Here is a 453,404-nt window from a genome sequence, read left to right on the forward strand (position 1 = left end):
GTACAGAAAATGTCTGTCGCCATCGGCAGGCCTTCGTTCTAGCCTGACGACGCTGCAATCAAAGGCGGATAAGCCGCTGGATCAGCAAGAGGAAACACACAATGCGCATCCTGTACATCGCCGCTGCGGCCGCCTTGGCCTTGGCGGCCTGCTCCGACCGTACCGAGAAAAACGCCGCCGCCACCGCGGAAAACGCCGGCGACACCGTCGCCTCGGCGGCCAGCGACACAGCCGCGAATGCAGATGCCGCCGCCGACGCGACCGCGGCTGCGGCCAAGGACGCGGCAGCCGACGCCGACGCGGCCGCCGATACCGCGGCGCGCAAGACCGATGCGGCGGCCGACGCCGCAGCGCGGACCCAATAAGACAAACGTCGCGACGCTGCCGATGCATTTCGGCGGCGTCGCGTCACCTTCTAGATGCTGTAGTTCGTGCGACCGGCTCACCGGGCGATTTTTGTCGGGAGACGTCGAGATGCTGGAAGTCGGAACCACCTGCTGGCGCGCCGAAGTCGCGCCCCGCGCCGCGCTACTGGTAGACATGGAGCCTTATCTGGCGGCAGCAAAGGTGGCGATGAGCCAAGCGAGCCGGTCCATCCACTTCCTGAACTGGGCCTTTGATCCCGACACCATCCTTGATCACGAGCCGACGGACGGTTCGGGTCCGCAAACAATCGGCCGCTTCCTCAGAGATCTGTCCGAGGCCCGGCCGGACCTCGAAATACGGATCCTGTGCTGGAAGTCGCCCGTCGCCGTTGCGGCCACTCAGCGGTTCTTTCCCTGGCGCAGTCGTCGCTTCTTCGCCGACACGCGCGTCGATTTTCGTCTGGACGGAACCTTGCCGCCAGGCGCTTCCCACCACCAGAAGGTCATCATCGTCGATGACGCCGTGGCCTTCTGCGGCAGTTGCGACATCGGTCCCGACCGGTGGGATAGTCCCGAACACCTTCACCCCGACCCGCGGCGGGGGAAGACGGCCAAAGGAACGCCCTGCTACGATTGCCGCCATGAGGTCATGGCGATGATCGACGGTCCGCCGGCGGCCACTCTGGGTGATCTTTTCCGCGAACGGTGGGCGAGAGCGACCGGAGAGATGCTTGCTGCGCCGGCTGAAACGGTTTCCGACGTCTGGCCGGCCGATGTGAGGCCCGATCTGGAAAACGTCGAGATCGGCGTGTCCCGAACCCAGGCCCCGTGGAAAGATTTCCCGGAGCTGAGGCAGGGGGAGGCGGCCACCTTGGCCGCGATCGCCTCGGCCAAAACGACCCTCTATATCGAAAACCAGTATTTCACCTCGCCCATCGTCGCGGAGGCCATCGCCCAACGGCTCGATGAAGCCGACGGTCCGGAGGTGATCCTGGTGTCGACCCGGCATTCGCCAAGCTGGTTTGACCAGATGACCATGGACAAGACGCGCTCGGCGTTTCTCAAACGGCTTGAAGACGCGGACCGGCATGGGCGGTTCAGCGCCTACAGCCCCGTCACCCGCAACGGCCGGATCATCATCGTCCACGCCAAGCTCGCCGTCGTCGATGACCGTTTCGTGCGCATTGGCTCCAGCAACGTCAACAACCGATCGCAAGGCTTCGATAGCGAATGCGATCTGACCCTGGATGCGGGGTCGGACCCTGAAGGGGCGGGAGGGGCGTGTATCGGCGTGTTTCGCAACCGACTGATCGCGCACTGGCTAGGGTGCGAAGAAATGCAGGTCACGCAGGCGATAATGACCCACGGCGGCATCAGCGCCGGCATCGAACATCTGCGGGACGAAGGTTGGGATCGTCTGCGCCCGCTTCGATCACGCAGTCACGGCGCCTTTTCCCGGTTCGTCGCCGAACACCATCTAGGCGATCCCATCTCGGCAGCCGACAGTCTTCGACCGTGGCGCCGACCCGCGCAGATGCGACACAAGCTTGCCGCGGCGGCGCATCGGCTGGTCCGCGCAGACATTCCGGCCCCGGACGTGCCGCTCGGCGGTTCGATCGAACCGGGCCTCGGCCAGGACTAACCTTGGATGCTGGCGACCGCTTACTCTTGAAACCTATCGGTTAGGCGTACGAACCTGTCTTCGTTGTCACTTGGTTGAGCCTCATGAAGCTGCCTATGAATCTGGGCGTCCCAACCGAGCCATTCAAATGAACATTTCGCGCCGCCAACTGCTTGCGACGTCGCTAGCGACAGTGGGACTTATGCCGGCAGGCCATGCCGCCGCAGTAGATATTGAGGCTATCGAAGTGGTCGCTGACGGGTTTGCCGAGGCACAAAACTTCAATGGAGTGATCGCGATTGCGATCGCAGGTCGACCGATCTTGATGAAGGCCTACGGGGTGTCCGACGTTCGCGATCGGTCTCCAGCCAACGCCGCCTCGACCTACGCCATTGGCTCCATCTCGAAATGGTTCACGGCAGCCATGGTTCTTCGGCTGGTGGAGGCTGGACTGTTGCGCCTGGATACGCCGCTATCCACGCTTCTTCCGGGTTTCCCTGCGAGCAGTGGAGCGACCGTAACCTTGGCGCACCTCCTGTCCAATACGAGCGGGCTTCCCGATCTTCTGATGCCGGCCGCCAAAGCAAATTCCGATCTGCGAACGTCAACTGCTTCTGCGGGAGAAATGGTCAGCCGTTTCGCGCCGACGGAGACAAAGTTCGTTCCTGGTTCGGACTTCGACTATGCCTTCATGAACTGGGTGATCGTTCGCGCTGTGATTGAAGCTGAGACTGGCGCAAGTTTCGAGGATTTGGCGCAGAGTTTGCTATTCAAACCCATGGGGCTGAGAAACACGGGGATCGCGCGTCGAGGTTTCGAAGGCGTTCCCCGCTTGGTGCCTGCCTTCGATGGTCAGACCGCCGCCGCGCAGTTGGATATGAGCACATGTTATGGCTACGGCGCCGCCTCCGGGACCTTCTATGCCGATGCTGCTGACTTGCTGACATTCGCAGATCAGCTCCTGAGCGGGACGCACTTAACGCCGCAGTCGAAGTCAGACCTTTTGAACGTTCGATACCTGGAGGAGCGCTACGCTCTAGGCGGCAGGGTTCGCGTGGGAGCCGAAGGACCTGTCGCCTGGGAAACAGGCTCCGTAGGAGGCTATAAATCCCTTCTAACTTACCGACTGTCGGATCGTCGATCGGTAGCGGTCCTGAACAATACCGATATGTCGCAGACGGTGATCAACGACTTCGCCACGACCATTTTCGATCTGCCTGCGCCCTAGGCTCCGTACTCAATCAGCTTGCTTTGGAATGCGAAGGCTGATTCCAAGATTCCGGAGGTGCTCCGGATGGCGAAGTCGAAGTCGGTTTACGGGTTGTCGGATGTGGAGTGGGCGGCGATCGAGCCGCATCTGCCGAGAGGCCGTAGCGGCGCGCGGCGTGTAGATGATCGCCGGGTGATCAGCGGGATCGTCCACATGCTGCGGTCGGGCGCCCGATGGCGGGACTGTCCGACCGATTACGGGCCGTACACGACGGTATACAACCGCTTCAATCGCTGGAGCCGACAGGGCGTTTAGAGCGAGGTCTTCTACGCCTGACCGGCAAGAGCGACGTGTTCACTGGCGCGATAGACGCCACCTACGTGAAAGCCCACCGCTCGGCGGCGGGCGCAAAAGGGGGGCCTTCGAAAACGCCATCGGAGCCTCCCGGGGCGGTCGGACGACGAAGATTCACGCCCTGACCGACGACCTGGGCCGGCCCCGAGCCCTGGTTCTGACGGCTGGGAACACCCATGACCTCGTCGGAGCTGCGGCGTTGCTCAGGATTGTGCCGACGCCTCGCAAGCTCCTGGCCGACCGCGCCTACGACGCCCGCAAGTTGCGCGACTGGCTCGCCGAACGAGGCTGCGAACCCGTCATCCCGCCCAACCCGACGCGCAAACATCCCACACCTAGGACCCCGTTGCCTATCGGAGCCGCAACGCCGTCGAACGGATGTTCTGCCGCATCAAGGACTTCCGGCGCATCGCAACCCGATACGACAAACGGGCCGACAACTTCCTGTCCGCCGTGCTTATCGCCGCCGCCGTCACTTGGTGGATGCCGATTGAGTCCGGAGCCTAGATCGAAAAGGTCTTGGGAACTGACTCTTTGGGCCACGGGGGCCGGACCACATTTCCTGCGGGCAGTTAGCGCTCTCGTTGGATCGAAAGCAGACCTCAGCAAAGAGCTAGTAACCGGACTTGCTGCGAGCCTGAATGTCCGGTTCCAAGCGAGCCGCCGATTTCCGCCACTGGCGCACTGGCGACATGGGCCGACGACGCCAGTGATGGTATCGCTTAAGTCCGCCCAGTCGCTCGTGTCGGTATGGACTGTCGGCTATTACAAGCGCTCTGAGAGCGACGCCAACCGTGGTTGGCGTACTCATCAGCGGTCATGAAGTGCCGATGGATGGCAAGATCACTGAAATTCTGCGCCGGCCAAAATCTCATTTGTTCTCAGTATCCTTGGCTGAATGTCCTGTAACGCTGATAGCATATTCACTAGGTTAGAGAAAAATCGGCAATAAACCAGCGCCTTCTGTGTCATCGGGCAATCGAGTGGGAGTGAAGAGCGACCGTAGTTCACCCCAAAATTTACCACGTTCGGCAAGCTCTTCGAACCGGGTTAAGCTTCGATAGCAAAGCTAAGGCGTTGAGGGGGCATGTCCTCGCTTTGGTCAAATCGGTTGGCCCTCAGTTTGAGGCGTTCTAGACGACAAAACGCCATGCCGACCCACCGGGGAGCGGTAAGCGCGAATCCATGCTGCGCGTAGAGCCGGTGCGCTTCGCTGTCGGCCATCAGGCTGACATGGGCTCCCTTGGGGGCGCTTGCGTCTAGGCAATCGACCAGAGAGGCGACGATGGCCTTGCCAAGCCCCCGGCCCTGATGCGCGGGATGGACCGCGATATCCACCAACTTAAAGAAAAGGCCGACGTCTCCAACGATCCGCTCCATCCCGGCAGCGTCGCGATTGCGTCTGATCACCATGGGGTAGACGGTGCTGGGCAGGCCCGCCACTGGGCCCTCGATCGTTTTCGGTGAAAGACCCGCTTCGACGCGCAGTCTCAGATTGTCGGCAGGGCGGGGTGTTTCGGCTATGAGGCGTTAGTCGTCGGTCATGAATATCCCCGGAGCGGGGCCAGGGCGTCAGACGGAGGAGCGGCGCTATGGACAGGCGTTACTGTGCTTCGGCATAGACACTGTTGACCTTGTTCCAGTTCAGGACGACCCACCTAGCGGTGACGTAGTTGGCGCGCTTATTTTGATATTTCAGATAATAGGCGTGTTCCCAGACGTTGACGTGAGTAAAGGCGCGCCACGGAGCTCGGCGAGGTCTATCAAGGGATTATCCTGGTTGGACGTCGAGGTGATCTGCGTCGCTCTCGGTGGCTTGAGTTGCCAGCTTCTCGCCGAATGCGGCCGCTGGATTTAGCCGGGCAAGTTTTTGTGATCGACAAACGCAGGGTGGACCGCGCAAGTAAAGGCCTCGACGCACACTCGACAGGTCGAGGCGGCAAGGGCAATGAGGCGCATGCCCACGTCCACGGCCCGACCCGACCTTGCTCAGCAGATCGTAGAGGCGGCGATTGCTCAAGCCGCGCTGGGGGGTCTGGATAGTCTGACTCTGCGCGATCTGGCTCGGATGGTCGGCAAGAGCACGACCGTGATCGTCAATCTGTTCGGGACCAAGTCAGGCGTAGTTCAGGCGGCAGGCGAGGAAGCCTTGCGGCAGGATGCAGCCTTTCACGAGGTTTTCTTCGGATCGGTGGCTGACCTGCCCCTGGAACGGGGCAGCCTGATGGCCCTGAGCCAAACCTATCTGCGCCGTCGGGTCGGGGACGAGGCGGGATTCGCCCGCATTTGGGAACCGCTTCTGCTTGACGCCGCCCCGTCCTCGGAGCGGCGGGGTCTGATGAAGCGGTGGCACGCCATGCGCTGTGCCGCCTGGCGTCGGCATCTGGCGCGCGATGCGCGGCTGGACGCCTTTGTGGAGCCTCTCGTCGCCTGGCTGACGTTCGAACAATATTATGCCGGCGCTCTCCGCGACCGGGCGGACTATGGCGTCGTCGCCGCCGAGGGGCTGGGCGCCCTGATCGATCGCGCCTTTGGTCTGCCCGATGGTCCCCCCACCGCGACCTTCTGGTATCGCGACGCCATGGTCCTGCCTCAGGCCCCGGCCCGGGACGCCGAACCCGAGGCCATGCGGCGCAAGCTGCTGGACATCGCGGCGGACCAGATTCTGGCCGGCGGCATCACCGCCATCACCAATCGCTCGGTCAGCGCCGTGGCCGCGACCTCGACCTCCACCATCGCCTATCACTGGCCGGACATGCGTCATTTCGTGCTGGACGCCGTCTGGCACAGCGTATTCCGCGACATGCCGGGGCACTTGGCCGGCCATGCGCCGGATGGCGATCCGGCCGTTGTCGATCTGGATCGCTGGGCCACCATCATGGCGCCGACCGTGGCCATCGGGGGCGAGGCCGAAGGCTTCTACGTCCGATACGCCCGACTGATCGCCAGCATCTGCATCGAAGCCCGGCGCGATCCGTCCCTGCGCGACCTGGCCATGCTGCTGCGCGGACCGGAGGGCGGGGGCACCTATTACAAGCAAACGGGCGTCTGGCCGGCCGAGTTCGATCTCAACCGTCTGGCGGCCACCCGTTTCGCCCTGTGGATCAAGGCCGAGGCCCTTCTGTCCTGCGCGCGGGGCCGGCCGCTGGATAAAGACGCCCTGAAGACGGCAGCTTGCCTGCTGGTTGCACACCAGAAGTCGTAGAACGCGTGTTACTGGTTTGTCGCGGCTGGTCGGCCGTCATCTGACAAGAACAGTTCCTACAAGCGTCACAAAAGCATCGTTCGCGCGGCCTATTGCGGCATCGTTGTCGAACAGTTGTTTTTCCGACGCGACGAAGACGCTGCATTCTCGTCTCCCCCGAGCTGCTCGCGTCTCGACCAAAGCGCGGAAGCAACGGCTGTTCGACGACGTCCCGAAACACATCGACACGCGAGGGCGGGGGCCCCGCGCGTCGCCCGATGGATGCTCAAAATGAAACGTCTACTTCTCGGCCCTTCGGTCGCCGCGCTCACCTTGGCGGCGCTGCCGGCTGCCGCTCAAACGCAGTCCGAGGCTGCGACCGCATCGGTGGACGACGTCATCGTCACGGCCCAGCGTCGCGCTGAATCCTCGCAGAAGGTGGGCCTGGCCCTGACCGTCATCTCGGGCGAGACGCTGGACGACCGCAACATCCAGACCGTCAACGATTTGGAGAACACGGTGCCCAGCCTGGAGGTCGACAGCCAACTGGGCGGCGGCCAGCCGCAGTTCCGCATTCGCGGCGTCGGCCTGACCGACTACGCCGCCAACAACACCTCGACGGTGGGCATCTATGTCGACGAGGTCGCCTATCCCTACGGCGTGATGACGCAAGGGCTGCTTTACGACATCGCCCGCATCGAGGTTCTGCGCGGACCGCAGGGCACGCTGTACGGCCGCAACACCACTGGCGGCGCGGTCAGCGTCATCACCAAAGCCCCAACCGACCATGTCGCCGCGGGCCTGAACCTGAGCTACGGCAGTTATGATGCGGCCAAGCTGGAGGGCTATCTGTCGGGTCCGGTCGCGGAAAACTTGACCGCGCGCCTGTCGGTGGCGGCGGAATCGGGCGGCGCCTGGCAATACCATCGCGACACCGGCGAAAGTCTGGGCGACAAGGACACCAAGGCCGCCCGCCTGCGCGTCAACTGGACCCCGACGGCCCAGACCGACATCGACCTGAACCTGCACTACAGCCGCGACCAGTCGGACGGCCGGGGCCTGCGCCTGATCACCAGCCCCTTCACCTCGGGCGGCGGCCGGGTCTATCCGATCGACGTGTCGCACCGCATCACGGGCTGGGGCATCAGCCCCTATTTCGCCCAGCTGATCGGCGCCTCGCCGAACGCCAAGCCGTTCCGCGACAACGAGGGCAAGGGCGTCAGCCTGCGCCTGAACCAGGATCTGACCTGGGCGACCCTGACGGCCATCGCCAGCTATGAGACGTTCGACCGCAACGAGTTCAACGACTGGGACGCCACCGCGTCGAACGAGGCGGGCACCTTCTTCTTCAACGACATCAAGACCTCGTCGCAGGAGGTGCGCCTGGCCTCGCCGATCGGCGGCCGCGCCCAGTGGCTGGCGGGCGTCTATCACGCCAACGAAAGCGTGGACGGCGGCTTTTACTCCGACTTCTCGCAGGCCCGGAACCTGGGCTTCTACATGAGCACGACTTATGGCCAGAAGGTCGAGACGACCGGGGTGTTCGGCAATCTGGACTTCAGGCTGACCGACCGCCTGACCCTGGTCGGCGGCCTGCGGTACGAGGATGAGACGCGCGAGCTGAACAACTTCAAGACCGAAATCCTGGCGCCTAATCCGACGATCCGGGCGACGGCCTCCAAGTCGCAGTCGATGCGCGAATGGACCGGCAAACTGGGTGTCGAATACACGGTCAGCGACGACATCCTGACCTACGCCAACGTCTCGCGCGGCGTGAAGTCGGGCGGTTTCACCACCTACAACAGCGGCCTCCCGGACCAGTTGGAGCCGTTCAAGTTCGAAGAGTTGATCGCCTATGAGACCGGGGTGAAGTCCAGCTTCCTGGACCGCAGGCTGCAGTTCAACGCCGCCGCTTTCTACTATGACTACCGCGACCAACAGTTGCAGGGCGTGCTCTACACCCAGACCGGCCGCGTGGGCCGGATGATCAACGTGCCCAAGTCCCACATCCAGGGCGCGGAGATCGAGGCGGTGTGGCGGCCGCTGCCGAACCTGACCATCACCCAGGCCCTGGCATACAAATACGGCGAATACGACGAGTTCTTCTTCGTCAATGCAACCGCGACCGAGGCGGCCAAGGACCCGGTGACGGGCCAGTACAACACCATCGTCTACAGCGACCGCGCCGGCGAGCGGCTGCCCTTCCCCAAATGGGACTACAAGGGTTCGGTCGCCTACAACTGGCAGATGGGCGACTGGGCCGTGGATGCCCAGACCAACTACGCCTTCCGCGACGAGAAGTTTTCCACCTCGTCCAACTCGATCATCGACTCCTACTGGCTGGTCAACGCAGGGGTGACGATGCGGCCGATGAACGGGAACACTGCGTTCGGCGTCTTTGTGAACAATCTGACGGATTCCTATTCCGAGGAATCGCGCAACCGCTTCATCTCGGCGGCGACGGGTTCCCCCAATCCGCCGCGCACCTGGGGCGTGCGCCTGATCTATCGTTACTGATCCAGCCGGGGCTTCGGTCGCCTGGCCGAAGCCCGTTCTTTCGCCGGGAGATCGCGCCGTGCAGACTATCTGGAAACGCCTGACCTGCGCCCTTCTGGCGGTCGGGGTCGCCCTGGCCTCGGGCGCGGCCCTGGCCCAGCCGGTGCCCCGCCGGTTCACCATCGCCGTCATTCCCGACACGCAGAACTACGCCGACTTCACCCATCAGCGCGCGGCGAGCTTTCCCTTCGATGCACGCGATCTGATGACCGAGCAGCTTCAGTTCATCGCCGATCAAGCGGCCTCGCGCGGCGGCGACATCGTCTTCGCCACCGCCGTCGGCGACGTGTGGCAGCATCCGGTCCTGGCCATCGACCCCGACCATGCCGCGCGCGGCTTTCGTCCCCGGCCAATGTCCGGCGGAGATAATCTGGTCAAGATGGCCGAGGGGGTGCGGACGGTCGAGATTCCGGCCGCCATCGCCGCATACGACCTTATCGACGGCGTCCTGCCGTTCTCGGTCGTGTCGGGCAATCACGACTACGACGGTCAGTGGTGGGACGAGCAATGGCCCCAGGACCTGACCGCGCCGGCCGGCGACCTGCGCCGCCTGGGCATGATCCACATCGGCGGCCTGACCGCCTGGAACCAGGCTTTCGGAGCGGACACGAAGTTCTTCAAGGACCGGCCCTGGTATGTGGCCTCTCACGACGGCGGCGCCGACAGCGCCCAGGTGTTCGAGGCGGGCGGCTATCGCTTCCTGCACATCGGCCTGCAGATGGCCCCCTCGGACGCCAGCCTGACATGGGCCGAGACGGTCATCCACGCCCATCCCGGCCTGCCGACCCTGATCACCACCCACGACTTCATCGACAAGACCGGCAAGCGCCGCGCCCATCCGGTGGTCGATCTGCACGCGCTGGACCCCTACGATAACGACGCCCAAGGGGTGTGGGACAAGCTGATCGCCCGCAATCCGCAGATCTTCATGGTGCTGAGCGGTCATCACAACGGCCAGGCCTTCCGCACCGATCTCAACCGCCAGGGCGGCGCCGTCTATCAGCTGCTGTCGGACTATCAGGACCGCAATCAGACCGGGCGGGACGCAGGCTTGACGCCGGATCGCGCGCCGGGAATCGGCGATGGCTGGATGCGGCTGATGGCGTTCGACATGACCGGCGAGACGCCGACGGTGCGGGTGCGCGCCTATTCGACCCATTATCGTCAGTATGCGTCGGATCAGCCGGAATACGCGCAACGCTACAAGCCTAACGAGCAGCCTCAGATGAGCGACGCCGACTTCGTCGCCAGCGACGACTTCGTCATCCGCCTGGAGGATTTCCGCGCCCGCTTCGGTCCGGGCGCCGCTGGCGGGAGCGCCGGTCAATGAGCGTCCTGAACGCCGGCTTTTCTCGCCGCGCCCTGATCGGGTGGCTGGTCGCCGCCCCCGTCGTGCTGCGCTTCGGCCGGGCCCAGGCGGGCGGGGCCTATCTGTTCCCGCTGGGCGTCGCCAGCGGCGATCCGTGGCCGGACGGTTTCGTGTTGTGGACGCGGCTGGCCGTCGATCCGCTCGCCGCCGACGGACAGGGCGATCTGGCCGTGCCCATCCCGGTGCGCTGGGACGTCGCCGCCGACGAGGGTTTTTCCCGCATCGTCGCCTCGGGTCAGGTCATAGCCGAGGCCGCCGACGCCCATTCGGTCCATGTTGAGGTCCAGGGCCTGACGCCCGGCCGGCCTTACTGGTATCGGTTCACCGCCGCCGGCCAACGCAGCCCGGTCGGCCTGGCCCGCACGCCACCGGCGCCGAACGCGGAGGTGAATCGGCTGAAGCTGGCCGTCGCCTCCTGCTCGAACTGGGAGGTCGGCTATTTCAGCGCCTATGGCCATATGGCCGACGAGGCGCCGGACCTGACCCTGTTTTTGGGCGACTACATTTACGAATACACCCGCACCGGGGCGCGGGCGGCCAATATCGTGCGGCCTTACGGGTTCGAAGACGCGACGACCCTGGCCGGCTATCGCAATCGCTATGCGCTGCACCGCACCGACGCGGACCTGCAACGCCTGCACGCTGCGGCGCCCTGTCTGGTCGTCTGGGACGACCATGAGGTGCTGGACAACTATTCCGGCGTATGGGCCGACAAGGGCGGCCGGCCGGACGATTTCCTGCGCCGCCGCGCCGCCGGCTATCAGGCCTTCTACGAGGCCATGCCGATCCGTCGCACCCGCCTGGATCGCCGCCTGCAGATGCCGATCCACAAGCGCGTCCGCTATGGCAAACTGGCCGAGTTCTTCATGCTGGACGGCCGCCAATATCGCTCGCGCGGGGCCTGCGTGGACGAGGGCGGCGCCAGGGGCCAGATCGTCGCTGACGCCCAGTGCCTGGACCGCGCCGACCCGTCGCGCACCTTCCTGGGCTTCGAGCAGGAGCGCTGGCTGTACGACGGCCTGGCGGGCGCCGAGGCGCGCTGGAACATTTTGGGCCAGGACTTGGTCATGGCCGGTCTGCGGTTCGAGAACCCCAACGGCGAGACCCGCTACTGGACCGACACCTGGGACGGCTTCCCCGCCGCGCGCGACCGCATGGCCCAGGCGCTGCACACGATCAAGCCGCGCAACCCGGTGGTCCTGGCCGGCGACTACCATTCCTTCTGGACCAACGACGTCCTGTTGGACAGCCGTGACGAGCGCTCGCCGGTGGTCGCGACCGAGTTCGTCGGCACGTCCATCACCTCCGGAGGCCCGCCCTACGACAGTCTGATGGCGGCCATGCCGGCCAATCCGCACATCAAATTCTTCGACAGTCGCGTGCGAGGCTACATTTCGATGGAGGTCACGCCCCAGCGGATGACCGCCCGCTATCAGGCCGTCAGCGACGTGCGCGATCCGAAGGCCTCGCTGTCCATCCTGAAGAGCTGGGTCGTCGAGGACGGCCGTCCCGGCGCCCAGATCGACTGATTTCCCCAGAGCTTCCGAGTTTCCATGCGTCTTTCCCTCTTCGTTCGCCGGTCGATGGCGGCCGCCCTGGCCCTGGCCCTCGTCGGCTGCGCCTCCGCGCCTGCGCCGACCCCCCGACTTCTGGACGGGCTTCCGCGATCACCCGCACGGCTATCTCGACAAGGCGCATGCACCCGACGCTTCCACCTTCCTGCCGCCGCCGCCCGAGGCCGGATCGCTGAGGGCGCAGGACGACCTGGCCTATTATCGCGCCACCCGCGCGCTGAAGGCCACGGCCCGATGGGACCAGGCGCGCGCCGACAACGAGATCGAGACCCCGTCCGCGCCGCGGGTGTTCGACCAGGCGCTGGGCGTCGCCTTCGTCCCCGAACGGATGCCGACCCTGACACGGCTGCTGGGGCGGATGCTCGGCGACCTGGAGACGATCCAGACCCCGGCCAAGCGCGGCTTCACCCGTGCGCGTCCCTTCGTGGCCGAGCCGGCCGAGACCTGTTTCACGCCCGAGCCGTGGCTGGCGGCCAGCGGCTCCTACCCTTCCGGCCATTCGGCCATGGGCTGGGCCTGGGCGCTGGTCCTGTCGGAAATGGCGCCGGACCGCGCCGACCAGATCCTGGCGCGCGGCCTGGCCTATGGCGACAGCCGCGCGATCTGCGGCGTCCATTACGCCAGCGACGTCGAAGCCGGCCGCATCGTCGGTGCGGCTCTGTTCGCCGCCCTAAAGGCGAACCCGACGTTCCAGGTGGACTTCGCTACGGCGCGCCTGGAACTGGCTCGCGAGAGAAGGCTGGCAAGATGAAGTCGCGTTGTCAGGTTGATTGGCGCGCACCGACCTTGCCTAGCTAGGCTGTTAGGCGAGGGATCGCGCTCCCCGTCGATCTGACCACAGCGATGAGGGGACGCGCGCGCCGCTGCGGAAGGAACGGTCCTGCGCGCTCGGCATCCAAGCCGTCGACGCTCATCACCCCAGCAATCCGCGAACTGGAACGGTCCTGAGCCGCGATCCAATATCGTCTCCTAGCGTCCGGCCACTTTGCGGCGCAGGATGAGTCGATAGCGCAGCCGTCGAAGTCGGCGTTCAAGGCGCGCCATGTGTTGGCGATGGCCTTTTAGCCGACTTCCAGTGGCAAGGCGGAGTCGAGGACCATCGCCCTGACTGACGTGGGATGACGACGCGCCAATGTCAGGGTTAAACACGTTCCGTAAGACAGGGCTTAGAGGTTGAAATGCGGGTAGCCCAGAGCGACGAGGAGGTCGTTGATATCGTCCGCAGCCTCCGCGGAAGTGCAGCCGTCAAGATCCGCACGAGCGACGACGTGTCGCGATCGACAGGTCGCAGCGGCCGCAGCCAGCCCGGCACCCGCCGCCTTCGCCCTCAGCCGCGCCACCGCGATCTCATGTTTCGCCTCGATGATCTGCGGGCAATCTAGCGCTGGGGTGGACAACCGAGCCCCCCGTGGCTCTAGAAACACCTGATCGCGCTGTTCAAGGAAGGGTTTGTTCCGTCTCGACCGTTGTCCCCTCAGAGCGCTGTTTCTTGGGCCGTCGGTCAAGAACGACGGGATCAGCGACGGGTTTGGACGACCGACTGGGGAAGATCATCACCTGCAGCCGGATTAGACGGCTGGCGGCGGTGGCCCGGTTCGGGGACGCTGAGCGTTCCGCATTCGATCTTCTCATCTTGCGCAACCTCGACAGCGCAGAGGCCGCTCTCAAAAGTTTATCGCGCAGGCGCCGCCTGAGCGAGAGCCGTTGCAGGGATGGCCGTGATGAACGGAAGCTGCAGTACGGTTCGCTTGAATATGTCGATCCCCGTTTCGAGGCGAGCGTCACGGCGTCTGCCGCGTAACGCAATTTAATCATTAGTAACGGGCCCATCAGTAAGCAGAGATTGCAACCTAGCCTGGGAAGATGACAGCGAACGTATGCGTCTCGGAACGGAAGCGATATCTGCTTGTGCTAGTTCTCAGACCTTGTGATTCGACCGACGTTCATGACTCAAATTAGAGTTGTAGCTCGATTTGGAAATGCGAGTGACAGTCTCCTCTGCAAGATTAAGCAAATTCCAGTTGAGCTCAGACCTCAGTCGACCTACACGCTATAAATGGTAAGACCAATTCTAGGCGCGTAATGGCTCATCCGTTCAAGCTCAATCCTGATCGCCTGTTTCCGGCCGACGCCGACACCCGGGCCATCGCCCGTCGCCTCTATGCCGAGATCAAGGGGCTGCCGATCATCAGCCCGCACGGCCATACGGACCCAAGCTGGTTCGCGCTGAACGAACCGTTCGCCAATCCGGCCGAGCTGCTAATCACGCCCGACCACTACGTCTTCCGGATGCTGCACTCGCAGGGCATGGCGATGGAGGAGTTGGGCGTGCCGCGCGCCGATGGCGGGCCGGTCGAGACCGATCCGCGCAAGATCTGGCGGCGCTTCGCCGAGAACTATCACCTGTTCCGGGGGACGCCTTCGCGCATGTGGCACGACTGGGTCTATGCCGAGGCCTTCGGCATGGATGTGCGCCTGTCGGCCGAGACGGCCGATCACTATTACGACGTCATCGACACAGCGCTAAAGACTGAGGCCTTCAAGCCGCGCGCCCTGTTTGACCGCTACAACATCGAAGTCCTGACCACGACCGAGAGCCCGCTCGACACGCTGGATCACCACAAGACCATTGCGGCCTCGGGCTGGAAGGGCAGGGTGCTGACCGCCTATCGCCCCGACCCGGTGCTGGATCCCGACTATGAGGGCTTCCGCGACAATCTGAAGGTCCTGGCCGATCAGACCGGCCGCGAAACCCTGTCGTGGGAGGGCTATCTGCAGGCCCTGCGTGACCGCCGGGCCTTCTTCATCGAGATGGGCGCCACCTCGACCGATCACGGCCATCCAACGGCCTTCACCGCTGACCTCTCTAAGGCGGATGCCGAGGCCCTGTTCAAGCGGGTCTCGACCGCCCCGGCCTCGGCCGCCGATGCTGAACTGTTCCGCGGCCAGATGCTGACCGAGATGGCCGCCATGTCGGTCGAGGACGGGCTGGTCATGCAGCTTCACCCCGGATCGTTCCGCAACCATTCCGCCACCGTCTTCAACCGTTTCGGCCGTGACAAGGGCTGCGATATCCCGACCCAGACGGATTACGTCCGGGCGCTGAAGCCGCTGCTGGATCGGTTTGGGTCGGACACGCGTCTGACCCTGATCCTCTTCACCCTGGACGAGACCGCCTACAGCCGTGAACTGGCGCCGTTGGCTGGCCACTATCCGGCGCTGAAGCTGGGGCCGAGCTGGTGGTTCCACGACAGCCCAGAAGGCATGCGCCGGTTCCGTGAACAGGTCACAGAGACGGCTGGCTTCTACAATACCGTCGGCTTCAACGACGACACCCGCGCCTTCCTGTCCATTCCGGCGCGTCACGATGTGGCGCGGCGCATGGACTGCGGCTTCCTAGCCAAGCTGGTCGTCGAGCGCCGGATGGAGGAGGACGAGGCGCACGAGTTGGCCCACGCCCTGACCTACGGCCTGGTCAAGGCGGCCTACAAGCTGTGAGTCGAGAGGCGGGGACCGCTTATGTCCCGAGGAATCGGCCGTCGCCCTTAGCGCCGGATATCGAACCCGCCGTCGCCCATGGCGGCGCGCACGTCGTCGGCGGTGAACAGGTTGAAGTCGCCGGGCACGGAGTGTTTCAGGCCGGCGGCAGCGAGGCCGAAATCCAGAGCTTCTTGATCCGACCATCCGCTCCACAGCCCGAACAGGACGCCGGAGGCGAAGGCGTCGCCGCCGCCGACCCGGTCGACGACCCCGGCCATGTGAATGGCCTCGGCTTTGGTCTCGATCACGTCGTCGCCGTTCCGCGTCAGCATGACAGCCGACAAGGCCTGGTCGGCGACGCTGTCCTGAATCCGCAGCGTACAGGCGATGCGTTGCAGGCGAGGGAAGGCGGCGAAGGCGTCGGCGGCGGCCTGGCGACGACGTACGGTCGGATCGGGATCGTCGAACTTGGTCTTCAGCACCAGGGCGAAGTCCCGGTCGTCGGCGAAGGCGACCGTGGCGCCGGCCAGCATCTTGCCAAGCGTGGTCGGCGGATCGCCATCCCACTGCTCCCACAACTTGCCGCGGAAGTTGCCGTCGTAGCTGATCTTCACGCCTTTCCTAACGGCGGCCTCGATGAGGGCGACAGCGGCGGCCGAGCCGTTCGGCCCCGTCGCCGGCGTCACGCCCGAGGCGTGCAGCCATTCGACGCCGTCCAGAAGTTGGTCCCAGTCGAAGGCCGTATCGACATGTTCGACAAAGGCCGAACCGGCGCGATCGTAGAGGACTTCCGACGGACGACGAACAGCACCCGGCGTCAGGAAATACAGACCCATGCGGCCGGGTTTGAAGACGACCTGAGCGGTGTCGACCCCGTGCTTGCGCACTTCGTCACGCACGCCGCGGCCCAGCGCATTGTCGGCCAGGACCGTCGCCATAACGGTCGGCGCGCCGAAGCGGGCCAGGGACACGGCGACATTGGCCTCGGCCCCGCCCGGACGCACGGTCAGGGCAGGGGACTGCATCAGCAGTTCGTTGTGGTTGGGCGAAAACCGCAGCAACATCTCGCCGAAGCAGAGGATGGTGCGAGAGGCGGCCATAGAGCCCGAGGCGGTGTTGGTCATGTCGGAACGCTAGTCTGGTATCAGCGCGCCTGCCAGCCGCCGTCGACCGGCAGGATGGCGCCCTGGACATAGTCCGAGGCCCGGCTGGCCAGGAAAACGGCCGCGCCGCCCAGGTCCGACGGCTCGCCCCAGCGACCGGCGGGGATGCGGCCCAGAATCTCGGCCGAACGGACCGGGTCCTCGCGCAAGGCCTGGGTGTTGGCGGTGGCGAAATAGCCGGGGGCGATGGCGTTGGCGGTGATGCCGTGGGGCGCCCACTCGTTGGCCATCAGCTTGGTCAAGCCGGCCACGCCAGACTTGGACGCGGTGTAGGAAGGCACGCGGATGCCGCCCTGGAAGGACAGCATGGAGGCGATGTTGATGATCTTGCCGCCGTCGCCCTGTTGGATGAACAGGCGCGCCACCGCCTGGCTCATGAAGAAGACGGTCTTCAGATTGATGTTCATTACGAGGTCCCAGTCGGCCTCGGTGAAGTCCACCGCGTCGGCGCGGCGGATCAGGCCGGCGTTGTTCACCAGGATGTCGATCCGGCCCATGGCGGCCAGGGCTTCCTGAACCACGCGTCCGACCGGCTCGATCGAGGTCAGGTCGGCGCTGATGGCGTGGGCGCGGCGGCCCATCGCCTGGACCTTGGCGACCGTTTCGTCGGACTCCGACAGGGCGACCGAGACGATGTCGGCGCCCGCTTCGGCCAGAGCCAAGGCGATGCCTTGACCCAGACCCACATTGCCGCCGGTGACCAAGGCGACCTTGCCGGTCAGGTCGAACGGATTGCTCATGATGTTTCCTCTCCAGCCTATCTCGAACCCCGTGTCAGGCTCAGCTTGTCTCAATTGGTAACCGGTGTCATATACTGACGCAAAGGGCTAGGCCATAACCAAAATCGGTTGGCGTCGCCGTCCGTCTGATCAAGGATCCCCCATGAAGATCGCTCTCATCATCGAAAACAGCCAGGCCGCCAAAAGCGAGACGGTGCATGCCGCACTGACCGCCGTCGCCGAACCGCTGGGCCATGAAGTTTTCCACTATGGGATGTACGCGGCCGACGATAAGGCCTCGCTGACCTACGTCATGAACGGCTTGCTGACCGGCATTCTGTTGAACTCCGGCGCGGCCGATTTCGTCGTCACCGGGTGCGGAACCGGCATGGGCTCGATGCTGGCCTGCAACAGCATGCCTGGCGTCTTCTGCGGTCTGGTGATCGACCCGACCGACGCCTTCCTGTTCGGCCAGATCAACGACGGCAACGCCATCTCGATGCCTTATGCCAAGGGCTTCGGCTGGGCTGCAGAACTGAATTTGCAGGACGTCTATCGCAAGCTGTTCGAAGGCGAGCGCGGCCTGGGCTACCCCAAGGAGCGCGCCGAGATCATGCGCAAGAACCGCGGCGTACTCAGCGACCTGAAGGCCGTGACCTGCCACGACATGCTGACGGTTCTGAAGACGATGGATCAGGACCTGCTGAAGGCCGCCATCGCCGGCGAGAAGTTCGAAGACTACTTCTTCGCCAACGCTACGGACGAGGGCATTCGCGACTATCTGAAGGGCGTTCTCGCCGCCAAGCCTGCGCTCGAGACGGCCTGAGGCAGAGAGGTCGGCGCGCGATCACGCGCCGACCCAACTCAGGCTGCCGGGATTGCCGACTTGCGCACCACCAGGGCCGGTCGAACTTCGGGCTGCTGCATCTTGGCCGGATCGACGCCGCGCATCGGCGCCAGCAGCTTTTCAGCCGCCATCCGTCCCATGTCTCGGATCGGCAGGCGCACCGAGGTGAGGTTGGGCCAAACCCGCGCCGCCATCGGCAAATCATCGAAGCCGACGACGGACAGGTCGCGCGGCAGTTCCAGGCCGCGATCTCGCGCCGCCTGCATCACCCCGATGGCCATGTCATCGTTGAGGGTGAAGATGGCGGTCGGCGGCGTTTCCAGCGCCAAGAGGGCGTGGCCCGCCTGCACACCGGATTCGAACGTGTAGGCGCCTTTGAAATCGTAAGCCGGGTCCAGCGGGATGCCGCGCTCGGCCAGAGCGTCCAGGAACCCCTTGCCCCGCACTGCCGACGACCGGAACAGGTCCGGCCCGCGCACCAGACCGATTCGTCTGTGTCCCAGGTGGGCCAGATGCGCCGCCGCCTCAGCCGCGCCGATCCAGTCATTGGTGACCACCATCGTTTGGGGCTCGTCCAACGCCACCGAGGCGATGCGGACATAGGGGCAGTCGAGATCGCGAAGCAGGTCGATGACCTGTTCGTCCTCGGACACCGAAGGCGGCATGATGACGCCGTACAGACGTTGGCGCTCGACGAAACCCCTGATGTCTTCCAGCAGCGTAGGGGAGTTGCGATTGCAAGGGTGGACGACCAGTTCCAGGCCGGACCCCTTCAGCGCATCCAGCACGCCTTGCTGCATATTCACGACATAGGTCGGGCTGGGGTTGTCGTAGATCAGACCGACCAAGAACGAGCGTCGAAACGCCAGGCCGCGCGCCTGTGGATCGGGCGTGAACCCCAGAGCCTTGATAACGGCGTTGACCTTTTCGCGCGTGTCTTCCTTGACGAACGGCGACTGATTGATGACCCTCGAGACGGTCTTCTTGGAGACCTGCGCCTCACGGGCGACGTCGTTGATGGTTGCCCGCTTGCCCGGCTTGCCGGATCGCGGATCGTCTTGAGCCAAGGTTCGGCTCCTTCCCTATGTGCAGCTTGAAGGCATAGCCGCGACTCGCGGCCGACGCCATGGGGCTCAGCTAAAGCGCATTGACACCGGTTTCCTTCGTCGCTCTTATCGGAGCCTATTCACGAGGCGACACCTTTGACTTCGACCCCCTCACTTGCGAGCCAGGACGACGCGCTGTCGGCCGACCCGGCGGCGATCGCACAGCAGTTCGTCGCCGCGCGTCTGGCGGCGCGCAACACGCCAGACTATCCGGGCGTGATCCCTCAGAGCATGGCCGAATCCTACGCCATTCAGGACGTCGCGATCGGTCTGTTTCCCGATGAGGTCGTGGGCTGGAAGGTGGGCGGTGTCCCCCCGGAGCAGCAGCCGAAGCTGGGTATCCACCGTCTGGCCGGCGCCATTTTCGCGCGCAACGTCTGGCCGGCGCCCGGCGACACGGTCGTTCCTTTGCCCGAAATCGATGGCGGGTTTGCAGCGGTGGAAGCCGAGTTCATTGCTCGGATCGGCGCTGACGCCGATCCCGCCAAGACCGACTGGACCATCGAGGAAGCAATGGGTGTCGTGGACAAGGTGTTCATTGGCGTGGAACTGGCCGGTAGTCCGCTTTCAACGATCAACGACCTGGGTTCGGCCGTGGTCGCCTCCGATTTCGGCAACAATGGCGGACTAATGATCGGTCCCGAGGTCAAGAACTGGTGCGAGCGTCTGGACGACATCGCGGTCGAGACGGTGATCAATGGCGCCAGCGTCGGCACGGGCGGAGCGCAGTCCCTCGCGGGCGGAGCGATGGAATCCGTGCGATTTCTGCTTGAACATTGCGCGCGCTGGGGTCGTCCGCTGAAGGCGGGCACGCTGGTTTCGACCGGCGCCGTCACCGGCGTCCACCGTGTCCACGCGGGCGACGAGGCCGTGTGCATCTTCAAGGGTATCGCAGAACTTCACTGTTCGGTCGTCAGGGCCGAAGCCCAGTAACATCATCGGACGCCCACCCCGCCGCCGTTCAGGGACGGAAAAGAGCAGGGACGTGTCGAGGAATATTCAGGAACGGGTTTTCATAACCATGTCAGACGCCTCCGTCGCGCCGCCGATCCAGATCAAGGCGCCATCTCCCGGCAAGTATCGCTGGATCATCATGTGGCTGCTGTTCGCGGCCATGGTCATCAACTACGTCGATCGTCAGATGATCGGCTTCCTCAAGCCGACACTGTCAGCCGAGTTCGGTTGGTCCGAGACGGACTATGCCGACATCGTCTTCTGGTTCCAGGCGTCCTATGCCGTGGCCTACCTGTTGTGGGGCCGGATCATGGACCGGGTCGGCGCTCGCTGGGGCCTTGGGATCGCCTTCGGCATCTGGCAGATCGGCCATATCCTGCACGGTGCGGCGCGAGATCTGTCGCACTTCATGATGGCGCGGATGGTGCTGGGCGTCGGTGAGGCCGGCGGCTTCCCCGGCGGGATCAAGGCGGTCGCGGAGTGGTTCCCCAAAAAGGAACGCGCGTTCGCTACCGGCCTCTTTAACGCCGGCACCAATATCGGCGCCATCGTCACCCCTCTGATCGTTCCGGGCCTCGTGCTGGCGTTCGGCTGGCAGATGGCCTTTGTCATCACCGGGGCCTTGGGCCTGATCTGGCTGCCGATCTGGCTGCTGATCTATCGCAAGCCTCGCGAGCAGAAGACGCTGTCCGCGACCGAGCTGGCCTATATCGAGCAGGATCCGGCCGACGTTGTCGAAAAGGTCAAATGGACCAAACTGCTGACGGTCAAGGAAACCTGGGCCTATGCTCTGGGCAAGTTCCTGATCGATCCGATCTGGTGGATGTTCCTATTCTGGCTGCCGGACTTCCTGGGCAAGACCTATGGGCTCGACCTGAAGACCTTCGGCCCGCCGCTTGTCGCAATCTATCTGTTGTCCGACATCGGGTCGGTTGGCGGGGGCTGGCTGTCGTCGCGCTTCATGCATAGGGGCATGACAATCAATAAGGCCCGCAAGATCACCATGTTGATCTGCGCCCTGTGCGCCGTGCCGGTGGCCTTCGCGGCCGAGGCGTCAAACCTTTGGGTCGCGGTAGGCGTCATCGGACTGGCGACGGCCGCGCACCAGGGCTTCTCGGCCAATCTCTATGCGCTTCCAGGCGACGTCTTCCCGCGCTCGGCGGTGGGATCGGTCGTCGGCATCGGCGGCATGCTGGGCGCCATCGGCGGCATGGCTATGGCGAAATACGCCGGCTACGTTCTGGAGAAGATCGGCACCTATACGCCCATCTTCATCGTGGCGGCCTCGGCCTATCTGATCGCGCTTCTGGTCATTCACCTGATCACGCCGAAATACGAACTGGCCAAGGTCTGACCAACGGTTGCGTGGCTTAGCGCCGCGACGTCAGCAAGGATTGCGGCCGGGCGAGCGATCGTCCGGCCGTCGTCTTTTCAGGAAGCGAGAACGATGATGGATGTGGAACGAAGGACGCTTTTATGTCTGGCGGTGGGGGCCGTGGTTGGCGCTTCGAGCGCGCGGGCGCAGACAGTGGCGGACGGCGGCCGCGTCGCTCCGCCCGATCCAGTCGAGATCATCCGCCTATGGCCCAACGGCGCGCCGGGCGGGCAGGGTGTGACCGTCACGCCGGTCGTGCCAGAACGCTCGACCGATCCCGCTTTCCACGACCGCTACGCCCAATACACGACCGACCCCATCCTGACCGTCTTTCGCCCCGAGCGGTCGAACGGTTCGGCGATGCTGCTGATCCCCGGTGGCGGCTATCGCTGGGCTGTGCTGGACAAGGAGGGGTATGACGTCGCGCGCGTCTTCGCGGCCAGCGGCACGACCTGTTTCGTCCTTCGCTATCGCCTGCCGGCCGACGGCTGGGCGGCGGGCGCCGACGCACCCCTTCAGGACGCCCAGCGCGCGATCCGCGTGATCCGCAGCCACGCCGCCGACTATGGCGTGGATCCGAAAAAGATCGTCGTGCTGGGCGCGTCCGCCGGCGGCCATCTGGCGGGTCTGGCCAGCGCACGGACGGATGCGACCTACGAACCGGTCGACGCGGCTGACGGCGCATCCTTGCGACCGGATTTGACCGTTTTGATGTATCCGGTGGCGACCATGGCGTACCCGTATGCCCACGCCGGATCGCGGACCCATCTGTTAGGCGAGACGCCGTCGGCCGAGCGGATCGCGGCCTATTCTCTGGAGCAGATGGAGTGGCGCAATGCAGCGCCCGTCTTCCTGCTGCACGCGATGGACGACGCGTCCGTGCCGGTGGAGAACAGCCTCCAACTGCTGACCACGCTCAAAGCCGCCGCTGTACCGACCGAGGCGCATCTGTTCCAGGAAGGCGGCCACGGTTTCGGCGTCCGCCTGATCCAGGGCAAGCCCGCCCAGGTCTGGCCCGATCTGGTTCGCGCCTGGGCCGCCCGGCTGGATTTTCCGCTCTAGGTTCCCGGCTGGATATACGGAATGGCCGAGAAGAAGGCCCGCTCGTCGCCACGCGGATCATCGACCATCTGCGGCTGCACATCCATCAGCATCGTCTGACGGCGTGGCAACTCATATCGGTCCCAGCGCGGCAGTCCGGCATGATTCGGATCGCCGTCGCGGGCCAGGGCTATGAAGGCGTCGCTCATGCGATCTGCCAGCGCCTGCGCGCCCGGCCCACGCGTCCGCGAGCCTGTCGCCTCGACATTGTCGAACACCAATGGGATGTCGGCGGTATGGAAGGCGCCCTTGCGACCCGAGGCCAACTCTCCAGGGAAGTCGAGTTGATAGACCCAGGCGGGTGCGCCGGCCTTGGCCCGCTCCTCGGCCTCGATCACCGCGCCGCGCCATGACCGCCCCGCTGTCGTAGCAGCGATCAGCACTTGGTCGGGCGACCATTCGGGATGCATGGCGCGATAGCCGGCGATCACGGCTTCGGGCGTGATGTCGATCCGCATGACGCCGGGCGACAGTCGTGTCTTCAGGGTCTCCCACGTCAGGCCGACATTCTTGGGATCGTTGCCCATGAAGCCCAAGGTCTCTTCGCGCGTGTTGCCGATGATCATGGGAATTGACCTGCCCAGCGGCGCTGCGTCGGGATAGAAGGGGTGGCGGGGCAGGGTACGGAAATCCAGCACCGGCCCGAAATACAGGCCGCCAAAGCCCAGGATCGGATCCTCGGCGCTTTGCGCTTCGAGCAGTCGCTCCACCGGCATCGTCGCCGCCTCGGCCGCCCGATCCGGCGTCAGGCCCAGCGCCTTCAGCCAGGCCGTCGTCCGCGTCGTGGCGTTGATCGGCCCGGACGCCGTCACCTGCTGACCGCTCATGGTCGCGGCGCGATGGAACAGACCTCGCGCCGCCGGCGTCGCCATCAGGGTGGCGATCTTGGCGCCTCCGCCGGATTGACCGAACAGCATCACCCTGGACGGATCGCCGCCGAACGCCGCAATATTGTCCCGCACCCACTGCAGCGCCAGGATCAGATCCAGCTGGCCGACGTTGCCCGAATCTTCGAACCCCGACGCCAGTCGCGCCAGATAGGCATAGCCGAAAACGTTTAGCCGGTGATTCAGCGTCACCACCACGACATCGCCCCGCGCCGCCAGGCGTGTGCCGTCGTACAGCGGGTCCGATCCCGATCCGCTCGAATAGGCGCCGCCGTGGATATAGACCATCACCGGCCGCCGACCCGCGTCGGTCCCCGGCGTCCAGACGTTCAGGAACAGGCAGTCTTCGCTTTGATTCGCCTCATCGCCGCGCTGCGGACTGGCCGCGCCATAAGCCGTCGCGCGAACGGGATCACGCCATGGCGTGGGTGTCTCTGGCGGCTGGAACCGCCGCGTCGGTGCTCCATACCGCACCCCTTTGAAAGCGCTTACGCCATCGCGTCGAAGGCCGATGACGGGCCCCCTCTGCGTCATGACTTGAGGTTCTCGCGAACTGGCTAGCGCCAGCGAGGGCAGGGCTGCAGCCGTCAAACCTGCAGCAAAGACTGTCCGTCGGCTGATCATCGAATTGTGTCCTTCCCCTGCTGCCGAACATCGTTTGCCTGATCCGGCATCATGCCGCCGTACGCCATTGTCACTTCCAACTCGCTGATCATTCAGACCCTCGGGCGCCGCCAGATTACAAATGGAGAGCTCAAGTCTTCATCTTCTTGCCACATGAGGCCATCTGTGCCTAAACATTTATGACACCGGTAGCAGACGCAGGGTTAGATGCATTTGACACCGGTGTCTCCCGTCAGCAGCGGGAGGCGTCAACGAGGGCGTCTTGATCCTCGAAGCGCAGAACTTGGGAGGAGACAAGAGAATGATCCAACGCCATAAATTTGCGCGGCATGCGCTGGTCGCCACCGCTTCGCTAGGCGCGCTTGCGCTTGCCATGGCGGCGCATGACGCGGCTGCCCAGATAGCCGAAGCCCCTGCACCCCAAACGAATGACGCCGCCGAAGTCGACGACATCGTCGTGACGGGTTTCCGGGCCAGCCTGCAGAATTCCTTGAATATCAAACGGCGCGAGGCGGGCGTCGTCGACGCCATCTCGGCCGAGGACATTGCGGATTTCCCCGACACCAATCTGGCCGAGTCGATCCAGCGCATTCCCGGCGTCTCCATTGACCGCGATGCGGGCGAGGGGCGGTCGATAACCGTCCGCGGGCTCAGCTCGGAATTCACCCGCACACGGATCAACGGCATCGAGGCCCAGGCTTCGACCGGCGCCACCGATTCTTCGGGCGGCGTGAATCGCGGCCGTGGCTTCGACTTCAACGTCTTCGCCTCCGAGCTGTTCAACAATATCACGGTGCGCAAGACCGCCTCGGCCGAAACCGAAGAGGGCTCGCTTGGGGCGACCGTCGATCTGCGCACCAGCCGTCCGTTCGACAAGATGGGCTTCCAAGGCGCGCTGTCGGGCCAGTATGGCTACAACGACTTATCGCAGGACTGGAGCCCGCGGTTCGCCGGTCTGATTTCGAACACCTGGGCGGATGACCAGATCGGCGCTCTGTTCTCGATCGCCTACAGCGAGCGCGACAGTCTGGAGGAGGGTTTCAGCTCGGTGCGATGGGGACCTGCCAGCGCCGACGGCGGCTTCCAGAATGGCGCTGTCCTGCCGAACGCCGCGCGCACCTACCACCCTCGCATCCCGCGCTATGGCAGCCTGGAGCACAGCCAGGAACGTCTGGGCGCGACGCTGTCGGTGCAAGCCCGGCCCGGCAATGGTCCGACCCTGTTCACGATGGACATGCTGTACTCGAAGCTGGATTCGACCCGCAGCGAAAACTTCCTGCAAGCGTGGTCGCTCAGCCGTGGCGCCGATCAGGGCGGCAAGCCGCAGGTCGACATCATGAGCTTTGAGATCGATCCCGACACTGGCGAGATGATCTATGCCCAACTCGACGACATGGACATCCGCAGCGAGCAGCGGTTTGACGAGCTGGAAACCGAATTCAAGCAGATGACCTTCGGGGTCGAGCACGAGTTTTCGGATCGGCTGCGGTTCGACGGCCTGATCGGTCGCGCGGAATCCAGCTTCGCCAACCCGGTCCAGGTCAGCGCCATCATCGATCGACAGAACGTCGACGGCTATTCCTATGATTTCCGTCAGAACCGCAATCTGCCGGCGATCAACTGGGGCTTCAACGTCGCCGACCCCACGCAGTGGAGCGTCGTCGGCCCGACCGGCGCCCAGCCCCGCTCGGAACTGCGCATCAGTTCGAACTTCCAGGAAAACGTCTATACGACGGGTGAGGCCAACTTCGCCTTCGACGTAAGCGATTGGCTCACACTGAAAGCGGGTGTCAGCCGTAAGGAATATGAGTCGAGCAGCCGCGCCTTCGCGCGCCCGAACAACGCCAACGGTTCGCCAGCGCTGCCGGCCGGCACGAGCATGGCTTCGGTCACCAATCTGCTGAGCGGCTTCGGTCGCAATCTCGATCTGCCGTCGGGCGCTGCGACCAGCTGGGTTCGGCCGGATCTGGCTGCGTTGCAAACAGTCTGGAACTACAACTGCAACTGCGACACGGGCGTAGCAGGCGGTGACTTCCGACTGATCGGCCTGAACGGTAATCCGTCCACCTATGGTAACTGGCGTGACGTGACCGAGACCGACACCGGCGCCTATGTGCAGGCCGACTGGGACACGGAAATCATGGGTGTGCCCTTCCGAGGCAACGTCGGTGTGCGTCAGGTCAAGACCGAGGTCGACGCCTTGGGTTATTCGAATGTTGGTGGTGTTGCGACGCCGGTCCGGGGCGAGAACGAATATGACGACACCCTGCCGTCGCTAAACGTCTCGATCGAGCCGATGAAGGATTTGATCGTGCGTTTGGGCGCCGCCAAGGTCATGGCGCGACCGCCTGTCACCAGTCTGGTTCCAGTCTTCACGCTGAGCGCGGCCGGAGCGGCCACGAACACGGCCTCGCTGGGCAATGTCGAGCTGGAACCCTACCGGGCGACGACCTACGACCTGTCGGTTGAATATTACTTCGCGCCTGAAGCTCTGCTGTCCTTCGCCTACTTCTACAAGGACATCTCGACCTACGTGCAGACGACCACCGAACCGCTGTCTTACAGCCAACTGACGGCCTTGAACCCTGTGGCCTTCCCGGCGGGCGGTCGTCCTGCGGGCGACATCTATCAGTTCAGCACGCCCACCAACACGCCGGGCGGCCCGCTGAAAGGCTTCGAGATCAGCTATCAGCAGACCTTCTCCTTCCTGCCCAGCCTGCTGTCGAATATCGGTACGCAGCTGAACTATACGCACGTTGAATCCGAGATTCAGTATTGCGTCACCGCGACCTGCGCGGCCTTCGTGACAGCGGATCTGGTCAACCTTTCGCCAAACGCCTGGAACGCGACGCTGTATTATGACGACGGCAAGTTCAATGCGCGTGTGTCGGCGGCCTATCGCGACACCTATTTCCAGAACGTGCCGGGTTCGAACGGCGCGACGGGTCTGATCCCCTATCAGGGCAAGACCGAAACCACGACGATCGACGCTTCAGCATCGTATAACCTGACCGATAACCTCAGTGTTTCGGTCGAGGGGCTGAATCTGACCGATGAAGCCAATCGTCAGAACCACGGCGACATCGGCCTGCCGCGTGACAGCACCTATGTCTATCACCACACTGGCCGCCAGGTTTATATCGGCGCGCGGTATCGCTTCTGATCCCAACAGATCGGCTGGGTAGAGCAGGCGGCGTCGGTATATCCGGCGCCGCCTTCTTCATTTGCTTCCTGTTGCGTTGTTGGGAGCAGGCGGCAGCGGCAGCTGACTGGTCCGGCTAGCGGGCCTATCGACTGCCGTGCCACCCAGTCACAAAATTGGCGGCTTGAAGTCCGACCTGTTCGGGGGTCTGGCCGGGCTTGAAAACGGCCGAGCCGATGCCGAAGCCGGAGGCGCCGGCGGAGCGCCAGACGGCCATGCTGACGGGATCGACGCCGCCGACTGGATAGACACGGGTTTCGGGGGGCAGGACGGCGCGGACGGCTTTCAGCCCCTTGGGTCCGGCGATTTCGGCGGGGAAGAGTTTCAGGGCGTCGGCGCCGGCGTCTAGCGCGGCGAAGGCCTCGGACGGAGTGAAGAAGCCGGGCAGGGACAGCAGGCCCAAGGTCTTGGTCTCGGCGATCACCTCGACGTTGGTGTTGGGCGAGATGATCAGCTGACCGCCGGCGTCCGCCACCTCTCGCGTAGCCGCGACGCTCAGCACCGTGCCGGCGCCGACCAGGGCGCGGCCGTCCAAGGCCTGGCGCAGGCGGCGGATGCTTTCCAGCGGCTCGGGCGAGTTCAGCGGCACTTCCAGGCAGCGGAAACCGGCGGCGACGATAGCCTCGCCGATCTCGACCGCTTCGTCCGGTTTCAGGCCGCGCAGGATCGCGATCAGCGGCAGGGCGTCCAAGCTTTCAATGGAAACAGGAATCATTGGGATACGGTCTCGTGAATGCGCCACAGACCCTTGGCCGTGGCGGCGGCGCCGTCCGCGATACGGACGTCTTGGAAACCGCCCTGCGCCAGAGCGGCGGCATAGCGGCGGCTCAGGGCCTCGGCGCCGATCAGGATGACGGGGCGGTGGTTGGCGTCGGCCTGGGCCGCGACCTCGGCCCCGATCAACAGGCCCGACAGATAGTCGGCCGAGGATGTCGGCGAGAGGCGGCCGGCCAGACCCTCGACCCGCACGGAAAACAGGGCGGCGGTGACGGCGGGATCGCGCAGGGATCGCTGGACACCAGCGGCGAAGGCCTCGTCGTCCACGCCCGGCTTGCCCATCTCGGCGCCCAGAATGGTGCCCTTGCGGATGGCGGCGAACAGTTCGCCGGTCATGAAGGTTCGGAAATCGGTGATCCGTCCGCCAGCGGTGCGGATCCATTTGCTGTGGGTGCCGGGGGCGACCACGACCGCATCGTCGGGTGCGTCCAGGCCGAAGACCTGGGTCTCCTCACCGCGGATCACGTCCTGAAGGCGGCCGTCCTCGAACACGGCGACGCCGGGCACGATGGAAACGTGGGGCGCGTCGTCCGGGCTGGCCACGGCCGTCGCCAAGTCGGCGACGCCGGCGGGGCAGGGCAGATATGCCATTTCACGCCACCGGCCCCGCGCCCCGGCCATGCCGCTGACCAGGACGGGCAGGCTTTCGTCCAGCCAGTCGCGCGCGACCTCGGTCAGCACGCCGTGGAACTCGTTCGGCGCCAAGCTGCCCGCGCCGCGCGCGTCGGAACGGCTGTCCAGCACCGCGCCACCCTGAGCGATCCGCATGACGCGAAGATTGCTGGTGCCCCAATCGACCCCGATCAGTCCGTTCGCTGAACTCACCTCACCACCAGATCGTATAGACCAGGATCAGGAAGGCGATCACGCCGACCGCCGCCAGGTTGAAGCCCAGCGAGGTCTTGTAGCTGATCTTGTCCAGCTTGATCTTCATGGCGTCAGGCTTGGCCGGGACTAGCAGGGACACGATCACCGCTGCGATCAGCGAGACGACGAAGACAACGCCGACCCGGTTCATGAAGGGGAAGATGAACTGACCGGTTTCCTGCAGCCACCAGAAGATGGCCGACAGGACGACGGAGCCGATGGCGGCGGTCAGGGCGCCGGCTTCGGAGGCCCGCTTCCAGAATAGGCCCAGCATGAAGATGACCACGATGCCGGGGGTGAAGAAGCCGGTGAACTCCTGGATGAACTGGAACGCCTGATCGAACCCGCCCAGCAGCGGACGGGCGGTCAAGATGCCGATGACGACGGCGGCGACGGCGGCGATACGGCCGACCGTGACCAACTGATGTTCGGGCGTGTCCTTCTTGATCTTGGCGTAGAGGTCCAAGGTGAAGATGGTCGAGATCGAGTTCACCTTGGAAGCCAGCGAGGCGATGATGGCGGCGATCAGGGCGGCGAAAACCAGGCCCTTCAGACCCACCGGCAGCAGGTTCATCATGGTCGGATAGGCCTGATCCGGCGCCGACAGATTGGGGGCCAGGATCAGCGCCGCCATGCCCGGCAGCACCACGATCACCGGCATCAGCAGTTTCAGATAGGCGGCGAAGGCGATGCCCTTCTGGGCTTCAGGCAGCGACTTGGCGGCCAGGGCGCGCTGGATGATGTACTGGTTGAAGCCCCAATAGCTGATGTTCATGACCCACAGGCCGCCCAGCAGCACGGCGATGCCCGGCAGCTCCTGATAGTGGGGGTTGTCCTTGGACAGGATCATGTCGAACTTGTCCGGGAACTGGGTGATCAGGGTATGGAAGCCCGCCGCCGCGCCGCCTGCGCCGCCGATCGTCGACAGGGCGATGAAGCCGATGATCAGGCCGCCGCAGACCAGCAGGGCCACCTGCACGATGTCGGTCAGGGCCACGGCCTTCAACCCGCCCCACAGCTGATAGGCCAGGGCGAAGACGCCGATGGCGACGATGGCGTAGTCCTGGTTGAATCCGGTGACGGTGTGGACGGCGATGGCGCCCAGCCAAAGGATCGAGGTCACGTTCACGAAGACGTAGAGCAGCAGCCAGAAGACGGCCATCACATTGCGGATCGTCGGCCCGTACCGCTGCTGCAGGAACTGCGGCATGGTCACGATCTCGTTGCGCAGGAAGATCGGCAGGAAGAACTTGCCCACGATCAGCAGCGTCAGCGCCGCCATCCACTCATACGACGCGATGCCCAGGCCGATCACATAGCCAGAGCCGCTCATGCCAATGATCTGCTCGGCCGAAATGTTGGCCGCGATCAGGGAGGCGCCGATGGCCCACCAGGGCAGGCTCTTGGAGGCCATGAAATAGTCTGTGGAGGTCTTCTGCTCGCCCGCCTTGCTGCGCGAGACCCACTGGGCCAGACCGAAGATGAAGATGGCGTAGATCGCCAGAATCGCCAGATCGATGCCTGCGAGCGACATGGTGCACTTCCCCCCAATGCAGCTCTTTAGCCGAGCCTGGACCAAACCCTAGTCGAGGCGTCAGATTGTCGCAATGTGTTTTTATATGTGCGTAGAGATTTCACCCGCAGTAATGTAACGTCATCGCCATCGATTGCTTCACCGTGCTGCGCGCCACCCTTATTTGGGGCGCTCATCAGAGGACCTTCATGACCGACCAAGACGCCGCCGACGACCGCAAATACCGCGCTCCGGCTCTGGAAAAGGGTCTGGATGTGCTGGAACTGCTCTCGTCCCAAGGCGAGGCTATGACGCCGTCTCAGATGTCTGTGACCCTCGGGCGCTCGGTCAGCGAACTGTTTCGCATGATCCAGGTATTGGAGTTTCGCGGCTATATCGAACAGTCCTCCGAAGGCTATCGTCTAACCAATCGGCTGTTCACCTTGGGTATGACTCAGGCGCCGATAAAGTCACTGGTCGATGTCGCCATGCCGGCGATGCGCGATCTGGCGTCGTCGACGATGCAGTCCTGCCATCTGGTCGTGCCGTCCGGCGACCAGATCGTGGTCATCGCCCGGATCGAGAGCCCTGGCGACCTCGGCTATTCGGTCCGCATCGGCTATCGGCGCAGCATCCTGCACGCAACTTCAGGTCTGATGTTCTATTCGCGGGCCAACGCGCTGGCCCAAAAGCAACTGCATGACACTTTGGCCGCCCAGTTCGGCCAGCCGGCGGTGGAGGCGTTCGTCGAGCGTTCCCTGGCGATGACCCAGGGCCCCTATGTCGAGCGGGCCAGCGACTTCGTGAAGGGCGTGACCGACCTTGTGGCCCCGGTGATGGGGTCGGACGGCGTGATCGCCACCCTGATCACCCCATTCATCGAACAGGCACCGCTGACCTGCACCAAGGACGAGGCGGCGGCGCTGCTGGCGCGAGCCGCAGAGGTGATTTCGGATCAGATGAGCGCCGTTTCCCAAGCTTGATTGAGATGCAGTCTATTTTTTGTTGACGGCAACAAGTTTCATTTGTGAAAAGGCCCTCGGCCGCGCAAACGTCTTTCCGGCCTGGGGAGGCCCACGTTCATGGCTGCCATCTACTCCGACCTGAAGGGTAAGACTGTCGTCGTCACCGGCGGCGCTGGCGGCATTGGCGAGAGCATCGTCCGCGCCTTTCATGCCCAGGGCGCGCGGGTCGGCTTTCTGGACATCGACAAGGCGCGCGGAGCCAAACTCCAGGCCGAGTTAGGGCAGGGCGCGCTATTCGTCGCCTGCGACCTGACCGACATCCCGGCGCTAAAGGCCGCCATCGCCGCGGTGCGTGACGCCTTTGGCCCCATCGACATTCTGGTCAACAACGCCGCCCATGACGAACGCCACGCCACGCTGGAGGTGACCGAGGATTATTGGGACGGCCGCATGGCGGTGAACCTGAAGCACCAGTTCTTCGCCGCCCAGGCGGTGCTGCAGGACATGCAGGCGACGGGGAAGGGCGCCATCGTCAATCTGGGGTCGACTTCCTGGGTCATCGGCCAAGGGGGCATGGCCGCCTATACGGCCTGCAAGTCCGCCGTCATCGGCCTGACCCGTTCGCTGGCGCGCGACTTCGGCCCGTTCGGCGTTCGTGTGAACGCCGTCGCGCCCGGCTGGATCATGACCGAGCGCCAGCTGGAGCTCTGGGTCACGCCGGAAACCGAAAAAGACATCTACGCCAACCAGTGCCTCAAGCGCCGGCTCGTGCCGGACGACATCGCCCGCGTCGTCGTCTTCATGTGCTCGGACGAGGCGGGGGCGATCACCAATCAACACTATGTCGTCGATGGCGGCTGGACCTGAATGACCGACACCTCAAAGCCCAAGAAGCCGCTCCGCAGCCGCGCCTGGTTCGACAATCCGGAAAACCCGGATATGACGGCGCTTTATCTTGAGCGCTATCTGAACTACGGTCTGACGCGCAGGGAGTTGCAGTCGGACAAGCCGATCATCGGCATCGCCCAGACCGGCTCGGACCTGTCGCCGTGCAACCGCCACCATCTGGTTCTGGCCGAGCGCGTCCGCGAAGGCATCCGCGAGGCGGGCGGCATCGCCATGGAGTTTCCGGTCCATCCGATCCAGGAAACCGGCAAGCGCCCGACGGCGGGCCTGGACCGCAACCTGGCCTATCTGGGTCTGGTCGAAAGCCTGTACGGCTATCCGCTGGACGGGGTAGTCCTGACCATCGGCTGCGACAAGACCACGCCCGCCTGCCTGATGGCCGCCGCCACCGTGGACATCCCCGCCATCGCCCTGTCGGTCGGCCCGATGCTGAACGGCTGGCACAAGGGCGAACGCACCGGTTCGGGCACCATCATCTGGAAGGCGCGTCAGATGATGGCGGCCGGAGAGATCGACTATGACGGCTTCATCGAACTGGTGGCCTCGTCGGCGCCGTCGGTGGGCTATTGCAACACCATGGGCACGGCGACGACGATGAACTCGCTGGCCGAGGCGCTGGGCATGTCGCTGCCCGGCTCGGCCGCCATCCCGGCCCCGTATCGCGAGCGCGCCCAGGTCGCCTATGAGACCGGCCTGCGGATCGTTGAGATGGTGCACGAGGACCTGAAGCCGTCGGACATTCTGACCAAGGAAGCCTTCCACAACGCCATCGTCGTCAACTCCGCCATCGGCGGCTCGACCAACGCCCCGATCCACCTGACGGCTCTGGCCCGCCATGCCCACGTTGATGTGCCGTTGCAGGACTGGCAGACCGAAGGCCTGCACGTGCCGCTGCTGGTCAACCTCCAGCCCGCCGGCGAATATCTGGGCGAGGACTATTTCCATGCGGGCGGCGTGCCCGCCGTCGTGTCCGAACTGATGAAGCACGGGCTGATCAACGAGGACGCCCTGACCGTCACCGGCAAGTCCATCGGCGAGAACTGCAAGGACGCCGAGATCGTCCTGCCCGACGTCATCAAGACCTTCCACGCCCCGATGAAGACCGATGCCGGCTTCGTGGTCTTCACCGGCAATCTGTTCAGTTCGGCCATCATGAAGCTGAGCGTGATCAGCCCTGAGTTCCGCGAACGCTACCTGTCCAATCCCGACGACCTGAACGCCTTCGAAGGCCCGGCCGTCGTGTTCGACGGACCCGAAGACTATCACCACCGCATCGACGACGAGAGCCTGGGCATCACCGAACAGACCCTGCTGTTCATGCGCGGCGCCGGCCCCATCGGCTACCCCGGCGCGGCCGAGGTCGTGAACATGCGGCCGCCTGCCTACCTGATTAAGAAGGGCGTCAGCGCCCTGGCCTGCATCGGCGACGGGCGTCAGTCCGGCACCTCCGGCTCGCCCTCGATCCTAAACGCCTCGCCGGAAGCGGCGGCGGGCGGCAACATTGCCCTGCTGAAGACCGGCGATCGGGTGCGTATCGACCTGAACACCGGCAGGGCCGACATCCTGATTTCGGACGAGGAACTGGCCCAGCGTCGCCAGGCGTTCGAGGCCGCAGGCGGCTACAAATACCCTGCGTCACAAACCCCGTGGCAGGAGATGCAGCGCGCAACGGTCGGCCAGCTTGAGACCGGCGCCGTGCTGGAGCCCGCCGTGAAGTACCACCGCATCGTCGATACGATCGGCCTGCCGCGCGATAATCACTGACCAAGCCGCCGCCGCCGGCCTTAGCTAAGCGGCGGCGCCTTTGCATTGGCGGCGATGAAGGCCTCATGGGTAGGCATCCGTTCGACGCCCTGCCGGATCATCGCCTTCATGTGCTGAAGGCGTTGACGGACGTGATCCAGCGGAATGGTTTCAGTGATCGGATCGTGGCGCTCGGGGACGATGCCCTGGCCCAACAAGACGGCGATCCAGTTCGTCTCCTGGAACAGTTCGTCGTCATAGCGGAAGACACGACCCCGACTGCGGAACTGCTCCATCTTCTGCTTGAGCGTTTCGGGCACATCCATGGCCTGCACATGCCGCCACAGGGCTGAATCGTCGCGCGTTGTGGCGTGATAGTGCAGGATGATGAAGTCCCTGATCCGTTCTACCTCAAGGCGCATTTGGCGGTTGTAACTGTCGATGTCGGCCTGGGCGAAGCCGGTGTCGGGAAAGTGCAGCAGCAGCTTGGATATGCCGGACTGCACCAGATGGATGGAGGTCGATTCCAGCGGCTCCAAGAACCCCGACGCCAAGCCCAGGGCCAGACAGTTCTTGTTCCAGGTCTTCTTGCGGCGCCCAGTGGTGAATCGCAGGAAGTTCGGATCCGCCATCGCCTCGCCGTCCAGGGAGGCGCGCAGCCTGGCTTGAGCCTCATCGTCGGAGATGAAGGGGCTGCAATAGACATAGCCGTTGCCGGTGCGGTGCTGCAGCGGAATGCGCCAGCGCCATCCCGCCTCTAAAGCCGTCGACTGGGTATAGGGTGTCGGATCGCCGACCCGGGTGCAGGGCATGGCCACCGCCCGGTCGGCCGGCAGCCAATGGGTCCAGTCCTCGTAACCTGTCTTCAGCGCGCCTTCGATCAGCAGGCCTCGGAAACCTGAGCAGTCGATGAAGAAGTCGGCTTGCAGTTCGCGTCCGTCATCCAGTCGCACCGACTGGATGAAGCCGTCGCCGTCGCGTAGTCTCACGTCGGCGACCTTGCCCTCGTGCCGAGTCACGCCTTGCGCCTCTGCACGCTGGCGAAGGAACCGGGCGTACAGGCCTGCGTCGAAATGAAAGGCGTAGGTCATCTGCGAGGCGACGCCGCGCGGATCGCCGTCGGGCCGGGTGAAGCGACCCATCTGGGAGGCCACCGTGGTGACCGAATAGGCGCTCAGATCGTCGTCCAGACCCGCCTTGTTCAGGCGTAGCCAATATTGATGGAAGGACGCCGCGTCGATGCGGGTTCCATAGACGCCGAAGGGGTGGAAGTAGCTTTCGCCCTTTCGGTGCCAGTCATGGAACCGGATACCGAGCTTGTAGGTCGCTTGCGTCGCGCGAACGAATTCGTTCTCGTCGATGCCCAGCAACTGGTTGAACAGCAGGATCGGCGGGATGGTGGCCTCGCCGACGCCGACCGTGCCGATGACCTCAGACTCGACCAGTTCGATCTTCACCGTGCCGCGTGTGACGTGCGCCAGCGCGGCGGCGGCCATCCAGCCGGCCGTGCCGCCCCCGACGATCAGAATGCGTTTCAGCGGAGCAGGAGTCATCGGGCGTAACCGGTGAAGGTGGTGGAATGGTTCTATACTCGGGTCGACACATCCTATTCCGAGAGTTGATTCGTGGGCAAAGCTGAACTGGTCTGGGATATTCAGGCGGAGCTGGGCGAAGGCCCCGTTTGGGACGCCGCGCGCGGCGCGGTGTGGTCCGTCGACATCAAGGGTCGAAAGCTGCACCGTTACACGCCCGCGACTGGTGAAAAGCGGTCTTGGGACACGCCCGACCAGACCGGCTTTGCTCTGCCCGCCGAGGACGGTTCGCTGGTGTGCGGCGTGCGGGGCGGTCTGTATCGCTTCGACCCGGAGGAGGGCAACTTCTCGCGCTTCCATCCGATCGAAGAGGACCGGCCGCAGAACCGTCTGAACGACGGCTTCGTCGCCCCGGACGGGTCGCTGTGGTTCGGTTCGATGGACGACAGCGAACAGGTCGAGACCGGCGCGCTCTATCGCTGGTTTCGGGGCGAGCTGACGCGGCATGATGACGGTTACGGCGTCACCAACGGCCCCTGCCTCAGCCCCGACGGCCGCACCCTCTATCACCACGACACGCTGAAGAAGACGGTCCTGGCCTTCGACCATGCGGACGGCCTGCTGTCGAACAAGCGCGTCTTCGCCGTGACCGAGGACGGCTATGCCGACGGTCCCAGCATGGATGCGGCGGGCGTGCTGCACGTCGGCCTGTTCAACGGCTGGGGCGTCGCCCGCTTCGCCCCGGACGGCACGCGGATCGGCAAGATCGACGTGCCGGTCCAGACGGTGACCAAGGCGGCCTTTGGCGGCCCGGACCTGCGCGATCTCTATATGACCACCGCCTGGCTGGGGAACGCCGACAAGCGGGCTGAGCAACCGACGCTGGGGGGGCTTTATCGTGTGCGCGTCGAGACGCCGGGCCTGCCGCAGAACCGGATCAAGCTGTGATCGCTCTGAGGGCCGGCGACTGGCGCGCGACCTTGGCACCAGAGTTAGGTGGGTCTGTCCTGAGCCTCGACTGGCGCGGTCAGCCGGTGTTCCGACCCACGCCAGACGGGGCTAGCGACATTTTGGAGACGGCCTGTTTCCCGCTGGTTCCCTACCCCAATCGTATCGCCGACGGTCGTTTCGTTTTCGAGGGAAGCTCGGTTCACCTGCCAGTGCTTGATCGGTTCGCGCCCCATGCTCTCCATGGCGAAGGTTGGCGGCGCTCTTGGACGGTCGAACGCCAATCCGCCGAAACAGTCGTCATGACCTTAGATTGGGGCGGCGATCCCGACGGCTGGCCATGGCCCTGGTTCGCGCGGCAAAGCGTATCCCTGTCTAGCGAGGGACTGCAGATCGGCTTGTCCGTCACGAACACGGGCGAGGACACCATGCCGGCAGGCCTGGGGCTGCACCCCTATTTCCACCGATGTCCAGACAGCCGGCTCACTCTTCCAGCCGAGGCGGTATGGATGACCGACGCCCGTCAAATTCCGGAACGGCTGGCGCAGGCCGCCGAGGTCGTGGACTGGTCGAATGGCGTTGATCTGGCCGATGCCCCCTTCGTCGACCACGCCTACGCAGGCTGGAGCGGCAAGGCGTTCCTGAACGGCGGCGGTCGTTGCGTGACCTTGACCGCCGACGCGGCCGCGCGCTGGAGCCAGGTCTATATGCCTGTCGAGGCTGACTTCTGTTGCGTCGAACCCGTCACTCACCGCCCGGACGCTCACAACGCTCCGCCTGGCGAGGATCATGGTCTGATTGGCCTGGAGCCCGGCCGAACCCTGTCGCTCACCATTATGATCGGCGCAGTGTCGTCAAGTTGACGACCATGGCGCCCTCAGGGTCAAGCCGCTGCTTGCGCGGCGACAACGCGTCGTCGCGGATGGCGAGCGATCGAGCCAGGAAGCGCGCCGTCAAACGTTAAGCTCGGAACCGCACGGACCGTCATCCGCTTTGGAAGCTGAGCGTGAGAGGGGGCAGCTAGCGGTGCAATATCCGACGACGACGTCAGGTGAGGCGTGGCGGCCCTACTGTGGACCGGCGCCGCCTTTCGGCGAGTGGCGCTGGAACCTGGATCCGGTGCTGCTGCTTTTGCTGGCCGCTGCGACGGGGTTGGTTCTTTGGCGGCTGGAAGGGCGGCGGCGCGGCTATGGTCTGGCGGCCGTCGCTGTTTTAGCCTTTGGATTTGTCTCCCCGCTGTGCGCCCTTAGCTCGGCGCTGTTCTCCGCGCGGACGGTTCATCATGTGCTGTTGGTCGGCGTCGCCGCGCCCTTGCTGGCGGCGGCCCTGCCCGTGAGGCGATATGGGTCGCTGATCCTAGCGACGGCGGTGCAGGCGGTGGTGTTCTGGGCTTGGCATGCGCCTGACGCCTATGGCGCCGCCCTGTCGAACGATGCGGTCTATTGGGTGATGCAGATCAGTCTGCTGGCGAGCGCCGTCTGGTTCTGGTGCGCGGCGCGGTCGGCGTCTGCGCCGGCAGCGGTCATCGCCCTGTTGGCGGCCATGCTGGCTATGGGGCTGCTTGGGGCGGTGCTGACCTTTACGGGACAGGCGGTTTACGCCCCCCATGCCTATTCGACCCTGGCCTGGGGCCTGACGCCGCTCGAGGATCAGCAGGCGGCCGGGCTGATCATGTGGGCGCCGGCGGCGGCGCTGTATCTGTTCGCCGCCCTGTGGCGGCTGGGGCGGATGATCGGCCCCGACGCCGAGGCGCATCCGGCATGATCGAAAGACTGTTCAGACAGCTGCTGGAATGGGCGGCGGGTCACCACGACGAGGGCCGATATTCGCCCGTAGGCATCGGCTTTCATTGGGTGATGGCGGGGCTGGTGATCTTTCAGCTCGGCTGGGGCTGGTGGATGGGACGGCAGCCGGTGGGCGGGGCCATGATGGCCGCCTACGACCTGCATTTTGCGATCGGCGTGCTGATGCTGATCCTGGTGATCGGCCGACTGTCATGGCGACTGCTGGCGCCCGACCTGATCAATGATGCGGACAAGCCGGGTTGGGAGAGCATGGCCGCCCATGTGACCCACTATGTCTTCTACATCTGCCTATTCGGCCTGCCGCTGTCGGGCTGGGCCATGATTTCGGCGACGGATCGGACGCGTCAGCTGGAGACGTTGGGCTTCATCAAATGGCCGTTGCTGCCGCTGCAGGATCTGTCCAACACCCAGCTGTGGGCGATCGAGGCGGCGGCGGAATGGATGCACTGGGGACTGGTCATCACCCTGCTGCTGATGATCCCGATCCACGCCGGCGCGGCGCTCAAGCACCATCTGATCGATAGGGACGACGTGTTTCACGCGATGCTGCCGGTCGTGCCGCTGCTTCGACCGAAGCGGACCCGGTGGCAGCGGCGCTGGCGGGCGCTGGAGAAGCGGGTTGCGTCGACAGCCAGGACGCTATGGCGCGGGCTTCTGGGTCCGAAAGCGATTTGACGGCGGCGGCCATCACGCCGCGCGGGTCATTGCGGCGTTTGCCCGCTTTCCAGCGGTCGATCTGTTCCAGCGTATAGGCGGCGGGTTGGCCGGCGATCTGCGGGTTGCCGCCTTGGCCCGAGCCTTGACCCCAGTCGCCGTGACATGAGGCGCAGGCGACGATGCCGCGCGAAGGGTCGCCGTTCAGATAGATGGCGGGCGCAGGCGCAATCGACGCGGGCGTTTGCGTCGGCGGCGGGGGCAGGGCGGCGTAGTAGGCGGCGACCTGGCGTCGGCCCTCTTGGTCCAAGGCCTTGGCGATGCGGGTCATGGCGTCGTCGGGACGCAGGCCCGATGCATAGTCTTCCAACTGCTTTTGCAGATAGCCGGCGTCCAGGCCCGCCAGGCGCGGGGCGGCGACCCCATCCCCGCCGCCGTCCAGGCCGTGACAGGTGAAGCAGGCGTTGGCCGCCCCGCCGGCGCCGCCGCTCATGGCGATGACCTGACCGTTCGCCGTGAAGGTGCGATCCGTCTGGCCGGGCGTAGAGTCGCAGGCGGCGAGGCCGGTCAGCAGAACAAGAACGGAAAGGGAGACGCGCACGGCGGTCCAACACCTGCTTATGGCGAAGGTTCCTTATGGCGATGCGCCCGAGGCTCCATGTCGCAGTCGGGAACCTCCTTTCGACAAGGGGATTGCTCTGGCGAAGCTTTGGGGGGCGGATGGGTTTTCGGACGACTGGTGAGGCGATGGGACGACGGGCGGCGGCCTGTGCGCTGGCGCTCGTCCTGTGCGCCTGCGTGGACAAGTCCGACCTGCCTCGGCCGGTGGTTCAGGCCGATGCCGCCGCCGGACTGGCAGTGATTAAGGAGGTCGGTTGCGCCGCCTGTCACCGGACACCCGGAGTCGCCTGGCCGGAGGGCCGGTCCGGCTCGAACCTTGCGGGGTTCGGCGCGCGCCCCCTGATCGCCGGACGCTTGCCGAACCAGCCCGATGTCCTGATCCGCTGGCTGATCGACGCGCCGTCGATGGACCCCGGAACCGCCATGCCGCCCATGCCCCTGACGCAAGACCAAGCCCGCGACGTCGCGGCCTATCTGTACACGCTCGATGAAGACTGACGCCCCTCCCGGAATCGCCGGCTGGCCGCCGCCCGTGCTGGATCCGGCGGGACCGTTCGCCGGACCGATCCAGACCGTCGCCTGGGTGCTATTTGTCATGGCGGCGGTGGTCACGGTCGTGGTGGCCGTGGCGCTCGGCATCGCCCTGTTCGGGCCGCGCAAATGGAAGCGGCGGGTCGGCGGCGAACGTCTGATCTGGATTGCGGGATTGGTCTTCCCGGTAGTCGTTCTGACCGGGCTGTTGGTCTATGGGCTGAACACGACCGCGCGGGTGGCCGATGCGCCCAAGCCCGGCGAAATGCGGGTGCGCGTCACCGGCGAAATGTGGTGGTGGCGCGTCGCCTATCTGGATGGTCAGGGGCGCGAGATCGTGCAGGACGCCAACGAGGTCCACATCCCGGCCGGCCAGCCTGTCGTGTTCGTGCTGGAAAGCGCGGACGTGATCCACAGCTTCTGGGTGCCGCGCCTGGGCGGAAAGACCGACATGATCCCCGGCCGCCGCAACTTCATGCGCCTGCAAGCCGATGCGCCTGGGACCTACGGCGGCCAATGCGCCGAATACTGCGGCGGTCCTCACGCCCTGATGGGGCTGGTGGTCGTGGCCCATGCGCCGGACGACTATGCCGCATGGTTGGCGCGTCAGTCGCGGCCGGCGGCCGTCGTGCCCTCGGCCCAGGGGCCGCTCGCCTTGATCGATCAGGGGCGCAACGTCTTCGCCGCCTCGGGCTGCGCCGCCTGTCACACCATTCGCGGGACTGAGGCGAACGGTCTGGCGGGACCGGACCTGACCCACGTCGGCTCGCGCCAGACCTTGGGCGCCGGCATCCTGCCGAACAATCAGGGGACGATGGCCGGCTGGATTTCGGACAGCCAGAGCCTGAAGCCCGGCAATCGGATGCCGTCCTATGCCGTCCTGTCGGGCCAGGACGTGCGCGCCGTCGCCGCCTATCTGGAAAGCCTGAAATGAGTTCGGAAACCGGGTTCGATCCCGAACTCTACAAACGCTTCCCCACCACTGAAGCCCGGTCCGAGGGCGAGCTGGAGCAGCTCGACGAGGTCTGGTGCGGCCCGCGGCGGCCGTGGGAGTGGATCACGGCGATCAACAACAACTACATCGGCGTCTATTACGTCGGCGCGGCCATGCTGTTCTTTGTGCTGGCAGGCGTGCTGGCGCTGTTGATGCGGACCCAACTGGCCCTGCCGATGACGGGTTTCCTAGCGCAGGAAACCTACAACCAGATCTTCACCATGCACGGCACGGTGATGATGTTCCTGTTCGCGGTGCCCGCGGTTGAGGCGCTGGGCGTGCTGTTGCTGCCGCAGATGCTGGGGGCGCGCGATCTGCCGTTCCCGAGGCTGAGCGCCTACGCCTTCTGGGCCTATCTGGTCGGGGGGCTATGCTTCTTCGCTTCGCTGTTCTTCGGTCTGGCGCCGAATGGCGGCTGGTTCATGTATCCACCGCTGACGTCGACGACTTACTCGCCGGGCATCAACGCCGACTTTTGGCTCTTGGGCATCGGCTTCATTGAGATTTCGGCCATCGCCGGCGCCATCGAGATCATCGTCGGGGTGCTGAAGACGCGCGCGCCGGGCATGACGCTGGACAAGCTGCCGATCTTCGCCTGGGCCATGCTGATCTTCGCCTGCATGATCATCATCGCCTTCCCGTCGATCATTTTGTCGACCCTGCTGCTGGAGCTGGAACGCGCGCTGGGCTGGCCCTTTTTCGATGCGGCCAAGGGCGGCGACCCCATGCTGTGGCAACACCTGTTCTGGTTCTTCGGCCACCCTGAGGTCTACATCATCTTCCTGCCGGCGGCGGGGGCGATGTCGACCCTGATCCCTGCCGTCGCCCAGACCAAGCTGGTCGGCTATCGGCTGGTGGTCTTGGCCATGCTGGCGACCGGCTTCATCAGCTTCGGCGTCTGGGCGCACCACATGTTCACCACGGGCATGCCGCAGATCTCGATCAACTATTTCAGCGCCGCCTCCATGGCCGTCAGCGTGCCGGCGGGGGTGCAGGTCTTCGCCTGGATCGCCACACTGGCGGCGGGCAAGATGCGGTTCAACACGCCCGGCCTGTTTGCGGTCGGGGGGCTGGTGATCTTCGTTATGGGCGGGCTGACCGGGGTGATGGTCGCCATGGTGCCGTTCGACTGGCAGGCCCACGACAGCTATTTCATCGTCGCCCACCTGCATTACGTCCTGATCGGCGGGATGGTCTTCCCGCTCTTCGCCGCCATCTACTACTGGACGCCGATGTCCAGCAGTCGGCCGCTCAGCGAGCGTTGGGGCAAGTGGATCTTCTGGCTGATGTTCGTCGGTCACAACGTCACCTTCATGCCCATGCACCTGACCGGGCTGATGGGCATGCCGCGCCGGGTCTATACCTATCTGCCGGATCGGGGCTGGGACCTGCCCAATATGATCTCGACCGTCGGCTCCTTCATGTTCGGCCTAGCGGTGGTGCTGTGGATGATCGACATGATCCGCAACTTCCGGCCCTTCGGCGAGAAGGATGCGGGCAATGTCTTTGGCGGGCCGGGGCTGGAGTGGCTGCCCGCCGGTCGCTACTCGCTGCGGTCCGTCCCGGTGATCAAGAGCCTGTATCCGGTGTGGGACCAGCCGAACTTGGCGCGCGATGTCGAGGCCGGCCGCTACTTCCTGCCCGGCGCCCCGCGCGGTGAGCGCGAGACCATGATCACCAGTCCGATCAACGCCGAACCTCAATATCTCCAGCGGATGCCCCGGCCGTCCAGTTGGTATGTCTGGGGCGCCATCTTCACCGCCGGGTTCTTTTTGATCCTGACGATTCAGGCCTATGTCGCCTCCTTGGTCAGCGGCGTGCTGGCCGTCTACTGCATCCTCAAATGGTGCTGGGGACTGGATCGACCCAGCGGTCCTGCGACAGTGGACGTCGGCGGCGGCGTGCGACTGCCGACCTATGTGTCCGGCCCCAGCAGTCACGGCTGGTGGGCGATGGTCATCACCCTGATCGTATTGGGCATGGTCGCGATCATGGCCTGCTTCTCCTACGTCTTCCTGTGGAGCCGGCGGCCGGACCTGTGGCAGGCGCCGCCCGAGATCGGCTCCCTGCCGTTGACCCTGGGCCTGCTGGTGGCCGCCGTACTCGGCGCCTGGGCCTCGCAAGGCGCGCTAAAGCTCGACCGGCCGCGCAGCGCCGGCATCGCATCTGTCCTGATGCTGGTCGCCACCCTGTCGGCGGGCGGCGCCTTTGCGGCCGAGGCCTCGGCCTGGTGGAACTCGGGCCTTCGCCCTGACGTCTCGAGTCAGGGCGCGACCGTCTATGCGCTGTTGGCCTGGCAGGGGACATTCGTCGGCATCTCGCTATTGATGGGGCCATTCGTCCTGCTGCGCTGGCTTTGCGGCCTGGTGTCGTCCCGTTATCCGGCGACCTTCGAAGTGGTCGCCCTGTTCGTGGCCTTCACGGCGGTTCAGGGCGCGGCGACGACCCTTCTGATCCGCCTCTTCCCGGGCGTCGGCGCATGAGGTTCTGGCTGCTGATGCTGGGCGGTCTCCTGATCTGGGCCGCCCATTTCTTGGGCCTGTATCTGCTGTCGAGCGCCAGCGACGTGGCTCGCGATGATGCCGGCGCCTGGAATGGAGCAGGTCTGATCTTCAGCCTGATCTGTCTGTTGGTGATCGCGTTATTGTGCTGGCGCTGCATCGTCTGGCTGAGAATGAAGCCCAGCGACGAGACCCGCGCCTTTGGTCTTCGGCTTGCGGTCGCCGGCGGTCTGCTCGGCGGGATCGGCGTCGTGTTTCAGACCTTGGTGCTGCTCGCGCCGGTCTGATCGACTATTGGGCCGAAATGACGCGGCGCCAATATGGCCATCCGGTGAACCATTTCCCTATCAGACGGTTAGCCAAGCCTGACTTCAGGAGAGGGCCGGCATGAACACCCACGGACTATCAGGCGCGGTCGTTCGACCGCTGCATGGGCTGTTACTGGCGTTTCCGATCGCGCTGTTCACCTTCGCCCTGTTCACCGACATCGCCTATCTGAAGACGGCCGAGGTCCAGTGGACGAACTTCTCGGCCTGGCTGATCACCGGAGCACTGGTGTTCGGCGGTGTCGCGGGCCTGTTTTCGATCTTCGATTTCGTCGTCGGTCTGCGCCACGGACGGTCTCGGCGGGTGACGGTGCATCTGGTTGCCCTCGCGCTGGCCTGGGTGCTGGGGCTGGTGAACGCCTTTAAACACAGCCAGGACGCCTGGAGCTCCGTCGGAGCCTTCGGTCTGATCCTGTCCATCCTCTGCACAATCCTGGTCCTGGTCGCCGGCTGGACCGCCTATGCCGCGCGGGAGAGCGTCCGATGAACAAGAATCTGCTCGCCGCCAGCGCCGCCACCCTGGCCATGGCCCTGACGGTCGCGTCGTGCGGCAACGCCAGCGATCCGAAACTGAACCAGACCGGCGCGACGCCTGACCTGCCCAAGGTCAATGAGACGCTGGTGCCGCCGATGAAGATCAGCCCGCCGGCAGGCTGGAACGGCGAGACGCCAACGGTGCCGCAGGGCTTCACTATCGCCCCCTTCGCCACCGATCTGAAGATTCCGCGCCAGATGCTGGTCTTGCCGAACGGCGACGTCCTGATCGCCGAAGGCCGCGGCGGTCATGCGCCGCCCCTACGTCCCAAGGACATGATCGCCGGGGTCATCAAGAAGCAGGGCAATACCAAGATCAAAGGCGGCAACCGCATCACCCTGGTGCGCGACGCGAACAACGACGGCACGCCCGAACTGCGGACTGTTCTGGTGGACAACCTCGATGCGCCCTACGGCTTGGCCTATGTCGACGGCTATCTCTATGTCGCCGAACAGGGGGCGCTGGTTCGCTTCGCCTTCCAGCCGGGCCAGACCGGTATCGCCACGCCCGCCGAGCGGGTGACGGCGCTGCCCTCGCGCATCAACCACCACTGGACCAAGTCTTTGACCGCCAGCGCGGACGGGTCGAAGCTGTATGTCGGCACCGGCTCAAACTCGAATATCGGCGAGCGCGGCATAGCGGTTGAAGAAGAGCGCGCCACAGTGTGGGAAATCGACCGGGCGACCGGCGCGCGGCGCACCATCGCCACCGGCATTCGCAATCCAACGGCGCTGGCGATCGAGCCCACGACCAATCTGTTGTGGTCTGTGGTCAATGAGCGCGACGAACTGGGGCCGCAACTGGTTCCGGACTATCTGACCCAGGTGCGGGACGGGGCTTTCTACGGCTGGCCCTACAGCTATTGGGGCCAGAACCGGGATCCGCGCGTGATGCCGCAGAACCCCGAGATGGTCGCCAAGGCGATCAAGCCTGACTACGCCCTGGGCTCGCACGTCGCCGCCCTAGGCCTGGACTTCGCCCGCAATGGCGGCTTCGGCGGGCCGTTCGCCAACGGCGCCTTCATCGGCATGCACGGCAGTTGGAACCGTCAGGATCCATCCGGCTACAAGGTCGTCTGGGTGCCCTTTAACGCTGGCCGTCCCGCGGGTCAGCCCGTCGACTTCGCGACAGGCTTCCTGAAGGACGGAAAGGCGCGTGGGCGTCCTGTCGGCGTGGCGTTCGATGGGAACAAGCGTGTGCTGTTCGTCGCCGACGATCTGTCGAACACGGTGTGGCGTATTGCGCCTGCGCGATAAGTTAGTCGTCCCTCGCCCTCCAAGGGCGAGGGAAATCGCTATTGTCCTCGACACATAGCCGAATACGAAAAGTCCCCGGCTGCGAGCAACCGGGGACTTTCTATGTGGGACTGAGCTAGGCCTTACGGCGTGAAGTCGATGGTGCGTTCGAACGGCGCATCGACGGGGCGGCCTCGGTCCATGATCGGGGCGACCTGTGCGCCATTCATCAGGGCCAGGGCGGCTTCGCCGAAGCCCATGCCGGGGCGGGTCTCTTCCAGCACCACGCAGTCCGTGACATGACCCGACGCCAGCGCGGTGCAGCGCAGGCGCACGCTGAAGCGGTCGCTACCTTCGGCCTTTGTGGCGACGGCGCGTTCGATGGCGGGTTGAGGCGCGCTATACAGGGCCGCGTCCTTGAGCAGCGGTCCGGTCGGGGCGCCCAGCAGGGCCGTCATCAATGTCAGGCTGAAAGTCAGTGTCATGGCAGGCCTCGTTCGTCATCTATTAAGATTTGAACGAGACCTCCGTTCCCCGAACTTTCAAAAACGCGTTGGTGTGGGCCGAAAAACACACAGGCTGTTCTGAGCCCGATTAATACGGCCTCAAGCTGGACTGTTGTTCCTGGCACAGGGTCTTCAGCCACGAACGCACGGTGCGCAGACGCGCGGTGTCATGGACATCGCGGTGGGTGGCCAGCCAGAAGCGGCGCTCGATCAGGATCGACGGCAGCACGCGCACCAGACCCTCGGCCAGGAAGCACGGCAGGACGCCGACACCGCCCCCGGCGGCGATGATCTCCCGCTGCGCCCGGATCGAAGACGAGGCGACGTGGGGCGCTAGGCCTGGCTGGACCTCGTCCAGATAGTGCAACTCCGGTGCATAGATCAGATCGTCGATATAGCCGACGATGTCGAAGCGGCTCAGGTCTTCGACGGTCTTCGGAACGCCGTTGCGGTGAAGGTGATCGGGCGAGGCGTAGAGGGCCAGCTGATACGGCGTCAGCGGCTCGACGATCAGGCGTGCGGCATGCGGCGCGGCCAAGGTGATCGCCATGTCGACCTCTCGGCGCGTCGGCGACAGGAAGCCGGAGGTGGCCGCCAGTTCGATCCTTAGACCCGGATGGGCCAGACGCAGCGCGGGCAGGGCGGGGGCCATCAGCGTGACGCCAAACCCCTCTGACGCACTGACGCGCACGACGCCGGCGGGCGCGTCCGGCTGGGTCACACGGCCGGCGGCCTCCATCGCGCTTTCGGCCTCCAGACCGATATCGAGCAGCTGGGCACCGGCCGCGGTCAGCTGAAGCCCGGTGGTCGAGCGGACGATCAGGGTGGATTTCAGCGCGCTTTCCAGCCGGGCGACCCGACGCCCGACCGTGGCGGCGTCGACGCCCAACCGCTGCGCTGCGCCGCCCAGCGAGCCGGCGCGCGCCGCAGCGATGAAGATGCGAAGATCGTCCCAGTCATACATGGCCGTCTAGCCATCTTGCAAAAACGCAGAATGTTGCCTGCAACTTTGCATTATCGACCGGCGCGTAGGGGTGATAGCCATAGCCGCAACAAAATAACCAACAGGGACACCCAGGCCATGCGCGACATTCGCCACTTCATCGACGGTGCGGCTTTCGACGGCGCGTCCGGACGCTTCAGCGACGTGTTCAATCCCAACACCGGGGATGCGCAGGCTCGCGTCCAACTGGCGACGACGGGCGAGGTCGATCGTGCGGTCCAGGCGGCGCAGAACGCCTTTGACGGTTGGGCTTCGACCAATCCCCAGCGCCGCGCCCGCGTGATGTTCGACTTCAAACGCCTGGTCGAGGCGCGGATGGACGAACTGGCCGAACTGCTGTCCAGCGAGCACGGCAAGGTCATCGCCGACTCCAAGGGCGACATCCAGCGCGGCCTGGAAGTGATTGAGTTCGCCTGCGGCATCCCGCACGCGCTGAAGGGCGAATACACCCAAGGCGCCGGCCCCGGCATCGACGTCTATTCGATGCGCCAGCCGCTGGGCGTGGTGGCGGGCATCACCCCGTTCAACTTCCCGGCCATGATCCCGATGTGGATGTTCGGCGTGGCCATCGCGGTGGGCAACACCTTCGTGCTGAAGCCGTCCGAGCGTGATCCGTCGGTGCCGGTGCGTCTGGCCGAACTGATGCTGGAAGCCGGTGCGCCGAATGGCGTGCTGAACGTGGTGCACGGCGACAAGACGGCGGTCGACGCCATCCTGACCCATCCGCTGGTTCACGCCGTCAGCTTCGTCGGTTCGTCCGACATCGCCCACTATGTCTATCAGACGGGCGCCGCCAACCATAAGCGCGTCCAGGCCATGGGCGGGGCCAAGAACCACGGCATCGTCCTGCCCGACGCCGATATGGATCAGGTCATCAAGGATCTGTCGGGCGCGGCCTATGGCTCGGCGGGCGAACGCTGCATGGCCCTGCCGGTCGTGGTGCCGGTCGGCAAGAAGACGGCGGACGAACTGCGTGAGCGGATGGTCGCCGAGATCCCGTCGATGCGGGTCGGCGTCTCGACAGACGCGGGCGCCCACTACGGCCCCGTCGTCACCGCCCAGCACCGTGATCGCATCGCCGGCTGGATCGAGAAGGGCGTGCAGGAAGGCGCCGAACTGGTCGTGGACGGCCGCGACTTCAGCCTGCAGGGCCACGAGAAGGGATACTTCATCGGCCCGTCGTTGTTCGACCATGTGAAGCCGGAGATGTCGTCCTATCAGGAGGAAATCTTCGGTCCCGTCCTGCAGATCGTGCGCGCCGAGACGTTTGAGGAAGCCCTGTCCCTGCCGTCGAACCACCAGTACGGCAACGGCGTCGCCATCTTCACCCAGAACGGCCGCGCGGCGCGCGACTTCGCCGCCCGGGTCAATGTCGGCATGGTCGGCATCAATGTGCCGATCCCGGTGCCGGTCGCCTATCACACCTTCGGCGGCTGGAAGCGGTCGGCCTTTGGCGACATCAACCAGCACGGCATGGAGGGCGTCCGCTTCTGGACCAAGACCAAGACCGTGACGGCCCGCTGGCCGGACAGCGAGTTGGAACACGCGGATTCGTCGTTCGTCATTCCGACGATGCGCTGATAGCAAAAGCCGTCACCCTCGGGCTTGACCCGAGGGCCGGATTGTCCGCCGCTTGTGCGATCACGCGGATGCACAGACGCTCCCGCCTCCGATCCTCGGGTCAAACCCGAGGGTGACGGGCGAGGGGCGGGGAGTGACGAGATATGGATTTCGCCCTTACCGACGACCAGCGCGCCATTCAGGACGCGGCGCGCGCCTTTTCCGACGCCGAACTGGCGCCGCACTCGGCCCGCTGGGACGAGGATAAGCATTTCCCTGTCAATGTGATGAGACAGGCGGCCGAGATGGGCTTCTGCGGCATCTACACCAGCGAGGAACACGGCGGCATGGCCTTGGGGCGGGTCGAGGCGGCCTTGATCTTTGAAGAGCTTTCGCGCGGCGACGTGGCGACGGCGGCCTTCATCTCGATTCATAATATGGCGACGTCCATGATCGACCGCTTCGGGTCTGACGATCTGCGTGGACGGTTCGTGCCCTCGCTGGTGACGATGGACAGGATCGCCTCCTACTGCCTGACCGAGCCGGGCTCGGGCTCCGACGCGGCGGCGCTGCGGACCACGGCGGTGCGGGACGGCGACCATTTCGTGCTGAACGGGTCCAAGGCCTTCATCTCCGGCGCGGGCACATCGGATGTCTATGTCGTCATGGTCCGTACCGGCGGGGAGGGGCCGAAGGGCGTCAGCGCCATCGTGGTCGAGGCCGGGACGCCCGGTCTGTCGTTCGGCGCGCAGGAAAAGAAGATGGGCTGGAACGCCCAGCCGACCGCCATCGTCCAGTTCGACGACTGCCGCGTGCCGGTCGCCAATCTGCTGGGCGAAGAGGGGGCGGGCTTCCGCTACGCCATGGCCGGGCTGGACGGCGGGCGGCTGAACATCGCCGCCTGCTCGCTGGGCGGGGCGCGTCTGGCGCTGGAGACGGCGCAAGCCTACGTCGCCACGCGCAAACAGTTCGGCAAACCGCTGGCCGAGTTTCAGGCGCTGCAGTTCCGCCTGGCCGATATGGCGACGGGTCTGGAGGCGGCGCGGCTGATGGTGCTGCGCGGCGCCTGGGCCATCGACAACGACCACCCGGAAAAGACCAAATGGTGCGCCATGGCCAAGCGCCTGGCCACCGACGCCTGTTTCCAGATCGCCGACGAGGCCCTGCAACTGCACGGCGGATATGGCTATCTGAAGGACTATCCGCTGGAACGGATCGTGCGCGACCTGCGGGTCCACCGCATCCTGGAAGGCACGAACGAGATCATGCGGGTGATCATCGCGCGGGAGATGACCAAGTGAGCGAGGCCGAAGTCATCACCCGCATCGAAAACGGTGTCGGCCGCATCACCCTGAACCGACCCAAGGCGATCCACGCGCTGAACCGGACGATGTGCGAGGCGATGACTGAGGCGCTGCTGGCCTGGCGCGGCGACGCGGCCGTTCAGTCCGTGCTGATCGACCACGCCGGCGAGCGGGGCTTCTGCGCGGGCGGCGACATTCGCATGATCGCCGAAAGCGGTGCGGGCGATGCGTCGGAGGCCAAGGCCTTCTTCCTGGCCGAGTATAGGTTGAACCACCTGATGTTCGACTATCCCAAGCCGATCATCGCCATCGTGGACGGCATCGTCATGGGCGGCGGGGTTGGCATTTCCGAGCCGGCCGACATTCGTGTGGCGACCGAGCGCACCACCTACGCCATGCCCGAGACCGGGATTGGCCTGTTCCCAGACGTGGGCGGTGGCTGGTTCCTGCCGCGCCTGCCGGGCCAGACCGGCGTCTGGCTGGCGCTGACAGGCGCGCGGCTGAAGGCGACGGATACGGTGGCGCTCGGCATCCACACGCACTTTGTGCCCGCAGATCGCGTCGAGGCGTTGAAGGCCGATCTGATGGGCGAGGCCGCAGATCCGTCGTCGGTCGTGGCGCGCCACGCCGGGGACGCGGGGCCTGCACCGCTGTCGGCCCACCGCGAGGCCATCGACCGGCTGTTCGCCTTCGACACGGTTGAAGAGATTTTCCAGGCGCTTGAGGCGGACGGCTCTGACTGGGCGCTGAAGCAACTGGAAACCCTGAAATCCAAGTCGCCGCAATCGCTGAAGGTCTCGCTGCGCCAGATCCGCACGGGCGCGACGCTGAACAGCTTCGCCGACAATATGGCGATGGAATACGCTTTGGGCGGCCGCGTTGTACGCACCCACGACTTCCAGGAAGGCGTGCGGGCCGTGATTGTGGACAAGGATAATGCGCCGAAATGGTCACCGGCGGACCTGTCGGGCGTTCCCGACGAGACGCTGGATGCGCTGTTCGCGCCGTTGCCGGACAATGAAAAATGGACGCCGCTGGCCTGACCACGGCGCCGACAAAGGGAGAGAGACCATGACCAAGATCGCCTTCATCGGCCTGGGCAATATGGGCGGCGGCATGGCCGCGAACCAGGCCAAGGCGGGCCATGCGGTCGCGGCCTTCGATCTGTCGGCGCAGGCGCTGGAGCGGGCGGTGGCGGCCGGTTGCGTCGCGGCCGGATCGGTCGCCGAGGCGGTCAAGAACGCCGAGGTGGTCATCACCATGCTGCCGGCCGGGCCGCACGTGCTGAAGGTCTATTCCGAACAGATCATCGGCGCGGCTCCGTCGACCGCCCTGCTGCTTGACTGTTCGACCATCGATGTTGAAACCGCGCGCAAGGTCGCCGGTCTTGCCAAATCGGCCGGCTACGCCTTTGCCGACGCGCCCGTGTCAGGCGGCACCGCAGCGGCGGATGCGGGCACGCTGGCCTTCATGGTCGGCTGCGATGAGGGCGACTTCGCCCGCGTCGAGGCGGCGCTGGAGCCTATGAGCCGCATCACAATCCGCGCCGGCGATCATGGGGCGGGGCAGGCGGCCAAGATCTGCAACAACATGCTGCTCGGCATATCCATGCTGGGCACCTGCGAGGCCGTCGCCTTGGCCGAAAAACTGGGGCTGGACCCCGAACGGTTCTTCGAGATCGCGTCCAAGTCTTCAGGTCAGTGCTGGAGCGTGACCAGCTACTATCCCTGGCCGGGTCCGGTGCCGACAGCGCCGTCGAACCGCGACTATCAGGGCGGGTTCGCCACGGCCATGATGTTGAAGGACCTCAAGCTGGCCCAGGACGCAGCGGCGAAATGCGGCGCCTCGACGCCGTTGGGCGCACAGGCCGAGGCGCTTTACGCCCTGTTCGATGGAATCGGGCACGGCGGCCGCGATTTCTCCGCCATGTTGCAGATGCTGCGCGGCAAGCTGGATGAACTTAGCCCGGCATAGATTCGTCTTTCGCATCCTGATTGCGGCCCGCGCAGCTTCGGCGGCGCGGGCCTTTTCGTATGAGGGCACAGCCGCGTGTCGGATCGCTGACGGCTGGTGCGACCAAGGCGCGCGCCTGCCGCATTCGCCTTATTCCGTTCGCCGGAGTGAGCCTGCGAAGAGTGAAGTTAAAGCAGCGGCTTAGCTCGCGTTGCCCATTGGGACGGTTCTAGTAGAGATCGAAAATCGCCTGAAATGTGGCTGAACGGCGCTTGCGGCTCACATTGCTCCTGTGTCATGTAACCGCTTACATCGCTTATCGACGGATCTTCGAAAAGGGGCCGGGACGATAGGGAGCAGGGAGAATTCGATTGGACATGGCCGCGCCTAGCGCTGCGTCTGCACGGCAGGAGGGCCAGCCCTTCGCCAAGGCCGCCACCATGCGCGACGTGGCCGAACGCGCCAATGTGTCGGTTGCTTCTGTCTCTCGTGTGTTGAACGGCTTGGGCGTGACCTCGGACGCGACGCGCCAGCGCGTGCTCGATGCGGTCGAGGACCTTCGCTACGTCCCGCACTTCGGCGCCCGCAGCCTGTCGACCAGCAAGAACGACACGATCGGCGTCATCCTGCCCGACCTGTTCGGCGAGTTCTTCTCCGAGCTGATCCGGGGCATGGACCTGGCCGCCCGCGCTCACGGCAAGCATCTAATCGTCTCTAGTTCGCATGACGGCGCGGAAGACACCCTGGCTGCCGTGCGTTCGATGCGCGGGCGCGTGGACGGCATGATCGTGCTGTCGCCTCATCTGGGCGCGGCGAACCTGTCGTCAGAGTTCGCCGGTCGGATGCCGGTCCTTCTGATGAACGGCGGCGCGGCCGAGCCGGGGAGGGCGTCCATCATGATCGACAACCACGGCGGCGCCGTCGGCGCGGTCCAGCATCTGCGGTCCACTGGCCGCAAGCGCATCGCCCACATTCGCGGCGCCGCCGGCAACATCGAGGCGGACACGCGCGCGGCCGGATATGCGGCGGCGCTGGATGGTCATGACCCGATCATCGTCGAGGGCGACTTTTCTCAGGCCTCTGGCCACCGCGCCGCGACCCAGCTTCTGTCCATGCCTGAGCGGCCCGACGCCGTCTTCGCCGCCAATGACATGATGGCCGTCGGCGCCCTGCTGGCCTTCCAGGAGGCGGGCGTGCGCTGCCCCGAAGACATCGCCGTCGTCGGCTTCGACGATGTGCCCATCGCCGCCCTGATGCGGCCCGCGCTGACCACGATGCGCGTCAACATCGCGGAAATCGGCCGAAGGGGCGTCGAACGCCTGATCGGCCTGGTCCAGGCCGGCGCGACCGCCGACGCCACGGACACCGCTTGCGAAATCGTTCGGCCGATCCTGGTCGAACGCCAGTCCACCGCGGCGGCCTCGTCCGCCAGGTTCAACAAAGGGTAGGCCAGCCATGTCGCTGACAACCGATCCCATCAGGAGGGGAGAGCTCAGGATGACCCAGTTCAACACGCGTAAGGCCGCCTTGGCGGCCGCGTCGGCGCTTGCCATTAGCATGGCGGTCGTCGGCGGGGCGCAGGCGCAGAACGCAACGACGACGTTGCGCGGCGCGGTATATGACGGCCAGACCGTCGAGACGGGCGCGACGGTCGTCGCGACCGAAGTCTCCACCGGATATGCGACGCGCGCGCGCGTCGGCGCCGACGGTCGCTATGTTCTGTCCGGCCTGCGCCCTGGCACCTATCGCGTGCAAGTCACCAGCGCGGACGGCCAGACGGCGGAAGAAACCGTGACCCTGTCGCTGGGTCAGGTCGGCACGTTGAACCTGGATGTCGCCGGAGCGACGACGACGGCCGCCACTGACGGCGCGACCGAGCTGGGCGACATCGTCGTCACCGGCCGAAGGGTCTTCGAGGTGCGTACGCCCGAAGTCGCCACCAACGTGACCCAGCAGCAGATCAACAACCTGCCGCAGATCAGCCGCAACTTCCTGAACTTCGCCGCCTTGGCGCCGGGTCTTCGCGTGACCGAGGACGACACCGAGCGGACGATCTCGGCCGGCGGTCAGACCGCCCAGGCGATCAACGTCTTCATCGACGGCCAGAACCGCAAGTCGCTGATCAACGACGGTGGTGTCGCCGGTCAGGACGACAGTCGCGGCACGCCCTTCCCGCAGGGCGCCGTCCAAGAGTTCCGCGTCATCAGCCAGAACTTCAAGGCCGAGTACGAACAAGCCGGTTCGGCCATCATCACCGCCGTGACGCGCTCGGGCACGAACGAGTTCCATGGCGATATCTTCGCCTATTACCAAGACCCTGACTGGATCGCCCAGGACGAGATTTCGGAACGCCGTGGATCCGAGAAGGCGCCGCTGAAGCGGCTCCAATACGGCGCCAGCCTGGGTGGCCCGATCATCCAGGACCGTCTGCACTTCTTCGGCGCCTATGAGCGCAAAGATGAGGACCGAATTTCGCAGTCCTTCCTGAACCGCACGGAATATAACGACTTCTTCGCGGCGGACCTTGGCACGACCTCGACCCCGTACGAGCAGGACATCTTCTTTGGAAAGCTGTCATGGCAGATCAATGAACGCCAACGTCTTGAGCTTAGTGCGGAATATAAGACGGAAGAGGACATCCGTGGAGCTAGTGGGCAAAACTCTCCCAGCAGGGCCGCCCGAAACAACGGTGAGAATAAAGCTTTCAACCTGCGTCACCAGTACCAAGGCGATCGCTTCCTGAACGAGTTCGCGATCGACTACTTGGAAGCGACTTATGAACAGTCCATTATCAATGGTGGTGACTACGGTCGTCGGTACGTCATATTCCGTGACGACAGCGCGAACACACCTGGTTTTCAGTACAATATAAACAATCGCGAGGCGACTGTATTTACTGCTGGCGGTCGGGCTGACTCGCAGCTTCTGCGGCAGAAAAGCACGACGGTTCGTAACGACCTAACTATCCCAGATTTGGCTTGGATGGGTACACACACCATTAAAATGGGTGCAAAGTATTCCATGCAGAACTATTTCGTCCAAAAAGATTTCGGTCGAAATCCTACTTTCACCTACGACATACAGGCTCGCCCCGAAATCAATGGGAGCCGTACTATACCTGTTGCTGTTGATCTGGGGGTTGCTGTGCCTCCCGCTGATGCAGATAACAATGTCATCGGTCTGTATATCCAGGATGATTGGCAGATCACCGACAAGCTGGAAATCAACCTCGGCATTCGCTGGGACTACGAGGACAACGCGGTAAACAACGACTACCGTACGCCAGACTCGATCCGGAACATGCTGGCCGCAATCCAGGACCTTCCGAACTACGACTTCCCATCTTACTTCAATCCGGCGGACTTAAAACCCACTACCGTAGATTTACGTAGCTAAATCAACCGGTTACAAAGGGTAGAGACTTACACATACCTTACACAGTTGCCGCATGCGGCAAGGAGGTCATGTGCCGGAGTCTCACTCCCTCATGGACGGCAAGCTTCACGTGTACCGTCGCGAGAATAGCCGGTTCTGGCAGTGCGCGACCTATCTCAACGGTCGCAACCATCGTCAGTCGACGAAGGAAACGAACATCGCTTTCGCGCGGGAATTTGCGCGCGAGTGGTATCTCGACCGGGTCGCCGAGGCTCGTCTTCGCAAGTCCGGGAAGCTACTGCAAGAGCATGCCGGGAGCCATACGCCCCTTTGAGCGGGTGCTGAAACGCAAGAATGGTCAGCCCACCGATCTCGTCTTCGGGCTGGTGCAACGCGAGCTTCTCAACGCGATCCTGCGGGATCCGTCCGGGGCCGTCGAGGCGGTGACCTGGCGAAAGGACGGGGTCAGCGTCATCGCGCCAAACGCTCCGCCCGCCTTGGATTGCCTCATGCCCGATGACTTCGCCATCGACTGGGGCTCGATGAAAGATCTTCTGGGAAGGGGCGGCGCTTACCGCCACGAGCTGGCTTTGTCGGGGTTCACGCCCGTGGCGTCCGGCGCGCTCCTCAACATCAGTCCGAGCAGTGTCCGGTCCCGACAGATCTGGTGTCCGTCCGAGGTGTACAGGACAGCGCGTGAGCGCGGCCGCGCCGACTTTCGTGAGGTTGTCGATCGAACGGTGCAAGCTCTGGCGGGGGAGCGCAACTGGGTCGTGGAAGTCAGCGGTGGGCTGGACTCCGCGATCGTGGCAGGCGCTCTCACTGACCACCAGCGGGCCCGGGTCACGCAATGGGTCAACTATTTCGTTGACGATCCGGAGGGCGACGAGCGCGGGTTCGCGCGCCCTGTGGTCGAGCGACACGGCTACCGCCTCACGGAAGTGAAACGGGAAGGATTGACGCTTTCGGCAACGCGTCTCGCGAAGACAGCCAATAGTTTCCGGCCCCCGGTCAACGACCTCGACACGGACTACAACGAAGACATTGCGACCAGGGTGGAGAGTTCGGGCGCCTGGGGCTCTTTAACGGGGCAGGGCGGTGACGTGGTTTTCTTCCAGATGCCCACCTTCCTGATTGCGTTCGACGAAGTGCGTGAGAGGGGTCTGCGAGCGCGGGCCGAAGTTCTCCACGCTGCGGCGCGCTGGACGGGTCAGTCGCTGTGGCCCAAGACCTGGCTCAAGGCCCGTCGAGCCCATCACATGCTGATGCGTGAACGAAAACATCCTTGGCTTGATGATCTCAAGGGCGTGCCGCCTGCAAAGGCAATGCAGATACTGGGGCTGGTCAATGGCCAAGCCTATCAGGGGAGCGCCGTGCGCAGCCGCCACGGACCATGCGTCAATCCGCTCCTGAGCCAACCGGTCATGGAGGCCGGTCTGGCCTGGTCCTCGGTCAATCTCACGTGGGGTGGGCGAGACCGTTATGCGGCGCGCGTCGCCTATGCGGACGCCATTCCGCCTTCCATTTTTGACCGACGTTCAAAAGGGGAGCTGGGGGCCTTCTACGGTGAGGCCGTAGCCCGGAACCTAGGCTTCCTCCGCACATACCTGCTCGAAGGCGAGCTGGCCGGAGCGGGACTTCTGCCACAGGGCCTCGCGGAGGATATGACGCGCGAGGCCCTGGTCTGGCGAGGCGGGTTCTCCCGGTTGGTCACCCTGGCGTTGACGGAGGCATGGCTGCGGCGATGGCAGGCTCGGATCGCGGCGTCTCGGATTTGAGGTACCGGTCGAACCAGGCAGTCAGCTGCATATAGTAAACCCGCGCATTGCCCGGATTGTGGATGCTGTGATCTTCGCCGAACAGATAGGTCAAGGCGGCCGGGCGCTGAAGACGCACGAGCGCGGCGTACATCTGCTCAGCATGAACGCCGAGAAAGTCCATCTCGCCATGGATCAAAAGCACCGGCGCCGTGATCCGATTGGCGGCTTCAAACGGACTGCCTCGTCTGTACCGATCGGGATCGCTCCAGAAGGATTGAAGCATGCCCGCTTGCCCGGTCTCGAGCCAACGCGCACCGCTGATCGCGTCTATGGTATTTTCTCCCTGCATCCGCTGGTGCGGCGACATCGCACCGAGAGACAGGGGTAGGTTATACGCCCCATTGACCGCGACCACCGCCTTGAAGCGCTCCGACTGCGCGGCGCTCATGACGACCGACCAGCCGCCGAAGCTGTGACCCCATAGCCCGATCCTATCGGCGTCGATCGAGCCGTCGGCGGCTGCGGCGTCCACAACAGCCAGGATCCGGTCCGCAAGGCCGGCCGACGGTTCGGCGTTAGCAGGCAAATCCGGATAGATCACCGCATAGCCCGCAGCGGCCAGCAACCCCCCGTTCAGTGTCATTTGGACTGCCTCGGGATCCATGGATCGAGGCGCAGTGGGGTAGGTCTTGCCTGGATAGGGGATGACGATAACCGGCGGGGGCTGGCTCGTCGCCGTCTCGGGCAGATAGAGCCAGCCTCGCGCTCCGTTCGGACCGGTGATCAAACGGGCCTGCGGAACATAGACAGTGTCCAGTTCCGGATTGAGACGTCTGACGATCTCGGAGCCCAGCTCGCTACGGACTTCGAGCCGGTTCGGCGTACGGCCCACCGTGCCAATCCCGACGCTGATCCGCCGGTCCCAGCTGACGCTGGCGCCGGGCGACGCATCAACGCACGGGGACGGTGAGGGTTGGGCGTCCGCGAAAACGCGGCACAGCCGGCCGCCTTCTCCGGTGACCTCCGCCTGATCGGCGCCCATCGGATCTGTCGCACGCCGGTGTCCGAAGATACCCAGAGGTCGCGATAGGTTGCCTGTCGGGCCGAGATCCTCAGACGAGAGATCGGGCCGAAGGCGAAGGATGCGGCCGCGGTCTTCGAGAAGAGCCGCCTCTTGTCCTTGGGCGATCACCCGGCCGCCTTCGCTCACTCCGTTAACGGCTGCAACGTCCGTTCCACGTTGAGCCCACCAGCCCAATCGACCGTTTCGTATTCCGCGAACGACGGCTGCGTCGCCAAGCCAGGTCGCATGCGCCGTCGGGCTTGCGAAAACATCGACCGTCGTATCCGGAGTGACCCCAGCCGGCGTCCGATCACGAACCTCGCCCGCAGGCGTGACGGAGAGAAGACGGGCGGAAGCGGCGCCGATGTCCATCACCAGAAGTGCTGAGGAATCTGCGGACCAGCCGAGCAAACTGGTGGAGACATCCACGGTCTCCGACGGATCGACTGACAGTCCCGTCCGCGTGCCCACAAGGCGCAACGAACGCGCCCGGCGAAGCTCGGTCGCCATGTCCAGTCCGGGAGGAGGCGCCAGTGGACCGTCTATCAGCACCGCGACTTGGCTTCCGTCCGGCGACGCTTCGAAATCCAGGAATTCGCCCTGCGACAGGACGACTGCTTCGCCCGTGTCGGCGTTCACTCGCCACAAGGTGCGGGTCTCGCGGATCTCAGCCGAGGCGCCCTGTCCGACCGAAACAAAGGCAGGCTCTCCTCGAGCGGCTTGCGCCCAGAGACCAGGAAGGCGGGTCTGTGTCGCGTTCTGCATGGAGAGACGGGGCGGCAAGATGCCGTCCGGCATGCCGAGCACGAGAAGCTCGGTGTTCGAAATCCACTGAACCGACCGTCCCCATGCACCGCTCTCGGGCGAAAGATCACTCCAGGCGACGGTGCCGGCTCGCAGGTCCACGATTCCTAGCCGGAACATCAGGCCCTGAAGGCGGAAAACAACCAGTCGAGAACCGTCTGTGGAGAATGGCCCCATGGTGTAGCCGGCGTCGTCTTCCATCGGCAGAAGGGGGCGGATCTCCGATGGTGCCTCGACGTCGAACTGGTAGATTCTCGCATACCGAACGGCGCCCTCGGGCTGCAGATCGTAGCGTGGAAGATCGCCTCTCGCGCGACGCTCTTCGAAGACGGCGACGGATCCGGACGGGTCGATCTCGATCCGTCCGAAGGTCTCCAGGCCTCGGCGGCGATGCTGCTCCAGTGGCTCGACGCCGATCCAAAGCAAGGCTAGCGGGCAGGTCGACTTCGACGAAAGCAGATTGGAAGACGACCTGGGCAGTGACTTGGTAAAAGTCAGGGGAACAGGATCGCCGAAGACCTTTTTTGGAACAGCGCGCCTCCAGACCTGTTCGACCATCTCCACTGGAGGAGGCAGACCATGCCGATCAATTTGAAGACAGGGCTCGCGCCTGCCGCTCTGTCAGCGCTGCTGATAGCATGCTCGCCGTCCGAGAATGTCGAGTCGAACACCACCGCAACAACGGAAGCGGCTGAGGCCACACCGAACGCGGGCGGCATGGGTGCGGAGACAATGTCCGGGCCTCAGACGCCCTACACCGCGTCCGAGCAGCAGATGCACCAGGCCATGATGCAGGCTCATGGGGCGGACCCTCAAGAGACCTTCGCCCTGAAGATGATCGAACACCACCGCGGGGCGATCGCCATGTCCGAAGTTTTGATGCGACAGGATCCCGACCCCGAGCTTCGTCAAATGGGGGACTGAACCTGGCTTGGGCGCGCTCCGCACTGATTTCGTCGGCGCTTGTCGTTGCGCTTGGCTCGTTCGCCGCTCTGGTGGCCCAGACCGCCGTGATGGCCGGATCGCTGAGCGAAGCGGTCAAACCCGCGTCGCTGTCTTTCATGGCCACCGGCACGGCCTTGGGAATGGCCATGGTCGCCCGAGCGACCGTCGCCCTCGTTGGGCTCGTTGCGATTCTCGCCTTGAAGCCCGGGCGCCTGCTCTGGGGCCTGAAGGTCCTGGCGGGACTGCTTGTGGCCGCCAGCTTCGCCTGGACGGGTCACGGCGCCGCCACCGTAGGCCCAGGCGGGCTGCTCCATCTCGGCGCCGACATCGTCCACACCATCGCCGCCGCCTTGTGGCTAGGCGCTCTAGCGTCGCTGACGATCCTGCTGCTGCGCCGGACCTCGCCGGACGATCACGCGCTCCATCGCGCCCTGCATGGGTTCGCCGGCCTTGGGACCCTGGCCGTCACTTTGTTGGTCTTGAGCGGCCTCGTGAACAGTTGGTTTCTCATCGGGCCAGCGCGCTTCGGAGAGATCGGGACCAACCTCTATGGCCAGCTGCTGATCGCCAAGCTGGTGTTGTTCGTGCTGATGCTCGCCCTCGCCGCAGGAAACAGGTTCCGACTTACCCCGGTGTTGGGCTCGGTCCTGGCGGGCGGGGGAGACGTTCAACCGGCCCTCTCCCACCTCCGACGCAGCGTCGTTGCAGAGACGCTGGTCGGGGCCGCGTTGCTGGCTGTCGTCGCGGTGATGGGCACGCTCGCTCCGCCGTCAGCTATGTGAAGCTGCAAGCGCGCTAGCTGGGCGCGCGCGACGACCAGTGGATGTGGTGGATGCGCCAGCCGTCAGCATGCCGCTTCAACACCATCGTCTCAGTCGTCAGCCGATCCACGGCACGACCGTTGAACTGGCCCGTGGTTCGGCCTTCGCTGGTGATCCAAGCGACGTCCCCGTCCGTCCATCCCGATCTCCGCGTGACCGTGGCCTCCGACGCGGCGGCGAACGCGGCGTCCGAGCTGAGGTGATGGGACGCGTATTCGTCGCGCGATCCAGGCGTCGCAGCAGGCGCAGGTCGGCGTCTTGAAGACCGTCAGTTCCCTTGATGGGTGCGTCTGCGCGCAGGCGCTTCCCGCCATGCCGACGAATAGTGTAGCGCCCAAGAAAAGGCGACGGTTCGGTTGTGTAGGGGTCAAAAGGGTTCTCCCTGATCGCTATGAGCGGATCGTCTGGCCTCGGCCGGATCGGTGCGCCCTGGCGTCATCCTCGACCGGAGCCATCGCCGGCCTGGCTGCTCGACGAACACATGGATGGCGGCGGCCGCGGCAAGGGTCAACACCAACAGGCCGGAGAGCTCGCCCACGCCCATCCGATAGTCTCCCGGCCAGCCAGCGACTGCTTGGACGGCGTTGCGCCAGACCATCAGGATAGGAATGTGGACAAGGTAGAGGGCGAATGACGCCTCACCCGCGAAGAGGGCGATCGGGTGGGACAGGAATGTCGTCACCGGGGGTTTAGCTAATAGGGCGAGCGAGAGAATGAAGGGGCCGGAGGCGGCCACGATGACGCGGTCGTCGGCCCCGGCCTGCATCAAGACGAGCAGCACGGCCGTGGTCCCTAGGGCGGCAATGACGGCCATGCGCGGCGAGAGCACCCAGCGTTGGCCGAGGTAGTAGAGACCTATGCCGTAGAGGAACTCGGGAAGGATGCGCAGAATGCCCAGGCTGTCTTCCGCCCGTGGCAGGACCCGCCCGAACTGCGCCCGGTAAAAAGCGTCAAGCGCGACGAACAGCAGCGCGGCGAGCGCGATCAGAACCCACGGTCTCGACCGCAGGCGCAGGGCGACAGCAGCGTAGGCCGGGAAGACCAGATAGGCGAACCATTCGGCAGACAGCGACCAGGCTGGTCCGTTCCAGAGCGCCATGGTTTCGCGCGGGAACCAGGCCTGAACGAGCAGCAGAGTGCCCGCGAAATCGGCGGGATTGAATCGGCCTGGCTCCAGACCGACGCCGACCATCGGGGCGATTAATACAAGCCCGAGCATGGCCAGGAGGATGAACAGGTGAGCCGGATAGATTCGGGCGAACCGAGCTGCCAGAAACCGCTTGTAGTCGGGCGCGCCGTTCCCTTGCAGATAGACGTGCGTGAGGATGAAGCCCGACAGGATGAAGAAGACATCCACGCCGAGCCGGGCGCGATTCAGCAGGCCCGCGCTCTCCGTAGGCAAGGTCCAGTAAAGCTGGAAATGGAAGAGCACGACGCCAAGCGCGAGGAAAAATCTCACGCTGGTGAGGGGATCGAGCACGTTCGGAAAGGGAGCCCGGGCGGGGCCTAACCTGTCGCTCACATCGATCCCCCTGGACGACACGGCTATTCCGGTCGTTCTCTGGTATCTACGCGGGCCCGGACCTTTCCCCTCATGAGGGGAAGCTCAAACCGGCGCGTATGGAGGAGGGGGCGTGAGGCAAATGCGCAATGACTGACGACATCGAAAGACTGATCGGAGCGGCTGCGCCCGGCGACGCTGCACGGCTTGCGGGCGTGGAGGACGCCGTCTGGTCCCGGATCGGCGAGCGCCGGGATCGCGCCCGAATGGGTCAGGTGCGGATCGCCGCCGTGGCGATCGCCCTTGTCGTCGGCGGTGCGAACGGCGGTCTGATGCTCATGACCCCACGGCCAGAGCCTTCAGAGCTGCGTATCTTCACGGTGTCAGCCGGCCTGTCGCCTATGGCCAGCCTGGATGTTTGGGGATGAGGGCGACTTGGAAGTCGATCGTCGCCACGGCGATCCTGGCGGCGCTCGCCAGCGGGGCAGCGACCTGGGCGAGCGCGACCTGGATCATGCGCGAGCGCCAGCCGCCGAGCCTGCACAGCGTCGTCCATGAAAAACTAGACCTCAGCGCGGAGCAGGACCGCCGTCTAGACGTCATTGAAGCCCGCTTCGCCGCGCGTCGCCCGGCGCTGGAGGCGGAGGTTCGCGCCGCCAATCGCGAACTCGCGGCCGCCATCGCCGCCAGCGACGGGGACACGCCGCAGGTCCAGGCGGCTGTCGATCACTTCCATACCGCCATGGGCGATCTTCAGAAGGCGACGATCACTCATGTGTTCGAGATGCGATCCGTTCTGACCCCGGCACAGGCCGAGGTGTTCGACGCGGCCGTCGTCGACGCCGTGCGTTACGACGCCGGCTAAGCGCGGCGCGTGGGGGTTGAAGCCAGCATCGAGGTCCGAGCGGCGGGTGGAGACCGGACCGCTTTCACTGCCTTGATGACCGCCACCAAGGCCGACCTCTATAGGTTTATTCGCCGCTACGTCGGCGACGAGGCTGAAGCGCATGACGTGCTTCAGGAAGCCTATGCTTCCGCGTGGCTCGCCATGCGGCGATATGATTCGACGCGGCCTTTCGATGTCTGGATGCGTTCCATCGCCTTGAACAAATGTCGGGACTGGAGCCGGCGGCGCTCTGTTCGCCGTGTCGTGCGCGGCGTGATGGGCCTTGATGCCCCCGAGGCCACGGCCGTGGGCGAAGACGCACCCATGCCCGAAGCTAGGCTGGACGATCAGCGTAGGGCCCAGGACCTGCAACACGCGCTGTCTGAGCTTCCCGACGCCCTGAAGGCCCCGCTCCTGTTGGCCACGCTTGAAGGGCGTTCTCATGCGGAGGTCGCATCCATACTGGGCATCACGCCGAAGGCCGTGGAAACGCGGATCGCCCGCGCGCGAAAGAAACTGGTCGACGCCTTGGCTTAGGCGCCGGTTCGGCGTCGCGGTGACGAGCGCGCGCGCAAGGGCGCTATTTCAAAGACTGTGGCGACCTGACGCAAGGGATGCGCCGCTCAGATGCGTATCTGAACGAATGGCTCACTTGCCACCGAGGAAAACTTCTCTGATGTCGACCGCTCGCCTTGATCGCCGAACGCTTCTCCGGGGCGCCGCCATCGGCGGTGGATTGCTGGGACTGCAAGGCTTGCTTCCGGCCTGGGCGCAGATGGGTTCGGCGGGGCTGCGGGCCGAACTGCCGACGCTCACGGGACCAAACATCGACCTAACCGTGGGCCACTCACCGTTCACGGTGGGTGGTCGCACCGGCCACGCGGTGACCATCAACGGCGTTCTGCCGGCCCCGCTTTTGCGCCTGCGGGAAGGCCAGAACGCTCGCTTGGCCGTGACCAATGGCCTCGACGAGGACACCTCGATTCACTGGCACGGCCTGCTGTTGCCGTTCCAGATGGACGGTGTGCCTGGCATCAGCTTCCCCGGCATCAAGGCCCGCGAGACCTTCGTGTACGAGTTCCCGATCAAGCAGTCGGGCACCTTCTGGTATCACAGTCACTCTGGTCTACAGGAGGCGATGGGCCACTACGGGCCGATCGTGATCGACCCGGCGGGCGCCGATCCGGTCGCCTACGACCGCGAGCATGTGCTGGTCCTGTCGGACTGGAGCTTCATACATCCGCACGAAATCCTGGCCAAGCTGAAGAAGAGCCCCGGCTACTTCAACCAGCAGCGCACCACCCTCGCGGGCCTCATGGACGGCAGCGACCGCATGAGCCTGGAGGAGCGGCGGATGTGGGGGCAGATGCGGATGGATCCGCGCGATATCCTCGACGTGAACGGCTCAACCTACACCTATCTGATCAACGGCCACGGACCAGAGGAAAACTGGACCGGCTTGTTCCGGCCGGGGGAGCGGGTGCGCCTGCGCGTCATCAACGCTTCGGCCATGTCGATTTTCAACGTCCGCATTCCCGGCCTGCCGATGACCGTGGTCCAGGCCGACGGCGAGAACGTGCGCCCCGTCGAGACCGACGAGTTTCAGATTTCGGTGGCCGAGACTTATGATGTGATCGTCCAGCCGACCGAGGATCGTGCCTATACCATCGTCTCCGAGGCCATCGACCGATCCGGCATGGGAAGGGCCACTCTGGCGCCCCGCATGGGCATGACTGCCGAGGTCCCGCCGCTGCGCGAGGTTCCGAATCTGACGATGCGCGATATGGGCATGGGCGGAATGGACCACGGCTCAATGGGCGACATGTCCGGGATGGATCACGGCGCGATGGCCGGCATGGATCATGGAGCGCCAGGCCAAGACGCTGCACCGGCGGGCGAAATGGCCGGGATGTCCATGGCCGGCATGAACATGCGCGACCCCGAGAACGCCCCGCCGGACATGGCGGTTGGCGTCGGGGTTGATGCGATCGCCATGGACCCCGCCAACCGGCTCGGGGAGCGTCCCATCGGTCTTACGGACGTCGATCACCGCGTTCTCGTCTACACCGACCTGGTGTCGCTACAGCCCAACAAGGATCAGCGGCCGCCGTCGCGGACGATGGAGATCCACCTGACCGGAAACATGGAACGGTTCATGTGGGGCTTTGACGGCCGCAAGTTCAGCGAACTCGTCGAGCCCATCCGCTTTGAGCGCAACGAGCGGGTGCGGGTAACCCTGGTCAACGATACCATGATGGCTCACCCGATCCACCTGCACGGCCACTTCTTCGAACTGGTGACAGGAGGCCCGGCCGGACATCAGCCGCTGAAGCATACCGTCAACGTCGCGGCCGGCGGCAAGGTGACCTTCGACCTGACGGCGGACGCGCCCGGCGACTGGGCCTTCCACTGCCACATGCTGATGCACATGCATGCGGGGATGTTCAACGTGGTGACGGTGCGGCCCATGGATGGAGCTGCGTCATGAACCGCCTTGCCGTCGCCCTCGCGCCGCTGATCCTCGCCGCCAGCGGCCTGAGCGCGCAGGCTCAGGACCCTCACGCGGGCCATGTCATGCCGGCAGCCCCGGCCCCGATGCGACCCGCCGCGGCTCCGGTTGTTCCGCCGCAAACGTCCGCCCCACCGGCCACGCAGGATCCGCACGCGGGTCACGTCATGCCGCCCGCGCAGACGCCGCCCGCGACCGATCCTCACGCGGGCCATCAGATGCCTGAAGCGCAGACTGTCGATCCCCATGCGGGGTACGACATGTCCGCCATGGCTCCCGTCCAGGCTGATCCCCACGCCGGGCATGACATGTCGACAATGGTGCCTGCGGCGCAGCCAGATCCGCACGCGGGCCATGACATGTCCACAATGACCCCGGCGCAGGCCGATCCCCACGCGGGGCATGACACGTCGACCACGACCGTGGGGCCGCCCGATGTCCCGACGAGCGCCGATAACCCCGGCCGCCCTCCAGAGGATTCGCTACCGGCGGCGGCCTTGGGTGACCCGGTCCACGCCGCCGATCTCGTTTTCGGAGCTGACGCGATGGCCGCCTCACGACGGACCCTTATCCGCGAGAACGGGGACGTCCGCACCACGGCTGTCGTCATCGACCGTCTCGAGGCCGGCTTCGGCGACGATGGCGAGTCCTATCTCTGGGACGTGCAGGGTTGGAGCGGCGGCGACATCAATCGTTTCTGGTGGAAGTCCGAGGGCAAGGGCGACCTCGGGGGTCGCTTGGAAGACGCAGAAGTCCAGGCGCTCTACAGCCGCGCCGTGGCGCCCTTCTGGGACGTGCAGGCCGGCGTCCGTCAGGATTTCCGACCTGACGGCGAGGATACGACGCACCTCGTCCTGGGCGTGCAGGGCTTGGCGCCCTACTGGTGGGAGATCGACGCCGCCGCCTTCCTGTCGACAGAGGGCGACCTGACCGCCCGCGTCGAGGCCGAGTACGACCAGCGCATCACCCAACGCCTGATCCTCCAGCCGCGGTTCGAATTCGACGCCTCCGCGAGTGACATTCCTGAGCTCGAAATCGGCTCGGGCCTTTCCTCTGTCGAGGCAGGCCTGCGGCTGCGCTACGAATTCAGGAAGGAGTTCGCCCCCTATGTCGGCGTCGAGTGGAGCCGCGCGCTCGGAGACACTGCCGACTACATCGAAGCTCGCGGCGGCGAGGCTGACGACACCCGTTTCGTCGTCGGCCTCAAGGCCTGGTTTTAACCCAAGGAGACCACCCCATGATCCGCATCCTCGTCCTCACCACCGCACTGGCGTTCGCAGGCGCTAGCGCCGCCGCCGCTCAGGATCCGCACGCCTGGCACACGATGCAGGCGCAGACCGTCGCGCCCCAATCCGGCATCACCACGGTTCCGGCCAACGGCGCCATGACCTCCGGGTCCCCGGAACGCTTCAGCGTCACCTTCCCCCACGCCATGGTCCTGAAGACCGTGACCCTGACCGCCGAGGGGCAGGCGCCGGTCGTCGTGACGGCTCCCGCCGCGCCGGCCGCCGCAACCGTCAGCGTGGCCTTGCCGCGCCTCGCGCCGGGAACCTACGCCGCCGCCTGGGCCGCAGAGGGTCCGGATGGCCACAAGATGTCCGGCTCCGCCAGCTTCATGGTCCGCTAGGAGCACGACGATGAGAGTTTCCAACCTGATTGCCGCCGCCGGTGCGGCCTTCATCCTCAGCGCCGGCGCGGCGCTGGCCGCAGAAGGTTGCGAATGCTGCAAGGACATGGCGGCTGACGCCGAAATGAAATGCTGTGACGAAATGAAGCCCGCTGCGGAAGGGCCGACGCCCGAGCCCGAGGCGACGCAGCAGGGGTCCGGTGCGCCGATGCCGGCGCCCGCGCCTCAGAACTGACGCGTTGCTCGAGCGACCTCGTAGGACTGATAGGGCGGCGAGCAATCGCCGCCCTACTTTTGCAACGTTGCAGTTTGGTCCGAGACGCGATACCGCCGTCACGAGGCTGATTTGCACAAACTGATTCACGCCCTTTGCGCCCTCGTCTGCGTCGCCATGATCGGCGGCATGATGACTCATGGCCTCTCGGATCTCCGCCACGACGTCTCGCATGCATCGTTGGAGCACAGTGGGGAGATCGGCCATGATCACGACGACGCCCCGGCTGAACCTACCGAGGTTTCGGCCGAACAGGCGGATGTCGATGCCTCTTCTACGGCCCTTCCCGCAGGTCACCACCACCACAGCGGCGGCGATAACCACGCGGCTCTTCCCGATCATCAGGACGGTTTGGCAGGTCTATTGGACGCAGGCGCGCCTTCCAGGACGCTCGGCGCGAGCCAGTTGCCTGACGGTCTCGTCATCGATGGGCCCGAACACCCTCCAAAACAGCCGCGTCTGATCGCCTGATCCGTTGCGGCCGCAGGTCGCACGCGCACTGTTTTTTGGAGACTTCCTTGAAGAAGCACATGACCGGCCCTGCCGGGTCGTGGGCGCGTCTGGCCGTCGTTTCGACGCTGGCGCTCTCACTGGCGGTGATCCCGCCAACCGCTGTCGTCGCGCAGGAACGCGTGGCCACGGAGCCGCTGTCCCTTGCCGAGGCTCTGTCCCGGTCCGCCGCGTCCGATCCCGCTCAAGCGGGCGCGCAGGCGCGTGCCCGGGCCGGGGAGGCCAGCGTTCGCCAGGCCGATGTGCGGCCCAATCCCACGCTTGGCCTGATGGTCGAGAACTTCCCTGCATTCGGCGGTGGCGACATCCTGGGCCGGACCGAGACGACGCTCAGCTATGAGCAGCGGATCGAACGCGGCGGCGACAGGCCGGCCCGTGTGTCCCTCGCTCGCAGTGAAGGCGCTCTGGTCGCGGCGACGGCACGAGTGAGGCGGCTGGATCGGCTGGAACAGGTCCAGCGCGCCTGGGCTGAGGCCCTAGCCGCCGAAGCCGAGGTCGCCATCGCGCGCGAGCGCCTAGACTTGGCCGAACAGTTTCAGACCGAAGTCCAGCGCCGCGTCGACATGGCGCGAGATCCCCTTTTCGCCGGGGCTCGGGCCGAGGCCGAGCTGGCCCAGGCCCAGATCGACTTCGATCAAGCCGAGATCGCAGCCCGCATCGCCAAAATCTCGCTGGCCAAATTCTGGGAAGGCCCAGCCAACTTCAGCCTGGGCGGGACCGCGTTCGAGGACACCAGCGCCGCCCGCGTGATCATCGACGGCGTCGCACAGGCCGACCTGGACATCTTCGTAGCCCAACGCGACATCGCCAGAGCCCAAGTCGCGGTCGAACAGGCGCGCCGTACGCAGGACGCTACGGTCAGCGTCGGCGTCCGGCATTTCTGGGAAGGGCAGGATCTGGGCCTTGTCGTGGGGGGCTCGATGCCGCTGGGTCGGTATGACCAGAACACTGGAGCCATCGATCGCGCCCGTGCCGAGGGCATAGCCGCAGAAGGCGATCTGTCGGCCGCCCGCACCGAGCGGGAACGCGAGATCGCGCGCTTGCAGGTTCAGCTTTCCGCTCGGGCCAGCGAGGCGCGGCGGATCGAAGAGGAAACCCTGCCTCAAGCTGAGCGCGCCGTGAGGCTGGTCCGCGAAGGCTTCAATCGGGGCGGCTTTACCTACAACGACGTGATTTCTGCCCAGACGGCCCTGCTCCAGACCCGCGACCGGCGGGTCCAGGTGCTCAAACAATTTCACATCGATCGCGCCCGCCTTGACCGGCTGACCGGCGCGCACGGCGACCTGATCGTCGCTTCGGAGACCCAACCATGATCCGCTTTTCTCCCTCGCGGCGGCTGGTCGCCGTGTCCCTGTTAGCGCTGGCCGTTGGCGTCTCCGGCTGTGGCCAGGGTGGCTCTTCCGACCCCGCCGAAGCCGAGGCGGAAGCCGGCGAATACGAGCGCGGCCCGCACAATGGTCGGATGCTGCGCGACGGTGATTTTGCTCTTGAGGTCACCATCTTCGAGGAGGGGCCGGAACCGCTGTATCGGCTCTATCCCTATCTGAAAGACAAGCCGCTGGACCCCCGTCAGGTGCAGGCCTCGATCGTCTTGACCCGCTTGGGACCGAAGGTCGATCGCTTCGCTTTCACGGCGACCGAGGACTATCTGGCCAGCCCGACCGTCGTGGCCGAACCACACTCGTTCGATGTTGCGGTCGCTGCCAGCCACGTAGGGCAGCAGCATCGCTGGACCTATCCTTCCTATGAAGGGCGCACGATCATCACTCCGGATGCCGCCCAGGCGGGCGGGGTGAGGACTGAGCGGGCCGGATCGGCTTTCCTCGGCGAATCCCTGCCGCTGCAAGGCCGGATCGAAATCACGCCTGAAGGCCAGAGCGAGGTTCACGCCCGCTATCCGGGCCGGGTCATGGCAATGTCCGTTCAACTGGGCGACCGCGTCCGGCGCGGCCAGGTCGTCGCCCGTGTCGAGTCGAGCGAGAGCCTTCAGACCTACTCCATCACCGCGCCAATCTCTGGCGTGATCATGGCCAAAAACGCCAATGTCGGTGCGATCACCGGCGGTGGCGACCCGATGCTGATTATCGGCGATCCGAACCAAGTCCATGCCGAGTTCTTCCTCTATCCTCGCGACGCGGAACGGGTGCGCGTCGGGCAGCGGGTCGAGGTTCTGAGCTTGGCCGGGGATCATCGGATCAACGCGGTCATCGAGGCCGTCCTGCCGACCGCCGACATCACCAGCCAGACCCTAATCGCCCATGTTCACCTGCCGTCGCAGAACGGAGCCTGGCGGCCGGGACTGGGGGTCAGGGGCACGGTCCAGGTCGCGACGACCGAGGTGCCGCTCGCGGTTCAGACCAAGGCCATCCAGCCCTTCCGTGACTTCCAGGTCGTCTACGCCAAAGTCGGCAACACCTATGAGGTGCGGATGCTCGAACTGGGTCGCCGCACACCCGAATGGACGGAGGTGCTGGGCGGCCTCGAACCCGGCGCCGAATACGTCGTCGAGGGCGCCTTCCTCATCCGCGCGGACATCGAGAAGTCCGGCGCGAGTCATGACCACTAGGGGGCGCGACCGTCATGCTTGAACGCATCATCGCGCTGTCGATCCGGTTTCGCTGGATCGTCATGGCGCTCGTCCTTCTGGCCTGCGCGGTGGGGGTCTGGAGCTTCCAGCGCCTGCCCATCGACGCCACGCCAGACATCACCAACGTCCAGGTCCAGATCAGCACGGAGGCCCCCGGCTTCTCGCCGCTGGAATCGGAACAGCGGATCACCTTCCCGATCGAGACGGCTGTCGCGGGCGTGCCCGGCCTCGAATATACCCGCTCGATCTCGCGCTATGGGCTCAGCCAGGTCACGATCGTCTTCAAGGACGGGACCGACATCTATTTCGCACGCCAGCTGGTCAACGAACGGCTCCAAGCCGCGCGGGGGCAGCTGCCCGAAGGCGTGACGCCCGAACTCGGTCCCATCGCCACGGGGCTGGGCGAAATCTTTATGTACACGGTGGTCGCCGACGAGGGCGCGCGGCGTCCGGACGGCGAGATGTATACGGCCGAAGACCTGCGCACGCTTCAGGACTGGGTGATCCGGCCCCAACTGCGCAACACACCGGGCGTCACCGAGGTCAATACAATCGGTGGCTTCGAGCGGCAGTATCATGTCACCCCCTATCCCGACCGGCTGGCTGCCTATGGCGTCACCATGGCCGAGGTGGTCGAGGCGCTGAACACCAACAACGCCAATGTTGGTGCCGGCTATGTCGAGCGGTTAGGGGAACAATATCTGGTCCGCGTCGCCGGTCAGGCCGAGACGGTCGAGGACCTGGGCGCGATCGTCGTGGCCAACCGTGGGGGTGCGCCGATCCGCGTCGCTGACGTGGCCGACGTCATCATGGGCGAGGAACTGCGCACTGGCGCGGCGACCCAGGACGGCGAGGAAATCGTGCTGGGCACGGTCTTCATGCTGGTCGGCGAAAACAGCCGCACGGTGGCCCGGGCCGCCGCCGCGAGACTGGAGGTAGCGGCTGCGTCGCTGCCCGCCGGCGTCAGCGCCGTCGCCGTCTATGACCGGACCGATCTGGTCGAACGCGCGGTACACACCGTCGAGAAAAACCTGCTCGAGGGGGCGCTGCTGGTCATCGTCGTGTTGTTCCTGCTGCTGGGGAACATCCGTGCAGCCCTGATCACGGCGGCGGTCATCCCCGTGACCATGCTGATGACGATTACCGGCATGGTTCAGACCGGTACGTCCGGCAATCTGATGAGCCTCGGCGCGCTCGACTTCGGCCTGATCGTCGATGGGGCCGTTATCATCGTCGAGAACTGTCTGCGTCGCTTTGGCGAGGCCCAGCACCGGCTCGGTCGCATCCTGACGAAGGAGGAACGGTTTGACCTGGCGGCCTCGGCCTCCAGCGAGGTGATCCGGCCGTCGCTGTTCGGCGTGCTCATCATCACCCTTGTCTATGTGCCGATCTTCGCTCTGACCGGGGTGGAGGGGAAGATGTTCCATCCCATGGCGATCACCGTCGTCATGGCCCTGACCATCGCCTTGGTGCTGTCGCTGACCTTCGTGCCGGCGGCGGTGGCGATGTTCGTCACTGGCAAGGTCGAGGAAAAGGACAGCTTCATCATGCGCGGCGCGCGCCGGTTCTATGAGCCGGCGCTGGATGTGGCCCTGAGGCTGCGGGTCGCCTTCGTCGGTGTCGCGATTGCCCTCGTGGTCGTCGCCGGTCTCGGGGCGTCGCGGATGGGGTCGGAGTTCATACCGAACCTGGACGAGGGCGACATCGCCATGCACGCTCTGCGGATCCCCGGGACCAGCCTGACCCAGGCGGTGCAGATGCAGACGGCGCTGGAACGGCGACTGTCGCAGTTTCCGGAGGTCGAGCGAGTCTTCGCCAAGATCGGCACCGCCGAGGTCGCTACCGACCCCATGCCTCCTTCGGTCGCCGACACCTTCATCATGCTGAAGGACCGCAAGGACTGGCCCGATCCGCGGAAGCCCAAGACCGAATTGGTCGAGGAGATGCGGGCGGCGGTCGAACTGATCCCCGGCAACAACTATGAGTTCACCCAGCCGATTCAGATGCGGTTCAACGAACTTCTCTCCGGCGTGCGCGCCGACGTCGCCATCAAGGTGTTCGGCGATGATCTGGACCAGCTCCTGGAGGTCGGCCAGTCGGTCGAGGGCGTCGTCAGCGGCATTCCCGGCGCACAGGACGTGGCGGTCGAACAGGTCACCGGCTTGCCGGTTCTCCAGATCACGCCGGATCGGGCGGCCCTTGCCCGGATGGGACTGAGCATGGAGGACGTCCAGCAGGTGGTCGCGGCGTCCATCGGCGGCATGACGGCGGGCCAGGTCTTCGAGGGCGACCGCCGCTTCGATGTTGTGGTTCGTATGCCCGAGGATATGCGTCAGAACACCGACGCGATCGGACGGCTGCAGATCCCGCTGCCCTCGAATGGCGGAGGAGGGCGCGCCTTCGTACCATTGGAAGAGGTCGCGACCATCGCGGTTGAACAGGGTCCGAACCAGATCAGCCGGGAAGACGGCAAGCGGAGGGTGGTGGTGACCGCCAACGTTCGCGACCGCGACCTGGGCTCGTTCATCGCCGAAGTGCAGGACAAGGTCGGGGCCGAGGTTGAGGTGCCCGCTGGCTATTGGGTCAGCTATGGCGGCACCTTCGAGCAACTGATTTCGGCGGCCAAGCGGCTGCAGTTGGTCGTCCCGATCGTGCTGTTGCTGATCTTCGGCCTGCTGTTCGCCCTGTTCCGTTCGGTCAAGGATAGCGCCATCGTCTTCTCTGGCGTGCCGCTCGCCCTGACCGGGGGCGTTGCGGCGTTGGCGATGCGGGGCCTGCCGTTGTCCATCTCAGCAGCCGTCGGCTTCATCGCCTTGTCCGGGGTCGCGGTCCTGAACGGGGTCGTGATGGTCAGCTTCATCCGAGGCCTGATCGAGGAGGGCAAACCGCTCAAGGACGCCATTCGCGAAGGCGCCCTGACCCGGCTGCGGCCCGTGCTGATGACGGCTCTTGTCGCCAGCTTGGGCTTCGTGCCGATGGCGCTGAACGTCGGGGCGGGGGCCGAGGTGCAGCGTCCGCTCGCCACGGTCGTGATCGGTGGGATTATCTCTTCGACGATCCTGACCCTGCTGATCCTGCCCGCGCTCTACAGCCTGGTGCATGGCCGTGACCGAACCGGCGACCGACCCCGGCCGGCCTGGCTGGACCACCTGCCGTTCCGTCCCAAGCGAGGCGCCCCATGACACCCGCCGCGCATCCAGCTCCCTTAAGAATGGTCATCATGGCTGTCGCAAATCGCCCCGACCCCGTGTCGTGGCTTAAGTCACCGGCGACGGCCTTGGTCGCCATCCTGCTGTTCTTCCTGATCGACGGCGCGGTGAGCCAGGTCCTGGCCCACGGCGTCGCCGAGGGCGACAAAGGCTACATTCAGGAGACCTCGGGCTTCCTGTTCTGGCCGTTTGTCTATCTGGGGGCCAAGCATATGGTCACCGGCTACGACCATCTGCTGTTCCTGTTTGGCGTCATCTTCTTCCTCTACCGGATGAAGGACATCAGCCTCTATGTGACGCTGTTTGCCGTCGGCCATTCCTCGACCCTGCTGCTCGGGGTGCTGACGAATGTCAGCGTCTCCAGCTATCTGGTCGATGCGATCATCGGTCTGTCGGTCGTCTACAAGGCGCTCGACAATATGGGGGCCTATCAGCGGTGGTTCGGGTTCCAGCCCTCGACCAAGGCGGCCACCCTGATCTTCGGCCTGTTCCACGGCTTCGGCCTGGCCACCAAGCTGCAGGACTTCAACATGTCGCCCGACGGCCTGATCGGCAATCTGGTGGCCTTCAACATCGGCGTCGAGGCGGGCCAGCTCTTAGCCTTGGGCGCCATCCTCATCGTCATGGGTTTCTGGAGAAAGACATCCGGCTTCTGGCGGCATGCCTATGCCGCCAACGTCGTCCTTATGACCCTCGGCTTCATCCTGGCGGGCTATCAGCTCGTCGGCTTCTTCGTCGTCTGACCGGAGACCTGACCATGTACAACGTCAACAAGCCTGATGCGTCGGAACTCCCGTCCACCAGCAGGCTGCTCAAGTCGACCGGCATCGCCGTCGTCGTGGCCTCGGCGGTGCTCGTCACCGCCGTCCTTCCCGCAGAGTACGGCGTCGATCCGACCCGGATCGGCTCTTTGCTCGGCCTGACGGAGATGGGACGCATCAAGCAGCAGCTCGCCGCCGAGGCGGAAGCTGAGGCTGCCGGAACGGATGAAGCAGCACCTATGGCTGCGACGCCAGCAACGCCCGCGACAGCATCGCCCGCCGCCGATGTGGCGCCGGTTTCCCAACCGGGGCAGCGAACCGATGAGACTGTGCTGACGCTTGCGCCGGATCAGGGCGCGGAAATCAAGCTGGTGATGGCTGAGGGCGCTCGGGTCCGCTTTACCTGGACCAGTAGCGGCGGCCGCATCAACTACGACACCCATGCAGACCGTCCCGGAACGCCGTATCATGGCTACGGCAAGGGATCCGAGCAGAGGGTCGAGGGCGAGCTGGTCGCCGCCTTCGACGGCAGTCACGGCTGGTTCTGGCGCAACCGCACCGGCGAACCCGTGACCATCACCCTGGAGACCTCGGGCGCCTACTCCGAGGTGAAGCGGGTGGTCTGATCACTGGGCGGCGACCTGTCTTCACGGGTCGCCGCGCCGTTGCTTTCAAGGAGACGTTGTTATGTTCTCGCCACTTCGCCACGCCGGTTATCGTCATCTCTTCATCGCACAGGTCTCGGCGCTGCTGGGGACTGGCATGGCCACTGTCGCTCTCAGCCTCCTCGCGCACGACCTCGCGGGCGCGCGGGCGGGCGAGATCCTCGGCGCTGCCCTGGCCATCAAGATGGTCGCCTATATCGGCGTGGCTCCCTTCGCCAGCGCCCTGGCGGCACGCTTGCCCAGGAAGACCTTGCTGGTCTCCCTGGACCTGATCCGGGCCGGCGTGGCGGCGTCCTTGCCGTTCATTGGAGCGGCCTGGCAGGTCTACGCTCTGATGACCGTCCTCTATGTGGCTTCGGCGGCCTTCACCCCGGCCTTTCAGGCCATGATCCCCGATCTGTTGCCGGACGAGGCCGAGTATACCAAGGCTCTGTCGCTTACGCGCTTGGCGGTGGATATGGAAAGCGTGGCCAGCCCGGTGCTCGCCGCCGTGCTGCTCGCCTTCATCAGCTACAACAATCTGTTTGCAGGCACCGCGATCGGCTTTGGGGTCTCGGCGCTGTTCGTGATCACGGCGGCCTTGCCGGCTCTGGCCTGGGTCGCGCCGAAGCCCTTCGTTCAACGGCTCACCGGCGGCTTGCGTCTCTTCCTGTTCACGCCCCGGCTGCGAGGTCTTCTGGCCATCAGCTTGGCCACGGCGGCCGGCGGGGCGATGGTGTTTGTCAACACAGTCGTTCTCGTACAGTCCCGCTTCGGACTTTCTGACCAGGCGACCGCCTGGGCCTTGGCGGCCTTCGGGGGTGGATCGATCACCGCGGCCGTCTTCTTGCCGCGACTCCTTGGCCGAATGACCGACCGTTTGGCGATGACGACGGGCGCGGGTCTCATGACCGTGGCATTGTTGGCCGGTCCCTGGGTGGCGGTCTCTTATCCGGCGCTGCTCATCCTCTGGATCGTCATGGGCTTTGGCTATTCGCTGACGATCACCCCGGCCGGACGCGCGCTTCGTCGTTCTTCGACGGCCGGCGATCGGCCGGCCTTGTTCGCCGCCCAGTTCGCCCTGTCCCACGCCTGCTGGCTGATCGCCTATCCGGTCGCCGGTCTGTTCAGCGCCGAGGCTCAGCCGGGGGCGGCCTTTCTGGTGCTTGCCGCCCTCTGCGCTGTCGGCGCCGTGCTCGGCTTTCTGGTCTGGCCCGCCCGGGATCCGGACGCGTTGCCCCACGCTCATGACGATCTAACCGCCGACGATCCTCATCTCTCCGAAGGACAACAGGGGGCGGGACGGAGGCATGCGCATCCCTATGTGATCGATGATCGGCACCGCCGTTGGCCGAATGAGCCGGGTTAGGTCGATCGGGTGACGCTGAGTCTGACCTCCGAGGACGTCGGCCTTCAGTCAGGTTTGTTCGCCCTGAAACGCCGCAATGATCGGACAAGGGCCTGTGTCCTTGGACTGACAGGCTTGTGCCAGACGTCTCAGGGCGGTGCGCGCCTGCTCCAGATCGGAAATGGTGCGATCCAGGGCCGCCAACCGCTCGGCGGCCAGCTCCCGCGCCCGAATACGGTCCTCGCCCGCGTCCAGGGATAGCAACTCCTTGATCTGTTCGAGCGTGAACCCGGCGACCTGAGCCGACCGTATAAACTGGAGGCGGCGCACGTCGTCTTCGCCGTAGCGGCGGACGCCGCCGGCGCCATCGCTTGACCAGCGATCCGGCGTCGGGATCAAACCCCGCCGCTGATAAAAGCGCACCGTCTCGACCCCGACGCCGCCCTCGCGCGCCAGTCCGGCGATCGTCCGAACATTCATGCTTGACTCCGTATCATGGTACGGAACCTAGGGTGTGCGCCTTGGATTGAGAAGATCGAGGAGACCCAGATGACCAAGACCGCCACAATTTATCGCATGGTGATGCCGGAGCACACCTGTCCGTGGGGACTGAAAGCCCGTCACCTGCTGAAGAGCCGCGGTTACAAGGTCGAGGATCTTTGGCTGACGACGCGTGAGCAGACCGACGCTTTCAAGGCCGAGCATGGGGTCAAGACGACGCCCCAGGTGTTCATCGACAGAAAACGGATCGGTGGACACGACGACCTACGCCGCTTCTTCGGCCTCAAGGTCCGCGATCCGAAAGCGACGACCTACACGCCTGTGCTCGTGGTGTTCCTGACCACCGCCGTCATGGCCGCCATGCTCAGCCTGGCCGTCGATGGGACGCCGTTCACGCTGCGCGCTGGCGAGTGGTTCATCGCCCTGTCGATGATGACGCTAGCCATGCTCAAGCTTCAGAATGTCGAGAGCTTCTCGGCGATGTTCCTGAATTACGACCTGCTGGCCAAGCGGTGGGTGCCCTACGGCAAGGTCTATCCCTTCGCCGAATTCGGGGCGGGCGCCCTGATGGTGGCTGGCGTTCTGACCTGGTTGTCCGCGCCGGTCGCCCTGTTCATCGGCGGGATCGGGGCGGTCTCAGTGATCAAGGCCGTCTACATCGATAAACGCGAGCTGAAATGCGCTTGCGTCGGCGGCGACAGCAATGTCCCGTTGGGGTTCCTGTCACTGACCGAGAACCTGATGATGATCGCCATGGCCGTCTGGATGCTGGTCATGGAGTATGGTCGGGTGGGCACAATGGTGATGTGACCGCTGGGGACTCTGTTCATGGGCTGTCCAGCAAGAACACCCCCGTCGCTATTTGCTCGGAACGCTGACTGCGTCAGTCCTCGTCTGGCTCGGGCGCAGGCGGCGTCCAGCCGTCGGCTTCGAACAGTGCGGTGACCTCGCCGAAGACCTCGTGCCGTCGCGTCCGCAGCAGCATCTGATAAAAGCGGTCGCGGGCGTTTACTGACGGCAGCCGACCGTTTCCAGCGTTCCGGATAAGGCTCAGCAGGAGGGCGCTGGTGCCGGCCGCCGCATAATTTTGGCCGTTTCCAGCGATGCCATCAAGCACTTGGTCGAGGCCCGGCGCGTCCAGAGCTCCGGTGTAGGGGGTGATGTATTCATTGAAATTGGCCTCCGATCCGCGGAAGCTTCCGGAGTGGGCATATAGCTCCACCGCTTGGGGCCAAAGCTCCGGGAGAGGAGCGGCGGCAATCGCCTGAGCCAACGCGTCCCGGTCGAGCCCGGCGATGAGCGCGACGATCGGCGCCTGGAACGGCGCAAAGGCGACGCCCTTCAGGATCAGCGGGTCCGCCAGATTGGCGTCGTTGGCGTTGTTGACGGTCTCCTGAAGAGACGTCCTGCTCGGCTCTTGCAGCCGGGGCCAGAAGTCGGGGAAGGCCGCGATGAAGGCGATGGCGCGGGGTCTGTCCGCCGGGTCGAGGGTGTCGAGCAGACGAACGATAGCAGGAACGACCTCAGGCCAAGCGCCTGGAGCCCGGTCGCGAACCGCCACCAGGGCGGATTCGACCTTGGAGCGTACCCCGACGAGATGGGCCGGTACGCCCTTAAGCAGCGACTTGGCCAGCACGGTTCCGAAATTGCGAATGTTCTGGGGGCGGACCCGGGCAAGGTAGCGCTGCTCGACGTAGTCGAGGATACGCACGTGATCCCGGGGGAACCCGGCCGACTGAACGTCGACGTCGAAGATCTCGAAGATGGCGCGGCCCTGCAATGCTTCTTGGCCAAGGACGAGGTCGACGGCATTGACGAGATGCATTCGCACCAATTCCGGCGTCGGCTCGAAGAGCTGGGCTTCGGCGGAGAAGGCCGGATGGGCGCAAAGGTGGCGATCTTCGCGGAGGCGGTCGAGTTGTCGCCCCGCGATCTGGCTGATCGCTTGGGTATTATTTGCGGCGTCCTCGAGGATCTTCCCTTCGAGCTGGAGCAACTGCCGGATGTCGCTGATGGCGGTCGCATTGTCCCATGACTGCAGCCAGGCGGTCGCAGCGGCGTCGCCGATGGCGCTAAGCTCGCGGTACTTGGCGATCAGGTCGTAGGCTATGGCGACCCAGGCCGCCGTGAGCGACGCTCGCAGGGCTCCAGCCTTGTACGCTCGAACCGCGTCCAGAAAGTAGACGCGGGACTGCGGGTTGCGGACCTTGGTAAGAAGGATGTCGAGGTCTACGAAGCTGGAGTCCATTGGTCCTACAGGAAATATTGATGGCGCTTAGGTTGAGGTCCGATAGCCGTCGTGCCGAGCTACCCGAATAACCGTGGTCTATTCGTAGGGCAGCTCGCCGAACAGGCCGATCATCAGATCACCCTTCAGTTCGCGGAACGGGATCTCGACGAAATGGTCGGGATGTCTGGGTTTGGCCCGACCATCCCCGGGACCGTTCTTAGTGTGGCCCCGGACCTGTTCGCCGCTCTCCTTGATGTAGGGAAGGACCACCAGGCGACCATGGTTGGTCGAGAGGATCGTGCCCTCTCGCCACAGCGTCGAGCCGTCCTCCCCCTTGTCGCTGGTGGTCGCCTTGACGGTCCAGCCGAGCTGGCCGTCCGGCTCGTACCAGAACACGATCCCGTTGCTAACCAGGACCCGCTCGCCACGCGCCAGAGCCTCGGCGAGCAGGCGTTGAACGCTAGCGAGCTGAAGGAGCTGATTGGCGCGCGGCAGAAGTTCGGCGCGGATCTTGGCCTTCACCTGACCCCAGTGCTGATCGTGGTGAAATTTGAAGCCGTTGGCGATCCTGGCGCGCGTGGCCTTCTCCGCTGACTTCTCGCCGGCGGGATAGGGTTTGCTCCAGACGTCGTCGGCATTGCGATACAGAACGACTTGCTGCCCGCGGCTCCCGAGAAGCGCCGTCCACAGATACGGGTAGGTTTGCAGCTGTTGCGCCAGTGACACCCGATAGGGCTCTGCCTCAATGTGAAGCTTGATCTGATCGACGGGGATCCTAGGAGTGTCGGCATGGCGCCGGATCGCCTCGGAGAGCATCAAGGCTTCCTCATCTGCTAGGCGCTGCCGCGACTTAAGCGCTTTGCGCACCTTGAGGGTGAGAGAGGTCTTGTCTGCTGCGTCCATCTCCCTCGCCGCGAGCGCCGACGCCAGGGACGGGTTCAGAGCTTCAGCGGTGGAAACCGCGGTGTCCCGATCAGGGTGGATGTCCATCTTCACCCAGCCCTCCTCGGAGGGTATGCGGCGATCACGCCAGCGCACGCCGCCATCCCCGGTCTCGACAAGTTCCACCATGAACCAGCGATCGTGCAGCGGCCGATAGCTCGGCCATATCGCGAGGATTGCGGCATGATCCCGCTGACTGTCTCCCCACCTGATCAAGCGCTCCTCCCGAATCGGAACTGATCTGACCGATCTGACGCCATTAGCGCAATGCCCGATTGAAGCGTGGCTGTTTCTGGTAAAGCTTAAGATAGCGCCGGGTGGTGCTGGTGCGCGGCGATGGGGCTTCCCATCTCAGCACTCCGCAAACAATGGAGCAAAAGGTCATGGTGAAGGTTGTTGGGTTTCCTGCCCCTGTTGATGTTTCGGGCCTGGCGCCCGGCTCCGCGTTCCTAGTCGGTGATTTCAACCCACCGCTCTACGGGCTCACGGTGAAGGCGGGAGATAGGGTGACGGCCATCGTTCTGGGGCAGGTCAAGGGGCAGGCGGCATCGCCGGGGTATCTGCAGAATGAGAACCTCCCCCGTGAGTGCTACGCTGTCGACGCCGAGGTCGTGATCGGCCGAACTGCAAAAACCGAGCGACGGGAGGCGGTGTCGCATGGCGCGCTCGTCTTCGACGGCGCGAATAAGCCATTCCTTGTCATCGAGCAGGTGGATCCTTTTCCGCGTCTGTATGTCTCGCTTGAGTCCGGTGAGGCGACGCCGGACGGTCCAGCGGGCATGTTGCGGATCTACGCAAACTGGGTGCTGACACTGGAGTCCGATGGCAAGGCTCTGACCGAGTTCACCCTGAATGGCTAAGAAGAGCTTCACGTCAGCGCAGGACCTGCTCGAAGGTCTCAAGGACGACATCCTCTACCTGCTCCTCACGGTTCTAGCGCACCGCGAGAAGCAACGTCTTCCCAATATAGCGAAGATGTCGCGGGAAGACCTCGTGCTTGAGCTGGCACTGCTGGAAAGCGGGACGCGTGACATCGTCGCGCGCCTTACAGCTCTGGACGATGACGGCTCGGGATCGCGGTCTTTCCCGAACGCGTTGGCGGCCATGAACCGGGAGGGGTTGGAGGCCAAGAAGGCCGACGAGCTGAAGACCCAGGTCAAAGCGTATCGGGGAGCGATCAACGATCTCAAGGTCAATCATCGCAACAGCTACATCAGCCATGTGCGGGAGTTCGCTGAAGCGGTGCCGCGCATCGTCGACAAACCCGTGCGTTTCGAGGCGTCAGCTGGCTTGGCTGTCAACGTTCTCGACGCATTGATGGGGCGACAGGTGGGATATCGATTCCGGGTTGGCTCTCAGGAACCCGAAATCGACCTGCGCGCACGCCTCTCCGCTTAGGAACTGCACTAGGACGTCCCAAATCTGGGAGCATCGTGCGATACCAGCGCCTGCGTGCGGAGGCTGTGGCCTTACACAAATGCTTACACACTCGGCGGGCTTGTGGTAGATTGTGTTTAAGTATCAGATGGTTGGTGCTGGCGTGTGTGACTATATATCCGACGGTGATCGGCCGGCTTTCAAGGACGCCTTCCAGCCGCGTTTCGGCTTCTCCTACGACGTGTTCGGCGACGAGCGGACGGTCCTGTTCGGCGGCGCTGGTCGCTACTACGACCGTATCGGCTTCAACTTCGCCTTCGATGAGAGGTTCAAGCCGTTCCAGTTCAACAAGACGATCTACTTCTCCAATAATGGCGGTCTAGTCGGCGGCCAGCAGACCGTTGCTTGGAACCCTGCTTACCTCACGCCTGCAGGCCTTGATCCGCTTCTGGCGGCCTCACCGGGGGCCGGCGAAGTCTTTCTTGTAAAGAACAACTTTGAGCCGCCGCGCACCGATCAGTTCAACATCGGTGTGAGACAGAAGTTCGGAAAATGGCAGACGGCGCTGACCTTTGCTGCGGGTCATACCGAGGGTGAATCGGCTTGGTATATCGCCAACGCCCTTACCGAAACTGGTGGGCGCTTCAACGGACCGTCGCCTACCTCAGTCGGTTTCCCGCAATTCCGGAATGCGATCTTCTTCCAAAACACTGATAAAGAACGTGACTACAAAGCGATCTATCTGACGGCGGACAAGCCATACAACGCCCAAGATAACTGGGGCTTCAACCTCGCATACACCTATATGGATGCGACCCAGAACGGGAGCCGCGATAGTGGTTATGCGGCCTTCGATTTCGACTACAATGTCCCCAGCCAGTCACCGGAGTTCCGTTCGGCGACGGATGAGCGGCATCGTATCGTCGCTTCGGGCACACTGGGCTTGCCGGCCGACTTCCTGCTGTCCGGCATAGTCACCTTGGGTTCGGGCTTGCCGTACAATGTCTTCAACTGCCCGGATGCGCCGGCTGGCGGTCCCAACATCTGTTGGAATGCTGGCAATCCGGAGAAGCGCGCCTTCCTGCCGGGACTGAATTTCGCCTACCGTCAGATCGATCTTCGCTTGACGAAGACGTTCGAAGTGTTCGGCGGACAGCGTGTGGAGTTCATCGCAGACGCGATCAATCTGTTTAACTTCACAAACTACAGCTCCTTCGAAGGCAGCTACACAAACCCACGTTTCGGCGCTGGAACCGGGGTCTTTACGCCGACCCGCAGCTTCCAGGTCGGCCTGCGTTACGCCTTCTAAATCCTGAGCCTGGGCCGCCTCGTGCTTGTTGCGAGGCGGCCTTTCTTTTTCGATTGAGACCCAGTGAGCGTGCCCATGAATCGTCGAAACTTCCTGATGCGGACCACCACAGGCGCGGCGGCTCTAGCCGTTGGATTTCCGGTGATGGCGGCGGCGCAGCAGGCGGCGGCGACGGGGGCGGTCAATGGGACGCAGAGACGGCCGATGCGGTTGGATCAGGAGATCGAGGAGCTTCAGGAGCGGACGTTCCGCTGGTTCGAAAGGGTCACGGATCGCAAGACCGGCCTGACGCCGGATCGCTGGCCGACGCCGTCCTTCTGTTCGGTGGCGGCGGTCGGGTTCGCCCTGACCTGCTGGCCTGTGGGCGTCGAGCGCGGCTGGATGAGCCGAGCCGAGGCGCGTGAGCGGACCCTGACGACGCTGCGCTTCTTCCATGACCTGCCGCAGGGGCCCGAGGCCAGCGGTACGGCGGGATACAAGGGCTTCTTCTACCACTTCCTGGATATGGAGACGGGGCTTCGTTACCGGACCAATGAACTGTCGACGGTGGATACGGCGCTGTTGATCGGCGGCATGTTGTTCGCCGCCCGCTACTTCGACGGCCGTCATGCCGACGAGGCGGAAATCCGTCAGAAGGCCCAGGCCATCTATGAACGGATCGAATGGCCGTGGGCCGTGATCCGCGACAACCGCATCACCATGGGCTGGCATCCCGAGAGCGGCTTTATACCGTCCGACTGGCACGTCTATAACGAGGGCATGCTGTTGCTGCTGCTGGCCATCGGCAGCCCGACCCATCCGGTGTCGGTCAACGTCTGGCACGAATGGGCGGCCAGCTATGACGAGAGCTGGACCGATCGCTGGGGCAGCTGGCACCTCAACTTCGCCCCCATCTTCGGGCATCAGTACAGCCATATGTTCATCGACTTCCGTGGCATTCAGGACGCCTGGATGCGCGGGCAGTCTGCCCAGTTGGGCGAATACCTCGACTATTTCGAAAACAGCCGCCGCGCCGTCTACGCCCAGCAGAAATACGCCCACGACAACCCCGGCGGCTGGGCGGGATATTCGTCCGAGGTCTGGGGCCTGACGGCCTGCGACGGGCCGGGCGATTTCAAACAAGTCATCGACGGCAAGGAGCGCGAGTTCTTCAGCTATTCCGCGCGCGGTCCGGGCGAGCGCGACGACGGCACAATCGCGCCGACGGCGGCGGCCAGCTCCATCGCCTTCGCGCCCGAGATCGTCGTGCCCTGCATCAAGGCGATGAAGGCGCGCTATGGCTCGGGCGTCTATACCGAGTGGGGCTTCCTCGACAGCTTCAATCCGACACTGACGGTGCGCGACGGACCACTGCAGCACGGCAAGATCGTGGACGGCGTGGGTTGGGTGGACGGCGACTATCTGGGCATCGACCAAGGGCCGATCGTCATCATGACCGAGAACCACAGGTCCGAGTTCGTTTGGCGCTACATGCGCGGCGAGCCCAATATCCGCCGCGCGCTCGACATCGCGGGCTTCACCGGCGGCTGGATGAACGGATGATGGCGACTGCCCACAGGCGCGGCGCTCTGGCCCTGATGGCGGGAGGGGCGGCTGCGGCCTGTACCCCGCGCCGTGATGGCGAGACCGTGCTGCGCTTCTGGGCCATGGGCAATGAGGGCGGGACGGTGGGCCAGTTGATGCCCGAGTTCGAGCGCCGCAATCCGGGCGTCCGCGTCTCGGTCCAGCCCCTGCCGTGGACGGCCGCGCACGAAAAGCTGCTGACCGCCTATGCCGGGGCCTCGTTCCCGGACGTCAGCCAGATCGGCAATACTTGGGTGGCTGAGCTGACCGCCATCGGCGCCCTGTCGCCGACCCCGGCTGAGGCCGCGAACCTGCTGACCGACCAGTTTCCGGCGGTGCTGGAGACCAACGAGATCGCCGGCCGCGCCATGACCACGCCCTGGTATGTCGATACGCGGCTGTTGTTCTATCGCAAGGATCTGCTGGCGCGGGCCGGCTTCGACGCCCCGCCCGAGGACTGGACCGAATGGAAGCGGGCCATGCATGCGATCAAGCGTGTGGCGGGCGGCGACAACTACGCCATCCTGCTTCCGTTGAACGAGTTCGAGCAGCTTCTGACCTTCGGGCTTCAGATCGACGAGCCGCTGCTGCGGGATCGGGATACGCGCGGAAACTTCTCCAACCCCGGCTTCGTCGCGGCCATGGCCTTCTACAAGAGCCTGTTCGACGAGCGATTGGCGCCGCTGGCTTCGTCGACCCAGATTTCGAACGTCTGGACCGAGTTCGCCAGGGGCTATTTCAGCTTCTACTTCTCCGGCCCGTGGAGCGTGGGCGATTTCCGCAGCAAGCTGCCCACGTCGTTCCAGCCGAACTGGGCCACGGCGGGCGTGCCGGGACCGAATGGCCTGGGCGCCTCGGCGCCGGGCGGGTCCAGCCTGGCGGTATTCAAATCCTCCCCGCACCAGGAGGCGGCCTGGGCCCTGGTCCGCTATCTGTCCGAACCGGCGGTGCAGGCCCGGTTCAACACCATCGTCGGCGATCTGCCCGCACGCCAGAGCGCCTGGGACATCGCGGGCGTGGAGCGCGACCCCATGCTGGCGCCGTTTCGTGGCCAGCTGGCTCGCGCCAAGGCCGTGCCCAAGGTGCCGGAATGGGAGCGGATCGTCACGGAGATGCAGATCGTCGCCGAACGGATGGTGCGCGGCGAATATACGCCTGAGACCGCCGCCGCCGAGATCGACCGTCGGGCCGACCGCCTGCTGGAGAAGCGTCGCTGGATGATGGAACAGGGCAGGGCCGTATGACCGTCGCCGATCCGACACTGGCCACAGTAAAGCCATCGCGCGGACGCGGCGCGCGTGAGCGGGCGGCCTGGGCTTTCGTCGCCCCGGCCATGCTCGCCATCGGCCTGTTCTTCGCCATTCCGGTGATTGCGGCCCTGCTGCTCAGCCTGACCGACTTCGACATCTACGCCCTGGCGAACCTGGACAATCTGCGTTTCGTGGGCTTGCAGAACTATGAGCGGCTGCTGACCAATCCCCTGTTCTGGGGGGCGATGAAGAACACCCTGACCTTCGCCGTCCTCGGCGTGCCCCTGTCCATCGCCGCGTCCCTGGCGGCGGCGGTGATCCTGAACGCGCGGGTCGTGAAGTGGCGGCCGATCTGGCGGGTGATGTTCTTCGCCCCCTATGTCACGACCCTGGTCGCGACGGCGGTGGTCTGGCGCTATCTGCTGCACACCCGCTACGGCGTCATCAACTGGGGGCTGGAAAGTATCGGCCTGCCGGCTGTGGATTGGCTGGGCGATCCCTCGACCTCCATTCCGGCGATCCTGATGTTCGTGGTCTGGAAGATCTTCGGCTACAATATGCTGATCTTCCTGGCGGTGCTTCAGACCGTGCCGGACGATCTGTACGAGGCCGCGCGCATCGACGGCGCCGGGCCGTGGAAGCAGTTCCGCCATGTGACCCTCCCGGCCATCGCGCCGACCATGCTGCTGGTCTCGATCATCTCGGTCGCCAGCTTCTTCCAGCTGTTCGCCGAACCCTATGTCATGACGCAGGGCGGACCGGCCCAGAGCACGGTGACGGTGCTCTACTTCATGTACGAGGAAGGCTTCAAATGGTGGAACCTGGGCTCCGCCAGCGCCGTCGCCTTCGTCCTGTTCCTGTGCATCCTGGCGATCACCCTGGTCCAGCTGGCGGTCGCCAAGCGGGTGGGGGCGTATCAATGAAAATCCGCGCGATCCTGCTCAATCTGGCTGTCGGCCTCATCGCCGTGGTCGTGCTGTTCCCGCTGGTCTGGATGGTGTCGGTCAGTTTCATGGCGACCGGCGAGGCGGCGGTCTTCCCGCCGCCGCTCCTGCCCTCACACTGGACGCTGGAGCATTATCGTGACCTCTTCCTGAACCAGGGCATGGGGCGGTATCTGTGGAATAGCTTCGCCCTGGCGACCCTGGCGACGATTCTGGCGCTCGGCTTCACTGTTCCGGCTGGCTACGCCTTCGCCAAGCTGAAGTTCGCCGGGCGCGAGCGGCTTTTCCAGTTCCTGGTCGCCGCCCTGGTGGTGCCGGCACAGATCGGCACCCTGCCGCTGTTCCTGATGCTGAAGTCGATGGGGCTGGTGAACACCTACGCGGGGGCGCTGGTGCCGTGGCTGGCCTCGATCTTCGGCCTGTTCCTTGTGCGCCAGTATGCGCTGAGCATTCCCGACGAGATGTTGGAGGCCGCGCGGATCGACGGGGCCAGCGAGGGCCAGATCTTCCGCCGCATTGTCCTGCCGACGTTGCAGCCGATCATCGTGACCTTGGGCCTGTTCGTCTTCCTGGGCAGTTGGAACGACTTCCTGTGGCCCCTGATCATCCTGACGGATCAGTCGAACTATACCCTGCCGGTCGCCTTGGCGGCCCTGTCGCGCGAGCATGTGCAAGACATTGAACTGATGATGGCCGGCGCTGTCGTCACGGTCGCGCCCGTGCTGATCCTCTTCCTCGCCCTGCAACGCTACTACATCCGCGGCATGCTCGCGGGCAGCGTGAAGGGGTGACCAGAACTGCGAGTTTCGATGCGTAACCTCCTGCTGGCCGCCGCCTCGGTCCTGACACTCGCCTTCGCCGCGCCTGCCGTCGCGCAGGAGACGCGCGTTCTCGACAATATGGACGATGCGGCGCGGTGGGAGGCCAGCGCCTCCACCGACGTCCACGCCACCGTCTCCGCCGTGGCGGGGCATGAAGGCCGGGCGGTGCGGCTCGACTACGATTTCGACGGCAAGGCGGGCTATGCGGTGCTCAGCCGGCCGCTGCCGTTCGACCTGCCCGACAACTACGAGATCAGCTTCTGGGTGCGGGGCGCCGGACCGAGCAATACCTTCGAGGTCAAACTGACCGACGCCTCGGCCGACAATGTCTGGTGGAAGCAAACGGCGCGCTACGACTTTCCCGACGGCTGGACCAGGTTCGTCATCAAGCGCCGTCAGGTGTCCAAGGCCTGGGGCCCCAGCCCCGAGACGGTGTTGCGCCGCGCCGAGCGGGTGGAGTTCGTCGTGGTCGCGGCCGAGGGCGGCAAGGGATCGGTGGAGATCGATCAGCTTTCCCTGCGCGCCCTTCCGGTCGATCCGCCGATCCCGCCTCAACCGGTCGCCAGCGATGGGCAGACGGACTCAACGGCCGCCAATGCCGTCGATCTCGACCCGAAAACCGCCTGGACCCCGCCCGTGGGCGAGGCGTCGGCCCTGACATTGGACCTGGGCTACGAGCGCGAGTTCGGCGGCGTGATCCTGCGCTGGGGCGAGCGGGGCGCGGCGAGCGACTATCGCGTTTCCTCCTCCGTGGATGGGCGCGACTGGCGGCCGTTGACGACGGTCACGGGTGGCAATGGCGGCGTCGACTGGTTGAGGACGCCCGAGGCGACGGCGCGCTGGCTGAGACTGGAACCGCTGAAGCCCGCTCCGGCGCCGGACGTGGTCGGTTCGTCCGGCGCGGGCCAGCGGCTTGGCGCGGCCCAAGCCACGACCTATGCGCTGAACGAGATCGAGGTCGAACCGCTGACGTTCGGCGCGGACCCCACGGTGTTTCTGGAAGCCGTGGCCAAGGAAAACCGGCGCGGCCTTTATCCGCGCGGCTTCTCCGGCGAGCAGCCCTACTGGACCCTGGTCGGTGTCGATGGGGGTGGCGAGAGCGGTCTGATTGGTGAGGACGGCGCCATCGAACTGCGCCGCGCCGGCCCCAGTATCGAACCCTTCGTGGTCGACAACGGGCGGCTGATCACCTGGGCCGACGTCAATATCGAACAGGGCCTGAAGGACGGCGACCTGCCGATCCCGTCGGTGACCTGGACCGCCGACGACTGGACGCTGAAGATCACCAGCTTCGCCGACGGACCGGCGGATCAGGCACAGTTGTGGGGCCGTTACGACCTGACCAACACCACCAGCCGGCCGCGCACCCTGACCCTGACCCTGGCCGCGCGCCCCATGCAGGTGAATGCGCCGCGTCAGTTCCTGGCCATTCCCGGCGGCGTCAGCCCGGTGGAGACGATCGCCTGGGACGGCGCCGAACTGAAGCTGAACGACACGGTGCGGGTGCAGCCGTTGGCGGCCCCTGATCAGGTCGCGCTGGCGACCTTCGATGCCGGCAGCGATCCGCAGTCCCTGATCCTGCCGTCTGCGCGGCGGCCGGCCGCCGAGGTCATGGCGACGACCGACGCCACAGGTTTGGCCGCCGGCGCCCTAACCTACGAGGTGACGCTGCAACCGGGCGAGACACGCACGGTCGGCTGGGTGTCGCAACTGTCGGGCGACCCCTTGGCGCCTGAGCCGGTGGGGCAGGCGGCGGCTGTGCTTGATACGGTCGAGGCCCGACTGGCGGCCGAATGGCGCGCGAAACTGGATCGGGTCGACCTGACCCTGCCGCCCGCAGCCCAGCGGATCGAGGACGCGCTGAAATCCTCGCTGGCCCATATGCTGATGTCGCGTCAGGGGCCGATCCTTCAGCCGGGCACACGCAGCTACAACCGCTCCTGGATCCGCGACGGCGCCATGATGGCCGAGGGGCTCAACCGGTTGGGCATGGCCGAGCATTCGGCCAACTATCTGCGTTGGTACGCCCCCTATGTGTTCGAGAACGGAAAGGCGCCGTGCTGCGTCGATGCGCGCGGCGCTGATCCGGTGCCCGAGAATGACAGCCACGGCGAGTTCGTCTTCCTGGCCGCCGAGACCTATCGCTACACGAAGGACGAGGCCCTGCTGCGCCAGGTCTGGCCGCAGGTGCAAAAGTCGATCGCCTATATGGACGAGCTGCGCGCCTCGACCCGGACGACGGCCTTCCAGGCGCCGGATCAGCGTCACCTGTATGGCCTGTTGCCGCCGACGATCAGCCACGAGGGTTATTCGGACAAGGCGGCCTATTCCTACTGGGACGATTTCTGGGGCCTGCTGGGCTACAAGGACGCGGTCTTCATTGCCGAGACGCTGGGCGATGCAGACGCCGCCGCCCGCTATGCGGCGACGCGGGATCAGTTCGCCGCCGACATCCGGGCGTCGATCACGGCGACGGCGGCCCATCATGGCATCGACTGGATCGCGGGCGCCGCGGACCGGGGCGATTTCGACGCCACCTCGACCACCATCGCCCTGTCTCCAGCGGGCGAACAGGATAATCTTCCGCCCGAGCTTATGGCGCGAACCTTCGACCTGTATTGGGAAAACTTCCAGAATCGTTTGACCAACCGCACGGCGTGGAGGGACTACACCCCCTACGAATGGCGGCTGGTCGGCGCCTATGTGCGGCTGGGTCAGAAGGACCGGGCGCTGGATGTGCTGGACTTCCTGATGGCCGACCGTCGGCCCGAGGCCTGGAACGGCTGGGCCGAGGTCGTGGGCCGCGAAAAGCGCGAGCCGCGCTTCATCGGCGACATGCCGCACGCCTGGATCAGCTCGGACTATATCCGTTCGGCGCTCGATCTATTCGCCTATGAGCGGGACAGCGATCACGCCCTGGTGCTGGCGGCCGGCGTGCCTGAGGCCTGGCTGGACACGAAGGAGGGGGTTGGGGTGCGGGACCTGCGCACGGCCTATGGGCCGCTGACCTACGCCTATCGCAAGGAAGGCCAGGGCTACGTCCTCACCCTGGGCGACGGCGCGATGCCGCCGGGCGGCTTCGTCCTGCAATGGCCGGCGGAGCACGGACGGCCGGAGCGGGCACGGATCGATGGCCGCTCAGCGACGTGGTCGGGTGATGAACTGGTCGTTCCGGCAGGGGCGCGGCGGGTGCAGTTGCGCTAACGATCTGCGTCCCTTCTCCCATTGTGAGAAGGTGGCCCGAAGGGCCGGATGAGGGTCGACCGGTGGATCAGGTGGCTGCAGCGACCCTCACCCTTTCGCGCAAGACCGATCGCTACGCTCTCGGGCGCTCAAGCCCTCTCCCAATGGGAGAGGGGTCAGAGCCGCTTGAAGGCTTTCCCGTCCGCGTCGAACAGGTGCGCCTGTTTTGCGGGCACGTGCAGCGTCAGTCGCTCGCCCGCCTTGGCCCGCAGTTCGCCCGCCAACTGAACCGTCAGCGTGTCCTGTGTCGCCGGATGCTTCAGGTGCGCCATCGTGGTCGCGCCCAGGGTCTCCACGAACATGACCTCGGCGCTGAGGGCGTCGCCGTCGTCGTCGAGGCTCAGGTGTTCGGGACGGACGCCCAAAGTGACGGCGTCGCCGGGCTTGGTCGAGGCCGTATCCACGGCGACGCGGATCGTCTCGCCGGCCGTCGTCTTCACCGTCGCGCCGGCGGCAGACGCCTCGACGATTTCGGCTTTTAGCAGGTTCATCTTGGGACTGCCGATGAAGCCGGCGACGAACAGGTTGGCGGGGTGTTCGTACAGGTCCATGGGCGCGCCGACCTGTTCGATCCGACCGGCGTTCAGCACCACGATCCGGTCGGCCAAGGTCATGGCCTCGACCTGGTCGTGGGTGACGTAGATCATGGTGGTCTTCAGTTCGGCGTGCAGCCGCGCGAACTCGTAGCGCATCCGCACGCGCAGGGCGGCATCCAGGTTCGACAGGGGCTCGTCGAACAGGAAGACCTCGGGCTCGCGCACGATGGCGCGGCCGATGGCGACGCGCTGGCGCTGGCCGCCCGACATCGCCTTGGGCTTGCGATCCAGATAGTCGGTGATGCTGAGCGCCTCTGCGGCGGCGCGCACGCGGCGATCGATCTCGCCCTTGTCCGTCTTGGCCAGCTTCAGACCGAAGGCCATGTTCTCATAGGCGGTCATGTGCGGATAGAGCGCATAGGACTGGAACACCATGGCGATGCCGCGATCCGACGGCGAAAGGTCGTTGACCACCCGGTCCCCGATCAGAACCTGGCCCGTGGTCGCCTCTTCCAGGCCGGCGATGGTGCGCAGCAGGGTGGACTTGCCGCAGCCCGAGGGGCCAACGAAGACCACGAACTCGCCGTCGGCGATCTCCAGATCGACCCCCTTCAAAACCTCAACGGCGCCGAACGCCTTCTCGACGTCGACCAGACGGACGTTCGCCATGCTTCCTGCTTTCCTGACCCGTTTTTGTTTTGCCGCACCGTAACCGGTTACATGGCGGGATCAATGGCGCGAGACGTTTCAGTCGCGGTCAGGGGCTCCCAGTGGGAAATAGTCGCGATAGGGTCGGGCTTCGTCCACGCAGCGGGCGAAGGACGGACGGGCCAGCAGCCGGGCGCGATAGGCCTTGAGCGTCTCGAACCGTTCCGGGATCGGGTGTGTCCAGTCGGCGTAGAAGAGGGCAGGCGCGGCGGCGCAGTCGGCCAAGCTGAACCCGTGATCGGTGGCCCATTCGCGTCCCGTCAGCCGCTGATCCAGCCAGGCGTAGGTCGTCTCCAGCATCTTGCGCGCCTCGGCGTCGCCCAGCGGGTCGCGGTCGGTCTCGGCGCGCATCGAGTTGAAGACGATCCGGCCCTGGGGCGTCGAGACGTAGTTGTCGAACACCCGATCCATCATCCGCACTTCGACGGCGGCTGCGGCATCGTGGGGGATCAGGCGAACGGGGCCGGGATAATGCGCTTGTAGATGTTCGATGATGGAGGCGGATTCAAGCACCGTCGTCTCGCCGTCCTGCAGGACTGGGAACCGCTTGAGCGGCCATAGGGCACGCAGTTCCGCATTGGCCGACGGATCTTCCAGCGTGCGGTATTCGAAGGCGATGTCGTTCTCATAGAAGGCGATCAGCGCCTTCTGGCAAAAGGAGGAGAAGGGGTGGGCGTAGAGTTTCATCGCGTCCTCCAGACCAGTCGTCCGATGCGACTTTCACCCGGCATGACTGGGAGTCAATTTGCAAATCTGCAAAATTACGCTTTCGCAAAATGGCGGCGCTGGATAGAAGCCCGCCACAGATCGCGGGGACCACGACATGACACAGCGCAAAATCCTGATGGCGACGGTTTCGGTCGCCTGGCTGGCGGTCGCCGGAGCCGTGCAGGCGCAGGAAGCGTCGCGCGTGGACGACATCGTCGTCACCGGCTCGCGGATCGCGGGCGGCGAGCGGATCGCACTGGTAGAGACTGTGGCCCGCGAAACAATCGCCGCCGCCGGGATCGCCGATGCGTCTCAGTTGGTCCGGCTGGTCACGGCCAACTCGGGCTCGGAGGCCCAGGTGGATCAGCTGAACCAGCCGCAGAGTTCGGGCACGGCCCAGTTCAACCTGCGCAATCTCGGCCTCGGCTCGACCCTGGTCCTGGTGGACGGCCAGCGGTGGACCAACAGCGCCGTGGTGGCGACGGACGGCTCGGGCTTCGTCGACATCAACTCGCTGGTTCCGATGATCGCGCTTCAGCGGGTCGAGGTGGTCAAGGACGGCGCCTCGGCGGTCTATGGCTCCGACGCGGTGGCGGGCGTGGTCAACTTCATCACCCGGCGGGGCGTGGACCGGCCAGAAGTCAGCGCCAAATACGCCGTAGCCGACGGATCGGAAGAGAGCGTGATCGAGGCGCTCGGCGGGTTCGGCCTGCTGGGCGGTGACCTGACGCTGGCGGCCTCGCATTTCCATCGTTCGGCCCTGGGGTCGGACGAGCGGGACTTCACCCAGGCTGAACGCTATGGCCGCGCGGCCTGGACGGCCGTGACCAGCTATGGCCAGCCGGGTTCCTATTTCCGACCCAGCCGCAACGGTTTTTCGCCCGATCCGGCGTGCGGCAATCCGGCGTTCGGCAGCGCCTATCTGAACTCGCCCACGGACGCCTTCTGCCGGCTCGACTATTCGGACTTCTTCGATCTGGTCCCGGAGGAGACGCGCACGCAGCTGTTCGCGGATTACCGGCGCCCCGTGGGCGACATGACCCTGTCGCTGCAAGGGGCTTGGTCGGCGACGAACACCATCGCGCGCCAGTCGCCGTCGCTGCCGATCCTGGCGCGGTCGCTGACGGTGCCGGCGAGCCATCCCGACAATCCGTTCGGCGAGGCGGTGCTGTTCCGGGGGCGGCTGCTGGGGGCGGAGGCCGGCGCGTCTCAGGCCGAGTTCGACTATCACACATGGCGCCTGGCCGCCGGGCTGGATGGACGTTTCGGCAATGGCTGGACCTGGAACCTGTCGGCGACCAGCAGCCGTCAGCACGTCGCCTATGACAAGCCCGACACCATCGGCAGCGCCTTGCAGAATGCGCTGAACGGCCTGGGCGGGGCGGGCTGCAGTCCCGCCACGGGGACGCCCGGCGTCGGCGCCTGCCAGTATTTCAACCCGTTCGGCAGCGCCTACCTGGGGACCGGGACGGCGAACACCACTGCCCTGATCGACAGCCTGATCGGCTCGACCGGCCTGCGGGGCGCGGCGACCCTGACGACGGCGGACGCCTCGACCAGCGGCGAGGCCCTGGCCTGGGCCGGCGGATCGGTCGATGTCGCCGTCGGCGCTCAGTATCGCCGCAGCGGCTTCCGTCACGACTGGAGCGATCTGGTGAACCGGGGGGATCTGCTGACGGCGGGGGTGTCGCCGGACTTCGAGGGCGATCAGGAAGCCTTGGCCGCCTTTGCCGAGGCCCGCCTCCATCTGGGCGACCGGATCGAGGCGCAGCTGGCCGGGCGCTACGAATCCTACGACGGCAACGAGGGCCGGTTCAGCCCCAAGGCCGCGATCCGGTGGGATGTCACCGACGCCCTGGCCCTGCGCGCGTCGTGGGGACAGGGGTTCCGGGCGCCGTCGGTCTATGCCCAGTCGGGAGCGCAGGCGTCGCAGCCGTCGGTGTTCGACCGGGGGGCGTTCGTCTTCGTCAACACCCTGACCTCGGGCCGGGCCGACCTGAAGCCCGAGAAGTCCGAGAGCCTGAACCTGGGAGCGGTCTGGACGCCGATCGAAGGGCTGGAGTTGGGCGTCGACGCCTGGCGGTTCGACTATGCCGATCAGGTGGTCAAGGAGTCGGCCCAGGCCATCATCAACCAGGCGGCGGCCGATACGGCGGCGGGGCGGACCGGCACGGCGGCGCAGAGCCGCATCACCCGTTCGGCCAGCGGCGCCCTGACCTCCGTGCAGCTGTATTTCGTCAACGCCTCGTCCATCGAGACGCAAGGCATCGACCTGTCGGGCCGCTATCGGCGCGGCCTGTGGGGCGGGGAGGCGACGGCCTCGGCGATCTGGACCTATGTGGACGCCTATGACATCCGGCTGGACGCGTCGGCCGCCAAGGTGTCGGGCGTGGGTTCGACCAACCTGAACAACATCGGCCGGTCCCTGCCGCGCAATCGCGGGGAGTTCGCCCTGGGCTGGAGCGGCGGGGCGAACGCGGTGACGGCCCTGGTCCACTATACCGACGGATACGCCAATGACCGCAGCGGCATCACCGACGCCAGCATCGCCAGCCAGACGACGGTCGATCTGCTCTACAGCCGCACGATCCGCGCTGACCTGGATCTGTCGTTCGGGGTGGTCAATGTGGCCGACAAGGCGCCGCCCCTGGCGCAGTTCGCCTTGGGCTATGACCCGGTCGTGGCCGATCCGCGCGGGCGGGTGGTCAGCATTGGCCTGAGCAAGCGGTTCTGACCAAGCGGTTCTGATCGGCGGTTGCGCGGTCAACCGGGCGGTGTATGCATCCCCTAGGGGAGAATCCGATGACCGACGGCGAGACGACGCGCAAACAGGCGTTCAAGGACCTGTCCGAGGATACGCTGGGCTTCGGCGGCGCCGAGGTGCGGACCGCGCGTGACCTGCTGGTGCGGCCCCGGCTGGTGCTTCAGGCCTGGATGATCGAGGGACCGACGGGCGGCGGGCGCTACGCCAAGCCGCTGAGGCTGTATCTGGCGCTGAACGCGATCCTGATGCTGGTGGTCTTCCTGCGCGGTGGCCTGAGCTTCTATCTGGAAAGCATGCCGGCCGATGTCCTGAACCCCCTGCTTCAGGAAGCGGGCAAGTCGCGCGACGCCTTCATGTCGGACGCCGACGGATGGATGTCCCTGGTCGCCGTGCCCATCATGGCGCCCTTCTATGCTCTGGCCGCCATGCCGCTGTTTCGCCTGTGGGACGCCGAGGACCTGGGCTTGAGACGCGGGTTCAGGGCCGCCTTTGCCTATCTGAACGCCTGGACCGTGCCGTTGCTGCCGCTGGCCTGGTTCATGTTCAGCCCCGGCCCGCTGGCCGCAGCGTGCAGCCTTCTGATGCTGGTGCTGGGCATCGTGGCCTTCATGCGGATGGGGCGGGGACGGTGGTATCGGGGCGTGGTCCCCGGCCTGGCCAAGGCCTTCGCCGTGATGATCGCCATCGGCCTGTCCAGCGTCATCGCGACCTTCATCGTCATGGTCATCGGCGTCTTCGCCGGATTTGCGGCCTAGACGGTCGCCCGACAAAAACACCGTCTAATTCGTCTACTTTGTCTAATTCGGCGGCAGGCGAGTTCGCCCTGCGGCTCGCCGACGCGTGCGGTTTGCGACCGTGCTGTGATGTTTTCAAAGACCCGCCGACATCATAACCCCGTCGCAACGCGCGTCAGGTCGAATGACGCAGAAGCCGGATAAGTAGCTGACAATGTTGCTGGATTGTTGTCGAGGTTGGATGGGAAGAGGTTGGATCTGTCCGTAGCGAGGCCAAGGCTGTGACGAAGCTGCGGTCTTTGTGAAAGTCAGCTACGGGTGCTTAACCGCCGTTGCTAGGCGGCTGTTCAGTTAAAAGGATATCCTCGGTGGGGCTGGGAAAAAAATACACCCGATCAAACTTGCTCTTGATAGGCAGCTTGAAATCAACGCCCGCAAACGATTTTGCAAGTGAAACAAAGCGAGCATCAGGTACATTTTCCGTGCCGCAGATAGGAGGAACCAGCCCAGAGATGATTAAAAGCCAATGCTCATCGCAAGAGGCGTAGTTCTTGAGCCTTTGCTCCTTGGCGGCGATGACTTTTCCCACGTCATTTTGCGTTAGATTTTCTACGAATGCGCTTCGCCACGTCGTGAGAGATGTAGTCTTGTTTCCATCGTTTAAGATCTGGATGTGCTGAATAAAACGTGGAATCTCAGGACATTCGATCTTCGGCTGCTTGGAATGTGGAATGTCCGCATGACTGCGAACCAGCAGAATTACCGAGTGAGGGTCCATTTTCGCTGACGCTGAATTGATTAGCGACACAATGTGATCAAGCGCTTCCTCACACTCTAGCTTGTTCACCTCGGTATTATCTTCGCAACAAAGGCCGATTTCTATTGGGAGAGAAGATTTAGACAGTTTAAGCAACCGATTAGCAAACCATTCCTGAGCAGCCTCTATCTGCTTTGTGTTTTTGCCATTTACGCCAGATCGATGCGCCTCGGTGACCTCGACCCCGATATTTTTTCCGTGATAGGACATAATAAAATCGGGCTGCTCGGTATCCTCAAGTCCGTCCCACTGGACTCCCGCAGCGACCATACACCAGTGAAACGCTGCAAGCTCAGCAGCCTTCTTCGGGTTAGTCGCCAACTTCACGGTTAGTGAGGCGAGATCGTTCATTTGCGAAGCCTATGCGACGGGGCCCAGCGGTTCAATGGAAACGCTCAGGTCCGCCATGGGTCGATTTTGCTCGTCGGAAGAATAGAAAAATTCCGACATCGCCCGGTCCGTCATAACGGGGCCATGCCTCGTATGGAGGGCACTGCTATAGCAATAATTGCCATAATGGGTGGAGTTGCTTTGCTGGCGGTATAGCTGGGCGTGCAGGGGCTGACCTGTGATCAAGGGGGATCGAGATGCGAAATGGTGAGGGTTTCGAAACGCGCGTTTCTTGCGGTGGCGCTTCTGCCCATGGCGGGCGCGATGACTGATCAGCCTGGCCGGATCACCGGCATCGGCGGCGTGTTTGTCAAAAGCGCCGACCCCAAGGCCCTGGCCAGGTGGTATCGCGAGGTGCTGGGCCTAGACGTGGCGTCATGGGGTGGGGCGGCCCTAGCCTATGACGCGCCCGGTCATCCGCCCAAGGTGTCGTGGATGGCGTTCCCGCAGACCAGCGATCACATGGCGCCGTCGCCGCGTGAGTTCATGATCAACTTCGCCGTCGACGACATGGACGCGATGATCGCGCGGCTGGGGGCGAACGACGTGCCCATCCTGGCGCACGGTGAAGACAATCCGTTCGGCCGCTTCATCTGGATTCAGGATCCCGACGGGACGAAGATCGAGCTGTGGCAGCCGAAATAGAGCCCAGCATGAACAGACGGCGGCCCTAGGCGCCGCGCCAGGGAGACAGCACGGAATAGCGAGTGACCTCCCTGGCGCCCGACCTTGCCGCGCGGATCAGGTTGCGATCGGCAAGGTGTCGCACCGCGTCCTGAACGCTGCGCTTGGACAGGCCTGTCTGCTCCGCCAGTTGGGCATGGCTGAGGGCGACATCGCCCAGCGCCGCCAGGGACAGATAAACCAGAAACGCCGACGGACGATGGTCATGACCGACCAGGTCTCGCATCAGCGTGTCCAGGACGTAGCCGTCGATCGTGTACCGCTTATTGGTCATTTGCCTACGCCCGCGCGATTGACCTAGGCTGGAGCACGCGACGCTCCGAGCCCGAACTCACGTGATCAAGAAACTCAACTACGTCGGAATTCCAACGGGCGATCAGACACGAGCCCTGGCTTTCTGGACCGATGTGATGGGGTTCACAATCACGACCGACCGGCCCGTCGGTGAGCGCCGCTGGGTCGAGCTGAAGATTCCCGGCGCCCAGACAGGGCTGTTGCTGTTCACGCCGGAAGGCCATGAGGACCGCGTCGGAACCTTCTTCAACGGGTCATTCGGGTGCGAGAACGTCCAGTATGAGTACGAACGCCTGTCGGCCAAGGGCGTCAAGTTTTTGGGGCCGCCTGAGTTGAAGCCGTTTCCCCACGTCTATTTTCAGGACCCCGACGGGAATACGTTTTTCCTGTCCAGCCGCTGAAGGCGAGTCGAAAGCGGCTATAGCGCATTCGCCCAAAACTGACCTTCGAGAGACCCATGACCTACACCCTCTACGGCATTCCCAACTGCGACACGGTCAAGAAGGCGCGGGTCTGGCTGGAGCAGCAGGGGGTGGATTACGTCTTCCACGACTACAAGAAGGCCGGGGTCGATGCGGGGCGGCTGGGCGAATGGGTCGACGAGCACGGGTGGCAGACGGTACTGAATCGGGCCGGGACGACGTTCAAGAAGCTGCCCGAAGCCGACAAGGCGGGCATCGACAGGTCGAAGGCGATCGCGCTGATGACGGCCCAGCCGTCGATGATCAAACGGCCGGTGCTGGATCTGGGGGATCGACGGCTGGTGGGGTTCAAGCCAGACGTCTACGCCGCCGCGCTTACCTGAGCCGGACGGTCGCGACGACGCCGAAGTGGTCGGACGGGTATTCGCCGTTGGTCGGCGTATCGCCGAAGCGGCGGGCCTCGCTGGGCGTGAAGGCGGCCTGTTCGACGAAGATGTGGTCGATGACGCGCTCGGGATGACCCTTGGCCGGGTTCAGGGTGGTTGTGACCGCGCCGCGGGGCAGGGCGCTGAAGAAGCGGGGGCCGGTCAGTGTCGCCAGGCCCGAATCCTCTTGCGTCGCATTGAAGTCGCCCATGACGATTAGGGGCGTGCCGTCCTGCGGCAGCCAGCCTAGCAGGGATGCGATCTGGCGGGCGCGGACCGGGCCGGCGTCCTGTTGCCACGCCAGATGGGTGACGACGACATCGACCGGGCGACCCTGGACCGCCACGCGAAGCCGAAGCGCGGTGCGGAAATCGTCAAGCGGCTCAAGCTTGGTCGAGGCCTCGGCGAGAACCGGCAGGCGGGTCAGCAGGGCGTTGCCATAGCGGCGCGGGGCGCCCTCGGCGTCGGTTGAGACGAAGGCGACGTGATAGCCGCCCAGCTCACGAGCCAGCATCCGGGCCTGGTTCTCCAGCCCGACATTGGCGTCCTCCAGCACCTCTTGAAGGGCGATGACGTCGGCGTCCTGGGCCTTCAGCGCAGCGATCAGCAGCGGACGACGGGCGGCCCAGTCGCCCATGTTGTGCCAGATGTTGAAGGTGACGAGCTTCAGCTCTGTGGGCGTCTTAGCCTTTGGGGCCGTGGCGCAGCCTGCCAGCGGCGCCAGCGCGACGGCGGCCAGCAGGGTGCGACGGTGGATCATCTTGGCCTCAGCCCTCGACGTCCGTGGAGGGGCGGTCGTGGCCGTCGGCGCTTTCGGTGACCCATTCGCCGGCGGCGGTTTCGTATTCGATCGCGGCGGTCTGGTCCGGCACGCGCTGCTCGCGCGCGGCGCGCACGGCGGCGGCCTTGGCGTCGTCGTGGCTGGCGAAGGTTTCGGAATAGGTGTCGCCGGACTTGTAGGCCCAGCCGCCGTCATGTTCGACAATGCGATAGGTGACATGGGCCATGGGACGCGCTCCTGAGATTGATGAGACCGGACCCTAGACCGAACCGGCGGCGGCCGAAACGGCGACCTTACGAAGATTTCACCTAACGCCGCGCATCCGTTGAGGCGTCGGCCAGCCTCTTGTGATCAGAAGGCCGCCGCATCAGGCCGCTGCAGGATCACAGAAGAGATTATCCCATGACCCCTGTCGTTGTTGTTTTCATCATTTTCGCATCCATCGTCGCGGTCATCATCGGCCCGTCGTTTCTCAAGAACCGCGAGCGTCGCGAGATGCAGCTGACCGTTCGGCATGCGGTCGACAAGGGTCAGACCCTGCCGCCCGAACTGATCGACGCCATGACCAAGGACGTTCAGAAGGGTTTGCCGTCGCGGACCAAGGACATTCGAAAGGGCGTCCTTAGCCTGGCGGGCGGGATCGGCCTCGGCGCCTTCGGGCTGCTGAGCGATCTGGGCGGCAATCAATGGAATGGCGGCATGGCCAATCCCTTGCTGGGCATCGCCTGCATCCCGATGGCCATCGGCGTCGCCTTCATCATCCTGGGCTTCTTCAACCCGAACAAAGACTGACGTCCGCCGGAAGGGGGAAACGTCATGGTCAAATCATTGAGAGACTTCCACGATGTGGAGCTGGCCGCCCAGGCGGCGGCCGGCGGTCGGCGGGAGTATGGCGAGCTGGTGCGTCGGCACGGGTCGGCGGTGCGGGGGCTGCTGCGCCGGATGGGGGCGACGCCGTCGCTGTCCGACGACGTGGCGCAGGACGCCTTTCTGCAAGGGTTCCAGCGGTGCGCGGAGTTTCGCGGGCAGGGGACGTTTGCGGGCTGGATCAAGAAGATCGCCGCGCGGCTCTATCTGAAGCGGGTGGCCAAGGAGGCGCGCTACGTCGCCGAGATTGAGGCCGACCAGGCGGATGTGGTCGTCGATCGCGGCGGTCTGATGGACCTGGACGAGGCGTTGAAGACGCTCAGCGAAACCGAGCGTGTCTGCGTCTCCCTGTGCCACGGCGCGGGGATGTCGCATCCGGAAATCGCGGCAGCCATGAATTTGCCGCTTGGCACGGTGAAATCGCATGTCAAACGTGGTCTGGATAAACTCCGTGCGCGGCTTCAACCGGCGCACGGCTCAGGCGGGAGGTCGGTCCATGTCGGCTGACGAGTTCGATCCGATGATCGAAAGGCTGTTCGCCCAGGCGCCGAGCCTGCCGGACGAGGCCCTGTTCCTGGCGACGGTCAAGGCGCGCATGGAGACGCGGTCGCGCTGGCGCGCCCTGACCCTGACGGCGGCCGGACTGATCGGCGGCGTGCTGGCGGTGCGCGAGGGAGTGAACATCAACTTCACCGCCGACGGCGATACGACCTTGGCGCAAGGCCTCAGGGCGGCGGCCGCCACGGCGCAGGGCGCGGCGCAATCGGGCCTGGACGGATTGGGCCTTCAAGGTCTCGGCGTCGGGTCGCTGGATGTGATGAACGGCTCGGGCATGATGGCCTTCTGGATCGTCGCCGGGGCCTTGGTCGCCCTGATGGCGGCGGGCGTGGCGAAGCTGTCGCAGGACGTGTGAGCGCGGGTGCAAGGGTGACACCGGCGGGGCAGGGGCCTATCTGACCCGTTCACGTCAGGAGGCCCGGCGATGTCCATCCACACCCAAGAGAGCGTCAAACGCATCACCGTGCCCGATATCGCGGGGCGCAAGGGCGGCGAGCCGATCGTCTGCCTGACGGCCTATGACGCGCCGATGGCGGCCCTGCTGGATCCGCACTGCGATGTGCTGCTGGTCGGCGACAGCCTGGGGATGGCGGTTCACGGCCTGCCCAATACCGTGGGCGTGACGCTGGAGATGATGATCCTGCACGGGCAGGCCGTCATGCGCGGCGCCAGACGCGCGATGGTGGTGGTGGACATGCCGTTCGGATCCTACGAAGGCGGCAAGGAGGTCGCCTACGCCAACTGCGTGCGGGTGATGAAGGAGACGGGCGCCCAGGCGGTGAAGCTGGAAACCAGCATCGAAATGGCCGAGATCGTCGCCTTCCTGGTCAAGCGCGGCATTCCGGTCATGGGCCATGTCGGCCTGCGACCCCAGGCGATCCTGGCCGAAGGCGGGTTCAAGGCCAAGGGCCGGACCGAGAGCGAGCGTGATCGGGTGCTGGCCGAGGCCAGGGCCGTCGCCGAGGCCGGCGCCTTCTGCATCGTCATTGAGGGCGTCGCCGAATCGCTGGCGCGCGAGATCACCGAGACGATCGACGCGCCCACCATCGGCATCGGCGCCTCGGCCGCCTGCGACGGCCAGGTGCTGGTGGTCAACGACATGCTGGGCATGTTCGACTGGACCCCGAAGTTCGTGCGCAAATACGCCGATCTGCGCACCGAGATCGACCGGGCGGCCGCCGCTTTCGCCAGCGATGTGAAAACCCGCCGTTTTCCTGCCGAAGTCGAGACCTACTTCTCGAAAAAGCCGGCTTCGCAGTAACGGACGACGTTGCGGGCGGGGAGCCGACCTTCTAGGGTCCGCGCCGGTTTGCATTTCGCGATTTTGGGGCGACGTTTCAGTGGTTGATGTCTTCGAGCAGGTCGAGGAGGAGCTTCGCTCCGACAAGTTGAAGCGCCTGGCCAAGACCTGGCTGCCCGTTTTCGGCGTGGTGCTGGTTGTCGCGCTGATCGGCGCCCTGGGCTGGTGGGGCTGGGACAGCCTGAACTCCAACAAGGCCGCCAAGGCCGCCGAGGCCTATGATCGCGGCATGGAGGCCCTGCGCGCCGACAAGCCGATGGACGCCCGCGCCGCCTTCGAGGAAGCGATCAAGGAAGGCAATGGCGCCTATAAGGTCCTGGCCCTGCAGCAGCAGGCCGGCCTGGCCGTCAGCGCCAACAAGTTCCAGGACGCGGTTCGCCTGTTCGACGAAGCCGCCAAGGCGTCCAGCGATCCGATCCTGTCGGACCCGCCCGCCCTGAAGGCCGCATTCCTGATCATGGACACCGCGCCGCTGGCCGAGATCGAAAAGCGCCTGACGCCGCTGGCCGAAGACAAGCGCCCGCTGCACGCCTTCGCCCAGGAGGCCCTGGCCCTGGCGCGCCTGCAACACGGCAAGACCAAGGAAGCGCGCGAGGCCTTCGTGCTGCTGCAACTGGGTCAGGACGTGCCGGACTCGATCCGTCAGCGCGCCCAGATCGCCGTGGAATCCATCGACGCCGGCACCGCAGCCGCCATCAAGCCCATCATCGACGCCGCCGCCAAGGCGACGCCGCCGGCCGCCGGTGCTGCGAACGCGATGACGCCCTCGGCCGCCCAGGCTGCACCGGTCCAGGCTGCACCGGCCCAAGCTGCCCCGGCTCAGGCCGCACCCGCTCAGGCGGCTCCCGCCGCCGCGCCGGCCGCCCAATAGTGACGACCCCTTACAGGACGCCCCCGATGAACCGAGTTCTGAAAGTCGCGCTGATCTGCGGCGTCGCCGCAACGATGGCATCCTGCGGCACCGTGCGCCGCAACCTGCCGTTCGGTCTGGGCGGCGGCAAGGAAGACGCCGGCGCGACCGCCTCGGCCGGCCAGCGCATCTCGGTGCTGGAGTTCGAACAGAGCCTGTCGCCGTCGGCCGCCCTGTCGGGCCGCGATTTCTTCCTGCCGGGTCCGCAGGCCGTGACGGCCTGGACGCAACCGGGCGGCACGTCCGAGAACCTGGTCGAGCACGTCATTGCGGCGCCGAACTTCCAGATCGCCTGGAAGCGGGGCGTCGGCTCGGGATCGGCCCACGTCGGCAACGTCATGGCGCCGATCGTGGCCGCCGACGGCAAGATCTTCGTGCTGGACGGCGAATCGACCGTTTCGGCGGTTTCGGCCGACACCGGCGCGATCCTGTGGAAGGCCAACGTCAAGAACGCTGATCGTGACCGCAACGGCGGCTTTGGCGGCGGCGTCGCCGTGGGCGGCGGCAAGGTCTTCGTCTCGTCCGGCTATCGTTCGATGACGGCGCTGGACGCCAACACCGGCGCGGTGGTGTGGACCCAACAGGTGGACGCCCCGATCCACGGCGCCCCGACCGTCTCGGGCAACCGGGTCTTCGTCGTGGACGTGGACAGCCAGCTGTTCGCCTTTGACGCCAACACCGGCGCCCAGGACTGGACCTATCGCGGCATCGCCGAGCCGGCGCGCGTCATGCGCGCCTCCAGCCCCGCCGTCAGCGGCACGACCGTCGTCGCCCCGTTCGCCTCGGGCCAGCTGGTCGCGCTGAGCGCCCTGAACGGCCAAGCGGTGTGGGAAGAGACCCTGTCGCGCACCAGCCGCACCAGCGCCCTGTCGGAAGTTCGCGACGTGGCGGGCCGTCCGGTCATCAGCCGCGGCATGGTCTATGGCGTCAGCCACTCGGGCGTGATGTCGGCGCTGGATCTGCGTTCGGGCCAGCCCAAGTGGCAACTGCCGGTGACGGGCGTGAACGCGCCGCTGCCGGTCGGCGACGCCGTCTTCGTGGTGTCCAAGTCGGGTCAGCTGATTACGGCCAACCGTGACACGGGCCAGATCTACTGGACGCGCGAACTGAACGAGGGCCGCGAGCGCCGCGAGGGCGGTTTCCTGACCTTCGGCCGTCGCACCATTCGTCCGCAATGGTCGGGACCGCTGCTGGCCTCCAACCGTCTGGTGATGGTGAACTCGTTCGGCGAGGCCGTCGCCTTCGATCCGAAGACCGGCGTGGCGCAGACGACGCTGAAGCTGGGCGCGCCCGCCTATATCGCGCCGGCCGCCTATAACGGCGCGCTCTATGTGCTGACCGACAACGGCCAACTGATCTGCATCCGCTGATTTTCAGCCCAAACTAAGCTAGAAGGCCGACATGGCTCTGAAGGTCGCCATCGTCGGCCGCCCCAATGTGGGCAAATCGACACTGTTCAACCGCCTCGTCGGAAAGCGCCTGGCGCTCGTCGACGATCGCCCCGGCGTGACCCGCGACCGGCGATACGCCGACGGCAACATCGGCGACATGGACCTGACGCTGATCGACACGGCGGGCTACGAGGACGTCACCGACGACAGCCTGGAAGCCCGGATGCGCGAGCAGACCGAGGCCGCGCTGGACGACGCCGAACTGGTCATGTTCATGATGGACGCCCGCGAGGGCGTGACGTCGTTGGACCGGATCTTCGCCGAGCGCCTGCGTCGGGTGCACAAGCCGATCATCCTGCTGGCCAACAAATCCGAGAGCCGCGAAAGCGGCGGCGGCGTCGGCGAGGCGCACGCCTTGGGCTTCGGCGAACCCGTCGCCATCTCGGCCGAGCACGGCGAGGGGATGGCCGATCTGTACGCCGCCATCGTCGCAGCCTCGCAGGACATCTTCGTCGAGGAGATCGACGAGCCGGACAAGCCGATCCGCATCGCCGTCATCGGCCGTCCGAACGCCGGCAAGTCCACCCTGATCAACCGCCTGATCGGCGACGACCGGCTGCTGACGGGGCCGGAAGCGGGCATCACGCGCGACTCCATCTCCGTCGATTGGCAGTTCGAGGGCAAGAACATCCGCCTGGTCGACACGGCCGGCATGCGTCGCAAGGCGCGGGTGCAGGAGAAGCTGGAGAAGCTGTCGGTCGCCGACACCATCCGTGCGATCACCTTCGCCGAAGTCGTCATCCTGATGATGGACAAGGACGACGCCTTCGACACCCAGGACCTGCAGCTGGCCGATCTGGTCGAGCGCGAGGGCCGCGCCCTGGTCTATGTCGCGTCGAAGTGGGACCTGGAGGACGAGCCCCAGTCCCGCATGGCCAAGCTGAAGGGCATGGCCGAGGACAAGCTGCCGCAGCTGAAGGGGTCGCCCTTCGTGGCCCTGTCGTCGCACAGCGGCCGCGGCGTCGAACGGCTGATGCCGGCGGTGCTTCAGGCCTATGACACCTGGTCGGTCAAGGTGAAGACCAAGGACCTGAACACCTGGCTGTCCATGGCGACCCAGCGACACCCGCCCCCCGCCGTGGACGGCAAGCGGATCAAGCCGAAATACATCGCCCAGACCAAGGCCCGCCCGCCGACCTTTGTGCTGATGGCCAACCGCGCCGAGTCGATGCCCGAGCATTACAAGCGCTATCTGGTCAACTCGATCCGCGAGAGTTTCGACCTGCCGGGCACGCCGATCCGCCTGAACGTCAAGTCCAGCGGTGTGAACCCCTATGCCGAGGGCGGCGCCAAGTCGGGGCCCGAACGCTACAAGGGCGACGCCAAGACCGCGCCGCGCCGCGTCAAGAAGGCCGAGAAGGAAGAGGCCCTGTCCAAACTGCCCGGTAAGGCGCTGGAGCAGAAGAAGACCCGCAAGGCCCAGCCCAAGGTTCTGGGCGGGTTGAAGTCCAGCGCGTCGAAGAAGGCCGGTTCGTCCGTGGCGGTTCAGAAGGGCGCACGCGGCGGCGCCCGCCAGGTGTCGCGCTCTGGCCGGATCCGCACGGGTCAAAAGGGCGGCGCCAAGAAGTGACGGCGTGAGCGAGGCCGAGAGCGCGCTTCCCGCCCGGCCCACCTCGCGTTGGCTGATCCTGGACGGGCAGGGGCGGGTGCTGCTGTTTCACTTCGTGTTTTCGGAAGGACCGCTCGCCGGCACAGCCTTCTGGGCGACGCCCGGCGGCGGGTGCGAGACTGGCGAGACTTTTGAAGACGCCGCGCGCCGCGAACTGTTCGAGGAGACGGGGCTGGTCGTCGAAGACCCCGGCGATCAGGTCGCCCAGGTCCGCGTCGGTTTCCGCCTGCCCGACGGCCGGATGGCGGATGTGGATCAGAGGTTTTATCTGCTGCGCACCGACGACTTCGTCCTGTCGTCCAAGGGCTGGACGGATGAGGAGCAAACTGTTCTGGTCGAACACCGCTGGTGGAGCCTCGACGACATCTGCGGCTCGGACGAGACGATCTGGCCCGCAGAACTGGCGGATATTCTGTCGGCCCTTTGAATCGTCACCCCTGGCGTTTCGAGACCGATTTTCGCTCGCAAACATACTGCTTGATCATGTGCGGAAAGCGGCGCTTGGGTTTCGGATCAATCCGGAGCGCTCCATGACCACGATCCAGGTGTTCGACCTTCAGGCGGTGCAGAAGATTCGCAAGGGGGCCGTCGCCGCCGCCCTGCTGGCCCTGGTGGGTCTGACTATGGTGTCCCAATCGGCCAGCGGGTTGGACAGTCCGCTGCATGAAGGCGTCGAAGCCGTCGGTCTGGCCGCCATCGTCTTTGCGATCGTCGGCCGCGCCTGGTGTTCGCTCTACATCGGCGGACGCAAGAAGGCCGAGATCGTCTCGCGCGGGCCGTATTCGATCAGCCGCAACCCGCTTTATATCTTCAGCTTCTTCGGCGCCTTCGGCGTCGGCGCCCAGAGCGGAAGCCTGACGCTGGCGGTGCTGTTCACCTTGGCGTCGCTGGCGGTGTTCTATCTGACCGTGCGTCGTGAAGAGGCCTGGCTGGCTTTAACCTTCGGCTCTGATTATGCGGCCTATCGTGCGCGCACGCCGCGCTTTATGCCCAACTTCGCCCTGTGGCGTGACCAGGCGGAACTGTCGGTGCGGCCGTCCTTCTTCTTGACCACGATCCGCGACGGCCTGGTCTTCCTGCTGGCGATCCCGCTGTTCGAAGCGATCGATCTGGCCCAGGCCGAGGGCTGGCTGCGGGTTCTGGCGCGCCTGCCTTAAGCGGCAGTCGTTTTAGCCCATCATCAGGCTTTGACGCATGCGGACCGCGTCGCGGCCGGGCGGAAGGCCGAACTGACGGGCATATTCGCGACTGAACTGGGACGGGCTGTCATAGCCGACGGCGAAGCCGGTCTCGGCTGCGCCCTCGACGCCCGTCAACAGCCGGGCGCGGGCTTCGCGCAGCCGCAGCTGCTTGTGGAACTGCAACGGGCTCATGGTCGTCACGGTGCGGAAATGCCGGTGGAACGTCGACAGGCTCATGCCCGCCATGTCCGCCAGAGTCTCAAGCCTGACCGGTTCGGCATAGTGGGCGCGGAGCCAGTTGATGGCGCGACTGACGCCTGACAGGCGGCTTTCGGCTGAGCCGATCTGGCGCACGGTCGCGGCGTGCCGGCTGTGGAGCAGCCGCCAGATCAGCTCGCGTTCGATCATCGGCGTCATGACGGCGATCTCCTCGGGGCGGTCCAGAAGGCGCAGCAGGCGGGCCATGGGCTCCAGCAGTTCATCCTCCAGCGGTGTTACATGGATGCCGGTCGGCGGCGGCTGATGCGAGGGGGAGGGGACGTCGATCTCCAGCATCAGGCCAGCGATGGTGGCGGGATCGAGGTCGAAGCTGAGGGCGCGATACGGCGCCTCGATAATGCTGCCGCATACCGGCAGTTCGGCGGACACCACCAGGCAATCGCCCGCGCGATAGGAATAGACAGTCTCGCCCAGGATCGTCTGTTTGGCGCCGCACACGACCAGGCACAGCATTGGATCATAGGCGACGGGGACCACCCGCGTCTGCGCGTCGCTGCCATATAGGCGCAGACCGGGCACGGGTGATCGTGACAGATCGGGCGGCGCGTGACGCACAACGATGTCGGTCATTTCGGGCAAGAGGCTCATGGCGGCATTCAGCGCCGGTCACCGGCTATTCGCAAGCGGGCGAGGGCGGTTTGACAGGATCGTGCAAGGCTTCGCCCGGATCGCCCTAACGCCGGGCGCCTGAAACCGCGTCTTCTCCGTCCGGTCAGGCAGAGGAGATTTCCCATGACAACAACCAACCAAAAGACCTGGCTCATCACCGGTGCGGCGCGAGGGCTCGGCGCCGGCATCGCCCGCGCGGCGCTGGACGCGGGCGACCGCGTCGTCGTCGCAGGTCGAAACCGCGACGCCCTGATCGAGGCGTTCGGACCGGATAGCGACACGGTCCTGAGCCTGACGTTGGACGTCACCGACACGGCCGCCATCGCCGCCGCCGTCGAGGCGGTCATGGCGCGCTTCGGCCGCATCGACGTTCTGGTGAATAACGCCGGCTATGGCCACCTCGGCATTTTCGAGGAGACCAGCGCACAGGATGCGCGCACCCAGTTCGACACCAATGTCTTCGGTCTGTTCGACATGACGCGCGCGGTGCTGCCGATCATGCGCGCGGAGAGGTCGGGCCATGTCTTCAACATCTCGTCCATCGGCGGGCTGATGGGCGGTGAGAGCGGCGCGATCTATTGCGCATCCAAGTTCGCGGTCGAAGGCTTCAGCGAGTCCGTCGCGCAAGAGGTGCGTCCGTTCGGCATCCATCTGACCATCGTCGAACCGGGTTTCTTCCGCACCGACTTCCTCGACGCCTCGTCGATCCGATACGGCGATAATCCCATCGCCGACTACGCCGAAGCATCGCGCACCATCCGCGCCTTCTACGACGCGCGCAGCCATAATCAGGCGGGCGATCCTGCGAAGTTGGGTCGGGCCCTGGTCGTCTTGGCGAATGCGAAAAACCCGCCTGTGCGATGGTCAGCGGGCACGGACGCCATCGGCGTGGTGGAGATGAAGGCGGACAGCCTGAGGGCCGAACTGGAGGCCTGGCGCGATCTTTCAGCCTCGACCGACGGCGATTTCACCTTCCGCGAAGAGCCAGGGCTAGGCGGCGCCTGGGGCTGATACCAGCCTAGACCAGCGCTTCCGTCGTCGGTCCGGCCGCCCAGTCGCGGAAGCGGATCGTCAGCGGGGGCGTGGCGCCGGGGCGGGCCAGATCGACCACCAAGGGGCCGATTTCGGAGGGGTGGGGCAGGACGGACGGGTCTTCGCCCGGATAGGCCTGGGCGCGCATGGCGGTGCGCATCCGGCCGGGATCGACGATGCTGACGCGTACGGGCGTGCTCTCGATCTCGTCGGCCCAAGCCTTCACCAAGGTCTCGGCGCCGGCCTTGGTCGCGGCGTACATACCCCAGAAGGCCTTGGGCGCGCTGGCGACGCTGGTGGTGAAGTGGATGGCGCGGCCGGCGTCGGAGGCGCGCAACAGAGGCTCGAGCGAGCGGATCAGACGATAGACGGCGGTAAAGTTGGTCTTTTCGACCTTGGCGAACTCGCGCGGGTCGGCGTGCGACACCGGCGTCAGGCCCGAGGGGCCCATGGTGGCGGCGCAATGGACCCAGATGTCCAACTTCTTGAACCGTTCGAAAATGGCGCCGCCCAGCCGGTCGATGGCCCCGCCGTCCACCAGATCGAACGGAATCAGGGTCGCATGGCGGCCGGTGGCGGCGAAGATGGCGTCGTCCAGCTCTTCCAGACCGCCTTGGGTGCGCGCCGTCGCGATGACGTGGGCACCGGCCTTGGCCAGGGCCAGGGCGCTCTCATAACCGATGCCGCGCGAGGCGCCGACAACGAGGGCGATACGGTCGTTCAGGGGCAGGGCGTCGGTCATGTTCGGGTGGTAGGAGTGGCGACGAGACGGGTCAATGTGTTAAGCTGTAAGCAGGTGTGTACAGGAGCACTCTGTCATGGCTGCCAGCACGACCGTCACTGTCCGCATGAGTGAAACACTCAAAGAGCGGCTGGGGCTGCTTGCCGAGAAAACCCAGCGCACCCAATCCTTTCTCGCCGAACGCGCCATCGCTGGCTACGTCGAACGAGAACTGGAAATGATGACGGCCGTCGAGGAAGGTCTCGAAGATTTCCGAACAGGCAATGTGGTCCCGCACGAAGAGGCCATGCGGCAAATCCGCGAGACCATCGCCAAATACGAGTCCTAATGCGCTCCGTCGTGTGGTCACGGCGTGCGCTGCTGGAACTGACCCACGCCATCGACTATCTGGCCCAGCGCAATCTGCCCGCCGCGCAGAAGATCGAAGCCCGCATCATCGAGACGACGGAAAAGCTGGCGCGACGACCGATCGGTCGGCCGGGCAAACAGCCTGACACCTACGAAAAGCTCGTGGCCGGCGCGCCGTATCTGATCGTTTATACCTTGGCGGACTATGCCGATGGTGGGCAGGTCCAGATCATACGCCTGTTCCACACGGCGCAGAACCGCGAGTGACGGTCGTCAGGCGCTGACCAGCAAGGACAGCTGTTTAGCGCCGAACTCGCGTCCGCCTTCCTCAATCTCGCGATCCAGCAGGCGGGTGGGGTAGTCACCGGTGAAATAGTGGTCGGTGAACTGCGGGGCGGCGGCGTTGCGGCCGGTCTCTCCCATCGCGCGATACAGGCCGTCGATGGACAGGAAGCCGAGCGAATCGACTTCCAGCATGTCGCGCATCTCTTCCAGGGTCTTGTTGGCGGCCAGCAGCTGCGCGCGCTCGGGCATGTCGATGCCGTAGAAGTCGGGGAACAGGATCTGCGGGCTGGCCGAACGCAGGTGGACCTCGGTGGCGCCGGCGGCGCGCACGGCGCGGACCAGTTTCAGCGAGGTGGTGCCGCGCACGATCGAATCGTCGATCAGCACGACGCGCTTGCCGGCCAGGGCCGACTTGTTGGGGCTGTGCTTCATGCGCACGCCCTTTTGACGGGCGCCCTGGCTGGGCTGGATGAAGGTGCGGCCCAAATAGTGGCTGCGGATGATGCCCATTTCGTAGGGGATGCCGCTTTCCTGGGCGTAGCCGAGAGCGGCGGGTACGCCGGAGTCGGGCACCGGCACGACGATGTCGGCTTCGACGCCCAGTTCGCGAGCCAGGCCGCGACCCATTTCCTTGCGCACCTCATAGACGGAGCGGCCGTTCACAACCGAATCCGGGCGTGAGAAATAGACGTATTCGAACAGGCAGGGACGCGCCGCGCGGGCGGGGAAGGGCTTCAGCGAGCGCAGGCCGCTGTCGTCGATGACGACGATCTCGCCGTGTTCGACATCGCGCACGAAGGTGGCGCCCATCATGTCCAGGGCGCAGGTCTCGGAGGCCAGAACCCAGCCGTCGCCCAACTGGCCCAGGACCAGCGGGCGAATGCCCAGCGGGTCGCGCGCGCCGATCATCTTGGTGCGGGTCTGGGCCACCAGGGCGTAACCGCCCTCGATCCGGGCAAGGGCGTCAGTGAAGCGATCGACGATCTTGGCTTTGCGGCTGCGCGCGATCAGGTGGAGGATGACTTCGGAATCCGAGGTCGACTGGAAGATGGCGCCTTCGCTGACCAACTGGGCGTGCAGGAATTTGAAGTTGGTCAGGTTGCCGTTGTGGGCGATGGCGATGCCGCCCTGGTCCAGATCGGCGAACATCGGCTGGATGTTGCGCAGGAAGCTGCCGCCGGCGGTGGAGTAGCGGGTGTGGCCCACGGCCGCGCGGCCGGGCATCCGCGTCATCAAGTCGGCGCCGCCGAAGGCCTCGCCCACCAGGCCCTGGTGGCGTTCGGTGTAGAAGCGCTCGTCCTTGACGCTGGCGATGCCGCAGGCTTCCTGGCCGCGATGCTGAAGAGCGTGAAGACCCAGGGCGACGACGGAAGAGCCTTCGTCCTCGTCCGCGCCCCAGACGCCGCAGACGCCGCATTCCAGACGGAGCTGGTCATCCTCCGGCTCGCGCCAGTGCTCGCGGTGAACGACGGGATCGGCGATATGGTGGCGCATCGTGGGGCTCCGATGACCGGGGAAACTTAAGGGGCGGCTTCGCGGCGCGAGTTAGGCCGTGATTGCGTCGGGGGCAAGGCTTCGTCGTCCGAAAACCCCCGGCGTACGGACGAATCGACAACGGGTGTGATGGCGTCGGCGCCGCGTCCGATGCTGGGCAGGACGATCTGGATCATCCGCGCGCCCATGGCGCTGACCGGATAGAGGGCCGCCTTTCCGAGCCAGAGTGGCGTGCGCTCGCCCGGCAGGGCTGCGACGATGACCAGATGCACCGCCCCGATCAGGACCAGCGCACGCACGCCGCCGATGAACAGGCCGAAGATGCGGTCGATGATGCCGAGGTGCGGATGGTCCTTGGCGCTCTTGGACATCATCGAGCCGACAAGGCGCAGGCCGAAATAGACGACGAAGAAGGTTAGGACGGCGGCTAAAATCGACCCGGCCCACTCGGGATCGACGAAGGCGCGCGTGACGCCGGCGGTCCAGGGCAGGGCGATCAGGGCGACCAGGGCCGCCAGGGTCGCGCTGAGCAGGGTGATGACCTCGCGCACGCCGCCGCGCACCCAGCCGGCGGCGACGGAAAACAGGATCACCACGATGGCGAAGACGTCGTATCCGGTCACGCGTGCGGGATCCTGCGGTTGCTACCAGGGTCTAATAGCGGTTCTGCGAGATTCGTTCGACCACATCCGTCAAGCGCGTGACGGATGTCACCTGCACCCCCTTGGTCTTGGCGGTCAAAGTCGGGCTGAGCACCTGATCAAAGCCCAGTTTTTGCGCCTCGCGCAGGCGGGCTTCGGCGCGGCCGACGCTGCGGACCTCGCCCGACAGGCCGATTTCGCCGAACACGACGCAGCCCTGCGGCAGGGACACGCCGGTCGCCGAGCTGATCAGGGCCGCCGCCGCTGCGAGATCGGCCGCCGGTTCGTTGATGCGCAGGCCCCCGGCGACGTTCAGATAGACGTCCTGATCGCCGAAGCCGAAGCCGCAGCGGGCCTCCAGCACGGCCAGCACCATCGCAAGACGTCCCGTCTCCCAGCCGATCACGGCGCGGCGCGGGGTGCCATAGGCGGACTTGGACACCAGGGCCTGCATTTCGACCAGGACGGGGCGCGAGCCCTCGATCCCGGCGAAGACGGCGGCGCCCGGCGCGCGCTCCTTGCCCTCGCCCAGGAAGAGGGCGGAGGGGTTGGCGACCTCGCGCAGGCCGGCGTCACCCATTTCGAACACGCCGATCTCATCTGTGGCGCCGAAGCGGTTCTTGCCGGCGCGCAGGATGCGGAACGGATAACCGCGCTCGCCCTCGAAGGTCATGACCGCGTCGACCAGATGTTCGACGACGCGGGGGCCGGCGACCTGGCCGTCCTTGGTGACGTGGCCGACCAGGACGATGGCGGGGCCGTCGCTCTTGGCCAGACGCACCAGTTCCCCCGCGCAAGCCCTGACCTGGGTGATGGATCCGGGGCCGCTGTCATGCACGTCGGACCAAAGGGTCTGAACCGAATCGATGATGACGATGTCGAACTTCTCGCGCTTCAGCGTGCCCAGGATGTCGCGCAGCGCCGTCGCGGCCGCCAGATTGACCGGCGCGTCGGCCAGGCCCATCCGCTTGGCGCGCGCGCGGATCTGCTCGACGGCTTCTTCGCCCGAGATATAGGCTACGCGCGATCCCCGCAGGGCCGCCTTGGCTGCGACCTCCAGCAACAGGGTCGACTTGCCAACGCCCGGATCGCCGCTGAGCAGGATCGCCGAGCCGGGCACGACGCCGCCGCCGCAGACGCGGTCGAACTCGGCCACGCCCGTCGTGATGCGCGGCGGCTCTGGCGTGTCGGACTGAAGCGTTTCGAACTGGATGCCGCGCGTCCGGGCCGAAGCCGCCGCCGACGGCTTGATCGCGCCCGGCGGAGCCGAGCGGCTTTCTTCGCTCAAGGTATTCCACTGACCGCAGGAGCCGCACTGGCCCGACCACTTGCTGTGGACCGAGCCGCAGGACTGACAGACATAGAGGGCGGAATCGCGAGCCATGGGCTTCCTTAGCAGATCGAACGGTCGCGTCGGACATGGCGTCGGCTCACGACAGTTTCGGTCGCAGGCGCAACCTTTGCCATACTGAAGGATTGAGAATGTGTCGCACACCCTTGCTTCTTGAAGCGACGCAACAGCAACATCCGCCCATCTTCTCTCGCCGAGGCCTGTCATGACCGATCCGACGACCCACTCCCAACCCGCTGTCGATCCGGCCCTGGTCGCGCGGGTCAAGGGCATACTGCTGCAACCCAAGTCCGAATGGCTGAAGATCGACGGCGAGTTCGCCACGACCAAAAGCCTGTTCACCCGCTATGCGATGATCCTGGCGGCGATCGGCCCGGTCTGTTCGCTGCTCGGCGGTCAGTTGATGCCGATCATGGGCATGAAGCTGTCGATCGTCGGCGCGATCGTCGTGGCGCTCGTCAGCTACGGCATGTCCTTGCTGGGGGTCTTCTTGCTGGGACTGATCATCAATGCGCTGGCGCCGAACTTCGGCGGGACGGCCAATAAGGTTCAGGCCATGAAGCTGGCCGTCTATTCCTGGACCGCCGCCTGGCTGGCGGGCGTCTTCGGCCTGATCCCGATGCTGGGCATTCTGGCCATCGTGGGCCTCTACAGCTTCTATCTGCTGTTCGTCGGCCTGCCGATCCTGATGAAGGTGCCGGAAGACAAGAAGGTCGGCTATTTCATCGTGACGGTGATCGCCGGCGTCGTGATGTATTTCATCATCTCGGCGATCGTCGGAGCCATTTCGATGAGCTTCGTCGCCGCATCGGTCGGCATGGCCGGTCTCGCCGGAATGGGCGCCGGCTACTGAGAATAGACGCGCGGCACGCGGGGGGTGATCGAGGTCAGCAGCTCGTAGCTGATGGTCCCCGCAGCGGCCGCGGCGTCGTCCAACAGGCGATTAGGGCCGAAGAGTTCGACCGGATCGCCGACTGCGACATCCAGGCCGGTGATGTCGACCGCGCAGACATCCATCGAGACCCGACCCAGCAGCGGACGGGTCTCGTTGGCGATCCAGACGACGCCCCCGGGCGAATATGATCGCAGCAATCCATCCGCATAGCCGGCGGCCACGGTCGCAACCTTGATAGGGCGTTCGGCGATGTAGCCGCGCGAATAGCCGACGCTCTCGCCCGCCGGGACGTCGCGGACCTGAAGCACCTCGGCGGTCAGGGTCGCCACCGGTGCGATCCGGGAATCGGGACGCCCTTCTGGACCGCCGCCGTAAAGACAGATGCCCGGCCGCACCGTGTCGAAGGCGAAGTCCGGGCCCAGGAAACAGCCGCTGGAGTTGGCGAACGACCGGACCACGCCCGGATAGCGGTCCAGCACGCCCGCAAAGGCGTCACGCTGGCGCCGGTTCATCGGATTGGCCGGTTCGTCGGCGCAGGCGAGGTGGGTCAGGACCAGAGCCAGGCCGTCGAACGCCTCGGGCGCGTCCTCGGGCCGAATACCCAACCGGTTCATGCCAGTGTCGATCTGCAGGCCGCAGGTCCCGCCGCCCGCCGCCCTCCAGGCCTGGATCTGCGCCGGATGGTTCAGCACGGGCCGCAGGTCCGACGCCTTGAGCATCGCCGCATCGTCGCCGTGACAGCCGTCGAGCACATAGATCACCGGACCGTCGGCGCCCAAGGCCGCCCGCAGCCGCACGCCCTCCGCCGCCCGCGCCACGAAGAAGGTCCTCGCCCCCTCGGCCATCAGCCGACTCGCCACGACCTGCGCCCCCAGTCCGTAGCCGTCCGCCTTGACCACCGGATGCACCGGCTGGCCGCTGACGGCCTCCAGCGTGTGATAGTTGCGCGCCAGGGCGTTCAGATCGACGGAGAGGACGGCGGGGGTCGATGCGGTCATGGCGTCCTTATGCGCCAACACCGCGCCGATGGAAGAGGCTACTCGTAGCTGACTTCCTCATAGCCGTGCGCCAGGTTGCCGAAGCGGACGGTGTCGGCGTCGAAGGCCAGTTTGACGATGCCGATGGGGCCGTGGCGCTGCTTGCCGATGACGACCTCGGCCTGGCCTTGCAGGCGGTCCATGTCCTGCTGCCATTGCAGGTGTTCCTCGGTCCCCTCGCGCGGCTCGGCCCGGCCCAGGTAGTAGCTTTCGCGATAGACGAACATCACGCAGTCGGCGTCCTGCTCGATCGAGCCGGATTCGCGCAGATCGGACAGTTGCGGGCGTTTGTCGTCGCGCTGCTCGACCTGACGCGACAGCTGCGACAGGGCGATGATCGGCACCGACAGTTCCTTGGCTAGGGCCTTCAGCCCGCCGGTGATTTCGGACACCTCCTGCACGCGGTTCTTCTGGCCGCCGCTGTTGCCGGTCGTGACCAGTTGCAGATAGTCGACGATGATCAGGTCCAGCCCATGTTCCATGCGCTTCAGGCGGCGCGCGCGGGCCGCCAGCTTGGAGATGGACAGGCCGCCGGTGGCGTCGATGTAGAGGGGGCTTTCGCCGATCTCGACCGCCGCGTCGCGCAACTTGCCGAAGTCGGTGGCGTCGATCTCGCCCTTGCGCAGCTTGTCCGAGGACACGCCTGACGCGTCGGCCAGAATACGCATCGCCAGCTGTTCGGCGCTCATTTCCAGCGAATAGAAGGCGACGACGCCGCCGTTGACCGTCTTGCGGCCCTCCGGTGTCGGCTCCCACTGATAGGCGCGCGCCACGTTGAAGGCCATGTTGGTCGCGAGCGCCGTCTTGCCCATCGACGGACGGCCGGCGAGGATCAGCAGGTCGGACGGGTGCAGGCCGCCCAGTTTGCGGTCTAGATCGTTCAGGCCGGTAGCCAGACCGGCCAGCTTGCCTTCGCGCTGATAGGCTTCGGCCGCCATCTGAACGGCGCCGGACAAGGCGTTGGAGAAGCTGACGAAACCGGATGAGGGCTTGCCGGTCTCGGCCAGCGAGTACAAGGTCTGTTCGGCCTGTTCGATCTGCTCGTCGGCGGGCGTCTCCGGATTGGGCGCCTCCTTGATCATGTCGCCGCCGATGCGGATCAGGTCGCGGCGCAGCGCCAGGTCATAGACGACGCGCGCATAGTCGGGAGCGTTGGCGGCGGGCGGCGCCCGATCGACCAGGTCGGCGAGGTAACGGAGGCCGCCGAACTCCTGGAACGCCGGATCCTGCTTGAACCGCTCCATCAGGATGGTGGGCTCGGCTAGCAAGCCTTGGCGGATATGGTCCTCGATCGCGTCGAACAGCCGCTGGTGGAAGGGTTCGTAGAAGTGCGAGCCGCGCAGCCGGTCGTTCAGCCGCTCGAACACGGCGTTGTCGAACATCAGCGAGCCCAGCAGCGCCTGCTCGGCCTCCAGATTGTGCGGCATCGAAGTGACGCCGCCGGCGTCCATTGGCGAAGACGAAAAGGGCATGGGGGCGAAGGCGTTCATCGATTAACGCTTTAGCCCTCTCACGCCCCTGCGTCAGACGCGGACGCCGCCTGGACCGTGGACAGATCGTCCCGCCTTGGGGACGAACCGGAATTCCTCAATCGGCGCGCGTCAGGCGCACGGATAGTCGTGCGCCATCCATTCGCGCACAGCCTGGGTCACGCTGATATTGCGACGGCTTTGCGGGACGGCGTTGAAACGGCTCAGGATGGCGTTGGGCGAGACGCTGACCTTGTCGGGCATGCAGGTCGCGGGCTGACGGCCGGCCGCCTTGGCCTGGGTCTGTTCGGCGCGGACGGTGCGAACGGCGCCCCGGAACTCGGCCATTAGGCGGCGGGTGTCCGAGCGCAGGAGAGCTGTGGGGTTCTGAGGAATGCCGTTGGCGGTCGTGAGGAATTCCTGAACCGTCATGGCGTTGGCCGCGCCGGCGAAAAGCGACATCGCCAGGACGCCGGCTGCGATCGATCTGGTCTTCATCTGGTCCCCTCCAAAGCCGCCTTTGGCTGCGCCCAGATTGAACGGCGATATGTGTCGCAACTGGGGCGAAGCGGAACGGTCAAGCTGAAGATTTGGTAATGCAAACAAAGAAAAGGGCGCTCAGAAGAGCGCCCCTGCCTGGCCGGCGATCAGCCCGACCTCACCACTTCAGGCTGAGGCGCGCATAGCCGTAGCGACCGTTGAAACCGAAGGGAGAATAGTAGGGGAAGCCCAGAACGCCATTGGAGTTCAGCGACGCCGGGACGAAGTCCGGATATTCGTCGAACACATTGTCCACGCCGATCGCCACGCCCACGCGCTCGCTCAACTGGAACCGGCCTTCCAGATCCACGACCGTCTTGGCCCCGGTGCTATAGTCGTTCGCCGCCGTCGATCCGGGTTGCAGCACGTCGCCATAGTAGGTGGCGCGAACCGTGGCGCCCCACTTGTCCCGGCTCCAGTCCGCCGACGCCGAAACCTTGGTGTCGGGCGTGCCGTCTTCGATGGTCAGAATGCGTTGGCGCGCGAACAGGGTCGGGACCGGGTTCAGCACCGAGGACGACGTCGGCACGCGGTTGACCGACACATCGTTGAAGTTGGCCGCGACGGTGAAATCGAAATCGCCGAGCGTATCGGTCGGCAGGCGATAGCGTCCAACGATGTCCACGCCTTCGGTCGAGGTCGAGACGCCGTTCAGGAAGAAGCGCGCGGCCTGGACGCCTTGCGGATCCAGCAGGCTGGCGACCTGGCCCGAGAACGTCCGGTTGATCAGCTCTGACAGAACGATCTGATCGTCGATGTCGATCTTGTAGGCGTCGACGGTCAGGTCGAACCGGCCCAGTCGCACCACCGCGCCGACCGAATAGTTGGTCGAGGTCTCAGCCTTCAGCGGACGCGCGCCAAGAGCCGTCGCGACCGCGCTGGTGGCCGGGAATGTGCCGGTTTCGACGACGGCGCCGTTCTGGATCACCGAGGCGGTGGAGGTGAAATACGACTGCTGCAACGACGGCGCACGGAAGGCGGTCGAGACCGAACCGCGCAGGGCGAAGCTGGGGGTGAAGTCATAGCGGGCCGACAGCTTGCCCGTCTGGGTGTCGCCGAAGTCGGAATAGTCCTCGAACCGCACGGCGCCCTCGACGCGCAGCTTGTCGGTCAGGGGGATTTCAATGTCGGCATAGGCGGCGAAGTTGTCGCGATCGACATCGACGGCGTTCGAGGGCTGGAAGCCGACGAAGCCCTGGGCGCCGCCGGTCAGGGCGGTGTTGGCGCCCAACGGCCCGCGGTTGTAGCTCTCGGGCTGGCCGGCCTCGATCTTGTAGTTTTCCCAGCGCTGCTCCAGGCCCCAGGCGAAGTTTAGCGGGCCGCCGGACAGACCGACCTCGAACTCACGGCTGAAGTCGGCGCCCAGCACCAGTTGGTCATAGATCAGGCTGCCGGAATCGAAGCTGGTCGGCGAAGTCGCGCCGTAGGTGGAGTTCAGCGAATCCTCGGTGCGGAAGTCCAGGGCGTTGCGGCCATAGGTCAGGCTGATGTCCGTAATCCAGCCCGCCAATTCGCCGCGCAGGCCGCCGGCCAGCGAGGCATCCTTCGAATTGATGGCGACCTTCGGCAGGAAGCCGTTCGGATAGATCGAGGCGACATTATTGACGTTGTCGGACAGCCGAGGGAAGGCGGCGCCTTCGCTGTCGCGGTCCTGATAACCGGCCCAGCCATAGGCCTCCCAACCATTGCCCAAACCCTTGCCGGCGTTGGCGAAAACGGTCCATTGCTCAACGTCCGGGTCGCCGAAGCGGGCAGTGATCGCCCCGTTCGCCGCCGCGCGGGGGTCATAGTCCGAACGATTGGTCGACTCGCGGTTCAGATACTCGGCCGACAAGGTCAGAAAGCCGTCGTCGCCCAGCGAGAACCCTTGCCAGGCCGAGGCCGTGACGGTGCCGCCATCGTTTTCGTCACGTTCGCCGCGCGCGGTTTTCACCGTGGTGAAATACTGGCCGTAGGTCACGCTGGCGCCGCCGCCGCTGGAGGCCTGCTTCAGGCGCAGGTTCACCACGCCTGCGATGGCGTCCGAGCCGTATTGCGCAGAGGCGCCATCGCGCAGCACCTCAACCCGGTCCAGAGCGCCGGTCGGAATGGTGTTCAGATCGACGGCGGCCGACCCGCGCCCCACCACGCCGTTGACGTTGACCAGGGCCGACGCATGGCGACGCGTGCCGTTGACCAGCACCAACGTCTGGTCCGGCGACAGGCCGCGCAGGGTGATTGGGCGGATCGAGTCCGAGCCATCGTTGGCGGACGGCCGCTGGAAGGTCAGCGACGGCACGGCCTGGGCCAGGGCGGTGGCGAACTCGGTGGTGCCGCGCGTCTGCAACGCCTCGGACGTCACGACATCCACGGGCGCAAGGGTGTCGAGGCGCGACCGGTTCTGGACCCGCGTGCCGGTCACGACGATATCGTCCACCTGCGCCGCCTCATCGGCGACGGGTTCGGCGCTTTGAGCAAAGGCCGGGGCGGCGGTCAGCAGGGCGAAGGTCGAGACGGTGGCGAGCAGGGCCGGTGCGGCGGCTCGTTGAGAAAGAGAGCGCATTGAGAGATTTCCTAAAGTCTGTTTTTGGCGCGAGCGCGCATCGCCGCCGCTAACCGCGACGGGCTTTTCATGATCGGCTTGGGATTGGGTATGGCGTGCGGTCTCAGCCGCAACATCGCGCGATGGCGGGCGGCGTAGCCGTAAAACGGGGGGTGATCTTCATGGCCTCTCCAACCGCAAGGTCGGGGAGGTCCCGGCGGTCATGGCCATATCAGGGCGAAGGTGCGGCGGGTCAATCGACGCAGGCGGCCATGTTTTGTTGCGGCAGTCAGTAGGAAATCTATTGCCACGCAAAATGGGGCGCTCCGAAGAACGCCCCATTCGAGTGGGATATCAGTTGGCTTAGAAGTTGTAGCTCAGACGGCCGTAGAAGAAGCGGCCGTTGAAGCCGTAAGGCGAGTAGCTCGGGTAGCCCACCGAACCGGTCGCGCCGTTAATGTTTGTCGGCGTGGCTGTTGGATATTCGTCGATCAGGTTGTTCACGCCGACAGCGAGCGAGACGCCGAACGGTAGGGTGTAGCGGCCCTCCAGATCCACCAGCAGCGCGTCGCCCGTTTCGTAGTCCAGGGCGGCGTTGTTGTTGGCGACCAGAACGCTGTCGTAGCTGGTGCCCTTCAAGGTCGCACCGAAGTCGCCCAGCGACCAGTCCACGCTGGCGACAATCTTCTGTTCCGGCGTGCCTTGCTCAAACGACAGTTTGGAAGAGCGGTCGAAGAGGAAGGCGTCGGACGGGGCAATGGCGAGGTTGCTGGGAACCGCTGGCGTCTTGGTCACTTCGGTGGAGTTGAAGTTGCCCGCCAGTGTGAAATCGAACCGCCCGAAATCCTGCTGCGTCCGATAGCGCGCCACGACATCGACGCCGCTGGTCGAGGTGTCCACACCGTTCAGGAAGAACCGCGCGCCGGTCACGCCGAACGGAGCGAGCAGAGCCTGAATGGCAGCCGTGGATTGCGCCGTCTGGCTGGGCCGCGACACGCCGAGCGTCTCGGAATAGATGATCCGGTCAGCGACATCGATGCGGTAGGTGTCCACCGTCAGTTCGAAGCCTTCATGTCGGAAGACCGCGCCGAGCGAGTAGTTGGTCGAGGTCTCGGGCTCCAGCGGCTTTGAGCCCAGGGCGATCGCGATAGGATCGTCGACCCGGTACGAGCCGTTCTGCTGCAGCACCACGCCGCCCGCTGTGGCGACAAGGTTGGTGGCGATGTAGCTGAAGTACTGTTGCTGAAGGGCTGGCGATTTGAAGCCCGTCGAAATGGCGCCACGCAGGGCGAAGGCCTCGGTGAAGTCGTAGCGTCCCGAAATCTTGCCCGTGAACTGATCGCCGAAATCGGAATAGTCCTCGTAGCGCCCGGCCAGACCGACACTGAACTGTTCGGAGAATTTGCCCTCCAGGTCGATGTAAGCGCTGATGTTGTTGCGATCGACATCGACCGCATTAGATGGCGCAAAGCCAGGGAAGCCCTGCGATCCGGCGCCGCCGGCCGTGACGGGGCCCTTGTTGTAGGATGTCGGCTCGCCTGCGGTGACGTTGAAGTCCTCGCGTCGGTATTCGACTCCCAAGGCGACGTTGAGCGGTTCATACAGGTTCGCTTCGATCTGTTTCACCGCATCCACGCCGATGGTCAGTTGACCGTAGCTGAGGCCGCCGGCGTCGAACTGGGTCTGGGAGGCGGCGCCATAGGAGGCGTTCAGGGAGTTCAGGACGCGATAGTCCAACTCGTTTCGGCCGTACCCGATTGAGATGTCCCAGTCGAAGCCGGCGGCGGGGCCTTTCAGGCCGCCGTAGATATTGTAGTCGTCGATGTCGGCGGCGATGATCGGCAAGAAGCCATTGGGATAGATGGCGGTGACGTTGTTGGAGTTGTTGAAAGCGCGGGCCGTCGCCGCAGCCTCGGACTTGCGCTTTTGATAGCCGCCGAAGGCGTAGGCTTCCCATTCGCCGCCAAGCGGTTTGCCGGCGTTGAAATAGCCGGTGTAGGCTTCTGTATAGGGATCGCCGAAGCGACCGATGACGGTGGTCGCACTGCCTCCGTTGACGGCGGTGGTCGCCGCGTAGTCGGAGCGATTGGTGGGCTGGCGTTTCTGGACTTCGCCCGAAAGGGTCAGGAAGCCGTCGCCAAACAGGGGCAGGCCGATCCAGCCGGCGAGCGAGGTCTGTTCGCCGTCGCGGCGGCTGTGCTCGCCGCGCGCGGTCGTGAAATCGGTGTCGTAGATACCGTAGTTGGCGGTGATGCCGCCGCCGGTCGACGCCTGGCGCAGACGCAGATTGATGACACCGGCGATGGCGTCGGCGCCGTACTGCGCCGAAGCGCCGTCACGCAGGACTTCGACCGAGCCAAGGCTGATCGAAGGAATCGTATTCAGATCGAAGGCTGTGGAGCCACGGCCAAGCGCGCCGTTGACGTTAACCAGGGCGCCGACATGGCCGCGCTGACCGTTGATCAGGACAAGGGTCTGGTCAGGAGCAAGACCGCGCAGGGTTGCCGGACGAACGTGATCCGAGCCGTCGGAAATGGCGGGACGAGGGAAGTTGATGGAGGGGGCGGTGGCGGCGAGGGCGGCGGCCAATTCTGTGCCGGTGCCCTGTTTCGCCAGAGTTTCGCCGGTGATGACATCGACGGGCGCGACGCTGTCGAGCCGGCTGCGACCGACGGTGCGCGTGCCGGTGACGACGATCTCATCGACATCGGTGGCTTCGCTTGGCGGAGGAGTGGTCTGGGCGAACGCCGATGAGGCGATGAAGAGCGCGCTGGTGGAGGCAAAGGCCAACAGGGCCTGACGACCGTATCCGATTTTCATTGATAGTCCCCGACGATGCACGACAGCCCTCTGTGTCGGCGCTCGGCAGGCCGTCATGCCGTCGCCCTCGGTCGGCGTCTCGAAAAGCGCAATAATCTTGCGCGTATAATCGAAACGCAGGCCTCAATTGCAGGCTGTGACCGCAATGTGACGACGTCAAGCAAGCTTAATGTCTAGACATCCATTTGAGAGATCAATGATCTGGGTTTGTTGTAATCTTGTCATAGGTCAAGGTGACGATCGGCCGTGCGGTGGATGCCGTTCACGCGCAGCAAAAAGGGCGCGTCCCTTGCGAGACGCGCCCTTGATGTCGTTTGGGATCCGGTCGGATCAGGCTTCGTCGCCGAAGCCTTCTTGTTGACCGGCGCCGCCTTCGATCAGTTCCTGGGCCGATTGCTCGGCGGCCTGGCGCTCATCGTCGAACTGGCTGCGGATCACGTCCTCGCCCTTGGCTTGGCGCTCGGCCTCGTCCATCGAGCGGGCGATGTTGATCTTGACCGTGGCGCGGACCTCGGCGTGCAGGCGAACCGGCACTTCGTGGACGCCCAGGCTCTTGATCGCCGTGTTCAGGACGACCTGCGAGCGCTCGACCTTGCCGCCTTCGGCCTGGATGGCCTCGGCGACGTCGCGACCGGCGACCGAACCGTACAGGTGACCGGTTTCACCGGCCTGTCGGATCATGACGTAGGTCTGGCCGTCGATCTTGTCGGCGACCTTCTGTGCATCGGCCTTGTTCTTCTCGTTGCGCTGCTCGATGGCGGCGCGGTCGAGTTCGAACGCCTTCAGGTTGGCGGCGGTGGCCCGGCGGGCCTTGTCGCGCGGCAGAAGGAAGTTACGGGCGAAGCCGTCCTTGACGGACACGACGTCGCCGATGGCGCCGAGATTCTCGACGCGTTCAAGCAGAACGACCTTCATCTCACTTCACCACGTAAGGCAGGAGGGCCAGATAGCGAGCGCGCTTGATGGCCTTGGCCAGTTCACGCTGCTTCTTCTGGGAGACGGCGGTGATGCGCGAAGGCACGATCTTGCCGCGTTCGGAGACGTAACGCTGCAGCAGCTTGACGTCCTTGTAGTCGATCTTCGGCGCATTGGCGCCCGAGAACGGGCAGACCTTGCGGCGACGATAGAAGGGGCGGCGGCCGGCGGCGCCGGAGCCCGCCGGTGCGCCCGGGGTCGGGGCGGTGGTATCGGTCATGTTCCGGGTTCCTTATTCGGCGTCGGCGGCGGCGTCGTCGCGCGGGGTGCGCTCGCGCTCACGCTCGCGTTCACGCTCGCGGCGGGCCAGCAGCGGCGACAGTTCCAGGTCGAGTTCCTCGACGCGAACGGTCAGCCAGCGCAGCACGTCTTCGTTGATCGACAGCTGACGCTCGACTTCGGCCATGGCGGCCGGAGGGGCGTCGACGGCCAGCAGCGAATAGTGAGCCTTGCGGTTCTTCTTCACGCGGTAGGTCAGGTTGCGCAGACCCCAGTATTCGATCTTTGCGACCGAGCCGCCACCGGCGACGATCAGATCCTTGATGGTGTCATTTAGCGCTTCGGCCTGTTGCGCCGAGATATCCTGGCGCGTCATGACCGTGTGCTCGTAAAGAGCCATGCGGTAGTCTCCCTTGTGGGCGTCGGCGCGGAAACGACCGGGTAAGTCGGTCTCCACGATGGCTCCTGGCGCGGCGGTCGGACCGAACGTCCAACCCTTTGGTGCTCCGCGACAGGACCGAAGCCCTGGAAAGGCGGGGCCTATAGGCGAAAAGGGACGAGGAAGCAAGGATGGCGGCAGACGCTTGTGGCGCCCCTCGACCCCGCCTAAACCAGCCCCATGCCGAAGCTGACGTCCGCGGTCGATCCGCAAAGCCAAAAATACATGTCCCTGCACGCGCACAACAGCGCCCTGGTCGCCGAGTTGCGCAACCATGTGGCCAAGGCCGCGCGCGGCGGGTCCGACAAGTCGCGCGACCGTCACGTCGCTCGCGGCAAACTGTTGCCGCGCGACCGCGTCGAGCGCCTGCTGGATCCCGGCTCGCCCTTCCTGGAGATCGGGCAACTGGCTGCGCACGACATGTATGACGGCGAGGCCCCGGCGGCGGGCGTCATCGCCGGCATCGGCCGCGTTTCGGGCCGCGAGGTCATGATCGTCTGCAACGACCCGACGGTGAAGGGCGGCGCCTATTTCCCCATGACGGTGAAGAAGCACCTGCGCGCCCAGGAAATCGCCGAGCAGAACCGCCTGCCGTGCGTCTATCTGGTCGATAGCGGCGGGGCCAATCTGCCGCACCAGGCCGAGGTGTTTCCCGACCGCGACCATTTCGGCCGCATCTTCTTCAATCAGGCCCGGATGAGCGCCAAGGGCATCGCCCAGATCGCCTGCGTCATGGGCCTGTCCACCGCCGGCGGGGCCTATGTGCCGGCCATGTCGGACGAGACGATCATCGTCAGGAACCAGGGGGCAATCTTCCTGGCCGGCCCGCCGCTGGTGAAGGCGGCGACGGGCGAGGTCATCTCGGCGGAGGAGCTGGGCGGGGCCGAGACCCACGGCCGTCGCTCCGGCGTGGTCGACCATGTCGCCGAGAATGATGAGCATGCGCTGGAGATCGTGCGCTCGATCGTCGCCAATCTGAACACGACCAAGGCCGTCGAGATGGATGTGCGCGAACCGCGCGCCCCCGCCTTCGACGCGGAGGAGCTGTACGGCCTGATCCCAGACGACGTGCGCGCCCCCTATGATGTGCGCGAGGTCATCTCTCGGCTGGTGGACGGGTCGGAGTTCGACGAGTTCAAGAGCCTGTACGGCTCGACCCTGGTGTGCGGCTTCGCCCGCATCTGGGGCTATCCGGTCGCCATCCTGGCCAACAACGGCGTCATCTTTTCCGAGAGCGCCCAGAAGGGCGCGCACTTCATCGAACTGGCTTGCAAGCGCAAGATTCCGCTGCTGTTCTTGCAGAACATCTCGGGCTTCATGGTCGGCGGCAAATATGAGGCGGGCGGCATCGCCAAGGACGGCGCCAAGCTGGTGACAGCCGTGGCCTCTGCCGAAGTGCCCAAGTTCACTGTCCTGATCGGCGGCAGTTTCGGCGCGGGGAACTATGGCATGTGCGGCCGGGCCTATTCGCCGCGCTTCCTGTTCACTTGGCCCAACAGCCGGATCGGGGTGATGGGCGGCGAGCAGGCCGCCAGCGTGCTGGCCACCGTGCACCGCGACGCCGAGACCTGGAGCGCAGACGACGCCGAGGCCTTCAAGGCGCCGATCCGTCAAAAGTACGAGGACGAAGGCAATCCCTATTACGCCACCGCCCGCCTGTGGGACGACGGCGTCATCGACCCGGCCCAGACCCGCGATGTGCTGGGCCTAGCCATCAGCGCCAGCCTGAACGCCCCCATCCCGGAGACGACGTTCGGCCTGTTCCGGATGTAACCTATTGGTCCGCGCCTCGTTGTGAGCGGACACGCAGTTTGGAGACCCCCATGGCCGATCAACCGACCGAAGCCGACCTCAACGCCCTGGACGTCACCGACGCCGAGGCGGCCGAGATCAACAGCATCGCCCAGCCGCTGGTGCCCGATGCCGCGCCGGACGCCGACGACGATCTGGTGCAGATCGATTCGACCACCGACGGGGTCGTCTTCGTCACCATCAACCGGCCGGCCAAGAAGAACGCCTTCGACGCCGCGACCATCGCAGCCCTGCATGAGGCGTTCGAAACGCTGCATGGCGCGGACCGGGTGCGGGCCGTCTTCATTCGGGGGGCGGGCGGCACCTTCAGCGCCGGGGCCGATCTGAACTGGATGCGCGACGCCGCCGGCTGGTCCGAGAGCGACAACCGCGACGACGCCATGGGCCTGGCGAAAATGCTGAAGGCCCTGCACGACATTCCCGCCCTGACGGTGGCGGTGGTCGAGGGCAACGCCATGGGCGGCGGAGCGGGCATCGTCGCCGCCTGCGACATGGCCGTGGCGGTCGAGGGGGCGCGCTTCGCCTTCTCCGAAGTCAAGCTGGGTCTGATCCCGGCGACCATCGCCCCCTATGTGATCGAGGCCGTCGGCGCGCGCCGCGCCCGCCAGCTGTTCCTGACCGCCAACGCCTTCGACGCCGACTACGCCGCCCATGCCGGCCTGATCGACCTGGTCCTGCCCGAAGGATCGGTGGACGAATTCATCTCGATGCTGAGCGACAGCCTGACCAACAATGCGCCGGGTGCGATGGGCGAGGCCAAGCGTTTGGTCAACGACATCGCCCACCACAAGATCGACAACGGTCTGATGGACGAAACCGCCAAACGCATCGCCCGCGCCCGCGTGTCGGATGAAGGTCGCGAGGGCGTCGCCGCCTTCCTGGAAAAGCGCAAGGCCAGCTGGACGGTCTGATTGCGCTGATCGGCCGCCGGAAACGGCGGCCGACTTCAGGCGTAGTTGAAGCTGATCGAAATCCGGTCGGCCTTGGCCAGGTTGGTCGGCACCTCGTGCCGCAGCCAGCTTTCCCACATCAGCACCGTGCCTGCCTGGGGCTGAAGATAGACGAACGGCCGCTCGGCCTCGGTCGCGTCATCGGTCACCGACGGGCGGGCCATCATGAAGGGCAGGCGGGGGTCTTCCAGCTTTAGCGATGAGGCGCCGTCTGGCACGTCGATATAGACGGTGCCCGACAGGAAGGCGTGCGGGTGGATGTGACCTGTATGACCGCCTCCGGGCTTCAGGATGTTGACCCACAGATTGTCGAGGCGGGGTTTGCGCGCCAGGTCGAAGTTCAGCGCCTTGGCGTAGGCGACGGCATGGCGATCCAGATGGCGCTTCAGCTCCGCGAACTCGGGGAACCGCTGGGGCAGGTCGTTCAGCGATCCGTAGGAGGTGTAGCCGCGATAGGCGTTGGCCTTGCACCACCGGCGGCCGGCCTCGTCCTCCTCGGCCATCATCCGGATGACGTCGATCAGCTGTGCGTTGAAGTCGGGCCAGCCACGCCCTTCGGCGAGGGAGGCTTCATAAACCTGGGTGACGAAGAGGGGGCGCAGGGACATGGGAGGGGCTTAACGCCTGCCGCGTCGCGTGAGAAGGGTCGTGCTCTGCCTCTCGCCTGATGCGCACGATCCGGCTAAGACCGCTTCATGTTCAAGTCCGTCCTTGTCGCCAATCGCGGCGAAATCGCCTGCCGTGTCTTCCGCACCGCCAAGCGGATGGGGATTCGCGCCATCGCCGTCTATTCCGAGGCGGACGCCAACGCCCTGCATGTGCGCGAGGCCGACGAGGCGGTGCTGATCGGTCCGGCGCCGGCGCGCGAATCCTATCTGGACGGCGTCAAGGTGCTGGCGGCGGCCAAGGCGACCGGCGCAGAGGCGATCCACCCCGGGTATGGCTTCCTGAGCGAGAACGCTGACTTCGCCGAGGCCGTCGCGGCGGCGGGCCTGATCTGGATCGGACCGGACCCGTCTTCCATTCGCGCCATGGGTCTCAAGGACGCGGCCAAGGAACTGATGATTCAGGCCGGGGTGCCGGTGACGCCGGGCTATCAGGGTGCCGACCAGTCGGAGGAAACCCTGACGGCCGAGGCGGCGCGGATCGGCTATCCGGTGCTGATCAAGGCGGTCGCGGGTGGCGGCGGCAAGGGGATGAAACGGGTCGATGATCCGGCCGATTTCGCCGCCGGTCTGGCCAGCGCCAAGCGCGAGGGGGCTGCGGCCTTCGGCGACGATCGGGTGCTGATCGAACGCTACATCACCCGCCCACGCCACATCGAGGTGCAGGTGTTCGGCGACAAGCACGGCGAGGTCGTCCACCTTTATGAGCGCGACTGTTCGCTGCAACGCCGCCACCAGAAGGTGATCGAAGAGGCGCCCGCGCCGGGCATGAGCGAGGCCGTGCGCGCCGCCGTGACCGGGGCCGCGATCAAGGCGGCCCGGGCGGTCAACTACGTCGGGGCCGGGACCATCGAGTTCATCGCCGACGCCTCGGACGGGCTGAAGGCGGACGGCGTCTGGTTCATGGAGATGAACACCCGGCTGCAGGTCGAGCATCCCGTGACCGAGAGCGTGACGGGCGTCGATCTGGTCGAGTGGCAGTTCCGCGTGGCGGCGGGCGAGCCGCTGCCGCTGAAGCAGGATCAGATCAGGCTGAACGGCTGGGCCATGGAGGCGCGCCTCTATGCCGAGGATCCGGCGAACGGCTTCCTGCCGTCCATCGGCCGGCTGGAGCATTTCGTCATGCCCGACGGCATCCGCGTCGACACCGGCGTGGAGCAGGGCGGCGAGGTCAGCCAGTTCTATGATCCGATGATCGCCAAGCTGATCGTGCATGAGAACACGCGCGAGGCTGCGGCGGCGCGGCTGGCCGAGGCGGCGGGCGAGGTCGAGGTCTGGCCAGTCAAGGCCAACGCCGGCTTCCTGAAACGCTGTCTGGAGCATCCGCGTTTCGTCGCGGGTGACGTGGACACCGGATTCATCGCGGCGGAGGAGGCGGCGTTGCAGCCGCAGCCGTCCGACGAAGTAACGCTGGCGGCCCTGACCCTGATTGCGGAAGCGGCGGCGGATACGATCGAGGCGCGTTCGGACCGGTTCAGCCCTTGGGGCGGCCAGACGGGCCTGTCCTACGGCGTGCGCCTGAATGCGCCGGCGCAGACAATCGTCTGGGCCCACGTCGACGGTCAGGGCGTGTCCGCTGCGGTGACGCCGGTCGAAACGGGCTGGCGCGGTTCGCAGGGCGAACTGGCCCACGTCGGGTTCGATCAGGTCCAGGCCGGGGATCGCCTGTTCGGCTATCAGGCCGTCGACGACGGTTTCGTCCTGTTCGTCGATGGCGAGGCGCGTCGCGTCACGCCCTATCGCGCCGCCGTGGGGTCGGGCGCGGGCGCGGTGTCGGATGGTTCGCTGCGCGCGCCCATGCCTGGCAAGATCGTCGCGACGCCGGTCAAGGCCGGCAACGCCGTCACCAAGGGGCAGCCGGTCGTGGTGCTGGAAGCCATGAAGATGGAACACGCCCTGACCGCGCCGTTCGACGGGGTGGTGGAAAGCGTCTCAGCCCTGGGCGATCAGGTCGTGGAGGCGGCCGTGCTGGCGGTGGTGAAGGCGAACTAAAGCCCCACGCCACCGATGGGGCGGGTGAAGACGGTGTCGCCGAAGGTGGCGATCAGCGCCAGGGCCGGCCTCATGACGCCTGTTTCCCGGATGCTGTCGGACCAGGCCTCGTGCGTGGCCTTGCTCATCCACACCTCGGTGACCCACAGGGTGTCGGCGTCATTCGGATCGTGCGCAACCACGTAGCTGTGACAGCCTGGACGCCTCATGTTCGGGTCCATCAGGCACAGCCCAAGTTCGTCGCGACGACCAGGATGGGCCGACAGCCGGGTAATCAATCCGTACATACTGGTCTCTGGCTGCGCCGGGAGGGGAGAGCGCGCTACCATCCCTAGCGGGCTGTTCATTAAGAATCTGGCTAATGTGCCTAAGGGGCACTACGTGGGCGCCATGCCGCTTCACATGATCAAGCTGGGCGTCGGGGTGCCGGACGTCGAATGGCTGGAGGCCCGCGCCGCCCGGGGCGGGGCGCTCGTCGTCCACACACGCATGACGCCGAAACGGGCGACCGAGATCGAGGACGGCGGCTCGCTTTACTGGGTGGTGAAGGGGACGATCGTCTGTCGTCAGCCGGTGCTGGACATCGCCACCTTGGGCGAGGGCAAGCAGAGCCGCTGCGAGATCACGCTCGAACCCAAGGTGATCCGCACCGCGCCCATGGCCCGGCGACCGTTCCAGGGCTGGCGCTATTTCGAACCCAAGGATGCGCCGGTCGACCTGACCGACCTTGACGCCGGCGAGGCCCCGGAGGAACTGGTGCGTCAGCTTCGCGAACTGGGCGCCTGGTAGGCCAAGCCCTCAAAGTTTTTGGGAGTTGACCCCGGCGGGTCGGCGTGGCCTGTGCCGCGTCCGATGATCGCGCTCAGCCCCCAGACCCGTACCGCCTTCCGCGACCTGCTGAACCTGGCATGGCCGGTGATCCTAGCGCGCATCGGGATCATGACCATGGGGCTGACCGACGCCATCGTCGTCGGCAACTATTCCAGCCAGGAACTGGCGTTCCATTCGTTGGCCTGGGCGCCGACGTCGATCGTGGTGACGACAGCAGTGGGCTTGATGCTGGGCGTTCAGGTGATGACGGCGCGGATGCTGGGCGAGGGGCGTCGGCACGCTGTCGGCTCGGTGCTGCGTCGCGGCCTGACCTATTCGTTGCAGATCGGCGTGGTGTCGATGATCGCCCTGATCGCCATTGGCCCGTGGGGACTGGGCAAGCTGGGGCTGGAGGACGGTCTGGCGGAGGGCGCGGGGCCTGCCCTGGTGGTGTTCGCCCTGTCCATGCCCTTCTATCTGATCTCGGTGACGGGCCAATTCTTCCTAGAGGCTCTGGGCCGGCCCAAGCCCGGCATGGTCGCCATGTGGGTGGCGAACGGGGTCAATCTGGCGCTGAACATCGTGCTGGTGCCGGACCTTCTGGGCTTCGGCTTCGACGGCGCCTTCGCCTCGGCCTGGGCGACGTTCGGGGCGCGGGCGGCGCTGGCGATCTTTCTGGTGATCTACATCCTGCGTCTGCCCGAGGCGCGGGCGTTGGGCATCTTCGACAAGCCCGAGCGCGATCCCAAGGCCGCGCGCGAGCAGGTCAAGGTCGGCCTGGGCGCCGGGGCCTCCTACTTCATCGAGGTCGGGGCCTTTTCGGGCTTCACCTTCTTCGCCGGTCAGATCGGCACGGCGGAGACGGCGGCCTGGGCGGTGGTGCTGAACGTCTCGGCGATCGTCTTCATGCTGCCGATGGGGCTTTCGTCGGCGACGGCGGTGCTGGTGGGCCGCAGCTATGGGGCCGGCGACGGGCGAGGGGTGATGCGCGCCGGGCTGGTGGGGCTGGGCGTCGTGACGGCCCTGACATTGGTGGTCGCCCTGCTGGTCTGGCCCAGCGCCCATCTGATTGTCGGCGCCTATAATCGCGATCCGGCCCTGCTGGCCATCGCGGCGCCGGCGCTGGTGCTGGCGACGCTGTTCTTCGTCGCGGACGGCATTCAGGTCGTGGCGGCCCAGGCCAACCGCGCGGCGGGCGATGTCTGGTGGCCTACGATCATGCATTTCGCCGCCTACGGCGCGGTGATGATGCCGCTGGGCTGGGTTTTGGCGCACCAGATGGGCGTCAACGGCCTGGTCTGGGCGGTGGTGATCGCCAGCCTGGCGTCCTCGACCCTGCTGACGGGGCGTTTCATCCGTATTGCGCGCCGTCTTCCGCAAGGCGTTTGAGGAAACCGCGCCGCCGCTCTATATCCCTGCGCTTCCCCGAACACCTGGACGATCATGGCCCGCATCCTCATCACCTCGGCGCTGCCCTACATCAATGGCATCAAGCACCTGGGGAATCTGGCGGGCTCGATGTTGCCGGCCGACGTCTGGGCGCGGTTCAAGCGGGCGCAGGGTCATGAGGTCCTCTATATCTGCGCCACCGACGAGCACGGCACCCCGGCCGAGCTGGCCGCCGCCGCCGCCGGCCAGGACGTGCGGACCTATTGCGACGAGCAGCACGAGATCCAGAAGGCCGCCGGCCAGGCGTTCGGCCTCAGCTACGACTGGTTCGGCCGGTCGTCGAACCCGCAGAACCATCGGTTGACCCAGCATTTCGCCGAGGCGCTGGAGAAGAACGGCCTGATCGAGGAGCGGGTGGATCGGATGATCTATTCGATCGACGACGCCCGCTTCCTGCCCGACCGCTATGTCGAGGGAACCTGCCCCCACTGCGGCCATGTCGGCGCGCGCGGTGATCAGTGCGACAACTGCGGACGCCTGCTGGACCCGACCGACCTGATCGATCCCTATTCGTCGGTGTCGGGCTCCAAGAACCTGGAGGTGCGCGACACGCGTCACCTCTATCTGCTTCAGACCAAGATCGAGCCGGAGATCCGCGCCTGGGTCGACGGCAAGACGGGCTGGCAACAGCTGGCTAAGTCCATCGCCTATAAACATCTGGACGAGGGACTGATCGATCGGGGCATCACCCGCGACCTGGCCTGGGGCGTGCCGGTGACAAAGGATGGCTTCCCGCGCCCGGGCATGGAGGACAAGGTCTTCTACGTCTGGTTCGACGCCCCCATCGAATACATCGCCGCGACCGAGGAATGGGCCGAGGCGACGGGCGGATCGTGGCGTGACTGGTGGCGTCTGGACGAGGGGGCGGAGGACGTTCGCTATGTCCAGTTCATGGGCAAAGACAACGTGGCCTTCCACACCGTCAGCTTCCCCGCGACCATCATCGGCTCGGGCGAGCCGTGGAAGACGGTGGACCAGCTGAAGGCCTTCAACTGGCTGAATTGGTACGGCGGCAAGTTCTCGACCAGCCAGAAGCGCGGCGTGTTCATGGATCAGGCGTTGGAACTGCTCCCGGCCGACTACTGGCGCTGGCGCCTGACGGCCTATGGGCCGGAGCACGCGGATTCGGCCTTCACCTGGGAGGATTTCCAGGCCTCGACCAACAAGGACCTGGCCGATGTGCTGGGGAACTTCGTCAACCGCATCGTCAAGTTCGCCGAATCCAAATTCGACGGCGTGGTGCCCGAGGGCGGCGAGGGCGGGCCGGTCGAAATCCAGCTGGAAGCCGACATCAAGGCCGCCGTCGCCGAGGCGACCGAACAGCTGGAGGCCATGGAGTTCAGAAAGGCCGCCGTCGCCATCCGCGCCGCCTGGGTGTTAGGCAACGAGTATCTGCAGGTCGCGGCGCCCTGGACGGCGCTGAAGACCGATCGCGACCGCGCGGCGGTCGGGGTGCGGACGGGTCTGAATCTGGTCGCTCTGTTCGCGCGCCTGGCCGCGCCGATCCTGCCCTTCACCGCGCCCAGGATCGCGGCGTCGGTTGGGGTCGACGACCTGAGTTGGCCTGGCGCCGACGAGGATCTGCTGAACCGTCTGCCGGTCGGCGGCAAGGTCGAAGCTCAGGGCGTCTTGTTCGCCAAGATCGAGGACGCCCAGGTCGCGGAATGGTCCGAACGCTTCGGCGGCGCGGACGCCTGATCCACCCCACGTGTGTGGCAAAGAAAAAGCCGCGCTCGGGATCGAGCGCGGCTTTTATCTACGCGGCCTTTGATCAGTCCTGTTCGGCGAACACGACGGGAAGCCCCGCCGCGTTCCAGGCCTGGATGCCGCCGGTCAGGTTGAACAGCGGCTGGCCATCGGGGCCCGTCGGGCCGACGAAGGCGCAGACTTGATGGCTACGGCCGCCCTTCAGGCATTGGACGATGATCTTCTTGTCGGCCGGAAGGTCCAGCGCCTCCCAGGCGGCGGGCATTTGGCTGAGCGGGGCCAGGATCGCGCCGTCGATACGGGCGGCGGCGAACTCGTCCGGCTCGCGCACATCGATCAGCACCGCTTCGCCGGCCTGCAGCCAGACGGCGGCTTCTTCGACTGTGACGGTGGCGACCGTCATGGCGCGACCGTCGGTTCGGCGGGGGCCGGCGTCGGGCTGTCCTCGGTGCGCTTCTGGCCCAGGTGTTTGGCCGCTTCCTCGGGACCGATCTCAAGGAAGGCGGGGGCCGAGGCGTTGAATTCGTCCATATGGCCGGTGCGAACCACCACTTGACGGGCGCCGTCCCAGATCATGTGCAGGGCGACATAAAGGACGACGACCAGACCGATGTAGCCGATCCAGCTGAAGCGGTGCAGAAGCTTGGCGATATAGGTGGCGGCGACGCCCATCAGGGCGATCGACAGGACCAGGCCGAAGACCATGATCCAGGGATGTTCGTGCGCGGCGCCGGCGACGGCCAACACATTGTCCAGCGACATGGTGATGTCGGCGACCATAATCTGAAGCAGGGCGGCGCCGAAGCTCTTGCGCTTCAGGCCCAGTTCCTCGGGCGACGGACCAGAGCCGTGCTCGATGCTCATGGCCAGTTCGAGTTCCTTTTCGGCCTCGGCCTGGTCGTGCGTCGCCTGCTCGCGCAGTTCGCGCCACATCTTCCAGCACACCCACAGCAGCAGAAGGCCGCCGGCCAGCAACAGGCCGACCAGAGCCAGCAGTTGCACGGTGATCAGCGCAAAGCCGATTCGCATGACGACGGCGGCGGCCAGGCCGATCAGAATGGCCTTCTTGCGCTGGTCCTGGGGCAGGGCGGCGGCGGCCAGGCCCACGGCGACGGCGTTGTCGCCGGCCAGGACCAGATCCATCAGCAGGACCTGGCCCAGGGCCGTGGCCTGGCTGGCGAGTTCGGGAGACGAGAGGAATTCCATTTCCGCTCCTTAGCCTCGGTGCGGCGTTCTGTCAGCCGCGTTGCGCGCGCGCCGCTTCATAAAGCGCGACCGCCGCCGCATTGGACACGTTCAGGCTCTCGAATCCGCCCGGCATGGGGATCTTGGCCAGAACATCGCAGTGTTCAGCGACCAGACGACGGATGCCGTCGCCTTCGGACCCCATGACCAGAATGGTCGGCTGATGATCCAGCGCTTCTTCCAGCGTCTGTTCGCCCGTTCCATCCAATCCGACCGCGCGCCAGCCCAGATCGGCCAGACGCTCCAGCGCACGTGACAGATTCGTGACGCGCGCATGGGGCAGGCGTTCGGTGGCGCCGACGGCCGCCTTGGCCAGGGCGCCGGCCAGGGCCGGGGCATGACGGTCCTGAACGATGATTCCCCGCGCGCCGAAGGCCAGGGCCGATCGGAAGATGGCGCCGACGTTCTGGGGGTCGGTCAGCTGATCAAGCATGACGATGACGCCCTCAGCCGGATCGGCCAGCTCTTCCAGCGACACGCCCTCCAGCGGTCGGACCTTGAAGGCCAGTCCCTGATGTACGGCGCCGGGGGGTAGCATCCGGGTCAGGGCCTGGATTTCGACCACCTCGATCTTGTGGCCGTTTGCGAGAGCGTTGTTCTCGATCTCGGCGGCGCGCTCGGCTGTGGCCAGCAGACGCCCCATGCCGCGACGGGCGGGATTCGCCAGAGCGGCCAGAACCGGGTGGCGGCCCCACAGAAAATTATCGGCGTCCGACTTGCCCCGATCGGGCGAACGGGGCTGACGAGCAGTTTCCTCGCGCCGGCCAAACCCTTGCGCGGCGGGCTTTTGGCCTTTGTCGCGAGGGCCGTCGGGACGGTTTCCGAAGACCGGTTTTTTACCGCTTTTACGGTCGTTGCGTTCTGATTTCGACGACACTATAAGACGCCCTCCGATTTGGAGCCCCAAGGGCTTTCGGGTCTGGGCGCCCCCTCTATCCTAGAGGAGGCGACAAGCCGAAGGCTTTTGTTTCGTCCCGCTTCTTTATGGGCGGAAACGAGGGGTCCGACGGTTCGATAAGGCGCGCTGGGGGAATGTCCCGAGTGGCAAAGGGGGGGGACTGTAAATCCCCTGCGTAAGCTTCGAAGGTTCGAGTCCTTCTTCCCCCACCACGCGCCTTGACGGATACGACGGATCAGGACGACGGAGAGGAACCGGCTGCGGCGTTCCGAAAGAACTTCCGCAGTCTCCGCGCGGGTATAGCACAATGGTAGTGCAGCAGCCTTCCAAGCTGAGGATGTCGGTTCGATCCCGTCTACCCGCTCCAGGTTTTTAAAAGATCAGCATCGCGCCCCTCCGCTGACGGACCCGGGCCATCAGGAGTTTGGCCATGGCCAAGGAAAAGTTCGAACGGACGAAGCCGCACTGCAACATCGGCACGATTGGTCACGTTGACCACGGCAAGACGACGTTGACGGCTGCGATCACGATGACGCTGGCGAAGGCCGGCGGCGCGAAGGCGATGAACTACGCCGACATCGACGCTGCGCCGGAAGAGAAGGCTCGCGGCATCACGATCAACACCGCGCACGTGGAATATGAGACTGCCAACCGTCACTACGCCCACGTCGACTGCCCCGGCCACGCCGACTATGTGAAGAACATGATCACCGGCGCCGCGCAGATGGACGGCGCGATCCTGGTGGTGTCGGCTGCTGACGGCCCGATGCCGCAGACCCGCGAGCACATCCTGCTGGCTCGTCAGGTCGGCGTGCCGGCCCTGGTGGTCTTCATGAACAAGGTCGACCTGGTCGACGACGAAGAGCTGCTCGAGCTGGTCGAGATGGAAGTGCGCGAGCTGCTGAGCTCGTACCAGTTCCCCGGCGACGACATTCCGATCACCAAGGGTTCGGCCAAGGCCGCGACCGACGGCGTGAACCCGGAAATCGGCGAACAGCGCGTTCTGGCCCTGATGGAAACCGTCGACGCCTACATCCCGCAGCCGGAGCGTCCGGTCGACCTGCCGTTCCTGATGCCGGTCGAAGACGTGTTCTCGATCTCGGGCCGTGGCACCGTGGTCACGGGCCGCGTCGAGAAGGGCATCATCAAGGTTGGTGAGGAAGTCGAGATCGTCGGCATCCGTCCGGTCCAGAAGACGACCTGCACGGGCGTGGAAATGTTCCGCAAGCTGCTGGACCAAGGTCAAGCGGGCGACAACGTCGGCGTGCTGCTGCGCGGCACGAAGCGTGAAGACGTCGAGCGCGGCCAAGTGCTGTGCAAGCCGGGCTCCATCACCCCGCACACCAAGTTCCTGGCCGAAGCCTACATCCTGACCAAGGAAGAAGGCGGTCGTCACACCCCGTTCTTCACGAACTATCGCCCGCAGTTCTACTTCCGCACGACGGACGTGACCGGCATCGTTCAGCTGAAGGAAGGCGTCGAGATGATCATGCCGGGCGACAACGCCGAGCTGAACGTCGAGCTGATCACCCCGATCGCGATGGACCAGGGCCTGCGCTTCGCCATCCGTGAAGGCGGCCGCACCGTCGGCGCCGGCGTCGTGGCCAAGATCATCGCCTAAGCGAAACGGCCTCAAGCCGCGCGCCTCCGCGAGGCGCGCATCGGCCGAACAACAGAGTAGCGTAACAGAGCGGCCCCCGGAGCAATCCGGGGGCCGTTTTGCTGTGCGGGCGACCACAGGCGTCCGCAACGGGGCTCCCGTTCAGGCGTTAGGGTCGTCTGCCCAACAGCCAAGGTTGACGATGCGTCTGATCTCGTTGCTTGCGTGCCTTGTCGCCCTGTCGGCCTGCGCCACCCATCCCGGCAAGGTCGATCAGGTCCGGTTCGCCAAGGACGCCGAGCCGGTGTTGGCGACGACCGAAGCCGGGACGGTGCGCGGCGTCGAGGGGGCGGGGACGCGAGCGTTTCTCGGCGTGCCGTTCGCGGCGCCGCCCGTCGGCGATCTGCGCTGGCGCGCGCCGCAGCCGGTCCAGGCTTGGCAGGGCGTTCGGGATGCGACGCGGATTGGTTCGGACTGCACCCAGGCGATCGGGCGACGTTCGATCCTGGGCGGCGGCGGCGGGATCGTCGTCGGGTCCGAGGACTGTCTGTATCTGAACATCTATGCGCCGGGCGGGGAGGCGGCCGAGGCGCGACCCGTGATGGTCTATATCCCGGGCGGCGCCTTCACCGTGGGGGCGGGCGCCAACTACGATCCCTCGAAACTGGCGCGCGAGCAGGGGCGGGTGGTCGTGACGATGAACTATCGGCTCGGCGCGCTGGGCTGGCTGGCGCATCCCGGGTTTCAGGCGACCGGCGAAGGCTTCGGCGGCAACTTCGGCCTTATGGATCAGCAGGCGGCGCTGAAATGGGTGCATCGGAACATTGCGGCCTTCGGCGGCGATTCAGGCGACGTCACCCTGTTCGCCGAGAGCGCGGGCGCGTGGACGGCCTGTTACCTCATGGCGTCGCCGCAGTCGGAGGGGCTGTATCAACGGGTCATCATGCAGAGCGGCGGGTGCCTGGAGCCGTCATCCCTGGTCAAGGCGCAGGACGCGGCCCAGTCGGGGCCGATGTTCGCCGAAAGGCTGGGCTGCACAGGCGACGATCAGATCGCTTGTCTGAGAGCGCTTCCGGCCTGGCGGCTGTCGCGGGCGGCGTCATTGAGGGCGGGGATCAACGGGCCGGGATCATGGGGACCGGTGCACACGGACGCCACTGTGCCGGAAAACCCGGCGGTCGCCATCCGAGAGGGGCGGTTCACGCGCGTGCCCGTCCTCGTCGGGACGAACCTCGATGAGGGGCGGCTGTTCGCGAACGAGGTGCAGGACATGGATCGCTATCAGAAGGAGACGATCTGGATGTACGGCGACGAGGGTGAGCGGGTGCTGGCGCGCTATCCTGTGGGTGAGGACGGGCCCGCCTATGCCATCGCTGCGAACTTCACGGACCAGAGGTTCGCCTGTCCGTCACAGGCCTTGCGACGTCTTCTGGCCCACCATGTGCCGGTGTGGGGCTATGAGTTCGCCGATCGAGAGGCGCCGTTCGTCTTGCCGGACTGGATCGTCGGTCTGGATCTGGGCGCCTATCACGCCAGTGAACTGGCCTATGTGTTCGGCACGCGCTGGGTGTTTGCTGATCCCAAGCGGTTCACGCCGGAGCAAAAGGCTCTGTCTGAGCGGATGCAAAGGCTGTGGGCGACGTTCGGCAGTTCGGCCTTCGCCGCCGAATGGCCCCGCGTCGAAGGTGCGGGGCCGGTGCGGGTGTTCAAGCCGGAGGGCGATGTGATGGACGACGGCTTTTTCGAACGCCACCACTGCGACTTCTGGGACGGGACGCCGTTCGGCACCGTCCACTAGATAAAGCGGACAGTGACGCCCGGTTTGACCTTGTCGGCCAGCATCCAGGCGTCCCAGTTGGTCAGGCGCACGCAGCCGTGCGAGGCCGTTTTGCCGACCAGATGGGGGTCCGGCGTGCCGTGGATGCCGTAGCTCGGCTTGTTCAGATCGATCCAGACAACGCCGACCGGATTGTTGGGGCCCGGTTTGACGACGACCTTCTTCTTGCCGTCGCCATAGCTGAGTTTCGACGGGTCGTAGGTGTAGTCCGGGTTTCGCGCCACGCCGTTGACCTTGACCGTGCCGGTCGGGGTCGGGTTGTCGCCGCTGCCGATGGTGGCGGGGAAGTAGGCGATCAGCTTGCCGTCGGCATCAAACGCCTTGACCGAGCCTTCGCTCTTGTCGACGTCGATGTGGTCCACGTCGGCGGGCAGGGGGGCGGTGTTGACGGCGGGGACAAGCAGGCCCTGGCCAACGCGGTTGAAGTCGGCGCTGGGGTTCATCGCGCGCAGCAAGGCCTCGGTGACGTGGAAGCGCTCGGCCAAGGCCTCGACGATATTGGCGTAGCCCATGTGGGCCGCCTGACCTTGAGCCTCCAGCTGCGTGGGGACGACGCCGAGGTAGGGTCCGGCGATGTCCTCCTGGGTGATGGTGTAGGTGGTGGTCACCGCGCCCGGTCCGGCGGCGGCGCGCAGTCGGCCCATCACGTCGGCGTTCAGCTCCCCGTTCACCGTCATGCCGTTGGCTTCCTGAAACGCGGAGATCGCCTGACGCATGTTCGACCCCGCCAGGCCGTCGATCGCGCCGGGCGAGAAGCGGGCGCGCTCCAGAAGAACCTGGGCGCGGATCAGGGCGGGCTGCGGCTGCTGCTGGGCGGCATTCGGGCTGGCCGGCTGGTCCTCTTGTGCGGCCGGCGGCGGCGCGTAGGCGGTGTTTTCGATGGCGTCTCGAGAGAGCGGGCCGGTTTGGCCCACTTGCGCGGTCTCGGCCGTCTGCGCCGCTGGGGCGGCTGTGTTCTCCTCCTTCGGCGAGCAGGCGCCCAGAGCGAGAACAGCGAGTGCGGCGAGGTAGGCGGGACGATTCATAAGAGACTTTCGAGACGGTGAGTGCAGGCGGTCGGTGTTCAGTTGGGTTCGCCGGTCGCGGGGTCGGTTTCGGTTTCGCCGGAGTTGGACGAATCCTTGGAACCCTTGGGCTCGGTCGCCGGGCGCGGCGGCTGGCCGTCGGCGTCCGGCCGCAGGTTTTCGTTCTCGACGGCTTTGCTGTCAGGGCGTTGATCGGTCATGGTCTTCTCCTTGGGTCACTCAAACGCGCCAGGGCGATCGCGGCTCCGTCGACGTGCGTTCACCATGCCGGTGAACCCTGATGAAACGCGCATAGGGCAGGGTGCGGCGTGGAATGGACCTTGCTGCGCAAGGCCCCGAGAGGATACTTATGGCCGGAATGCTGCAGGTCGAGATCATGGACGCGGCGGCGATGGACGCCGCCGCCATAGCCCTTTGGCGTGCGTGGACGGCTGACAATCCTGATCTGGCCAGCCCCTATTTCCGCTGGGACTATGCCGAGATCGCCTCACGGGTCTGCCCCGGCGCTGCGATCGCCGTGTTCCGACGGGACGGTGAGATCGTCGGCTTCTTCCCGCATCAGCGACGCGGCGGGGCGGTGCAGCCGCTGGGCGCGCCCATGAACGACTATCACGGCGTCATCGCCCCGGCGGGCGAGACGATCACGCTGGAAGAGGTGGCGCGGCTGTTGAACGCCAAGCGGCTGAACGTGCCCGGCTGGATCGGCGCGGGCGAAACGGGCCAGGCGCGCGAGACGGTGCAGGTGGCCATGCCCGAGGCGGGCTATGACGATTGGTACGCCGAGCGTCGCAAGACCTTCGGCAAATACTTCAAGGACAAGGAGCGGGCGCGCCGCAGCCTGGAGGCTGAACTGGGGCCGATCCGGGTGGAGCGGGGTCTCAGAGATCCGGCGCTGCTGGATCATCTGATCGCGCTGAAGGCGGCGCAGTATCGGCGCTCGGGGCTGCATGACATCTTCGCCTGCGGCTGGACGCGGGATCTGCTGCACGCGCTGATGAGCGAGCCGCGAGAAGGCTTCGGCGCCTCGATGGCGGCCATGCATGCGGGCGACAAGCTTGTGGCGATCGAGTTCTCGCTGCACGCCGGGCGGCATTACCATTTCTGGTTCCCGGCCTATGAGCCAACGCTTGCGCGGTGCTCGCCGGGCATCCTGCTGAGCATGGACACAATGCGGCTGGCGGCGGCCGAGGGTTTCCGGGTGTTCGACTTTGGCTTCGAGGGCGAGACCTACAAGAAGTATTTCGTCAACGCGCGGCAGACGGTGCGCGAAGCCGTGGTGATGCAGCCGGGCGTGACCCAGGCGCTGGGCGACATCACGGTCGCGGCGCTGAACAGGGCGGGCGGACGCGGCGAGGCGGTGCGGGCGTCCCTGCGTCGGCGCTGGGCCACGATCGAAGCCTGCGAGGCGACGCCCGTCGGGCGGCTGAGGGGCGCGGCGGTCGCCGCACGGTCGGCTGTTCAGAAGGCGGCCGCAAAGAAGAAGACGCCGGCGCGCGTCGCCCACGTTTGAGGACATCGGCATGACCCAGCGCCGCACACGCTATCCCGGCCCGATCGCCGAGGCCAAGACCCACGCGCACACCCTGATCGAGCAAGGGTTCGCCGAGGATGCGGCGCTGGCCGCCGTGCTGGATCGCTATCCGGCCGAACTGTTCGACATCAACCTGTATGACTACGACGACGAGGGTCAGGTGTCCTTGCGTACCGGCGCGCGCGGGCGGCTGTCGGGCGAGGAACTGCTCGAGGCGATCAAACAGGGTCGGCTGTGGGTCAATCTGCGTGGGGTCGAGACGGGCTGGCCCGAACTGTGGGCGGCGGCGATGAAGGATTTCGCCGCGATCCAGGCGACCTATCCGGGGATGCGGGCGGTGCGAAACGCGGGGCAGCTGATCCTGTCGTCGCCCAAGGCGCGCGTGCCCTATCATTTCGACGCGGCGGGCGTGGTGCTGTTCCATCTTCGTGGGCGCAAGCGGCTGTTCGTCTATCCCGGCGACGAGGGGCATCTGCCCGAGCGAAACATGGAACAGGTGGTTGCGCGCCAGACGACCGAGGAACTGCCTTACACGCTGGCGTTCGAACAGGACGCGCAGGTCATGGATCTGGAGCCAGGCCGCGCCCTGACCTGGCCGCTGTATGCGCCGCACCGGGTGGAGAATCTGGACCGCTTCTGCGTCAGCCTGTCGATGGATTTTCAGACCTGGCCGTCGCGGTTCCGCAACGGGGCGCTGTTCACCAATGCGGTGATCCGCAGCCGGGGCGGGCGGCCGCGCTTCACCGACGGCATGACAACGCCGGAGCTGGCGGCACGCTGGGCCGCGTCGCTGGCGCTCAAGAAGGCGGGCGCGATGAAGAGCAAGATCGCCAACTTCGAGCGTGACTTCGAGCCGGAGATCGGCGCGGCGGACGGCGCGGGCGCGCTGAACGCCAGGTCATAAGCTCGGGGCGTTAATTCGAGTTCATGACCTCGAGTTAAAATGACTTGGGCGCGGGCGGCGCGCACCTTCTCTTCAGAACCGGGCTCCTCACATCCGGGAAGGGAAAACCGCTCATGAAAACCGCACTGATCGCCGCCGCCGCCGTCGCCACCCTGACCGGGTTTGTCGCTGCGCCCGCTTCGGCCGCCGAGGTCGAGATACGCAACGCCGTCGCCCGTGTGGTGGTCATCGTCGAGGATCGTCAGGATATCGGGGTCGAGGTCACGCAAGGCCAGACGCGCTTGCCGGCCATCCAGGTTCGCCGCGACGGCAATGACGTGAAGATCGGCGGCGGCCTGCGCCGTAACGGCATGTGGGGCGGCAACAGCGCCATTCGCGGCTGCAACTCCGGTCGCAGCGATGCAGGCCAGCCGGGGCAGGGCGCGACCGTCGAGGTACGCGACCTGGGCCGCATCCGCCTGGAAGACGCGCCCTTGATCGTCGTGCGCACGCCGCGCGCGGTGGATGTCAGCGCCAGCGGCGCGGTCTTCGGCTCGGTCGGACGCGGCGCGCGATCGGTCGAGTTGGACAATGGCGGCTGCGGCAATTGGAACGTGGCCAATGTGGATGGCGATCTGGAACTGGGACTCGGGGGCTCGGGCGCGATCCGCGCCGGCACGTCTCGATCGCTGAAGGCCAGCGTCGGCGGATCGGGCTCCATTTCCGCCGGAGCAACCGGAGCCCTGAAGGCGGCTGTCGGCGGATCGGGCAATGTCGAGGTGGCCAGCGCCGGCGGACGCAGTGAACTGTCCATCGGCGGCTCGGGCGGTGTGAACGTGCGGCAGGGCCGAATGGACAAGCTGTCGGTCGCCATCGGCGGCTCGGGCGATGTTCGCTACGGCGGCGCGACGCGCGACCTGGACGTGGCGATCGCCGGATCGGGCAGCGTCCGCGTCGCCTCGGCCACGGGATCGGTCTCTCGCTCCGTCGTCGGATCGGGAACCCTGCAGATCGGGCAGTAAGACCCGAGCGACGAAAAGGCCCCCGGTCGTGGAACCCCGGGGGTCTTTTCCGGCCAAACAAAAAGCCCCGGCGGATCGCTCCGCCGGGGCTCTTCGCATGGCTCAGGTCCGAGATGCTTAGAAGACGTTCAGGACGCTGGAGATGGCCGAGACGCCCAGGTTGGCGCCGGCGCGGTCACGCGCTTGCAGACCGCCGCCGAACGAATAGCGCAGGCCGACCGACCAGGTGTCGACGTCCAGCGAATCGATGTCGGCGCGGGTATAGGCGGCGCCCAGCGAGAACGGGGTGTTCTCGAACTCGTATTCGGCGCCCACGCCATAGGTCCAGGCGTCGGTGTCGCCGCCCGAGAAGTCGACGTTGTTGTAGGCGACGCCCGCGTTCAGGCGCAGGTTCGGCATGACGTAGAAGGCGGCGTCGGCGCCGACGGTCCAGATGTCGGCGTCCACGTTGTCAGCGGTCGTGTAGGCGACTTGGCCAGTCAGGGTGGCGTTCGACAGATACTTCTGCGCTTCAGCGCCCACGGTCCAGATCGGCTCGTTGCCGCTGCCGATGCCGTTGGCGGCGACGAAGGCGCCGGCGCGGACGTCGGAGGACCACATCTTGGTCAGGTGAGCGGCGGCGGCGCCGGTGACGTCTTCTTCGCCAAAGGCCTTGGTGTAGTCGATCGCGCCGTTCAGGGTCACAGTCCAGTCCTGGGCCGGCAAGGCGACCGAGCCGTCAACGGTCCAGACGTCGGCGTCGACGTCGTCGCCGGCGACTTCGATCGACGGGTTGGAATAGGTCACGCCGACCGAACCGATGGCGTCTTGGGCGAAGGCCGGGGCGGCGAACAGGGCGGCGGCGGCCGTGGCGAGGAGGATCGTCTTCATTTTTCTTTTGTCCTTAGCAGTCTGCACCCGGATGGGGGTCCGGGGAGGGGCGCTGCTATCAGCCTAAAACGAAGCGGAGCAATAAACCGACGTTCGATTGACCTGAGGTGGCAAGGTTGTTGCGCAACAGCCACGCGTTGCGGCCAGATTGTGTCACGACTTGGCGATCTGTGGGGCAAGTCGTTAATCCCGCACCGCAGTCGCGCCCATGCACTATAAAGAGGGCGTCCGACGCCGCCGATGTCGCCGCCGAATGTGTCTTCGCGCCGTGCGCAGCCCTCGGCGAAGACCGCGTCGAAATCCTGTGTCAGCCCGGGTTTGCGCGCTTGACGAAATCAGAATCGATAGGCATAAGCCACCACTCTTGTTGGACCGGCTGTGCAGTTCGCTGCAAACGCGGTTCGCAAGAACGACCTAAGTCACTGTTCTTTGCAGCTTCTTGGGATATCAACGGCCTTCGCGGGCAACTGCGTGGGCCGATCGTTTTTGCGGATTTGCGTTCCCTGAGGGCTTTTTGCCCGAAGGCCTTCGGTCTTTGAAATGGTTCACAGGGACGCGGTCCTCCGACCGCATTGGAAGTAAGCACCGATATGGATCAAAGCATCCGCATCAGGCTCAAGGCCTTTGATCACCGCGTCCTCGATTTTTCGACGCGCGAGATCGTTAATACCGCCAAGCGCACCGGCGCGACCGTTCGCGGTCCGATTCCGCTGCCGACCCTGATCGAGAAGTTCACCGTGAACCGCTCTCCGCACGTCGATAAGAAGTCGCGTGAGCAGTTTGAAATCCGCACGCACAAACGCGTGCTCGACATCGTCGACCCCACCCCGCAGACCGTGGACGCGCTCATGAAGCTCGACCTGTCCGCCGGCGTGGACGTCGAGATCAAGATTTAAAGTAGAAAGAGGCGGGATCCGATGCGCACGGGCGTGATCGCCAAGAAGCTGGGCATGACCCGCGTGTTCGCCGATGACGGCGCGCACGTACCGGTCACTGTGCTGCAGCTCGACGGCTGCCAAGTCGTCGGCCAACGTACCCAGGAGCGTGACGGCTACGTCGCTCTCCAGCTGGGCGCTGGCACGAAGAAGGCTAAGAACACCAACAAGGCTCAACGCGAGACCTTCGCCAAGGCGGAAGTCGAACCGAAGGCCTATGTGACCGAGTTCCGCGTCGATGCGGACGGTCTGCTGGACGTGGGCGCCGAACTGTCGGCCGAACACTTCCTGGTGGGCCAGAAGGTCGACATCCAGGGCGAGACCATCGGTAAGGGTTTCGCCGGCGCCATGAAGCGCTGGAACTTCGGCGGCCTTCGCGCCACCCACGGCGTTTCGGTCTCGCACCGTTCGCACGGTTCGACGGGTAACCGTCAGGACCCGGGTCGCACGTTCCCCGGCAAGAAGATGGCCGGCCACTACGGCACCGAAACCGTCACCACCCAGAACCTGACCGTCGTCCGCGTGGACGCCGAGCGTGGCCTGATCCTGATCAAGGGCGCTGTCCCCGGTCACGACGGCAGCTACGTCAAGGTTCGCGACGCCATCAAGAAGGCTCGCCCGGCCGACGCTCCGTTCCCTGGCGCGCTGAAGTCGAGCAAGTCTGCTGCTCAACCCGCCTCGACCCCGGCTGAAGAAGCCCCCGTCGAAGCGACCGAAGGCGGTGAAGCGTAATGAAACTCTCTGTCATCCAACTCGACGGCAAGGCTGCTGGCGACGTGGAACTGTCGGACGCCGTCTTCGGCATCTCCGACATCCGCGGCGACATCCTGGCCCGCACCGTCAACTGGCAACTGGCCAAGCGCCGCGCCGGTACGCACAAGGTTCAAACCCGCAACGAGAACTCTCGTACGGGTAAGAAGATGTACAAGCAGAAGGGCACCGGCGGCGCTCGTCACGGTTCGCGCCGTGCACCGCAGTTCGTCGGCGGTTCGCGCGCCTTCGGCCCGATCGTTCGCGATCACGGCTTCTCGCTGCCGAAGAAGATTCGCGCGCTGGCTCTGCGTCACGCCCTGTCCTCCAAGGCCAAGTCGGGCGACCTGATCGTGGTCGACACCGTCTCGGTGAAGGAAGCCAAGACCGCTTCGCTGCGTGAAACGCTCGGCAAGCTGGGCTGGACCAAGGCTCTGATCATCGCGGGTCCCGAAGTCGATACGAACTTCGGCCTGGCCGCACGCAACATCCCGCACATCGACGTGCTGCCGAACGCCGGTCTGAACGTCTATGACATCCTGCGGGCTGACAAGCTGGTGCTGACGAAGGCCGCTATCGAGGCCATCGAAGCCCGCTTCAGCGATAAGGAAGCCGCGTAATGGCCGCTCAACCTACCGCCAAGCACTACGACACCATCCTGGCCCCGGTGATCACCGAAAAGGCCACGATCCTGTCCGAGCAGAACAAGGTCGTCTTCCGCGTCGCCGACACGGCGACCAAGGACGAGATCGCCGCTGCGGTCGAAAGCCTGTTCAAAGTCAACGTCCTGAAGGTCAACACCCTGGTTCAAAAGGGCAAGACCAAGCGCTTCCGGGGTATCCTGGGTCGCCGGGTCGACATCAAAAAAGCGATCGTGACGCTGGCTGACGGCCAGTCGATCGACGTCACCACGGGGCTCTGATCAGATGGCCTTGAAACATTACAATCCGACCTCGCCGGGCCGTCGCGCCCTCGTGCTGGTTGACCGTTCGGAACTCCACAAGGGCCGTCCGGAAAAGTCGCTGACCGAAGGTCTGACCAAGTCGGGCGGACGGGGGCAGGGCGGTCGCATCGCGGTCCGCTTCCGCGGCGGCGGCGCCAAGACCCTGTACCGCAAGATCGACTTCAAGCGTCGCAAGTGGGACATGGTCGGCACGGTCGAGCGTCTGGAATACGATCCGAACCGCACGGCCTTCATCGCGCTCGTGACCTACGAGGACGGCGAGAAGACCTACATCATCGCGCCGCAACGCCTTAAGGCGGGCGACACGATCGTCGCGGGCGAAAAGACCGACGTGAAGCCGGGCAACGCCATGCCGCTTCGTTCGATGCCGGTGGGTACGATCATCCACAACATCGAAATGAAGCCGGGCAAGGGCGCCCAGCTGGCCCGTTCGGCCGGCGCCTACGCCCAGCTGGTCGGTCGCGATCAGGGCTATGCCCAGATCCGTCTTGGCTCGGGCGAACTGCGTATGGTCCTGGACGGCTGCATCGCCACGGTGGGCGCGGTTTCGAACCCCGACCACATGAACCAGAATCTGGGCAAGGCCGGTCGCAAGCGTCACATGGGCTGGCGTCCGCACGTTCGCGGCGTCGCCATGAACCCGATCGACCACCCGCATGGTGGTGGTGAAGGCCGGACCTCTGGTGGTCGTACCCCCGTCACGCCGTGGGGTAAGGACACCAAGGGCACTCGTACCCGCAAGAACAAGGCTACGGACAAGTACATCATCCGTACCCGCCACGTTAAGAAGGCTCGCTAAGAATGGCCCGCTCCTCCTGGAAAGGCCCGTTTGTCGACGGGTATCTGCTCAAGAAGGCCGACGCCGTTCAATCGTCGGGCCGCAAGGACGTGATCAAGACCTGGTCGCGCCGCTCCACCATCCTGCCGCAGTTCGTCGGTCTGACGTTCGGCGTCCATAACGGTCAGAAGCACGTGCCCGTGTCGGTCTCGGAAGAGATGGTCGGCATGAAGCTCGGCGAGTTCGCCCCGACCCGGAACTTCCCGGGTCACGCGGCGGACAAGAAGGCCAAAAGGAAGTAACCGATGGCCCAGACAAAAAACGAGCGTCGGGTCGCCCCGACCGAGGCCCGCGCCAAGCTGGTCAACGTGCGTATCAGCCCGCAAAAGCTGAACCTGGTCGCCGCTTCGATCCGCGGCATGCCGGTCCAGAAGGCGCTGAACGAGCTGGAATTCAGCCGTAAGCGCATCGCTGGCGACGTCCGCAAGGTCCTGTATTCGGCGATCTCGAACGCCGAGAACAACCACAACCTCGATATCGACAATCTGGTCGTCGCCGAGGCCTTCGTGGGCAAGAACCTGGTGATGAAGCGTTTCGCGAGCCGTGCTCGCGGTCGTTCGTCGCGCATCCTGAAACCGTTCAGCGAGATCACCATCGTGGTCCGTGAAGCCGGCGAGGCCGCCTGATGGGACAGAAAATCAATCCGGTCGGTCTGCGCCTCGGCGTGAACCGCACGTGGGACAGCCGCTGGTTCGCCGCCGGCGCCGACTATTCCCGCCTGCTGCACCAGGACCTGAAGCTGCGCGAGTGGCTGCGGGAACGCCTGGCCGCCGCCGGCGTGTCGCGCATCATCATCGAGCGCCCGCACAAGAAGTGCCGCATCACCATCTACGCCGCCCGTCCGGGCGTCGTGATCGGCAAGAAGGGCGCTGACATCGAGAAGCTCCGCAAGGACATCTCGGCGCGCACCGAGGGTGAAGTTCACCTGAACATCATCGAAGTCCGCAAGCCGGAAACCGATGCGCAGCTGATCGCCGAGAACATCGCGCAGCAGCTGGAGCGCCGCGTGGCCTTCCGCCGCGCCATGAAGCGTTCGATGCAGTCGGCCATGCGTCTGGGCGCCAAGGGCATTCGTATGAATGTCTCGGGTCGTCTGGGCGGCGCGGAAATCGCACGTATGGAATGGTACCGCGAAGGTCGCGTGCCGCTTCACACGCTGCGCGCCGACATCGACTATGGCTTCTACGAAGCCAAGACGACCTACGGCATCATCGGCGTGAAGGTCTGGGTCTTTAAGGGTGAAGTGCTGGAGCACGATCCCATGGCGCAGGACAAGCGTTGGGCCCAGGAAGCTTCGGGTCCGTCCTCGAACGAAGGCCGCGAACGCGGCGGCCCCCGTGGCGACCGCGGTCCGCGTCGCGACCGGGGACGTGAGAACTAAGTCATGTTGCAACCGAAGAAGACCAAATACCGCAAGGCCTTCAAGGGCCGGATCCATGGCTCGGCCAAGGGCGGTTTCTCGCTGAACTTCGGGTCGTATGGCCTGAAGACGCTGGAGCCGGAACGCATCACCGCGCGTCAGATCGAAGCGGCTCGCCGCGCGATCACTCGCCAGATGAAGCGCCAGGGCCGCGTCTGGATCCGCGTCTTCCCCGACCTGCCCGTCACGGGCAAGCCGGCTGAAGTCCGGATGGGTAAGGGCAAGGGCGCCGTGGACCACTGGGCCGCGCGTTGCCACCCGGGCCGTATCCTGTTTGAAATCGACGGCGTGCCGGACGATGTCGCCCGCGAAGCACTCCGTCTCGGCGCCGCCAAGCTGCCGGTCCGCACCAAGGTCGTGACCCGTATCGACGCCGGCGTCGCGCATGTGGAGGCTGCCGCCTAATGACCAAGATCGCCGATCTGCGGTCGCAAACGACCGACCAACTGTCCGACGAGCTGCTGAAGCTCAAGAAGGAACAGTTCAACCTGCGCTTCCAGGCGGCCACCGGCCAAATGGAAAAGACTCACCGCGTTGGTGAAGTCCGCAAAGACATCGCTCGCATCTCGACGCTTCTGCGCGAGAAGCGTGCGGCCTCGTAAGGAAACGAATATGCCCAAGCGAATTCTTGAAGGCGTGGTCGTGTCCGACAAGGGCGAGAAGACTGTCGTCGTGAAGGTGGAGCGCACCCTGCTTCACCCGCTTCTGAAGAAGACCGTCCGGTCGTCCAAGAAGTACCACGCGCACGACGAAGCCAACGCGCTCAAGGTCGGCGACATCGCTCGCATCGTCGAGTGCGCCCCCAAGTCCAAACTGAAGCGCTGGGAAGTCCTTTCCAACGCCTCCGCCTCGTAATCAGAAGGATCTGATCTTATGATCCAGATGCAAACTAACCTGGAAGTGGCCGATAATTCGGGCGCCCGCCGGGTCATGTGCATCAAGGTGTTGGGCGGCTCCAAGCGCCGCTACGCCTCGATCGGCGACACAATCGTCGCCTCCGTGAAGGAAGCCATCCCGCGCGGCCGTGTGAAGAAGGGCGACGTCGTTCGCGCCATCGTCGTGCGCACCGCCAAGGACATCCAACGCAAGGACGGCTCGGTCATCCGCTTTGACAAGTCGGCCGCCGTCATCGTCAACAAGCAGAACGAGCCTGTCGGCACGCGGATCTTCGGCCCGGTTCCTCGCGAACTGCGCGCCAAGAACCACATGAAGATCATCTCGCTGGCTCCGGAGGTCCTGTAACATGGCCGCCAAGATCAAGAAGGGCGACCGCGTCGTCGTCCTCACCGGCAAGGACAAGGGCCGCACGGGCAACGTGCTGAAGGTCCTGCCCACCGAAAACCGCGTCCTTGTCGAAGGCGTCAACATGGTTCAGCGCCACACGCGCCCGAGCCAGGCTGACCCGCAGGGCGGCATCAAGAACAAGGAAGCCTCGCTTCACCTGTCGAACGTCGCGATCGCCGACGCCAACGGCAAGGCGACCCGCGTCGGCTTCAAGATCGATGGGGACAAGAAGGTCCGCATCGCCAAGACGACGGGAGACGTCATCTGATGGCTACCGAAAAGTACACCCCGCGCCTCAAGGACGAGTATCACGCTCGCATCCGCCAGGTGATGAAAGAAAAGTTCGGCTACACGAACGAAATGCAGGTGCCCAAGCTGGACAAGATCGTCCTGAACATGGGTATCGGCGAAGCCGTCGCAGACTCCAAGAAGGCGAACACCGCCCTCAAGGATCTGACCGCCATCGCCGGTCAGAAGGCCGTCGCCACCAAGGCCCGTAACTCCATCGCCGGCTTCAAGCTGCGCGAAGGCATGGTCATCGGCGGCAAGGTCACCCTGCGTGGCGACCAGATGTACGAGTTCCTGGACCGGTTCATCACGATCGCGCTGCCGCGCGTGAAGGATTTCCGTGGTCTGAAGGGCACGTCCTTCGATGGTCGCGGCAACTACGCCACCGGTCTGAAGGAGCACATCGTGTTCCCGGAGATCAACTACGACCAGATCGATCAGATGTGGGGCATGGACATTGTCGTCTGCACCACGGCCAAGACCGATGAGGAAGCCAAGGCTCTCCTCACCGAGTTCAAGTTCCCGTTCGTGAAGAACTGAGCGGGAAGGGAAGAGCACAATGGCTAAGAAAAGCGCCGTAAACCGCAATGAAGCCGTCAAGGCCCTGGTTGCGAAGTATGCCGCGAAGCGGGCCGCCCTCAAGGCGACCGCCAACGACGAAAACCTGCCGCTGGAGGAGCGCTTCGACGCGCGCCTGAAGCTGGCCGAACTGCCGCGCAACTCCGCGCCGAGCCGCATTCGCAACCGCTGCGAAGTGACGGGTCGTCCGCGGGCGTTCTACCGCAAGCTCAAGATGAGCCGGATTGCGCTGCGTGAACTGGGCAACCTGGGCCAGATTCCCGGCCTGACGAAGTCCAGCTGGTAAGGGGAGCGAACAGACATGATGATCAACGATCCCCTGAGCGACATGATCGCTCGCATCAAGAACGCGGCGACCCGCAAGCGTTCCAAGGTGCTGACCCCGGCTTCCCGTCTGCGCCAGCGCGTCCTCGACGTGCTGCAGGACGAAGGCTATATCCGCGGCTACAACCTGGTTCAGAACCCGGGTGAGTTTCCGCAGTTCGAGATCGAGCTGAAGTACTTCGACGGTCAGCCCGTCATCGCCGAGATCGCGCGCGTGTCCAAGCCGGGCCGCCGCGTCTATTCGGCGATCGGCGATCTGAAGCCCGTCAAGAACGGCCTCGGCATCTCGATCCTCTCGACTTCGAAGGGCGTCATGTCCGACGCTTCCGCCCGCGACGCTAACGTCGGCGGCGAAGTCCTCTGCAGGGTCTACTGATATGTCCCGTATTGGCAAGAAAACCATCGCCGTGCCGAAGGGCGTGACTGTCACGCTCGACGGCCAGAACGTCACCGTCAAGGGACCCAAGGGCGAGAGCGCCTGGACCGTCGCCGACGAGATCGAAGTCAAGCAGGAAGGCGACGAACTGTCGCTGACGCCGCGTTCGGACACGCCTCGCGCTCGCGCGATGTGGGGTCTGTCGCGCACCCTGGTCGACAACATGGTCGTCGGCGTCACCACGGGCTTCGAAAAGTCGCTGGAGCTGGTCGGCGTGGGTTACCGCGCCGCGATGAAGGGCGACGCCCTTTCGCTGCAACTCGGCTTCTCGCACGAAGTCGATATCGCTCCGCCGGCCGGCGTCAGCTTCGCTGTGCCGAAGCAGACCGAGATCAAGATCTCGGGCGCTGACAAGCAAGCCGTCGGTCAGATCGCCTCGGTCATCCGCAAGCTGCGTCCGCCGGAGCCCTACAAGGGCAAGGGCGTCCGTTACGCGGGCGAGAAGGTCCGTCGCAAGGAAGGCAAGAAGAAGTAAGTCATGGCTCTTTCTCTTCGACAACAAGCCAAGCGTCGCTCGGAGCGCACGCGTCGCCGCCTGAAGGCTGTCGCCAACGGTCGTCTGCGTCTGTCGGTCTACCGTTCGGACAAGAACATCTCGGCCCAGATCATCGACGACGCCCAGGGCGTGACCGTCGTGGCTGCCTCGTCGCTGGAAGGCGGCAAGGGCAAGCGCGGTTCGGACACGGCTGCGGCCGCCGCGATTGGCAAGCTGATCGCCGAACGCGCCATCGAGAAGGGCGTCAAGGACGTCGTCTTCGACCGTGGCGAGTACATCTATCATGGACGGGTGAAGGCGCTGGCGGAAGCCGCGCGTGAAGCCGGCCTGAACTTCTAAGGGACGCGACAGATGGCGCAACAACCCCAACGCGGCGGCGGCGGCAACGATCGCAACCGTCGTGACAACCGCAACGGTCCCGCTGCTGATGGTCCGGATTCCGACATCGTCGAGAAGCTGGTGCACATCAACCGCGTCGCCGCCACCGTCAAAGGCGGCCGTCGCTTCAGCTTCGCAGCGCTGATGGTCGTCGGCGACGGCAAGGGTCGCGTCGGCTTCGGTCACGGCAAGGCGCGCGAAGTGCCGGAAGCCATTCGCAAGGCGACTGAAGAAGCCAAGAAGACGATGATCCGCGTTCCGCTGCGCGAGAACCGCACCCTGCACCACGACGGCAACGGCCGTTGGGGCGCTGGCAAGATCATGATGCGCGCCGCCCCTCCCGGGACCGGCGTCATCGCGGGCGGTCCGATGCGCGCCGTGCTCGAAACCCTCGGCGTCCAGGACGTTGTGGGCAAGTCGACCGGTTCGTCGAACCCCTACAACATGATCCGCGCGACGTTCGAAGCGCTGAAGGTCCAGTCCTCGCCCCGTCAGGTCGCGTCCAAGCGCGGCAAGAAGGTCGCGGATCTGATGGGCCGCCGCAACGACGGCGCCTCGGCGCCCGAAGCCGTGGAGTCCTAAGTCATGGCTGAAAAGAAAACCCTCACCGTCAAGCAGACCGGTTCGCCGATCCGCCGCAAGAACGACCAGCGCGCCACCCTGGTGGGCCTGGGTCTGAACCGCCTGGGTCGTGAATCCACTCTGGAAGACACGCCTTCGGTTCGCGGGATGATCGCCAAGGTCGCCCACCTGACCGAGATCGTCGAAAAGTAAGCCGTTTCGCCCTCTCCCGAACCCGGGAGAGGGCGTTTCTGCACTTGCGAATACACAGAGGGTCGCCTATCAGCGGCCCTTCATTTTTTCCAAGCCGAGTCTGGACGATGTCCGGGCGTTAGCACCCGAAAGGATCAGGCACATGAAACTGAACGAAATCCGCGACAACGAAGGCGCCCACAAGAAGCGCATGCGCGTCGGCCGTGGCCCCGGTTCGGGCAAGGGCAAGACCGCTGGTCGTGGCGTCAAGGGTCAGAAGTCGCGTTCGGGCGTCGCCATCGGCGGCTTCGAAGGCGGCCAAATGCCGCTGTACATGCGTATGCCCAAGCGCGGCTTCAACAACGCCAATGCTCTGAAGTTGGCTGAAGTGAACCTGTGGCGCCTGCAGGACGCCGTCGACGCCGGCAAGCTGGACGCCAAGTCCGAACTGAAGGGCGACGCCCTGGTCGCCGCCGGCGTGATCCGTCGCGTTAAGGACGGCGTGCGTCTGCTGGGCACCGGCGAACTGAAGCAAGCGCTGAACCTGGTCGTCTGGTCGGCCACTGCCGGCGCCAAGAAGGCCATCGAGGCCGCTGGCGGCTCGGTCGTCGAGCAACGCATCGAAGCCGAAGCCAAGGCCGCCGCGCGCGTCGAGAAGCGCAACGCCGCCAAGGGCAAGGCTCCGGCCGCCAAGGCGCCGCGCGGCGACGAGAACAAGATCTCGGCCCGCACCAAGCGCACCGCCGCCAAAGCCTAAGTCACGCGTCGTCGCGGCGATTAGGTCGTGACCTGATTACATCTGCGACGACGAAAGAACGGAAGCGGCCCTCGCATGAGGGCCGCTTTCCGCCTATCTGACGACTCAATCAGTCGTGGGGACGCATAATGGCTTCGGCCGCAGAACAACTCGCCGCCAATATGAATATGGGCTCGTTCGCGAAAGCGACCGAGCTGCATAAACGCCTGCTGTTCACGCTGGGCGCGCTTCTGGTCTATCGCATCGGCACCTATGTGCCGATCCCGGGCATCAACTCGCAGGCCTTCCTGCAGTTCTTCCAGAACCCGGACGGTCAGCGCGGCATCCTGGACATGTTCAACATGTTCTCGGGCGGCGCGGTCGAGCGTATGGCCATCTTCGCGCTGAACGTGATGCCCTACATCTCGGCCTCGATCATCGTGCAGCTGATGGGCACGGTGTATCCGCCCTGGGAGAAGCTGAAGAAGGAAGGCGGAGAAAGCGGCCGCAAGCAGCTGAACCAGTATACCCGTTATCTGACGGTGTTCCTGGCGCTGGCGCAGTCCTTCGGCATCGCGGCAGGTCTGAACAGCACCGCCGGCCTGGTCGACAACCCCGGCATCTTCTTCATAATTTCGACGGTCGTGACCCTGACCGGCGGCACCATGTTCCTGATGTGGCTGGGTGAGCAGGTGACGGCGCGCGGCGTCGGCAACGGCATCTCGCTGATCATCTTCGCCGGTATCGTGGCGGTCCTGCCGTCCACCATCGCCCGCCTGCTGGGGCTGGCCCAGCAAGGCCAGATGTCGGCCTTCGCCCTCCTGTTCATCGCCATTCTGGCTGTGGCCACCGTGGTCTTCATCGTCTTCATGGAGCGCGCCCAGCGCCGTCTTCTGATCCAGTATCCGAAGCGCCAGGAAGGCAACCGCATGGCCGGCGGCGAGCGTTCGTTCCTGCCGCTGAAGGTCAACACCGCCGGCGTGATCCCGCCGATCTTCGCCTCGTCGCTGCTGATGCTGCCGACGACGGTGGCGACCATGACGGCCAACGCCGACCTGCCCAGCTGGATGAGCTGGCTGCCGCTGGTGACGGCGCAGCTGACGCACGGCCAGCCGCTGTTCATGGCGCTGTATGCCGCTCTGATCGTCTTCTTCTGCTTCTTCTACACCTCGATCACCTTCAATCCCGAGGACACGGCCGAGAACCTGCGCAAATACGGCGGCTTCCTTCCGGGCATCCGTCCGGGCAAGCGGACGGCGGAATATCTGGACTATGTCCTGACCCGCCTGACTGTGATCGGCGCCGCCTACATCACCGCGGTCTGCCTGCTGCCCGAGTTCATCGTCAGCCAGTTCGGCAACAGCCTGTATTTTGGCGGAACGTCTATCTTGATCGTTGTGTCGGTCACCATGGACACTGTGGCCCAGATCCAGTCCCAACTGCTGGCGCACCAGTACGAAGGCTTGATCAAGAAGGCCAAGCTGCGTGGTCGTGGCGGTCGCGGCGCTCCCACGCCCGTTCGCCGCTAAGTCTTAGGTTGTCAGACGCCCAGGGGAGGGCCGAAGCATGAACTTGATCCTGTTCGGACCGCCGGCGGCGGGCAAGGGCACCCAGGCCAAGCGGCTGGTGGAAGAGAAGGGCATGGTCCAGCTCTCCACCGGCGACATGCTGCGCGCGGCCATCGCCTCGGGCTCGGAGCTGGGCCTAAAGGTCAAGGACGTGCTGGCGCGCGGCGATCTGGTCACCGACGAGATCGTCATCGCCCTGATCGAGGATCGCCTGCCGGAGGCCGAGGCCGCCGGCGGCGCCATCTTCGACGGCTTCCCCCGCACCGTGGCGCAGGCCGAGGCGCTGGACGAGATGCTGGCCAAACGCGGTGTTCAAATCGACGCCGTCGTCCGGCTGAAAGTTGACGACGCCGCCCTGACCGAACGGATCGCCAAGCGCTTCGCGGAACAGGGTCGTCCGGACGATAATCCGGAATCGTTCAAGGTCCGGCTCGAGGCCTACAACCGCAACACCGCGCCGCTGCTTCCCTACTACGAAGCCCAAGGCAAGCTGACCGAAGCCGACGGCATGGGCTCGATCGAGTCCGTCGCCAAGGCGATCGACGAGGCCCTGGCCTGATTTGCGTTTTTGGGCGTTGATCGCCTGATGACTGACCTAGACGACCCCAAACCTGAAAAGATCCGCCTGCGTCGCTGGCGCATGGCGGGCATATTCGTCGCCGTCGCTGTCGCGGAAATTGGCCTGTTCCTGTGGCTAGGACAGGTGAGGGGGCCGGCGCCGACGCCTGTAGTCGAGCCGCCGCCGTTCGAGGTCGTGCTCTACGATCCGCCGCCGCCGATGTCCAACGAACCCCCGGCGCCCGAAACCGGCGGCGGCGCGCCCGCTGCGCCATCCGTCATTCACACGCCGCCGCCTCCGCCCAAGGAACGCCCCCGCGAAGTTCCCGCGCCTCCCGTCAAGGCGCCGGCGCCCGCGCCCGTCGTCGGGGTCGCGCCGGCGCCATCGCCGCAACCCGGCTTCGGCCAGGGCGGGCAGGGGACAGGCAACGGATCCGGCGTCGGCTCTGGATCCGGCCCGGGCAGCGGCTCGACCGGACCGCGTCTGGTCACCGGTCCCACCATCGGCCAGATCCGCGCCAACCACCCGCCGGGCGCCCGCAGCCGTTACGGCCGGGTCGAACTGTCCTGCGTCATTCGCTTGGACAGCCGGCTGGACGGTTGCCGCGTCGTTCAAGAGACGCCCCCCGGCTTGGGTTTCGGCGCGGCCGGCTTGCAGGTGTCCGGCTATTTCCGCTTTCAACCGCCGACCGAAGACGGTCGCCCCGTCGAGGGGCAGCGGGTCACGGTCGGGGTCGATTTCGGCCGCCCGCCACGCTGAAGCGGCGCCGCGCGGGAGCGGATGTTGACGCCCGGTGAATCATCTGTATAAGGGCGCCTTCCCGCGAAGGGCGCCACGCTCCTGGTTTGTTAACCGGAGCGTTTGTTGCGTCTGACTAACGCGTATCTGGAGAATTTCGTGGCCCGTATTGCTGGCGTCAACATCCCGACCAACAAGCGCGTAGAGATCGCGCTTCAGTATATCCATGGCATCGGCCCCGCCGCTGCCAAGGACATCACCGAGAAGGTGGGCATCGAGCCCGCTCGCCGGGTGAACCAGCTGACGGACGCCGAAGTCCTGTCGATCCGTGAAACGATCGACAAGGATCACACCGTCGAGGGCGACCTGCGCCGCGAGACGTCGATGAACATCAAGCGTCTGATGGATCTGGCCTGCTATCGCGGCCTGCGTCACCGCAAGGGCCTGCCGGTCCGCGGTCAGCGCACCCACACGAACGCCCGCACCCGCAAGGGTCCCGCCAAGCCGATCGCCGGCAAGAAGAAGTAAGACAGACACATGGCCAAGGAACCGGGTCGCGTAAAGAAGCGCGAGCGCAAGAACATCACCTCGGGCGTCGCCCACGTGAATGCTTCGTTCAACAACACCATGATCACGATCACCGATGCCCAGGGCAACGCGATCTCGTGGTCTTCGGCGGGTCACATGGGCTTCAAGGGTTCGCGTAAGTCGACCCCTTACGCCGCTCAGATGGCTGCGGAAGACGCTGGCAAGAAGGCCCAGGAACACGGCGTGAAGACGCTGGAAGTGAACGTCTCGGGACCGGGATCCGGCCGTGAATCGGCCCTGCGCGCGCTGCAGTCGGTCGGTCTGACGATCACGACGATCCGCGACGTCACGCCGATGCCGCACAATGGTTGCCGTCCGCCCAAGCGTCGTCGCGTCTAAGCGATAGCGTTCCAAGGCACCCCCAATCTCCGTCCGCTCCATCATGGCCTCGTCGACAAGGCCGGAGCAGGCGAAACCCGTTCGAGGGACAAAATGATCGAAAGAAACTGGCAAGAGCTGATCCGTCCCGAGAAGCCGCAGATCGAGATCGGTTCCGACGCCCAGCGCAAGGCGCGCCTGGTGGCCGAACCCCTCGAGCGTGGCTTCGGCGTGACGCTCGGCAACGCGCTCCGTCGCGTTCTGCTGTCCTCGCTGCAAGGCGCAGCCGTCACGGCCATCCAGATCGACGGCGTCGTTCATGAATTCTCGTCGCTGGAAGGCGTGCGCGAAGACGTGGTCGACATCGTCCTGAACATCAAGCAACTGGCGCTGCGTATGCATGCCGAAGGCCCCAAGCGCATGACCCTGCGCGCCACGGGCCCCGGTCCGGTGACGGCCGGCCAGATCGACGTGCCGGCGGACATCGAGGTTCTGAACCCCGACCACGTCATCTGCACGCTGGACGATGGCGCATCGGTGCGCATGGAACTGACCGTCCAGAACGGCAAGGGCTACGTCGCCGCCGAGCTGAACCGTCCGGAAGATGCGCCGATCGGCCTGATCGCCGTCGACGCCCTGTATTCGCCGGTCAAGAAGGTGGCTTACCGCGTCGAGCCGACCCGTCAGGGTCAGTCGCTGGACTATGACAAGCTGCTGCTGGAAGTCGAAACCAACGGTGCGGTCACGCCGGTTGACGCCGTGGCCTATGCCGCGCGCATCCTGCAGGACCAGCTCCAGATCTTCATCACCTTCGAAGAGCCCAAGAAGGCTGTCGAGCAGTCGGACGGCAAGCCCGACCTGCCCTTCAACCCGGCGCTGCTGAAGAAGGTGGACGAGCTGGAACTGTCGGTTCGTTCGGCCAACTGCCTGAAGAACGACAACATCGTCTACATCGGCGACCTGATCCAGAAGACCGAGGGCGAAATGCTTCGCACCCCGAACTTTGGCCGCAAGTCGTTGAACGAGATCAAGGAAGTTCTCACGACGATGGGCCTCAGCCTCGGCATGGACGTGCCGAACTGGCCGCCCGAAAACATCGAAGATCTGGCCAAGAAGTTCGACGACCAGATCTAAGTTCAACCCTCCGCCCGTCTCCTTCGGGAGAATGTCGGGGCGGTTAGAAGATTACGGTTCCAGGTCCGATTGAGGATACCGGTTCCGGAGTAGGAGAGACCCAGATGCGCCACGGCGCCGCCCATCGTAAACTCGGTCGCACGAGCAGCCACCGCACCGCCATGTTCGCCAACATGGCCGCCTCGCTGATCAAGCACGAGCAGATCACCACGACCCTGCCCAAGGCGAAGGAACTGCGTCCCTTCGTCGAGAAGCTGGTCACCCTCGCTAAGAAGGGCGACCTGCACGCGCGTCGTCAGGCCATCAGCCAGGTTCGGGACGTGCCGCAAGTCGGCAAGCTGTTCGAAACGCTTGGCCCGCGCTACAGCGAGCGTAACGGCGGCTATATCCGCATCATGAAGGCCGGCTTCCGCCACGGCGACAACGCCCCGATGGCCGTCATCGAGTTCGTCGATCGCGACGTCGAAGCCAAGGGCAAGGACTCCGGTCCGGTCCTGGCCTTCGAAGGCAACGACGAAGACTAAGATTTGGTCGTTTGACCAAACGCCGGAAGGGCGGTCGGAGCGATCCGACCGCCCTTTTGCTTTGCGTGGAAACCGGACATGAGGGGTGAATGACCGTCGCCATCGTCGATTTCCGTCCCGATCACGCCTCCGCCTGGGCGCAAATGAACACCGCTTGGCTGATCGAGGGCGAGTTCGCCATCGAGGCCAAGGATCGGGTCGCGATCAATGATCCGCAGGGCGTCTTCCTTGACAAGGGCGGGCGCATCTTTATCGCGCAGAGCAATGGGCAGGCCGTGGGCTGCTGCGCCATGGTCCCGACCGGCGACGCGGTAGAGATATGCAAGATGACCGTCACGCCCGCCGCGCGCGGCCTGGGTCTGGCGCGACGCCTGCTGGACGCCTGCGAAGCGGCGGCGCGGGAAGCAGGCGCTGCCCGGCTCTATCTGGAAACCAACAGCGCCCTGAAGCCCGCGATCGCCTTGTATGACAGCGCCGGCTTCCTGCATCTGCCGCCACGGCCCACGCCCTATGCGCGCGCTGATGTCTTCATGGAGAAGTGGCTTTAGCCGTCCCAGAACGCAGCGATCGCCATGCCCCATATGAGGAAAATGCACAGGCCGTAGGCGATCTGATCCTGAAGCGAGCGGCGGGGCGGTTTGGGCGGTGGGTTCGGATGCGGCATCGCCAAGCTTGAAGCCGATAGGCGACGACTGCGAAATCGATTAAGCGGGTGACGGTCTGTGAGGGGAGGTCACATGTCGGGTCGCGCGCCGCCGCCGCTGAATGCGCTGCGAACCTTCGAAATCTTCGCTCGGCACGGCAGCATGACCCGCGCAGCAGCCGAGTTGTGTGTCACCCACGGGGCGGTCAGCCGTCAGATCGCGGCGCTGCAGGCTTCACTGGGCGTGGCTCTGGTGACCGGGCCACGCCATGCGCTTACGTTGACGGAGGCTGGGGCAAAGCTGGCCGAGGGCCTGACGCCAGCGTTTAGCGCGATCACGGATGCGGTCGAGGCCGCGAGGCAGGGCGCGGTGCGGGAGATCGAGATTTCCTGTCTGGGCACCTTCGCCCTTAAATGGCTCATCCCACGCTTGCCGTCCTTTCTGGAGGCGCATCCTGATGTGCGCGTTAGGCTGTCGGAATCCTATGCGCCGGTCGATTATCGGCGCGATCGTTTCGACGGCGCAATCCGTATCGTGGAGCCGGATCAGGTCCATGCGCGAACCGAAGCGACACCCTTCCTGGCTCAACATCAGGGACCTGTCGGATCGCCATCCATGATGGCCCAGCTGCCGACGATAGACGCCTTGACTGGCGCGCCGCGGCTGCATTCGGCGACCTTCCGTAGGGCCTGGTCGGTCTGGGCTGAACTGGCTGGCGTGACCCTGCCGGCGGCGGCGATGGAGCGAGAATTCGCGCACAATCATTCGCTGGTGGAGGCTGCGATTGCTGGATTGGGCGTGGGAATTGCGCCCTGGGCTTTCGTGGCGCCGGACGTGATGGCCGGCCGGTTGGCCGCGCCGTTCGGTTTCGTGGAGCGACCATCCCGGTTCGTCTTTCTGCGGCCGGAAGGCCGCAAGGACGCGGCGGTGGACGCCTTCCGCGACTGGCTCGTTGCGGAAGGCGCGCGCAGTCCGTCTCCGCCTATTCCTTCGACAAATCCTGGCGGTTGAACCAGGCGACGGCGGCGGCGAAGGGGACGCCGATCCAGAGGGCCAGGCTGAGGACCCCCTTCAGCACGGCATGATCGGGCAGTTGCGCCGCCGATGCGCCGCCCTCGATGGCGGCCTTCAGCAGGTCGGTGGCCATGCCCGGCGACAGCAGCGGCAGAAGCCAGCCGTCCGGCGTCACGCCCATCGGCAGCAGCAGTTGGGGCAGGAAGAACTGGGCCACGCCGATCACCAGCGGCGCAAACAGGGCCGCCAGCAACGAGCGCGTCACCACGGCGGCCAGAAGGCCGAGCATGGTGAACTGCAGGATGCGCGCCCAGGACGTCAGGGTCAGAAGGCCGAAGTCCGTCGCCGCTGCGCCGTTCATCGAGAAGGTGAGGGGGCGGCCGAATACCGCCGCCTGCATCACACTGGCGATCACGTCGGAGATCAGGGCGGCGATGGTCGCCAGTACGATCACCAGACCCACGACCGCGACCTTGCCGGTCAGCAGATTCGGTCGGGCGTTGCGCGCGCTGATCAGCCGCCAGGTCTCCCAGCGATAGTCGCCCGCGTAGATGGTCGCCGCGCCGATCAGGACGAACATCAGGATGGCCGGATTGGCGAAGTCGCCCGCGCTCTTGACCATGGCCATTCCCAGATCGAGCGGGCCGCCCTTCATCATGTCCGGCGGCAGCTTGCCCGCCAGTTTCGCCTCATTGGCTTTGGCGACGACGAAGCCCAGGGTGGCGAGGATTACGCCCATGATGGGGATGAACAGCACGCTCCAGAACAGGGCGGTGCGGTTCTTGGACAGGCGGTAGGTTTCGGAACGGATCGCGTCAGCCAGCACGGTTTTGCTCCTGCACGCCGGTCCAGCCGGTTTCGCTCATGAAGACGTCTTCCAGGTCCGCGCCGATCCAGCGGGCTTCTTCGATATCGACTCCGCCCTCGACCAGAGCCTTGATGGCGGCGGCGGCTTCGCTACGCGACACGGCGGCCACAAGTGCATCGCCCTCCAGCGTCGCGCGCTCGCCCAGCACGGACATGGCCTTCGCCAGCGGCGTGACCGACAGGCGCAGACGCTCGCCCGAGGCGGTCAGGTCGGAGACGCGGCCCTCGGTGATCACCTTGCCCTTGTTGAAGATGGCGACGCGGTCGCAGACGCGCTGGACCTCCTGAAGCTGGTGGCTGGCCAGGATGACGGTCACGCCGTCGTGGTCGGCCAGGCTGCGGATCAGGGCGCGCATCTCTTGGATGCCGGGCGGATCCATGCCGCTGGTCGGTTCATCCAGAATGACCAGATCCGGCTTGGTCATCAGGGCGGCGGCGACCCCCAGGCGTTGCAGCATGCCGACCGAAAAACCCTTCACCCGGCGATTGGCCGCCTCGGTCAGGCCGACGCGTTGCAGCCAGTCAGCGATCTCGGCCGAGGACACGCCGCCATGGGCGCGGGCCAGCCATTCCAGCACCTGGCGGGCGGTCATGAAAGGAGGGAAGCGCGGGGTCTCGATCATCGAGCCCATGCGCCGCATCGAGGCCGGATCGCCGATCCGACCGCCCATCACCGTGGCCTCGCCCTCGGTCGGACGAATCAGACCCAACAGGGTGCGAAACAGCGTCGATTTGCCCGCACCATTGGGACCCAGAATGCCGTAGACCCCGCCGCGCGGGATCGACAACGTCAGGCCGTCCAAGGCCTTTACCGTCCCATAGGTCTTGGTCAGGCCGCGAATGTCGATGACGGTTTCCATACGCCAAGCTTGGCGAGTGAACGCCGGTCGCACAAGCCGTCGCGTGGTCGTCGTCCATTAAGTTTAGGCAATGGTTGGGATCGCCGCCCCCTGCGCGAGCTGCATTTGGCGCTAGGCGTTTTTGAGCGCACACTGGTCGCCAGAGGGAGAGGGGCGAAGATGCGCAAAGGTCTGTGGGTCGCGACGGTTTCGGTCGCCTGTCTGATTGCGCCCGTGGCGGTCGCCGACGCCACAGCAACGGCGGCGACCCTGGCCCTGATCACCAATCCGCAGGTCTGCGGCCGAGTCGGGGCCGTCGGCGATGTCCAGCCGACACGCGACATGGTCATGGCCCCAGGCTTCGGCGACGAGGGTTTCGCGGTCGATACGAAGAACCCCGAAGCCCAGGCCTGGTTCGACCATGGCGTGCGACTGCGCTGGGCGTTCGAGCATTCGGAATCGGTGCGGGCGTTCAGGAAGGCGAGGCAGTTGGACCCGTCGTGCGGCATGTGCGCCTGGGGCGAGGCCTGGGCGATCGGGCCGAACCTGAATGGCGGCGGCGGCGATCCCGAATCGATCGCCACAGGCCTTCGCGTTGCACGTGACGCAAGGCGTCTGGCCCGAGACGCCACATCGATGCAGCGGCAGATGATCGAGGCCCTGATTCAGCGCTATTCCGGCAAGAAGAAGACCCGCGCCCTGCGTTACGCCCGCGCCATGGACCGGATCGCAAAGCGTCACGCCGACGACGTGTCGGTCGCTTCGATCACCGCCGACGCCTGGATGCTCCAGCCCGAGGGCGAATGGTGGGACAAGGACGGCAAACCGACCGATCCGGCCGTCACCCGCGCCATGGCGATCCTGGAGCACGCCCTGACGGTCAAGCCGAACGATTCGGGCGCCATTCACCTGTATATCCACCTGACCGAATGGTCGGACGACCCGCACAGGGCGCTGGCCTATGGCGAGCGGCTGGCCCTGCTGGCGCCGGGCGCCAGCCATCTGGTGCATATGCCGTCGCACACCTTCTATCGGGTCGGGCGCTACAAGGACGCGATGATGTCCAACGTCAACGCCGTGGCGCTGGACAAGAGCTACGACCAACTGGTCGGCCCGCCCGGCGGCATTCGCGGCATGCGGCTGCACGCCCACAACATCCATTTCGGGATGGGCGGCGCCCTGATGGCGGGCGGGGCCGAGCGGGGACTGGAGCTGGCCGACTGGTATATGGCGACCTATCCGCAGCTGGCGGGACCGCCCGAGGCGGGCGAGGACGGCTATGTCGTCTATCGTCAGGTTATGGCGGCTGACGCCTATGCGCTTTATGGCCGGTTCGGATCGGACGCCCAGGTCGCGGCCCTGGGCGAACCGGACGCAGGCCGTCCGCTGATGCGGGTCGGTTGGCGCTATGCGCGGGGCGAGGCGGCGGCGCGGCGCGGCGATGCGGCGGCGGTTCGGGTCGAGGCCCAGGCCATCGCCGCCCTGCTGGCGGACAAGGCGTTCAAGGGCCCGATGGCGGACCGTCAGACTGGTTTCGCAGAACTGTTCCAGAATGTGCTGGAAGGCCGCGCGGCCATGATCGATCAGGACTATCCCGCCGCCATCGCCGCCTATGCGCGGGCGGCGGCGATCCAGGCCATGGCGCCCGAGGGCGGCGATCCGCCCATGATCTGGTATCCGACGCGCCGAAGCCTGGCCGCCGCCATGCTGGCGTCCGGCGATGCGGCGGGGGCCAAGGCCAAGATCGGCGAACTGCTGAAGGATTGGCCGAACGACCCCTACAGCTACTATGTCCTCTACCGTGCCGAACAGGCGTTGGGCGACGAGGCGGCGGCGAATGACGCCCTGCGCCATGCCGGCGTCGAATGGATCGGCGGACAGATGAGTTTGGCCGAGGCCTAGCGCCCAAGGATGAAAACAGACGGCACGTCGCAGCGCCAAGTCTTCAGCCGCATCGTGATGGCGAAAGCCTCTATCTGTGAAAGCAAGCCTAGTCCGAAGGTGAACCACAACAGCCAGCTCGTCTGACCTGTGACAAACAGCTGAACAAAGAGCGCCCAGAGAAACAGGCAAAATAGCTTGGACAGCCAATGATGAGGCGACGCCTCGCGCCGAAAACGGGTGAAGCTGACGGCGTGGTTGGCGGCCTCCAAAATCACGAGCACCAGGATCAATGGCCCGACCACTGCCGCCAAGCCGGGATGCATCAGCCAAAGGGCCAAGGCGGCGCCCAACCAGAAGATCACGTCCGCCCGGCCATCCCAACGTCGAAGCGTCGGCGTGACGACCTTCAGCCGCCGCGCGATGACGCCGTCGAAGATGTCGGACAACACCGCCAGCGACAGCAAGATCGCGGCGGCTCCACCTGCCTGAGGCGCGATCAGCGACACGCCGACCAGCGCAGGCGCGCAGAGCAGCCGGAAGATCACCAGAACCCAAGGCAGGCGGTTCAGCATCTAAACGATCAGCGCTTCGCCGCTTCGATCAGCCTGCCGATCTCGGCCGGGTCGATGCCGGGGCTGGCCTTGCCGTTGACGAAGAAGGTCGGCGTGCCGCGCAGGCGCAGGGCGGCGGCCGTGGTGTGGATGTCGGCGATGTGGCGGGTGGTGTCGGGCGCGGCGATCGCGGCCTTGGCGCGGGCCATGTCCACGCCATGCGCCGCCAGGATGGCGTCGATCGCTTCGATCGACAGCGCCCGCTCGGTCATCAGGGCGTCATAGACCTCCAGATACTTGCCCTGCTGGTGCGCGGCCAAGGCGGCGCGGGCGGCGTATTGCGAGGTGATGTCGTCGCCGCGGTCCAGGATCGGCCAGTCCTTGAAGACGAAGCGGACCTCCGGATGCGCGGCCATCAGGGCGCGATAGTCGTGGGCCACGGCCTTGCAGCCGGGGCAGCGGAAGTCGAAGAACTCGATCACCGTGACCTTGGCGTTCGCCGGACCGAAGGCCGGATCGCGGGCGTCGGGCGCCAGGAGGCCGGCGTTGGCGGCGGCGGCCTGGTTCGTCTCCTCGACGGCGGCCTCGGCGTCCTTGGTCTGGAGCGCCATCTGCGCCTCCTGCAGCACCTCGGGATGCTCCAGCAGATAGGCGCGCACGTTCGATCCGCCGGTCAGATAGGGCGCGGCTGAAAAGCCCAGCGCGATGACCGACAGGCCCAGGGCCAGATAGCCGGCGCGGCCGCCGCTGAACCAGGCAGGCTTGGCGGTCTTGGGTTCGGGCGCAGGCGTGGGGGCGTCATCGGTCATTCAGGCTCGCAGTCGGCGTAAGGGGTCAGTTGAGGGTGGCGGGCCGGCGCGCGGCGTCACGGCGGTCCAGGTCGTTGAGATCGTCGGGCGTGGCGCCCGAGGCCAGGACGATATCGACGGCGCGGCGCCATTCGATCGAGCCGGGATCCAGCATGGAGCGGGCGCGCAGGGCGAACTGAGTAGCCTGTTTCTCGTCCCCGCCGGCGAAATAGTATTCGGCCGAGGCCAGGCGCGCCTCGCCCTCCTTGCCCTGCGAGGCATAGGCCTGGGCCAGCAGTCGCCAGGCCATGGTGTTGTCCTTCTCGGCGACGACGGCGTGTTTCAGCTGGTCGATGGCCTCGTCCAGATTGGCCTTGTCGTTGGTTTCGATCAGGGCGTGGGCCAGGTTGACGCGCAGCAGGGGGGCGTCGGGCTTCAGGCGGACCGCCTCGCGGTGGGCGGCGACAGCCTCGGCCGGGCGACCTTCCTCGAACAGGATCTGGCCTTTGAGTTCCTGGAAATAGGGGTTGTTCACGTCGCCCGCGATCAGCGCGTCCACCGCCGTCAGCGCCTTGTCCGTCTGGCCGTCGCGATACCAGGCGATGGCCCGCGCATAGCGGCCGGGCAGGGAGGTGTCGGTTGACGGATAGTCGCGCAGGGTGGCGTTCGGCGCATCCATGAAGGCGTGAATCTTGGCCAGGATCAGGGCGTGCTGCGCCATACGTTCAGGGCTGTCGCGATGGTCGTAGTGCGGCTGTTCCTGCACATAGCGGCGCAGGCTCTCTATCCGGTTCGACGACAGGGGGTGGCTGCGGAAATAGGGATAGCGGCGGGCGTCGGAGAAGACCTCCTGCGAGCGGAAGTTCTCGAAGAAGGACACCAGCCCGGCGCCGGATTCACCGGCCGCCTCCAGCGCCCGCGCGCCCGAGATGTCGGCCTCGCCTTCTTGGCTCTGCATGTAATGCAGCGCGCCGAGAGCGCCGAAATACTGGCTGGAGCCGAGCAGGGCCACGCCTGCGTCCGGCGCGCCGGCGGCGATCGCCAGGGCGCCCAGCGCCATGGTCATGAACATCGGCTGTTTGCCGGCGTTCTCGGCCCCGTCGCGCAGGGTGTGGCGGTTCTTGATGTGGCCCGCCTCGTGCGCCATCACGCCCAGCAGTTCACCGGGCGTCTTGGTGCGCAGGATCAGCCCGGTGTTGACGCCCATGATCCGCCCGCGTGTCGCAAAGGCGTTCAGGTCGTTGTCGTTGACCAGCAGGACTTCGATGTCGTTGGGGTTCAGCCCCATGGCCACGAAGACCGGGTCGGCCCATTCGCGCACGATGCCCTCGACCTCGGTGTCGCGGATCAGGCTTTGTGCGGAGGCCTGGCCGGCGACGGAAACAGCCATCAAGGCCGTCGCCGCCGCCGCCAGAACGCGGGATGCAGATCGGGGAAGCCACCTCATGGCTCTACTCCAACAACGACCGGCCCCCGCCTGTATCCAGACAGTCTAATCGTGACCGATCAGCGGCGCCACCACCCGCGCTTGGGCTTTTCGGGCGGTGCGACGATCTGGTTCGGGTCTTCGGCGATGATGGCCTGAACGTCGATCTCCGGCGTGGGGGCGACGAAGGGCTCGGCCAGCACGGCCTCGGTCACCGGAACCGCCGTCGGGGCGGCGACCGGGGCGACCTCGACCGGTTCGGCGGCCAGCGCCTCGTGCGGGGTCACGTCCAGCTCTACCGGCGCGCCTTGGACCGTAGCCTCGTTCGGCTCGATGGCGGTGTCGGGATGCGGTTCGGTCGCGATCTCGACATTGGCGCTGGCCGACTTGCGGCGCACGCGACGACGCTGAGGCTCGGACGCGATGGTCGGGGCGGCCGTTTCGACGGCCTCGGTCGGCTCGACCATGACGGCCATCGGCGTCTCGGGCGAGCCGTCGGGCGGCATGCCTTCGTTGGTGGCGCGGTTCTCGACCTTGATCTCGTGGCTGACGGAACCTTCGCCACGGCCGCGACCGCGACGGCGACGACGGCGCGACCGGCCGCCTTCCTCGCCGGAGCCTTCGCCGGCGACCACTTCCAGGCCTTCGACCTCGGACTGAGCGACAGCGGGGCGTTCAGCCCGCTCGGGGCGCTCGCCGCGTTCCGGACGGCCTTCTGAGCGGCCGGGGTTCAGCGGGTCGAACCAGACATAGGGGTCGTCCAGCGACGGCGTGCGGCCGCGAACCCAGGTGTAGACGTCGCGCTCGCCATCCTCACGGACGCGGCGACCGCCACGGCGGCCACGGCGACGGCGGCGGCCGTTTTCGTCTTCCTCATCGTCCGAGGCGTCGTCGGCGCTGACCGTATCGACGGCCTCGACGTCGGAGGTTTCCTCGTCGCGACGACCGCCGCGACGGCGACGGTTGCGCCCACGACCGCGATCGCGACCGCCTTCGTGACGTTCCGAACGTTCGCGCGGTTCGTCGTCGTCGCTGTCTTCGCGATCCAGGGATTCGACGGTGTCGTCATCGTCGTCGGCGATGATCTCCTCGTCGTCGTCCTCATCCTCGTCTTCGTACAGCGAGGCGTCGAAGTCGTCGTCGAGGTTGGGCATCTCGATCTCAGGCGCGACGAAGTCCTCGTTCGTCTCGGTGCGCTCGATATTGTGTTCGCCCTGACCCAGGCTGTCGTCGATCTGGACGATGACGTTCAGGCCGCGACGTTCCAAGAGCGACTGCAGATAGGCGCGCTTGTGGTTCAGGATGTACAGGCCGACGGCGGTGCAAACCTTCAGCACCACGACGCCCGCCCCGTTCTTGCCGGCCTCGATGTCGACTGCGCGCAGGGTCATCAGGGCGGCGGATTCGGCCGAGCGGATGCGGCCCGTGCCCTGGCAGTGCGGGCAGGCCTCGGTCGCGCCCTCGATCACGCCCAGGCGGCGACGCTGGCGGCTGATTTCCATCAGGCCGAAGGGCGAGATGCGGCCCATCTGGATGCGGGCGCGGTCGGAGGACAGGGCTTCCTTCAGCACGCGCTCGACGGCGCGGTTGTTCTTGCCCTCATCCATGTCGATGAAGTCGATGACGACCAGGCCGGCGAGGTCGCGCAGGCGCAGCTGGCGGGCGGCTTCCTCGGCCGCTTCCATATTGGTTTTGAACGCTGTCTGCTCGACGTTGCGTTCCTTGGTGGCGCGGCCCGAGTTGACGTCGATGGCCACCAGGGCCTCGGTCTGGTTGATGACCAGATAGCCGCCGGACTTCAGCGGCACGACCGGTTGGTGGATCTGCGTCAGCAGTTCTTCAATGCCGTTGGCCGCGAACAGGGGCCGCGAGCCGCGATACAGGTGAACCTTCTTGGCCTGCGCCGGCATCAGCACGCGCATGAAGTCGCGCGCTTCCTTGAAGCCCTCGACGCCCTCGACCTGGATGCCGTCGAAATCCTTGTCGAACATGTCGCGCACGGCGCGGCGGACCAGGTTCTCTTCCTCGTAGATCACCGAGGGGGCGTGAGAGGCGAGGGTGGTTTCGCGGATCGTTTCCCACAGGCGCAGCAGATATTGATAGTCGCGCTTGATCTCGGCCTTGGTGCGCTTGGCGCCCGCCGTGCGGATGATCAGGCCCATGCCCTTGGGCACTTCCAGGGCCGACACCGCGCTCTTCAGGCGACGACGGTCCGAGGTGTTGGTGATCTTTCGCGAAATGCCGCCGCCCTTGCCGGTGTTGGGCATCAGCACGCAATAGCGGCCGGCCAGCGAGAGCCAGGTGGTCAGGGCCGCGCCCTTGGCGCCGCGCTCGTCCTTGACGACCTGGACCAGCAGGATCTGGCGGCGCTTGATGACGTCTTGGATCTTGTAGCGACGCATCAGGCGGCGCTTCAGCCGCTCTTCGTCGGCCAGCGCCGATTCCGGATCGACATCGTCGCCGGTCGATTCGCGGTCGAGATCGTCCTCGTCCTCGTCGTCGTGCGCCTCGGCCATGATGGCTTCGCGGTCGGCGACGGGGATTTGGTAGTAGTCGGGGTGGATCTCGTTGAAGGCGAGGAAGCCGTGGCGATTGCCGCCGTACTCAATGAAGGCGGCCTGCAGGCTGGGCTCTACGCGGGTGACCTTGGCGAGGTAGATGTTGCCGCGAAGCTGGCGCTTCGCACGGGATTCGAAATCGAATTCCTCAATCTTGCGCCCGTCCACGATGGCGACCCGGGTCTCCTCGGGATGCGCCGCATCGATCAGCATTGTCTTTGACATGGAAAGTCTCTCTCTGGCGCGCGCAGGCCGACCGTCCCGGATCTCCGGACAGGGTCATGGCGGCTCGCCGAATGAAGGTGAGGGCCGGCGCGCGCGACATCCCCTCGCCGAGAACGGCGAAGAAGGCTTGATCAAGCCGTTGGGGAACGCAGGCGGAAAGGCCCATTAAGTCGTCGGTCCTGAACCGGGCGCGCCAATCCCTTGGGAAGGCCGCGTCCCTGGTCCGCTCTTCGAACCATCGGCCAGGCCGGGGTGGTTCTAGGATTGGTGAAAGTCAACGCCGCGAGGAGGGCGCGCCAAGATCCGCAAAGGCGAAATCGGCGCGATCGGTTCGCGAGCGGTCACAGCATAGTCATGCAACGGGAGAATTAAAAGGCGCTCGCCTTAACCCCCTGAATACGAGCCTCTGTCATGATGAGGTTCAAGTAGGCTTAAACCGGGTTCGCCGACGCAGATGAGCGGTCGCGTTTTGACAGGTCTGATGCGCTGGGGCGCGAAGGAGTGGGCGATGACCGCCCTGGCCTTCGTGGTCATCTGCATGGTCGGTCTGTCCGCAACGCGCGGTTTCGCCTGGGGCGCGCAGGGCGATGTGCTGGCGGTGCGCTTCGGCGCCGATGGCGATCGGACCCGCGTCGTCATCGATCTGGACAAGACGGCGCAAGGACGCGTCATCGACGCGGGCGGCGAAGGCCGGGTGGTGCTGGCCCTCAGCGGGGTTGCGCCAGGGCGTGGTCTGAACGGTGGCGGTTCGGGTCTGGTGCGCTCCTATCAGGTTACGTCGTCTGGCGGTTCGTCGCGTGTTCAGCTGGAACTGGCGCGCGGCAGCGAGATCGAACGGCGCTTCCTTCTGCCGCCCGGCGACGGCGTCAGCCATTATCGTTATGTCGTCGATCTGAAGGCGACGGGAACCGCCGCGCGCGCCTCGACCACGCCGGCGCCGCGCGCCAGCGCGCCTCCACGTCGCGCCGAACGCCCCCTGATCGTCATCGACGCCGGCCATGGCGGCAATGATCCCGGCGCCAGTGGCGCGAGCGCCCAGGAAAAGCAGGTTACGTTGGCCGCCGCCCTGGCTTTGAAGGCCGAGCTCGAGAAGAACGGCCGCTATCGCGTCAGGCTGACCCGGACCGACGACCGCTATGTCGATCTCTATCGCCGCGTTTCCATCGCGCGTCAGGCCGACGCCGATCTGTTTATTTCCTTGCACGCCGACGCCGGCGCCGACCCGGCGCTGCGCGGGGCCAGCGTCTATACCTTGTCGGAGCAGGGCGCCGGCCGAGCGGTGCGCGAGTTCACGCGGGGCGACAACTGGCACCGCGAGCTGCATCTGCCGGGGCGCGATCCGTCGGTCGATCGCATCCTGCTCGACATGACCCAGCGTGCGACCCAGAACCGCTCGGCCCAGTTCGCGCGCGTCCTGCTGACCCATCTGGAGGGGTCGGACCATCCTCTGCTTCGCCGCAGCCATCGCGATGCTGGTCTGGCTGTCCTCCTGGCGCCCGACGTGCCGGCCGTGCTGCTGGAAATGGGCTTCATCACCAATCCCGAGGACGAGCGGCTTCTGACCGACGAGCGCGCGCGCCGTCGCCTGATGAAGTCGGTGGCAGACGGGATCGATCGCTATTTTCGCGAGCCGTCGAGCCCGATGATGGCAGCCGCGAACAGCCAGGCCGCCGGTCAGCCCTGATTCGGCGCAACCAAGCCGGCCGTCGCCGGTTTCCGGACCATGAAAAAAGCGATTGTCACTGGCGGATCGGGCCTGATCGGAACGGGCGTCTGTAAGGCCTTGCTGGCCAACGGATGGGAGGTCGCCTCCTTCGACCTGAAACCGGGGGAGGGCGAGGCGCGTCATATCGACTGCGATTTGGGCGATGAGGATTCGGTCAAACAGGCGTTCGAGACGTTGGGCTGGTCGTCGCTGGACCTGCTGGTCAACAACGGGGGCATCGCCGACCCGGTAAGCGGCCCGCTGGCTGAACTGTCGCTGGCGGACTGGCGCAAGACCATCGACAGCCATCTGACCGGCGCCTTTTTGATGAGCCGCGCCGCCATTCCGATGCTGAACGAGGGCGGCGCCATCGTGAACATGATCTCGACGCGCGCCTTCATGTCCGAGCCGCAAACCGAGGCCTATGCGGCGTCCAAGGGTGCGCTGTTTGCCCTGACACACGCCCTGGCGATCAGCGAAGGGCCTCGGATTCGCGTGAACGCCGTTGCGCCCGGCTGGATTTCGGATGGCGAAGATCTGCGTCGTGTCGATCACGAACAGCATCCGGTCGGCCGCGTCGGCCGCGCAGAGGATATCGCCGGGGCCGTACTCTATCTCGCCGAAGCGGGCTTCGTCACGGGGCAGGTGCTGACCGTGGACGGCGGCATGACGCGCAAGATGATCTACGCCGACTAGGCCGTCAGGCCAGACCGGCCTTCTTCAGCGTTTTCCAGGCCTTGATGACGCGTTGCAGCTTGGCCTCCGCGCTGCGGTCGCCGCTGTTGGTGTCGGGGTGAAACCGCTTCAGCAGCTCATGATACTGAGCCTTGATCTTCGTTTTGTCCGCGCCGGGGTCCAAATCCAGGTCGGCCAGGGCGGCGCGTTCCAGCTTGCCGATGCGGCGGTCCTCGGTCGCGGACTGCGGCGCCTGATCGCCTTTGCGCCCGAACAGGCCGAAGCTGTCGCGCCATGAGCCTGCGCCGGTGGTGTTCGAGGTGCCCATCTTGGCGGCGAAGGCGGCGGCCTCACGTGTGAACTTGCCGGCCTGCATCTCCCAGGTCGGGCGCCCGCCGGTCATGGCCTCGTTTTCCTGGGCGGCGCGGATCTGGCCTTCGCTCATGCCGGCGTAGAAGTTCCAGCCCTTGTTGTATTCGCCGGCGTGCGGCTGGCAGAATTCGTAGAAGTCGTTCAGCCGCTCGCGCGACTTGGGCGCCTTGGCGGCGGCGGCCCGACGGCAGTCTGGCCACTGGCACGGCTTTTCGCCTGGCTTCAGGTGAAGGACGTCGGCTTTCGCCGCCTCTTCCTCGGGCTTGGGCGGCTTCACCCGAATGTCGGTGAAGCGCGGCTTGTATTGAAAGGAAGCGGACATCAGCCGAAGTGTAAGCCCGATTGGGACAGCATCAAGGAATCGATCATGTCTGAAGGCCCGGTGGCGACGATTATTCGTGCAAAACTGACGGCGGGGCTGTCGCCCTTGCGTCTGGAGGTCGAAGACGACAGCTGGCGTCACGCCGGACATCATCATGAAGGCGGAATGGACGCCAAGCCTGGCGGCGAAAGCCATTTCAATCTGGTGATCGTGTCCGCCGCTTTCCAGGGGCAGTCGCGGCTGGCGCGACAGCGCGCGGTCAACGCCCTGTTGAAGGACGAGATGGCCGGACCGGTCCACGCCTTGTCCATCAAGGCGCTGACGCCGGAGGAGGCGTCTTGACCGAAAGAACCGCGTTCACACCGTCTTAGAACCTTCGTCTTAGCGTCACGCGACCAAACAGAACGTGGGGATCTGGGCTTATGGTGGAATCAGACGGCGTCGCGAAGGCGCTCCCGGGCGAAGAACGCGCCGGCGATGCGGCTCAGGCGCTGACCGCCATCCTGCAGACGCAGTATCTCCGCTACCTGATCATCGCGTCCTGGGCCGTGGGCCTGCTGGGTACGGTCGGATTCTGGCCGGCGCTGCTGTGGTTTGGCGGCACGCTTGCCGCCGGTTCGCTGCGCGGTCTGGTCGAGCGTCGGGTCAGTCAGCGGGTCGACAAGAACTGGGGCCTGATCTTCCCGATCGTGGCCACCGTGACGACCGGGGCCTGGGCGATCGCGCCTCTGTTGGCCTGGTTCTCGCCCTCCGAATTCGGACGGCCTCTCGCGCTCGCCCTGATAATTTCCGGCTATGTGCTGGTTTTCGCACAGCTGCGCAGTTCACCGCGTCAGGCCGTGATCATCTCCTCGCCCTATGGCGCGGCTGCGACGATCATCCTGTTCAGCCTGTGGGGCACGTCCGAGTTCTGGTCTATGCTGGCGGTTCTGCCCTTCACGGCGGCCGGTCTGTTCGTTCTGGTGACGATGACCCTGCTGCGTGAAGACCGTATCCGCGCGTTCCAGTCCCACCAGGCCCATCTGATCGAAGAGCTGGAAGCCGCCCGCGACAAGGCCAATGCCGCCAACGACGCCAAGTCGAACTTCCTGGGGGTGATCTCGCACGAGCTGCGCACGCCGATGAACGGCGTGCTGGGCGCGGCCCAGTTGCTTAGCGCGACCCGTCTGGAGGCGACGCAGCGGGAGTATCTGTCGATCATCCGCAACTCTGGCGACAACCTGCTGTCGCTGCTGAACGACATCCTCGACATGACCAAGATCGAGGCGGGCAAGATGAACTTCGAGGTCGTCGACATTGTCATCGAAGACCTCAGCAAGCGCATCACAGGTCCGTTCGAGGCCCAGGCTGAAGCCAAAGGGCTTCAGTTCGTCTCGACCGTGGAAGGCGAGATTCCGACGGTGGTGCGCGGCGATCCGCTGCGGGTCTGTCAGGTCGTGCAGAACCTTTTGTCCAACGCGGTCAAGTTCACAGAGGTCGGCCAGATCCACTATCTCGTGCGCGGTCACCGTGTGTCGGACCAGCGCGCGCGCTTCGAATTCGTCGTTCAGGACAGCGGGGCGGGTATTGCCGCAGCCGATCTGGAACGGCTGTTCATGCCCTTCACCCAGGTCGACACCTCCTCGACCCGGCGGTTTGGCGGCACGGGTCTGGGGCTGACCATCGCGCGGCGCATGGCCAATATCATGGGCGGCGACATCACTGTGACGTCCAAGCTCGCCGAGGGCTCGTGCTTCACCCTGGAAATCGAGGCCGAGGTCGTCGAATGGGCCAAGCCGGTCGCGGCGGCCGAGGTTCATGCCGAAATCGAGGGCGGCGAGTCGCTGCGCGTCCTCGTGGTCGAGGATCACCCGGTGAACCGCATGATCCTGGAAGCCTGGATGAGCTCGGCCAGCCACGTCACCTCAACGGCGGAGAACGGCCAGGTCGCCGTCGATATCGCCAAGGAGCAGCCGTTCGACCTCATCATCATGGATGTGAACATGCCGGTGATGGACGGACTGACGGCGACCCGCATGATCCGCGAAGGCGGTCTGAACACCGGCACACCCATCGTCGTCCTGTCTGCGTCGGCACGTCACGAGGATCACGAGGCCGGTCTTGAGGCGGGTGCCGACGCCTATCTCAACAAGCCGATCGACTTCGGCGCCTTGGCCGCCCTGATGGGGCGCGTCAGCGGCGGGCGCGAGGCGGTGGCGCAGATGGTTACGTCGCAGCCTGAAACCTCGGTCGCCGCCTGATTGCGGCGATCCTGTGTTCCGCACATGAACCTCAGCCGATAACGCCGGTTCAGGTCCGCCTCAGTCGCCGGGCTCCATAACTGCACCCAAGCCGACGTTCTTCGGCGCAGATGGAGACACGATCATGAGAAAGATCCTGACCGCCACCATGGCCGCCCTGATGGCCACGACCGCCCTGGGCGCCGCCGGCGCGGCTTCCGCACAATCCCGCCACGACCATCGTTACGAGCACCGTTACGAGCACCGGGATGATCGTCGCGACTATCGTCACGACCGCCGCGACTACCGCCGCGAGCTGCGTGAGGATCGTCGCGAGTACCGCCAGCAACAGCGCGCCTATGAGCGTTGGCAGCGTGCGGAACGTCGTTACTACGCCCCGCGCTATGTCGCGCCGCGCGGCTATGCGGTTCGGACGTGGAGCTATGGTCAGCGGATGCCGTCCTACTATCGCACCAACGCCTATGTGGTTAACGACTACGACCGCTATGGCCTGCGTGCGCCGCCCCGTGGCTATCAATATGTCCGCAGTGGCAATGACGTGGTTCTTTCCGCCGTCGCCGGTGGTTTGATCACCGCCGTGATCGCCGGCCTGTTCAACTGATCTGCTGAGGATTCGAGATGCGCTCCGGAGGGAAACCTCCGGGGCGTTTTTCGTTCTGAAGAGGACGGCGACGCTTCCGGCGCCCAAGATGGATGACGATGCGCGCCTTCGCCGAGCTTCTGGACCGCCTGTCCCTGACGGCTTCGCGCAATGCGAAGCTGGTGCTGGTGCGCGACTATCTGAGAGCGACGCCCGATCCGGACCGGGGATGGGCGCTGGCGGCCCTGACCGGGGACCTGACGTTCGACGCGGCCAAGCCGGCCATGATCCGAAAGGCGGTTGAAGGCCGGGTCGACAGCGTACTGTTCGGCTGGTCCTACGACTATGTGGGGGATCTGGCGGAGACGGTGGCCCTGATCTGGCCCGTAACGCCGGACCATCGGCCGAACCGCGAGCCCGAACTGGCCGAGGTTGTCGAGGCGCTGAGGACCGCCACGCGGACGGAGGTGCGCGTTCTTCTGGAAGGCTGGCTGGATGCGCTGGAGCCGAAAGGACGGTGGGCGCTGCTGAAGCTGATGACCGGGGCCTTGCGCGTGGGGCTGTCGGCGCGGCTGGCCAAGACGGCGGCGGCCATGATGCGCCCGGACGCCGTGATGGAGCCGCCCTCGCCGGACGGCGACGAGGCGCAGATGACGCTGGAGGCGCTCGACGCCTCGGCCATCGAGGAGGTCTGGCACGCGGTCGAGCCGCCCTACGCCGACCTGTTCGCCTGGCTGGAGGGCAGGGCGGAGCGGCCGAGCCCGGATGCGCCCGGCCGATTTCGACCCGTCATGCTGGCCGTCGCCATCGATGAGGCCGTGGACCTGCCCAAACTGTCGCCGACCGACTATGCGGCCGAATGGAAGTGGGACGGCATTCGGGTGCAGGCCGTGCTGGAAGGCGAGGTCCGCAAACTCTATTCCCGCACCGGCGACGAGATTTCGGGCTCCTTTCCAGATGTGATGGAAGCCCTGGCTTTCGAAGGCGCGATCGACGGCGAGCTGATCGTATGGCGCGACGGGGCGGTGGCGCCGTTTGGGGATTTGCAGCAGCGGCTGAACCGTAAGTCCGTGGACGCCAAGGCGATGCAGGCCTTTCCGGCGGCGGTCGTCGCCTATGACCTGCTGGCCCAGGATGGCGAGGATCTGCGCGGCCTGCCGCTGCGCGAGCGGCGGGCGCGGCTGGAGGCCTTGGTCGCGGGTCATGCCGGCGAGCGGCTGCACCTGTCGCCGTTGGTCGATTACGCCGATTGGGATGAACTGGCGCGGCTGCGCGCCGATCCGCCGGTCGGGGCGGCGGCGGAAGGCCTGATGCTGAAACGCTGGGACAGCCCCTATCTGGCGGGGCGCCCCAAGGGACCGTGGTTCAAGTGGAAGCGCGACCCGCACGTCATCGACGCGGTCCTGATGTACGCCCAGCGCGGCCACGGCAAACGCTCCAGCTTCTATTCCGACTACACCTTCGGCGTCTGGACGCCGGAGGGGGCGCTGACGCCGGTGGGCAAGGCCTATTTCGGCTTCACCGACGAGGAGTTGAAGCAGCTCGACAAGTTCGTGCGCGATCACACCATCGACCGCTTCGGGCCGGTGCGGTCGGTGCGGGCCGAGCGGGACTTCGGCCTGGTGCTGGAGATCGCCTTCGAGGGATTGAATCGCTCGACCCGGCACAAGTCGGGCGTGGCCATGCGGTTCCCGCGCGTCAGCCGGATTCGCTGGGACAAGCCGGCGCGAGAGGCTGACACCATCGACGACGTGATGGACCTGCTGGACGCTATCGAAAGCGGCGGCGGGCGGATCGCAAAGGCCTGAAATCGGGCTTTCGGGGGTTCCAATCGTCGCGTCAGGCGTTAGACCCGACCTCATGTCTCTGCCTATTTCCAACGAAGTCGCCGAAGCGGTGGCCGCGGGCCGCAAGGCCGTATCGGTCGACGCCGCCATGATCGCCAAGCTGACCGACATGGCGGGCGATTTTGCGATCAATCTGACCATCGCCATCCTGATCTTCGTCGCCACCCTGTTTGTGGCGAAGTGGGCGGCCGGCGCAGCGCGCAAGACGCTGTCGCGGGTGCGCGGGTTCCGACATGATCCGACGGTTCTGAGCTTCGCCGTCCAGGTCGTGCGGGTTGTGGTGATCATCATCGGCATGATCGCCGTGCTGCAGCGGCTGGGCGTTCAGACGACCTCGATCATCGCCGTGCTGGGCGCGGCGTCCTTGGCGGTGGGTTTGGCGTTGCAGGGCACGCTGTCGAACGTGGCGTCGGGGATCATGCTGCTGGTGCTGCGGCCTTACCGTGTCGGCGACGTGGTCGATGTCGGCGGCATGGCGGGAACGGTGCAGCGACTGGACCTGTTCACGACCCAGCTGTCCAACGCCAGCAACCACAAGATCGTCATTCCGAACTCCAAGGTCCTGAGCGACCCGCTGACCAATCTGACCGGTCAGCAGACCCGCCGTATCGAGATCAACTTCACGGTCGGCTATGGCGAAGACCTGGGGCAGGCGCGCAAGGTGCTGATCGACATGGCCGGCGCCCACGACAAGGTGCTGCACGATCCGCATCCGTGGTCCGGCGTAACGGGTCTGCTGGATAGTTCGGTCCAAATTACCCTGCACGCCTGGGTCAAGGTGACAGACTGGTGGCAGACCCAGGCCGATCTGATGCAAGGCGGCAAGGAGGCGCTGGATGCCGCCGGGATCGAGATTCCGTTCCCGCATCAGGTCGCCGTGCCCTATGGCGATGAGGATGTGATGCCGGTCGTGCGCGTCCGCACGGTCGAAGACGGCACGGCCGATCTGAAGGCGACGAACCGCTGATGCGCTACGATTTCGGCTCCGACAACACCGCCGGCATGGCGCTGAGCGCCATCGAAGGCCTGGTGCGCGCCAACAAGGGATTCGCGCGCGCCTATGGCGCAGACGAGGTCACCGCCCGCGCCGCCGACCAGATTCGCCAGCGTCTGGATGCCGACGCCGAGGTGCGGTTTGTTTTCAGCGGGACGGCGGCCAACGCCATCGCCCTGTCGATGCTGGCCCAGCCGTATGAGGCGGTGCTGGCGCACCATGCGGCGCACATCTGCACCGACGAGACGGGCGCGCCGGGATTCTTCGGTCACGGCGTCGGCCTGATCGGCTTGCCGGGGTTCTCGGGCAAGATCGATCCATTGGCCCTGCAGGCGCAGTTGGGCGAACCCGAAGTCGGGCATCGTCAGCCGCCCGCCGCCCTGTCGCTGACCCAGGCCACGGAATATGGCTCGGTCTACACCGAGGAAGAACTGCGCCACCTGATCGAACCGGCCAAGGCGCTGGGCTATGGCGTTCACATGGACGGAGCGCGCCTGACCAATGCGGTCGCCGCCGGCTTCGACCTGAAGGACATTCCGCGTCTGGGCGTCGACGTGCTGGTGTTCGGCGGGGCGAAGGCGGGCGCCAACTGCGCCGAGGCGATCGTGTTGTTCGACAAGAGCCTGGCGCGGCGACTGGACAACCGTCTGAAACAGGCGGGCCAGACTTCGTCCAAGACGCGGCTGCTGTCGGGTCCGATGCTGGGCTTGCTCGAAAGCGGCGATTGGGAGTCGGGCGGCGCCCACGCCAATCTGATGGGGCAGCGGTTGGCGGCGGGCATCGCGGGGCGGTCGCCCTTCGTCCTGGCCCATCCGGTGGAGGCGAACGCCGTCTTCGTGCGGATGCCGCCAGAGGCGCATGCCCGCCTGAACGAAATGGGCTGGGCCTGCTACGCCTTCGACGACGGTTCCGTGCGCTTCGTCTGTTCGTGGGCGACGCAGGAAGCGGCCGTGGACGAGTTGATCGAGGCGGTCGCCGGTCTGGGCTGAGCGACGAATCCGCGCTCGCGCGCCAGCGTGGCCTTTCCCCGGTCGCATTGGCTTTCCATATGCGGATTATGGCGATGCGAGGCGAACGCTCCGGCGGCAGGCGTGACCCGATGGTCAAGGCGCAGCAGGCAGGGAGCCCACAGGACAAGACGGACGGACCCCCGACGCTGACGGCGCTGGCGGATCTGGCGCGGCTGGTGGCCCGATCGGGCGCGCCGCACCTGAAACTGCGGCTGATCTCGGCCATCCTGCTGACGCTGGCGGGCAAGGGGCTGGGCGTCATGGCGCCGCTGGTGCTGGGCGCGGCGGTCAACCGCCTGGCGGCGGGGCAGGGTGCGGCGACCGCCGTCGGCCTGGGCTTTGCGGCCTTCGCCATCGGCTGGACCGTCGTGCGGTTCCTGTCGGCGGCCTCACCTCTTATCTCCGACGTCGTATTCGCGCCGGTGCGCGCCGCCGCCCAGCGCGCGACGGCGGCCGAGGCCTTCGCCCATGCGCTGAGCCTGTCGCTGGACTTCCACCAGACCAAACGCTCGGGCGCCCTATCGCGGACCATGGACCGAGGATCGCGCGCCGTGGACTTCCTGCTGCGCATCCTCGCCTTCAACCTGGTTCCGACCGGGGTTGAGTTGGTGCTGGCGGCCGGGGTGCTGGGCGCCAAATACGACTGGCGTTTCGCCGCCGTCGCGGTGGTGGTGGTCGTCATCTACACCGCCGCCACCTTCGCCATGTCCAACTGGCGGCTGGAGCATCGCCGGATCATGAATGCGGCCGATTCCGAGGCCGCCGGCGTCTCGGTCGACGCCCTGCTGAACTATGAGACGGTCAAGTCGTTCGGGGCCGAGACGCGCGCGGCCCAGACCTATGACCGGGCGCTGGGCGACTATGCCGAGGCGTCGCTGAAGGCCAATAGTTCGCTGAACATGCTGAACGGGATGCAGGCCCTGGTGATGAACCTGGGGCTGGGCGTCATGGCGGTGATGGCCGGGTTCGAGGCGGCGGCCGGGCGGATGGGGCCGGGTGACGTGACGGCGGCGGTGCTGATCATGATCTCACTGTATGCGCCGCTGAACATCCTGGGCTTCGCCTATCGGGAAATCCGTCAGTCCTTCATCGACATGGAGGAGATGCTGAAGGTGACGCGACAGACGCCGCAGGTCGCCGATGCGCCGAACGCCGTCGCCCTGCCGCGGCCGGTCGATGCTCGCGGGGCGTCGGTAGCATTCGAGGCGGTCGGCTTCCGCCACGACGCGCGGGCCAATGGGCTGGAGGACGTCAGCTTCTACGCTGCGCCTGGCACCACGACGGCGCTGGTCGGGCCCTCGGGCGCGGGCAAGTCCACCATTGTCAAACTGGCGCTGCGTCTGCTCGATCCGCAGGAAGGGCGCGTGCTGATCGACGGCCATGACGCGCGTGATGTGACCCAGGCCTCGCTGCGATCGGCGGTGGCGCTGGTGCCTCAGGATGTGGCCCTGTTCAACGACACCCTGGCCGCCAACATCGCCTTCGCCCGGCCCGAGGCGTATGAGGCGCAGGTGTGGGCGGCCGCGGAGGCGGCAGAACTGGCCGACTTTATCCGCGGCTTGCCGGATGGGATGCAGACCAAGGTCGGCGAACGGGGGCTGAAGCTGTCGGGCGGCGAACGTCAGCGGGTGGGCATCGCCCGAGCCCTGTTGGCCGATCCGTGCATCCTGATCCTGGACGAGGCCACCAGCGCCCTGGACAGCCGCACCGAGGCCGCGATCCAGAAGACGCTGCGCAAGGCCAGGAACGGCCGCACGACCCTGGTGGTCGCCCACCGGCTGTCGACCGTGGCGGACGCGGACCAGATTCTGGTGCTGAAGGCCGGGCGGATCGTCGAGCGGGGCGGGCACCACGAACTGGTGGCCCGACAGGGCGGGGAATATGCAGCGCTGTGGCGCAAACAGACGCGCGGCGGCAAGACGCCTCAGATGGCGGACTGACTGGCGGCCGGCAGCTTCTTTCTGACCACCTCTTGCAGGTTCGTCAGGATGGCGGTCCGCGCGGCCTGCTCCTCGGGCGGCAGGGCCAGCAGCAGCTTCATCGCCTGGGCGTGGACCGTGGCGATGCGCCAGTCGAAACCGCCTTGGCGCGGCGCGGCGTCCAGCAGGTCGCACAGGCCCTTGGCCGCTGTGCACAGGTCATCCATCGAAAAGGGGCTGGCGGCGTCAATGATCTGGCTGGAGGCGGAATAGGCCAGATCCAGCCGCATCGGCTCGATCAGGGCCGGATCGGGCTTGGCCAGCAGGACCGCGATATTGTCGCCGATGATGGCGCGGGCCTGATCCTGAAGGCCGTCGAGATTGGCGCGGGCCTGAGCCAGGGCGACCCCGACGCTGACGCCGCCGGGGCGGTCCAGCATCTCGGACAGGCGGGATTTGCGCTGGGTATGGGTGATGACGGTCATAGGGCCAAGGTCTCCATCCCGTTCGCCTTGCGGATCATGTCGGCGCGACGTTCGACGCCTTCATAGCCGGTATGCCGGAACCGGCGATCGGGCCCCATATAGTCGCCGACCTCGAGGAACGGCCGGCTGTCGCGCGCGACCCACAGGATGCGCTCCAGCAGAAGGGCCGGGCTGAACGGCTTGGTGATGACGAAGTTGGCGCCGCAGTCGCGCGCCTCGGCGACGCGGCCGCGACGAATATGGCTGGCGGTCATGATCACCGGGGTGAAGGTGTTGGGATTGGCGCCCGAGCGACGCAGCCAGCGCACCAGTTCGAACCCGTCGATGTCGGGCATGTCTGTGTCGACGACCAGCAGATCGACGGGCTTGTCGGTCAGCAGTTTCTGGGCCTCGGTCCCCGTGCCGCAGGCATAGGTCGGGCGGATGCCGAAGCCTGTCAAAGCGTTGGAGGTCAGCGTCAACGAAAAAGGCGAATCGTCGACGATCATCGTGATCGCACCGCCCAGGTTGAAGACGGCGCTTTCGCGCAGAGACTCGCCGCTGCTCATGATGCAAAGGCCCCCGTCTGGCCCGCCGATAAACTCATGGCCGGTCGCAAACCCCGATGCCTCCTAACGAAGGGCGGAGCTTGGCAGACGAGGGTGGATGCTGCGTTAACGCTGACTCGGGCGATCAAGCGTCAGAGGGCGCCGATGGCGTAGAAGCGATCCGCGCGGCGCTTCTTGATCTGCTGCGGCGTCAGGCCGTCAAAGCCCTTCAGCTCTTCGGCCAGAACGTCGCCGACATTGGCCATGGCCGCGTCGCGATCGGTGTGGGAGCCGCCGACAGGCTCTTGGATCAGGCGGTCCACGATCTTCAGCTGCATCAGGTCCGGGCCGGTGATCTTCATCGCCATGGCCGCATCCTTGGCCCGCGCGCCGTCGCGCCACAGAATGCCGGCTGCGCCCTCGGGCGAGATGACCGAATAGATCGAGTGCTCCAGCATCAGCACACGGCTGGCCGCCGCGATGGCGATGGCCCCGCCCGAACCGCCTTCGCCCGTGATGGTGGCGATGGAGGGCACGCCCAAGGTCAGGCAGCGCTCGGTCGAGCGCGCGATGGCCTCGGCCTGGCCGCGCTCCTCGGCGCCCAGCCCCGGATAGGCGCCGGCGGTGTCGATGAAACTGAGCACCGGCAGGCCGAACTGCTCGGCCATGTCCATCAGGCGCACGGCTTTACGATAGCCCTCGGGCCGCGCCATGCCGAAGTTGTGGGTGATGCGGGTCGCGGTGTCGTGACCCTTTTCGTGGCCCATGATGACGACCGGCCGGCCGCGGAACCGGGCCAGACCGCCGAGGATCGCCTGGTCGTCCCCGAACTGACGGTCGCCGTGCAGTTCGTTCCAGTCGGTGAACAGGCTCTGGACGTAGTCGATGAAGTGCGGACGCTGCGGATGGCGCGCGACCTGGGTCTTCATCCAGGGGTCGAGGCCAGCGTAGGTCTTCTTGCGCAGCTGCTCGGCCTTTTTGCGCAGGCCCTCGATCTCATGGTCGATGTCGCCCGAGGTGTCGGCCAGCAGCGACAGCTCCTCGATCTTGGCTTCCAGATCGGCGATCGGCTTTTCGAAGTCGAGATAGTGCGTGGCCATCAAGGCGTCCGGGAACTGCAAACGGGCGAAAGCGCCCTTGGGGAAGGCGCGCGAACCTAGAGAGGTCAACGCCGCCGGGCAAGCGCGGGTTCAGTCGTCGCGCGCCAAGGGGTGGTTTTGTTGGACAACCTGGGCCAGGCGATCGGTGGCGACGTGGGTGTAGATCTGGGTCGTGGCGATATCGACGTGGCCTAGCAGGGTCTGGACGACGCGCAGGTCGGCGCCGCCTTCCAGCAGATGGGTGGCGAAGGCGTGGCGCAGGACGTGGGGGCTGACGCGGGCGGGATCTATGCCGGCGGTGACCGCGGCCTCGTCCAACAGTTGGGCGAAACGGCGTGGGGTCAGGTGGCCGCTGCGGCCGGAGGAGGGGAACAGCCAGGGACTGTCGGGCGCCTCAGGCTTTCGCCCATCCTTACCTTTGAATCTGGCGTCGCGCGCGACGAGCCAGGCCTTGATCGCTTCGCGGGCGGCGGCGTTGAGGGGTGCGAGCCGTTCCTTGCCGCCCTTGCCGCGCACGATCAGATAGGCGGGGGCGCGCCGAACGGCCTCGACTTTGAGCCCCAACAGTTCGGATACACGCAGGCCCGAGGCGTAGGCCATCTCGACCAGGGCGACGAGGCGCAGTCCCGCTGCCGCGTCGCGGGCGGCCGAGGCGGCCAGCAGGGCGTCGATCTCGGCGCGGCTCAACACCTTGGGCAGGGACCGGCCCTGTTTGGGGGCGTCGAGGCGGCGCGACGGATCGTCGGTGCGCCATCCCTCGGCCAGGGCGAAGCGATAGAACTGACGCGCGGACGAGCGGCGACGGGCGGCGGTGGCGGCGGACAAGCCTCGCCGCGACAGGTCCGTGAACCAGGCCTCGACCGCCTCGGCACCCGCCTTCATCAATCCGCCGGCGTCCGACAGCGCCGTCTCCGCGTCAGACAGATCGCGGCCATAGGCGGACAGTGTATGGGGCGAGGCGTCGCGTTCGACCGCCATCATCTCCAGAAAGGCTTCGATCTGGGGCGTCATGCGGCGATCCGTAGCCTGAACGACTGGCGCAAGGTCGGGCTTGGTGTAGAGGTTTTCTGGATCATGCCTGCCCGCGCCGCCGCCTTCGCCTTCCTCTCGACCGACCGTTCCGCCGGAGCCGCCGGATGAGGCGGCGCGCGAATCCGGGTCCGACCCGCACCATAGCCCTGGTCGGCCTGATGGGGGTGGGCAAATCGTCGGTCGGTCGTCGGCTGGCCAATCGGCTGCGACTGCCGTTCGCGGACGGGGATGTGGAGATCGAGGCGGCGGCCGGGATGACGGTGTCGGAAATCTTCGCCGCGCTAGGCGAGGCCGAGTTCCGCGCGGGCGAGGCGCGGGTGATCCGCCGCCTGCTGGAGGGGCCGCCCATCGTGCTGGCGACCGGCGGCGGGGCGATGATGAACCCGGAGACGCGGGCGCTGCTGAAGGCCAAGGCCGACACCGTCTGGCTGAGGGCCGATCTGGCGGTCATCGCGGAGCGGGTGGCGCGGCGCGACACGCGGCCCCTGCTGCGCGGCAAGGATCCGCTGGAGGTGCTGACGGGCCTGGCCGAAGCCCGCTATCCCATTTACGGCGAAGCCGATGTGACCGTGGACGTCGGGCAGGGCTCGCACGGCCAGGCGGTGGACGCCATTCACAAGAACCTGCGCCGACACTGGCGCCAGAGACGACGCACGGAGACCCCCCAATGACGATCATTCCGGTCAGCGGCGGGGCCTTTGCAGCTTATGACGTCGTGGTGGGACGCGGGCTGCTGGCGCAGGCCGGCGCACACATCGCGCCGCTGGCCAAGGGGCGGACGGTCATCGTCACCGACGAGACGGTTGCGGGCATCCATGCCCAGGCCCTGACCGCCTCGCTGACGGCGGCGGGCGTGACCAGCGAGATCGTGGCCGTGCCGGCAGGCGAGGGGTCCAAGTCCTTTACCGAGCTGGAACGGGTGCTGGACCGGCTGCTGGAGATCGGTCTGGATCGCAAGGATGTGGTGATCGCCCTGGGGGGCGGCGTCGTGGGCGATCTGGCCGGACTGGCGGCGGCCCTGTTCATGCGCGGAATCGATTTCGTGCAGATTCCGACGACTTTGCTGGCCCAGGTCGACTCTTCCGTCGGCGGCAAGACGGCCATCGATACGCCGCGCGGAAAGAACCTGGTCGGCGCCTTCCATCAGCCGCGTCTGGTGCTGGCGGATATCGACGTGCTGGCCACGCTGCCGGAACGCCAGGTGAGGTCCGGCTGGGCCGAGGTGCTGAAGCACGGACTGATCTGCGACGCGCCCTTCTTCGATTGGCTGGCAGGCGGGGGGGCTGCGGGCGCCAAGGGCGATCCGGCGGCGCTGGTACGGGCGGTGATCCGCTCGGTCGAGATCAAGAGCGCGGTGGTCGGCGAGGACGAGAAGGAGGCGGGGCGACGCGCCCTGCTGAACCTGGGTCATACCTTCGGCCATGCGATCGAGACAGAGGTCGGCTTCGACGAAGGGGCGCTGGCGCACGGCGAGGCGGTGGCGCTCGGCTGCTGCATGGCCTTCCGCTATTCGGCGGGTGAGGGCCTGTGTTCGGCGGACGACGTGGCGCGGGTCGAGGCGGTGGTCGCGGCGGCTGGGCTGCCGACGCGGCTGGATCAGGCGGGATCATTTGCAGCCGATCGTCTGCTGGCCTTGATGGCGGGAGACAAGAAGGCCGAGGGCGGGGCGCTGACCCTGATCCTGGCGCGCGGCATCGGCCAGGCCTTCGTCGCCAAGGGCGTGGATGCGGCCAAGGTGCGGGCCTTCCTGATCGAGGAAGGCGCGACCGCGTGATGCGGATCGGCATGGGGCCGCTGGAGGATCGGTTCGTGCGGCTGGAGCCGTTTGAGGACGGGTTGAAAGCCGAGGTCCGCGCGGCTCTGGATTGCGATCCCGACGCCTGGGAGATCATGGTGGCGCCCGCCTATGGCGATCATTTCGAGACGTGGTGGAACGCCGCGATGGCGGCGATGAAGGCGCAGACACGGATCGCCTATGCGGTGCGGCGGCGCTCGGACGGGGCGGTGGTCGGGACGACCAGCCTGTATGAGATCAACCCCGCCTATCGCCGCTGCGAGATCGGCTCGACCTTCTATCGGCCGGAGGCGCGGGGCGGGGCGATCAACCCGGCCTGCAAGCGGCTGTTGCTGGGGCATGCCTTCGACGCGGGCGCGGTGCGGGTCGAGATCATCACCGACGACGTCAACGCCCAGAGCCAGGCCGCCATCCTGAAGCTGGGCGCCAAGGCCGAGGGCGTCCTGCGAAAGCACAAGATCACTTGGACCGGCCGGGCGCGCGACACCGCCATGTTCGCCGTCATCGACGACGACTGGCCCTCAGTGCGCGACGGGTTGGATCGACGGTTAGCCGCCTTCGATTAGTCGACCGCGCGGCATTCCGTCGGCTGGCGGCCTTCGACGGACCAGGTGGCGAGGACGCCCTTGCCGCGCAGTTCGACATTGGAGGCGCGGTACCAGATGCCGTCGGCGGCGCGTTCCTGATACAGGTCGATGGCCTCGCCGGACGAGTTGCGGATGGTGGCCATCTGGCGCGGGTTGTCGAAGTCGACCGACAGACGCTCGCCATTGTCGCAAAGATAAACGGTGTGGACGACGCGGTTCAGGGTGCGGTCCTGGATTTCGGCGCCGGTGCGCTGGCGGGCGGTCTGGGCCTGGATGGCGCGTTCCTTGACCTCGTCGCCGGTGCGCGGAGCCTTGTCGGGATCGGCGCCGCAGGCGGTGAGGAGGGCCAGGGCGGCCAAGCCGCTGAACACGATCGACTGCGGCAGATCCGGCTTGAACAAGGTCTTTCCCTCCACGGCGTCGCCCAACGGCGCCGCTTTCGCGGCGGTCTAACGTGCGCCGCCTGTCGCCGTTCCCCGCCGTTGACGGAAGAACGACTTGAGCAGGGCGGACGCCTCGTTCGCCAGAAGGCCTGAGTCCGTGGTGGGGCGCCAGTGGCAGGTGGGTTGTTCGAACAGGCGCGGACCGTGGATGACGGCGCCGCCCTTGGCATCGTCGGCGGCCCAGACGACGCGGCCGATGCGGGCATGGCTGATGGCGCCGGCGCACATGGCGCAGGGCTCCAGGGTCACATAGAGGGTCAGCCCGGTCAGGCGATAGTTGTCCAGCGCCGTCGCCGCGCGCCGCAGGGCGACGATCTCGGCATGGGCGGTGGGGTCGCGAGCCGCAATGGGACCGTTGGCGCCGGTCGAAATTACCTCACCTGAGGCAGGATCGACAAGAATTGCGCCCACGGGCACCTCTCCTGCGTCCGCCGCCGCTTGCGCTTGGTCCAGCGCCATGCGCATGAACCGCTCATCATGGTCCGCCATACAGACGACAACGACAAGAAGCCCCGCGCCCGTCAAGACGAACGGTCGCCCCGGCCCTTTAAATCCTCCGGTCCCCGCAAGAGCGGCGACGGGACGAGATCATTCGGCGACAAGCCGCGCGGCCCTCGCGAAGACGGCGCCAAGCGGATCGGCGACAAGGCCGACCGCCCCCGCAGCGACAAGCCGCGCAATGACCGGCCCCGAACCGACAAGGGCGGCAAGGACGGCAAGTCCAAGACGCCGGACACGCCCCTGCGCGCCGAGCGAATCGCCAAGACCATGGCCCGAGCCGGCATCGCCTCGCGTCGCGAGGTCGAGCGGCTGATCGGCCTGGGCAAGGTGGCGGTCAACGGCCGCATCCTGGATACGCCCGCGACCCTGGTGACGCGCGACGACGTGATCACCGTGGACGGCAAGCCCATCGGCTCGACCCAGGCGACGCGGGTCTGGCGCTATCACAAGCCGGCGGGCCTTTTGACCAGCCACAGCGATCCGACGGGTCGCCCGACGGTGTTCGACGCCCTGCCGGCGGGTCTGCCGCGCGTGATTTCGGTTGGACGGCTCGACCTGGCGACCGAAGGCCTGCTGCTGCTGACCAATGACGGCGAGCTGAGCCGGGCGCTGGAGCTGCCATCGACCTCGCTTGTGCGTCAGTACCGGGCGCGGGCGCGGGGCAAGATCACCCAGGAGCAGTTGGACGCGCTCAAGGACGGCGTGGTCGTGGACGGCGTCTCTTATGGTCCCATCGAGGCCAAGCTGGACAAGGCCAAGGAGTCCAAGTCCGAGGACGGCAAGGCGCCGGCGAACCTGTGGATCTCGGTGTCGATCACCGAGGGCAAGAACCGCGAAGTCAGGAAGGTGCTGGAGTCTGTCGGCCTGACGGTCAACCGGCTGATCCGCCTGGCTTACGGCCCGTTCCGCCTCGACGTGCTGCCAGTCGGATCGGTGGAAGAGGTGGGGCCGCGCGTGATCCGCGAGCTGCTGGCCGAGTATATCCGGCCCGAGAACCTGCCGACCGGCAATACGGTCGAGACGCCCGCGCCCATCCCCGGCCGTCGGGTGTCGACGCCCATCGTCAAGGGCCGGTCGGGTTCGGCCATGTCGGATCCGTCGCGCAAACCCAGCCGCGTCCGCGCCGCCGAGACGGCCCAGGCCGATGCGGTCGAGCGCCGCGAGCGACCGCCCAAGAAGGAAGGCTGGGCCAAGGCCGCGCCCAAGTTCGAGCATTCCAAGAGCTTCAAGCCGCGCGAACGCACCGCGCCCGCCGGTGATCGTCCGGCGCGTGAGGACGGCGACCGGCCAAAACGCGCCTTCAAGCCGCGCGACGACCAGTTCATCGACGACCGGCGCGGCAAGCCCGGCGCCAAGCCGGCGGGACGCGGCGGCTTTGGCGCCAAGAGCGACGCCAGACCGGCGGGCCGCGACTTCAAGCCCCGCACCGGCGGCAAGCCGGCGGGACCGTCGGGGACCAGCGGTCGCGGACCGGGCGGCAAGCCCCGCACGCCGCGCGGCTGATCCATGCGGATCGTCGCCGGAAGCCTGAAGGGCCGGGCCATCGTCGCGCCGGAGGGGCAGGGCACGCGCCCGACCTCGGACCGCGCGCGCCAGGCGGTGTTCAACGTGCTGGAACACGCCGCCTGGGGCGAGAGCCTGCAAGGCTTGCGGGTCATCGACCTGTACGCCGGTTCGGGCGCCCTGGGGTTCGAGGCGGTCAGCCGGGGGGCGGGCTTCTGCCTGTTCGTCGAGACGGACGACGGGGCGCGCGGCGCGATCCGCGAGAACGCCGACGCCTATGGGCTGATGGGACGCACGCGGGTGCACCGCAGGAGCGCGACAGACCTGGGCGTGCGGCCCGGCCCGATCGCTGAGGCGTTCGACTTGGCGTTTCTGGACCCGCCCTATGGCAAGGGGTTGGGGGAGCAGACGCTGGCGCGGCTGATCGAGGGAAACTGGCTCAAGCCCGGCGCCCTGGTGGTGTTCGAGCGCGGGTCGGACGAGCCGGAGATCGACACCCCCGGCTATCATCGGCTGGACGCGCGCGACTATGGCGCAGCCAGGGTGCTGTTCCTGAAGGTGGCGGACCCCGCCGCCTGACCAGGAAATGTGCACTGTGAGTTTTTACAGTGCACTTTCGTGCAGATTTTTGCGAGCGGGTCGCAACCGCCTCAGTCCTCGGGCGGCGGTCCCAGCAGGGCCTCGTCTTCTTCCTCGATCTCGCGCCGCATGTTTTCCATCGAAGCGGCCACCTCCTCGCGGCTCATGCCCCTGAAGAAGTCCCGGTCGAAGGCACGGGCTTCGCGGGTCAGCTCGTCGGCCAGGGCGCGCCAGCGGCGGGCGTCCGACGCGCGTCCGCCCTCGACTGCTTCGGCGAAGCGCAGGCGCGCGGTGCGGGCCAGGTCGTCCATGTCCAGGTCGGAATAGAGGTTCAGATCCAGCTCGCCGGGCGGCGGTTCGACCTGATCGCTGCGCCGCCAGCCGTATTTGCGGGCGCGGCGGCGAAAGGCGGACAGGCCCAGGTCGTGGCGGCGACACACGGCCTCGGCGCTGAGACCCGACAGGTAGTCGGTGCGGGCCTGGGCCCAGATGGCGGCTTCACGGATGCGATAGGGCTCGGTCATGATCGCAGCCATAGATCGGCGCTACGTCAGATGCGGACGTGCGACTTCCGGTCCTTCTCCCGTTGGGAGAAGGTGGCGCGGAGCGCCGGATGAGGGTCGGGTCCATCCGTCGGCGTCAGCCGTCGCAAGGGCGCACGTTCAGCATCCGACCCTCACCCTTTGACGCTTCGCGCCGCCCTTCGGGTCGGCTGGCGCATCGCTGCGCTCTGCGAGCCTCAAGCCCTCTCCCAACGGGAGAGGGTTACAAATTTTCGACCAAGCCCTTCGCCGCGGCCGTCACCTCGGCCCAGGTGATTTCGAAACCGTCGTCGTCGCCGAAATAGGGGTCGGCGACGGCCTGACCCTCCCGGCCGGGGACGTGGTCGAGCAGCAGGCTGAGCTCGGCGGTCGCGTCGTCGGGCCGCAGGCGGCGCAGGTTTTTCAGGTTCTCGTGGTCCAGGGCGATCACATGGGTGAAGCGGCGAAAGTCCGCCGGCGTCACCTGCCGCGCCCGCAAACCCGAGATCTCGACCCCATGCCGCCGCGCCGTCGCCTGCGCCCTTGGGTCCGGCGGCTCGCCCGCATGCCAGTCCCCTGTCCCGGCGGAATCGACGATCAGGTCGAGCCGGAGCCGTTCCGCCTCGGCGCGCAGGGCCGCCTCGGCGAGGGGCGAGCGACAGATGTTGCCGAGGCAGACGAAGAGGATGGAGGTCATGATGTTATTACTTGTCGTGTCGTTCTGCACCGTCAGGGTGGCTAGTCCATCCACATGATCCGCAAGTGGTGTAGTAATCCCCGTCCGGAAGTATTCCAGCGTCGTAATGCGAACGAATGTTACGGGATGTACATTGTGCGCATTCTTCCACGTTATCGGTACGGTCTCTAACTAGGATTTGGATCGAATGGCCGAAAACCATATCGCACGCATGAAGTGCGATTGAGGCTGCTGTCTGATTAGCGTTGCGATCATGAGTCAGCCAATTGACTAGGGACCATGTCTTGTCAGATGTCGTCTTCAGAAACTGTCTGAGTTCCTTGTTTGCGTCTCCTGGGCAGAGCTGATTTATCATCAGGTCCATCCAGCCTTTAAAATTGGCTTCTTGAGGTGCTTCGCCCTCGATTATTACCTCCATCCGCCTACGCAATGCTGTACTGAGCGAGATAAGGCACTCTCGCAACTGCATCCCTACGGCTTGGTAGTGGACAGCCTCAATGGCTCTTTCATAGGCGGCTTCAGCCTGTTCCCTGCGCCGTGCGACTTCATCAAATGGGTCGGGATTTTCTGCGTCAGGTCCGTTGGGCTTACTGCGCATCCTCATCATGAGGCCGATATGAAATGATAGTGTGTAATCTAGACTTGGAAAGAGATTTTTTGAGTATAAGTTTAATAGGTTTGAAATGACCCACCACTGGCCGTCATCCGTGGTTACATCCCATATGTCATAAGAGTCTCCCAAGACATATTCTGTCTTTATCTTCTCGACATTTGTAACGGTATTCCCTGACTCGATTTCCACATACCTGGAAACGTCACGTTCTACATCTGGATCACGTGTGAGGTTATAACGACCAGCTATCTCCGGCGGAATAACAGACGGTATTGTGCATCCTGAAGATGCATCTTCAGCGGCGTCGCGATCTTCGTCTTTTTCCAACATGTTGGAGACCATAGCTTCAAGCGTTCTATGTGATAGGGCGTTACGTATCGTGGAATGCACGTTCTCAGCGGCTCAACGCGCATCTAGGCGCGCACTAAACAACTCTTTGCCCTCACCGCCGCCCGAATAGCTTCTCCAGATCGTGCAGCTTCAGCTCCACATAGGTGGGGCGGCCGTGGTTGCATTGGCCGGAGTGGGGGGTGGCTTCCATCTGGCGGAGAAGGGCGTTCATCTCCGGCGCCGAGAGGACGCGGCCTGAGCGGACGCTGCCGTGGCAGGCCATGGTGCCGCAGATGGCGGCGAGGCGTTCCTTGAGCGACAGGGCCTGGCCGTGTTCGGACAGATCGTCGGCGATGTCGCGGATCAGGCCCTGGACGTCCGTATCGCCCAGCATGGCCGGGGTCTCGCGCACCAGGACGGCGCCGGCGCCGAAGGCCTCGACGATCAGGCCCATCTCGGCCAGTTCCTCGGCCCGCCCGGCGACGCGCTCGGCCTCGGCGGGGTCCAGATCGACCACCTCGGGCGTCAGCAGGGCCTGGCGGGTCACGGACCCCTCGGCCATCTGGGCCTTCATCCGCTCATAGACCAGCCGCTCGTGCGCCGCGTGCTGATCGACGATGACCAGACCATCGCGGGTCTGGGCGACGATATAGTTGGCGTGGAGCTGACCCCGCGCGGCGCCCAGCGGGTAGTCGAGGGGGTCGTGAGGCTGAGTGGCGAGTGGCGAGTGGTGAGTGGCGAGGTCGCTGTCTTGCGCGGGTTGCGACGGCCATGTGGGACCGTCCCACGACGGTTCGACGCGGGCGCTGCGTTCGTTGAGGCCGGGCAGGATCTGGGCCGCGGCGGCGGGCTGGGACCAGCCGGTCCAGCCGCTGAAGCCTTGGGCCGACGGTGCGCTGGGGCTGTAGGCGGGGCCGGTGGAGACGCCGGTGTGGGGCTGGAAGCCGGAAAGCGCGTCGGCGGCGACGGTTGTGCTGGCGCGGTGGCCGGCGGCGTGGAGCGCGTGGCGCAGGGCGCCGACGATCAGCCCGCGCACCAGGGCCGGATCGCGGAACCGGACCTCGGCCTTAGCCGGGTGGACGTTGACGTCGACATAGAGCGGGTCGATGTCGAGGAAGAGGACGGCGGCCGGATGCCGATCGCGCGCCAGGAAGTCGGCGTAGGCCCCGCGCAGGGCCCCTTGCAGCAGCCGGTCCTTCACCGGGCGGCCGTTGACGAACAGATGCTGATGCGCCGCATTGCCGCGCGAATAGGTGGGCAGACCCGCGTAACCGCTCAGGCGCACCCCGTCGCGCTCCTGATCGATCAGCAGGGCGTTGGCCTCGAAGTCACGACCCAGCAGGGCGGACAGCCGCTTCAGACGGCCTTCGTCGCCCGGATGTTCGGCGGGCAGGCGCAGGGTGACCTTGCCGTCCAGCGACAGGGTGAAGGCGACGGCCTCGTGCGCCATGGCCTGGCGCTTGATCTCTTCGGAGATGGCCATGGCCTCGGACCGCTCGGACTTCATGAATTTGAGCCGGGCGGGGGTGGCGTAGAAGAGGTCGCGCACCTCGACCCGCGCGCCGTGGGGGCCTGGGAAAGGGGCGGGGGCCAGGGGACGGGTCTCGCCGCCCTCGACCGTGATGGCCCAGGCGTCGGTCTCGTCACGCGACCGGGTGGTGATCGACAGGCGGGCGACCGAGCCGATGGAGGGCAGGGCCTCGCCCCGGAAACCCAGGGTGTGGATGCGCAACAGGTCCACGTCGCCGGCGTCGTCGGGCTCCAGCTTGGAGGTGGCGTGGCGTTCGATGGCCAGGGGCAATTCTTCGCGCGGAATGCCCTTGCCGTCGTCGGCGATCAGGATGCGCGACAGGCCGCCGCCGTCGGCCTGGATCTCGATGTTGCGGCCGCCGGCGTCCAGGGCGTTCTCGACCAGTTCCTTGATGGCGCTGGCCGGCCGCTCGACCACCTCGCCAGCGGCGATGCGGTTGACGGTTTCGGGGGAGAGGCGGCGGATGGGCATGAGCAGGCGAAGATAGGGCGCGGCGGGGATTTGCGCCATGCACGATCCTTTCCCTCTCCCGTTGGGAGAGGGTGGCCCGAAGGGCCGGGTGAGGGTCGGGCGGTGGGCCAGCTCGCAACACCGCGACCCTCACCCTTTCGCGCGAAGGCCGATCGCTAACGCTCTCGGGCGCTCAAGCCCTCTCCCAACGGGAGAGGGATCAATCTGCCGCCTTCTTCTTCGCCGGAGCCTTCTTGGCGGCCGGTTTCTTGGCGGCGGCCTTTTTCGGGGCGGCGGCCTTCTTGGCGGGCGCCTTCTTCTTGGGCGCGGCGCCGGCCTTGGCGGCCAGAAGGGGCAGGGCGTCTTCCAGGGTCAGGTCTTCGGGCGCCGTGCCCTTCGGCAGGGTGGCGTTGATCTTGCCGGACTTGACGTAGGGCCCGAAGCGACCGGCCATGACGTGGATCGGCTCGCCCGTTTCCGGGTGGGCGCCCAGGTCCTTGAGCGGAGCCGTCGCTGCGCCGCGACCGGGACGACCGGCGCGCTTTTCCGCCAGCAGGGCGACGGCGCGGTTCAGACCGACCTCGAACACCTCGTCGATGTCGGAGACATTGGCGTAGGTGCCGGCGTGCAGGACGAAGGGTCCGTAACGGCCCAGGCCCGCCGTGATCATCTTGCCGTCCTCGGGGTGCACCCCGACCTCGCGCGGCAGGGCCAGCAGACGCAGCGCCTGGTCCAGCGACAGGGAGGCCGGAGACCAGCCCTTGGGCAAGGACGAGCGTTTGGGCTTGTCGCCCTCGGGCGGCGTGATTTCGACATAGGGGCCGAAACGGCCGATCTTCAGCTGGACCGGCTGGCCCGTCTCCGGATCGACGCCCAGTTCGCGGTCGCCGCTCTCGACCGAGCCGTCCTCAGCCGACGGGCTGGCGACGGGGCGGGTGTATTTGCACTCCGGATAGCGGTCGCAGCCTATGAAGGCGCCGAAGCGGCTGGTCTTCAGGCTGAGCTGGCCCTGGTGGCACAGGGGGCACTCGCGCGGGTCAGTCCCGTCTCCCTTGTCCGGGAAGATGTGGGCGCCCAGGCTTTCGTTCAGGGCGTCCAGAATGGCGGTGGTGCGCAGTTCACCGGCGGCTTGCGTCGCGGCGTGGAAGTCCTGCCAGAAGTTGCGCAGCAGCACCTTCCAGTCCAGCTGACCCGCCGAGACCTCATCGAGCTGGGTCTCCAGCGCGGCGGTGAAGTCGTATTCGACCCACTTCCTGAAGAACTGCTCCAAGAAGGCCGTGACCAGCCGTCCCTTGTCCTCGGGATAGAAGCGGTTCTTGTCGACGCGGACGTATTCGCGGTCGCGCAGGGTCGACAGGGTCGAGGCGTAGGTCGAGGGGCGGCCGATGCCCAGCTCTTCCAGCTTCTTGACCAGGGTGGCTTCCGAATAGCGCGGAGGCGGTTCGGTGAAATGCTGGTCGGTGCGGATGGCGTCGACCTTGGCCTTGGCGCCTTCCTTCAGAGACGGCAGGCGGCTCGTGTCGTCGCTCTCGTCGTCTTCGGCGCCCTTCTGCTTTTCGTCGCGGCCTTCCTCATAGACGGCGAGGAAGCCGTCGAAGGTGACGACCTGGCCGGTGGCGCGCAGGCCCGTCTGGCCGTCGGCGGTCTCGATGTCGACGGTGGTGCGGTCCATGCGGGCCGCCTCCATCTGCGAGGCGACCATCCGCTTCCAGATCAGTTCATAGAGGCGTTGGAGATCGGATTCGAGGCGCAGGCTGTCCGGATGGCGCGCGATATTGGTCGGCCGGATCGCTTCGTGCGCTTCCTGAGCATTCTTGGCCTTAGTCTTGTAATAGCGCGGTTCTTGCGGGACGAAGGCCGGGCCGAACGCCTGGCTGATGACCTCGCGCGCCTGGGCGATGCCCTCGGGCGTGGTCTGGACGCCGTCGGTCCGCATATAGGTGATCAGGCCGCCGGTCTCGTCGATCCCCTCATACAGTTTCTGCGCCGCCTGCATGGTGCGCTGGGCCGAGAAGCCTAGCTTGCGCGCCGCCTCCTGTTGCAGGGTCGAGGTGGTGAAGGGCGGGGCCGGATTGCGACGGACGGGCTTCTTCTCCACCGCATTGATGGTGAAGCCGCCGGCGGCGATGGCCGCGCGGGCGGCGGAAGCCGTCGCCTCGTCCTTGATGTCCAGGCGCTGGATGCGCTTGCCGGCGTGCTTGACCAGGCGAGCGGTGAAGGGCGGGCTGTCGGCGTTCAGGTCGGCCTCGATGGACCAATATTCCTGAGCCTTGAACTTCTCGATCTCCATCTCGCGATCGACGACGATGCGCAGCGCCACCGACTGGACGCGTCCGGCAGAGCGCGCGCCCGGCAGCTTGCGCCACAGGACCGGCGAGAGGGTGAAACCGACGAGGTAGTCCAGCGCGCGGCGGGCCAGATAGGCCTCGACCAGCTCCATGTCGATCTGACGCGGATTGGCCATGGCCTCGAGCACGGCGGACTTGGTGATGGCGTTGAAGGTGACGCGTTCGACGTGGGTGCCCTTCAACGCCTTCTTCTTGTTCAGCACTTCCAGCACGTGCCAGCTGATGGCTTCCCCTTCGCGGTCGGGGTCGGTCGCCAGGATGACGCGGTCGGCGCGCTTGGCGGCCTCGGCGATTTCGGACAGGCGTTTGGCGCCCTTGGCGTCGGCCTCCCAATGCATGGAGAAGTCGTCGTCGGGCAGGACCGAGCCATCCTTGGACGGCAGATCGCGGACGTGGCCGTACGAGGCCAGGACCTCATAGTCCGAGCCCAGATACTTATTGATGGTCTTGGCCTTTGCGGGGCTCTCGACGATGACGAGGTTCATAACGGTCCGGTCTCGGGAAGGGGCGCGAACGTGGTTGGAGCGGAGCCGTGAGTCAATCGCACCAATCGTCTTACACCCTAGGGTAGTTGTGTTTTAATGCGGCGCGGCTAGATTGTGGGTCTGGCAACGGAGACGATCATGGCGACGGCGCAACCTCAATCGGCCTGCGAAACGGATCGCCAGGCGCATCTCGAAGCGGCGGCCTTTCCGACTCGGGAATATATCGGCGCCATGGCGCTGGAAATGGCGCGGCTGGCGCGGGACGAGGGCGACGTGCGGCTGGCCAGCTTGCTGGAACAGGCGGCTGGCGTGGCGGGTCATCCGCCGGCCTAGAGCGAAGCCAGGCCGCCGGGCAGCAGATCGGCGCGGCCGGTCAGGCTGAGCTCCAGCAGGGCGGCGGCGACCTGGGACACCGGGGCGTTCAGGGCGCGGGCGATCTCGTCGCGCGGCGTCGGGGTTGGCGACAACAGGGCGGCGACGCGGTCGAGGAAGGCGTCGTCGATGTCGCCGTCGAATCGCATCGGATCGGCAGGCGGCTCGCGCAGGGTGCGCAGGGTGTTGAAGGCGCGGTCGATGTCCTCGATCCCCTCGCACAGGATGGCGCCCTGACGCAGCAGTTCGTTCGGACCGCGCGCGCGGGGATCCAGAGGCGATCCGGGCACGGCGAAGACATCGCGGCCCTGTTCGGCGGCGAGACGGGCGGTGATCAGCGAGCCGGACCGGACCTCCGCCTCGACCACCACGACGCCGCGCGACAGGCCCGAGATAATGCGGTTGCGGCGTGGAAAGTCGCGCGCCTGGGCGCGGGCGCCGACCGGGCTTTCCGAGACGACGCAGCCTTGTTCCGTCAGGCGGGCGTAGAGGTCGGCGTGTTCGGACGGATAGATGTCGTTCACCCCGCCGCCCAGGACCGCGACAGTCCCGGTTGCCAGGGCCCCTTCGTGCGCGGCGGCGTCGATGCCGCGCGCCATGCCCGAGACGACGACATGACCCGCCTGACCGAGTTGCTGCGCCAGGCCGCGTGCGATCCGCTGCCCCCCCGCCGAGGCGATGCGGGCGCCGACGATGGCGACCGAGGGCTGGTTCAGCAGATCGACGCGGCCGCGCGTCCACAGGATCGGCGGCGGCGGATCGAGCGCGGCCAGCATTTCGGGATAGTCGAGATCGCCCAGCACCAGCAGGCGGGCGCCGATGGCCTCGCCGGCGGCGATCTCGCGTTCGACCGTCTCGACCGGCGGCGGAACGGAGGCGGCGCCGGACTTGCGCACCAGATCGGGCAGGGCGTCCAGCGCACTGAGGGCCGAGCCATAGCGGCCGATCAGTTGGGTGAAGGCGACGGGGCCGATGCGGTCGGTGCGGGCAAGCCGCAGCCGGGCGAAGCGTTCGGCCGGGTCCAGGCTCACGCCCTCTTGGCCCCGATGCGCGGTTCCTCGCCCTTCAACAGCCGGGCGATGTTCTGGTGGTGACGCACCCAGATCAGGACAGCAGCGAAGACGGTCAGGGCGAGGATGGGCAGGCTGACCGGCAGACCGACGACGGCGAGCGGCAGAAGCGCCAGCAGCGGCGCGGTCGCCGAAGAAATGAGCGCCGCCAGCGACGAATAGCGGAACAGGAAGGCGCAGAGCAGCCAGACCGCCCCCGCCATCAGGCCCAGCGGCCAGGCGGCGGCCAGCAGCAGGCCATAGAAGGTGGCGACGCCCTTGCCGCCCTTGAAGCCCAGCCAGACGGGGAAAAGGTGGCCAAGGAAGGCCGCGCCGCCGGCGATGGCGCCGGCCAGTTCGCTGCCGAACAGATGACGGGCGATCAGCAGGGCGACCGCGCCCTTGCCGGCGTCCAGCAACAGCGTCGCCAAGGCCAGATCCTTGCGGCCGGTGCGCAGGACATTGGTCGCGCCGATATTGCCCGAGCCGATATTGCGCACGTCGCCGGCGCCGGCTGCACGCGTGATCACCACGCCGAACGGAATCGAGCCGAGCAGATAGCCGCCCAGCGCCACCAGCGCCAAGGTCCCGAGAGCCGGGGCCACTAGATCCTGCACGTTGATTCGCTCCCCGCGTGTCGTTGCGGCAAAATGCGTCGCGGGGCGGCCGGGAGCAAGGGCGATCCGACCTCTTGACCCGATGATCGGCGCAGCGTTTGGTCCGCGCGCCTTTCCGGAGCCGATCCATGACCCGTATTTCCGCCGCCGCCGCGACCCTGCTGTTGGTTTCGACGACAGGTTGCGTCGGGGCGCCTCCGGTGGCGCCAGCGCCTTCGTCGGGTCCGGCCATGGCGGCCTATTTCGACTGCGTGCGGGACGGCGGCGTGGCGATCTCGGCGCACCGGGCGGTCTCGGCGCTGGACCAGCCCGAGAACTCCATCGCCGCCATCGAAGCGACAGGCCGGGCGATGCCCAATGCGATCCTGGAGCTGGACGCCGTCCTGACCAAGGACCGGCAGTTGGTTCTGATGCACGACGACACCATGGACCGGACGACGACGGGACGCGGCCGGGTCGCGGACCTGACGCTGGCCCAGGTGAAACAGGCCCGGCTGAAGGCGTCGAACGGCGCCCTGACGCGCGCCGCCCCGCCGACGCTGGGCGAGGCGTTGGACGCCGCCGGACGCGTGGGGGCTATCGCCAGCATCGACCTGAAACCCGCGGACGGCGAGACCACGGTCGATCTGGCGCGGGCGGTGATCGATCAGGTGCGCCAGTCGCGGGCCGGCAACCGGGTGATCCTGATCACCTATAATGACGCCGACGCGCGGGCGGTGGCGGCCATGGCGCCGGAGATGATGATCTCGGCCGGCTTGGGCGGTGTGGATGATCTGACCGGGCTGAACCCGGCGCAGATTCTGGCCTGGACCGGCACGCGCGAGGAGCGTCCGGCGCTGTGGGGCGCCCTGCGCGAGGCCGGCGTCGAGGTTCAGTTTGGCACCCTGGGCGCCGAGGGCGTGCGCCGCGACGACCGCTACGCCGCCGACGGGGACGTCTCGGAATATCGCGATCTGGTGCGCCAGGGCGTCACCGTGATCGCCACCGATACGCCACTGGCCGTCAAATCGGTGCTGGGCGCCGAGGTGGCCAAGGCCGCGACCTGTCCTCGCCCACGCTGACTTGCTCGGGTTTGCGCTGCATCAAGGGCGGCGGCGTTGCGATCGGGCAGAAGCGCACCAATGAGCCAGGATCTGACGTTCGATATCGCCGTGGTCGGGGCCGGACCGGCGGGCCTGGCCTTCGTCCGATCGCTGGCGGGAGCCGGGCTGTCCGTGGTCCTGATCGAGGGGCAGGCAGAGACGAGCCTGCGCGATCCGGCCTTCGACGGACGCGAGATCGCGCTGACGCACCGTTCGATGCGCCTTTTGAAGACGATGGGTGTGTGGGACCGGATCCCGGCCGATGACATCTCGGACCTGCGCCAGGCGCGGGTGCTGGACGGCGGCTCGTCTTTCGCCCTGACCTTTGGCGCGGCGGACGCGGACCGCTTGGGCGTGCTGATCCCCAATCATCTGATCCGGCGGGCGCTGTTCGAAGTCGGCGAGGGTCAGGCGGGCGTCGAGCTGATGGCCGGACGGCGGGTGGCCGACTGTCGGATCGGGCCTCGGAGGCCGCGCGGGCGGCTGACGCTGGACGACGGGACGACGATCCGGGCCGATCTGATCGTGGCGGCGGATTCGCGTTTTTCCTTCATGCGGGACCGACTGGGCGTGGGGGCCGAGATCAATCGGCTGGGGCGGTCGATGATGGTCTGCCGGATGCGGCACGATCAGGCGCACGGTCATGTGGCGACAGAATGGTTCGACCACGGCCAGACCATCGCCCTGCTGCCGGTCGCGGACCCTGAGCAGCGGATGTCTTCGGTGGTCATGACTCTGGCGGCGCCGGCTATTGCGGACTTGATGGCGCAATCGCCCGAGGCCTTTGCATCGTCCATGGAGCGGCGATTGAAGGGGCGGCTGACCGGGTTGGAACTGGTGGGTGCGCGCCACGCCTATCCGCTGGCCACGACCTGGAGTCATCGTTTCGCAGGCGAGGGCTTCGCCCTGATCGGTGATGCGGCGGTCGGAATGCACCCGGTCACCGCCCATGGCTTTAACCTGGGTCTGCGCGGGCAGGAGACGCTGGCCAAGGTGGTGCGCGGGGCGCGAGGGGAAGACACCGGTTCGGGCCGTCTGCTGGCGCGATACCAGCATGAACATCGACTGACCAGCTGGCCGCTTTATCAGGGCACGAACGCTCTGGTGCGCCTGTTCACGCAAGAGACGCCGCCGGCCCGACTGGCGCGCGGCGCCATGGTGCGCGCCGGTCAGGCGACCGCGCCGTTCAAGGCGGTGGTGAAACGGATGCTGACGGCGTGACGCCTGGCGTCAGTGAACCTTGCGACCGCCCACCCAGGTTCCGATGACCTTGCCCTGAAGTCGGCGGCCGTCGAACGGGGAGTTCTTGGATTTGGAGTGAAGGGCGTCGGCGTCGATGATGACGGGGGCGCCGACGTCGAACAGGATGACGTCGGCAGGGGCGCCCTCGGCCAGGACGCCCGCGTCGAGGCCGAGCAGGGCGGCGGGGCCCTGGGTCAGCGGGCGCAACACGTCGAGCAAATCCAGACCGTCTTCGTGATGCAGGGTCAGGGCGGCGGGAAGCAGGGTCTCCAAGCCGATCGCGCCGGGCGCGGCCTCGGCGAAGGGCCGGCGCTTGTCCTCGGCAGGGGCCGGGGCGTGGGCGGAGGTGATGACGTCGATCAGGCCCTCGCGCACGGCTTCGATCAGAGCCTGGCGGTCGGCTTCGGAGCGCAGCGGCGGATCCAGCCGGTAGAAGGTGCGGTAATCGCCGATGTCCACCTCGTTGAAGCACAGGTGGTTGATCGAGACGCTGACGGCGACATCCAGCCCCCTGGCGCGGGCGCGGGCCAGCGTGTCCAGCGCGCCCTCGGTCGAAATCTGATCCACGAGGAACCGCGCGCCGGTCTGTTCGACCAGGGCCAGGTCGCGTTCCAGCCCGATCCGCTCGGCGATGGCGGGGCTGCCGGAAAGGCCCAAGCGCGTGGCCAGTTCTCCGGAGGCGGCCACGGCGCCTTCGGTCAGCCAGGGGTCGGCCGGGCGGCACGCGATCAGGGCGTTGAAGGCGGCGGCGTAGCTCATCACCCGTTGCAGGGTCCGGCTGTTGACGATGACCTTGTCGCCGTCGGTGAAATAAAGGGCGCCGGCCTCGTCCATCAGGCCGATCTCGGCCATGCGCTGGCCGTCCAGAGCCTTGGTCGCGGCGCCGGCGGCGCGGACGTTGACGAGGTTCAGGGCCGCGCCGCGCCGCTGGATGAAGTCGATCATGGCCGGGTCGTCGACGGCGGGATCGGTGTCGGGTTGAACCACGATGGTGGTCACGCCCCCGGCGGCGGCGGCCAGGCTGGCGGACTTCAGCGTCTCCTTGGGCTCGGCGCCGGGTTCGCCGGTCTTGACCCGGATGTCGATCAGGCCGGGCGCGACGCACAGGCCGTCGGCGTCGATGATCTGATCCGCCGCCAGGTCCGGCGTCGGACCGTGGATGATGCGGCTGATGCGGCCGTCCTGCATCAGCAGGCCGCCGGGGCCGTCGTAGTCCGTTGCGGGGTCCAGCAGACGGGCGTTGATGATGGCGACGGTGGTCATCGGGCGTCTCCCCAACGGGCGGAGAGGGAGGCCAACACGGCCATGCGGGCGGCGACGCCCATTTCGACCTGATCCTGGATCAGCGAGACGTCCAGGTCGTCGGCCACGTCTGAATCGATCTCGACGCCGCGGTTCATGGGCCCGGGGTGCATGACCCGGGCGCCGGGGTTGGCCCAGGCCAGCTTCTCGCGATCCAAACCCCAGAAGCGGAAATATTCGCGGGTCGAGGGGACCAGGGCGCCGGCCATCCGCTCCAGCTGAAGCCGCAGCATCATGACCACGTCGCAGCCCTTCAGGCCCTCGCGCATGTCATGGAAAACCTCGCAGCCCCAGCGGTCGGCGTCGCCGGGCACCAGGGTCGGCGGGCCGATCAGGCGGACGCGCGCCCCCATCATCTGCAACAGGGCGACATTGGACCGCGCCACGCGGCTGTGGGTGATGTCCCCGCAGATGGCGACGGTCAGGCTGGTCACATCGCCGAAAGCGCGGCGCATGGACAGCAGATCCAGCAGAGCCTGTGTCGGGTGCTCATGCCGGCCGTCACCGGCGTTGACGACGGCGCAGCCGACCTTCTGGCTCAGCAGTTCGGCCGCGCCCGAGGCCGAGTGGCGGATGACCAGAATGTCGGGCTTCATGGCGTTCAGGGTGACCGCCGTGTCGATCAGGGTTTCGCCCTTCTTCACCGAGGAGGAAGCTACCGGCATGGTGACGACGTCGGCGCCCAGCCGCTTGGCGGCGATCTCGAAGGAGGAGGAGGTGCGGGTCGAGTTCTCGAAGAACAGGTTCACGACCGTGCGGCCGTGCAGTAGATCCAGGGCCTTGGACGACTGGCGATTGAAATCGACGAAGGCGTCGCCCAGGTCCAGCAACTGCGGCGTCACATATGGATCGAGGTCCGATGCGGCCAGGAAGTGCGGTTTGGGGAACGGAACCAGCCGGTCGCGGATGGTCTGATCGGTGACTTGAGCGGGCTGGGTCATCGAGACGCGGCTATAGGCGGGAGTCGCTCGGAACGCCAGTCAGGTGAAGTGGAACAGGGCCAGCAGGATGGGAATGACCATGGCGCTGCCTACCGTGGTCAGGGCGATGACGCCGGCGATCAGGGGGGCGTCGCCGCCCATTTGACGCGCCAGGATGTAGGAGGCGGCCGAGCCGGGCGCGGCGCCGCAGATCAGGGCGATGCCCTGCGCCAGGCTGTCGCCGCCCAAAGCCCAGGCGATGAACCACATCAGCGGCGGCATGACGCCCAGCTTGACCAGGCTGACAGCGGCGATGGTGGTGCGGCGGCGTTTGACCTCGGCGAAGGACAGACCCGCCCCGGCGACGATCAGGCCCAGGGGCAGGGCGGCGGCGCCCAGCAGGTCCATTGCATCCGACAGGCCAGGGATCAGCGGGACATGCAGTAGATTCAGCGTCAGGCCGATCAAACAGGCCAGCAGGATCGGATTGGCCAGCATCGACTTGATCAGGCCGACGACCGACGGCTCGCGCCGCAGCGACCCCCATTTCGCCAGCACGACGACGCAGGCGATGTTGGTGACGGGAATGATGAAGGCGATGGCGACCGCGGCCAGCGCCGTGCCTTCCGAGCCATAGACCGACTGGATCACCGGCACGAAGACGAAGCTGTTCCAGCGGATCACGCCCTGAAAGACGCTGGTGTAGGCCGGGCCGTCCAGGGTAATCAGGGGCTTGGACGCCAGGGTCGCCGCCGCCACGATCAGGGTCGCCCCGACCGCCGCAGCACCCGCCACCGTCGCGCCGCCGCCGGCGAGGTCGGCGTGCCAGATCGCGGGGATCAGGAAGCTGGGATAGAAGATGTTGATCGACAGCTTCTCGATCGGCCGCCAGGCCTCGTCGGGCAGGAAGCCGGACTTTCGCAAGCCATAGCCCAGGGCGATCATTAGAAAGACCGGCAGGACGCCGGCGATCAGGGCCGTCAAACCCAGGTCGCCTGGTCCCGAACCCGATCCAGCGCCCCTTGCAGAATCCAGGCGGCGGCGGTGCGGTCCACGACCTGGGCGCGGCGTTTGCGGTTCAGGTCCAGATCCTCGATCAGGAAACGCTCGACGGCGCTGGTGGACAGCCGCTCGTCCCAGAAGGCGATGTTGACGGGCCGCAGCCGCTCCAGGTTGCGGGCGAAGGCGCGGCACGACTGGGCGCGCGGGCCTTCCGTGCCGTCCATGTTGGCGGGCAGGCCGATGACCAGGGCCGAAACCTTGCGATGCGCCATCAGCTTGAACAGGTGTTCGGCTTCCTGCGTAAACTTTGACTTGCGGATCAGCTCCAGCGGCGAGGCGATCAGGCGCGTGGAATCCGACACGGCGACGCCGATGGTCTTCTCACCCAGATCCAACCCCATCCACGGCGTGTCGGGTGGGCAGGCGGCGGGCAGATCGAGGAGGTCGAGGACGGGCACGGCCTGCGGTTAGGACTGGCGCGGGCCGAAGTCAAAGGCGATGGTGACGACGATCGACAGGAAGGACGATGACATGCGCACGGCGACAGCGGCGATGACGGCTTTCGGGCTGGTGTTGAGTGGATGTGGCCAGTCCGATGCGCCGGCGAAGAGCCAGACCACCCAAGATGTTAATGTCGCCGCCGCTGCGCCGACGCCGGCCGCGATCACGCGTGCGGCCCCGCCACAGACCGCCAAGCCGGTTGGGCCCGCTGAACGGCGCACGGCCGCTGCACGTGAGGAGATCGGCACGGCCGCCGACGTGTCGCAGTTGCAGGCTCTGCCGGACCAGAACGCCAAGGTCTTCAGCCTGTCAAGCGGTGATCCGGCGGTGAATGGTTTGGTGACCTATTTCGCCCTGTTCGGCGGCCCGGCCGATGGCTGGCGCGCCTATTCTTTAGGCGACTATGCCGAATGGAAGGTCGTCGAGGCGAAGGCCGGGCGTGTGGTCCTGGCGGTGCGTCAGGACACGGCGGGGCCGAACGGCGACATCCTGAAGGTGGAGCGCACGGTGCAGATCGACTTCCCCTCAAGCGGCGAGGCGCCGCCCGACGCGGTGTCCGTCAGCACCTCGCAGTGAGATCACGCCTGACGAGGGGCGGCTGATCCTTGTGAATCCCAGTGCGGGCGGCTAATCCGACCGCTTCGTTTTCATTTTGTGTGTTGGAGGGCCGCATGGCCATCGACGCTGCGACGGTGCGCAAGGTCGCGCATCTCGCCCGCATCAAGACCCCCGAGGACCGGCTGGAGCCGCTGGCGCAGGAGCTGAACGGCATCCTGGCCTGGATCGAGCAGTTGGATCAGGTGGATGTCGAAGGCGTGGAGCCGATGACCTCGAACGTCGCCCAGCCGCTGCGCCTGCGCGAAGACGTCGTCACCGACGGCGCCAAGGTCGATGCGGTCCTGTCGAATGCGCCCAAGTCGGCGGACGGTTTCTTCGTCGTGCCCAAGGTGGTCGAATAGTCATGAGCGACCTGACCAAACTGACGCTGAAGGGCGCCGTCGACGGGCTGAAGGCCAAGGACTTCACCTCGGCCGAAATCACCCAGGCCTTCCTGACTACGATCGAAGCCGCGAACCCGACCCTGAACGCCTATGTCGAGGTGACGGCGGACAAGGCCATGGACATGGCCCGCGCGTCGGACGCCCGCATCGCCGCCGGCCAGGGCGGGGCGCTGGAAGGGGCGCCGTTGGGGATCAAGGACCTGTTCTGCACCGAGGGCGTCCAGACGACGGCCGGCTCCAACATGCTGCGCGGCTTCGTGCCGCCCTATGAATCGACCGTTACCGCCAATCTCTGGCGCGACGGGGCGGTCATGCTGGGCAAGCTGAACATGGACGAGTTCGCCATGGGCTCGTCCAACGAGACCTCGGCCTTTGGCCCGGTGAAGAACCCGTGGAAGTCGACCGGCTCGAACGTCGAGCTGACGCCGGGCGGATCGTCGGGCGGTTCGGCCTCGGCCGTGGCGGCCGATCTCTGCCTGGCCGCCACCGCATCGGACACCGGCGGCTCGATCCGCCAGCCCGCCGCCTTCACCGGCACGGTCGGCATCAAGCCCACCTATGGCCGCGCCAGCCGCTTCGGCATGGTGGCCTTTGCCTCGTCGCTGGATCAGGCCGGGCCGATCACCAAGACGGTCGAGGACGCGGCCCTGCTGCTGCAATCCATGTGCTCGTTCGACGCCAAGGATTCGACCAGCCTGGACATCCCGACGCCCGACTGGACGAAATCGGTCGGCCAGTCGGTCAAGGGCCTGCGCATCGGCGTGCCGCGCGAATATGTCGTGGATGGCATGCCGGCCGAGATTCAGGCGCTGTGGGATCAGGGCGTGGCCTGGCTGAAGGACGCCGGGTGCGAGATCGTCGAGATCAGCTTGCCGCACACCAAATACGCCCTGCCGACCTATTATATCGTGGCGCCGGCCGAGGCGTCGTCGAACCTGGCCCGCTATGATGGGATGCGGTTCGGGCATCGGGCGGAGGACTTCAAGTCGCTGGACGATCTGTACGCGACCTCGCGCGCCGAGGGCTTCGGCAAGGAGGTCCAGCGTCGCCTGACCATCGGCGCCTATGTGCTGTCGGCCGGCTTCTACGACGCCTACTACGTCAAGGCGCTGAAGGTTCGTCGCCGCATCGCTGAGGACTTCGACAACGTCTGGGGCCAGGTGGACGCCATCCTGACGCCGTCGACGCCGTCGGCTGCGTTCGCGCTGGGCGACAAGCAGATCGACCCGCTGACCATGTATCTGAACGACGTCTTCACGGTGACGACCAATCTGGCCGGCCTCCCGGGCATTTCGGTGCCGGCGGGCGTGGACGCCGGCGGCCTTCCGCTGGGTCTGCAGGTCATCGGCAAGGCGCTGGACGAGGCGACGGTCTTCCAGGTCGGCGCTGCGCTGGAACGGGCGGCGGGCTTCACGGCCAAGCCGGGCAAGTGGTGGTAGTTTAAGTCCACCTTTTCGGAGTTGCTGGATCTGTTGCGAAACGGTGGCCAAGGCGGTGGTGCCCAACACGCCTCAGCGCTTCAGAAGCGACGAATAGCGCTCGACCATACCTTGCTTGAGCTTCTTCTGGTTTAAGCATTGGAGGGTCATATCGAGACTGAACGTATCCATCGAGTGACGAAGCTGCCTCTAAAAATTCATTATCAAGAACCGAGGGGCAGAGTTCGTTCAACTTGGTGGCAGACTTCCGTAGATGATGACCAAATTTCTCGATCGCACGATCATCTAGGCCCTTGCATGCGAGAGCGGCTTTTATAGCCATCTCTGCGATCAGTGACGTTGCTTGAGGTAGAGAAGCGTCATGGGCAGAAGCGACCATTTGCCTTGCGGTGGCTTCCAACTGCCCGCAGGCGACCATCTTCAATCGAATGGCTAAAGCTGAATTTGTTGGAAGGTCGAGCCGATTTAGAAACAGGTCGAGACAGTCGATGGCTTGGTAATACAACTCCCACCAGGCCTTGGGGTCTTTCTTGAACAGCCGCTCGCTTTCGGCAGCTGTGAATTTGATGAAATCCATCGGATTAATAGTTGGCGCGCCGAAAATCATCGGCGGGTCGTAGCGATAACTCACGCCTCGCGCCGATACGGCTAGAAACATGAAAGGCTCGGCTTCTACGATTGCTGACGGATGAAGCTCTTTCCACTGATCATCGAACCACCGCCCTTCTGCAGCAAAGTCCACGACTCCATCGACGAATGGAGGAGTGCTCATCCATTTCAGATGAGCTTGCGTGGCGCGCTGATGGATCGGAACGCCCTTGCTAGCTAAATCGTCATCCATACGGACAATTTCAGATGGCGATGGATATGGCTTCCGGTTCATAGAGACTATCTCGCCCAACAGATATCCGCACCGTAATACGGCACACATGACCGACACTAAATCCGCCACCTCGAAAACCATCAAGGGCCGCACCGGCGATTGGGAAATCGTCATGGGGCTGGAAATCCACGCCCAGGTGGCGTCGAAGGCCAAGCTGTTCTCCGGGGCCGCCGTAGGCTTTGGCGCGGGGCCGAACGAGCAGGTGTCGCTGGTCGATGCGGGCTTCCCTGGCATGCTGCCGACGCTGAACAAACACTGCGTCGAACAGGCGGTGAAGACGGGTCTGGGCCTGCGCGCCCAGATCAACCGCCGCAGCCAGTTCGACCGCAAGAACTACTTCTATCCCGACCTGCCGACCGGCTATCAGATCAGCCAGCTCTATTACCCTATCGTGGGTGAAGGCGTGGTCGAGGTGGAGGCCGAGGACGGCAGCTTCTTCAACGTCGGCATCGAGCGGCTGCACCTGGAGCAGGATGCGGGCAAGCTGATCCACGACCTGTCGCCGACCGAAAGCTACGTCGATCTGAACCGGGCCGGCACGGCGCTGATGGAGATCGTGTCGCGGCCCGACCTGCGCACGCCGGACGAGGCGGTGGCCTATGTGAAGAAGATCCGGACCATCCTGATCTATCTGGGCACCTGCGACGGCGACATGGAGAAGGGCAATCTGCGGGCTGACGTGAACGTGTCGGTCTGCCGGGCCGGCAACTACGACAAGTTTAAGGAGACGGGCGACTTCGGCTATCTGGGGACGCGCTGCGAGATCAAGAACGTCAACAGCTTCCGCTTCATTTCTCAGGCGATCCAGTATGAGGCGCGCCGCCAGATCGAGATCCTGGAAGACGGCGGTTCGATCACTCAGGAGACGCGCCTGTACGACCCGACGGCTGGCGAGACGCGCTCGATGCGGTCCAAGGAAGAGGCGCAGGACTATCGCTACTTCCCCGATCCCGACCTGCTGCCGCTGGACCTGGAAGAGGCCTGGATCGCCGAGATCAAGGCGTCGCTGCCCGAGCTGCCGGACGACAAGCGCAAGCGCCTGATGGCGGACTATGGCCTGTCGCAATACGACGCCATCGTGCTGATCTCGGAACAGGCCAAGGCCGACTATTTCGAAGCCGCCGCCAAGGGTCGGGACGCCAAACTGGTCTCCAACTGGGTCACCAACGAGGTTTCGGCGCGCTTGGCGGCCGAGGGCAAGGACTTCAGCGAGAATACGCTGCCGGCAGCGCACGTCGCGCAGCTGGTGGAGTTGATCGAGACGAATGTCATTTCGTCCAAGATCGCCAAGGAGGTCTTCGATCACGTCTGGAACGGCGAAGGTTCGCCGGCCGAGGTGGTCGAGAAGCACGGCCTAAAACAGGTCACGGACACCGGCGCCATCGAAAAGGCCGTGGACGAAATCATCGCCGCCAACCCGGACAAGGCGGCGGCTGTGGCTGACAAGCCCCAGGCCATCGGCTGGTTCGTCGGTCAAGTCATGAAGGCCACGGGCGGCAAGGCCAATCCGGCGGCGGTCAACGACATCCTGAAGGCCAAGCTGGGGCTTTGATGCTCGGGCGCTGCGGCCCCCAAACCCCCGGCTGGTCGCTAACGCTCGCGACGCGGTCGCTCGCTGCTTGAGCGAGACATCATGCTAGAAAGAAGGCCCGGAGATTGCTCTCCGGGCCTTTGCTCTTACCAGCGCCAAGCGTCGCGAATGACGTCGATAATATAGCCGTCGTATTCGTCGATGAGATACAGGCTGTTGTCGACGGAGACCCATCGCGTGCCCTCGGGGGGATAGCCCAGGCCATAGGTGCGCCAGTCGTTCAGCTGATAGCGCCAGAAGACGTCTGGCAGGTACTGGCCGACCGACCACGACCGGCCCCAGTAGGAGCGCGGCACGCTGTAGTAGCCCCAACCCGGCGCGAAGTAGAAGCCGACGCGCACGCCGTTGTACCCCCTGAAGCGCCGATCGTTGCGCCACCAGTCCGAGCGGTGGTTGCGATAGAAGTCGCGCCGCCACTGATCGCCGTTGAAGCGCTGGCGGAATTCGCGGTGCTGACGGTCGCGGTCACGACCGTTGTTCCAGCCCGAGCCTGGACGGTCGGGACGGTTCCAGCCGTTTCCGGGACGGTCGGGGCGTTGACTGCCCGCATTTGGGCGGTCGGGCCGATCATGTCGGTTCCAGCCGCCTTCCGGTCGGTCGGGAGGCTGGCCGCCGGTGTCCGGGCGATCGGGACGGTTCCAACCGCCTTCGGGGCGGTCGGGACGCTGGCCGCCTGTGTTCGAACGATCGGGCCGGTTCCAGCCGCCTTCGGGACGATCCGGACGCTGGCCGCCGGTGTTCGGGCGATCAGGGCGGTTCCAGCCGCCTTCCGGTCGGTCGGGACGCTGGCCGGCCGTGTTGGGGCGGTCAGGCCGAGACCATCCGCCTTCGGGACGATCCGGACGTTGGCCGCCAGAATTGGGGCGTTCGCCAGCCGACGGGCGCTCGGGACGGGGCGTATCGTTTGCGGGTCGGCTGGGACGTTCGGGGCGAGGCTCGCGCGGTCCGTCCTCACGACTCATCTGCGGGCGCTCGGGCCGGTTCATGCCGCGCGCGCGCCCTTCGCGCTGCGGCCGTTCCTGCTGAGCCTGGTCGTGTTCCTGGGCGAGGGCTTGTATCGGAGCTGCAAGCGGGCCGGCGACGGCGGCGATGGCGGTGAAAGCCATCAGGAGGCGTTTCATGGTCTTTGGTTCCTGCACGCCGGGTCTCCGGCGGCTTGAGGCGATCGTTGATCCGTGGCGATGAACCCAGGCTGAACACTGTTCGCAATCAAGGGGCTGCCGGAAAAAGCAGAACCCCGCAGGCAAGACCTGCGGGGTTCGATCGTCCGGTTATGACGGGGCTTAATAGACGCCCGAGAGGACGCTGGCGATCAGACCGCTGGCCACAGCGATCAACAGGATGTCGTTGCCGGCGTGGACGTAGCGATAACCGCGCGGCGCTTCGCGAAGGCCGTAAACATAGGGGTCGCGGACGTAGTAGTTGCGATACTGGTAGGGCAGGTACCCACCCGTGCGCCACCGATAGTTGCTGTAGCGCGGCTCGACCCGGTAGTAGCCGTAGCTGGGGGCATACCAGTAGCCCGAGCGCGGGCCGTTGTAGCCGCGGAAGTCCGAGCGGCCGCGCCACCAGTTGCTGTTGTTGCGGTCCCAGCGGTCGTTGCGCCAATCGCGACGGTCGTCCCGGCGTTCCGCCCAGTAGTCGCGACGGTCGTCGCGGCGATCACGACGATAGTCCTGGCGGCTGTCATAGCGACCGTCGCGCCAGTCGCGGCGATCTTCACGGCGTTCCTGGCGGAAGTCGCGGCGGTCATCACGGCGATCCTGACGATACTCGCGGCGGTCGCGGTCCTGGGCCTGAACGAGCATCGGCACGGCCGTGGTCGACAGGGCGAGGGCGACGACGGCGGCCTTGGTGAGGCGGTTCATCTTCGTGCTCCATTCTGGGCCGCCGACGGATGTGCCGATCCGACCCGTTAATGATGACCAAGGTCGGACTGTGCGCCTGAACGCTCGCTGAACGATGGCGTCAGGCTTTGTCAGCAGAAGTCGTAGGGCCTAGCGCGGAACGTAAACGAGAGATTTCCCAAGGATTTCCGAAGGCTGAATCCCACGGGAAGTATTCATCTCTGCTTTACTGAAAAGTCCGTGCGAGGCCGTTCGCCGTTAACTTTAACTTCAAACCACCGGTATTTGATGGCGTCTCAGAGGCGGGTCCAGAATGGCGCCCGATCAGGAGATACGGTGATGAACGCGCAAGAAATGGCGCACGACCTGCAGGCCCACGACGACGGTCTGCCGCTGCCGACCCCGGACATGTCCGGCGACGACCTGTTCAAACTGGGCATGATGTATTCGGCCGGATCGGGCGGTTGCCCGATGGACCGGGTGTCGGCCCACATGATCTTCAACCTGGCGGCCATGAAGGGTTCGATCGAGGCGCGCGTCTATCGCCGCGAAATGAGCCTGGAGATGGAACGCGAGGAGATCGCCGAAGCCCAGAAGGCCGCGCGACGCTACATCGACCAGGGCGTGGTTCAGCTGGTCGCCTAAACGACTGGCTCAGAACTGTGCGTAGCCGTTGCCGTTCGATCCGTTGATCGAATAGCTGAAGCCTATAGGCAGGGCGGCGCGCACCTGGGTGAAGAAGGCCGCCAGTTCGCCCAGCGTCGAGCGCGGCACGAAAACGATGTCGCCACGCCGCAACGGCACGACCTCGCCGCGACGCGGACGCAGGTCCACCACCCGCATCATGCGCGATCCGCCCGGACCGCGACGGATCAGGGCCACGCTGTCCTGACGCGACGTCGGAGCGAAACCACCGGCCTGAATTACCGCCTGATAGGCGTCCAGATCGCCGATCATTTCGAAGACGCCCGGGCTGCGCACCTCGCCGTCGACCCAGACACGGATCGGGCCGGCCTGGCGCAGGGTGACCTCGACAACAGGGCGCACGAGCTGGGGCGCGTAGGCTGCCGAGACGACCTGCTGAAGCTGGGGCAGGGTGCGATCCGCCGCCATGACCGATCCGATCAGGGGCAGGGCGATCCGACCGTCTGGACCGACCTTGACCGTCCGTGTCAGCTCCGAAGCCGTCGGCGTCGCCACCTCGATCTCATCGCCCGGATACAGCAGATATTCCGGCTCCTGATCCGTCCATCGGGCGAAGGACAGGCCGGTGAGGTCATCGTAAGGCGACTGGTCAAGCCGCCCGGCGTCACGATTCCCGATCACACCTCCGCAGCCCGCCAACGAGGCGGCGATGGAGGCTGAACCCAGGGTCAGCAGAAACAGGCGGCGATCGGTCAGCATGGGAATCGGTCGGCCTCGACGAGGGATATCAGGCAACCTCGCCGGTTATGGGTAATCATCGGTTAACGCCGGTGGGCGAAGGGTGAGGACTACACGCCTTTCAAGGGATTCGGCCCGCCCGATGCGCTCCACCGCACACGTCACCACAAGGCCGCGCTACGGCGTTCTGGACGTGATCGGCCTGTTGTTCCGCGAACTGCTGCTGATGATCGTCGTCTTCGTGGTGATCCTCGGGCTGGGGTTTGCCGCTGCGATGACTCTGAAGAAGAGCTACACCGCAACCGGTTCGGTGTTTGCGGGCGTGGGGCAGGAATACGTTTATCAGCCGCGCGTCGGCACGGCCGAGCGGGGCCAGGCGCCGCAGGGCGACGAGGTCGCCAACTCCGAAGCCGCCATCCTGGGCTCCAGCGCCGTGCGTCAGAAGGTGGTCGAGGCCTTGGGTCCCGCCGCCATCCTGGGCGAGCCGCCCAAGGGCAGTCCGCAGGCCGCACGGTCCGCCGCGCTGAAGGCCGTCGGCGGCGGCCTGGGCGTCGCCACGGCGCCGGGCAGCGCGGTCATCCATCTGACCTACAAGGCCGACGATCCCGAACGGGCGGCCCGGGTCCTGAACACGATCATCGAGCAATATCTGATCTATCGCCGCGAAGTCTTCCAGGACAAGACGCCGGCCATCGCCAGCCAGCGCATCGCCTTCGAGGATGAACTCGGCAATGCGGACCGAGCCTATGAGGCCTTCCTGGCGTCCAACGACATCGGCGACTTCACTGCGGCCAAGGCGACGCTGGCGGCGACCTATCAGACGGTCTTCACCGATCGGATGTCGACACAGAGCCAGCTGAACCAGACCGCCCAGCGGCTGAACACCCTGGTGGCGCAGCAGGCGGGAACACCGGCTGAGGTGGCGCTGCAACAGGATCTGAACATCTCGGCCCAGGACCAGGTGCTTCAACTGCGCACCGAGCGCGAGCAGCTGTTGTCACGTTATCAGCCCGACGCCCAGCCGGTGAAGGACATCGAGGCGCGGATCAATCAACTGCAAGCCTATGTCGCGACCGGCACGGCCGTCGGGGCCAAGGAGGTCCGCACCGGGCCGAACCCCGTCTGGACCGAGCTGGAGACGACGCGGATCAACACTCGGGCCGAGCGCGACTCGCTGGCGGCGCGTCTGGCGGTCCTGGACCGGCAGCTGGCCGACATCCGTTCGCGTCAGGCGCGGCTGACGGCGCTGGAATCCGAGAACACGACCCTGGCCGGCAATCGCGAAGTGCTGAGCGCCTCGATCCGAGAGTTCCAGCAGCGCGAGACCCAGAGCCGCGCCGATAACGCCCTGGTCGCCGCTGGCGCCGACAACGTCACCGTCATCGAACGCGCCCAGCCTCCGGCGACGGGCAAGAGCCTGAAGATCCCGCTGCTGGCGGCGGTCTTCCTGTTCGCGGGCTTCACCGCCCTGTGCGTCGGCCTGTTGCGCGTGTTCACGCGGCGCGGCTTCACGACGCCGGCCTCGGTCAGCCGCACCCTGGACATGCCGGTCCTGGCCGTCGCGCCCGCCAAGGCGGCGTAGGTAAAGTCGTGCTAGGCTGAGGGCTTAGGGAGCGCCTTGGCGATTCGATGGTCGATCTGACTTCAGAAATGGCGGGCCTTTGGGCGGCGCTGGGACCGGCGCCGGCGCACCGTGCGCGGGTGATCCAGTTCGCCTCCGCCGCGACCGGCGAGGGCGTCTCGACCGTGGCGCGTGAGTTCGCCCGATTGGCGGCCGTGCGGGCGCGCAAGCCCGTCTGGCTGATCGACGGCGACCTGGCGCAACAGGGGCAGTTGGAGACGGTGTCGGCCGAGCCGGATCGGTTCGGTCAGGTCGGTAAGGCGGCGCAAGGCTCGCCTGACGGCTCAAGCTTTTACGCCGTGACGCCGCGCGTGACCGGGCGCGACGGCAAACCTGTGCCGGATTCGCGACTGTTGACGGCGCGGTCCTGCCTGGGCGGCCGGCTGTGGGTCACGCATTTCCACATGGAAGCGTTGCGATCCGGACACCGGGTCGAGGCGATCGGAGAGCCCCGCTACTGGGAGGCGCTGCGACCCCACGCCGACACCATCGTCATCGACGCGCCCGCCGCAGACCGCAACGACATGGCGATTATCCTGGCGCCCTTCGTGGACATGACGGTGCTGGTGGTCGCGGCAGAAAGCACCGCCGCCCACGCGCCGGTCATCCTGCGCGACGAGATTGAAGCCGTCGGCGGCAAGATCGCCGGGGTGGTCATGAACCGCTCGACCTACAAGGCGCCGGGGTTCCTGCGGCGACTGATGGGCTAACGACGATCCGCTTAATATCTCGCCGCCGCGTGAGAATGACGCTATCGGCGACGTTGGGTCGGAGCGCCCATTTTTCTATGGAGATCGGCGTTGTCTGACGGCTCAATCATAAATCGCATCGTCATCGTCGGCGGTGGGACTGCTGGGTGGATGGCGGCGGCGGCGCTGGCGCATGCGTTCGAGGGCGCGGGGAAGACCGTGATCCTGGTCGAATCCGAAGCCATCGGCATCATCGGCGTCGGCGAGGCGACGATCCCTGAAATCTTGAAGTTCAACGCGCGCCTGGGGATCGACGAGGCGGACTTCCTGCGTGAGACCAAGGCCACGTTCAAGCTGGGGATCGAGTTCGACGGCTGGCGACGCGAGGGCGAGCGCTATTTCCATCCGTTCGGCGCCTTTGGGCTGGATATGGAAGGCATCGCCTTTCATCATTTCTGGCTGAAGGCCTGCGCCGAAGGCGGGTCGGCGCCGTTGGAAACCTATTCCATGGCCTGGCAGGCCGCGCGCCGTGGCCGTTTCGTTCATCCGCAGGGCGGGCCGCAGTCGCCGCTGTCCAGCCTGGGCTACGCCTATCATTTCGATGCGGCGCTCTATGCGGCCTTCCTGCGCCGCTTTGCGGAGGGGCTGGGGGTCGTCAGGCGCGAAGGGCGGGTGGTCGAGGTCCAGCAGGCGGCGGATGGCGATATCGCTGGCGTCAGGCTGGCCGACGGCCGGATCATAGAAGGCGACTTCTTCATCGATTGCACCGGCTTCATCGGCCTTCTGATCGAGCAGGCATTGAGGTCAGGCTATGAGGACTGGAGTTCCTGGCTTCCGTGTGACAGCGCTGTCGCCGTGCCGTGCGAGCGCGAGGAGCCGTTATCGCCATACACGCGGTCGACGGCGCGCGAAGCCGGATGGCAGTGGCGCATCCCGCTGCAACACCGTGTGGGCAACGGCTACGTCTATTCCTCGGCGCACATCTCGCATCAAGAGGCCGAGGACGCGCTGATGGGCCGGTTGGAGGGCACGGCTCTGGCCGAGCCGCGCCGCCTGCGGTTCGCCACAGGCCGGCGCAAGGACTGCTGGAAGCGCAACTGCGTGGCGGTCGGACTGTCGAGCGGATTCCTCGAGCCGCTTGAATCGACCAGCATTCACCTGATCCAGAGCGCCATCACCAAGCTGATCACCCTGTTTCCGTCGCAGAAGAACAGCGAGGGGCTTCGCAGCGAGTTCAACGCGCTGATGGAGGAGGAATTCGTCACGGTCCGCGATTTCTTGATCCTGCACTACAAGGTCAACCAGCGAGCGGGACCGTTCTGGAGCCAGGTGCGCGACATGCCGATCCCGGACAGGCTGGCGGCCAAGATCGCCCTGTTCGAGGAGACGGGTCGGATCGTCAGGCGCGACCATGACATCTTTTCCGAATCGAGTTGGCTGGCGGTCGCGGTGGGGCAGGGGCTGACGCCGCAGGGACGTCACCCGATTTCCGACGTCATCGGTCATGACGCCAACCTGGGCCGGCTGTCGGCGATCCGTGACAGCATCTGGCGCACGGCTGACGCCCTGCCGACGCACGCCGATGCGCTGTCGGCGACGATGGCGCGTCGGCCGTAGATAGCTGAGCGACCGTCGCGGTTCCAACGTCTTTGTTGACGGGTGACCGCCATCCCGACTGCGCGAGAAAACCCCAGAAAGATTGTCGTGGGGCGTTGACATCGCTGTCAATCGAGCGTTCCTACCCGCTCGCGGACGGTCGATAAGGCTGCCGACAACTTCGCGACGGGCATCGCCGTCGGACCTCGGGGGAAACCATGATGAAGTCAGAGATCTTTCACGCCGGACGTGCGCCCTTTGCGCGAGGGCTGCGCCGCTCCGTGTCCGCCCTGGCCTTGACCGTCGCCGTGGTCGGCGCGACCGCTGCCCACGCCCAGTCGGACGCCGAGCCGCAAACGACGGCGCCCGCGGATGATGCGGCGCAGGTCGATGACGTCGTCGTCACCGGCATCCGCGCGCGGATCGCGTCCTCGCAGGCGATCAAGCGCGACTCCGACACCTTCGTCGATGCGGTGACCGCCGACGACATCGGCGCCCTGCCGGACAAGTCGGTCAACGAGGTGCTGCAGCGCATCCCCGGCGTGAACATCAACCGCTTCCAGGGCCCGACCGACCCCGACCACTTCTCGGTCGAAGGTTCCAACGTCATCATTCGCGGCCTGTCCTACGTCCGCTCGGAGTTCAACGGCCGCGACGCCTTCAGCGTGAACACCGGCCGCGCCCTGGGCTTCAACGACGTCTCGCCGGAACTGCTGTCGAGCGTGCAGGTGTTCAAGAATGCGACGGCCGACCGGATCGAAGGCGGCATCGCCGGGGTCGTCGATCTGCGTACCCGCAAGGCGTTCGACAGCCGCAAATTCGTCTTCGGCGCGACGGCTGAAGGATCATATGGTGACCTACGCGAAAAGCCGGGCCTGGGCTTCTCGTCCTTGATCAGCAACGTCTGGGACACGCAGTACGGTTCGTTCGGCGCCCTGTTGAGCTATGGCGAATCCGACCTCTATTCCGAAGCTTACGGCAGCCATCTCACCGACTTCACCTATCGGTCCGATCTGTCGAACGGCGATGATCGTCGCTATGTGCCGCGCGGCGGCGCCGTGCGGACCCAGCAGTTCGACCGCTCGCGCTCGACCCTGGACGGTTCGCTGCAATGGGAATCGAACGACGGCCGCGCCAAACTGACTGGCGAGTACATCCGGGCGGATTCGCGTTCCGGCTGGACCGAGCGTGTGATCGAGGTTGACCTGGGCAGCGGCGGCGATCCGACCCCCACCGCCGGCAATCCCTTCACCTATGGCTCCGACGGCGTTTTCACCAGCGGGCTTCTGGTCAACAACGCCCCGAACCTGCAGGTGGCGCCCAAGCGCGAGCGCGATCTCCAGACCCTGACGGAAGACTTCTCGCTGGCGGCGGAGTTCCACCCCACCGACCGTCTGTCGATCTGGCTGGACGCCCAGTACAGCAAGGCCTCGGCCGACGACGTGGACATGAGCATCTACGGCGCGATCACGCCGGTCTACACCCTGATCGGAGAAGGCCGTCACGGCGTGCCGGACATTCAGTTCGTCGACGCCTCGGGCCAGCCCTCGGCCCTGACCAACGATCCGGCTAACTTCTACTACCGCGCCGCCATGGATCACGTCGAACAATCCGAGGGCGACCAGAAGGCGTTCAAGGCCGACCTGAAATACGATTTCGACAACTCCTCCCTGCGCGCCATCCGCATGGGGGCCCGCTATTCGGATCGCGAGCAGACGCGCCGCTACAGCGCCTATAACTGGGGTGCGATTTCGGAAAGCTGGGCCGGCGGCGTTTCGCCCTTCCAGACCACTGGACCGCTGGCGGTCGCTCAATACGACTTCCCCAACTTCCAGCGCGGGCACAACCCGACGCCGATGAACAGCTATTATCCGACCGTCGGTCTGGCCTCGGCCTATCGTGACGGAACGCTACAGGCGGCTTTGGCGGGCGTTCGCAGCCCGGGCGCCACGTGGAAGCCGTTGGATCAGCGTGACGGTGTGGTTTCCGGCACGCCATTCTTGCCCGGCGAGACGAACATTTCGTCGGAACAGACGACATCCGCCTATGTTCGGTTCGACTTCGGTCGCGACGACATCTTTGGCGCAGACACGGCGCTTTCGGGCAATATCGGCCTCCGCTACGCCAAAACGGATTTCCAGACCCAGGGCTTCATTACGACCCCGAAATTGGGCGAGCAGTTCGGTGACGCCGAAAGGAATGACCCGAGATTCCCAGGTCAGGGGATTCCCGTCACTCAAGCCAATGCAGCCGCCATTGCGCGTTATCGCTGCGGGCTGATTCAGCCTGGCCAGTCCGGGCCGGGCTATTGCCTGCTTTCCGACGCCCGGTTGAACGACCTGATCGCCTTCAGCGACGGCAGCACCCAGCCTGTGGAGCGGACCAACAGCTATGACGACTGGTTGCCCAGCCTGAACGTCAACCTGAAGTACAAGGAATGGGTCTTCCGCGGCGCCGTCTCGCGGGCCATGACCCGTCCAGACTTCGGCGTGACCGCCTTCTCGGCGGGCCTGTTCTACACCGACATGAATCAAATCCGGGCGAACGGCGGCGACGTCAATACGGCGCCCCTGCTCACCACTAACGGCGGGGGTTCGTTGCTCACGGGTGTGCGCGCCTGGAACTATGACCTCGGCGTGGAGTGGTATTTCAAGCCGGGCAGCTCGCTGACCTTCAACGCCTTCTACAAGGATCTGACGGACATCCTGGCGAGCGGCTCGTTCGTGCAGCCGTTCAGCAACGCTCAGGGCGTCTCGACCGACGTTCTGGTCAACCAGCAGGTCAATATCGGCTCCGGTTGGATCAAGGGCTTCGAGGTTGGCTATCAGCAGACCTACAGCTTCCTGCCGGGTCTGCTAAGCGGGTTGGGGATCGAGGCGAACTACACCTTCGTCGAGCCTTCGACCTTCCCCAATGCTGTGACCGAGCCGCGCTATGTGGGTCTGGAACTGCCGTTGCAGCAGCTGTCTAAACACACCTACAACTTCTCGGTCTTCTACGAGCGGGATCGGCTGTCGGCTCGCCTGGCCTACAACTGGCGCAATGGCTTCCTGCTGACGCCGCGCGACGACGTGAACCCGTACTCGCCGATCTTCAACGACTCGACCGGTCAGCTTGATGGTTCGATCTTCTACACCCTGAACGACAACTGGAAGATCGGCCTGTATGGCGCGAACCTGCTGGACGAGGTCACCGTCACGCAGCAGCAGACGTCCTATAACCTGAACGGCGCGAACCAGGCCGGCCCGCTTGCTCCGCGCTCCTACTTCCGCAGCGACCGTCGCGTGACGCTGAGCCTGCGCTACACCTTCTGAGACTTCTTCTCTGAGCGAAGACTTGGGGCGTCGATCATTGATCGACGCCCCTTTTTTCGTTCTGGATCAGCCGCATTCGCGCAGCCGTTCGATGAACTGCGAATGGGCGGGAAGGGCGGCCAAGGTCTGGTCGAAGGCCATGACCATTCGCCCCAGCGAAGCCATTGCGCTGTTGATTTCCAGACGGTCGGCCTGGATGTCGTAACGGCGCGGTGTCAGGCCAAGGCCGGCCATCAACAGGGTCCAGTGCTGCCCGTCATAGGGATCGCCATCCAGGCCGACACCGGCGTTGCGAGACGTAAACTGGGCGATGCGACGCGCCAGGTCGTCGCCAGCCGGGGCCAGTCGCTGGCCTTGCGAGCCGCACAGAAGGATCAGGTGGAGTCTATCCGCGCGGTGCGCGATGTCGCGAACGACGGCCTCATTATAGGCCTCGGCGCAGACTGAAATCTGCTCGGACGCGCCCGGCAGCGATGCGACCAGTTGTGTCAGCTGTCGCTCCAGCGCGGCGCTATCCAGGCCCAAGGCGTCGCCAAAGCGCGCTGCCGCCAGACCAAGAGCAAGACGACGACCGTTCCAGGGATGCGTATCCAGGCCGGGGGCGAGGGCGACGTCCGACAGAGCGGCGACATCAACGTCGCCCAGCCAGGCCGCCAGCGCCGCTTTCGCAAGGTCAGCGGTCGTGCGATCTGCGGCGTAGGCCAGGCTGGCGAAGCCGCCGCCGGGCAGGGGGCTGCGGCTGGCCAGCCCTTCTTCCAGGCTGGCCATATCCAGACGCGGCGCGTGATCGCCACCCGCGTAGCGCACGGTCAAACAGCGGTCGTAGCCGAGGCGCGCGGTCCAGTCGCCGTCGCCGTCAAAGGCTGCGGTCGTTCGCGTGTCCAAGGTCATGAAGGGCGCGATCTCGCGGGCGTCGTTCACACCTTCTCGCACGCCGGCACGCAGGGCGGTGTCCCGCAGTCGCGCCGTCAGAACGCGCGCGTCCAGCATCAGTCTGGGACGAAGAAGGGAGCGCGGCGACTGCCGATCCGGGCTGGGATGAGCGTAGCGACCGGCGGCCATCACACGCGCCTGAAACTGCAGCGGCGCCAGAAGCGCGGCATAGTCGGGGGCGGCGGGCGACTGACGGGCGGCGCGCAGCACGACGTCCGCCAGCGCGACCCCATCGATCCCGGGCAGGGGCTCCTGCTCGACGACGGCGATGTCTCGCCCGTCGCGCCAGTTTCGCAGCAGCGAGCCGAGGAAGAAGCCGCCGTGGCCGTGCGCCAACAGGTCGGCGCCGTCCGACAACTGGACGAGCACGCCGTCTGGATCGGCGATCACGACTTCGGGCTCTTCACCAAGCGCGGGAGGAGCGGCGTCTTCAATCCGGACCGAATGGCCAGACGGCAGGTGGCGGGCCAGCAGCGCCGCCGCCGCCCAGGCCGTCAGGCCGCCGCCCTGAATGACCCAAATCTTTTCGGTTACGCTCATCGGAGGCTACCTGCGCGCGCGGCCGCATCGCGGATGAAGGCCATGTGGTCGGGGGTCCGATCGACGGTCGATCGGACATCGTCGCCCAGGGCTGCCAGCTTGGCGGACAGGACGTGTCGTTCCAGCCGATCGACGCGCGGATCCCAGCCGTTCGGGACGATGTTCTGCCCCACCAGTACGGCGAGCCAGCTCGGCGGCAGGAAGACGCCGATGTCATAGTCGGGCAGCAGACCGCGCGACTTAAAGGCCTCGACCTTGGCCGCCAGACTGTCGGGCCAGGCCATGGTCCGCATCTCGCGCCAGAACGGCTCGTCACGCTGGTTGGCGACATAGTGCAGCACGAGGAAGTCACGAATCCGGTCGAACTCCAGCGCCATGATCCGATTGTATTCCTCGGCGTCCGCCGCCATCCCGATCCTATCGGGGAACAGGTCCAGCAAGGTCGTGATCCCCAACTGGATGAGATAGATGCTGGTGGATTCCAGCGGCTCCAGGAAGCCGCCGGACAGGCCGATCGCGACCACGTTGCGGCTCCACAGTTTGTGCCGACGCCCCGTCTTGAAGCTCAGCCGACGCGGCTCGGCCAGCGCCGGACCTTCCAGATTGGACATCAGGGTCGCCACGGCGCCCTCGTCCGAAATGTGAGCCGATGAGAAGACGTGGCCATTTCCGGTGCGATGTTGCAGCGGAATGCGCCATTGCCATCCCGCCGCCCGGGCCGTCGCGCGGGTGTAGGGGCCGACCGGCGCCGTCGTCTGGCACGGCACGGCGAAGGCGCTGTCGCAGGGCAGCCAATGGCTCCAGTCCTCGAACGTCGTCTCCAGCGCCTGATTGATCAGCCGTCCGCGAAAGCCCGAGCAATCGACGAACAGATCGCCCGAGATGCGGCGCCCGTCCGACAGGACGACGGCGTCGACATCGCCCGTCGCGCCATCCAGGACATGATCGACAACCTTCCCTTCGGTGCGGACCACGCCGCGTCCGCACGACACCTGGCGCAGGAAGGCGGCGTAGAGACTCGCGTCGAACTGAAAGGCGTAACTGAAGGTGGACAGGATGGAGCCGGGGTCGGAAACCGGCCGCTGGAAGCGGTTCGCCTCGGCCGCCCTGACCGGATAGCTGTAGTCGCTAATGTAGGCGGCGTCGCCCATGGCGCGGCGCGCAGCCCAGACATGGTGGAAATCGATCCCCTCGATCGGCTCGCCATAGGCGCCGAACGGATGGATATAGCTGTCGCCGGGCCGTCCCCAGTCCACGAACTGGATGCCCAGTTTGAAGGTCGCCTGCGTCTGGTCGATCAACGTCTGTTCGTCGATGCCCATGGCCGTGTTGAAGGCGCGGATGTGGGGCAGGGTGGCCTCGCCCACGCCGATGATGCCGATCTCGTCGGACTCGACCAGTTCGATCGAGACGGCGCTGCCCGCCAAACGATGAGACAGGGCGGCGGCCGTCATCCAGCCAGCGGTTCCTCCGCCCAGGATGACGATTTTTCGGATCGGACCGGCATCGTTTTGGGTCATCATGCCGACTGTCTAGCAGACCATTTTTCGGCATGACAGCGATGGACAAGCGTGACCATAAGCTGTGTCGGCATCGCCTTTTCGAACGGGGATGTTAGAAGCGATCTGAGCGACGTTCAGGGGGACGGATTTTGGCGACGGTGACGATCTATGACGTGGCCGCGAAGGCGGGCGTGTCCATCAAGTCCGTGTCGCGCGTGCTCAATAACGAGCCGAACGTCAGCCCCACGCTGCGAACCAAGGTGGAGGAGGCGGCTGCGTCTCTGGGTTATCGGCGTAGTCTGTCGGCGCGCAGTCTGGCGGGCGCGTCGTCGTCGTTGATCGCGGTCCTGGTGGACGCGGACCTGACCATCGAACACTGGAAGAGCGGGCGCGGCAGCGACTATCTGGGGCGTCTGGAGTTCGGCGCCCTAATGGAGGCGCGCCAGGTCGACTATCATCTGATGATCGAGCTGGTGGACCACAACTCGCCTGATCTCGAACGCGATCTGATGGCGTTGCTGAACTCCATCCGGCCTGAGGGCGTCATTCTGACGCCGCCGAACTCGGACAACATCGCTGTGATGGACGTGCTGGACGCGGCCGGCACGCCCTATGCCCGCATTGGACCGGAAGCGGCCTTTGATCGCGGCTTCTGCATCGAGATGGACGAACGGCGCGCAGCGTTGGAGATGACGCGCCATTTGATCGACCTCGGGCACACCCGGATCGCCTTTGTCACCGGACCGGTCGCCTATGGCGCCAGTCGACGGCGCCTGGCGGGCTACAGGGACGCCATGGCTGAGGCGGGTCTCGAGGTGGCGCCGGCCTGGGTGGTGGAGGGAGACTTCACCTTCAACTCCGGAGCGCTGGCGATGGAGAAGCTTCACCAGACCGCGCCGGATATCACGGCGATCTTCGCCAGCAACGACGATACGGCCTTGGGCGTCTTGCAGTGCGCGGCGAGGCTGGGGCTGTCGGCGCCCGGCGACGTGGCTGTGGCGGGTTTCGACGATTCGCCCGGCGCCGGCTTCAGCACGCCCGATCTGACCACGATCCGCCAGCCGGTGGCGGAGATGGCCGCCGCCGCCGCCCAGCGCCTGATCCCGCCTCTGCGCCGTCTTTTGAAGGGTGACGCCAATGCACGTGTCATCGTTCCGCACGATCTCATCGAGCGTCAGTCCACCGCCCAAAGCGTGCGCTGACAACGTGTGCAAAGACGAATGTTGACAGCGCTGTCATGGGCCGGGCACAGTATGCTTGTCCAAGGCTGTTTTGGACGTCAGTATCGGCCTGAAGGCGCGTCTCCGGGATCGGCCCGGGCGGCGCGGTGGCCCCAGCGATCAGGTCTCTCTCATGCACAAGGCCGCCACCGCCCTAGTGATCACCCTCATGTCGAGCGCGTGCGCGATTGATCCTGGCATGGTTCGCGCTGTTCCGGTTCAGGCGGTGACGCCGCAGGCGTCGATCGTGACGGATGCGACCCGCGCCCATCCTGCGCTGTGGCCGCGTGCGGCGTCGCCGGCGGCGATGACGGATCGGGCGACGGAGGCCTTCGTCACCGAACTGATGAGCCGGATGACGCTGGAGGAGAAGGTCGGCCAGACGATCCAGGCCGACATCGCCTCGATCAAGCCTGAAGACCTGCTGACCTATCCGCTGGGGTCGATCCTGGCGGGCGGCAACTCCTCGCCGGGCGGCGATGAACGCGCCTCGGCCCGGAAGTGGGTCGAACTGGCCCAGGCCTTCCGTGCGGCGGCGGCCCAGCGGCCGGGCGCCAAGGTGCCGCTGATCTACGGCATCGACGCCGTGCACGGTCACAACAACGTCGTCGGCGCGACCATCTTTCCGCACAACATCGGCCTGGGCGCCGCGCGTGATCCCGACCTGATCCGCCGCATCGGCGAGGCGACGGCGCTGGAAGTCGCCGTGACGGGCGCCGACTGGACCTTCGGCCCGACCCTGGCCGTGCCCCAGGACGACCGCTGGGGCCGCGCCTATGAAGGCTATGCCGAGAACCCGGAGGTCGCCAAAAGCTACGCCGGTCCCATGACCCTGGGCCTTCAGGGCGCGCTGTCGGCCGATCATCCGCTGACGCCCGGCCATATCGCTGGCTCGGCCAAACACTTCCTGGCCGACGGCGGCACCACGGGCGGCAAGGACCAGGGCGACTTCGCCGGGTCCGAACAGGAAATGATCCGCACCCATCTGTCCGGCTATCCCCAGGCCATCGACGCCGGGGTGCTGTCGATCATGGCCAGCTTCTCCAGCTGGAACGGCGTCAAACATTCGGGCAACGAGACCATTCTGACCGACGTGCTGCGCGGCCCGCTGGGCTTCGACGGCTTCGTGGTGTCGGACTGGAACGCCCATGGCCAGCTGCCGGGCTGTTCGAACGAAAGCTGCGCCCTGGCCTTCAACGCCGGCATCGACATGTTCATGGCCCCCGACAGCTGGAAGCCGCTGTATGAAAACACCCTGGCCCAGGCGAAGTCGGGCGAAATCCCGATGGCGCGCCTGGACGAGGCGGTGCGCCGCATCCTTCGCGTCAAGATCAAGACCGGCCTGTTCAACGACAGCCGCCCGGTCGAGGGGCATCTGAACGAACTGGGCTCGCCCGCTCACCGCGCCCTGGCGCGCGAGGCGGTGCGCAAGTCGCTGGTGCTGCTGAAGAACGAGGGCTCGGTCCTGCCGATCCGCTCGGGCGCGCGGGTGCTGGTCGCGGGTCACGCCGACGACATCGGCCAGGCCTCGGGCGGCTGGACCCTGACATGGCAGGGCACGGGCAACTCGAACGCCGACTTCCCCAACGGCCAGTCGATCTGGAGCGGCATCCGCGAGGCGGTCGCCGCCGGCGGCGGCCAGGCGACCCTCAGCGCCGACGGGGGCTTCACCCAGAAGCCAGACGTCGCCATCGTCGTCTTCGGCGAGACCCCCTATGCCGAGTTCCAGGGCGATGTGGACACGCTGGACTTCCTGCCCACCGGCCCGCTGGAGACGCTGAAACGTCTGAAGGCGGCGGGCATTCCGACGGTGTCAGTCTTCCTGTCGGGTCGTCCGATGTGGACCAATCCTGAGATCAACCAGTCCGACGCCTTCGTCGCCGCCTGGCTGCCCGGCACCGAAGGGGCCGGCGTCGCAGACGTCCTGATCGGCGATGCGGCGGGCAAGCCGCGCAACGACTTTACCGGAACCCTGTCCTTCAGCTGGCCCAAGACCGCCAAGGGCGAGCCGCTGAACGTCGGTCAGCCCGGCTATGACCCGCAGTTCGCCTATGGCTACGGCCTGACCTATGCGCGCAACGCCCGCGTCGGCGCCCTGTCGGAAGACAGCGGCGTGGTCGGGGCGGTCGGGAGCCTGGACCGCTACTTCGTCGACGGCCGCTTCGTCGCCCCCTGGTCGCTGATGCTGCGCGACGCGGGCGGCGAGTTCCGCCTGGGCTCCGAAAAGACCGGCGCCAGCCCGCGCGGCGGCGTGTCGGTGCGGTCCACCGACGGCGCCGGCCAGGAATCGGCGCGCGCCCTGACCTTCTCGCAGGGCGGGGGGCAGGCCCTGATCGCGGCGCAGCCGGTCGATCTGACGCGCCAGTCGAACGGCGAGATGGCCATCGCCTTCCGCTACCGCGTGGACGCCCGCGCCAAGGGTCCGGTGTTCCTGACCCTGGGCGCCGGGTCTGTCGATATCTCCAGCCTGATCGCTGCAGCCCCCGTCGGCGAATGGCGCACGCTGAAGGTGCGTCTGTCGTGCCTGCGTGACCGTGGCGCAGACATCGCCGCCGTCGACCAACCCTGGGGCCTGCGCACCAACGCCGACTTTGCCGTCACGGTCGAAGATATCCGCCTGGCCTCAAACGAGGGCGACGCCGTCTGTCCAACGCAGTAGGCTGAGCTTGCCAAAGGGGGGACCGGCCGCATGACCAATGCTGAACTGAGCGTGGCCTTCTTCCTGCAGATGGCGATCATCATCGCCGCCTGCCGAATCGTGGGCTGGCTGGCCAAACGCTACCTCGGCCAGCCGCAGGTGGTGGGCGAGATGATCGCCGGGGTGATCCTCGGGCCATCGCTGTTTGGCCTGTTGGCGCCCGATCTTCAGGCGGCCCTGTTCCCCAGGGAGTCGCGCTCGATCCTGTTCGTCGGAGCCCAATTGGGCGTCGGCCTCTACATGTTCCTAGTTGGGCTGGGCTTCCGTCGCGACCACTTCAGGGCCAATGCGAAAAGCGCCGCCGCGGTGTCGCTTGCGGGCATGGCGGCGCCCTTCCTGGTCGCTGTCGCCCTTGCGCCCTGGCTGGTCGCCGAGGGTCTGTTCGGGCAGGGGATCCAGACCTGGCAGGCCATGCTGTTCATGGGCGCGGCCATCTCGATCACCGCCTTTCCCATGCTGGCGCGCATCATCCATGAGCGGGGGCTCAGCGGCACGCGGTTGGGTTCGTTATCGCTGGCGGCGGGCGCCATCGACGACGCCGGCGCCTGGTGCGTTCTGGCCATCGTCCTGGCCAGCTTCGGCGCGGGACCGATGGTGGCGGTGACAGCCATCGCGGGGGGCGGCGCCTTCGCCCTGTTCATGCTGACGCTGGGGCCGAAGATGTTGGCCCCGCTGGGACGGATCGCCGAACGGGAAGGGCGGCTCAGCCCGACAGTGCTTGGGATCGTGCTGATCCTGTTCATGCTCAGCGCCTGGGCCATGGACGCGGTGGGTATTCACGCCGTCTTCGGCGGCTTCATCCTGGGCGTCGCCATGCCGCGCGGCTTGCTGAGCGACGAGGTCAAGCGTCAACTGGAGCCGTTCGCCGTGCTGGTGCTGCTGCCGATGTTCTTCACCTTCTCCGGCCTGAACACCCAGCTGACCATGGTCAACAGCCTGGGGCTGCTGGCCGTGACCGTCATCATCCTGCTGGGCTCGATCCTGGCCAAGGGCGGCGCCTGCTGGGCCGCCGCCCGCCTGACGGGTCAGGACAACGCCACGGCCATGGGCATCGGCGCCCTGATGAACGCGCGCGGTCTGATGGAGCTGATCATCATCAACATCGGCCTGCAAAAGGGCGTCATCGGCCCGGCCCTGTTCTCCATCCTGGTGCTGATGGCCATCATCACCACCCTGATGGCCTCGCCCCTGTTCGAGTGGGTTTACGGCAGGAAGGCGAGAGAACGGGGCGAGCTGGGGGCAGTCGATGACGCTCGACCAGCCCAGGCTTCGGCCTGAATTGATCGAGCGGCACGACAACCTCAATGGTCGTCGATGAAGGCGGCGACCCAGACCAGGGGCGCATTCCAGTTGATGGCCACTTCGTTCAGGGCATAGGCGTTGATGTGGTCGGCCCAGCAGGTCTGGGCCGCGCATTTGCCGACCAGGGTCTTGGCCACGTCGTCGATCATGGCCTGATTGTTCGGCCCGCCCGACAGGGCGCCCACCGGGGGCAGGGGATAGGCCGGGTTGGCCTGATGCGCCCAAAATCGATGGTGTGGGTTCTGGACCGGACGATCACCGTAGCCGGTCACATAGGACCGATCCATGGGATTGCGGCCGAGAACATAGTCCAGTGACCAGATCACTGCGTTGCGGAAATTCCAGTCGCCGGTGTAGTCGAAGGCAGAGCCCAGGATCACCGCCCGGCTCATCAAGGCGCCGTTCGAGCCCCATTCGTATTTCTCGCCCTCGACCGGCAGGCCGTAGCCCTGACCATAGCCGGCGTCGACATAGGCGCGGGCCGCCGCCACGATGTTAGCGCGCACGGTGACCAGATCCTCGGGCGGCAGAACGTCCGGCACGGTCGCCAGCGTCAGCGATCCCAGCGACGCCGTCCACGAGAAGCCTGGATCGCCAGTCGCGCTTTTGCCCGACAGCGGTCCGCCCAGATAATAGGGCGAGGTCTTCAGCGCGGTCAGATAGGCCGGATTGCGGGTCGTGGCCAAAAGCTCGGCCGTGGCCCAATAGAACTCGTCCGAGAAGTCGTTGTCGCCATAGGCGCCGCCGCCGGCGAAATTCTCTCCAGCCCGAACGTCGCGATTGCGCAGCGCCGCGCGGAAGGCGCGCTGCGAGGCCGTCAGACATTGGCGCGCGAAGGCCGGATCGATGTCACGCCAGATCCGCGCGCATTGGGCGCCGACTGCGGCCAGATTGAGCGTCGCGGCCGTGCTGGGCGGATAGAGCAGGCGCGGCTGGGGATCGTCCGCCGGGGCCATCGGCAGGCCCGTCCACTGTGCATCATGCACCTTGTGATGGACCATGCCGCCGGCGTCGATCTCGGTCAGGGTCAGCGGCTGACCCGGCGCCTGGGCGCCGACCGGGAACTTCAGCTTCACGCCGTCGGCGATCTGCATCTTCAGCAGGAACTCGATCTCGTAACGCGCCTCGTCCAGCAGATCGTTGACGCCGTTTCCGGCCTCGGGAATATCGACCTTGCCGTCCGCGAAGGCGCTTGCGCCGGGACCGCCCTTGGCCACGGCGCGTTCGTAGGTATTCAGCAGCATCCAGACCGAGATGCCGGCGTTGACGACGTATTTGCCGTGGTCGCCGGCGTCATACCAGCCGCCCGTGACGTCCAGCGTATAGTCGCACCCGGGCCAGACCACGCCGGCCGTATCCGCGCCTGAGAAACAGGCGGCGACCTCGTGCGGGTGACCGGCCGCGCGCGCCAGATCCGGCCGCGCGACATGATCCCCCAGGATCGGCACGCCGGCCCGGTTCTGATAGAAATAGGCCAGGGCGTCGTACTTCAGTCGCGCGTGCGGATGCTGCTGGATCGAGAAGGGGCGGCTCTCGTGCGATCCCACGATCAGGCGGTAGGCTTTCCCGTCGGTCTGCAGCGACTGAAAGTCGACCGTGTGGACGCTCTGTCCAGAGGCGGCGTCCTGGCCGAACACTTTTGACGCGCCCTGGGCGACGACCGCGCCGGAGCGATCGACGATCCGCCAGGGCAGGGGACGGGCCGTCTGGTCCTCGACGGTGGCCGTCTTCGGCCCTTGGGTTTCGAAGCCGACCTGGCTCATGCGAACGGCGTTGGCGTCAGGTTCGGCGTGCGCCGCGCCAAAGCCGGCCGCCAAGGCCATGGCCGCAACGCTCGCCGTCACTCTCTTTCTCATACCAACCTCCCTCAAGGCCTGTCTTCGTTCACGCACGACACCAATACGCGTCGGCGTGCCGCACCATCTTTGCAAAAACACTAGCATCTGACAGCGTTGTCACAAGATGCGGCGTGATCGCTTTGTGTTGCAGCCGGTGAGGCCGGATGACGCGGTGATCGTGCTAGCAAGCGCGTCGGGGCTCATGGCATAGAGGCGAGGGTCGTTCGATGGAGGAGGGCGAAGTTTCAACTTATTCCCATCCCCGCCGCACGCGTCTGGTCGTTGCGGCGTACCTGGTCCTGTTTCTGGCCGCCTTCATTGGCCTGGCGCCCCTTTTCCAGATCATCGCGCCGCTTCATGCGGCCGGGCTGGATGCTGGCTCCAAAACGGAAATCCTGAGCCGCGCGATGTTCTGGGGCGCCATTACGGCTGCCGCCGCCAATGTTCTCATGGGGACCATCAGCGATAGGACTACGTCGCGGTTCGGGCGTCGGAGGCCTTGGATCGCGTTGGGCGCCCTCCTGACGGTCTTGAGCTATGTCGGCATATGGCGGTCGTCGACGCCGGGTGAGTTCGTCTGGGCCTTGATCGGGTTTCAACTCGCCTTCAACGTTCTGATGGCGCCGCTTTCTGCGGTGTTTGCAGATCGCGTGCCGATCGCCCTGAGAAGCACCGTCTCTGCGATGCTGGGCCTGTCGTATCCGCTGGCGGTTGCGCTGGGGTCCAGCCTGATGGCGCTCGGGCCTCAGTATGAGCCCGGACGATTAGCGCTCCTGGCCGGCATTCTTCTCGGCGCCGCTCTCATCTTCCTGATCGTTTACGACGAGCCGCCATGTCTGGAGCGGCCAGAAACGCCGCAACCCTCCGCTTCCGGCGGCATAGGCTCGTTCATCGCGCCATTCAGATCGCGAAACTTCGCCGTGGTCTGGACCGGGCGGCTCTTCATCGCGACAGGTTACGCCCTGGTCAGCATGTATCTGCTGTATTTCGTCACGGACGCGGTAGGATGGCCCGGTCGCTCACCGGAACGCGCGCATGCCTTGCTCACGGGCATCGCCTTTGTGAGTGTCGTGGTCGTCGCGGGGGCCATCGCCTTGTTTGGACGGCGGATAATCTGGCGACAGCCTGTCGCGCTGATGGGAGCGCTGTTGCTGTGTGCGGCGACCGCCGTGCTGGCGATCGCACCTTCCTGGACAACGGCGGTTCTCGCCCTCGCGGTCTATGGCTTGGGCCAGGGCGCCTATGGGTCGGTGGAGATGGGGTTGATGGCGGATGCTCTTCCCACGCAGAACAATCGCGGGCGAGACATGGGGTTGAACAACCTAGCTGTCGCCCTGCCTCAGGCGATGGCCCCGGTCGCCGCCCTCATTCTCGAGCGTTCCGGCGCCGATGTTCGGGGCCTGTATGTCGCAGCGGCCGCGTGTTTCGCCGCCGCCGTCCTGGTCATGAGCCTGTTTCGATCAACCCCGGTGTTGGAGCACTCCAAATAGGCGGCTCTGCTAGTCTGATGACGTGATCCGAATGGTGTCACGCTTCAGGGAAGGGCGCGACTTCGATTTCATCGCTACGGCCATGTGTCTGCGTCAGGCGTCTGACCGTGACAGCATCGCCGAACCATAGAGTTTCGGCTCGAAGCCTTTGGTCCAGAAGACCTTGCCGAGACCACGCGCGCAGCGGTCATAGATGATCGCGCGGTCGGGTCGGCGCAGGATCGCTGACAGGACGGACGCGGCGCCCCAGACGCCGGTCTGGGCCAGGCCGACCAGCATCCATTTGACGACGCCGGGCCAGTCGCGGCGGTCGGCGGCCATCTGGGTCGGGCTCTGGCCATAGGCGAAGGCGCGGGTCAGGGCGTAGGTCAGCGTGGCGCGGTGCGGCGGGGCGAACTCATCCACCCAGGCGTCGGAGGCCCAGCCGAAACGGCCGCCGCGCGCCGACAGGGCGGTGAACAGCCGGTCGTCCTCGCCGCCCGTCTCGTTCATGGCGACATCGAATGGGGCCTCGCCGGGCAGGGCCGTCGCCCGCACCATCAGACTGTTGCCGCAGCCGTGGATATCGTCGGTCAGGCCGGTTTCGCGCGGGCCGTCGCGACCGAAGAACCGCTCCAGATAGGTGGTGGTCCAGCCGGTGTTGTCTGGCACACGCCCGCGAATGGGGCCGAAGACGACATCGGCGCCGGTTTGGGTTTGGGCGCTCAGCAGGGCGGCGAGCCAGCCGGGGGAGGCGGTTTCGTCGTCGTCGAGGAATGCGATCAGGGGCGCGTCGGTCGCGGCCAAGCCTACATTCCGCGCCGTCGCCACGCCGGGGATGGGGGCGTGGGCATAGGTCAGGGGCACGGGCGCCTCGGCGCGCAGCCGTTCGATGAGGGCGGCGGCGGAGCCTTGCGGGTCATTGTCGGCGACGACGATGGCGGCGACGCGATGCAGCGATCCGACTTGGACGAAGACAGAGCGCAAGGCCCGCTCCAGGCTGTCGAGGCGGCGCAGGGTCGGGATGATGACGGCGACGTCGCGCATGTCAGACGGCATCCGCATAGACAGCAGCGCGGTAGAGCCTGAGCGCGAATGCGCGGGCCTTGACCGGCAGGGCCGTGGTCAGGGCGGCCCGCTTCATCAGGCGACGCGCCAAGGGCAGGGCGGGCAGGCGTTTCAGGGCGCGCGCGGCCTTGTAGCTGGGATAGGTCTGAACGATGGTGGGATGCAGGGCGACGACACGGGCGAAGTTGCCGGCGCCCTGATCGAACTTGCGCGCCAGATCCTCGACCGTATCCAGGCCCATATGGGTGGCGGGATTGTCGATATGGACGACGGCAAAGCGGCGCGAGACCCGCATGGCCCACTCCACGTCCTCCCAGCCCCAGCCGCTGAAACCGGGATCGAAGGACTCGGCGGCGAAGACGTCGCGGCGCACCAGCAGATTGGAGGTGTAGACGTATTTCTCGGGCGTCACGGCGCGCTGGGACGCGGGCAGGCATTCCGAGGCGCCGGACAGGGCGCGGTGGACGGCGAACCGCGCGTCGGTCGGCGCCTGATCCAGCGAGAAGCCGCCGAAGGCCACGGCGGGCGCATTGTCGCTGACCAGCCGCAGCCAGTTTTGCAGGAAGACGGGCGTATCGGGCCGCATGTCGCTGTCGAGGAACAGATAGGCCTCGCCGCGCGCGGCGGTGGTCAGGCGGTTGCGACCCCTGGCGCGGCCCTCGTTGGCGGCCAGGGTGATGAGGCGGGCGGGCAGCCGCAACGTATTGATCGTCGTTTGTAACTGCTGGGTCAGGTGGAAGTCAGCGGTGCCGTCGTCCAGCAGAATCAGCTCGACGGCGCCTGCGAGGGTCGGGGCCTCGGTGTCCAGTTGGTGCAACAAGCCTTGCGGGTCGTCGCGCAGGAAGGGGATCAGTACCGAGATCGTCGGCGTCGCCTGAGACGAGGCGGCGTTGTCGTGGATATGGGCGCTCATGCCGTCACGCTCCGGCGCGCGCGGATCAGGCGCAGCAGGACGTTTCGCACCCCGGCGGCGTTCAGCGTCAGGGCGACGACGGCATAGACGAGACCGCCCACACTGGCGTCCAGCATCAGCTCCACGAAACCGCCGATGTGCGGCAGCATCCATACGACCCCGGCCATGACGGCGGACGCGATCCCGCAACGGATCAGCGCCTCCCACGGCATTGGCAGGGCGATGGCGCGGCGGCTGAGCAGGATGCAGGCGATCAGGCCGATGGCGAAGCTGGCGGCGGTCGAGACGGCGGCGCCCGTCACGCCCATGCGGGGGATCAGCACCAGGTTCAGCGCCACGTTGCACAAGGCCGGGATCGCCATGGTCACCAGCAGCAGGCCGGTCTTCTTTCCAAGGGTGAAGCCGAAGCCGAAATAGTAGGCGATCATCCCTGACAGGAAGGATGAGGCGGCGATCCACGGCGTCACCAGAGCGGCGGCGGCGCGCAGATCCTGGCCGATCATCAACTCCGCCAGCGGTCGCGCGACCAGCGACAGGCCGACGGCGGCGGGCAGGCCGATCAGGATCAGGGTCGAACCCTGCTCGATGGCCGTCTGACGCAGCGCCTCGCGTCCTCCGCGCTCCAGCGCCATGACCATGGCCGGCGCGCCCGCTGCCCCCAGCCAGATGAAGATGACGTCGAGCGTCCGGTTCGCCAGGCTGTAGCTGGCGTGATAGGCGCCGACCGCCGCCGCATCCATGAAGGCCGCCAGCAGAAACCGATCCGTCGAAGCCAGCACCAAGGCTAAGGTCAGCGACGCCGCAATGGGATAGCCATAGAGGGCATAGGCCTTCAGCCGCGTGCGATCCACGGTTCCGCCACCCGCCTGTCGCAACTCGCCCGGCAGGATGAAGGGCAGGGCGAACAGGGGCGCGATGGCCAGGCCCAGCAGGGGCGAGGCCGCACCGGCGCCGGCCAGCGCGAACCCGGCCCCGACCAGAAAACCCAGGATGGCGACCCCGATGTCCACGGCGGCGGATTTCGACACCTCGCCCGCCGCGCGATACCGCTCCTGCGCCAGCTTCGCGAGGTTGCGCACCGGCGCGCCCGCCAGGCCGAAGGCGACGGCGATCTTGAACGCCGGCGTCAGCGGCGCCAGCCACACGATCAGGGCCGCGATCGGGGTGAAGACGGCGATGATAGCGAAGGATGTGCGGTACAGGCTGGCGAAATGGGTCGCCATGCCCTCGGGCGTGCGCTCGGCCGCCCAGAAGCGCGCCATCGACGCCTCCAGCCAGGTGAAGGTCACGGTGTGGGCCAGCGTCGTGACCGAAAACGCCAGGGCGTAATGGCCGAAGTCGTCGGCGCTGAGCAGGCGCGTAAAGACGAAGATGGTCAGGAAACCGACCACCCCCTGGACGATCTGGGCCGGCAGATAGCCCCAGACGCCGCGCCAGAACATCCGCTTCTCGCTCAACGCACGGCCGCCCGGTCGCCCAGAAGGACGGGAATGGTGACGGCGATGACCCACAGGTCCAGCCAAAAGGACTGGCGCTCGATATACTCGATGTCCAGTTGGACGCGTTCGCGCACCTGGGCCTCGGTGTCCACCGGTCCGCGCGAGCCCTTGATGGCGGCCCAGCCGGTCATGCCGGGCTTGATCCGGTGGCGATGGGCGTATTCTGCGACCAGCAGGGCGGACTCGGTCTCGCCGGTCTTCATGCCGATGGCGTGCGGGCGGGGGCCGACCAAGGACATCTCGCCCGACAGGACGTTGAAGATCTGGGGCAGTTCGTCCAGGCTGGTGGCGCGGATAAAGCGGCCGACACGGGTCACGCGGTCGTCGTCGGCGCAGACCTGGCGGCTTGCGGTCGCATCGGCGGCGGCGTGGCGCATGGAGCGGAACTTCCACACGACAATGGTCTCGTGATTGAAGCCATGACGGCGCTGGCGGAAGAAGACGGGGCCGGGACTATCCAGCCGCACGGCCAGAGCCACCAGGGCCATGATGGGCGCAGCGACGACCAGGGCTGCGGCGCCAATCACCAGGTCCTGCATCCGCTTGTTGAAGGCGCGGCGGTCCGGGTTGGCAGGACCATCCAGAGGCGCGAGCGGCGCATTGGCCAGCCTGTTCAGCAGTCCATCGCGACCCAGTTCTGAATCAACCAGGACCGTCAGCGGATTGGGCAGGGCGTTCAAGGTCTGCGTCAGGTCGCGCACGCGCTGGCCGGCCTCGGGATCTATAGCCAGCACGATCCGGTCGACATAGGGCGTCAGCCGGTGGGTCAACAGAGCCTTGGCAGTCCCCAGCACCGGCACGCCGGCCAAGCTGTCCGGCGATCTGGCCAAGCGGTCGTCGAACACGCCCAGCACATTCATGTCGCGCCGCTCCAGCGCCTGTTCGATCAGACGTCGCGCGTTTCGGGTCGCGCCGACGATGACGATGTTCGGCGAGAGCACGCCCAGTCGACGCCACCGCGCAATGACGACCAGCCACAGGCCGTGCAACAGCGCCAAGGCGGCCGTCGTCGTCAGCGCCCAGGGCGCGATGACGTCCAGCGCCGGGCGGTCCAGCAGCCAACCCAGGGCGAGCGCGATCGCGGCCGAGGCGACACCCACGCCCGCCACGCCCGCTATGTGCAGGGGCCAGGGCGTGTCTCGCCCGAATCGATAGAGCTGAAGCGCGCGCATCAGAACGAGCACAAGAACGGCGCCGACGACCACGGGTGCTGCGTCGCCCACGATCATGTGAGCCAAGCCTGACGGGTGCATCACGACGATCGCGCCGAGCGCCAGCCCGCAAACCATCAGCACGTCGATTAGCCGGAAATAATGCGCCGACAGCCGCACGGACGAGCGCTCGCGCGCATTCAGCCATATTTCCGGGCGGAACGGCCCGCGCGACGGCCGGCTCTTCAGCGGCGTGTCGGCGGCGAGACTGGCGGGACGGTCGAGCAACAGGCGATCCAGGAGCGATCCGGGGGCGAATGATGGCCGCGATACTGCCGCTTCGGCCTCTATGTCGCGTTAACGTGGACGCTTTCTCTCGAACCGGATTGCGCGACGCATCAGCCTCCGCTATCGACGCCCTCACCGGAGACGTGGCCGAGTGGCTGAAGGCAACGGTTTGCTAAATCGTCGTACCCCGTAAGGGGTACCGAGGGTTCGAATCCCTCCGTCTCCGCCACATTTTCTCACCACACTCAAATTGTTGGGTCTTCTGGGGCAAATCGTGCCGTGCCAAACGGGTCATTTGGCCCGTGTTTGGCACGGTTAGCAAGGTCTGGACGGGGGAATCATGCGCTATGGCACGGTTTCCCCGCCTCTGATTTTCGTAATAAAAAACAATCTCTTGACTCAATTTTTGGCGCGGTTGGGGAACGGCTTGGCTCTGCGTGCTCGAAGCCGCGATCCGCGCGGCGTCCAAAGCGCCGGACGCCGGGGATTTTGCACGAAACACGCGCGGCGTCGTCGAACGCAGCGCCCTTGATGCCCTGGAGCTGACGGGGCGGTCGCTCGGGACGCGCAGCGCCTTCGAGGGCGAGGGCCTCGCTGGATCGCGATCTCTGGGGCGAGGGCGACGCCCTATGGTGACCGAGACGACCGGCCGGCTGGCGACCCTGGCGCTGGAGCGTTCGCCCTGGCGATCCGCGCGGTGGTTGGTTATTGCTCCGCATGCCGACGACGAGACACTGGGCGTAGGGGCTTTGATTCATCAGGCGCCGAGGCGGCGCAGCTTCTCTTCGCCGGCGGCGCGCCGGTCTTCCACCAGCACCATGAGGGCTATGATCCGCCCCTGCAGCATCTTCGCGCGCTGATCGCCAACGCCAAGCGCTTTCACGCCGCCTGGTCGGTCTGGCCGATGGACGGTTGGCTGAGGGCGATGGCGGATCTCGGACTGGTCGACTGGTCGTCGGACGGATTGACCATCCGGCGCGATCCCACGCCGGCCGAAATCGCCGCCGCACGAAAAGATCCTGCAAATCCCTTCTAGGCCGGTTCCGTCACGCTGGCAGCTCAAATGAGCCGTCGGGGGTACGAAAGCGGGCGCAACCCTCGGCCGGGCTTTGGGTTGAGCCAGGATGAAATCGTCTCCCGCCGACACAGATCTTTCCGCCACAGGCCAGCAGGTCCTGGTCGATGGTCCAGCCCCCCAGGCGGACGACGGCAAGCGTTGGAAAATGCCGGCGGCGGCCGTGGCGGCCGGACTTGCTGAGATAACGACCAAGCGCTCGCAGGCCGTAGTGTTCATCGCGACCAGCGAACGTCGCGCCGATGAGATTGCGGCGGCCCTCTCGCCGATGGTGAAGGACGCCGAGGTGCTGGTCTTGCCGCCTTGGGACTGCCTGCCTTACGACCGCGCCGCGCCTTCGCGCGAGAGCATGGGGCGGCGGATGGCCGTCTTGGCCGCCCTGAACGAAGCCAGCGCAAGGCCCGTGTTCCTGGTCGCCTCGCCCGATGCGATCGTGCAGCGGACGCCGTCGCGCGGACGGATCAAGGCTCGCTTGTCGCTCGCGGCGGGCGAGGCGCTGGATCGCGAAGTCCTGGAGTCGTTTCTGACAGATACGGGCTATGCGGCGGATGAGCGGGTCGACGAACCTGGCGAGTACGCTCTGCTCGGCGCGGTAGTCGACGTCTTCCCGCCCGCGGCTGCAACGCCTTATCGCATCGTCCTGGATGAGGCGGACCGGATCACTGAGATCCACGCCTTCGATCCCGTATCGCAACGCCGGGGCGCCGCGATTGAGATGATCTGTTTGACCCCGGCCGCAGAGTGGAGCGACCGATCGGCCGAGGATGACGATCCCGATCATCAGGATACGGGGCCGTCGATCGATGCTGAGACCTCCAAGACCCTGTTTGACTTCCTCGACAAGCCTATGATCCTGACCGACGTGGGCGTCGAGGATCGGTTCGAACGCATTCGCGCGCATGTGGCCGAAGCCTATGACACGCGCCTGCGGTTCAGCGAGGGCGCGCGTCCTCCGAAACCCGACAGCCTCTATTTGACGGAAAAGGACGTTCGGCAGGCGTTGAAAGGCGCCAAACCCCTGAGCGTCGAGGGTTGGGCGCCGACGCCGGCCTTCGCACTGGAGAAGTCGCCGGGGCGGGCCCTGAAACAGTTCATTGCGGAGCGGCGCGAGGCGGGCGATCGCATCGTTCTGACAGGATTGCCTCATGAGCACAGGATCATCCTACGCCTGCTGCGTCGCCACGATATCGATGCGCCCACGGTGCTCGAGAACTGGAGCGCGATCGAGCCTCTGCAGCCCGGGCAGATCGCCATCGTAATCGCCGATCTGGACACAGGCTTCCGACAGTCGGCCGCCGGTCTTGTCGTCCTGACGCCTTCGGACATATTCGGCGGCCGGATCGCGCGAGGATCCGGCGACACGAACGATGCGTTCGGAGAGACCGAACTGCGGTTGGACGATGTGGTCATCCATGAAGACCACGGTCTGGGTGTGCTGAAGGCGTTGGAGCGGGTCGCTGCCGATGGTGTTGAGCGTGACGTTCTGCGCATCGAGTATCATGGCGGTGGGACCATTCTCGCGCCGATCGAGGAGTTCGGCAAAATCTGGCGCTACGGCTCGGAGCCAGACGCGGTGTCGCTGGATCGGCTGAATACTCAGGGATGGGTGAAGCGTCGCGCCAAGGTCAGCGCGCAGATCGATGAGGCCGCGGCGGCCCTGTCCGCCCGGGCCGAGGCGCGCGCAGCGCTGAGGACCGAGCCGATCGCCGCACCGCGTCAGGCGCTGGCCCGGTTCGCCGCCGGCTTCGCCTTCCCCGAAACGGCCGATCAGGCGCGCGCCATCGAGGCGGTCCTGTCGGACCTGGGATCCGGCAAGCCCATGAACCGGCTCGTCTGCGGCGATGTCGGTTTCGGAAAGACCGAGGTCGCTCTGCGCGCCGCAGCAGCCGTGGCACTTGCCGGCAAACAGGTCATCGTCGTCGCCCCGACCACCGTCCTGGCGCGTCAGCATTTCGAGGTGTTCAAGAGACGTTTCAAGGACACGGACATTCAGGTTGGCCACCTGTCGCGCGCCGCAGACAGTGCGGAGGCGCGGGCGGTCAAGGCAGGGCTCGCGGACGGCTCCATGCGCGTCGTGGTGGGTACGCAGGCCCTGGCGTCCGAAGGGTTGGCGTTTTCCGACCTTGGGCTTGTCATCATCGATGAGGAACACCGCTTCGGCGCGCAGATGAAATCTGCCTTGGCAGCGAAGGCGCCGCATCTGTTGTCGATGTCGGCCACCCCGATCCCGCGGACTCTTCAAAGCGCCATGGTCGGCATTCAGGACGTCAGCCTGATCGCCAGTCCCCCTGCGCGACGTCGACCCATCCGAACCTTCATGACCCCGTTTGACGCCGGGGCGGTTCGCCTGTCGCTGATGCGCGAGAAGGCGCGGGGCGGGCAGAGTTTCGTGGTCGTGCCGCGTATCGAGGACATGGAACCCTTGGCGGAACGCTTGAAGACCCTGACGCCAGAGCTGTCCGTGGTCTCGGCGCACGGCGACATGTCCCCGTCCGCGATCGACGAGGTCATGAGCCGCTTCTCCGACGGCGAGGGGGACGTGCTTCTGGCCACGAACATCATCGAGACCGGCCTGGATGTACCGCGCGCCAATACGATGTTGATCTGGCGGCCGGACCGCTTCGGCCTGGCGCAGTTGCATCAGCTGCGCGGGCGTGTCGGCCGGGGGCGGCGCCAGGGCTTCACCTATCTGCTTTCCGATCCCGAAGCGCCGATGGCGGCGGCGACGGAGGCCCGCCTGCAGACCTTGGAGGCTTTGGACCGACTGGGGGCGGGCTTCGCGATCAGCGGGCGCGATCTGGACCTGCGCGGCGGCGGCGATCTGGTGGGCGAGGAACAGGCCGGACATGTCAGGCTGATCGGCTCGGCCCTTTATCAGGCCGTCCTGGCTCGAGCGCTCGCGGCTGCAAAAGGCGATTTCGATCCTGACCAGGCCTCTCCCAGTCTGAACGTCGGCGCGACAGGGCATTTGCCGGCGGACTACATCCCCGACGAAACCGTGCGCATCAATCTGTATGCCCGATTGGCACGCGCCACGACGGCGGAAGATGTCGACGCCTTGCGAGACGAAGCCGAAGATCGGTTCGGCCCTTTACCCGACCCGGCAGAGGATCTGTTCACCGCGCGTCGCCTCGCGGCGCTCGCGCGTGATGCCGGCGTCACGGAAATCGTATCGGGACCGAAGGCGACGGCGTTGCGAATCGCGGCGGCGCGTCGGCCCGGCATGGAAGCCGCCTTCCCGTTGAGCGATGATCGACGCTGGTCGGAGGATCGCATGATCGTCGACGCCGCCAACGATCAACCGCACGACACGGCCTTCATCGAGAAGCTTCTGACCGAATTGGCGGCGGCCTGAGAGCAGGGCGGATTTCAGCCGGTTTCGGCGTGCGGGATCTGTTTTGATGGGAGCAATTCCGCCGCTGGCGCGCTGATCGACGACCGCCGGCCCCCCACGGCGGGCGGTCTCGCGCCTTCGCTTTCGAAAAATCCCTGCATGCCCACAGACACTCGCCTCACTGTCGTCTTCCTTCATTCCCTGGGCTCAAGTCGCCACGATTGGGACGCGGTGATCGACCGGCTTTCCCATGGAGTGGTGACGGTCGCGATCGATCTTCCGGGGTTCGGGGACAGGGCGGGGGAAGGCTATGGCGATGTCCAAGTCGTGCTCGACGACCTGAGCCGCCGCCTGACCGATCTCGATCTCGCGCGCTGGATCCTTGTCGGCCACAGCATGGGCGGCAAGTTTGCGACCTTGATCGCTGCGCGGGCGCGTGACGGGACGGCGGGTCTGAGCGGGTTGCTCGGCGTGGTGCTGGTCGCCGGATCGCCACCCTCGCCGGAGCCGATGGACGAGAACAGGCGTGCGGATATGCTGACCTGGTTCGACGATCCGACCGGGATCGAGGATCGGGGGCGCCAGTTCATCGACGCCAATACCGCCGCCGGTCTGCCGCAAGCTGCCTTCGATCAGGCGCTGGCCGATTTCACCCGAACCAGCCCCGACGCTTGGCGCGGATGGCTGGCCGAAGGATCGCGCGAGGACTGGTCCGATCAAGTCGCCGTCCTGCCTTTCCCCGCCCTGATCATCGCCGGCGCGGAGGACGGCGATCTGGGCGAGGCGGCGCAGCGGCGTGTCAACGCCCCCCACTATAGCGCCGCTGACGTGGTGGTCGTGCCGAATGCCGCGCATCTGATCCCTCAGGAACAGCCGGATCGTCTCGCGGGCCTGGTTCTAGGGTTTGTCGCGAAAGTCGGTTCAGTCGCGCTCCCTCCACGCTTCGTGGGTCTGATGGCGTCCGATCGCGTGTCGGATCGCACGCGACGCGCAATGCTGGATCGTCACTTCGGTCCCGCCCAAGCCGAGGGCGGCGTCCTGAACCCGACCCAGCGCGCCGTCCTGTCGGCGATGATCGCGCGCATTCTGCCTGATGCAGGCGATCCGGGTGATCTGACGCGGCGTCTGGATGTGGGGCTCGCCAGCGGACCGGGCGACGGGTGGCGGTTCGCCGATCTTCCCTCCGATGCCGAGGCCTGGCGACGCGGGCTGGATGAGATCGCCGCCATGGCGCCGGAGTTCGCAACCCTGGTCCCTGATCTCCAGGACGACATCCTGCGCGCCATTTCACAGGGCGCATGGGCCGAGCCGGGCCGGCTTTCGGCGGACGCCATGAGGCTGTGGTTCGAGGACGTCGTGTCTGAGGCTGCACGCCTGTGGATGTCGCTGCCGGCCACCTGGGCCCAGATCGGTTACGACGGTTTCGCCACTGGCGGCGAAGGCCGGTTTCAGGGCTACGATCAGACGGCGGCGGACCACACCGAACCTTGGCGTCTGCCGATGGAGGGCGTGGGTTGAGCGCGCCTGCAAGGACGGCCGGCGAAACCGATGTCGTCATCATCGGCAGCGGGGCCGGCGGGGCTCCGATCGCGGCCAGGCTGGCGAAGGCCGGGCTGTCGGTCACGGTGTTGGAGGCAGGGCGGGCTTTCGATCCGGCGGAGCATACGCCCGACGAAACGACGGCCGATCTCTATTGGATGGAGGAGCGCCTGAGCGGAGGGCGCGACCCGACCGCCTTTGGGGCCAACAACTCCGGCCAGGGCGTCGGCGGCTCGCTCCTGCACTGGGGCGCCTTCTGCCCACGACCCGATCCCCGTGATCTGACGCTGGCCTCGGAGACGGGACGCGGGCGGGACTGGCCGTTCGGCTGGGACGAATTGAAATCCTATGTCGAGACCGTAGAGACGGTGATCGGGGTCTCAGGCCCGGCCGACTATCCTTGGGGCGGGCGACAGTTCACCTATCCGCCTGTCCCGCGCAACGCCCCGGCGGATGCGATGGCCCGTGGCGCGACGGCCGTCGGGCTGACCGTTACGGATGCGCCGGCGGCCGTGCTGTCCCGCGATCGCGAGGCGGGGGCGACGCCCCACCGCATGGCCTGCGTCAACTGCGGCGCCTGCCATCAGGGATGCAGAACAGGCGCCAAGGGCGGAGTGGACAACAGCTTTCTGCCGATGGCCGCAGCCAATGGCGCCACGATCATCGCCAACGCCCGGGCGATAGGCGTCGAGCGTGACGCCGGTGGACGGATCAAGTGCGTGATCTATCGTCGCGACGGGCAGGAGCATCGGCTGAACTGTCGAGCGCTGTTCCTTTGTGCGGGCGGTGTCGAGACGCCGCGCCTGCTGCTGAACTGGGAATTAGGCAACGCCGGCGGCGAGGTCGGCCGCAACTTCATGACCCATGTGGCGACCCAGGTTTGGGGCCGGTTCGACGCCGATATGTCGATGAACCGCGGCTATCCGTCTTCCCTGATCAGCGAAGAAATGGTGCGTCCCTCGGACGCGAACTTCGCCGGCGGCTATCTGATCCAGAGCCTTGGCGTCATGCCGGTCACCCTGGCGGGCGGGTTCGCGCGCGGCGCCGGCCTGTGGGGCGCGCCGCTGGTCGATACGCTGCGCAACTATCGCCGGCTCGCCGGGATCGGCATCAATGGAGAGTGTCTGCCGAACGACGACAACCGCCTGACCCTGTCCGATGAGGTCGACGCCGTCGGGCTGCGCAAGGCGCGGATCGACTTCAGCTATGGCGAGAACGAGCGGCGTCTGGACGCCCATGCCCGGCGCATCATGACGGAGATTTGGACCGCCGCCGGCGCCGAGGACATCTTCGCGGTGGCCCGGTCGGCGCACACAATCGGCGGCTGCCGGATGGGGGACAAATCGGACGGGGCGGTCGTCGACGTCGACGGGTGCAGCGTCGAGATCGACAATCTGTACGTTTGCGACAACTCGGTTTTCCCCAGCGCGCTTTCGGCCAACCCGGCCTTGACCCTCATGGCCGTCGCCCTACGCACGGCCGATCGCTTCCTCGAACGTCAACGAACAGGAGATTTGTGATGGACCTCGGGATCAAGGGGCGTATCGCCCTAATTTCCGGCGCCGATTCCGGCATGGGCAAGGAGACAGCGCGGCTGCTGCTGGAAGCCGGCGTACGGGTCGCCCTGACCGACAAGCCGGACGGCACGCTGGATGAAGCTGTCCAGGAGCTTTCCGCGTTGGGGGAATGCATCGGCGTGACGGGCGACGTGACCAAGGCCGGCGATGTCGAACGGCTGTGGGCGGAGGTCCGAGACCGCATGGGCGATCCGGACATCTATGTGAACGCAGCGGGCGTTACGGGCGCCACCGGCGATTTCCTGGATGTCGATGACGCCGGTTGGCTGGAGACGCTCGACATCAATCTAATGGGCGCGGTGCGGATGTGCCGCCAGGCCATTCCGGCCATGCGGCGTTCGGGTTGGGGCCGCATCGTTCTGTTCGCTTCGGAAGATGCGGTGCAGCCCTACGTCGATGAGCTGGCCTATTGCGCCTCAAAGGCCGGTATTCTCAGCCTGGCGAAGGGTCTGTCCAAGGCCTACGGCTGCGACAATGTGCTGGTGAACACGGTCTCGCCCGCCTTCATCGCCACCCCGATGACCGACGCCATGATGAAGAAGCGCGCCGAGGAACGCGGCGAAACCTTCGAGGAGGCGATCAAGAGCTTCCTGAAGGAAGAACGCCCCGGCATGACGCTGGATCGCAGGGGCAAGCCGGAGGAGGTCGCTGCGGCCGTCGCCTTCCTGTGTTCGGAGCGCGCCAGCTTCATCAACGGCGCGGGCATCCGGGTGGATTCCGGCTCCGTCGCCACCATCGCCGGCTAGTCGCCCGGCAGAACGAGAGAGACCGGCGGCGGGACGATCCCGCCGCCGGTTTTGTCTTGTCAGGCGACGCCCATGCCGCCGGTGACGCCGAAAACTTCGCCCGTGATGTAGCTGCCTTCCTGCGAGGCCAGCAGCACATAGACCGGGGCGATCTCGACAGGCTGGCCCGGACGACCCAGCGGCACCTGCTCGCCGAACTTCATCACGGCTTCCTGCGGCTGTCCGCCAGACGACTGCAGCGGCGTCCAGAAGGGGCCGGGCGCCACGACATTGGCGCGTATGCCCTTTTCGATCAGCTGCTTGGACAGGGCCTTCGTATAGGCGACGATCCCGGCCTTGGTGGTGGCGTAGTCCAGCAGGATGGCCGAAGGCTCATAGGCCTGGATCGAGGCGGTGGTGATGACCGAGGCGCCAGCCGGCAGATGCGGGACGGCCGCCTGGGCGATCCAGTGCATGGCGTAGAGGTTGGTCTTCAAGGTCTTGTCGAAGTCTTCCGACGTCACCTGCGAGATGTCCTCGCGATACTGTTGGCGGCCGGCGTTGATGACCAGGATGTCCAGTCCGCCCAGCTGAGACACGGCCTGTTCGACCATCTGCCGGCACCAGTTTTCATCGGTGATGTCGCCGGGCAGATCGATGGCCTTGCGCCCTTCAGCCTCGATCAGCGCGATGACTTCGGCGGCGTCCTTGCGCTCGGACGGCAGATAGGAGAGGGCCACATCGGCGCCTTCCCGAGCATAGGCGATGGCGGCCGCGCGGCCGATGCCGCTGTCCGCGCCGGTGATCAGGGCCTTGCGTCCTTTCAGCTTGCCGGAACCCTGATAGCTGTCCTCGCCATGATCGGGCTTGGGGTCCATCTCGCGCGCTTCGCCGGGCACGGGCTGCGGTTGGCGCGGGAACGGCGGCTTTGGATATTGCTCGCGCGGATCCTGAAGGGTCAGTCGATCAGTCATGGAACGTCTCCGTTTCGGGCTGGGGGGAAGTGGTCTGCGCCTTGCCGACGGCGGTCAGGGCGGTCAGATGCGCGAGGTGGCTGAGCCCCTGCGGCATGTTGCCGAGGTAGGCGCCGGTGTCCGGGTCGATCATCTCGGTCAGCATGCCCCAGCGGCCGCTGAGGGCTTCGCGCAGGCCGTCGATGCGGGCGCGCGCCTTGTCCGATTCGCCTAGCGTCGCCCAGGCTTCGGCGATCCAGAAGGAACAGGCGATGAAGCACCCTTCCTCGGCTTGCATGCCGGAATAGCGATAGTGGAAAACGCCAGCGCCGAGATGGCGATCCAGCGCCTCAAGGGTTGCGCGCAGTCGATCCTCGCCATCGAACCGGAACCGCACGGCCAGGGCCAGGGCGGCATCCAGCTTGTCGCTGCCCGGATACATGACGAAGGCCTGAAGGCTTTCGGACCAGCAATGCGTCTCGACCCAGTCGAAAATCCGGTCGCGCTCGCGCCGCCAGCGGTCCCGGCATGTCGTCGGCAGTTGTCCCGCGTCGGCCAGTTCGACCGCGCGGGCCAGGGCCTGCCAGCAGCTGATCTTGGACATGGTGTAGTGCTGTTGATCCTCCAGCTCCCACATGCCCGCGTCCGGCTGTCGCCAGGCGTCGGCGCACTGATCCGCCAGTTCGGATAACTGCTGGGCGCTGGCGCTGTCGAGGATGTTGCCGCAGCCGACGAAGCGCGAGGCGGTTTCAAAGATGTCGCCGAATACGCCGTGCTGGGCCTGGTCGGCGGCGCGATTACCCGTGACGACCGGACGCGAGCCTTTATAGCCCGGCATGTCCCAGTGCGTTTCCGGCGGCACGAGTGCGCCGTCCAGGCTGTAGCAGACCTTGGCGCCGTGACGCTTCAACTGCATCAACAGCCAGCTGAAGGCGGCTTTGGCCTCCGCCTGGGCTCCGGCCGCCAGGAAGGCCTCGATCGTATAGCCGGCATCGCGCAGCCAGGCGTAGCGGTAGTCCCAGTTCTTGTCGCCGCCCAGACGCTCGGGCAGGGAGGTCGTAGCCGCCGCGGCGATGGCCCCCGACGGTGAGTACAGCAGCAACTTCAACGCCAAGGCGCTGCGGATGAAGTCGTCGCGATACAGGCCGGGGCAGTTCAGGCGCGCCGCCCAGTCCCGCCATTCCTGATCCGACAGGTCGATGCGGGCGTCGATCTCTTCGATGGACGGCACGACCAGCGGCTCGTCCCGTCCGGCAACGATGGCCACCGTGCGACGCTCGCCTGCGCCGACAACGATGGTTCCGACAATGCCCTCATCGGACCATTCGCATGAGATGCGGGGATCGTGGACGAACAGGCCGAGCACCCGCTCGACGTGGAAGACCGTGTGTTCGCCGATCTTCGAATGATACGGATTGGCCGTATCCCCCCGACGCCCCAGACGCATATCCAGGGCGAACCTCACCTCTCCCTCCAGCCCATCGAGACGGCGGGCCAGCTCGCACCATGGCAGGCGGCCGGCCGTGCCGCTGTTCAGGCTCTCGGTCAGACGCGCGCGGCCGGTGGCGGTGGCGAACTCCGTCTCCAGCACATTGCTGTCGGGACGATAGCGGCGGGTCGCCGTGAAGGCCTCGGTGGGCGTGATCGAAAACCGGCCGCCCTCCGGATCCAGCAGGCGGTCAAAAAGCGGCGGCGCATCGATCGCCGGCACGCACCACCAGTCAATGCCGCCATCCAGCGCTGAAAGCGCCACCGTCCGGCCCTCGCCCAGAACGCCATAGTCTTCCAGAGCGACGTATCCGTCGGGACGGAGCGCTTGCGATGAGCGCGCCGGATGGGGCGTGAAGGTCGTCTCTGTCATCGTTTGGACGATCCGATCGCAAAGCCAGCCGTTACGGCAAGGCCGGCAAGGACGCCGACCGCCGCGACCTTGAGCGCCGCAATCTGGCGGCTGGACACGAAACCGATCAACGGTCTGATCACCCGCTCGGTGTCCGGGCCGTCGATCGCCGCCGGACCTTCCTCCGGGCGGTCGAGATTGCCCATGCGGGGAAGTTGGGGGCCGCCTTGCTGCGCTGTGATCATCTTGGCTGCCTGGCGATCCGCCAGCGCCGGTGCGAACTGTTGCCCCAGCGCCATCAGCCATGTCGTGCGACCCACGAAGACCTTGCGGCTGGGGCGCTGCACGGCCGACCACACGGCAGCTGCACACAGGCGGGGATCAAACAGGGGATCTGGAATGACCTGGGCTCGGTCGGTCCGGTTGCGTGACCACAAAGGCTGGGGCGTGTTTACGGCCGGCAGATAGACGGTGGTCAGGGTGACGTTGGAGGATGCGGCGATCAGTTCGGCCCTAACGGCCTCGGTAAACCCGTCGACGGCCGCCTTGGCGCCGCAGTAGGCGGCTTGCAGGGGCGCCGGGCGGAGCGCCAGACCCGAAGAAACCTGGATGATCGCGCCCCGGTCTACCGGGCGCATGGCGTTGAGCGCGGCCCGCGTGCCGTAGACCTGCGACAGATAGGTGGTTTCGGTGACGCGACGATAGTCGTCGTCGGTGAGATCCTCGTCGCGGCCGATGACAGTGGACATCGCGTTGTTCACCCAGACGTCGATACCGCCGAACGCTTGGGTGACTTCGCGGCCCACACGCGCGACGAACTCAGGGTCGGATACGTCGCCCGCCAAGCCCATGGCGCAACCGCCGGCACCTTTTAGCAGATCCACAGCGCTAGCGAGACGCTCGGCCTCTCTGGCGACGACCACGACTTGCCAGCCCGCCTTGGCGAAGCGCTCCGCTACGGCCAGGCCGACACCGGCGCTCGCCCCTGTAATAACAATGACGGACATGGCGATCCTGCTGACGTTGGAATGGAACGGCGCTCGCCGCGATCAGGGAGGGGCTGTGACAACGGAGCGCTGTTGGGAAGGTTGCGGCGAAGAGCAAACCAATCCCGGAAATGAGGTTCGCTGGAGTCACGACGCACAAGGCCGTAAACCATGGCTTCGCGCCGCCGAAAATCGGCCGAGCTCTTGCATCGCCGCAGACGTGAGTTGCCTAGATTGATGAACGACAGTCAGTGCGCGCGTTTCAGAAAAGTGTCGAGGAGGGCTTCCCAAGCGGGCGGACCTGGCTGGCCGGAATCGGTCAGGCCGTGTCCCCCCTTTTCGAACACATGCAGTTCGGTGGGCAGGTTCTGCGCGCGCAGGGCCTGCCACAGCATCACACTGTTCTCGACCGGCACCACGCGGTCGTCGGCGGCCGAAGCGATGAAAGTCGGCGGCATGTCGGCGGGCACATGGCGTTCGATGGACCAGGCGTCGCGGGCGGCGTCCGTGGGGGCGGCGCCGACCAGGGCGCGGGCTGACGGGCCGTGGGCGTAGGGCTGCGTCAGGGTGACGACCGGGAACATCAATCCGGCGAAGTCGGGCCGGGTCGGCAGGCGGTCGATGGCGTCGACGGGAGCGTAGGCGTCCTGAACGAACCGGGTCGCCAGCAGGCCCGCCACATGACCACCGGCCGAGAAGCCGGCGACCGCGACACGGTTTGGGGCGAAACCCAGTTCCACCGCGCGTGAACGCACGATGCGGATGGCGCGCTGGGCGTCCTGCAACGCGACGGCGGGACCGGCGGCCCAGCCGTCGCCGGGCAGGCGGTAGTCCATCACGAAGACGGTGTAGCCCATTTCGGCCAAACGCGCGTCGATGGCGCCGCCCGCCTTGCTGACGGCGACGCGCTGATAGCCGCCGCCAGGGATCATCAGGATGGCCGCGCCATTGGGCCGGGCCGGGCGACGCAGCATGATCCACGGATCGCGCACGTGGACGAAAGCTGTGTCGTTGGGATCGCCATTCGGATTGCGCAGGACGACCTGTTCCTGAACCGTCACCGCTTCACCGCCTGGCGCGGCGCCGGGCCACAGGGGGCGGACCTCGAATGGCGCTGAGACGGCAGGCGTGGTCGAAGACGCCGTTTGCGCGCGGGCGACGGCGGGCGCAATGAATGCGCCCGCGCCGAAGGCCAGGAGGGTCCGACGCGGAAGGCGAGGCGTGTTCATCGATGCGATCCTTCCGTCGTGGTCTGAACGCCGCCGCGCACATTGCGCTGGATGATCAGCCGCACGTCCTCCAGCACATTGCCGGGCGCGCCGTCGGTCGAGACGGCCAGGGCGATGCTGTTGTGGCCGCGTGGGTTCAGTATGCCTTCCGGCAGGGTGAAGACCCGTTGCGGCCCGACGTTGGCGATGAACTGGCCCATGTGCCAGCCATTGACGAAGATCAGCACGCGATAGGCCGTGTCCGAACGCGGCTTGTCGATGTCGCCGAACGCCAGGGCGATGGAGGCGTCCTGGCCCTGGGGCACGTTCAGGTCGAAGTTGGTGCGATACCAGGTCACGCCCGGCTGAAGGGGCTGACCGACCGTGGCGGCGCTCCAGCGCGTATCGTCGAACTGCGGCAGGTGCCAGCCGTTGCGCTCGCCGAACAGGCCGCCGTTGTTGGCGACCCCGCGCACGGTGTCGGTGAAGTCCTCGCCGCCCTGACGGCCCTGGATCTTCCAGGCGACAGGCACCGAGAAGCCCGGCCCGCTGCGTGGTCCGACCGAGGCCGAGACCAGGCCGCGCGCCTCCTTGTGAAAGTCATTGGCGTCGAGGTTCCAGTTATGGCCGTTGTTGCGCACCATGACCGACAGGACGTGCGGCCCCGGCGTACGGGCGGCGTCGGGCAGGGTGAAGCGCGCCATGCCGGTGGTGATCGGACGCGGCATGCCGGTGGGCAGTTCGTCCTGACCGACCAGTTCGCCGTCCATGAACAGTTGCAGCATCCCGGCGCCGCCTGCGCCGTAGAACAACTCGATCGTCTCGGCGTTCGGACCGCCCTCGAACCGGCCGCGATACCAAACGTCGCCTTCGTGGAAGCCATAGGCGTCCATCAGCATGTTCGGCTGGCCGTCGGGTCGCAGGGTGTTGCTGGCGTAGGCGCGGTTGTCGATGGTCTGCCAGTCGCGGTCGTCGAAGTCCGGCTTGGCCTCGGGCGATCCGGGGGCCGCGCGCCAGTTCGTCAGGGCAGGCAGGGCGAAATCGGCCGGGCCGGGCAGGGCGGACCGGGCTTCCAGTCCGCCAGAGGCCGTGGTGCGCGTGGCGACGGTCGCGCCGTTCCAGCGCACGGACCGGACCGGCTGGGACGACCACAACTCCAGCGGCGTCGCCTCGCGGGTGTCGCCGGTCAGCAGCAGCTGGCCGCGCTCGATGCGGGCGTGACGCAGCAGAGCTGGGCCACGGACCAGGACATCACCCTGACGCCAGAAGCGGGCGGCTTCCTTTTCTTCGCCGATCAGCAGCAGGAGGTCGGGACGACCGCCGCCGCTGATCTTCACGCGGGCCAGGCCCTGATGGGCGTAGTCCAGCTTCAGGTCGCCGGTCGCCGGCTCGAAGGCGGAGCGGACCTGACCGTCCAGCACCGTCACGTTAGGGGCCGAGGCGAAGCGCAGCACGGTCTGGCCGGGCTCGTCCTTGCGGCCATACATCAACGCGACCGGCTGGCGCGCCGACGGCAGGACCGCTTGGACCTCCGACGTCGAATAGACCAGCCGCTGACCGGCCAGATCGACCCCGGCGACCAGCCATTTGGCGTCAAAGCCGTTCAGCGTCATCGGTACAACGTAGCGGCCGTCGGGCAGGTTTGCGGTTACGGTGAAGTCGTCGTTCGTCTGGCCGTTCGACGGCTTGTGCGTGACCAGCAGGAAGCGGGCGTCCGTCTCCAGGCTGCGGTTATGATAGACTTGGATGTTCGGCGACGAAATCTCGACCGGCCCGGCGGGGATCATGCCGGCCAGATCGGGAACCGACTCCAGCAGGCCCGCCAGTTGCTTCATTTCCTCGGCCTTGACCCGCAACTCGCGCGCCTCGGAGATGGCCGCGCCATAGTCGTAGCTAGTGAAGACCACCGGCGCCGCCAGCCAGCCCCAGCTGGTGCCGCCGAAGCCGACATAGATGCTCTGCAGCGTGATGCCGTTGGCCAGGTTCACGCCGTAGAAGACGCGCTGGAACCGCTCGCCCCGCTGGCGGGCGTTGCATTCATAGCCGCCGTTGGAGCCCCAATAGTCGAACCAGCCGCCGCCGATCTCGGCCATGAAGCCGGGTGTCGAAGGCGAGGCCGAGGCGCCGCCCTTGGCGCCGCCCGGACCATAGAAGCCCCAGTCGGGCGCCGCCGCGCCGCGCGTGGTCTGGCCGCCGACGGTGCAGGTGCCGCCGGGATAGCCGTCGAAGGCATAGAGATCGACGGGGCCGTGCACCACCTTGTCGACGGGCGAGGTCTCGGGCGCCCAATAGCCGTTGCGGCCCTGATCGTTATGGAAGATCGGCACATTGATGCCGTCCGCCCGCGCCTTGGCGTACAGATGGTCCATGTAGCGGCGGTGCGCCGGGGTGGTCAGCGCCAGCTCGTTCTCGATTTGATAGAGGATGACCGAGCCCTGGTTGCCCTTGCCGTCGCCATTGATCTGATGGCGGGCGATGATGGCGTTGATCTGGGTCATCCACTCGTCGGCGGCGGCCAGATAATCCGGTGAATCCGTGCGCGACGGCGCGCGCTGATTGACCAGCCAGCCGGGGAAGCCGCCGCGTGTCAGTTCGGCGTTGGCATAGGGGCCGGGCCGGACGATGACATAGAGGCCCTCTTCCTCGGACATCTTCAGAAGCCGATCCAGGTCGCGGATGCCGGTGAAGTCGTAAACCCCCTGCTTGGGGCTGTGGTAGCCCCAGTCGAAATAGAAGGCGACGGTGTTGAACCCGCTGGCCTTCATCTTCTGCAGCACGTCACGCCACAGCTCGGGGCTGGGCAGGCGGAAGGGGTGCATTTCGCTGGACCAGATGACTAGGCGCTTGCCGTTGATCATCAGGGACCGGGCGTCATAGGAGACGCGGCCGAAGGTCTGGGCGGGGGCGGTTAAATCGGCGGTGGCCTGGGCCGTCTGCGCGACGGCGGTCGAGGCTTGAACCAGCGGGGCGGCGGCGATGGCGGCCGCGAGGAGAAGCGCGCGCATCAGGCTTGATGGAACATCAGTTGCAGGGGCCATTCGCGCGGCTGGTCGCCCGGCTCGACCTCCATCAGCGGCGCCATATAGGTCCACCACTTCCGCATTACCGGGTGGCTCGGCAAGTCGTCCAACGTATGGTTTTCCGCCCGGCGCAGAACCGCGAACAGGGACAGGGTCTCTTCATCCAGGAAGATCGAATAGTCGCTGACCCCGCTGGCTGTCAGCAGTTCGGCCAATTCGGGCCAGATGGCGTCGTGCCTCGCCTTGTATTCGGCGACCGCGCCCAGCTTGAGCTGCATGCGGAAAGCGTGAAGCGCGCCCATGATTCCTCCAGTTCCGATTATTCGGTATTCTGTTTCATCATTTGGTAGATTGTCGGAGGCGGCGCGTCAAACGGCATGCAGCGCGGTCAATCGCCGCGCGGCCGCTCCTGGCTGGCCGCCAGGCTGGGTGCGATGTCGGTCTCGGCCATCGGCGGGGCGTCCGGCGTGAACGTGCGGAGGTCGGGCGCGATGTGCGTCGCCAAGCCGGGAGCCTTCTCGGCGAGCTGAGCGGCGACGGCGCGGGCCAGCAGCCAGGCGCCGGCGTTGTCGTGATGGGTGCGGTCCGCCCCGCCGTCATTGAACAGGCTCGCTGCCTGATCGGGTCCCAGCGCCTCATAGATGCGTCGCGACGCGTCGTTCAGGTCGATCATCGGCACGTCCTCTTCGCGAGCGACCTTGCGCGCCGCCTCGGCATAGGCGCCCAGGGTGTCCTGGATGCGTCCGTCACGGAAGTTCCGTCGCTCGGGCGAAGTCACCAGAACCGGATGCGCGCCGCGCCGCTTCGCCTCTGCGATGAAGATCTTCAGATAGGCGGGATAGGTGGTCTCGGGATCGACGTAGGTCTGGGGCCACTGGACCTTCTGGTCGTTGTGGCCGAACTGGATCAGCAGCCAGTCTCCAGCCTTCAGCGTGGTCAGGATCTTGGCTAGCCGCAATTCGCTGATGAAGGACTTCAACGTCTCGCCTGATTGGGCGTAGTTGGCCACGGCGATGTCGGGGGTCATCAGGGCGGGCAGCATCTGCCCCCAGCTGGCCGCCGGTTCGGACGATTGGTCAGTGACGGTGGAATCCCCCGCCAGATAGATGACGGGCCCCTCGACCGGCGCGATGTCGATGGCCGCGACCTGCGGGTGGCCCAGAAATTCCAGCGTCAGCCGATCGTCCCAGTTGCGCGAAGCGACTTCCTGTGGCGACAGGGTGACAGCCGACCGGCCCGGCGCATTGGCGGGCGGCGCGGGCAGGGCGGGGCCGCGCACTGAAACGATGAAGCTGCGGGTCTGATAGACGTCCGGCGCAGTGACGATGTCTCGCGCCATCAGCCGCCGGGCCTCGGCCTTGACCGTGGTGCGTCCGGCCTCGGGTCCGCCGAAACGGATGGTGACGCGATAGAAACCCTCGGGGACAGCCGCCGAGAAGACATATCCGTCCGACGTCGCCTGTGGCTCGAAGCCATAGCCGCCTGGCTGATAGGTCTGGCTGGGCGGAACCGCGATCCGGCCCGGCGAGCTCGGCTGGGTCGCCAGGTCGAAGCGCCAGGTCGATATCGTCGCCGCCATCAGGATCGCCGTCAGCATCGGGGTGTCTCTTCGCGAGGGGCGGCCTATCGCCGGATATCGAAGCCGCCGTCGCCCATGGCGGCGCGCACGTCGTCGGCGGTGAACAGGTTGAAGTCGCCGGGCACGGAGTGTTTCAGGCCGGCGGCAGCGAGGCCGAAATCCAGAGCTTCTTGATCCGACCATCCGCTCCACAGCCCGAACAGGACGCCGGAGGCGAAGGCGTCGCCGCCGCCGACCCGGTCGACGACCCCGGCCATGTGAATGGCCTCGGCTTTGGTCTCGATCACGTCGTCGCCGTTCCGCGTCAGCATGACAGCCGACAAGGCCTGGTCGGCGACGCTGTCCTGAATCCGCAGCGTACAGGCGATGCGTTGCAGGCGAGGGAAGGCGGCGAAGGCGTCGGCGGCGGCCTGGCGACGACGTACGGTCGGATCGGGATCGTCGAACTTGGTCTTCAGCACCAGGGCGAAGTCCCGGTCGTCGGCGAAGGCGACCGTGGCGCCGGCCAGCATCTTGCCAAGCGTGGTCGGCGGATCGCCATCCCACTGCTCCCACAACTTGCCGCGGAAGTTGCCGTCGTAGCTGATCTTCACGCCTTTCCTAACGGCGGCCTCGATGAGGGCGACAGCGGCGGCCGAACCATTGGGACCCGTCGCCGGGGTCACGCCCGAGGCGTGCAGCCATTCGACGCCCTCTAGCAGCCGGTCCCAGTCGAAGGCGGTGTGCACATGTTCGACAAAGGCCGAACCGGCGCGATCGTAGAGGACTTTCGACGGACGACGAACAGCACCCGGCGTCAGGAAATACAGACCCATGCGGCCGGGTTTGAAGACGACCTGAGCGGTGTCGACCCCGTGCTTGCGCACTTCGTCACGCACGCCGCGGCCCAGCGCATTGTCGGCCAGGACCGTCGCCATAACGGTCGGCGCGCCGAAGCGGGCCAGGGACACGGCGACATTGGCCTCGGCCCCGCCCGGACGCACGGTCAGGGCAGGGGACTGCATCAGCAGTTCGTTGTGGTTGGGCGAAAACCGCAGCAACATCTCGCCGAAGCAGAGGATGGTGCGAGAGGCGGCCATAGAGCCCGAGGCGGTGTTGGTCATGTCGGAACGCTAGTCTGGTATCAGCGCGCCTGCCAGCCGCCGTCGACCGGCAGGATGGCGCCCTGGACATAGTCCGAGGCCCGGCTGGCCAGGAAAACGGCCGCGCCGCCCAGGTCCGACGGCTCGCCCCAGCGACCGGCGGGGATGCGGCCCAGAATCTCGGCCGAACGGACCGGGTCCTCGCGCAAGGCCTGGGTGTTGGCGGTGGCGAAATAGCCGGGGGCGATGGCGTTGGCGGTGATGCCGTGGGGCGCCCACTCGTTGGCCATCAGCTTGGTCAAGCCGGCCACGCCAGACTTGGACGCGGTGTAGGAAGGCACGCGGATGCCGCCCTGGAAGGACAGCATGGAGGCGATGTTGATGATCTTGCCGCCGTCGCCCTGTTGGATGAACAGGCGCGCCACCGCCTGGCTCATGAAGAAGACGGTCTTCAGATTGATGTTCATTACGAGGTCCCAGTCGGCCTCGGTGAAGTCCACCGCGTCGGCGCGGCGGATCAGGCCGGCGTTGTTCACCAGGATGTCGATCCGGCCCATGGCGGCCAGGGCTTCCTGAACCACGCGTCCGACCGGCTCGATCGAGGTCAGGTCGGCGCTGATGGCGTGGGCGCGGCGGCCCATCGCCTGGACCTTGGCGACCGTTTCGTCGGACTCCGACAGGGCGACCGAGACGATGTCGGCGCCCGCTTCGGCCAGAGCCAAGGCGATGCCTTGACCCAGACCCACATTGCCGCCGGTGACCAGGGCGACCTTGCCGGTCAGGTCGAACGGATTGCTCATGATGTTTCCTCTCCAGCCCTGATCAGCGCAGTTGGCAGATGTCGAGCTTGCACATGTCGGTGTAGTCGAGGTTCTCGCCGCCCATGCCCCAGATGAAGGTGTAGTTGGAGGTGCCGGAGCCCATGTGGATCGACCACGGCGGGCTGATGACGGCTTCGCCGTCGGCCATGACGATGTGTCGCGCGTTGTCCGGCTCTCCCATGAAGTGGAAGACGCGGTCGTTCTCGCCTAGGCCGAAGTAGAGATACGCCTCCGAGCGACGGTCATGCAGGTGCGGCGGCATGGTGTTCCACACCGAGCCGGGCTTCAGCACCGTCACGCCCAGAAGCAGTTGGCAGGACTTCACCTTGGCCGGGACGATGTACTGATAGATGGTCCTTTCGTTGGACGTCTCCAGCGACCCCATCTCCAGCGGCACGGCTTCGTCGATCGAGATCTTGGTCAGGTCGTAGCGGGCGTGGGCCGGCATGGCGATCAGGTAGAATCTGGCCGGTTCGGCGGCGTCCTTGGAGGCGAAGCTCACTTCGGTCGACCCCATAGGCACATAGAGGCCGTCGCGGAAGGCCAGTTCTATGGTCTCGCCATCGACCGTCACCGAACCGGCGCCGCCGATATTGACTACGCCCAGTTCGCGCGCGTGCAGGAACGGTTTGCCGGCCAGGGACGGCGGCTCCGAATGGCTGGGCAGCCCCAAGGCGCCTTCGACCGGCATCGCGCCGCCCAGGACCATCCGCTCATTGTGGGAATAGTTCAGGCTGACCTTGCCCGGCGTGAACAGCCCGCCGACCAGATAGCGGTCCCGCAGCTGCTGGTTCGTGGCGCCTTCCATCATGTCCGGGTGGGTGGCCTGATAAATCTTGTCGTACATCGGATCGGACATGGTCTGGGGTCTCATACAGGTTTGATGGGGCGAGGCGGCTGGAGTGGACGCTCGCTCATAGCGCGATCTTAGAGCCGGTTCCTCGCCTTGACGAGGCATTTCAGCTCACATAATGAGAGAGCTGTATAAAAAATGGGACGGCGATACCAGCCGCCGTTTCGAGGAATAGGGTGGAAACTGTCGGGGACGCCGAAGGCGCGCAGGACGGCTTAGGGCTGTCGCGCCAGCGGACGGACCTGCCTGCTGACGCCCCATATTGTCTGAGTGACGGCGCCTCGGCGCCTTGGGAATCCGTCATGCCGAACCTGATCCACGACCTGCCTTACGCCGACGTCCGCGACGCCATCGCTCGCCTGATGGACAATCTGGTGAACATCAAGGACGACACCGGCGAGTTCCTGCTGCGTCTGGAAGACGGCCGCGTCATCGACACCAAAGGGTGGAACGACTGGGAGTGGACCCACGGCATCGGCCTTTACGGCATCTACAAGCTGTATGAGCAGACCAATGATCCGGCGGCGCTGGAGATCATGCTGAACTGGTTCCGCGACCGGTTCGCCGCCGGGACGCCGACCAAGAACATCAACACCGTCTCGCCTTTCCTGACCCTGGCCTATCTGTACGAGCAGACAGGCGACCAGACCTTCATCCCCTATCTGGATGCGTGGGCGGAATGGCTGATGGACGGCCTGCCCCGCACCGAGGAGGACGGGTTTCAGCACATCGTCTTCAACGACGAGAACCCGCAGGAACTGTGGGACGACACCTTGATGATGAGTGTCCTGCCACTGGCCAAGATCGGCCTGGTTCTGGATCGCCCGCACTATGTCGAGGAAGCCAAGAAGCAGTTCCTCATCCACATCAAATACCTGTTCGACCGCAAGACCGGCCTGTGGTTCCACGGCTGGACCTTCCTGGGGCGACACAACTTCGCCGACGCCCTGTGGGCGCGCGGGAACTGCTGGGTCACCATCGCCATCCCGGAGTTCATCGAGCTGCTGGATCTGCCCCCCGAGGACAGCCTGCGCCGCTTCCTGATCGAGACGCTGGATGCCCAGGTGAAGGCCTTGGCCGAGCATCAGGACGAGAGCGGCCTGTGGCGCACCCTGATCCCCGATCACGACAGCTATCTGGAGGCTTCGGCCACCGCCGGCTTCGCCTACGGCATCCTGAAGGCTGTCCGCAAACGCTACATCGGCGCCGAATACGCCCCGATGGCGCTGAAGGCAGTCAAGGGCGTGTTGGCCAACATCTCGGACGACGGCGAACTGCAGCAGGTGTCTTTCGGAACGCCCGTCTTCGATGAGTTGCAGGGCTACAAGGACATTCCGCTGACTTCCATGCCTTACGGCCAGTCGCTGGCAATCCTGTGCCTGGGCGAATTCCTGCGTCAGTACATCTGACGCGACGCGGCCTGGAGAAGCTCAGATGACGTCCACGCTATCGTCCGTCCGCAGCCCGCGCTGGTACAACTACTGGGGCTGGGGCTCCGGCGACATGCTGGGGGCGGGGGCCCAAGCCGTCATCACCGGCTGGCTGTTCTACTTCTTCACGACCTTCTGCGACCTGGCGCCGGTCGAGGCTGGCCTGATCCTGGGCCTGCCGCGTCTGCTGGAGGCCATCACCTGTCCGTTGATCGGCTATGTGTCGGACAATCTGCGCCATACCTGGATCGGCAGGACGGTGGGGCGGCGCAAGATCTTCCTCCTGATCACTATTCCTCTGCTGCCCAGCTTCGCCCTGATCTTCATCAGCGGCCAGACCTTCGTCTATTACCTGACGACCTTCATCTTCTTCGAGCTGCTCTACACGATGTTTCTCATCCCCTGGGAAACGCTCGCGGCCGAGATGACCAAGGACTATAAGGAAAAGGCCAAGTTCGCCGGAGCGCGTATGCTGGTGGCGCAAAGCTCGGCCATCCTGGCCTCCTATCTGCCGACCCTGATCATCAACAACTTCGGGGGCAAGGATTCGGCCCAGACCTTCCTGATCATGGCGACCATCTTCGGCCTGTTGTTCAGCGCCGTGGTGATCCTGGTCGTGATCTTCACCTGGGAGCGGCCGTTCACGGAGGCGGAAAAGGCGGTAAAGGCCGAGCCGCCCAGCCTGCGCAAGGCGCTGCTGATCCCGGTGAACATGTTCCGCGACCTGTTCTCGACGCTGCGCATTCGCGCTTTTCGCCAGCATCTGTCGATCTATCTGGGCGGCTATATCTCGCAGGACATCTTCAACACCGCCTTCCCGATATTCGTGGCCACGGTGATGCTGGGCGCGACGGTGATGATCTCGCAGATGATGACGGTGATGTATGTCGCCCAGCTGCTCTCGGTCATGGTGGCGATCCATCTCGTCATTCGCATTGGGCCTGTGATCGCCTATCGCATCGCGGCAGGCTTCTTCACCTCCGCCCTGATGCTGTTGCTGATCTTCTACTTCGTGCGGCCGATGGTCGGGGGGCAGGATCTGTTCGCCCCGATCAATCCGGTCTCGGGCGGCTTCAACCTGAGCGCCGCCTTCTGGCTGCTTGGCCCGATCGTTCTGGCGGGGCTGGGGCGTGGCACGCTGAACTTCGTGCCCTGGTCGGTCTATAACTATCTGCCGGACGTCGATGAGGCGGTCACGGGTCAGCGTCGCGAGGGCATCTTCGCCGGCGTAATGACCCTGGTGCGTAAGGTCGCCCAGTCCGGGGCCATCATCCTGACCGGCTGGATTATTGAGGCCGGTGGCTATGTCTCGCCCAAGGCCGGGGCGGCGGGGGCCGTGGTCGTGCAGACGCCGGGCGCGGTGGCCACGGTCGCCGGTCTGCTGGTGTTCGGGCCGATGCTGGTCATGGCGGCTGGCGCGATCCTCTCCTGGTCGTTCCGATTGGATCAGCCTAGCCATGCGGTTCTGATGAATGAGATCGACCGGCTGAGAGCCGGTGAGACAGAGCCTTCGAGTCCCGAAGCCAAGACCATAGTCGAAGGCCTGACGGGCTGGAGATACGACCGTCTTTGGGGTCGTAACAGATTGACATAGCACGTATTTATAGGCGCTGCTTGCGAGGTTCCCATAATATGAAACTACAATTTCATATTTGGCACAAAGCTTCTGTGATGCTATAAGTGTGTCACAACAAGAAGATGAGTCCGCAAAGGACCGCTTGCCGGAGGGAAACGTGAAGGCCGCGTCAGCGGGGCAGACGTCCATCGACGCCGCCGCTAACGCCAACTGCAGATGATCTGACGGGCGTGAATGACGCTCGCAACCTCAGCCTTCGAAACCAGGATCGCCAATGGGGAGCGGTCACGAGGGCGTAGCTCAAACAATAAGGCCGCCGGGCCAGAGGAGGAACTTCAGTGACGAAACAGTCGAACGGGCGATGGGCTCGCCGCTTCATGTATACCGCCGGCGCCGCCGCCCTGATGCTGGCCTCCGCCAGCGCCGCGAACGCGCAGCAGGCGACGGAAATCCAGGCGTCGGACGCCCCGGTTTCGAACGTCGATGAAGTCGTGGTCGTCGGCACCCGCTCCAGCCTTCAGTCTGCGATGAACCGCAAGCGTTCCGCCAGCACCGTTTCGGACTCCATCGTCGCCGACGACATCGGCCAGTTTCCCGACAAGAACGTAGGTGAAGCGCTGGGTCGCGTCACCGGGGTTCAGCTTTCGCGTGATTTCGGCGAAGGCAACGCCGTCTCGATCCGGGGCGTCGAGCCGGACCTGAACCGTGTCGAGATCAACGGCGTCAGCGTCCTTTCCACGGCGGGCAATCTGAACGTCTATGGCGGCGGCGGTCGTTCCAACGATTTCCGCGAACTGCCTGCCGAGATCGTCAAGTCCATCGACGTCTTCAAGGGCTTCACCGCCGACATGACCGAAGGCGCAGTGGGCGGCACAGTGTCGGTCCAGACGCGCAAGCCTTTGGACTTCCGCAACTCCACCTTCTCCATGACGTTGTCGGGCCAAAAGCTGGACACCCTGCCTGACTGGAAGCCCCGCGCTAGCGTTTTCGGCGCGACCCAGCTGCTGGACGGCCGCTTGGGTCTGATGGCCAATGTCACCTATGACAGCGTTCAGACGCGAGGCGACTTCTACGACGACCACTCTTGGGCGCGTCTGGCGGATTTCGACAATTCGGCGGAAAAGACAGTCAACTACTACAACCAGTCCTACAGCCGAGCCGTGAACGATGCGATCGCCGCCGTCGGCAGCGAGGCGGCGTGCGCAACCTTTACGACGCCGGACGCCAACACCCTGACGACAGCACAAGCGCGCACTGCGTGCCAAAGCCAGTGGTACGACTATAACCCCCGCGTTCCGCGCTATCGCGTGTGGACGCGCGATGACAAACGGACGTCGGGGGAGTTCACGGCGGAATACAAGTTCGCTGAAAACCTGCGCGGCTTTATCACCTATCAGACCAACAGCCGGACCCAGCAGTTGAACGACATCAACTACGGGACGGATTTCACCAGCCTTGATCGTCTCAACTACGCTGTCGGAAACACCTGCCCGCGGGTGACGACGACCACGGCCGAAGCTGTGCCAGGCGTGGTCGTGGATGCAAACCACAACGTCATCCAGTACAGAGTCGGCAACTGCCTTGGCACCTCTGGGCGCGGCGGCGATACCGCGTTCAGCATCTCGTCGCGCGACTTCCGCTACGAAACCAGCTCCGATTACATCACCTATGGACTGAAGTGGTACAACGACCGCTTCAAAGTCGACTTCCTGGGCGCTAACGCCAAGAGCGAGACGCTGAGCCAGACCAACAACGTCTCCGTCAGCTTCAACACGCCGGGCATGGTTGTCAGCCTGGAGCCCGGAACCTCAGCGCCGATTTTCACCTTCGCGCCGGGCTTCTCGCCGTCGGACGCCTCTGCGGTCAGCCAGTATCAGATCCAGTATCGCCCGTCGCAATCGTCCAACAAGGAAGATCAGTACAAGCTGGACGTCGACTTCGATCCGCGCACGACCTTCCTGACCAACATCAAGTTCGGCGGGCGGTATTCGAACGCCGAGACCCAGGGCTACGACTACGGCGGCTTCATCGTCAGCCCCGGCGCCAACCTGGCGTCTGAACTCGACAACATCGTCATCTACGCAAACTCGATCAACTCGACGGCGCGCGTCAGCGACACGGCGACGGTGGATCAGACGGCGGCGCTATATGGCAATCCATATCAGACCAACTACTGGAACACGACCGAGACTTGGTCGCGCGCTTTCTCGAATTCGGTGTTCGGATCTGCCATGACGGCGCTGCCGTCGGACTTTTACTACGGCGGCGGCGCTCTGCCGGCCAACTGGCTGTATCCGAACTTCAACGCCATCGCCCAAAACTTGGATACCAGCCACTTCAATCTGGACAACCTGTATTCCGGCGTCGGCAACGACGGAAAGACCTACGATCAAATCCCGTATCGCGTGAAGGAGCAGACCGACGCCCAGTACGTACGCTTGGATTGGGCCCTCCCGATCTTCGGCCTGGATCTCGTTGGGAACTTGGGTCTGCGTCGCGTTCATACCCAGACCAATACGGCGGGCAAGTTCACGCGCAGCGAGACCCGGCTGGTCAACGGCGTGACGACGACGGCAGTGGTGTCGAACACCCTGGTTGAGCAGACGCGCGACTACACGAAGTGGCTGCCCAGCTTCAACGTCAATGCCTGGTTGATCGACAACGTGCTGAGCATGCGGGTCGGTTACGCCAAACTGATGGCGCGGCCGCTATATAACTATCTGCTGCCTAACATGACCTGCACCCTCAACTTCGCCAACGACGGCACGGCGGAAGATGGTCCCGACAGCTGCTCGGCCGGAAATCCCGACCTGAAGCCGTATGAGGCGGCGCAGTACGACCTGTCGTTCGAGTGGTATCCGAACCGCGACACCCAGTTCTCGGCCGGCTTCTTCTACAAGGACATCCAGACCTTCTATCTTCCCTCGCGCACCAGCCTGGGCCAGCGGGATGTGTTCGGCGACGGCGTGCTGTACTTCTATAACAGCTATATCAACGGCGAAGGCGCCAAGATTTCGGGCGTTGAGCTAACGGCCAAAACCGCCTTCACCTTCCTGCCCGGCCTGCTATCCGGCCTGGGCGCCGACGTAAACTACACCTATCAGGAAGCCTCGGACGTCGGCGTCTTCAGCCAGCTCGATGGTTCGGAACTGTCGTATCCCGGCCTGTCCAGCAACAGCTACAACGCGACCCTGTGGTACGAGCGCGGTCCGATCAACGCGCGCCTGGCCTACAACTATCGGTCGGAATATCTGGTGACGGCGGCCGACCAGTCGGGCAATCCGATCATCAAGGAGCCGACCGGCTATCTAGACGGCAAGATCTCGTGGAAGCCGGGCCTGAAGGGGCTGACCCTGTTCGCGGAAGGCAAGAACCTGACCGAGGAGGATGAAAGCACCTATGCGGGCGACATCCGCCTGATCAACAGGGGCTATTCGGGCCGCCGCTTCTTCCTGGGCGCGACCTACAAATACTGAAATCTCTCTGAGGACTGGGCCGTCGCTTCCGAGCGGCGGCCCTTCTTTTTTAGCGTAAGGCGCCGCTGGGGCGGCGGGAGTTGACCATGGCGTTCCAACCTTCTCGGCGTCACCTGCTTATGGGCGCCGTCTCTCTCGCAGCGGCTCAGGCTGTGTCCGGCTCCGCCCTGGCCGCGCCCCGCCGCAGCGCGCCCGCCACACCGCTGCGCTGGCTGGATGGCCATAAGCCCGCCCGGCTGGAGGGAACGACCTTCGGCGTGCCGTGGCCCCGCGGCGCCCTTCGCCCTAATCAGGCGTTCAGCATTCGCGACGGATCAGGGCGCGCAACGCCCGCCCAATCCTGGCCGATCGCCTATTGGCCGGACGGCTCGCTGAAATGGTCGGCCCATGCGGTGACGAGCGACGCGGCGCTGGATGGCCTGACGCTGGCGCCGGGCGCCTCGCCTGCACCCGCCAAAGCTGTGAAGGTCGCCGATCAGGGCCAGCAGATCGTCGTTACGGTCGGCGATCTGGAATGGCGCGTGCCGAAGTCGGGCGACGCCTTGGTTTCCGGCGCCACGCGTGGCGGCCGTCCCGTCGTGGGCAAGCTGTCGCTGGTCGCCCTGTCGCAGGACAAGCCTGAACTGGAGGCGGGCGGCGCGGTGAAATCATCGCGCTACGGCGTGCGCATCCGCCAGGCCGTGGTCGAACAGTCCGGCCCCGTGCGCGGGGTGATCAAGCTGGACGGCGTTCACACCGATGGGACGCGCGAGTGGCTGCCGGTTTCGGTGCGGCTGTATTTCTATGCTGGATCGGACGCCGTGCGGATCGTCCACAGCTTCATCTTCGACGGCGACCCGAAGACCGATTTCATCCGGGGGCTGGGCGCCGTCGCCGAGACGCCGATGGCCGACGAAAGCTATAACCGCCACATCCGTTTCGCCGGAGAGGACGAGGGGGTGTGGGGCGAGGCGGTGCGGACCCTGACGGGCCTGCGAACGCGTGCAAATCCGGCGGCCGCCGTGCGCCAGGCCCAGATCGAGGGTCGTGCGGTGGCCTTCGCCGACCTGCCCGACATCCTGAAGAACGACGGGCTGCAATGGGTGCCGGAGTGGGGCGACTTTTCCTTCAGCCAGCTGTCGCCGGACGGTTTCACCCTGCGCAAGCGGACCAGCGAAGGTCATGCCTGGATCGATTCCAATGCGGGCAAGCGCAGTCGGGGCCTGGCCTATGTCGGCGGCGCCTCGGGCGGGGTCGCCTTGGGGCTGAAAGACTTCTGGCAACGCGCGCCAGTCGCCCTGGACATCCGCAACGCCCATACCGACACCGCGCAACTGACGGCCTGGATGTGGTCTCCGGAAGCCCCGGCGATGGACCTGCGCCCCTATCGCAGCGCCAACGGCATGGACACCACTGCTGAAGAACTGGTCGGGCTGGACATCACCTATGAGGACTATGAAGCCGGCTGGGACGACGCCCACGGCATCGCCCGCACGTCCGAGCTGACCCTTTGGGCTCTGGACGCGACGCCGTCGCACGCGGACTTCTCGGCCATGGCCGAACAGATCGCCGATCCGGCGCGTCTGACGGTCGAGCCGGCGCGACTGCATATGGCGGGCGTGTTCGGCGAATGGTCGCTGCCCAATGCGTCCACGCCTATCCGCGCGGCGCTGGAAGGGCGGCTGAGACATCTGCTGGATCACTATCTCCAGGAGGTCGATCAGCGGCGCTGGTACGGCTTCTGGTCCTATGGCGACGTCATGCACACCTATGACCCGGATCGTCACATGTGGCGCTACGACGTGGGCGGATACGCCTGGGACAACTCCGAGCTTTCGACCGACCTGTGGCTTTGGACCAGCTATCTGCGGACGGGCCGCGCCGATGTGTTCAAGCTGGCCGAGGCCATGACGCGCCACACGGGCGAGGTGGATGTCTATCACCTGGGCCGGTTCAAGGGGTTCGGCACGCGCCACGGCGTGCAGCACTGGTCGGATTCGTCCAAGCAGCCGCGCGTGTCGAATGTCGCCTACCGCCGCATCTACTACTTCCTGACGGCGGACGAGCGGGTCGGGGATCTGATGCGCGAACTGAACGAGTCGGATTACGCGCTTCAGAACGTCGACATCTCGCGCAAGCTGCCACCCGCACCCGGCCGCGCCGTGCCCGAGGGGCAGGTGGTCTCGGGCTTCGGCACGTCATGGGGCGCGTTCATCTCGGCCTGGCTGACGGAATGGGAGCGGACGGGCGACCGCCGCTGGCGCGACCGGATCGTCAACGGCATGACCACCATCGGCGGCATGAAGCGCCGCTGGTTCGCCGGGGAGGCTCCGTTCGACCTGGCCACCGGCCGATATCAGGGCCAAGGCGACTATGTCGCCGTGTCGCATCTGAACGCCGTCTTCGGCGTGGCGGAGATGAACGCTGAGCTGCTCGATCTGCTGGACGTGCCGTCCTATCGCCGGGCGTGGCTGGAATATTGCCGCTATTACAACGCCCCTGACAACGACATCGCCGGCCTGCTGGGCGAGGCGCCCAAGGGCCGATCGCTGACCGAGGCGCACTCACGCCTGACCGCCTATGCGGCCAACAAGGAAGGCGACGCCGCCCTGGCGCAACGGGCCTGGAGCGAGTTCCTGGGCAAAGATCCGACCAAGTTGCAGGCGCTCCTGGGGGCTCGTTCGACGACTGTGGGCGGTGTGGATGTTCTGCGTCCCATCCAGGAGGACGCGCAGGTCTCCACCAACGACGCGGCGCAATGGAGTTTGGCCGCCATCGAAAACCTGGCTCTGATCGGCGACAGTCTGGAAGAGGCGGCGGCGCGTCTGGGGTACAGGCCCTGACCGCCGTAAGGCAGCGACGTCAGAGGCGGTAAATCGCCTCGGCGTTGCCCGCGAACAGGCGGTCGCGCTCGTCGGGCGAGAAGTCGGCGGTGATCGCGTCGAAAGCGGAATAGAAGGCGTCGAAGGTTCCGTGGACGCTCTCGACCGGAAAGTCCGAGGCGAACATGGCGCGCTCGGTTCCGAAGGCGTCGATGCACTCCAGAACGATGGGGCGGATGCTGTCGGGCGTCCAGGCGCGGTCGGTGATGCCCAGACCTGAGATCTTGATAGAGACCTGCGGCTGAGCAGCCAGCAGGCGCAATCCGGTGCGCCAGCGCTCCATTCCGGCCTCGTCTCGATCGGTCGGCAGGCCGGCGTGGTTGACGATCATCGGGATGTCGGGATGGCGGGCGGCGATGATGGCGGCGGTCGCCATCTGGGACGGATAGAGCTGGAGGTCGAACGACAGGCCATGCTTGGCCAGCTTGGCGAAGCCCTCGACCCATTGGGGATCACGTAGCAGATCGCGCTCAGTGTAAGACTTCAGCGGGTCTTCGTGCCAGCAGACGATCTGGCGCACGCCGCGCACGTTCGGACGCGCCGCATGTGCCTCCAGCAGGGCGTCCAGTTCGGGGTCCAGCATATCGGCGCCGGCGACGATGCCGTGAGGATAGCCGCGCTGGTCCGCGAGGGCTTGCAGCCATTCGGTCTCGGCCAACTGCTGGCCGATGGGCTGACCGGCTTCGACATGGACGATCTTGTCCACGCGCCAGCCCCCCGTACCGGCCAGATAGTCGTCCAGCAGATAGTTGCGGTGGGCGATCGGGCTCATATCTCCCGCCGGATTGTTTGGCAGGGGATCGTCCTGAAGCCAGCCGTAGCGGGCGTGTGACAGGTCCCACAGGTGGACATGGCTGTCGACAATGCGAAAGTCGGACATCATGGCTTAGCCAAAGGCTCTTTGTTGAAATATCCGCGTGTGCGCAGCCAGTTTTCCAGCGCCTGAGGCCACAGGCCAAGCGCCGCATCGCCGCCGCCCAGACCCGAGCCGTGAGAACCATGGGCGAAAAGGTGCATCTCCACGTCCTTACCAGCCGCCGCTAAGGCCGAATACAGCGCGACCGAGCCGCCGACCGGCACGAGACCATCGTCGGTCGTATGATAGATGAAGGTGGCCGGCGCCTTGGCGACCACGCCAGGCAGGGGCGTATAGGCCACGTAGTCCTGGGGATTGCACTCCAAACGGGCCATGGGTGCGAAGCGGCAGTATTCCGAACCGCCTTCGGTGTTCACGGCCGTCGCTTCCAGCCAGGGATAGGCAAGGACCAGATAGTCGGGGCGGCTGGAGACGCGCTCGACCGTATCGGCGGCGGCCGGATCGCCAGCGTCCGACAGACTGACCGTCATGGCTGCCAGATGACCGCCCGCCGAAAAACCCATCAGACCGATCCTGTCGGGATCGACGCCCAAAGCTAGCGCGTTGGAGCGGACGTAGCGGACCGCGCGCTCGCCGTCCTCGATCGGCTGGGGCAGGGGATGGCCTGCGCCATAGCGGTATTTCAGAACGAAGGCGATCACGCCCCGCGCAGCGAACCAGTCGGCGACCTGACGGCCTTCCAGATTGGCGGCCAAGCCGACATAGCCGCCGCCGGGCGCGATGATGATCGCCGCGCCGCTGCGCCGTCCGTTCTGCGGCGCGAGCAGGGTCAGAGACGTCTCGTCGTCGCCCGCCCGCAGTGCGTAGCGCCAGGTCTGAAAGAAATCGTCCTGAGATATGATGGGCGGGACGACGGCCGCCGGCGCGGTTTGCGCCAAGGCTCCCTGCGCGAGAAAACCGGCGGCGATTGCGCCAAAGACCGCCGCCATAAGCATCGAACGGCCGCGCGCGACCGAAGGTCTAGAAACGCGGCCGCTCATGTCGCCACCTGCCTAGTAGGTGGTGCGTCCGCCCGACGTGTCGAACGTCGAGGCGGTGGTGAAGCTGCATTCCTCGGAGGCCATGAAGCAGACCATGGCGGCGCTTTCGTCGACCTCGCCGAGGCGGCCCATGGGGATCTTGGAACGCATGTAGTCGACTTGGCTCTGGGGCAGTTGCTCCAGGATGGGGCTTTCGAAGGTGGCGGGGGTCAGGCTGTTGGCGACGACGCCCTTGCCGGCCAGTTCCTTGCCCAGCGACTTGGTGAAGCCGATCACCCCGGCCTTGGAGGCGGAATAGGCGGAGGCGTTGGGGTTGCCCTCCTTGCCCGCGACCGAAGCCACATTGACGATGCGGCCATAGCCGTTGGCCAGCATGAAGGGCACGACGGCGCGGCAGCAGTAGAAGACGCCGTTCAGATTGATGTCGACCACGCGCTTCCAACTGTCGACGGGAAAGTCCTGCACCGGCACGGTGGCGCCGGTGATGCCGGCCGAGGCGACCAGGATGTCGATGCGGCCTTCCAGCGCCTGGGCCGAGGCCTGGGCGGCGGCGGCGACGGCGTCAGGGTCGGCGACGTCCAGGGCGATCACATGGGCGGCCCTGACCTCGGCGGCGGCGGCCGTCAGCGCCTCGGCGTTGAGGTCCCACAGCACGACCTTGCCGCCCTCGGCGACGATGCGGGCGGCGGCAGCCTTGCCTAGGCCCGAGGCGCCGCCGGTGACGACGGCGGTGCGGCCCGCGAAACGGCCCTGATAGGCGCTCATCGGGTCCACTCCACAAAGGTCTGACCCTGTTCACCCAGCTTCTGGATGCCCAGACGCACTGTGTCGCCAGCCTTCAGGTAGAGCGGCGGCTTCTGGCCCAGACCCACGCCGGGCGGGGTGCCGGTGGTGATCAGATCGCCGGGCTCCAGCGTCATGAATTCCGACAGATAGGAGACGATCTCGGCGACGCCGAAGATCATGGTTTTGGTATTGCCGGTCTGCATCCGCTTGCCGTTCAGATCCAGCCACATGTCCAGGTTCTGCACGTCGCCGACCTCGTCAGTGGTGACCAGCCAGGGGCCGACGGGGCCGAAGGTGTCGCAGCCCTTGCCCTTGTCCCAGGTGCCGCCGCGCTCGGTCTGATAGGCGCGCTCGGACACGTCGTTGATCAGGACATAGCCGGCGACGTGATCCAGGGCCTCGGCCTGGGTGACGTAGGAGGCGGGCTTGCCGATGACGATGCCCAGCTCGACCTCCCAGTCGGTCTTCTCCGAGCCGCGTGGGATGACCACGTCGTCGTTCGGCCCATTCAGACAGGTGATGGCCTTGGTGAACAGCACCGGCTCGGCCGGGATCGGCAGGTTCGATTCCGCCGCGTGATCGGCGAAGTTCAGGCCGATGGCCAGGAATTTGCGCACGCCATTGATCGGCACGCCATAGCGGGGCTGGCCCTCGACCAGGGGCAGGGTGGTCGGGTCGATGGCCTTCAGTGTCTCAAGCGCGGGGCCATGCAGTTGGTCTGGCGTGATGTCGGCGATAAAGCCAGACAGGTCGCGGATGCGCCCCTCGGCGTCGAGCGTGCCCGGCTTTTCCTGGCCCTTGGGGCCGTAACGCAGCAGTTTCATAGTGTCGGAGGAGCTTTCGTCTTGGCGAAGTTAGGGGCGCGCGTACGGGCGATGCAGGGCGATGTCGCGGTTCAGCTCGACGCCGAAGCCGGGGGTATCTGGAACCTTCAGGCGGCCGTTTACGGGGACGGGTTCGCCGATCAGTTGCGGATGGAACATCGGCACGACCTCGTCGGCGCCGGGGGCCATCATCAGGAACTCGGCGAACGGGCTGTTATGGCGGGTCACCACGAAGTGGTAGGAGTAGACCGATGAGCCGTGCGGGATCATCAGCACGCCCTTGGCGTCGGCCAGGGCTGAAATCTTCTGCAGTTCGGTGACGCCGCCGCACCAGCCCACGTCCGGCTGGATGATGTCGCAGCATTCCATCTCCAAGAGCATGCGAAAGCCCCAACGGGTGGCCTCATGCTCGCCGGTCGTGACCAGCATTCCCTTGGGGGCGTTCTTCTTCAGCGCCTGATAGCCCCAGTAGTCGTCGGGGCTGAGCGCCTCCTCTATCCACTTCAGACCCAGTTTGTGGGCCTCGTGGGCCAGCCGCGTGGCGTAGTTCAGATCCAGCGCCATCCAGCAGTCGAACATCAGCCAGAAGTCGTCGCCGCAGGCGTTCCGCATGGCTTCGAGTTCAGCGATGGTCTTGTGCAGGCCTTCTTCGCCCTCGGCCGGGCCGTGGTGCAGGGGCATCTTGCCGCCGATGAAGCCCAGTTCCTTGGCTTTGTCCGGCCGCGCGCCGGTGGCGTAGAAGATCAGTTCGTCGCGCACCGCCCCGCCCAGCATGGCGAAAACCGGCTCCTGACGCAGGCGGCCCAGCAGGTCCCACAGCGCCAGATCGACGCCGGAGATGGCGTTCACGACCAACCCCTTGCGGCCATAATACTGGGTTGAGAAATACATCTGGTCCCAGATCTTCTCGACCTCGGACGGATCGCGGCCTTCGAGGAAGCGGGCCAGGTGTTTCTCGACGATATAGGCGGCGGGTTCGCCGCCGGTCGTCACCGCAAATCCGACCACGCCGTTCTCGGCCTCGATCTCGACGACCAGGGTGCCCAGCACATTGATGCCGAAGCTGCGGCGGCTTTGGCGGTACTCGGGGTATTTCGCCATGGGCGTGGCGATGTGGTCGTCGATCCAGTGGCCATCGCCCTGATCGTGGTAGTCGGCGCCGCCGCCCGTGCCGTCGTTCTTCACGACGAAGGCGCGAACGTGTTTGATGCGGGGAAGGCGGCTCATCGCGTCATCACCAAGGATTGGTGATTTGCTCCCATAATGCGGGATTTCACTGGCGTTCCTCCGTGCGGAGCGTCAAAGTCAGGTCCGTGTAACGGAGCGACTTGTGCGTTTTGCTACATTCTGAGAATGAGGATTACGAAATGGGACGAACGCCGTCAATCAAGACCGCACAGGTCGATGGGGATGAAGAGGTCGGCGCCAAGGCGTCCGGCAGCCAGACCCTGTTGCGGGGTCTGGACGTTATCGAGGCCCTGATCGACGGCTCACTGCCGCTGGCCGAATTGTCTGAAAAGCTGGAACTGACGCGCAGCACGACCCATCGTCTGGCCTCGGCCCTGGTCGAGCGGCGGCTGCTGTCCTTCCGCCCGCGCGAGGGCTACTCGCTCGGCCCCAAACTGCTGGAGCTAGGCCATGCGGCCAGCCAGCAGATGCATTTGCCGCGCGTCGCGCGGCCCTGGTTGGAACAACTGTCGGCTCAGACCGACGATACGGTCCACTTGGGCGTGCTGGACGGGCGTCATGCGCTGTATCTGGACAAGGTGGCGGGGCGCAGGCGGATCAACATCGGCTCGCGCCTGGGCGAACGTCATCCGATCGCCTCGACCGGCCTGGGCAAGGCGTTGATCCTGGACAAGACCGAGGCGGACTGGATCGACTTCTACGCCGAGCCGGGCGCCACCTATGACTCATCCGCCCGCGCCGTCTGGCTGGAGCGGATGCATGGCTACGCCCAGAAGGGTTACGCCTTCGACCTGGAAGAGAACGAAGACCAGATCCGTTGCGTCGCCGCGCCGATCCGTTCGGTGAACGGCCAGATCGTCGCCGCGCTCAGCGTGTCTTCCGCCGCGCAATATATGTCGGACGCCCGGATGACCGAACTGACCAAGACCGTGACCGAGGCCGCCAACGCGATCAGCGCCGACCTGGGCTGGTCGCCCAAATCCTGAAACCGAACCATCGCCGGAGCCCCCATGCTGCTTGAGAACAAGGTCGTCCTAATCACGGGCGCATCGCGGGGCATCGGGCGGGCGACGGCGATCGAGGCCGCGCGCCAGGGGGCCGATGTCGCCCTCAATACGTTCCGGGACGGGGCCGCCGCCGCCGATGTGATCGCCGAGATCGAGGCGCTGGGCCGCCGGGCCATCGCCGTCGACGGCGACGTGGCCCAGTCCGAGAGCGCCGCAGCCTTCGTCGCCGCCGCCGTTCAGGCGCTGGGCCGGGTAGACGTCTTCGTCTCGAACGCCGGCATCTGTCCTTTTCACGCCTTCCTCGACATGCCGGTCGAGACCCTGCGCCGGACGATGGAGGTCAACCTGCACGGCGCCTATTTCATGGTTCAGGCGGCGGCCAATCAGATGGTGAAGCAGGGAGACGGCGGCGCTGTTGTCGCCATCAGCTCGATCTCGGCGCTCGTCGGCGGTGAGATGCAGACCCATTACACGCCGACCAAGGCGGGGGTGCACAGCCTGATGCAGTCCTGCGCCGTCGCCCTAGGCCGCCACGGCATCCGCTGCAACTCGGTCCTGCCCGGCACGATCGCCACCGACATCAACAAGGACGATCTCGCCGATCCCCAGAAGCGCGAATATATGGAAGGTCGCATTCCTCTGGGCCGTCTGGGCCGGCCTGAGGACATCGCCTCGGTCGTCGCCTTCCTGGCCTCGGATATGGCGGGCTATATGTCCGGTGCGGCCCTCTTGGTCGACGGCGGCGCTTTCGCAAACTTCCAGTAGGACTGGCTCGTGATCATTTCGTCGCCGAGCGATTATCGGGAATCCGCGCGGCGCAAGCTGCCGCCCTTCCTGTTCCACTACATCGATGGCGGCGCCTATGCCGAGCAGACCCTGCGTCGCAATGTCGAGGACTGGCAGTCCATCGCCCTGCGTCAGCGCGTACTGCAGGACATGACCAGCCTCTGCCTTGAGACCAAGCTGTTCGACGAGACCCTGCGCCTGCCCATCATCCTGGGGCCGGTCGGCCTGACGGGGATGTATGCGCGCAGGGGCGAGGTCCAGGCGGCCAAGGCGGCGGCCTCGCGCGGCGTGCCGTTCACGATGTCGACTGTATCTGTCTGCCCGATCGAGGAGGTCGCGCCGGCCATCGACCGACCCATGTGGTTCCAGCTGTATGTGCTGCGCGACCGGGGCTTCATGAAGAATGCGCTGGAGCGGGCCAGGGCGGCAGGGGTGAAGACCCTGGTCTTTACCGTCGATATGCCGACGCCCGGCGCCCGCTATCGCGACGCCCATTCGGGCATGAGCGGCCCCAACGCCGAAATCCGCCGGATGGTCCAGGCGATGACCCATCCGGCCTGGGCCTGGGACGTCGGGGTGCGCGGCACGCCGCACGACCTCGGCAATGTCTCGGCCTATCTGGGCAAGCCGACGGGGCTCGCTGACTACATCGGTTGGCTGGCCAATAATTTCGATCCCTCGATTTCGTGGAAGGACCTGCAATGGATCCGCGACTTCTGGGAGGGCCCAATGATCATCAAGGGCATACTTGACGCTGATGACGCTCGTGACGCCGTCAGCTTCGGCGCAGACGGCATCGTGGTGTCGAACCACGGCGGGCGTCAGTTGGATGGGGTGCTGTCGTCGGCCCGCGCCCTGCCCGCCATCGCCGACGCGGTGAAGGGCGAGCTGAAGATTCTGGTGGATTCCGGCATCCGCAACGGGCTGGACGTTGTCCGCGCCATCGCCCTGGGCGCCGACGCTGTGCTGCTGGGCCGGGCCTTCATCTATGCGCTGGCGGCGAACGGTCAGGCGGGCGTCGAAAACCTGCTGGATCTGTTTGAAAAGGAAATGCGCGTCGCCATGACCCTGACCGGCGCCAAGTCGGTCGCGAGCATGACCCGCGAGATGCTGGCGATCTGACCCGCGTCAGACCGCCAGCCGTTTCTCAGCGATAGGGCGTCAGGTCGATGGCGTCGGCCATGGCGCGGAAGCCTGCATCATTGGGGTGAAGATGGTCGCCGCTGTCATAGGCGGCGGCCAGTTTCAGCGGCTCGGCCGGGTCGCGCATCACGGCGTCGAAGTCGACGACGCCGTCCGCCTCTGTGTTTGAACGGATCCAGGCGTTGACGGCTTGGCGGGTCGCCTCGCCCTGGTCGGACCAGTAGTTCGCGTCCTTGTAGGGCAGGATGGTCGCCAGCCTGATTTTCAGGCCGGCGGCATGGGCGCGAACGATCATCTGGCGGTAGCCCGCGATCAGATCGGCCGGGGTCGGCGGCTGCGGATCATGATCGCGCCAGCCCATGCCGAAGTCGTTGACGCCTTCCAGAACGATCACATCGGTCACACCGGGCACAGCCAGAACGTCGCGGTCGAAACGCGCCAACGCCGCCGCACCCAAACCGGGCTTGGGCTTCAGGATGCGGTTGCCGGAAATCCCTGCGTTGGCCACCGCGACTGAGGTCAAACCGGCGGCCTGAAGCCGGGCCGCCAGTAGGTCGGGCCAGCGTCGGTCGGCGTCGCGCGTGCCGTTAGCGCCGTCTGTGATGGAGTCGCCCAGGGTGACGATGACCCGCGTCGGCTCGGCACGCTCCACGTCTATGCCCGAGATCAGGACGCGCTGAGTGACCAGCACCGGGTCCGTCAGTTCGGCCGCCGCCGTCTGGTCGCCCGGCGCGATCCAGGCTGACGAGAGGCCCAGCAGGTGGATGGTCGGCTCGGCTATCTCGTCCGGCAGATAAAGGCTGATCGACAGGCGGCTGAGCGCGGGCAGGGCCAGATCGACCGGATCGCTGAGCAGGGGCGCATCCGGCGCCAGCACGGCGCCCGCCGATCCATCGAAGGTCAGGTCGCGCGCCGTGCCGGGCACGGGCTTTCCATCGGCGGCCAGTTGCACGATCCGCACCCGTCCGATCCGAGCGGCGGTCGGGCCGTATTCATTGGTCAGTCGCAGGCGGAACCGTTCGCCGCCCGCGCTGACGCGGACCACCTGGCGCACGGTGACGTCCTTCAGCGTCGGCGGGCCGCGGTCGGGCGCGGCGCCCAAGGGCGAGGCGTTCCAGCTTCTCGCCCAATGGGCTTCGGCATTGGCGCAGGGCGCCAAGCCCGTCTGCGCCAAGGCGGCCAGGGCCAGCGTCAGGATCAGGGCGTGCTTCTTCATCGGCTTCCTCGGACTAGGCGACGGTCCAGACCGAGAAGTCTCGGACGGTCATATGATTCCAGGTGGTGCGCAGCCCGAACCAGCCGCGCCGATAGGGGGCCGGGTCGTCCAGGGCGAACATGCGCCTGTCATCGCGCCAGTATTCGATGCGGCTTCCATCGGCGATCAGGCGGATGCGGTAGGGGCGATTGGCCACGATCAGATCGCCCGCCGCCGACAGATCGTGCTGGGGCAGCAGCGGTCGTTCTCCATTGCCGACATAGCGACGAAAACGCGAGGAGGTGTTCGAATTGCCGCCAAGCCCGACATAGTAGGTCCGCAGCGTGTCATAGTCGGCGAAGGCGCCCGAACGCGGCCGGGCGATCAGATCGCCGGGACTGCGTGGGTCGTCGGCCATCCAGAAGCAGTTCAGGTCGCTGACCCGGTCATATGCACCGCCGCTCGATACGGCTTCAGCCGTGAAACGGATTTCGACCGGCGAGGTTAGTTCGCGCCGGAACCAGGCGGTGGCTCCCTTGGGCACGTCGAAGGTCATTACTCCGTCGGCGGCGCTCACCGTTCCCTGTACCTGTTCTAACTCAACCAGCCATTGGTCCAGGCCGTGACGAAAATCGTCGGCGTAAAGACACATTGGGCCGGACCGGGGCAGGGCAGCGCATCCGGCCAGACCGGCGGCTCCGAGCAGAACTCCGCGTCTATTCGCGCTCAATGCCCGCTTTCCGCAGGCTGAGCTGTCTCGAACGCGAAACTGGGGTGCGAGGGCTGGTTATAGGCCGAGTTCTGCCCCGACACCTGTGACCGATATTGCGCATCGTGCATCAGAGTGACGTGGCGGATGGCGGTCGGATGCGGGGTCACATAGATGCGCAGCGCCGAGTTATCGGCCGTGCGCCAGATCACCTCTTCACGCCAGTCGCCCAGGATGTCGGCGACCAGAACCGGATTGGCCTTGGTGCCGTTGTTGGAGGCAGCGCCCTCGGCGCTCAGAAGGGGGACGGACCGCTGGTTTTCCCAGTCCCATTTGAAGATCCGCGTGCCGTCCAGCAGTTCGCGCAAGGCGTCGCCGTCCCACCAGATGCCGAAGTTCATCTGCTGCGGGCGGGTGGGAGAGATGACCCGGCCGTCCGCCGAATACAGGTCGTTGCTGTTCGACGCCCAGACCTCGGCCCCCGGATAGCGGGGATCGATGTCGATGGCGACGCCGCGCCCGACATCCTGCTGTCCGGGCGTGAGCCACAGGACTTCGCCGGTGCGGGCGTCGACCATAGCCGACCCGATGCCGCCATTGCCGACGACGTTTTCATGCACCCCGAACTTCTCGAGCCCCGGCCGGGTCGGGTCCAGGTCGCCGACGTGCATGGCGTCGCCGTGACCCAGCCGCGTGGTCCACAGCGCCGTTCCGTCGTCGTTCAGCGCCATCGCGCCGTAAATGATTTCCTGGCGGCCGTCGCCGTCCACGTCGGCGACGCTGAACTGGTGATTGCCCTGACCGGCGTAGCCTTCGGGCGCTGTGTCGCTGTCGAACACCCAACGCTGGCCCAGCCGTCCGTCGCGCCAGTCCCAGGCGGCGACCACAGTGCGCCCGTAATAGCCGCGCGCCATGACGATGCTGGGCAGACGCCCGTCCAGATAGGCGGCGCCGCCCAGATACCGCTCGGACCGATTGCCATAGCCGTCGCCCCAGAGGGCCGCCATCTCTTCCGATGTCGCTTGATCCCCCGTCCGACCGCGCGAGGGGACATAGGGCGCGCTGGCCAAGGCCGCGCCGGTGCGGCCGTCGAAGACGGTTATGAACTCCGGCCCAGACAGGATGCGGCCGACCAGACCGGCCGCCAGGCTTCCGTCCGGTTTGCGCTCGGCGCCCGTGCGGTCATGGCTGGGGATTTCGCCGCCGTCTTCGCGCCAGTCGGCTTTGGCGTCGCCGATCACCCGACCGGCGCCGTCGATCGTGCCGTCCGCGGTTTTCAGTGCGACCTCGGCCCGTCCATCGCCGTCGAAGTCCTGCACGACCATCTGGGTGTAGTGGGCGCCCGAACGAATGTTGCGGCCCAAGTCGATGCGCCACAGCCGCCGTCCATCCAGCGTATAGGCGTCGATCAGCGTGGGGCCGGTGAAGCCGGCGAAGGCGTTGTCCTTGGCGTTGGTCGGCTGCCATTTCAGGATGATTTCGTAGCGCCCGTCGCCATCCAGATCGCCGACCGTCCCGTCGTTGGCCTCATATTCATAGGTCACCCCGTCGGGCGTAACGCCGCCATCGGGGCGATCCAGCGGGATTGTGAGATAGCCGGAAGGTAGGTTCAGCGCGTCCGACGCATTTGGGTCGCCCACGCGGCGCACGGCATAGCGCGCCCGCAGATCTCCGGTCACGTCGTGCCAGTTCGTCGCTTCCCCTGCGCCTGTCCGGGCGACTCTCACGCCATTCTTGAACACGTCGAAGCGGGCGTCTGAAGAGTCCGTCTCCATAAGCCGCCACTGCACCAACATGCCTCTGCCGGAATTCAGCGTAGCCACCACGGACCGATCCAGCCGCTCCGGACGCGGCAACTCGGCGTTGGCGAACCCAGAGGCCATGACGAAAATCGCGCCCGAGCAGACCAAAAATCCGCGTGGTGGCGCCATGCTAAAACGAGCCAAAACCGCCTCCCAGCGCCGATGGCCCATTTTGTAGGATATTATCCCAAATATGCCAAGCAGCTGCGCCTTCAGGCAATGTTTGCCGGAGTGCGAGGACGTGGAGGCCTTCCGTTTTGGTAGGTGCGAGACGCAAGTCGCAGACTTGCGCAAGAACTTAGGTGGGGTCGCCAACCCAGGTCGGCTCGGCTTGGACTGACTAGATCTCGTTGAGTTTTCATGGGCGCTTCCTACGGCGCTTTGAATGACGAGAAAGCGCAAGGTTGGCGTCTATCGCTTGAACAACTGACGACATTCTGGGGCGCAAGAGATAGAAAGGCGTGAAAGCTCTTCGGTTGATCGGCGACTTGCCCCGCAAAGTTGATCGTCCAGCAGCGCAGGTTTCGGCAGCTACGATGTGTGGCACCGCCGTCTATTCGTCGAGCCGCGTAGGACTAGGCTGAAGCGAAAGGAGAGCTGAATAGCTTGGCTGCCTATCGACGTAAGGGACAGGCGGCATTTGAGGGGGGCTGCGCCAAGATAATGTGACCCACGCTGTGCTTCGCGCTCGAGCGCCCTAGGCTCCGGACTCAATCGGCATCCACCAAGTGACGGCGGCGGCGATAAGCACGGCGGACAGGAAGTTGTCGGCCCGTTTGTCGTATCGGGTTGCGATGCGCCGGAAGTCCTTGATGCGGCAGAACATCCGTTCGACGGCGTTGCGGCTCCGATAGGCAACGGGGTCCTAGGTGTGGGGATGTTTGCGCGTCGGGTTGGGCGGGATGACGGGTTCGCAGCCTCGTTCGGCGAGCCAGTCGCGCAACTTGCGGGCGTCGTAGGCGCGGTCGGCCAGGAGCTTGCGAGGCGTCGGCACAATCCTGAGCAACGCCGCAGCTCCGACGAGGTCATGGGTGTTCCCAGCCGTCAGAACCAGGGCTCGGGGCCGGCCCAGGTCGTCGGTCAGGGCGTGAATCTTCGTCGTCCGACCGCCCCGGGAGGCTCCGATGGCGTTTTCGAAGGCCCCCCTTTTGCGCCCGCCGCCGAGCGGTGGGCTTTCACGTAGGTGGCGTCTATCGCGCCAGTGAACACGTCGCTCTTGCCGGTCAGGCGTAGAAGACCTCGCTCTAAACGCCCTGTCGGCTCCAGCGATTGAAGCGGTTGTATACCGTCGTGTACGGCCCGTAATCGGTCGGACAGTCCCGCCATCGGGCGCCCGACCGCAGCATGTGGACGATCCCGCTGATCACCCGGCGATCATCTACACGCCGCGCGCCGCTACGGCCTCTCGGCAGATGCGGCTCGATCGCCGCCCACTCCACATCCGACAACCAGTAAACCGACTTCGACTTCGACATCCGGAGCACCTCCGGAATCTTGGAATCAGCCTTCGCATTCCAAAGCAAGCTGATTGAGTACGGAGCCTAGCTGAACAGGCTCCACCAGGGCTTCCAAGGGGTCAGATGATGTTCGTGGTGACGGCCGAAGTGGAAGCAAGTCAGCAACGACAGGACCGGGCCGAAGGGGCTGGTGCGGGCGTTGTGGTGGTCGGGGAAGGCTTCGTCCGTATGCCTGTGAGGCAGCCAGGTTCCGAAGGTGAACAGCTGTAGCGCTGAGAGCAGGGCGGGCGCAGCCCAGAAGACCAGAAGATTGGGCATGCGGGCGCCGAGGATCAGCACAGCGACGGCCACGAGCACCGTCAGAACGGCCAATTCTCGCCAGCCGAAATAGGTGCGGAAAAAACCGTAGAACCACGGCAGGAAGGCGCGGGGGGCGTCGGCGTGAAAGTCGGGGTCGTCCGCCGTGCCGGGGCCCGCGTGATGGGCGTGGTGTGCTGTCTTCAACGGCGCGAACCGAAAACCGGCGTAGAGGGCCAGCGCCAGGCTGCCGATCGCCTTGTTCAGCCGTGGGCGTCCCGGCGCCAGCGAGCCGTGCATGGCGTCGTGGGCGACGATGAACAGGCCCACGGACAGCCAGGTCTGAACGGCGACGATCAGCGGAACGGTCAGGACGCTCCAGATCGTCCAGCGATGAAAATAGACGCCGTAGACATGCAGGCTCAGCCAGGCCGCCGCGATCAGGCCAGCCAGCGTCAGACCGATCAGGGCCTGGTTCGGGACGACCCGTGACATTGGCGTGACGGCGGACATGGCGCGACACTTAGCGCATCGCGGTCCGCTAAGCATCCTGTTCGCTTGCCGCATGCGTCGTCGCGTGCCACCTGTCTGGAATGCAGGTCGACGCCTCTGACACTTCCGCGCCGGACCTTTTGCTGGTCGGCGGCGGCCTGGCCAATGGCCTGCTGGCGCTGCGGCTGTCGCAGCTGCGGCCCGATCTGGACTTGCGAATCGTCGAGGCGGCGCAGACCCTGGGCGGGGTCCACACCTGGTCCTTCTTCGACAGCGACCTGACGCAGGCGCAGCGCGACTGGATCGCGCCCTTGGTCGTGCATCGCTGGCCAGGATACAGCGTCCGTTTTCCCCAGTTCGAGCGCGCGCTGTCGACCCCCTATTGCAGCGTCACGGCCGAACGGTTCGCGGCGGTGGTCGAGGCGGCTTTGCCCGGAAGGGTCATACTGGGTGCGCCGGTCGCTTCGGTGTCGCCGACCGAAGCGGTGCTGACTGATGGACGGCGTCTGAGCGCCAAGGCGGTGATCGATGGGCGCGGGCCGACCGCGACGCCGGATCTGGCGCTGGGTTTTCAGAAGTTCGTCGGGCTGGAGGTGCGGCTGGCGGCGCCGCACGGTCTGACCACCCCCATCGTCATGGACGCCTGCGTCGATCAGGCCGGGGGCTATCGGTTTCTCTACACCCTGCCGTTCGATAATCGTACGCTGCTGATCGAGGATACGCGCTATACCGACGGCGATGCGCTGGATCGCGAGGCGTTCCGTCAGGGCGTGCTGGATTATGCGCGCGGGCAGGGCTGGACGATCGACACGGTGCTGCGCGAGGAGGACGGCGTCCTGCCCGTGGCGCTTGATGGGAACATCGGCGCGCATTTGTCGCGGATGGGGCCGACGGCGCTCAGCGGTCTGCGCGCCGGGCTGTTTCACCCGACCACCGGCTATTCCCTGCCGGACGCCGTGCGCCTTGCCGACCGGTTGGCGCGGGATTTCGAGCCGGCGACGGTCGCCGAGGACATCCGCCGCCACGCGCATCACGTATGGGCCGGACGAGGCTTTTATCGGTTGTTGAACCGGATGCTATTCCGTGCGGCACGGCCCGATGAGCGATACAAGGTGCTGGAGCGGTTTTATTGTCTGCCCCAGCCTTTGGTCGAACGCTTCTACTCTGCGGGATCGACCCTCGCCGACAAGGCGCGGATCCTGAGCGGAAAACCCCCGGTGCCGATCGGCGCCGCACTGACCTGTATGGTCGAAAGAGGACGTGCGTGATGCGGGCTGCTGTCATCGGATCGGGCTTCGGAGGCTTGTCGCTGGCCATACGGCTGCAGTCGGCGGGCATTCAGACCACGGTGTTCGAGGCCCGCGATCTGGAGGGCGGCCGGGCCTATGTGTTCAAGGACAAGGGCTATACCTTCGACGCCGGTCCCACCGTCATCACCGACCCGTCGGCGCTGGAGGAACTGTTCGAGGCCAGTGGGCGCAAGCTGTCGGACTATGTCGAACTGCTGCCGGTCGCGCCCTTCTATCGGCTGTGCTGGGAAGACGGCGACGTCTTCGACTACGTCAACGATCAGGACGAGCTGGATCGCCAGATCGTGGCGCGCAATCCGGCCGACAAGGAAGGCTATCGCAAGTTCCTGGCCTATTCGCAGGACCTGCTGAAGGAAGGCTATCTGAAGCTGGGGGCCGTGCCGTTCCTGGACTTCGCCAGCATGGTCAAGGCGGCGCCAGAGCTGATGCGGCTTCAGGCCTGGCGGTCGGTCTATGACAAGGTCGCCAGCTATATTCAGGACGAGCATCTGCGTCAGGCGTTCAGCTTCCACTCCCTGCTGGTCGGCGGCAATCCGTTCGCGACATCGTCGATCTATGCCCTGATCCATGCGCTGGAGCGGCGCTGGGGCGTGTGGTTCCCGCGCGGCGGTACTGGTGCGCTGATCCAGGCCATGGTGCGTCTGCTCAAGGATCTGGGCGGGGAAGTGCGGCTGAACAGTCCGGTCGAGCGCATCACCATGGCGAACGGGCGCGCGACCGGCGTGGTCGTAAACGGCGAGACGCTGGCCTTCGACATGGTCGCCTCCAATGCCGACGTGGTGCACACCTATCAGCGCCTGCTGGGTCAGGAACCGCGCGGTCAAAAGGAGGGCGCCAAGCTGGCGTCGCGGCGTCACTCCATGTCGCTGTTCGTCATCTATTTCGGCCTGAAACGCGTCCACCCGGAGGTGCGCCACCACACGGTGCTGTTCGGGCCGCGCTATCGCGAGCTGATCGCCGAAATCTTCAAGGGGCCGGACCTGCCCGATGACTTCTCGCTGTATCTGCATGCGCCGACGCGGACCGATCCGTCACTGGCGCCGGAAGGCTGCGACGCCTTCTATGTGCTGGCGCCGGTGCCGCACCTAGCCTCGGCCGACATCGACTGGGAGGTCGAGGGGCCGCGCTATCGCGACCGGATTCTGGCCTATCTGGAAGAACGCTACATCCCCGGTTTGACGGCGGACCTGGACACCTGCCGGATCTTCACGCCGGTCGATTTCCGCGACCAGCTGAACGCCCACCAGGGTTCGGCCTTCTCGCTGGAGCCTATCCTGACCCAGAGCGCCTGGTTCCGGGTGCATAACCGCGACGACCAGATCCCCAACCTGTATTTCGTGGGCGCCGGCACCCACCCCGGCGCCGGCGTGCCGGGCGTGGTCGGATCGGCCAAGGCCACCGCCGCCCTGATGATCGAGGACGCGAGGCAGCCGGCATGACCGACGCCGTCCTGGATCACAGCCGCCAGTCGATGGAGCAGGGGTCCAAGAGCTTCGCCGCCGCCGCGCGCCTGTTCCCGGCGGCGATCCGCGACGACGCCTGGATGCTGTATTCCTGGTGCCGGCACTGCGACGACGAGATCGACGGACAGGTGTTGGGCCACGGCGCGGTCGGCATTGATCCGGTGCTGGCCGGCGAGAAGCTGGACGAACTGCGCCTGCGCACCGCCGCCGCCCTGGCCGGAGAGCCGCAGACGGACCCGGTCTTCACCGCCTTCCAGCGCGTGGCCATGCGTCATGGCATTCCTGCTGACGAGGCGATGGACCTGTTGCACGGGTTCGAGATGGACGTGGTCGGCCGGCGCTACGACACGCTGGAGGACACGCTGGACTATGCCTATCACGTCGCCGGCGTCGTCGGGGTGATGATGGCGCGGATAATGGGGGTGGAAGATGCGCCGACCCTGCGACGCGCCCAGGACCTGGGGCTGGCGTTCCAGCTGACGAACATCGCCCGCGACGTCGTCGAGGATGCGAAGGGGGGGCGCGTCTACCTGCCCGGCGCCTGGCTGGATGAGGCGGGCGTCCCGCGCGATCAGGTCGATCAGCCCCAGCACCGCGCCGCCGTGGCCAAAACGGCGCAGCGTCTGGTGGCGGCGGCCGAGCCCTTCTACGCCTCGGCGCGCTGGGGTTTGCGCGATCTGAACCCACGTTCGGCTTGGGCCATCGCCACGGCGCGCGGCGTCTATCGTTCGATCGGCCGCCATGTGTCGCGCGCCGGCGTGAGCGCCTGGGACGGACGGACGTCGGTCGACAAGGCGGGCAAGTTGATACTGCTGGGGCGGGGTGGTCTGATCGCCCTGTGGTGCAAGACGCTGGACGCTTGGCGCGAGCCGCCGCCGCGCCCGGCGTTGTGGACCCACGTCTGACGATCAACGGGCGGCGCGCCGCCTCTCCAACATCAGGGCGACCGCGAGGCCCCCTGCGCCCAGACCGGCCATGATCGCCCAGGCGGCGATGACGGTCGGGGTGAATTGGCCGCGCCAGATCACGGCCTGATAGGCCTCGATCGCCCAGGCGTGGGGCGTGATCCAGCCAAGCTCACGAAAGGCCTCGGGCATCAAAAAGCGCGGCGCCATCGACCCGCCCAACGCCGCCAGCAACAGCACCACGAAGGTCGTCAGCGGCTGGGCCTGTTCGCGCGATCGACACGCCGCCGTCAGCGCCAGGGCCAGGCCGGCGGCGCAGAAACCGACCGTCAACGCGGTGATCACAGCCGCCGCCATCTGCCAAGGCTCCAGGGCGGGCAGCTTGACCCAGGCGGCGACGAAGACCGCCGCCGACTGCATCACGCCCACCGCCGTCAGCCAGACGGCCCGCCCGCCAAGGATGGGCGAAAGGCCGCCGCGCGCCAGGGCCAGGCGTGACTGCAGGCCGGATCGTCGCTCGTCCAGCCCGCCCATGGCCCCGTGCATGGCGGCGAAGAAGACGAACATGACGCTGACCGCGCCCGCATAATAGGTCGCCTGCACATCACCCTGAGGCCCGATCTGCAGGGTCTGAACGCGCGGCGTGGGTCGTGCGATCTGCCCCGACAAGGCGGCGGCCATCGGCTCCAGCCGCGCCTGAAGCGCCGACGCCGCCACGTCCCGGCCGGCGGCGGAAACGATCACCAGCTTCGGCGGTCCCAGCGTCGAGGGACGGATCAGTATGCCCGCGTCGGCGCGACCGTCGATGACGGCGCGGTCGAAGGCCTCGCGATCGTCGACGATGCGAAGGCGCGCGCCCATTTCCTTCGACACCGCCTCGCGGATCGCCGCCGTCGCGGGCGTGCGCGACGCCTCGTGCAGCACGACGGTCGTGTCGATGTCGCCGCGCGCGCCCGCGCCGAAGATCGCCGCGAACAGCAGATAGACCAGGGGCGGCAACAGCAGAGTCAGGATCACGCCTGCGCGGTCGCGCCAAAACCCTCTCGCCCAGGCACCCGTCACCGCCATCATGACGGAGCCTGCGACAGTTGCGCGACCAGATCGTCCAGTCCGGGGCGGCGCACGGCGACCTCGCCATCCTCGCCATCGACGACGGCGGCCAGCATCTGGGCGATTGCTAACGCGTCCTCGCAGAGCCGCCGCCACTCCAGCCCGTCCTCGGACGCGCTCAGCCCCGCCTGGGCGAACCATTGGGCGGCAAGGTCTGACGCCGGTCGGGTCAGGCGAATGCTGAGCAGTCGGGCTGAGCCGAACGCGCGATGAAGCAGGGCGTTCGGCGCGCCTTCCGCCAGAAGTCGCCCCTGCGCCAGGACGCCGATCCTGTCGGCCGTATCGGCGACGAAGATGGCGTCGTGACTGATCAGCAGGCAGCCGGCGCCGGCTTTTGCGGTTTCGCGCAGTGCGATTGACAGGACGCCGCGGGTCGCCGCATCCACCCCTTCCGTCGGTTCGTCGGCGATCAGCAGCCGCGGTTGCCCCACCAGGGCGGCGCTGAGGTTGGCGCGCCGCTTCCAGCCGCCCGACAGGGTGCGCACCGGCTGATCCGCGCGCGGGCCGCAGCCGGTCAGGTCGAGCGCGCGGTTCACCGCCGCGCTGCGATCACGCTTGGGCACGCCGCATAGCCGGGCCGTCACATCGACGTTCTCGCGCGGCGACAGGGCCGGGAACAGGGCGCTGTCCTGCGGCGCCAGCCCGATGCGCCCGCGTGGTCCGCCGCCTTCGCCCAGGACGACACGCCCGCGCCGAGCAAGCAGCAGCCCTGAGGCGACACGCGCCACCGTGGACTTGCCCGCGCCATTCGCCCCGAGCAGGGCATAGACCTCGCCCGCAGCGATGCTCAGGCTGAAGTCACGCAGCACAGGTCGGCCGTCGTAGCCCGCATCGATCCCGCTCAGCGACAAGGCCGGCGCGATGTCAGACCCCAAGTTCGGCCTGCTGGAATAGGTCCAAGACGTAGAGGGCCAGGGGGCTGTCATGGCCGACGGCCTCGACCGCCTTGGCCAAGGATTGCCGCACCGCCGCGCGGGTCCGGCATTCGCCCCACAAATCGACGAAGGTGGTGGTGTCGTCGTCCTGACCCACGTCCTTGCCGACGGCGTCCACGGTCGAACAGACATCCAGCAGATCGTCGCAAAGCTGGAAGGCGAAGCCGATCGCCTCGCCGAAGATCGACAGCCGCGCCAGATCCTGCGCATCGCCGCCGCCGAGCAGACCGCCGCCGTGCACGGTGGCGACGAACAGGGCGCCGGTTTTCAAATCGTTGATCTGGCGCAAGGCGGTTTCGTCGCGATCCCGCGCGTTGTCGCGCAGGTCGCGCATCTGACCCTCGGACAAACCGTCGAATCCGATCGCCTGCGTCAAAAGGTCCAGGGCAGCCAGACGCGTTTCCGCCGGCGCCGGGGTCTGTAGCACCAGACGCGTCGCCTGGTTCAGCAGGGCTACGGCCGCCAGAACCGCCGTATCCTCGCCGTGGCGACGATGCAGGGTCGGCTGGCCCCGACGCAGCGAGGCGTCGTCCATGCACGGCAGATCGTCCAGAACCAGTGATGCGGCATGAACCATTTCCAGCGCGCAGGCATAGTCCAGGGCGTCTTCCGGATCGCCGCCGACATGCGCCGCCGCCAGCATGGCCAGCACCGGCCGGACCCGCTTTCCCTGTCCCAGCAAGGCCTCGCGGGCCGCTGTGGACAGCAGGCCGCCATGCGCGGGCGCGACCTCGGCCAGGTGCGCCTGAACCTGCAGACGCAGATCGTCGGGGTCGCACGATGCGTCCGCCAGGGGCGGTTGGCGCCGGATGCCGACGATCGCCATACAGATCTCCCATACTCGCCGGCGTCGCGTTGCGACCACGCGCCGAACCTTTATGATGCCATACGGCATCACGACTGCGTCGGATGCAACCCGCCAGGAGCCGTTTGCGATGTCCACCGACGCCGATGCCTTGATCCGGCGCAAGGACGAACACATCGACCACGTGCGGGCTGGGCGAGGCGTCAGCCAGACGACCTCGGGTCTGGACGCCGTCCGTTTTGTTCACGACGCCCTGCCGGATATCGATCATGACGCCATCGATCTGGCGACGCGCTTTCTGGGGCGACGGGTCGCCTTGCCGTTCCTGATCAGTTCGATGACCGGCGGGCCGTCGCGGGCCGAGGCGATCAATACGCGGTTGGCCGAGGCGGCCCAGGCCCTGGGCGTCGTTCTGGCTGTCGGCTCACAGCGTGTGGCGCTGGAGACGGAAGGTGGTGTGGGTTTGGGACTGGATCTGCGACGCCGCGCCCCCGATGCGATGATTTTAGCCAACCTGGGCGCCGTGCAGTTTGCCCTGGGCTATGGCGTCGACGAGGCGCGGCGGGCCATGGAGATGATCGGCGCCGACGCCCTGATCCTTCATCTCAATCCATTGCAGGAAGGCATTCAGCCCGAGGGCGATCGAGACTGGCGCGGCGTGGCGCAAGGCATCGAACAGGTCGCGGCGGCTTTCCCGGGTCGTCTGATCGTCAAGGAGACCGGCGCCGGCCTGTCGGGCGCGGTGGCGCGCCGCTTGGCGGACATGGGCGTCGCCGCGCTGGACGTGGCCGGAGCGGGGGGCACCAACTGGGGCCTGATCGAGGGCGCGCGAGCCACGGGCGGTCGGGCGGAAGCGCTGGCCGCACCCTTCGCCGGCTGGGGCGTACCGACGGCGCGCAGCCTGCTAGACTGCGCCGAGGCCGCGCCGGAACTGGATCTGATGGGGTCGGGCGGCATCCGCGACGGGCTGGATGCAGCGCGCGCGATCCGGCTAGGCGCTTGCCTAGTCGGTCAGGCGGCCGGGGTGCTCGAGGCGGCGCTGACCTCGACCGAGGCGGTGGTGGATCATCTGGACCTGATGGCGGCCCAGCTGCGACTGGCCTGTTTCTGCACCGGATCGGCGGACCTCGCCGCCCTGGCTCAGGCTCCGTTGCTGGATGAGCCGCGTTTCTGAGACAGTTCGGCCTTCAGCGCGCGCGCCGACCGCACCCATAGGAAGCCGAACGACACGCAGCCCTCGCGCGTCCGCACCGCATGATGCAGCCTATGCGCCTGAATGCGGCGCGTCCAAAACCCCGAGCGCCCCGCGATCCCCGTCGGGAAACGGCGATGCACCAGCCCGTCGTGAAAGAAGAAATAGATCAGTCCATAGGCTGTGACACCCAGGCCGATCGGCAGTGCCCAGGGCCAGACGTGCAGGCCCAAGGCGACGAAGACGATGGCCGGGGCGGCGAACACCACGGCGAACAGGTCGTTCTTCTCCAGCACGTCGTCGTGCGGCTCGTGATGGCTGCGGTGCCAGGTCCACAGCAGGCCGTGCATGACATAGCGATGCATCGCCCAGGCGAAGACCTCCATCCCCAGGAAGGTAGCGAGGAACAGCAGGATCATCGTCGGCCAGGACATGACCGCATCATAGGCGCTTTCAGCCCTGCGCGTCACGACTTGACCCGGCGTGACGTTTCGCCGTCTGTGCGCCCATGTTGAAGGACCTGTTCGTCACCACCCTCGCGCTCAGCCTGATCATCGGCGTCCGCTACCTACTGGTCGGCGTTGTGACCCATGGCTTGCTGTGGGGCGGTGCAGGACGGGGACGTCAGCTGAACCACAGGCCGCCAGTGGCGAAACGCGTCCGCGCCGAAATCATCGCGTCCCTGATCGCGTGCCCGATCTACGCCTTGCCGGCCGCATTCGTCATCGAACTCTGGAAGCGCGGCGGGACGGCGATCTACGACGATATCCATGCCTGGCCGGTGTGGTGGCTGCCCGCCAGCTTCATCGTCTATATGCTGGCGCACGACGCCTTCTACTATTGGGTCCACCGCGGGCTGCACCACCCGCGCATCTTCCCCTGGGCCCACGCCGAACACCACCGGTCGCGCGATCCCAGCGCCTTCGCCTCCTTCGCTTTTGATCCGGCCGAGGCGATCGCCACGGCCTGGTTCCTGCCGGCCCTGACCCTCTTCATCCCTATTCACTGGGGCGTAGCTCTGGCGCTGCTGACCCTGATGACCGCCACGGCCGTGCTGAATCACGCGGGTCGGGAGGTCTGGCCCGCGTCCTGGCTGAAACGCGCCCCCCTGTGCTGGATGATCACCGCCACCCACCACGACGCGCACCACAAACGTTTCAACGGCAACTATGGCCTCTACTTCCAGATGTGGGACCGATGGGCAGGCAGCGAGATTTCACAGCTAGATCGGCCATCGCCGCGAAACCCTCTCACTTGAAGACGGTGACGACCTTCACCGCCTCGCCGCGGGGCGATCTGACGCAAACCTGACCCAGCCATAGCCCCAAACACAACACGACCCGCAGGCGACTGCGGGCCGTGTCCTTTTGTGAATGATCCGAAGGATCAGGCCGTCTTGGCGCGGTCCTTGTCGGAGGAGCTGCGGGCCAGTTCGCGGTTAAGCCACAGGGCCAAGAGGGTGCAGACGGCGCCCGACAGCAGATAGGCGCCGGCGGCGATCAGACCGAACTGGCTGGAGATCCACAGGGCCGCCAGGGGCGCAAATCCGGCGCCGAACAACCAGGCCAGGTCTGAGGTCAGGGCCGAGGAGGTATAGCGGTTGGTCAGGCTGAAGCTGGAGGCCACCGGGCCCGAGGCCTGGCCGAACGACAGGCCCAGCAGGATGAAGCCGGAGATCATGAAGGTCAGCTCGCCGACCGGGCCGCCGTTCAGCAGCTGCGGCGCAAAGCCCGAGAAGGCGGCGATGCCGGCGGCCGTGATGGCCAGCAACGTGCGGCGGCCGTAGCGGTCGGCCAGAATGCCCGAAGCCAGGATGGCCAGCAGGCCAAAGACGGCGCCGACCATTTCGATCAGCAGGAAGCGGACCGGCGTTTCCTTGGTGAACAGGAACACCCACGACAGCGGGAAGACGGTGACCATGTGGAACATGGCGAAGCTGGCGAGCGGGGCGAAGGCGCCGATGGCGATCTTGGGGCCTTCGTCGCGCAGGGCCTGACTGATCGGCGTGGGCTGAAGCTCGCGCGTCTCGAACAGCTTCTGGAAGGCCGGCGTCACCACGATGCGCAGACGGGCGAACAGGGCCACGACGTTGATCGCGAAGGCCACGAAGAACGGATAGCGCCAGCCCCAATCCAGGAAATCGGGCGCCGAGAGCGTGTTCAGGAAGAAGGCGAACAGCGCCGAGGCCACCAGCAGGCCGATGGGCGCGCCGAGTTGCGGGATCATGGCGTACCAGCCGCGCTTCTTCTCGGGCGCGTTCAGCGCGAGCAGCGAGGCCAGACCGTCCCAGGTGCCGCCCAAGGCGACGCCTTGGCCGATACGGGTCAGGGCCAGCAGCACCGGAGCCCACATGCCGATGCTTTCATATCCGGGGATGAAGGCGACCGACACGGTGGAGGTGCCCAGCAGCAGCAGGGCGGTCGTCAGCTTCGCGCCGCGCCCGAACTTGCGGTCGATGGCGATGAACAGGACCGTGCCCAGCGGACGGAACAGGAAGGCCAGGGCGAAGACGGCGAAGGAGAGCAGGGTGCCGCCCACCGCGCCCGCATAGGGGAAGATCAACTGCGGGAAAACGACCACCGAGGCGATGGCGTAAACAAAGAAGTCGAAAAACTCGGAAGTTCGGCCGATAATGACGCCGATGGCGATCTCGCCGGCGTCAACCTTGCCATGACCCGTGTGAAGGGCGGCGGCGTCGCGTTCCAGCGACTCTGACGAAGGGGTCGTCGAGGCGGACATGGGCTTGGTCGCTCCGTGTGAGACTGAATTATCGGCCGTACGGCAGGTCGCCGCATTATGACCGCGCGGCCTTTGCGATGAAAGCGGCCTCAAGAGGATAGGACAGATTGTCCAATGTCGTTCCAGGTTGAAGCTGACTATCGGGCGCAGTTCGAACGCCAACCGTCGCGGCGCCTCCCGCTTGCCCGACGCTTTCCGATTGGACCCGCCTTGCGCCGTTTGCGTCTACTTTTGCTCGCGCCCGTCGTGGCCCTGCTGTCGGCCTGCAATCTGGTCGTGCTGAACCCTGCCGGCGACGTCGCCGCCCAGCAGGGCGATCTGCTGATGATCTCAACCCTGTTGATGCTGATCATCATCGTGCCGGTCATGGCGCTGATCGTGTTCTTCGCCTGGAAGTATCGGGCGTCGAACAAGGAGGCCGAGGCCGACTACCGTCCCGACTGGGACCACTCCACGTCGTTGGAGCTAGTCATCTGGGCCGCGCCGCTGATGATCATCATCTGCCTGGGCGCCCTGACCTGGGCCGGCACGCACCTGCTGGACCCCTATCGTCCGATCGACCGGATCAAGCCGGGTCAGGCCGTCGAGGAAAGCGTGGAGCCGTTGCAGGTCAATGTCGTCGCGCTCGACTGGAAGTGGATGTTCATCTACCCACAGTACGGCGTCGCCACGGTCAATGAGCTGGCCGCGCCGGTGGATCGCCCGATCCGTTTCCACATCACCTCATCCTCGGTGATGAACAGCTTCTACATTCCCGCCCTGGCCGGTCAAATCTACGCCATGCCTGGCATGGAGACGAAGCTGCACGCCGTCATCAACCGTCCGGGCGAATACGAAGGCTTCTCGGCCAACTATTCCGGCGACGGCTTCTCGCACATGCGCTTCGCGTTCCACGGTCTGGATCAGTCCGGGTTCGATCAATGGATCGCCGGCGTGCGCCAGGGCGGCCAGACGCTGGACCGCGACCGCTATCTGGAGCTGGAAAAGCCCAGCGAGAAGGTGCCGGTCATGCGCTTCTCCAACGTTGACGGCATGTTGTGGGACGCAATCCTCAACATGTGCGTCGAGCCGGGCAAGATGTGCATGGGCGAGATGATGGCCATCGACAAACAGGGTGGCCTGTCCATGGCGTCGGTGCGCAACACCATGCCGCTGGTCTATGACAAATACGCCGGTCGCGGAAAATCGCCCGCCTACTTCGGCTCCAACGACAGCTACGTCATGACGATCTGCACCCCGCTGCAGGCCGAGGCGGCCGCCGCCGACCGCATGCGCCGCGCCGAACTGGATACGGTCGCCGGACCGACCAGCCTGGAGCGCCTGACCGGGCAGGGGTTGTCGCCCGGTCAAACTCCGATGGCCTCGCTGACGACGCTGGCCCGCAATCCCTTCGCCACGGGGCCGGTTCCGACCGACGTCCGTTCCGCCCCCAACGCCTGAGCGAACACAGTCGATGAACGCTGATCAACTCATTCCGCTAATCTTCGGGCGCCTCACGCTTGAGGCTCTGCCGTTGCACGAGCCGATACTGGTCGTGACCATGTCGGTCGTGCTGCTGGGCGGTCTCGCCCTGTTCGGCGCCCTGACCTATTTCAAGCTATGGGGCTATCTCTGGAAGGAATGGTTCACCACGGTGGACCACAAGAAGATCGGGATCATGTACATGATCCTGGGTCTGATCATGTTCGTGCGCGGCTTCGCCGACGCCATCATGATGCGCCTGCAACAGGCGATGGCCTTCGGCGGGTCCGAAGGTTATCTGAACGCGCACCACTATGATCAGATCTTCACCGCCCACGGCGTGATCATGATCTTCTTCGTGGCCATGCCGCTGGTGACGGGCATCATGAACTATGTCGTGCCGCTGCAGATCGGCGCGCGCGATGTCTCCTTCCCCTTCCTGAACAACTTCAGCTTCTGGATGACCACGGCCGGCGCCATCATCGTCATGGCCTCGCTGTTTGTGGGCGAGTTCGCACGCACAGGCTGGCTAGCCTATCCGCCGCTGTCGGGTATCGGCTACAGCCCCGGCGTCGGGGTCGACTACTACATTTGGGCGTTGCAGATCGCGGGGGTCGGGACAACGCTGTCCGGCATCAACCTGATCGCGACGATCGTGAAGATGCGCGCGCCCGGCATGGGCATGATGAAGATGCCGGTCTTCACCTGGACCTCGCTGTGCACCAACGTGCTGATCGTGGCGTCCTTCCCGGTCCTGACCGCCGTCCTGGCCCTACTGACGCTGGACCGTTACGTCGGCACCAACTTCTTCACGAACGACTTCGGCGGCAACCCGATGATGTACGTGAACCTGATCTGGATCTGGGGGCACCCGGAAGTCTACATCCTGATCCTGCCGCTGTTCGGCGTCTTCTCGGAGATCGCCTCGACCTTTTCGGGCAAGAAGCTGTTCGGCTATACCTCCATGGTCTACGCCACGGTCGTCATCACGATCCTGTCCTACCTGGTCTGGCTGCACCACTTCTTCACCATGGGCTCGGGCGCCTCGGTGAACAGCTTCTTCGGCATCACGACGATGATCATCTCGATCCCGACGGGCGCGAAGATCTTCAACTGGCTGTTCACGATGTACCGCGGGCGCATCCGGTTCGAGCTGCCGATGATGTGGTTGGTCGCCTTCATGCTGACCTTCGTGATCGGCGGGATGACGGGTGTGCTGCTGGCGGTGCCGCCGGCCGACTTCGTGCTGCACAACTCGCTGTTCCTGATTGCCCACTTCCACAACGTCATCATCGGCGGCGTGCTGTTCGGCCTGTTCGCGGCGATCAACTTCTGGTGGCCCAAGGCGTTCGGCTTCAAGCTGGACAAGAAGTGGGGCCTGATCAGCTTCTGGTGCTGGGTGCCCGGCTTCTGGCTGGCCTTCCTGCCGCTGTATGTGCTGGGCCTGATGGGCGTGACGCGCCGGATGCGGGTGTTTGACGATCCCTCGCTGCAAATCTGGTTCGTCATCGCGGCCATCGGCGCCGGCGTCATCGCCCTAGGCATCGCGGCCATGTTCATCCAGTTCGCCGTGTCGATCATCAACCGCGACAAGCTGCGCGACACCACGGGGGACCCGTGGGGCGGCCGCACGCTGGAGTGGGCGACCTCGTCGCCGCCGCCGGCCTACAACTTCGCCGCCACGCCCTACGTCCATGACGCCGACGCCTGGTGGGACATGAAGAAGCAGGGCTATCAGCGTCCGCTGAGCGGGTACAAGGCGATCCACATGCCCTCGAACACCGGGGCGGGGATCATCATCTCGGGCCTGTGCCTGGTGATGGGGCTGGCCTTGATCTGGTACATCTGGTGGCTGGCCGCCATCAGTTTCATCGGGGTGTTGGCCGTCTCGATCGGCCATACCTTCAACTACAAGCGTGACTACTACATCCCCGAGGATGAGGTCCGCGCGACAGAAGAGGCGCGCACCCGCGCCCTGGCCGGAACGGAGGCCTGATCATGAGCGCGACTGCGACCGAGATCGACCGGACCGTCTTCCACCTGGAAGAGGAGCCGCATCACGAGGAAGGCTCCAGCACCATGCTGGGCTTCTGGCTCTATCTGATGAGCGACTGCCTCATCTTTGCGATGCTGTTCGCCGTGTTCGGCGTGCTGGGCGGCAACTACGCCGCCGGGCCGGGGCCCAAGGAGCTGTTCGATCTAGAGCTGGTGGCGGTCAACACCGCCATGCTGCTGTTCTCGTCGATCACCTATGGCTTCGCCATGCTGGCGATGGATCGGAACAACCAGCGTCAGACGCTCGTTTGGCTGGCGATCACCGGCCTGTTCGGCCTCGCGTTCTTGGGGATCGAACTCTACGAGTTCGCGCACCTGATCCATGAGGGCGCGACGCCCCAACGCAGCGCCTTCCTGTCGGCCTTCTTCACCCTGGTGGGAACCCACGGCCTGCACGTCACCTTCGGCATCATCTGGCTGGTGACGCTGATGGTTCAGGTCAGCATGAAGGGCCTGATCCCCGCCAACAAACGCCGCCTGATGTGCCTGTCGATGTTCTGGCACTTCCTGGACGTCATCTGGATCGGCGTCTTCACCTTCGTCTATCTGCTGGGCATGCTGCGATGAGCGCCGACATGAACGACCATTCGCCGGAGTCTCACGAGACCGACCACCTGGGTCACGAGGGGCACAATCACGGCTCCTTCAAGAGCTATATGATCGGCTTCGTGCTGTCGGTGATCCTGACGGCCATCCCGTTCGCCCTGGTCATGACCGGCGTTCTGCCGACCCAGGCGACGGCTCTGATCGTCATGGGCTTCGCCGTGGTGCAGATCGTGGTGCACATGATCTACTTCCTGCACATGAACTCCAAGTCCGAAGGCGGCTGGATCATGCTGGCTCTGATCTTCACCATCATCGTGGTGGTCATCGCCCTGTCGGGTTCGCTGTGGGTCATGTACCACCTGAACACCAATATGATGCCCATGACGCACGACATGGCGCAGATGGGCGGCTGAGGTCGAGATCAAGGACCCGTCCTCAGCCCCGGCCGGCGGCAAGGCCAGACGTTCGCGATCCTTCCGCATGGCGGTCGTGGTCGCGGGCCTGGCGCTGTTCGTCGGCCTTTTGGCGCTGGGCGGGTGGCAGGTTCAGCGCCTGGCCTGGAAGACCAATCTGATCGCCCAGGTCGATGCCCGCGTTCACGCGACCGCCATTCCAGCGCCTGGCCCGACCCAATGGGCCGGCGTGACGCGCGACAAGGATCAGTACCGCCGCGTCACGGTTCACGGTCGATTCCTGCACGACAAGGAAACCCTGGTTCAGGCGGTGACCGACGCCGGCGGCGGCTTCTGGATCATGACGCCGCTGGTTGACGACCGGGGCTTCACCGTCCTGATCAATCGCGGCTTTGTGCCCGCTGGCCGACGCGATCCGGCCGTTCGCGCCGATGGTCAGGTCGAGGGGCCACAGCGTGTGACGGGACTGCTCCGGATCACCGAGCCCAAGGGCGGCTTTCTGCGCGCCAATGATCCGGCCGGTGATCGCTGGCGGTCTCGCGACGTCGCGGCGATCGCGGCGCGGCGCGGCCTGTCGACCGTCGCGCCCTATTTCATTGATGCGAACGCCAGCCCGAACCCGGGCGGATGGCCGCGCGGAGGACTGACGGTGATCCGGTTCGCCAACAGCCATCTGGTCTATGCGCTGACCTGGTTCGGCATGGCGCTGCTGACCCTGGTCGGTCTGTGGCTGTTCCTGCGCGACGGCAGGCGCAACAGGTCGTGACGACGACAACGGTACAGAGGCTGCTGGGCCTGGGGCTCAGGGGCGGGGTCGCGACCCACGGCGGGGCCAACCGCCGCAATATGCTGCTGCTGATCCAACTGCGCTGGCTGGCGGTCGCGGGGCAGGTGGCGACGATCCTGCTGGTCCAATATGTGATGCGGATCCCGCTGCCGGTTCTGTGGTTGCTGGCGGCGCCGGCGGGTCTGGTGCTGGTCAATCTGGTCAGCGCGCCGTTGACCGTGCGCCGACAGGAGGTCGAGGATCAGGCGCTGATGATCGCCCTCTTGGCGGACGTGGCGGCCCTGACCTGGCTGCTGTTCCTGACCGGGGGCGCGGCCAATCCGTTTGTGGCGCTATATCTGCTGCAAGTCGTCTTGGGGGCGGTGCTGCTGGCGCCGGTCTATGCCTGGGCGCTGATCGCCATCACCAGCCTGTGTTTCGCCGGGCTGGGCCTGCATTCCCGCCCGCTGAACCTGCCGCCGGCGCGCGGGGATTCGCTGCTCAGCCTCTATCTACAGGGCAGTCTGATCTGTTTCGTTCTGATGGCTGTGCTGCTGGTGCTGTTCGTCACCCGGATCAGCCAGAACCTGCGCGAGCGCGACGCCTCCATGGCCGCCTTGCGCCAGCAGACGGCCGAGCATGATCATATCGTCCGCATGGGCCTGCTGGCGTCGGGCGCGGCCCATGAGCTGGGAACGCCACTGGCTTCGCTGTCGGTGATTCTCAGTGACTGGAAGCGGATGCCGGCCCTGACCCAGGACGCCGACCTGGCCCAGGACATGACGGTGATGCGGGCCGAGGTCGAACGCTGCAAGGCCATCGTCACCGGCATCCTGATGTCGGCCGGGGAGGCGAGGGGACAGGCGCCTGAGCGCACGACTCTGCGGGCCTTCGTCGCCGATGTGGTGGCCAGTTGGAGCGGCGATGGTGTGGCAGTGCAGATCCGCGACGAACTGGCTCAGAACCCGTCGATCATCGCCGACCCCGCCCTGCGTCAGGTGCTGGGCGTGCTGTTCGACAATGCGGTCGAGGCCGGAGCGAGCCGCATCACCGTGACCACGACGCGCACGGACGAGGATTTCGGCATTGCTGTCCGTGACGACGGACCAGGATTCCCGCCGGCGATCCTTCAGGCCTGGGGCAAGCCCTACAACTCCACCAAGCCCAGGCCCGGCGCCGGGCTTGGCCTGTTCCTGCTGATGAATGTGATCCGGTCATTAGGCGGTCGGGTCGAGGCTTCCAATCCGGCGGCGGGCGGCGCAGAAGTGCGTCTGACCCTGCCGCTTTCGGCGTTGGCGCCGACGGATGAGACCGCGCATGACCGATGACGCCAGATTGCTGCTGATCGTCGAGGACGACGAATCGTTTTCGACCACCCTGCGACGCTCGTTCGAACGACGCGGCTACACGGTCGTCACCGCCGCCAATCCCGACCAGATGGCCGAGGTGCTGAAGACGCATCGCCCCGGCTATGCGGTCGTCGATCTGAAGCTGGGCGGGCATTCCGGCCTGACCTGCGTCGAGGCTTTGCACGCCTTCGACCCCGAGATGAACATCGTTGTCCTGACCGGCTTCGCCAGCATCGCTACTGCGGTCGAGGCGATCAAGCTGGGCGCCCGGCACTATCTGGCCAAGCCCGCCAGCACCGATGACATCGAAGCCGCCTTCGGCCGGGCCGACGGCGACGCCGAGACGCCGCTGGGCACGCGCCCCACCTCGATCAAGACGTTGGAGTGGGAGCGGATCCACGAGACGCTGGTGGAGACCGACTTCAACATCTCGGAGGCGGCGCGGCGGTTGGGCATGCACCGCCGCACCCTGGCGCGAAAGCTGGAAAAGCGTCGCGTCACCTAGTCCAGTTCGGCCGCGATCCGGTCGGCCAGCGCCCGTAAGGTAGCCGTATCCGCCATCGGCGCATGGCCGTGACCCTTCATCTCACGATCGGTCCAGCGCGGCACGATGTGGAAATGCAGATGGAAGACCGTCTGTCCGCCCGCCTCGCCATTGAACTGCAGGATCGACAGGCCCTCGGGCTTCAGCGCTTTCTCGACTGCCTTGGCCGTGCGTTGCAGGGCGGCGATCACGCGGGCCAGCACCTCGGGCTCGATCTCCAGCAGATTACGCGCCTGGGACTGTTTGGCGATGATCAGGACGTGGCCTTCCGACTGGGGAAAGACGTCCATGAAGGCCAGGACGTGGTCGTCCTCCCACACTTTCACCGACGGAATGTCGCCGCGCAGGATCTTGGCGAAGATGTTGTTGGTGTCATAGGCGCCGTGCAGGCTCATGGGCGGTCTCCGTGCGGTTCGGACCTTCGATAGCAGCGCCGTTCGCGAAGGGGGAGCCTTCCTCAACGTCGTGCATTATGGTCACGCTTGAACGTAACGAGAGCCGTCATGATCCGTTTCATCATCCAGGCGCTGGTCACGATGGCGGGCCTGTGGCTGTCCGCCCAGATCGTGCCGGGCGTCGATTTCAACAGCACCGGATCGCTGATCGCGGCCGCCATCGTTCTGGGTCTGGTCAACGCCTTCGTGCGGCCGATTTTGGTGGTGCTGACCTTCCCGATCACCGTCGTGACGCTGGGTCTGTTCCTGCTGGTGGTGAACGCCGCCATGATCGGGCTGACCTCGGTCTTCCTGGACGGCTTCGTGGTCAACGGCCTTTGGGCCGGCATCGGAGCCGCCATCGTGACCGGCGTTGTCAGCTGGATCGCCGGCGCCTTCATCGACGGCGAAGAGGCGCGGCGCTAGGCGTCCGCCAAAAGGGCGCCCATGATGACGCTCTGAAGTGCGGCGATCTCGATGGGCTTTCTCAACACCCCATCGGCGCCGGCCGCCCTGTAGCGTGCAACGTCATCGTCGAACACATTGGCCGTCAACATGTGTATCGGGGTGCGACGGCCGCCGGATGCGGCTTCATCGGCGCGGATAGCGACCAAGGCTTCCACGCCGTCCATCACGGGCATCATCACATCCATCAGCACGAGGTCAAAGGTTTGATCCCGCACGGCGGCGACCGCCTCTCTTCCATTCTCGACAAGCGTCAATTGGACGCCAAATTGTTCCAGCAGTAGCGTCAGAAGCTTGCGATTGGCGGGATGATCCTCGGCGGCGAGGATCCGAGGCCGCCGATCAGGCAGGTTCAGCGCGGGTGCAGCGTGCGAGGAATCGATTGCAGGTGTCGCGCAGTCGGCGGTGAAACGGAACCAGAAGACAGCCCCCCCCGGCCGCGCGGACCGAACGCCAAGAGCCCCGCCCAGCGCTTCGACGCTGGCGCGACACAGGGCCAACCCCAGACCTGTTCCGCCTGCCGCACGTCCGGCGGCGAGTTGTTCGAAGGGCTCGAAAATGCGTTCGCGTTGATCCCCCGGCACGCCTGGTCCCTGGTCGTGGACCTCGAAATCCAGGTCGATGCGCCCATCTGAGGCGGGGAGTGCGCGGGCCAAAATGCGGATGGCGCCATGTGGCGTCAGCTTCAGGGCGTTGGACAGATAGTTGATCAGCACCTGTTCCACCCGGGCCTCGTCGGTCATGACGACAAAATGCTCGGGCGAGCCCTGCCGTTCGATCTCCAGCGTCAGGCCCAGTTCCTCCACGCGGGAGCGCCAGATACGGGCGATGGCGTCGAGCCGTCCGGCGAGATCGACCGGGGCGAGTTGGAGCTCGGCCTGTCCGGACTCAATCTTGGAGATGTCCAAAGCCCCGTTCAACAGCCGCAGCAACATGCCCCCTGCGTCCGCCATATCTGTGACGATGGTGGTTTCCGCCGCTGGACGTGGACGACCACGCAGCACCTCGGTCAGGCCCAGGATGACGTTCAGCGGGGTGCGGACCTCGTGGCTGATCATCGCAAGGAAGCGGGATTTGGCCTTGTTCGCGCGTTCGGCGGCGGAGCGGTTCACCTCGGCCTCGGCCAGGGCGGCCCGCAGCTCGCGCGAACGCTCCGACAATGCGCTCATCAGCTCAATGCTCTCGCGGTCGCTGCGCCATTGACGCCAGGCCGCCGCAATGACGCCGACGACGAACAGCGCCACTGCGCCTAGAAGGCGAGGATCCGAACCGACCTGGTACGAGGCGATCACCATCGCGGCGATGGATGGCGGCAGAACGGCAGCGACAAAGCTTGCGCGGCTTACGTGCACCTGATGGGCGCCGACCATCAGATTGCCGGCCAGGAGCAGGCGGAGATAGTCGAGGTGTTGAGGCTGAGCCTGCCAGGCGGCCAGAATGAACACGGCGTTATGGCTGGCAAGACAAAGGGTGACGATCTCGGCAGACCGGCGGAACCTACGCGCTGCGGCGGGTGCATCAGGCCGTGCCAGCGCTGTCTGAACGGCCTGCCACAAAGGAACATAGAGGCCGAACTGAAACAGGCCGAAAGCCGCTGCCCATCCCCATCCCATGACCCAGAACGTCAAGGCCACGATAGCGGCGATCGTCGCCAGCCGCACAGGGAACATGTCCCGGTAGCGACCAGCGTAGGCCGTTAGGTAATCCGTACTGTCAGCCAATGCCACCAAGCCCCGCGTCAAGCGTGGCCATACCGGGTGAAACTTAATGAGCTCTCAATCGGAGCTTGTCGTCAGCCCACCTTCACTCGCGTCGCGGCCTCGGGCAGGTCCTCGCCGAAGGCGCGCTGGTAGAACTCGGCGATGGTCGGGCGTTCCAGCTCGTCGCACTTGTTCAGGAAGGTCAGGCGGAAGCTGAGGCCCAGGTCGTCGTTGAAGATCTGGGCGTTCTGGGCCCAGGTGATGACCGTGCGGGGCGACATGACGGTCGAGATATCGCCGTTCATGAAGGCATTCCTGGTCATGTCGGCGACGCGGACCATGGCGGCGATCCGGCGGCGGCCCTCGGCGTCCTTCCACTCGGGCACCTTGGCGGCGACGATCTCGGCCTCTACGTCGTGATCGAGATAGTTGAGCGTGGTGACGATGTTCCAGCGGTCCAGCTGGGCCTGATTGATCTGCTGCGCGCCGTGATACAGGCCCGTGGTGTCGCCCAGGCCGATGGTGTTGGTCGTGGCGAACAGGCGGAAATAGCGGTTCGGGCGGATGACGCGGTTCTGGTCCAGCAGGGTCAGGCGACCCTGGGCCTCCAGCACGCGCTGGATCACGAACATCACGTCGGGCCGACCGGCGTCATATTCGTCGAAGACCAGGGCGATGGGGCGTTGCAGCGACCAGGGCAGGATGCCTTCGCGGAACTCGGTGATCTGCTTGCCGTCCTTCAGGACGATGGCGTCCTTGCCGATCAGGTCGATCCGGCTGACGTGGCTGTCCAGGTTCACGCGCACCAGCGGCCAGTTCAGGCGGGCGGCGACCTGTTCGATGTGGGTCGACTTGCCGGTGCCGTGATAGCCCTGGACCATGACGCGGCGGTCGAAGGCGAAGCCGGCGCAGATGGCGATCGTCGTCTGGGGATCGAAGCGATAGGCCTCGTCGATCTCGGGCACATGGCTGTCGCGCTCGTCGAAGGCGGGCACGGTCATGTCGCTGTCCACGCCGAAGGCTTCGCGCAGGGTCACGCGGCGATGCGGTTCGAGCGTCAGCAGGGGATCGGGGGAGGCGTCGAGCGGGGAGGTCATGCCTGTGCGATTAGCGCACGTTTCGGATCACTTAAACCCCGCTCGTCCCCGCGAAAGCGGGGATCCAGTTCTTTTGCTCGGCAGTGCGTCGGACGATGACCTGTTGAAGACGGCATTGATCGTCGCCCGAAGCACTGGGTCCCCGCTTTCGCGGGGATGAGCGGAGGTCTTTTACTTGGCTTCCAGCCGAACATCGACGTTATTGCGCGTGGCGTTGGAGTAGGGGCAGACCTGGTGCGCCTTCTCGATCAGGTCGTCGATGACGGCCTGGTCCAGGCCGTGGTCGGTCACGGTCAGGTCGACATCCAGGTTGAAGCCTTCACCCTTGGTGTTCTTGCCGAAGCCGACGCCAGCGGTGACCTTGGTGTCGGGGCTGACGGGCGTGCCGGCCTTGCCGCTGACCAGACGCAGGGCGCCGAGGTAGCAGGCGGCGTATCCGGTGGCGAAGAGCTGCTCGGGGTTGGTGCCGTCGCCGCCCTTGCCGCCCATCTCGGTTGGCGTCGACAGTTTGACGTCGATCTTGCCGTCATCGGTGGCCGAACGACCGTCTTCACGGCCTCCGCCCGACGCCGTCGATTGGGCGCGATACAGAACTTCCATGGCAGGCTCCTTGGGTTGGGATGCTTGAGATGGGAGCTTAACGGCGGACGGGAAGGGGCCGTTGCATCGCGGCTCTAGCCATCCACGGGCGACGCGGGCTAAAGCACCCTTTCGGGGCGCGTCGTCGGAGTACGCAGTGAAGATTGCCGAACGCTGGTTCGTGTGGGCGGGCATGGTTCTGCTGGGCGGCATCGCCCTGGCGGGGTTGGTCGTCGCCGTCTATGCGGCGTGGCTGTTCCACGACCTGCCCGATGCCTCGGAGCTGGCGGACTATCGCCCGCCGACCGCGACGCGCGTCTATGCCGGCGACGGCACCCTGATCGGCGAGTTTTCGGACGAGCGCCGAATCTATGTCTCCTACGACCAGATTCCCCAGCCGGTGATCCACGCCTTCCTGGCAGCCGAAGATCGCAACTTCTTCCAGCATGGCGGCATCGATGTGGGCGGCATCGGCCGCGCGTCGCTGAAGAACGTCTTCAATCTGGCGTCGGGACGCCGGCTGGAAGGCGGCTCGACCATCACCCAGCAGGTGGCCAAGAACGTCCTGCTGACCAACGAATCCAGCCTGAACCGCAAGCTGAAGGAAGCCATCCTGGCCAATCGCTTGGAGGCGACCCTGTCCAAGGAACAGATCCTCGAGCTGTATCTGAACGAGATTTTCCTGGGCTATCGCTCGTTCGGCATCGCTTCGGCGGCCTACAACTATTTCGGCAAGTCGCTGGCGCAGCTGACGCCCGACGAAGCCGCCTTCCTGGCGTCCCTGCCCAAGGGGCCGAACAACTATCACCCCAAGCGTCACCCCGGCGCGGCCAAGGGCCGTCGTGACTGGGTGCTGGGCGAGATGGAGCAGAGCGGCTGGCTGACGCCTGAACAACTGGTCGAGGCCCGCGCCAAGCCTCTGGTCACGCGCGATGCGCCGCAACGGTCGGATTACAAGGACGCCGACTTCTTCGTCGAGGAGGCGCGCCGCCAGGCCGCAGCCAATCCCCAGTTCGGCGAGCAGCTGCGCGCCGGCGGCTTCTATATGCGCACGACCCTGGACCCGACGCTGCAGACGGCGGCGCGCCGGGCCCTGATGCAGGGGCTTGAGAACTACGACCGTCGTCACGGCTGGCGCGGCGGGTGGGGCACGACCGATTTCGCCGACGGCTGGCAGGCGGTCGCGCTGAAGGAACAGGCGCCGCCCGAGCGCCGCAGCTGGCAGGCCGCCGCCATCGAAAGCGTCAGCGGCAACACGGTCCGCATCCGCACCGCCCGTGACGACAAGTCCGGCACGCTGCTGGCGTCGGACGCGGCCTGGGCCAACGCCAATCGTCAGCTGAAACGCGGCGAACTGATCTTCGTGGAGCCGCAGGGCGGCCAGTTCGGCCTGAAGCAGGTGCCGCGCGTCAACGGGGCGCTGGTCGCCATTGAGCCGCAGTCGGGCCGCGTGCTGGCGATGGTCGGCGGCTATTCCTATGCGCTGTCCAGCTTCAACCGGGCGACCCAGGCCAAGCGCCAGCCGGGTTCGGCGTTCAAACCATTCGTTTACGCCACGGCTCTTGAGGGCGACTTCACCCCGGCGTCGATCGTGCTGGATGCGCCGATCAGCTTCGCCGGAGGGCCGAACGGTCAGCGCTGGACGCCGGAGAACTACAGCCGCCAATACTATGGGCCGCAGACGCTGCGGCGCGGGCTGGAGCTGTCGCGCAACGTCATGACGGTGCGGCTGGCCCAGTCGGTCGGCATGAAGAAGATCGTGGAGCAGGCGGATCGGATGGGGCTGCCCGGCATGACGCCGAACCTGTCGGTCTCGCTGGGCGCCGGCGAGGTCACGCCTCTGGACATCACGGCCGCCTATTCCGCCTTCGCCAACGGTGGGCGGCGGGTGACGCCCTATCTGATCGACTATGTTCAGGACCGCGACGGCGAGACCATCTTCCGCGCCGACAATCGCAGTTGCCGCGAATGCGGACGAGGTTTCTCGGGCCAGGAGTCGCCGCGCCTGCAGCAGCGCGGAACGCAGGTCATCGACCCGATCACCGCCTATCAGATGAGCTCCATGCTGGAAGGTGTCGTTCAACGCGGCACAGCCGCCAGCGCGCGCGGCCTGGGCCCCTGGGTCGCCGGCAAGACCGGCACGACGAATGAATATCGCTCGGCCTGGTTCGTGGGCTTCACCACTGACATCGTCGTCGGCGTCTTCATCGGCTTTGACGACAACCGCTCTCTGGGATCCGGAGAAGCCGGCGCCTCGGCCGCCGTGCCGGTCTTCACGGAGTTCATGCAGACGGCGTTGAAGGAAAGACCGGCTCGCCCGTTCGTCCGGCCCAAGAACGCCATTTTCCGGACCGTCAACGGCATCGAGGAGGCCTTCCGCCCCGGCACCGAGCGCCAGGCGCCGCCGCCGCGGCCGACAGGCCCCGCGCGGCCCGTCGGACCGCAGAACTACTATGACGTGATCCGCCGCGAGCAGGAGGCCGCCACCGGCGCGCCCGCCTCGTCGCCCGCGCCCACTGCGCCGCCGCCGCCGAAGAAGGCGCCGGCCGAGGACTTGAGCGGATTGTACTGACGCTCTAGGTAGGCCTTTCGAACGGCGCGTCCTCGTGGCGCGCCGTTTTCCATTAATCCTGCCCTATAGCGCGGCCTGCCGGCCTTGCTACTTGAGGGCGTTGTGTCGCGGAGATTGCGATGAGACCGGATGTCGAGGCCATGAAGGCCGACATCGAGCAGAGCGTCGCTCTGCTCAGGAGGCGTCTTTGACTGGGATGTCGCTCTAAGAAAGCTCGATGAGCTGAATGCGCGGGTCGAGGATCCGACGCTGTGGGACAAGCCCGACGAGGCCCAGGCCGTCAGCCGCGAACGCTCGCAGCTGGAAGGCAAGATCAACACCGTCAAGGCGATGGAGCAGGACCTCGAAGACGGGGTGATGCTGGCCGAGATGGCGGACGAGGAAGGCGACGAGGGCGCGCTGGAAGACGCTCGCGCGTCGCTGCGCGGCATCAAGGAACGCGCCGCCCGCGCCGAGCTGGAAGCCCTGCTGTCCGGCGAGGCCGACGGCAATGACGCCTATCTGGAAGTGAATTCCGGCGCCGGCGGCACCGAATCGAACGACTGGGCCGGCATGCTGCTGCGCATGTATTCGCGCTGGGCCAAGGCGCACGGCTACGAGGTCACGATCGAAGCGCACGAAGAGGGAGAACAGGCGGGGGTCAAATCGGCCACCATCCTGATCGAAGGGCCCAACGCCTATGGCTGGCTGAAATCGGAATCGGGCGTGCACCGCCTGGTCCGCATCAGCCCTTATGATGCGGCGGCCAAGCGCCACACCAGCTTCGCCTCCATCGGGGTGTCGCCGGTCGTGGACGACGCGATCGAGATCGACATCAACCCCTCGGACGTGCGCACCGACACCTACCGCGCCTCAGGCGCGGGCGGTCAGCACATCAACAAGACCGACTCGGCCGTGCGCCTGACGCACACCCCAACCAACACCGTCGTGGCCTGCCAGGCCGGCCGGTCGCAGCACCAGAACCGCGAGATGGCGTGGAAGATGCTGCGCGCGCGCCTGTACGAGCTGGAACTGCAAAAGCGGGAGGCGGCGGCTCAGGCGCTGGCCGACGCCAAGACCGACATCGGGTGGGGCCACCAGATCCGCTCCTATGTCCTGCAGCCCTATCAGATGGTGAAGGACCTGCGGACCGAGGTTGAGACCTCGGACACCCAGGGGGTGCTGGACGGCGACCTGGACGCCTTCATGGGCGCGGCCCTGGCCCAGCGGGTCGGCGAGACCCGCGGATCGAGCGTGGACTAGAGCCAAGTTCCATCGTCATTCCGGGGCTGAGCGCAGCGAAGAACCCGGAAGCCAGGGGCGCCGTCGCGACGTCAATCGCATCGGGCGATGGAGATGATCCCCTGGGTTCCGGGTTCGTCCTTTGGACGCCCCGGAATGACGAATGCGCTCTGATCAGGCGGCGCTCTTGTCCGCCTTATCAGCTCTATCAGCCTTCGGCGCGGGGGCTTCCAGCATGGCGGCGCCGGGGGTGTCGCGCTTGGCCTGGTTGCAGCGGCCCTGGAACCAGGCGCCCTGGTCGATGGCGAGTTGCTCTTGCGTGATGTCGCCCTCGACGCGGGCGGTGGCGTGCAGCTTGACCTGTTTGGCGACGATGGCGCCCGAGACGCGACCGCGCACGTCAAGGACGTCGGCATGGACCGTGCCCTCGACCGAGCCGCCTTCGCCGATCACGACGCGCGAGACGCGGACGTCGCCCTTCAGCGAGCCGTCGACCTGAAGCTCGCCGGCGCCGGAGATGTTGCCTTCGTATTTCACGCCGGCCGACAGGGTCGACAGATTGCTGGACCGGGCTGCCGGACGGGCCGGTTCAGGCGCGCGCGGCGCAGGCGTTGTGACCGGCAGGGACGGCGTGCTCGCAGCCGTCGGCGTGGGCGTGGTCGGTTCGGGCGCCGGGGGGATGCCCAGGCCGTTCGATCCGCTGTCGTAGGATTTGCTCTTGGTGAACATGGTGCGCTCCGCATCTGCCAGCCAAGGCCGGCCAAGCCCCTATTTGCCCCGACGCCCACTAGGCCGTGGAGGAGGGGCCAAGGTCAAGCATCGCTTCCGAACGGCGCTCGCTGATCACAGGGCCCTGGCGGCCTCCAGCACGGCGGCGGCGTGGTCGGCGACCTTCACATTGCGCCAGGCCTTGGCGACGCGGCCCTCGGCGTCGATCAGGAAGGTGGCCCGCTCGATGCCCATATATTCGCGGCCATAGAGCTTTTTCTGCACCCAGACACCCCAGGCCTCGCAGGCGGCGCCGTCCTCGTCGGAGGCCAGGGTGACGGCGAGGTCGTATTTGGCCTTGAACCTGTCGTGCTTCTTCACCGTGTCCTTCGACACACCGATGACACGCACGCCCAGAGCGGCGAAGTCGGGAGCCAGGGCGGTGAAGTCCTGGGCCTCGCGCGTGCAGCCGGTCGTGTCGTCCTTGGGGTAGAAATAGACGACGGCGGGCTTGCCTGTCAGGGCGGCGAGGGTGACGCGGCCGCCGCCGTCCGTGGGCAGGTCGAGGGCGGGCGCGGGCTGACCTTCATTGATCATTGGGTGTCTCACTCATTCCGCTCATCCCCGCGAAGGCGGGGACCCAGTCCTTGGCGTCCTTCAGGCCGCCAAGGCGAAAGTCATCATACAGATCGAGCCAGTTCGGATTTTCCTTTTCGATCATTTGAAGCTTCCAGTCTCGATTCCATTTCTTGATCTGCCTTTCCCGGCGGAATGCGGCCTCACGCGTTTCGTGAACCTCGAACCAAACCAGCAGATCAACGTCATACTTGGCGGTAAAGCCGGCGAACGTCTTGTTCTTGTGTTGGGCCACACGCTGGATCAGGTCATCGGTAGAGCCTGTGTAGAGCGTTCCGTTCCGGCGGCTTGCGACGATGTAGGTGAAGAACGCCATGCTTTGACATCGTCTGGGTCCCCGCTTTCGCGGGGATGAGCGGAAGTAGGAAATCTGGCGGGATTGAGAAGGTTAGACGGGCCTCACCAGAACGATCTTTTTCTTGCCGGCTGCCAGTTTGATGACGCCGTCCTTGAGGTCGGCTTCGGTCAGCAGTTGAGCGCCGTCGGACACTGCGGCGTCGTTGAGGCGCAGGCCGCCGCCCTGGGCCAGGCGACGGGCCTCGCCGTTGGAGGCCGTCAGGCCGGCCTTCGTCACGACGGCGGCGATCATGGCCCCGTAAACCTCGGCCGACGGCAGTTCGACGGTCGGCAGGTCGGCGGACAACTGGCCCTTCTCGAAGTTGCTTTCGGCGGCGGCGCGCGCCTTTGCGGCCTCGTCCGCGCCATGCAGGAGCGTGGTCGCGGCGTCGGCGAGGGCCTTCTTGGCGTCGTTGATGGCCGCGCCTTCCAGGGCTTCGTATTCCGCGATCTGTTCCAGGCTCAGGTCCGTGAACAGGCGCATGAAGCGGCCGACGTCGGCGTCCTCGGCGTTACGCCAGAACTGCCAGTAGTCGTAGGGGCGGAGTTGTTCGGCGTTCAGCCAGATGGCGCCCTGAGCGGTCTTGCCCATCTTGCCGCCGGATGCCGTGGTCAGCAGTGGCGTGGTCAGGCCGAAGGCGGCCTTCTGATCCACGCGGCGCACCAGATCCACGCCCGAAGTGATGTTGCCCCACTGGTCCGAGCCGCCCATTTGCAGGGTGACCTTGTGGCTGCGGTTGAGCTCCAGGAAGTCCACCGACTGCATCAGCATGTAGTTGAACTCAAGGAAGGTCATGGGCTGCTCACGCTCCAGACGCAGCTTGACCGAGTCGAAGGCCAGCATCCGGTTGACGGTAAAGTGTGTGCCGAAATCCCTCAGGAACTGGATGTAACCGTAGCCGGACAGCCAGTCGTCATTGTTGACCATGACCGCATCGGTCGGTCCGTCGCCGAACGTCAGGAACTTGGCGAAGACCGTCTTGATGGTGTCGATGTTGGACTGGATCGTCTCTTCGGTCAGTTGCGGACGCGACGTATCCTTGCCGGTGGGGTCGCCGACCTTGGTCGTGCCGCCACCCATCAGGACGATGGGCTTGCCGCCCGCTTGCTGAAGCCGGCGCAACATCATGATCTGGATCAGGCTGCCGACGTGCAGTGACGGCGCAGTGGCGTCGAAGCCGATATAGCCCGGCACCACGCCCGCAGCGGCCGCCTCGTCCAATTCGACGGGGTGGGTGATCTGATGGATGTAGCCGCGCGCCTGAAGCGTGCGCAGGAAATCGGATTTGAAGGCGTGTTCGGTCATGGTGAGGCTGGGTTAGCAGGGATGATGAGGGTCGTCTTCCCCTAGTCGAGGCGGCGTCGGCTGTTCAGACGGCGCGGATAAAAAACACCGTCTAAAGTGTCTAATTCGTCTAATCTCGGTCGGCGCGAAATTGCACTGCAACGCGAAAACACATGCAAAATGCAAGAGGGTGCAATTTCAGGCGGAGCGGCTTTGGGCATGGCGCGCCCATCTTAGCGCCGTTTCGAGGCGCGATCAGTGGAAGGGCGCTGTTTGGCGCTAGGGAGTTGTAAAGCCAGTCGACATCCCGAGAAAATGCGATGGCTGGCGACCGCTACTTCGGCGATTTCACCTTCAAGGAACCAGCCGGTTGAGGACTAGCGCGACCAGAGCGATGCCCACTGTCCACGCCAGAAACACAGAGGACGGTTCGGAAGAAGAACCGCTGACGGCCAAAACGAGAACGAGCGGTCCAATCAGGAGGTGGAAGCGATCCTTCAGCATCTGACGCTTTTCAGGGAAGGTCATCTGCGGACCGTGGGGGAGCGCTTTGGCATAATGCGATGTTTTCACGGGGTCCGACGCCCGCAAGGGTTGATGAGGCGTTGGAGAGGAAGTCGGAAGCCGGCTCTTGATCTAGTGCGTGGGCTTGCGAAGCAGCTTTCGCTCGACCAGCCACCAGGTAGCGTTCGCCAAAGACGCCCCGATGGCGCCGGAAAGCGCCAACGTCAGCATGTGCGGCAAAGGCGGGGGCGCTGCCTCGGTCAAGAGCAACAGCGCGAAGATGTAGACGAATGTCAGCGCAAAAAGGACGAGGAACTTCATCTCCAGATTGTAGATGCGCGGCCTCGGTCGATGCAATCGACGAGTTGACCGGCCTGCGATACGAAGGCCCTATGCGTCTGCCCCTGATCCCGCACCCGACATCCAACTCTGCGGGACTGACGCTGGAGGTCGAGGCGCGGCGAGCCGGGCGGGTGCTGAGCCTGGAGTATGTGCTGGCCGGACCAGTGGAGGGGGTGTGGCGGCCGGAGGCGACGGCGCGGGTGCGGACGGACGGGCTGTGGCGGGCGACCTGTTTCGAGGCCTTCGTGCGGACGGCGGGCGGCTATGTCGAATACAATCTGTCGCCGTCGGGGGCGTGGGCGGCCTATCGGTTCGACGGCTATCGCGAGGGGATGCGGGAGCTGGAGATGCCTGCGCCCTTCATCGTGACGCGGTCGGCGCCCGGACAATTCGTGCTGACGGCAGACGTGACCTTGCCGGAAGATGCGGCCGGGGCGGCGGGGTTGGCGGCGGTGATCCGGGGCGTGGACGGGGCGATCGGCTATTGGGCGATGGTGCATCCTTCGGATAAGCCGGACTTTCATCATCCCGACTCGTTCGCGCTGGACCTGACATGAACTTCGGCCTCGACCGCCTTTTGTCCGACGACGCCCTGAGGGCGCAGCTGAAGGGGCGGCGCGTGGCCTTGCTGGCGCATCCGGCGTCGGTGACAAAGGATCTGACCCATGCGGTGGACGCGCTGGCCGCCTGTCCCGAAATCAGGCTGACCGCCGCCTTTGGCCCGCAGCACGGGATGAAAGGCGATCTGCAGGACAATATGATGGAGAGCCCGGATTATCGCGATCCGGTGCACGGCTTCCCCGTCTTCAGCCTGTACGGCGAGGTGCGGCGCCCGCGTGACGAATGGATGGCCGAGTTCGACGTGCTGCTGGTCGATCTGCAGGACCTGGGCTGCCGCATCTACACCTATGTGACGACGCTTCTGTACGTGCTGGAGGCGGCGGCAAAACACGGCAAGTCGGTCTGGGTGCTGGACCGGCCCAATCCGGCGGGGCGCCCGGTCGAGGGGATGACGCTGAAGCCCGGCTGGGAAAGCTTCGTCGGGGCCGGGCCGATGCCAATGCGGCACGGCATGACGATGGGCGAACTGGGCCTGTGGTTCATCGACCAGTTCAAGCTGGATGTGGATTACCGGGTGGTGGAGATGCAGGGCTGGGCGCCCGAGGCGGCGCCCGGCTTCGGCTGGCCGCTGCTGGACCGGTCGTGGGTCAACCCCAGCCCGAATGCGCCGAACCTGTCGATGGCGCGCGCCTATGCGGGCACGGTGATGTTGGAAGGGGCGACCCTATCGGAAGGGCGAGGAACCACCCGACCGCTGGAGCTGTTCGGGGCGCCGGACATCGATGCCCGGGCGGTGATCGTGGAAATGCAGGCCTTGGCCCCGGAATGGCTTGGCGGCTGCATCTTGCGCGACATGTGGTTCGAGCCGACCTTCCACAAGCACGTCGGAAAGCTGTGCAGCGGGGTGCAGATTCATGTCGATCACCCCGGCTACGATCACGCCGCTTTCAAGCCGTGGCGGGTGCAGGCCCTGGGGTTCAAGGCGATCCGACGGCTGTATCCCGACTACGACCTGTGGCGGGATTTCCCGTATGAGTATGCGTTCGGGAAGCTGCCCATCGACGTGATCAACGGCGGACCGGGGCTGCGGGAATGGGTGGACGACGCGGCGGCGAGGCCAGGCGATCTGGATGCGGCGACGCAGCCTGACGAAGCGGCGTGGGAAGAGGTGCGAAGGCCGTTCCTGCTCTACTGACCTTCGCCTAAAGTTCGCCATCAAGGCGCGATCATCTCTCGGTCTGATTGCGGAGGGGTGCTTTGATTGGATTGATTTTTGCTGTTGCGCTGCTGACGTCTCAGGCGCCGTTCGAACCGAGCGCCGAAGTCAGAGCCTTGGTTGCGCCGGTGGCCGAGGCGATCGCAGCCGAAAAGGCGCGTCAGGCCGCCCTACCGCCGACGACCTCTGACCGCGAGCGGCTCGAACGCATGGGCGCGCTGGACCAGGTCGGCAGGCGCGCGGTTATGGTGCTGGATTTCAGCTTCCTGCCAGCCGACGAGCGACAATCCGCTGAGACCTTGGCGTGGGCGGACATCAATGCGGTGGACGAGGTCTTGCTGGACGAGCTTTTGACCATGGTTCCGGCGGAAGGATGGTTCAAAAAGTCAGTCTATGGCGAGCGTGCAGCCGGCGCCGCCTTCCTGATCATTCAGCATTCCGATCTGGAAAACTGGCGACGGTTCGTTCCTGTGCTGGAGCCGCTGGTTGCGCAGGGCGAGGTCGATGGTCAGCGCTACGGCCTGATGTACGACCGGCTGGCGATCAACGAAGGCCGCCCGCAGCGTTACGGCACGCAGATGACCTGCAAGGAGGGGCGCTGGGTGGTCGACACGCTGGAGGATCCTGAGCGCGTCGAGCAATGGCGCCGTGAGATGAAGTTTCCATGGACGCTGGCGGAATATGAGGCGCGCTTCAGGGACTATCCGCCTTGCACCCAACAATAGGAGGCATAACCAAAATCTATTGCGCATCTGCAAATAAGTGATTGGGCTTATTTGGTGCGGTGCGGTAGGGAGGGGGCCTCCCAACCACCTTGCATTGGATTTGCGCATGGCCCTCATCAACACGACCATCAAACCCTTTACGGCCGAAGCCTATAAGGGCGGCAAATTCCTGACGGTCACGGACGCCGACGTCGCGGGCAAGTGGGCGATCTTCTTCTTCTATCCGGCCGACTTCACCTTCGTGTGCCCGACCGAACTGGAAGACCTGGCCGACCACTACGCCGAGTTCCAGAAGCTGGGCGTCGAGATCTATTCGGTGTCGACCGACACCCACTTCTCGCACAAGGCCTGGCACGACTCGTCGCCGGCGATCGGCAAGATCGAATACACGATGCTGGGCGATCCGTCGGGCTTGGTGACCAACAACTTCGACGCCATGCGTCCGGGCGTGGGCCTGGCCGACCGCGCGACCTTCCTGGTCGATCCGGACGGCGTGATCCAGTTCACCGAGACGACGTCGGAAGGCATCGGCCGCAACGCCGCCGAACTGCTGCGCAAGGTCAAGGCCGCCCAGTATGTGCGTTCGCACCCGGGTGAAGTCTGCCCGGCCAAGTGGGAAGAAGGCGAAGCCACCCTGGCCCCGTCGCTCGACCTCGTCGGCAAGATCTAAGACTGACCACGCCTATCGGGTCCGGCCTTCGGGTCGGACCCACCCGGCCGCCTCCCAAATGCGGGAGGCGCACCTTGTCGCGCAGGCCTCGCCGGGATCGGCTCGAAGGCGGCGCGTCACCCTGAAATTCGAGGAGCATCCGATGCTAGACGCCAATCTGAAATCCCAGCTCGAAGCCTACCTCAAGAACATCGTCCATCCCGTCGAACTGGTCGCCTCGCTGGGCGCGGGGCCCAAGTCGATCGAGTTGAAGACCCTGCTGGAGGAGATCGTCTCGGTCTCGCACGGCAAGGTCGAGATGGGCCGCGACTATGACGACGAGCGCCAGCCCAGCTTCCTGATCCGTCGCAAGGGCACGGACATCGGCGTGCGGTTTGCGGGCATTCCGCTGGGCCACGAGTTCACCTCGCTGGTGCTGGCGCTGCTGCACGTTGGCGGCCATCCGTCCAAGGCGGCGCAGGAGGTGATCCAGCAGGTCAGGGGCCTGGACGGCGACTATGTGTTCGAGACCTATTTCTCGCTGTCGTGTCAGAATTGCCCGGACGTGGTGCAGGCGCTGAACCTGATGAGCGTGATCAATCCGCGCATCAAACACGTCGCCATCGAGGGCGGCCTGTTCAAGGACGAGGTCGAGGAACGCAAGATCATGGCCGTGCCGACGGTCTTCCTGAACGGCGAACTGTTCGGTCAGGGCCGGATGGAGCTGGAGCAGATCGTCGCCAAGCTGGATTCCGGCGCCGAAGCCCGCGCGGCCGAGCGGCTGAAGTCCAAGGATCCGTTCGAGGTTCTGGTGGTCGGCGGCGGGCCGGCCGGGGCGGCGGCCGCCATCTATACGGCGCGCAAGGGCATTCGCACGGGCGTCGTCGCCGAGCGCTTCGGCGGACAGGTGCTGGACACGATGGCGATCGAGAACTTCGTCTCGGTCCCCTACACCGAAGGACCCAAGCTGGCGGCCCATCTGGAGCAGCACGTCCGCGAGTATGAAGTGGACCTGATGAATCTGCAGAAGGCGGCCAAGCTGATCCCGGCCAAGGTTCCGGGCGGCCTGCACGAGGTGGTGCTGGAGAACGGCGCATCGCTGAAATCGCGCACAGTCATCCTGTCGACCGGCGCCCGCTGGCGCCAGATGAACGTGCCGGGCGAGGACCAGTACAAGAACAAGGGCGTGGCCTATTGCCCGCACTGCGACGGGCCGCTGTTCAAGGGCAAGCGGGTGGCGGTGATCGGCGGCGGCAACTCGGGCGTCGAGGCGGCGATCGACCTGGCGGGCATCGTGGCGCATGTGACCCTGATCGAGTACGATAGCGAGTTGCGGGCCGATGCGGTGCTGCAGCGCAAGCTGGTGACCCTGCCGAACGTGCGGATCGTGACCTCGGCCCTGACGACCCAGGTGCACGGCGACGGCGAGAAGGTGACGGGCCTGTCCTACAAGGACCGCAACTCCGACGCCCATCACGACGTCGATCTGGAAGGCATCTTCGTGCAGATCGGTCTGGTCCCGAACACCGAATGGCTGCACGGCGCGGTGGGCCTTACCCCGCGCGGTGAGATCGAGGTGGATCACCGCGGCGAGACCTCGCAGCCGGGCATCTTTGCGGCGGGCGACGCGACGACCGTGCCCTACAAGCAGATCGTCATCGCCATGGGCGAGGGGTCCAAGGCGGGGCTGTCGGCATTCGACTACATGATCCGTACCGAACCGGCGAAAGAGGCGGTGGCCGAACCGGCGTGATCTAATCGGGCCGTGCGATCCGCTTTCGCACGGCCTTCACGATCTCGATCAGAATCGCCCAGATCAGGGTGACGAGGAAGTAGATCCAGCGGGCGGCGAGATACAGGCCCATCGGCGCCGCCCACAGCACAGCCCAGACATTGTAGGGCAGGGATGAGTGAGTAAGCTTGCCCACGACCAGCGCGAGCGCCCACATCGGTAACGACAGCAGCAGATAGTTGACCAAGGTGATCCTGGGCCGCAACCACGCCCAGACTGTCGGGGGGGGGGGCGCTTCCGCCGGCTTGGCCTTGCTTTTTCGTCGCGTCATCTCGCCTAGAAGCGCCGTGCGAGACCGACGCCGAACTCCACGTCCGGGCTGTCGTCGTTCAGGCCGAGGTTGAGGCCGAAGTCCAACTGGGCGTCGGGCAGGGACGGGGGCGACCAGACGGCGGTCAGGTCGAAGGTGGACGGCGTGGTCGGCGCGACGGGATCATCGTCGCGGCTGATCCAGACCTCGGCGCCCAGGTCCCATTGGCCGAAACCGCGTCCGACGCCGGCGACCATCGTATAGGCGCCATGGCGGCCGTCGCCGTCCGCATCCGAGACCCAGTCGATCTCGGGCGACAGGCTCAGGCTCCAGTCGTTGTTCAGCGGGATGGAGACCGGCAGGATGATCCCGCCCTCGAACCCGTCGGCGCGAATATCGCGCGCACCGGTGGGGGCGGTGATGAAGCCGGAAATCGCCACAGACAGGCCCGAGCCGTCAGGGTTCTTCAGCGAGTGCCGCAGGCCGAGACTGAGATCGCCGACGCCGTCAGCCACATCACGATCGCCGGTCGCGCGGTCGAGAATCCGTTCGTGGTTCCAGGTCGTGAGTCCGAGTTGAAGCTCAGTCAGGCCGGTCAGGCCATAGCGCACGAACAGGTCGCCGGCGTCCCAGGTGTCGGTCCGTGTCGTGCCGTCCGTCTGACGCGCGCCGTCGAACAGGCCGAGTTCGACCTGCCAGCGGCCTCTGTCGAGGATGCAGGTCGGGGTGCCCTTGCCGGGGCGATCGGCGCAGAAATCGCGCTCTGATGCGGGAGTCGACTGAGCCGCAACGGCCGTGGGCAAGGCCAGAGAGGCGATCAGGGCGATCAGAAGGGGCGGACGCATGGCGGATCTCGCAGCGATGTCTCGCCCGATCATGCCGCCCGCGCCTTAATCAGCCGTGATGCCAAGCCGGATACTAGGCCGGCTTTTCTTCCAGACGCTTGTCCAGATAGGCGCCGACGCGGGTTTCGACCGCGCTCATGTGGTCCTGCCAGAAGTGACTGGCGCCCTCTTCCAGTTCGTAGTCGATGATGATGCCCTTTTGGGTGCGCAGCTTGTTGACCACACGCTCGACCTCGACCGGCGGGACGATGGTGTCGGCCGTGCCGTGCAGGAACAGGCCGGACGCCGGGCAGGGCGCCAGGAAGCTGAAGTCATACATGTTCGACGGCGGCGAGACCGAGATGAAGCCGTCCGTTTCGGGGCGACGCATCAGAAGCTGCATGCCGATGTAGGCGCCGAACTGATAGCCGGCGACCCAGGTCTGGCTGGCGCCAGGGTTGTTGGCCTGGAGCCAATCGAGGGCGGTGGCCGCGTCGGCCAGCTCGCCGATGCCCGAATCGAACTCGCCCTGCGACTTGCCGACGCCGCGCGAGTTGTAGCGCAGGGTGGCGAAGCCGCGCTGCTGGAACAGCTGGTGCAGGGTGACCGCGACCGGGTTGTTCATATGTCCGCCCGCCTTGGGGTGCGGATGCAGGATCAGCGCGATCGGGGCGTTCGGGCGCTTGCCCGGGGAATAGCGGCCTTCGATGCGACCGGAGGCGCCGGGCAGGATGACTTCAGGCATAGGGGCTCTGGAATCCGTTCAACTGTCATTTCGCGAGTGCGTAATACTTGACCGCGGAGGTGGGACTTTCTAAGTCCCTCCGCAAGCGCGCCGCCTTTGCGAAGGCGCGGGTTCTAGCACAGGAGCCCCGAAAAGCGCGCAATTTTTGAAGGTGCGAAATGCGTCTGTCGACCAAAGGACGATACGCCGTGATGGCGATGGCCGATCTGGCGAAGAACGGACGCGGCGAGAGCGGTGAAATCCGGGCGGTTTCACTGGCCGAGATCGCCGCGCGCCAGGAGATTTCGCTGAGCTATCTGGAGCAACTGTTCGCCCGACTGAGGAAGAGCGAGCTGGTCAAGAGCGTGCGCGGACCGGGCGGCGGATACCGGCTGGCCAAGGCGGCGCACGAGACGGTGGTCGCCGAGATCGTGCTGGCGGTGGATGAGCCGATCCGGGCGACGCGGTGCGTGGCGCATGGCTCGCCCAAGGGCTGCATGCTGGCCGGCGAACGCTGCATTACCCACAATCTCTGGGAAGACCTGGGCGACGAAATTCATCGCTATCTGGCGGGCGTTTCGCTGGAGGATGTGGTGATGAACCGCACGGGACAGCGTCGGCGCAATGTCGAGCCTTCTGCCGTCGGGGTCGCGGCATGACCGGCGTCTATCTGGACTATAACGCCTCGGGCCTGGTGCGGCCGGAGGTGCTGGAGATCATGGCCAGGGCCCTGGCCGACAACGGCAATCCGTCGGCGGTCCATGCGGCTGGCCGGCGGGCGCGGGCACGGGTCGAGACCGCGCGGGCGCAGGTCGCGGACCTGGTCGGGGCCGATCCGACGGCGGTGGTGTTCAATTCGGGCGGCACCGAAGCCAATGCCCAGGGCATCGCCAGCGCCCTGGCGGCCGGGTGCGAACGGTTGATCGTGTCGGCGACCGAGCATCCTTGCGTGGCCGAAGCGGCCGCGAATGCGGGCGTAGCCGTAGAGGTGCTGCCGGTCGATGCGAACGGGGTGGTCGATCTGGACTGGCTGGCGCAGGCGCTGAGCCGTCCGGGCCGGGCCGTGGTCGCCATCCATCATGCGAACAATGAAAGCGGCGTCATCCAGCTGATCGCCGAGGCGGCGGCCCTGGTGCGGGCGGCGGGCGGCTGGCTGCATGTCGACGCCATCCAGTCGGCGGGCAAGATCGCGGTCGATATGCGCGCGCTGGACGCGGACACCCTGACTTTGTCTGCGCACAAGCTGGGCGGGGCGCAGGGCGTGGGCGCCCTGATCTTCAAGGAAGGCTTGTCGGGCGTGCGGATCCTGCACGGCGCGGGGCAGGAGCGGGGCCTGCGCGCCGGAACCGAAAACGTGCCGGGCATCGCCGGGTTCGGCGTCGCGGCCGATTGCGCCGCGCGGGACCTGGAGACGATGGCCTCGCACGTCGCCTGGCGCGATGCGGCCGAGGCGAAGGTCAAGGCCGCGGGCGCGACCATCATCGGCGGCGGCGTGGCGCGGCTGCCCAACACCCTGTTCATGGCCGTCGAGGGCTGGGACAGTCCGCAGCAGCTGATCACCCTGGACCTGACGGGCGTCATGGTGTCCGCCGGCTCGGCCTGCTCGTCGGGCAAGGTGAAGCCGTCCAAGACCATCAGCGCCATGGGCCTGAATGCGCTGGCGACCGGAGGCGTGCGCGTCTCTGGCGGCTGGGGCACGGTCGAGAGCGACTGGGCAAGGTTCGCCGACGCCTGGGTCGCCGCCTACAACAAGCACAAGACGCGCGCCGCCGAGCGCGTGAGAGAGGTCGCCTGATGGCCGCCGTCAAGGAAACCATCGACGCCGTCGCCGCGCTGGAGAAGTACGAGCACGGCTTCACGTCCGACATCGAGACGGAATATGCGCCCAAGGGATTGAGCGCCGAGATCGTGCGATTCATTTCCGAAAAGAAGGGCGAACCGGAATGGATGCTGGAATGGCGTCTGGCCGCCTATGAGCGCTGGCTGGCGATGGAGGAGCCGACCTGGGCGGCGGTTCGTTACGAGCCCGTCGATTATCAGGACCTGTTCTACTATGCGGCGCCCAAGGCGAAGGAGGGGCCCAAGTCGCTGGACGAGGTCGATCCCGAGATCCTGGAAATCTACAAGAAGCTGGGCATCCCGCTGAAGGAGCAGGAGGTGCTGGCCGGGGTGCAGGGCGCGCCCAAGGTCGCCGTGGACGCCGTGTTCGACAGCGTGTCGGTGGTGACGACCTTCAAGGAGGAGTTGGCCAAGGTCGGCGTGATTTTCATGCCGATTTCAGAGGCCTTGCGCGAATATCCTGATCTGGTGCGGCAATATCTGGGGTCGGTGGTGCCGGTCTCGGACAACTATTTCGCGGCGTTGAACAGCGCGGTCTTTTCGGACGGCTCGTTTGTCTACATCCCGCCGGGCGTCAAATGCCCGATGGAGCTGTCGACCTATTTCCGCATCAATGCGTCACAGACGGGCCAGTTCGAGCGGACCCTGATCATCGCCGACAAGGGGGCTTACGTCTCCTACCTTGAGGGCTGCACCGCGCCGATGCGCGACGAGAACCAACTGCATGCGGCTGTGGTCGAGATCGTGGCGCTGGACGACGCCGAGGTGAAATATTCGACGGTCCAGAACTGGTATCCGGGCGACGCCGAGGGCAAGGGCGGCATCTACAACTTCGTGACCAAGCGCGCCGACTGCCGGGGCGATCGGTCCAAGGTGTCGTGGACCCAGGTCGAGACCGGCTCGGCTGTGACCTGGAAATATCCGTCCTGCATCCTGAAGGGTGAGGAGTCGTCCGGCGAGTTCTATTCCATCGCCATCACCAACGGACATCAGCAGGCCGACACCGGCACCAAGATGATCCACCTGGGCAAGAATTCGAAGTCGCGGATTATCGCCAAGGCGGTGTCGGCGGGCAAGTCGGACTCGACCTATCGAGGCCTGGTCTCGGTGCATCCGAAGGCGACGGGCGTGCGCAACTTCACCCAGTGCGACAGCCTGCTGATCGGTAAGGAGTGCGGCTCGCACACCATCCCCTATATCGAGGCCCGCAACGGCTCGGCCCAGCTGGAGCACGAGGCGACGACGACGCGCCTGTCGGACGATCAGCTATTCTACGCCCAGCAGCGCGGGCTGTCGCAGGAAGAGGCGGTGGCCCTGCTGGTCAACGGCTTCGTCCGCGACGTGATGCAGAAACTGCCGATGGAGTTCGCCGTCGAGGCGCAGAAGCTGGTGGCGATCTCGTTGGAAGGGAGTGTGGGGTGAAGACTAAACCCGTAGCCGCTCGCTTTTGGAAGATTTTTACGGCTGAGTTAAATAGGCCTGCATACTACACAAGCGACTTGGTTCGTTATGTCAAAGGTTATGGTTTCGACGTGACAGCACAGAACCATAAAACGACTTTGTCGATAGCCTACGATTCACGCGAGCTGACATTTCAGGATTTGAAACGATGCCTGAGTTCGCTCATGCGTCATCCTAACTCAAGTGTTCTTCTCGCGAGTAGCCAAACGGGCGGACGTTGGATCGCCCGAGTTCGAAGCAATCGCTCCAAGCAATTCATCCCATTTTAGGCGTTCAATGCTCTCTGTTTCCAACCTCCACGTTTCAGTCGGCGAAAAGCCGATCCTCAAGGGGCTGACGCTCGACGTTTCCGCCGGCGAAGTGCACGCCATCATGGGGCCGAACGGAGCCGGGAAATCGACGCTCGGCTACGCCCTGTCGGGACGGCCGGGCTATGAGGCGACGGAAGGGTCTGTCGAATGGGCGGGCGAGGATTTGCTGGCGCTGGACCCGGCCGAGCGGGCGGCCAAGGGTGTCTTCCTGTCGTTCCAGTATCCGATCGAGATTCCCGGCGTGCCGGCCCTGACCTTCGTGCGGACGGCGCTGAACGCGCAAAAGCGCGCACGGGGCGAGGAGGAGGTGGCGGCGCCGGCCTTTCTGAAGCTGGTCCGTGAAGCGTCCAAGGCGCTGAAGATGGACTTCGACATGCTCAAGCGGCCGCTGAACGTCGGCTTCTCCGGCGGTGAGAAGAAGCGGATGGAAATCCTGCAGATGGCGCTGCTGGAGCCGTCGCTGCTGATCCTTGACGAGACGGATTCCGGCCTAGACATCGACGCCCTGCGCATCGTGTCGGAGGGCGTGAACGCGCTGCGTTCGCCCGACCGCGCCATGTTGGTCATCACCCACTATCAGCGCCTGCTCGACTACATCAAACCGGACCGGGTGCATGTGCTGGCCGGCGGTCGGATCGTGGCGTCGGGCGGGCCGGAACTGGCGCTGGAGCTGGAGGCGGAAGGGTACGATAAGTATCTGCCGCAAGCTGCATGAGCGCGGCCTTCGCCATCGACCTGACCGACGCCGACACCTATCCGTCGCGACGCACGGAGGCGTGGAAATACAGCGACCTGAAGCGGTATCTTCGCGCCGCGCCGCAGCCGTCGGGTACGGCCGAGGTCGGGCCGCCGGGACCGTTTTATGATCTGGGCGGTGAGGCGATCGTCTTCGCGAACGGGCGCGCCGTGGGCGTGACCGACTTCATCGCCTCGGGCGAGCGGACCCTGCGACTGCGCTATGTGTCGGACGCCGTCGGCACGGGTCACACGGCCAGCGCGCGGGTGTCGGCGCGCGCCGGCGCCAAGCTGCTGCTTCTGGAGACGCACGAGGGCGCGGGCTCGGCCTATGTCGCGCACAATACGCTGGAACTGGACGTGGCGGCCGGCGCCGAGGTGACGCGCGTCGTCCTGGTCGAGGAGCCGGAAGACGCCATCTCCATCGCCGAGGCCCATGTGAAGGTCGAGGCGGGCGGCATCTATCGCCAGACCATCGTCACGACCGGCGCCAAGCTGCAGCGGATCGAGACGCGCATCACTCACTATGCCCAGGGCGCGCAGGTTCAGGCCGACGGTCTGTATCTGCTGAACGGATCGCGTCATGCAGACCTAACCAGCGTGGTGCGTCATGTGGAACACGACGGCGCGACCTCGCAACTGATCAAGGGCGTGGCTCGCGATACGGCGCGCGGCGTCTTCCAGGGCAAGATCGTGGTCGAGCGCGGGGCGGACGGCACCGATGCGCGCATGGGCCACCACGCCCTGATCGCCAGCGAGCGGGCCGAGATCGACGCCAAGCCGGAACTGATCATCTATGCCGACGACGTGCAGTGCGCGCATGGCAACACCGTGGGGACGCTGGACGAGAGCGCCCTGTTCTACATGCAGCAGCGCGGCATCCCGGCCGAGGAGGCCCGCGCCCTGCTGACCCAGGCCTTCCTGATCGAGGTCATCGACCGGATCGAGCACGAGGGCGCGAGAGAGGTGGCGCGGGAATGGCTGACGGCGCGGTTGTGAACACCTTCGATCCCTATGCCGTGCGGGCGCAGTTCCCGATCCTGTCGCGACAGGTGAACGGCAGGCCGCTGGTCTATCTTGACAACGCGGCCTCGGCGCAGAAGCCGCGCGCGGTGATCGACGCCCTGTTGGCGACGATGGAGGGCGGCTACGCCAACGTCCACCGGGGCCTGCACACTCTGTCGAACGAGGCGACCGAAGCCTTCGAAAAGGCGCGCGAGATCGTCGCCCGCTTCCTGAACGCCGAGAGCGCCGAACAGGTGGTCTGGACGAAGGGCGGAACCGAGGCGATCAATCTGGTGGCCAATGGCCTGGGGCTGTCGATCCAGCCGGGCGACGAAATCGTCGTCTCGGAGATGGAGCATCACTCCAACATCGTGCCGTGGCATCTGCTGCGCGAACGGCGCGGGGCGGTGATCAAGTGGATTCCGGTCAAGGACGACGGGTCGCTGGACATGGCGGCCTATGCCGGCCTGCTGGGGCCGAAGACGCGGATGGTCGCCGTCACCCATATGTCGAACGTGCTGGGGACCATCAATCCGGTCGCCGAAATCAGCCGCCTGGCCCATGCGGCGGGGGCTCAGGTGCTGATCGACGGGTGCCAGGGGGCGGTCCATGCGACGCCGGACGTGCAAGCCATCGGCTGCGACTTCTATGTGCTGACCGGGCACAAGCTGTTCGCGCCCACCGGCATCGGCGCCCTGTACGGCAAGGCCGAGGCGCTGGAGGCGCTGCCGCCCTATCAGGGCGGGGGCGAGATGATCGAGACGGTCGAGCAGGACCGCGTGACCTATGCCCGGCCGCCGCATCGGTTCGAGGCGGGGACGCCCCCGATCCTGGAGGCCATTGGCCTGGGCGTGGCCCTGGAATGGCTGGCGCAATACGACCGGGCGGCCGTGCAGGCGCATGAGCATGCCCTTTATCAGCACGCCGTCGATCGACTTCAGGGTGAGACCTGGCTGCGGATTCTGGGGCAGGCCGAAGGCAAGGGCGCGATCCTGACCTTTGCCGTCGAGGGCGCGCATGCCCATGATGTCGCCCAGATCATGGACCGTTACGGGGTCGCGGTGCGCGCGGGTCTGCATTGCGCCGAGCCGCTGGCGAAAAGAATGGGGGTGACGTCGAGCACCCGCGCCTCCTTCGCCCTATATAACACCGTGGAGGATGCCGACGCCTTCGTGGATGCGCTGATCAAGGCGCGGAACTTCTTCGTGTAAGCCGATGACAGATCAACCGATTCAAGACAGCGACGCCTTCAAGGACGCCTGGGACGAACCCCAGAAAAGCGCCCTGTCGCAGGCCGAGCTGGACACCCTGACCGATCAACTGATCGAGGCGCTGAAGTCGGTCTATGACCCGGAAATCCCGGTCGACATCTATGAGCTGGGCCTGATCTACCGCGTGGACGTCAACGACGATCGCGACGTGGTGGTGGACATGACCCTGACGGCGCCGGGCTGTCCCGTCGCCGGCGAAATGCCGGGCTGGGTCGAGACGGCGGTGGAAAAGGTCGAGGGCGTGCGCAGCGCCAAGGCCAATCTGGTGTTCGATCCGCCGTGGGACGCCTCCAAGATGAGCGACGAGGCCAAGCTGGCCCTGAACATGTTCTGATGGATATGTTCTGATGAGCGAGCTTCAAGCCACATCCCGTCCGCGCCGCCCGCGCCCAAAGGCCGTCACCCTGACGGACGCGGCCGCCGAGCGAGTGCGTGAGATCCTGGACAATGCCGAGAATGATCACATCGGCCTGAGGATCGGCGTCAAGAACGGTGGGTGCGCCGGGCAGGAGTACACCTTCGCCTACGCCGACGAGATCGGGCCGATGGACGAGGTGGTCGAGGACAAGGGCGTCACCATCCTGATCGAGCCTCGGGCCGTGCTGTTCCTGATCGGCACCGAGATCGACTATGAGACGACGCGGCTGGCGTCCAAGTTCGTGTTCAACAATCCGAACCAGACCGACGCCTGCGGTTGCGGCGAGAGCGTGACCATCGTGCCGGTCGCCGCCGACTGAGATGGCTTACGACGCGGACTTCGGCGAATGGGTCCGCGAGCATTTTCATGCGCTCGGCCGCCTGGAGATCAAGCGCATGTTCGGCGGGGCCGGGGTCTATGCCGCCGGTGTCATGTTCGCCCTGCTGGACGACGGCATGGTCTGGTTGAAGGGCGACGAGGCGCTGGGCGAGGCCTTCGTCGAGGCCGGCTCGCGTCAGTTCACCTATCCGACCAAGGACGGCCGCATGATGAGCATGGGTTACTGGACCTTGCCCGAAGCGGCCTTGGACGATCCCGACGAAGCCGTCGCCTGGGCCCGGCGGTCGCTGGATGTGGCGGTGAAGAAGGCGTCGGGGAAGAAGCGCTAGCCCGCATCAGGTCGAACCACCCGAACCGAGTGCCCCGGGTGCGCCTCGGCCTCCGCTCTGGCGCATCGGACGGCGCTTTTGGCGTCGGTGAAAACGCCTTCGAACAGGCCGTCGCTTGAGGTGATGCGCCAGCGATCGCCGACAGGCTGAATCGTCAGGATTTCGACGGAGGGTGGCGAGGCCAGGGGCGTAATCATTGGGTGCGGCGGTGTTGGTCGCGGTTCAGGCGGTCGGCCTCGGCCTGAAGTCGGGCGGCGAGACGTTCAGCCGAGATGCGATTGGGCAGGGGCGGGTGCAGGCGTTGTTGACCGCCACGGCCCAACCGCTGGCGCGAGGCACGACCCTGTATTGTCTGGGAGGGCGGCGCGTGTCACGCCGCCCTCGATATGGCCCTGCATCATCGCGCGCTGCCCTTGCGGATCGGGGCGCCGAACAGGGCGCCGATGAAGGTCATCGCCATTTGAAGGCTTGTCGGCGCCGGGGCGGGACGTTTCAGGGTCTCGGCCAGCAGGTGGGAACGGCTCATTGTCATCTCCTTGGAGCCGCAGAAGACGCCCGATCCCCGTAAAGCGGCCATGTCGAAAGCATCGCCGGGCGTAATGCGGACCTAAAGCGGAGTGATCAGGGGCCTTATCGCCACGCAGATGTGGGCCGTTCCGCGGTCACGCTTGAACCGCGGGTCTTTCAAACCACATACTCATCCGAACGCCGTCGGAATCGACGGGCCGTCATGCGCCGGTCGGGCCTCTTGCCCGGCGGACCCTGGCGGCGGGCCGGAGATGATCAATGGCCCAGGAGTACGCATCATGACTGAACCAAAAATCCTGCCCGTCCTGCCGCTGAGAGACATCGTCGTCTTCCCGCACATGGTCGTGCCGCTCTTCGTCGGACGCGAAAAGTCGGTGAAGGCGCTGGACGAGATCATGAAGGGCGAAAAGCAGATCCTGCTGGCGACCCAGAAGAACAGCGTCGACGACGATCCGTCGCCGGACGCCATCTATCCCACCGGCGTGCTGGCTTCGGTGCTGCAGCTGCTGAAACTGCCCGACGGCACGGTCAAGGTGCTGGTTGAGGGCAAGGGCCGCGCGCGCCTGACCCGCTTCACCGACCGTGAGGAGTATTTCGAGGCCGAGGCCGTCGAGATCGAAGACGAAGCCGGCGACGCCTCGCAGGCCGAGGCCATGCTGCGCGCCGTGGTCGAGCAGTTCGAAAACTATGTGAAGCTGAACAAGAAGGTTCCGCCCGAGGCCCTCAGCTCCATCCCCCAGATCACCGACGCCTCCAAGCTGGCGGACTCGGTCGCGGCCCACCTGTCGGTGAAGATCGCCGACAAGCAGGGTCTGCTGGAAACCTTCGACGTGCCCAAGCGGCTGGAGAAGGTCTATGGGCTGATGGAGGGCGAGATCTCGGTCCTTCAGGTCGAGAAGAAGATCCGCTCGCGCGTGAAGCGCCAGATGGAGAAGACCCAGCGCGAATATTATCTGAACGAGCAGATGAAGGCGATCCAGCGCGAGCTGGGCGAGACCGACGATGCGCGCGACGAGATCATGGATCTGGAGAAGCGCATCCGTAAGACGCGCCTGTCCAAGGAAGCGCGGACCAAGGCCGAGGCCGAGGTCAAGAAGCTGCGCAACATGAGCCCGATGTCGGCGGAATCGACCGTCGTGCGCAACTATCTCGACTGGCTGCTGTCCGTGCCGTGGGGCAAGGCCAAGCAGAAGCCGATCGACCTGGCCAAGGCCGAGGACATACTGGAAGAGGATCACTTCGGCCTGGAGAAGGTCAAGGAACGGATCATCGAGTATCTGGCGGTCCAGGCCCGCACCGGCAGCCTGAAGGGTCCGATCCTGTGCCTCGTCGGCCCTCCCGGCGTCGGCAAGACCTCGCTGGCCAAGTCCATCGCCAAGGCGACGGGGCGTGAATACGTCCGCATGTCGCTGGGCGGCGTGCGCGACGAAAGCGAGATCCGCGGCCACCGCCGGACCTATATCGGCTCCATGCCCGGCAAGATCATCCAGTCGATGAAGAAGGCCAAGACCACCAACGCCTTCGTCCTGCTGGACGAGATCGACAAGCTGGGATCGGACTGGCGCGGCGATCCGTCTTCGGCCCTGCTGGAGGTGTTGGACCCGGCCCAGAACTCGACCTTCGGCGACCACTATCTGGAGGTGGACTACGACCTGTCGCAGGTGATGTTCGTGACGACCGCGAACAGCCTGAACATGCCGCAGCCGTTGATGGACCGGATGGAGATCATCCGGGTGTCAGGCTACACCGAGGACGAGAAGGTCGAGATCGCCAAGCGCCACGTCCTGCCCAAGCAGTTGGCGGATCACGGTCTGAAGGATGGCGAACTGATCGTGCCGGAAGACACGATCCGCGACCTGATCCGCTATTATACCCGCGAGGCCGGCGTGCGGTCGCTGGAGCGCGCGCTGGGCGGGCTGGCGCGCAAGGCCGTGCGCGAGATGGCCAAGACGGGCGCCAAGTCGATCACGGTCGATGAGGCCAAGCTGGCCGACTATGCGGGCGTCAAGAAGTTCCGCTACGGCGAGACGGACGAGGAAGATCAGGTCGGCATCGTTACGGGTCTGGCCTGGACCGAGTTCGGCGGTGACATCCTGACCATCGAGGCGATCAAGATGCCGGGTCGCGGGCGCATGACCGTGACGGGCAACCTGAAAGACGTGATGAAGGAGTCGATCTCAGCCGCGGCATCCTATGTCCGCTCGCGGGCCCTGGCCTTCGGCGTCAAGCCGCCGGTGTTCGAGAAGACCGACATCCACGTCCACGTGCCGGATGGCGCCACGCCCAAAGACGGTCCGTCCGCCGGCGTCGCCATGACGGTGGCGATGGTCTCGGTCCTGACCGGCATCCCGATCCGCAAGGATATCGCCATGACCGGCGAGATCACCCTGCGCGGCCGCGTCACCGCCATCGGCGGCCTGAAGGAGAAGCTGCTCGCGGCCCTGCGCTCCGGCGTCAAGACGGTGTTGATCCCGCAGGAGAACGAGAAGGATCTCGCTGACGTGCCGGACAATGTGAAGTCGGCGCTGGAAATCGTGCCCATCTCCACGGCGGACGAGGCGCTAAAGTGGGCCCTGGTCGGCACCCTGACGCCGGTCGAGTGGGATGAGGCGGCGGAACCGCTGCCGGCTCCGATCGCGGGTCCGGAAGGACCGGTGGCGGCCGTCAGCCACTAACGCCGAGTTGAACAGCGAGCGCCGCCGGTGATCACACCGGCGGCGTTTTCGTTTTTGACGCAACCGTCGATCTGTCCTTAAGTGATTCGTTCTGGAGGGGGACGGATGACCAAGGCGGAACTGATCGGCCGCATGGCTGCGGCGGCGAACATCAGCCGTGATCAGGCGAAAGCTGCGCTGGAGGCTTTTACCGACGGCGTAACCGAATCGCTGACGCTGGGTGCGGACGTGAAGCTAATCGGCTTCGGCAGTTTCGTCGCCGTGGACCGCAAGGCCGGCGTCGCGCGCAATCCGCAGACCGGCGCGGCCGTCGCCCGCCCGGCCTCGCGCACTGCGCGCTTTCGCCCGGGCGAAGGTTTGAAAAGCGCCTTGAACGGTTGAGGCGCGACGGGCATAAGCCCGTCTCTGCCCTTGGGGGCGGCTAGCTCAGCTGGTCAGAGCATCTCGTTTACACCGAGAGGGTCGGCGGTTCGAACCCGTCGCCGCCTACCAAACAAAAAGGCCGCCGGATCGCTCCGGCGGCCTTTCGTTTGTCTGGATCAGGCTACGATCAGAAGCGGAAGCTGGCCCGCAGCAGCAGCGAATAGCGAACGTAGTCTTCCAGCAGTTCGGCGTCGCCGGTCAGCGACAGCATGCCCAGTTCGTTACCGAAGTTCAGGCGGAAGCCCAGGATCGGCCCGCCGCCTTCGATGGCGTCCGGCGACAGGATGAAGTCCTGGCCGCCGCTGGCGAAGCGAGCGATGGTTTCGCCGGCGTCGACCGAGATATTCTGGCGATAGCCGACGCGCAGTTCCGGACGAATCCAGCCGTTGCGGCCGAAGCCATAGCCGACGTTCATCGCCGCCACCGCCGAGAAGATGTGGCTGTCGCGCGAATCGATGTCGAGATCGAAGCCGTCGCCGCCGCCCTTCTCGCTGCGCGAGCCCTCCGACAGGCTGAAATATTCGCCGTAGATTTCGGGGCGGATGTTCAGCCGGCCGAAGTTGCGCTCGTACGAAGCCCCGCCGGCGACCGCAGCCGTCCAGCCGTGCCAGTCGGACTTGTTGTTCAGATAGACGCCCGTAGCGACCAGCGAGCGGTCCGCGCTGAAGGAGGCATAGCCGCCGGCCGCACGGGCCCAGGTCGTCCAGTACTGACCCTGAGCGCGCCAGTAGAGGCCCAGCTCCAGCAGGTTGGCCGACAGGACCTCTTCGGCCTCGGCCTCGGGATCCTTGATGTCGGACGAGGTGAAGGCGGCCGAGATGCCGACGGCGCCCAGGCTGGTGCCCTTTTCGACGCCGCCCGCGACGCCGAAGCCTTCGGACCGGAAGCCGTAGGAGTCGGTCTTGTCCTTGTCGGCGTAGAAGTTGATCTCCTGCACCCAGGCGCTGGTTTCACCCGGCGCAGCGGCGGCGTTGCGGCCGGTCAGCGCGCGGGTGACCGCATCGACGCCGGCCGACAGCGACATCAGCGGTCCGCCGGAGTGGTCGGGCAGCATCTGCTCGTAGGCGTCGATGAAGCCGTCGCGCGACGTCTGCGACAGGAACAGATTGCGCAGGGCCTCATTGGAACCCAGCGCGCCATAGACGGCGTCATACGCCGAGGCCTCGACCGGGATCAACCCGGCCTCGGAAGCCGTGCGGCGACGGGCGTCGACATAGACGGTGTTGCCGGCGACGCCACCCTGCACGACGTAGAGATAGGGCGAGTTATCCGACAGCAGGGTCTGGTTGATCTGACCCACATTCAACGTGCCGGCGGTAATGACGTTGAACCGCTCGGGCTGATCGATCAGCGACGAGAAGCGGACGCCCAATGTGGAGCCTGTCGCCAAGGTCGCATTGCCGCTGACGTTGAAGCCGCCGGCGCGGTCGTTGGCGGGGTCAAGATTGACCAGCAACGTCCCTTCAGCGCCGATGTTCAGATTGGAGATCGCCGTGGCGCCCGTCTGGGTGGCGGCCAGGGTGCCCTTGGATACATTGATGTCCAGCAGACCGTCGCTGTTGGCGATGGCGCCGGTCACGACCGCGCCGCCGCTGATGTTCAGCCGGTCGGCGCCGGCGCCGAAATCGATGTCGCCGTTCAGCACGCCGTTCTCGATATTGAGCGTGTCGGCGCCCGAGCCCAGCTTGATCGCGCCGACGATGGCCGGTTCGTTCGCGTCCGGCACGCCATCCTTGTCCGTGTCCGTCGCCGTGCTGCCTGCGGCGGCGGGAATGCCGTACTGACGCAGAGTGACGCCGGTCGTGTTGGCTGACACGTCGATGGCGGTCACCTTGCCAGTCACCGGATTTGTATCGTCGGTGTTAGGGGTGAGCGAGCCGATGATCGAACCGGCGTTGTTCAGCTGGGTCAGGCTGCCGGACTGGTCACGAATAACGGTGGCCGAACCCTGATTGCCGCCGAAAGAGGCGACGAGATTGCCGGTGTTGGTCAGGGAGCCGACGTTGGCGCCCGCACCGATCAGAATGCCGGTCGCGCTCTGGGCCTGCTTGCCCGAGGCGACGGCCTGAATGGCGCCCGTGTTGTTGATCGTCGGAGCAGTCACGCCCGAGCCGATCCAGATGCCGGTTGCATTGGCGTCAACGGCCGTGGACGAGATGCCGCCCTCGTTACGCACGCCGCCGACGACGTTTACGGCCTGGCCGCCCGTCACGCCGAGTTGCACGGCGCGTGACTCCACGCCGGAGTAAAGGCCGGATCCGATGATCGTGCCGCGGTTGATCAGGCCATAGGCCGCATCGCCAGTGCCTACCGCGCCGAGGGTCACCGCCTGTGTCGTCGAACCGATCAGCAGCGCAGGTGCACCGCCCAATGACGTAATGGAGGCGGCTGTCTCGCTGGCGTCTGGGATGCCGTCGCCGTCGCGATCGGTATCGTCGCGGTTCTTGACGCCGTCGCCGTCATCGTCCTCATCGCCGTTCTTGACGCCGTCCTTGTCGTCGTCGCCCTCGATGCCGGCCTCGGAATAAGCAAGGGCCTTATCAAACAAGACGCCGCCGGCGACGTTGGCGCCGACGCGTACGGCGGGGCCGCCCTGCAGCAGATCGTCGGCGTCGAGTTCGTCAAGGAACACAGTCTTCGCATTGTCGAACGTGCCGGTCGTCGGACGCGCGGGCGGCGGGGTGGTGTATCGATACCCCGTCGCCACGACCGTGGAGTGAATCTTGAGCGCACCGCCGACATCGCCCTCGATCGAGACGCCGGACGCATTGGCGCCGAGCGCCGAGATGGAGCCGGCAAGATCGACGTTGCCGGAAATCGGGCCCGTGGTGCGGATGGCGGCGCTGTCGTTGCCGGTGACACGGACCGTGCCCAAGCTCTGAAGCTTGCCGTTCAGCGCGGATTCGACAGCCAGGCCGTAGGAGTTGTTGCCCTCGACCGCGATTGCGCCAGAGCCTTCGACCACAATGTTGCCGGTGAAGGGCGAGGCGCCGGTGACCCGTACGCCGTAGCGGCCGGTCCCGGTGGCGAACGGACCGTCCAGGTCGCCGTCGCCGTCGGTGTCCTTGATGTCGGCCGTTTCCAGGGTGTCATTCACGGTGATGGAGCCACCGACGATCACCGAGCCGGTGTTGCCGCCGTTGACCAGAAGACCCGTCGAGCCGTCGGCCGACTTGTCCATCGTGATGGAGCCGCCGCTGTCCAGATCGACCGTGTTGTTGCTGTTCAGGGTAACCGCCGCGCCCGAGGCGACGGCGACGCTGCCGCCGCTGGCGATGCGGATGTTATCGGCGGCCGTGCCCGTCGCATTGGACGTCTGGATCGGTGTGGTCCGGGCGTTCGAGATGACGATCTCGGCCTGGGATCCTGTGGCGACCATCAAGGGGGCGATCGCCACTGCGGTCGCGAGCAAAATACGCATTCGGTAGAAACCCCTGGTGGTCACGCGTCACGTTACGGGAGACCCCTTAGCAGGGTCCGCGCCAGCGTTCCAAGTTTATCGAATTTGAGGCGAATGCAAGGCCGTGATGGTCCTGAGGCGATCCTGTAAGGCGACCCACGTTCGTTCGCCGATGCCCGATAGGCCGAACGCGGATGGAATCGCGAAGGCGCGCACTTGAGCTTTGCCGCGCCCGGGTTTACGGGCGTCGAACGGTCCAAAGGCCGCGTCCCGTGGACGCATCCATCGAACCCCTTCGGCGTTCGACAGCCCAGACCAGGCGAGAACACTCCATGAGCATGACAGACCTCGACGTTCAGGAAAGCGAACTCCGACTGATTCCGGGGCTGGACGTGGAAGTCGCCGATACGCTGCGGGCCTTGAAGGCGGCGGCGATGGATGAGCGGCCCCGGCTGGTGGACACCACAATGCTTTATGCGCCGCGCTCGGGCGGGGTGAAGCGCTATATCCTATCCAAGAAGGCGTGGATCGAGGCCAATCGGCCGGGGGTCAGTCACTCGCTGATCGTGCCCGGCGCCCGTCACAAGGCGAGGGCCGACGGCATCGTGCAACTGCGGGCGACCAAGCTGCCGTTCGGCGACGGCTATCGCTGGCCCAGTTCAGTCAAACGCTGGAGCGCCTGGGTCGCGGCCATGAAGCCGTCGATCATCGAGGCCGGTGACCCTTATACGCCGGGGCAGGGGGCTTTGGAGGCCGGGCAGCGGGTCGGATGCCCGGTTGTCGGCTTCTGCCACTCCGATCCGGCCGGGCTCGCCGCGTTGCATTTCGGCGAATGGGCCAAGAAGCCGGTGGAGAAGCGCTGGGCGAAGCTGTTTTCACAGTTTGATCGGGTGGTGTCGCCCAGCCGCTTTATCGCGCGGCGCCTGGAGGAGGCCGGTGTGAACAACATCGTCATTCGGCCTCTGGGCGTGGAGATCGACACCTTCCGTCCGGAACGTCGTGACCGGCAGTGGCTGCTGAAACAGCTGGGTTTGGGCGACGACGCGCGTCTGCTGTGCTTCGCCGGTCGTCCGGCCAAGGAAAAGAATGTCGATGTGCTGATCGAGGCGGTCCAGAAGCTGGGCGCGCCCTATCATCTGGTTCTGGTCGGCGCTGGGGCGGGGATGCCCGAGGAAGATCGCGTCATTTCCATGCCCTATGAAAGCGATCCCAAGGCGGTCGCCAAGATTATCGCCAGCTGCGACGCCTTCGTTCACGCCAATGATAAAGAACCGTTCGGGCTGATCGTGCTGGAGGCCATGGCCTGCGGTCGCCCCGTGGTCGGGGTCAATGCGGGCGGCGTCGCCGAAACCGTCGACGAAAGCGTGGGGCAGCTGGCCGCCAGCGCGGATGCCGACGATTACGCCCAGGCGGTCGAGGCCTTGTTCACGCGTGACATCGAAGCGATCGGCCGGGCGGCGCGCGAAAAGGCGGTCAGCCAGTTCGCCTGGAACCGCGTCTTCGAAGACCTCTGCGTGGTCTACGGCGAGCTGACGGGTGAAGCGGCGTTCATGAACCCGGATATTGCATTGCCGCTGCACTGAGCGGCCAAGGCCACGACGCGTTCGAATGGCGCGTTTCCGAAAACGGGAGCGCGCCACTTCTTTTATCGATGTCTTGAAAAGAAGTGGCGCGAGTGACGGGGCTCGAACCCGCGACCTCCGGCGTGACAGGCCGGCACTCTAACCAACTGAGCTACACCCGCGTATCAGGTCGAAACTTTTGAGCTGTTTCGAAAGCTTTTTGGGAAGGCGGTGTGCGCCACTCTTCTATTTCTAGAAAGAGTGGCGCGAGTGACGGGGCTCGAACCCGCGACCTCCGGCGTGACAGGCCGGCACTCTAACCAACTGAGCTACACCCGCGTTTCCCGGCCGAAGCGGCTGTGCGCCCCGGCGAGGGGCGTCGTTTAGGCGGGCTGACACATCGCGTCAAGCGACCTTTTCGGAGAAACGCGCCCCTCAACGCGAAGGGGCTGTGGACGGTGCGACCATCGCCGCCTGGGGCGGGCTGTGCGGGCCCGCTACGCCGCCGTCGGCAGGCTCATGGGCCGCCACAGCGGGAGGTGGCGGTTCATAATGGACGCCGACGTCCGGCCCCAACGGCAAGTCGAAGGCGACCCAGGCCGCGACCATGGCCAGACCGGCGACCAGGAAGGCCCCGGCGTAGGGCAGCATGGTCGCCATCAGGGAGCCAAGGCCGAATCGCGGATCCCATCGCTGGGCGAAGGTCAGGATCAGCGGGAAGTAGCTCATCAACGGCGTGGCGATGTTGGTGACGGAGTCTCCCATGCGATAGGCGGCGGTCGTCATCTCCGGCGAAATGCCCAGCAACATGAACATCGGCACCACGATGGGCGCCAGGGCCGACCACTTGGCCGAGGCCGAGCCGATGAACAGGTCAAAGAAGCACGAGACGAAGACCACGCAGATCAGAAGCAGAGGGGCGGGCAGGGCCAGGGTCTTCAGTCCGGCCGCCGCATTGACCGCCAGGATCGGCCCCAGGCCCGACCAGTTGAACATGGCCACGAAGTGGGCGGCGAAGAAGGCCAGCACGATATAGGGCGCCAACTGGGCGATGCCGTCGCGCATCATCGTGACCATGTCGCGGTGCGACTGGATCGTGCCGGCTCCCGCGCCATAGGCGCCGCCGGTGACGAAGAATGTGATGGCGAAGAAGGCGACCAGGGACTTGTAGAGTGGATTGAACTTCTGCTCCGGGTCCACCTCGGGATCGACGAACGGCGAGCCCGGTATGAAGGTCAGCAGGGCCCAGAGCGCGATCATGCCCAGAAGCGCCAGGCCGGCGAACTTCAGGCCGCGCTTTTCGGCGGCGGTCAGGGGCTGTTTTTCCGAAGCGTTCGGGGCGGCGACGCCCTCTGACGGCTTCCAGACGCCGAGACGCGGCTCGATCACCCGGTCGGTCAGGAACCAGACGATGGGGGTGAAGACGAAGACGACGCCGACGATGAAGAACCAGTTGCCGGCGATGTTCACGGAATAGGACGGATCGATCAGGCGGGCGGCCGGCTCGGTGATGCCCAGGATCAAGGCGTCGCTGGCGCCGGGAAACAGGTTGCCGGCGTATCCGCCCGACACGGCGGCGAAGCCTGCGGCCAGACCCGCCAGCGGATGGCGGCCCGCTGCGGCGAAGATGACCGCCGCCAGCGGGATGACCACGACATAGGAGGCGTCCGACGCGTGATGGGACACCATGCCGGTGATCACGACGACGGGCGTCAGTATGGAACGCGGGGCGTTCAGCAGGGCGCCGCGAATGGCGGTGGCGAACATCCCTGTGCGTTCGGCGACCGAAGCGCCATAGATGATGGTGATGACGATGCCGAGGGGCGGAAAGTCCGCCAGCGTGCGCGGCATGCCGATGATCAACTGTTCCAGATTCTCGGCCGACAACAGGCTCTTGGCGACCAGTTGATCGCCGGTGACCGGATTGACGGCCGACCAGCCCAGGCCGGCGCCGACCATGCTGAGCACGATCAGGCCGCCGATCAGCCACAGGAACAGGAAGACGGGATCTGGCAGTCGATTGCCGATGCGTTCGACAGCGTTCAGGGCGCGGCTGGCTAGGCTCATTCGGATGACTTTCGGTTACGCGATCGGCTCGCCAATAGGCCTTTGCAGCCCGGCGACGCGCAAGCGCCGGCCCTGCGACATATGGCGCGCAAAGTTGCGAGCCGTTCTCAATGAAAAGCCAATGTCCGCAGGGGTTTGAACGGCGACGTTGTTGGGTCTAAGAAGCGCCGAATCCCGCCTCTCCCCGGCGGACGAGGTTCTTCGAATGAACGCATTTCTTCTAGAATATCTGCCCGTGCTGGTGTTCGCCGGCGTCGCGGCCTTCATCGGCATTCTGTTCATCGCGCTGCCGCTGCTGCTGGCGCCGAAGAGCCCCGATAGCGAGAAGCTGTCGGCCTATGAGTGCGGCTTCAACGCCTTCGACGATGCGCGGATGAAGTTCGACATCCGCTTCTATCTGGTGTCGATCCTGTTCATCATCTTCGATCTGGAAGTGGCCTTCCTGTTCCCGTGGGCGGTGTCGATGTTCGATCTGTCGCACGCCGGCATGGTGTTCGCCTTCTGGTCGATGATGGTCTTCCTGGGCGTGCTGACCATCGGCTTCATCTACGAATGGAAGAAGGGAGCCCTGGAATGGGAGTAGTCGCCGCTTCCAAGCCCGCCGGCCTGTTGTCTGCATCCGGCGCGCCGCTGGTTCCGGCCGGCGCCGCCGCGCGCTCGACCGTCGAGGGCTATGATCCCAAGGTCCACGACAAGTTCTTCGAGGCCGTGAACATGGAGCTGGGCGAGCGCGGCTATCTGGTCGCCGCCGCCGACGACGTCATCAACTGGGCGCGCACCGGCTCGCTGATGTGGATGACCTTCGGCCTGGCCTGCTGTGCGGTCGAGATGATCCAGATGTCGATGCCGCGCTTCGACGTCGAACGCTTCGGCATGGCGCCGCGCGCCAGCCCGCGTCAGTCGGACCTGATGATCGTCGCTGGCACCCTGACCAACAAGATGGCTCCGGCCATCCGTAAGGTATACGATCAGATGCCCGACCCGCGCTACGTCGTGTCGATGGGCAGCTGCGCCAACGGCGGCGGCTACTACCACTATAGTTACAGCGTCGTGCGCGGTTGCGACCGCGTCGTGCCGGTGGACGTCTATGTGCCCGGCTGCCCGCCGACGGCGGAGGCGCTGCTTTACGGCCTGCTGCAACTGCAGAAGAAGATCCGTCGCACGGGGACCATCGACCGATGACCTCTCTGGCTGTTCAAGCGCAACACGAATCCGCTCTGACGCCGCTGGGCGCCGAGATGGTCGGCGCCCTGGGCGTCGAGGCCCAGGTGGCCTTCGGCGAGCTGACGCTGGTCGCCCCGCGCGAGCGGATCGTCGAGGTGCTGACGGCGCTGCGCGATCAGTTCGGTTTCCAGCAGCTGCTCGACCTGTGCGGCGTGGACTATCCGGATCGCAAGGAGCGGTTCGAGGTGGTCTATCACCTGCTGTCGATGACGCGGAACGCGCGATTGCGCGTCAAGGTCTCGACCGATGAGACCCAGCCGGTGCCGTCAGTCATCTCGGCCTATCCGGCCGCCAACTGGTTCGAGCGTGAAGCCTACGACATGTACGGCATGCTGTTCTCGGGCCACCCGGACATGCGTCGCCTGCTGACGGACTATGGCTTCGAAGGCCATCCGCTGCGCAAGGACTTCCCGATGACGGGCTATGTCGAGGTCCGCTACGACGAAGAACAGCGCCGCGTGGTCTATGAACCGGTCAAGTTGACCCAAGAGTTCCGCACGTTCGACTTCCTGTCGCCCTGGGAGGGCGCCGAATACCCCGCGCCGGTCCTGCCTGGCGACGAGAAGGCGGGAGGCCAGGCCTAATGGCTGACGGAAACCCCACCCTGCCGCCGCTGGGCGTCGATGTGTTCGAGGACGACCTCGACACCCGCACCGCCCATGCGCGCGAAATGGAAGACCGCAAGTTCACAATCAACTTCGGTCCGCAACACCCGGCCGCGCACGGCGTGCTGCGCCTGGTGCTGGAGCTGGACGGCGAGATCGTCGAGCGCGTTGATCCGCACATCGGCCTGCTGCACCGCGGCACCGAAAAGCTGATGGAGGCGCGCACCTACCTTCAGAACGTGCCGTATCTGGACCGGTTGGACTACGTCTCGCCGATGAACCAGGAGCACGCCTTCTGCCTGGCCATCGAGAAGCTGCTTGGCATCGAGGTTCCGTATCGGGCGCAGCTGATCCGCGTCCTGTATTCGGAAATCGGCCGCATCCTGTCGCACATGCTGAACGTGACGACCCAGGCCATGGACGTCGGCGCCCTGACGCCGCCGCTCTGGGGCTTTGAGGAACGCGAAAAGCTGATGGTGTTCTACGAGCGCGCCTGCGGCGCCCGTCTGCACGCCAACTACTTCCGTCCCGGCGGCGTCCACCAGGACCTGCCGATGGATCTGATCGACGACATCGGCCGCTGGTGCCACGAGTTCCCGCCGGCGCTGAAGGACATCGAAAGCCTGGTCACCGAGAATCGCATCTTCAAGCAACGCAACGTCGACATCGGCGTGGTGTCCAAGCAGCAGGCCCTGGAATGGGGCTTTACCGGCGTGATGCTGCGCGGCTCCAACATCGCCTGGGACCTGCGCAAGTCGCAGCCCTATGAGTGCTATGCCGAGCTCGACTTCGACGTGGTCGTCGGCAAGAACGGCGACTGCTGGGACCGCTATCTGGTGCGCATCGAGGAGATGAAGCAGTCGGTGCGGATCATGGAGCAGTGCATCCACAAGCTGCGCAACTGCCCCGGCGAGCCGGTGATGGTCGAGGACAACAAGATCGTCCCGCCGCGCCGTGGCGAGATGAAGCGCTCGATGGAATCGCTGATCCACCACTTCAAGCTCTATACCGAGGGCTTCAAGACGCCTGAGGGCGAAGTCTACGCCTCGGTCGAGGCGCCCAAGGGCGAGTTCGGCATATATCTGGTGTCGGACGGCACCAACAAACCCTATCGCGTGAAGATCTCGGCGCCGGGCTTCCGCTCGCTCCAGGCGATGGACTGGATGAACCGCGGCCACCAGCTGGCCGACGTGTCCGCCATCCTGGGCTCGCTCGACATCGTTTTCGGAGAAGTGGACCGATGAGCGTTCGTCGTCTCGCCAAGGAACAGCCCGCCTCGTTCGCTTTTACGGTCGACACGACGGCCAAGGCCGAGTGGTGGATCAAGAAATACCCGGAAAGCCGTCGCCAGTCGGCGGTGATCCCGATCCTGTGGCTGGTGCAGAAGCAGGAAGGTTGGGTGTCCGAACCCGCCATCCGCGCCATCGCCGAACTGCTGGACATGGCTTACATCCGGGTGCTGGAGGTCGCGACCTTCTACACCATGTTCATGCTGGAGCCGGTCGGCAAGACGGCGCTGATCCAGGTGTGCGGCACCACGCCGTGCATGCTGCGCGGCGCCAATGAGCTGATGCGCGTCTGCAAGGAGAAGATTGGTCCCAAGGATCATCTGTCCGCCGACGGTCGCTTCACCTGGCAGGAAGTCGAGTGCCTGGGCGCCTGCTCCAACGCGCCGATGGCCCAGATCAACGACTACTATTTCGAGGATCTGACGCCCGAGACGATCGGCCAGATCATCGACGACTTCGCCGCCGGCAAGACGCCCGAGCCGGGCTCCTACATCGGTCGCACCAATGCGGCGCCGGAAGGCGGGCCAAAGACCCTGCTCGACGCGACGCTGTATGACGGCTCGGCCGCCAAGCCGATCAATAAGCTGCCGAACAGCGACCCCGCGCCGGTCGAGAAGGCGCCGGCCTGATGTCGCCGCCGGATCTGAACACCGAGGAGGGCCGCGCAGCCTACCGCAAGGAACTGCGCAACGTCGGTCGTCCGCTGCGCGCGGGCGGCCTGGCCATGGTCGTCGGCGCGGCCGTTCTGATCCTGATCTCGCGTCAGGGCGCAGTCGGACCGTGGGCGGTCAATCTCTCCTACTTCATGCTGGCGGCGGGCTGGGTGATGGTCATCGCGGCCATCTGGATGCGCACGCGCCACCACAAGCGCCGTCTGGCGGAAGGACTCTGAGGGCCATGGTCGGCATTCTCGAAGACAAGGATCGCATCTTCACCAACCTGTACGGCTTCCACGACTGGACGCTGGACGGGGCGAAGAACCGCGGCGCCTGGAACGCCACCAAGGACATGCTGGACCTTGGCCGCGACTGGATCATCAACAACGTCAAGGCCTCGGGTCTGCGTGGCCGCGGCGGCGCGGGCTTCTCGACCGGCCTGAAGTGGTCGTTCATGCCCAAGGAAGTGAAGGATCGTCCTCACTACCTGGTCATCAACGCCGACGAATCCGAGCCCGCGACCTGCAAGGACCGCGAGATCATGCGCCATGATCCGCACCTGCTGATCGAAGGCGCGCTGATCGCCAGCTTCGCGATGCAGGCCCACGCCTGCTACATCTATCTGCGCGGCGAATACGTGCTGGAACGCGAGCGGATGGAAGCCGCCGTCAAGCAGGCCTATGACGCCAAGCTGATCGGTGACGGCAACGTCCACGGCTGGGACTTCCACGTCTATATCCACCACGGCGCGGGCGCATACATCTGCGGTGAAGAGACGGCCCTGCTGGAATCGCTGGAAGGCAAGAAGGGTCAACCGCGTCTTAAGCCGCCGTTCCCGGCCGGTGCGGGCCTGTATGGCTGCCCGACCACGGTGAACAACGTCGAGTCGATCGCCGTCGTCGGAACGATCCTGCGTCGCGGCGCCGACTGGTTCGCCAGTTTCGGCCGTCCGAACAACACCGGCACCAAGCTGATGTCGCTGTCTGGCCACGTGAACACGCCCTGCGTGGTCGAGGAGGCCATGTCGATCCCGCTGCGTCAGCTGATCGAGGATCACGGCGGCGGCGTGCGTGGCGGCTGGAGCAATCTGAAGGCCATCATCCCCGGCGGCGCGTCCTGCCCGGTCATCACGCGCGAACAGGCCGAGACGGTCCTGATGGACTTCGATTCCATGCGCGAGGTTCGCTCTTCGCTGGGCACCGCCGGCGTGACGGTGATGGACGAGTCGACCGATATCGTGAAGGCGATCGCCCGCATCAGCTACTTCTTCAAGCATGAGAGCTGCGGCCAGTGCACGCCGTGCCGCGAAGGCACCGGCTGGATGTGGCGCGTGCTGGAGCGGATGGCCGTGGGCGAGGCCGATCCGTCGGAAATCGACCTGCTGCTGGACGTCGCCGGCCAGGTCGAGGGCCACACCATCTGCGCCCTGGGCGACGCGGCCGCCTGGCCGGTTCAGGGGTTGATCCGTCACTTCCGTCACGAGATCGAAGAGCGGATCGCCAACTATCGCAGCCGCCGCGCGAACTTCGCCGGCCACGCGATCGCGGCGGAGTAGAAATGCGCCTCGCCGTCGCCCTGTTGCTGACGCTTCCGATCCTCGCCGCTTGCGGCGAGGGGGAAAAGGCTGCGCCTGAAGCGTCGACCGCGCCCGCGACGGCGGCTCCTGCTGAAGTCGCGCCTGTCGCGACGGCGGCGGCTCCGGCGAACCTCGAAGCGGCCTGCCGCGACGTGGTGAACCGCATGTATGGCCAGGAAGGCGACGCCGTCGTCTTCACCGCCACCGGCGAACGCACGGCCCAGGTGTCGTGGCGCGCGCCGGTCGATGGCGGCAGGCTGGAATTCGAATGCCGGGCGGAAGCCGACGGTGCGGGCCTGTTCCGCGACGGTCAGCGGATGTCCGTGGATGTACAAATGGCGGCTCCCGCCGCCAAGCAAGAGGCCCGCTGATGCCTATCGCCAAGGTCAACGGCGTCGAAACCGAGTTCGAGCCCGGCATGACCGTGCTCCAGGTCGCCGAACGCGCCGGACAAGAAATTCCGCGCTTCTGCTATCACGAGCGCCTGTCCATCGCCGGCAACTGCCGCATGTGCCTGGTCGAGGTGAAGCCTGGACCGCCGAAGCCGCAGGCCTCGTGCGCGCTTCCGGCCGCCGACGGTCAGGAAATCTTCACCGACACGCCGATGGTCAAGAAGGCTCGCGAAGGGGTGATGGAGTTCCTGCTCATCAACCACCCGCTGGATTGTCCGATCTGCGACCAGGGCGGCGAATGCGACCTGCAGGACCAGTCGGTCGGCTACGGCCGCGACGGCTCGCGCTATTCGGAGAACAAACGCGCGGTCGAAGAGAAGGCGATGGGGCCGACCATCAAGACCTTCATGACGCGCTGCATTCAGTGCACGCGTTGCGTCCGCTTCATCACCGAAGTCGCCGGCGTGCCGGACATCGGCATGATCTCGCGCGGCGAGGACGCCGAAATCACGACCTATCTGGAGAAGTCGGTCGCCTCGGAACTGTCGGGCAACGTCAATGACCTGTGCCCGGTCGGCGCCCTGACGCACCGTCCGTGGCAGTACCACTATCGTCCGTGGGAACTGAAGAAGACCGAGACCATCGACGTCATGGACGCCCTGGGTTCGAACATCCGCGCCGACTATCGCGGGTCCGAGGTCATGCGCGTGCTGCCGCGCGTCAATGAGGGCATCAACGAGGAGTGGCTGTCGGACAAGAGCCGCTACGTCGTCGACGGCCTGACCGCGCGTCGTCTGGACCGTCCGTGGATCCGCGAGAACGGCAAGCTGCGCGCCGCGTCGTGGAACGAGGCGCTGGACGCCGTCGCCGCCAAGCTGAAGGCCGCGCCGGCTGACCGCGTCGGCGTCATCGCCGGCGACCTGCAGGACGCCGAGTCGATGAAGGCGACGCTGGACCTGTTCCGCGCACTGGGGTCGAACAACACCGACTGCCGCCAGGACGGCGCCGCCGTGGGCTACGGCCCGCGCGAGGGATGGCTGTTCAACTCCGGCCTGGAAGGCATTGAAAAGGCTGACGCCGTTCTGATCGTCGGCGCCAATCCGCGTACCGAGGCGCCGCTGCTGAACGCCCGCCTGCGCAAGGCCTGGCTGAAGGGCGACATGGAGATCGGTCTGATCGGCGAACAGGCCGACCTGACCTTCGACTATGCCTATCTGGGCGCAGGCACGCAGACCCTGGCCAAGTTGCCGAAGTCAGCGCTGGACTTCCTGACCAAGGCCGAGCGCCCGGCGATCATCGTCGGCTCCGGCGCGCTGGGCGGGGAGGGCGGTCCGGCCGTGCTGAACGCACTCGGCGCCCTGGCCAAGAACGTCGGCGTCGTCGCTGACGGCTGGAACGGCTTCAACGTCCTGCACCACGCCGCGTCGCGCGTCGCCGGTCTGGACATGGGCTTCGTGCCAGCTGAGGGCGGCCTGACCGTCGCCGAAATGCTGAAGCCGGATGCGCTGGACGTGCTGTTCCTGCTGGGCGCCGACGAGGTCGATCCGACCGGTTCGAACGCCTTCCGCGTCTATCTGGGCAGCCACGGCGACCGCGGCGCGCACGGCGCGGACGTGATCCTGCCGGGCGCGGCCTATACCGAGAAGGCCGGCCTGTACGTCAACACCGAGGGCCGGGTGCAGATGGCCGAACGCGTTGTCTTCCCCAAGGGCGAGGCCAAGGAAGACTGGGCCATCATCCGCGCCCTGTCGGCGCGCGTCGATCAGACGCTGCCCTACGACACGCTGGAGCAACTGCGCGCCAAGCTGATGGGCGATCACCCGACCTTTGGCCGGATCGACTATCTGCCCGCGCCGGCGGCGTTCGACGTGGCGGCCCTGGGCGCCAAGGGCGATCTGGGCGACCGCGCCTTCGTCTCGGCCGTGACCGACCCGTATCTTTCCAATCCGATAGCGCGCGCCAGCGCGACGATGGCCGAGCTGTCCGCCCTGCGGACCCAGCCGGTCGCAATGGCGGCGGAGTAAGCCATGGACCCCGTTTCCTTCTGGGCCACCCCTCTGGGCTGGACGCTGATCACGGTCGGCCAGGTCCTGCTGATCACGGTCGGCGTGCTGATCGCCGTCGCCTTCCTGCTGCTGGCCGACCGCAAGGTCTGGGCCGGGGTGCAGATGCGCAAGGGTCCGAACGTCGTCGGTCCCTTCGGCCTGCTTCAATCCTTCGCGGACATGATCAAGTTCGTGCTGAAGGAGGTCGTGATCCCGGCCGGCGCGGACAAGGCGGTCTTCATCATCGCCCCGATCATCACCGTCATCCTGGCCTTCATGGCCTGGGCGGTCATTCCGTTCGCGCCCGGCTGGGTGGTGTCGGACCTGAACGTCGGCATCCTGTACATCTTCGCCGTGTCGTCGCTGGGCGTTTACGGCATCATCATGGGCGGTTGGGCTTCGAACTCGAAGTATCCGTTCCTGGGCTCGCTGCGTTCGGCGGCGCAGATGGTGTCCTATGAAGTCTCGCTGGGCCTGATCATCATCAATGTGATCCTGCTGGCCGGCACCATGAACCTGTCGGCCATCGTCGACAGCCAGAAGGGCATGTTCTGGAACTGGTATGGCTTCGGCGGCGGCGCCGACACCTGGCCGCTGGTGGTGATCCTGTTCCCGATGTCGATCATCTTCTTCATCTCGGCCCTGGCCGAGACCAACCGCCCGCCGTTCGACCTGCCCGAGGCCGAGTCCGAACTGGTCGCCGGTTATCAGGTCGAATACAGCTCGACGCCGTATCTGCTGTTCATGATGGGCGAATACGTCAACATCGTCTTCATGTCGGCGATGATCAGCCTGCTGTTCTTCGGCGGCTGGAACCCCGGCGTGCCGCAGGCCTGGATGGACAGTCTGCCGGCCTGGATCGCCTATACGATCTACCTGCTGACCTTCATGGCCAAGACGGTCTTCTGGTTCATCATGATCTCGATGGTGAAGGCCTTCGTGCCGCGCTATCGCTATGACCAGCTGATGCGCCTGGGCTGGAAGATCTTCCTGCCGACGTCGTTGGTCGCGGTTGTGATCGTATCGGCCTGGCGCGTCTTCGTGGTGGGGTCGTGATGAACAAGCGTCATCTCGTGCCAGGCTTGGTCGCCCTGTCCACACTGGGCGCCTGTGCGCCCGGCAAGATCTGGCCGGCTGAACGTCAGCCCTCGGCGGATGAACGCGCTATCGAGCGTCGCCATGACGACGAACGCCTTCGCCTGTGCCGGATGATGAGCCCGGACGATCCCCACTTTGAGTCGAACGACTGCAAGAACCGCATACGGGTGGCGCGATGACCCGTCTTTTCCTGTCGACGCTTGCCGCGACGCCAGCCCTTTTGGCCTGTGCGCCCGATACGCGCATGCCGGAATCCAGCTATCAATGGGAACGTCGTCAGGAGCGCATCGAGCGCGACTGGCGCGGCAGACAGCCGACCGCCTCCCAAACTCCGACGACGCCCGCCCCCAAGGATAAGCCCTGATGTTCACCCGTATCGTCCAGGCGACCAAGGGCGCGATGATGCTGGACGTCATCGGCGCCATCGGTCTGTCGCTGAAGTATATGGCCCGTCCCAAGATGACGGTGAACTATCCGTTCGAGCGCAATCCGCAGTCGCCGCGCTTCCGTGGCGAGCACGCGCTGCGTCGCTATGCGAACGGCGAGGAACGCTGCATCGCCTGCAAGCTCTGCGAAGCCATCTGCCCCGCCCAGGCCATCACCATCGAGGCCGAGCCGCGCGCGGACGGCAGCCGCCGCACGACCCGCTACGACATCGACATGGTCAAATGCATCTACTGCGGCCTGTGCCAGGAGGCCTGCCCGGTGGACGCCATCGTGGAAGGGCCAAATTCGGAGTTCGCCGTCGAGACGCGCGAAGAGTTGCTCTACGACAAGCAACGCCTGCTCGATAACGGCGACCGCTGGGAACGGCAGATCGCCAAGAATCTGGAACTCGACGCGCCTTACCGCTAAGGCGCATCTCGCTAAACGGGTCGGCGATTCCTGAACGGGGTCGCGGCCGATACGAAAGGGGCTTCGTCCCGACATGCTGCAAGGCATAGCCTTCTATCTGCTGGCGGCGGTCGCCACGGTTTCTGGCCTTCTGGTCGTGACCGCGCGCAACCCGGTGCACAGCGTGCTGTGGTTGATCCTGGCCTTCTTCTCGTCAGCGGGTCTGTTCGTCCTGCTGGGCGCCGAGTTCCTGGCGATGCTGCTGGTCGTCGTCTATGTGGGCGCGGTCGCGGTGCTGTTCCTGTTCGTCGTCATGATGCTGGACGTGGACTTCCTGAAGCTGCGCGAAGGCTACGCGCGCTATCTGCCGCTGGGCGCCATCATCGCCGCCGTGCTGTTGGTCGAGATGATCATCGTCTCGGTCGCCGTGGTTCAGGGCGGCGCCGCCGCGGGCCTGCCGGCGCCGGGCGCGCCGGACGCCAGCGTGACGAATGTCGAGGCCATCGGCCGCGTTCTCTACACAGACTATGTTTACTTCTTCCAGGCGGCTGGGATCGTGCTGCTGATCGCGATGATCGGCGCCATTACCCTGACCCTGCGCCACAAGCCGCACATCAAACGCCAGAACCCCGGCGACCAAGTGAACCGCGATCGTCGCAAGTCGGTCGAGATCAAGTCCGCCGCCACGGGCGAAGGCGTCAGCGCCGAGGAGCTTCTCTGATGATCGGTCTGACCCACTATCTGACGGTCGCTGCGATCCTGTTCACCATCGGGGTGTTCGGCATCTTCGTGAACCGCAAGAACGTCATCATCATCCTGATGTCGATCGAGCTGATCCTGCTGGCTGTGAACATCAACTTCGTCGCCTTCTCGGCCTATCTGAACGAGATCAGCGGGCAGATCATGGCGATGTTCGTCCTGACCGTCGCCGCGGCCGAGGCCGCCGTCGGCCTGGCGATCCTGGTGACCTTCTTCCGTAACCGCGGCGACATCGCCGTGGACGACGCCTCCGTGATGAAGGGCTGAGCGTGACCTTCCATACCCTCGTCATTCTCGGGATCTTCGCCCCGCTGCTGGGCGCGGCCATCGCCGGCTTCTTCGGACGCCGGATCGGCAATATCCCGTCGCAGGCCGTCACGACCGGCCTGCTGTTCTTCTCGTGCGCCGTGGCCTGGACGGTGTTCGGCCAATGGACCTGGGGCCATATGGAGCCCTTCACCATCCGTCTGGCGCCCTTCATCAATGTCGGCGACTTCCAGTCGGCCTGGTCGATCCGCATCGACGCCCTGTCGGCCACCATGCTGATCGTGGTCACCAGCGTGTCGTCGCTGGTTCACCTGTATTCTTGGGGCTACATGGCCGAGGACGACAGCCGGCCGCGCTTCTTCGCCTATCTGTCGTTGTTTACCTTCATGATGCTGGCGCTGGTGACAGCGGCCGACTTCATGCAGATCTTCTTCGGCTGGGAAGGCGTGGGCCTGGCGTCCTATCTGCTGATCGGCTTCTGGTTCAAGAAGCCGACGGCCAGCGCCGCCGCGATCAAGGCCTTCGTCGTCAACCGCGTCGGCGACTTCGGTTTCGTGCTGGGGATCATGACGATCTTCTGGATGTACGGCACCATCAACTTCGCCGAACTGTTCCCGCTGATCGCCACCAAGGCCGGCACGACATGGGAGTTCTTGGGCGTTCAGTGGTCCGCGCTGGACCTGGCCGGGTTCCTGCTGTTCATCGGCGCCATGGGCAAATCGGCCCAGTTCTTCCTGCACACCTGGTTGCCGGACGCGATGGAAGGCCCGACGCCTGTGTCGGCCCTGATCCACGCCGCGACCATGGTCACGGCTGGCGTCTATATGGTCTGCCTGCTGAGCCCGATCTATGAATATGCGCCGGGCGCGTCGCAGATCATCGCCATCATCGGCGCGATCACGGCCCTGTTCGCCGCCACGGTCGGCCTGACCCAGAACGACATCAAGCGGGTCATCGCCTATTCGACCTGTTCGCAGCTGGGCTACATGTTCTTCGCGGCGGGCGTCGGCGCCTATCAGGCCGCCATGTTTCACCTGTTCACGCACGCCTTCTTCAAGGCCCTGCTGTTCCTGGGCGCGGGTTCGGTGATCCACGGCATGCACCACGAGCAGGACATGCGGAAGATGGGCGGCCTGTGGAAGCTGCTGCCCGTCACCTATGCGGTAATGACCATCGGCACCATCGCCATCACCGGCCTTGGCATCCCCGGCGTCGGCGGCTTCGCCGGATTCTACTCCAAGGATTCGATCATCGAGAGCGCCTATGCTTCGGCAGCCTCGGGTCACTCGGCCATCGGTCTGTTCGCCTTCTTCGTTGGCATCATCGCCGCCGGTCTGACGGCCTACTATTCGTGGCGCCTGGTCTTCATGACCTTCCACAACAAGCCGGTGTGGAAGGAAGAGGGCGACGCCCATCATGCTGACGATCACGCCTCTCACGCCCAGCTGGAAACCCATTCCGAGCCGGTGGGCGATCATCACGACGATCATTCGCATGACGACCACGGTCATCATGGCCCGCTGAAGCCGCATGAGAGCCCGCTGGTCATGCTGATCCCGCTGATCCTGCTGTCGGTCGGCGCCGTCGCCGCCGGCTTCGTCTTCGCGCCGCACTTCATCGGCCACCACGAGGGCGGGTTCTGGCGCGGCGCGATCTTCACCGGCACGAACAACCACGTCCTGCACGAAAGCCACGACGTTCCGACCTGGGTGAAATGGTCGCCGCTGATCCTGACGCTGATCGGCACCGCCGTCGCCTATTGGATCTACGTCGCTCGCGAGGGCATGGGCCGTCGCATGGCCGAGCGGAACGGCGTCATCTACCGCTTCCTCTACAACAAGTGGTATTTCGACGAGCTGTACGACTTCGTCTTCGTGCGCGGCTTCCGCGCCATCGGGAACTTCTTCTGGAAGATCTGCGACGTGAAGATCATCGACGGTCTGGGCCCGAACGGCGCCGCCTGGGTGTCGCTGAAATCCGCCGCTCGACTGGGCAAGATCCAGTCCGGCTATGTCTATCACTACGCCTTCGTGATGCTGCTCGGGGTGGCTGGTCTGCTCACCTTCGCCATCCTCGCGTGGGGAGCCTGATCTCGTGCCCTACATCCTGAGCCTCGTTACATTCCTGCCCCTGGTCGGGGCCATGGCGATCTTCGCCGCCCGGCTGACGTCAAAGTCGGCCGATGCGACCGCGCCGGCCGCCCGTTGGATCGCGTTGATCACCACCCTGGTCACCCTGGCGGTGTCGGTTGTGCTGGTCGCCGGCTTCGATTCTGCCAACACCAGCTATCAGTTCGTGGAGCTGGTCCCGTGGTTCGCGGGCGCCAGCTATCATTTGGGCGTCGACGGGATCTCGATCCTGTTTGTGCTCCTGACGGCCTTCCTGATGCCGATCTGCATCCTGGCCAGCTGGAAGTCGGTCGAGACGCGCGTCGTCGAATATATGATCGCCTTCCTGGTGCTGGAGACGCTGGTTATCGGGGTGTTCACCTCGCTGGACCTGTTCCTCTTCTACATCTTCTTCGAAGGCACCCTGGTCCCGATGTTCCTGATCATCGGCATCTGGGGCGGTCAGAACCGTATCTATGCGGCCTACAAGTTCTTCCTCTACACCCTGCTGGGGTCCGTCCTGATGCTGCTGGCCATGCTGTGGATGGCGCATGAGGCGGGCACCACCAGCATTCCCGAGCTGAAGCGTTTCGCCTTCGATCCGGCCGTCCAGCCGATCCTTTGGCTGGCCTTCTTCGCCTCGTTCGCGGTCAAGATGCCGATGTGGCCGGTCCACACCTGGCTGCCCGACGCCCACGTTCAGGCGCCGACGGCCGGTTCGGTCATCCTGGCGGGTATTCTGCTGAAGCTGGGCGGCTACGGCTTCATCCTGTTCAACGTGCCGATGTTCCCGATGGCGTCGGAGATGTTCAGGCCGCTGGTCTTCACCTTGTCGGTGATCGCCATCGTCTATACGTCGCTGGTCGCCTGGCGTCAGACGGACATCAAGAAGCTGATCGCCTATTCGTCCGTGGCCCACATGGGCTTTGTGACCCTGGGCATCTTCGCCGGCAACGACATCGGCATGCAGGGCGCCATCTTCCAGATGATCAGCCACGGCCTGATCTCGGGCGCGCTGTTCCTGTGCGTCGGCGTCGTCTACGACCGGATGCACACTCGCGAGATCGCCTTCTACGGCGGCCTGACCTCCAAGATGCCGTGGTACGCCGCCATCTTCCTGATGTTCACCATGGCCAACGTCGGTCTGCCGGGCACCTCGGGCTTCATCGGCGAAGTTCTGACCATGACCGGGGCCTACAACGCCTCGACCTGGGCGGCGCTGGTCGCGGCCTCGGGCGTCATCTTCTCGGCGGTCTATGCCCTGACCCTGTACCGCGCGGTCATGTTCGGCGAGATCACCAATCCGAAGCTTGAGACCATCACCGACATCGACAAGCGCGAACTGCTGCTGTTCGTGCCCCTGATCGTCGGCACCATCTGGCTGGGGGTCCATCCGGCCTCCGTCCTCGATTACACCGGGCCTGCCGTCGAGGCCCTGACCAGCGCGTATCGCGCCGCGATCGGCGGGTGAGACTTACAGATGCCTGATCTATCCTCCGCCCTGCATCTCGCCGCCTCGGAAGTCACCCTCGCGGTCGGCGCCCTGGTCCTGCTGATGGTCGGCGCCTTCATGGGCGACAAAAGCGCCCGTCTGGTCTCGATCCTGTCGGTCCTGCTGCTGATCGCCGCATCGGTCATCTCGATCGTCGGGCCGTGGGGCGTCGCCTTCAACGGCGCCTATGTCGCCGATCCTCTGGCCATCTACGCCAAGAGCCTGATCTATCTGTCGGCCGCCGTGGCGGTCGTGCTGGGCGACGGCTGGATGAAGCGCACGCGCATCGCCAAGTTCGAATATCCGGTCCTGATCGTGCTGGCCTCGGCCGGCATGGGGATGATGGCGTCCTCGGGCGACCTGATCTCCATGTACGTCGGGATCGAGCTGCACTCGCTGGCCCTGTATGTTCTGGCCGCCTTCCACCGCAACGACGTCAAGGCGTCGGAAGCTGGTCTGAAGTATTTTGTCCTGGGCGCACTGTCGTCGGGCCTGCTGCTGTATGGCGCCAGCCTGATCTACGGCTTCGCCGGCTCGATGCGGTTCGAAGACATCGCCGCCGTCGCCGCCGACAATCCCGGCCCGGGCCTGGTCTTCGGCCTGGTCTTCCTGATCTGCGGCCTGGCGTTCAAGGTTTCGGCCGCGCCGTTCCACATGTGGACGCCAGACGTCTATGAAGGCGCGCCGACGCCGGTCGTGGCCCTGTTCGCCACGGCGCCCAAGGTCGCGGCCATGGTGCTGATCGCCCGCGCGCTGGAAAATGGTTTCGGCGACGCCCACGCGCAGTGGTCGCAGGTCCTGATCGCCATCTCGCTGATCAGCTTCATCGTCGGCGCCTTTGGCGGTCTGGCTCAAAAGGACATCCAGCGCCTGCTGGCCTATTCCTCGATCGCCAACATCGGTTACGCCCTGCTGGGCATTGCGGCGGGCACGGCCGAGGGCCTGCAGGCCATGCTGATGTTCATGACGCTGTATGTCATCGACCAGTTGGGCTTCTTCGCCATCCTGCTCAGCCTGTCCAAGTCGGGCCGTCCGATCCGCCGCATCGCCGATCTGGCCGGATTGAAGAAGGATCGTCCGCTGACCGCAGTGGCCCTGACCATCCTTTCGCTGTCGGTCCTGGGCATGCCGCCGTTCTCGGGGTTCTGGGGCAAATACTATGTGTTTGGCGCCGCCGCCGATGCAGGGCTGTGGCCCGTCGCGGCCGCCGGTCTGGTCGCCTCGGTAGTCGCCGCCTTCTATTATCTGCGCATCATCAAGCTGATGTGGTTCGATGCGCCGGTGGATGACATCGCCACCGACGCCGCGCCGGTCGAGGCGAAGTGGATCGGGTGGGCCTGCGCCGCCTTCGCCTTCCCCTTGGTGATTGTCGGTCTGACCTGGCTGGAGCCGCTGACCAAGGCTGCGAGCGCCGGCTTCGGGAACGGGTAGGGCGTTGGCGCCCGTCCCACTGGTCATCCTCGACGAGATCGACTCGACCAACGCCGAGGCGCGCCGCCTCGCCGAGGCCGGAGAGGCGGGCCCGCGCTGGATCGTGGCACGCCGCCAGACCGCTGGCCGCGGTCGGCGGGGTCGCAAGTGGGACACCGATCAGGGCAATCTGGCCGCCACCCTTCTGATCACCACGCCCAAGTCGGCGGCCGAGGCGGCCCAGGCCACCTTCATCGCGGCCCTGGCCGTCGCAGACCTGCTGGACGTCTTCGTCTCGCCCGCGCTCGTTTCGATAAAATGGCCCAACGACGTCCTCCTGGACGGGGTCAAGGTGTCGGGCATCCTGGTCGAATCCGGCCGACATGCGAACGGCGACCTCTGGCTTGCGGTCGGCATCGGCGTGAACCTGGCCCATGCGCCGGAGGGCACCGAACGGGGGGCGACCTCGGTTGCCGAACGACTGCGCGCCGACCTGGCCTATGTCCCGCCGATCGAGGCCGCCGCCGAAATCCTGGCCGAGACCTTCGCCGTCTGGTGGGGGCGTTGGCAGACGATGGGCTTCGAGCCCGTGCTAGACGCCTGGACCAGCCGCCTGACGGGCCTCAACGGACCGTGCGTAGCGCGGCTAGATAACGAGACCATCGAGGGCCTGGCCGAGGGCGTGGAGCCAGATGGCGCTCTGCGCCTGCGTCTGCCCGACGGATCGGTACGTTTGATTTCCGCCGGCGATGTCTTCTTTGGGAAAGCCGCCTGATGCTTCTCGCCATCGAGCAGGGCAACACCAATACGCTGTTCGCGGTCCACGACGGCACGGATTGGATCGCCCAGTGGCGCGCCGCGACCGAGGCCAGTCGCACGGCCGACGAATACGCCGTCTGGCTGAACCAGCTGATGGTGATGAAGGGGCTGAAGTTCGATGCGCTCGGCGGCTGCATCATCTCCAGCGTCGTGCCCCAATCGATCTTCAACCTGCGCAATCTGGCGCGGCGCTATCTGAACATCGAACCGCTGGTCATCGGCGAGAACGCCGAATTGGGCATCGAGGTTCGGATCGCCAAGCCTAGCGAGGCGGGCGCCGATCGTCTGGTGAATGCTGTGGGCGCCTCGCTGATGTATCCCGGCGACCTTCTGCTGATCGACAGCGGCACGGCGACGACCTTTGACATCGTATCGGGCGACGGCGCCTTCGAGGGCGGTCTGATCGCGCCCGGCATCAATCTGTCGCTTCAGGCGCTGCATGAAGCAGCCGCCAAGTTGCCGCGCATCGCCATCCAGAAACCCGAGAACGTCATCGGCAAGGGCACGGTCGAGGCCATGCAGTCCGGCGTCTTCTGGGGCTATATCTCGTTGATCGAAGGCCTGGTCGGGCGCATCAAGGCGGAGTGGGGCAAGCCCATGACCGTCGTCGGCACCGGCGGGGTCGCCAGCCTGTTCGAAGGCGCGACCGACAGCATCGATCACTTCGATCCCGACCTGACTATTCGCGGCCTCCTCGAAATCTGGCGTCGTAACGCCCATTTGACTGATTGAATGAAAAAGCAAACCCAAGACGAACTCGTTTTCCTGCCGCTGGGCGGCTCGGACGAGGTCGGTATGAACCTGAACGCCTATGGCTTTGGCCCAGAGGCGAACCGTGAATGGCTGATCGTCGATGTCGGCGTCACCTTCGGCGACCTGTCCACGCCCGGCGTGGACGTGATCGTGCCCGATCCCACCTTCCTGGAGGGTGAAAACATCAAGGGCATCGTGCTGACCCACGCGCACGAAGATCACATTGGGGCCCTGGGCTGGCTGTGGCCGCGCATCAAGGCGCCGATCTACGCCACGCCCTTCACCGCCTATCTGATCCGCGACAAGCTGCGCGAGCGCGGCATTCTGGATGAGGTCGAACTGATCGAGGTGCCGCTGGGCGGGACCGTCGATATCGGCACATTCGGCGTGACCTTCGTCAACATGACCCACTCGATCGCCGAGCCCAGCGGCCTGGCCATCGATACGCCGCTGGGCATGGTGTTCCACACCGGGGACTGGAAGATCGACGACCAGCCGGTGATCGGGACCAAGACCGACGCCCCCGTCATTCGCGCCCTGGGCGACGAAGGCGTGCTGGCCATGGTCTGCGATTCGACCAATGTCTTCGTGCCGGGCGTCGCCGGGTCCGAAGGCGATGTCGCCGTCGCCATCTCCAAGCTGATCGCCAGCCTGAAGGGGCGTGTCGCGGTCGGCTGCTTCGCCTCCAACGTCGCCCGTATGGACAGCGTGATCCGTGCGGCCGAGGCCTGCGGGCGTCGCGTGGCCCTGGCCGGCCGGTCGATGCACCGGATCACGGCGGCGGCGAAACACGTCGGCATGCTGAAGGACGTGAAGCCCTTCCTGTCGGACGAGGAGGCCCGCGTCTGGCCCGCCGATCAGATCCTGTATCTGTGCACCGGCAGTCAGGGTGAGGCGAGGGCGGCCCTGTCGCGCGTCGCTGACGGCACCCATCCGGTCGTGAAATTGGGTCTGGGCGACCACTGCATCTTCTCGTCGCGCCAGATCCCCGGCAATGAACTGGCGATCGGCAATCTGCAGGACCGCCTCGCGGATCGCGGCGTGCGCCTCTACACCGAGAAAGATCACCCCGGCATCCACGTCTCGGGCCACCCCTGCCGTGACGAACTGAAGCAGATGTACGAATGGGCCCGGCCGCAGATTGCGGTGCCGACCCACGGCGTGCGTCGCTTCCTCTTGGAACACGCCAACCTGGCCAAGGACATGGGCGTTCCCGAAACGGTGACGCCGCGCAACGGCGACATGGTCCGCCTGGCCCCTGGCCCGGCCAAGATCATCGACGAGGTGCCCAACGGTCGCCTGTACGTCGACGGCGGCATGCTGGTGACCGAGCAGGGCGAGGCCCTGAAGGAGCGTCGTCACGCCTCGACCAACGGCGTGCTGATCGTCAGCTTCGCCCTGGACAAGCGCGGTCGCATCGCCAGCGACATCGACATCCGCAGCGTCGGCCTGCCCGGCGACACCGCCACGCCGCTCGGCGATGCGCTGGACAAGCTGGCCGAGCGCGTCGAACAGGTGGTCAAGGGCCTGAAGGGCGATGCGCTGGACGACGAAATGGTCATCGAACAGGCCGTCGCCCGCGTGCTGAAAAAGGCCAGCCAGCAGATATGGGATCGTCGTCCCATCGTCGAGACGGTCGTCCTGCGCGTCTGATGCAACCTTGACCGTTCGGGCGCATTTGTCGTGCGCCTGAACGGTCGGGGAAACCCATGTCGAAAAAGCCTGCCCGTGCGCGCCGCCTGCTGGAGCGGATTCGGCACGCCCGTCATCCGCTGCGCGGTTGGCGGCGGTGGGCGGTGATTGCGGGGCAGGGGCTGGTAGGCTTCGTCGCCCTGTTCGCCGTCGTCAATCTGTTGCTCAGCCTGTCGACCTTCCGGGGCGAAGACCCCCTGGCGCGGACGGTTCACGAACTGCGCGTGCTGTGGTTCAGTCCGCCCGACGGCCAGCCGATGTCGCCGACCGCCTTTCCGACCGTCTATGGTCGCGACTTGGGTCCGGCGCCCGACACTATCGCCATCCATGCCTTTCTGGAGCGCGAGGCGGAGGACGGCGTCTTTCTGCTCGACCACGTCATGGTCGATCGCATCCTGAAGCTGAACGGTCGGATCGATGCGCGCAGCGTGCCGTCGGGCGTCTATGTCGGCGCCCATGCCCTGGGACCGGACGGGATGCCGCTGGTGCCGGTGACCAAGTTCATGGCGCAATATCTGCTGTTTCCGCGCCATGCCTACATTCTGGTCGTGCCTGAGAGCGGGCCGGCCATCGCCTTCTCCGCCAGTCAGAACGCCAAGTTCGGCATCGACATTCATCCCGAACGACTGTCGGCCGAGATCGCGTCGTTCGATCCGAACGCCTATGACTTTCCCAGTTCGGGCGAGGCGCTGCACGAGATGACCCGCATCACCAATGACCGGGCGCGCGTCGCGACGGCCGTCGAAACGCTGAAGGGCGCCCAGGCTCGCCTGGCTCACGAAGGCCTGACCTACGGCCTTCTGGCGCCGAACTCGAACACGGCGGTCGGTTGCGTGCTGCAAGGTGCCGGGGCGATCACGCAGCAGGCGCGCTCTTCGATCCTTCTTGCGCTACGGGCGCCGGGGTTTGGCGCATCGTGCGAATAGCGGTCGCGCCGACGACCTCAACTCGGATATATCCATGCCGATGACCGAGCGACTCTTCCTGCTGAACCCCGACTGGCACGACGATCAGGGCGGTCCGTGGTTCTGCCCGCCCGGCGCCTATATCGAGGGTGTCCTGGCCTTCTATCCTCAGCTTCGCGATGCGCTGGACGTCGTCTATCTGGACCATCCGCGCCCGCGCCAGCCGGTCATCGACCAGGTCGGCGAGGCCCATCAGAGCTGCCCCATTCTGATCCTGGACGGCGAACTGGATTGGCCCGAGGCCGAGGTCAGCGAAACGACCGGCCGGCGCTTCCTTCAGGATCACGCCATCGCTCCCTATCTGGCGGCCCGCTACGGCGTCGGCCGGCCCCATCCCTAGAGGTCCGTCATGCCTATCGGCGTCTTCACCATGGTCGGCATCTACATCATCGCCTGGTGGACGGTGCTGTTCGCCGTGCTGCCGCTGGGCACGGCGAGCGAGACGCACGAGCCGCCGACCGACGGCTCACAATGGGGCGCGCCCAAGACGCCCAATCTGAAGAAGAAGTTCCTGACGACCACCTGGGTCTCGGCCCTGGTCTGGGCGTTCGTGATGGTGCTGATCTTCACGGGCTGGCTGCCCCTGCCGAACTTCGCCAGCGGCCCGGCTGTCTAAACGACGCATCGGCCTAGCTTTCGCCCCGTCCGAGCGGCTAAAGCCTTGTTCCGTCTCTACGCCTAGGATTCCCGACCATGCGCCTGTCGCGCTTTTTCCTGCCCACGCTGAAGGAAGCCCCTTCGGACGCCCAGATCGTCTCGCACCAGCTGATGCTGCGCGCCGGCATGATCAAGCAGGAGGCCGCCGGCATCTACGCCTGGCTGCCGCTGGGTTTGAAAGTTCTGCGCAAGATCGAGCAGATCGTGCGCGAAGAGCAGATGCGGGCCGGGGCGGTCGAACTGTTGATGCCGACGCTGCAACTGGCCGACCTGTGGCGCGAAAGCGGCCGTTACGACGCCTACGGCCCCGAGATGCTGCGTATCACCGACCGTCACGAACGTGAGCTGCTATACGGACCGACCAACGAGGAGATGATCACCGACATCTTCCGGGCCTATGTGAAGTCCTACAAGTCGCTGCCGCTGAACCTGTTTCACATCCAGTGGAAGTTCCGCGACGAGCGCCGTCCGCGCTTTGGCGTGATGCGAGGGCGCGAGTTCCTGATGAAGGACGCCTATTCGTTCGACGTGGACGAGGCCGCGGCCCGCGTCGCCTACAACCGCATGTTCGTCGCCTATCTGAACACCTTCGCCCGCATGGGCCTGAAGGCCGTGCCGATGCGCGCCGACACCGGCCCCATCGGCGGCGATCTGAGCCACGAGTTCATCGTCCTGGCTGAAACCGGCGAGAGCGAGGTCTTCTGCGACCGCAAGCTGGTCGAGATGCCCGCGCCCGGCGACGACTTCAGCCCGGAAGCCGTCCAGGCCGTCTTCGACGAACGCACCGCCCTCTACGCCGCTACCGAAGAGATGCACGATCCGGCGCAGTTCGAGGCCAAGACCGCCGAGGGCGACCGCCTGTCGGCGCGCGGCATCGAGGTCGGCCACATCTTCTACTTCGGCACCAAATACTCCGCCCCGATGAAGGCCAAGGTCGCCGGGCCCGACGGTCAGGACGCCGAGGTCCACATGGGCAGCTATGGCGTCGGCGTGTCGCGCCTGCTGGGGGCCATCATCGAAGCGAGCCACGACGCCGGCGGCATCATCTGGCCCGATGCGGTCGCGCCGTTCGACGTGGTCGTGATCAATCTGCGCGCCAATGACGAGGCCGTCTCGGCCGCCTGCGAGGACGCGGTGGCCCAGCTTGAAAAGCTCGGCAAGGACGTCCTCTACGACGACACCGACGAACGTCCCGGCGGCAAGTTCGCCACCGCCGACCTGATCGGCGTGCCGTGGCAGCTGACCATCGGTCCCAAGGGACTGGCGGACGGCGTTGTCGAACTGAAACGCCGCGCCACTGGCGAGAAGGTGTCCGTGCCGCTCGCCGAAGCTATCGAAAGGCTGACCGCTTGAGCCTGCCGTCTCGTCCGTCCGGCGCCTTCTCCTCGTGGGAGATCGGCCTGGCCCTGCGCTACCTGCGCGCCAAGCGCAAGGAAGGCGGCGTCGCCACCATCGCCGTCATCAGCTTCATCGGCATCATGCTGGCCGTCGCCGTGCTGATCAGCGTGATGAGCATCATGTCCGGCTTCCGCAGCGAACTGCTGGGACGCATGCTGGCCTTCAACGGGCACATGTATGTGCAAGGGCAGGTCCTGACCTCGCCGGATCGCGAAGCCGCGCTGAAACGCATTCAGGCCGTGCCGGGCGTCGCCAGCGCCAGTCCGCTGAACGAGGCGCAAAGCCTGATCCGCGTCGGCAGCTATACGACCGGCGCCATCGCCAAGGGCATCCGCCCTGAGGATCTGGCCAAGACCCAGTATGTCTTCGACAGCTTAAGCCCGCAGGAACGCGCCAGCTTCGGCAAGGGGCCCTATGGCGGCGACCGCATTCTGGTCGGCGCGGCCCTGGCCAACTCCATGGGCCTGCGCGTCGGCGATCCGGTGACCCTGTATTCACCGACCGGGGCCGACAGCGCTTTCGGCAACCTCGGCGGACTTGAGAAGACCTATTTCGTCGGCGGCCTATTCCGTTCGGGCGCCGCCGACTACGACCGCGCCTTCATCTTCATGCCGCTGGAGCAGCAGCAGCTCTTCTTCGGCAAGGAAGGGGTTTGGGACGCGATCGAGATCAAGGTCGACGATCCCGATCAGGTCGGCGCCCTGACCGCCGCCATCCGCGACGCCGCCGGCCCTGGCTCGGTCGTCAGCGACTGGCGTGAGCGCCTCGCTGCCTTCTATGGCGCGCTGAAGGTCGAACGCGTGGCCATGAGCATCATCCTGGGCCTCGTCGTCGCCATCGCCGCCATGAACATCATCTCCGGCATCGTCATGCTGGTGAAGAACAAGGGCCGCGACATCGCCATCCTTCGCACCATCGGCGCCAGCCCCTCCGCGATCCTGCGCGTCTTCTTCATGGCCGGCGCCATGATCGGGGTCGCGGGCACCATCGCGGGCCTGATTCTGGGGCTGCTGTTCTGCTGGAACATCGGTTCGATCCAGCATTTCCTGGAGTTCGTGCTGCAGACCAAGCTGTTCGATTCCGACGTCTATATGCTGGACGCCATCCCGGCCCTGGTCGATCCGGTGGACGTGACCTGGGTGGCCTTCTGGTCCCTGTTGATGAGCTGTATCGCCAGCCTGCCGCCGTCCTGGAACGCGTCTCGCATCGATCCCGTGGAGGCGCTTCGCTATGAGTAAGGCTCCCATCCTTTCGGTGCGCGGCCTGACCCGCACCTATGACACCGCCCAAGGCGGCCTGACCGTGCTGAAGGGCGTGGATCTGGACGTCTATCCAGGCGAACTGGTCGGACTGATCGGACCGTCGGGCTCGGGCAAGTCGTCGCTGCTGCACGCCGCCGGCCTGTTGGAGAAACCCACCAGCGGCACGGTCGCCATCGACGGCGAACAGGTCGGCGATCTGGACGAGCGCGCCCGCACACGCCTGCGCCTGGGCCGGATCGGCTTCGTCTATCAGTTTCACCACCTGCTGCCCGAGTTCGATGCGCGCGACAATGTCGCCCTGCCAATGCGGATCGCCGGGGTGTCCCAGGACGAGGCGCGCAAACGCGCCGCGGTCACCCTGACGGCCCTGGGGCTAGGCGAACGCCTGACGCACCAGCCGGCCCAGCTGTCCGGCGGTGAACAGCAGCGCGTCGCCATCGGCCGCGCGCTGGCCAACGGCCCGCGCCTGCTGCTGGCCGACGAGCCGACCGGCAATCTGGATCCGACCACCAGCCAATCCGTGTTCGAATCCCTGCGCGACCTGGCCAAGACCACGGGCGTCGCCGCCCTGATCGCCACCCACAATATGGAATTGGCCGGCCATATGGACCGCGTCTTCGCCCTGAAGGATGGTCATCTGGAACAGCGCGAAGCTCAAAGCCACGCTTACTGATCAACTGACGGCGGCGTCGCCCCAGATCGCTCGGAGGCGTTCGGGGCGGCGGCATCCGATCCGGTAGGCCTGATAGCTGGCGGCGTGGCGTTTGGCGTAGTTCTGGTGCTCCGCGCCGGCCGGCCAGAACCGCTGGGCGCCGACGACTGGTGTCGTGAAGCTCTTTCTCAGCACCCGCATGGCCGCATCGCGCGAGGCGATGGCGTCCGCGCGTTGGCCCGCTGTCGCAAAGACGGCGGATCGATAGGACGGCCCCTGGTCGCAGAACTGACCGTTAGGATCCGTCGGGTCGATGGTGCGCCAATAACGATCGACCAGGGTGCGATAGCTGACCACGCGCGGATCGAAGGTGACCTGCACCGCCTCCATATGGCCGGTGCCGCCGCGCACCACCTGCTCATAGGTCGGGTTGGCGGTATGGCCGCCGACGAAGCCGGACACGGCCGAGCGCACCCCCTGCACGTCGTCGAAGGCCTTCTCCTCGGACCAGAAGCAGCCGCCTGCGAAGATCGCGGTCTGAAACGCCGTCTGCGCTTCGGCCTGACGGGCCAGGGGCGCGCCGATCGCCAGCGCGGCGACGGTCAAGGATGCAACGGCGGCGAGCGCATTCGTGCGAAGGGACATGGTCTCATCTCCTGTTGCATTGACTACGAAGGCGACGCGCAAACGGTTTCACCGAGAACGACTTGACCGGAACAAAACGCCAACATAGAACATTAGCAGAACATATCGGATGTCTCGGAGCCAAGGTCATGCCGCGTTTGATGAGGGATATGCTGTCGCTGGCGTCGTGCGGCGGTTTTGTTTGGATGGTCTGGACCGTGGCGATCAGCGTCACCGCCTGAGATCAGACGAATTGGACCCTTTAGACGGTGTTTTTTCGACGACCGTCCGAAGCCAGCGATCCACAGCCGATCCGTGGGGCGACCGGTTTGCGATGGCCGCACGCCGCCCGATATGAGACTCAGGATAAAGTAGGGCTCTTCAGCGGGCCAGGGTCGAAGAAGGTGTGAACGAGCCGGTGAACAGTCAGGGTTTTGTCCATCTGCGGGTCCGCTCGGCCTATTCGCTGCTGGAAGGCGCGATCAAGGCGGCCAAGGTCGGCAAGCTTGCGGCCGACGCCGGAATGCCGGCGGTCGGGGTGGCGGACCGGGCCAATCTGTTCGGCGCGCTGGAGTTCAGCCAGACGGCGAAGGATGCAGGCGTTCAGCCGCTCGTCGCCTGTGCTCTTCCGGTTTTCGGCATCGGCGGCCAGATCAACGCGCGCTGGGCCAAGGTGCCGACCGTGGTTCTGCTGGCCCAGGATACAGCCGGATGGCTGAATCTGTGCGCCCTGTCGTCATCCGCCTATCTGGACGCCGGAGAAATGGCCGAGCCGGGCGTGGCCTGGGAGCAGGTGGTCGCCCGCTCCGAAGGGTTGATCCTGCTGTCCGGTGGCCCGGACGGCCCGGTCGATCCGCTGTTCGCCCAAGGCAAGAAGGCCGAAGGCGCCGCCGCTCTGGCGGCGATGAAGGCGGCGTTCGGCGACCGCTTCTACGTCGAACTGCAACGCCACGGGCTGGAGGACGAAAAGCGCGCCGAGCCGGGGCTGGTCGAATGGGCCTATGCCAACGACGTGCCGCTGGTCGCCACCAACGACGTCTATTACGCCAAGGCGGCGCAGGCCAAATCCCACGACGCCCTGCTGTGCATCGCCGACGGCGCCTTCACCGGGCAGGAGGATCGCCGCCGCATCACCGGCGAACACTGGTTCAAGCCCGCCGCCGTCATGCGCGAGCTGTTCGCCGACCTGCCCGAGGCGTGCGACAACACCATCGACATCGCGCGGCGCTGCGCCTTCCTGGTCAATACGCACGCGCCCATCCTGCCGCGCTTCGATACCGGCGCCGGGCGCTCCGAGGCCGATGAACTGGCCCACCAGGCGCGCGAGGGGCTGAAGGTCCGCCTGACCGAGGTCACGCCGGCCGTGCCCGAAGAGGAATACTGGACCCGCCTGGAATGGGAGGTCGGGATCATCCAGCAGATGGGCTTCCCCGGCTACTTCCTCATCGTGTCGGACTTCATCAAATGGGCCAAGACCCACGGCATTCCCGTGGGGCCGGGGCGGGGCTCCGGCGCCGGTTCGCTGGTCGCCTGGTCATTGACCATTACCGATCTGGACCCGCTGCGGTTTGGCCTGCTGTTCGAACGGTTCCTGAACCCCGAACGGGTCTCCATGCCCGACTTCGACATCGACTTCTGCCAGGAGCGGCGCGAAGAGGTGATCGACTATGTGCAGGACCGCTACGGCAAGGACCGGGTGGCCCAGATCATCACCTTCGGCACCTTGCAGGCGCGGGCCGTGCTGCGCGACGTGGGCCGGGTGCTGCAGATGCCGTTGGGTCAGGTCGACCGGCTCTGCAAGATGGTGCCGAACAACCCGGCCGCGCCCGTCACCCTGGCCCAGGCCATCGACATCGAGCCGCGCCTGAAGGAGGCGCGCGACGCGGAGCCGGCGGTGAAGACCCTGCTGGAAACCGCGCTGGAGCTGGAGGGGCTATACCGCAACGCCTCGACCCACGCCGCGGGGATCGTCATCGGCGACCGGCCGCTGACGGAACTGGTGCCGCTGTATCAGGATCCGCGCTCCACCATTCCGGCGTCCCAGTTCAACATGAAATGGGTCGAGCCGGCTGGCCTGGTGAAGTTCGACTTCCTGGGCCTGAAGACGCTGACGGTGCTGGATCGGGCGCGCGGCTATCTCGAACGGCGCGGCGCAGCCGAGGACTGGAACAGCCTGCCGCTGGACGATGCGCGCACCTATGAACTGATGGCCTCTGGCCAGACGGTCGGGGTGTTCCAGCTGGAATCCCAGGGCATGCGAGACACCCTGCGCAAGATGCGCTGCGGCTCCATCGAAGAGATCACCGCCCTGATTTCGCTCTATCGGCCCGGGCCGATGGAGATGATCGACACCTATATCGACCGTAAGTTCGGGCGCGCCGAGGTCGATTACCTGCACCCCAGCCTGAAAGAGGTGCTGACCGAGACCTACGGCGTCATCATCTACCAGGAACAGGTGATGAAGATCGCCCAGATCCTGGCGGGCTACAGCCTGGGCGAGGCCGACCTGCTGCGCCGGGCGATGGGCAAGAAGAAGAAGGAGGAGATGGATTTCCAGCGCCTTCGCTTCGTCAAGGGCGCCGCCGAAAAGGCCGTGCCGGAATCGCAGTCCGGCTCCATCTTCGATCTGGTCGCCAAGTTCGCCGGATACGGCTTCAACAAGTCCCACGCCGCCGCCTATGCCCTGATTTCGTTCCAGACGGGGTGGTTGAAGGCCAATCAGCCGGTCGAGTTCTTCGCGGCGTCCATGAGCCTGGACTTGTCGAACACCGACAAGCTGGCGGTCTTCTATCAGGACGCCAAACGGTTCGACGTGCCGGTCCTGGCGCCCGACATCAATCGCTCGTCGGCCGACTTCGACGTGGCCTGGGACGACGACAAGGGCGCGGTGCTCTACGCCTTGGGCGCGATCCGAAACGTGGGTCTCGAGGCGATGAAACACGTCATCGAGGTCCGCGAGACGGGCGGGCGCTTCGCCGACATCTTCGACTTCCTCGAGCGCGTCGATCCGCGCAGCGTGAACAAGCGCGCGTTGGAAGGTCTGGCCAAGGCCGGCGCCTTCGACAGCATCCACCCCAACCGGCGGCAGTTGCTGGAACAGGCCGACGTTCTGATGGCCTATTGCCAGAGTGTGGCGGCCGAACGCGCGTCGTCGCAGGTGTCATTGTTCGGCGGCGACCAGGCCCATGCCGCGCGCCCGCGTCTGAAGAGCGTCGAGCCCTGGGTCGGGCCGGAGCGGCTGGATCACGAACTGTCGGCGGTCGGCTTCTATCTGTCGGGCCACCCGCTGGACGAGATGACCTCAGCCCTGAAGCGCAAGCGCGTCACCTTCGTCGCCGAAGCGATTCCGCTGGCTGAGTCGGGCCACGAGGCGTTCCAGATGGCCGGCGTCGTGCGTCGCAAACAGGAGCGGGCCAGCGCGCGGACGGGCGAGAAGTTCGCCTTCGTGACCTTCTCGGATCCGACGGGCGAGTTCGAATGCCTGTTCCCGCCCGAACAACTGCGCAAATGCCGCGAGGTGCTGGAGCCCGGCGCCTCGGTCATGGTGCGGGTGCGCGCCAAGTCGTCGGAAGGGGAGGTGCGCTTCTTCGGCGACGACGCCTCGCAAATGGACAATCTGCTGGACGACGCCAACATCGGCCTTCGTATCCATGTCTCGGCCCGCAGCGCGGACGCTGAGGCGCTGAAGGCGCGGCTGGAACGCGCGCGATCGGGCGCGATCGGCAAGGGGGGCGAGGTGTCGCTGATGATCGCGGGCCTCGATCAGGGGCGCGAGGTCGAGGTCAAGATTCCCGGCCGCTACCGCCTGGACGGCGCCTTGCGCGGCGCGCTGAAGTCGGCGGCGGGCGTCGTCATGCTGGAGGACGCCTGATGTGCGTCGCCGCGTTGATTTCGGCTTGGCTCTTGCTGGGGGTGGTCCCTCGGTCGCTTTAGTCCCACAGCCCCTTGCTCCAATGGAAAGCCAGACCATGTCCCACGCTGTCGGAACCTTCGAGGTTCAGATGACGCCTGTCGCGGCCGAGGCCGACTCACCCGCCGGAGCGCCGGGCCGGATGCGGCTGTCCAAGACCTTTCACGGAGATCTGGAAGGTGAGGGCGCCGGCGAGATGCTGGGCCTTCTGACCAGTGGTTTTGGCGCCTATGTCGCGATGGAACGCGTGTCAGGGATACTCAACGGACGACGCGGCGCCTTCGCCTTGGTCCATCGAGGGGTCATGGAGGCGGGCAGCCAGGATTTGCTGATCACCATTGTTCCCGGTTCCGGCGAAGGCGATTTGGCGGGGATTGCGGGCGTCTTTCATCTGAAGATCGAGGGCGGCGTTCATCGCTACGATCTGGAATACAAGCTTCCCTGACGGTCGATCGTGAACCCCGGATCAATGGTCAAGCTTTTGATTTTTTGGAACCTCACGGGCGCGTGATGGGTTTGGTCAGTCCATAGGGAGACTGTTCCAATGAAATATCTCGCCATCGCCAGCGTCGCGTCGCTGGCCCTTCTCGCCGCCTGCAACCAAGGTGGCGACAGCGCCGCCCAGAACACCGGCGAAGCGGTCAACGCCACCCAGGACGCCACGTCCGGCGTCGTCGGCCAGACCTCGGCCATGACCATGGGCGCCAACACCGTCGACGGTTTCGTCACCGGTCTGGGCACCGGCAACATGTACGAGCTGGAAGCCGCCAAGATCGCCGCCGCCAAGTCCAAGAATGCGGACGTGAAGGCCCTGGCCGCGATGATCACCAAGGATCACACCGCCGCCGGTGAGAAGCTCGCCGCCGCTCAGGCGACCGCTGCGCCGAACGTCGCCATCCCCACGACGCTGGACGAACGCCGCAAGGGCTTGATCGACAATCTGAACGCCGCGACGCCGGACGACTTCGACAAAGTCTATTTGGACCAGCAGGTGGCCGCCCACAACGAGACGTTGACGCTGCTGAACGGCTTTGCCGACAACACCGAAGCGCCCGCCCTGGCCACCCTTGCGCGCGAACTGGTGACGCCTGTCACCGCGCACCGCGACCGCGCCCGGACCCTGCTGGACGCGATGAAGTAAAAGCAGTCGTCGCGTTGCTGACCAAAGGCGGTCCCGAAAGGGGCCGCCTTTTCGCATTTGCAGGGCTGCGCTTGCTATTGCGGCCTATCCGGCCTACATGGCCCCCGCATTTCGCAACGCGGGAGAGGCGCGCTTCGGGGAGACATCCCGATCCGCACCATTCCGAGGGTCTTCAGACCTTTAATCCCCCGCGCCACGTTTGATCGGAAAAAGGACTGAACGATCATGGCTCTGCCTGAATTCTCGATGCGCACCCTGCTTGAAGCCGGCGCCCACTTCGGCCACCAGACGCACCGCTGGAACCCGAAGATGGACCGCTACATCTTCGGCTCGCGCTCGAACATCCACATCATCGACCTGTCGCAGACGATGCCGCTGTTCCACCAGGCTCTGGTGGCCGTGCGCGAAGTCGCCGCCAAGGGCGGTCGCGTTCTGTTCGTCGGCACCAAGCGCCAGGCGGCAGAGCCGGTCGCCGAAGCCGCCAAGCGCTGCGCCCAGTACTACATGAACAACCGTTGGCTCGGCGGCACGCTGACCAACTGGCGCACCGTGTCGGGCTCGATCGCTCGTCTGCGTGAGCTGGAAGGCATTCTGGAAAACGGCGGCGAAGGCCGCGTCAAGAAAGAGCTGCTGAACCTGCAGCGCGAGAAGGACAAGCTTGAGCTGTCGCTGGGCGGCATCAAGGACATGGGTTCGATCCCGGACATCATGTTCGTGATCGACACCAACAAGGAAGCGATCGCGATCCAGGAAGCCCGCAAGCTGAACATCCCGATCATCGCCATCCTGGACACCAACTCGGACCCGGACGGCATCACTTATCCGGTCCCCGGCAACGACGACGCCGCCCGCGCCATCCAAACCTACTGCGACCTGATCGCCGACGCCGTCCTGGACGGTCTGGCCGCCGGCGCCTCGGCCTCGGGCATCGACCTGGGCGCTTCGGAAGCTCCGGTCGAGCCGATGCTGCGTGAAGCCTCGGCCCCCAAGGCTGAAGCCGAAGCCGCGCCGGCCGGCACGGAAGGCGCCGCCGCCGAACTGGAAGCCGCTGCTGAGCCGGCTGCCGAAACCGAGAAGGCCGAGGGCTGATCGCCCGCCGGGCGGCGTTCGCGTTCTTGAGCGCCGCCTGACGAACTGACACACGGCCGGGCTAAATCAGTCCGGCCGTTCCCACATACGAAATCCCCCAAGGAGAAGAACATGGCCGAGATCACTGCCGCCCTCGTGAAGGAGCTTCGCGAGCGTTCGGGCGTCGGCATGATGGACTGCAAGAAGGCGCTGGTCGAAAACGACGGCAACATCGAAGCAGCGATTGACTGGCTGCGCGCCAAGGGCCTGTCCAAGGCCGCCAAGAAGGCCGACCGCGTCGCCGCTGAAGGTCTGGTCGCCGTCGCCTCGAAGGAAGACGGCAAGGGCGAAGTCGCCGCCGCCATCGAGTTCAATGCCGAAACCGACTTCGTCGCCCGTAACGAGCTGTTCCAGAACGCCGCCAAGTCGTTCGCCCAACTGGGTCTTGAGCACCACTCGGTCGAGGCCCTGCACGGCGCCGAACTGGAAGCCGGCAAGACGGTCCAGGACGAAGTGACCAACATGATCGCCACCATCGGCGAGAACATGCAACTGCGCCGCGCCGCCCGCCTGTCGGTGTCGGAAGGCGTCGTCTCGACCTACGTCCACAACGCGGTTTCGCCGGGCGTCGGCCGTATCGGCGTGCTGGTCGCGCTGGAAGGTGAGGGCGACAAGACCGCGCTTCGCGAACTGGGCCGCAAGATCGCCATGCACGTCGCCGCCACCGCGCCGCTGTCGCTGAACACCGACGACCTGGACCCCGCCGCCATCGAGAAGGAACGCACCGTTCTGACCGAAAAGGCCAAGGAAGAAGGTCGCCCGGAAGCCATGATCGCCAAGATCGTGGAAGGTCAGATCAACAAGTTCCAGAAGGACGTGGTGCTGTCCAAGCAGCCGTTCGTCATGGATCCGGACGTGACCATCGAACAACTGGTCGCCAACTCGGCCAAGGAACTGGGCTCCTCTAACCTGCACCTGGCCGGCTTTGTCCGCCTGGCGCTGGGTGAAGGCGTCGAGAAGGTCGAAGGCCCCGACTTCGCGTCGGAAGTCGCCTCGATGATGGGCGGCAACTAAAAAACATTCCCCTCATTCGTGAGGGTTTTGTATCAGAAGGGCGCGTTCGGCTTTGATGGCCGGCGCGCCTTTCGTCTATAAGAAGCCGCCTGATTCAATGGCGCCGCAGTCAAACGGACCTTCCCGCATGCCCGACGCCCCCTCGACCTTCCGCTACAAACGCGTCCTGCTGAAGGTGTCGGGCGAGGTGCTGATGGGCGACCAGTCGTTCGGCGTCGATATGAAGACCGTCGATGCTGTGGCCAAGGCCGTCGCGGACGTCGCGGCCGAGGGCGTCGAAATCTGCCTGGTCATCGGCGGCGGCAACATCTTCCGCGGTCTGTCCAAGGCGGCGGCCGGTATGGAGCGCGCCCAGGCCGACTATATGGGCATGCTTGCGACGATCATGAACGCCCTGGCCATGCAGTCGGCGCTGGAGAAGATCGGCGTCTCGACCCGCGTGCAGAGCGCCATCCCGATGGCCGCCATCGCCGAACCCTACATCCGCCGTCGCGCCCTGCGGCACCTGGAAAAGGGCCGGGTCGTGATCTTCGCCGCCGGCGTGGGCGCACCGTTCTTCACCACGGACTCGGGCGCGGCGCTACGTGCGGCCGAAATGGGCTGCGACGCGCTGCTGAAGGGCACCAGTGTGGACGGGGTCTATACCGCCGACCCGAAGAAGGATCCCGACGCGACGCGGTATGAGACGCTGTCCTATCAGGATGTGCTGGCCAAGGATCTGCGCGTCATGGACGCCTCGGCCATCGCCATGATGCGCGACACGGGCATACCGATCGTGGTCTTCTCCATTCGGGAAGACAACTCGCTGCGCCGGACCCTGACCGGCGAAGGCACGTTCACGGTCATTCAGGACGTCGCCTGAGCGTTCGCCTGACTAGGAAAGACAAGAGAGACCAAGACCATGGCAAAGCCTGAACTGAAGACCTATCGCGACCGCATGGATCGCTCCGTCGCCGCACTCAAGGAAGAGTTCAGCGGTTTGCGCACCGGTCGCGCCAACGCCGGCCTGCTGGAGCCCGTGCGGGTCGAAGCCTACGGCTCGGCCTCGCCGCTGACCGCCGTCGCCGCGATCAGCGTGCCCGAGCCGCGCATGATCAGCGTCAGCGTCTGGGACAAGGGCATGGTGGTCGCCGTCGAAAAGGCGATCCGCAACGCCAATCTGGGCCTGAATCCGATCGTGGACGGCCAGACCCTGCGCATTCCGGTGCCGCCTCTGACCGAGGAACGCCGCAAGGACCTGGTCAAGCTGGCCGGCAAATACGCCGAGCAGCAGAAGATTTCGGTTCGCAACGTCCGCCGCGACGCCAACGACGACCTGAAGAAGGCCGAGAAGGCCGGCGAGATCAGCCAGGACGAGCAAAAGAAGATGGAAACGGAGGTCCAGAAGGACACCGACGCGGCCATCAAGCGCATCGACGAGACCTTGAAGACAAAGGAACAAGAGATCATGCAGGTCTGAGGCGAAACGGCTGGGTCCGGAAGGGATCGCACGACAGATGACGGCAGACCGCGCCGCGCCTTCAGGCCAAAGCCCAGACAAGCAGGGTCAGGACGGCCCGCGCCACGTCGCCATCATCATGGACGGCAATGGACGCTGGGCGAAGGCGCGCGGTCTGCCGCGCGCTCTTGGCCACCGCGAAGGCGTTCAGGCGCTGAAGCGCACGATCCAGGCGGCGCCGGATCTCGGCATCGATTGCCTGACCGTGTTCGGCTTCTCAACCGAGAACTGGAGCCGGCCCGAGGACGAGGTGTCGGACCTGATGGGGCTGGTGCGCTCCTACGTCGCCAGCGATTTGGCCAGGCTGACCAAGGCCGGCGTACGGCTGAAGATCCTGGGACGACGCGAAGGACTGCCGGCCGACATCGCCGCCATCATCGAACGGGCCGAGGCCCAGACCGCCCATAACGACCGGTTCCTGTTGCAGGTCGCCTTTAACTATGGCGGTCGTGCGGATCTGGTGGACGCGGCGCGTCGGCATATGGAGCGGGTGCTGGCGGGTGAGACGGTCGAGCCTTTCAACGAGGCGATCCTGACCTCAGGCCTGGCCACGGCGGGCTCGCCGCCGCTGGATTTGATCGTGCGCACGTCGGGCGAGCAGCGACTGTCGAACTTCCTGTTGTGGGAGGCCGCCTACGCCGAGCTCGTGTTCCAGGACATTCTGTGGCCCGACTATGGCCCCAAGGCGCTGGCTGAAGCGATCTCAGCCTTTGGTCAGCGCGATCGCCGTTTCGGCGGACGCGTGATCGCGCCTGAGCGCGCGACAGCCTGATGGCGGTCAAGGGTCGGGATATCGCCCTCAGGGCTGCGTCCGCCGTCGTGCTCGCGCCCGCCGCCGTCGCTGCGACGTGGGGCGGCGGCGTGTGGTTCCTGGCGCTGATGATCGTCGCCAGCGTCGTCCTGGCGTTCGAATGGGCGGCGATGAGTGCGCCCCATGCACGCCGCGTCATGGGCGGCGCGGTCAGCTTCGGCGTCGTGGCGGCGGTGATAAGCGCGCATTTCGGCGCTATGTCCGTCGCCTTCATCATGCTGGTGTTCGGCGCGGTCGCGGCCGGGGTCTATGCCCGCAGCCGAGGGCAGGAGGCGCTGGATGCCGCCTATGGCGTGCTCTATCTCGGCTGGCCTTCGGTCCTGCTGATTTGGCTGCGCGACGTCGACAGTTTGATCGGGCTGCACTGGACCGTGCTGGTCTTCGCCGTCGCTTGGTCGGCCGACATCGTGGCCTATCTGGCGGGATCCACCTTTGGCGGCCCCAAGCTGTGGCCGCGCTTCTCGCCGAACAAGACCTGGTCCGGGTTCATCGGCGGCGTTGCGGCCGGCGCGGTTGCGGGCGCCGTCATGACGGCCTGGGTCAATATGGGCGCCTTGAGCGTCGTCTGGGGAGCAGTGCTAGGCTTTGCGGGGGCCTTGGCGACCATGGCGGGCGACCTGTGGGAATCGGCGCTGAAGCGACGGTTCGGGGTCAAGGATGCGGGGAACACCATTCCCGGCCACGGCGGCCTGCTGGACCGCGTCGATGGCCTGATGTTCGCGGTCGTGGTCGTCGCGGCGGGCCGACTTATCGTGCTGATGCTGGAGCGTGGGGCGTGATCCGGCGCCGCGTCACTGTGCTTGGCGCGACCGGATCGGTCGGCGCCTCTACACTGGACCTGATGGCTCAAGCCGAGGCGACGGGCACAGGCGCGTTCGAGGTCGAGGCCCTGACGGGCGGCGCCAATATCGCCAAACTGGCCGAGCAGGCTAAACGCTGGCGGCCCAAGCTGGCCGTGACTGCCGATGCGGCGCGGTTGGACGAACTGCGTGACGCCTTGTCCGGCACGGATGTCTCTGTCGCCGCCGGCGACGCCGCGATCGTCGAGGCGGCGACGCGACCTGCCGACTGGATCATGGCGTCCATCGTCGGAGCGGCGGGTTTGAAGTCCGCCTGGGCGGCGGCGGGAACGGGCGCGACCCTGGCGCTGGCCAACAAGGAAAGTCTGGTCTGCTGCGGCTCCGCCCTGATCGAACGGGTCAAGCGGGCAGGGGGGCGTTTGATCCCCGTCGATTCTGAGCACTCCGCCATCTTCCAGGTGTTTCCGGCCGAAGCGCCTGAGCGGGTGGCCAAGCTGATCCTGACCGCATCGGGCGGGCCGTTTCGCAAGACTCCGCGCGAACAGATGGTCGCCATCACGCCAGAACAGGCCGTCGCCCACCCCAACTGGAGCATGGGCGCCAAGATTTCGGTCGATAGCGCGACGATGGCCAACAAGGGCCTGGAGATGATCGAGGCGGCTTATCTGTTCGATATGCCGCAGGATCGGATCGACGTCGTGGTGCACCCCGAATCGATCATCCACAGCCTTGTGGAATATGTGGATGGTTCGACCCTGGCCCAGATGGGACCGCCGGATATGCGCACGCCGATCGCATGCGCCCTGGCCTGGCCGGATCGGATCGCGTGGCCGGCGCCCAAGCTGGATCTGGCTCAGCTAGGTCAGCTGACGTTCGAAGCGCCCGATCTGACGCGCTTTCCCGCCCTCGATCTGGCGCGTCAGGCCCTGAAGGCGGGCGGCGCGACGCCGGCCGTGTTCAACGCCGCCAATGAGGTCGCCGCCTTCGCCTTCCTTGACCGCAAGCTGGCGTTTCTCAATATTGCCGCAGTCGTCGCCGAAACCCTTGAGCGTGCGACGAAAGCGGGGATGGCTTTCGGTTCTGGAGACGCCTGCAGTGCGGCCCTTTCGGTCGACGCCGAGACGCGTCGAATGGCCGAGACCGTCATCGCCGGCCTTGCGAATGCGGCCTGACAGCAGGCCAGGGGAGACGATTTTCGAATGCTGGGCGTCCTGGGTCAGGTCCTGATCTCCATCGCCTCGTTCCTGCTGGTGCTGACCTTCATCGTCACCATCCACGAACTGGGTCACTTCCTCGTCGCGCGCGCCTTTGGCGTGAAGGTGGACCGGTTCGCGGTCGGCTTCGGCAAGGCCGTGGCCAGCCGCACCGATCGTCACGGCATCGAATGGCGTCTCGGTTGGCTGCCGCTGGGCGGCTATGTGAAGTTCTCGGGCGATCTGGATGCGTCCAGCGTGCCTGATCGGGCTGGACTGGACGAACTGCGCCGCCGCGTGGTCGCCGAGCGTGGACCGGGCGCCGAGCGCGATTATTTCCACTTCAAGCCGGTGTGGCAGCGCGCCCTGATCGTCGCGGCCGGGCCCATCGCGAACTTCATCCTGGCCATCACCATCTTCGCCGTCGTCTTCATGGCCGTCGGCGTGTCTCTGCGCCCCGCGCGTGTTGCTCAGGTCCAGGCGGGATCGCCGGCCGCCGCCGGCGGTTTCCAGGTCGGCGACCTGATCACCGAGGTGAACGGCAAGGCCATCAAGGACGGAAGCGCGGTCACCCGCACCGTCATGCTATCGACCGGCGATCCCGTACGTTTCACGGTCGAGCGCGCCGGGCGTCCCGTCGAACTGGTCGCGACGCCGGAACGTCGCGAGGAAAACGACCCCATCGCCGGACGCGTCAAGGTCGGCCGCATCGGCCTGGGGCTAGGCCCGTCGGCCGGCGATGTCCGCCACGTGCGTTACGGCCCTGTCGACGCCGTCGTGGAGGGCGCGCGCCAGACGGCCGACGTGATCGGCTCGACCCTGACCTACCTCGGACGTCTGGCGACGGGGCGCGAGTCGGGCGATCAGTTCAGCGGCCCGTTGGGCATGGCCAAGGCGACGGGCTCGCTGACCACGGCTGCGGTCGAAGCCAATCCAGCGCCTGGCGCCATGGCGATCAACCTGATCCTGACGCTGACAACCTTGGCCGCCATACTTTCGATCGGAATCGGCTTTCTAAATCTGCTTCCCATTCCGGTCCTCGACGGCGGGCATCTGCTTTTCTACGGCTATGAGGCTGTGGCGAAACAGCCTGTGTCGGCGCGGTTCCAGGAGATGGGCTATCGTGCAGGCCTTGCGCTTTTGGCGGGATTTATGTTGTTCGCAACGTGGAACGACCTACAGAAGCTCAATATCTTCCAATTCCTCGGCGGGCTCGTCTCGTGAGCCGACGCCAGCCCCCGACGGTTTCCCGAATGAATGACATGACCTCTCGCGCCGCCGTTCGACTGAGCGCCCGCTCCAGCCTGCTGGCTTTGGCGGTCGCCGCCGGTCTGGGCGCACCCGCGCTGGCCCAGACTGCGCCGGCCCAAACTTCGCCGACGACGCCGGCTCAAACGCCGGCCCAGACGGCCCCGGCGAGCGCCGCCGAACCGCGCGTCGAGATCGCTGCGCCGCAGACGATCACGATCAACCGCATCATTGTGCAGGGCGCGCAGCGGATCGACCAGACGACGGTCCTGTCCTATTTGCCGATCCGTCCCGGTGATGCTGTCGACGCCTCGGTGCTGGACGTCGCGGTGCGCACCCTGTCGCGCACGGGCCTGTTCGCCGATGTGCAACTGGGCATCCAGAACGGCGACCTGATCGTCCAGATCGTCGAGAACCCGATCATCAACCAGGTGGTGTTCGAGGGAAATAAGGCGCTGTCAAAGGACAAGCTGACCAAGGAAGTGACCCTGGCGCCGCGCGGCATCTATACCCGCGCCAAGGTTCAGGAAGACGTCGGCGCCATTGTCGAGCTTTATCGCCTGCAGGGCCGTATCTCTGCGACCGTGACGCCGAAGCTGGTCCAGTTGGAACAGAACCGCGTCGATGTGATCTTCGAGATCAACGAAGGCCCGCAGACCGGCATCAGCGCCATCAACGTCTTGGGCAACGAAGCGTTTTCGGATCGCGACGTGCGCGGCGTGATGGTCACCGAGAAGTCGACCTGGTGGAAGTTCTTCTCCAATAACGACAATTACGATCCCAACCGCCTGGAATACGACCAGGAGCAGTTGCGGAAGTTTTACACCAACCGCGGCTATTACGACTTCCGCGTGGTGTCCTCGGTTGCCGAACTGCAGCCTGACGATCAGGCGTTCCAGCTGACGCTGACGCTGAATGAAGGCGACAAGTACAACTTCGGTGAGATCAAGGTCGTCACCCAGAACGACCGGCTGAACGCCGACTTCCTGAAGGCCCTGGTGCCGATCCGGGAAGGCCAACTGTACGAAAGCGACAAGATCGAACAGGCGGTCGACGCCCTGACGTTCGCGGCGGGATCGGCCGGCTATGCCTTCGTCGAGATCAATCCGACCTACAAGGCCAATCCCGAGACGGACACGGTCGATGTAACCTTCAATGTGTCCGAGGGCCAGCGCGTCTATATCGATCGCATCAATGTGGTCGGCAACACCCGCACGATCGACCCGGTGATCCGCCGCGAACTGCTGCTGACCGAGGGCGACGCCTTCAACCGCGCCCTGATGGAGCGCTCGCGCAACAACTTGCGCGCCCTGGGCTTTTTCAAGGACGTGACGGTCGAGGAAACGCGCGGCAGCGCGCCGGACCGCTCGGTCATCAACGTCAACGTCCAGGAACAGCCGACCGGCGAACTGTCCGTCGGAGCGGGCTTTAGCTCCGTCGACTCCTTCACCGTCAATCTGGGCATCTCGGAGCGGAACTTCCGTGGGCGCGGCCAGAATGTGGTGGCCCGTCTGGAGTGGGGTTCGCTGCGCCAGCAGGTCGACTTCCGCTTCACGGAGCCGAAGTTCCTGGGACGCGATCTGCGCGCGGGCTTCGACCTGTTCCACTCGCGCTATGACTTGAGCAAATACTCGTCCTACGATTACCGCTCAACCGGCGGCGGGGTGCGTCTTTCCTATCCGCTGAACGGCAACATGCTGCTCAGCACGCGCTATTTCCTGAAGTCGGACGAGATCATCGTCCCGACCGGCTATTGCAACGGCGTGGGGCGAGGCTCGTCTGCCCTGTGCGATCAGGTCGGCAGCTTCATCAACTCGTCGGCTGGCTATACGCTGCAGGTCAACTACACCAACGATCCGATCCGTCCGACGCGCGGCTGGGCCGGGTCGCTGCGTCAGGACCTCGCGGGTCTGGGCGGCGATGTGAACTATGTGAAGACCGAGGCCGACGCGAGCTGGTACTACGGCTTCACGCCGAACTGGATCGTCAGCGTTCAGGGTTCGACCGGCTACGTCAGCGGCTGGAACGGCGACCCGATCCGCATCAACGACCGCTTCTTCAAGGGCGGCAACAGCTTCCGCGGCTTCGAGACAGCCGGTATGGGGCCGCGCGATCTGACCACGACCGACGCTCTGGGCGGCAACTTCTACGCCATCGGCACGGTCGAACTGACCCTGCCGAACTATCTGCCTGAGCAGTACGGCATCAAGACCTCGCTGTTCGCCGATGTCGGTACGCTGGGCGTGCTGGATGACCGCTACAAGCTGACGTCCACCGGAACGGTGAACACAAATATCGCCGATGAGCTGTCGCTGCGCGCGTCGGCGGGCGTCAGCATCCACTGGAAGTCGCCGATGGGTCCGATCCGCTTCGACATCTCCAAGGTTCTGTCCAAGGAAGACTACGACAAGACGGAATCCTTCCGCTTCTCGACCTCCACTCAGTTCTAATCGCGGCTTTTTCGACCGCACGAGGAAACACCATGAAAGCTCTGATCATCGCGGCGACCGCCGCTGCTTCGCTCATCGCCACCGCTGCGTCCGCGCAGCAGGCCAGCGCGCCTGCCAACCCCGGCCCGGTCATCCCCGGCGTGTGCGTGTATTACAACGCGCGTCTCTTGGCCCAGTCGTCGGCCGGTCAGGCCGTCGAAGCCCGCATGCAACAGCTGGCCCAGGAGGTTCAGGGCGAACTACAACCTTACGCCACGTCCATCCAGTCGGACGCGCAGCAACTGCAAGCCTCGGGTTCCAGCCTACCGGCCGACCAACTGCAACAGCGCCGTCAGGCCCTGCAGCAGCGCGCGCAAGAGGCGCAACAGCTGGAAGCCACCCGTGAAAACGAGCTGCGCTACACCCTGGGTATGCAGCGTCAGGCCATCACCGAGGCCGTCTCGCCGATCCTGACCGCCCTGTATCAGGAGAAGGGCTGCGGCCTGCTGCTGGACCGCGAGAGCGTCTTCATGATGAACCCGGCGATGGACGTCACCGACCTGGCGATCCAGCGCCTGAACGCCGCCCTGCCGACCCTGAGCTTCAACCGCATGGCCGTTCCGGCTCAGACCCAGGCCCAGCCGGCCGCCGCCCGCTAAGTCTCGATGCCCGATCCCCGCTTCTTCGAGACCTTGTCGCCGCTTAGCGTCGCCGATCTGGCGGCTAGGATTGGCGGAGAGGTGGAGCGGGGCGGGGATCGCATGGTCGCCTCCGTCGCGCCCCTGTCCTCTGCGGACGGGGGCGCGATCGCGTTTTTGGGTGACCGCAAGTTCGCCGCCGCGCTGGCGACGACACAGGCCGGCTGCGTCATCGTGCCGGCTGAGGCCAAGGACGCCGCGCCGTCGTCCGCCGCCGTCATCATCTCCCGCACGCCTCAGGCCTCATGGGCCAAGGCATCGCTTCTGCTGCATCGACCGATGCTGCTTGACGCGGCCATCACCCGCGACGAGGCGGCTGAGGACGACAGTGTCGTGGTCGAACCCGGCGCAATCCTGGGGCAGGGCGTCCGCATCGGTCGTGGGTCCCGCATCGGCGCCAACAGCGTCATCGCACCCGGCGTGCAGATCGGACGTGATTGCGTGATCGGCGCCAACGTCAGCGTGGCCTTCGCGCTGATCGGCGACCGGGTGAAGCTGTATGCTGGCGCCCGGATCGGCGAAGCTGGGTTCGGCGCCACGGGCACTGCCGCAGGCGCCATGGACATTCCTCAGCTTGGGCGAGTGATCCTGCAGGACGGCGTGACAGTTGGCGCAAACAGCTGCATCGACCGGGGCGCCTATGACGACACGGTCATTGGCGAGAACACCAAGATCGATAATCTGGTCATGGTGGGCCACAACTGCGTCATCGGGCGCAATAATCTGATGGCCGCCAACACCGGCATCTCGGGCTCGGTCACCAGCGGCGACAACGTCATCTTCGGTGGAAAGGCCGGTATCGGCGATCACATCACCATCGGCGAGGGTGCGCGCGTCGCGGCTGGCGCCGGCGTTCTGGCCGATGTTCCCGCTGGCGAGACCTGGTCGGGTTATCCGGCGCGTCCGATCCGACAGTTCTTGCGCGAGACGGTCTGGCTCGCCAAACAGGCCTCTTCGAAGAAGGCTCCAAAGGAATCGTAGGGATGAGCGACACGACTGCCGTCGAGGGCGAGATCGATTACGCCGAGGTGATGCGTCGGCTGCCGCACCGTTATCCCTTTCTGCTGGTGGACAAGGCCGAAGACTTCGTGCCCGCTACGTCGATCGTCGGCATCAAGAACGTCACCCACAACGAGCCCTTCTTCCCGGGGCACTTCCCGATCGACCCAGTCATGCCCGGCGTGCTGATCGTAGAGGCAATGGCTCAGACCGGCGCCCTGCTGATGTCCAAGACGCTGGACGTCGCCGTGGCCGACAAGGTCATCATGTTCATGTCGATCGACGGGGTTCGTTTCAGAAAGCCCGCGCGGCCTGGCGACCAGCTCCGTATGGAGGTCAAGGTGATCCGCGCGCGGGGCGACGCCTACAAGTTCCGGGGCGAGACCTTCATCGACGGCAAGCTGGCGGCCGAAGCCGAGTTCATGGCCATGGTCGTGACTGTGCCCACTCCCGCGCCTGGGCCGGCGGCTTGATGACCGTTCATCATACGGCTCTGATCGACGCGACGGCGACCCTGGGCGAAGGGGTCGAGGTCGGCCCCTGGTGCACGGTCGGGCCGAATGTTGTGTTAGGCGACAATGTGCGTCTGATCAGCCATGTCGTGGTTCAGCAGGACACGACAGTCGGGGCCGGGACGGTCATCCACCCCTTCGCCGTCATTGGCGGCGACCCGCAGCACAATGGTTACAAGGGCGAGACGGTTCGGTTGGAGATCGGCCAGAACAACCTGATCCGCGAGCACTGCACCTTCAATCGGGGCACCCCGCAGGGGACGGGCGTGACGATCGTGGGGTCGAACAACCTGTTCATGACCGGCGCCCATGTCGGTCACGACTGCGTCGTCGGCGACAATGTCGTCATGGCCAACAACGCGACCCTGGGCGGTCATGCTCAGGTCGGGGACAAGGTGTTCCTGGGCGGACTGTGCGCGGTGCACCAGAACGGCCGCGTGGGGCAGGGCGCGATCATCGGCGGTCTGGCGGCGGTGACGCGCGACGTAATTCCCTACGGCTCGGCCTGGGGCAATCATGCGCGGCTGCGTGGGCTGAATCTGATCGGGTTGAAGCGCAAGGGCTACGGCAAGGATCAGGTGCGGCGTCTGCTCGCGGCCTATCGTGATCTGTTCGAGGGCGAGGGCGAGTTCGCCGGTCGGATCGACGGCGTGGCGGAACGTTATGCCGATCTGCCCGAGATCATGGAAATCATCGCCTTCATCTGCGACGGCGGGCGGCGTCCGCTGTGCCTGCCGAACGCGGAATGAGCGCGGCTGAAAAGCTGGGTCTGATCGCGGGCGGCGGTGATCTGCCGGCGGCCGTCGCGGCACGTTGCGATGCGCTCGGGCGGCCGCTTTTCGTGATCCGTCTGGCGGGGTTCGCGGACGAGCATCTGGCGCGCTGGCCCGGCGCCGAGTTCGGCATGGCGCAGATCGGTGCGATCCTGAAGGCGTTGAAGTCTGAGCGCTGCACGACCGTGTGTCTGGCGGGCATCGTCAATCGGCCGGATTTCAAGACGCTAAAGCCCGACTTCAAGGGGGCGACGCTGTTGCCGGGCATCGTCGCCGCCGCTTCCAAGGGCGATGATTCCCTCCTGCGTAAAATCCTGTCGGTGTTCGAGGCCGAAGGCTTCGCCGTCGAGGGCGCTGACGACATTCTGGGCGGCGACACGCTTGGCGCAGGCGCGCTGGGCGCCGTCTCGCCGACCGAGCAGCAGCTAGTTGATCTGAAGAAGGCGCTACATGTCGCAGAAAAGTCAGGCGAACTCGATATCGGTCAGGGCGCCGTGGTCTGTGACGGCCTGGTCCTTGCGGTTGAGGCGCAGGAAGGCACGGACGCGATGCTGACCCGCGTCGCCAACCTGCCGAGCGATCTGCGCGGGACCACCGACAACCCCAAGGGCGCGCTCGGCAAGGCGCCCAAGCCGATTCAGGATCTGCGCGTCGATATGCCCGTGATTGGGCCGCGCACCGTCGAAATGGCGTCGGCGGCGGGTCTGGCGGGCATCGGGGGCGTTGCGAGACGTTTGATCCTGATCGATCGCGCAGCCATCGTCGAGACGGCGAACCGTCTGGGCCTGTTCGTCTGGGGCGAGGATCGGTGAGCCGCCCGCTGAAGATCATGCTGGTGGCGGCTGAGGCTTCGGGCGATGCGCTGGGCGCCGGTCTGGCCAAGGCGTTGAAGGCGCGGTTGGGGGACGATGTGGCCTTTGTCGGCGTCGGCGGGCCCAAGATGGCGGCCGAGGGCGTGGTCAGCCCGTTTGATATCGCCGAACTGTCGATCCTGGGCTGGATCGAGGGTTTGCGCGCCTATGGCAAGGTCAAGCGGCGCGTCGAGCAGACGGCGGCGCTGGCCGAGCGGGAAAAGCCCGACGCCGTGGTTCTGATCGACAGTTGGGGCTTCACCATCCGTGTGGCCAAGGCGATCCGGGCCGCGCGGCCGGACCTGCCGCTGATCAAATACGTCGGGCCTCAGGTCTGGGCCTCGCGGCCGGGCCGGGCCAAAACCTTGGCGGGCGCAGTCGATCATCTTCTTGCCCTCTATGGCTTTGATGCGCCCTGGTTCGAGCGCGAGGGCCTGCCGACGACCGTGGTCGGTTCGTCAGCGCTTCATATGAACGTGGATGCCGCGGACGGTGCAGCGTTCCGCGCGAGTCGTGGGATCGCGGCCGATGCGCAGCTTCTCTTGGTGCTGCCCGGCAGCCGGCCCAGTGAGATCACCCGAATGGCCCCCGTCTATGAGGCGACGGTCAGAAAACTGAAGACCACTAACCCCGGCCTTGAAGTCGCCGTGGTCGCCGCAGGGACGGTCGCTCACGATGTTGCGGCCCGCGTCGCCGCTTGGCCCTTCCGCGTTCACCTGGTCGACGAAGCCGAAAAGTATGACGCCATGCGCGCCGCGACCGTCGCCCTGGCCACCAGCGGCACCGTGTCGACCGAACTGGCGCTGGCGGGCGCGCCGATGGTCATCGCCTACAAGATCGACGGGCTCAGCTATCAGCTGATGAAGCGGTTCGTGACCGCCAAACATATCACCCTGTTTAATGTCGCGGCTGACGACCGGATCGCACCCGAGTTCATCCAGCACGAGGCGACCCCGGCCATCCTGACGGCGGCGGTCGGGCGGCTGCTGGCCGACCCTGCGCTGGCGGCCGAGCAGGCGCTTCGCCAGACGGCGGCATTGGACTTGATGGGACGCGGAGGACCGGACCCGTCGGAGTTGGCTGCCGACGCGGTGCTGAAGGTCATCGCCGAAAAGTCGGCGAGCTGACGATGGCGCGGGCGCTCAGTCCGCGACGTGCGGCCGAGGTCCGCGCCGCGGTTCAGATGGCGGTGGGCGCGATGGCTGCGCTCTATCTCGCGACCTGGCTGAACCTGCCCCACCCATACTGGAGCGTGATTTCCGCCATCGTCGTCATTCAAGCGAGCGTCGGCGGCGGCGTCCTGACCGTTGCGCGCGACCGAGCCATCGGTACGGCGACCGGAGCGCTGGCGGGGGCGACTTTCGCCTTCCTTCGTCCGCCCGGCCTGGAAAGCATGGCGCTGAGCATCGCCGTCTCGGCGGGGCTGCTGGCCTTTTTTGCAACCGGGCGGCCTTGGCTGAAGGTCGCGCCCGTCACCGCCACCATCGTCATCGCCGGCGGGACCGGAGCAGAGGGGCCGGCGTCGCTGGCGCTGGATCGGGTGATGGAAATCCTGGTCGGCAGCGGCGTCGGCGTGCTGGCGATCCTGGCGCTGTTTCCGCGTCATGCCGGGCAGTCGTTCAAACTTCAAGCGCGCGAGGCGGCGGGCGAAGCGGCGGTGCTGTTGGCTTTGGTCGCAAAGGCCGCCCCGGACGATGCGTCCGAGATCTCGCGCCGTCATGCTGATCTGAAGCGGCGGCTGGATGCGCTGGGTCAGGCGGCCAAGAACGTCATCGATCTGCCCGGCCCGCAACGTGAGACGGCGGATCGGGCTGCGCTCGTGCGCGCCTTCTGGCGCGTGCGCAGCGACATCGTCATCCTGGGCCGCGGTTTCCAAGCCGAGGGTGCGGGCGCACGGCTGAATCCCTGGTCGCAGGACGCGGAGCGGGCGGTGGAGCAACTCAAGGCTCTGTCTGAGGGCAGGGCCGCCCAGCCCATGGGCGCGATCGACCAAAGCCTGGCTCTGTCAATGGCTGTCGAGGGCGACGATGTGGCTCTGGGCGCTGCCGCGATCGGCGTGGCGCATATGCACCGCGATCTGGATGACCTGGCTGCCCGGTTCGCGGATCTGAAGCTGGTCTGACGACAAAGAAAAACGCCGGGGATGTCTCCCCGGCGTTTTGCATTTTAGCCGACGTATCAGCCGCGTTGTTCGATCGGCACGTAATCGCGCTGGGTCGGACCCGTGTAGAGCTGACGCGGACGACCGATCTTCTGCGACGGATCGGCCATCATTTCCTGCCACTGAGCGATCCAGCCCACGGTGCGGGCCAGAGCGAACAGAACGGTGAACATGGTGGTCGGGAAGCCCATCGCCGACAGGGTGATGCCCGAATAGAAGTCGACGTTCGGGAACAGCTTGCGCGAGGTGAAGTATTCGTCCGACAGGGCGACCTTCTCCAGCTCCTTGGCGACCAGGAACAGCGGATCGTTCTCGCGGCCGGTGGCGGCCAGCACTTCATAGGCCGACTGCTGCATGACCTTGGCGCGCGGATCGTAGTTCTTGTACACGCGGTGACCGAAGCCCATCAGCTTGTACTTGCGATCCTTCACGCCCTGAATGAACTCAGGAATCTTGTCCGGGGTGCCGATTTCCTTGAGCATGTTCAGCGCCTCTTCGTTGGCGCCGCCGTGCGACGGGCCCCACAGGCAGGCGATGCCGGCGGCGATACAGGCGAACGGATTGGCGCCCGACGAACCGGCCAGACGCACGGTCGAGGTCGAGGCGTTCTGTTCATGGTCGGCGTGCAGGGTGAAAATGCGGTCCATGGCGCGAACCAGGGCTGGATCGACGTGATAGTCCTCGGCCGGCACGGCGAAGCACATGCGCAGGAAGTTTTCAGCGTACGAGAGGTCGTTGCGCGGCGAGATGAAGGGCTGGCCGACGTGGTATTTGTAAGCGCGGGCCGCGATCGTCGGCATCTTGGCGATCAGGCGGATGGCCGAAATGTCGCGTTGCACCGGATCATGGATGTCCAGGCTGTCGTGATAGAAGGCCGACAAGGCGCCGACAGTGCCGACCATGATCGACATCGGGTGGGCGTCACGGCGGAAGCCCTCGAAGAAGCGGTCGAACTGGGCGTGCAGCATCGTATGCGTGGTGATGCTGTTTTCGAACTTCTCGAACTGAGCGGCGGTCGGCAGTTCGCCGTGCAGCAGCAGGTGGCAGACTTCCAGGAAGTTCGACTTCGACGCCAGCTGGTCGATCGGGTAGCCACGGTGCAGCAGCACGCCGGCGTCGCCGTCGATATAGGTCAGAGCCGATTCACAGGCCGCCGTCGAGGTGAAGCCGGGATCGAAGGTGAAGGCGCCCGTTCCCGCATAGAGTTTGCGGATGTCGATGACGTCCGGGCCGGTGGAGCCCGAAAGGACCGGCAACTCGATCGTCTTGTCCTCGAAGGACAGGGTCGCCGAGCCGGCGGGTTTGGCTTGTTCAGTCATGAATGCCCCTTTGCATCATACGTCCAGGCGCGGGGAGGCGTCGGCCGCTTTTTGGTTTGTGGGTGATCACTTAGTCTGTTGCAGCGCATCATCCAAGCGCCCGAGACTTTCGTCGCGCCCAAGAGCCGACAAAGTTCGTGCAATATCAGGTGATGTTGACCCTGCGGTAAGCGCTGCGCGCATCGGCGGGCCGATTTTTCCGAACCCGACGCCCCCGGATTCCGCAAAGGCCTTGAGCTCGGCTTCCAGCGCGAAGACATCCCAAGATTGGAACAGGGACAGCCGCTCGCGCAGACGGGCGAGGCGATCCAGCGTCTCACCGGACAGCAGCGCCTTCGCCTTATCGTCCAGGGTCAGCGGGCGAGATTTCAGAACGAAGGCGGTTTGGTCGGCCAGATCGAGGATCGTCTTGGCGCGATCCTTGACGAAAGGCATGGCGCGTTGAAGCCGGGCTTCGTCCGCCTCTGCCAGGGTGTGACACTTTTGCAGATGCGCATCCAGCGTCAGCTTGGCGAGCCGTTCATCGTCGGCGAGACGCAGCCAGTGCGAATTGACGTGCGCCAGCTTGTCGAAGTCCAGGCGCGCCGGCGCCTTGCCGATGCCGGCGAGATCGAACCATTCGATGGCCTGGGCGTCGCTGAACAGTTCGTCGTCGCCGTGGGCCCAGCCGAGGCGAGCCAGATAGTTGCGCATGGCCTCGGGCAAGTAGCCCATCTCGGCGTATTCATGCACCGCCTGGGCGCCGTGACGCTTCGACAGCTTGGCGCCATCCGGGCCGTGGATCAGGGGGATGTGAGCGAAGGTCGGGCGCGACCAGCCCAGCGCATCGTAGATCAGGCTCTGGCGCGCGGCGTTATTCAGATGGTCGTCGCCGCGAATGACGTGGGTCACCCCCATGTCGTGGTCGTCCACGACGACGGCGAGATTATAGGTCGGCGCGCCATCTGAACGCAGCAGAACCAGATCGTCCAGGTCGTCGGTCGACCAGTTCACGTCGCCCTGGACCTCATCGGCTACCGTGACGGTCGTCGCCTTTGGCCGGCGGAAGCGCACGACGTGCGGCAAGGCCAGATCGTCCACGGTCGGCTGACGGTCGCGCCAGGGCGATTCGAAAGTGCGCTTTTCCGCCTTGGCCTCATCGCGCAGACGACCGGTCTCCTCGGCCGAGGTGAAGTCGCGGTAGGCGTGGCCGGTTTCGAGCAGTTGATCGACCACCTCGCGGTGACGATCGGCCCGGCTGAATTGGAACACCGGCTCGTCGTCGGCGAACAGCTCCAGCCAGCTCAGGCCGTCGAAAATGGCCTTCACCGCCTCATCGGTCGAGCGTTCGCGGTCGGTATCCTCGACGCGAATCAGGAAACGTCCAGCGTGTCTCTTGGCGTACAGCCAGTTGAACAAAGCGGTTCTCGCCCCGCCGATATGCAGATAGCCTGTCGGCGAGGGGGCGAAGCGGGTGACGACAGTCGAGGAAGGTGAGGTCATGGGGGAGGGGTCCGTAAGCGAGGCCCTTATACGCCCCGATGCGGCAAAACCTACCCCCGCTGCGCGATTGCGCGCCTGGCTGCACGCCGAGGTCGCCGCACAGACCCTGAGATGGCGGCTATGGGCGCCGGTCGCATTCGGCGCGGGCGGAGGCATCTATTTCGCCCTGCGAGCCGAGCCGGTCTTGTGGCCACTGTTGCTGGGCGCCGCCTTGTCCTTTGGGCTGTGGGTCGTGGCGCGCCGGCGCGGCGGGTCGCGGCGCCTGACCTGGCTGCTGTTGATGCTGGCCTGCGTTTCAGGCGGGCTGGCGGCGGCCAAGGTGCGCACCCAAGCCGTCGCCGCGCCGATCGCGCCCGCCCTCAGCGAACCGACCGTGATCGAAGCCTGGGTTGTCGATGTCGACAGCCCGGGTCAGCGAGGCGCGCGGGTCGTGATTGCGCCGGTCTGGATCCGCGGACTGACGCCAGAGCAGACGCCGGTGCGTTTGCGAGCGACGGTGCGGGGCGAGCCGCCGCGGCCCGGCGAAGCGATCCGCCTGTTCGCCATTCTGAATCCGCCGCCTGCGCCGGCCAGCCCCGGCGCCTACGACTTCGGCCGCAACGCCTTCTTTCAGGGCATGGGCGGCGTGGTGTTAGCCTTGGGCGAAACGCGTGGGGCCGAGCTTGCCGCGCCGCCGTGGCGACTTCGACTTGAAATGGCGGTCAACGGCGCCCGCTTCGCATTGGCCGAGCGGATCGTGGCAAGGCTCGGCGAACGGACCGGCGGGATCGCCGCCGCCATGACCACCAGTCATGAGACCTGGATCAGTCAGGAGGACATGGATGTGATGCGCGATTCCGGCCTGGCGCACATCCTGTCGGTGTCAGGGCTGCATATGGCCATCGTCGGCGGGTTCGTCTTCTTCGCGGTGCGTCTGGGCGTGGCGGCCTGGCCCTGGTTGGCCGTGCGGGTTCACGGCAAGAAGGTCGCGGCCTTGGCGGGCCTCACGGCGGTCGGGGTCTATCTGGTGGTGTCGGGCGCGCCGCCGCCGGCCGAGCGGGCGGCGATCACCGCCTCCATCGCCTTTCTCGCCATCCTGCTGGATCGACAGGCGGTCACGATGCACGGCCTGGCTGTGGCGGCCTTTATCGTTTTGGCGATACAGCCTGAAGCCATCGTCACGCCGGGTTTCCAGATGTCGTTCGCGGCGACGGCGGCCTTGGTCGCCTTGGTCGAGGCCTGGCCGAAGCGCCCGCGCGAAATATCCGCGCCCTGGCCGATCCTGGCAGTCCAACGGCTGGGCGGTTGGTTGACGGCGGCTGTGGCGGCCAGTGTCGTCGCCGGATTGGCGACGGGACCGTTCGCCATGCAGCATTTCAACCGCACGGCCATGTATGGACTGCTCGCCAATCTCGGCACGTCGCCCGTGGCGGACTTCATCCTGATGCCCGCGCTGGCCTTGGGAGCAGCGCTGGAACCCTTGGGGCTGGGGGGACCGTTTCTGGCGATTGCGGGATGGGGCGTGGATCTGATGCTGGCCATCGGCGCCTGGACGGCGGGATTGCCCGGCGCGGTCAGAACGGTCGCCAGCGCGCCGAACTATGTCCTGCCCGTCGCCTTCCTGGGCGTGCTGTTCGTCTGTCTGTGGCAGGGACGCCTGCGCCGGTTGGGACTGCCCTTTGCAGCGGCCGTCCTGATCTGGCCGCGTGAACCGACGCCAGATCTGTGGATCGGCGATGGCGGAACAAACGCCGCCTTTCACCGTGACCGGGCGGCCGTCGTCGTACGGCCTGGCGTGCGTGAATTTGCGGTGGATCTCTGGTCGCGAAGACGGGGGCTGGCCATGACGGATCGCTCGGAGACAGGCTGGGTCTGCGACCGTTTCTCCTGTCGACCGGACACCAATGAGGCGGGTCCCGTGGCGATCTGGTGGGGGCGAAAGTCGCCGAGCTCCGATCAGATGGAGGCGTTATGCCGCGCAGCGCCCGTTGTCAGCGTACGCGCCGTCGTCTCGTCAATCCCAAGCGCCTGTCAGGATCGTCTTGTCCTGGACGGCGTGGACTTTGCGCGGGGCGGAGCCGTGGAGTTGTGGCAGGCCAGCTCTGACGAGCCGAATCGATGGCGCGCGGTGTGGACGGCCGACGTTCGCGGCGACCGCCCCTGGACGCGTCAGTCTGATCCGGACGTCAGTGATACCGGCGCATGAGGCCGACCAGCTTGCCCTGAACCGCGACCTGATCCGAGCCGTAGATCTTGGTTTCATAGTTGCGGTTGGCAGGTTCCAGCGCGATCGAGGCGCCTTTCTTGCGAAGGCGCTTCAGCGTCGCCTGCTCGCCCTCCACCAGAGCCACCACGATTTCGCCGGAGGCGGCGTTATCGGTCGATTTGATCACCACCATGTCGCCGTTCAGGATACCGGCCTCGATCATGGAGTCGCCTTCGATCTCCAGCAGGTAGTGCTCGCCCGAACCCAGCATGGACTCGGGAACCGGATAGCGGGCGGTTTCATGCTCGATCGCATCGATCGGCGTGCCGGCGGCGATCTTGCCCATCAGCGGCAGCTCGCGGGTGTCGTTGGCCGCCATCTGGGCCGCAGGTCGGACACCCCCGCCGCCCTCGATGACGTCGGGCTTGAACCCGGCGCGACCGCGCGGCGCGCCGGCCGTCGCCTGTTCGGGCAGTTTCGTGACTTCCAACGCGCGGGCGCGGTGAGCGAGACGACGAATGAAGCCGCGCTCCTCCAGCGCCGTGATCAGCCGGTGAATGCCGGACTTGGAGGCCAGCTCGAGCGCCTCCTTCATCTCGTCGAACGAAGGGGAGACGCCGGTCTCCTGGATGCGTTCGTGGATGAACATCAGCAGTTCGTGCTGTTTGCGCGTGAGCATCGCCAGGCCCTCATGCGCCCGCCGACGAATCGGAACGGGCCGTGAACATTTGTCGATGTTCTGTAAGTGTTCCTTGCTAATGTCAACTTAACGGCGGCGCTGGACGCCGCCGGAACATTCAGGCCGCGAGCAGTCGGCGTGTTGCGGCTTCGACGTCGTCCTGGCGCATCAGACTCTCGCCGACCAGGATCGCCTGAGCATGGGCAGCCGAGACGCGCGCCACGTCGTCGGGCGTGAAGATGCCGCTCTCTGCGACCAGCAGAGCGCTCACGGGGCTGAGCATGGACAGCCGCTCCGTGGTTTCAAGATCGACCTCGAACGTGCGCAGCGAGCGATTATTCACCCCCACCAGATCGCCGCCGAGCGCACAGGCGCGCGCCATTTCTTCCTCGTCGTGCGTTTCGATCAGCGCGTCCATGCCAAACCGCTCGGCCTCGGACAGAAGTTCGGCCGCCAGACGGTCGTCGATCATGGCGAGGATGATCAGGATGCAATCGGCGCCCAGGGCGCGGCTTTCGGCGACCTGCCAGGGATCGACCAGGAAATCCTTGCGCAGGCAGGGCAGGGCGACGGCCTCCTTGGCCTGGCCCAGATAGGTGTCGTCGCCCTGGAAGCTGGGGGCATCGGTCAGCACCGACAGACAGGCCGCACCGCCGGCCTCATAGGCGCGGGCCAGGGCCGGCGGATCGAAATCGGGCCGGATCAGGCCCTTGGACGGGCTGGCCTTCTTGATCTCGGCGATCAGGGCGGGCCGGCCGGTTTCCTCTCCGACGCGTTCCAATGCGGCGCGAAAGCCGCGCGGAGTCGATGCGGCGCGGGCCAGGGCTTCGATCGCGTCCTGTGACGTCGCCGCCTTGCGGGCGGCGACGTCCTCGCGCTTGTAGGCGGCGATACGGTCCAGAACGTCGGTCATGCGGGCTCTTCGCTTTCCAGCGGCGTGGAGGTGATGCGGGCCAGGCGATCCAGCGCCTCGGCGGCTCGACCGTCGTCAATGGCGGCAGCGGCGAGCGCGGCGCCCTCGGCCAGATCGGCCGCGCGATCGGACACCACGAGGGCGGCGGCGGCGTTCAGCAGCACGATGTCGCGGTAGGGTCCGGCCGCGCCGGCCAGAAGCGCGCGCAGGGCGACGGCATTCTCCTCGGCGTCGCCGCCGCGAATGTCTGCGATAGAGGCCCGCGGCAGGCCGGCGTCGTCGGGTGTGACCTGGAAGCGACGAACCGCGCCATCCTTCCATTCGGCGACGTCCGTGGGGCCGGAAGTCGCCAGTTCGTCCAGGCCTTGGCCGTGAACGGTCCACGCCCGGTTGGCGCCAAGCCGGCCCAGCACCTCGGCGAGCGGCTCCAGCAGGCGTGGATCATAGACGCCCATGACCTGTCGCCTTGCAGACGCCGGGTTCGAAAGCGGTCCCAACAGGTTGAAGACGGTGCGAAAACCGATCTCGGCCCGCACCGGCCCCACATGACGCATCGCCCCGTGATATGCAGGCGCGAACAGGAAGCAGATACCGGCCTCGTCCAGCGCCTTTTTCTGCTGCGCCTGCGACGCCATCAGGTTCACGCCCAGGATCGACAAGACGTCGGAAGATCCTGATTTCGATGACATCGCCCGATTGCCATGCTTGGCGACCTTCAGACCGGCGCCAGCCAGAACCAAGGCGGCGGCGGTCGAGATATTGTAGGTGTGCTGACCGTCGCCCCCGGTGCCGCAGGTATCGATCACCTCATAGGGATGATCCAGCGTCAGGGCGGCTTCACGCATGGCGCCCGCGAAGGCGGCGATCTCGTCCACGGTCTCGCCGCGCATCCGCATGGCGGTGATGGCGGCGGCGACCTGCGACGGGGTCGGCTCGCCCCGCAGGCAGGCGGCGAAGAAGTCGTGCGCCTGCTGGGACGTCAGGGGATGGCCCTCGACCAATCGAGCGAGGATCGGCTTGAACCCGTCGCCCATAATCAGGCGGCCGCGAGGCGCTTTACGCCGGCGATCTCAAGGAAGTTGGCCAGCATGTCGTGACCGTGTTCGGTGGCGATGGATTCCGGGTGGAACTGCACGCCGTGGATCGGGCGCGTACGGTGCTGCAGACCCATGATCTCCCCGTCGGCGGTCCAGGCGGTGACCTCCAGGTCGTCGGGCAGGGTTTCGCGCTTGACCGCCAGCGAATGATAGCGTGTGGCGGTGAAGGGCGAGGGCAGGCCGGTGAAGACGCTCTGGCCCTCATGCAGGATCGGCGAGGTCTTGCCGTGCATCAGGGTCTTGGCGCGGACGACGTCGCCGCCGAACGCCTGGCCGACGGCCTGATGACCCAGACATACGCCCAGGATAGGCATCGACGCTGGCGCTGTCGTGATCAACGGCAAACAGATGCCCGCCTGATCCGGCGCGCAAGGGCCGGGCGACAGCAGAACGGCGGCGGGGTTCAGCGCCCACGCCTCGTCCACCGACAGGTCGTCGTTGCGCACCACATGCGTCGGCGCGCCCAACTCCGCGAGGTAGTGGACGAGATTGTAGGTGAAGCTGTCGTAGTTATCGACGACGAGGATCATGGTTTGGCTTCTAGGCGTGACGCGCGTCCGCGCCAAGCGGGCGCGGCTTTAAAGCGCATTTTAACTCGACGGGGCTAGGACTGGGCAGGTGAAGCTCGCCGCTGAAAAAGACATCGCCGCCAAGATCGCCGCCGCCAAGGCGAAGCTGGTCGTGGTCGAAACCAAGCCCAACCCCGTCGCCGCGCTTGGCGCAGCCGCGCTCGCGGCCACCGCAGCGGTTTTGATGGCGGGCGTCGTCATCATCGGGCCGGGCGTGCAGTTCAACGACCCGGCAATGATGGTTTCGCGCTAGCGATTGCCGGTCCGAAAGCGCCAGGCGTCTTCCGCCGCCCGCATCGGCGCCCGCGCCTTGTGCTGGGTCTCGGCATATTCGGCCGCAGGATCGCTGTCGGCGACGACGCCGGCCCCGGCCTGAACGAAGATCCGGTTGTCGGCGAACAGGGCGGTGCGCAGGGTGATGCAGATGTCCGCCTCGCCGCCGGCCGAAATATAGCCGACGCCGCCGCCGTATCCGACGCCGCGCTTTTCGCTTTCCAGTTCGTCGATGATCTCCATGGCGCGCACCTTGGGCGCACCCGACAGGGTCCCGGCGGGCAGAGCGGCCAGCAGCGTATCGACCGCATCCAGCCTGGGGTCAGCCTTGCCGCGCACGTTGGAGACGATGTGCATGACCTGGCTGTAGCGTTCGACGACGAAGCTCTCGGTGACCTCGACCGTGCCGGGCGCCGCGACGCGCCCCACATCGTTGCGGCCCAGGTCCAGCAGCATCAGATGCTCGGCCAGTTCTTTCGGATCAGCCAACAGTTCGACTTCCAGCGCCTTGTCCGCTTCTGGCGTCGCGCCGCGCATGCGGGTGCCGGCCAGCGGCCGGATCGTGACCTCGCCGTCCTTCAGCCGAACCAGGATCTCGGGGCTGGAGCCGGCGAGCTGGAAGCCTTCGAAGTTCAGATAGAACAGATAGGGCGACGGGTTCTGGCGACGCAGCGAGCGATAGAAGGCGAACGGATCGTCCGTCCACGGGGCCGAGAACCGATGGCTGAGCACGACCTGGAAAATGTCGCCGGCGCCGATGTAGTCCTTGGCGCTGGCGACCATCTCGCCGAAGGCCGGCTCGTCCACCGGCGAGGTGAAGACGGGAGCCGGCGTTTGCTGCGGGGCGGCGCGGATGGGCAGAGGCTCGCGCAAGGCCGTCTCGAACGCGTCCAGCCGCGCCGTCGCGGCGTCGAACGCCTCTTCGGAGGCGATGCCCGCGTCGGGATAGGCGGCCGACACCAGAACGATCTCGTGGCGAACCGAATCGAAGATGGCCACCAGCGACGGCCGTGTCAGCACGGCGTCGGGCAGATCGAGCGGATCAGGGTTTGGCGCGCCCAGCGGCTCCAGCAGTCGCACCATGTCATAGCCGAAGACGCCGAACAGGCCGGCGGCCATCGGCGGCAATCCCTCCGGCAGATCGAACTTCGACGCCGCGATCAGCGCGCGCAGGGATTGCAGCGCCGCCAGCGGTTCGGCCGTAAAGCGACCTTCCGCTATGGCTGAGCCGCGCGACAGTTCCGCCGCGTTGGAGCGACAACGCCAGACCACATCCGGATCCAGCGTCAGGATGGAGTAGCGTCCCTTGACCGCGCCGCCCTCGACCGATTCCAACAGACAGGCGTACGGCCGGTCGCGTCCCAGCTTCAGATAAGCCGAGACCGGGGTTTCCAGGTCGTCGATAATCCGGCGAACCAGGACCTGCGGCCGACCAGCCGAAAGGCCGGCCGCGAAGGCGTCGAGCGTGATGTCGCGCGAAGCGTCGTCGGTCATTGCGCCGGTGCGGCGGGCGTTGCGCCACCCGACAGACCCAGGGCCGACAGCGCTTGGGCCGGGTCGTTCTTGGCCTTGGAGCGCTGGGCGCCCGCCGAGACCGACGATTCGACCATGGCCTGCACCAACTCCTGGGTCAGACGCGGGCGGACCTGCTCGGCCAGCGGACCGGCTACGGCCGGATTGGCGGCGCGGACGTTGTCGACGCGGCCGACCACATAGGCGGTCTGCGACGCCGGCTGCGAGAAGGCCTGGCCCTTGGATTGGCCGAACAGCCCTTGAAGCACGCCCTGACCCAGGGCTTCCTGGGTTTGCTGATTGCGAATGACGCCGGTTCGCACGGTCAGCGGCGCATTGACCGAGCGGGCGACCGCGGCGATGTCCTCGCCGTTGCGCACGCGGGTCGTCAGTTCTTCAGCCTTGGCCGACAGGCGACGCATGGTCTCACGCTGAATCCATTGGGCGGCCAGGGGCTCTCGAACCTCGGCCAGGGTCGGCAGGGCCGACGGGCGGATATCGTTGACGCGCACGGCGAAATACTGGCCCTGACCGGCGTCGATGACATCGCTCTCGCCGCCCTTGGTCAGGCTCCAGGCCGTCTCGAAGATTTGCGGGGGGGCGTTCAGCGCCTGACCGTTCGGCAGTTTGCCGTCCTTGGTGAAGGGGGGCAGATCGACGATGCGACCCCCGGCCTCACGTGCGGCGTCCGCCAGATTCTTGCCGGCCGTGCGGGCGGCTTCGTACTTCTCTACCTTGGCGTAGGTCTGGGTCTTCACGTCCTCGGCGCGCAGTTCCTGGATCAGTTCCTCGCGAGCGCTGTCGAGCGTGGCTGGCGCGGCGGGTTGGACGGCCGTGACCTTGGCGACGGCGAAGCCGACACCTGCCTGGACCGGATTGGACACCTGATTGGCTTGCAGACCGAAGACGGCGGCTGCGGTCGCGGCGTCGCCGATGGCCGAGCGGGGGGTTTCGTTGAAGGCGGCCGGCGTGATGTTGTTGGCGCGACCGACGTCAGCGGGCGATTGGCCAGCGCGAAGGGCGGCGGCGATCTTCTGAGCCGTCTCGCGGTTTGGCGCGGTCAGGGTGACGAAGGAGCGCGTCTCGGGCTTGCTCAGCGTGTCCCTCTTGAACTCGAAGCGCTCGCGGATGCGGTCTTCCGAAATCGGCGCATTGGCCGAAGCCTCAGGCGTGAACAGAACCACCGACACCATGCGGAACTCGGGCGCACGCAGGCGGTCGGCGTTCTCCTGGATGAAGGCGTTCAACTGGGCGTCGGTCGGGGCCGGGATTTGACCGGCCATCGCGGGAGTCACCTCGAACCAACGACCATCGCGGCTCTCGAAGGCGGAACCGGCCAGCAGCGCGCCATAGATGCGCGGCACGCGGGCGCCGGCGAAGACGGCGGCGCCGAAATGCTCCGTGGCGTATTGGTCGCGCAGGTCCTGCTCCAGCATGGCGGGCGTCAGGTTCTGCTGCGCAAGGGCCGCCTCATAGGCCTGCTGGTCGAACTGTCCGGTGACCGAGTTGAAGAAGGCCGGGATCTGGCGGATTTGCTTGACGATCAGTTCCTTGCCCGGGCGGATGCCCGCCTTGTAGGCCCAGTTCAGGAAGCCCAGCTGCTGCGTCTGCTCGGTCAGGAAGCGGACGTGAATGTTTTCCGCAACCAGCTCCTGGTTCGTCAGGGGACGGCCGACCTGCTGCTGCAACCGTTCACGCACCTGATCGAAGGCGGTGCGGAACTCGACTTCGTTCATCGAGCGGTCGCCCGCGTCGATGACGTGTTTCGGTCCCAGGTTGGAGAAGACATCCATCCGCGCGCCGACGATCACGAAGCTGATCGCGATCAGGACAAGCAGGGCGGCCGCCCATTTGGATCGAGAGAAGGCGCGGAAGGCGGTGAGCATTCGAAAACCCGGGACTGGCCGATATTGGCGTCAATCGTCGCGTATAGTCGGGGCGGGGCCGCCGCTGCAAGGATGGCTTCGTGTCCGGATTGCGGCGGCGCCTCTTGGCTTGGCGGTTTTCGCCTTCTAGACAGGCGGCCATGAAACAATCCGTGAAGATGATCGTCGGCAATTGGAAGATGAATGGCGTTTCGGCCGCCTTGGCGCAGGCTGAGGCGATCAGGGACGCCGTCGGAACGACGGGGCAAGGATGCCGTGTGGTGCTGTGCCCGCCGGCGACGCTGATCGAGCGTATGCAGTCCGCCCTGGCGGGCAGCGGCGTGGCCGTGGGCGGTCAGAACTGCCATGAGAAACCCGCCGGCGCCTTTACCGGCTCGGTGTCGGCCGAAATGCTGGTCGACGCCGGTGCGACCGTGGTGATTCTGGGACATTCGGAACGCCGCGCGGCTTTCGGCGAGACCGATGCAGACGTCTCCGCCAAGGTCGAGGCCGCCGTCGCCGCCGGGCTGGAGCCCATCGTGTGCGTCGGTGAAACCTTGCAGCAGCGGGAAGCGGGCGACGCCATCGCCGTGGTCTCGGGCCAGGTCGCGGGCTCGCTGCCGTCCAGCCTGGCCGAGCGCGACTTCGCGGTGGCCTATGAACCCGTTTGGGCCATCGGGACGGGCCTGACCCCCACTCTGGATCAGATCGCTGAGGTCCATGCCGCCGTGCGCGCCGCCATTGTCGCAAAGCTGGGAGAAGGCGCTCGCACCGCGCCCATTCTGTATGGCGGTTCGGTCAAACCAGAGAATGCGCGCGACATTCTGGCTACGCCGGAAGTCGGCGGCGCCCTGGTCGGCGGCGCATCCTTGAAGGCCGAGGACTTCATGCCGATCGTCAACGCCGCCGCGTGACGTTTGCCCCTGGCGCGCTTCGATGATAGAGGCCGCCGCTTGATCGGCGCAGATCCGCGCCCACATGAATGACGCCATGCTCCAGACCATCCTGCTCGTCGCCATTATCATCGTCGCCATCGCGCTGACGGGCATCGTCCTGCTTCAGAAGTCCGAGGGCGGCGCCCTGGGCATGGGCGGCGGTCCGTCGGGCTTCATGACCGCGCGCGGCGCTGGCAATCTGCTGACCGTCACAACCTGGTGGCTGGCGGCGGCGCTGTTCGCCCTGACGATCATTCTGACCGTCGTCGGCAATATGGATCGCGCCTCGGTGTCCGGCATCGACGCCGACGCTGTGGGTTCGCTGGCCACGACGCCGCAGACCCAGACGCAACAGCCCGCCCAGCAACAGCCCGCTGCGCCGGCCAAACCGGCGACGCCGTCGCTGGATGATCTGGAAGCAAGCCTGCCGTCGGCCTCCACCGCTCCGGCGCCGGGCCAACAGCCCGCCCAGTAAGGCTGAGACAGAGACCCGAGTTTCAGAAAGCGCGCCGCAGGGCGCGCTTTCTTCTTTTGATCAACAGTTCGATTCGACGGCGGCATGACCGAGCCGCGAATCATGGAGTAAGGTGTCCCCCCATGGCTCGCTATGTGTTCATCACCGGCGGCGTGGTTTCCTCGCTAGGAAAAGGCCTCGCCTCCGCCGCTCTCGGCGCTCTTTTGCAGGCGCGCGGCTACAAGGTCCGCCTGCGCAAGCTCGACCCCTATCTGAACGTCGATCCGGGCACGATGAGCCCGTATCAGCACGGCGAGGTCTTCGTGACCGACGACGGCGCCGAGACCGACCTGGACCTGGGCCACTACGAGCGGTTCACCGGCGTATCGGCGGCCAAGTCCGACAACATCACGACCGGACGTATCTATTCGACCATTCTGGAGAAGGAGCGTCGCGGCGACTATCTGGGCGCGACGGTGCAGGTCATTCCGCACGTCACTGACCAGATCAAATCCTTCTGCCTGACGCCCGCCCTGACCGACGCGGGCGAAGACGTCGACTTCGTTCTGGTCGAGATCGGCGGCACGGTCGGCGACATCGAGGGACTGCCGTTCTTCGAGGCGATCCGCCAGCTGGGCCAAGACCTGCCGCGCGGCCAGAGCTGCTTCGTCCATTTGACTCTGCTGCCGTTCATCAAGACGGCCGGCGAGATGAAGACCAAGCCGACTCAGCACTCGGTCAAGGAACTGCGTTCTATCGGCATCCAGCCGGACATCCTGCTGTGCCGCTGCGAGCAGCCGATCCCGGCCGAGGAAAAACGCAAGATCGGCCAGTTCTGCAACGTCCGCGAAAGCGGCGTCATCCAGGCTATGGACTCCGCCGACATCTATGCCGTGCCGCTGGACTATCACCGCGAGGGTCTGGACCGCGAAGTCTTGGCGCACTTCGGCATAAACGATGCGCCCGAGCCGGATCTGACCGGCTGGCAAGAGATCGCGCGTCGCCGCCTGCAGCCCGATGGCGAGGTCACCATCGCCGTGGTCGGCAAATACACCGTCCTCAAGGATGCCTATAAGTCCCTGATCGAGGCCCTGCATCACGGCGGCGTGGCCAACAACGTCAAGGTCAACATCGACTGGGTCGAGGCCGACACCTTCGAAGGCGATCCCGAGGCCTGCGAGGAGCGCCTTCAGGGCGCCCACGCCGTTCTGGTGCCGGGCGGCTTCGGCGAGCGCGGCTCGGAAGGCAAGATCGAGGCGGCCCGCTTCGCTCGCGAACGCAACATCCCTTACTTCGGCATCTGCTTCGGCATGCAGATGGCGGTGATCGAGGCGGCGCGGAACCTGGCCGGCTATCCCAAGGCCTCGTCCACCGAGTTCGGACCGACCGCCGAGCCGGTCGTCGGCCTGATGACCGAATGGACCCAAGGCAACCAACGCGTCCTGCGTCAGCAGGGCGGCGACTTGGGCGGCACCATGCGGCTGGGCGCCTACGATTCGACCCTGACAGCCGGGTCCAGGATCGCCGAGATCTACGGTACAACCGCGATCAGCGAGCGTCACCGCCACCGCTACGAGGTCAACATCAACTATCGCGAGGCGATCGAGCAGAAGGGCGGGCTGGTCTTCGCCGGTCTCTCGCCTGACGGCGTCCTGCCCGAGACGGTTGAACGCCCGGACCACCCCTGGTTCATCGGCGTTCAATATCACCCCGAGTTGAAGAGCCGTCCGTTCGCGCCGCACCCGCTGTTCGCCAGCTTCATCGGCGCGGCTGTGGTGCAGAGCCGGCTCGTCTGACGGAACGCCGTTCTTGCAGACTCCATCGGGTCCGCGTTTTGCAGTACACTGTCCGGAACGGATCGAATTGGCACGATCCGAATACGGCGGGACCGTCGATGATCGGCGAGTTGCTTTATCATCTGCATCGGCACGTTCGGCTGATCCTGATCGCCGGAGGCCTGATGCTCGCGCTTGGGGTGGCGCTGCTGGGCTACGAGGCCGTGCGACATTTCGCGGAGCCGCCGGCCCGCCCGGCCGAAGCCGGACAGGCCTTGAGCTAGATCAGTCGATCTTCAGCCGCACAAAGACCATCGCCCCATCGGGATCGCCGCCGTAAAGCGGCTCCAACGCCGTCGGCACGCGATTCGTGGCATAGAGACCGCCGAGGCCGAACCTAACGTTTTCGGCGATGCGCCAATCCCGCACGACGCCGATCGACGCCTTGCCCACCGTGTAGAGCGGGCCGTGGCCGCCGCCGACGCCGGGAACCAGTTCATCGGTCTCAATCCGCTCGGCGCGGGCGAAGACCGTCCAGCGGTCGTTCGGATGGACCGCCGATTCCAGCAACCAGCCGTCCTTCGATTCACCGTGGTCGTTGGTCTTTCGGCCCCAGGCCAGGGTCGAGGACCACCAGCCGTCATCGCCAAGACGGCGGGTGTGGATGGCGCTGGCCGACCATTTCGTCTCGTCCTCGTCGGGCTCCAGCTGTTCGGGCGCGGAGACGTCGGCGTAGGAGGCTTGCAGCGACCATTCGTCGCTCGGATTCCAGGCGGTCCGGACTGACCAACTGTCGAGCCGTGGCGAGTCGATGCCCCAGCGTTCTTCGTCCGGCTCGCGTCCCTTGAAGGCCGAAGCCTCGATCTTGAAGCGGTCGTGCGCCCAGCCCAGGGTGGTCACGCCGAAGACGATATGGGTCGAATCCAGCCAGTGGTGGGTGATGGGCGCCTCGGGACTGTCCATCGCGCTCATGCGGTGCATGAAGGCGGGCGGCCCGAAGGCGGGCTCCCCAGGCAAGCCGATATAGCCGTAAACGCTGTCTTTATCGGACAGACGCTTCGAATAGCTGGCCGACAGCTCCATGAAGAAGTCGTGCGGGTGCTGGCGATCGACCAGAGGATTGACCCCGTCCGCCGTCTCGCCCGCCGCCAGCAACAGCGGATAGCCGGACTTGCCCATCAAAGGATCCGGGCTGAGCATGGCGCGCAGGTTCAGCTTTGAACCGTCGTCGAAGTCACGCCGCGCCGAGGTCATCAGCATGCCAGCGACGAAGGTCTTGTCGCCGCCGCGCGGCCCGGACTGGCTGTCATAGACCAGGTTCAGCATGGCGTGGCTCATCACCATCCAGTCGCCACGGACGGTGTGGATGCCACCGTGTTCGCCGGCGTCGGGTTGCCAACCGGTGCCTGAGGCGTCGCGGTTGATGGGCCAGGGGCCATACGGGCTGGTCATCGTGTGACCCATGCTGGCGTGATCGGTCATCGGTTCGGGGGATGACATCGGCATGTCGTGACCCGCGTGCGGATCGGCAGTGGGCTTGCTCGACGCATGGTGAGAGTGATCCTGCGCCGCCGCGGCCTGAGCCAGGGCGAGCAGGGAAGCGCCGGCGCAGGCGCCGACGAGAGTACGGATAGCCATTCAAGGCCTCCTCTGATGATCGGAACGATTTGCGCCTTCACAAGGCGCAAGCGGTGTCAGACGATCAGGAGGCGGGGTGGACCGGGCTCCGGCGACAACAGCCGACCGGCCGGCAGAGCGGCGCGAACAGCGGCGACGCGCGCCGGCGACAGGGTCAAGGCGGAGATCGGCGCAGGGTTTAGCGTGGGCGCCGCCACACAGGCGACGCAGCAGACCATCGCCTTCATGGCTTTGGGCGCATGGCTCGGAGTCTGCTCTGGCGAAGATTGGCCAGTCTCATGGCACGGCGCAGCGTTTGCCGGCGACGCCGAGGCGCCGACCGTGCCGAGCGCCAGCACCGATAGGGCGCCGATCAGCAGCAAAAGGGATTGAACCATCTTCACAGCATCAGGATAGGCGTCGGGTGATGACGCCGCAATGCGTCAGCGCAGCGGCTTCTTGTTGACAAGCGGCAGACCCGGCGCGTCGGGCGCTGTGGCGCCGCCGTCGCTCAGCGCGCGCTGCATGAACACCACGTCGCGCCAGTCGTCGTGCTTCCAGCCCGCCGCCTTGAACACGCCGGCGTCGGTGAAGCCGCGCGTACGGTGCAGGGCGATGGAGCCGACGTTCTCCGAATCGCCGATGACCGCGACCATCTGACGAAGACCCATCGCTTCGCAGCGGGCAATCAGCGCATCGAGCAGGGCGCCGGCGACGCCGCGTCCGCGGGCCCATGGCGCGACATAGATCGAATCCTCGACCATGTAGCGATAGGCCTGACGGGTGCGAAACGGCCCGGCATAGGCATATCCGGCGACCGCGCCGCCCATCTCGACCACGAGACGCGGCAGGCCGAGCGCTTCGACGGCGGCGAACCGCGAGGCCATTTCGACCTCGTCGGGCGCCTCCAGCTCGAAAGTGCCGCGCCCGTTGGCGACGCTCTCGGCATAGATGGCCGTGATCGCGGCGATGTCGTCGGGACGGGCGTCGCGAACCGTCAATGCGCTCACGCCGTCTCCCACCCCTTGTCGATAGCCCAGACGGCGAAGGCGTAGTCGTGGGCGACCTCCTTCAGATAGTCGAACCGCCCGGCCGCGCCCCCGTGACCGGCCTCCATATTGATCTTCAGCAGCACAGGCTTGCCCGAGGTGGTCGCGGGTCGCAGCTTGGCGACCCACTTCTCCGGCTCCCAGTAGGTGACGCGCGGATCGGACAGACCGCCTGTCGCCAGGACCGCCGGATAGGCTTTCGGCTCGACCTGATCGTAGGGGCTGTAGCTCATCATATAGTCGTAGGCGGCCGGGTCCTCGATCGGATTGCCCCACTCGGGCCATTCGGGCGGCGTCAGCGGCAGGGAGGTGTCCGACATGGTGTTGATCACGTCCACGAACGGCACCTGACCGATGATCCCGGCCCAAAGGTCGGGCCGCATATTGTTGACCGCGCCCATCAACAGGCCGCCCGCCGATCCGCCCTGGGCCACGATGTTGCCGGCCGTGGCGTATTTCTTGTCGATCAGGTGTTCGGCGGAGGCGATGAAGTCGGTGAAGGTGTTCTTCTTCGTCATCTTCCGGGCGTCCAAGAACCAGCCCCAGCCCTTGTCCGAACCGCCGCGAATGTGGGCGATGGCGTAGATCCAGCCGCGATCCACCAGAGACAGCCGGTTGGTCGAGAAGCTGGCCGGCATGGGGATGCCGTAGGAGCCGTATCCGTAGAGCAGCAGGGGCGCCGAACCATCGACGGGCGTCGATTTGCGACGCAGCACCGTCACCGGCACCAACTGGCCGTCCGAAGCCGGGGCGTTCAGCCGCTCGACCACATAGTCCTCGATATTGTGACCGGACGGAATCTGCTGCGTCTTGCGCAGCGTCCGTTCGTGCGACGCCATGTCGTAGTCGAACGTCTGCGTCGGCGTGGACGGCGAGTTGTAGGTGTAGCGGGTGGTCGTCGTCTCGTATTCGGAGGCGCCGGCCAGCGACAGGGCGAAGGCCGGTTCGTCCACCGCGATCTCATGCTCGGCGCCGGCCCGGTCGCGGATGATGATGCGGGTATTGGCGTCTGCGCGTTCCTGACGCGCCAGGTGATCGTTCGTCAGGTCCAGGCCTTCGATGAAGCGGCCCGGCATGTGCGGCACCAGATCGGTCCAGTTCGCCTTGGCCGGCGTTGCGGTCGGGGCCTGGACGATCTTGAAATCAATGGCGTCGTCCGCATTGGTGCGGATCACCCAGCGGTCGCCCCAGTGATCGACGTCGTAGCGGGTCGCCACCACGCGCGGCTCGAGCACAACGGGTTCGGCCGTCGGAGTCGCAGCGGGGATATAGCGCGCCTCGGACGTTTCCTGGTTCTGGATGCCGATGAGGATGAACTGGTCGTCGGCCGTGCGGCCCACGCCGATGAACATGCCGTCGTCGGCTTCCTCATAGACCAAGGCGGTCTCGCCGCCGCGCGCCGGGCGACGGAAGATCTTGTCCGGACGGCCGTTGTCGTCGCGGTTGGTCCAGAAAATCCACTGGCTGTCCAGCGAGAAGACGAAGTCGCCGGTGGCGCTGTCGATCACATCGGGCAGCACCTCGCCGGTCGCCAAGTCCTTGACGTAGATCTTGTGAACCTCGGAACCCTGGGCGTCCTCGGCATAGGCGAAGAGGGAGTGATCCGGGCTGTGGCTCGCGGCCGATACTTCCGAATAGGCCTTGCCCTTGGCCAGTTCGTTAGCGTCCAGCAGCAGCTGAGGCGTGGGGGCCATGACGAAATTTTTCGTCACCGGCTGACCATCGACCATCCACGTGCCCTGACGCTCGGCGCGCATGTAGCGGGGGTGCTGATCGCCCGTCTGGTATTCGACATAGTAGTTCCAGCCGCCATCTGGCGCCGGAACCGAGCTGTCGTCTTCCTTGATGCGGCCGCGCATCTCCGCGAACATCGTCTCCTGCAAGGGCAGGGTGGAGGCCATCATGGCCTCGCGGTAGGCGTTCTCGGCGGTCAGGTGTTCCTTGACTTCGGCCTTGATCAGGGTCGGATCGCGCAGGACCGCCTGCCAGTTGTCGTCCTTCATCCACTGGTAGTCGTCGGTACGGGTGCGGCCCAGCTGTTCGATGACGACAGGGATTTTCTTGGCGACGGGCGGCTGAGGCATGGGGGATCCGGTGGACTGACGGGCGAGCGCAGGGGAGGCCGAGACGGCGAGGGCGGTCGCCGCCGTGGACATGATCAGTTGCCGACGATTCATCGGACGCTCCGTGCTTGTTTGAAGGCCGGACCTTGAAGGTCCGGCCCCATCTACGTCAAACGAAGAAACGCCAAGCCGATCATCCGGCCAGCGCGTCCACCGTCATGCGCCGCAGCAGGTCGCCGCCCTGACCCACGGCCGCCAGACGGCTGGAGACGTGGCCCAGCACATTGGCGGCATAGACTTCGTAGAGGTCCAGCTTGCCCTGCAGCCAGACCGGATCGCCGTCGTTGGCGTCCAGCTTCGCCTTGGCCGCCAGCGCGCCCTTGGCCAGCATCCAACCGCCGGCCACATCGCCCAGCAGTTTCAGATAGGCGTCGGCCGCCGCCAGCACATCGGCCGCCGCGTTCGGATCGGCCTTCTGATCCAGCAGCCACAGGGTCGCGTCCTCGACCGCCTCGATGGCGGTGGCGAACCGTTCGATCGGCTTGCCGCTGTAGAGCTTTCCGAGATCGACCAGAGTCGCCTTCATGTCCGCGATCAGCGCCTTGGCTGCATCGCCGCCGTCCATCGACAGTTTGCGACCGACCAGATCCATGGCCTGAATGCCGTTGGTGCCTTCGTAGATCGGGGCGATGCGGGCGTCGCGATAGTATTGCGCCGCGCCGGTCTCCTCGATGAAGCCCATGCCGCCGTGGATCTGCACGCCCATCGAGGCGACCTCGCAGCCGATATCGGTGGACCAGGCCTTGGCGATTGGCGTGAACAGGTCCTCGCGCCCCTTCCAGCGGCGGCGTTCCTCTTCGGTCCCGGCGTGGCGGGCCAGATCGGCGGCGACGCCGGTTGACAGACATACGGCGCGCGCCGCTGAAATCTTGGCCTTCATGACGCTGAGCATCCGGCGCACGTCGGGATGGTCAAAGATCGGAGCGTTGGCCTCGGCGGTCCAGACCGAGCGACCTTGACGACGGTCCAAGGCATAGGCGAGTGCGTGCTGGTAAGCGCGTTCGGCGATGCCGACGCCCTCGACGCCGACGGCGAGGCGCGCCGCGTTCATCATCACGAACATATGGGCCAGGCCCTGGTTCGGCTGACCGACCAGTTCGGCGGTCGCCCCTTCATAGCTCATGACGCAGGTCGGCGAGGCGTGGATGCCCAGCTTGTGCTCGACGCCGACCGGGCGGAAGGCGTTGCGGTCGCCGAGCGTGCCGTCTTCCTTCACCGCGAACTTCGAGGCCAGGAACAGGCTGATGCCCTTGGGGCCCTTGGGCGCGTCCGGCAGGCGGGCCAGCACCAGATGGACGATGTTGTCGGTCGCGTCGTGGTCGCCCCAGGTGATGTAGATCTTCTGCCCGTTCAGCGCATACGTTCCGTCGCCGTTCGGCGTCGCCGTGGTGATCAGCGAACCCAGGTCCGATCCGGCGCCCGGCTCGGTCAGCACCATGGCGCCGGTCCATTCGCCGCTGACCAGCTTGGTCAGATATTTGGCCTTCTGCTCTTCCGTCCCGACCTGCTCCAGCGCCTCGATCGAGGCCAGCGACAGCATGGGACAGAGGCCGAACGCCATGTTGGCGGCATGGACGGTCTCGTAGGCCGCCAGTTCCAGCGCCTTGGGCAGGGCCTGCCCGCCCGCTTCGATCGAGGCCGACAGCCCGGTCCAGCCGCCAGCCGCAAACTGGCGATAGGCGTCGGCGAAGCCGGGCGCGGCGGTGACGGCGCCGTTGGCGTAGGTCGAGCCCTTCTGATCTCCAATCCGGTTCAGCGGCGCCAAAACCTCTTCGGAGAATTGCCCCGCCGCCTCCAGAACGGCGCCGGCGACGTCGGCGTCGTAGTCGGGAAAGGCGCCGGTTGCGGCCACGTCAGCCATGCCGGCGACGGATTCCAGAGTGAAGGCCAGGTCTCGAACGGGCGCGCGATAGGTCATGGGTTTCCTCAATCGTCTTTGCGGCCTAAGTGCCGCGTCGGGGCCTGTCGCTGCAAGCGTCTTGGCGACGCGCCCCGTCTCAGTGCAAAGTGGCTGAACGCATGGTGACGCCGTGCCGTCGCGGAAGGGAAGACATGGGCGAGCCCCGCAATCGATATTCGACGGTTTCCCTGCTGATGCACTGGGGCATCGCCGCCGCCGTTCTGGCGCAGGTTCTGCTGATCACCGCGCATGAGAATACGGACGGGCCGGTTTCGGGCCAGTTCGTCATGCTGCACAAGTCGCTGGGTCTGACGATCCTGGTGCTGACCCTTGCGCGGATCGGATGGCGCCTGGCGAACCCGGCGATTCCGTTGCCCTCGGCCTTGCCGCGCTGGCAGAAGGTGGCGGCGCGCGCGACGCACATCCTGTTCTATCTGGCCCTGATCGTCATTCCGATGACCGGTTGGCTCGCATCATCGGCGGGCGGGCGCGCGATCGAGTGGTTCGGCCTCTTCTCTTGGCCCCTGTTGCCCGTCGGCGGCGGGCGTGAAGCGGCGCGCAGCCTGATGGGCCTGCACGAACTGGCGGTGAAGGGCCTCTACGTCTTGATCGGCCTGCATGTGATCGCGGCGCTCAAGCATCAGTTTATCGATCGGGACAATGTGCTGCACCGGATGATCCCGATCATCCCGCGCCGACCGTGAGCCAAACGCCGCTGCACGCCGCCCAAGCGCTGGCGAACGGCGATCTGATCCTGCTGCCGACCGAGACCGTTTACGGACTGGGCGCCGACGCAAGCAATGCTGAGGCGGTCGCCGCCATCTTCGCCGCGAAAGGGCGGCCGAAGTTCAATCCGCTGATTTCGCATGTCGTGGATGTCGATGCGGCGGCCAAGATCGGCGAGTTGGGCCCGCTCGGACGTGCCTTGGCAGACGCCTTCTGGCCCGGACCTTTCACCCTGATCACGCCGATCCTGGACACGCGCAGCGTCTGCGACTTGGCGCGCGCCGGATTGGACAGCGTCGCGATCCGCGTTCCGGCGCATCCCATGGCGAGGGCGGTGTTGGCGGCGTTCGGCGGTCCTGTCGTGGCCCCCTCGGCCAATCGTTCCGGCCGACCGAGCCCGACGACCTTCACGGATGCTGTCGAGGAGACGGGCTTTGCAGTCTCAGCGGCTGTCGATGGCGGGCCTTGCCAGGTCGGTCTGGAAAGCACGGTCGTGTCGGTGCTGGGAGGGCGGGTCGCCTTGCTTCGTCCCGGCGCCATTACTCGGTCCGAGGTCGAGGCGGTCGTCGGTCCCATCGAAGAGGGCGCAGAGGGGCATCGTTCGCCCGGGCGACTGACTCTGCACTATGCGCCGGATGCTCCGGTTCGGATCGAGGCCGGCACAGCGCGCGACGGCGAGATCCTGCTTGGCTTTGGCCCTGACGCCGGTGAGCCGCGCTGGAGTCTGAGCCCGTCGGGCGACCTGCGCGAAGCCGCCGCCAACCTGTTCCGACTGCTGCGCGAAGCCGACCGCACACGGCCGACGGGTATCGCCGTGTCGCCGATCCCGACGACGGGACTGGGTGAAGCCATCAACGACCGTCTGCGCCGCGCGGCAGGCTTCGTCGGCTAGCCGAAGCGGGCCTGAAGATCGACGCTGGACTGGCGTCCGACGCTGCCCAGGCACGCATTCAACCAATCGTCGGCGGCCGCACGTCCCCGCGCCTTCAGGTCGTTGAGGAAACCCCATTCGGTGTTGAATTTGGACCGCAGCGACAGGTCCGAGAGCCAGCCGTCCGCCTCGATCGCGTGCAGTCGGACGTGCCGGTAAGGCCCTGCGCCGCCGCCTTTCAACTGCCCATGTTCGATCAGTTCACCCGCCAGGGCGACGGCGCGCAGTTCGGCGACCAGCGGCGCGTTGAAGACGATCTCGTTCAGCCGATCGACGATGTCGCCTGCGCTTTTAGGCGTCTCGTCGCGCACCATCGGATTGAGTGTAATCAGCAGCACGTCGTCCGGCGTGTCGTCTCCGGTCAACGGCCACAGCGGCGGATTAGTCAGATAGCCGCCGTCCCAATAGGGCTCCCCGTCGATCTCCACGGCTTGAAACAGATGGGGCAGGCACGCCGACGCCATCAGGACATCCGCGTTGATTTCGTGCGTCTGGAAGATGCGCGCTTTCGCCTGGCGCACGGCGGTGGCGGCGACGAACAGCCGGATGTCCGAGGCCTGGACGGCGCCGAAATCGACCGACGCCTGTAAAACTCGTTTCAGAGGATTATGGTTCAAAGGATTGAATTCATACGGGCTCATCGACATCGCCAGCGTCTCGCCCGCACGCCAGAATGGGCTCTCCTTGATCCAGTTCGGCGTCCGCGCCGCATTCCAGATCGCGCTGTCTCCAAAGACGTTGCGACCGCCGGACTGGTTCACCTCTCGCCAGAGCTTGTCCAATGCGGCGCGGCCATCGCCTGATGCGAGGCCCGACACCAAGGCCGTGCCGTTCATGGCTCCCGCTGAGACGCCTGACACCGCGCGAATATCCAGACGATCGTCTTCCAACAGACGATCCAGCACGCCCCATTGGAAGGCGCCGTGTGCGCCGCCGCCCTGGAGGGCAAGGCAGATGGGCCGTCGATCGGGAGCGGCGGGAACGGTGTCCGCCGCCTCGGCGGTCTTGCGCTTGAAAATCGCCATGACCGCCGCCTTCCTTTGCTATTGCGCGGTCCAGCCGCCGTCGATGGAGAAGCTGGCCCCGTTGGCCGAGGCGCCGAGGTCGCTGACCAGGTAGAGGAATATGCCGGTCAGTTCCTCCGTCGTGACGAACCGCTTTGTCGGCTGAGCCGCCAGGATCACGTCCGTCAGCACCTGCTCCTCGGTCATATTTCTCGTGCGCGCCTGATCCGCGATCTGCTTGGTCACGATCGGCGTCTCGACGAAGCCGGGGCAGATGGCGTTACAGGTGATGTTGTCGCGCGCCAATTCCAGCGCTGCGGTCTTGGTGAAGCCGATGACGCCATGCTTTGCCGCGACATAGGCGGACTTGAACGGACTGGCCACCAGACCGTGCGCCGAGGCCATGTTGATGATCCGGCCGCGTCCCTGCGCCTTCATGATCGGGATCGCCGCGCGCGTGGCGTAGAAGGCCGAGGACAGGTTGATGGCGATGATCTTCTCCCACTGGTCGACAGGGAAGTTCTCGACGGATTCGACGTGCTGGATGCCGGCGTTGTTGACCAGAATGTCCAGGCGTCCCAGTTCGCGTTCAGCGAAGGCGATCATGTCGGTGATTTCGTCACCGCGCGTCATGTCCGCCGGATGATAGAGGACGCGAACGCCGGATGAGGCCTCCAGATCGGCGCGGGTGCGCTCGATATCCGCGGGGTCGCCCAGGCCGTTCAGAACGACTTCACCGCCGCCTGCCGCCACGGCGCGCGCGAGAGCCAGCCCGATGCCAGAGGTCGAGCCCGTGATGACCGCGACCTGCCCTTTCAGATCGCCGATACCGCGTGCCGCCCGAATGTCGGCGCCCGTGGAGTCCCTAGGCTCTTGCGACATGAATCCGCCCCTTCGTTTGTTTTGGCGAGATTAGCGGGAGGTCGATGTCGGGATCAAGAATTTCCCGATCTGATGAATATCCACTCGGCGTCGGTTGAGGCGGCCTTGTCGAACGCATAACCGTCCCGGTCGAAAGCCTTCAGGTCCGCGACCCGTTCCACGCGCTCGTCGATCGCGAACCGCGCCATGGCCCCGCGCGCCTTCTTGGCGAAGAAGGAGATGATACGGCTCTCGCCATTCTTCTCTTCCCGGAACTGGGGCGTGACGACAGGCAGTTTCAGAGCCTTTGCATCGACGGCCCCGAAATATTCCTGGCTAGCCAGGTTCACCAGCGTCGGATCCGGCTGGCCTTCGGCGTCTTCGTTCAGTTGTTTGGAAATCCGGTCGCCCCAGAAGTCGTACAGGCTGGCCCCACGACGCGTCTTCAGCCGCGTGCCCATCTCCAGCCGATAGGGCTGGATCCGGTCCAATGGACGCAGCAGGCCATAAAAGCCGGACAGAATGCGCAAATGATTCTGGGCAAAAGCCAAGGCGTCGGCGTCCAGTTCGCGCGCTTTCAAACCCTCATACACATCGCCGGCAAAGGCGAAGGCTGCCTGAACGCCCTCTGTGGATTCTGGATCGAATGCCTTGAAGCGCGCGGCGTTCAGGGTCGCCAAATCGTCGGAAATCCCCATCAGCCGACGCAGGTCCGCCTTGGTCTGGCGCTTGGCGGTCTTGGACAGGCTGGCTGTATCTTCGACGAACCGGCGGTCGCTGCCGGGAATAGCCCCATCGGCTTCGGTGAAATCGAGGCGCTTGGCCGGGGAAAGAACAATCAGCAAGACGCGGCTCCGTAATGTCGCCGCCCACATAGGATGCTTCGATGACGATTTGAACCGGCTGCGGCGAAGGGGCGCCTCAGGCGTCGCGGCGTGACCAGCCCAGCTTGCCGAGGGTTTCCATCGGGCGGAAGTCGGCCTTGTAATCCATCTTGGCCGAGCCCTGGACCCAATAGCCGAGATAGACGAACGGCAGGCCTACGAGGGAGGCCTGGCGCACATGATCCAGGATGGCGAACCGGCCCAGGCTGCGCCGCTCCATCGTCGGATCATAGAAGCTGTAAACCATCGACAGACCGTCTTTCAGCAGGTCCGTCAGGGTTACGGCGACCAGATCGCCCGGTCCGCCGTCGGTGGAGGGCAGACGGTATTCGATCAGATGGGTGCGCACGGCCGTGTCCTCGACCATGGCGACGTAATCCAGCCAGCCCATGTCGCTCATGCCGCCGGTCGGATGGCGCGTGGTCAGGTAGCGGCGCAGAAGCTGGAACTGCTCGGTCGTCGCCTCCGCTTCGACCAGGTCGCGCGACAGGTCGGCGTTGCGGGCCAGCACCTTGCGCTGCGAACGGCTGAACGTGAACTCCGGCACCGGCAGTCGCACCGAAACGCAGGCGTCACACGCCTCGCAGGCCGGGCGATAGGCGATGTTCTGGCTGCGGCGAAAACCGGCCAGAGTCAGTTCGTCATTGACGTGCGCGCCGTCCGAGAAGGGCAGGTTGGCGAAAACCTTCCGCTCCGTCTTGCCCGGCAGATAGGGGCAGGGCGCGACCGAGGTCATGAAGAAGCGAAGCTGTCGGGTCGGTACGTGCTGGGTCACGGCCTCAGGTCCGCATCCGATCTTGCCAATATTGCGACGACACAACGCTCATCGCGCGATTTGGCGTCATCCGTGCTCCGGCTGCAAGCCTGTTCGCGTTGCAGCCGAGCCGGGTCACAGCGAGGTGTCAGACGGCAGGACCGGCGCCTCGCGCAACAGCACGATGGCGATGCGGCGATTGCCGGCCAGGGTCGGATCGTCCGGATAGAGCGGGTCGGACCCCGCCTTGCCCGCCACCGAATAGACCCGATCGGGATCGACGCCCGAACCTTGCAGCACCAGACGCGAGCCGTTGGCGCGCTCGGACGACAGGGTCCAGTCCGCAGGGGCGCTGGCGCGGCTGGAGCCGGGCGCGGCGCTGGTGTGTCCGGTGATGGAGATGCGGTTCGGCAACTGGTTGATCACCTTGGCCACGGCGCGCAGCAACACTTGGGCGCGGGCGTTGGGGCGGGCCGAGTTGTTGTCGAACATCGACCGGCCTTCCTGATCGACCAGCTGAATGCGCAGTCCCTCGGGTGTTTGGTCAACGATCAGCTGTTTCGACAGTTCGGCCAGTTCCGGCATCGACTGCATGGCCTGACGCAGCGATTCGGCGGCGCTGGCGAACTCGGCGGCCTCGCGCTTCTGGATTTCGGCCTGGAGAGCCGAGTCGCTGGCGGACGACAGGCTGGAGCCTGTCTGATCGGTCGCGGGCGCCTCGGGCGCCAGTTCTTCCAGCACGGACTGCGAGCCGGCGCTCTTGACGCCATCGTCGCCCAGCGAGGTGCCGCCCAGAATGCCGCCGGAGCCCGAGGTCGTCTCGGACACGCTGGCGGGCGCGAAATACTCAGCGATGCCGCGCTTCTGCTCTGGGTCGGTGGTGTTGATCAGCCACATCAGCAGGAAGAAGGCCATCATGGCGGTCACGAAGTCCGCATAGGCCACCTTCCACGCACCGCCGTGGTGGCCTCCGCCGGAGACCTTCTTGACCTTCTTGATGAGGATCGGACGATCGCTCACGGACATGGACGCGCACCCCGACGAATGGTGTCCCATTGTGGGCTGGCCAAGGTTAACCGGGCGTTGACCTTGAACCCCGGCGCGGCGGGGCCTAGTCCGACGGCAGGATCAAGGAGCCTGTCATGAAGATCGCATTCGCCGGCCTGGGCGTCATGGGCGCCCCGATGGCCCGTCATCTGATCGAGGCGGGCCATGACGTGACCGGCTTCAATCGCACTGTCTCAAAAGCCGAGGCCTGGGCGGCGGCGACAGGCGGCAAGGCGGCGGCAACGGTGGCTGAAGCGGCGCGGGGCGTCGACCTGTTCATCCTGTGCGTCGGTAATGACGACGACGTGCGGGCCGTCGTGACCGAGGCCTTGCCGCATCTGTCGGAGGCCGCTGTGATCGTCGATCACACCACGACCTCGGCCAAGGTTGCGCGCGAAATGGCTGAACTGACGAACGGGCAGGGACGGTCGTTCATCGACGCGCCGGTGTCGGGCGGTCAGGCGGGCGCCGAGAACGGACAGCTCAGCGTCATGGCCGGCGGGGACGCCGCCGCCCTGGCGAAGGTCGAGCCCGTGGTGAAGGCCTATTCCAAGGCGATCAAACATATGGGACCGGCCGGCTCGGGCCAGCTGACCAAGATGGTCAACCAGATCGCCATCGCCGGCGTTGTCCAGGGCCTGGCCGAGGCCGTCCACTTCGCTCAGGTCGCGGGACTGGACACCGACGCCGCCTATGAGGCCGTGTCGAAGGGCGCGGCGCAAAGCTGGCAGATGGACAATCGCTGGAAGACGGCGGCCAAGGGCGAGTTCGACTTCGGCTTCGCCGTAGACTGGATGCGCAAGGACCTGGGTCTGGTGCTGGACGAGGCGCGCACGAACGGCGCGCGCCTGTCTCTGACGGCCCTGGTCGATCAGTTCTACGCCGAGGTTCAGGCCATGGGCGGAAACCGCTGGGACACCTCCAGCCTGGCCGCGCGACTGCAACCCCGCGACTGACGCCTAGAGCCGGCGATGCATGATGTGCAGGCCGACCGGGCCGTGCGTCGGGTGATCGAACGCTTCGGGAACCGTGCCCACGATCTCGAAGCCCAGCTTCTTCCAAAGGGCGACGGCCACGGTATTGGTCTCGACCACGGCGTTGAACTGCATGGATCGGAAGCCCGCATCCCGCGCGAAAGCCAGCGCGGCCTCGCCCAGCGCCCGGGCCACACCGCGCCCGCGCGCTTCGGGCGCGACCATGAAGCTGCCATTGGCGACGTGGGCGCCGTTTCCCTGTTGGTTCGGAATGATCTTGGCGGCGCCCAGCACCTGACCGTCCTCGACCGCGACCAGGGTTCCGCCGGGCGCCGGCGGCGTCCACAGGACGCGCGCCTGCGCCTCCGTCATGTCCAGCGGATAGGTATAGGTCTCGCCCGCGCGGGTGACGGTCTCGATGATCGGCCACAGGCCCGGCCAGTCGCCCTCCGTGATCGGCCGAATCTCCACGCCCATCAGCCCAGCAGCCGTGCGGCCTGCGGTGCGAAATAGGTCAATACGCCCGCGCACCCCGCGCGCTTGAACCCGTGCAGGGTTTCAAGGATCGCACGGTCCCGGTCCAGCCAGCCATTGGCGATGGACGCCTGCATCATCGAATATTCGCCCGACACCTGATAGGCAAAGGTCGGCACGCGGAAGGTCTCGGACACCCGCCGCACGATATCCAGATACGGCATGCCCGGCTTGACCATCACCGCATCGGCGCCTTCCGACAGGTCCATCGCCACCTCCTTCAGCGCCTCGTCGGAGTTGGCGTAATCCATCTGATAGGTCTTCTTGTCGCCCTTCAGCATCGCCGAAGAGCCTACGGCGTCGCGATAGGGGCCGTAGAAGGCCGAGGCGAACTTGGCGGCGTAGGACAGGATCAGCGTGTCCTGAAACCCGTTGGCCTCCAGCGCCTCCCGCACCGCCTGGATGCGGCCATCCATCATGTCCGACGGGGCCACGACATCGGCGCCGGCGTGGGCGTGGATGAAGGCCTGTTCGGCCAGACGGTCCAGCGAGGCGTCGTTGGCGATCCGCTCGCCCTCCATCACCCCGTCGTGGCCGTGGTCGGTGTAGCAGTCCAGGGCGACGTCGGTCATGACGCCGATCTCGGGCGCGGCGTCCTTGATCGCCTTGATGGAGTCGGGGATCAGGCCGTCGGGGTCGGTCGCGCCGGTGCCGACCGCATCCTTGATCGCGCCGTCGACATTGGGGAACAGGGCCACCATCGGAATGCCGAGGTCGCGCGCCTCGACCGCCGCCGCCGCCGCCGCCTTAGGAGAAAGCCGAAACACGCCGGGCATGGAGGCGACCGGGACGCGATCCTCAGCGCCGTCATGGACGATCAACGGCCAGATCAGATCGGCCGGCGTCAGGATCGTTTCCGCCACCAACCGCCGCACCCACGGGCTGGACCGCAGGCGGCGCGGACGGGCGAGCGGGAAGGGGGCGGGCTGATAGGGAAGCATGGCGAGACCTTGGAAAATCCAGCGTCGGACTAGCGCCGCAACGACTGGTGCGCAAATCGCGTGATGCGTCGGATCGTTTCGTGCGTGATGACGGCTTGCGCGGATCGGCGAAATGCGAGCCTATCGCGACAAATCGATGGAGACGGTGATGATCGGCAAATTGGCGGTGGGTGCAACGGCCCTGGTTCTGGCGGCAGGTCTGTCCGGCTGCATCATCATCGACTCGGACGGCGGCGAGCGGACCGTGGTCACGCCTTCTGGCGCCATGACTGCGGATGAGGTTTCGGAAGCTGCCAGCTTGCACGCGATTTACACCGTAGCGTTATCCGATCCCAAGCGTCCGGCCGAAGAGGTCGCGCGTGATCCGCTGCGTCACCCGGCCGATATCCTGGCCTTCGCCCAGCTTGCACCGGGCGACAAGGTGGCCGACATCCGACCGGGCGCCGGCTATTTCACCCGTCTGTTCTCGGACGTGGTCGGGCCCACTGGTCGGGTCTATGCCTTCGTTCCGAACCGGACGATGGCGCGCGAGAACGCCGGGGCCGATGCGCTTGTTACGGCCTATTCGAACGTGACGCGCGTCAACGGCCTGCTGGACTCCATGACCTTCGCCGAGCCGCTGGACATGATCTTCATGAGCCAGGAATACCACGACTTCCACATCCCCGGTTTCAACACCGACGTGGCCAAGATGAACGCGGCGGTGTTCGCGGCGCTGAGGCCCGGCGGCCGCTACATCCTGATCGACCATGAAGCCGCGCCCGGCACGGGCATCTCGGCGGTCCAGACCCTGCACCGCATCGAAGGCGACTATCTGAAGCGCGAGGTCGAGGCGGCGGGCTTCGTCTTCGAGGGTGAGAGCCAGGCCGTCGCCAATCCTGCAGACGACCACAACCTGAACGTCTTCGAAGAGAAGATCCGCGGCAAGACGGACCAGTTCGTCTATCGCTTCCGCAAGCCGGGCTGATCGATCTCGATACTGAGAACCGTTATCAATTAAGGGTTTGGGGCGTTTTGTCCATGCGGCGGACATGGACAAGCCCGCTTCGGGAGAGCAAACAACGCGAAGACATAGCCATAAGCGAAAGAACGCGTAGTTTGTTCGACTATAAGGCCGCCTTTAATAGCTCGGTGGAGCAGGTTCGCAGCGAAGGACGCTATCGCGTCTTCGCCGATCTCAAGCGCGTGCGCGGTCAGTTTCCGCAGGCCGTACGTCGCCGCGAGGATGGCTCCGAGCAGGACGTCGTCATCTGGTGCTCCAACGACTATCTCGGTATGGGCCAGCACCCCGTCGTGCTGGACGCCATGCATAGTGAGATTGATGCGGTAGGCGCCGGCGCCGGCGGCACGCGTAACATCTCCGGCACGACCCGCTCCGCCGTCGATCTCGAAGCCGAGCTGGCCCACTGGCACCAGAAGGAAGCAGCTCTGCTGTTCACCTCGGGCTATGTCGGCAACGAGGCGACGCTGTCGACCCTGCAGAAGATCCTGCCGGGCCTGATCACCTTCTCCGATTCGCTGAACCATGCCTCGATGATCGCCGGCATCCGCCACGGTGGCGGCGAGCGTCACGTCTTCATGCACAACGATCTGGCGCATCTGGAGGCCCTGTTGGCGGCGACGCCGACCGATGCGCCCAAGCTGATCGCGTTTGAGAGCGTCTATTCGATGGACGGCGACATCGCCGATCTGGCCGGCACTATCGCCCTGGCGAAAAAATACGGCGCCCTGACCTATCTGGACGAGGTCCATGCCGTCGGCCTGTATGGCGAAACCGGCGCTGGCGTCGCCGAGCGCGACGGCGTGCTGGACCAGATCGACATCATCGAGTGCACCTTGGGCAAGGCGATCGGCGTGATGGGCGGCTATATTGCCGCCGACGCCATGATTATCGATGCGGTGCGCAGCTGGGCCTCGGGCTTCATCTTCACCACCTCGCTGCCGCCGGCCCTGACCGCCGGCGCCTTGGCTTCCGTTCGTCACCTGAAGGCCCACCCCGAACTGCGCGTCCAGCATCAGGAACGCGCCGCGACGCTCAAGGCCCGCTTCGCCGCGGCCGGCATCCCCGTGATGGAAAGCGAGAGCCATATCGTGCCGGTGCACGTCGGTGATCCGGTCCACTGCAAGATGATCTCGGACATGCTGCTGGACGAGTACGGCGTCTATGTTCAGCCGATCAACTATCCGACCGTGCCCAAGGGGACCGAGCGCCTGCGCTTCACGCCGTCGCCGAACCACACCGACGCCATGATGGATCATCTGGTCCAGGCGATGGACAAGCTGTTCGCCCACTGCAACGTGGCGCGCCGACCCGTCGCCGCATGACGACGGGCGACGACCTCGGAGAGGTCATCGTCGAATTCACCCGCAACGGCCCCTACCTCAAATGCTCGGCCATCCACGTTGCGACGGGCCGAGAGGTCAGCGCCATGGGGCCGGTCAACGAACCCAAGTCCGTCGAACGGGTCGCGATCGCCAAGCTGAGGCGGGCTCTGGGCAAAGGCTGACCACAAGATGTTGTGGTCGCGCGCGGCTGGGGATAGATAGGCCAGCTTCTGATTTCCGGGGATTCCAGCGTGACGGCCTTCACCCACGACGCCTATTTCACCAAGACGCTCGCTGACGCCGACCCGGATGTCTTCAAGGGCATTCAGGGCGAGCTGGGCCGTCAGCGCGAACAGATCGAGCTGATCGCTTCAGAGAATATCGTCTCCCAGGCCGTGCTGGACGCGCAGGGTTCTGTCCTGACCAACAAGTACGCGGAAGGCTATCCCGGTCGTCGCTATTATGGCGGCTGTGAGTTCGTCGATGTGACCGAGGATCTGGCGCGCGAGCGTGCCAAGCAACTGTTCGGCGCGGCCTTCGCCAACGTCCAGCCCCACTCGGGCGCCCAGGCGAACCAGGCGGTCTTCTTCACCCTGCTGCAGCCTGGCGACACCTTCCTGGGCATGGATCTGGCGTGCGGCGGACACCTGACGCACGGTTCACCCGCGAACCAGTCGGGCAAGTGGTTCCGCCCTGTGACGTACAAGGTGCACGAAGACACCCATCTGATCGACTACGACCACGTCGCCGAAATGGCCGAGCGTGAGAAGCCCAAGCTGATCCTGGCGGGCGCCTCGGCTTACAGCCGCCACATCGACTTCAAGCGCTTCCGCGAGATCGCCGACAGCGTCGGCGCCTATCTGATGGTGGACATGGCCCACTACGCCGGCCTGATCGCCGGCGGCGCCTATCCGGACCCGATCCCGCACGCCCACGTCGTCACCACGACCACGCACAAGACCTTGCGCGGCCCGCGCGGCGGCATGATCCTGTCCAACGACGTTGATCTGGGCAAGAAGATCAACTCCGCCGTCTTCCCCGGCTTGCAAGGCGGCCCGCTGGAACACGTCATCGCGGCCAAGGCCGTGGCCTTCGGCGAGGCGCTGAAGCCCGAGTTCAAGGGCTATGCCCAACAGGTGGTCAAGAACGCCCAGGCCCTGTCCGGCGTCCTGATCGAGCGCGGCCTGGCCATCGTCTCGGGCGGCACCGACAGCCACCTGGCCCTGGTCGACCTGCGGCCCAAGGGCGTAACCGGCAAGGCGACCGAGCACGAGCTCGAAAAGGCGCTGATGACCTGCAACAAGAACGGCGTGCCGTTCGACACCGCTCCGTTCACCGTCACCTCGGGCGTCCGCCTGGGCACCCCGGCCGGCACCACGCGCGGCTTCGGCGAGGAAGAGTTCAAGCAGATCGGTCACTGGATCGCAGACGTCGTCTCGTCGATGAACGGCGGCGACGAAGCCGATCCGGCCGTGGTCGCAGGCGTCGCGGCCCAGGTGCGAGAGATGACGCACCGCTTCCCGATCTACGGATAACCGCCTGATGAAGTGCCCTTTTTGCGGTCATCAGGACACCCAGGTGAAGGACAGCCGGCCGTCGGACGACGGATCGGCCATCCGACGCCGCCGGTCCTGCCCGAACTGCAACGGGCGCTTCACGACGTTCGAGCGCGTGCAACTACGTGAACTGGTCATCCTGAAGCGTAACGGACGGCGCACGCCCTTTGACCGCGACAAGCTGGAACGCTCGCTGGGCGTGGCCCTGCGCAAACGCCCGGTTCAGGCTGATCAGGTCGAGCAGATGGTCAATCGGATCGTCCGCCAGCTTGAAAGCCTGGGCGAGACCGAAATCCCGTCCAGCACGGTCGGCGACTTCATCATGAAGGCGCTGAAGGGCGTGGATGAGGTGGCCTATGTCCGCTACGCCTCGGTGTACAAGGATTTCCGCCACACCGGCGACTTCGCCAAGTTCCTGGGCGACGAAGGGTTCGACGAACCGTCCGGCAAAGTTTGATGCGGGTCACGCTGAAACTGGCGACCTCCCTGGACGGGCGGATCGCCACGGCCTCGGGCGAAAGCCAGTGGATTACCGGCGAAGCGGCGCGGCTTGAGGGTCACCGCCTGCGCGCCGCCCACGACGCGATCCTGGTCGGTGTCGAGACGGTTCTGCACGACGATCCCGAACTGACCGCCCGCCTGCCGGGACGCAGCGTGGATCAGCCCTTGCGTGTCGTGCTGGACAGCCGGCTGCGCACGCCGCAGGCGGCGAAGGTCGCCGGCGAAAACACCCTGATCCTGACCGCTGCGGAGCCGCGCGCGATCGGCGCCGCCAAGGTGGTGCAGGTCGCCGCCGAGAACGGTCGTCCGTCCATCCCGGCCGTGCTGAAAGCCTTGGAAATCGCCGGCGCAACATCGCTGCTCATCGAAGGCGGGGGCCAGGTCGCGGCGTCTTTCCTGCGCGCCGATGCCGTCGATGCGCTGGAGTGGTTTCGCGCCCCGATCCTGCTGGGCGGGGAGGGGCGGCCCTGCGTCGCCGCCCTGGCTCTTGCAAAGCTGGCCGACGCCCCCAAGTTCCGTCGCCTGGGCGTCGAGCCCGTCGGGGACGATCTGTGGGAACGCTACGCCCGTCTCTGACGCCGTCCAATTAGACGATTAGACGAATTAGACGGTATTTTTCTCCCAAGGGGTCCAGAGTCCAAATGTTCACCGGCATCGTCACCGACATCGGCCGCGTCCGCGAGGTCCGCGAGACCGACCGCGATCGTCGTTACGAGATCGAGACCGCCTGGAACACCGACGGCATCGACCTGGGCGCCTCCATCAGCCACGCGGGCTGCTGCCTGACGGTGACCGAAAAGGGCCACGATGCTCGGGGGGGCTGGTTCGCCGTCGAGGTGTCGAACGAGACCCTGTCCAAGACCACCCTGGGCGCCTGGAAGACCGGCGACGGCGTCAATCTGGAGCGGGCCGCCAGGCTGGGCGACGAGATGGGCGGCCACGTCGTGTCCGGCCACGTGGACGGTCTTGGGCGGGTGATTTCGATAACGCCCGAAGGCGGATCGCATCGGATCGAGGTCGAGGCCCCGGCGCCCCTACACCGCTATATCGCCGCCAAGGGGTCGATCACGGTCGACGGCGTGTCTCTGACCGTCAACGCCGTCGGGGGTCAGGTCTTCTCGCTGAACATCATCCCGCACACCTGGGACGTGACGACCCTGGGCCGCTTGAAAGTGGGTGATCCGGTCAATCTGGAGATCGACATGCTGGCGCGATACCTCGCGCGGTGGCAGGAGACCGCGTGATGCAAGCGCAGGCCGCCAATATGAACGACAGCCCCATCAGTCCCATCGAGGACATTCTGGAAGACGCCCGCAACGGCCGTCCCTACATCCTGGTGGACGCCGAGGATCGCGAGAACGAAGGGGACATCATCATCCCCGCCCAGTTTGCGACGCCGGATCAGATCAACTTCATGATCCGACAGGCGCGCGGTCTGGTGTGCCTGGCCCTGACCGCCGAGCGCGCCCAGCAACTGCGCCTGCCGCCCATGGCTGCCGACAATCGCGAGAGCATGAAGACCGCCTTCACAGTCTCGATCGAGGCCAAGGACGGCGTTACGACCGGCATCTCGGCCGCCGACCGCTCGCGCACCATTCATGTGGCGACGGACGCGTCAAAGGGCATGGACGACATCGTCTCGCCGGGACACATCTTCCCGCTGGTCGCGCGCGACGGCGGCGTTCTGGTCCGCGCCGGCCACACCGAGGCGGCGGTGGACATCAGCCGCATGGCCGGTCTGACGCCCGCCGGGGTGATCTGTGAAATCATCAAGGACGACGGCGAGATGGCGCGGATGCCCGATCTGGTCGCCTTCGCTCAGCTGCACGGGCTGAAGATCGGCACAATCGCCGACCTGATCGCCTATCGCCGCCGCACCGAACGCTTCGTCGAGCGGATCATGGATACGCCGTTCGAGAGCGTTCACGGCGGCCCGTTCCGCCTGATGCTGTACAAGAACACCATCGAGGGGGCGGAACACGTCGCCCTGGTTCACGGCCGGATCGACCCGTCCAAACCGACGCTCGTGCGGATGCACCAGGTGGACTTTGCGTGCGACCTGCTGGGCCACGTCGAGGCGCGCCAGGACTATGTGCCCAAGGCCCTGAAACAGATCACCGAGCATGACGGCGCCGGCGTGGTCGTCTTCCTGCGGGATCCGGCCCTGAATTCCCTGGCCGAGCGCCTTTCGGGCGTGGATCGCCCGGCGGCGGTCGATCGGTCTTTGCGTGCCTATGGCGTGGGCGCGCAAATCCTGTTGGACCTTGGCGTCAAGGACATGATCGTTATGAGTTCGACGCGACCCGAACCGACCGCGCTGGAGGGCTATGGCCTGCGCATCGTAGGCTGGCGCGACATGGATGGAGAAACAAAGGCGTGACCGAGGCCCCCCGTATTCTGATCGTTGAGGCGCGCTTCTACGACGACCTGGCCGACGCCCTGCTGGAAGGGGCCAAGGAGACGCTGAAGGCGCGTGGCGCCGACTTCGACGTCATCACCGTGCCCGGCGCGCTGGAGGTGCCGCCGGCCATCGCCTTGGCCGAGGAGGCCGGCCGCTTCCCGACCGCGCCCCGCTATGACGGCTATGTCGCTCTGGGCACGGTCATCCGTGGCGAAACCTATCATTTCGAGATCGTCTCCGATCAGTCGGCGGCCGGCATCATGGCGCTGGGCGTCAAGGGCGTCATCATCGGCAACGGCATCCTGACGACCGAGGACGAAGACCAGGCCTGGTATCGGGCTCGTCTTTCGGAAGGGGATAAGGGCGGCGGCGCGGCCAAGGCGTGCCTGGACCTCATTGCATTGAAGAAGCGGTTGCGTCATGGCGTCGGCGCATGACTGAACCGAACAGTGTCAAAGCCGTCCTCGAACAACTCGCCGAAGCCGAAAAGCAGCGCGCCGAGCCCAATCTGAGCTCCAAACAGCGTCGCGCCCGCACAGTGTCGCGTCTCGCCGCCGTCCAGGCACTGTATCAGATGGAACTGGCGGGCGAGGGCGTGGAGACGGTGATCACCGAATTCTCCAACTTCCGCTTCGACGCCGACATTGAAGGCCAAGCCTTGGCCGAGGCCGACGAGGCCTATTTCGCCGACATCGTGCGCGGCGTGATCGAAAGCCAGCGCGACATCGACGCGGCCATCAAGGCCCGCCTGGCCTCCAACTGGAAGCTGGAGCGGATCGATGCCACCCTGCGCGCCCTGCTGCGCTCGGGCGCCTGGGAGCTGATCAAGCATCCCGAGACCCCGCGCGAGGTCGTGATCGACGAATATGTCGAACTGGCCAAGGCCTTCTTCGATGACGCCGAGGCGCGCTTCGTTAACGCGGCGCTGGACGGCGTGGCCAAAGACACCCGCAAATAATGCCGGCGCTCGACGTCGCGGGTGAGTTCGAGACGATCGAGCGGCTGTTCAAGCCCCTGTCCCATCCCGAGTGGGGAAGGGGGCTGGCCGACGATGTGGCGGCGCTGCCGTCACGCCCCGGCTATGACCTCGTCCTGACCAAGGACGCCATCGTCGAGGGCGTGCATTTCCTGCCGGACGATCCGCTGGACACGGTCAGCAGGAAGCTGCTGCGGGTGAACCTGTCGGACCTCGCCGCCAAGGGCGCTGAGCCGTTCGGCTATCTGCTGGCCTGCTTCTGGTCTGAACGCTGCGGCTGGCCCGAGCGCGAGGCGTTTGCGGCCGGGCTAGCCGAGGATCAGGCGTGGTTCGGCGTTCATCTGCTCGGCGGGGACACGGTCAGGACGCCCGGTCCGCTGTCCTTCTCGCTGACGGCCCTGGGGTGGGCGCCGACGGGCAAAGCGGTTTCTCGCGCAGGCGCGCAGGTCGGCGACCTCGTCTTCGTCACCGGCGTCATCGGGGACGGGCTTCTGGGGCTGAAGGCGGCGCAAAGACAACTGGCTCTGGCGCCTGAGCGGATGGAAGCCTTGGTCAGCCACTACCGGATGCCGACGCCCCGGACCGACTTCGCCGACATCGTGCGTGAGTACGCCACCGCATCCGTCGATGTGTCGGACGGCCTGGCCGCCGACCTGGCCCACATCGCGCAGGCCAGCAGGGTTGGCGTGTCGCTCAATCTGAACGTCCTGCCCCTGTCCGCGGCGGCCCAAGCCTGGTTCGACGACCGCGTCGATCCGCAGTTGTCGCTGGAGGATCTGGCCAGCGGCGGGGACGACTATGAGATCGCCTTCACCGCCCATCCGCGCCACGAAGACGCCCTGCGTCGCGAGGCCGAGCGCCGACTAATTCGTCTGACCCGCGTCGGCGAGGTCACTGCAGGTCGCGGCCTGACGGTCCTTTACGACGGTCAGCCCGTGCCCATGGCCAGGAACGGCTGGACTCACGGCTGACGCGGCAAGGGAATCCTAACGCCCGTCCGGCAGGGTGTCACTATGGACCGTAGAACCCTGATCGCCTCCGGAACCGCCGCCCTGACCGGCGCCACCGCCAGTCGCGCCGCCGCCTCCGGCAGCGAAACGGAGTCGGCGCCTGCGGCCCTGAGCATCGCAGGCCTCGGCCTGCCCGTCATCGAGGGGGGGCGTTTGCGGAACTACGTGTTCGTCGCCCTCAGGCTCGAACTCGGCGCCGGCAAGACCGTCGAGCAGATGAAGCCCAAGGAGGCCTTCTTCCGCGACGCCGTCGTCCGCGCGGCCCACAAGACGCCATTCACCGTGCCTGGCGACTGGACACGGCTGGACGAGCGGGCCCTGTCCGCGTCGCTGGTGGCGGCGTCTGCGGCGGTCTCGGGTCGCGGCTCCGTCCGGCGTGTCGTCGTCGTCAGCCAGTCGCCGCGTCGCCGAACGGGCATGCAGACCGCCCGCTGAACGGGCTGAGCGACCGCTGTTGCGTCACTTCGCCTGCCATGACAGGCTCCCTTGGCAAATCCCAAAGAACGCACTGACGCGTTCGCCGCGTGCGGGGGGACCGGAAGGCGGACAGAGGCGATAACGCCCGACCGCGCCAAGGCCTGCGCGCCTGTTTGCAAGGGCATGGAAACGCCAATGACGAACTCACTTACGCTGGTCTTTGCGGCCGGTGTGCTGGCGGTGCTGTATGGCGCCGCACAGACCGCCGTGCTGATGAAGGCGAGCACTGGCAACGACAAGATGCGAGAGATCGCCGCCGCGATCCAGGAAGGCGCCTCGGCCTATTTGAAGCGGCAATATCTGACCATCGGCATCGTCGGGATCGTGATCCTGATCGCCGCCTACTTCCTGATCGGAATCTATGCCGCCGTCGGCTTCCTGATCGGCGCCGTGCTGTCTGGCGCGGCCGGTTATGCCGGGATGCTGATCTCGGTGCGGGCCAATGTGCGCACGGCTCAGGCGGCGTCCGAAAGCCTGTCCAAAGGGTTGAACCTGGCGTTCCGCTCGGGCGCCATCACCGGCATGTTCGTGGCGGGCGGCGCCCTGATCGGTGTGTCAGGCTACTACATTGTGCTGACCCAGCATCTGGGATTGGTCTCAACGGGCCGCGAAGTGATCGACGGGCTGGTGGCGCTGGGCTTCGGCGCCTCGCTGATTTCGATCTTCGCGCGCCTGGGCGGCGGCATCTTCACCAAGGGCGCCGACGTTGGCGGCGACATGGTGGGCAAGGTCGAGGCGGGTATTCCCGAGGACGATCCTCGCAACGCCGCGACCATCGCCGACAATGTGGGCGACAACGTCGGCGACTGCGCCGGCATGGCCGCCGACCTGTTCGAGACCTATGCCGTGACGACTGTCGCGACCATGGTGCTGGCCGCGATCTTCTTCAGGGACCAGCCCTATGTGGATCTGATGATGGTGCTGCCGCTGGCGATCTGCGCGGTGTGCATCGTGACCTCCATCGTCGGCAGCTTCTTCGTGCGGCTGGGCAAGTCCAAGAACATCATGGGCGCCCTCTATCAGGGGCTTATCGTCACCGGCGTCCTGTCCATCGGCGCGGTCTGGTGGGTGATCGACCAGATGGTGACGGGGCCGATCGTGACGGCTAGCGGTCTGGAAATCCAGCCGATGGCGCTGTTCTGGTCCGGCATGGTTGGTCTGGCGGTGACGGCGGCGATCGTGGTCGTGACCGAATACTATACCGGATCGGGCTTCCGTCCGGTGCGATCGGTCGCCAATGCCTCGGTGTCGGGGCACGGCACCAACGTCATTCAGGGCTTGGCCGTGTCGCTTGAGGCGACGGCGCTTCCGGCGCTGACGATCATCGTCGGCATCGTAGCCAGCTTCCAGTTGGCCGGCCTGTTCGGCATCGCCATCGCCACCACGACCATGCTGGGCGTGGCGGGAATGATCGTGGCGCTCGATGCCTTTGGACCCGTGACCGACAACGCCGGCGGCATCGCCGAGATGGCGGGTCTGCCCAGCGACGTGCGGCATTCGACGGATGCGCTGGACGCCGTGGGCAACACGACCAAGGCCGTGACCAAGGGCTACGCCATCGGTTCGGCGGGCCTCGGCGCGCTGGTGCTGTTCGCCGCCTACACGTCGGACCTGCAGTATTTCTCGGCCAATCCGGCGGACTATCCCTTCTTCGCTGGGATGGGAGAGATCGCCTTCGATCTGACCAATCCCTACGTCGTCGTCGGCCTGCTGTTCGGAGGGCTGCTGCCCTTCCTGTTCGGCGGCATGTCGATGATGGCGGTGGGACGGGCGGCCGAATCGGTCGTGGCGGAAGTGCGGCGCCAGTTCCGCGAGAACCCCGGCATCATGACCTATGAGGTGAAGCCGGAATACGGCCGGGCGGTTGACATCCTGACCAAGGCGGCGATCCGCGAGATGATCGTGCCGTCGCTGTTGCCGGTGCTGTCGCCCATCGTCCTGTTCGTCGCGGTACTGGGCATTTCGGACAAGGCGAACGCCTTCGCCGCCCTCGGCGCCATGCTGATGGGCGTAATCGTCACCGGCCTGTTCGTCGCCATTTCGATGACATCAGGCGGCGGCGCCTGGGACAACGCCAAGAAGGTGATCGAGGAAGGTTTCACCGACAAGAACGGCGTCGTCCACGGCAAGGGCTCAGAAGCCCACAAGGCGGCCGTGACCGGCGACACGGTCGGCGATCCCTACAAGGACACGTCCGGTCCGGCGGTGAATCCGATGATCAAGATCACCAACATCGTCGCCCTGCTGCTGCTGGCGGTGCTGGCGAGCGGGACCATCGGCTAGGCTGAAACACTTAGCCCTTACGAAAACGCCCCGGAGAGCGATCTCCGGGGCGCCTTTGTTTCGGGAGATGAGCCGCCTTAGTCCGGGCGCCGCTGGCCGGGCGTGTCGTCCTCGGTGCGCGGCAGTTGGCCACGACCGACGTTGCCCAGAAGCTGTTCCAGAACCGTCAGCTCACGACCGCGCGTCGGCGTCTCGTTGCGGTTCATGGCAATCTGCTCGCCGTCCGTAAGGCCAAGAGTCCGCACCGACGCCACCTGATCGCCCTGCGGAACGAAGGTGATCTCGGTCACGGTGCGCGTCGAAACCTTGGGCAGGTTGTATGTGTATTTCTCGGTCGTCTGGCTGATGTAATACCAGACCTGATCCGGCTCGAAGGTCGAGGTGGTCGAAGGCGAACCCAGCTTGGCGAGGACGGTTTCCTTGGTGTCCGTGCCGGCGACCACGTCTTGGGGCTTGGCGTCGATGACCTGGAAGCCGTTGGAGCCGATGGTCGGGGCGCAGGCGGCGGACAGGCCGGCCAGCGAAGCAGCGACGAAAAGCGGGACGAAACGGGACATGATCGGGCGCCTGCGAGAGAACAAGGTCTTTGACCTAGACGGACCTGCGTCCTAGTTCAACGGCGCGGCGGAAAAGGGGCCGTTGGAACCCATGCTGAAAAACCTGTTCAAACCCCGATCCGGCTTCCGTCTCGGCGACGATCTCTACGCCAAGGCCGTCAGCCAGGCCCGCAATCCGGCCTTCTACACGCGTCTGGCGGTCGATGACCGCATCGACGCGCGATTCGAACTCTACACGCTGCATGTGCTGTTGCTGGTGCTGCGGCTGCGCGATGAGAACACGGCTCAGGGCCAGGATGCGGCTCAGGCGGTGTTCGACATCTATGTCTCGGCGCTGGATCACGTCTTGCGGGAGGAAGGCGTGGGCGACGTCGCCGTCGGCAAGAAGATGCGCAAACTGGGAGAGGCCCTGTATGGCCGGATGAACGCCTATGAACAGCCGCTGCGCGCCGGCGATGCGGCGGCTCTGGCGGAGGCGATGGCGAAGAATGTCTATGCGGACCCGCAAGCGCCCCATGCGGACACATTGGCGCGCTATGCGCTGACGACACGCGCAGCCTTGGCGGCGCAGGATTTCAACAAGGTGCTGGCGACGCCGGCCTGGGCGGAAGTTTGAAAGAGATGAGCGCGACGCTCCCCTACAGCGAAACAGTGCGGGTCAATCAGATTGGAGCGGGTCTGAGCCGTCGGCTGGAACCGGATGCGGACACTCGCAAGCGAATCGCCCGTAGCCTGGATCTACAGGGGCTGGACGATTTCGTCGTCGATCTGGAGATCAAGCCGACGCCGTCAACCAGCGAATGGACGATGAAGGGCAGGGTGACGGCACATGCGGTGCAGACCTGCGGCCTGACGCTGGAACCCCTGCCGGTCGATGTGGATCGCCGGTTCTCCATTCAACTTGTCGAAGCCAAGCCCGAGGAGACCGACGAGATCGAGGTCACGCTGGATGAAGAAGACGCCGACGTGATCGAGGACGGCAAGATCGACCTGGGCCAGTATGCGGTCGAGCAATTGGTGCTGTCGCTTGATCCGTTCCCACGCAAGCCGGGCGCGGAGTTCGTGCAACCTGAGGAACCAACGGAGATTTCTCCGTTCGCGGCCCTGAGGGCGCTCAAATCCAAAGACGACCAAGGCTGAGGTTGACGTAGGGGCCGGGTGGTTGCATCCCCCGGCGTCGGCGCTATCGTCCAGCGCATCCTGCCAAGCGTCGCGCGACAAGACGACGCGGCCACAAGAGGTCCATTTGCCAGCCCCAGTTACGATCTCGCTTGACGCCATGGGCGGCGATCACGGGCCATCCGTCGTCGTTCCCGGCATCCGCAGCTACACCCGCACCCATGACGGCGAGGGGGTTCGCTTCCTGCTGCATGGCGACGAAGTCAAGATCGCGCCGGAACTGGCGCGTTGCGGCGTGGCGGCGGACGTCTGCGAGATCCGCCACACCGACAAGGTAGTGGCCATGGACGAAAAGCCGGCCCAGGCTATGCGCCGCGGTAAGGGCTCTAGTCTGTGGAATGCCATCGAGGCGGTGAAGACGGGTCAGGCCGGCGGCGTCGTCTCGGCCGGCAACACCGGCGCCCTGATGGCGATCTCGAAACTGATTCTGCGGATGTCTGCGGTCGGGCTTGAGCGTCCGGCCATCGTCGCCAGCTGGCCCACCTTCAAGGGCCACACGGCGGTTCTGGACGTCGGCGCCAACATCGGCAGCGACGCGGAGCAGCTGATCGAGTTCGCCATCATGGGCGAAGCCTTCCAGTCCGCAGTGCGCGGCATCGCCCGCCCGACCATCGGCCTGTTGAACGTCGGTTCGGAAGACATGAAGGGCAACGAAAAGGTCAAGGAGGCGCACGCCATCCTGCGCGACGGGCCGTTCGACCTGAACTATCACGGCTTCGTCGAGGGCGACGATATCGCCAAGGGCACAGTGGACGTGGTGGTGACCGACGGCTTCACCGGGAACATCGCGCTGAAGACCGCCGAAGGCACAGCGCGCTATATTTCGGCCCTGTTGAAAGAGGCTTTGACCTCCAATCTGCAATCCAAGCTGGGCGCCGTCATCGCCATGCCGGCGTTGAAGAAGATGCGCCAGAAGATCGATCCCAGCGCCATCAACGGCGGCCCCCTGTTGGGCCTGAACGGTATTGTGGTGAAGAGCCATGGCGGCGCCGACGCCAAGGGCTTCGGCAACGCCATCCGCATCGCTGTCGATCTGGCCCGCAGCGACTATATGAGCAAGGTGGGGGACAACCTGGGCAAGCTGGACGCGGTGTTCGACCATGCCGCCAAGCCCGCCGCAGCCGTGGGAGAACCCCTCCAGTGACCGTCACCCGCAGCGCCGTGACCGGCGTCGGCTCATATCTGCCGGATGAGATCGTCACCAACGCCGACCTCGCCAAGGTCGTCGATACGTCCGACGAATGGATCCAGGAGCGCACCGGCATCAAGCAGCGTCACAAGGCGCGCGACGACCAGCCGACCAGCGATCTGGCGGTCGAGGCCGCCAAGAAGGCGCTCGCCGACGCGGGCAAGGCGGCGTCCGACGTCGATCTGATTATCGTGGCCACCACCACGCCCGACATGACCTTCCCGGCCGTCGCGTCGATCGTCCAGGCCAAGCTGGGCGCAGGCGTCGGCATCGCTTTCGATGTTCAAGCCGTCTGCTCCGGCTTCGTCTATGCGCTGAGCGTCGCCGACGGCTTTGTGGCGCGCGGCCTGTCGAAATGCGCCCTGGTGATCGGGGCTGAGGAGATGACGCGGCTGATGGACTGGACCGACCGGACCACCTGCGTCCTGTTCGGTGACGGAGCCGGCGCCGTGGTGCTGGAACCGCGCGAAGGGCAGGGGACATCGGACGACCAGGGCATGCTCGGCTTCGCCTTGCGCGCCGACGGATCCAAGACCGACTTGCTCTACGTTGATGGCGGCCCGGCGACGACGGGGACCGTTGGCCATCTGCGCATGGCCGGAAACCAGGTCTTCCGTCATGCCGTCGTGAACATCGCAGAGGGCATCACCGCTGCCTGCGCCGCCGCCAACATCCAGATCGCGGATGTCGACTGGTTCGTGCCGCATCAGGCCAATCAGCGAATCATCAAGGGCGTCGGCGACCGGTTGGGTCTGGACGAGAACAAGGTGATCTCGACCGTGGCGATGCACGCCAACACCTCGGCGGCCTCGATCCCGCTGGCGCTGGATGCTGCGATCCAGGATGGGCGGATCAAGAAGGGCGATATGGTGCTGCTTGAGGCCATGGGCGGCGGCTTGACCTGGGGCGCCTGCGCGCTTCGGCTCTAATCGACATCGAGGCATTGATTTTTCGGGGGCTTTGCGCCCCTATGGATGCGAGCGGATCGCAGGACAGCGGGGATATGATGGCAGGCCAACAGACTGTGACGCGCGCCGACTTGTGCGAAGCCGTGCATGAAGAGGTCGGCCTCTCGCGTCAGGAATGCTCCAGCTTGGTCGAGCGCACCCTGGAACTGATCGTCGAATCGCTCGAGCGCGGCGAGACGGTGAAACTGTCCGGCTTCGGCGTCTTCCAGGTGCGTGAGAAGCGCGCACGGATGGGCCGCAATCCCAAGACCGGCGAACCGGCGGCGATCAATCCGCGCCGGGTCATCAGCTTCCGCGCCTCACAGATCATGAAAAGCCGGGTTCACGACGCCGTCGTCGAGGCCTGATCGCGGTGGCCAAGAGCGCCGACGCCTTCCGAACCATTTCCGAAGCGGCCGAAGAGGTCGGCGCGCCCCAGCATGTCCTGCGGTTCTGGGAAACGAAGTTCGATTTCGTCACACCTGTGAAACGGGCCGGCGGTCGGCGCTTTTATCGGCCTCAGGACATCGCGGTGCTGAAGGCGGTCAAACGCCTGCTGCACGACGATGGACTGACGATTCGCGGCGTCCAGCGCCTGCACAAGGAACAGGGGCTGAAAAAGCTGATCGGCGCGGAGGCCGCCGCACTGATCGACGACGGCGATGTCACGATCTCTGCGGCGACTTCCGATGTCACGCGGGCCGAAACCTCGAACTTGCATCAGGTTCTGGCCGATTTGGAGCAGGCCAAAGCCCGTCTGGACGCCGTTCTTTCACGGTAGGTGGAAAAGTCGTTTTAGCGTTTGCGGACAGCGGTCCCCCCGTCTATAGGGAGCGCCTTCGGAGCGTGGCGCAGCCTGGTAGCGCACTTGACTGGGGGTCAAGGGGTCGCAGGTTCGAATCCTGTCGCTCCGACCATTCTTGAAAAAGAATGATGATGGTGGGGTCGTCCTTGCGGGCGGCCCCATCGCCGTATCTGGGGGCAGGTTCGGCGCTCAGCCCCGCTCGGCCCATCGCAGCAACGGGATGAGCGGCAGGCCCCAGGCGGTCCCGCCGATACCGAAGAACAGGAAGTCGATCCACTGCGACGGCGGCAGCATTCCGCGCAGGGCGATCAGGCCCCACACCCAGAAAACGAGAAAGAGCAGCACGCCGATCGCGGCGACGAAGCGACGCAGACGCGGCGGCATCAGCGCTTGTTCCGGAACAGGAAGAAGGCGACCAGACAGATGCCAGATCCAACGAGCGCCCACGGCACCCAGACCCAGCTGTCCATCGTGCTGACCGCGAAGACCCGCACCGCCAGAAACCATCCGCAGGCCAAGCCGATCCCGGACACCAGGCTTGTGCCGCCGAAGCCGCGCCGGCCCGTCAGAAGGTCCGCGATCCAGGCCAGCAGCAGGCCGCCTGCGACGGCGGCGGCGATATCGGCGTATTGCAACCCTGATCTCCTGCGGCGACAGCGCCGTTAACTCAATCCGACTCGATCTTGTCGCTTGGGGCGGGCATACCGCACCGGTCGCGTCTGGTCTTCGTTCGACGCGACACCATATCCGGGTCAGTGTCAGGCGTCGAATGAACCGTTTCGGAAATCCAGATCGTAACCGCGCCGTCGCCGTATGGCTTTTCGCCACGGCCGCCGTCGTCTTCCTGATGGTGGTGATCGGCGGCATCACGCGGCTGACGGGCTCTGGCCTGTCGATCACGGAGTGGAAGCCCATTATGGGCGCCATTCCGCCTCTAAACGACGCGCAGTGGGCCGAGGCCTTCGAAAAATACAAGCAGATCCCGCAGTATGCGCAGGTCAACGCCGGCATGAGCCTGGGCGAGTTTCAGGGCATCTTCTGGTGGGAATGGCTGCACCGGTTGATCGGGCGTCTGGTGGGTATGGTGTTCGCCCTGCCGCTGATCGTCTTCCTGCTTTGCCGTCTGGTGCCGGCCCGGTCGGTATTCCACCAGTGGGCCATGCCCAATCGCCTGATCTGGCGTTGTGTCCTGCTCCTGGCCCTGGGTGGCCTTCAAGGCCTGATTGGATGGTGGATGGTGTCCAGCGGCCTGTCCGAGCGTGTCAGCGTGGCGCCCGAGCGTCTGGCGACGCACCTGGGCCTGGCGTTCGTGCTGTTCGCCGCCCTGATCTGGACGGGGCTAGAGGCCTGGAACGGTGAGGATCACGGCCGGCCGCCGTCGGGTTGGGCGAGGGGCGCCGGCCTGCTGCTGGGCGCGGTCTTCCTGCAATGTCTGCTGGGCGCCCTCGTGGCCGGCGGTCATGCGGGGCTGGTCTATACCGACTGGCCGCTGATGAACGGCGCCGTTCTGCCGCCGGCCGACTGGAGCCTGGGCGCGGTCGCCTTCCTGCACGATCAGGCGCTGACGCAGTTCAATCACCGACTGGTCGCCTATGGTCTGCTGATCGCGGTCAGCATCTATGCCTTCCAGGCCTGGCGCTGGCGCGTAGCGGAGGGAATGGGCTTCGGCGCCTTCGCGCTTGCGGGTGTGATCTGGTTCCAGGCGCTGCTGGGGATCGTGACCCTGGTGCACGCCGTTCCGGTGTGGCTGGGCGTGCTGCACCAGGCAGGCGCCGCGATTGTGCTGGCGACGGCCACCGTGAACCTATGGTTGGTGCTGCGGGCTCAGCCGCGCATCTTCATGTCCGGACCGAGGACCATGGGCCTCTGATCGCCAGAGTCATGCCGGGGTACATGATGTTGACGAACAGCACCTCGCCATCCGGCGAGAAGCAGGCGCCGGCGAACTCGGAGTTGCCGGTGAAGACATTGCGGCCGATCGTATAGACCTTGCCCTCTGGCGTGACGCCTTTCAGGTGGTTGCGGACGTCCGAGGAATAGTTGTCCTCGCACAGGATCAGGTGCCCCCAGGGCGCGACGGTGATGTTGTCGGCCATGTTCATTGTCTTTGGATCCGTGCTCTCGACGAACAGCTGAAGGCGATCTGCCGCGCCGTTCAGACCGGGCGCCAGACGCAGCACCTGACCGCGTCGGATTGGTCCGCCCGAGGTCGCTGTGAAATACAGCTCGTCATCGCCCCACCAGACGCCTTCGCCCCGCGCAACCCAGGCGGCGCCGGCCGCGTGGCCGCGCTTGGCCAGGTCGCCATTGGGAGATTCGACGTCGTCCAGATCGATCCATTCGATCTCCCTCCAGTCGCCGACAGCCCAGGTGCGACCGTCCTGATTGCGGGTGTCGGCCGAGGGCGCGCCTTTCCAGGCCATGGCCTGAAGCCGGCCGCCCTCGATCAGCTTGCCGGGCGCATTGGGAATGAAGCGATAGAAGAGGCCGGCGTTGTCGTCTTCGGTCAGATAGACGACGCCAGTGCGGGGATCGACGCAGACGGCCTCGTGATCGAACCGGCCCATCGCCTTGAGAGGCACGGGATCGACCAGGCCGGTCGCGGTCGCCGGCACTTCGAAGACCCACCCGTGGCTCTTGGTCACATCGGCGTCGGCCGGCGTCTCCAGCGTCTCCTCGCAGGTCAGCCAACTGCCCCAAGGCGTCGGGCCGCCGCAGCAATTGGTCGAGGTGCCGGCCAGCGTCAGATGCCGGCTGACCATCTGGCGGGTCGCCAGATCATAGGTGATGGTGGAGCAGCCGCCGGGCAAGGGGCGGCCATTCTTGTAGGTGTCGTAGCCCCGGCTGGCGTCCAACAGGTCAAGCCGTTCCTCCCGCAGGCCGCCGGGGCCGAGGTTGCGATGCAGGCCGCTGGAGCCCTTCAGCTCGTGATTGACGACCAGGGCCACGCGAGACCCTTCCAGCGGGAAACAGGCCATGCCGTCAGGTTGCCCCGGAGCGAACAGGCCGTCGTCCATCGTGTCGCCGCTCTGGGCCACGACCTGATAGGAAAAGCCTTCGGGCAGATCGAGCAGACGATTGGGATCGCGCAGCAGAGGTCCGTAGCCATGGACCTCGTTGACGTAGGTCTCTTCACCCGCCGTCTGAGCGGCGGCATGACGCGCCAGTCCTGAGAAGGCGGCGGCTGCGCCCGTGGCGATCAGACCACGACGATGAAGGATCATGAAGGGGCTCCAAAGCTGTCGCCGTTGCGATGCCCGCCAATAATCATGGCTTGATGACATTTTGTGTTACGCCGTAACGCTTCTCACGTCATTTACGCTGGGTATTTTAATACCGTATTTGAAAAACTGTGTTTGAACAATACGTTGTGGCAAATGCAGTGTTGTGGCGCGCGTTGACGCGACCAATCGTCTCCTGTATCAGCGCGCCTTCATTCGGTTCCCTCGGGGGCCGGACCCGATTTTCGTCTCCAGGAACCCCCTCATGCTGAAGAGCACTACGGCTTCGTTGAAGCCGGCCGAGGTCGAGAAGAAGTGGATCCACATCGACGCCGAAGGCGTCGTGGTGGGCCGCCTCGCGACCTTCATCGCCAACCGTCTGCGCGGCAAGCACCGCGGCGACTACACCCCGCACGTCGATTGCGGCGACTATGTCGTCGTCACCAACGTCGACAAGGTGGTGTTCACCGGCAAGAAGAACACCGACAAGATCTACTATCGCCACACCGGTCACCCGGGCGGCGTCAAGTCGACCACGCCTGAGAAGGTTCTGGGCGGCCGCTTCCCCGAGCGCGTGCTTGAAAAGGCCGTCGAGCGCATGCTGCCCAAGGAAAGCCCCTTGGCCCGCAAGCAGATGACGCACCTGCGCCTGTTCTCTGGCAACCAGCACGACCACGAAGCCCAGCAACCGGAAACGATCGACTTCAAGTCGGCGTCGCCCAAGAACACCCGGAGCGTCTGAGCATGACCGACGTGACCAACACCGAAACCGCAACCGGCTTCGATGCCCTGAAGGGCCTGAGCTCTTCGGTCGAGAACGACGCCCCCGTCTATGTCCAGAAGCTGGACGCTCAGGGCCGCGCCTATTCGACCGGCAAGCGCAAGAACGCCATCGCTCGCGTCTGGGTGAAGCCCGGCACCGGCAAGATCACCATTAACGGCAAGGACCAGGAGCAGTATTTCGCTCGTCCCGTGCTGCGCATGATGATCGCTCAGCCGCTGACCGTCTCGGACCGCGCCACGCAATATGACGTGATCTGCACCGTCGAAGGTTCGGGTCTGTCGGGCCAGGCCGGCGCCATCCGCCACGGCCTGTCGCACGCCCTGACGCACTTCGAACCGGAACTGCGCAAGGTCCTGAAGCCGCATGGCTTCCTGACCCGCGACAGCCGCGTCGTCGAGCGCAAGAAATACGGCCGCGCCAAGGCTCGCCGCAGCTTCCAGTTCTCGAAGCGCTGATCACGTTTACGCGGTTTGGATTTGGGGCGCTTCGGGGAGACTCGGAGCGCCCTTTTTCTTGAGTGCATATCTGGGAAGTCACGCAAACGTGACAGATCGAATGGAATTCGAACCCATGTCCGGTCATTGGCTTTGAGAGAGAGGTTGAGGTTCCGCCCTAAGCATCAAACCCTGAAAGCACCTCGGTTCTATGGTTCTGCGCTTGACCGCTTTGCACATTTGCGACCCCATACCCGAAGGGATTGCACATCAGTTTCGCTAATGCGGAGATGTGCCCGGTGTCCAGAAATCGCAAACTGCAAGACCGACCTATGCATTCGGTTTCGCTGAAGGTGCTTGGCCTGAGCATCGACGGCAAAGGTCTGGCAGGCGTGATAGCCGTACCTGTTGTCCTTCTGATCATCTGCTTGGCAGGCGTGACTTTGGGGAATGGCGCCGCATGGCTTGCCAGATTGTCCACACAGTCCAACGCCATTACTGAAAACGCCCCGGCAGTGGCCGGAGTGAAGGATTGAGTAGTTGACCCACACTATCTTCATCGACGGCGAGGCCGGCACCACAGGGCTGGAGATCCGTGAGCGGCTGGAGGCGCGCCCGGATCTGGAGCTCATCCTGCTGGGCGATCGTCGGCGCGATGTGGATGCGCGGCGCGAAGCCCTGAACGGCGCCGACGCCGTGATCCTGTGCCTGCCCGACGATGCGGCGCGTGAAGCTGTGGCCATGATCGAGAATCGCACAGTCAAGGTGATCGACGCCTCGACCGCCTATCGGGTCGCGCCTGGCTGGGCCTATGGATTCCCCGAAATGGATGCGGGACAGCGCGATCTGATCGCACGGTCGTCGTTCGTGTCGAATCCCGGCTGCTATCCCACCGGCTTCATCGGCCTGATGCGACCGCTGGTGAAGACGGGGCTGGTTCCGACGACCTATCCGGTCACGGTCAATGCGGTCTCGGGCTACTCCGGCGGCGGCAAGGCGATGATCGCCGAGTTCGAGGCGCCGGGGGCGGCAACCGCCTATCGCGCCTATGGTTTGTCGCTGAAGCACAAGCATGTGCCGGAAATGACAAAACACACGGGGCTCAGCCGCGACGTGCTGTTCGCCCCTGCGGTCGGAAACTATCGTCAGGGCATGCTGGTGGAGGTTCCGCTGCATCTGGCCGCCTTGCCGGAGACGCCTTCGGTCGAGCGCATCCACGGCGCGCTGGTCGAGGCCTATGAGGGGCGGCAGTTCGTCGAGGTCGCAGACCTGGAAGAGACCGAGGCCCTGTCGGGGCTGGAGCCCGAGGGCCTGAACGGCACCAATCGCTTGCGCCTGCACGTCTTCGGCGACCGCAACGGCGAACAGGCGCGGCTGGTCGCTTTGCTCGACAACCTGGGCAAGGGCGCGTCGGGCGCGGCGGTGCAGAACCTGAACATCATGCTGGGCCTGGATGAGGCGACCGGTCTGATCTGAGGTCTGAAACCATTCCGCGACCTTCGTCGTATCAGGGACATGACCCAGTCCCTGATCCTGCATCGCCGGGGCCTTCTAATGGGCGCCGGCGCGTTCGCCCTGTCCGCCTGTTCGCCTGAAACGTCCGAAGCCGGGGAGGGGCAATACGCAGCCTCGCCCTATCGTCGGGTGTCCGATGCGGATTGGCGACGACGCTTGGGTGACGCCTCCTGGCGCGTGATGCGGCACGAGGGGACGGAGTGTCCCTATTCCAGCCCGCTGAACGATCAGCACGCTCGCGGGATCTTCGTCTGCAAGGGCTGCGATCTGCCGCTGTTTCGATCGCAGTGGAAGTTCGATTCCCACACCGGCTGGCCCAGCTTCTATGATATCATCGCCGCCAATATCGGCAAGAAGCGTGACCTGGCCATCGGCATTCCACGCACCGAATACCATTGCGTCCGCTGCCTGGGACACCAGGGGCATGTCTTCGACGATGGTCCGCGTCCGACGGGGCTGCGCTACTGCAATAACGGCGTGGCGCTGAAGTTCGTGTCGGCCTAGGCGCGACGCGCGCGCACGGCTGAATCGACGGTCAGGCCGAAGATGACCGAGGCGATGATCACCAGCAGCCCATAGTCGTGACCGGCGAAGAAAACGGGCGCGCAGGCCATGGCGATGACGATCAATGGAAACAGTCCGGCCCACACCGCCGTGCCAGGCGTGCTGACGTGGATCAGCGGCTGAGCGACCGGTCGTTTCATCGCGCGCGCCATCCGTTCGTTGAGCAGGACAAAGGCGGCCGCGCAGATGACGGCCGAGATCACGTATTTGACCGTATTGCCCGGTTCTCCGAACAGGCTGGCCGTCATGATCAGCAGGATCAAGGCGACGCCTGTGCTGAGGGCGAGCAAGGCGTTGGGTTCGAGACGGTTCAAGACTTCACTTTCACATAGCTGCCCGGCGCCGGCTCGATGGGCTTGAGCGGGCCCTTGGCGGGGTCGCGGGCGGGGATTTGCTTACCGGATCGCGCGCCGAGCCAGGCGGACCAATGCTCCCACCAACTGCCGGGATGTTCGACGGCGTCAGCCTGCCATTCGGCCAAGGTCGCGGGCAGGGCAGGGTTGGTCCAGTGCTGATACTTCTTTGCGGCGGGGGCGTTGATGACGCCGGCGATGTGACCTGACCCGGCCAGGGTGAAGGTCACATCCTTGCCGCCGAACAGTTTGGCGGACCGATAGACCGAGTTCATCGGCGCGATGTGATCCTCTCGGCTGGCCTGAAAATAGAGCGGGATCTCAACTTTCGACAGATCCGCCGTCAGGCCGCCGATCTCGAACTGCCCCTTGGCCAGGACGTTGGCCCCATACATCTGGCGCAGATACTCCAGGTGAAGCGTCTTGGGCATCCGCGTCTGATCTGCGTTCCAGAACAGCAGGTCGAAGGCGGGCGGATCCTTGCCCAGCAGATAGTTGCTGATGAAGAAGGACCAGATCAGATCGTTGGACCGCAGGGCGTTGAATGTTTCCGCCATGGCCGCGCCCGGCAGGACGCCGCCCGCCGCATCCATCTGACGCTCGATCTCGGCGATCCAGTGTTCGTCGGTGAACAGAAGCAGGTCGCCGGCCTCGGCGAAGTCATGTTGAGCGGCGAAGAAGGTGGCGGCGGCGATGCGCTTGTCGCCCTTGGCCGCCATATGCGCCAGACCAGCGCCAAGCAGGGTGCCGCCGATGCAATAGCCCACGGCGTTCAGTTGCTTCGTTCCCGCCTGCTCCAGCGTCTTTTCGACCGCGCGATAGATGCCCTTTTCCAGATAGTCGTCGAAGCCGAAGCCGGCCTTGTCCTTGTCCGGATTGACCCAGGAACAGACGAAGACCGTGAAACCTTGAGCCGACAGCCAGCGGATCAGCGAGTTCGCTGGCTGCAGGTCCATGATGTAGAATTTGTTGATCCAGGGCGGGAAGATCAGCAGCGGGATTTCGTGCTGGGTTTCGGTCGTCGGCGCGTACTGGATCAGCTCGAACAGCTCGTCGCGCCAGACAACCTGGCCCGGCGTCGTGGCGACGTTCTCGCCGACGACGAACTTGCCGTAGTCGGCCTGGCTGATGCGCAGCGATCCGCCGCCACGTTCCAGATCTGCGGCGAAGTTGTGCATGCCCTTCACCAGCGATTCGCCGCTGGTCTCCGCCAAGGCCTTCAGCGCGACGGGGTTGGAGGCCAAAAAGTTGGACGGCGAGAAGGCGTCGGTCAGCAGGCGGATGAAGAATTGGGCACGACGTTTCAGCGTCGGGTCGACGTCCTCGACCCCAGCGATCAAGCCGTTCATCCAGTCTGACGTCAGCAGATAGGATCGCCGCATCATGTCGAACATCGGGTTTTCGGACCATGCCGGGTCCTTGAACCGCTTGTCGACCGGTGCGGGATCGGGCGCCTCGCCGGCCGCCTGACGCGCCGTCGATGACCAGAGCCGCATATAGCGCCCAAACAGGTCGGCCTGGGCCTGAATCATCTTGTCGGGCTGGGCGGCCAGGCTGGTCATGACCGACGTCATGGCCGGCGCGACGTTGAAGGGATCGGCGGAAAGGGCGGCCGGCCGATCGGCCTGGGTCAGCGCCGCCTCGGCGATCGCGCTCTGGGCCATCATGGCCGCCTTGGCCAGATTCATCGACAGGGTTTCGATCAATTCGGCTTGGTTGGGCGTCGCTGCTGTCGCCTCAGGAGTCGGTTCGGAATGGGCTTCGGAGGCGGCTTCCTGCGTTTCGGCAGGTTTCGATTTGGGCTGGCGAGGCGGGCGGGGCTTGGCCGACGTCGGACGTCCGGCCTTGCGTGCGGGGCGATCTAAGGCTTCTGTCGGCGTTGTGGGAGTCTTGGCCATGATCGTCCTTCGCGCATCCTGCGCCAGAGGGTGGTTCATCCACCCTTCCGCGCACCGCGATGATGGCATAAGACCATCAAGGAAATGAACGCGTCGCACTCGAAAAAGATTATCCTGATCGCCGCAGCCGCGATCGCGACGCCATTAAGCGGCTGTGTCGGTGCATCCGCCTCCAAGACGGAGGCTGTCTCTCCGCTGGCGCCGCGTATCCAGGAACTGGTCGACGCCAATCGGCGCTATCCGCGCTGGGAGGACTTTCCGACAGCGCCGACCGATCTGCCGCCGGTCACGCAGGTCGCGTCGAATGTGCAGCGTCTCCAAGGCGACAGCGCGACGCTGACCAGCGAGATCGCACGCATCGACTGGACGCTCGGCGACGCCGAGGCGCTCGCCGCCGAAACACGCGCGGCCGTGAACGCCGTTCCGGTGTCGCCCGACCCCGTCAGAACCCAGGCGGATATCGAGGCCTTTGCTCAAAGCCTGCGTGACAGGGCCAAGGCTCCGCCGCCGCTCGACCGTCGACCGACGCGATGAGCGGTCGCGCGGGATGCAGAATCCCGCGATAACGCGCTGATGGCAGACGACGGCGGCGCAAAGACACTGAACGCATTTCTCGGCGTGTCTCGGTCCCTGTCCGGGCGCGCCTGGCGTCAACGTCCGGCCGACGCCGCCACGACGCGCGCGCACATGCAAACCCTGAACCTGGAAGAACCGCTGGCCCGGGCCCTGGCCTCGCGGGGTGTGCGCTCAGACCAGGGCCAAGATTTCCTTACCCCGACCCTGCGTTCCCTGTTTCCCGACCCGTCCAGCTTTATGGATATGGACGCAGCCGCCGAAGCGATCCTGAACACGCTTCAGGCCAAGGCGAACATTCATGTGTTCGCCGATTACGACGTGGACGGCGCCTCAAGCGCGGCGCTGCTGGTGCGTTGGTTTAGGGCGATGGGCCACGAACTGTCGATCTATGTTCCGGACCGGATGACCGAAGGTTACGGCCCCAGCGCCAAGGCCTTCGATACGTTGAAGGCGTCGGGCGCCGATCTGGTCATCACGGTGGATTGCGGGGCTGCGGCGAACGAAGCCCTGGCCCATGCGGCCGCCATCGCCCTTAACGTCGTCGTTATCGATCACCACCTGATGCGCAGCGAGCCGCCGAGGGCGTTGGCGGTCGTCAACCCAAACCGGCCGGGCTGCACCTCGGGTCAGGGAAATCTGGCGGCGGCAGGCGTCGTGTTCGTCCTTCTGGCGGCGCTGAACCGGGAGGGGCGGCGTCAGGGCCTGTTCGCCGAGAGGCCCGAGCCGGACATTCGTCAATGGCTGGATCTGGCGGCCCTGGGCGCGATCTGCGACGTGACCGGTCTGACCGGCTTCAATCGCGCGCTCATTAGCCTTGGTCTCAAGGTCATGAGCGACTGGCGTAATCCGGGTCTGCGTGCGCTTCTGGCGGCGGCCGGCGCCGAACCGGGACCGGCCAAGAGCAATCATGCCGGTTTCATCCTGGGACCGCGCATCAATGCGGGAGGACGCATCGGTCGCTCCGATCTGGGCGCGCGGCTGCTGTCTACGGACGACCCGGCCGAGGCCGAGGCCCTGGCGATCGAACTCGATGCACTGAATCTCTCGCGGCGCGATGTGGAGCGGGCCGTGACCGACGCGGCCGTTCGTCGGGTCGAGGCGACCGGCGCCCATGCCGACGAAAGCGCGGTCGTCGTGGTCGCAGGCGAGGACTGGCATCCAGGTGTCGTCGGGATCGTCGCCGGCCGGCTTCGCGAACGCTGGCGCAAGCCGGTGATCGTCATCGGCGTCGATCCCGTCACCGGTCTCGGAAAGGGCTCAGGCCGGTCCCAGCCAGGCATGAACTTGGGACGCGCGATCCAGGCGGCCTGGGAGAGCGGGATCCTGCTCGCTGGCGGCGGTCATGCCATGGCGGCGGGCCTGACGATGGAAGGTGCGCGCGTGCCCGAACTGACCGCCTTCTTGAACGAGAGACTCGCTACCGAAAGGGTCGAAGCTGTCGCCCAAGATGTGCTGGAGATCGACGCGCTGATCGACCCGTCGGCGGCGACGCGCGATCTTTTCGAATCGTTCGAGCGTCTGGCCCCATTCGGCCCCGCCAACCCTGAACCCAGCTTCGCCCTGAGCGGCGTTCAGGCCCGCGAACCCGTCGCCATGAACGGCGGTCATGTGCGATGCCGGCTGGTCGGTCCGGATGGCGCTTCGGTCAAGGCCATCGCCTGGCGCTGCGCCGATCTGCCGACGGGCCAGGCCTTGCTGTCCGGGCAGGGCGGGCTGAGCGTCGTGGGCCGGTTGAAGGCTGACGACTGGAATGGCCGCAAGGGCGTGCAGTTCGAGATCGAGGATGTCGCCGATCCTCGAATGATCTGACGACGGCTTCCAAAAAACTGAAAATCCACGCTTGCACGGCCCCGAGGGCGCGGCTATATCGCCGGCTCTCCCGCGCAGCGGTCCCTTCGTCTATCGGTTAGGACGTCAGGTTTTCAACCTGAAAAGAGGGGTTCGACTCCCCTAGGGACTGCCACGCGGGCAGGACATGGTTGAGCCTTTGCGGCTCCCGGCAAGCAGCCTTACCCATATTGCACACAAGACTGGCGGGCATTCGCCAGCGCTTACGATGCGCGTCTCCACTCCCCCAAACGCAAGCTTCCGCATTAACGCGCATTTTCCGCTTTTCAAAATTTCGCGGAACGGTGTTAAATATAAAACGAGTCCGCTGGAGGCGCGGGCGGGGGTGTTTAAGTGTCTGACTTTAGAGAGACGGAAACGGCGCAGACCGTTCGCGTCACTGGGCGCGTGAAGTGGTTCGACGCCGTCAAGGGCTACGGTTTCATCGTCCCTGACGATCCGACCTTGACCGAAACGAGAGACGTTTTGCTGCACATCAGCAGCCTGCGTGACATCGGCCGTGACGCGGCCGAAGAAGGCGCGACCATCACCTGCGACTGCGTCAAGCGCGCCAAGGGTTGGCAGACGATTGAGATCCATGATCTGGGCGAGGGCGAAGCGACGCCTGCCGTGCGTCGACCCGTGACTTCGCCGCCGCCGCGCCCGGTCGCCGAAAGTGACGAACAGCTGGAGACCGCCCTGGTCAAATGGTTCAATCGCACCAAGGGCTACGGATTCGTCGTGCGTGATCGTGAGCCGGGCGATATCTTCGTCCACATCGAAACCCTGCGTCGTTGCGGCCTGGATGATCTGATTCCTGGCGATGCGGTGCGGGTGCGATTCGCCAACGGGCCCAAAGGTCTGGTGGTTGCCGACATTAGAACGGGCGACTGATCGAGCGCCCAGGAGAGGCGTATGATCAAGGCGACGAGACGTTTTGCAATGGCGGGCTTGGTTATGCTCGCTCTCGCCGGATGCGCGGCCAAGGCGCCAGTCGGCCCCAATGGCGAGCCGCTGCAGAAGCTGGCCGTCGTGACCACGTCGGGCGAGCATCAGTTCTGGGTCGAAATCGCCGACGAAGAGCCCGAACGTCAACGCGGACTGATGTTCCGTCCGCCGCTCGAAGCCGACCGCGGCATGCTGTTCCAATGGCCGGGCGAAGCGCCGCGCGAGCAAAGCTTCTGGATGCGCAACACGCCCAGTTCGCTGGACATCCTTTATATCGATCCGCAGGGCCGGATCGTCTCCATTGCCTCGCACGCCACGCCGTTCTCCGAGGCGCCGATCCCTTCCAATGGCGGCGCCAACGGCGTCTTGGAACTGCGGGCAGGGCGGGCGGCCGAAATCAACGCCAAGCCTGGCGACAAAGTTTTACATCCTTATTTCAAGCCTTGATTGCGGATCGCGTCACGAAGTGCCAATAGAGCGCTCCGTTCGGTCCGGGGTGTAGCGCAGCCTGGTAGCGCATCTGGTTTGGGACCAGAGGGTCGGAGGTTCGAATCCTCTCGCCCCGACCAACGGAAGGCCGCTGGATCATATGTCCAGCGCGCGTTATGGCAGGGTCACAGACCCCGCCGTCACTGAGGATTTCGCCATGTTGGCTCGCATCTACCGCCCGGCCAAAACTGCGATGCAGTCGGGCAAGGCCAAGAGCCGCGACTGGCGGCTGGAATTCGAACCCGCGTCGGCGCGCACCATCGATCCGCTGATGGGCTGGACCAGCTCTACCGACATGAACGGCCAGGTACGGCTGAGCTTCGAATCGAAGGAAGAGGCGATCGAATACGCCGAGCGTCACGGCATCGCCTTCCGTCTGCACGAGCCGAACGATCCGCCGGTGATCATCAAGGCCTATGCCGACAATTTCGCCACAAACCGCAAGCAGTCCTGGACGCACTGACGCCTGACTTCTTGCCAGGGCGCCCATAGCTCAACCGGATAGAGCACCCGCCTTCTAAGCGGGATGTTGCAGGTTCGAGTCCTGCTGGGCGCGCCATCTTTGGCGCCTTCAAGGGGCTGATCCATGACCGACCATCAGACCTCGTCCAGTCAAGCCGTCCGTGTCGCTGCACTCTACCGGTTCGCGCCGGTGGCCGACCCCGAAGCCGTACGCAAGACGCTTCAAACGGTCTGCGACGCTGGGCAGGTGAGGGGAACCCTGCTCGTCGCGCCGGAAGGTCTGAATGGCACCATCGCAGGATCGGAGACGGCAATCGCAGCGGTGCTCGCCATAATCCATGCCATGCCAGGCTTCGAGACGCTGGAGCTCAAATACGCCTGGACAGACGCCCTGCCTTTCAACCGGATGAAGGTGCGCGTCAAACGCGAGATCGTCACCATGGGGCAGCCGGATCTGGACCCTGCGAATCAGGCGGGCGTCTACGTTGCGCCTACGGACTGGAACGCCCTGATCGCCGATCCCGAGACCTTGGTGATCGATACGCGCAACGACTATGAGGGCGAGATCGGCGCGTTCGAACGGGCCGTCCAACCCAATACCCGCAGCTTTCGCGATTTTCCCGACTGGTTCCGAAACGAAGGTCGCGCCCTGATTGCCCAGACCGGCGCCAAGCGCGTGGCCATGTACTGCACCGGGGGCATTCGCTGTGAGAAATCGACGGCCTTCCTGAAGGCTGAGGGTGTGGAGAACGTCCACCATCTTGAAGGCGGCATCCTTCGTTATCTTGAGACGGTGGATGAGGATCAGAGCCTATGGCGTGGAGCGTGCTTTGTCTTTGACGAACGCGTGTCGGTCGGGCACGGCCTGAGCCAAGGTCCTCATACCTTGTGCCGGGGATGTCGTCTGCCGGTGGATGAGGCCGGGCGTGATTCGCCGCACTATGTCGAAGGCGTAAGCTGCGAGCGCTGTCACAACGCCCGCGACGAGATTCAGCGGCAGCGATATGCCGAGCGTCACAGGCAGATGGAGATGGCCCGAGAGCGCGGCGAAACGCATCTGGGATCAGCTCAGAAAGACTGAGGTCGCCTCATCGCCGGGGCGGGCGAGGGAAGAAGGCGTTGGTGCGGGCGGCATAGGCCTCGAACGCCTTGGGTCTTGATTGTCGCATATGCTCTTCCAGCAAGGGCACGCCGGACACCTGGGTCAGAAGCCAGTACATATAGGCCGGCCCGGTCAGCGCCAGCCAACCCCAGGGCCATTCACCGCTCAGATTGATGGCGAACACCGGCCAGGCGCACCAACTCACCCATTCGAAGAAATAGTTGGGGTGGCGTGACCAGGCCCACATACCGACATCGCAGACGCCACCCTTGTTGCCCGGATCGCGTTTGAAGGCCGCCAGCTGGCGATCGGAAACGGCTTCTCCAACCAAGGCCCCGACAAAGATCAGTGTCGCCACGGCATCCTGAAGCGTCAGGCCCGGCGCCGGGTTGCGCGCCGCCGCCGTCACGCTGAGCGCCAGGAAGGCGGCGGCTCCAGCTTGCAGCATCAGGAAGCCGAACATCTTGACCTGAAAGCCGGCGCCCCAGTCCTCTCGCAGACGTGCGTAGCGAGCATCTTCGCGCTCCTCGTGGGCGGCGCGAACAGCGATGTGGGATCCTAGCCGCAATCCCCAAAGGCCAATCAGCAGGGCTGCGAGATACTGGCGCAATGGCGGAGCGGCGCCGTCGATCGGAAACAGCGCGACGCCGACACCGGCCGCTCCCAGTCCGAGCGACCAGAAGGCGTCCGCCCAACCGCCCTGGCCCGTTCGTTTCTGGACCAGCCATGCTGTAGACATGACGACGACGAGAAACAGGGCGGCGGCACCCCAAACGGTCGCGAGAGCAATCACAGGCGAACAAAGGGCTGGATCAGCTTGCCCACCCACCCATCCAGCTGAATCTGACCGTCAAGCGCGACGACGCACAGGCACGGCTCGTCCGACACGACACGGGGTTGGTGCAGCACATCCGGGTCCGCCTCTTCGAAATCGCCCACGTCGAAACGCTCGGTTTCGGTCGCGTAGGCGCCGGAGATGACGCAGGTCAGCTCGAGGCCGCCATGCGTGTGTTTTGGCGTCTCACGACCCGATTCGATCTTCAGAAGAATGACGCGGCAATCGCCATCCCGCGGCGCATGGACGTCGCGCACACGCATGCCGGGCCCGACCCAGCGCCATGGACCCAACGCATAGCGTCGCAGCGGCTCGGGGAGCTCGGGCATGTCGTTCAACGGCGCGCTATGTCTGGCTTTGCCGGCATCCGTCTCGATCCGCGCCATCGCCAAGGCGAGCGCATCATTCGACAAGGGGGAGGGGGGCGTCTCGTTCAGGAACTCGCCGCCGACGGACTGCAGGTCGCGCACCCAGGCGTCATTGGCCGGCCGCATCGCCAGATGCGCCGCCATCACCACCGCCTCCGGCGGGCTGAGCGTGCCGGCCGCATAGGCCAGCAAACGTTCCTCGGAGGGATTGCGCTGAGGTTTCATCGCGCAGCCTCCTCAGACGGCGCGAGGATCAGACGAAGCTTGGTCATGGCGTTACGAATACGGGATTTGACGGTGCCGAGCGGCAGGCCGAGATGTTTGGCGATCTCGGAATGAGAGTTGTCCATGAAGAAGGCCAAACGCAGGACCTCGACATGATCGGCGCTGAGCCGCGCCAGAGCGTCGCGCACGCGGTCCGCGTCTTGCGACATTGACAGCAGTTCATCAGGCCGGCGGACGTCGTCCCCCGCCAGCTCGATTTCGGGCGTTGGCAAGGGCCGCGCATCACGGCGCAGCATGTCAAGCCGACGGTTGCGAGCGATGGTGAAAATCCACGTGGCGGCGCGCGCCTTGGACGAATCAAACAGGTCGGCCTTGCGCCACACGGTCAGCATGGCGTCCTGCGCGAAGTCCTCCGCCGCTCCGGGCGTCGCGCCCGACTTGATCAGCCAGGCCTTCAGCCGCGGTGCGAAATAGGCGAAGAGCGCAGCGAAGGCGTCACGATCGCGCCTCAGGGCGATCTGTTCGATCAGCCGATCGTGCAGCAGCGGATCAGGCAAGCTGCCGAGCGCCTTCACGCGGTTGGACCGACATGACGTTGATGCGAAGGATAACGGCTCGGCATGCATGAACACTAGTACGCTCAGCGGAAATGTCTGGATCAATCGCGATCCGAACATGACGGCGACCCGTAATCCGTTCATGCCCTAGCGATTGCGCGGCGGCGTATCTTTCGGAGTTTTCATGCCCCTGTCGTCCGCGACGCCCTCTGCCGAACGTCAAAAGATCGCTGTGGTCGGATCTGGCGTCGCCGCCCTGTCTTCGGCCTGGCTTCTGTCGAAACGTCATGACGTGACGCTTTACGAAAAGGGCGACCGCTTGGGCGGGCATTCCAATACGGTGATGGCCAGCGTGCCTTCCGGCGACATCGCGGTCGACACCGGCTTCATCTGCTTCAATGACGCGACCTACCCCAATCTGATCGCCCTGTTCGAGCATTTGGGGATCGCGACACGTGCGACAGATATGTCGTTTGCTGTCTCGCTGGATGACGGACAGTTCGAATATGCCGCGCCAGGCTTGTTTGCTCAGCGTCGCAATGCCTTGCGTCCTCGCTTCTGGTCGATGCTGAGCGAAATCCTGCGCTTTTATCGCGACGCGCCAAAGGATTTGGCTGCGATGTCCGATTCCTCGCTGACGCTTGGCGACTATCTGAAGCGGGAGGGGTTCAGCGAGGCGTTCCGCGACGATCACCTGTTGCCGATGGCCGCCGCGATCTGGTCATCGCCGGCGCACACGCTGATGGACTATCCGGCCGAGTCCTTCATCCGTTTCTGCGGCAATCACGGCTTGCTGAAACTTGTGGGGCGCCCGCTGTGGCGCACCGTCGAGGGTGGCAGCCGCGTCTATGTCGAACATCTCGCCCGCGCGATCCAGGACATTCGTTTGGACCAGGGCGTCACTTCCGTGCGGCGTAGCGACCAGGGCGTCTTCGTTCACGACAGCCAAGGCGGCGTCGAGCGCTACGACCAGGTTGTGATCGGGGCCCATGCCGACCAGGCTCTGGCGATGCTGGCCGAACCGACGGCGCGCGAGAAGGCGCTGCTCGGCGCTTTCCGGTACAGCCGAAATCTGACCGTCCTGCATACCGACGCCGGGCTGATGCCGCATCGCCGTCGCGCCTGGGCCAGCTGGAACTATATCGGCGCGGATGACGGCCTCTGCGTCACCTATTGGATGAACCGACTGCAAGGTCTGCCGGGCGACGACCTGTTCGTCACGCTTAATCCGCCGCGTCCGCCGCGCGCCGACACGATTTTGCGTAGCGAACTGTACGAGCACCCCATCTTCGATCCCGCCGCCATACAGGCTCAAAAGCATTTGTGGAGCCTGCAAGGGCAGGGTGGCGTCTGGTTCTGCGGGGCCCACTTCGGCGCGGGATTCCACGAGGACGGCTTGCAATCGGGGCTTGCGGTCGCGGAGCAGCTTGGCAGCGTGCGTCGCCCTTGGTCCGTCGCAAACGAAAGCGGGCGCATTCATTTGACGACACCTATGGGCGCGCAGCTGGAACGTGCCGCGTGACACTCAGCTCGGCCCTTTATCGCGGCCGGGTCATGCACCGACGCCTTCGCCCTAAGATCCATAAGCTGAACTATCGCGTCTTCTGGCTCCTGCTCAACCTTTCGGAAATCGATGACGTGACTGCGCGCCTGCGACTGTTTTCGCGCAATCATTTCAATCTGTTGTCCTTCCACGACAAGGATTACGGAGACGGTTCACGTCCGCTGCGTCCTCAGGTGGACGCGTGGATGGCTCAAGCCGGCATCGATCTTGAGGGCGGAGCTGTCCGACTATTAACCATGCCGCGCGTTCTTGGCTTCGTATTCAACCCCATCAGCATCTACTACTGCCATTCGCCGGACGGACGGTTGGCCGCCATGGTGTACGAGGTGACCAGCACCTTCGGCATCCGCCACGCCTATGTCATTCCGATCCCGATCGAAGATCAGGCCGCAGGCGTCATTCGTCAGGGCGCGGCTAAGGCGCTCTATGTGTCGCCATTCATGGGCATGGAGATGGATTACCGTTTCCGTGGCCATACGCCGGGCGATCGCCTGGACATGACCATCGATGGGCTAGATGCCGAAGGCTTGCTGATCACGGCCGCCATGGCGGCGAAGCGGGAACGGTTGGAAGATCGCAACATCGCCGCCGCGACGGCTGCGATTCCCTTGATGACGTTCAAGGTGGTGGCGGCGATCCATTGGGAAGCCCTGAAGCTTTGGCTGAAAGGCGTGGGTCTGACACGACAGCCCGAACCGGCTGAAGCGGCAGTGACCATTCAAAGCCAAGCTCAAGAGAGCCGTCTGCGGCGCTGAACAACGACATCGCGTTATCGCCTAAGATATATTATGCGAAGGCCGCCCAAGTTCGAAAGTGTTGCTGTCAGTTTTCCCTAATCGCCGGATTCTCCCGCTGACGCGGCTTTCGTTCTCCAATGTCTGGACTCAGGTGCCTGAATCCCTGGACTCGAACTCCGGTCATGACATGCCGTTCCACTATGCTGGCGCATACTTCGCCCCTCGTCATAGCAAGGTCTGGGATGAGACCTTTGAGCGGAGCCTGACCGCTCTTCGGGCTGGATTTAGTTAATGACTGAGCAACTGGCCCTTTTAGAGAGCGCGCCCCCTCCTCCGCAGCTGCCGCCCCTTCCTAGGATTGGCGGGATGAAGGCTTGGAGAGTACTTCGCTGAATACAGCGGGGCCCTTCAAGACTTGAAGGAACTAGGCGCGCTTCCAGAAGCCGAGATCGTCCGGATTGCACCCATTGAAGAGCCGGATTCCAATCGTTAGCGATTGTAGTCTTGCTTTGGCTAGCGCTGGCCATGGCCGCGAAAATCTCTCTTCGCGCTCCCATCATCCCCCAATCGTCCCCCCGAAATTGAAAGGTTGCGCATGCGTTTGGCCCCTCATCAACAAGCGATATGGATCACCATGTGGGCGCGAAACTTCAGCTATACGGGCGTGGCCTTCGTAATGATCGGGGTCTTGGCCCTGATGGGAGCCCGCTTTATGGATCATCAGGTCGTGATCGGTTTCATGGTGGGTGCCGTGCTGGTATACGTGGGTGATCGGATCATTCGGTACATCCCGGATCCTGATCAGCCGGTGGACAAGTAAGGGATCCGCCGGCGGTCCAAGCGCTGGGCTACGATGCGCCAGGAGCGGACATTTCGAACGCTGCCTCAAGCCGACATTCCTTACGTGAGTTTCGGTAGGCTGCGCGAATGTGCGACCGCTTGACGCGCTAATCCACCTCTTCGCCGACAGGCTGGTGCGTGAAGCCCTTTGCCCCGCTCAGCGATTTGGCATCTCGGCTGATTTCGACGTCGCTTTCGGCATAGGCGATCAGCAGGCGAGACAGGTTTTCCAGCGCGCTTTCGTGAATGCGTTCATAGCCGTGGCTGGCGTCGATGCCGAAGGTGACCAAGGCCGTCCGGATGTCGGCGCCGGCTTCCAGGGCCGAGGCCGAGTCCGAGCGATAGTATCGGAAGACGTCCTTCTGGTGCGGGATGTCGTGGTCGCGGGCCAGTTGAACCAGTTTGCGTGACAGGTGCCAGTCGAAGGGTCCTGTCTGGTCGGCCATGGCGATGGTGACGCCGAACTCCGAAGAGTTCTGACCCGGTGCGGTCGTGCCATTGTCGACCGTCACCATGGCGGCGACATCCGGAATCAGCACCGACGAGGCTCCCAGCCCGACCTCCTCGGCGATCGTGAACAGCCACCAGGTATCGACCGTCGGCGTGCGATCTTCGCGGATCATGCATTCCAGCGCGGCCAAAAGGGTGGCGACGCCCGCCTTGTCGTCCAGATGGCGCGAGACGACGAAGCCGGTATCGATGAACTCGGGCTGCGGATCGATGGCGACGATGTCGCCGACATCCACGCCCAGGGCCAGGGTGTCTTCGCGGCCGTGGGTCACGGCGTCGATGCGCAGTTCGACCTGGGCCCAGTTCACCGGCTGGGTGTCGACCTCTTCGTTGAAAGTATGGCCCGACGCCTTCAACGGCAGGATGGTGCCGCGATAGGCGCCGCCCTCGGAGAAGATCGTCGCCCGCGCGCCCTCGGCAAAACGCGACGACCAGTGACCGATCGCGACCAACTCCAGCCGGCCGTTCGCCTTCACCTGTTTGACCTGCGCGCCCAGGGTGTCGACGTGGGCGACGATGGCGCGCGCCGGTTTTGGCGTCCGGCCCGGCAAGCGTGCGCGAAGGGCGCCGCGGCGGGTCATCTCATAGTCGAGGCCCAGCCGCTCGAGTTCTCGGCACAAGAGCCAGACCGCCTCGTCCGTGTAGCCGGTCGGGCTGGGCGTGTTCAGCAGGTCGGCCAAACGGGCCTTCAGGTAGTCGAGGTCTATCGCGGGGCGGGCCAAGGGGCCTCCTTCAGGCTTCGGATCGCGGAAATGTCCGTGCAGCGGCCGGCGCGGACAGTGGAAAGAGCAGGTCCACGAAACGCTCGGCAGTCGGTTGGGGTTCGTGGTTGGCCAGGCCGGGGCGCTCGTTCGCCTCGATGAAGGCGTAGTCGGGTTCGCGCGGCGACTTCACCATCAGGTCGATGCCGGTGACCGGAATGTCGATGGCGCGCGCGGCGGCGATGGCGGCGCGGATCAGCGCGGGATGCACCTCTTCCGTCACGTCATGGATGGTGCCGCCCAGATGCAGGTTGGCGGCCTTGCGAACCAGGATCTCCTCACCGTCCGGCGCCACGTCGTCCAGGCGATAACCGGCCTCGGCCAGGGTGCGCTCGGTCTCGGCGTCGATGGGGATGGTCGATTCCCCACCGGTGGCGGCGGCGCGACGACGGCTTTGGTGTTCGATAAGGGCGCGCAAGGTCGAGCGCCCGTCGCCGACGACGCGCGGCGGACGACGCAGGGCGCAGGCGACGACTTTGTAGTCGATCACCACCAGCCGGAGGTCTTCGCCCTGAATCTGTTCCTCGACCAAAACCTCGGAACAGATGCGGCGCGCCCGGACCAGAGCCGTCTGGACCTCGCTCATCGTCGTCAGGCCGACCGCGACGCCTTGCCCCTGCTCGCCCCGCGCCGGTTTGACGACCAGGGCGCCAAACTTGCTCAGCGCCGCATCGATGGCCGACGGGCTTTCGGGATCGATCCTCTCGGGAACGCGCACGCCGGCCGCCTCGACGATGCGTCGCGTCATCCGCTTGTCGTCGCAGATGCTGAGCGCGACGGCCGAGGCCAATTCCGACAGACTTTCGCGACATCTGACCGACCGGCCGCCCCAGTTCAGGCGAAACAGCCCGCCCTCACCGTCGATGATCTCGGTGTGGATGCCGCGACGACGCGCCTCGTCGACGATGATCCGGGCATAGGGGTTCAGGTCGTGGTCGTCGGTCGGGCCAACGAACAGGGCCTCGTTGATTGGGTTCTTGCGCTTGACCCCGAAGAAGGAGACGCGACGGAAACCCAGCTTTTCGTACAGGGCGATGGCCTGGTCGTTGTCGTGCATGACCGACAGGTCCATGTGCGCCAGGCCTTGGGTCTTGAAATGTTCGGCCAGACGCCGAACCAGGGCCTCGCCGACGCCCGGCTGGGTCGCCTGGGGATCGACCGCCAGGCACCACAGCGAAGAGCCGCATTCCGGATCCTGAAAGGCGCGGGCGTGGTTGACGCCCGTCACGGTGCCGATCACAGCCCCCGTCACAGTGTCCTCGGCCACGAAATAGGTCAGGGTCCGGTCGTCCCGATGCGACCAGAAGAAGTCAGGCGGGACCGGCACCATCTTGCGCTTGGCGTAGATGTCGTTGACCGCCTGCGCATCCGTTTCCGACGTCAGACGGCGCACGGTGAAGCCTCGGGGCTGACGTCGGCTGGTGCGATAGGTCGCCAGTTCCAGCCGATAGGTGTGCGACGGATCCAGGAACAACTCCTGCGGCGCCGAGGCGAGCAGGACGTGCGGATTGCGAACATAGAAGGCGATGTCGCGCCGGTCCGGCCCCTCGGCGCGCAGGGCCTCGACCAACGGCTCGGCCGTCTCGAAGGTCTGGGCGAACAGCAGTCGGCCCCAGCCGCAATCCAGCACGGCATCTGGGGTCGGTCCGTCGCCCGACTGCACCGGGGGCTTCAGGCCCTCGTGCCGCAGACGTTTCAGCCGATGCGCCTTTGATCGCTCGGGGCGGATATCAGACGCCATGCTGCTGCATCCACATTTCCAGGACTGCGACCTGCCAGAGCTCGGAGCCGCGAAGGGGCGTGATGTGCTCGGTGGGATTGGCGAACAGGGTGTCCAGATAGCCACGGTCGAACAGCCCGCGGTCGCGCGCCGCCTGGTTGGTCAGGGCCTCGCGCACCATCTCCAGATATGGACCCTGGATGTATTTCAGCGCGGGCACGGGGAAATAGCCCTTCTTGCGATCGATGACCTTGGAGGGGATCACCAGACGCGCCGCCTCTTTCAGCACGCCCTTGCCGCCTTGCGCCAGCTTGTGCTCGGGCGGGATGCGGCCTGCCAGTTCGACCAGTTCGTGGTCGAGGAAGGGCACGCGCGCCTCCAGACCCCAGGCCATGGTCATGTTGTCGACCCGCTTCACCGGGTCGTCGACCAGCATCACCTGGCTGTCCAGACGCAGGGCTTGGTCGACCGGCGTCGCCGCGCGGCCTTGCGCGAAATGGGCCTCGACCAGGGCGCGGCTGACGTCGGTGTCGGCCATATAGGCGCCGTTCAGCTGGGTCTTCAGCGTGGCATGGCTGCGGTCGAAGAAGGCCTTGGCGTAGGTTTCGACCGGATCGGTCGCGCCCAGCATCGGCGGATACCAGTGATATCCGGCGAACACCTCGTCGGCGCCCTGGCCGGACTGCACCACCTTGATATCTTTCGAGACTTCTTGGCTCAGCAGGTAGAAGCCGACGTTGTCGTAAGAGACCATCGGTTCCGACATGGCGCCGATGGTGCCCGGCAGGGCCTCCATCAGCCGCTGGTGAGGCACGAAGATCTGGTGATGCTTGG

Annotated in this window: 436 protein-coding genes, 10 tRNA genes and 3 pseudogenes (1 of these 449 cut by a window edge); 291 read left to right on the plus strand and 158 right to left on the minus strand. The window is 65.6% G+C overall.

Annotation, left to right across the window (positions count from 1 at the left end; genetic code table 11):
• Nucleotides 1-101: 101 nt before the first annotated feature.
• From JX001_RS07990 to JX001_RS08005, 4 genes and pseudogenes are all read left to right on the plus strand, one after another.
• On the plus strand, nt 102-365 hold the full coding sequence (locus JX001_RS07990; protein ID WP_017503879.1) for a hypothetical protein: 264 nt from the start codon (nt 102-104) through the stop codon (nt 363-365).
• Nucleotides 366-474: 109 nt separating this feature from the next.
• On the plus strand, nt 475-2,007 hold the full coding sequence (locus tag JX001_RS07995; protein WP_205682999.1) for a phospholipase D-like domain-containing protein: 1,533 nt from the start codon (nt 475-477) through the stop codon (nt 2,005-2,007).
• A 127-nt stretch (nt 2,008-2,134) separates the two neighbouring features.
• Entirely contained in the window at nt 2,135-3,214 is a 1,080-nt protein-coding gene (locus JX001_RS08000; protein ID WP_205683000.1) for a serine hydrolase domain-containing protein, read from the plus strand.
• A 66-nt stretch (nt 3,215-3,280) separates the two neighbouring features.
• Nucleotides 3,281-4,057 (plus strand): annotated as a pseudogene (locus JX001_RS08005) (IS5 family transposase).
• Nucleotides 4,058-4,600: 543 nt separating this feature from the next.
• Here the strand turns inward: JX001_RS08005 and JX001_RS08010 are convergent.
• Together JX001_RS08010 and JX001_RS16265 are read right to left on the minus strand one after the other, a co-directional pair.
• Nucleotides 4,601-4,993, minus strand: a complete 393-nt coding sequence (locus JX001_RS08010; RefSeq protein WP_205683001.1) for a GNAT family N-acetyltransferase — start codon at nt 4,991-4,993, stop codon at nt 4,601-4,603.
• Nucleotides 4,994-5,153: 160 nt separating this feature from the next.
• Complete coding sequence (locus JX001_RS16265; protein WP_241004830.1) at nt 5,154-5,249, minus strand: Fe-Mn family superoxide dismutase; 96 nt, start codon at nt 5,247-5,249, stop codon at nt 5,154-5,156.
• A gap of 258 nt (nt 5,250-5,507) precedes the next feature.
• Here JX001_RS16265 and JX001_RS08020 point away from each other — a divergent pair, with 258 nt between their 5' ends.
• The 6 genes from JX001_RS08020 to uxaC all read left to right on the plus strand — a co-directional run bounded on the left by JX001_RS08020 (nt 5,508) and on the right by uxaC (nt 15,731).
• The gene (locus tag JX001_RS08020) at nt 5,508-6,755 is read left to right on the plus strand and encodes a TetR/AcrR family transcriptional regulator (protein ID WP_241004804.1); all 1,248 of its coding nucleotides are present in this window, start codon (nt 5,508-5,510) and stop codon (nt 6,753-6,755) included.
• A 270-nt stretch (nt 6,756-7,025) separates the two neighbouring features.
• Nucleotides 7,026-9,251, plus strand: a complete 2,226-nt coding sequence (locus tag JX001_RS08025) for a TonB-dependent receptor (protein ID WP_205683003.1) — start codon at nt 7,026-7,028, stop codon at nt 9,249-9,251.
• Nucleotides 9,252-9,309: 58 nt separating this feature from the next.
• Complete coding sequence (locus JX001_RS08030) at nt 9,310-10,620, plus strand: metallophosphoesterase family protein (protein ID WP_205683004.1); 1,311 nt, start codon at nt 9,310-9,312, stop codon at nt 10,618-10,620.
• A complete protein-coding gene (locus tag JX001_RS08035) occupies nt 10,617-12,188 on the plus strand; it encodes an alkaline phosphatase D family protein (RefSeq protein ID WP_205683005.1) in 1,572 nt (523 codons plus the stop codon). Before JX001_RS08030 ends, JX001_RS08035 begins: the two co-directional genes overlap by 4 nt.
• A gap of 331 nt (nt 12,189-12,519) precedes the next feature.
• Complete coding sequence (locus JX001_RS16270) at nt 12,520-12,984, plus strand: acid phosphatase (RefSeq protein WP_241004805.1); 465 nt, start codon at nt 12,520-12,522, stop codon at nt 12,982-12,984.
• 1,331 nt (nt 12,985-14,315) lie between these two features.
• On the plus strand, nt 14,316-15,731 hold the full coding sequence (gene uxaC / locus JX001_RS08045; protein ID WP_205683006.1) for a glucuronate isomerase: 1,416 nt from the start codon (nt 14,316-14,318) through the stop codon (nt 15,729-15,731).
• 47 nt (nt 15,732-15,778) lie between these two features.
• On the opposite strand, the gene JX001_RS08050 is transcribed toward uxaC, so the two are convergent.
• Complete coding sequence (locus JX001_RS08050; RefSeq protein ID WP_205683007.1) at nt 15,779-16,837, minus strand: sugar kinase; 1,059 nt, start codon at nt 16,835-16,837, stop codon at nt 15,779-15,781.
• 20 nt (nt 16,838-16,857) lie between these two features.
• Nucleotides 16,858-17,616, minus strand: a complete 759-nt coding sequence (kduD, locus tag JX001_RS08055) for a 2-dehydro-3-deoxy-D-gluconate 5-dehydrogenase KduD (RefSeq protein WP_205680835.1) — start codon at nt 17,614-17,616, stop codon at nt 16,858-16,860.
• 142 nt (nt 17,617-17,758) lie between these two features.
• On the opposite strand from kduD (JX001_RS08055), the gene JX001_RS08060 reads away from it, so the two are divergent.
• Nucleotides 17,759-18,421, plus strand: a complete 663-nt coding sequence (locus JX001_RS08060; protein ID WP_205683008.1) for an RpiB/LacA/LacB family sugar-phosphate isomerase — start codon at nt 17,759-17,761, stop codon at nt 18,419-18,421.
• 38 nt (nt 18,422-18,459) lie between these two features.
• On the opposite strand, the gene JX001_RS08065 is transcribed toward JX001_RS08060, so the two are convergent.
• Nucleotides 18,460-19,509 carry a LacI family DNA-binding transcriptional regulator gene (locus JX001_RS08065; protein ID WP_205683009.1) on the minus strand — a complete coding sequence of 350 codons (1,050 nt, stop codon included), beginning with the start codon at nt 19,507-19,509 and terminating at the stop codon, nt 18,460-18,462.
• Nucleotides 19,510-19,644: 135 nt separating this feature from the next.
• On the opposite strand from JX001_RS08065, the gene JX001_RS08070 reads away from it, so the two are divergent.
• The 3 genes from JX001_RS08070 (at nt 19,645) to JX001_RS08080 (ending at nt 22,939) form a co-directional block, all read left to right on the plus strand.
• Nucleotides 19,645-20,481: a 2-keto-4-pentenoate hydratase gene (locus JX001_RS08070; RefSeq protein WP_241004806.1), complete on the plus strand. Its 837-nt coding sequence runs from the start codon at nt 19,645-19,647 to the stop codon at nt 20,479-20,481.
• 88 nt (nt 20,482-20,569) lie between these two features.
• Nucleotides 20,570-21,856, plus strand: a complete 1,287-nt coding sequence (locus JX001_RS08075; protein ID WP_205683010.1) for an MFS transporter — start codon at nt 20,570-20,572, stop codon at nt 21,854-21,856.
• Nucleotides 21,857-21,949: 93 nt separating this feature from the next.
• A complete protein-coding gene (locus JX001_RS08080; protein ID WP_241004807.1) occupies nt 21,950-22,939 on the plus strand; it encodes an alpha/beta hydrolase in 990 nt (329 codons plus the stop codon).
• Here JX001_RS08080 and JX001_RS08085 read toward each other — a convergent pair.
• On the minus strand, nt 22,936-24,489 hold the full coding sequence (locus JX001_RS08085) for a carboxylesterase/lipase family protein (RefSeq protein ID WP_205683011.1): 1,554 nt from the start codon (nt 24,487-24,489) through the stop codon (nt 22,936-22,938). The genes JX001_RS08080 and JX001_RS08085 overlap by 4 nt on opposite strands.
• Before the next feature lie 301 nt (nt 24,490-24,790).
• On the opposite strand from JX001_RS08085, the gene JX001_RS08090 reads away from it, so the two are divergent.
• On the plus strand, nt 24,791-27,652 hold the full coding sequence (locus JX001_RS08090) for a TonB-dependent receptor (protein WP_205680680.1): 2,862 nt from the start codon (nt 24,791-24,793) through the stop codon (nt 27,650-27,652).
• Between the two features lie 124 nt (nt 27,653-27,776).
• On the opposite strand, the gene JX001_RS08095 is transcribed toward JX001_RS08090, so the two are convergent.
• Genes JX001_RS08095 through JX001_RS08105 form a run of 3 tightly spaced genes read right to left on the minus strand, consistent with a single transcriptional unit; the run spans nt 27,777 to nt 30,869 of the window.
• Complete coding sequence (locus JX001_RS08095; protein WP_205680681.1) at nt 27,777-28,406, minus strand: 2-dehydro-3-deoxy-6-phosphogalactonate aldolase; 630 nt, start codon at nt 28,404-28,406, stop codon at nt 27,777-27,779.
• Nucleotides 28,403-29,293, minus strand: a complete 891-nt coding sequence (locus JX001_RS08100) for a 2-dehydro-3-deoxygalactonokinase (protein WP_241004578.1) — start codon at nt 29,291-29,293, stop codon at nt 28,403-28,405. The genes JX001_RS08095 and JX001_RS08100 overlap by 4 nt, the downstream gene beginning before the upstream one ends.
• A gap of 1 nt (nt 29,294) precedes the next feature.
• Nucleotides 29,295-30,869 (minus strand): sodium/sugar symporter, encoded by a 1,575-nt coding sequence (locus JX001_RS08105; RefSeq protein ID WP_205680682.1) that lies wholly within the window; start codon nt 30,867-30,869, stop codon nt 29,295-29,297.
• A gap of 188 nt (nt 30,870-31,057) precedes the next feature.
• Between JX001_RS08105 and JX001_RS08110 the strand changes: the two genes are divergently transcribed.
• The 3 genes from JX001_RS08110 (at nt 31,058) to JX001_RS08120 (ending at nt 34,483) form a co-directional block, all read left to right on the plus strand.
• On the plus strand, nt 31,058-31,831 hold the full coding sequence (locus JX001_RS08110; protein ID WP_205680683.1) for an IclR family transcriptional regulator: 774 nt from the start codon (nt 31,058-31,060) through the stop codon (nt 31,829-31,831).
• Between the two features lie 99 nt (nt 31,832-31,930).
• Complete coding sequence (locus tag JX001_RS08115) at nt 31,931-32,680, plus strand: SDR family NAD(P)-dependent oxidoreductase (RefSeq protein WP_205680684.1); 750 nt, start codon at nt 31,931-31,933, stop codon at nt 32,678-32,680.
• The gene (locus tag JX001_RS08120; protein ID WP_205680685.1) at nt 32,681-34,483 is read left to right on the plus strand and encodes an IlvD/Edd family dehydratase; all 1,803 of its coding nucleotides are present in this window, start codon (nt 32,681-32,683) and stop codon (nt 34,481-34,483) included.
• 20 nt (nt 34,484-34,503) lie between these two features.
• Here the strand turns inward: JX001_RS08120 and JX001_RS08125 are convergent, their stop codons facing one another.
• Nucleotides 34,504-36,015 (minus strand): tryptophan halogenase family protein, encoded by a 1,512-nt coding sequence (locus JX001_RS08125; RefSeq protein WP_205680686.1) that lies wholly within the window; start codon nt 36,013-36,015, stop codon nt 34,504-34,506.
• 72 nt (nt 36,016-36,087) lie between these two features.
• Between JX001_RS08125 and JX001_RS08130 the strand changes: the two genes are divergently transcribed.
• The 4 genes from JX001_RS08130 to JX001_RS16275 all read left to right on the plus strand — a co-directional run bounded on the left by JX001_RS08130 (nt 36,088) and on the right by JX001_RS16275 (nt 39,422).
• Entirely contained in the window at nt 36,088-36,942 is an 855-nt protein-coding gene (locus tag JX001_RS08130) for an SMP-30/gluconolactonase/LRE family protein (protein WP_205680687.1), read from the plus strand.
• A gap of 86 nt (nt 36,943-37,028) precedes the next feature.
• A complete protein-coding gene (locus tag JX001_RS08135; protein ID WP_241004831.1) occupies nt 37,029-37,805 on the plus strand; it encodes an aldose 1-epimerase in 777 nt (258 codons plus the stop codon).
• A 163-nt stretch (nt 37,806-37,968) separates the two neighbouring features.
• Nucleotides 37,969-38,706, plus strand: coding sequence for a cytochrome c oxidase assembly protein (locus tag JX001_RS08140; protein WP_205680688.1), 738 nt, complete (start codon nt 37,969-37,971; stop codon nt 38,704-38,706).
• Complete coding sequence (locus JX001_RS16275) at nt 38,703-39,422, plus strand: cytochrome b (protein WP_045811114.1); 720 nt, start codon at nt 38,703-38,705, stop codon at nt 39,420-39,422. Before JX001_RS08140 ends, JX001_RS16275 begins: the two co-directional genes overlap by 4 nt.
• A gap of 7 nt (nt 39,423-39,429) precedes the next feature.
• Here JX001_RS16275 and JX001_RS16280 read toward each other — a convergent pair.
• A pseudogene (locus JX001_RS16280) lies at nt 39,430-39,894 on the minus strand (c-type cytochrome); the annotation flags it as partial.
• Between the two features lie 227 nt (nt 39,895-40,121).
• Here JX001_RS16280 and JX001_RS08150 point away from each other — a divergent pair.
• The 6 genes from JX001_RS08150 to JX001_RS08175 all read left to right on the plus strand — a co-directional run bounded on the left by JX001_RS08150 (nt 40,122) and on the right by JX001_RS08175 (nt 46,165).
• On the plus strand, nt 40,122-40,520 hold the full coding sequence (locus JX001_RS08150) for a c-type cytochrome (RefSeq protein ID WP_241004579.1): 399 nt from the start codon (nt 40,122-40,124) through the stop codon (nt 40,518-40,520).
• Nucleotides 40,510-41,487, plus strand: a complete 978-nt coding sequence (gene coxB, locus JX001_RS08155) for a cytochrome c oxidase subunit II (protein ID WP_205680690.1) — start codon at nt 40,510-40,512, stop codon at nt 41,485-41,487. Before JX001_RS08150 ends, coxB begins: the two co-directional genes overlap by 11 nt.
• Nucleotides 41,484-44,030 (plus strand): cbb3-type cytochrome c oxidase subunit I, encoded by a 2,547-nt coding sequence (locus JX001_RS08160; protein WP_205680691.1) that lies wholly within the window; start codon nt 41,484-41,486, stop codon nt 44,028-44,030. Before coxB ends, JX001_RS08160 begins: the two co-directional genes overlap by 4 nt.
• Complete coding sequence (locus tag JX001_RS08165) at nt 44,027-44,335, plus strand: hypothetical protein (RefSeq protein WP_205680692.1); 309 nt, start codon at nt 44,027-44,029, stop codon at nt 44,333-44,335. Before JX001_RS08160 ends, JX001_RS08165 begins: the two co-directional genes overlap by 4 nt.
• A gap of 100 nt (nt 44,336-44,435) precedes the next feature.
• Nucleotides 44,436-44,861, plus strand: coding sequence for a DUF2231 domain-containing protein (locus JX001_RS08170; protein WP_205680693.1), 426 nt, complete (start codon nt 44,436-44,438; stop codon nt 44,859-44,861).
• 38 nt (nt 44,862-44,899) lie between these two features.
• Entirely contained in the window at nt 44,900-46,165 is a 1,266-nt protein-coding gene (locus JX001_RS08175) for a PQQ-dependent sugar dehydrogenase (protein WP_434082639.1), read from the plus strand.
• Nucleotides 46,166-46,287: 122 nt separating this feature from the next.
• On the opposite strand, the gene JX001_RS08180 is transcribed toward JX001_RS08175, so the two are convergent.
• Both JX001_RS08180 and JX001_RS08185 read right to left on the minus strand, forming a co-directional pair.
• Entirely contained in the window at nt 46,288-46,629 is a 342-nt protein-coding gene (locus JX001_RS08180; RefSeq protein ID WP_205680695.1) for a TonB family protein, read from the minus strand.
• A 109-nt stretch (nt 46,630-46,738) separates the two neighbouring features.
• On the minus strand, nt 46,739-47,614 hold the full coding sequence (locus JX001_RS08185) for a LysR family transcriptional regulator (RefSeq protein WP_205680696.1): 876 nt from the start codon (nt 47,612-47,614) through the stop codon (nt 46,739-46,741).
• 117 nt (nt 47,615-47,731) lie between these two features.
• Between JX001_RS08185 and JX001_RS08190 the strand changes: the two genes are divergently transcribed.
• The 8 genes from JX001_RS08190 (at nt 47,732) to JX001_RS08225 (ending at nt 57,623) form a co-directional block, all read left to right on the plus strand.
• Nucleotides 47,732-49,234, plus strand: a complete 1,503-nt coding sequence (locus JX001_RS08190) for a CoA-acylating methylmalonate-semialdehyde dehydrogenase (protein ID WP_205680697.1) — start codon at nt 47,732-47,734, stop codon at nt 49,232-49,234.
• Between the two features lie 143 nt (nt 49,235-49,377).
• Nucleotides 49,378-50,514: an isobutyryl-CoA dehydrogenase gene (locus JX001_RS08195; protein WP_205680698.1), complete on the plus strand. Its 1,137-nt coding sequence runs from the start codon at nt 49,378-49,380 to the stop codon at nt 50,512-50,514.
• Nucleotides 50,511-51,560, plus strand: a complete 1,050-nt coding sequence (locus JX001_RS08200; protein WP_205680699.1) for an enoyl-CoA hydratase/isomerase family protein — start codon at nt 50,511-50,513, stop codon at nt 51,558-51,560. The genes JX001_RS08195 and JX001_RS08200 overlap by 4 nt, the downstream gene beginning before the upstream one ends.
• Before the next feature lie 28 nt (nt 51,561-51,588).
• Nucleotides 51,589-52,491, plus strand: a complete 903-nt coding sequence (gene mmsB, locus JX001_RS08205; RefSeq protein ID WP_241004580.1) for a 3-hydroxyisobutyrate dehydrogenase — start codon at nt 51,589-51,591, stop codon at nt 52,489-52,491.
• A 356-nt stretch (nt 52,492-52,847) separates the two neighbouring features.
• Entirely contained in the window at nt 52,848-53,918 is a 1,071-nt protein-coding gene (locus JX001_RS08210; protein ID WP_205680701.1) for a LacI family DNA-binding transcriptional regulator, read from the plus strand.
• Nucleotides 53,919-53,967: 49 nt separating this feature from the next.
• Complete coding sequence (locus tag JX001_RS08215) at nt 53,968-55,866, plus strand: TonB-dependent receptor (protein ID WP_205680702.1); 1,899 nt, start codon at nt 53,968-53,970, stop codon at nt 55,864-55,866.
• Nucleotides 55,867-55,957: 91 nt separating this feature from the next.
• On the plus strand, nt 55,958-56,179 hold the full coding sequence (locus JX001_RS08220; RefSeq protein ID WP_205680703.1) for a hypothetical protein: 222 nt from the start codon (nt 55,958-55,960) through the stop codon (nt 56,177-56,179).
• Between the two features lie 4 nt (nt 56,180-56,183).
• Nucleotides 56,184-57,623, plus strand: a complete 1,440-nt coding sequence (locus JX001_RS08225; protein ID WP_205680704.1) for an asparagine synthase-related protein — start codon at nt 56,184-56,186, stop codon at nt 57,621-57,623.
• Here the strand turns inward: JX001_RS08225 and JX001_RS08230 are convergent.
• Nucleotides 57,556-60,030, minus strand: coding sequence for a S9 family peptidase (locus tag JX001_RS08230; protein ID WP_205680705.1), 2,475 nt, complete (start codon nt 60,028-60,030; stop codon nt 57,556-57,558). The genes JX001_RS08225 and JX001_RS08230 overlap by 68 nt on opposite strands.
• A gap of 174 nt (nt 60,031-60,204) precedes the next feature.
• On the opposite strand from JX001_RS08230, the gene JX001_RS16285 reads away from it, so the two are divergent.
• Complete coding sequence (locus JX001_RS16285; protein WP_241004581.1) at nt 60,205-60,396, plus strand: DUF305 domain-containing protein; 192 nt, start codon at nt 60,205-60,207, stop codon at nt 60,394-60,396.
• Between the two features lie 26 nt (nt 60,397-60,422).
• Nucleotides 60,423-61,199, plus strand: coding sequence for a copper homeostasis membrane protein CopD (copD, locus tag JX001_RS08240; RefSeq protein WP_491523255.1), 777 nt, complete (start codon nt 60,423-60,425; stop codon nt 61,197-61,199).
• 13 nt (nt 61,200-61,212) lie between these two features.
• On the opposite strand, the gene JX001_RS16290 is transcribed toward copD, so the two are convergent.
• Both JX001_RS16290 and JX001_RS08250 read right to left on the minus strand, forming a co-directional pair.
• A complete protein-coding gene (locus JX001_RS16290; protein ID WP_241004832.1) occupies nt 61,213-61,353 on the minus strand; it encodes a Cif family virulence factor in 141 nt (46 codons plus the stop codon).
• A 252-nt stretch (nt 61,354-61,605) separates the two neighbouring features.
• The gene (locus JX001_RS08250) at nt 61,606-62,718 is read right to left on the minus strand and encodes an acyltransferase family protein (protein ID WP_205680707.1); all 1,113 of its coding nucleotides are present in this window, start codon (nt 62,716-62,718) and stop codon (nt 61,606-61,608) included.
• A 170-nt stretch (nt 62,719-62,888) separates the two neighbouring features.
• Here JX001_RS08250 and JX001_RS08255 point away from each other — a divergent pair, with 170 nt between their 5' ends.
• The 14 genes from JX001_RS08255 (at nt 62,889) to JX001_RS08320 (ending at nt 77,115) form a co-directional block, all read left to right on the plus strand.
• The gene (locus JX001_RS08255; protein WP_205680708.1) at nt 62,889-63,167 is read left to right on the plus strand and encodes a hypothetical protein; all 279 of its coding nucleotides are present in this window, start codon (nt 62,889-62,891) and stop codon (nt 63,165-63,167) included.
• Nucleotides 63,164-63,604, plus strand: a complete 441-nt coding sequence (locus JX001_RS08260) for a Spy/CpxP family protein refolding chaperone (protein WP_205680709.1) — start codon at nt 63,164-63,166, stop codon at nt 63,602-63,604. The genes JX001_RS08255 and JX001_RS08260 overlap by 4 nt, the downstream gene beginning before the upstream one ends.
• 75 nt (nt 63,605-63,679) lie before the next feature.
• Nucleotides 63,680-64,162: an RNA polymerase sigma factor gene (locus JX001_RS08265; protein WP_241004833.1), complete on the plus strand. Its 483-nt coding sequence runs from the start codon at nt 63,680-63,682 to the stop codon at nt 64,160-64,162.
• Nucleotides 64,163-64,301: 139 nt separating this feature from the next.
• A complete protein-coding gene (locus JX001_RS08270) occupies nt 64,302-66,113 on the plus strand; it encodes a copper resistance system multicopper oxidase (protein ID WP_205680711.1) in 1,812 nt (603 codons plus the stop codon).
• Complete coding sequence (locus tag JX001_RS08275) at nt 66,110-67,354, plus strand: copper resistance protein B (protein WP_241004583.1); 1,245 nt, start codon at nt 66,110-66,112, stop codon at nt 67,352-67,354. Before JX001_RS08270 ends, JX001_RS08275 begins: the two co-directional genes overlap by 4 nt.
• 17 nt (nt 67,355-67,371) lie before the next feature.
• Nucleotides 67,372-67,761, plus strand: coding sequence for a copper resistance protein CopC (locus JX001_RS08280; RefSeq protein ID WP_205680712.1), 390 nt, complete (start codon nt 67,372-67,374; stop codon nt 67,759-67,761).
• 10 nt (nt 67,762-67,771) lie between these two features.
• Complete coding sequence (locus tag JX001_RS16295; RefSeq protein ID WP_241004584.1) at nt 67,772-67,996, plus strand: ammonium transporter family protein; 225 nt, start codon at nt 67,772-67,774, stop codon at nt 67,994-67,996.
• Nucleotides 67,997-68,107: 111 nt separating this feature from the next.
• Nucleotides 68,108-68,506 carry a hypothetical protein gene (locus JX001_RS08290; RefSeq protein ID WP_205680713.1) on the plus strand — a complete coding sequence of 133 codons (399 nt, stop codon included), beginning with the start codon at nt 68,108-68,110 and terminating at the stop codon, nt 68,504-68,506.
• 47 nt (nt 68,507-68,553) lie between these two features.
• The gene (locus JX001_RS08295) at nt 68,554-69,858 is read left to right on the plus strand and encodes a TolC family protein (protein ID WP_241004585.1); all 1,305 of its coding nucleotides are present in this window, start codon (nt 68,554-68,556) and stop codon (nt 69,856-69,858) included.
• Entirely contained in the window at nt 69,855-71,111 is a 1,257-nt protein-coding gene (locus JX001_RS08300; RefSeq protein WP_205680714.1) for an efflux RND transporter periplasmic adaptor subunit, read from the plus strand. The genes JX001_RS08295 and JX001_RS08300 overlap by 4 nt, the downstream gene beginning before the upstream one ends.
• Nucleotides 71,112-71,125: 14 nt before the next feature.
• Nucleotides 71,126-74,314, plus strand: coding sequence for an efflux RND transporter permease subunit (locus tag JX001_RS08305; protein ID WP_205680715.1), 3,189 nt, complete (start codon nt 71,126-71,128; stop codon nt 74,312-74,314).
• 38 nt (nt 74,315-74,352) lie between these two features.
• Nucleotides 74,353-75,084 (plus strand): HupE/UreJ family protein, encoded by a 732-nt coding sequence (locus JX001_RS08310; RefSeq protein WP_205680716.1) that lies wholly within the window; start codon nt 74,353-74,355, stop codon nt 75,082-75,084.
• A gap of 14 nt (nt 75,085-75,098) precedes the next feature.
• Nucleotides 75,099-75,728 carry a transmembrane anchor protein gene (locus JX001_RS08315; protein ID WP_205680717.1) on the plus strand — a complete coding sequence of 210 codons (630 nt, stop codon included), beginning with the start codon at nt 75,099-75,101 and terminating at the stop codon, nt 75,726-75,728.
• A 61-nt stretch (nt 75,729-75,789) separates the two neighbouring features.
• A complete protein-coding gene (locus JX001_RS08320; protein WP_205680718.1) occupies nt 75,790-77,115 on the plus strand; it encodes an MFS transporter in 1,326 nt (441 codons plus the stop codon).
• A 48-nt stretch (nt 77,116-77,163) separates the two neighbouring features.
• Here the strand turns inward: JX001_RS08320 and JX001_RS08325 are convergent, their stop codons facing one another.
• The gene (locus JX001_RS08325; protein WP_205680719.1) at nt 77,164-77,574 is read right to left on the minus strand and encodes a MerR family transcriptional regulator; all 411 of its coding nucleotides are present in this window, start codon (nt 77,572-77,574) and stop codon (nt 77,164-77,166) included.
• Between the two features lie 69 nt (nt 77,575-77,643).
• Between JX001_RS08325 and JX001_RS08330 the strand changes: the two genes are divergently transcribed.
• Complete coding sequence (locus JX001_RS08330; protein WP_205680720.1) at nt 77,644-78,405, plus strand: MauE/DoxX family redox-associated membrane protein; 762 nt, start codon at nt 77,644-77,646, stop codon at nt 78,403-78,405.
• Between the two features lie 73 nt (nt 78,406-78,478).
• Here the strand turns inward: JX001_RS08330 and JX001_RS08335 are convergent, their stop codons facing one another.
• Both JX001_RS08335 and JX001_RS08340 read right to left on the minus strand, forming a co-directional pair.
• On the minus strand, nt 78,479-79,843 hold the full coding sequence (locus JX001_RS08335) for a hypothetical protein (RefSeq protein ID WP_205680721.1): 1,365 nt from the start codon (nt 79,841-79,843) through the stop codon (nt 78,479-78,481).
• A 78-nt stretch (nt 79,844-79,921) separates the two neighbouring features.
• Nucleotides 79,922-80,896 carry a hypothetical protein gene (locus JX001_RS08340; RefSeq protein WP_205680722.1) on the minus strand — a complete coding sequence of 325 codons (975 nt, stop codon included), beginning with the start codon at nt 80,894-80,896 and terminating at the stop codon, nt 79,922-79,924.
• 188 nt (nt 80,897-81,084) lie between these two features.
• Between JX001_RS08340 and JX001_RS08345 the strand changes: the two genes are divergently transcribed.
• From JX001_RS08345 to JX001_RS08380, 8 genes are all read left to right on the plus strand, one after another.
• Nucleotides 81,085-81,627, plus strand: coding sequence for a hypothetical protein (locus tag JX001_RS08345; protein WP_205680723.1), 543 nt, complete (start codon nt 81,085-81,087; stop codon nt 81,625-81,627).
• Entirely contained in the window at nt 81,620-82,165 is a 546-nt protein-coding gene (locus JX001_RS08350; RefSeq protein WP_205680724.1) for a hypothetical protein, read from the plus strand. Before JX001_RS08345 ends, JX001_RS08350 begins: the two co-directional genes overlap by 8 nt.
• A 127-nt stretch (nt 82,166-82,292) precedes the next feature.
• The gene (locus JX001_RS08355) at nt 82,293-83,453 is read left to right on the plus strand and encodes a TonB-dependent receptor (protein WP_205680725.1); all 1,161 of its coding nucleotides are present in this window, start codon (nt 82,293-82,295) and stop codon (nt 83,451-83,453) included.
• A gap of 75 nt (nt 83,454-83,528) precedes the next feature.
• Nucleotides 83,529-84,995, plus strand: coding sequence for a glucoamylase family protein (locus tag JX001_RS08360; protein ID WP_205680726.1), 1,467 nt, complete (start codon nt 83,529-83,531; stop codon nt 84,993-84,995).
• Nucleotides 84,992-86,260, plus strand: a complete 1,269-nt coding sequence (locus JX001_RS08365; protein ID WP_205680727.1) for a sugar ABC transporter substrate-binding protein — start codon at nt 84,992-84,994, stop codon at nt 86,258-86,260. The genes JX001_RS08360 and JX001_RS08365 overlap by 4 nt, the downstream gene beginning before the upstream one ends.
• On the plus strand, nt 86,257-87,189 hold the full coding sequence (locus JX001_RS08370; RefSeq protein ID WP_241004586.1) for a carbohydrate ABC transporter permease: 933 nt from the start codon (nt 86,257-86,259) through the stop codon (nt 87,187-87,189). Before JX001_RS08365 ends, JX001_RS08370 begins: the two co-directional genes overlap by 4 nt.
• Complete coding sequence (locus JX001_RS08375) at nt 87,186-88,001, plus strand: carbohydrate ABC transporter permease (protein WP_205680728.1); 816 nt, start codon at nt 87,186-87,188, stop codon at nt 87,999-88,001. Before JX001_RS08370 ends, JX001_RS08375 begins: the two co-directional genes overlap by 4 nt.
• 18 nt (nt 88,002-88,019) lie before the next feature.
• Nucleotides 88,020-91,235 carry a discoidin domain-containing protein gene (locus JX001_RS08380; RefSeq protein ID WP_205680729.1) on the plus strand — a complete coding sequence of 1,072 codons (3,216 nt, stop codon included), beginning with the start codon at nt 88,020-88,022 and terminating at the stop codon, nt 91,233-91,235.
• A gap of 155 nt (nt 91,236-91,390) precedes the next feature.
• On the opposite strand, the gene JX001_RS08385 is transcribed toward JX001_RS08380, so the two are convergent.
• Together JX001_RS08385 and JX001_RS08390 are read right to left on the minus strand one after the other, a co-directional pair.
• Nucleotides 91,391-92,479: an ABC transporter ATP-binding protein gene (locus JX001_RS08385; protein WP_205680730.1), complete on the minus strand. Its 1,089-nt coding sequence runs from the start codon at nt 92,477-92,479 to the stop codon at nt 91,391-91,393.
• A gap of 78 nt (nt 92,480-92,557) precedes the next feature.
• Nucleotides 92,558-93,205, minus strand: a complete 648-nt coding sequence (locus JX001_RS08390; protein ID WP_205680731.1) for a glutathione S-transferase family protein — start codon at nt 93,203-93,205, stop codon at nt 92,558-92,560.
• A 136-nt stretch (nt 93,206-93,341) separates the two neighbouring features.
• Between JX001_RS08390 and JX001_RS08395 the strand changes: the two genes are divergently transcribed.
• Together JX001_RS08395 and JX001_RS08400 are read left to right on the plus strand one after the other, a co-directional pair.
• The gene (locus JX001_RS08395; protein ID WP_205680732.1) at nt 93,342-95,960 is read left to right on the plus strand and encodes a TonB-dependent receptor plug domain-containing protein; all 2,619 of its coding nucleotides are present in this window, start codon (nt 93,342-93,344) and stop codon (nt 95,958-95,960) included.
• Nucleotides 95,961-96,028: 68 nt separating this feature from the next.
• Complete coding sequence (locus JX001_RS08400; protein WP_205680733.1) at nt 96,029-96,745, plus strand: hypothetical protein; 717 nt, start codon at nt 96,029-96,031, stop codon at nt 96,743-96,745.
• Between the two features lie 301 nt (nt 96,746-97,046).
• Here JX001_RS08400 and JX001_RS08405 read toward each other — a convergent pair whose 3' ends face one another.
• Nucleotides 97,047-97,892, minus strand: a complete 846-nt coding sequence (locus JX001_RS08405; RefSeq protein WP_205680734.1) for a hypothetical protein — start codon at nt 97,890-97,892, stop codon at nt 97,047-97,049.
• A 303-nt stretch (nt 97,893-98,195) separates the two neighbouring features.
• Between JX001_RS08405 and JX001_RS08410 the strand changes: the two genes are divergently transcribed.
• Nucleotides 98,196-98,576, plus strand: coding sequence for a VOC family protein (locus tag JX001_RS08410; protein ID WP_205680735.1), 381 nt, complete (start codon nt 98,196-98,198; stop codon nt 98,574-98,576).
• A gap of 25 nt (nt 98,577-98,601) precedes the next feature.
• Here the strand turns inward: JX001_RS08410 and JX001_RS08415 are convergent, their stop codons facing one another.
• The gene (locus JX001_RS08415; RefSeq protein WP_205680736.1) at nt 98,602-98,889 is read right to left on the minus strand and encodes a helix-turn-helix domain-containing protein; all 288 of its coding nucleotides are present in this window, start codon (nt 98,887-98,889) and stop codon (nt 98,602-98,604) included.
• A gap of 61 nt (nt 98,890-98,950) precedes the next feature.
• Between JX001_RS08415 and JX001_RS08420 the strand changes: the two genes are divergently transcribed.
• Nucleotides 98,951-99,310, plus strand: coding sequence for a VOC family protein (locus tag JX001_RS08420; protein ID WP_205680737.1), 360 nt, complete (start codon nt 98,951-98,953; stop codon nt 99,308-99,310).
• A gap of 56 nt (nt 99,311-99,366) precedes the next feature.
• Nucleotides 99,367-99,714 carry an ArsC family reductase gene (locus tag JX001_RS08425; protein WP_205680738.1) on the plus strand — a complete coding sequence of 116 codons (348 nt, stop codon included), beginning with the start codon at nt 99,367-99,369 and terminating at the stop codon, nt 99,712-99,714.
• Here the strand turns inward: JX001_RS08425 and JX001_RS08430 are convergent.
• Nucleotides 99,707-100,516, minus strand: coding sequence for an endonuclease/exonuclease/phosphatase family protein (locus JX001_RS08430; RefSeq protein WP_205680739.1), 810 nt, complete (start codon nt 100,514-100,516; stop codon nt 99,707-99,709). The two genes, JX001_RS08425 and JX001_RS08430, sit on opposite strands and share 8 nt — an antisense overlap.
• A 7-nt stretch (nt 100,517-100,523) precedes the next feature.
• Entirely contained in the window at nt 100,524-100,763 is a 240-nt protein-coding gene (locus JX001_RS08435; protein WP_017506104.1) for a DUF2188 domain-containing protein, read from the minus strand.
• A gap of 176 nt (nt 100,764-100,939) precedes the next feature.
• On the opposite strand from JX001_RS08435, the gene JX001_RS08440 reads away from it, so the two are divergent.
• From JX001_RS08440 to JX001_RS08480, 9 genes are all read left to right on the plus strand, one after another.
• Entirely contained in the window at nt 100,940-101,329 is a 390-nt protein-coding gene (locus tag JX001_RS08440) for a DUF6249 domain-containing protein (protein ID WP_205680740.1), read from the plus strand.
• Between the two features lie 24 nt (nt 101,330-101,353).
• The gene (locus tag JX001_RS08445) at nt 101,354-101,911 is read left to right on the plus strand and encodes an RNA polymerase sigma factor (protein ID WP_055808384.1); all 558 of its coding nucleotides are present in this window, start codon (nt 101,354-101,356) and stop codon (nt 101,909-101,911) included.
• Nucleotides 101,901-102,317, plus strand: coding sequence for a hypothetical protein (locus JX001_RS08450; RefSeq protein ID WP_112862236.1), 417 nt, complete (start codon nt 101,901-101,903; stop codon nt 102,315-102,317). The genes JX001_RS08445 and JX001_RS08450 overlap by 11 nt, the downstream gene beginning before the upstream one ends.
• Before the next feature lie 69 nt (nt 102,318-102,386).
• Nucleotides 102,387-103,223 (plus strand): 3-methyl-2-oxobutanoate hydroxymethyltransferase, encoded by an 837-nt coding sequence (panB, locus tag JX001_RS08455; RefSeq protein WP_205680741.1) that lies wholly within the window; start codon nt 102,387-102,389, stop codon nt 103,221-103,223.
• 79 nt (nt 103,224-103,302) lie between these two features.
• Nucleotides 103,303-104,133, plus strand: a complete 831-nt coding sequence (locus tag JX001_RS08460; protein ID WP_205680742.1) for a tetratricopeptide repeat protein — start codon at nt 103,303-103,305, stop codon at nt 104,131-104,133.
• A 26-nt stretch (nt 104,134-104,159) separates the two neighbouring features.
• Nucleotides 104,160-105,542 carry a PQQ-binding-like beta-propeller repeat protein gene (locus JX001_RS08465; RefSeq protein ID WP_088582173.1) on the plus strand — a complete coding sequence of 461 codons (1,383 nt, stop codon included), beginning with the start codon at nt 104,160-104,162 and terminating at the stop codon, nt 105,540-105,542.
• 31 nt (nt 105,543-105,573) lie between these two features.
• Nucleotides 105,574-107,193 carry a ribosome biogenesis GTPase Der gene (gene der / locus JX001_RS08470; protein ID WP_199060368.1) on the plus strand — a complete coding sequence of 540 codons (1,620 nt, stop codon included), beginning with the start codon at nt 105,574-105,576 and terminating at the stop codon, nt 107,191-107,193.
• 4 nt (nt 107,194-107,197) lie between these two features.
• Complete coding sequence (locus JX001_RS08475) at nt 107,198-107,659, plus strand: NUDIX hydrolase (protein ID WP_205680743.1); 462 nt, start codon at nt 107,198-107,200, stop codon at nt 107,657-107,659.
• 103 nt (nt 107,660-107,762) lie between these two features.
• Nucleotides 107,763-108,389 (plus strand): methyltransferase family protein, encoded by a 627-nt coding sequence (locus JX001_RS08480; protein ID WP_205680744.1) that lies wholly within the window; start codon nt 107,763-107,765, stop codon nt 108,387-108,389.
• 12 nt (nt 108,390-108,401) lie between these two features.
• Here JX001_RS08480 and JX001_RS08485 read toward each other — a convergent pair whose 3' ends face one another.
• The gene (locus JX001_RS08485; protein ID WP_205680745.1) at nt 108,402-109,280 is read right to left on the minus strand and encodes an AraC family transcriptional regulator; all 879 of its coding nucleotides are present in this window, start codon (nt 109,278-109,280) and stop codon (nt 108,402-108,404) included.
• 144 nt (nt 109,281-109,424) lie between these two features.
• Between JX001_RS08485 and JX001_RS08490 the strand changes: the two genes are divergently transcribed.
• Nucleotides 109,425-110,312 carry an oxidoreductase gene (locus JX001_RS08490; RefSeq protein WP_205680746.1) on the plus strand — a complete coding sequence of 296 codons (888 nt, stop codon included), beginning with the start codon at nt 109,425-109,427 and terminating at the stop codon, nt 110,310-110,312.
• A gap of 7 nt (nt 110,313-110,319) precedes the next feature.
• Here the strand turns inward: JX001_RS08490 and JX001_RS08495 are convergent, their stop codons facing one another.
• A complete protein-coding gene (locus tag JX001_RS08495; protein ID WP_205680747.1) occupies nt 110,320-111,075 on the minus strand; it encodes an SDR family NAD(P)-dependent oxidoreductase in 756 nt (251 codons plus the stop codon).
• A 76-nt stretch (nt 111,076-111,151) separates the two neighbouring features.
• On the opposite strand from JX001_RS08495, the gene JX001_RS08500 reads away from it, so the two are divergent.
• Together JX001_RS08500 and JX001_RS08505 are read left to right on the plus strand one after the other, a co-directional pair.
• On the plus strand, nt 111,152-111,403 hold the full coding sequence (locus tag JX001_RS08500; RefSeq protein WP_017506570.1) for a CopG family ribbon-helix-helix protein: 252 nt from the start codon (nt 111,152-111,154) through the stop codon (nt 111,401-111,403).
• Nucleotides 111,403-111,690 (plus strand): type II toxin-antitoxin system RelE/ParE family toxin, encoded by a 288-nt coding sequence (locus JX001_RS08505; protein ID WP_205680748.1) that lies wholly within the window; start codon nt 111,403-111,405, stop codon nt 111,688-111,690. Before JX001_RS08500 ends, JX001_RS08505 begins: the two co-directional genes overlap by 1 nt.
• A 6-nt stretch (nt 111,691-111,696) precedes the next feature.
• Here the strand turns inward: JX001_RS08505 and purF are convergent, their stop codons facing one another.
• The 3 genes from purF to radA are packed head-to-tail and all read right to left on the minus strand — an operon-like array spanning nt 111,697 to nt 115,227.
• A complete protein-coding gene (purF, locus tag JX001_RS08510; protein WP_045810557.1) occupies nt 111,697-113,202 on the minus strand; it encodes an amidophosphoribosyltransferase in 1,506 nt (501 codons plus the stop codon).
• A gap of 26 nt (nt 113,203-113,228) precedes the next feature.
• Nucleotides 113,229-113,825, minus strand: a complete 597-nt coding sequence (locus tag JX001_RS08515) for a CvpA family protein (protein WP_205680749.1) — start codon at nt 113,823-113,825, stop codon at nt 113,229-113,231.
• Nucleotides 113,826-113,856: 31 nt separating this feature from the next.
• The gene (radA, locus tag JX001_RS08520) at nt 113,857-115,227 is read right to left on the minus strand and encodes a DNA repair protein RadA (RefSeq protein ID WP_205680750.1); all 1,371 of its coding nucleotides are present in this window, start codon (nt 115,225-115,227) and stop codon (nt 113,857-113,859) included.
• A gap of 172 nt (nt 115,228-115,399) precedes the next feature.
• Between radA and JX001_RS08525 the strand changes: the two genes are divergently transcribed.
• A complete protein-coding gene (locus JX001_RS08525; protein ID WP_205680751.1) occupies nt 115,400-116,047 on the plus strand; it encodes a Yip1 family protein in 648 nt (215 codons plus the stop codon).
• Here the strand turns inward: JX001_RS08525 and alr are convergent.
• The 8 genes from alr to rpsF all read right to left on the minus strand — a co-directional run bounded on the left by alr (nt 116,041) and on the right by rpsF (nt 126,070).
• Nucleotides 116,041-117,087 (minus strand): alanine racemase, encoded by a 1,047-nt coding sequence (alr, locus tag JX001_RS08530; protein WP_205680752.1) that lies wholly within the window; start codon nt 117,085-117,087, stop codon nt 116,041-116,043. The genes JX001_RS08525 and alr overlap by 7 nt on opposite strands.
• A gap of 38 nt (nt 117,088-117,125) precedes the next feature.
• On the minus strand, nt 117,126-118,616 hold the full coding sequence (locus JX001_RS08535) for a replicative DNA helicase (protein WP_205680753.1): 1,491 nt from the start codon (nt 118,614-118,616) through the stop codon (nt 117,126-117,128).
• A 111-nt stretch (nt 118,617-118,727) separates the two neighbouring features.
• Nucleotides 118,728-119,093 (minus strand): hypothetical protein, encoded by a 366-nt coding sequence (locus tag JX001_RS08540; RefSeq protein WP_205680754.1) that lies wholly within the window; start codon nt 119,091-119,093, stop codon nt 118,728-118,730.
• Nucleotides 119,094-119,253: 160 nt separating this feature from the next.
• Nucleotides 119,254-121,677 (minus strand): TonB-dependent receptor plug domain-containing protein, encoded by a 2,424-nt coding sequence (locus tag JX001_RS08545; protein WP_205680755.1) that lies wholly within the window; start codon nt 121,675-121,677, stop codon nt 119,254-119,256.
• Nucleotides 121,678-122,019: 342 nt separating this feature from the next.
• A complete protein-coding gene (locus tag JX001_RS08550) occupies nt 122,020-124,476 on the minus strand; it encodes a TonB-dependent receptor plug domain-containing protein (RefSeq protein ID WP_205680756.1) in 2,457 nt (818 codons plus the stop codon).
• A 330-nt stretch (nt 124,477-124,806) separates the two neighbouring features.
• The gene (gene rplI / locus JX001_RS08555; RefSeq protein WP_055754943.1) at nt 124,807-125,391 is read right to left on the minus strand and encodes a 50S ribosomal protein L9; all 585 of its coding nucleotides are present in this window, start codon (nt 125,389-125,391) and stop codon (nt 124,807-124,809) included.
• A gap of 1 nt (nt 125,392) precedes the next feature.
• Nucleotides 125,393-125,671 (minus strand): 30S ribosomal protein S18, encoded by a 279-nt coding sequence (rpsR, locus tag JX001_RS08560; protein WP_008259463.1) that lies wholly within the window; start codon nt 125,669-125,671, stop codon nt 125,393-125,395.
• 12 nt (nt 125,672-125,683) lie between these two features.
• Nucleotides 125,684-126,070 (minus strand): 30S ribosomal protein S6, encoded by a 387-nt coding sequence (rpsF, locus tag JX001_RS08565; protein WP_026108635.1) that lies wholly within the window; start codon nt 126,068-126,070, stop codon nt 125,684-125,686.
• Nucleotides 126,071-126,289: 219 nt separating this feature from the next.
• Between rpsF and JX001_RS08570 the strand changes: the two genes are divergently transcribed.
• Both JX001_RS08570 and JX001_RS08575 read left to right on the plus strand, forming a co-directional pair.
• Nucleotides 126,290-127,882, plus strand: coding sequence for a carboxyl transferase domain-containing protein (locus JX001_RS08570; protein ID WP_205680757.1), 1,593 nt, complete (start codon nt 126,290-126,292; stop codon nt 127,880-127,882).
• A gap of 50 nt (nt 127,883-127,932) precedes the next feature.
• Nucleotides 127,933-128,832, plus strand: coding sequence for an enoyl-CoA hydratase-related protein (locus JX001_RS08575; RefSeq protein WP_091746162.1), 900 nt, complete (start codon nt 127,933-127,935; stop codon nt 128,830-128,832).
• Nucleotides 128,833-128,867: 35 nt separating this feature from the next.
• Here the strand turns inward: JX001_RS08575 and JX001_RS08580 are convergent, their stop codons facing one another.
• Nucleotides 128,868-129,479, minus strand: a complete 612-nt coding sequence (locus tag JX001_RS08580) for a TIGR02466 family protein (RefSeq protein WP_205680758.1) — start codon at nt 129,477-129,479, stop codon at nt 128,868-128,870.
• A gap of 87 nt (nt 129,480-129,566) precedes the next feature.
• Between JX001_RS08580 and JX001_RS08585 the strand changes: the two genes are divergently transcribed.
• Entirely contained in the window at nt 129,567-131,528 is a 1,962-nt protein-coding gene (locus JX001_RS08585; protein WP_205680759.1) for an acetyl/propionyl/methylcrotonyl-CoA carboxylase subunit alpha, read from the plus strand.
• On the opposite strand, the gene JX001_RS08590 is transcribed toward JX001_RS08585, so the two are convergent.
• On the minus strand, nt 131,525-131,815 hold the full coding sequence (locus JX001_RS08590) for an antibiotic biosynthesis monooxygenase family protein (protein ID WP_205680760.1): 291 nt from the start codon (nt 131,813-131,815) through the stop codon (nt 131,525-131,527). The genes JX001_RS08585 and JX001_RS08590 overlap by 4 nt on opposite strands.
• 103 nt (nt 131,816-131,918) lie before the next feature.
• Between JX001_RS08590 and JX001_RS08595 the strand changes: the two genes are divergently transcribed.
• From JX001_RS08595 to metG, 3 genes are read left to right on the plus strand one after another with little or no spacing between them, the layout of a single operon-like run.
• Nucleotides 131,919-132,317, plus strand: coding sequence for a DUF1489 family protein (locus tag JX001_RS08595; protein WP_184277801.1), 399 nt, complete (start codon nt 131,919-131,921; stop codon nt 132,315-132,317).
• Nucleotides 132,318-132,368: 51 nt separating this feature from the next.
• The gene (locus JX001_RS08600) at nt 132,369-133,727 is read left to right on the plus strand and encodes an MATE family efflux transporter (RefSeq protein ID WP_241004587.1); all 1,359 of its coding nucleotides are present in this window, start codon (nt 132,369-132,371) and stop codon (nt 133,725-133,727) included.
• Between the two features lie 54 nt (nt 133,728-133,781).
• On the plus strand, nt 133,782-135,485 hold the full coding sequence (metG, locus tag JX001_RS08605; protein ID WP_205680761.1) for a methionine--tRNA ligase: 1,704 nt from the start codon (nt 133,782-133,784) through the stop codon (nt 135,483-135,485).
• A gap of 73 nt (nt 135,486-135,558) precedes the next feature.
• Here the strand turns inward: metG and JX001_RS08610 are convergent, their stop codons facing one another.
• From JX001_RS08610 to rlmB, 3 genes are read right to left on the minus strand one after another with little or no spacing between them, the layout of a single operon-like run.
• Entirely contained in the window at nt 135,559-135,897 is a 339-nt protein-coding gene (locus JX001_RS08610; RefSeq protein WP_205680762.1) for a rhodanese-like domain-containing protein, read from the minus strand.
• Nucleotides 135,894-136,700 (minus strand): TerC family protein, encoded by an 807-nt coding sequence (locus tag JX001_RS08615; RefSeq protein WP_055754934.1) that lies wholly within the window; start codon nt 136,698-136,700, stop codon nt 135,894-135,896. Before JX001_RS08615 ends, JX001_RS08610 begins: the two co-directional genes overlap by 4 nt.
• A 31-nt stretch (nt 136,701-136,731) precedes the next feature.
• Entirely contained in the window at nt 136,732-137,616 is an 885-nt protein-coding gene (gene rlmB, locus JX001_RS08620; RefSeq protein ID WP_205680763.1) for a 23S rRNA (guanosine(2251)-2'-O)-methyltransferase RlmB, read from the minus strand.
• 149 nt (nt 137,617-137,765) lie between these two features.
• Here rlmB and JX001_RS08625 point away from each other — a divergent pair.
• The 4 genes from JX001_RS08625 (at nt 137,766) to JX001_RS08640 (ending at nt 141,035) form a co-directional block, all read left to right on the plus strand.
• A tRNA-Tyr gene (locus JX001_RS08625) sits at nt 137,766-137,849 on the plus strand.
• An 81-nt stretch (nt 137,850-137,930) separates the two neighbouring features.
• Nucleotides 137,931-138,004, plus strand: a tRNA-Gly gene (locus JX001_RS08630).
• Between the two features lie 63 nt (nt 138,005-138,067).
• Nucleotides 138,068-139,258, plus strand: a complete 1,191-nt coding sequence (gene tuf, locus JX001_RS08635; protein WP_017506879.1) for an elongation factor Tu — start codon at nt 138,068-138,070, stop codon at nt 139,256-139,258.
• A gap of 181 nt (nt 139,259-139,439) precedes the next feature.
• Nucleotides 139,440-141,035, plus strand: a complete 1,596-nt coding sequence (locus JX001_RS08640; RefSeq protein WP_205680764.1) for a carboxylesterase/lipase family protein — start codon at nt 139,440-139,442, stop codon at nt 141,033-141,035.
• On the opposite strand, the gene JX001_RS08645 is transcribed toward JX001_RS08640, so the two are convergent.
• Both JX001_RS08645 and JX001_RS08650 read right to left on the minus strand, forming a co-directional pair.
• The gene (locus JX001_RS08645) at nt 141,032-142,099 is read right to left on the minus strand and encodes a L,D-transpeptidase family protein (protein ID WP_205680765.1); all 1,068 of its coding nucleotides are present in this window, start codon (nt 142,097-142,099) and stop codon (nt 141,032-141,034) included. The genes JX001_RS08640 and JX001_RS08645 overlap by 4 nt on opposite strands.
• Before the next feature lie 38 nt (nt 142,100-142,137).
• The gene (locus tag JX001_RS08650) at nt 142,138-142,299 is read right to left on the minus strand and encodes a hypothetical protein (protein WP_165117191.1); all 162 of its coding nucleotides are present in this window, start codon (nt 142,297-142,299) and stop codon (nt 142,138-142,140) included.
• Nucleotides 142,300-142,448: 149 nt separating this feature from the next.
• Between JX001_RS08650 and JX001_RS08655 the strand changes: the two genes are divergently transcribed.
• From JX001_RS08655 to JX001_RS08665, 3 genes are all read left to right on the plus strand, one after another.
• Nucleotides 142,449-143,609, plus strand: coding sequence for a GNAT family N-acetyltransferase (locus JX001_RS08655; protein WP_205680766.1), 1,161 nt, complete (start codon nt 142,449-142,451; stop codon nt 143,607-143,609).
• 10 nt (nt 143,610-143,619) lie between these two features.
• Nucleotides 143,620-144,534 carry a transcriptional regulator gene (locus JX001_RS08660; RefSeq protein WP_205680767.1) on the plus strand — a complete coding sequence of 305 codons (915 nt, stop codon included), beginning with the start codon at nt 143,620-143,622 and terminating at the stop codon, nt 144,532-144,534.
• A gap of 113 nt (nt 144,535-144,647) precedes the next feature.
• On the plus strand, nt 144,648-145,535 hold the full coding sequence (locus JX001_RS08665) for a GIN domain-containing protein (RefSeq protein WP_205680768.1): 888 nt from the start codon (nt 144,648-144,650) through the stop codon (nt 145,533-145,535).
• Nucleotides 145,536-145,652: 117 nt separating this feature from the next.
• Here JX001_RS08665 and JX001_RS08670 read toward each other — a convergent pair whose 3' ends face one another.
• Entirely contained in the window at nt 145,653-146,405 is a 753-nt protein-coding gene (locus JX001_RS08670; RefSeq protein ID WP_066551211.1) for a porin, read from the minus strand.
• 590 nt (nt 146,406-146,995) lie between these two features.
• Here JX001_RS08670 and rpsJ point away from each other — a divergent pair.
• The 30 genes from rpsJ (at nt 146,996) to JX001_RS08820 (ending at nt 163,670) form a co-directional block, all read left to right on the plus strand.
• Nucleotides 146,996-147,301 (plus strand): 30S ribosomal protein S10, encoded by a 306-nt coding sequence (gene rpsJ, locus JX001_RS08675; protein WP_003164367.1) that lies wholly within the window; start codon nt 146,996-146,998, stop codon nt 147,299-147,301.
• A gap of 21 nt (nt 147,302-147,322) precedes the next feature.
• Nucleotides 147,323-148,072: a 50S ribosomal protein L3 gene (rplC, locus tag JX001_RS08680; protein WP_055753390.1), complete on the plus strand. Its 750-nt coding sequence runs from the start codon at nt 147,323-147,325 to the stop codon at nt 148,070-148,072.
• On the plus strand, nt 148,072-148,710 hold the full coding sequence (rplD, locus tag JX001_RS08685; protein WP_017506058.1) for a 50S ribosomal protein L4: 639 nt from the start codon (nt 148,072-148,074) through the stop codon (nt 148,708-148,710). Before rplC ends, rplD begins: the two co-directional genes overlap by 1 nt.
• Nucleotides 148,710-149,012 carry a 50S ribosomal protein L23 gene (locus JX001_RS08690; RefSeq protein ID WP_008260292.1) on the plus strand — a complete coding sequence of 101 codons (303 nt, stop codon included), beginning with the start codon at nt 148,710-148,712 and terminating at the stop codon, nt 149,010-149,012. The genes rplD and JX001_RS08690 overlap by 1 nt, the downstream gene beginning before the upstream one ends.
• A gap of 4 nt (nt 149,013-149,016) precedes the next feature.
• Nucleotides 149,017-149,853 (plus strand): 50S ribosomal protein L2, encoded by an 837-nt coding sequence (gene rplB, locus JX001_RS08695; protein WP_055753391.1) that lies wholly within the window; start codon nt 149,017-149,019, stop codon nt 149,851-149,853.
• 2 nt (nt 149,854-149,855) lie between these two features.
• On the plus strand, nt 149,856-150,134 hold the full coding sequence (gene rpsS / locus JX001_RS08700) for a 30S ribosomal protein S19 (RefSeq protein ID WP_017506055.1): 279 nt from the start codon (nt 149,856-149,858) through the stop codon (nt 150,132-150,134).
• A gap of 3 nt (nt 150,135-150,137) precedes the next feature.
• Entirely contained in the window at nt 150,138-150,518 is a 381-nt protein-coding gene (gene rplV, locus JX001_RS08705; protein WP_017506054.1) for a 50S ribosomal protein L22, read from the plus strand.
• On the plus strand, nt 150,518-151,273 hold the full coding sequence (gene rpsC / locus JX001_RS08710) for a 30S ribosomal protein S3 (RefSeq protein WP_017506053.1): 756 nt from the start codon (nt 150,518-150,520) through the stop codon (nt 151,271-151,273). The genes rplV and rpsC overlap by 1 nt, the downstream gene beginning before the upstream one ends.
• 3 nt (nt 151,274-151,276) lie before the next feature.
• A complete protein-coding gene (gene rplP, locus JX001_RS08715; protein ID WP_017506052.1) occupies nt 151,277-151,717 on the plus strand; it encodes a 50S ribosomal protein L16 in 441 nt (146 codons plus the stop codon).
• On the plus strand, nt 151,717-151,914 hold the full coding sequence (gene rpmC / locus JX001_RS08720) for a 50S ribosomal protein L29 (protein ID WP_008263673.1): 198 nt from the start codon (nt 151,717-151,719) through the stop codon (nt 151,912-151,914). The genes rplP and rpmC overlap by 1 nt, the downstream gene beginning before the upstream one ends.
• Before the next feature lie 10 nt (nt 151,915-151,924).
• On the plus strand, nt 151,925-152,167 hold the full coding sequence (gene rpsQ / locus JX001_RS08725) for a 30S ribosomal protein S17 (protein WP_017506051.1): 243 nt from the start codon (nt 151,925-151,927) through the stop codon (nt 152,165-152,167).
• Between the two features lie 18 nt (nt 152,168-152,185).
• Complete coding sequence (rplN, locus tag JX001_RS08730; RefSeq protein ID WP_003164378.1) at nt 152,186-152,554, plus strand: 50S ribosomal protein L14; 369 nt, start codon at nt 152,186-152,188, stop codon at nt 152,552-152,554.
• A gap of 1 nt (nt 152,555) precedes the next feature.
• Nucleotides 152,556-152,864 (plus strand): 50S ribosomal protein L24, encoded by a 309-nt coding sequence (gene rplX, locus JX001_RS08735; RefSeq protein ID WP_039248554.1) that lies wholly within the window; start codon nt 152,556-152,558, stop codon nt 152,862-152,864.
• Nucleotides 152,864-153,424 (plus strand): 50S ribosomal protein L5, encoded by a 561-nt coding sequence (rplE, locus tag JX001_RS08740; RefSeq protein ID WP_017506049.1) that lies wholly within the window; start codon nt 152,864-152,866, stop codon nt 153,422-153,424. The genes rplX and rplE overlap by 1 nt, the downstream gene beginning before the upstream one ends.
• Nucleotides 153,425-153,443: 19 nt before the next feature.
• Nucleotides 153,444-153,749, plus strand: coding sequence for a 30S ribosomal protein S14 (rpsN, locus tag JX001_RS08745; protein WP_055753393.1), 306 nt, complete (start codon nt 153,444-153,446; stop codon nt 153,747-153,749).
• Between the two features lie 15 nt (nt 153,750-153,764).
• A complete protein-coding gene (rpsH, locus tag JX001_RS08750) occupies nt 153,765-154,163 on the plus strand; it encodes a 30S ribosomal protein S8 (protein WP_008262310.1) in 399 nt (132 codons plus the stop codon).
• Between the two features lies 1 nt (nt 154,164).
• Nucleotides 154,165-154,698 (plus strand): 50S ribosomal protein L6, encoded by a 534-nt coding sequence (gene rplF, locus JX001_RS08755; protein WP_055753394.1) that lies wholly within the window; start codon nt 154,165-154,167, stop codon nt 154,696-154,698.
• A 3-nt stretch (nt 154,699-154,701) separates the two neighbouring features.
• Nucleotides 154,702-155,058 carry a 50S ribosomal protein L18 gene (gene rplR, locus JX001_RS08760; RefSeq protein WP_008259637.1) on the plus strand — a complete coding sequence of 119 codons (357 nt, stop codon included), beginning with the start codon at nt 154,702-154,704 and terminating at the stop codon, nt 155,056-155,058.
• Nucleotides 155,059-155,070: 12 nt separating this feature from the next.
• Entirely contained in the window at nt 155,071-155,679 is a 609-nt protein-coding gene (rpsE, locus tag JX001_RS08765; RefSeq protein ID WP_055753395.1) for a 30S ribosomal protein S5, read from the plus strand.
• Nucleotides 155,680-155,682: 3 nt separating this feature from the next.
• Nucleotides 155,683-155,871, plus strand: a complete 189-nt coding sequence (gene rpmD / locus JX001_RS08770; protein ID WP_055753396.1) for a 50S ribosomal protein L30 — start codon at nt 155,683-155,685, stop codon at nt 155,869-155,871.
• Nucleotides 155,872-156,013: 142 nt separating this feature from the next.
• On the plus strand, nt 156,014-156,607 hold the full coding sequence (rplO, locus tag JX001_RS08775; protein WP_017506044.1) for a 50S ribosomal protein L15: 594 nt from the start codon (nt 156,014-156,016) through the stop codon (nt 156,605-156,607).
• A gap of 128 nt (nt 156,608-156,735) precedes the next feature.
• On the plus strand, nt 156,736-158,115 hold the full coding sequence (gene secY, locus JX001_RS08780) for a preprotein translocase subunit SecY (RefSeq protein ID WP_017506043.1): 1,380 nt from the start codon (nt 156,736-156,738) through the stop codon (nt 158,113-158,115).
• A 37-nt stretch (nt 158,116-158,152) separates the two neighbouring features.
• Nucleotides 158,153-158,713, plus strand: coding sequence for an adenylate kinase (locus tag JX001_RS08785; RefSeq protein WP_055804620.1), 561 nt, complete (start codon nt 158,153-158,155; stop codon nt 158,711-158,713).
• 27 nt (nt 158,714-158,740) lie between these two features.
• Entirely contained in the window at nt 158,741-159,472 is a 732-nt protein-coding gene (locus JX001_RS08790) for an energy transducer TonB (RefSeq protein WP_205680769.1), read from the plus strand.
• Between the two features lie 138 nt (nt 159,473-159,610).
• On the plus strand, nt 159,611-159,979 hold the full coding sequence (rpsM, locus tag JX001_RS08795) for a 30S ribosomal protein S13 (protein ID WP_026108555.1): 369 nt from the start codon (nt 159,611-159,613) through the stop codon (nt 159,977-159,979).
• A 9-nt stretch (nt 159,980-159,988) separates the two neighbouring features.
• Nucleotides 159,989-160,378 carry a 30S ribosomal protein S11 gene (gene rpsK / locus JX001_RS08800; RefSeq protein WP_013268944.1) on the plus strand — a complete coding sequence of 130 codons (390 nt, stop codon included), beginning with the start codon at nt 159,989-159,991 and terminating at the stop codon, nt 160,376-160,378.
• A gap of 93 nt (nt 160,379-160,471) precedes the next feature.
• Entirely contained in the window at nt 160,472-161,491 is a 1,020-nt protein-coding gene (locus tag JX001_RS08805; RefSeq protein ID WP_017506040.1) for a DNA-directed RNA polymerase subunit alpha, read from the plus strand.
• A gap of 104 nt (nt 161,492-161,595) precedes the next feature.
• Nucleotides 161,596-162,015 (plus strand): 50S ribosomal protein L17, encoded by a 420-nt coding sequence (gene rplQ / locus JX001_RS08810; protein WP_055804627.1) that lies wholly within the window; start codon nt 161,596-161,598, stop codon nt 162,013-162,015.
• Between the two features lie 89 nt (nt 162,016-162,104).
• Complete coding sequence (locus JX001_RS08815) at nt 162,105-162,563, plus strand: GNAT family N-acetyltransferase (RefSeq protein ID WP_205680770.1); 459 nt, start codon at nt 162,105-162,107, stop codon at nt 162,561-162,563.
• A 189-nt stretch (nt 162,564-162,752) separates the two neighbouring features.
• Nucleotides 162,753-163,670 carry a LysR substrate-binding domain-containing protein gene (locus JX001_RS08820; protein WP_205680771.1) on the plus strand — a complete coding sequence of 306 codons (918 nt, stop codon included), beginning with the start codon at nt 162,753-162,755 and terminating at the stop codon, nt 163,668-163,670.
• Here JX001_RS08820 and JX001_RS08825 read toward each other — a convergent pair.
• On the minus strand, nt 163,642-164,499 hold the full coding sequence (locus JX001_RS08825; protein ID WP_205680772.1) for an ABC transporter permease subunit: 858 nt from the start codon (nt 164,497-164,499) through the stop codon (nt 163,642-163,644). The genes JX001_RS08820 and JX001_RS08825 overlap by 29 nt on opposite strands.
• Nucleotides 164,489-165,400, minus strand: coding sequence for an ABC transporter ATP-binding protein (locus JX001_RS08830; RefSeq protein ID WP_205680773.1), 912 nt, complete (start codon nt 165,398-165,400; stop codon nt 164,489-164,491). Before JX001_RS08830 ends, JX001_RS08825 begins: the two co-directional genes overlap by 11 nt.
• A gap of 159 nt (nt 165,401-165,559) precedes the next feature.
• On the opposite strand from JX001_RS08830, the gene JX001_RS08835 reads away from it, so the two are divergent.
• Complete coding sequence (locus tag JX001_RS08835; RefSeq protein WP_205680774.1) at nt 165,560-167,281, plus strand: hypothetical protein; 1,722 nt, start codon at nt 165,560-165,562, stop codon at nt 167,279-167,281.
• Here the strand turns inward: JX001_RS08835 and JX001_RS08840 are convergent.
• Genes JX001_RS08840 through JX001_RS08855 form a run of 4 tightly spaced genes read right to left on the minus strand, consistent with a single transcriptional unit; the run spans nt 167,278 to nt 172,811 of the window.
• Complete coding sequence (locus tag JX001_RS08840) at nt 167,278-167,835, minus strand: CDP-alcohol phosphatidyltransferase family protein (RefSeq protein ID WP_205680775.1); 558 nt, start codon at nt 167,833-167,835, stop codon at nt 167,278-167,280. The genes JX001_RS08835 and JX001_RS08840 overlap by 4 nt on opposite strands.
• Before the next feature lie 8 nt (nt 167,836-167,843).
• Nucleotides 167,844-168,623, minus strand: coding sequence for a DsbA family protein (locus tag JX001_RS08845; RefSeq protein WP_205680776.1), 780 nt, complete (start codon nt 168,621-168,623; stop codon nt 167,844-167,846).
• A gap of 25 nt (nt 168,624-168,648) precedes the next feature.
• A complete protein-coding gene (locus tag JX001_RS08850; protein WP_039247642.1) occupies nt 168,649-170,049 on the minus strand; it encodes a M48 family metalloprotease in 1,401 nt (466 codons plus the stop codon).
• A gap of 59 nt (nt 170,050-170,108) precedes the next feature.
• A complete protein-coding gene (locus tag JX001_RS08855; protein ID WP_205680777.1) occupies nt 170,109-172,811 on the minus strand; it encodes an Rne/Rng family ribonuclease in 2,703 nt (900 codons plus the stop codon).
• A 508-nt stretch (nt 172,812-173,319) separates the two neighbouring features.
• On the opposite strand from JX001_RS08855, the gene JX001_RS08860 reads away from it, so the two are divergent.
• Nucleotides 173,320-174,495, plus strand: coding sequence for an N-acetylmuramoyl-L-alanine amidase family protein (locus JX001_RS08860; RefSeq protein ID WP_205680778.1), 1,176 nt, complete (start codon nt 173,320-173,322; stop codon nt 174,493-174,495).
• Nucleotides 174,496-174,534: 39 nt separating this feature from the next.
• Nucleotides 174,535-175,212, plus strand: a complete 678-nt coding sequence (locus JX001_RS08865; RefSeq protein ID WP_205680779.1) for an SDR family oxidoreductase — start codon at nt 174,535-174,537, stop codon at nt 175,210-175,212.
• A gap of 4 nt (nt 175,213-175,216) precedes the next feature.
• Here JX001_RS08865 and JX001_RS08870 read toward each other — a convergent pair whose 3' ends face one another.
• Entirely contained in the window at nt 175,217-175,885 is a 669-nt protein-coding gene (locus JX001_RS08870; RefSeq protein WP_112862192.1) for a J domain-containing protein, read from the minus strand.
• Nucleotides 175,886-175,930: 45 nt separating this feature from the next.
• Between JX001_RS08870 and JX001_RS08875 the strand changes: the two genes are divergently transcribed.
• The 7 genes from JX001_RS08875 (at nt 175,931) to JX001_RS08905 (ending at nt 184,496) form a co-directional block, all read left to right on the plus strand.
• Nucleotides 175,931-176,227 carry a BolA family protein gene (locus JX001_RS08875; protein ID WP_055804669.1) on the plus strand — a complete coding sequence of 99 codons (297 nt, stop codon included), beginning with the start codon at nt 175,931-175,933 and terminating at the stop codon, nt 176,225-176,227.
• An 80-nt stretch (nt 176,228-176,307) separates the two neighbouring features.
• Nucleotides 176,308-178,125 carry a response regulator gene (locus JX001_RS08880; RefSeq protein ID WP_205680780.1) on the plus strand — a complete coding sequence of 606 codons (1,818 nt, stop codon included), beginning with the start codon at nt 176,308-176,310 and terminating at the stop codon, nt 178,123-178,125.
• Nucleotides 178,126-178,249: 124 nt separating this feature from the next.
• Nucleotides 178,250-178,726: an RcnB family protein gene (locus tag JX001_RS08885; protein WP_205680781.1), complete on the plus strand. Its 477-nt coding sequence runs from the start codon at nt 178,250-178,252 to the stop codon at nt 178,724-178,726.
• 98 nt (nt 178,727-178,824) lie between these two features.
• Entirely contained in the window at nt 178,825-180,513 is a 1,689-nt protein-coding gene (locus JX001_RS08890; protein ID WP_205680782.1) for a cisplatin damage response ATP-dependent DNA ligase, read from the plus strand.
• Between the two features lie 52 nt (nt 180,514-180,565).
• A complete protein-coding gene (locus tag JX001_RS08895; RefSeq protein ID WP_205680783.1) occupies nt 180,566-181,519 on the plus strand; it encodes a mechanosensitive ion channel family protein in 954 nt (317 codons plus the stop codon).
• On the plus strand, nt 181,519-182,535 hold the full coding sequence (locus JX001_RS08900) for a threonine aldolase family protein (protein WP_205680784.1): 1,017 nt from the start codon (nt 181,519-181,521) through the stop codon (nt 182,533-182,535). Before JX001_RS08895 ends, JX001_RS08900 begins: the two co-directional genes overlap by 1 nt.
• A gap of 74 nt (nt 182,536-182,609) precedes the next feature.
• On the plus strand, nt 182,610-184,496 hold the full coding sequence (locus JX001_RS08905; RefSeq protein ID WP_205680785.1) for an ABCB family ABC transporter ATP-binding protein/permease: 1,887 nt from the start codon (nt 182,610-182,612) through the stop codon (nt 184,494-184,496).
• On the opposite strand, the gene JX001_RS08910 is transcribed toward JX001_RS08905, so the two are convergent.
• From JX001_RS08910 to JX001_RS08925, 4 genes are all read right to left on the minus strand, one after another.
• Nucleotides 184,481-184,960 (minus strand): chemotaxis protein CheE, encoded by a 480-nt coding sequence (locus JX001_RS08910; RefSeq protein WP_205680786.1) that lies wholly within the window; start codon nt 184,958-184,960, stop codon nt 184,481-184,483. The genes JX001_RS08905 and JX001_RS08910 overlap by 16 nt on opposite strands.
• Nucleotides 184,957-185,508: a response regulator gene (locus tag JX001_RS08915; RefSeq protein ID WP_241004588.1), complete on the minus strand. Its 552-nt coding sequence runs from the start codon at nt 185,506-185,508 to the stop codon at nt 184,957-184,959. Before JX001_RS08915 ends, JX001_RS08910 begins: the two co-directional genes overlap by 4 nt.
• 131 nt (nt 185,509-185,639) lie before the next feature.
• A complete protein-coding gene (locus JX001_RS08920) occupies nt 185,640-186,587 on the minus strand; it encodes an acetyl-CoA carboxylase carboxyltransferase subunit alpha (RefSeq protein ID WP_205680787.1) in 948 nt (315 codons plus the stop codon).
• A 90-nt stretch (nt 186,588-186,677) separates the two neighbouring features.
• Nucleotides 186,678-187,598, minus strand: a complete 921-nt coding sequence (locus tag JX001_RS08925; RefSeq protein WP_205680788.1) for a site-specific tyrosine recombinase XerD — start codon at nt 187,596-187,598, stop codon at nt 186,678-186,680.
• 125 nt (nt 187,599-187,723) lie between these two features.
• On the opposite strand from JX001_RS08925, the gene JX001_RS08930 reads away from it, so the two are divergent.
• The 3 genes from JX001_RS08930 to JX001_RS08940 are packed head-to-tail and all read left to right on the plus strand — an operon-like array spanning nt 187,724 to nt 189,980.
• Nucleotides 187,724-188,290 (plus strand): shikimate kinase, encoded by a 567-nt coding sequence (locus JX001_RS08930; RefSeq protein WP_165117140.1) that lies wholly within the window; start codon nt 187,724-187,726, stop codon nt 188,288-188,290.
• A complete protein-coding gene (aroB, locus tag JX001_RS08935; RefSeq protein WP_205680789.1) occupies nt 188,287-189,393 on the plus strand; it encodes a 3-dehydroquinate synthase in 1,107 nt (368 codons plus the stop codon). Before JX001_RS08930 ends, aroB begins: the two co-directional genes overlap by 4 nt.
• Nucleotides 189,393-189,980: a GNAT family N-acetyltransferase gene (locus tag JX001_RS08940; RefSeq protein WP_205683133.1), complete on the plus strand. Its 588-nt coding sequence runs from the start codon at nt 189,393-189,395 to the stop codon at nt 189,978-189,980. The genes aroB and JX001_RS08940 overlap by 1 nt, the downstream gene beginning before the upstream one ends.
• Here JX001_RS08940 and JX001_RS08945 read toward each other — a convergent pair.
• Entirely contained in the window at nt 189,977-190,429 is a 453-nt protein-coding gene (locus JX001_RS08945; protein WP_241004589.1) for an MliC family protein, read from the minus strand. The genes JX001_RS08940 and JX001_RS08945 overlap by 4 nt on opposite strands.
• A 21-nt stretch (nt 190,430-190,450) precedes the next feature.
• Nucleotides 190,451-190,909, minus strand: a complete 459-nt coding sequence (tadA, locus tag JX001_RS08950) for a tRNA adenosine(34) deaminase TadA (protein ID WP_205680790.1) — start codon at nt 190,907-190,909, stop codon at nt 190,451-190,453.
• 12 nt (nt 190,910-190,921) lie between these two features.
• Between tadA and JX001_RS08955 the strand changes: the two genes are divergently transcribed.
• Both JX001_RS08955 and rsmD read left to right on the plus strand, forming a co-directional pair.
• Nucleotides 190,922-192,448, plus strand: a complete 1,527-nt coding sequence (locus JX001_RS08955) for a pseudouridine synthase (RefSeq protein ID WP_205680791.1) — start codon at nt 190,922-190,924, stop codon at nt 192,446-192,448.
• Between the two features lie 3 nt (nt 192,449-192,451).
• A complete protein-coding gene (gene rsmD, locus JX001_RS08960) occupies nt 192,452-193,027 on the plus strand; it encodes a 16S rRNA (guanine(966)-N(2))-methyltransferase RsmD (RefSeq protein WP_205680792.1) in 576 nt (191 codons plus the stop codon).
• A 71-nt stretch (nt 193,028-193,098) separates the two neighbouring features.
• Here rsmD and JX001_RS08965 read toward each other — a convergent pair whose 3' ends face one another.
• The 5 genes from JX001_RS08965 to topA all read right to left on the minus strand — a co-directional run bounded on the left by JX001_RS08965 (nt 193,099) and on the right by topA (nt 200,002).
• Nucleotides 193,099-193,551, minus strand: coding sequence for a hypothetical protein (locus JX001_RS08965; RefSeq protein WP_205680793.1), 453 nt, complete (start codon nt 193,549-193,551; stop codon nt 193,099-193,101).
• Nucleotides 193,552-193,792: 241 nt separating this feature from the next.
• Nucleotides 193,793-194,245, minus strand: coding sequence for a low molecular weight protein-tyrosine-phosphatase (locus tag JX001_RS08970; protein WP_205680794.1), 453 nt, complete (start codon nt 194,243-194,245; stop codon nt 193,793-193,795).
• Between the two features lie 7 nt (nt 194,246-194,252).
• The gene (locus tag JX001_RS08975; protein WP_205680795.1) at nt 194,253-195,200 is read right to left on the minus strand and encodes a hypothetical protein; all 948 of its coding nucleotides are present in this window, start codon (nt 195,198-195,200) and stop codon (nt 194,253-194,255) included.
• A gap of 100 nt (nt 195,201-195,300) precedes the next feature.
• Complete coding sequence (gene mutL, locus JX001_RS08980) at nt 195,301-197,190, minus strand: DNA mismatch repair endonuclease MutL (RefSeq protein WP_205683134.1); 1,890 nt, start codon at nt 197,188-197,190, stop codon at nt 195,301-195,303.
• Nucleotides 197,191-197,389: 199 nt separating this feature from the next.
• Entirely contained in the window at nt 197,390-200,002 is a 2,613-nt protein-coding gene (gene topA, locus JX001_RS08985; RefSeq protein ID WP_205680796.1) for a type I DNA topoisomerase, read from the minus strand.
• A gap of 138 nt (nt 200,003-200,140) precedes the next feature.
• Here topA and JX001_RS08990 point away from each other — a divergent pair, with 138 nt between their 5' ends.
• A complete protein-coding gene (locus JX001_RS08990; protein WP_205680797.1) occupies nt 200,141-200,335 on the plus strand; it encodes a hypothetical protein in 195 nt (64 codons plus the stop codon).
• On the opposite strand, the gene dprA is transcribed toward JX001_RS08990, so the two are convergent.
• Complete coding sequence (dprA, locus tag JX001_RS08995) at nt 200,332-201,405, minus strand: DNA-processing protein DprA (protein WP_205680798.1); 1,074 nt, start codon at nt 201,403-201,405, stop codon at nt 200,332-200,334. The two genes, JX001_RS08990 and dprA, sit on opposite strands and share 4 nt — an antisense overlap.
• Nucleotides 201,402-202,040, minus strand: coding sequence for a glycerol-3-phosphate 1-O-acyltransferase PlsY (plsY, locus tag JX001_RS09000; protein WP_205680799.1), 639 nt, complete (start codon nt 202,038-202,040; stop codon nt 201,402-201,404). The genes dprA and plsY overlap by 4 nt, the downstream gene beginning before the upstream one ends.
• Nucleotides 202,041-202,168: 128 nt before the next feature.
• Between plsY and JX001_RS09005 the strand changes: the two genes are divergently transcribed.
• Together JX001_RS09005 and ubiM are read left to right on the plus strand one after the other, a co-directional pair.
• Nucleotides 202,169-203,101, plus strand: coding sequence for a glycerophosphodiester phosphodiesterase family protein (locus JX001_RS09005; protein WP_205680800.1), 933 nt, complete (start codon nt 202,169-202,171; stop codon nt 203,099-203,101).
• A gap of 60 nt (nt 203,102-203,161) precedes the next feature.
• Complete coding sequence (gene ubiM / locus JX001_RS09010) at nt 203,162-204,343, plus strand: 5-demethoxyubiquinol-8 5-hydroxylase UbiM (RefSeq protein WP_205680801.1); 1,182 nt, start codon at nt 203,162-203,164, stop codon at nt 204,341-204,343.
• A gap of 9 nt (nt 204,344-204,352) precedes the next feature.
• Here the strand turns inward: ubiM and pyrC are convergent, their stop codons facing one another.
• Genes pyrC through ruvX form a run of 4 tightly spaced genes read right to left on the minus strand, consistent with a single transcriptional unit; the run spans nt 204,353 to nt 208,046 of the window.
• Nucleotides 204,353-205,627: a dihydroorotase gene (pyrC, locus tag JX001_RS09015; protein ID WP_205680802.1), complete on the minus strand. Its 1,275-nt coding sequence runs from the start codon at nt 205,625-205,627 to the stop codon at nt 204,353-204,355.
• Entirely contained in the window at nt 205,624-206,607 is a 984-nt protein-coding gene (locus tag JX001_RS09020; protein WP_205680803.1) for an aspartate carbamoyltransferase catalytic subunit, read from the minus strand. The genes pyrC and JX001_RS09020 overlap by 4 nt, the downstream gene beginning before the upstream one ends.
• Nucleotides 206,608-206,646: 39 nt before the next feature.
• Complete coding sequence (locus tag JX001_RS09025) at nt 206,647-207,570, minus strand: AEC family transporter (protein ID WP_205680804.1); 924 nt, start codon at nt 207,568-207,570, stop codon at nt 206,647-206,649.
• Complete coding sequence (gene ruvX, locus JX001_RS09030) at nt 207,567-208,046, minus strand: Holliday junction resolvase RuvX (RefSeq protein WP_017506485.1); 480 nt, start codon at nt 208,044-208,046, stop codon at nt 207,567-207,569. Before ruvX ends, JX001_RS09025 begins: the two co-directional genes overlap by 4 nt.
• 73 nt (nt 208,047-208,119) lie before the next feature.
• On the opposite strand from ruvX, the gene JX001_RS09035 reads away from it, so the two are divergent.
• The 3 genes from JX001_RS09035 to gatA all read left to right on the plus strand — a co-directional run bounded on the left by JX001_RS09035 (nt 208,120) and on the right by gatA (nt 210,529).
• A complete protein-coding gene (locus JX001_RS09035) occupies nt 208,120-208,665 on the plus strand; it encodes a hypothetical protein (protein WP_205680805.1) in 546 nt (181 codons plus the stop codon).
• A 95-nt stretch (nt 208,666-208,760) separates the two neighbouring features.
• The gene (gene gatC / locus JX001_RS09040) at nt 208,761-209,048 is read left to right on the plus strand and encodes an Asp-tRNA(Asn)/Glu-tRNA(Gln) amidotransferase subunit GatC (protein WP_017506483.1); all 288 of its coding nucleotides are present in this window, start codon (nt 208,761-208,763) and stop codon (nt 209,046-209,048) included.
• Between the two features lie 2 nt (nt 209,049-209,050).
• Nucleotides 209,051-210,529: an Asp-tRNA(Asn)/Glu-tRNA(Gln) amidotransferase subunit GatA gene (gene gatA, locus JX001_RS09045; RefSeq protein WP_205680806.1), complete on the plus strand. Its 1,479-nt coding sequence runs from the start codon at nt 209,051-209,053 to the stop codon at nt 210,527-210,529.
• 1 nt (nt 210,530) lies between these two features.
• On the opposite strand, the gene JX001_RS09050 is transcribed toward gatA, so the two are convergent.
• Nucleotides 210,531-211,412: a hypothetical protein gene (locus JX001_RS09050; RefSeq protein WP_205680807.1), complete on the minus strand. Its 882-nt coding sequence runs from the start codon at nt 211,410-211,412 to the stop codon at nt 210,531-210,533.
• A gap of 46 nt (nt 211,413-211,458) precedes the next feature.
• On the opposite strand from JX001_RS09050, the gene gatB reads away from it, so the two are divergent.
• The gene (gene gatB, locus JX001_RS09055; protein ID WP_205680808.1) at nt 211,459-212,964 is read left to right on the plus strand and encodes an Asp-tRNA(Asn)/Glu-tRNA(Gln) amidotransferase subunit GatB; all 1,506 of its coding nucleotides are present in this window, start codon (nt 211,459-211,461) and stop codon (nt 212,962-212,964) included.
• A gap of 125 nt (nt 212,965-213,089) precedes the next feature.
• On the opposite strand, the gene JX001_RS16300 is transcribed toward gatB, so the two are convergent.
• Entirely contained in the window at nt 213,090-214,124 is a 1,035-nt protein-coding gene (locus JX001_RS16300; protein WP_241004590.1) for an RcnB family protein, read from the minus strand.
• A 162-nt stretch (nt 214,125-214,286) separates the two neighbouring features.
• Nucleotides 214,287-214,871 carry an RcnB family protein gene (locus tag JX001_RS09065; protein ID WP_205680809.1) on the minus strand — a complete coding sequence of 195 codons (585 nt, stop codon included), beginning with the start codon at nt 214,869-214,871 and terminating at the stop codon, nt 214,287-214,289.
• 318 nt (nt 214,872-215,189) lie between these two features.
• Between JX001_RS09065 and JX001_RS09070 the strand changes: the two genes are divergently transcribed.
• Complete coding sequence (locus tag JX001_RS09070; protein WP_039247692.1) at nt 215,190-215,495, plus strand: hypothetical protein; 306 nt, start codon at nt 215,190-215,192, stop codon at nt 215,493-215,495.
• A 9-nt stretch (nt 215,496-215,504) separates the two neighbouring features.
• On the opposite strand, the gene JX001_RS09075 is transcribed toward JX001_RS09070, so the two are convergent.
• Nucleotides 215,505-216,254 carry a polysaccharide biosynthesis/export family protein gene (locus JX001_RS09075; RefSeq protein WP_205680810.1) on the minus strand — a complete coding sequence of 250 codons (750 nt, stop codon included), beginning with the start codon at nt 216,252-216,254 and terminating at the stop codon, nt 215,505-215,507.
• Nucleotides 216,255-216,375: 121 nt separating this feature from the next.
• On the opposite strand from JX001_RS09075, the gene JX001_RS09080 reads away from it, so the two are divergent.
• From JX001_RS09080 to JX001_RS09095, 4 genes are all read left to right on the plus strand, one after another.
• Nucleotides 216,376-217,815: a GumC family protein gene (locus JX001_RS09080; protein WP_066551296.1), complete on the plus strand. Its 1,440-nt coding sequence runs from the start codon at nt 216,376-216,378 to the stop codon at nt 217,813-217,815.
• A 47-nt stretch (nt 217,816-217,862) separates the two neighbouring features.
• Complete coding sequence (locus JX001_RS09085) at nt 217,863-218,564, plus strand: P-loop NTPase family protein (RefSeq protein WP_205680811.1); 702 nt, start codon at nt 217,863-217,865, stop codon at nt 218,562-218,564.
• Nucleotides 218,565-218,654: 90 nt separating this feature from the next.
• The gene (locus JX001_RS09090; RefSeq protein ID WP_205680812.1) at nt 218,655-220,160 is read left to right on the plus strand and encodes a tryptophan halogenase family protein; all 1,506 of its coding nucleotides are present in this window, start codon (nt 218,655-218,657) and stop codon (nt 220,158-220,160) included.
• Between the two features lie 197 nt (nt 220,161-220,357).
• The gene (locus JX001_RS09095) at nt 220,358-223,453 is read left to right on the plus strand and encodes a TonB-dependent receptor (RefSeq protein WP_205680813.1); all 3,096 of its coding nucleotides are present in this window, start codon (nt 220,358-220,360) and stop codon (nt 223,451-223,453) included.
• A 66-nt stretch (nt 223,454-223,519) separates the two neighbouring features.
• Here the strand turns inward: JX001_RS09095 and JX001_RS09100 are convergent, their stop codons facing one another.
• Nucleotides 223,520-224,926 carry a tryptophan 7-halogenase gene (locus JX001_RS09100; RefSeq protein ID WP_205680814.1) on the minus strand — a complete coding sequence of 469 codons (1,407 nt, stop codon included), beginning with the start codon at nt 224,924-224,926 and terminating at the stop codon, nt 223,520-223,522.
• Nucleotides 224,923-226,449 (minus strand): tryptophan halogenase family protein, encoded by a 1,527-nt coding sequence (locus JX001_RS09105; protein WP_241004591.1) that lies wholly within the window; start codon nt 226,447-226,449, stop codon nt 224,923-224,925. The genes JX001_RS09100 and JX001_RS09105 overlap by 4 nt, the downstream gene beginning before the upstream one ends.
• A 137-nt stretch (nt 226,450-226,586) precedes the next feature.
• On the opposite strand from JX001_RS09105, the gene JX001_RS09110 reads away from it, so the two are divergent.
• The 3 genes from JX001_RS09110 to JX001_RS09120 all read left to right on the plus strand — a co-directional run bounded on the left by JX001_RS09110 (nt 226,587) and on the right by JX001_RS09120 (nt 231,624).
• On the plus strand, nt 226,587-227,630 hold the full coding sequence (locus JX001_RS09110) for a LacI family DNA-binding transcriptional regulator (RefSeq protein WP_241004592.1): 1,044 nt from the start codon (nt 226,587-226,589) through the stop codon (nt 227,628-227,630).
• 217 nt (nt 227,631-227,847) lie between these two features.
• Nucleotides 227,848-230,307, plus strand: coding sequence for a glycoside hydrolase family 3 protein (locus JX001_RS09115; RefSeq protein ID WP_205680816.1), 2,460 nt, complete (start codon nt 227,848-227,850; stop codon nt 230,305-230,307).
• 30 nt (nt 230,308-230,337) lie between these two features.
• On the plus strand, nt 230,338-231,624 hold the full coding sequence (locus JX001_RS09120) for a cation:proton antiporter (RefSeq protein WP_205680817.1): 1,287 nt from the start codon (nt 230,338-230,340) through the stop codon (nt 231,622-231,624).
• A 23-nt stretch (nt 231,625-231,647) separates the two neighbouring features.
• Here JX001_RS09120 and JX001_RS09125 read toward each other — a convergent pair whose 3' ends face one another.
• A complete protein-coding gene (locus tag JX001_RS09125; RefSeq protein ID WP_205680818.1) occupies nt 231,648-233,504 on the minus strand; it encodes a glycoside hydrolase family 9 protein in 1,857 nt (618 codons plus the stop codon).
• A gap of 209 nt (nt 233,505-233,713) precedes the next feature.
• Here JX001_RS09125 and JX001_RS09130 point away from each other — a divergent pair, with 209 nt between their 5' ends.
• Nucleotides 233,714-234,976 (plus strand): MFS transporter, encoded by a 1,263-nt coding sequence (locus JX001_RS09130; RefSeq protein WP_205680819.1) that lies wholly within the window; start codon nt 233,714-233,716, stop codon nt 234,974-234,976.
• Between the two features lie 93 nt (nt 234,977-235,069).
• Here the strand turns inward: JX001_RS09130 and JX001_RS09135 are convergent, their stop codons facing one another.
• Genes JX001_RS09135 through JX001_RS09150 form a run of 4 tightly spaced genes read right to left on the minus strand, consistent with a single transcriptional unit; the run spans nt 235,070 to nt 239,874 of the window.
• Nucleotides 235,070-236,002, minus strand: a complete 933-nt coding sequence (locus JX001_RS09135) for a glycosyltransferase family 2 protein (RefSeq protein ID WP_205680820.1) — start codon at nt 236,000-236,002, stop codon at nt 235,070-235,072.
• 1 nt (nt 236,003) lies between these two features.
• Nucleotides 236,004-236,936: a glycosyltransferase family 2 protein gene (locus JX001_RS09140; RefSeq protein ID WP_205680821.1), complete on the minus strand. Its 933-nt coding sequence runs from the start codon at nt 236,934-236,936 to the stop codon at nt 236,004-236,006.
• On the minus strand, nt 236,933-238,378 hold the full coding sequence (locus JX001_RS09145; RefSeq protein WP_205680822.1) for an oligosaccharide flippase family protein: 1,446 nt from the start codon (nt 238,376-238,378) through the stop codon (nt 236,933-236,935). The genes JX001_RS09140 and JX001_RS09145 overlap by 4 nt, the downstream gene beginning before the upstream one ends.
• A gap of 11 nt (nt 238,379-238,389) precedes the next feature.
• Nucleotides 238,390-239,874, minus strand: coding sequence for an exopolysaccharide biosynthesis polyprenyl glycosylphosphotransferase (locus JX001_RS09150; protein WP_241004593.1), 1,485 nt, complete (start codon nt 239,872-239,874; stop codon nt 238,390-238,392).
• Nucleotides 239,875-240,011: 137 nt separating this feature from the next.
• Between JX001_RS09150 and JX001_RS09155 the strand changes: the two genes are divergently transcribed.
• A tRNA-Ser gene (locus JX001_RS09155) sits at nt 240,012-240,103 on the plus strand.
• A 528-nt stretch (nt 240,104-240,631) separates the two neighbouring features.
• On the opposite strand, the gene JX001_RS16380 is transcribed toward JX001_RS09155, so the two are convergent.
• The gene (locus tag JX001_RS16380; RefSeq protein ID WP_256435950.1) at nt 240,632-240,757 is read right to left on the minus strand and encodes a hypothetical protein; all 126 of its coding nucleotides are present in this window, start codon (nt 240,755-240,757) and stop codon (nt 240,632-240,634) included.
• A gap of 241 nt (nt 240,758-240,998) precedes the next feature.
• Here JX001_RS16380 and JX001_RS09160 point away from each other — a divergent pair, with 241 nt between their 5' ends.
• From JX001_RS09160 to JX001_RS09175, 4 genes are all read left to right on the plus strand, one after another.
• Nucleotides 240,999-244,304, plus strand: a complete 3,306-nt coding sequence (locus JX001_RS09160) for a DEAD/DEAH box helicase (protein ID WP_205680823.1) — start codon at nt 240,999-241,001, stop codon at nt 244,302-244,304.
• Between the two features lie 138 nt (nt 244,305-244,442).
• On the plus strand, nt 244,443-245,801 hold the full coding sequence (locus JX001_RS09165) for an alpha/beta hydrolase (protein ID WP_205680824.1): 1,359 nt from the start codon (nt 244,443-244,445) through the stop codon (nt 245,799-245,801).
• Complete coding sequence (locus JX001_RS09170; protein ID WP_205680825.1) at nt 245,798-247,342, plus strand: GMC family oxidoreductase; 1,545 nt, start codon at nt 245,798-245,800, stop codon at nt 247,340-247,342. Before JX001_RS09165 ends, JX001_RS09170 begins: the two co-directional genes overlap by 4 nt.
• Nucleotides 247,342-248,145, plus strand: coding sequence for an SDR family NAD(P)-dependent oxidoreductase (locus tag JX001_RS09175; protein WP_205680826.1), 804 nt, complete (start codon nt 247,342-247,344; stop codon nt 248,143-248,145). The genes JX001_RS09170 and JX001_RS09175 overlap by 1 nt, the downstream gene beginning before the upstream one ends.
• Nucleotides 248,146-248,204: 59 nt before the next feature.
• Here JX001_RS09175 and JX001_RS09180 read toward each other — a convergent pair whose 3' ends face one another.
• From JX001_RS09180 to kduI, 10 genes are all read right to left on the minus strand, one after another.
• Nucleotides 248,205-249,098 (minus strand): SDR family oxidoreductase, encoded by an 894-nt coding sequence (locus JX001_RS09180; RefSeq protein ID WP_205680827.1) that lies wholly within the window; start codon nt 249,096-249,098, stop codon nt 248,205-248,207.
• Entirely contained in the window at nt 249,091-250,938 is a 1,848-nt protein-coding gene (locus JX001_RS09185) for a glycoside hydrolase family 15 protein (protein WP_205680828.1), read from the minus strand. Before JX001_RS09185 ends, JX001_RS09180 begins: the two co-directional genes overlap by 8 nt.
• Nucleotides 250,935-251,924 (minus strand): SDR family oxidoreductase, encoded by a 990-nt coding sequence (locus JX001_RS09190; RefSeq protein WP_205680829.1) that lies wholly within the window; start codon nt 251,922-251,924, stop codon nt 250,935-250,937. Before JX001_RS09190 ends, JX001_RS09185 begins: the two co-directional genes overlap by 4 nt.
• Before the next feature lie 227 nt (nt 251,925-252,151).
• Nucleotides 252,152-253,132 carry an alpha/beta hydrolase gene (locus JX001_RS09195; RefSeq protein ID WP_205680830.1) on the minus strand — a complete coding sequence of 327 codons (981 nt, stop codon included), beginning with the start codon at nt 253,130-253,132 and terminating at the stop codon, nt 252,152-252,154.
• Nucleotides 253,129-256,116 carry a beta-galactosidase gene (locus JX001_RS09200; RefSeq protein WP_205680831.1) on the minus strand — a complete coding sequence of 996 codons (2,988 nt, stop codon included), beginning with the start codon at nt 256,114-256,116 and terminating at the stop codon, nt 253,129-253,131. The genes JX001_RS09195 and JX001_RS09200 overlap by 4 nt, the downstream gene beginning before the upstream one ends.
• On the minus strand, nt 256,116-256,433 hold the full coding sequence (locus JX001_RS09205; RefSeq protein ID WP_205680832.1) for an L-rhamnose mutarotase: 318 nt from the start codon (nt 256,431-256,433) through the stop codon (nt 256,116-256,118). Before JX001_RS09205 ends, JX001_RS09200 begins: the two co-directional genes overlap by 1 nt.
• Before the next feature lie 86 nt (nt 256,434-256,519).
• On the minus strand, nt 256,520-257,728 hold the full coding sequence (locus JX001_RS09210; protein ID WP_205680833.1) for a rhamnogalacturonan acetylesterase: 1,209 nt from the start codon (nt 257,726-257,728) through the stop codon (nt 256,520-256,522).
• A gap of 26 nt (nt 257,729-257,754) precedes the next feature.
• Nucleotides 257,755-258,813 (minus strand): sugar kinase, encoded by a 1,059-nt coding sequence (locus tag JX001_RS09215; RefSeq protein ID WP_205680834.1) that lies wholly within the window; start codon nt 258,811-258,813, stop codon nt 257,755-257,757.
• Between the two features lie 20 nt (nt 258,814-258,833).
• Nucleotides 258,834-259,592 (minus strand): 2-dehydro-3-deoxy-D-gluconate 5-dehydrogenase KduD, encoded by a 759-nt coding sequence (gene kduD / locus JX001_RS09220; RefSeq protein WP_205680835.1) that lies wholly within the window; start codon nt 259,590-259,592, stop codon nt 258,834-258,836.
• A gap of 22 nt (nt 259,593-259,614) precedes the next feature.
• Entirely contained in the window at nt 259,615-260,460 is an 846-nt protein-coding gene (kduI, locus tag JX001_RS09225) for a 5-dehydro-4-deoxy-D-glucuronate isomerase (protein WP_205683138.1), read from the minus strand.
• 182 nt (nt 260,461-260,642) lie between these two features.
• On the opposite strand from kduI, the gene bglB reads away from it, so the two are divergent.
• The 4 genes from bglB to JX001_RS09245 all read left to right on the plus strand — a co-directional run bounded on the left by bglB (nt 260,643) and on the right by JX001_RS09245 (nt 269,770).
• The gene (gene bglB, locus JX001_RS09230) at nt 260,643-261,875 is read left to right on the plus strand and encodes a beta-galactosidase BglB (protein WP_241004594.1); all 1,233 of its coding nucleotides are present in this window, start codon (nt 260,643-260,645) and stop codon (nt 261,873-261,875) included.
• 25 nt (nt 261,876-261,900) lie between these two features.
• Nucleotides 261,901-263,490 (plus strand): MFS transporter, encoded by a 1,590-nt coding sequence (locus JX001_RS09235; RefSeq protein ID WP_205680836.1) that lies wholly within the window; start codon nt 261,901-261,903, stop codon nt 263,488-263,490.
• A gap of 320 nt (nt 263,491-263,810) precedes the next feature.
• The gene (locus JX001_RS09240) at nt 263,811-266,948 is read left to right on the plus strand and encodes a TonB-dependent receptor (protein WP_241004595.1); all 3,138 of its coding nucleotides are present in this window, start codon (nt 263,811-263,813) and stop codon (nt 266,946-266,948) included.
• Nucleotides 266,949-267,034: 86 nt separating this feature from the next.
• A complete protein-coding gene (locus JX001_RS09245) occupies nt 267,035-269,770 on the plus strand; it encodes an exo-rhamnogalacturonan lyase family protein (protein ID WP_205680837.1) in 2,736 nt (911 codons plus the stop codon).
• A gap of 19 nt (nt 269,771-269,789) precedes the next feature.
• Here JX001_RS09245 and JX001_RS09250 read toward each other — a convergent pair whose 3' ends face one another.
• From JX001_RS09250 to rhmD, 5 genes are read right to left on the minus strand one after another with little or no spacing between them, the layout of a single operon-like run.
• Nucleotides 269,790-270,692 carry an amidohydrolase family protein gene (locus JX001_RS09250; protein WP_205680838.1) on the minus strand — a complete coding sequence of 301 codons (903 nt, stop codon included), beginning with the start codon at nt 270,690-270,692 and terminating at the stop codon, nt 269,790-269,792.
• Nucleotides 270,689-271,666 (minus strand): alpha/beta hydrolase, encoded by a 978-nt coding sequence (locus JX001_RS09255; protein WP_205680839.1) that lies wholly within the window; start codon nt 271,664-271,666, stop codon nt 270,689-270,691. Before JX001_RS09255 ends, JX001_RS09250 begins: the two co-directional genes overlap by 4 nt.
• A gap of 12 nt (nt 271,667-271,678) precedes the next feature.
• On the minus strand, nt 271,679-272,431 hold the full coding sequence (locus JX001_RS09260) for an SDR family NAD(P)-dependent oxidoreductase (protein ID WP_205680840.1): 753 nt from the start codon (nt 272,429-272,431) through the stop codon (nt 271,679-271,681).
• Nucleotides 272,428-273,276: a 2,4-didehydro-3-deoxy-L-rhamnonate hydrolase gene (locus tag JX001_RS09265; protein ID WP_205680841.1), complete on the minus strand. Its 849-nt coding sequence runs from the start codon at nt 273,274-273,276 to the stop codon at nt 272,428-272,430. The genes JX001_RS09260 and JX001_RS09265 overlap by 4 nt, the downstream gene beginning before the upstream one ends.
• 30 nt (nt 273,277-273,306) lie before the next feature.
• Entirely contained in the window at nt 273,307-274,503 is a 1,197-nt protein-coding gene (gene rhmD, locus JX001_RS09270; protein WP_205680842.1) for an L-rhamnonate dehydratase, read from the minus strand.
• A 140-nt stretch (nt 274,504-274,643) separates the two neighbouring features.
• Here rhmD and JX001_RS09275 point away from each other — a divergent pair, with 140 nt between their 5' ends.
• From JX001_RS09275 to lldD, 3 genes are read left to right on the plus strand one after another with little or no spacing between them, the layout of a single operon-like run.
• Nucleotides 274,644-275,450, plus strand: coding sequence for an IclR family transcriptional regulator (locus JX001_RS09275; RefSeq protein ID WP_205680843.1), 807 nt, complete (start codon nt 274,644-274,646; stop codon nt 275,448-275,450).
• A 24-nt stretch (nt 275,451-275,474) separates the two neighbouring features.
• A complete protein-coding gene (lra1, locus tag JX001_RS09280) occupies nt 275,475-276,236 on the plus strand; it encodes an L-rhamnose 1-dehydrogenase Lra1 (protein ID WP_205680844.1) in 762 nt (253 codons plus the stop codon).
• 9 nt (nt 276,237-276,245) lie between these two features.
• The gene (gene lldD, locus JX001_RS09285) at nt 276,246-277,379 is read left to right on the plus strand and encodes an FMN-dependent L-lactate dehydrogenase LldD (protein ID WP_205680845.1); all 1,134 of its coding nucleotides are present in this window, start codon (nt 276,246-276,248) and stop codon (nt 277,377-277,379) included.
• A 25-nt stretch (nt 277,380-277,404) separates the two neighbouring features.
• On the opposite strand, the gene JX001_RS09290 is transcribed toward lldD, so the two are convergent.
• From JX001_RS09290 to JX001_RS09310, 5 genes and pseudogenes are all read right to left on the minus strand, one after another.
• Complete coding sequence (locus JX001_RS09290) at nt 277,405-278,616, minus strand: SGNH/GDSL hydrolase family protein (RefSeq protein WP_205680846.1); 1,212 nt, start codon at nt 278,614-278,616, stop codon at nt 277,405-277,407.
• A 13-nt stretch (nt 278,617-278,629) separates the two neighbouring features.
• On the minus strand, nt 278,630-279,151 hold the full coding sequence (locus JX001_RS09295; protein ID WP_205680847.1) for a DUF6250 domain-containing protein: 522 nt from the start codon (nt 279,149-279,151) through the stop codon (nt 278,630-278,632).
• Between the two features lie 170 nt (nt 279,152-279,321).
• The gene (locus tag JX001_RS09300) at nt 279,322-281,187 is read right to left on the minus strand and encodes a rhamnogalacturonan lyase (RefSeq protein ID WP_241004596.1); all 1,866 of its coding nucleotides are present in this window, start codon (nt 281,185-281,187) and stop codon (nt 279,322-279,324) included.
• A gap of 616 nt (nt 281,188-281,803) precedes the next feature.
• Nucleotides 281,804-282,581 (minus strand): annotated as a pseudogene (locus tag JX001_RS09305) (IS5 family transposase).
• A 66-nt stretch (nt 282,582-282,647) separates the two neighbouring features.
• Nucleotides 282,648-283,373, minus strand: coding sequence for a fatty acid desaturase (locus JX001_RS09310; RefSeq protein WP_241004597.1), 726 nt, complete (start codon nt 283,371-283,373; stop codon nt 282,648-282,650).
• Between the two features lie 80 nt (nt 283,374-283,453).
• On the opposite strand from JX001_RS09310, the gene crtY reads away from it, so the two are divergent.
• From crtY to JX001_RS09325, 3 genes are read left to right on the plus strand one after another with little or no spacing between them, the layout of a single operon-like run.
• Entirely contained in the window at nt 283,454-284,620 is a 1,167-nt protein-coding gene (gene crtY, locus JX001_RS09315; protein WP_205680848.1) for a lycopene beta-cyclase CrtY, read from the plus strand.
• Nucleotides 284,620-286,101, plus strand: a complete 1,482-nt coding sequence (locus tag JX001_RS09320; protein ID WP_055754144.1) for a phytoene desaturase — start codon at nt 284,620-284,622, stop codon at nt 286,099-286,101. The genes crtY and JX001_RS09320 overlap by 1 nt, the downstream gene beginning before the upstream one ends.
• The gene (locus JX001_RS09325) at nt 286,098-287,030 is read left to right on the plus strand and encodes a phytoene/squalene synthase family protein (protein ID WP_205680849.1); all 933 of its coding nucleotides are present in this window, start codon (nt 286,098-286,100) and stop codon (nt 287,028-287,030) included. The genes JX001_RS09320 and JX001_RS09325 overlap by 4 nt, the downstream gene beginning before the upstream one ends.
• A 3-nt stretch (nt 287,031-287,033) precedes the next feature.
• Here JX001_RS09325 and JX001_RS09330 read toward each other — a convergent pair whose 3' ends face one another.
• The 3 genes from JX001_RS09330 to JX001_RS09340 are packed head-to-tail and all read right to left on the minus strand — an operon-like array spanning nt 287,034 to nt 289,901.
• Complete coding sequence (locus tag JX001_RS09330; protein WP_205680850.1) at nt 287,034-288,047, minus strand: ABC transporter permease; 1,014 nt, start codon at nt 288,045-288,047, stop codon at nt 287,034-287,036.
• Between the two features lie 50 nt (nt 288,048-288,097).
• A complete protein-coding gene (locus JX001_RS09335; RefSeq protein ID WP_205680851.1) occupies nt 288,098-289,015 on the minus strand; it encodes an ABC transporter ATP-binding protein in 918 nt (305 codons plus the stop codon).
• Complete coding sequence (locus JX001_RS09340) at nt 289,005-289,901, minus strand: polyprenyl synthetase family protein (protein ID WP_205680852.1); 897 nt, start codon at nt 289,899-289,901, stop codon at nt 289,005-289,007. The genes JX001_RS09335 and JX001_RS09340 overlap by 11 nt, the downstream gene beginning before the upstream one ends.
• Nucleotides 289,902-290,010: 109 nt before the next feature.
• On the opposite strand from JX001_RS09340, the gene fni reads away from it, so the two are divergent.
• Nucleotides 290,011-291,054 carry a type 2 isopentenyl-diphosphate Delta-isomerase gene (fni, locus tag JX001_RS09345; protein ID WP_205680853.1) on the plus strand — a complete coding sequence of 348 codons (1,044 nt, stop codon included), beginning with the start codon at nt 290,011-290,013 and terminating at the stop codon, nt 291,052-291,054.
• Here fni and JX001_RS09350 read toward each other — a convergent pair.
• Nucleotides 291,021-291,506, minus strand: a complete 486-nt coding sequence (locus JX001_RS09350; RefSeq protein ID WP_205680854.1) for a sterol desaturase family protein — start codon at nt 291,504-291,506, stop codon at nt 291,021-291,023. The two genes, fni and JX001_RS09350, sit on opposite strands and share 34 nt — an antisense overlap.
• Before the next feature lie 74 nt (nt 291,507-291,580).
• Here JX001_RS09350 and JX001_RS09355 point away from each other — a divergent pair, with 74 nt between their 5' ends.
• The gene (locus JX001_RS09355) at nt 291,581-292,330 is read left to right on the plus strand and encodes a sterol desaturase family protein (RefSeq protein ID WP_205680855.1); all 750 of its coding nucleotides are present in this window, start codon (nt 291,581-291,583) and stop codon (nt 292,328-292,330) included.
• A 128-nt stretch (nt 292,331-292,458) separates the two neighbouring features.
• On the opposite strand, the gene JX001_RS09360 is transcribed toward JX001_RS09355, so the two are convergent.
• Nucleotides 292,459-293,811, minus strand: a complete 1,353-nt coding sequence (locus tag JX001_RS09360) for an MFS transporter (protein WP_205680856.1) — start codon at nt 293,809-293,811, stop codon at nt 292,459-292,461.
• A 210-nt stretch (nt 293,812-294,021) separates the two neighbouring features.
• Here JX001_RS09360 and cyoA point away from each other — a divergent pair, with 210 nt between their 5' ends.
• The 7 genes from cyoA (at nt 294,022) to JX001_RS09395 (ending at nt 300,906) form a co-directional block, all read left to right on the plus strand.
• On the plus strand, nt 294,022-295,251 hold the full coding sequence (gene cyoA / locus JX001_RS09365) for a ubiquinol oxidase subunit II (RefSeq protein WP_241004598.1): 1,230 nt from the start codon (nt 294,022-294,024) through the stop codon (nt 295,249-295,251).
• A 13-nt stretch (nt 295,252-295,264) separates the two neighbouring features.
• Nucleotides 295,265-297,268 carry a cytochrome o ubiquinol oxidase subunit I gene (gene cyoB / locus JX001_RS09370; RefSeq protein WP_205680858.1) on the plus strand — a complete coding sequence of 668 codons (2,004 nt, stop codon included), beginning with the start codon at nt 295,265-295,267 and terminating at the stop codon, nt 297,266-297,268.
• A gap of 2 nt (nt 297,269-297,270) precedes the next feature.
• Complete coding sequence (gene cyoC / locus JX001_RS09375) at nt 297,271-297,894, plus strand: cytochrome o ubiquinol oxidase subunit III (RefSeq protein ID WP_205680859.1); 624 nt, start codon at nt 297,271-297,273, stop codon at nt 297,892-297,894.
• Complete coding sequence (gene cyoD / locus JX001_RS09380) at nt 297,891-298,286, plus strand: cytochrome o ubiquinol oxidase subunit IV (protein WP_082465001.1); 396 nt, start codon at nt 297,891-297,893, stop codon at nt 298,284-298,286. Before cyoC ends, cyoD begins: the two co-directional genes overlap by 4 nt.
• A gap of 67 nt (nt 298,287-298,353) precedes the next feature.
• Nucleotides 298,354-299,052: an SURF1 family protein gene (locus JX001_RS09385; RefSeq protein WP_205680860.1), complete on the plus strand. Its 699-nt coding sequence runs from the start codon at nt 298,354-298,356 to the stop codon at nt 299,050-299,052.
• Nucleotides 299,049-300,380 carry an ATP-binding protein gene (locus JX001_RS09390; RefSeq protein ID WP_241004599.1) on the plus strand — a complete coding sequence of 444 codons (1,332 nt, stop codon included), beginning with the start codon at nt 299,049-299,051 and terminating at the stop codon, nt 300,378-300,380. Before JX001_RS09385 ends, JX001_RS09390 begins: the two co-directional genes overlap by 4 nt.
• Complete coding sequence (locus JX001_RS09395) at nt 300,370-300,906, plus strand: response regulator transcription factor (protein ID WP_205680861.1); 537 nt, start codon at nt 300,370-300,372, stop codon at nt 300,904-300,906. The genes JX001_RS09390 and JX001_RS09395 overlap by 11 nt, the downstream gene beginning before the upstream one ends.
• Here the strand turns inward: JX001_RS09395 and JX001_RS09400 are convergent.
• Entirely contained in the window at nt 300,903-301,340 is a 438-nt protein-coding gene (locus tag JX001_RS09400) for an HIT family protein (protein ID WP_205680862.1), read from the minus strand. The genes JX001_RS09395 and JX001_RS09400 overlap by 4 nt on opposite strands.
• Nucleotides 301,341-301,448: 108 nt before the next feature.
• On the opposite strand from JX001_RS09400, the gene JX001_RS09405 reads away from it, so the two are divergent.
• On the plus strand, nt 301,449-301,805 hold the full coding sequence (locus JX001_RS09405; RefSeq protein WP_205680863.1) for a phage holin family protein: 357 nt from the start codon (nt 301,449-301,451) through the stop codon (nt 301,803-301,805).
• Here the strand turns inward: JX001_RS09405 and JX001_RS09410 are convergent.
• From JX001_RS09410 to JX001_RS09420, 3 genes are all read right to left on the minus strand, one after another.
• Nucleotides 301,802-303,514, minus strand: coding sequence for a response regulator (locus tag JX001_RS09410; protein WP_241004600.1), 1,713 nt, complete (start codon nt 303,512-303,514; stop codon nt 301,802-301,804). The genes JX001_RS09405 and JX001_RS09410 overlap by 4 nt on opposite strands.
• Before the next feature lie 122 nt (nt 303,515-303,636).
• Nucleotides 303,637-304,641: a cobaltochelatase subunit CobS gene (gene cobS, locus JX001_RS09415; RefSeq protein WP_055753459.1), complete on the minus strand. Its 1,005-nt coding sequence runs from the start codon at nt 304,639-304,641 to the stop codon at nt 303,637-303,639.
• Between the two features lie 171 nt (nt 304,642-304,812).
• A complete protein-coding gene (locus tag JX001_RS09420) occupies nt 304,813-305,241 on the minus strand; it encodes an organic hydroperoxide resistance protein (RefSeq protein ID WP_205680865.1) in 429 nt (142 codons plus the stop codon).
• A 136-nt stretch (nt 305,242-305,377) separates the two neighbouring features.
• Between JX001_RS09420 and JX001_RS09425 the strand changes: the two genes are divergently transcribed.
• Nucleotides 305,378-307,792 carry a penicillin-binding protein 1A gene (locus tag JX001_RS09425; RefSeq protein WP_205680866.1) on the plus strand — a complete coding sequence of 805 codons (2,415 nt, stop codon included), beginning with the start codon at nt 305,378-305,380 and terminating at the stop codon, nt 307,790-307,792.
• Nucleotides 307,793-307,911: 119 nt separating this feature from the next.
• A protein-coding gene (gene prfB, locus JX001_RS09430; RefSeq protein WP_099052186.1) for a peptide chain release factor 2 occupies nt 307,912-309,034 on the plus strand; the annotation gives its coding sequence in 2 pieces (ribosomal slippage) (nt 307,912-307,980 and nt 307,982-309,034; 1,122 coding nt in all).
• 153 nt (nt 309,035-309,187) lie between these two features.
• Here prfB and JX001_RS09435 read toward each other — a convergent pair.
• From JX001_RS09435 to JX001_RS09460, 6 genes are all read right to left on the minus strand, one after another.
• The gene (locus JX001_RS09435; protein WP_205680867.1) at nt 309,188-309,742 is read right to left on the minus strand and encodes a bactofilin family protein; all 555 of its coding nucleotides are present in this window, start codon (nt 309,740-309,742) and stop codon (nt 309,188-309,190) included.
• A 114-nt stretch (nt 309,743-309,856) separates the two neighbouring features.
• Nucleotides 309,857-310,318 (minus strand): peroxiredoxin, encoded by a 462-nt coding sequence (locus tag JX001_RS09440; RefSeq protein WP_205680868.1) that lies wholly within the window; start codon nt 310,316-310,318, stop codon nt 309,857-309,859.
• Entirely contained in the window at nt 310,308-310,673 is a 366-nt protein-coding gene (locus JX001_RS09445) for a GIY-YIG nuclease family protein (protein ID WP_205680869.1), read from the minus strand. The genes JX001_RS09440 and JX001_RS09445 overlap by 11 nt, the downstream gene beginning before the upstream one ends.
• 72 nt (nt 310,674-310,745) lie before the next feature.
• Nucleotides 310,746-311,999: a tyrosine--tRNA ligase gene (tyrS, locus tag JX001_RS09450; RefSeq protein WP_205680870.1), complete on the minus strand. Its 1,254-nt coding sequence runs from the start codon at nt 311,997-311,999 to the stop codon at nt 310,746-310,748.
• A gap of 333 nt (nt 312,000-312,332) precedes the next feature.
• On the minus strand, nt 312,333-312,506 hold the full coding sequence (locus JX001_RS09455; RefSeq protein WP_205680871.1) for a hypothetical protein: 174 nt from the start codon (nt 312,504-312,506) through the stop codon (nt 312,333-312,335).
• A gap of 108 nt (nt 312,507-312,614) precedes the next feature.
• Nucleotides 312,615-312,803 carry a hypothetical protein gene (locus JX001_RS09460; RefSeq protein ID WP_205680872.1) on the minus strand — a complete coding sequence of 63 codons (189 nt, stop codon included), beginning with the start codon at nt 312,801-312,803 and terminating at the stop codon, nt 312,615-312,617.
• 71 nt (nt 312,804-312,874) lie between these two features.
• On the opposite strand from JX001_RS09460, the gene JX001_RS09465 reads away from it, so the two are divergent.
• The 5 genes from JX001_RS09465 to ahpF all read left to right on the plus strand — a co-directional run bounded on the left by JX001_RS09465 (nt 312,875) and on the right by ahpF (nt 317,728).
• Nucleotides 312,875-313,381, plus strand: a complete 507-nt coding sequence (locus JX001_RS09465) for a DOMON-like domain-containing protein (protein WP_205680873.1) — start codon at nt 312,875-312,877, stop codon at nt 313,379-313,381.
• On the plus strand, nt 313,378-314,580 hold the full coding sequence (locus JX001_RS09470) for an exo-beta-N-acetylmuramidase NamZ family protein (protein WP_205680874.1): 1,203 nt from the start codon (nt 313,378-313,380) through the stop codon (nt 314,578-314,580). Before JX001_RS09465 ends, JX001_RS09470 begins: the two co-directional genes overlap by 4 nt.
• 62 nt (nt 314,581-314,642) lie before the next feature.
• A complete protein-coding gene (locus JX001_RS09475) occupies nt 314,643-315,326 on the plus strand; it encodes a DUF6624 domain-containing protein (RefSeq protein ID WP_241004601.1) in 684 nt (227 codons plus the stop codon).
• A 106-nt stretch (nt 315,327-315,432) separates the two neighbouring features.
• Nucleotides 315,433-315,996, plus strand: coding sequence for an alkyl hydroperoxide reductase subunit C (gene ahpC, locus JX001_RS09480; protein ID WP_017504020.1), 564 nt, complete (start codon nt 315,433-315,435; stop codon nt 315,994-315,996).
• Between the two features lie 142 nt (nt 315,997-316,138).
• On the plus strand, nt 316,139-317,728 hold the full coding sequence (gene ahpF / locus JX001_RS09485; RefSeq protein WP_205680875.1) for an alkyl hydroperoxide reductase subunit F: 1,590 nt from the start codon (nt 316,139-316,141) through the stop codon (nt 317,726-317,728).
• Between the two features lies 1 nt (nt 317,729).
• Here the strand turns inward: ahpF and JX001_RS09490 are convergent, their stop codons facing one another.
• From JX001_RS09490 to JX001_RS09500, 3 genes are all read right to left on the minus strand, one after another.
• Nucleotides 317,730-317,954: a hypothetical protein gene (locus JX001_RS09490; protein WP_205680876.1), complete on the minus strand. Its 225-nt coding sequence runs from the start codon at nt 317,952-317,954 to the stop codon at nt 317,730-317,732.
• 89 nt (nt 317,955-318,043) lie between these two features.
• Entirely contained in the window at nt 318,044-318,862 is an 819-nt protein-coding gene (locus tag JX001_RS09495; protein ID WP_205680877.1) for a transporter, read from the minus strand.
• Between the two features lie 73 nt (nt 318,863-318,935).
• Nucleotides 318,936-319,586: an alpha/beta hydrolase gene (locus JX001_RS09500; RefSeq protein ID WP_017504016.1), complete on the minus strand. Its 651-nt coding sequence runs from the start codon at nt 319,584-319,586 to the stop codon at nt 318,936-318,938.
• 158 nt (nt 319,587-319,744) lie between these two features.
• On the opposite strand from JX001_RS09500, the gene JX001_RS09505 reads away from it, so the two are divergent.
• The 9 genes from JX001_RS09505 to JX001_RS09545 all read left to right on the plus strand — a co-directional run bounded on the left by JX001_RS09505 (nt 319,745) and on the right by JX001_RS09545 (nt 327,273).
• The gene (locus JX001_RS09505; protein ID WP_055753471.1) at nt 319,745-320,224 is read left to right on the plus strand and encodes an Rrf2 family transcriptional regulator; all 480 of its coding nucleotides are present in this window, start codon (nt 319,745-319,747) and stop codon (nt 320,222-320,224) included.
• Nucleotides 320,221-321,360 carry a cysteine desulfurase family protein gene (locus JX001_RS09510; protein ID WP_205680878.1) on the plus strand — a complete coding sequence of 380 codons (1,140 nt, stop codon included), beginning with the start codon at nt 320,221-320,223 and terminating at the stop codon, nt 321,358-321,360. Before JX001_RS09505 ends, JX001_RS09510 begins: the two co-directional genes overlap by 4 nt.
• Entirely contained in the window at nt 321,360-322,826 is a 1,467-nt protein-coding gene (gene sufB, locus JX001_RS09515; protein WP_205680879.1) for a Fe-S cluster assembly protein SufB, read from the plus strand. Before JX001_RS09510 ends, sufB begins: the two co-directional genes overlap by 1 nt.
• A 315-nt stretch (nt 322,827-323,141) precedes the next feature.
• Entirely contained in the window at nt 323,142-323,891 is a 750-nt protein-coding gene (sufC, locus tag JX001_RS09520; RefSeq protein ID WP_205680880.1) for a Fe-S cluster assembly ATPase SufC, read from the plus strand.
• Nucleotides 323,888-324,910 carry a Fe-S cluster assembly protein SufD gene (gene sufD / locus JX001_RS09525; protein ID WP_205680881.1) on the plus strand — a complete coding sequence of 341 codons (1,023 nt, stop codon included), beginning with the start codon at nt 323,888-323,890 and terminating at the stop codon, nt 324,908-324,910. Before sufC ends, sufD begins: the two co-directional genes overlap by 4 nt.
• Entirely contained in the window at nt 324,889-326,127 is a 1,239-nt protein-coding gene (locus JX001_RS09530; RefSeq protein WP_205680882.1) for an aminotransferase class V-fold PLP-dependent enzyme, read from the plus strand. The genes sufD and JX001_RS09530 overlap by 22 nt, the downstream gene beginning before the upstream one ends.
• A 4-nt stretch (nt 326,128-326,131) precedes the next feature.
• A complete protein-coding gene (locus JX001_RS09535) occupies nt 326,132-326,521 on the plus strand; it encodes an SUF system Fe-S cluster assembly protein (RefSeq protein WP_017504008.1) in 390 nt (129 codons plus the stop codon).
• A 13-nt stretch (nt 326,522-326,534) separates the two neighbouring features.
• Nucleotides 326,535-326,924, plus strand: coding sequence for a HesB/IscA family protein (locus tag JX001_RS09540; RefSeq protein ID WP_066551375.1), 390 nt, complete (start codon nt 326,535-326,537; stop codon nt 326,922-326,924).
• A 1-nt stretch (nt 326,925) separates the two neighbouring features.
• On the plus strand, nt 326,926-327,273 hold the full coding sequence (locus JX001_RS09545) for a TfoX/Sxy family protein (RefSeq protein WP_205680883.1): 348 nt from the start codon (nt 326,926-326,928) through the stop codon (nt 327,271-327,273).
• A 397-nt stretch (nt 327,274-327,670) separates the two neighbouring features.
• On the opposite strand, the gene JX001_RS16385 is transcribed toward JX001_RS09545, so the two are convergent.
• Nucleotides 327,671-327,799 (minus strand): hypothetical protein, encoded by a 129-nt coding sequence (locus JX001_RS16385; RefSeq protein ID WP_256435951.1) that lies wholly within the window; start codon nt 327,797-327,799, stop codon nt 327,671-327,673.
• A gap of 280 nt (nt 327,800-328,079) precedes the next feature.
• On the opposite strand from JX001_RS16385, the gene lon reads away from it, so the two are divergent.
• From lon to JX001_RS09560, 3 genes are all read left to right on the plus strand, one after another.
• Entirely contained in the window at nt 328,080-330,476 is a 2,397-nt protein-coding gene (gene lon / locus JX001_RS09550) for an endopeptidase La (protein ID WP_205680884.1), read from the plus strand.
• Between the two features lie 105 nt (nt 330,477-330,581).
• Nucleotides 330,582-330,857 (plus strand): HU family DNA-binding protein, encoded by a 276-nt coding sequence (locus JX001_RS09555; RefSeq protein WP_205680885.1) that lies wholly within the window; start codon nt 330,582-330,584, stop codon nt 330,855-330,857.
• Nucleotides 330,858-330,891: 34 nt separating this feature from the next.
• A tRNA-Val gene (locus tag JX001_RS09560) sits at nt 330,892-330,968 on the plus strand.
• Nucleotides 330,969-331,026: 58 nt separating this feature from the next.
• On the opposite strand, the gene JX001_RS09565 is transcribed toward JX001_RS09560, so the two are convergent.
• Nucleotides 331,027-334,320: an autotransporter outer membrane beta-barrel domain-containing protein gene (locus tag JX001_RS09565; RefSeq protein WP_205680886.1), complete on the minus strand. Its 3,294-nt coding sequence runs from the start codon at nt 334,318-334,320 to the stop codon at nt 331,027-331,029.
• 311 nt (nt 334,321-334,631) lie between these two features.
• Here JX001_RS09565 and JX001_RS09570 point away from each other — a divergent pair, with 311 nt between their 5' ends.
• Nucleotides 334,632-335,882: a glycosyltransferase gene (locus tag JX001_RS09570; RefSeq protein WP_205680887.1), complete on the plus strand. Its 1,251-nt coding sequence runs from the start codon at nt 334,632-334,634 to the stop codon at nt 335,880-335,882.
• Nucleotides 335,883-335,966: 84 nt separating this feature from the next.
• Here JX001_RS09570 and JX001_RS09575 read toward each other — a convergent pair.
• The 3 genes from JX001_RS09575 to JX001_RS09585 all read right to left on the minus strand — a co-directional run bounded on the left by JX001_RS09575 (nt 335,967) and on the right by JX001_RS09585 (nt 337,928).
• Nucleotides 335,967-336,043, minus strand: a tRNA-Asp gene (locus tag JX001_RS09575).
• 80 nt (nt 336,044-336,123) lie between these two features.
• A tRNA-Asp gene (locus JX001_RS09580) sits at nt 336,124-336,200 on the minus strand.
• A gap of 96 nt (nt 336,201-336,296) precedes the next feature.
• Nucleotides 336,297-337,928 (minus strand): AbgT family transporter, encoded by a 1,632-nt coding sequence (locus tag JX001_RS09585; RefSeq protein ID WP_205680888.1) that lies wholly within the window; start codon nt 337,926-337,928, stop codon nt 336,297-336,299.
• 205 nt (nt 337,929-338,133) lie between these two features.
• Between JX001_RS09585 and JX001_RS09590 the strand changes: the two genes are divergently transcribed.
• The 27 genes from JX001_RS09590 to JX001_RS09720 all read left to right on the plus strand — a co-directional run bounded on the left by JX001_RS09590 (nt 338,134) and on the right by JX001_RS09720 (nt 361,902).
• A complete protein-coding gene (locus JX001_RS09590) occupies nt 338,134-338,511 on the plus strand; it encodes an NADH-quinone oxidoreductase subunit A (RefSeq protein ID WP_205680889.1) in 378 nt (125 codons plus the stop codon).
• Nucleotides 338,481-339,110: a NuoB/complex I 20 kDa subunit family protein gene (locus JX001_RS09595; protein ID WP_205680890.1), complete on the plus strand. Its 630-nt coding sequence runs from the start codon at nt 338,481-338,483 to the stop codon at nt 339,108-339,110. The genes JX001_RS09590 and JX001_RS09595 overlap by 31 nt, the downstream gene beginning before the upstream one ends.
• Nucleotides 339,107-339,736, plus strand: a complete 630-nt coding sequence (locus JX001_RS09600) for an NADH-quinone oxidoreductase subunit C (RefSeq protein WP_205680891.1) — start codon at nt 339,107-339,109, stop codon at nt 339,734-339,736. Before JX001_RS09595 ends, JX001_RS09600 begins: the two co-directional genes overlap by 4 nt.
• An 86-nt stretch (nt 339,737-339,822) precedes the next feature.
• The gene (locus tag JX001_RS09605; protein WP_088582886.1) at nt 339,823-341,001 is read left to right on the plus strand and encodes an NADH-quinone oxidoreductase subunit D; all 1,179 of its coding nucleotides are present in this window, start codon (nt 339,823-339,825) and stop codon (nt 340,999-341,001) included.
• Complete coding sequence (gene nuoE, locus JX001_RS09610) at nt 340,998-341,675, plus strand: NADH-quinone oxidoreductase subunit NuoE (RefSeq protein ID WP_205680892.1); 678 nt, start codon at nt 340,998-341,000, stop codon at nt 341,673-341,675. Before JX001_RS09605 ends, nuoE begins: the two co-directional genes overlap by 4 nt.
• Nucleotides 341,675-341,938, plus strand: a complete 264-nt coding sequence (locus JX001_RS09615) for a hypothetical protein (RefSeq protein ID WP_017503994.1) — start codon at nt 341,675-341,677, stop codon at nt 341,936-341,938. The genes nuoE and JX001_RS09615 overlap by 1 nt, the downstream gene beginning before the upstream one ends.
• 5 nt (nt 341,939-341,943) lie before the next feature.
• Nucleotides 341,944-343,257: an NADH-quinone oxidoreductase subunit NuoF gene (nuoF, locus tag JX001_RS09620; RefSeq protein WP_091747082.1), complete on the plus strand. Its 1,314-nt coding sequence runs from the start codon at nt 341,944-341,946 to the stop codon at nt 343,255-343,257.
• A gap of 2 nt (nt 343,258-343,259) precedes the next feature.
• Nucleotides 343,260-343,649, plus strand: coding sequence for a hypothetical protein (locus tag JX001_RS09625; RefSeq protein ID WP_205680893.1), 390 nt, complete (start codon nt 343,260-343,262; stop codon nt 343,647-343,649).
• Nucleotides 343,649-345,694 (plus strand): NADH-quinone oxidoreductase subunit NuoG, encoded by a 2,046-nt coding sequence (gene nuoG, locus JX001_RS09630; RefSeq protein ID WP_205680894.1) that lies wholly within the window; start codon nt 343,649-343,651, stop codon nt 345,692-345,694. The genes JX001_RS09625 and nuoG overlap by 1 nt, the downstream gene beginning before the upstream one ends.
• A gap of 3 nt (nt 345,695-345,697) precedes the next feature.
• On the plus strand, nt 345,698-346,771 hold the full coding sequence (gene nuoH / locus JX001_RS09635) for an NADH-quinone oxidoreductase subunit NuoH (RefSeq protein ID WP_184278363.1): 1,074 nt from the start codon (nt 345,698-345,700) through the stop codon (nt 346,769-346,771).
• Nucleotides 346,771-346,992 (plus strand): hypothetical protein, encoded by a 222-nt coding sequence (locus JX001_RS09640; RefSeq protein WP_112862098.1) that lies wholly within the window; start codon nt 346,771-346,773, stop codon nt 346,990-346,992. Before nuoH ends, JX001_RS09640 begins: the two co-directional genes overlap by 1 nt.
• Nucleotides 346,989-347,177 carry a hypothetical protein gene (locus JX001_RS09645; RefSeq protein ID WP_038293444.1) on the plus strand — a complete coding sequence of 63 codons (189 nt, stop codon included), beginning with the start codon at nt 346,989-346,991 and terminating at the stop codon, nt 347,175-347,177. The genes JX001_RS09640 and JX001_RS09645 overlap by 4 nt, the downstream gene beginning before the upstream one ends.
• Entirely contained in the window at nt 347,177-347,668 is a 492-nt protein-coding gene (gene nuoI / locus JX001_RS09650; protein ID WP_017503987.1) for an NADH-quinone oxidoreductase subunit NuoI, read from the plus strand. The genes JX001_RS09645 and nuoI overlap by 1 nt, the downstream gene beginning before the upstream one ends.
• A 73-nt stretch (nt 347,669-347,741) precedes the next feature.
• A complete protein-coding gene (locus JX001_RS09655; RefSeq protein ID WP_017503986.1) occupies nt 347,742-348,368 on the plus strand; it encodes an NADH-quinone oxidoreductase subunit J in 627 nt (208 codons plus the stop codon).
• Nucleotides 348,368-348,673, plus strand: coding sequence for an NADH-quinone oxidoreductase subunit NuoK (nuoK, locus tag JX001_RS09660; RefSeq protein ID WP_039247409.1), 306 nt, complete (start codon nt 348,368-348,370; stop codon nt 348,671-348,673). The genes JX001_RS09655 and nuoK overlap by 1 nt, the downstream gene beginning before the upstream one ends.
• A 2-nt stretch (nt 348,674-348,675) precedes the next feature.
• The gene (gene nuoL / locus JX001_RS09665; RefSeq protein WP_205680895.1) at nt 348,676-350,763 is read left to right on the plus strand and encodes an NADH-quinone oxidoreductase subunit L; all 2,088 of its coding nucleotides are present in this window, start codon (nt 348,676-348,678) and stop codon (nt 350,761-350,763) included.
• A 4-nt stretch (nt 350,764-350,767) separates the two neighbouring features.
• A complete protein-coding gene (locus JX001_RS09670) occupies nt 350,768-352,252 on the plus strand; it encodes an NADH-quinone oxidoreductase subunit M (protein WP_205680896.1) in 1,485 nt (494 codons plus the stop codon).
• 9 nt (nt 352,253-352,261) lie between these two features.
• Nucleotides 352,262-353,704, plus strand: a complete 1,443-nt coding sequence (nuoN, locus tag JX001_RS09675) for an NADH-quinone oxidoreductase subunit NuoN (protein ID WP_205680897.1) — start codon at nt 352,262-352,264, stop codon at nt 353,702-353,704.
• Nucleotides 353,705-353,708: 4 nt separating this feature from the next.
• On the plus strand, nt 353,709-354,458 hold the full coding sequence (locus tag JX001_RS09680; protein WP_205680898.1) for a biotin--[acetyl-CoA-carboxylase] ligase: 750 nt from the start codon (nt 353,709-353,711) through the stop codon (nt 354,456-354,458).
• Nucleotides 354,455-355,234: a type III pantothenate kinase gene (locus tag JX001_RS09685; RefSeq protein WP_205683145.1), complete on the plus strand. Its 780-nt coding sequence runs from the start codon at nt 354,455-354,457 to the stop codon at nt 355,232-355,234. Before JX001_RS09680 ends, JX001_RS09685 begins: the two co-directional genes overlap by 4 nt.
• Nucleotides 355,235-356,908, plus strand: coding sequence for a ribonuclease J (locus tag JX001_RS09690; protein WP_055753498.1), 1,674 nt, complete (start codon nt 355,235-355,237; stop codon nt 356,906-356,908).
• Nucleotides 356,909-356,964: 56 nt separating this feature from the next.
• Nucleotides 356,965-357,873, plus strand: coding sequence for a hypothetical protein (locus JX001_RS09695; RefSeq protein WP_205680899.1), 909 nt, complete (start codon nt 356,965-356,967; stop codon nt 357,871-357,873).
• A gap of 34 nt (nt 357,874-357,907) precedes the next feature.
• Nucleotides 357,908-358,252, plus strand: coding sequence for a DUF3088 family protein (locus tag JX001_RS09700; protein ID WP_228763565.1), 345 nt, complete (start codon nt 357,908-357,910; stop codon nt 358,250-358,252).
• A 9-nt stretch (nt 358,253-358,261) separates the two neighbouring features.
• Nucleotides 358,262-358,528, plus strand: a complete 267-nt coding sequence (locus tag JX001_RS09705; protein WP_017503976.1) for a DUF1467 family protein — start codon at nt 358,262-358,264, stop codon at nt 358,526-358,528.
• A gap of 77 nt (nt 358,529-358,605) precedes the next feature.
• Nucleotides 358,606-359,922, plus strand: coding sequence for a proline--tRNA ligase (gene proS, locus JX001_RS09710; RefSeq protein WP_205680900.1), 1,317 nt, complete (start codon nt 358,606-358,608; stop codon nt 359,920-359,922).
• Nucleotides 359,919-361,205, plus strand: a complete 1,287-nt coding sequence (locus JX001_RS09715) for a lipoprotein-releasing ABC transporter permease subunit (RefSeq protein ID WP_082465008.1) — start codon at nt 359,919-359,921, stop codon at nt 361,203-361,205. Before proS ends, JX001_RS09715 begins: the two co-directional genes overlap by 4 nt.
• Nucleotides 361,198-361,902 (plus strand): ABC transporter ATP-binding protein, encoded by a 705-nt coding sequence (locus tag JX001_RS09720; protein ID WP_205680901.1) that lies wholly within the window; start codon nt 361,198-361,200, stop codon nt 361,900-361,902. The genes JX001_RS09715 and JX001_RS09720 overlap by 8 nt, the downstream gene beginning before the upstream one ends.
• Here JX001_RS09720 and msrA read toward each other — a convergent pair whose 3' ends face one another.
• Entirely contained in the window at nt 361,903-362,526 is a 624-nt protein-coding gene (gene msrA / locus JX001_RS09725; protein ID WP_205680902.1) for a peptide-methionine (S)-S-oxide reductase MsrA, read from the minus strand.
• A 385-nt stretch (nt 362,527-362,911) separates the two neighbouring features.
• Here msrA and dnaE point away from each other — a divergent pair, with 385 nt between their 5' ends.
• The 19 genes from dnaE to JX001_RS09820 all read left to right on the plus strand — a co-directional run bounded on the left by dnaE (nt 362,912) and on the right by JX001_RS09820 (nt 383,632).
• Entirely contained in the window at nt 362,912-366,376 is a 3,465-nt protein-coding gene (gene dnaE, locus JX001_RS09730; RefSeq protein ID WP_205680903.1) for a DNA polymerase III subunit alpha, read from the plus strand.
• Nucleotides 366,377-366,473: 97 nt separating this feature from the next.
• Nucleotides 366,474-366,860 (plus strand): DUF3224 domain-containing protein, encoded by a 387-nt coding sequence (locus JX001_RS09735; RefSeq protein ID WP_205680904.1) that lies wholly within the window; start codon nt 366,474-366,476, stop codon nt 366,858-366,860.
• A gap of 99 nt (nt 366,861-366,959) precedes the next feature.
• Complete coding sequence (locus JX001_RS09740; RefSeq protein WP_055809100.1) at nt 366,960-367,556, plus strand: DUF4142 domain-containing protein; 597 nt, start codon at nt 366,960-366,962, stop codon at nt 367,554-367,556.
• A 225-nt stretch (nt 367,557-367,781) separates the two neighbouring features.
• Entirely contained in the window at nt 367,782-368,645 is an 864-nt protein-coding gene (gene rpsB, locus JX001_RS09745) for a 30S ribosomal protein S2 (protein WP_017503967.1), read from the plus strand.
• Between the two features lie 111 nt (nt 368,646-368,756).
• A complete protein-coding gene (gene tsf, locus JX001_RS09750; protein ID WP_055753506.1) occupies nt 368,757-369,698 on the plus strand; it encodes a translation elongation factor Ts in 942 nt (313 codons plus the stop codon).
• Nucleotides 369,699-369,825: 127 nt separating this feature from the next.
• Nucleotides 369,826-370,560 (plus strand): UMP kinase, encoded by a 735-nt coding sequence (pyrH, locus tag JX001_RS09755; protein WP_045811327.1) that lies wholly within the window; start codon nt 369,826-369,828, stop codon nt 370,558-370,560.
• Between the two features lie 39 nt (nt 370,561-370,599).
• On the plus strand, nt 370,600-371,157 hold the full coding sequence (gene frr / locus JX001_RS09760; protein WP_055753507.1) for a ribosome recycling factor: 558 nt from the start codon (nt 370,600-370,602) through the stop codon (nt 371,155-371,157).
• A 118-nt stretch (nt 371,158-371,275) separates the two neighbouring features.
• Nucleotides 371,276-371,968 (plus strand): polyprenyl diphosphate synthase, encoded by a 693-nt coding sequence (gene uppS / locus JX001_RS09765; RefSeq protein WP_231868805.1) that lies wholly within the window; start codon nt 371,276-371,278, stop codon nt 371,966-371,968.
• A complete protein-coding gene (locus JX001_RS09770) occupies nt 371,968-372,786 on the plus strand; it encodes a phosphatidate cytidylyltransferase (protein ID WP_205680905.1) in 819 nt (272 codons plus the stop codon). Before uppS ends, JX001_RS09770 begins: the two co-directional genes overlap by 1 nt.
• Nucleotides 372,783-373,979 (plus strand): 1-deoxy-D-xylulose-5-phosphate reductoisomerase, encoded by a 1,197-nt coding sequence (gene dxr / locus JX001_RS09775; protein WP_205680906.1) that lies wholly within the window; start codon nt 372,783-372,785, stop codon nt 373,977-373,979. The genes JX001_RS09770 and dxr overlap by 4 nt, the downstream gene beginning before the upstream one ends.
• Before the next feature lie 27 nt (nt 373,980-374,006).
• Nucleotides 374,007-375,224, plus strand: a complete 1,218-nt coding sequence (locus JX001_RS09780) for a M50 family metallopeptidase (RefSeq protein WP_205680907.1) — start codon at nt 374,007-374,009, stop codon at nt 375,222-375,224.
• Between the two features lie 29 nt (nt 375,225-375,253).
• The gene (gene bamA / locus JX001_RS09785) at nt 375,254-377,698 is read left to right on the plus strand and encodes an outer membrane protein assembly factor BamA (RefSeq protein WP_205680908.1); all 2,445 of its coding nucleotides are present in this window, start codon (nt 375,254-375,256) and stop codon (nt 377,696-377,698) included.
• A gap of 32 nt (nt 377,699-377,730) precedes the next feature.
• Nucleotides 377,731-378,336, plus strand: coding sequence for an OmpH/Skp family outer membrane protein (locus JX001_RS09790; protein WP_205680909.1), 606 nt, complete (start codon nt 377,731-377,733; stop codon nt 378,334-378,336).
• A 6-nt stretch (nt 378,337-378,342) separates the two neighbouring features.
• Entirely contained in the window at nt 378,343-379,356 is a 1,014-nt protein-coding gene (gene lpxD, locus JX001_RS09795) for a UDP-3-O-(3-hydroxymyristoyl)glucosamine N-acyltransferase (protein ID WP_205680910.1), read from the plus strand.
• Between the two features lie 2 nt (nt 379,357-379,358).
• The gene (fabZ, locus tag JX001_RS09800; RefSeq protein WP_205680911.1) at nt 379,359-379,847 is read left to right on the plus strand and encodes a 3-hydroxyacyl-ACP dehydratase FabZ; all 489 of its coding nucleotides are present in this window, start codon (nt 379,359-379,361) and stop codon (nt 379,845-379,847) included.
• Nucleotides 379,847-380,635, plus strand: coding sequence for an acyl-ACP--UDP-N-acetylglucosamine O-acyltransferase (gene lpxA, locus JX001_RS09805; protein WP_205680912.1), 789 nt, complete (start codon nt 379,847-379,849; stop codon nt 380,633-380,635). The genes fabZ and lpxA overlap by 1 nt, the downstream gene beginning before the upstream one ends.
• Complete coding sequence (gene lpxI, locus JX001_RS09810) at nt 380,632-381,471, plus strand: UDP-2,3-diacylglucosamine diphosphatase (protein WP_205680913.1); 840 nt, start codon at nt 380,632-380,634, stop codon at nt 381,469-381,471. The genes lpxA and lpxI overlap by 4 nt, the downstream gene beginning before the upstream one ends.
• Nucleotides 381,468-382,637, plus strand: a complete 1,170-nt coding sequence (lpxB, locus tag JX001_RS09815) for a lipid-A-disaccharide synthase (RefSeq protein WP_205680914.1) — start codon at nt 381,468-381,470, stop codon at nt 382,635-382,637. The genes lpxI and lpxB overlap by 4 nt, the downstream gene beginning before the upstream one ends.
• A gap of 2 nt (nt 382,638-382,639) precedes the next feature.
• A complete protein-coding gene (locus tag JX001_RS09820) occupies nt 382,640-383,632 on the plus strand; it encodes an FUSC family protein (RefSeq protein WP_205680915.1) in 993 nt (330 codons plus the stop codon).
• A gap of 56 nt (nt 383,633-383,688) precedes the next feature.
• On the opposite strand, the gene gltA is transcribed toward JX001_RS09820, so the two are convergent.
• Nucleotides 383,689-384,990, minus strand: a complete 1,302-nt coding sequence (gltA, locus tag JX001_RS09825; protein ID WP_205680916.1) for a citrate synthase — start codon at nt 384,988-384,990, stop codon at nt 383,689-383,691.
• Between the two features lie 66 nt (nt 384,991-385,056).
• Nucleotides 385,057-386,472 (minus strand): glutamate--tRNA ligase, encoded by a 1,416-nt coding sequence (gene gltX, locus JX001_RS09830; protein ID WP_205680917.1) that lies wholly within the window; start codon nt 386,470-386,472, stop codon nt 385,057-385,059.
• On the opposite strand from gltX, the gene JX001_RS09835 reads away from it, so the two are divergent.
• Nucleotides 386,471-388,657, plus strand: coding sequence for a ComEC/Rec2 family competence protein (locus JX001_RS09835; protein WP_205680918.1), 2,187 nt, complete (start codon nt 386,471-386,473; stop codon nt 388,655-388,657). The genes gltX and JX001_RS09835 overlap by 2 nt on opposite strands.
• Here the strand turns inward: JX001_RS09835 and lexA are convergent.
• The 4 genes from lexA to JX001_RS09855 form a co-directional block, all read right to left on the minus strand.
• On the minus strand, nt 388,638-389,336 hold the full coding sequence (gene lexA, locus JX001_RS09840) for a transcriptional repressor LexA (RefSeq protein ID WP_205680919.1): 699 nt from the start codon (nt 389,334-389,336) through the stop codon (nt 388,638-388,640). The two genes, JX001_RS09835 and lexA, sit on opposite strands and share 20 nt — an antisense overlap.
• 118 nt (nt 389,337-389,454) lie before the next feature.
• Nucleotides 389,455-390,249 carry an indole-3-glycerol phosphate synthase TrpC gene (gene trpC / locus JX001_RS09845; protein WP_205680920.1) on the minus strand — a complete coding sequence of 265 codons (795 nt, stop codon included), beginning with the start codon at nt 390,247-390,249 and terminating at the stop codon, nt 389,455-389,457.
• Nucleotides 390,246-391,283 carry an anthranilate phosphoribosyltransferase gene (gene trpD / locus JX001_RS09850; protein ID WP_205680921.1) on the minus strand — a complete coding sequence of 346 codons (1,038 nt, stop codon included), beginning with the start codon at nt 391,281-391,283 and terminating at the stop codon, nt 390,246-390,248. The genes trpC and trpD overlap by 4 nt, the downstream gene beginning before the upstream one ends.
• Nucleotides 391,284-391,285: 2 nt before the next feature.
• Nucleotides 391,286-391,876, minus strand: a complete 591-nt coding sequence (locus JX001_RS09855; RefSeq protein ID WP_205680922.1) for an anthranilate synthase component II — start codon at nt 391,874-391,876, stop codon at nt 391,286-391,288.
• A gap of 88 nt (nt 391,877-391,964) precedes the next feature.
• Here JX001_RS09855 and JX001_RS09860 point away from each other — a divergent pair, with 88 nt between their 5' ends.
• Nucleotides 391,965-392,168, plus strand: a complete 204-nt coding sequence (locus tag JX001_RS09860; RefSeq protein ID WP_241004602.1) for a peptidoglycan-binding protein — start codon at nt 391,965-391,967, stop codon at nt 392,166-392,168.
• Here the strand turns inward: JX001_RS09860 and trpE are convergent.
• Together trpE and JX001_RS09870 are read right to left on the minus strand one after the other, a co-directional pair.
• The gene (trpE, locus tag JX001_RS09865; RefSeq protein WP_205680923.1) at nt 392,165-393,682 is read right to left on the minus strand and encodes an anthranilate synthase component I; all 1,518 of its coding nucleotides are present in this window, start codon (nt 393,680-393,682) and stop codon (nt 392,165-392,167) included. The two genes, JX001_RS09860 and trpE, sit on opposite strands and share 4 nt — an antisense overlap.
• The gene (locus tag JX001_RS09870; protein WP_205680924.1) at nt 393,679-395,586 is read right to left on the minus strand and encodes a peptidylprolyl isomerase; all 1,908 of its coding nucleotides are present in this window, start codon (nt 395,584-395,586) and stop codon (nt 393,679-393,681) included. The genes trpE and JX001_RS09870 overlap by 4 nt, the downstream gene beginning before the upstream one ends.
• A gap of 140 nt (nt 395,587-395,726) precedes the next feature.
• On the opposite strand from JX001_RS09870, the gene tpiA reads away from it, so the two are divergent.
• The 4 genes from tpiA to JX001_RS09890 all read left to right on the plus strand — a co-directional run bounded on the left by tpiA (nt 395,727) and on the right by JX001_RS09890 (nt 399,013).
• Nucleotides 395,727-396,479, plus strand: coding sequence for a triose-phosphate isomerase (tpiA, locus tag JX001_RS09875; protein ID WP_205680925.1), 753 nt, complete (start codon nt 395,727-395,729; stop codon nt 396,477-396,479).
• A gap of 64 nt (nt 396,480-396,543) precedes the next feature.
• Nucleotides 396,544-396,975: a preprotein translocase subunit SecG gene (secG, locus tag JX001_RS09880; protein ID WP_205680926.1), complete on the plus strand. Its 432-nt coding sequence runs from the start codon at nt 396,544-396,546 to the stop codon at nt 396,973-396,975.
• Between the two features lie 122 nt (nt 396,976-397,097).
• Nucleotides 397,098-398,750, plus strand: coding sequence for a CTP synthase (pyrG, locus tag JX001_RS09885; protein WP_205680927.1), 1,653 nt, complete (start codon nt 397,098-397,100; stop codon nt 398,748-398,750).
• A 98-nt stretch (nt 398,751-398,848) separates the two neighbouring features.
• Nucleotides 398,849-399,013, plus strand: coding sequence for a hypothetical protein (locus JX001_RS09890; RefSeq protein ID WP_205680928.1), 165 nt, complete (start codon nt 398,849-398,851; stop codon nt 399,011-399,013).
• A gap of 1 nt (nt 399,014) precedes the next feature.
• Here JX001_RS09890 and JX001_RS09895 read toward each other — a convergent pair whose 3' ends face one another.
• The 5 genes from JX001_RS09895 to JX001_RS09915 all read right to left on the minus strand — a co-directional run bounded on the left by JX001_RS09895 (nt 399,015) and on the right by JX001_RS09915 (nt 405,436).
• Nucleotides 399,015-400,367 carry a hypothetical protein gene (locus JX001_RS09895; RefSeq protein WP_205680929.1) on the minus strand — a complete coding sequence of 451 codons (1,353 nt, stop codon included), beginning with the start codon at nt 400,365-400,367 and terminating at the stop codon, nt 399,015-399,017.
• A gap of 56 nt (nt 400,368-400,423) precedes the next feature.
• Nucleotides 400,424-400,744, minus strand: coding sequence for a hypothetical protein (locus JX001_RS09900; RefSeq protein WP_241004603.1), 321 nt, complete (start codon nt 400,742-400,744; stop codon nt 400,424-400,426).
• Between the two features lie 45 nt (nt 400,745-400,789).
• On the minus strand, nt 400,790-401,347 hold the full coding sequence (locus JX001_RS09905; protein WP_205683147.1) for a GNAT family N-acetyltransferase: 558 nt from the start codon (nt 401,345-401,347) through the stop codon (nt 400,790-400,792).
• A 5-nt stretch (nt 401,348-401,352) separates the two neighbouring features.
• Nucleotides 401,353-403,572: a S9 family peptidase gene (locus JX001_RS09910; protein ID WP_205680931.1), complete on the minus strand. Its 2,220-nt coding sequence runs from the start codon at nt 403,570-403,572 to the stop codon at nt 401,353-401,355.
• 79 nt (nt 403,573-403,651) lie between these two features.
• A complete protein-coding gene (locus tag JX001_RS09915; protein WP_205680932.1) occupies nt 403,652-405,436 on the minus strand; it encodes an acyl-CoA dehydrogenase in 1,785 nt (594 codons plus the stop codon).
• 134 nt (nt 405,437-405,570) lie between these two features.
• Here JX001_RS09915 and JX001_RS09920 point away from each other — a divergent pair, with 134 nt between their 5' ends.
• Together JX001_RS09920 and JX001_RS09925 are read left to right on the plus strand one after the other, a co-directional pair.
• Nucleotides 405,571-406,122, plus strand: a complete 552-nt coding sequence (locus JX001_RS09920) for a cytochrome b (protein ID WP_205680933.1) — start codon at nt 405,571-405,573, stop codon at nt 406,120-406,122.
• The gene (locus JX001_RS09925; protein ID WP_241004605.1) at nt 406,119-407,036 is read left to right on the plus strand and encodes an L-threonylcarbamoyladenylate synthase; all 918 of its coding nucleotides are present in this window, start codon (nt 406,119-406,121) and stop codon (nt 407,034-407,036) included. Before JX001_RS09920 ends, JX001_RS09925 begins: the two co-directional genes overlap by 4 nt.
• On the opposite strand, the gene JX001_RS09930 is transcribed toward JX001_RS09925, so the two are convergent.
• From JX001_RS09930 to JX001_RS09950, 5 genes are all read right to left on the minus strand, one after another.
• Nucleotides 407,033-408,100 (minus strand): patatin-like phospholipase family protein, encoded by a 1,068-nt coding sequence (locus tag JX001_RS09930; RefSeq protein WP_205680934.1) that lies wholly within the window; start codon nt 408,098-408,100, stop codon nt 407,033-407,035. The two genes, JX001_RS09925 and JX001_RS09930, sit on opposite strands and share 4 nt — an antisense overlap.
• Nucleotides 408,101-408,118: 18 nt before the next feature.
• Complete coding sequence (locus JX001_RS09935; protein ID WP_205680935.1) at nt 408,119-408,961, minus strand: 3-hydroxybutyrate dehydrogenase; 843 nt, start codon at nt 408,959-408,961, stop codon at nt 408,119-408,121.
• A 53-nt stretch (nt 408,962-409,014) separates the two neighbouring features.
• The gene (gene yaaA / locus JX001_RS09940) at nt 409,015-409,785 is read right to left on the minus strand and encodes a peroxide stress protein YaaA (RefSeq protein WP_205680936.1); all 771 of its coding nucleotides are present in this window, start codon (nt 409,783-409,785) and stop codon (nt 409,015-409,017) included.
• Nucleotides 409,786-409,861: 76 nt separating this feature from the next.
• Entirely contained in the window at nt 409,862-410,599 is a 738-nt protein-coding gene (locus JX001_RS09945; protein WP_205680937.1) for an arginyltransferase, read from the minus strand.
• A 114-nt stretch (nt 410,600-410,713) separates the two neighbouring features.
• Complete coding sequence (locus tag JX001_RS09950) at nt 410,714-411,604, minus strand: flagellar motor protein MotB (RefSeq protein WP_055753623.1); 891 nt, start codon at nt 411,602-411,604, stop codon at nt 410,714-410,716.
• 116 nt (nt 411,605-411,720) lie between these two features.
• Between JX001_RS09950 and JX001_RS09955 the strand changes: the two genes are divergently transcribed.
• The gene (locus JX001_RS09955; RefSeq protein WP_205680938.1) at nt 411,721-412,581 is read left to right on the plus strand and encodes an NAD(P)-dependent oxidoreductase; all 861 of its coding nucleotides are present in this window, start codon (nt 411,721-411,723) and stop codon (nt 412,579-412,581) included.
• 3 nt (nt 412,582-412,584) lie between these two features.
• Here the strand turns inward: JX001_RS09955 and JX001_RS09960 are convergent, their stop codons facing one another.
• Complete coding sequence (locus JX001_RS09960) at nt 412,585-413,076, minus strand: GNAT family N-acetyltransferase (RefSeq protein WP_205680939.1); 492 nt, start codon at nt 413,074-413,076, stop codon at nt 412,585-412,587.
• Entirely contained in the window at nt 413,076-414,074 is a 999-nt protein-coding gene (gene hemB, locus JX001_RS09965) for a porphobilinogen synthase (RefSeq protein WP_205680940.1), read from the minus strand. Before hemB ends, JX001_RS09960 begins: the two co-directional genes overlap by 1 nt.
• A gap of 112 nt (nt 414,075-414,186) precedes the next feature.
• Here hemB and JX001_RS09970 point away from each other — a divergent pair, with 112 nt between their 5' ends.
• The 13 genes from JX001_RS09970 to JX001_RS10030 all read left to right on the plus strand — a co-directional run bounded on the left by JX001_RS09970 (nt 414,187) and on the right by JX001_RS10030 (nt 425,603).
• Entirely contained in the window at nt 414,187-415,041 is an 855-nt protein-coding gene (locus JX001_RS09970; protein ID WP_205680942.1) for a class I SAM-dependent methyltransferase, read from the plus strand.
• A gap of 131 nt (nt 415,042-415,172) precedes the next feature.
• The gene (gene hemA / locus JX001_RS09975) at nt 415,173-416,399 is read left to right on the plus strand and encodes a 5-aminolevulinate synthase (RefSeq protein ID WP_205680944.1); all 1,227 of its coding nucleotides are present in this window, start codon (nt 415,173-415,175) and stop codon (nt 416,397-416,399) included.
• Nucleotides 416,396-416,581, plus strand: coding sequence for a DUF6898 family protein (locus JX001_RS09980; RefSeq protein WP_055753617.1), 186 nt, complete (start codon nt 416,396-416,398; stop codon nt 416,579-416,581). Before hemA ends, JX001_RS09980 begins: the two co-directional genes overlap by 4 nt.
• 69 nt (nt 416,582-416,650) lie before the next feature.
• A complete protein-coding gene (glyA, locus tag JX001_RS09985; protein ID WP_205680946.1) occupies nt 416,651-417,934 on the plus strand; it encodes a serine hydroxymethyltransferase in 1,284 nt (427 codons plus the stop codon).
• A gap of 7 nt (nt 417,935-417,941) precedes the next feature.
• A complete protein-coding gene (nrdR, locus tag JX001_RS09990; protein ID WP_205680948.1) occupies nt 417,942-418,412 on the plus strand; it encodes a transcriptional regulator NrdR in 471 nt (156 codons plus the stop codon).
• Nucleotides 418,412-419,032 carry a RibD family protein gene (locus JX001_RS09995; protein ID WP_205680954.1) on the plus strand — a complete coding sequence of 207 codons (621 nt, stop codon included), beginning with the start codon at nt 418,412-418,414 and terminating at the stop codon, nt 419,030-419,032. Before nrdR ends, JX001_RS09995 begins: the two co-directional genes overlap by 1 nt.
• Nucleotides 419,033-419,097: 65 nt before the next feature.
• Nucleotides 419,098-419,700, plus strand: coding sequence for a riboflavin synthase (locus tag JX001_RS10000; protein ID WP_205680956.1), 603 nt, complete (start codon nt 419,098-419,100; stop codon nt 419,698-419,700).
• Nucleotides 419,700-420,836: a 3,4-dihydroxy-2-butanone-4-phosphate synthase gene (gene ribB, locus JX001_RS10005; protein ID WP_205680958.1), complete on the plus strand. Its 1,137-nt coding sequence runs from the start codon at nt 419,700-419,702 to the stop codon at nt 420,834-420,836. Before JX001_RS10000 ends, ribB begins: the two co-directional genes overlap by 1 nt.
• A complete protein-coding gene (ribH, locus tag JX001_RS10010; protein WP_017503913.1) occupies nt 420,833-421,294 on the plus strand; it encodes a 6,7-dimethyl-8-ribityllumazine synthase in 462 nt (153 codons plus the stop codon). The genes ribB and ribH overlap by 4 nt, the downstream gene beginning before the upstream one ends.
• Complete coding sequence (gene nusB, locus JX001_RS10015; protein WP_205680959.1) at nt 421,291-421,815, plus strand: transcription antitermination factor NusB; 525 nt, start codon at nt 421,291-421,293, stop codon at nt 421,813-421,815. Before ribH ends, nusB begins: the two co-directional genes overlap by 4 nt.
• On the plus strand, nt 421,815-422,804 hold the full coding sequence (thiL, locus tag JX001_RS10020) for a thiamine-phosphate kinase (protein WP_205680960.1): 990 nt from the start codon (nt 421,815-421,817) through the stop codon (nt 422,802-422,804). Before nusB ends, thiL begins: the two co-directional genes overlap by 1 nt.
• 42 nt (nt 422,805-422,846) lie before the next feature.
• Nucleotides 422,847-423,278 carry a hypothetical protein gene (locus JX001_RS10025; RefSeq protein ID WP_205680961.1) on the plus strand — a complete coding sequence of 144 codons (432 nt, stop codon included), beginning with the start codon at nt 422,847-422,849 and terminating at the stop codon, nt 423,276-423,278.
• Nucleotides 423,279-423,455: 177 nt separating this feature from the next.
• Complete coding sequence (locus JX001_RS10030; protein WP_205680962.1) at nt 423,456-425,603, plus strand: sodium-translocating pyrophosphatase; 2,148 nt, start codon at nt 423,456-423,458, stop codon at nt 425,601-425,603.
• A gap of 77 nt (nt 425,604-425,680) precedes the next feature.
• On the opposite strand, the gene bamE is transcribed toward JX001_RS10030, so the two are convergent.
• Nucleotides 425,681-426,160: an outer membrane protein assembly factor BamE domain-containing protein gene (gene bamE, locus JX001_RS10035; RefSeq protein ID WP_205680964.1), complete on the minus strand. Its 480-nt coding sequence runs from the start codon at nt 426,158-426,160 to the stop codon at nt 425,681-425,683.
• A gap of 91 nt (nt 426,161-426,251) precedes the next feature.
• On the opposite strand from bamE, the gene JX001_RS10040 reads away from it, so the two are divergent.
• The 7 genes from JX001_RS10040 (at nt 426,252) to JX001_RS10070 (ending at nt 430,392) form a co-directional block, all read left to right on the plus strand.
• A complete protein-coding gene (locus JX001_RS10040) occupies nt 426,252-426,776 on the plus strand; it encodes a ubiquinol-cytochrome C chaperone family protein (RefSeq protein WP_205680966.1) in 525 nt (174 codons plus the stop codon).
• Nucleotides 426,777-426,781: 5 nt separating this feature from the next.
• Complete coding sequence (locus JX001_RS10045) at nt 426,782-427,300, plus strand: YceD family protein (protein WP_205680967.1); 519 nt, start codon at nt 426,782-426,784, stop codon at nt 427,298-427,300.
• Nucleotides 427,301-427,439: 139 nt separating this feature from the next.
• A complete protein-coding gene (gene plsX, locus JX001_RS10050; protein WP_241004836.1) occupies nt 427,440-428,483 on the plus strand; it encodes a phosphate acyltransferase PlsX in 1,044 nt (347 codons plus the stop codon).
• Nucleotides 428,480-429,457: a beta-ketoacyl-ACP synthase III gene (locus JX001_RS10055; protein WP_205680969.1), complete on the plus strand. Its 978-nt coding sequence runs from the start codon at nt 428,480-428,482 to the stop codon at nt 429,455-429,457. Before plsX ends, JX001_RS10055 begins: the two co-directional genes overlap by 4 nt.
• A gap of 77 nt (nt 429,458-429,534) precedes the next feature.
• Nucleotides 429,535-429,843 (plus strand): integration host factor subunit alpha, encoded by a 309-nt coding sequence (locus tag JX001_RS10060; RefSeq protein WP_026108237.1) that lies wholly within the window; start codon nt 429,535-429,537, stop codon nt 429,841-429,843.
• Between the two features lie 5 nt (nt 429,844-429,848).
• Nucleotides 429,849-430,256 (plus strand): MerR family transcriptional regulator, encoded by a 408-nt coding sequence (locus tag JX001_RS10065; RefSeq protein WP_205680970.1) that lies wholly within the window; start codon nt 429,849-429,851, stop codon nt 430,254-430,256.
• Between the two features lie 59 nt (nt 430,257-430,315).
• Nucleotides 430,316-430,392: transfer RNA gene (locus JX001_RS10070), tRNA-Pro, on the plus strand.
• 77 nt (nt 430,393-430,469) lie between these two features.
• Here JX001_RS10070 and JX001_RS10075 read toward each other — a convergent pair.
• Nucleotides 430,470-430,664 carry a DUF2842 domain-containing protein gene (locus JX001_RS10075; RefSeq protein WP_017503901.1) on the minus strand — a complete coding sequence of 65 codons (195 nt, stop codon included), beginning with the start codon at nt 430,662-430,664 and terminating at the stop codon, nt 430,470-430,472.
• Nucleotides 430,664-430,915: a hypothetical protein gene (locus tag JX001_RS10080; protein ID WP_017503900.1), complete on the minus strand. Its 252-nt coding sequence runs from the start codon at nt 430,913-430,915 to the stop codon at nt 430,664-430,666. The genes JX001_RS10075 and JX001_RS10080 overlap by 1 nt, the downstream gene beginning before the upstream one ends.
• Nucleotides 430,916-431,049: 134 nt before the next feature.
• Between JX001_RS10080 and JX001_RS10085 the strand changes: the two genes are divergently transcribed.
• Nucleotides 431,050-432,150 carry a COX15/CtaA family protein gene (locus JX001_RS10085; RefSeq protein WP_205680971.1) on the plus strand — a complete coding sequence of 367 codons (1,101 nt, stop codon included), beginning with the start codon at nt 431,050-431,052 and terminating at the stop codon, nt 432,148-432,150.
• Here JX001_RS10085 and JX001_RS10090 read toward each other — a convergent pair.
• On the minus strand, nt 432,119-433,504 hold the full coding sequence (locus JX001_RS10090; RefSeq protein WP_205680972.1) for an alkaline phosphatase PhoX: 1,386 nt from the start codon (nt 433,502-433,504) through the stop codon (nt 432,119-432,121). The two genes, JX001_RS10085 and JX001_RS10090, sit on opposite strands and share 32 nt — an antisense overlap.
• 262 nt (nt 433,505-433,766) lie before the next feature.
• Here JX001_RS10090 and rplM point away from each other — a divergent pair, with 262 nt between their 5' ends.
• From rplM to msrB, 5 genes are all read left to right on the plus strand, one after another.
• On the plus strand, nt 433,767-434,243 hold the full coding sequence (rplM, locus tag JX001_RS10095; RefSeq protein WP_055809236.1) for a 50S ribosomal protein L13: 477 nt from the start codon (nt 433,767-433,769) through the stop codon (nt 434,241-434,243).
• Nucleotides 434,244-434,245: 2 nt separating this feature from the next.
• Entirely contained in the window at nt 434,246-434,740 is a 495-nt protein-coding gene (gene rpsI / locus JX001_RS10100) for a 30S ribosomal protein S9 (protein ID WP_017503896.1), read from the plus strand.
• A gap of 311 nt (nt 434,741-435,051) precedes the next feature.
• The gene (locus JX001_RS10105) at nt 435,052-435,255 is read left to right on the plus strand and encodes a hypothetical protein (protein WP_156363269.1); all 204 of its coding nucleotides are present in this window, start codon (nt 435,052-435,054) and stop codon (nt 435,253-435,255) included.
• Between the two features lie 4 nt (nt 435,256-435,259).
• The gene (argC, locus tag JX001_RS10110) at nt 435,260-436,195 is read left to right on the plus strand and encodes an N-acetyl-gamma-glutamyl-phosphate reductase (protein WP_205680973.1); all 936 of its coding nucleotides are present in this window, start codon (nt 435,260-435,262) and stop codon (nt 436,193-436,195) included.
• A gap of 39 nt (nt 436,196-436,234) precedes the next feature.
• On the plus strand, nt 436,235-436,738 hold the full coding sequence (msrB, locus tag JX001_RS10115) for a peptide-methionine (R)-S-oxide reductase MsrB (RefSeq protein WP_205680974.1): 504 nt from the start codon (nt 436,235-436,237) through the stop codon (nt 436,736-436,738).
• Here the strand turns inward: msrB and JX001_RS10120 are convergent.
• Both JX001_RS10120 and phaC read right to left on the minus strand, forming a co-directional pair.
• The gene (locus JX001_RS10120) at nt 436,735-437,112 is read right to left on the minus strand and encodes a hypothetical protein (protein WP_055753598.1); all 378 of its coding nucleotides are present in this window, start codon (nt 437,110-437,112) and stop codon (nt 436,735-436,737) included. The genes msrB and JX001_RS10120 overlap by 4 nt on opposite strands.
• Nucleotides 437,109-439,049 carry a class I poly(R)-hydroxyalkanoic acid synthase gene (phaC, locus tag JX001_RS10125; protein ID WP_205680975.1) on the minus strand — a complete coding sequence of 647 codons (1,941 nt, stop codon included), beginning with the start codon at nt 439,047-439,049 and terminating at the stop codon, nt 437,109-437,111. The genes JX001_RS10120 and phaC overlap by 4 nt, the downstream gene beginning before the upstream one ends.
• An 84-nt stretch (nt 439,050-439,133) precedes the next feature.
• Here phaC and JX001_RS10130 point away from each other — a divergent pair, with 84 nt between their 5' ends.
• From JX001_RS10130 to trhO, 9 genes are all read left to right on the plus strand, one after another.
• Nucleotides 439,134-439,583, plus strand: a complete 450-nt coding sequence (locus tag JX001_RS10130; protein WP_205680976.1) for a hypothetical protein — start codon at nt 439,134-439,136, stop codon at nt 439,581-439,583.
• Between the two features lie 39 nt (nt 439,584-439,622).
• Nucleotides 439,623-441,434, plus strand: coding sequence for a single-stranded-DNA-specific exonuclease RecJ (gene recJ, locus JX001_RS10135; protein ID WP_205680977.1), 1,812 nt, complete (start codon nt 439,623-439,625; stop codon nt 441,432-441,434).
• Nucleotides 441,435-441,513: 79 nt separating this feature from the next.
• Nucleotides 441,514-441,588 (plus strand) — tRNA-Glu (locus JX001_RS10140).
• Nucleotides 441,589-441,806: 218 nt separating this feature from the next.
• Nucleotides 441,807-442,346 (plus strand): cold-shock protein, encoded by a 540-nt coding sequence (locus JX001_RS10145; RefSeq protein WP_205680978.1) that lies wholly within the window; start codon nt 441,807-441,809, stop codon nt 442,344-442,346.
• Between the two features lie 21 nt (nt 442,347-442,367).
• Complete coding sequence (locus JX001_RS10150; RefSeq protein WP_205680979.1) at nt 442,368-442,847, plus strand: DUF192 domain-containing protein; 480 nt, start codon at nt 442,368-442,370, stop codon at nt 442,845-442,847.
• A 45-nt stretch (nt 442,848-442,892) separates the two neighbouring features.
• A tRNA-Pro gene (locus JX001_RS10155) sits at nt 442,893-442,969 on the plus strand.
• A gap of 77 nt (nt 442,970-443,046) precedes the next feature.
• Nucleotides 443,047-443,352, plus strand: a complete 306-nt coding sequence (locus tag JX001_RS10160) for an ETC complex I subunit (protein WP_039245189.1) — start codon at nt 443,047-443,049, stop codon at nt 443,350-443,352.
• Between the two features lie 19 nt (nt 443,353-443,371).
• Nucleotides 443,372-443,448 (plus strand) — tRNA-Arg (locus JX001_RS10165).
• A gap of 27 nt (nt 443,449-443,475) precedes the next feature.
• Nucleotides 443,476-444,432: an oxygen-dependent tRNA uridine(34) hydroxylase TrhO gene (gene trhO / locus JX001_RS10170; RefSeq protein WP_205680980.1), complete on the plus strand. Its 957-nt coding sequence runs from the start codon at nt 443,476-443,478 to the stop codon at nt 444,430-444,432.
• Nucleotides 444,433-444,439: 7 nt separating this feature from the next.
• Here trhO and JX001_RS10175 read toward each other — a convergent pair whose 3' ends face one another.
• From JX001_RS10175 to JX001_RS10185, 3 genes are read right to left on the minus strand one after another with little or no spacing between them, the layout of a single operon-like run.
• Nucleotides 444,440-445,192, minus strand: coding sequence for a DUF1295 domain-containing protein (locus tag JX001_RS10175; protein WP_205680981.1), 753 nt, complete (start codon nt 445,190-445,192; stop codon nt 444,440-444,442).
• Nucleotides 445,193-445,242: 50 nt separating this feature from the next.
• Complete coding sequence (chrR, locus tag JX001_RS10180) at nt 445,243-445,881, minus strand: cadmium/peroxide/UV radiation responsive anti-sigma factor ChrR (RefSeq protein ID WP_205680982.1); 639 nt, start codon at nt 445,879-445,881, stop codon at nt 445,243-445,245.
• Nucleotides 445,878-446,438, minus strand: a complete 561-nt coding sequence (locus JX001_RS10185; RefSeq protein WP_184279085.1) for a sigma-70 family RNA polymerase sigma factor — start codon at nt 446,436-446,438, stop codon at nt 445,878-445,880. The genes chrR and JX001_RS10185 overlap by 4 nt, the downstream gene beginning before the upstream one ends.
• A gap of 184 nt (nt 446,439-446,622) precedes the next feature.
• On the opposite strand from JX001_RS10185, the gene JX001_RS10190 reads away from it, so the two are divergent.
• The 3 genes from JX001_RS10190 (at nt 446,623) to JX001_RS10200 (ending at nt 449,559) form a co-directional block, all read left to right on the plus strand.
• Nucleotides 446,623-447,960 (plus strand): NAD(P)/FAD-dependent oxidoreductase, encoded by a 1,338-nt coding sequence (locus JX001_RS10190; protein WP_205680983.1) that lies wholly within the window; start codon nt 446,623-446,625, stop codon nt 447,958-447,960.
• Nucleotides 447,885-448,757, plus strand: coding sequence for a DUF1365 domain-containing protein (locus tag JX001_RS10195; protein WP_241004606.1), 873 nt, complete (start codon nt 447,885-447,887; stop codon nt 448,755-448,757). Before JX001_RS10190 ends, JX001_RS10195 begins: the two co-directional genes overlap by 76 nt.
• A gap of 577 nt (nt 448,758-449,334) precedes the next feature.
• Nucleotides 449,335-449,559 (plus strand): hypothetical protein, encoded by a 225-nt coding sequence (locus tag JX001_RS10200; protein ID WP_205680984.1) that lies wholly within the window; start codon nt 449,335-449,337, stop codon nt 449,557-449,559.
• A 127-nt stretch (nt 449,560-449,686) separates the two neighbouring features.
• Here the strand turns inward: JX001_RS10200 and JX001_RS10205 are convergent, their stop codons facing one another.
• The 3 genes in view from JX001_RS10205 to JX001_RS10215 are tightly spaced (at most 10 nt apart) and all read right to left on the minus strand, a layout consistent with a single transcriptional unit that may run on beyond the window.
• Nucleotides 449,687-450,811, minus strand: coding sequence for an osmoprotectant NAGGN system M42 family peptidase (locus JX001_RS10205; protein ID WP_205680985.1), 1,125 nt, complete (start codon nt 450,809-450,811; stop codon nt 449,687-449,689).
• A 10-nt stretch (nt 450,812-450,821) separates the two neighbouring features.
• The gene (gene ngg, locus JX001_RS10210) at nt 450,822-452,591 is read right to left on the minus strand and encodes an N-acetylglutaminylglutamine synthetase (RefSeq protein ID WP_205680986.1); all 1,770 of its coding nucleotides are present in this window, start codon (nt 452,589-452,591) and stop codon (nt 450,822-450,824) included.
• Nucleotides 452,581-453,404: the final stretch of an N-acetylglutaminylglutamine amidotransferase gene (locus JX001_RS10215; protein WP_205680987.1), read on the minus strand. It continues 952 nt past the right edge of the window; the window shows 824 of its 1,776 coding nt (coding positions 953-1,776); the start codon falls outside the window, past its right edge — the gene reads right to left on this strand; its stop codon occupies nt 452,581-452,583. The genes ngg and JX001_RS10215 overlap by 11 nt, the downstream gene beginning before the upstream one ends.

The sequence above is a fragment of the Brevundimonas fontaquae genome, from assembly GCF_017086445.1.
GTDB lineage: Bacteria > Pseudomonadota > Alphaproteobacteria > Caulobacterales > Caulobacteraceae > Brevundimonas > Brevundimonas fontaquae.

Excerpts from the sequence above, each read along its gene's own strand:
- JX001_RS07990 (WP_017503879.1), top strand. The coding sequence starts at position 102 with ATGCGCATCCTGTACATCGCCGCTGCGGCCGCCTTGGCCTTGGCGGCC.
- JX001_RS07995 (WP_205682999.1), top strand. The coding sequence starts at position 475 with ATGCTGGAAGTCGGAACCACCTGCTGGCGCGCCGAAGTCGCGCCCCGC.
- JX001_RS08000 (WP_205683000.1), top strand. The coding sequence starts at position 2,135 with ATGAACATTTCGCGCCGCCAACTGCTTGCGACGTCGCTAGCGACAGTG.
- JX001_RS08020 (WP_241004804.1), top strand. The coding sequence starts at position 5,508 with ATGCCCACGTCCACGGCCCGACCCGACCTTGCTCAGCAGATCGTAGAG.
- JX001_RS08025 (WP_205683003.1), top strand. The coding sequence starts at position 7,026 with ATGAAACGTCTACTTCTCGGCCCTTCGGTCGCCGCGCTCACCTTGGCG.
- JX001_RS08035 (WP_205683005.1), top strand. The coding sequence starts at position 10,617 with ATGAGCGTCCTGAACGCCGGCTTTTCTCGCCGCGCCCTGATCGGGTGG.
- uxaC (WP_205683006.1), top strand. The coding sequence starts at position 14,316 with ATGGCTCATCCGTTCAAGCTCAATCCTGATCGCCTGTTTCCGGCCGAC.
- JX001_RS08050 (WP_205683007.1), bottom strand. The coding sequence starts at position 16,837 with ATGACCAACACCGCCTCGGGCTCTATGGCCGCCTCTCGCACCATCCTC.
- kduD (WP_205680835.1), bottom strand. The coding sequence starts at position 17,616 with ATGAGCAATCCGTTCGACCTGACCGGCAAGGTCGCCTTGGTCACCGGC.
- JX001_RS08060 (WP_205683008.1), top strand. The coding sequence starts at position 17,759 with ATGAAGATCGCTCTCATCATCGAAAACAGCCAGGCCGCCAAAAGCGAG.
- JX001_RS08075 (WP_205683010.1), top strand. The coding sequence starts at position 20,570 with ATGTCAGACGCCTCCGTCGCGCCGCCGATCCAGATCAAGGCGCCATCT.
- JX001_RS08080 (WP_241004807.1), top strand. The coding sequence starts at position 21,950 with ATGATGGATGTGGAACGAAGGACGCTTTTATGTCTGGCGGTGGGGGCC.
- JX001_RS08085 (WP_205683011.1), bottom strand. The coding sequence starts at position 24,489 with ATGATCAGCCGACGGACAGTCTTTGCTGCAGGTTTGACGGCTGCAGCC.
- JX001_RS08090 (WP_205680680.1), top strand. The coding sequence starts at position 24,791 with ATGATCCAACGCCATAAATTTGCGCGGCATGCGCTGGTCGCCACCGCT.
- JX001_RS08095 (WP_205680681.1), bottom strand. The coding sequence starts at position 28,406 with ATGATTCCTGTTTCCATTGAAAGCTTGGACGCCCTGCCGCTGATCGCG.
- JX001_RS08105 (WP_205680682.1), bottom strand. The coding sequence starts at position 30,869 with ATGTCGCTCGCAGGCATCGATCTGGCGATTCTGGCGATCTACGCCATC.
- JX001_RS08110 (WP_205680683.1), top strand. The coding sequence starts at position 31,058 with ATGACCGACCAAGACGCCGCCGACGACCGCAAATACCGCGCTCCGGCT.
- JX001_RS08115 (WP_205680684.1), top strand. The coding sequence starts at position 31,931 with ATGGCTGCCATCTACTCCGACCTGAAGGGTAAGACTGTCGTCGTCACC.
- JX001_RS08120 (WP_205680685.1), top strand. The coding sequence starts at position 32,681 with ATGACCGACACCTCAAAGCCCAAGAAGCCGCTCCGCAGCCGCGCCTGG.
- JX001_RS08125 (WP_205680686.1), bottom strand. The coding sequence starts at position 36,015 with ATGACTCCTGCTCCGCTGAAACGCATTCTGATCGTCGGGGGCGGCACG.
- JX001_RS16275 (WP_045811114.1), top strand. The coding sequence starts at position 38,703 with ATGATCGAAAGACTGTTCAGACAGCTGCTGGAATGGGCGGCGGGTCAC.
- JX001_RS08150 (WP_241004579.1), top strand. The coding sequence starts at position 40,122 with ATGGGTTTTCGGACGACTGGTGAGGCGATGGGACGACGGGCGGCGGCC.
- coxB (WP_205680690.1), top strand. The coding sequence starts at position 40,510 with ATGAAGACTGACGCCCCTCCCGGAATCGCCGGCTGGCCGCCGCCCGTG.
- JX001_RS08160 (WP_205680691.1), top strand. The coding sequence starts at position 41,484 with ATGAGTTCGGAAACCGGGTTCGATCCCGAACTCTACAAACGCTTCCCC.
- JX001_RS08165 (WP_205680692.1), top strand. The coding sequence starts at position 44,027 with ATGAGGTTCTGGCTGCTGATGCTGGGCGGTCTCCTGATCTGGGCCGCC.
- JX001_RS08170 (WP_205680693.1), top strand. The coding sequence starts at position 44,436 with ATGAACACCCACGGACTATCAGGCGCGGTCGTTCGACCGCTGCATGGG.
- JX001_RS08175 (WP_434082639.1), top strand. The coding sequence starts at position 44,900 with ATGGCCCTGACGGTCGCGTCGTGCGGCAACGCCAGCGATCCGAAACTG.
- JX001_RS08180 (WP_205680695.1), bottom strand. The coding sequence starts at position 46,629 with ATGACACTGACTTTCAGCCTGACATTGATGACGGCCCTGCTGGGCGCC.
- JX001_RS08185 (WP_205680696.1), bottom strand. The coding sequence starts at position 47,614 with ATGTATGACTGGGACGATCTTCGCATCTTCATCGCTGCGGCGCGCGCC.
- JX001_RS08190 (WP_205680697.1), top strand. The coding sequence starts at position 47,732 with ATGCGCGACATTCGCCACTTCATCGACGGTGCGGCTTTCGACGGCGCG.
- JX001_RS08195 (WP_205680698.1), top strand. The coding sequence starts at position 49,378 with ATGGATTTCGCCCTTACCGACGACCAGCGCGCCATTCAGGACGCGGCG.
- mmsB (WP_241004580.1), top strand. The coding sequence starts at position 51,589 with ATGACCAAGATCGCCTTCATCGGCCTGGGCAATATGGGCGGCGGCATG.
- JX001_RS08210 (WP_205680701.1), top strand. The coding sequence starts at position 52,848 with ATGGCCGCGCCTAGCGCTGCGTCTGCACGGCAGGAGGGCCAGCCCTTC.
- JX001_RS08215 (WP_205680702.1), top strand. The coding sequence starts at position 53,968 with ATGACCCAGTTCAACACGCGTAAGGCCGCCTTGGCGGCCGCGTCGGCG.
- JX001_RS08220 (WP_205680703.1), top strand. The coding sequence starts at position 55,958 with ATGGACGGCAAGCTTCACGTGTACCGTCGCGAGAATAGCCGGTTCTGG.
- JX001_RS08230 (WP_205680705.1), bottom strand. The coding sequence starts at position 60,030 with ATGGTCGAACAGGTCTGGAGGCGCGCTGTTCCAAAAAAGGTCTTCGGC.
- JX001_RS16285 (WP_241004581.1), top strand. The coding sequence starts at position 60,205 with ATGTCCGGGCCTCAGACGCCCTACACCGCGTCCGAGCAGCAGATGCAC.
- JX001_RS08255 (WP_205680708.1), top strand. The coding sequence starts at position 62,889 with ATGACTGACGACATCGAAAGACTGATCGGAGCGGCTGCGCCCGGCGAC.
- JX001_RS08260 (WP_205680709.1), top strand. The coding sequence starts at position 63,164 with ATGAGGGCGACTTGGAAGTCGATCGTCGCCACGGCGATCCTGGCGGCG.
- JX001_RS08265 (WP_241004833.1), top strand. The coding sequence starts at position 63,680 with ATGACCGCCACCAAGGCCGACCTCTATAGGTTTATTCGCCGCTACGTC.
- JX001_RS08270 (WP_205680711.1), top strand. The coding sequence starts at position 64,302 with ATGTCGACCGCTCGCCTTGATCGCCGAACGCTTCTCCGGGGCGCCGCC.
- JX001_RS08275 (WP_241004583.1), top strand. The coding sequence starts at position 66,110 with ATGAACCGCCTTGCCGTCGCCCTCGCGCCGCTGATCCTCGCCGCCAGC.
- JX001_RS08280 (WP_205680712.1), top strand. The coding sequence starts at position 67,372 with ATGATCCGCATCCTCGTCCTCACCACCGCACTGGCGTTCGCAGGCGCT.
- JX001_RS16295 (WP_241004584.1), top strand. The coding sequence starts at position 67,772 with ATGAGAGTTTCCAACCTGATTGCCGCCGCCGGTGCGGCCTTCATCCTC.
- JX001_RS08300 (WP_205680714.1), top strand. The coding sequence starts at position 69,855 with ATGATCCGCTTTTCTCCCTCGCGGCGGCTGGTCGCCGTGTCCCTGTTA.
- JX001_RS08305 (WP_205680715.1), top strand. The coding sequence starts at position 71,126 with ATGCTTGAACGCATCATCGCGCTGTCGATCCGGTTTCGCTGGATCGTC.
- JX001_RS08310 (WP_205680716.1), top strand. The coding sequence starts at position 74,353 with ATGGCTGTCGCAAATCGCCCCGACCCCGTGTCGTGGCTTAAGTCACCG.
- JX001_RS08315 (WP_205680717.1), top strand. The coding sequence starts at position 75,099 with ATGTACAACGTCAACAAGCCTGATGCGTCGGAACTCCCGTCCACCAGC.
- JX001_RS08320 (WP_205680718.1), top strand. The coding sequence starts at position 75,790 with ATGTTCTCGCCACTTCGCCACGCCGGTTATCGTCATCTCTTCATCGCA.
- JX001_RS08325 (WP_205680719.1), bottom strand. The coding sequence starts at position 77,574 with ATGAATGTTCGGACGATCGCCGGACTGGCGCGCGAGGGCGGCGTCGGG.
- JX001_RS08330 (WP_205680720.1), top strand. The coding sequence starts at position 77,644 with ATGACCAAGACCGCCACAATTTATCGCATGGTGATGCCGGAGCACACC.
- JX001_RS08335 (WP_205680721.1), bottom strand. The coding sequence starts at position 79,843 with ATGGACTCCAGCTTCGTAGACCTCGACATCCTTCTTACCAAGGTCCGC.
- JX001_RS08340 (WP_205680722.1), bottom strand. The coding sequence starts at position 80,896 with ATGGTGGAACTTGTCGAGACCGGGGATGGCGGCGTGCGCTGGCGTGAT.
- JX001_RS08350 (WP_205680724.1), top strand. The coding sequence starts at position 81,620 with ATGGCTAAGAAGAGCTTCACGTCAGCGCAGGACCTGCTCGAAGGTCTC.
- JX001_RS08355 (WP_205680725.1), top strand. The coding sequence starts at position 82,293 with ATGGTTGGTGCTGGCGTGTGTGACTATATATCCGACGGTGATCGGCCG.
- JX001_RS08360 (WP_205680726.1), top strand. The coding sequence starts at position 83,529 with ATGAATCGTCGAAACTTCCTGATGCGGACCACCACAGGCGCGGCGGCT.
- JX001_RS08365 (WP_205680727.1), top strand. The coding sequence starts at position 84,992 with ATGATGGCGACTGCCCACAGGCGCGGCGCTCTGGCCCTGATGGCGGGA.
- JX001_RS08370 (WP_241004586.1), top strand. The coding sequence starts at position 86,257 with ATGACCGTCGCCGATCCGACACTGGCCACAGTAAAGCCATCGCGCGGA.
- JX001_RS08375 (WP_205680728.1), top strand. The coding sequence starts at position 87,186 with ATGAAAATCCGCGCGATCCTGCTCAATCTGGCTGTCGGCCTCATCGCC.
- JX001_RS08380 (WP_205680729.1), top strand. The coding sequence starts at position 88,020 with ATGCGTAACCTCCTGCTGGCCGCCGCCTCGGTCCTGACACTCGCCTTC.
- JX001_RS08385 (WP_205680730.1), bottom strand. The coding sequence starts at position 92,479 with ATGGCGAACGTCCGTCTGGTCGACGTCGAGAAGGCGTTCGGCGCCGTT.
- JX001_RS08390 (WP_205680731.1), bottom strand. The coding sequence starts at position 93,205 with ATGAAACTCTACGCCCACCCCTTCTCCTCCTTTTGCCAGAAGGCGCTG.
- JX001_RS08395 (WP_205680732.1), top strand. The coding sequence starts at position 93,342 with ATGACACAGCGCAAAATCCTGATGGCGACGGTTTCGGTCGCCTGGCTG.
- JX001_RS08400 (WP_205680733.1), top strand. The coding sequence starts at position 96,029 with ATGACCGACGGCGAGACGACGCGCAAACAGGCGTTCAAGGACCTGTCC.
- JX001_RS08405 (WP_205680734.1), bottom strand. The coding sequence starts at position 97,892 with ATGAACGATCTCGCCTCACTAACCGTGAAGTTGGCGACTAACCCGAAG.
- JX001_RS08410 (WP_205680735.1), top strand. The coding sequence starts at position 98,196 with ATGACTGATCAGCCTGGCCGGATCACCGGCATCGGCGGCGTGTTTGTC.
- JX001_RS08415 (WP_205680736.1), bottom strand. The coding sequence starts at position 98,889 with ATGACCAATAAGCGGTACACGATCGACGGCTACGTCCTGGACACGCTG.
- JX001_RS08425 (WP_205680738.1), top strand. The coding sequence starts at position 99,367 with ATGACCTACACCCTCTACGGCATTCCCAACTGCGACACGGTCAAGAAG.
- JX001_RS08430 (WP_205680739.1), bottom strand. The coding sequence starts at position 100,516 with ATGATCCACCGTCGCACCCTGCTGGCCGCCGTCGCGCTGGCGCCGCTG.
- JX001_RS08435 (WP_017506104.1), bottom strand. The coding sequence starts at position 100,763 with ATGGCCCATGTCACCTATCGCATTGTCGAACATGACGGCGGCTGGGCC.
- JX001_RS08440 (WP_205680740.1), top strand. The coding sequence starts at position 100,940 with ATGACCCCTGTCGTTGTTGTTTTCATCATTTTCGCATCCATCGTCGCG.
- JX001_RS08445 (WP_055808384.1), top strand. The coding sequence starts at position 101,354 with ATGGTCAAATCATTGAGAGACTTCCACGATGTGGAGCTGGCCGCCCAG.
- JX001_RS08450 (WP_112862236.1), top strand. The coding sequence starts at position 101,901 with ATGTCGGCTGACGAGTTCGATCCGATGATCGAAAGGCTGTTCGCCCAG.
- panB (WP_205680741.1), top strand. The coding sequence starts at position 102,387 with ATGTCCATCCACACCCAAGAGAGCGTCAAACGCATCACCGTGCCCGAT.
- JX001_RS08465 (WP_088582173.1), top strand. The coding sequence starts at position 104,160 with ATGAACCGAGTTCTGAAAGTCGCGCTGATCTGCGGCGTCGCCGCAACG.
- der (WP_199060368.1), top strand. The coding sequence starts at position 105,574 with ATGGCTCTGAAGGTCGCCATCGTCGGCCGCCCCAATGTGGGCAAATCG.
- JX001_RS08480 (WP_205680744.1), top strand. The coding sequence starts at position 107,763 with ATGACCACGATCCAGGTGTTCGACCTTCAGGCGGTGCAGAAGATTCGC.
- JX001_RS08485 (WP_205680745.1), bottom strand. The coding sequence starts at position 109,280 with ATGAGCCTCTTGCCCGAAATGACCGACATCGTTGTGCGTCACGCGCCG.
- JX001_RS08490 (WP_205680746.1), top strand. The coding sequence starts at position 109,425 with ATGACAACAACCAACCAAAAGACCTGGCTCATCACCGGTGCGGCGCGA.
- JX001_RS08495 (WP_205680747.1), bottom strand. The coding sequence starts at position 111,075 with ATGACCGACGCCCTGCCCCTGAACGACCGTATCGCCCTCGTTGTCGGC.
- JX001_RS08500 (WP_017506570.1), top strand. The coding sequence starts at position 111,152 with ATGGCTGCCAGCACGACCGTCACTGTCCGCATGAGTGAAACACTCAAA.
- JX001_RS08505 (WP_205680748.1), top strand. The coding sequence starts at position 111,403 with ATGCGCTCCGTCGTGTGGTCACGGCGTGCGCTGCTGGAACTGACCCAC.
- purF (WP_045810557.1), bottom strand. The coding sequence starts at position 113,202 with ATGCGCCACCATATCGCCGATCCCGTCGTTCACCGCGAGCACTGGCGC.
- radA (WP_205680750.1), bottom strand. The coding sequence starts at position 115,227 with ATGGCTCGCGATTCCGCCCTCTATGTCTGTCAGTCCTGCGGCTCGGTC.
- JX001_RS08525 (WP_205680751.1), top strand. The coding sequence starts at position 115,400 with ATGACCGATCCGACGACCCACTCCCAACCCGCTGTCGATCCGGCCCTG.
- alr (WP_205680752.1), bottom strand. The coding sequence starts at position 117,087 with ATGACCGCATCGACCCCCGCCGTCCTCTCCGTCGATCTGAACGCCCTG.
- JX001_RS08535 (WP_205680753.1), bottom strand. The coding sequence starts at position 118,616 with ATGAACGCCTTCGCCCCCATGCCCTTTTCGTCTTCGCCAATGGACGCC.
- JX001_RS08540 (WP_205680754.1), bottom strand. The coding sequence starts at position 119,093 with ATGAAGACCAGATCGATCGCAGCCGGCGTCCTGGCGATGTCGCTTTTC.
- JX001_RS08545 (WP_205680755.1), bottom strand. The coding sequence starts at position 121,677 with ATGCGCTCTCTTTCTCAACGAGCCGCCGCACCGGCCCTGCTCGCCACC.
- JX001_RS08550 (WP_205680756.1), bottom strand. The coding sequence starts at position 124,476 with ATGAAAATCGGATACGGTCGTCAGGCCCTGTTGGCCTTTGCCTCCACC.
- rplI (WP_055754943.1), bottom strand. The coding sequence starts at position 125,391 with ATGAAGGTCGTTCTGCTTGAACGCGTCGAGAATCTCGGCGCCATCGGC.
- rpsR (WP_008259463.1), bottom strand. The coding sequence starts at position 125,671 with ATGACCGATACCACCGCCCCGACCCCGGGCGCACCGGCGGGCTCCGGC.
- rpsF (WP_026108635.1), bottom strand. The coding sequence starts at position 126,070 with ATGGCTCTTTACGAGCACACGGTCATGACGCGCCAGGATATCTCGGCG.
- JX001_RS08570 (WP_205680757.1), top strand. The coding sequence starts at position 126,290 with ATGCCGAAGCTGACGTCCGCGGTCGATCCGCAAAGCCAAAAATACATG.
- JX001_RS08575 (WP_091746162.1), top strand. The coding sequence starts at position 127,933 with ATGGCCGATCAACCGACCGAAGCCGACCTCAACGCCCTGGACGTCACC.
- JX001_RS08580 (WP_205680758.1), bottom strand. The coding sequence starts at position 129,479 with ATGTCCCTGCGCCCCCTCTTCGTCACCCAGGTTTATGAAGCCTCCCTC.
- JX001_RS08585 (WP_205680759.1), top strand. The coding sequence starts at position 129,567 with ATGTTCAAGTCCGTCCTTGTCGCCAATCGCGGCGAAATCGCCTGCCGT.
- JX001_RS08590 (WP_205680760.1), bottom strand. The coding sequence starts at position 131,815 with ATGTACGGATTGATTACCCGGCTGTCGGCCCATCCTGGTCGTCGCGAC.
- JX001_RS08595 (WP_184277801.1), top strand. The coding sequence starts at position 131,919 with ATGCCGCTTCACATGATCAAGCTGGGCGTCGGGGTGCCGGACGTCGAA.
- metG (WP_205680761.1), top strand. The coding sequence starts at position 133,782 with ATGGCCCGCATCCTCATCACCTCGGCGCTGCCCTACATCAATGGCATC.
- JX001_RS08610 (WP_205680762.1), bottom strand. The coding sequence starts at position 135,897 with ATGACGGTCGCCACCGTCACAGTCGAAGAAGCCGCCGTCTGGCTGCAG.
- JX001_RS08615 (WP_055754934.1), bottom strand. The coding sequence starts at position 136,700 with ATGGAATTCCTCTCGTCTCCCGAACTCGCCAGCCAGGCCACGGCCCTG.
- tuf (WP_017506879.1), top strand. The coding sequence starts at position 138,068 with ATGGCCAAGGAAAAGTTCGAACGGACGAAGCCGCACTGCAACATCGGC.
- JX001_RS08640 (WP_205680764.1), top strand. The coding sequence starts at position 139,440 with ATGCGTCTGATCTCGTTGCTTGCGTGCCTTGTCGCCCTGTCGGCCTGC.
- JX001_RS08645 (WP_205680765.1), bottom strand. The coding sequence starts at position 142,099 with ATGAATCGTCCCGCCTACCTCGCCGCACTCGCTGTTCTCGCTCTGGGC.
- JX001_RS08650 (WP_165117191.1), bottom strand. The coding sequence starts at position 142,299 with ATGACCGATCAACGCCCTGACAGCAAAGCCGTCGAGAACGAAAACCTG.
- JX001_RS08655 (WP_205680766.1), top strand. The coding sequence starts at position 142,449 with ATGGCCGGAATGCTGCAGGTCGAGATCATGGACGCGGCGGCGATGGAC.
- JX001_RS08660 (WP_205680767.1), top strand. The coding sequence starts at position 143,620 with ATGACCCAGCGCCGCACACGCTATCCCGGCCCGATCGCCGAGGCCAAG.
- JX001_RS08665 (WP_205680768.1), top strand. The coding sequence starts at position 144,648 with ATGAAAACCGCACTGATCGCCGCCGCCGCCGTCGCCACCCTGACCGGG.
- JX001_RS08670 (WP_066551211.1), bottom strand. The coding sequence starts at position 146,405 with ATGAAGACGATCCTCCTCGCCACGGCCGCCGCCGCCCTGTTCGCCGCC.
- rpsJ (WP_003164367.1), top strand. The coding sequence starts at position 146,996 with ATGGATCAAAGCATCCGCATCAGGCTCAAGGCCTTTGATCACCGCGTC.
- rplC (WP_055753390.1), top strand. The coding sequence starts at position 147,323 with ATGCGCACGGGCGTGATCGCCAAGAAGCTGGGCATGACCCGCGTGTTC.
- rplD (WP_017506058.1), top strand. The coding sequence starts at position 148,072 with ATGAAACTCTCTGTCATCCAACTCGACGGCAAGGCTGCTGGCGACGTG.
- JX001_RS08690 (WP_008260292.1), top strand. The coding sequence starts at position 148,710 with ATGGCCGCTCAACCTACCGCCAAGCACTACGACACCATCCTGGCCCCG.
- rplB (WP_055753391.1), top strand. The coding sequence starts at position 149,017 with ATGGCCTTGAAACATTACAATCCGACCTCGCCGGGCCGTCGCGCCCTC.
- rpsS (WP_017506055.1), top strand. The coding sequence starts at position 149,856 with ATGGCCCGCTCCTCCTGGAAAGGCCCGTTTGTCGACGGGTATCTGCTC.
- rplV (WP_017506054.1), top strand. The coding sequence starts at position 150,138 with ATGGCCCAGACAAAAAACGAGCGTCGGGTCGCCCCGACCGAGGCCCGC.
- rpsC (WP_017506053.1), top strand. The coding sequence starts at position 150,518 with ATGGGACAGAAAATCAATCCGGTCGGTCTGCGCCTCGGCGTGAACCGC.
- rplP (WP_017506052.1), top strand. The coding sequence starts at position 151,277 with ATGTTGCAACCGAAGAAGACCAAATACCGCAAGGCCTTCAAGGGCCGG.
- rpmC (WP_008263673.1), top strand. The coding sequence starts at position 151,717 with ATGACCAAGATCGCCGATCTGCGGTCGCAAACGACCGACCAACTGTCC.
- rpsQ (WP_017506051.1), top strand. The coding sequence starts at position 151,925 with ATGCCCAAGCGAATTCTTGAAGGCGTGGTCGTGTCCGACAAGGGCGAG.
- rplN (WP_003164378.1), top strand. The coding sequence starts at position 152,186 with ATGATCCAGATGCAAACTAACCTGGAAGTGGCCGATAATTCGGGCGCC.
- rplX (WP_039248554.1), top strand. The coding sequence starts at position 152,556 with ATGGCCGCCAAGATCAAGAAGGGCGACCGCGTCGTCGTCCTCACCGGC.
- rplE (WP_017506049.1), top strand. The coding sequence starts at position 152,864 with ATGGCTACCGAAAAGTACACCCCGCGCCTCAAGGACGAGTATCACGCT.
- rpsN (WP_055753393.1), top strand. The coding sequence starts at position 153,444 with ATGGCTAAGAAAAGCGCCGTAAACCGCAATGAAGCCGTCAAGGCCCTG.
- rpsH (WP_008262310.1), top strand. The coding sequence starts at position 153,765 with ATGATGATCAACGATCCCCTGAGCGACATGATCGCTCGCATCAAGAAC.
- rplF (WP_055753394.1), top strand. The coding sequence starts at position 154,165 with ATGTCCCGTATTGGCAAGAAAACCATCGCCGTGCCGAAGGGCGTGACT.
- rplR (WP_008259637.1), top strand. The coding sequence starts at position 154,702 with ATGGCTCTTTCTCTTCGACAACAAGCCAAGCGTCGCTCGGAGCGCACG.
- rpsE (WP_055753395.1), top strand. The coding sequence starts at position 155,071 with ATGGCGCAACAACCCCAACGCGGCGGCGGCGGCAACGATCGCAACCGT.
- rpmD (WP_055753396.1), top strand. The coding sequence starts at position 155,683 with ATGGCTGAAAAGAAAACCCTCACCGTCAAGCAGACCGGTTCGCCGATC.
- rplO (WP_017506044.1), top strand. The coding sequence starts at position 156,014 with ATGAAACTGAACGAAATCCGCGACAACGAAGGCGCCCACAAGAAGCGC.
- secY (WP_017506043.1), top strand. The coding sequence starts at position 156,736 with ATGGCTTCGGCCGCAGAACAACTCGCCGCCAATATGAATATGGGCTCG.
- JX001_RS08785 (WP_055804620.1), top strand. The coding sequence starts at position 158,153 with ATGAACTTGATCCTGTTCGGACCGCCGGCGGCGGGCAAGGGCACCCAG.
- JX001_RS08790 (WP_205680769.1), top strand. The coding sequence starts at position 158,741 with ATGACTGACCTAGACGACCCCAAACCTGAAAAGATCCGCCTGCGTCGC.
- rpsK (WP_013268944.1), top strand. The coding sequence starts at position 159,989 with ATGGCCAAGGAACCGGGTCGCGTAAAGAAGCGCGAGCGCAAGAACATC.
- JX001_RS08805 (WP_017506040.1), top strand. The coding sequence starts at position 160,472 with ATGATCGAAAGAAACTGGCAAGAGCTGATCCGTCCCGAGAAGCCGCAG.
- rplQ (WP_055804627.1), top strand. The coding sequence starts at position 161,596 with ATGCGCCACGGCGCCGCCCATCGTAAACTCGGTCGCACGAGCAGCCAC.
- JX001_RS08815 (WP_205680770.1), top strand. The coding sequence starts at position 162,105 with ATGACCGTCGCCATCGTCGATTTCCGTCCCGATCACGCCTCCGCCTGG.
- JX001_RS08820 (WP_205680771.1), top strand. The coding sequence starts at position 162,753 with ATGTCGGGTCGCGCGCCGCCGCCGCTGAATGCGCTGCGAACCTTCGAA.
- JX001_RS08830 (WP_205680773.1), bottom strand. The coding sequence starts at position 165,400 with ATGGAAACCGTCATCGACATTCGCGGCCTGACCAAGACCTATGGGACG.
- JX001_RS08835 (WP_205680774.1), top strand. The coding sequence starts at position 165,560 with ATGCGCAAAGGTCTGTGGGTCGCGACGGTTTCGGTCGCCTGTCTGATT.
- JX001_RS08840 (WP_205680775.1), bottom strand. The coding sequence starts at position 167,835 with ATGCTGAACCGCCTGCCTTGGGTTCTGGTGATCTTCCGGCTGCTCTGC.
- JX001_RS08845 (WP_205680776.1), bottom strand. The coding sequence starts at position 168,623 with ATGACCGATGACGCCCCCACGCCTGCGCCCGAACCCAAGACCGCCAAG.
- JX001_RS08850 (WP_039247642.1), bottom strand. The coding sequence starts at position 170,049 with ATGAGGTGGCTTCCCCGATCTGCATCCCGCGTTCTGGCGGCGGCGGCG.
- JX001_RS08855 (WP_205680777.1), bottom strand. The coding sequence starts at position 172,811 with ATGTCAAAGACAATGCTGATCGATGCGGCGCATCCCGAGGAGACCCGG.
- JX001_RS08860 (WP_205680778.1), top strand. The coding sequence starts at position 173,320 with ATGACCGCCCTGGCCTTCGTGGTCATCTGCATGGTCGGTCTGTCCGCA.
- JX001_RS08865 (WP_205680779.1), top strand. The coding sequence starts at position 174,535 with ATGAAAAAAGCGATTGTCACTGGCGGATCGGGCCTGATCGGAACGGGC.
- JX001_RS08870 (WP_112862192.1), bottom strand. The coding sequence starts at position 175,885 with ATGTCCGCTTCCTTTCAATACAAGCCGCGCTTCACCGACATTCGGGTG.
- JX001_RS08875 (WP_055804669.1), top strand. The coding sequence starts at position 175,931 with ATGTCTGAAGGCCCGGTGGCGACGATTATTCGTGCAAAACTGACGGCG.
- JX001_RS08880 (WP_205680780.1), top strand. The coding sequence starts at position 176,308 with ATGGTGGAATCAGACGGCGTCGCGAAGGCGCTCCCGGGCGAAGAACGC.
- JX001_RS08885 (WP_205680781.1), top strand. The coding sequence starts at position 178,250 with ATGAGAAAGATCCTGACCGCCACCATGGCCGCCCTGATGGCCACGACC.
- JX001_RS08890 (WP_205680782.1), top strand. The coding sequence starts at position 178,825 with ATGCGCGCCTTCGCCGAGCTTCTGGACCGCCTGTCCCTGACGGCTTCG.
- JX001_RS08895 (WP_205680783.1), top strand. The coding sequence starts at position 180,566 with ATGTCTCTGCCTATTTCCAACGAAGTCGCCGAAGCGGTGGCCGCGGGC.
- JX001_RS08900 (WP_205680784.1), top strand. The coding sequence starts at position 181,519 with ATGCGCTACGATTTCGGCTCCGACAACACCGCCGGCATGGCGCTGAGC.
- JX001_RS08905 (WP_205680785.1), top strand. The coding sequence starts at position 182,610 with ATGCGAGGCGAACGCTCCGGCGGCAGGCGTGACCCGATGGTCAAGGCG.
- JX001_RS08910 (WP_205680786.1), bottom strand. The coding sequence starts at position 184,960 with ATGACCGTCATCACCCATACCCAGCGCAAATCCCGCCTGTCCGAGATG.
- JX001_RS08915 (WP_241004588.1), bottom strand. The coding sequence starts at position 185,508 with ATGAGCAGCGGCGAGTCTCTGCGCGAAAGCGCCGTCTTCAACCTGGGC.
- JX001_RS08920 (WP_205680787.1), bottom strand. The coding sequence starts at position 186,587 with ATGGCCACGCACTATCTCGACTTCGAAAAGCCGATCGCCGATCTGGAA.
- JX001_RS08925 (WP_205680788.1), bottom strand. The coding sequence starts at position 187,598 with ATGACGCCCCAGATCGAAGCCTTTCTGGAGATGATGGCGGTCGAACGC.
- JX001_RS08930 (WP_165117140.1), top strand. The coding sequence starts at position 187,724 with ATGAGGCGGCGCGCGAATCCGGGTCCGACCCGCACCATAGCCCTGGTC.
- aroB (WP_205680789.1), top strand. The coding sequence starts at position 188,287 with ATGACGATCATTCCGGTCAGCGGCGGGGCCTTTGCAGCTTATGACGTC.
- JX001_RS08940 (WP_205683133.1), top strand. The coding sequence starts at position 189,393 with ATGCGGATCGGCATGGGGCCGCTGGAGGATCGGTTCGTGCGGCTGGAG.
- tadA (WP_205680790.1), bottom strand. The coding sequence starts at position 190,909 with ATGCGCATGGCGCTGGACCAAGCGCAAGCGGCGGCGGACGCAGGAGAG.
- JX001_RS08955 (WP_205680791.1), top strand. The coding sequence starts at position 190,922 with ATGGTCCGCCATACAGACGACAACGACAAGAAGCCCCGCGCCCGTCAA.
- rsmD (WP_205680792.1), top strand. The coding sequence starts at position 192,452 with ATGCGGATCGTCGCCGGAAGCCTGAAGGGCCGGGCCATCGTCGCGCCG.
- JX001_RS08965 (WP_205680793.1), bottom strand. The coding sequence starts at position 193,551 with ATGACCGAGCCCTATCGCATCCGTGAAGCCGCCATCTGGGCCCAGGCC.
- JX001_RS08970 (WP_205680794.1), bottom strand. The coding sequence starts at position 194,245 with ATGACCTCCATCCTCTTCGTCTGCCTCGGCAACATCTGTCGCTCGCCC.
- JX001_RS08975 (WP_205680795.1), bottom strand. The coding sequence starts at position 195,200 with ATGGTCTCCAACATGTTGGAAAAAGACGAAGATCGCGACGCCGCTGAA.
- mutL (WP_205683134.1), bottom strand. The coding sequence starts at position 197,190 with ATGCCCATCCGCCGCCTCTCCCCCGAAACCGTCAACCGCATCGCCGCT.
- topA (WP_205680796.1), bottom strand. The coding sequence starts at position 200,002 with ATGAACCTCGTCATCGTCGAGAGCCCCGCAAAGGCCAAGACCATCAAT.
- JX001_RS08990 (WP_205680797.1), top strand. The coding sequence starts at position 200,141 with ATGGCGACGGCGCAACCTCAATCGGCCTGCGAAACGGATCGCCAGGCG.
- JX001_RS09005 (WP_205680800.1), top strand. The coding sequence starts at position 202,169 with ATGACCCGTATTTCCGCCGCCGCCGCGACCCTGCTGTTGGTTTCGACG.
- ubiM (WP_205680801.1), top strand. The coding sequence starts at position 203,162 with ATGAGCCAGGATCTGACGTTCGATATCGCCGTGGTCGGGGCCGGACCG.
- pyrC (WP_205680802.1), bottom strand. The coding sequence starts at position 205,627 with ATGACCACCGTCGCCATCATCAACGCCCGTCTGCTGGACCCCGCAACG.
- JX001_RS09020 (WP_205680803.1), bottom strand. The coding sequence starts at position 206,607 with ATGACCCAGCCCGCTCAAGTCACCGATCAGACCATCCGCGACCGGCTG.
- JX001_RS09035 (WP_205680805.1), top strand. The coding sequence starts at position 208,120 with ATGCGCACGGCGACAGCGGCGATGACGGCTTTCGGGCTGGTGTTGAGT.
- gatC (WP_017506483.1), top strand. The coding sequence starts at position 208,761 with ATGGCCATCGACGCTGCGACGGTGCGCAAGGTCGCGCATCTCGCCCGC.
- gatA (WP_205680806.1), top strand. The coding sequence starts at position 209,051 with ATGAGCGACCTGACCAAACTGACGCTGAAGGGCGCCGTCGACGGGCTG.
- JX001_RS09050 (WP_205680807.1), bottom strand. The coding sequence starts at position 211,412 with ATGAACCGGAAGCCATATCCATCGCCATCTGAAATTGTCCGTATGGAT.
- gatB (WP_205680808.1), top strand. The coding sequence starts at position 211,459 with ATGACCGACACTAAATCCGCCACCTCGAAAACCATCAAGGGCCGCACC.
- JX001_RS16300 (WP_241004590.1), bottom strand. The coding sequence starts at position 214,124 with ATGAAACGCCTCCTGATGGCTTTCACCGCCATCGCCGCCGTCGCCGGC.
- JX001_RS09065 (WP_205680809.1), bottom strand. The coding sequence starts at position 214,871 with ATGAACCGCCTCACCAAGGCCGCCGTCGTCGCCCTCGCCCTGTCGACC.
- JX001_RS09070 (WP_039247692.1), top strand. The coding sequence starts at position 215,190 with ATGAACGCGCAAGAAATGGCGCACGACCTGCAGGCCCACGACGACGGT.
- JX001_RS09075 (WP_205680810.1), bottom strand. The coding sequence starts at position 216,254 with ATGCTGACCGATCGCCGCCTGTTTCTGCTGACCCTGGGTTCAGCCTCC.
- JX001_RS09080 (WP_066551296.1), top strand. The coding sequence starts at position 216,376 with ATGCGCTCCACCGCACACGTCACCACAAGGCCGCGCTACGGCGTTCTG.
- JX001_RS09085 (WP_205680811.1), top strand. The coding sequence starts at position 217,863 with ATGGTCGATCTGACTTCAGAAATGGCGGGCCTTTGGGCGGCGCTGGGA.
- JX001_RS09095 (WP_205680813.1), top strand. The coding sequence starts at position 220,358 with ATGATGAAGTCAGAGATCTTTCACGCCGGACGTGCGCCCTTTGCGCGA.
- JX001_RS09100 (WP_205680814.1), bottom strand. The coding sequence starts at position 224,926 with ATGAGCGTAACCGAAAAGATTTGGGTCATTCAGGGCGGCGGCCTGACG.
- JX001_RS09105 (WP_241004591.1), bottom strand. The coding sequence starts at position 226,449 with ATGATGACCCAAAACGATGCCGGTCCGATCCGAAAAATCGTCATCCTG.
- JX001_RS09115 (WP_205680816.1), top strand. The coding sequence starts at position 227,848 with ATGGTTCGCGCTGTTCCGGTTCAGGCGGTGACGCCGCAGGCGTCGATC.
- JX001_RS09120 (WP_205680817.1), top strand. The coding sequence starts at position 230,338 with ATGACCAATGCTGAACTGAGCGTGGCCTTCTTCCTGCAGATGGCGATC.
- JX001_RS09125 (WP_205680818.1), bottom strand. The coding sequence starts at position 233,504 with ATGAGAAAGAGAGTGACGGCGAGCGTTGCGGCCATGGCCTTGGCGGCC.
- JX001_RS09130 (WP_205680819.1), top strand. The coding sequence starts at position 233,714 with ATGGAGGAGGGCGAAGTTTCAACTTATTCCCATCCCCGCCGCACGCGT.
- JX001_RS09135 (WP_205680820.1), bottom strand. The coding sequence starts at position 236,002 with ATGCGCGACGTCGCCGTCATCATCCCGACCCTGCGCCGCCTCGACAGC.
- JX001_RS09140 (WP_205680821.1), bottom strand. The coding sequence starts at position 236,936 with ATGAGCGCCCATATCCACGACAACGCCGCCTCGTCTCAGGCGACGCCG.
- JX001_RS09145 (WP_205680822.1), bottom strand. The coding sequence starts at position 238,378 with ATGTTCTGGCGCGGCGTCTGGGGCTATCTGCCGGCCCAGATCGTCCAG.
- JX001_RS09160 (WP_205680823.1), top strand. The coding sequence starts at position 240,999 with ATGAAATCGTCTCCCGCCGACACAGATCTTTCCGCCACAGGCCAGCAG.
- JX001_RS09165 (WP_205680824.1), top strand. The coding sequence starts at position 244,443 with ATGCCCACAGACACTCGCCTCACTGTCGTCTTCCTTCATTCCCTGGGC.
- JX001_RS09175 (WP_205680826.1), top strand. The coding sequence starts at position 247,342 with ATGGACCTCGGGATCAAGGGGCGTATCGCCCTAATTTCCGGCGCCGAT.
- JX001_RS09180 (WP_205680827.1), bottom strand. The coding sequence starts at position 249,098 with ATGACTGATCGACTGACCCTTCAGGATCCGCGCGAGCAATATCCAAAG.
- JX001_RS09185 (WP_205680828.1), bottom strand. The coding sequence starts at position 250,938 with ATGACAGAGACGACCTTCACGCCCCATCCGGCGCGCTCATCGCAAGCG.
- JX001_RS09190 (WP_205680829.1), bottom strand. The coding sequence starts at position 251,924 with ATGTCCGTCATTGTTATTACAGGGGCGAGCGCCGGTGTCGGCCTGGCC.
- JX001_RS09195 (WP_205680830.1), bottom strand. The coding sequence starts at position 253,132 with ATGAACACGCCTCGCCTTCCGCGTCGGACCCTCCTGGCCTTCGGCGCG.
- JX001_RS09200 (WP_205680831.1), bottom strand. The coding sequence starts at position 256,116 with ATGCGCGCGCTTCTCCTCGCGGCCGCCATCGCCGCCGCCCCGCTGGTT.
- JX001_RS09205 (WP_205680832.1), bottom strand. The coding sequence starts at position 256,433 with ATGGGCGCGCTTCACGCTTTCCGCATGCAGCTCAAGCTGGGCGCGGTC.
- JX001_RS09210 (WP_205680833.1), bottom strand. The coding sequence starts at position 257,728 with ATGCTGACGGCGATCCTGATGGCGGCGACGATATCGACCTGGCGCTTC.
- JX001_RS09215 (WP_205680834.1), bottom strand. The coding sequence starts at position 258,813 with ATGACCAACACCGCCTCGGGCTCTATGGCCGCCTCTCGCACCATCCTC.
- kduD (WP_205680835.1), bottom strand. The coding sequence starts at position 259,592 with ATGAGCAATCCGTTCGACCTGACCGGCAAGGTCGCCCTGGTCACCGGC.
- kduI (WP_205683138.1), bottom strand. The coding sequence starts at position 260,460 with ATGTACGACAAGATTTATCAGGCCACCCACCCGGACATGATGGAAGGC.
- JX001_RS09235 (WP_205680836.1), top strand. The coding sequence starts at position 261,901 with ATGACGTCCACGCTATCGTCCGTCCGCAGCCCGCGCTGGTACAACTAC.
- JX001_RS09245 (WP_205680837.1), top strand. The coding sequence starts at position 267,035 with ATGGCGTTCCAACCTTCTCGGCGTCACCTGCTTATGGGCGCCGTCTCT.
- JX001_RS09250 (WP_205680838.1), bottom strand. The coding sequence starts at position 270,692 with ATGATGTCCGACTTTCGCATTGTCGACAGCCATGTCCACCTGTGGGAC.
- JX001_RS09255 (WP_205680839.1), bottom strand. The coding sequence starts at position 271,666 with ATGAGCGGCCGCGTTTCTAGACCTTCGGTCGCGCGCGGCCGTTCGATG.
- JX001_RS09260 (WP_205680840.1), bottom strand. The coding sequence starts at position 272,431 with ATGAGCGCCTATCAGGGCCGTTTCGCGGGCCGCACCGCCGTCGTCACC.
- JX001_RS09265 (WP_205680841.1), bottom strand. The coding sequence starts at position 273,276 with ATGAAACTGCTGCGTTACGGCCCCAAGGGCCAGGAAAAGCCGGGCACG.
- rhmD (WP_205680842.1), bottom strand. The coding sequence starts at position 274,503 with ATGAGCCGCCTTCCCCGCATCAAACACGTTCGCGCCTTCGTCGTGAAG.
- JX001_RS09275 (WP_205680843.1), top strand. The coding sequence starts at position 274,644 with ATGGGACGAACGCCGTCAATCAAGACCGCACAGGTCGATGGGGATGAA.
- lra1 (WP_205680844.1), top strand. The coding sequence starts at position 275,475 with ATGCTGCTTGAGAACAAGGTCGTCCTAATCACGGGCGCATCGCGGGGC.
- JX001_RS09290 (WP_205680846.1), bottom strand. The coding sequence starts at position 278,616 with ATGAAGAAGCACGCCCTGATCCTGACGCTGGCCCTGGCCGCCTTGGCG.
- JX001_RS09295 (WP_205680847.1), bottom strand. The coding sequence starts at position 279,151 with ATGACCTTCGACGTGCCCAAGGGAGCCACCGCCTGGTTCCGGCGCGAA.
- JX001_RS09300 (WP_241004596.1), bottom strand. The coding sequence starts at position 281,187 with ATGGCCTCTGGGTTCGCCAACGCCGAGTTGCCGCGTCCGGAGCGGCTG.
- JX001_RS09310 (WP_241004597.1), bottom strand. The coding sequence starts at position 283,373 with ATGTCCGCCGTCACGCCAATGTCACGGGTCGTCCCGAACCAGGCCCTG.
- crtY (WP_205680848.1), top strand. The coding sequence starts at position 283,454 with ATGCAGGTCGACGCCTCTGACACTTCCGCGCCGGACCTTTTGCTGGTC.
- JX001_RS09320 (WP_055754144.1), top strand. The coding sequence starts at position 284,620 with ATGCGGGCTGCTGTCATCGGATCGGGCTTCGGAGGCTTGTCGCTGGCC.
- JX001_RS09325 (WP_205680849.1), top strand. The coding sequence starts at position 286,098 with ATGACCGACGCCGTCCTGGATCACAGCCGCCAGTCGATGGAGCAGGGG.
- JX001_RS09340 (WP_205680852.1), bottom strand. The coding sequence starts at position 289,901 with ATGGCGATCGTCGGCATCCGGCGCCAACCGCCCCTGGCGGACGCATCG.
- fni (WP_205680853.1), top strand. The coding sequence starts at position 290,011 with ATGTCCACCGACGCCGATGCCTTGATCCGGCGCAAGGACGAACACATC.
- JX001_RS09350 (WP_205680854.1), bottom strand. The coding sequence starts at position 291,506 with ATGTCCTGGCCGACGATGATCCTGCTGTTCCTCGCTACCTTCCTGGGG.
- JX001_RS09355 (WP_205680855.1), top strand. The coding sequence starts at position 291,581 with ATGTTGAAGGACCTGTTCGTCACCACCCTCGCGCTCAGCCTGATCATC.
- JX001_RS09360 (WP_205680856.1), bottom strand. The coding sequence starts at position 293,811 with ATGTCCGCCTCGACGACCCCTTCGTCAGAGTCGCTGGAACGCGACGCC.
- cyoB (WP_205680858.1), top strand. The coding sequence starts at position 295,265 with ATGAACGCTGATCAACTCATTCCGCTAATCTTCGGGCGCCTCACGCTT.
- cyoC (WP_205680859.1), top strand. The coding sequence starts at position 297,271 with ATGAGCGCGACTGCGACCGAGATCGACCGGACCGTCTTCCACCTGGAA.
- cyoD (WP_082465001.1), top strand. The coding sequence starts at position 297,891 with ATGAGCGCCGACATGAACGACCATTCGCCGGAGTCTCACGAGACCGAC.
- JX001_RS09385 (WP_205680860.1), top strand. The coding sequence starts at position 298,354 with ATGGCGGTCGTGGTCGCGGGCCTGGCGCTGTTCGTCGGCCTTTTGGCG.
- JX001_RS09395 (WP_205680861.1), top strand. The coding sequence starts at position 300,370 with ATGACCGATGACGCCAGATTGCTGCTGATCGTCGAGGACGACGAATCG.
- JX001_RS09400 (WP_205680862.1), bottom strand. The coding sequence starts at position 301,340 with ATGAGCCTGCACGGCGCCTATGACACCAACAACATCTTCGCCAAGATC.
- JX001_RS09405 (WP_205680863.1), top strand. The coding sequence starts at position 301,449 with ATGATCCGTTTCATCATCCAGGCGCTGGTCACGATGGCGGGCCTGTGG.
- JX001_RS09410 (WP_241004600.1), bottom strand. The coding sequence starts at position 303,514 with ATGTTCCCTGTGCGGCTGGCGACGATCGCCGCTATCGTGGCCTTGACG.
- cobS (WP_055753459.1), bottom strand. The coding sequence starts at position 304,641 with ATGACCTCCCCGCTCGACGCCTCCCCCGATCCCCTGCTGACGCTCGAA.
- JX001_RS09420 (WP_205680865.1), bottom strand. The coding sequence starts at position 305,241 with ATGGAAGTTCTGTATCGCGCCCAATCGACGGCGTCGGGCGGAGGCCGT.
- JX001_RS09435 (WP_205680867.1), bottom strand. The coding sequence starts at position 309,742 with ATGTTCACCAAGAGCAAATCCTACGACAGCGGATCGAACGGCCTGGGC.
- JX001_RS09440 (WP_205680868.1), bottom strand. The coding sequence starts at position 310,318 with ATGATCAATGAAGGTCAGCCCGCGCCCGCCCTCGACCTGCCCACGGAC.
- JX001_RS09445 (WP_205680869.1), bottom strand. The coding sequence starts at position 310,673 with ATGGCGTTCTTCACCTACATCGTCGCAAGCCGCCGGAACGGAACGCTC.
- tyrS (WP_205680870.1), bottom strand. The coding sequence starts at position 311,999 with ATGACCGAACACGCCTTCAAATCCGATTTCCTGCGCACGCTTCAGGCG.
- JX001_RS09455 (WP_205680871.1), bottom strand. The coding sequence starts at position 312,506 with ATGACCTTCCCTGAAAAGCGTCAGATGCTGAAGGATCGCTTCCACCTC.
- JX001_RS09460 (WP_205680872.1), bottom strand. The coding sequence starts at position 312,803 with ATGAAGTTCCTCGTCCTTTTTGCGCTGACATTCGTCTACATCTTCGCG.
- JX001_RS09465 (WP_205680873.1), top strand. The coding sequence starts at position 312,875 with ATGCGTCTGCCCCTGATCCCGCACCCGACATCCAACTCTGCGGGACTG.
- JX001_RS09470 (WP_205680874.1), top strand. The coding sequence starts at position 313,378 with ATGAACTTCGGCCTCGACCGCCTTTTGTCCGACGACGCCCTGAGGGCG.
- ahpC (WP_017504020.1), top strand. The coding sequence starts at position 315,433 with ATGGCCCTCATCAACACGACCATCAAACCCTTTACGGCCGAAGCCTAT.
- ahpF (WP_205680875.1), top strand. The coding sequence starts at position 316,139 with ATGCTAGACGCCAATCTGAAATCCCAGCTCGAAGCCTACCTCAAGAAC.
- JX001_RS09495 (WP_205680877.1), bottom strand. The coding sequence starts at position 318,862 with ATGCGTCCGCCCCTTCTGATCGCCCTGATCGCCTCTCTGGCCTTGCCC.
- JX001_RS09500 (WP_017504016.1), bottom strand. The coding sequence starts at position 319,586 with ATGCCTGAAGTCATCCTGCCCGGCGCCTCCGGTCGCATCGAAGGCCGC.
- JX001_RS09505 (WP_055753471.1), top strand. The coding sequence starts at position 319,745 with ATGCGTCTGTCGACCAAAGGACGATACGCCGTGATGGCGATGGCCGAT.
- JX001_RS09510 (WP_205680878.1), top strand. The coding sequence starts at position 320,221 with ATGACCGGCGTCTATCTGGACTATAACGCCTCGGGCCTGGTGCGGCCG.
- sufB (WP_205680879.1), top strand. The coding sequence starts at position 321,360 with ATGGCCGCCGTCAAGGAAACCATCGACGCCGTCGCCGCGCTGGAGAAG.
- sufC (WP_205680880.1), top strand. The coding sequence starts at position 323,142 with ATGCTCTCTGTTTCCAACCTCCACGTTTCAGTCGGCGAAAAGCCGATC.
- sufD (WP_205680881.1), top strand. The coding sequence starts at position 323,888 with ATGAGCGCGGCCTTCGCCATCGACCTGACCGACGCCGACACCTATCCG.
- JX001_RS09530 (WP_205680882.1), top strand. The coding sequence starts at position 324,889 with ATGGCTGACGGCGCGGTTGTGAACACCTTCGATCCCTATGCCGTGCGG.
- JX001_RS09535 (WP_017504008.1), top strand. The coding sequence starts at position 326,132 with ATGACAGATCAACCGATTCAAGACAGCGACGCCTTCAAGGACGCCTGG.
- JX001_RS09540 (WP_066551375.1), top strand. The coding sequence starts at position 326,535 with ATGAGCGAGCTTCAAGCCACATCCCGTCCGCGCCGCCCGCGCCCAAAG.
- JX001_RS09545 (WP_205680883.1), top strand. The coding sequence starts at position 326,926 with ATGGCTTACGACGCGGACTTCGGCGAATGGGTCCGCGAGCATTTTCAT.
- JX001_RS16385 (WP_256435951.1), bottom strand. The coding sequence starts at position 327,799 with ATGAGCCGTTCCCACCTGCTGGCCGAGACCCTGAAACGTCCCGCCCCG.
- lon (WP_205680884.1), top strand. The coding sequence starts at position 328,080 with ATGACTGAACCAAAAATCCTGCCCGTCCTGCCGCTGAGAGACATCGTC.
- JX001_RS09555 (WP_205680885.1), top strand. The coding sequence starts at position 330,582 with ATGACCAAGGCGGAACTGATCGGCCGCATGGCTGCGGCGGCGAACATC.
- JX001_RS09565 (WP_205680886.1), bottom strand. The coding sequence starts at position 334,320 with ATGCGTATTTTGCTCGCGACCGCAGTGGCGATCGCCCCCTTGATGGTC.
- JX001_RS09570 (WP_205680887.1), top strand. The coding sequence starts at position 334,632 with ATGAGCATGACAGACCTCGACGTTCAGGAAAGCGAACTCCGACTGATT.
- JX001_RS09585 (WP_205680888.1), bottom strand. The coding sequence starts at position 337,928 with ATGAGCCTAGCCAGCCGCGCCCTGAACGCTGTCGAACGCATCGGCAAT.
- JX001_RS09590 (WP_205680889.1), top strand. The coding sequence starts at position 338,134 with ATGAACGCATTTCTTCTAGAATATCTGCCCGTGCTGGTGTTCGCCGGC.
- JX001_RS09595 (WP_205680890.1), top strand. The coding sequence starts at position 338,481 with ATGGAAGAAGGGAGCCCTGGAATGGGAGTAGTCGCCGCTTCCAAGCCC.
- JX001_RS09600 (WP_205680891.1), top strand. The coding sequence starts at position 339,107 with ATGACCTCTCTGGCTGTTCAAGCGCAACACGAATCCGCTCTGACGCCG.
- JX001_RS09605 (WP_088582886.1), top strand. The coding sequence starts at position 339,823 with ATGGAAGACCGCAAGTTCACAATCAACTTCGGTCCGCAACACCCGGCC.
- nuoE (WP_205680892.1), top strand. The coding sequence starts at position 340,998 with ATGAGCGTTCGTCGTCTCGCCAAGGAACAGCCCGCCTCGTTCGCTTTT.
- JX001_RS09615 (WP_017503994.1), top strand. The coding sequence starts at position 341,675 with ATGTCGCCGCCGGATCTGAACACCGAGGAGGGCCGCGCAGCCTACCGC.
- nuoF (WP_091747082.1), top strand. The coding sequence starts at position 341,944 with ATGGTCGGCATTCTCGAAGACAAGGATCGCATCTTCACCAACCTGTAC.
- JX001_RS09625 (WP_205680893.1), top strand. The coding sequence starts at position 343,260 with ATGCGCCTCGCCGTCGCCCTGTTGCTGACGCTTCCGATCCTCGCCGCT.
- nuoG (WP_205680894.1), top strand. The coding sequence starts at position 343,649 with ATGCCTATCGCCAAGGTCAACGGCGTCGAAACCGAGTTCGAGCCCGGC.
- nuoH (WP_184278363.1), top strand. The coding sequence starts at position 345,698 with ATGGACCCCGTTTCCTTCTGGGCCACCCCTCTGGGCTGGACGCTGATC.
- JX001_RS09640 (WP_112862098.1), top strand. The coding sequence starts at position 346,771 with ATGAACAAGCGTCATCTCGTGCCAGGCTTGGTCGCCCTGTCCACACTG.
- JX001_RS09645 (WP_038293444.1), top strand. The coding sequence starts at position 346,989 with ATGACCCGTCTTTTCCTGTCGACGCTTGCCGCGACGCCAGCCCTTTTG.
- nuoI (WP_017503987.1), top strand. The coding sequence starts at position 347,177 with ATGTTCACCCGTATCGTCCAGGCGACCAAGGGCGCGATGATGCTGGAC.
- JX001_RS09655 (WP_017503986.1), top strand. The coding sequence starts at position 347,742 with ATGCTGCAAGGCATAGCCTTCTATCTGCTGGCGGCGGTCGCCACGGTT.
- nuoK (WP_039247409.1), top strand. The coding sequence starts at position 348,368 with ATGATCGGTCTGACCCACTATCTGACGGTCGCTGCGATCCTGTTCACC.
- nuoN (WP_205680897.1), top strand. The coding sequence starts at position 352,262 with ATGCCTGATCTATCCTCCGCCCTGCATCTCGCCGCCTCGGAAGTCACC.
- JX001_RS09690 (WP_055753498.1), top strand. The coding sequence starts at position 355,235 with ATGAAAAAGCAAACCCAAGACGAACTCGTTTTCCTGCCGCTGGGCGGC.
- JX001_RS09695 (WP_205680899.1), top strand. The coding sequence starts at position 356,965 with ATGTCGAAAAAGCCTGCCCGTGCGCGCCGCCTGCTGGAGCGGATTCGG.
- JX001_RS09700 (WP_228763565.1), top strand. The coding sequence starts at position 357,908 with ATGCCGATGACCGAGCGACTCTTCCTGCTGAACCCCGACTGGCACGAC.
- JX001_RS09705 (WP_017503976.1), top strand. The coding sequence starts at position 358,262 with ATGCCTATCGGCGTCTTCACCATGGTCGGCATCTACATCATCGCCTGG.
- proS (WP_205680900.1), top strand. The coding sequence starts at position 358,606 with ATGCGCCTGTCGCGCTTTTTCCTGCCCACGCTGAAGGAAGCCCCTTCG.
- JX001_RS09720 (WP_205680901.1), top strand. The coding sequence starts at position 361,198 with ATGAGTAAGGCTCCCATCCTTTCGGTGCGCGGCCTGACCCGCACCTAT.
- msrA (WP_205680902.1), bottom strand. The coding sequence starts at position 362,526 with ATGTCCCTTCGCACGAATGCGCTCGCCGCCGTTGCATCCTTGACCGTC.
- JX001_RS09735 (WP_205680904.1), top strand. The coding sequence starts at position 366,474 with ATGTCCCACGCTGTCGGAACCTTCGAGGTTCAGATGACGCCTGTCGCG.
- JX001_RS09740 (WP_055809100.1), top strand. The coding sequence starts at position 366,960 with ATGAAATATCTCGCCATCGCCAGCGTCGCGTCGCTGGCCCTTCTCGCC.
- rpsB (WP_017503967.1), top strand. The coding sequence starts at position 367,782 with ATGGCTCTGCCTGAATTCTCGATGCGCACCCTGCTTGAAGCCGGCGCC.
- tsf (WP_055753506.1), top strand. The coding sequence starts at position 368,757 with ATGGCCGAGATCACTGCCGCCCTCGTGAAGGAGCTTCGCGAGCGTTCG.
- pyrH (WP_045811327.1), top strand. The coding sequence starts at position 369,826 with ATGCCCGACGCCCCCTCGACCTTCCGCTACAAACGCGTCCTGCTGAAG.
- frr (WP_055753507.1), top strand. The coding sequence starts at position 370,600 with ATGGCAAAGCCTGAACTGAAGACCTATCGCGACCGCATGGATCGCTCC.
- uppS (WP_231868805.1), top strand. The coding sequence starts at position 371,276 with ATGGACGGCAATGGACGCTGGGCGAAGGCGCGCGGTCTGCCGCGCGCT.
- JX001_RS09770 (WP_205680905.1), top strand. The coding sequence starts at position 371,968 with ATGGCGGTCAAGGGTCGGGATATCGCCCTCAGGGCTGCGTCCGCCGTC.
- JX001_RS09780 (WP_205680907.1), top strand. The coding sequence starts at position 374,007 with ATGCTGGGCGTCCTGGGTCAGGTCCTGATCTCCATCGCCTCGTTCCTG.
- bamA (WP_205680908.1), top strand. The coding sequence starts at position 375,254 with ATGAATGACATGACCTCTCGCGCCGCCGTTCGACTGAGCGCCCGCTCC.
- JX001_RS09790 (WP_205680909.1), top strand. The coding sequence starts at position 377,731 with ATGAAAGCTCTGATCATCGCGGCGACCGCCGCTGCTTCGCTCATCGCC.
- lpxD (WP_205680910.1), top strand. The coding sequence starts at position 378,343 with ATGCCCGATCCCCGCTTCTTCGAGACCTTGTCGCCGCTTAGCGTCGCC.
- fabZ (WP_205680911.1), top strand. The coding sequence starts at position 379,359 with ATGAGCGACACGACTGCCGTCGAGGGCGAGATCGATTACGCCGAGGTG.
- lpxA (WP_205680912.1), top strand. The coding sequence starts at position 379,847 with ATGACCGTTCATCATACGGCTCTGATCGACGCGACGGCGACCCTGGGC.
- lpxI (WP_205680913.1), top strand. The coding sequence starts at position 380,632 with ATGAGCGCGGCTGAAAAGCTGGGTCTGATCGCGGGCGGCGGTGATCTG.
- JX001_RS09820 (WP_205680915.1), top strand. The coding sequence starts at position 382,640 with ATGGCGCGGGCGCTCAGTCCGCGACGTGCGGCCGAGGTCCGCGCCGCG.
- gltA (WP_205680916.1), bottom strand. The coding sequence starts at position 384,990 with ATGACTGAACAAGCCAAACCCGCCGGCTCGGCGACCCTGTCCTTCGAG.
- JX001_RS09835 (WP_205680918.1), top strand. The coding sequence starts at position 386,471 with ATGGGGGAGGGGTCCGTAAGCGAGGCCCTTATACGCCCCGATGCGGCA.
- gltX (WP_205680917.1), bottom strand. The coding sequence starts at position 386,472 with ATGACCTCACCTTCCTCGACTGTCGTCACCCGCTTCGCCCCCTCGCCG.
- lexA (WP_205680919.1), bottom strand. The coding sequence starts at position 389,336 with ATGCTCACGCGCAAACAGCACGAACTGCTGATGTTCATCCACGAACGC.
- trpC (WP_205680920.1), bottom strand. The coding sequence starts at position 390,249 with ATGACCGACGTTCTGGACCGTATCGCCGCCTACAAGCGCGAGGACGTC.
- trpD (WP_205680921.1), bottom strand. The coding sequence starts at position 391,283 with ATGGGCGACGGGTTCAAGCCGATCCTCGCTCGATTGGTCGAGGGCCAT.
- JX001_RS09855 (WP_205680922.1), bottom strand. The coding sequence starts at position 391,876 with ATGATCCTCGTCGTCGATAACTACGACAGCTTCACCTACAATCTCGTC.
- trpE (WP_205680923.1), bottom strand. The coding sequence starts at position 393,682 with ATGACCGACGACGCTTCGCGCGACATCACGCTCGACGCCTTCGCGGCC.
- JX001_RS09870 (WP_205680924.1), bottom strand. The coding sequence starts at position 395,586 with ATGCTCACCGCCTTCCGCGCCTTCTCTCGATCCAAATGGGCGGCCGCC.
- tpiA (WP_205680925.1), top strand. The coding sequence starts at position 395,727 with ATGAAACAATCCGTGAAGATGATCGTCGGCAATTGGAAGATGAATGGC.
- secG (WP_205680926.1), top strand. The coding sequence starts at position 396,544 with ATGAATGACGCCATGCTCCAGACCATCCTGCTCGTCGCCATTATCATC.
- pyrG (WP_205680927.1), top strand. The coding sequence starts at position 397,098 with ATGGCTCGCTATGTGTTCATCACCGGCGGCGTGGTTTCCTCGCTAGGA.
- JX001_RS09890 (WP_205680928.1), top strand. The coding sequence starts at position 398,849 with ATGATCGGCGAGTTGCTTTATCATCTGCATCGGCACGTTCGGCTGATC.
- JX001_RS09895 (WP_205680929.1), bottom strand. The coding sequence starts at position 400,367 with ATGGCTATCCGTACTCTCGTCGGCGCCTGCGCCGGCGCTTCCCTGCTC.
- JX001_RS09900 (WP_241004603.1), bottom strand. The coding sequence starts at position 400,744 with ATGGTTCAATCCCTTTTGCTGCTGATCGGCGCCCTATCGGTGCTGGCG.
- JX001_RS09910 (WP_205680931.1), bottom strand. The coding sequence starts at position 403,572 with ATGAATCGTCGGCAACTGATCATGTCCACGGCGGCGACCGCCCTCGCC.
- JX001_RS09915 (WP_205680932.1), bottom strand. The coding sequence starts at position 405,436 with ATGACCTATCGCGCGCCCGTTCGAGACCTGGCCTTCACTCTGGAATCC.
- JX001_RS09920 (WP_205680933.1), top strand. The coding sequence starts at position 405,571 with ATGGGCGAGCCCCGCAATCGATATTCGACGGTTTCCCTGCTGATGCAC.
- JX001_RS09930 (WP_205680934.1), bottom strand. The coding sequence starts at position 408,100 with ATGGCGATTTTCAAGCGCAAGACCGCCGAGGCGGCGGACACCGTTCCC.
- JX001_RS09935 (WP_205680935.1), bottom strand. The coding sequence starts at position 408,961 with ATGTCGCAAGAGCCTAGGGACTCCACGGGCGCCGACATTCGGGCGGCA.
- JX001_RS09950 (WP_055753623.1), bottom strand. The coding sequence starts at position 411,604 with ATGTCCGTGAGCGATCGTCCGATCCTCATCAAGAAGGTCAAGAAGGTC.
- JX001_RS09955 (WP_205680938.1), top strand. The coding sequence starts at position 411,721 with ATGAAGATCGCATTCGCCGGCCTGGGCGTCATGGGCGCCCCGATGGCC.
- JX001_RS09960 (WP_205680939.1), bottom strand. The coding sequence starts at position 413,076 with ATGGGCGTGGAGATTCGGCCGATCACGGAGGGCGACTGGCCGGGCCTG.
- hemB (WP_205680940.1), bottom strand. The coding sequence starts at position 414,074 with ATGCTTCCCTATCAGCCCGCCCCCTTCCCGCTCGCCCGTCCGCGCCGC.
- JX001_RS09970 (WP_205680942.1), top strand. The coding sequence starts at position 414,187 with ATGCGAGCCTATCGCGACAAATCGATGGAGACGGTGATGATCGGCAAA.
- JX001_RS09980 (WP_055753617.1), top strand. The coding sequence starts at position 416,396 with ATGACGACGGGCGACGACCTCGGAGAGGTCATCGTCGAATTCACCCGC.
- nrdR (WP_205680948.1), top strand. The coding sequence starts at position 417,942 with ATGAAGTGCCCTTTTTGCGGTCATCAGGACACCCAGGTGAAGGACAGC.
- JX001_RS09995 (WP_205680954.1), top strand. The coding sequence starts at position 418,412 with ATGCGGGTCACGCTGAAACTGGCGACCTCCCTGGACGGGCGGATCGCC.
- JX001_RS10000 (WP_205680956.1), top strand. The coding sequence starts at position 419,098 with ATGTTCACCGGCATCGTCACCGACATCGGCCGCGTCCGCGAGGTCCGC.
- ribB (WP_205680958.1), top strand. The coding sequence starts at position 419,700 with ATGCAAGCGCAGGCCGCCAATATGAACGACAGCCCCATCAGTCCCATC.
- nusB (WP_205680959.1), top strand. The coding sequence starts at position 421,291 with ATGACTGAACCGAACAGTGTCAAAGCCGTCCTCGAACAACTCGCCGAA.
- thiL (WP_205680960.1), top strand. The coding sequence starts at position 421,815 with ATGCCGGCGCTCGACGTCGCGGGTGAGTTCGAGACGATCGAGCGGCTG.
- JX001_RS10025 (WP_205680961.1), top strand. The coding sequence starts at position 422,847 with ATGGACCGTAGAACCCTGATCGCCTCCGGAACCGCCGCCCTGACCGGC.
- JX001_RS10030 (WP_205680962.1), top strand. The coding sequence starts at position 423,456 with ATGACGAACTCACTTACGCTGGTCTTTGCGGCCGGTGTGCTGGCGGTG.
- bamE (WP_205680964.1), bottom strand. The coding sequence starts at position 426,160 with ATGTCCCGTTTCGTCCCGCTTTTCGTCGCTGCTTCGCTGGCCGGCCTG.
- JX001_RS10040 (WP_205680966.1), top strand. The coding sequence starts at position 426,252 with ATGCTGAAAAACCTGTTCAAACCCCGATCCGGCTTCCGTCTCGGCGAC.
- JX001_RS10045 (WP_205680967.1), top strand. The coding sequence starts at position 426,782 with ATGAGCGCGACGCTCCCCTACAGCGAAACAGTGCGGGTCAATCAGATT.
- plsX (WP_241004836.1), top strand. The coding sequence starts at position 427,440 with ATGGGCGGCGATCACGGGCCATCCGTCGTCGTTCCCGGCATCCGCAGC.
- JX001_RS10060 (WP_026108237.1), top strand. The coding sequence starts at position 429,535 with ATGGCAGGCCAACAGACTGTGACGCGCGCCGACTTGTGCGAAGCCGTG.
- JX001_RS10075 (WP_017503901.1), bottom strand. The coding sequence starts at position 430,664 with ATGCCGCCGCGTCTGCGTCGCTTCGTCGCCGCGATCGGCGTGCTGCTC.
- JX001_RS10085 (WP_205680971.1), top strand. The coding sequence starts at position 431,050 with ATGAACCGTTTCGGAAATCCAGATCGTAACCGCGCCGTCGCCGTATGG.
- JX001_RS10090 (WP_205680972.1), bottom strand. The coding sequence starts at position 433,504 with ATGATCCTTCATCGTCGTGGTCTGATCGCCACGGGCGCAGCCGCCGCC.
- rplM (WP_055809236.1), top strand. The coding sequence starts at position 433,767 with ATGCTGAAGAGCACTACGGCTTCGTTGAAGCCGGCCGAGGTCGAGAAG.
- rpsI (WP_017503896.1), top strand. The coding sequence starts at position 434,246 with ATGACCGACGTGACCAACACCGAAACCGCAACCGGCTTCGATGCCCTG.
- JX001_RS10105 (WP_156363269.1), top strand. The coding sequence starts at position 435,052 with ATGCATTCGGTTTCGCTGAAGGTGCTTGGCCTGAGCATCGACGGCAAA.
- msrB (WP_205680974.1), top strand. The coding sequence starts at position 436,235 with ATGACCCAGTCCCTGATCCTGCATCGCCGGGGCCTTCTAATGGGCGCC.
- phaC (WP_205680975.1), bottom strand. The coding sequence starts at position 439,049 with ATGGCCAAGACTCCCACAACGCCGACAGAAGCCTTAGATCGCCCCGCA.
- JX001_RS10130 (WP_205680976.1), top strand. The coding sequence starts at position 439,134 with ATGAACGCGTCGCACTCGAAAAAGATTATCCTGATCGCCGCAGCCGCG.
- recJ (WP_205680977.1), top strand. The coding sequence starts at position 439,623 with ATGGCAGACGACGGCGGCGCAAAGACACTGAACGCATTTCTCGGCGTG.
- JX001_RS10150 (WP_205680979.1), top strand. The coding sequence starts at position 442,368 with ATGATCAAGGCGACGAGACGTTTTGCAATGGCGGGCTTGGTTATGCTC.
- JX001_RS10160 (WP_039245189.1), top strand. The coding sequence starts at position 443,047 with ATGTTGGCTCGCATCTACCGCCCGGCCAAAACTGCGATGCAGTCGGGC.
- trhO (WP_205680980.1), top strand. The coding sequence starts at position 443,476 with ATGACCGACCATCAGACCTCGTCCAGTCAAGCCGTCCGTGTCGCTGCA.
- JX001_RS10175 (WP_205680981.1), bottom strand. The coding sequence starts at position 445,192 with ATGTCTACAGCATGGCTGGTCCAGAAACGAACGGGCCAGGGCGGTTGG.
- chrR (WP_205680982.1), bottom strand. The coding sequence starts at position 445,881 with ATGAAACCTCAGCGCAATCCCTCCGAGGAACGTTTGCTGGCCTATGCG.
- JX001_RS10190 (WP_205680983.1), top strand. The coding sequence starts at position 446,623 with ATGCCCCTGTCGTCCGCGACGCCCTCTGCCGAACGTCAAAAGATCGCT.
- JX001_RS10200 (WP_205680984.1), top strand. The coding sequence starts at position 449,335 with ATGCGTTTGGCCCCTCATCAACAAGCGATATGGATCACCATGTGGGCG.
- ngg (WP_205680986.1), bottom strand. The coding sequence starts at position 452,591 with ATGGCGTCTGATATCCGCCCCGAGCGATCAAAGGCGCATCGGCTGAAA.